The organism is Streptomyces sp. NBC_01142 (genome assembly GCF_026341125.1).
In the GTDB taxonomy this organism is placed as follows: domain Bacteria; phylum Actinomycetota; class Actinomycetes; order Streptomycetales; family Streptomycetaceae; genus Streptomyces.
The window spans coordinates 620,766-1,082,138 of record NZ_JAPEOR010000001.1; the positions used below are offsets into that span (position 1 = coordinate 620,766).

At 69.7% G+C, this 461,373-nt stretch carries 404 protein-coding genes, 2 tRNA genes, 13 pseudogenes and 1 riboswitch (2 of these 420 running past the window's edge); of the genes and pseudogenes, 246 read left to right on the forward strand and 173 right to left on the reverse strand.

Annotated elements, in window-relative coordinates; translation table 11 throughout:
- Window positions 1-294: the final stretch of a leucine efflux protein LeuE gene (gene leuE / locus OG883_RS03095; protein ID WP_266534605.1), read on the forward strand. The gene continues 363 nt to the left of window position 1, outside the view; 294 of the gene's 657 nt are visible here — the last part of the coding sequence; its start codon lies beyond the left edge, outside the window; it ends in the stop codon at window positions 292-294.
- Here leuE and OG883_RS03100 read toward each other — a convergent pair.
- Window positions 281-1,699 carry an FAD-dependent monooxygenase gene (locus tag OG883_RS03100; RefSeq protein WP_266534607.1) on the reverse strand — a complete coding sequence of 473 codons (1,419 nt, stop codon included), beginning with the start codon at window positions 1,697-1,699 and terminating at the stop codon, window positions 281-283. The genes leuE and OG883_RS03100 overlap by 14 nt on opposite strands.
- A 91-nt stretch (window positions 1,700-1,790) precedes the next feature.
- Window positions 1,791-2,999 carry an IS110 family transposase gene (locus OG883_RS03105; protein WP_266534610.1) on the reverse strand — a complete coding sequence of 403 codons (1,209 nt, stop codon included), beginning with the start codon at window positions 2,997-2,999 and terminating at the stop codon, window positions 1,791-1,793.
- 276 nt (window positions 3,000-3,275) lie between these two features.
- Here OG883_RS03105 and OG883_RS03110 point away from each other — a divergent pair, with 276 nt between their 5' ends.
- Window positions 3,276-3,914: a TetR/AcrR family transcriptional regulator C-terminal domain-containing protein gene (locus tag OG883_RS03110; protein WP_266534613.1), complete on the forward strand. Its 639-nt coding sequence runs from the start codon at window positions 3,276-3,278 to the stop codon at window positions 3,912-3,914.
- Between the two features lie 313 nt (window positions 3,915-4,227).
- Here OG883_RS03110 and OG883_RS03115 read toward each other — a convergent pair whose 3' ends face one another.
- Both OG883_RS03115 and OG883_RS03120 read right to left on the reverse strand, forming a co-directional pair.
- Window positions 4,228-5,559, reverse strand: coding sequence for an alpha-2,8-polysialyltransferase family protein (locus OG883_RS03115; protein WP_266534615.1), 1,332 nt, complete (start codon window positions 5,557-5,559; stop codon window positions 4,228-4,230).
- Window positions 5,559-6,542 (reverse strand): glycosyltransferase family 2 protein, encoded by a 984-nt coding sequence (locus OG883_RS03120; protein WP_266534618.1) that lies wholly within the window; start codon window positions 6,540-6,542, stop codon window positions 5,559-5,561. Before OG883_RS03120 ends, OG883_RS03115 begins: the two co-directional genes overlap by 1 nt.
- A 187-nt stretch (window positions 6,543-6,729) precedes the next feature.
- Here OG883_RS03120 and OG883_RS03125 point away from each other — a divergent pair, with 187 nt between their 5' ends.
- The 12 genes from OG883_RS03125 (at window position 6,730) to OG883_RS03180 (ending at window position 20,900) form a co-directional block, all read left to right on the forward strand.
- Complete coding sequence (locus tag OG883_RS03125) at window positions 6,730-8,046, forward strand: DUF6716 putative glycosyltransferase (RefSeq protein WP_266534621.1); 1,317 nt, start codon at window positions 6,730-6,732, stop codon at window positions 8,044-8,046.
- A 50-nt stretch (window positions 8,047-8,096) separates the two neighbouring features.
- The gene (locus OG883_RS03130) at window positions 8,097-9,398 is read left to right on the forward strand and encodes an acylneuraminate cytidylyltransferase (RefSeq protein WP_266534623.1); all 1,302 of its coding nucleotides are present in this window, start codon (window positions 8,097-8,099) and stop codon (window positions 9,396-9,398) included.
- Between the two features lie 13 nt (window positions 9,399-9,411).
- A complete protein-coding gene (locus tag OG883_RS03135) occupies window positions 9,412-10,335 on the forward strand; it encodes an N-acetylneuraminate synthase family protein (RefSeq protein ID WP_266534626.1) in 924 nt (307 codons plus the stop codon).
- Window positions 10,336-10,467: 132 nt separating this feature from the next.
- On the forward strand, window positions 10,468-11,541 hold the full coding sequence (locus OG883_RS03140) for a hypothetical protein (RefSeq protein ID WP_266534628.1): 1,074 nt from the start codon (window positions 10,468-10,470) through the stop codon (window positions 11,539-11,541).
- Window positions 11,542-11,752: 211 nt separating this feature from the next.
- On the forward strand, window positions 11,753-12,982 hold the full coding sequence (locus tag OG883_RS03145) for an amidohydrolase (protein ID WP_266541188.1): 1,230 nt from the start codon (window positions 11,753-11,755) through the stop codon (window positions 12,980-12,982).
- A 316-nt stretch (window positions 12,983-13,298) separates the two neighbouring features.
- Complete coding sequence (locus OG883_RS03150) at window positions 13,299-14,336, forward strand: BMP family protein (RefSeq protein ID WP_266534630.1); 1,038 nt, start codon at window positions 13,299-13,301, stop codon at window positions 14,334-14,336.
- Window positions 14,337-14,517: 181 nt separating this feature from the next.
- A complete protein-coding gene (locus tag OG883_RS03155) occupies window positions 14,518-16,158 on the forward strand; it encodes an ABC transporter ATP-binding protein (RefSeq protein WP_323180918.1) in 1,641 nt (546 codons plus the stop codon).
- Window positions 16,155-17,267, forward strand: coding sequence for an ABC transporter permease (locus OG883_RS03160; protein ID WP_266534633.1), 1,113 nt, complete (start codon window positions 16,155-16,157; stop codon window positions 17,265-17,267). Before OG883_RS03155 ends, OG883_RS03160 begins: the two co-directional genes overlap by 4 nt.
- The gene (locus tag OG883_RS03165; protein ID WP_266534634.1) at window positions 17,264-18,556 is read left to right on the forward strand and encodes an ABC transporter permease; all 1,293 of its coding nucleotides are present in this window, start codon (window positions 17,264-17,266) and stop codon (window positions 18,554-18,556) included. Before OG883_RS03160 ends, OG883_RS03165 begins: the two co-directional genes overlap by 4 nt.
- Entirely contained in the window at window positions 18,553-18,945 is a 393-nt protein-coding gene (locus OG883_RS03170) for a cytidine deaminase (protein ID WP_266534636.1), read from the forward strand. Before OG883_RS03165 ends, OG883_RS03170 begins: the two co-directional genes overlap by 4 nt.
- Before the next feature lie 136 nt (window positions 18,946-19,081).
- Entirely contained in the window at window positions 19,082-20,359 is a 1,278-nt protein-coding gene (locus OG883_RS03175) for a thymidine phosphorylase (RefSeq protein WP_266534639.1), read from the forward strand.
- Window positions 20,360-20,459: 100 nt separating this feature from the next.
- Entirely contained in the window at window positions 20,460-20,900 is a 441-nt protein-coding gene (locus tag OG883_RS03180) for an STAS domain-containing protein (protein WP_266534642.1), read from the forward strand.
- On the opposite strand, the gene OG883_RS03185 is transcribed toward OG883_RS03180, so the two are convergent.
- The 3 genes from OG883_RS03185 to OG883_RS03195 all read right to left on the reverse strand — a co-directional run bounded on the left by OG883_RS03185 (window position 20,815) and on the right by OG883_RS03195 (window position 24,130).
- On the reverse strand, window positions 20,815-21,813 hold the full coding sequence (locus OG883_RS03185) for a sigma-70 family RNA polymerase sigma factor (protein WP_266534644.1): 999 nt from the start codon (window positions 21,811-21,813) through the stop codon (window positions 20,815-20,817). The two genes, OG883_RS03180 and OG883_RS03185, sit on opposite strands and share 86 nt — an antisense overlap.
- Before the next feature lie 137 nt (window positions 21,814-21,950).
- A complete protein-coding gene (locus OG883_RS03190) occupies window positions 21,951-22,619 on the reverse strand; it encodes a L,D-transpeptidase (protein WP_266541192.1) in 669 nt (222 codons plus the stop codon).
- Window positions 22,620-22,846: 227 nt separating this feature from the next.
- Window positions 22,847-24,130 carry an MFS transporter gene (locus OG883_RS03195; protein WP_266534647.1) on the reverse strand — a complete coding sequence of 428 codons (1,284 nt, stop codon included), beginning with the start codon at window positions 24,128-24,130 and terminating at the stop codon, window positions 22,847-22,849.
- Window positions 24,131-24,192: 62 nt separating this feature from the next.
- On the opposite strand from OG883_RS03195, the gene OG883_RS03200 reads away from it, so the two are divergent.
- Complete coding sequence (locus OG883_RS03200; RefSeq protein WP_266534650.1) at window positions 24,193-25,146, forward strand: LysR family transcriptional regulator; 954 nt, start codon at window positions 24,193-24,195, stop codon at window positions 25,144-25,146.
- 418 nt (window positions 25,147-25,564) lie between these two features.
- On the opposite strand, the gene OG883_RS03205 is transcribed toward OG883_RS03200, so the two are convergent.
- Window positions 25,565-26,245: an alpha/beta hydrolase gene (locus OG883_RS03205; protein ID WP_323180919.1), complete on the reverse strand. Its 681-nt coding sequence runs from the start codon at window positions 26,243-26,245 to the stop codon at window positions 25,565-25,567.
- Between the two features lie 283 nt (window positions 26,246-26,528).
- On the opposite strand from OG883_RS03205, the gene OG883_RS03210 reads away from it, so the two are divergent.
- The 3 genes from OG883_RS03210 to OG883_RS03220 all read left to right on the forward strand — a co-directional run bounded on the left by OG883_RS03210 (window position 26,529) and on the right by OG883_RS03220 (window position 28,968).
- Complete coding sequence (locus OG883_RS03210) at window positions 26,529-27,683, forward strand: adenosine deaminase (RefSeq protein ID WP_266534655.1); 1,155 nt, start codon at window positions 26,529-26,531, stop codon at window positions 27,681-27,683.
- Between the two features lie 124 nt (window positions 27,684-27,807).
- Window positions 27,808-28,098: a hypothetical protein gene (locus OG883_RS03215; RefSeq protein ID WP_266534658.1), complete on the forward strand. Its 291-nt coding sequence runs from the start codon at window positions 27,808-27,810 to the stop codon at window positions 28,096-28,098.
- 72 nt (window positions 28,099-28,170) lie between these two features.
- Window positions 28,171-28,968: a hypothetical protein gene (locus OG883_RS03220; protein WP_266534660.1), complete on the forward strand. Its 798-nt coding sequence runs from the start codon at window positions 28,171-28,173 to the stop codon at window positions 28,966-28,968.
- A 113-nt stretch (window positions 28,969-29,081) separates the two neighbouring features.
- On the opposite strand, the gene OG883_RS03225 is transcribed toward OG883_RS03220, so the two are convergent.
- The 5 genes from OG883_RS03225 to afsQ1 all read right to left on the reverse strand — a co-directional run bounded on the left by OG883_RS03225 (window position 29,082) and on the right by afsQ1 (window position 33,002).
- The gene (locus OG883_RS03225; RefSeq protein WP_266534663.1) at window positions 29,082-29,282 is read right to left on the reverse strand and encodes a PspC domain-containing protein; all 201 of its coding nucleotides are present in this window, start codon (window positions 29,280-29,282) and stop codon (window positions 29,082-29,084) included.
- A gap of 91 nt (window positions 29,283-29,373) precedes the next feature.
- Window positions 29,374-29,943, reverse strand: a complete 570-nt coding sequence (locus OG883_RS03230; RefSeq protein ID WP_266534666.1) for a VanZ family protein — start codon at window positions 29,941-29,943, stop codon at window positions 29,374-29,376.
- A 44-nt stretch (window positions 29,944-29,987) separates the two neighbouring features.
- The gene (locus tag OG883_RS03235) at window positions 29,988-30,629 is read right to left on the reverse strand and encodes a hypothetical protein (protein ID WP_266534668.1); all 642 of its coding nucleotides are present in this window, start codon (window positions 30,627-30,629) and stop codon (window positions 29,988-29,990) included.
- A gap of 32 nt (window positions 30,630-30,661) precedes the next feature.
- Complete coding sequence (locus tag OG883_RS03240) at window positions 30,662-32,281, reverse strand: HAMP domain-containing sensor histidine kinase (RefSeq protein ID WP_266534671.1); 1,620 nt, start codon at window positions 32,279-32,281, stop codon at window positions 30,662-30,664.
- A 43-nt stretch (window positions 32,282-32,324) separates the two neighbouring features.
- Window positions 32,325-33,002, reverse strand: coding sequence for a two-component system response regulator AfsQ1 (gene afsQ1 / locus OG883_RS03245; protein WP_266534674.1), 678 nt, complete (start codon window positions 33,000-33,002; stop codon window positions 32,325-32,327).
- 248 nt (window positions 33,003-33,250) lie between these two features.
- On the opposite strand from afsQ1, the gene OG883_RS03250 reads away from it, so the two are divergent.
- Window positions 33,251-33,985: a SigE family RNA polymerase sigma factor gene (locus OG883_RS03250; RefSeq protein ID WP_266534677.1), complete on the forward strand. Its 735-nt coding sequence runs from the start codon at window positions 33,251-33,253 to the stop codon at window positions 33,983-33,985.
- 421 nt (window positions 33,986-34,406) lie between these two features.
- On the opposite strand, the gene OG883_RS03255 is transcribed toward OG883_RS03250, so the two are convergent.
- The 4 genes from OG883_RS03255 to deoC form a co-directional block, all read right to left on the reverse strand.
- Entirely contained in the window at window positions 34,407-35,057 is a 651-nt protein-coding gene (locus OG883_RS03255; protein ID WP_266534680.1) for a uridine kinase, read from the reverse strand.
- 243 nt (window positions 35,058-35,300) lie between these two features.
- Window positions 35,301-36,212: an aldehyde dehydrogenase gene (locus OG883_RS03260; RefSeq protein WP_266534682.1), complete on the reverse strand. Its 912-nt coding sequence runs from the start codon at window positions 36,210-36,212 to the stop codon at window positions 35,301-35,303.
- On the reverse strand, window positions 36,205-37,641 hold the full coding sequence (locus OG883_RS03265) for an aldehyde dehydrogenase family protein (RefSeq protein ID WP_266541193.1): 1,437 nt from the start codon (window positions 37,639-37,641) through the stop codon (window positions 36,205-36,207). Before OG883_RS03265 ends, OG883_RS03260 begins: the two co-directional genes overlap by 8 nt.
- Window positions 37,641-38,588, reverse strand: a complete 948-nt coding sequence (deoC, locus tag OG883_RS03270; RefSeq protein ID WP_266541198.1) for a deoxyribose-phosphate aldolase — start codon at window positions 38,586-38,588, stop codon at window positions 37,641-37,643. Before deoC ends, OG883_RS03265 begins: the two co-directional genes overlap by 1 nt.
- Window positions 38,589-38,824: 236 nt before the next feature.
- On the opposite strand from deoC, the gene OG883_RS03275 reads away from it, so the two are divergent.
- Window positions 38,825-39,424 carry a PH domain-containing protein gene (locus OG883_RS03275; protein WP_266534685.1) on the forward strand — a complete coding sequence of 200 codons (600 nt, stop codon included), beginning with the start codon at window positions 38,825-38,827 and terminating at the stop codon, window positions 39,422-39,424.
- A gap of 210 nt (window positions 39,425-39,634) precedes the next feature.
- On the opposite strand, the gene OG883_RS03280 is transcribed toward OG883_RS03275, so the two are convergent.
- From OG883_RS03280 to OG883_RS03290, 3 genes are all read right to left on the reverse strand, one after another.
- On the reverse strand, window positions 39,635-41,299 hold the full coding sequence (locus tag OG883_RS03280) for a phospho-sugar mutase (protein ID WP_266534688.1): 1,665 nt from the start codon (window positions 41,297-41,299) through the stop codon (window positions 39,635-39,637).
- 590 nt (window positions 41,300-41,889) lie between these two features.
- Window positions 41,890-42,720: a purine-nucleoside phosphorylase gene (locus tag OG883_RS03285; protein ID WP_266534691.1), complete on the reverse strand. Its 831-nt coding sequence runs from the start codon at window positions 42,718-42,720 to the stop codon at window positions 41,890-41,892.
- A 171-nt stretch (window positions 42,721-42,891) separates the two neighbouring features.
- Window positions 42,892-43,329 carry a gamma-glutamylcyclotransferase gene (locus OG883_RS03290; protein ID WP_266534694.1) on the reverse strand — a complete coding sequence of 146 codons (438 nt, stop codon included), beginning with the start codon at window positions 43,327-43,329 and terminating at the stop codon, window positions 42,892-42,894.
- A gap of 203 nt (window positions 43,330-43,532) precedes the next feature.
- Between OG883_RS03290 and OG883_RS03295 the strand changes: the two genes are divergently transcribed.
- Together OG883_RS03295 and OG883_RS03300 are read left to right on the forward strand one after the other, a co-directional pair.
- Complete coding sequence (locus OG883_RS03295; RefSeq protein ID WP_266534697.1) at window positions 43,533-44,972, forward strand: NAD(P)H-quinone dehydrogenase; 1,440 nt, start codon at window positions 43,533-43,535, stop codon at window positions 44,970-44,972.
- A gap of 155 nt (window positions 44,973-45,127) precedes the next feature.
- Window positions 45,128-46,081, forward strand: a complete 954-nt coding sequence (locus tag OG883_RS03300) for a DeoR/GlpR family DNA-binding transcription regulator (protein ID WP_266534700.1) — start codon at window positions 45,128-45,130, stop codon at window positions 46,079-46,081.
- Window positions 46,082-46,381: 300 nt separating this feature from the next.
- Here OG883_RS03300 and OG883_RS03305 read toward each other — a convergent pair whose 3' ends face one another.
- The gene (locus tag OG883_RS03305; protein ID WP_266534703.1) at window positions 46,382-47,002 is read right to left on the reverse strand and encodes a TetR/AcrR family transcriptional regulator; all 621 of its coding nucleotides are present in this window, start codon (window positions 47,000-47,002) and stop codon (window positions 46,382-46,384) included.
- 460 nt (window positions 47,003-47,462) lie between these two features.
- Window positions 47,463-49,214: a biotin carboxylase N-terminal domain-containing protein gene (locus OG883_RS03310; protein ID WP_266534706.1), complete on the reverse strand. Its 1,752-nt coding sequence runs from the start codon at window positions 49,212-49,214 to the stop codon at window positions 47,463-47,465.
- A 356-nt stretch (window positions 49,215-49,570) separates the two neighbouring features.
- Here OG883_RS03310 and OG883_RS03315 point away from each other — a divergent pair, with 356 nt between their 5' ends.
- The gene (locus tag OG883_RS03315) at window positions 49,571-50,032 is read left to right on the forward strand and encodes a hypothetical protein (RefSeq protein ID WP_266534709.1); all 462 of its coding nucleotides are present in this window, start codon (window positions 49,571-49,573) and stop codon (window positions 50,030-50,032) included.
- A gap of 118 nt (window positions 50,033-50,150) precedes the next feature.
- Here the strand turns inward: OG883_RS03315 and OG883_RS03320 are convergent, their stop codons facing one another.
- The 3 genes from OG883_RS03320 to OG883_RS03330 form a co-directional block, all read right to left on the reverse strand.
- Window positions 50,151-50,756: a nucleoside triphosphate pyrophosphatase gene (locus OG883_RS03320; RefSeq protein WP_266534712.1), complete on the reverse strand. Its 606-nt coding sequence runs from the start codon at window positions 50,754-50,756 to the stop codon at window positions 50,151-50,153.
- Window positions 50,757-50,776: 20 nt separating this feature from the next.
- Window positions 50,777-50,905, reverse strand: a complete 129-nt coding sequence (gene mmpB / locus OG883_RS03325; RefSeq protein ID WP_266534714.1) for a morphogenic membrane protein MmpB — start codon at window positions 50,903-50,905, stop codon at window positions 50,777-50,779.
- Window positions 50,906-51,025: 120 nt separating this feature from the next.
- Entirely contained in the window at window positions 51,026-52,234 is a 1,209-nt protein-coding gene (locus tag OG883_RS03330) for an IS110 family transposase (protein WP_266534610.1), read from the reverse strand.
- Window positions 52,235-52,610: 376 nt separating this feature from the next.
- Between OG883_RS03330 and OG883_RS03335 the strand changes: the two genes are divergently transcribed.
- A complete protein-coding gene (locus OG883_RS03335; protein WP_266534717.1) occupies window positions 52,611-53,930 on the forward strand; it encodes an SGNH/GDSL hydrolase family protein in 1,320 nt (439 codons plus the stop codon).
- 54 nt (window positions 53,931-53,984) lie between these two features.
- Here OG883_RS03335 and OG883_RS03340 read toward each other — a convergent pair whose 3' ends face one another.
- Window positions 53,985-54,191 carry an acyl-CoA carboxylase epsilon subunit gene (locus OG883_RS03340; protein ID WP_266534720.1) on the reverse strand — a complete coding sequence of 69 codons (207 nt, stop codon included), beginning with the start codon at window positions 54,189-54,191 and terminating at the stop codon, window positions 53,985-53,987.
- A 14-nt stretch (window positions 54,192-54,205) separates the two neighbouring features.
- On the reverse strand, window positions 54,206-55,798 hold the full coding sequence (locus OG883_RS03345; RefSeq protein ID WP_266534723.1) for an acyl-CoA carboxylase subunit beta: 1,593 nt from the start codon (window positions 55,796-55,798) through the stop codon (window positions 54,206-54,208).
- 111 nt (window positions 55,799-55,909) lie between these two features.
- Between OG883_RS03345 and OG883_RS03350 the strand changes: the two genes are divergently transcribed.
- The 5 genes from OG883_RS03350 (at window position 55,910) to hutH (ending at window position 62,273) form a co-directional block, all read left to right on the forward strand.
- Complete coding sequence (locus tag OG883_RS03350) at window positions 55,910-56,779, forward strand: biotin--[acetyl-CoA-carboxylase] ligase (protein ID WP_266534725.1); 870 nt, start codon at window positions 55,910-55,912, stop codon at window positions 56,777-56,779.
- Window positions 56,780-57,106: 327 nt separating this feature from the next.
- Entirely contained in the window at window positions 57,107-58,204 is a 1,098-nt protein-coding gene (locus tag OG883_RS03355; RefSeq protein WP_266534727.1) for an adenylate/guanylate cyclase domain-containing protein, read from the forward strand.
- Window positions 58,205-58,619: 415 nt separating this feature from the next.
- The gene (locus OG883_RS03360; RefSeq protein ID WP_266534730.1) at window positions 58,620-59,408 is read left to right on the forward strand and encodes an enoyl-CoA hydratase/isomerase family protein; all 789 of its coding nucleotides are present in this window, start codon (window positions 58,620-58,622) and stop codon (window positions 59,406-59,408) included.
- A 70-nt stretch (window positions 59,409-59,478) separates the two neighbouring features.
- On the forward strand, window positions 59,479-60,645 hold the full coding sequence (locus OG883_RS03365) for a sensor domain-containing diguanylate cyclase (protein WP_266534732.1): 1,167 nt from the start codon (window positions 59,479-59,481) through the stop codon (window positions 60,643-60,645).
- A gap of 86 nt (window positions 60,646-60,731) precedes the next feature.
- Window positions 60,732-62,273, forward strand: a complete 1,542-nt coding sequence (gene hutH / locus OG883_RS03370) for a histidine ammonia-lyase (RefSeq protein ID WP_266541200.1) — start codon at window positions 60,732-60,734, stop codon at window positions 62,271-62,273.
- A gap of 153 nt (window positions 62,274-62,426) precedes the next feature.
- Here hutH and OG883_RS03375 read toward each other — a convergent pair whose 3' ends face one another.
- Window positions 62,427-62,699 carry a hypothetical protein gene (locus OG883_RS03375; RefSeq protein ID WP_266534735.1) on the reverse strand — a complete coding sequence of 91 codons (273 nt, stop codon included), beginning with the start codon at window positions 62,697-62,699 and terminating at the stop codon, window positions 62,427-62,429.
- Window positions 62,700-62,807: 108 nt separating this feature from the next.
- On the opposite strand from OG883_RS03375, the gene OG883_RS03380 reads away from it, so the two are divergent.
- The 3 genes from OG883_RS03380 to OG883_RS03390 all read left to right on the forward strand — a co-directional run bounded on the left by OG883_RS03380 (window position 62,808) and on the right by OG883_RS03390 (window position 64,983).
- Window positions 62,808-63,185 carry a hypothetical protein gene (locus OG883_RS03380; protein WP_266534737.1) on the forward strand — a complete coding sequence of 126 codons (378 nt, stop codon included), beginning with the start codon at window positions 62,808-62,810 and terminating at the stop codon, window positions 63,183-63,185.
- Window positions 63,186-63,418: 233 nt separating this feature from the next.
- The gene (locus OG883_RS03385; protein ID WP_266534740.1) at window positions 63,419-64,687 is read left to right on the forward strand and encodes an Ig-like domain-containing protein; all 1,269 of its coding nucleotides are present in this window, start codon (window positions 63,419-63,421) and stop codon (window positions 64,685-64,687) included.
- Between the two features lie 107 nt (window positions 64,688-64,794).
- Window positions 64,795-64,983: a hypothetical protein gene (locus OG883_RS03390; protein ID WP_266534743.1), complete on the forward strand. Its 189-nt coding sequence runs from the start codon at window positions 64,795-64,797 to the stop codon at window positions 64,981-64,983.
- A gap of 151 nt (window positions 64,984-65,134) precedes the next feature.
- Here the strand turns inward: OG883_RS03390 and OG883_RS03395 are convergent, their stop codons facing one another.
- The 3 genes from OG883_RS03395 to OG883_RS03405 are packed head-to-tail and all read right to left on the reverse strand — an operon-like array spanning window position 65,135 to window position 66,741.
- Entirely contained in the window at window positions 65,135-65,560 is a 426-nt protein-coding gene (locus OG883_RS03395) for an RDD family protein (RefSeq protein WP_266534746.1), read from the reverse strand.
- Between the two features lie 14 nt (window positions 65,561-65,574).
- A complete protein-coding gene (locus OG883_RS03400) occupies window positions 65,575-65,847 on the reverse strand; it encodes a hypothetical protein (RefSeq protein WP_266534749.1) in 273 nt (90 codons plus the stop codon).
- A 33-nt stretch (window positions 65,848-65,880) separates the two neighbouring features.
- Complete coding sequence (locus tag OG883_RS03405; RefSeq protein WP_266534752.1) at window positions 65,881-66,741, reverse strand: helix-turn-helix transcriptional regulator; 861 nt, start codon at window positions 66,739-66,741, stop codon at window positions 65,881-65,883.
- A 151-nt stretch (window positions 66,742-66,892) separates the two neighbouring features.
- On the opposite strand from OG883_RS03405, the gene OG883_RS03410 reads away from it, so the two are divergent.
- On the forward strand, window positions 66,893-67,957 hold the full coding sequence (locus OG883_RS03410; protein WP_266534755.1) for an NAD(P)-dependent alcohol dehydrogenase: 1,065 nt from the start codon (window positions 66,893-66,895) through the stop codon (window positions 67,955-67,957).
- Window positions 67,958-68,280: 323 nt separating this feature from the next.
- On the opposite strand, the gene OG883_RS03415 is transcribed toward OG883_RS03410, so the two are convergent.
- The 6 genes from OG883_RS03415 to OG883_RS03440 form a co-directional block, all read right to left on the reverse strand.
- On the reverse strand, window positions 68,281-68,649 hold the full coding sequence (locus OG883_RS03415) for a VOC family protein (protein ID WP_266534757.1): 369 nt from the start codon (window positions 68,647-68,649) through the stop codon (window positions 68,281-68,283).
- 37 nt (window positions 68,650-68,686) lie between these two features.
- On the reverse strand, window positions 68,687-70,348 hold the full coding sequence (locus tag OG883_RS03420; RefSeq protein ID WP_266541202.1) for a hypothetical protein: 1,662 nt from the start codon (window positions 70,346-70,348) through the stop codon (window positions 68,687-68,689).
- Window positions 70,349-70,513: 165 nt separating this feature from the next.
- Entirely contained in the window at window positions 70,514-70,933 is a 420-nt protein-coding gene (locus tag OG883_RS03425; RefSeq protein ID WP_266534760.1) for a cytidine deaminase, read from the reverse strand.
- A gap of 302 nt (window positions 70,934-71,235) precedes the next feature.
- On the reverse strand, window positions 71,236-72,294 hold the full coding sequence (locus OG883_RS03430) for a vWA domain-containing protein (protein WP_266534763.1): 1,059 nt from the start codon (window positions 72,292-72,294) through the stop codon (window positions 71,236-71,238).
- Between the two features lie 161 nt (window positions 72,295-72,455).
- Window positions 72,456-72,767 (reverse strand): hypothetical protein, encoded by a 312-nt coding sequence (locus tag OG883_RS03435; RefSeq protein WP_266534766.1) that lies wholly within the window; start codon window positions 72,765-72,767, stop codon window positions 72,456-72,458.
- A complete protein-coding gene (locus OG883_RS03440) occupies window positions 72,739-73,317 on the reverse strand; it encodes an RNA polymerase sigma factor (protein ID WP_266534769.1) in 579 nt (192 codons plus the stop codon). Before OG883_RS03440 ends, OG883_RS03435 begins: the two co-directional genes overlap by 29 nt.
- A 518-nt stretch (window positions 73,318-73,835) precedes the next feature.
- Between OG883_RS03440 and OG883_RS03445 the strand changes: the two genes are divergently transcribed.
- From OG883_RS03445 to OG883_RS46980, 4 genes are all read left to right on the forward strand, one after another.
- The gene (locus OG883_RS03445) at window positions 73,836-74,660 is read left to right on the forward strand and encodes a hypothetical protein (protein ID WP_266541203.1); all 825 of its coding nucleotides are present in this window, start codon (window positions 73,836-73,838) and stop codon (window positions 74,658-74,660) included.
- Between the two features lie 948 nt (window positions 74,661-75,608).
- Complete coding sequence (locus tag OG883_RS03450; protein ID WP_266534772.1) at window positions 75,609-76,085, forward strand: lamin tail domain-containing protein; 477 nt, start codon at window positions 75,609-75,611, stop codon at window positions 76,083-76,085.
- 266 nt (window positions 76,086-76,351) lie between these two features.
- The gene (locus OG883_RS03455; protein ID WP_266534776.1) at window positions 76,352-76,843 is read left to right on the forward strand and encodes a lamin tail domain-containing protein; all 492 of its coding nucleotides are present in this window, start codon (window positions 76,352-76,354) and stop codon (window positions 76,841-76,843) included.
- A 323-nt stretch (window positions 76,844-77,166) separates the two neighbouring features.
- Complete coding sequence (locus OG883_RS46980) at window positions 77,167-77,946, forward strand: endonuclease domain-containing protein (protein ID WP_353963135.1); 780 nt, start codon at window positions 77,167-77,169, stop codon at window positions 77,944-77,946.
- Between the two features lie 125 nt (window positions 77,947-78,071).
- On the opposite strand, the pseudogene OG883_RS03460 reads toward OG883_RS46980, so the two are convergent.
- A pseudogene (locus OG883_RS03460) lies at window positions 78,072-78,226 on the reverse strand (DUF4291 family protein); the annotation flags it as partial.
- Window positions 78,227-78,229: 3 nt separating this feature from the next.
- On the opposite strand from OG883_RS03460, the gene OG883_RS03465 reads away from it, so the two are divergent.
- The 3 genes from OG883_RS03465 (at window position 78,230) to OG883_RS03475 (ending at window position 79,544) form a co-directional block, all read left to right on the forward strand.
- A complete protein-coding gene (locus OG883_RS03465) occupies window positions 78,230-78,607 on the forward strand; it encodes a hypothetical protein (RefSeq protein ID WP_266534779.1) in 378 nt (125 codons plus the stop codon).
- A gap of 32 nt (window positions 78,608-78,639) precedes the next feature.
- Complete coding sequence (locus OG883_RS03470; protein ID WP_323180870.1) at window positions 78,640-79,044, forward strand: recombinase family protein; 405 nt, start codon at window positions 78,640-78,642, stop codon at window positions 79,042-79,044.
- A 104-nt stretch (window positions 79,045-79,148) separates the two neighbouring features.
- On the forward strand, window positions 79,149-79,544 hold the full coding sequence (locus OG883_RS03475) for a hypothetical protein (RefSeq protein WP_266534782.1): 396 nt from the start codon (window positions 79,149-79,151) through the stop codon (window positions 79,542-79,544).
- A 1,573-nt stretch (window positions 79,545-81,117) separates the two neighbouring features.
- On the opposite strand, the gene OG883_RS03480 is transcribed toward OG883_RS03475, so the two are convergent.
- The 4 genes from OG883_RS03480 to OG883_RS03495 form a co-directional block, all read right to left on the reverse strand.
- Window positions 81,118-81,360 (reverse strand): hypothetical protein, encoded by a 243-nt coding sequence (locus tag OG883_RS03480; RefSeq protein ID WP_266534784.1) that lies wholly within the window; start codon window positions 81,358-81,360, stop codon window positions 81,118-81,120.
- Between the two features lie 1,553 nt (window positions 81,361-82,913).
- Window positions 82,914-83,192, reverse strand: a complete 279-nt coding sequence (locus OG883_RS03485; RefSeq protein ID WP_266534786.1) for a hypothetical protein — start codon at window positions 83,190-83,192, stop codon at window positions 82,914-82,916.
- 272 nt (window positions 83,193-83,464) lie between these two features.
- Window positions 83,465-83,785, reverse strand: a complete 321-nt coding sequence (locus OG883_RS03490) for a hypothetical protein (protein WP_266541682.1) — start codon at window positions 83,783-83,785, stop codon at window positions 83,465-83,467.
- Entirely contained in the window at window positions 83,706-83,930 is a 225-nt protein-coding gene (locus tag OG883_RS03495) for a hypothetical protein (RefSeq protein WP_266534788.1), read from the reverse strand. Before OG883_RS03495 ends, OG883_RS03490 begins: the two co-directional genes overlap by 80 nt.
- 118 nt (window positions 83,931-84,048) lie before the next feature.
- Between OG883_RS03495 and OG883_RS03500 the strand changes: the two are divergent.
- Together OG883_RS03500 and OG883_RS03505 are read left to right on the forward strand one after the other, a co-directional pair.
- Window positions 84,049-84,790, forward strand: a pseudogene (locus OG883_RS03500) (helix-turn-helix domain-containing protein).
- A gap of 3 nt (window positions 84,791-84,793) precedes the next feature.
- Window positions 84,794-85,264, forward strand: coding sequence for an NUDIX domain-containing protein (locus tag OG883_RS03505; RefSeq protein ID WP_266534790.1), 471 nt, complete (start codon window positions 84,794-84,796; stop codon window positions 85,262-85,264).
- A gap of 13 nt (window positions 85,265-85,277) precedes the next feature.
- Here OG883_RS03505 and msrA read toward each other — a convergent pair whose 3' ends face one another.
- Both msrA and OG883_RS03515 read right to left on the reverse strand, forming a co-directional pair.
- On the reverse strand, window positions 85,278-85,979 hold the full coding sequence (gene msrA / locus OG883_RS03510; protein WP_266534792.1) for a peptide-methionine (S)-S-oxide reductase MsrA: 702 nt from the start codon (window positions 85,977-85,979) through the stop codon (window positions 85,278-85,280).
- A 114-nt stretch (window positions 85,980-86,093) separates the two neighbouring features.
- Window positions 86,094-87,197 carry a hypothetical protein gene (locus OG883_RS03515; protein ID WP_266534794.1) on the reverse strand — a complete coding sequence of 368 codons (1,104 nt, stop codon included), beginning with the start codon at window positions 87,195-87,197 and terminating at the stop codon, window positions 86,094-86,096.
- 71 nt (window positions 87,198-87,268) lie between these two features.
- Between OG883_RS03515 and OG883_RS03520 the strand changes: the two genes are divergently transcribed.
- Window positions 87,269-88,423, forward strand: coding sequence for a cystathionine gamma-synthase (locus tag OG883_RS03520; RefSeq protein WP_266534797.1), 1,155 nt, complete (start codon window positions 87,269-87,271; stop codon window positions 88,421-88,423).
- A 234-nt stretch (window positions 88,424-88,657) separates the two neighbouring features.
- Here the strand turns inward: OG883_RS03520 and OG883_RS03525 are convergent, their stop codons facing one another.
- The 4 genes from OG883_RS03525 to OG883_RS03540 all read right to left on the reverse strand — a co-directional run bounded on the left by OG883_RS03525 (window position 88,658) and on the right by OG883_RS03540 (window position 90,218).
- Window positions 88,658-88,849, reverse strand: coding sequence for a DUF1059 domain-containing protein (locus tag OG883_RS03525; protein WP_266534800.1), 192 nt, complete (start codon window positions 88,847-88,849; stop codon window positions 88,658-88,660).
- A 114-nt stretch (window positions 88,850-88,963) separates the two neighbouring features.
- Complete coding sequence (locus OG883_RS03530; RefSeq protein ID WP_266534803.1) at window positions 88,964-89,215, reverse strand: hypothetical protein; 252 nt, start codon at window positions 89,213-89,215, stop codon at window positions 88,964-88,966.
- Entirely contained in the window at window positions 89,212-89,673 is a 462-nt protein-coding gene (locus tag OG883_RS03535; protein ID WP_266534806.1) for a sigma factor-like helix-turn-helix DNA-binding protein, read from the reverse strand. The genes OG883_RS03530 and OG883_RS03535 overlap by 4 nt, the downstream gene beginning before the upstream one ends.
- Before the next feature lie 32 nt (window positions 89,674-89,705).
- Complete coding sequence (locus OG883_RS03540; protein WP_266534809.1) at window positions 89,706-90,218, reverse strand: MarR family winged helix-turn-helix transcriptional regulator; 513 nt, start codon at window positions 90,216-90,218, stop codon at window positions 89,706-89,708.
- A gap of 145 nt (window positions 90,219-90,363) precedes the next feature.
- Here OG883_RS03540 and ilvA point away from each other — a divergent pair, with 145 nt between their 5' ends.
- The 3 genes from ilvA (at window position 90,364) to OG883_RS03555 (ending at window position 93,776) form a co-directional block, all read left to right on the forward strand.
- Entirely contained in the window at window positions 90,364-91,593 is a 1,230-nt protein-coding gene (ilvA, locus tag OG883_RS03545; protein ID WP_266534811.1) for a threonine ammonia-lyase, read from the forward strand.
- A gap of 300 nt (window positions 91,594-91,893) precedes the next feature.
- A complete protein-coding gene (locus OG883_RS03550) occupies window positions 91,894-92,922 on the forward strand; it encodes an ATP-binding cassette domain-containing protein (protein ID WP_266534813.1) in 1,029 nt (342 codons plus the stop codon).
- The gene (locus OG883_RS03555; protein ID WP_266534815.1) at window positions 92,919-93,776 is read left to right on the forward strand and encodes an ABC transporter permease; all 858 of its coding nucleotides are present in this window, start codon (window positions 92,919-92,921) and stop codon (window positions 93,774-93,776) included. The genes OG883_RS03550 and OG883_RS03555 overlap by 4 nt, the downstream gene beginning before the upstream one ends.
- A 113-nt stretch (window positions 93,777-93,889) precedes the next feature.
- Here the strand turns inward: OG883_RS03555 and greA are convergent, their stop codons facing one another.
- Window positions 93,890-94,390: a transcription elongation factor GreA gene (gene greA / locus OG883_RS03560; RefSeq protein ID WP_266534817.1), complete on the reverse strand. Its 501-nt coding sequence runs from the start codon at window positions 94,388-94,390 to the stop codon at window positions 93,890-93,892.
- Between the two features lie 172 nt (window positions 94,391-94,562).
- Entirely contained in the window at window positions 94,563-94,967 is a 405-nt protein-coding gene (locus OG883_RS03565; protein ID WP_266534819.1) for a DUF4307 domain-containing protein, read from the reverse strand.
- A 152-nt stretch (window positions 94,968-95,119) separates the two neighbouring features.
- On the opposite strand from OG883_RS03565, the gene mca reads away from it, so the two are divergent.
- Together mca and OG883_RS03575 are read left to right on the forward strand one after the other, a co-directional pair.
- The gene (gene mca / locus OG883_RS03570; protein ID WP_266534822.1) at window positions 95,120-96,001 is read left to right on the forward strand and encodes a mycothiol conjugate amidase Mca; all 882 of its coding nucleotides are present in this window, start codon (window positions 95,120-95,122) and stop codon (window positions 95,999-96,001) included.
- A complete protein-coding gene (locus OG883_RS03575) occupies window positions 95,994-96,248 on the forward strand; it encodes a hypothetical protein (RefSeq protein ID WP_266534825.1) in 255 nt (84 codons plus the stop codon). Before mca ends, OG883_RS03575 begins: the two co-directional genes overlap by 8 nt.
- Before the next feature lie 166 nt (window positions 96,249-96,414).
- On the opposite strand, the gene OG883_RS03580 is transcribed toward OG883_RS03575, so the two are convergent.
- The gene (locus OG883_RS03580) at window positions 96,415-99,621 is read right to left on the reverse strand and encodes a tetratricopeptide repeat protein (protein WP_266534828.1); all 3,207 of its coding nucleotides are present in this window, start codon (window positions 99,619-99,621) and stop codon (window positions 96,415-96,417) included.
- 241 nt (window positions 99,622-99,862) lie between these two features.
- Here OG883_RS03580 and OG883_RS03585 point away from each other — a divergent pair, with 241 nt between their 5' ends.
- Both OG883_RS03585 and OG883_RS03590 read left to right on the forward strand, forming a co-directional pair.
- Window positions 99,863-101,521 carry a recombinase family protein gene (locus OG883_RS03585; RefSeq protein ID WP_266534831.1) on the forward strand — a complete coding sequence of 553 codons (1,659 nt, stop codon included), beginning with the start codon at window positions 99,863-99,865 and terminating at the stop codon, window positions 101,519-101,521.
- A gap of 208 nt (window positions 101,522-101,729) precedes the next feature.
- Window positions 101,730-103,760: a thioredoxin domain-containing protein gene (locus OG883_RS03590; protein WP_266534833.1), complete on the forward strand. Its 2,031-nt coding sequence runs from the start codon at window positions 101,730-101,732 to the stop codon at window positions 103,758-103,760.
- A gap of 212 nt (window positions 103,761-103,972) precedes the next feature.
- Here the strand turns inward: OG883_RS03590 and OG883_RS03595 are convergent, their stop codons facing one another.
- Both OG883_RS03595 and OG883_RS03600 read right to left on the reverse strand, forming a co-directional pair.
- A complete protein-coding gene (locus tag OG883_RS03595) occupies window positions 103,973-104,608 on the reverse strand; it encodes a TetR/AcrR family transcriptional regulator (protein WP_266534836.1) in 636 nt (211 codons plus the stop codon).
- A 127-nt stretch (window positions 104,609-104,735) separates the two neighbouring features.
- Window positions 104,736-105,413 carry a hemolysin III family protein gene (locus tag OG883_RS03600; RefSeq protein WP_266534839.1) on the reverse strand — a complete coding sequence of 226 codons (678 nt, stop codon included), beginning with the start codon at window positions 105,411-105,413 and terminating at the stop codon, window positions 104,736-104,738.
- A 367-nt stretch (window positions 105,414-105,780) separates the two neighbouring features.
- On the opposite strand from OG883_RS03600, the gene OG883_RS03605 reads away from it, so the two are divergent.
- Entirely contained in the window at window positions 105,781-107,613 is a 1,833-nt protein-coding gene (locus OG883_RS03605) for a phosphoenolpyruvate carboxykinase (GTP) (RefSeq protein WP_266534841.1), read from the forward strand.
- 200 nt (window positions 107,614-107,813) lie between these two features.
- Here OG883_RS03605 and OG883_RS03610 read toward each other — a convergent pair whose 3' ends face one another.
- From OG883_RS03610 to OG883_RS03640, 7 genes are all read right to left on the reverse strand, one after another.
- Entirely contained in the window at window positions 107,814-108,203 is a 390-nt protein-coding gene (locus OG883_RS03610) for a hypothetical protein (protein WP_266534844.1), read from the reverse strand.
- Window positions 108,204-108,329: 126 nt separating this feature from the next.
- A complete protein-coding gene (locus tag OG883_RS03615; RefSeq protein ID WP_266534847.1) occupies window positions 108,330-109,541 on the reverse strand; it encodes a pyridoxal phosphate-dependent aminotransferase in 1,212 nt (403 codons plus the stop codon).
- A gap of 268 nt (window positions 109,542-109,809) precedes the next feature.
- On the reverse strand, window positions 109,810-110,601 hold the full coding sequence (locus tag OG883_RS03620) for a VOC family protein (protein WP_266534850.1): 792 nt from the start codon (window positions 110,599-110,601) through the stop codon (window positions 109,810-109,812).
- Between the two features lie 300 nt (window positions 110,602-110,901).
- Window positions 110,902-113,097, reverse strand: coding sequence for an ABC transporter substrate-binding protein (locus OG883_RS03625; RefSeq protein ID WP_266534853.1), 2,196 nt, complete (start codon window positions 113,095-113,097; stop codon window positions 110,902-110,904).
- Window positions 113,098-113,099: 2 nt separating this feature from the next.
- The gene (locus OG883_RS03630; RefSeq protein WP_266534856.1) at window positions 113,100-113,456 is read right to left on the reverse strand and encodes a hypothetical protein; all 357 of its coding nucleotides are present in this window, start codon (window positions 113,454-113,456) and stop codon (window positions 113,100-113,102) included.
- Window positions 113,457-113,591: 135 nt separating this feature from the next.
- Complete coding sequence (locus tag OG883_RS03635) at window positions 113,592-113,834, reverse strand: DUF397 domain-containing protein (protein WP_266534857.1); 243 nt, start codon at window positions 113,832-113,834, stop codon at window positions 113,592-113,594.
- Window positions 113,831-114,625 (reverse strand): helix-turn-helix transcriptional regulator, encoded by a 795-nt coding sequence (locus OG883_RS03640; protein ID WP_266534858.1) that lies wholly within the window; start codon window positions 114,623-114,625, stop codon window positions 113,831-113,833. Before OG883_RS03640 ends, OG883_RS03635 begins: the two co-directional genes overlap by 4 nt.
- 92 nt (window positions 114,626-114,717) lie before the next feature.
- Between OG883_RS03640 and OG883_RS03645 the strand changes: the two genes are divergently transcribed.
- The 4 genes from OG883_RS03645 to OG883_RS03660 all read left to right on the forward strand — a co-directional run bounded on the left by OG883_RS03645 (window position 114,718) and on the right by OG883_RS03660 (window position 127,207).
- Window positions 114,718-115,170: an ATP-binding protein gene (locus tag OG883_RS03645; protein WP_266534861.1), complete on the forward strand. Its 453-nt coding sequence runs from the start codon at window positions 114,718-114,720 to the stop codon at window positions 115,168-115,170.
- A 328-nt stretch (window positions 115,171-115,498) separates the two neighbouring features.
- Window positions 115,499-119,794 (forward strand): LamG-like jellyroll fold domain-containing protein, encoded by a 4,296-nt coding sequence (locus OG883_RS03650; protein WP_266534864.1) that lies wholly within the window; start codon window positions 115,499-115,501, stop codon window positions 119,792-119,794.
- A 194-nt stretch (window positions 119,795-119,988) separates the two neighbouring features.
- On the forward strand, window positions 119,989-126,693 hold the full coding sequence (locus OG883_RS03655; protein WP_266541205.1) for a polymorphic toxin-type HINT domain-containing protein: 6,705 nt from the start codon (window positions 119,989-119,991) through the stop codon (window positions 126,691-126,693).
- Window positions 126,665-127,207: a DUF4265 domain-containing protein gene (locus OG883_RS03660; RefSeq protein ID WP_266534867.1), complete on the forward strand. Its 543-nt coding sequence runs from the start codon at window positions 126,665-126,667 to the stop codon at window positions 127,205-127,207. Before OG883_RS03655 ends, OG883_RS03660 begins: the two co-directional genes overlap by 29 nt.
- Window positions 127,208-127,294: 87 nt before the next feature.
- On the opposite strand, the pseudogene OG883_RS03665 reads toward OG883_RS03660, so the two are convergent.
- Window positions 127,295-127,504 (reverse strand): annotated as a pseudogene (locus OG883_RS03665) (site-specific integrase); the annotation flags it as partial.
- A gap of 217 nt (window positions 127,505-127,721) precedes the next feature.
- Between OG883_RS03665 and OG883_RS03670 the strand changes: the two are divergent.
- Complete coding sequence (locus OG883_RS03670; RefSeq protein WP_266534870.1) at window positions 127,722-128,147, forward strand: hypothetical protein; 426 nt, start codon at window positions 127,722-127,724, stop codon at window positions 128,145-128,147.
- Window positions 128,148-128,476: 329 nt separating this feature from the next.
- On the opposite strand, the gene sbnB is transcribed toward OG883_RS03670, so the two are convergent.
- Window positions 128,477-129,493 (reverse strand): 2,3-diaminopropionate biosynthesis protein SbnB, encoded by a 1,017-nt coding sequence (sbnB, locus tag OG883_RS03675; RefSeq protein WP_266534873.1) that lies wholly within the window; start codon window positions 129,491-129,493, stop codon window positions 128,477-128,479.
- A gap of 18 nt (window positions 129,494-129,511) precedes the next feature.
- Window positions 129,512-131,752 (reverse strand): MMPL family transporter, encoded by a 2,241-nt coding sequence (locus OG883_RS03680; protein ID WP_266534876.1) that lies wholly within the window; start codon window positions 131,750-131,752, stop codon window positions 129,512-129,514.
- 258 nt (window positions 131,753-132,010) lie between these two features.
- Here OG883_RS03680 and OG883_RS03685 point away from each other — a divergent pair, with 258 nt between their 5' ends.
- The 12 genes and pseudogenes from OG883_RS03685 to OG883_RS03740 form a co-directional block, all read left to right on the forward strand.
- Window positions 132,011-133,060 carry an ATP-binding cassette domain-containing protein gene (locus tag OG883_RS03685; protein ID WP_266534879.1) on the forward strand — a complete coding sequence of 350 codons (1,050 nt, stop codon included), beginning with the start codon at window positions 132,011-132,013 and terminating at the stop codon, window positions 133,058-133,060.
- Window positions 133,057-133,860 carry an ABC transporter permease gene (locus OG883_RS03690; RefSeq protein ID WP_266534881.1) on the forward strand — a complete coding sequence of 268 codons (804 nt, stop codon included), beginning with the start codon at window positions 133,057-133,059 and terminating at the stop codon, window positions 133,858-133,860. The genes OG883_RS03685 and OG883_RS03690 overlap by 4 nt, the downstream gene beginning before the upstream one ends.
- Window positions 133,861-133,881: 21 nt before the next feature.
- Entirely contained in the window at window positions 133,882-134,985 is a 1,104-nt protein-coding gene (sbnA, locus tag OG883_RS03695) for a 2,3-diaminopropionate biosynthesis protein SbnA (RefSeq protein ID WP_266534884.1), read from the forward strand.
- On the forward strand, window positions 134,982-142,757 hold the full coding sequence (locus tag OG883_RS03700; RefSeq protein ID WP_266534886.1) for a non-ribosomal peptide synthetase: 7,776 nt from the start codon (window positions 134,982-134,984) through the stop codon (window positions 142,755-142,757). Before sbnA ends, OG883_RS03700 begins: the two co-directional genes overlap by 4 nt.
- A complete protein-coding gene (locus tag OG883_RS03705; protein ID WP_266534888.1) occupies window positions 142,754-151,465 on the forward strand; it encodes a non-ribosomal peptide synthetase in 8,712 nt (2,903 codons plus the stop codon). The genes OG883_RS03700 and OG883_RS03705 overlap by 4 nt, the downstream gene beginning before the upstream one ends.
- Window positions 151,462-151,671: an MbtH family protein gene (locus OG883_RS03710; RefSeq protein WP_266534889.1), complete on the forward strand. Its 210-nt coding sequence runs from the start codon at window positions 151,462-151,464 to the stop codon at window positions 151,669-151,671. The genes OG883_RS03705 and OG883_RS03710 overlap by 4 nt, the downstream gene beginning before the upstream one ends.
- Before the next feature lie 60 nt (window positions 151,672-151,731).
- Window positions 151,732-151,989 carry an acyl carrier protein gene (locus OG883_RS03715; RefSeq protein WP_266534890.1) on the forward strand — a complete coding sequence of 86 codons (258 nt, stop codon included), beginning with the start codon at window positions 151,732-151,734 and terminating at the stop codon, window positions 151,987-151,989.
- Window positions 151,986-153,227: a beta-ketoacyl synthase gene (locus OG883_RS03720; RefSeq protein WP_266534893.1), complete on the forward strand. Its 1,242-nt coding sequence runs from the start codon at window positions 151,986-151,988 to the stop codon at window positions 153,225-153,227. The genes OG883_RS03715 and OG883_RS03720 overlap by 4 nt, the downstream gene beginning before the upstream one ends.
- Complete coding sequence (locus tag OG883_RS03725) at window positions 153,224-154,318, forward strand: beta-ketoacyl synthase N-terminal-like domain-containing protein (protein ID WP_266534896.1); 1,095 nt, start codon at window positions 153,224-153,226, stop codon at window positions 154,316-154,318. Before OG883_RS03720 ends, OG883_RS03725 begins: the two co-directional genes overlap by 4 nt.
- Window positions 154,315-155,058, forward strand: a complete 744-nt coding sequence (gene fabG / locus OG883_RS03730) for a 3-oxoacyl-[acyl-carrier-protein] reductase (protein ID WP_266534898.1) — start codon at window positions 154,315-154,317, stop codon at window positions 155,056-155,058. Before OG883_RS03725 ends, fabG begins: the two co-directional genes overlap by 4 nt.
- The gene (locus tag OG883_RS03735) at window positions 155,055-155,903 is read left to right on the forward strand and encodes a 4'-phosphopantetheinyl transferase superfamily protein (RefSeq protein WP_266534901.1); all 849 of its coding nucleotides are present in this window, start codon (window positions 155,055-155,057) and stop codon (window positions 155,901-155,903) included. Before fabG ends, OG883_RS03735 begins: the two co-directional genes overlap by 4 nt.
- A pseudogene (locus OG883_RS03740) lies at window positions 155,900-156,844 on the forward strand (hydroxyacid dehydrogenase); the annotation flags it as partial. The gene OG883_RS03735 and the pseudogene OG883_RS03740, both read left to right, overlap by 4 nt.
- Window positions 156,845-156,981: 137 nt before the next feature.
- On the opposite strand, the gene OG883_RS03745 reads toward OG883_RS03740, so the two are convergent.
- Window positions 156,982-158,031, reverse strand: coding sequence for a helix-turn-helix domain-containing protein (locus OG883_RS03745; protein ID WP_266534904.1), 1,050 nt, complete (start codon window positions 158,029-158,031; stop codon window positions 156,982-156,984).
- A 117-nt stretch (window positions 158,032-158,148) separates the two neighbouring features.
- On the opposite strand from OG883_RS03745, the gene OG883_RS03750 reads away from it, so the two are divergent.
- From OG883_RS03750 to OG883_RS03760, 3 genes are all read left to right on the forward strand, one after another.
- Window positions 158,149-158,490 (forward strand): hypothetical protein, encoded by a 342-nt coding sequence (locus OG883_RS03750; RefSeq protein ID WP_266534909.1) that lies wholly within the window; start codon window positions 158,149-158,151, stop codon window positions 158,488-158,490.
- A gap of 95 nt (window positions 158,491-158,585) precedes the next feature.
- Window positions 158,586-158,822 (forward strand): hypothetical protein, encoded by a 237-nt coding sequence (locus OG883_RS03755; RefSeq protein WP_266534912.1) that lies wholly within the window; start codon window positions 158,586-158,588, stop codon window positions 158,820-158,822.
- Window positions 158,822-159,127 carry a chorismate mutase gene (locus OG883_RS03760; RefSeq protein WP_266534915.1) on the forward strand — a complete coding sequence of 102 codons (306 nt, stop codon included), beginning with the start codon at window positions 158,822-158,824 and terminating at the stop codon, window positions 159,125-159,127. The genes OG883_RS03755 and OG883_RS03760 overlap by 1 nt, the downstream gene beginning before the upstream one ends.
- A gap of 95 nt (window positions 159,128-159,222) precedes the next feature.
- Here the strand turns inward: OG883_RS03760 and OG883_RS03765 are convergent, their stop codons facing one another.
- On the reverse strand, window positions 159,223-159,873 hold the full coding sequence (locus tag OG883_RS03765) for a DUF4360 domain-containing protein (RefSeq protein ID WP_266534917.1): 651 nt from the start codon (window positions 159,871-159,873) through the stop codon (window positions 159,223-159,225).
- A gap of 791 nt (window positions 159,874-160,664) precedes the next feature.
- Between OG883_RS03765 and OG883_RS03770 the strand changes: the two genes are divergently transcribed.
- The 4 genes from OG883_RS03770 to OG883_RS03785 all read left to right on the forward strand — a co-directional run bounded on the left by OG883_RS03770 (window position 160,665) and on the right by OG883_RS03785 (window position 164,635).
- The gene (locus OG883_RS03770) at window positions 160,665-160,907 is read left to right on the forward strand and encodes a hypothetical protein (RefSeq protein WP_266534920.1); all 243 of its coding nucleotides are present in this window, start codon (window positions 160,665-160,667) and stop codon (window positions 160,905-160,907) included.
- A gap of 362 nt (window positions 160,908-161,269) precedes the next feature.
- Window positions 161,270-161,506: a hypothetical protein gene (locus tag OG883_RS03775; RefSeq protein WP_266534922.1), complete on the forward strand. Its 237-nt coding sequence runs from the start codon at window positions 161,270-161,272 to the stop codon at window positions 161,504-161,506.
- Between the two features lie 154 nt (window positions 161,507-161,660).
- The gene (locus tag OG883_RS03780; RefSeq protein WP_266534925.1) at window positions 161,661-163,580 is read left to right on the forward strand and encodes a hypothetical protein; all 1,920 of its coding nucleotides are present in this window, start codon (window positions 161,661-161,663) and stop codon (window positions 163,578-163,580) included.
- 413 nt (window positions 163,581-163,993) lie between these two features.
- On the forward strand, window positions 163,994-164,635 hold the full coding sequence (locus OG883_RS03785) for a vitamin K epoxide reductase family protein (RefSeq protein ID WP_266534928.1): 642 nt from the start codon (window positions 163,994-163,996) through the stop codon (window positions 164,633-164,635).
- 151 nt (window positions 164,636-164,786) lie between these two features.
- Here the strand turns inward: OG883_RS03785 and OG883_RS03790 are convergent, their stop codons facing one another.
- The gene (locus OG883_RS03790) at window positions 164,787-164,978 is read right to left on the reverse strand and encodes a hypothetical protein (RefSeq protein ID WP_266534931.1); all 192 of its coding nucleotides are present in this window, start codon (window positions 164,976-164,978) and stop codon (window positions 164,787-164,789) included.
- Window positions 164,979-165,510: 532 nt separating this feature from the next.
- On the opposite strand from OG883_RS03790, the gene OG883_RS03795 reads away from it, so the two are divergent.
- From OG883_RS03795 to OG883_RS03835, 9 genes are all read left to right on the forward strand, one after another.
- On the forward strand, window positions 165,511-166,602 hold the full coding sequence (locus OG883_RS03795) for a DUF3344 domain-containing protein (protein ID WP_266534934.1): 1,092 nt from the start codon (window positions 165,511-165,513) through the stop codon (window positions 166,600-166,602).
- Between the two features lie 123 nt (window positions 166,603-166,725).
- On the forward strand, window positions 166,726-167,850 hold the full coding sequence (locus OG883_RS03800) for a glycosyltransferase (protein ID WP_266534936.1): 1,125 nt from the start codon (window positions 166,726-166,728) through the stop codon (window positions 167,848-167,850).
- The gene (locus OG883_RS03805) at window positions 167,847-169,352 is read left to right on the forward strand and encodes an exopolysaccharide biosynthesis polyprenyl glycosylphosphotransferase (protein ID WP_266534938.1); all 1,506 of its coding nucleotides are present in this window, start codon (window positions 167,847-167,849) and stop codon (window positions 169,350-169,352) included. Before OG883_RS03800 ends, OG883_RS03805 begins: the two co-directional genes overlap by 4 nt.
- A gap of 2 nt (window positions 169,353-169,354) precedes the next feature.
- On the forward strand, window positions 169,355-170,716 hold the full coding sequence (locus OG883_RS03810; protein WP_266534941.1) for an O-antigen ligase: 1,362 nt from the start codon (window positions 169,355-169,357) through the stop codon (window positions 170,714-170,716).
- 188 nt (window positions 170,717-170,904) lie between these two features.
- The gene (gene murJ / locus OG883_RS03815) at window positions 170,905-172,554 is read left to right on the forward strand and encodes a murein biosynthesis integral membrane protein MurJ (protein ID WP_266534944.1); all 1,650 of its coding nucleotides are present in this window, start codon (window positions 170,905-170,907) and stop codon (window positions 172,552-172,554) included.
- On the forward strand, window positions 172,544-173,230 hold the full coding sequence (locus tag OG883_RS03820; RefSeq protein ID WP_266534947.1) for a polysaccharide deacetylase family protein: 687 nt from the start codon (window positions 172,544-172,546) through the stop codon (window positions 173,228-173,230). Before murJ ends, OG883_RS03820 begins: the two co-directional genes overlap by 11 nt.
- Window positions 173,227-174,372: a glycosyltransferase gene (locus OG883_RS03825; RefSeq protein ID WP_266534950.1), complete on the forward strand. Its 1,146-nt coding sequence runs from the start codon at window positions 173,227-173,229 to the stop codon at window positions 174,370-174,372. The genes OG883_RS03820 and OG883_RS03825 overlap by 4 nt, the downstream gene beginning before the upstream one ends.
- On the forward strand, window positions 174,369-175,040 hold the full coding sequence (locus OG883_RS03830) for a YveK family protein (protein WP_266534952.1): 672 nt from the start codon (window positions 174,369-174,371) through the stop codon (window positions 175,038-175,040). The genes OG883_RS03825 and OG883_RS03830 overlap by 4 nt, the downstream gene beginning before the upstream one ends.
- A complete protein-coding gene (locus tag OG883_RS03835) occupies window positions 175,040-176,188 on the forward strand; it encodes a GNAT family N-acetyltransferase (RefSeq protein WP_266534954.1) in 1,149 nt (382 codons plus the stop codon). Before OG883_RS03830 ends, OG883_RS03835 begins: the two co-directional genes overlap by 1 nt.
- Here OG883_RS03835 and OG883_RS46730 read toward each other — a convergent pair.
- The gene (locus OG883_RS46730; protein WP_323180872.1) at window positions 176,185-178,053 is read right to left on the reverse strand and encodes a glycosyl hydrolase; all 1,869 of its coding nucleotides are present in this window, start codon (window positions 178,051-178,053) and stop codon (window positions 176,185-176,187) included. The two genes, OG883_RS03835 and OG883_RS46730, sit on opposite strands and share 4 nt — an antisense overlap.
- A gap of 158 nt (window positions 178,054-178,211) precedes the next feature.
- Between OG883_RS46730 and OG883_RS03845 the strand changes: the two genes are divergently transcribed.
- Both OG883_RS03845 and OG883_RS03850 read left to right on the forward strand, forming a co-directional pair.
- A complete protein-coding gene (locus OG883_RS03845; protein ID WP_266534956.1) occupies window positions 178,212-179,450 on the forward strand; it encodes an ATP-grasp domain-containing protein in 1,239 nt (412 codons plus the stop codon).
- Between the two features lie 91 nt (window positions 179,451-179,541).
- The gene (locus OG883_RS03850) at window positions 179,542-180,807 is read left to right on the forward strand and encodes an NAD(P)-binding domain-containing protein (protein WP_266534958.1); all 1,266 of its coding nucleotides are present in this window, start codon (window positions 179,542-179,544) and stop codon (window positions 180,805-180,807) included.
- A gap of 128 nt (window positions 180,808-180,935) precedes the next feature.
- Here the strand turns inward: OG883_RS03850 and OG883_RS03855 are convergent, their stop codons facing one another.
- Window positions 180,936-181,202, reverse strand: coding sequence for a hypothetical protein (locus OG883_RS03855; protein ID WP_266534961.1), 267 nt, complete (start codon window positions 181,200-181,202; stop codon window positions 180,936-180,938).
- Between the two features lie 153 nt (window positions 181,203-181,355).
- Between OG883_RS03855 and OG883_RS03860 the strand changes: the two genes are divergently transcribed.
- Complete coding sequence (locus OG883_RS03860) at window positions 181,356-181,916, forward strand: DUF4352 domain-containing protein (RefSeq protein WP_266534964.1); 561 nt, start codon at window positions 181,356-181,358, stop codon at window positions 181,914-181,916.
- A gap of 65 nt (window positions 181,917-181,981) precedes the next feature.
- On the opposite strand, the gene OG883_RS03865 is transcribed toward OG883_RS03860, so the two are convergent.
- Together OG883_RS03865 and OG883_RS03870 are read right to left on the reverse strand one after the other, a co-directional pair.
- Entirely contained in the window at window positions 181,982-182,749 is a 768-nt protein-coding gene (locus tag OG883_RS03865) for a transposase (RefSeq protein ID WP_266534967.1), read from the reverse strand.
- A 140-nt stretch (window positions 182,750-182,889) separates the two neighbouring features.
- On the reverse strand, window positions 182,890-184,119 hold the full coding sequence (locus OG883_RS03870) for a cytochrome P450 (RefSeq protein WP_266534970.1): 1,230 nt from the start codon (window positions 184,117-184,119) through the stop codon (window positions 182,890-182,892).
- A gap of 449 nt (window positions 184,120-184,568) precedes the next feature.
- Here OG883_RS03870 and OG883_RS03875 point away from each other — a divergent pair, with 449 nt between their 5' ends.
- From OG883_RS03875 to OG883_RS03890, 4 genes are all read left to right on the forward strand, one after another.
- Window positions 184,569-185,048, forward strand: a complete 480-nt coding sequence (locus OG883_RS03875) for a tyrosinase family oxidase copper chaperone (protein WP_266534973.1) — start codon at window positions 184,569-184,571, stop codon at window positions 185,046-185,048.
- Window positions 185,049-185,067: 19 nt separating this feature from the next.
- A complete protein-coding gene (locus OG883_RS03880) occupies window positions 185,068-185,928 on the forward strand; it encodes a tyrosinase family protein (protein WP_266534975.1) in 861 nt (286 codons plus the stop codon).
- A gap of 217 nt (window positions 185,929-186,145) precedes the next feature.
- A complete protein-coding gene (locus tag OG883_RS03885) occupies window positions 186,146-187,024 on the forward strand; it encodes a serine protease (protein WP_266534978.1) in 879 nt (292 codons plus the stop codon).
- A gap of 81 nt (window positions 187,025-187,105) precedes the next feature.
- On the forward strand, window positions 187,106-187,735 hold the full coding sequence (locus OG883_RS03890; protein WP_266534981.1) for an alpha-ketoglutarate-dependent dioxygenase AlkB: 630 nt from the start codon (window positions 187,106-187,108) through the stop codon (window positions 187,733-187,735).
- Between the two features lie 13 nt (window positions 187,736-187,748).
- Here OG883_RS03890 and OG883_RS03895 read toward each other — a convergent pair whose 3' ends face one another.
- Together OG883_RS03895 and OG883_RS03900 are read right to left on the reverse strand one after the other, a co-directional pair.
- Complete coding sequence (locus OG883_RS03895) at window positions 187,749-189,353, reverse strand: amidohydrolase family protein (RefSeq protein ID WP_266534984.1); 1,605 nt, start codon at window positions 189,351-189,353, stop codon at window positions 187,749-187,751.
- Window positions 189,354-189,539: 186 nt separating this feature from the next.
- On the reverse strand, window positions 189,540-190,838 hold the full coding sequence (locus OG883_RS03900) for an alanine racemase (RefSeq protein WP_266534986.1): 1,299 nt from the start codon (window positions 190,836-190,838) through the stop codon (window positions 189,540-189,542).
- A gap of 131 nt (window positions 190,839-190,969) precedes the next feature.
- Here OG883_RS03900 and OG883_RS03905 point away from each other — a divergent pair, with 131 nt between their 5' ends.
- The 4 genes from OG883_RS03905 to OG883_RS03920 all read left to right on the forward strand — a co-directional run bounded on the left by OG883_RS03905 (window position 190,970) and on the right by OG883_RS03920 (window position 195,044).
- Window positions 190,970-192,250: a sugar kinase gene (locus tag OG883_RS03905; protein ID WP_266534988.1), complete on the forward strand. Its 1,281-nt coding sequence runs from the start codon at window positions 190,970-190,972 to the stop codon at window positions 192,248-192,250.
- Window positions 192,247-192,999: an IclR family transcriptional regulator gene (locus tag OG883_RS03910; protein ID WP_266534990.1), complete on the forward strand. Its 753-nt coding sequence runs from the start codon at window positions 192,247-192,249 to the stop codon at window positions 192,997-192,999. Before OG883_RS03905 ends, OG883_RS03910 begins: the two co-directional genes overlap by 4 nt.
- 38 nt (window positions 193,000-193,037) lie before the next feature.
- Complete coding sequence (locus OG883_RS03915) at window positions 193,038-193,448, forward strand: RidA family protein (RefSeq protein WP_266534993.1); 411 nt, start codon at window positions 193,038-193,040, stop codon at window positions 193,446-193,448.
- A gap of 123 nt (window positions 193,449-193,571) precedes the next feature.
- Window positions 193,572-195,044: a GntP family permease gene (locus OG883_RS03920; protein WP_266534996.1), complete on the forward strand. Its 1,473-nt coding sequence runs from the start codon at window positions 193,572-193,574 to the stop codon at window positions 195,042-195,044.
- A gap of 113 nt (window positions 195,045-195,157) precedes the next feature.
- Here the strand turns inward: OG883_RS03920 and OG883_RS03925 are convergent, their stop codons facing one another.
- Complete coding sequence (locus OG883_RS03925) at window positions 195,158-196,513, reverse strand: M14 family metallopeptidase (protein WP_266534999.1); 1,356 nt, start codon at window positions 196,511-196,513, stop codon at window positions 195,158-195,160.
- 126 nt (window positions 196,514-196,639) lie between these two features.
- Between OG883_RS03925 and OG883_RS03930 the strand changes: the two are divergent.
- Together OG883_RS03930 and OG883_RS03935 are read left to right on the forward strand one after the other, a co-directional pair.
- Window positions 196,640-196,816: pseudogene (locus OG883_RS03930) on the forward strand (serine/threonine protein kinase); the annotation flags it as partial.
- Window positions 196,817-196,982: 166 nt separating this feature from the next.
- On the forward strand, window positions 196,983-198,308 hold the full coding sequence (locus OG883_RS03935) for an Nramp family divalent metal transporter (RefSeq protein WP_266535002.1): 1,326 nt from the start codon (window positions 196,983-196,985) through the stop codon (window positions 198,306-198,308).
- Window positions 198,309-198,401: 93 nt separating this feature from the next.
- Here OG883_RS03935 and OG883_RS03940 read toward each other — a convergent pair whose 3' ends face one another.
- A complete protein-coding gene (locus tag OG883_RS03940) occupies window positions 198,402-200,096 on the reverse strand; it encodes a glycoside hydrolase family 18 protein (RefSeq protein ID WP_323180873.1) in 1,695 nt (564 codons plus the stop codon).
- Window positions 200,097-200,530: 434 nt separating this feature from the next.
- Here OG883_RS03940 and OG883_RS03945 point away from each other — a divergent pair, with 434 nt between their 5' ends.
- The 19 genes from OG883_RS03945 to OG883_RS04035 all read left to right on the forward strand — a co-directional run bounded on the left by OG883_RS03945 (window position 200,531) and on the right by OG883_RS04035 (window position 218,673).
- A complete protein-coding gene (locus OG883_RS03945; protein WP_266535004.1) occupies window positions 200,531-201,409 on the forward strand; it encodes a hypothetical protein in 879 nt (292 codons plus the stop codon).
- Window positions 201,410-201,581: 172 nt separating this feature from the next.
- Window positions 201,582-202,295 (forward strand): Flp pilus assembly protein CpaB, encoded by a 714-nt coding sequence (cpaB, locus tag OG883_RS03950; protein WP_266535006.1) that lies wholly within the window; start codon window positions 201,582-201,584, stop codon window positions 202,293-202,295.
- Window positions 202,296-202,302: 7 nt separating this feature from the next.
- Complete coding sequence (locus OG883_RS03955) at window positions 202,303-203,559, forward strand: AAA family ATPase (RefSeq protein ID WP_266535009.1); 1,257 nt, start codon at window positions 202,303-202,305, stop codon at window positions 203,557-203,559.
- Between the two features lie 37 nt (window positions 203,560-203,596).
- On the forward strand, window positions 203,597-204,007 hold the full coding sequence (locus OG883_RS03960; protein ID WP_266535012.1) for a TadE/TadG family type IV pilus assembly protein: 411 nt from the start codon (window positions 203,597-203,599) through the stop codon (window positions 204,005-204,007).
- Window positions 204,004-204,444 (forward strand): TadE/TadG family type IV pilus assembly protein, encoded by a 441-nt coding sequence (locus tag OG883_RS03965; RefSeq protein WP_266535014.1) that lies wholly within the window; start codon window positions 204,004-204,006, stop codon window positions 204,442-204,444. The genes OG883_RS03960 and OG883_RS03965 overlap by 4 nt, the downstream gene beginning before the upstream one ends.
- 51 nt (window positions 204,445-204,495) lie before the next feature.
- Window positions 204,496-205,836, forward strand: coding sequence for a CpaF family protein (locus OG883_RS03970; RefSeq protein WP_266535017.1), 1,341 nt, complete (start codon window positions 204,496-204,498; stop codon window positions 205,834-205,836).
- Between the two features lie 155 nt (window positions 205,837-205,991).
- Window positions 205,992-206,936 carry a type II secretion system F family protein gene (locus OG883_RS03975; RefSeq protein WP_266535025.1) on the forward strand — a complete coding sequence of 315 codons (945 nt, stop codon included), beginning with the start codon at window positions 205,992-205,994 and terminating at the stop codon, window positions 206,934-206,936.
- A 55-nt stretch (window positions 206,937-206,991) separates the two neighbouring features.
- Window positions 206,992-207,879, forward strand: a complete 888-nt coding sequence (locus OG883_RS03980; RefSeq protein WP_266535028.1) for a DUF5936 domain-containing protein — start codon at window positions 206,992-206,994, stop codon at window positions 207,877-207,879.
- 160 nt (window positions 207,880-208,039) lie between these two features.
- Complete coding sequence (locus OG883_RS03985) at window positions 208,040-209,356, forward strand: sensor histidine kinase (RefSeq protein WP_266541209.1); 1,317 nt, start codon at window positions 208,040-208,042, stop codon at window positions 209,354-209,356.
- Window positions 209,357-209,477: 121 nt separating this feature from the next.
- Complete coding sequence (locus OG883_RS03990; RefSeq protein WP_266535031.1) at window positions 209,478-210,506, forward strand: response regulator transcription factor; 1,029 nt, start codon at window positions 209,478-209,480, stop codon at window positions 210,504-210,506.
- Window positions 210,507-210,673: 167 nt separating this feature from the next.
- Window positions 210,674-210,994, forward strand: a complete 321-nt coding sequence (locus OG883_RS03995; RefSeq protein WP_266535034.1) for a hypothetical protein — start codon at window positions 210,674-210,676, stop codon at window positions 210,992-210,994.
- Between the two features lie 2 nt (window positions 210,995-210,996).
- Entirely contained in the window at window positions 210,997-211,653 is a 657-nt protein-coding gene (locus OG883_RS04000) for a pilus assembly protein TadG-related protein (protein WP_323180920.1), read from the forward strand.
- 29 nt (window positions 211,654-211,682) lie between these two features.
- Entirely contained in the window at window positions 211,683-212,276 is a 594-nt protein-coding gene (locus OG883_RS04005; RefSeq protein ID WP_266535037.1) for a hypothetical protein, read from the forward strand.
- On the forward strand, window positions 212,276-212,905 hold the full coding sequence (locus tag OG883_RS04010) for an OmpA family protein (protein ID WP_266535040.1): 630 nt from the start codon (window positions 212,276-212,278) through the stop codon (window positions 212,903-212,905). The genes OG883_RS04005 and OG883_RS04010 overlap by 1 nt, the downstream gene beginning before the upstream one ends.
- Before the next feature lie 89 nt (window positions 212,906-212,994).
- Window positions 212,995-214,353 carry a hypothetical protein gene (locus OG883_RS04015; protein ID WP_266535043.1) on the forward strand — a complete coding sequence of 453 codons (1,359 nt, stop codon included), beginning with the start codon at window positions 212,995-212,997 and terminating at the stop codon, window positions 214,351-214,353.
- Between the two features lie 253 nt (window positions 214,354-214,606).
- A complete protein-coding gene (locus tag OG883_RS04020; protein ID WP_266535046.1) occupies window positions 214,607-216,148 on the forward strand; it encodes a Hint domain-containing protein in 1,542 nt (513 codons plus the stop codon).
- On the forward strand, window positions 216,145-216,498 hold the full coding sequence (locus OG883_RS04025; RefSeq protein WP_266535049.1) for a DUF6086 family protein: 354 nt from the start codon (window positions 216,145-216,147) through the stop codon (window positions 216,496-216,498). The genes OG883_RS04020 and OG883_RS04025 overlap by 4 nt, the downstream gene beginning before the upstream one ends.
- 218 nt (window positions 216,499-216,716) lie before the next feature.
- Entirely contained in the window at window positions 216,717-217,742 is a 1,026-nt protein-coding gene (locus OG883_RS04030) for an aminoglycoside phosphotransferase family protein (protein WP_266535052.1), read from the forward strand.
- A gap of 178 nt (window positions 217,743-217,920) precedes the next feature.
- On the forward strand, window positions 217,921-218,673 hold the full coding sequence (locus OG883_RS04035) for a hypothetical protein (protein WP_266535055.1): 753 nt from the start codon (window positions 217,921-217,923) through the stop codon (window positions 218,671-218,673).
- Between the two features lie 17 nt (window positions 218,674-218,690).
- Here the strand turns inward: OG883_RS04035 and OG883_RS04040 are convergent, their stop codons facing one another.
- Window positions 218,691-219,047: a DUF192 domain-containing protein gene (locus OG883_RS04040; protein WP_266535058.1), complete on the reverse strand. Its 357-nt coding sequence runs from the start codon at window positions 219,045-219,047 to the stop codon at window positions 218,691-218,693.
- Window positions 219,048-219,151: 104 nt separating this feature from the next.
- On the opposite strand from OG883_RS04040, the gene OG883_RS04045 reads away from it, so the two are divergent.
- The 3 genes from OG883_RS04045 to OG883_RS04055 are packed head-to-tail and all read left to right on the forward strand — an operon-like array spanning window position 219,152 to window position 220,781.
- Window positions 219,152-220,201 (forward strand): prepilin peptidase, encoded by a 1,050-nt coding sequence (locus OG883_RS04045; protein ID WP_266535060.1) that lies wholly within the window; start codon window positions 219,152-219,154, stop codon window positions 220,199-220,201.
- A gap of 53 nt (window positions 220,202-220,254) precedes the next feature.
- Window positions 220,255-220,650, forward strand: a complete 396-nt coding sequence (locus tag OG883_RS04050) for a cupin domain-containing protein (protein ID WP_266535063.1) — start codon at window positions 220,255-220,257, stop codon at window positions 220,648-220,650.
- On the forward strand, window positions 220,647-220,781 hold the full coding sequence (locus tag OG883_RS04055; protein ID WP_266535074.1) for a hypothetical protein: 135 nt from the start codon (window positions 220,647-220,649) through the stop codon (window positions 220,779-220,781). Before OG883_RS04050 ends, OG883_RS04055 begins: the two co-directional genes overlap by 4 nt.
- Before the next feature lie 186 nt (window positions 220,782-220,967).
- On the opposite strand, the gene OG883_RS04060 is transcribed toward OG883_RS04055, so the two are convergent.
- Window positions 220,968-222,122, reverse strand: a complete 1,155-nt coding sequence (locus OG883_RS04060; RefSeq protein ID WP_266535077.1) for a winged helix DNA-binding domain-containing protein — start codon at window positions 222,120-222,122, stop codon at window positions 220,968-220,970.
- A gap of 182 nt (window positions 222,123-222,304) precedes the next feature.
- On the opposite strand from OG883_RS04060, the gene OG883_RS04065 reads away from it, so the two are divergent.
- Complete coding sequence (locus OG883_RS04065) at window positions 222,305-222,658, forward strand: helix-turn-helix domain-containing protein (RefSeq protein ID WP_266535081.1); 354 nt, start codon at window positions 222,305-222,307, stop codon at window positions 222,656-222,658.
- Window positions 222,659-223,021: 363 nt separating this feature from the next.
- On the opposite strand, the gene mgrA is transcribed toward OG883_RS04065, so the two are convergent.
- A complete protein-coding gene (gene mgrA / locus OG883_RS04070; protein ID WP_266535083.1) occupies window positions 223,022-224,059 on the reverse strand; it encodes an L-glyceraldehyde 3-phosphate reductase in 1,038 nt (345 codons plus the stop codon).
- A 107-nt stretch (window positions 224,060-224,166) separates the two neighbouring features.
- On the opposite strand from mgrA, the gene OG883_RS04075 reads away from it, so the two are divergent.
- The 5 genes from OG883_RS04075 to OG883_RS04095 all read left to right on the forward strand — a co-directional run bounded on the left by OG883_RS04075 (window position 224,167) and on the right by OG883_RS04095 (window position 229,975).
- Window positions 224,167-224,928 carry an isoprenyl transferase gene (locus tag OG883_RS04075; protein ID WP_266535085.1) on the forward strand — a complete coding sequence of 254 codons (762 nt, stop codon included), beginning with the start codon at window positions 224,167-224,169 and terminating at the stop codon, window positions 224,926-224,928.
- Window positions 224,929-225,329: 401 nt separating this feature from the next.
- Window positions 225,330-226,652, forward strand: coding sequence for a PhoH family protein (locus OG883_RS04080; RefSeq protein ID WP_266535088.1), 1,323 nt, complete (start codon window positions 225,330-225,332; stop codon window positions 226,650-226,652).
- Between the two features lie 390 nt (window positions 226,653-227,042).
- Window positions 227,043-227,753, forward strand: coding sequence for a transglycosylase SLT domain-containing protein (locus tag OG883_RS04085; protein ID WP_266535091.1), 711 nt, complete (start codon window positions 227,043-227,045; stop codon window positions 227,751-227,753).
- A 126-nt stretch (window positions 227,754-227,879) separates the two neighbouring features.
- Window positions 227,880-229,217 (forward strand): AI-2E family transporter, encoded by a 1,338-nt coding sequence (locus tag OG883_RS04090; RefSeq protein WP_266535093.1) that lies wholly within the window; start codon window positions 227,880-227,882, stop codon window positions 229,215-229,217.
- Window positions 229,214-229,975 carry a hypothetical protein gene (locus OG883_RS04095; protein WP_266535096.1) on the forward strand — a complete coding sequence of 254 codons (762 nt, stop codon included), beginning with the start codon at window positions 229,214-229,216 and terminating at the stop codon, window positions 229,973-229,975. Before OG883_RS04090 ends, OG883_RS04095 begins: the two co-directional genes overlap by 4 nt.
- Window positions 229,976-230,038: 63 nt before the next feature.
- Here OG883_RS04095 and OG883_RS04100 read toward each other — a convergent pair whose 3' ends face one another.
- Window positions 230,039-230,572, reverse strand: coding sequence for an alkyl hydroperoxide reductase (locus tag OG883_RS04100; protein WP_266535098.1), 534 nt, complete (start codon window positions 230,570-230,572; stop codon window positions 230,039-230,041).
- 6 nt (window positions 230,573-230,578) lie between these two features.
- Window positions 230,579-231,133, reverse strand: a complete 555-nt coding sequence (locus tag OG883_RS04105; RefSeq protein WP_266535101.1) for a peroxiredoxin — start codon at window positions 231,131-231,133, stop codon at window positions 230,579-230,581.
- 136 nt (window positions 231,134-231,269) lie between these two features.
- On the opposite strand from OG883_RS04105, the gene OG883_RS04110 reads away from it, so the two are divergent.
- A complete protein-coding gene (locus tag OG883_RS04110) occupies window positions 231,270-232,238 on the forward strand; it encodes a hydrogen peroxide-inducible genes activator (protein ID WP_266541213.1) in 969 nt (322 codons plus the stop codon).
- A gap of 13 nt (window positions 232,239-232,251) precedes the next feature.
- On the opposite strand, the gene OG883_RS04115 is transcribed toward OG883_RS04110, so the two are convergent.
- The 5 genes from OG883_RS04115 to OG883_RS04135 all read right to left on the reverse strand — a co-directional run bounded on the left by OG883_RS04115 (window position 232,252) and on the right by OG883_RS04135 (window position 237,249).
- Window positions 232,252-234,645 (reverse strand): FtsX-like permease family protein, encoded by a 2,394-nt coding sequence (locus OG883_RS04115; RefSeq protein WP_266535104.1) that lies wholly within the window; start codon window positions 234,643-234,645, stop codon window positions 232,252-232,254.
- Window positions 234,642-235,328 (reverse strand): ABC transporter ATP-binding protein, encoded by a 687-nt coding sequence (locus OG883_RS04120; RefSeq protein ID WP_266535107.1) that lies wholly within the window; start codon window positions 235,326-235,328, stop codon window positions 234,642-234,644. Before OG883_RS04120 ends, OG883_RS04115 begins: the two co-directional genes overlap by 4 nt.
- Window positions 235,325-235,849, reverse strand: a complete 525-nt coding sequence (locus OG883_RS04125) for a PadR family transcriptional regulator (RefSeq protein WP_266535110.1) — start codon at window positions 235,847-235,849, stop codon at window positions 235,325-235,327. The genes OG883_RS04120 and OG883_RS04125 overlap by 4 nt, the downstream gene beginning before the upstream one ends.
- 234 nt (window positions 235,850-236,083) lie before the next feature.
- Window positions 236,084-236,317, reverse strand: a complete 234-nt coding sequence (locus tag OG883_RS04130; protein WP_266535112.1) for a hypothetical protein — start codon at window positions 236,315-236,317, stop codon at window positions 236,084-236,086.
- On the reverse strand, window positions 236,314-237,249 hold the full coding sequence (locus tag OG883_RS04135) for an SPFH domain-containing protein (RefSeq protein ID WP_266535115.1): 936 nt from the start codon (window positions 237,247-237,249) through the stop codon (window positions 236,314-236,316). Before OG883_RS04135 ends, OG883_RS04130 begins: the two co-directional genes overlap by 4 nt.
- 223 nt (window positions 237,250-237,472) lie before the next feature.
- Here OG883_RS04135 and OG883_RS04140 point away from each other — a divergent pair, with 223 nt between their 5' ends.
- A complete protein-coding gene (locus tag OG883_RS04140; protein WP_266535118.1) occupies window positions 237,473-239,707 on the forward strand; it encodes a transglycosylase domain-containing protein in 2,235 nt (744 codons plus the stop codon).
- Window positions 239,708-239,827: 120 nt separating this feature from the next.
- Here OG883_RS04140 and OG883_RS04145 read toward each other — a convergent pair.
- Together OG883_RS04145 and OG883_RS04150 are read right to left on the reverse strand one after the other, a co-directional pair.
- Window positions 239,828-240,931, reverse strand: a pseudogene (locus tag OG883_RS04145) (catalase); the annotation flags it as partial.
- 38 nt (window positions 240,932-240,969) lie between these two features.
- Window positions 240,970-242,249: pseudogene (locus tag OG883_RS04150) on the reverse strand (RNA-guided endonuclease InsQ/TnpB family protein).
- 23 nt (window positions 242,250-242,272) lie between these two features.
- Between OG883_RS04150 and tnpA the strand changes: the two are divergent.
- Window positions 242,273-242,701 carry an IS200/IS605 family transposase gene (gene tnpA, locus OG883_RS04155; RefSeq protein ID WP_266535121.1) on the forward strand — a complete coding sequence of 143 codons (429 nt, stop codon included), beginning with the start codon at window positions 242,273-242,275 and terminating at the stop codon, window positions 242,699-242,701.
- A 102-nt stretch (window positions 242,702-242,803) separates the two neighbouring features.
- On the opposite strand, the pseudogene OG883_RS04160 reads toward tnpA, so the two are convergent.
- The 4 genes and pseudogenes from OG883_RS04160 to OG883_RS04175 all read right to left on the reverse strand — a co-directional run.
- Window positions 242,804-243,163: pseudogene (locus OG883_RS04160) on the reverse strand (catalase); the annotation flags it as partial.
- Between the two features lie 150 nt (window positions 243,164-243,313).
- Complete coding sequence (locus OG883_RS04165; protein ID WP_266535124.1) at window positions 243,314-245,206, reverse strand: SpoIIE family protein phosphatase; 1,893 nt, start codon at window positions 245,204-245,206, stop codon at window positions 243,314-243,316.
- Window positions 245,207-245,558: 352 nt separating this feature from the next.
- On the reverse strand, window positions 245,559-246,236 hold the full coding sequence (locus OG883_RS04170) for a DUF402 domain-containing protein (RefSeq protein WP_266535127.1): 678 nt from the start codon (window positions 246,234-246,236) through the stop codon (window positions 245,559-245,561).
- A gap of 58 nt (window positions 246,237-246,294) precedes the next feature.
- Window positions 246,295-247,689 carry an aspartate ammonia-lyase gene (locus OG883_RS04175; protein WP_266535132.1) on the reverse strand — a complete coding sequence of 465 codons (1,395 nt, stop codon included), beginning with the start codon at window positions 247,687-247,689 and terminating at the stop codon, window positions 246,295-246,297.
- A gap of 202 nt (window positions 247,690-247,891) precedes the next feature.
- On the opposite strand from OG883_RS04175, the gene OG883_RS04180 reads away from it, so the two are divergent.
- Window positions 247,892-249,427 carry a ricin-type beta-trefoil lectin domain protein gene (locus OG883_RS04180; protein WP_266535138.1) on the forward strand — a complete coding sequence of 512 codons (1,536 nt, stop codon included), beginning with the start codon at window positions 247,892-247,894 and terminating at the stop codon, window positions 249,425-249,427.
- 126 nt (window positions 249,428-249,553) lie between these two features.
- Here the strand turns inward: OG883_RS04180 and OG883_RS04185 are convergent, their stop codons facing one another.
- The gene (locus tag OG883_RS04185) at window positions 249,554-251,230 is read right to left on the reverse strand and encodes a fumarate hydratase (protein WP_266535141.1); all 1,677 of its coding nucleotides are present in this window, start codon (window positions 251,228-251,230) and stop codon (window positions 249,554-249,556) included.
- A 280-nt stretch (window positions 251,231-251,510) separates the two neighbouring features.
- On the opposite strand from OG883_RS04185, the gene OG883_RS04190 reads away from it, so the two are divergent.
- Together OG883_RS04190 and OG883_RS04195 are read left to right on the forward strand one after the other, a co-directional pair.
- A complete protein-coding gene (locus OG883_RS04190; RefSeq protein ID WP_266541214.1) occupies window positions 251,511-252,113 on the forward strand; it encodes a DUF1707 domain-containing protein in 603 nt (200 codons plus the stop codon).
- Between the two features lie 151 nt (window positions 252,114-252,264).
- Window positions 252,265-252,618 (forward strand): WhiB family transcriptional regulator, encoded by a 354-nt coding sequence (locus OG883_RS04195; RefSeq protein ID WP_266535143.1) that lies wholly within the window; start codon window positions 252,265-252,267, stop codon window positions 252,616-252,618.
- Between the two features lie 87 nt (window positions 252,619-252,705).
- Here the strand turns inward: OG883_RS04195 and glpX are convergent, their stop codons facing one another.
- A complete protein-coding gene (gene glpX, locus OG883_RS04200; protein ID WP_266535147.1) occupies window positions 252,706-253,737 on the reverse strand; it encodes a class II fructose-bisphosphatase in 1,032 nt (343 codons plus the stop codon).
- Between the two features lie 124 nt (window positions 253,738-253,861).
- Here glpX and OG883_RS04205 point away from each other — a divergent pair, with 124 nt between their 5' ends.
- Entirely contained in the window at window positions 253,862-254,386 is a 525-nt protein-coding gene (locus OG883_RS04205; protein WP_266535149.1) for a DUF4245 domain-containing protein, read from the forward strand.
- A 267-nt stretch (window positions 254,387-254,653) separates the two neighbouring features.
- Here the strand turns inward: OG883_RS04205 and OG883_RS04210 are convergent, their stop codons facing one another.
- From OG883_RS04210 to OG883_RS04225, 4 genes are all read right to left on the reverse strand, one after another.
- Entirely contained in the window at window positions 254,654-255,244 is a 591-nt protein-coding gene (locus OG883_RS04210; protein WP_266535151.1) for a malonic semialdehyde reductase, read from the reverse strand.
- A gap of 158 nt (window positions 255,245-255,402) precedes the next feature.
- A complete protein-coding gene (locus tag OG883_RS04215; RefSeq protein ID WP_266535154.1) occupies window positions 255,403-255,639 on the reverse strand; it encodes an exodeoxyribonuclease VII small subunit in 237 nt (78 codons plus the stop codon).
- A 10-nt stretch (window positions 255,640-255,649) separates the two neighbouring features.
- Window positions 255,650-256,864, reverse strand: a complete 1,215-nt coding sequence (xseA, locus tag OG883_RS04220; RefSeq protein ID WP_266535156.1) for an exodeoxyribonuclease VII large subunit — start codon at window positions 256,862-256,864, stop codon at window positions 255,650-255,652.
- A 57-nt stretch (window positions 256,865-256,921) separates the two neighbouring features.
- On the reverse strand, window positions 256,922-258,295 hold the full coding sequence (locus OG883_RS04225; protein WP_266535159.1) for an APC family permease: 1,374 nt from the start codon (window positions 258,293-258,295) through the stop codon (window positions 256,922-256,924).
- Window positions 258,296-258,380: 85 nt separating this feature from the next.
- Here OG883_RS04225 and OG883_RS04230 point away from each other — a divergent pair, with 85 nt between their 5' ends.
- Together OG883_RS04230 and ppgK are read left to right on the forward strand one after the other, a co-directional pair.
- A complete protein-coding gene (locus OG883_RS04230) occupies window positions 258,381-259,376 on the forward strand; it encodes a 4-hydroxy-3-methylbut-2-enyl diphosphate reductase (RefSeq protein ID WP_266535162.1) in 996 nt (331 codons plus the stop codon).
- 50 nt (window positions 259,377-259,426) lie between these two features.
- Window positions 259,427-260,167: a polyphosphate--glucose phosphotransferase gene (gene ppgK, locus OG883_RS04235; protein ID WP_266535164.1), complete on the forward strand. Its 741-nt coding sequence runs from the start codon at window positions 259,427-259,429 to the stop codon at window positions 260,165-260,167.
- Window positions 260,168-260,224: 57 nt separating this feature from the next.
- Here ppgK and OG883_RS04240 read toward each other — a convergent pair whose 3' ends face one another.
- A complete protein-coding gene (locus OG883_RS04240) occupies window positions 260,225-260,794 on the reverse strand; it encodes a DUF6542 domain-containing protein (protein ID WP_266535167.1) in 570 nt (189 codons plus the stop codon).
- Window positions 260,795-260,979: 185 nt separating this feature from the next.
- On the opposite strand from OG883_RS04240, the gene ychF reads away from it, so the two are divergent.
- The 3 genes from ychF to OG883_RS04255 all read left to right on the forward strand — a co-directional run bounded on the left by ychF (window position 260,980) and on the right by OG883_RS04255 (window position 262,754).
- A complete protein-coding gene (gene ychF, locus OG883_RS04245) occupies window positions 260,980-262,068 on the forward strand; it encodes a redox-regulated ATPase YchF (protein ID WP_266535169.1) in 1,089 nt (362 codons plus the stop codon).
- Window positions 262,069-262,224: 156 nt separating this feature from the next.
- Window positions 262,225-262,503: a type II toxin-antitoxin system Phd/YefM family antitoxin gene (locus OG883_RS04250; RefSeq protein WP_266535172.1), complete on the forward strand. Its 279-nt coding sequence runs from the start codon at window positions 262,225-262,227 to the stop codon at window positions 262,501-262,503.
- Window positions 262,500-262,754, forward strand: a complete 255-nt coding sequence (locus OG883_RS04255; RefSeq protein WP_266535175.1) for a Txe/YoeB family addiction module toxin — start codon at window positions 262,500-262,502, stop codon at window positions 262,752-262,754. The genes OG883_RS04250 and OG883_RS04255 overlap by 4 nt, the downstream gene beginning before the upstream one ends.
- Here OG883_RS04255 and OG883_RS04260 read toward each other — a convergent pair.
- Both OG883_RS04260 and OG883_RS04265 read right to left on the reverse strand, forming a co-directional pair.
- The gene (locus OG883_RS04260; protein ID WP_323180921.1) at window positions 262,708-263,715 is read right to left on the reverse strand and encodes a restriction endonuclease; all 1,008 of its coding nucleotides are present in this window, start codon (window positions 263,713-263,715) and stop codon (window positions 262,708-262,710) included. The two genes, OG883_RS04255 and OG883_RS04260, sit on opposite strands and share 47 nt — an antisense overlap.
- Window positions 263,613-264,194, reverse strand: coding sequence for a Uma2 family endonuclease (locus OG883_RS04265; RefSeq protein ID WP_266535178.1), 582 nt, complete (start codon window positions 264,192-264,194; stop codon window positions 263,613-263,615). Before OG883_RS04265 ends, OG883_RS04260 begins: the two co-directional genes overlap by 103 nt.
- Window positions 264,195-264,262: 68 nt before the next feature.
- On the opposite strand from OG883_RS04265, the gene OG883_RS04270 reads away from it, so the two are divergent.
- Window positions 264,263-264,448, forward strand: coding sequence for a hypothetical protein (locus tag OG883_RS04270; RefSeq protein WP_266535187.1), 186 nt, complete (start codon window positions 264,263-264,265; stop codon window positions 264,446-264,448).
- 190 nt (window positions 264,449-264,638) lie between these two features.
- Window positions 264,639-265,009, forward strand: a pseudogene (locus OG883_RS04275) (aldo/keto reductase); the annotation flags it as partial.
- An 87-nt stretch (window positions 265,010-265,096) separates the two neighbouring features.
- Here OG883_RS04275 and OG883_RS04280 read toward each other — a convergent pair.
- A complete protein-coding gene (locus tag OG883_RS04280; protein WP_266535190.1) occupies window positions 265,097-265,711 on the reverse strand; it encodes an antibiotic biosynthesis monooxygenase in 615 nt (204 codons plus the stop codon).
- A gap of 200 nt (window positions 265,712-265,911) precedes the next feature.
- A complete protein-coding gene (locus tag OG883_RS04285; RefSeq protein WP_266535193.1) occupies window positions 265,912-266,955 on the reverse strand; it encodes an SMP-30/gluconolactonase/LRE family protein in 1,044 nt (347 codons plus the stop codon).
- A gap of 77 nt (window positions 266,956-267,032) precedes the next feature.
- Between OG883_RS04285 and OG883_RS04290 the strand changes: the two genes are divergently transcribed.
- Window positions 267,033-267,476, forward strand: a complete 444-nt coding sequence (locus tag OG883_RS04290) for a MarR family winged helix-turn-helix transcriptional regulator (RefSeq protein ID WP_266535196.1) — start codon at window positions 267,033-267,035, stop codon at window positions 267,474-267,476.
- A gap of 117 nt (window positions 267,477-267,593) precedes the next feature.
- Here OG883_RS04290 and OG883_RS04295 read toward each other — a convergent pair whose 3' ends face one another.
- Both OG883_RS04295 and OG883_RS04300 read right to left on the reverse strand, forming a co-directional pair.
- Window positions 267,594-268,295 (reverse strand): SDR family oxidoreductase, encoded by a 702-nt coding sequence (locus OG883_RS04295; RefSeq protein ID WP_266535199.1) that lies wholly within the window; start codon window positions 268,293-268,295, stop codon window positions 267,594-267,596.
- A 176-nt stretch (window positions 268,296-268,471) separates the two neighbouring features.
- Window positions 268,472-269,710: an MFS transporter gene (locus OG883_RS04300; protein WP_266535202.1), complete on the reverse strand. Its 1,239-nt coding sequence runs from the start codon at window positions 269,708-269,710 to the stop codon at window positions 268,472-268,474.
- Between the two features lie 114 nt (window positions 269,711-269,824).
- Here OG883_RS04300 and OG883_RS04305 point away from each other — a divergent pair, with 114 nt between their 5' ends.
- Window positions 269,825-270,331, forward strand: coding sequence for a MarR family winged helix-turn-helix transcriptional regulator (locus OG883_RS04305; RefSeq protein WP_266535205.1), 507 nt, complete (start codon window positions 269,825-269,827; stop codon window positions 270,329-270,331).
- Between the two features lie 235 nt (window positions 270,332-270,566).
- Here the strand turns inward: OG883_RS04305 and OG883_RS04310 are convergent, their stop codons facing one another.
- Complete coding sequence (locus OG883_RS04310) at window positions 270,567-271,664, reverse strand: threonine synthase (protein ID WP_266535208.1); 1,098 nt, start codon at window positions 271,662-271,664, stop codon at window positions 270,567-270,569.
- Between the two features lie 189 nt (window positions 271,665-271,853).
- Here OG883_RS04310 and OG883_RS04315 point away from each other — a divergent pair, with 189 nt between their 5' ends.
- Window positions 271,854-273,425, forward strand: a complete 1,572-nt coding sequence (locus OG883_RS04315; protein ID WP_266535211.1) for a S8 family peptidase — start codon at window positions 271,854-271,856, stop codon at window positions 273,423-273,425.
- A gap of 244 nt (window positions 273,426-273,669) precedes the next feature.
- Here OG883_RS04315 and OG883_RS04320 read toward each other — a convergent pair whose 3' ends face one another.
- Complete coding sequence (locus tag OG883_RS04320) at window positions 273,670-274,863, reverse strand: serpin family protein (RefSeq protein WP_266535214.1); 1,194 nt, start codon at window positions 274,861-274,863, stop codon at window positions 273,670-273,672.
- 72 nt (window positions 274,864-274,935) lie between these two features.
- On the opposite strand from OG883_RS04320, the gene OG883_RS04325 reads away from it, so the two are divergent.
- Window positions 274,936-275,634, forward strand: coding sequence for a DUF4190 domain-containing protein (locus tag OG883_RS04325; RefSeq protein ID WP_266535216.1), 699 nt, complete (start codon window positions 274,936-274,938; stop codon window positions 275,632-275,634).
- A 98-nt stretch (window positions 275,635-275,732) separates the two neighbouring features.
- On the opposite strand, the gene OG883_RS04330 is transcribed toward OG883_RS04325, so the two are convergent.
- Window positions 275,733-277,154 (reverse strand): glycoside hydrolase family 18 protein, encoded by a 1,422-nt coding sequence (locus OG883_RS04330; RefSeq protein WP_266535219.1) that lies wholly within the window; start codon window positions 277,152-277,154, stop codon window positions 275,733-275,735.
- A 205-nt stretch (window positions 277,155-277,359) separates the two neighbouring features.
- On the opposite strand from OG883_RS04330, the gene OG883_RS04335 reads away from it, so the two are divergent.
- From OG883_RS04335 to OG883_RS04360, 6 genes are all read left to right on the forward strand, one after another.
- Window positions 277,360-278,112 (forward strand): GntR family transcriptional regulator, encoded by a 753-nt coding sequence (locus OG883_RS04335; protein WP_266541218.1) that lies wholly within the window; start codon window positions 277,360-277,362, stop codon window positions 278,110-278,112.
- Window positions 278,113-278,335: 223 nt separating this feature from the next.
- On the forward strand, window positions 278,336-280,096 hold the full coding sequence (locus OG883_RS04340) for a cytosine permease (protein WP_266535222.1): 1,761 nt from the start codon (window positions 278,336-278,338) through the stop codon (window positions 280,094-280,096).
- Between the two features lie 172 nt (window positions 280,097-280,268).
- Window positions 280,269-280,448 (forward strand): SPOR domain-containing protein, encoded by a 180-nt coding sequence (locus OG883_RS04345; protein WP_266535225.1) that lies wholly within the window; start codon window positions 280,269-280,271, stop codon window positions 280,446-280,448.
- A 36-nt stretch (window positions 280,449-280,484) separates the two neighbouring features.
- Window positions 280,485-280,940 (forward strand): (deoxy)nucleoside triphosphate pyrophosphohydrolase, encoded by a 456-nt coding sequence (locus OG883_RS04350; RefSeq protein WP_266535228.1) that lies wholly within the window; start codon window positions 280,485-280,487, stop codon window positions 280,938-280,940.
- 124 nt (window positions 280,941-281,064) lie between these two features.
- A complete protein-coding gene (locus OG883_RS04355) occupies window positions 281,065-281,481 on the forward strand; it encodes an ATP-binding protein (RefSeq protein WP_266541220.1) in 417 nt (138 codons plus the stop codon).
- A gap of 174 nt (window positions 281,482-281,655) precedes the next feature.
- Window positions 281,656-284,187, forward strand: coding sequence for a SpoIIE family protein phosphatase (locus OG883_RS04360; RefSeq protein ID WP_266535230.1), 2,532 nt, complete (start codon window positions 281,656-281,658; stop codon window positions 284,185-284,187).
- Window positions 284,188-284,285: 98 nt separating this feature from the next.
- Here the strand turns inward: OG883_RS04360 and OG883_RS04365 are convergent, their stop codons facing one another.
- Window positions 284,286-284,999, reverse strand: a complete 714-nt coding sequence (locus OG883_RS04365) for a PspA/IM30 family protein (RefSeq protein ID WP_266535233.1) — start codon at window positions 284,997-284,999, stop codon at window positions 284,286-284,288.
- Between the two features lie 41 nt (window positions 285,000-285,040).
- A complete protein-coding gene (locus OG883_RS04370) occupies window positions 285,041-287,272 on the reverse strand; it encodes a TPM domain-containing protein (RefSeq protein WP_266541222.1) in 2,232 nt (743 codons plus the stop codon).
- Between the two features lie 132 nt (window positions 287,273-287,404).
- On the opposite strand from OG883_RS04370, the gene OG883_RS04375 reads away from it, so the two are divergent.
- Entirely contained in the window at window positions 287,405-288,484 is a 1,080-nt protein-coding gene (locus OG883_RS04375) for a hypothetical protein (protein ID WP_266541224.1), read from the forward strand.
- Here the strand turns inward: OG883_RS04375 and OG883_RS04380 are convergent.
- The 4 genes from OG883_RS04380 to OG883_RS04395 all read right to left on the reverse strand — a co-directional run bounded on the left by OG883_RS04380 (window position 288,481) and on the right by OG883_RS04395 (window position 292,393).
- On the reverse strand, window positions 288,481-289,254 hold the full coding sequence (locus OG883_RS04380) for a succinate dehydrogenase/fumarate reductase iron-sulfur subunit (protein ID WP_266535236.1): 774 nt from the start codon (window positions 289,252-289,254) through the stop codon (window positions 288,481-288,483). The genes OG883_RS04375 and OG883_RS04380 overlap by 4 nt on opposite strands.
- Window positions 289,251-291,272 (reverse strand): fumarate reductase/succinate dehydrogenase flavoprotein subunit, encoded by a 2,022-nt coding sequence (locus tag OG883_RS04385; RefSeq protein WP_266535243.1) that lies wholly within the window; start codon window positions 291,270-291,272, stop codon window positions 289,251-289,253. Before OG883_RS04385 ends, OG883_RS04380 begins: the two co-directional genes overlap by 4 nt.
- A gap of 1 nt (window position 291,273) precedes the next feature.
- Complete coding sequence (locus OG883_RS04390; protein WP_266535248.1) at window positions 291,274-292,095, reverse strand: hypothetical protein; 822 nt, start codon at window positions 292,093-292,095, stop codon at window positions 291,274-291,276.
- Window positions 292,096-292,156: 61 nt separating this feature from the next.
- Window positions 292,157-292,393 carry a hypothetical protein gene (locus OG883_RS04395; protein ID WP_266535251.1) on the reverse strand — a complete coding sequence of 79 codons (237 nt, stop codon included), beginning with the start codon at window positions 292,391-292,393 and terminating at the stop codon, window positions 292,157-292,159.
- Between the two features lie 320 nt (window positions 292,394-292,713).
- Between OG883_RS04395 and OG883_RS04400 the strand changes: the two genes are divergently transcribed.
- The 14 genes from OG883_RS04400 (at window position 292,714) to OG883_RS04465 (ending at window position 312,361) form a co-directional block, all read left to right on the forward strand.
- Window positions 292,714-295,098 (forward strand): ABC transporter family substrate-binding protein, encoded by a 2,385-nt coding sequence (locus OG883_RS04400; RefSeq protein WP_266535254.1) that lies wholly within the window; start codon window positions 292,714-292,716, stop codon window positions 295,096-295,098.
- A 300-nt stretch (window positions 295,099-295,398) separates the two neighbouring features.
- The gene (typA, locus tag OG883_RS04405; protein ID WP_266535258.1) at window positions 295,399-297,273 is read left to right on the forward strand and encodes a translational GTPase TypA; all 1,875 of its coding nucleotides are present in this window, start codon (window positions 295,399-295,401) and stop codon (window positions 297,271-297,273) included.
- A gap of 547 nt (window positions 297,274-297,820) precedes the next feature.
- Window positions 297,821-298,852 (forward strand): ABC transporter permease, encoded by a 1,032-nt coding sequence (locus OG883_RS04410; protein WP_266535261.1) that lies wholly within the window; start codon window positions 297,821-297,823, stop codon window positions 298,850-298,852.
- A 99-nt stretch (window positions 298,853-298,951) separates the two neighbouring features.
- The gene (locus tag OG883_RS04415; RefSeq protein WP_266535263.1) at window positions 298,952-300,754 is read left to right on the forward strand and encodes an ABC transporter substrate-binding protein; all 1,803 of its coding nucleotides are present in this window, start codon (window positions 298,952-298,954) and stop codon (window positions 300,752-300,754) included.
- A gap of 113 nt (window positions 300,755-300,867) precedes the next feature.
- Window positions 300,868-301,845 carry an ABC transporter permease gene (locus OG883_RS04420; RefSeq protein ID WP_266535266.1) on the forward strand — a complete coding sequence of 326 codons (978 nt, stop codon included), beginning with the start codon at window positions 300,868-300,870 and terminating at the stop codon, window positions 301,843-301,845.
- Window positions 301,846-301,855: 10 nt separating this feature from the next.
- Window positions 301,856-302,920 (forward strand): ABC transporter ATP-binding protein, encoded by a 1,065-nt coding sequence (locus tag OG883_RS04425; protein ID WP_266535268.1) that lies wholly within the window; start codon window positions 301,856-301,858, stop codon window positions 302,918-302,920.
- A gap of 19 nt (window positions 302,921-302,939) precedes the next feature.
- Entirely contained in the window at window positions 302,940-304,076 is a 1,137-nt protein-coding gene (locus OG883_RS04430) for an ABC transporter ATP-binding protein (RefSeq protein ID WP_266535271.1), read from the forward strand.
- 161 nt (window positions 304,077-304,237) lie between these two features.
- Complete coding sequence (locus OG883_RS04435) at window positions 304,238-305,197, forward strand: GNAT family N-acetyltransferase (protein ID WP_266535274.1); 960 nt, start codon at window positions 304,238-304,240, stop codon at window positions 305,195-305,197.
- 68 nt (window positions 305,198-305,265) lie between these two features.
- Entirely contained in the window at window positions 305,266-306,894 is a 1,629-nt protein-coding gene (locus OG883_RS04440; RefSeq protein WP_266535277.1) for an ABC transporter substrate-binding protein, read from the forward strand.
- Between the two features lie 73 nt (window positions 306,895-306,967).
- Entirely contained in the window at window positions 306,968-307,891 is a 924-nt protein-coding gene (locus OG883_RS04445; RefSeq protein ID WP_266535286.1) for an ABC transporter permease, read from the forward strand.
- Window positions 307,884-308,885: an ABC transporter permease gene (locus OG883_RS04450; protein WP_266535289.1), complete on the forward strand. Its 1,002-nt coding sequence runs from the start codon at window positions 307,884-307,886 to the stop codon at window positions 308,883-308,885. The genes OG883_RS04445 and OG883_RS04450 overlap by 8 nt, the downstream gene beginning before the upstream one ends.
- 10 nt (window positions 308,886-308,895) lie before the next feature.
- A complete protein-coding gene (locus tag OG883_RS04455; RefSeq protein WP_266535292.1) occupies window positions 308,896-309,870 on the forward strand; it encodes an ABC transporter ATP-binding protein in 975 nt (324 codons plus the stop codon).
- Window positions 309,863-311,041, forward strand: a complete 1,179-nt coding sequence (locus OG883_RS04460; protein WP_266535294.1) for an ABC transporter ATP-binding protein — start codon at window positions 309,863-309,865, stop codon at window positions 311,039-311,041. The genes OG883_RS04455 and OG883_RS04460 overlap by 8 nt, the downstream gene beginning before the upstream one ends.
- Before the next feature lie 237 nt (window positions 311,042-311,278).
- Entirely contained in the window at window positions 311,279-312,361 is a 1,083-nt protein-coding gene (locus OG883_RS04465) for a hypothetical protein (protein WP_266535295.1), read from the forward strand.
- 22 nt (window positions 312,362-312,383) lie between these two features.
- Here OG883_RS04465 and OG883_RS04470 read toward each other — a convergent pair whose 3' ends face one another.
- Entirely contained in the window at window positions 312,384-314,567 is a 2,184-nt protein-coding gene (locus OG883_RS04470; protein WP_266535296.1) for a prolyl oligopeptidase family serine peptidase, read from the reverse strand.
- A 157-nt stretch (window positions 314,568-314,724) separates the two neighbouring features.
- On the opposite strand from OG883_RS04470, the gene OG883_RS04475 reads away from it, so the two are divergent.
- The 4 genes from OG883_RS04475 to OG883_RS04490 all read left to right on the forward strand — a co-directional run bounded on the left by OG883_RS04475 (window position 314,725) and on the right by OG883_RS04490 (window position 318,597).
- Entirely contained in the window at window positions 314,725-314,919 is a 195-nt protein-coding gene (locus OG883_RS04475) for a hypothetical protein (RefSeq protein WP_266535298.1), read from the forward strand.
- 32 nt (window positions 314,920-314,951) lie between these two features.
- Window positions 314,952-315,842, forward strand: a complete 891-nt coding sequence (gene mshB, locus OG883_RS04480) for an N-acetyl-1-D-myo-inositol-2-amino-2-deoxy-alpha-D-glucopyranoside deacetylase (RefSeq protein ID WP_266535302.1) — start codon at window positions 314,952-314,954, stop codon at window positions 315,840-315,842.
- The gene (locus tag OG883_RS04485; RefSeq protein ID WP_266535305.1) at window positions 315,839-316,249 is read left to right on the forward strand and encodes a DUF6113 family protein; all 411 of its coding nucleotides are present in this window, start codon (window positions 315,839-315,841) and stop codon (window positions 316,247-316,249) included. The genes mshB and OG883_RS04485 overlap by 4 nt, the downstream gene beginning before the upstream one ends.
- Before the next feature lie 245 nt (window positions 316,250-316,494).
- Window positions 316,495-318,597 carry a hypothetical protein gene (locus OG883_RS04490; protein WP_266535307.1) on the forward strand — a complete coding sequence of 701 codons (2,103 nt, stop codon included), beginning with the start codon at window positions 316,495-316,497 and terminating at the stop codon, window positions 318,595-318,597.
- Between the two features lie 263 nt (window positions 318,598-318,860).
- Here the strand turns inward: OG883_RS04490 and OG883_RS04495 are convergent, their stop codons facing one another.
- Window positions 318,861-319,085, reverse strand: a complete 225-nt coding sequence (locus OG883_RS04495) for a hypothetical protein (RefSeq protein ID WP_266535309.1) — start codon at window positions 319,083-319,085, stop codon at window positions 318,861-318,863.
- A gap of 116 nt (window positions 319,086-319,201) precedes the next feature.
- Here OG883_RS04495 and OG883_RS04500 point away from each other — a divergent pair, with 116 nt between their 5' ends.
- Together OG883_RS04500 and OG883_RS04505 are read left to right on the forward strand one after the other, a co-directional pair.
- Entirely contained in the window at window positions 319,202-320,026 is an 825-nt protein-coding gene (locus OG883_RS04500; protein WP_266535312.1) for a helix-turn-helix transcriptional regulator, read from the forward strand.
- Window positions 320,013-320,216 carry a DUF397 domain-containing protein gene (locus tag OG883_RS04505; protein WP_266535315.1) on the forward strand — a complete coding sequence of 68 codons (204 nt, stop codon included), beginning with the start codon at window positions 320,013-320,015 and terminating at the stop codon, window positions 320,214-320,216. Before OG883_RS04500 ends, OG883_RS04505 begins: the two co-directional genes overlap by 14 nt.
- Here OG883_RS04505 and OG883_RS04510 read toward each other — a convergent pair.
- The 9 genes and pseudogenes from OG883_RS04510 to OG883_RS04550 form a co-directional block, all read right to left on the reverse strand.
- Entirely contained in the window at window positions 320,209-320,580 is a 372-nt protein-coding gene (locus OG883_RS04510) for a DUF6193 family natural product biosynthesis protein (RefSeq protein WP_266535317.1), read from the reverse strand. The two genes, OG883_RS04505 and OG883_RS04510, sit on opposite strands and share 8 nt — an antisense overlap.
- Window positions 320,577-320,930 carry a DUF6193 family natural product biosynthesis protein gene (locus OG883_RS04515; protein ID WP_266535318.1) on the reverse strand — a complete coding sequence of 118 codons (354 nt, stop codon included), beginning with the start codon at window positions 320,928-320,930 and terminating at the stop codon, window positions 320,577-320,579. The genes OG883_RS04510 and OG883_RS04515 overlap by 4 nt, the downstream gene beginning before the upstream one ends.
- A complete protein-coding gene (locus OG883_RS04520; protein WP_266535320.1) occupies window positions 320,927-321,298 on the reverse strand; it encodes a DUF6193 family natural product biosynthesis protein in 372 nt (123 codons plus the stop codon). The genes OG883_RS04515 and OG883_RS04520 overlap by 4 nt, the downstream gene beginning before the upstream one ends.
- A pseudogene (locus OG883_RS04525) lies at window positions 321,295-321,662 on the reverse strand (DUF6193 family natural product biosynthesis protein). The gene OG883_RS04520 and the pseudogene OG883_RS04525 overlap by 4 nt, the downstream one beginning before the upstream one ends.
- Entirely contained in the window at window positions 321,652-322,035 is a 384-nt protein-coding gene (locus OG883_RS04530; protein WP_323180877.1) for a DUF6193 family natural product biosynthesis protein, read from the reverse strand. Before OG883_RS04530 ends, OG883_RS04525 begins: the two are co-directional and overlap by 11 nt.
- Window positions 322,032-326,897 (reverse strand): RHS repeat-associated core domain-containing protein, encoded by a 4,866-nt coding sequence (locus tag OG883_RS04535; protein ID WP_266535323.1) that lies wholly within the window; start codon window positions 326,895-326,897, stop codon window positions 322,032-322,034. The genes OG883_RS04530 and OG883_RS04535 overlap by 4 nt, the downstream gene beginning before the upstream one ends.
- Window positions 326,898-327,076: 179 nt before the next feature.
- A complete protein-coding gene (locus tag OG883_RS04540; protein WP_266541228.1) occupies window positions 327,077-327,349 on the reverse strand; it encodes a hypothetical protein in 273 nt (90 codons plus the stop codon).
- A gap of 5 nt (window positions 327,350-327,354) precedes the next feature.
- Window positions 327,355-328,218, reverse strand: coding sequence for a transglutaminase-like domain-containing protein (locus tag OG883_RS04545; protein WP_266535326.1), 864 nt, complete (start codon window positions 328,216-328,218; stop codon window positions 327,355-327,357).
- Between the two features lie 17 nt (window positions 328,219-328,235).
- A complete protein-coding gene (locus tag OG883_RS04550) occupies window positions 328,236-329,234 on the reverse strand; it encodes a GNAT family N-acetyltransferase (protein ID WP_266535329.1) in 999 nt (332 codons plus the stop codon).
- A gap of 114 nt (window positions 329,235-329,348) precedes the next feature.
- Between OG883_RS04550 and fdxA the strand changes: the two genes are divergently transcribed.
- Together fdxA and OG883_RS04560 are read left to right on the forward strand one after the other, a co-directional pair.
- On the forward strand, window positions 329,349-329,669 hold the full coding sequence (gene fdxA / locus OG883_RS04555) for a ferredoxin (protein WP_018089397.1): 321 nt from the start codon (window positions 329,349-329,351) through the stop codon (window positions 329,667-329,669).
- A 150-nt stretch (window positions 329,670-329,819) separates the two neighbouring features.
- Window positions 329,820-330,914, forward strand: coding sequence for a bifunctional succinyldiaminopimelate transaminase/glutamate-prephenate aminotransferase (locus OG883_RS04560; RefSeq protein ID WP_266535332.1), 1,095 nt, complete (start codon window positions 329,820-329,822; stop codon window positions 330,912-330,914).
- Window positions 330,915-330,985: 71 nt separating this feature from the next.
- Here OG883_RS04560 and OG883_RS04565 read toward each other — a convergent pair whose 3' ends face one another.
- On the reverse strand, window positions 330,986-331,396 hold the full coding sequence (locus OG883_RS04565) for an ATP-binding protein (RefSeq protein ID WP_266535334.1): 411 nt from the start codon (window positions 331,394-331,396) through the stop codon (window positions 330,986-330,988).
- Window positions 331,397-331,691: 295 nt separating this feature from the next.
- Window positions 331,692-332,732: a hypothetical protein gene (locus OG883_RS04570; protein WP_266535337.1), complete on the reverse strand. Its 1,041-nt coding sequence runs from the start codon at window positions 332,730-332,732 to the stop codon at window positions 331,692-331,694.
- 39 nt (window positions 332,733-332,771) lie between these two features.
- Here OG883_RS04570 and dapE point away from each other — a divergent pair, with 39 nt between their 5' ends.
- Together dapE and OG883_RS04580 are read left to right on the forward strand one after the other, a co-directional pair.
- Window positions 332,772-333,851, forward strand: a complete 1,080-nt coding sequence (dapE, locus tag OG883_RS04575) for a succinyl-diaminopimelate desuccinylase (RefSeq protein ID WP_266535340.1) — start codon at window positions 332,772-332,774, stop codon at window positions 333,849-333,851.
- 82 nt (window positions 333,852-333,933) lie between these two features.
- Window positions 333,934-334,683 carry a TIGR00730 family Rossman fold protein gene (locus OG883_RS04580; protein ID WP_266535343.1) on the forward strand — a complete coding sequence of 250 codons (750 nt, stop codon included), beginning with the start codon at window positions 333,934-333,936 and terminating at the stop codon, window positions 334,681-334,683.
- Window positions 334,684-334,817: 134 nt separating this feature from the next.
- Here the strand turns inward: OG883_RS04580 and folP are convergent, their stop codons facing one another.
- The gene (folP, locus tag OG883_RS04585) at window positions 334,818-335,678 is read right to left on the reverse strand and encodes a dihydropteroate synthase (RefSeq protein WP_266535345.1); all 861 of its coding nucleotides are present in this window, start codon (window positions 335,676-335,678) and stop codon (window positions 334,818-334,820) included.
- Between the two features lie 100 nt (window positions 335,679-335,778).
- Here folP and OG883_RS04590 point away from each other — a divergent pair, with 100 nt between their 5' ends.
- Genes OG883_RS04590 through OG883_RS04600 form a run of 3 tightly spaced genes read left to right on the forward strand, consistent with a single transcriptional unit; the run spans window position 335,779 to window position 337,936 of the window.
- A complete protein-coding gene (locus tag OG883_RS04590) occupies window positions 335,779-336,132 on the forward strand; it encodes a DivIVA domain-containing protein (protein ID WP_266535347.1) in 354 nt (117 codons plus the stop codon).
- Complete coding sequence (locus OG883_RS04595) at window positions 336,129-336,722, forward strand: DNA-3-methyladenine glycosylase I (protein ID WP_323180878.1); 594 nt, start codon at window positions 336,129-336,131, stop codon at window positions 336,720-336,722. Before OG883_RS04590 ends, OG883_RS04595 begins: the two co-directional genes overlap by 4 nt.
- Window positions 336,723-336,775: 53 nt before the next feature.
- The gene (locus OG883_RS04600) at window positions 336,776-337,936 is read left to right on the forward strand and encodes an IS701 family transposase (RefSeq protein ID WP_266533120.1); all 1,161 of its coding nucleotides are present in this window, start codon (window positions 336,776-336,778) and stop codon (window positions 337,934-337,936) included.
- A 270-nt stretch (window positions 337,937-338,206) separates the two neighbouring features.
- Here the strand turns inward: OG883_RS04600 and OG883_RS04605 are convergent, their stop codons facing one another.
- Entirely contained in the window at window positions 338,207-339,007 is an 801-nt protein-coding gene (locus tag OG883_RS04605; RefSeq protein WP_266535349.1) for an enoyl-CoA hydratase/isomerase family protein, read from the reverse strand.
- A gap of 301 nt (window positions 339,008-339,308) precedes the next feature.
- Here OG883_RS04605 and OG883_RS04610 point away from each other — a divergent pair, with 301 nt between their 5' ends.
- Entirely contained in the window at window positions 339,309-339,476 is a 168-nt protein-coding gene (locus OG883_RS04610; RefSeq protein ID WP_003966491.1) for a DUF3117 domain-containing protein, read from the forward strand.
- A 251-nt stretch (window positions 339,477-339,727) separates the two neighbouring features.
- Here OG883_RS04610 and OG883_RS04615 read toward each other — a convergent pair whose 3' ends face one another.
- Complete coding sequence (locus OG883_RS04615; RefSeq protein ID WP_266541232.1) at window positions 339,728-340,405, reverse strand: O-methyltransferase; 678 nt, start codon at window positions 340,403-340,405, stop codon at window positions 339,728-339,730.
- A 131-nt stretch (window positions 340,406-340,536) separates the two neighbouring features.
- Here OG883_RS04615 and sigE point away from each other — a divergent pair, with 131 nt between their 5' ends.
- The 5 genes from sigE (at window position 340,537) to OG883_RS04640 (ending at window position 345,585) form a co-directional block, all read left to right on the forward strand.
- Window positions 340,537-341,304 (forward strand): RNA polymerase sigma factor SigE, encoded by a 768-nt coding sequence (gene sigE / locus OG883_RS04620; protein WP_266535352.1) that lies wholly within the window; start codon window positions 340,537-340,539, stop codon window positions 341,302-341,304.
- Window positions 341,301-342,272, forward strand: coding sequence for an anti-sigma factor (locus OG883_RS04625; protein WP_266535354.1), 972 nt, complete (start codon window positions 341,301-341,303; stop codon window positions 342,270-342,272). The genes sigE and OG883_RS04625 overlap by 4 nt, the downstream gene beginning before the upstream one ends.
- Before the next feature lie 93 nt (window positions 342,273-342,365).
- Window positions 342,366-344,174 (forward strand): S1C family serine protease, encoded by a 1,809-nt coding sequence (locus tag OG883_RS04630; protein WP_266535357.1) that lies wholly within the window; start codon window positions 342,366-342,368, stop codon window positions 344,172-344,174.
- A 138-nt stretch (window positions 344,175-344,312) separates the two neighbouring features.
- Complete coding sequence (locus tag OG883_RS04635; RefSeq protein ID WP_266535360.1) at window positions 344,313-344,771, forward strand: sec-independent translocase; 459 nt, start codon at window positions 344,313-344,315, stop codon at window positions 344,769-344,771.
- A 118-nt stretch (window positions 344,772-344,889) separates the two neighbouring features.
- Window positions 344,890-345,585 carry a hypothetical protein gene (locus OG883_RS04640; protein WP_266535363.1) on the forward strand — a complete coding sequence of 232 codons (696 nt, stop codon included), beginning with the start codon at window positions 344,890-344,892 and terminating at the stop codon, window positions 345,583-345,585.
- A gap of 121 nt (window positions 345,586-345,706) precedes the next feature.
- Here the strand turns inward: OG883_RS04640 and OG883_RS04645 are convergent, their stop codons facing one another.
- The 3 genes from OG883_RS04645 to OG883_RS04655 are packed head-to-tail and all read right to left on the reverse strand — an operon-like array spanning window position 345,707 to window position 348,733.
- On the reverse strand, window positions 345,707-346,840 hold the full coding sequence (locus tag OG883_RS04645) for an Mrp/NBP35 family ATP-binding protein (protein ID WP_266535366.1): 1,134 nt from the start codon (window positions 346,838-346,840) through the stop codon (window positions 345,707-345,709).
- Window positions 346,841-346,884: 44 nt separating this feature from the next.
- Window positions 346,885-347,478, reverse strand: coding sequence for a DUF1003 domain-containing protein (locus OG883_RS04650; protein WP_266535368.1), 594 nt, complete (start codon window positions 347,476-347,478; stop codon window positions 346,885-346,887).
- Window positions 347,471-348,733 carry a CBS domain-containing protein gene (locus OG883_RS04655; protein ID WP_266535370.1) on the reverse strand — a complete coding sequence of 421 codons (1,263 nt, stop codon included), beginning with the start codon at window positions 348,731-348,733 and terminating at the stop codon, window positions 347,471-347,473. The genes OG883_RS04650 and OG883_RS04655 overlap by 8 nt, the downstream gene beginning before the upstream one ends.
- Window positions 348,734-348,946: 213 nt before the next feature.
- Here OG883_RS04655 and OG883_RS04660 point away from each other — a divergent pair, with 213 nt between their 5' ends.
- Window positions 348,947-349,681 (forward strand): hypothetical protein, encoded by a 735-nt coding sequence (locus OG883_RS04660; RefSeq protein ID WP_266541233.1) that lies wholly within the window; start codon window positions 348,947-348,949, stop codon window positions 349,679-349,681.
- Window positions 349,682-349,731: 50 nt separating this feature from the next.
- Here OG883_RS04660 and OG883_RS04665 read toward each other — a convergent pair whose 3' ends face one another.
- Complete coding sequence (locus tag OG883_RS04665; protein ID WP_266535372.1) at window positions 349,732-350,244, reverse strand: hypothetical protein; 513 nt, start codon at window positions 350,242-350,244, stop codon at window positions 349,732-349,734.
- 13 nt (window positions 350,245-350,257) lie between these two features.
- Window positions 350,258-351,373, reverse strand: a complete 1,116-nt coding sequence (locus OG883_RS04670) for a magnesium and cobalt transport protein CorA (RefSeq protein ID WP_266535375.1) — start codon at window positions 351,371-351,373, stop codon at window positions 350,258-350,260.
- 447 nt (window positions 351,374-351,820) lie between these two features.
- Here OG883_RS04670 and OG883_RS04675 point away from each other — a divergent pair, with 447 nt between their 5' ends.
- The 4 genes from OG883_RS04675 to OG883_RS04690 all read left to right on the forward strand — a co-directional run bounded on the left by OG883_RS04675 (window position 351,821) and on the right by OG883_RS04690 (window position 354,821).
- On the forward strand, window positions 351,821-352,405 hold the full coding sequence (locus OG883_RS04675) for a suppressor of fused domain protein (RefSeq protein ID WP_266535378.1): 585 nt from the start codon (window positions 351,821-351,823) through the stop codon (window positions 352,403-352,405).
- A 109-nt stretch (window positions 352,406-352,514) separates the two neighbouring features.
- Window positions 352,515-353,153: a DUF6758 family protein gene (locus OG883_RS04680; protein ID WP_266535381.1), complete on the forward strand. Its 639-nt coding sequence runs from the start codon at window positions 352,515-352,517 to the stop codon at window positions 353,151-353,153.
- A 148-nt stretch (window positions 353,154-353,301) separates the two neighbouring features.
- The gene (locus OG883_RS04685) at window positions 353,302-354,165 is read left to right on the forward strand and encodes a PHP domain-containing protein (protein WP_266535384.1); all 864 of its coding nucleotides are present in this window, start codon (window positions 353,302-353,304) and stop codon (window positions 354,163-354,165) included.
- Window positions 354,166-354,215: 50 nt separating this feature from the next.
- Window positions 354,216-354,821: a MarC family protein gene (locus tag OG883_RS04690; RefSeq protein ID WP_266535386.1), complete on the forward strand. Its 606-nt coding sequence runs from the start codon at window positions 354,216-354,218 to the stop codon at window positions 354,819-354,821.
- Window positions 354,822-354,919: 98 nt separating this feature from the next.
- Here OG883_RS04690 and OG883_RS04695 read toward each other — a convergent pair whose 3' ends face one another.
- Complete coding sequence (locus OG883_RS04695; protein WP_266535388.1) at window positions 354,920-355,072, reverse strand: hypothetical protein; 153 nt, start codon at window positions 355,070-355,072, stop codon at window positions 354,920-354,922.
- A 172-nt stretch (window positions 355,073-355,244) separates the two neighbouring features.
- Between OG883_RS04695 and OG883_RS04700 the strand changes: the two genes are divergently transcribed.
- Window positions 355,245-356,144: an NYN domain-containing protein gene (locus tag OG883_RS04700; protein ID WP_266535390.1), complete on the forward strand. Its 900-nt coding sequence runs from the start codon at window positions 355,245-355,247 to the stop codon at window positions 356,142-356,144.
- On the opposite strand, the gene OG883_RS04705 is transcribed toward OG883_RS04700, so the two are convergent.
- Both OG883_RS04705 and OG883_RS04710 read right to left on the reverse strand, forming a co-directional pair.
- The gene (locus tag OG883_RS04705; RefSeq protein ID WP_266535392.1) at window positions 356,135-357,025 is read right to left on the reverse strand and encodes an alpha/beta fold hydrolase; all 891 of its coding nucleotides are present in this window, start codon (window positions 357,023-357,025) and stop codon (window positions 356,135-356,137) included. The genes OG883_RS04700 and OG883_RS04705 overlap by 10 nt on opposite strands.
- A 79-nt stretch (window positions 357,026-357,104) precedes the next feature.
- Window positions 357,105-359,156, reverse strand: coding sequence for a DEAD/DEAH box helicase (locus OG883_RS04710; protein ID WP_266535394.1), 2,052 nt, complete (start codon window positions 359,154-359,156; stop codon window positions 357,105-357,107).
- A gap of 525 nt (window positions 359,157-359,681) precedes the next feature.
- On the opposite strand from OG883_RS04710, the gene OG883_RS04715 reads away from it, so the two are divergent.
- Window positions 359,682-360,407 (forward strand): ferritin-like fold-containing protein, encoded by a 726-nt coding sequence (locus OG883_RS04715; RefSeq protein ID WP_266535395.1) that lies wholly within the window; start codon window positions 359,682-359,684, stop codon window positions 360,405-360,407.
- A gap of 100 nt (window positions 360,408-360,507) precedes the next feature.
- Here OG883_RS04715 and OG883_RS04720 read toward each other — a convergent pair whose 3' ends face one another.
- The 4 genes from OG883_RS04720 to OG883_RS04735 form a co-directional block, all read right to left on the reverse strand.
- Entirely contained in the window at window positions 360,508-360,777 is a 270-nt protein-coding gene (locus OG883_RS04720; protein ID WP_266535396.1) for a hypothetical protein, read from the reverse strand.
- 154 nt (window positions 360,778-360,931) lie between these two features.
- On the reverse strand, window positions 360,932-361,159 hold the full coding sequence (locus OG883_RS04725; RefSeq protein ID WP_266535398.1) for a DUF3107 domain-containing protein: 228 nt from the start codon (window positions 361,157-361,159) through the stop codon (window positions 360,932-360,934).
- Window positions 361,160-361,288: 129 nt separating this feature from the next.
- On the reverse strand, window positions 361,289-361,930 hold the full coding sequence (locus tag OG883_RS04730) for a TetR/AcrR family transcriptional regulator (RefSeq protein ID WP_266535399.1): 642 nt from the start codon (window positions 361,928-361,930) through the stop codon (window positions 361,289-361,291).
- A 171-nt stretch (window positions 361,931-362,101) separates the two neighbouring features.
- Window positions 362,102-362,320, reverse strand: coding sequence for a hypothetical protein (locus OG883_RS04735; protein ID WP_266535401.1), 219 nt, complete (start codon window positions 362,318-362,320; stop codon window positions 362,102-362,104).
- Window positions 362,321-362,444: 124 nt separating this feature from the next.
- On the opposite strand from OG883_RS04735, the gene OG883_RS04740 reads away from it, so the two are divergent.
- The 7 genes from OG883_RS04740 to moeZ all read left to right on the forward strand — a co-directional run bounded on the left by OG883_RS04740 (window position 362,445) and on the right by moeZ (window position 371,052).
- Window positions 362,445-363,410 (forward strand): alpha/beta fold hydrolase, encoded by a 966-nt coding sequence (locus OG883_RS04740; protein WP_266535403.1) that lies wholly within the window; start codon window positions 362,445-362,447, stop codon window positions 363,408-363,410.
- Window positions 363,411-363,418: 8 nt separating this feature from the next.
- Window positions 363,419-364,738, forward strand: a complete 1,320-nt coding sequence (locus tag OG883_RS04745) for a DUF3152 domain-containing protein (protein ID WP_266535405.1) — start codon at window positions 363,419-363,421, stop codon at window positions 364,736-364,738.
- Between the two features lie 268 nt (window positions 364,739-365,006).
- Window positions 365,007-366,797 carry a DUF3492 domain-containing protein gene (locus tag OG883_RS04750; protein ID WP_266535407.1) on the forward strand — a complete coding sequence of 597 codons (1,791 nt, stop codon included), beginning with the start codon at window positions 365,007-365,009 and terminating at the stop codon, window positions 366,795-366,797.
- On the forward strand, window positions 366,794-367,924 hold the full coding sequence (locus OG883_RS04755) for a hypothetical protein (RefSeq protein ID WP_266535408.1): 1,131 nt from the start codon (window positions 366,794-366,796) through the stop codon (window positions 367,922-367,924). Before OG883_RS04750 ends, OG883_RS04755 begins: the two co-directional genes overlap by 4 nt.
- A 156-nt stretch (window positions 367,925-368,080) precedes the next feature.
- On the forward strand, window positions 368,081-369,040 hold the full coding sequence (locus OG883_RS04760; protein WP_266535410.1) for an NAD(P)-dependent oxidoreductase: 960 nt from the start codon (window positions 368,081-368,083) through the stop codon (window positions 369,038-369,040).
- Window positions 369,028-369,801 carry a spherulation-specific family 4 protein gene (locus OG883_RS04765; RefSeq protein WP_266535411.1) on the forward strand — a complete coding sequence of 258 codons (774 nt, stop codon included), beginning with the start codon at window positions 369,028-369,030 and terminating at the stop codon, window positions 369,799-369,801. The genes OG883_RS04760 and OG883_RS04765 overlap by 13 nt, the downstream gene beginning before the upstream one ends.
- 72 nt (window positions 369,802-369,873) lie before the next feature.
- On the forward strand, window positions 369,874-371,052 hold the full coding sequence (gene moeZ, locus OG883_RS04770; protein ID WP_266535413.1) for an adenylyltransferase/sulfurtransferase MoeZ: 1,179 nt from the start codon (window positions 369,874-369,876) through the stop codon (window positions 371,050-371,052).
- Window positions 371,053-371,133: 81 nt separating this feature from the next.
- Here the strand turns inward: moeZ and OG883_RS04775 are convergent, their stop codons facing one another.
- The 3 genes from OG883_RS04775 to OG883_RS04785 form a co-directional block, all read right to left on the reverse strand.
- A complete protein-coding gene (locus OG883_RS04775; protein WP_266535414.1) occupies window positions 371,134-372,732 on the reverse strand; it encodes an alpha/beta hydrolase in 1,599 nt (532 codons plus the stop codon).
- 85 nt (window positions 372,733-372,817) lie between these two features.
- A complete protein-coding gene (locus OG883_RS04780) occupies window positions 372,818-374,383 on the reverse strand; it encodes an alpha/beta hydrolase (protein ID WP_266535416.1) in 1,566 nt (521 codons plus the stop codon).
- 249 nt (window positions 374,384-374,632) lie between these two features.
- Window positions 374,633-377,488 carry a flippase-like domain-containing protein gene (locus OG883_RS04785; protein ID WP_266535418.1) on the reverse strand — a complete coding sequence of 952 codons (2,856 nt, stop codon included), beginning with the start codon at window positions 377,486-377,488 and terminating at the stop codon, window positions 374,633-374,635.
- Between the two features lie 209 nt (window positions 377,489-377,697).
- Between OG883_RS04785 and OG883_RS04790 the strand changes: the two genes are divergently transcribed.
- From OG883_RS04790 to nudC, 6 genes are all read left to right on the forward strand, one after another.
- Window positions 377,698-378,057 carry an MGMT family protein gene (locus tag OG883_RS04790; protein ID WP_266541235.1) on the forward strand — a complete coding sequence of 120 codons (360 nt, stop codon included), beginning with the start codon at window positions 377,698-377,700 and terminating at the stop codon, window positions 378,055-378,057.
- A gap of 158 nt (window positions 378,058-378,215) precedes the next feature.
- Window positions 378,216-381,905: an ATP-dependent DNA helicase gene (locus OG883_RS04795; protein WP_266535421.1), complete on the forward strand. Its 3,690-nt coding sequence runs from the start codon at window positions 378,216-378,218 to the stop codon at window positions 381,903-381,905.
- A 109-nt stretch (window positions 381,906-382,014) separates the two neighbouring features.
- Entirely contained in the window at window positions 382,015-383,148 is a 1,134-nt protein-coding gene (locus tag OG883_RS04800) for a hypothetical protein (protein ID WP_266535422.1), read from the forward strand.
- 79 nt (window positions 383,149-383,227) lie between these two features.
- Window positions 383,228-387,004 carry a UvrD-helicase domain-containing protein gene (locus tag OG883_RS04805; RefSeq protein WP_266535425.1) on the forward strand — a complete coding sequence of 1,259 codons (3,777 nt, stop codon included), beginning with the start codon at window positions 383,228-383,230 and terminating at the stop codon, window positions 387,002-387,004.
- Window positions 387,005-387,014: 10 nt separating this feature from the next.
- Complete coding sequence (locus OG883_RS04810) at window positions 387,015-388,412, forward strand: dipeptidase (protein WP_266535427.1); 1,398 nt, start codon at window positions 387,015-387,017, stop codon at window positions 388,410-388,412.
- Between the two features lie 38 nt (window positions 388,413-388,450).
- Window positions 388,451-389,407 carry an NAD(+) diphosphatase gene (gene nudC, locus OG883_RS04815; protein WP_266535430.1) on the forward strand — a complete coding sequence of 319 codons (957 nt, stop codon included), beginning with the start codon at window positions 388,451-388,453 and terminating at the stop codon, window positions 389,405-389,407.
- A gap of 201 nt (window positions 389,408-389,608) precedes the next feature.
- Here nudC and OG883_RS04820 read toward each other — a convergent pair whose 3' ends face one another.
- Complete coding sequence (locus OG883_RS04820) at window positions 389,609-389,851, reverse strand: mycoredoxin (RefSeq protein WP_266535433.1); 243 nt, start codon at window positions 389,849-389,851, stop codon at window positions 389,609-389,611.
- A 166-nt stretch (window positions 389,852-390,017) separates the two neighbouring features.
- Here OG883_RS04820 and OG883_RS04825 point away from each other — a divergent pair, with 166 nt between their 5' ends.
- From OG883_RS04825 to OG883_RS04845, 5 genes are all read left to right on the forward strand, one after another.
- Window positions 390,018-392,192: an ATP-dependent DNA helicase UvrD2 gene (locus tag OG883_RS04825; protein WP_266535435.1), complete on the forward strand. Its 2,175-nt coding sequence runs from the start codon at window positions 390,018-390,020 to the stop codon at window positions 392,190-392,192.
- A 167-nt stretch (window positions 392,193-392,359) separates the two neighbouring features.
- Entirely contained in the window at window positions 392,360-392,686 is a 327-nt protein-coding gene (locus tag OG883_RS04830) for a hypothetical protein (RefSeq protein WP_266535437.1), read from the forward strand.
- A 173-nt stretch (window positions 392,687-392,859) separates the two neighbouring features.
- Window positions 392,860-393,228, forward strand: coding sequence for a WhiB family transcriptional regulator (locus OG883_RS04835; RefSeq protein ID WP_266535440.1), 369 nt, complete (start codon window positions 392,860-392,862; stop codon window positions 393,226-393,228).
- Window positions 393,225-393,548, forward strand: coding sequence for a hypothetical protein (locus OG883_RS04840; protein ID WP_266535442.1), 324 nt, complete (start codon window positions 393,225-393,227; stop codon window positions 393,546-393,548). The genes OG883_RS04835 and OG883_RS04840 overlap by 4 nt, the downstream gene beginning before the upstream one ends.
- Before the next feature lie 104 nt (window positions 393,549-393,652).
- Window positions 393,653-393,853, forward strand: a complete 201-nt coding sequence (locus OG883_RS04845) for a hypothetical protein (protein ID WP_266535445.1) — start codon at window positions 393,653-393,655, stop codon at window positions 393,851-393,853.
- A gap of 4 nt (window positions 393,854-393,857) precedes the next feature.
- Here the strand turns inward: OG883_RS04845 and OG883_RS04850 are convergent, their stop codons facing one another.
- Both OG883_RS04850 and OG883_RS04855 read right to left on the reverse strand, forming a co-directional pair.
- On the reverse strand, window positions 393,858-395,249 hold the full coding sequence (locus tag OG883_RS04850; protein ID WP_266535448.1) for an AarF/ABC1/UbiB kinase family protein: 1,392 nt from the start codon (window positions 395,247-395,249) through the stop codon (window positions 393,858-393,860).
- 65 nt (window positions 395,250-395,314) lie between these two features.
- Complete coding sequence (locus OG883_RS04855; protein ID WP_266535450.1) at window positions 395,315-396,460, reverse strand: ThiF family adenylyltransferase; 1,146 nt, start codon at window positions 396,458-396,460, stop codon at window positions 395,315-395,317.
- A gap of 199 nt (window positions 396,461-396,659) precedes the next feature.
- Between OG883_RS04855 and OG883_RS04860 the strand changes: the two genes are divergently transcribed.
- The 4 genes from OG883_RS04860 (at window position 396,660) to OG883_RS04875 (ending at window position 400,507) form a co-directional block, all read left to right on the forward strand.
- Window positions 396,660-397,283, forward strand: a complete 624-nt coding sequence (locus OG883_RS04860; protein ID WP_266535452.1) for a M48 family metallopeptidase — start codon at window positions 396,660-396,662, stop codon at window positions 397,281-397,283.
- Between the two features lie 108 nt (window positions 397,284-397,391).
- Window positions 397,392-399,038 carry a TerD family protein gene (locus tag OG883_RS04865; RefSeq protein ID WP_266535454.1) on the forward strand — a complete coding sequence of 549 codons (1,647 nt, stop codon included), beginning with the start codon at window positions 397,392-397,394 and terminating at the stop codon, window positions 399,036-399,038.
- A gap of 13 nt (window positions 399,039-399,051) precedes the next feature.
- Window positions 399,052-399,732 carry an AIM24 family protein gene (locus OG883_RS04870; RefSeq protein ID WP_266535456.1) on the forward strand — a complete coding sequence of 227 codons (681 nt, stop codon included), beginning with the start codon at window positions 399,052-399,054 and terminating at the stop codon, window positions 399,730-399,732.
- A 19-nt stretch (window positions 399,733-399,751) separates the two neighbouring features.
- Complete coding sequence (locus OG883_RS04875) at window positions 399,752-400,507, forward strand: AIM24 family protein (protein ID WP_266535458.1); 756 nt, start codon at window positions 399,752-399,754, stop codon at window positions 400,505-400,507.
- Window positions 400,508-400,565: 58 nt separating this feature from the next.
- Here OG883_RS04875 and OG883_RS04880 read toward each other — a convergent pair whose 3' ends face one another.
- Entirely contained in the window at window positions 400,566-401,087 is a 522-nt protein-coding gene (locus OG883_RS04880; protein WP_266535460.1) for an NUDIX hydrolase, read from the reverse strand.
- A complete protein-coding gene (locus tag OG883_RS04885; RefSeq protein WP_266535462.1) occupies window positions 401,084-402,541 on the reverse strand; it encodes a zinc-dependent metalloprotease in 1,458 nt (485 codons plus the stop codon). The genes OG883_RS04880 and OG883_RS04885 overlap by 4 nt, the downstream gene beginning before the upstream one ends.
- A 191-nt stretch (window positions 402,542-402,732) precedes the next feature.
- On the opposite strand from OG883_RS04885, the gene OG883_RS04890 reads away from it, so the two are divergent.
- From OG883_RS04890 to OG883_RS04900, 3 genes are all read left to right on the forward strand, one after another.
- A complete protein-coding gene (locus OG883_RS04890) occupies window positions 402,733-403,860 on the forward strand; it encodes an SDR family oxidoreductase (protein WP_266535464.1) in 1,128 nt (375 codons plus the stop codon).
- A gap of 78 nt (window positions 403,861-403,938) precedes the next feature.
- Window positions 403,939-404,400: a molybdenum cofactor biosynthesis protein MoaE gene (locus OG883_RS04895; protein ID WP_266535466.1), complete on the forward strand. Its 462-nt coding sequence runs from the start codon at window positions 403,939-403,941 to the stop codon at window positions 404,398-404,400.
- Window positions 404,401-404,815: 415 nt separating this feature from the next.
- On the forward strand, window positions 404,816-405,904 hold the full coding sequence (locus OG883_RS04900; protein WP_266535468.1) for a PDZ domain-containing protein: 1,089 nt from the start codon (window positions 404,816-404,818) through the stop codon (window positions 405,902-405,904).
- 659 nt (window positions 405,905-406,563) lie between these two features.
- On the opposite strand, the gene OG883_RS04905 is transcribed toward OG883_RS04900, so the two are convergent.
- On the reverse strand, window positions 406,564-407,121 hold the full coding sequence (locus OG883_RS04905) for a PPA1309 family protein (RefSeq protein ID WP_266535470.1): 558 nt from the start codon (window positions 407,119-407,121) through the stop codon (window positions 406,564-406,566).
- A 136-nt stretch (window positions 407,122-407,257) separates the two neighbouring features.
- Here OG883_RS04905 and OG883_RS04910 point away from each other — a divergent pair, with 136 nt between their 5' ends.
- The 4 genes from OG883_RS04910 to OG883_RS04925 all read left to right on the forward strand — a co-directional run bounded on the left by OG883_RS04910 (window position 407,258) and on the right by OG883_RS04925 (window position 412,811).
- The gene (locus tag OG883_RS04910; protein WP_266541237.1) at window positions 407,258-410,167 is read left to right on the forward strand and encodes a UPF0182 family protein; all 2,910 of its coding nucleotides are present in this window, start codon (window positions 407,258-407,260) and stop codon (window positions 410,165-410,167) included.
- Window positions 410,168-410,240: 73 nt separating this feature from the next.
- Window positions 410,241-410,314, forward strand: a tRNA-Met gene (locus OG883_RS04915).
- 201 nt (window positions 410,315-410,515) lie between these two features.
- Complete coding sequence (locus OG883_RS04920) at window positions 410,516-412,558, forward strand: tetratricopeptide repeat protein (RefSeq protein WP_266535472.1); 2,043 nt, start codon at window positions 410,516-410,518, stop codon at window positions 412,556-412,558.
- A 179-nt stretch (window positions 412,559-412,737) separates the two neighbouring features.
- A tRNA-Met gene (locus tag OG883_RS04925) sits at window positions 412,738-412,811 on the forward strand.
- Window positions 412,812-412,924: 113 nt separating this feature from the next.
- On the opposite strand, the gene OG883_RS04930 is transcribed toward OG883_RS04925, so the two are convergent.
- Complete coding sequence (locus OG883_RS04930) at window positions 412,925-413,341, reverse strand: Fur family transcriptional regulator (RefSeq protein WP_266535474.1); 417 nt, start codon at window positions 413,339-413,341, stop codon at window positions 412,925-412,927.
- Window positions 413,342-413,485: 144 nt separating this feature from the next.
- Between OG883_RS04930 and OG883_RS04935 the strand changes: the two genes are divergently transcribed.
- The gene (locus OG883_RS04935) at window positions 413,486-414,937 is read left to right on the forward strand and encodes a catalase (RefSeq protein WP_266535476.1); all 1,452 of its coding nucleotides are present in this window, start codon (window positions 413,486-413,488) and stop codon (window positions 414,935-414,937) included.
- Between the two features lie 87 nt (window positions 414,938-415,024).
- On the opposite strand, the gene OG883_RS04940 is transcribed toward OG883_RS04935, so the two are convergent.
- Window positions 415,025-415,426, reverse strand: coding sequence for a cyclic nucleotide-binding/CBS domain-containing protein (locus OG883_RS04940; protein WP_266535477.1), 402 nt, complete (start codon window positions 415,424-415,426; stop codon window positions 415,025-415,027).
- A gap of 317 nt (window positions 415,427-415,743) precedes the next feature.
- Complete coding sequence (gene hisN / locus OG883_RS04945) at window positions 415,744-416,544, reverse strand: histidinol-phosphatase (RefSeq protein WP_266535479.1); 801 nt, start codon at window positions 416,542-416,544, stop codon at window positions 415,744-415,746.
- Between the two features lie 119 nt (window positions 416,545-416,663).
- Between hisN and OG883_RS04950 the strand changes: the two genes are divergently transcribed.
- Window positions 416,664-417,488 carry a TetR/AcrR family transcriptional regulator gene (locus tag OG883_RS04950; RefSeq protein WP_266535481.1) on the forward strand — a complete coding sequence of 275 codons (825 nt, stop codon included), beginning with the start codon at window positions 416,664-416,666 and terminating at the stop codon, window positions 417,486-417,488.
- Here the strand turns inward: OG883_RS04950 and OG883_RS04955 are convergent.
- From OG883_RS04955 to OG883_RS04970, 4 genes are all read right to left on the reverse strand, one after another.
- On the reverse strand, window positions 417,454-417,777 hold the full coding sequence (locus OG883_RS04955) for a multidrug efflux SMR transporter (protein ID WP_266541239.1): 324 nt from the start codon (window positions 417,775-417,777) through the stop codon (window positions 417,454-417,456). The two genes, OG883_RS04950 and OG883_RS04955, sit on opposite strands and share 35 nt — an antisense overlap.
- 93 nt (window positions 417,778-417,870) lie before the next feature.
- Window positions 417,871-418,884: a ribosome small subunit-dependent GTPase A gene (gene rsgA / locus OG883_RS04960; RefSeq protein WP_266535482.1), complete on the reverse strand. Its 1,014-nt coding sequence runs from the start codon at window positions 418,882-418,884 to the stop codon at window positions 417,871-417,873.
- Window positions 418,885-418,888: 4 nt separating this feature from the next.
- Complete coding sequence (aroA, locus tag OG883_RS04965; RefSeq protein ID WP_266535484.1) at window positions 418,889-420,205, reverse strand: 3-phosphoshikimate 1-carboxyvinyltransferase; 1,317 nt, start codon at window positions 420,203-420,205, stop codon at window positions 418,889-418,891.
- Between the two features lie 96 nt (window positions 420,206-420,301).
- Window positions 420,302-421,018, reverse strand: coding sequence for a M50 family metallopeptidase (locus OG883_RS04970; protein WP_266535486.1), 717 nt, complete (start codon window positions 421,016-421,018; stop codon window positions 420,302-420,304).
- Between the two features lie 49 nt (window positions 421,019-421,067).
- Between OG883_RS04970 and OG883_RS04975 the strand changes: the two genes are divergently transcribed.
- From OG883_RS04975 to OG883_RS05015, 9 genes are all read left to right on the forward strand, one after another.
- The gene (locus OG883_RS04975; protein WP_266535488.1) at window positions 421,068-421,883 is read left to right on the forward strand and encodes an SOS response-associated peptidase; all 816 of its coding nucleotides are present in this window, start codon (window positions 421,068-421,070) and stop codon (window positions 421,881-421,883) included.
- A gap of 157 nt (window positions 421,884-422,040) precedes the next feature.
- The gene (locus tag OG883_RS04980) at window positions 422,041-422,688 is read left to right on the forward strand and encodes an alpha/beta family hydrolase (RefSeq protein ID WP_266535490.1); all 648 of its coding nucleotides are present in this window, start codon (window positions 422,041-422,043) and stop codon (window positions 422,686-422,688) included.
- Window positions 422,689-422,924: 236 nt separating this feature from the next.
- Complete coding sequence (locus tag OG883_RS04985) at window positions 422,925-423,590, forward strand: sigma-70 family RNA polymerase sigma factor (protein WP_266541241.1); 666 nt, start codon at window positions 422,925-422,927, stop codon at window positions 423,588-423,590.
- On the forward strand, window positions 423,587-423,907 hold the full coding sequence (rsrA, locus tag OG883_RS04990; RefSeq protein WP_266535492.1) for a mycothiol system anti-sigma-R factor: 321 nt from the start codon (window positions 423,587-423,589) through the stop codon (window positions 423,905-423,907). The genes OG883_RS04985 and rsrA overlap by 4 nt, the downstream gene beginning before the upstream one ends.
- A gap of 184 nt (window positions 423,908-424,091) precedes the next feature.
- Window positions 424,092-425,564, forward strand: a complete 1,473-nt coding sequence (locus OG883_RS04995) for an HD-GYP domain-containing protein (RefSeq protein ID WP_266535494.1) — start codon at window positions 424,092-424,094, stop codon at window positions 425,562-425,564.
- Window positions 425,565-425,919: 355 nt separating this feature from the next.
- On the forward strand, window positions 425,920-427,218 hold the full coding sequence (locus OG883_RS05000) for an HD-GYP domain-containing protein (protein WP_266535496.1): 1,299 nt from the start codon (window positions 425,920-425,922) through the stop codon (window positions 427,216-427,218).
- A 112-nt stretch (window positions 427,219-427,330) separates the two neighbouring features.
- A complete protein-coding gene (locus OG883_RS05005) occupies window positions 427,331-428,311 on the forward strand; it encodes a hypothetical protein (RefSeq protein WP_266535498.1) in 981 nt (326 codons plus the stop codon).
- A gap of 62 nt (window positions 428,312-428,373) precedes the next feature.
- The gene (gene def, locus OG883_RS05010; protein ID WP_266535499.1) at window positions 428,374-429,003 is read left to right on the forward strand and encodes a peptide deformylase; all 630 of its coding nucleotides are present in this window, start codon (window positions 428,374-428,376) and stop codon (window positions 429,001-429,003) included.
- A 184-nt stretch (window positions 429,004-429,187) separates the two neighbouring features.
- A complete protein-coding gene (locus tag OG883_RS05015; RefSeq protein ID WP_266535501.1) occupies window positions 429,188-429,925 on the forward strand; it encodes a D-Ala-D-Ala carboxypeptidase family metallohydrolase in 738 nt (245 codons plus the stop codon).
- A 67-nt stretch (window positions 429,926-429,992) separates the two neighbouring features.
- Here the strand turns inward: OG883_RS05015 and OG883_RS05020 are convergent, their stop codons facing one another.
- The 7 genes and pseudogenes from OG883_RS05020 to OG883_RS05050 all read right to left on the reverse strand — a co-directional run.
- Window positions 429,993-430,961, reverse strand: coding sequence for a helix-turn-helix domain-containing protein (locus OG883_RS05020; protein ID WP_266535503.1), 969 nt, complete (start codon window positions 430,959-430,961; stop codon window positions 429,993-429,995).
- A 189-nt stretch (window positions 430,962-431,150) separates the two neighbouring features.
- Window positions 431,151-431,555, reverse strand: a complete 405-nt coding sequence (locus OG883_RS05025) for a DUF2809 domain-containing protein (RefSeq protein ID WP_266535504.1) — start codon at window positions 431,553-431,555, stop codon at window positions 431,151-431,153.
- A 140-nt stretch (window positions 431,556-431,695) separates the two neighbouring features.
- On the reverse strand, window positions 431,696-432,709 hold the full coding sequence (locus OG883_RS05030) for a ribonucleotide-diphosphate reductase subunit beta (RefSeq protein ID WP_266535505.1): 1,014 nt from the start codon (window positions 432,707-432,709) through the stop codon (window positions 431,696-431,698).
- On the reverse strand, window positions 432,709-435,108 hold the full coding sequence (locus OG883_RS05035; RefSeq protein ID WP_266535507.1) for a ribonucleoside-diphosphate reductase subunit alpha: 2,400 nt from the start codon (window positions 435,106-435,108) through the stop codon (window positions 432,709-432,711). Before OG883_RS05035 ends, OG883_RS05030 begins: the two co-directional genes overlap by 1 nt.
- A 145-nt stretch (window positions 435,109-435,253) precedes the next feature.
- A riboswitch (cobalamin riboswitch) is annotated at window positions 435,254-435,387 on the reverse strand.
- Between the two features lie 288 nt (window positions 435,388-435,675).
- Complete coding sequence (gene mctP, locus OG883_RS05040; RefSeq protein ID WP_266535509.1) at window positions 435,676-437,301, reverse strand: monocarboxylate uptake permease MctP; 1,626 nt, start codon at window positions 437,299-437,301, stop codon at window positions 435,676-435,678.
- Complete coding sequence (locus tag OG883_RS05045) at window positions 437,298-437,588, reverse strand: DUF3311 domain-containing protein (protein ID WP_266535510.1); 291 nt, start codon at window positions 437,586-437,588, stop codon at window positions 437,298-437,300. Before OG883_RS05045 ends, mctP begins: the two co-directional genes overlap by 4 nt.
- 135 nt (window positions 437,589-437,723) lie before the next feature.
- Window positions 437,724-437,915 (reverse strand): annotated as a pseudogene (locus tag OG883_RS05050) (YbdD/YjiX family protein); the annotation flags it as partial.
- 180 nt (window positions 437,916-438,095) lie between these two features.
- Between OG883_RS05050 and OG883_RS05055 the strand changes: the two are divergent.
- Window positions 438,096-438,242, forward strand: coding sequence for a hypothetical protein (locus tag OG883_RS05055; RefSeq protein ID WP_266535512.1), 147 nt, complete (start codon window positions 438,096-438,098; stop codon window positions 438,240-438,242).
- Window positions 438,243-438,275: 33 nt separating this feature from the next.
- Here OG883_RS05055 and OG883_RS05060 read toward each other — a convergent pair whose 3' ends face one another.
- Window positions 438,276-439,040 carry a GntR family transcriptional regulator gene (locus OG883_RS05060; RefSeq protein ID WP_266541243.1) on the reverse strand — a complete coding sequence of 255 codons (765 nt, stop codon included), beginning with the start codon at window positions 439,038-439,040 and terminating at the stop codon, window positions 438,276-438,278.
- A 283-nt stretch (window positions 439,041-439,323) separates the two neighbouring features.
- Here OG883_RS05060 and OG883_RS05065 point away from each other — a divergent pair, with 283 nt between their 5' ends.
- The 6 genes and pseudogenes from OG883_RS05065 (at window position 439,324) to OG883_RS05090 (ending at window position 446,338) form a co-directional block, all read left to right on the forward strand.
- Entirely contained in the window at window positions 439,324-440,604 is a 1,281-nt protein-coding gene (locus OG883_RS05065) for an extracellular solute-binding protein (protein WP_266535514.1), read from the forward strand.
- A 75-nt stretch (window positions 440,605-440,679) separates the two neighbouring features.
- On the forward strand, window positions 440,680-441,672 hold the full coding sequence (locus OG883_RS05070) for a carbohydrate ABC transporter permease (protein WP_266535516.1): 993 nt from the start codon (window positions 440,680-440,682) through the stop codon (window positions 441,670-441,672).
- Window positions 441,669-442,526 (forward strand): carbohydrate ABC transporter permease, encoded by an 858-nt coding sequence (locus OG883_RS05075; protein WP_266535517.1) that lies wholly within the window; start codon window positions 441,669-441,671, stop codon window positions 442,524-442,526. The genes OG883_RS05070 and OG883_RS05075 overlap by 4 nt, the downstream gene beginning before the upstream one ends.
- 9 nt (window positions 442,527-442,535) lie before the next feature.
- Window positions 442,536-444,104, forward strand: coding sequence for a glycoside hydrolase family 3 protein (locus OG883_RS05080; RefSeq protein ID WP_266535519.1), 1,569 nt, complete (start codon window positions 442,536-442,538; stop codon window positions 444,102-444,104).
- A gap of 87 nt (window positions 444,105-444,191) precedes the next feature.
- A pseudogene (locus OG883_RS05085) lies at window positions 444,192-444,386 on the forward strand (glucosamine-6-phosphate deaminase); the annotation flags it as partial.
- A 476-nt stretch (window positions 444,387-444,862) separates the two neighbouring features.
- On the forward strand, window positions 444,863-446,338 hold the full coding sequence (locus OG883_RS05090) for a sensor histidine kinase (protein ID WP_266541245.1): 1,476 nt from the start codon (window positions 444,863-444,865) through the stop codon (window positions 446,336-446,338).
- A 168-nt stretch (window positions 446,339-446,506) separates the two neighbouring features.
- Here the strand turns inward: OG883_RS05090 and OG883_RS05095 are convergent, their stop codons facing one another.
- Window positions 446,507-446,764 (reverse strand): WhiB family transcriptional regulator, encoded by a 258-nt coding sequence (locus OG883_RS05095; protein WP_003953983.1) that lies wholly within the window; start codon window positions 446,762-446,764, stop codon window positions 446,507-446,509.
- A gap of 316 nt (window positions 446,765-447,080) precedes the next feature.
- Window positions 447,081-448,049 carry a diacylglycerol kinase family protein gene (locus tag OG883_RS05100; protein WP_266535521.1) on the reverse strand — a complete coding sequence of 323 codons (969 nt, stop codon included), beginning with the start codon at window positions 448,047-448,049 and terminating at the stop codon, window positions 447,081-447,083.
- Window positions 448,050-448,118: 69 nt separating this feature from the next.
- Between OG883_RS05100 and OG883_RS05105 the strand changes: the two genes are divergently transcribed.
- A complete protein-coding gene (locus OG883_RS05105) occupies window positions 448,119-448,532 on the forward strand; it encodes a hypothetical protein (RefSeq protein WP_266535523.1) in 414 nt (137 codons plus the stop codon).
- A 300-nt stretch (window positions 448,533-448,832) separates the two neighbouring features.
- On the opposite strand, the gene OG883_RS05110 is transcribed toward OG883_RS05105, so the two are convergent.
- The 3 genes from OG883_RS05110 to OG883_RS05120 form a co-directional block, all read right to left on the reverse strand.
- Window positions 448,833-449,792, reverse strand: a complete 960-nt coding sequence (locus tag OG883_RS05110) for an RNA polymerase sigma factor SigF (protein WP_266535525.1) — start codon at window positions 449,790-449,792, stop codon at window positions 448,833-448,835.
- The gene (locus tag OG883_RS05115; RefSeq protein WP_266535526.1) at window positions 449,789-450,202 is read right to left on the reverse strand and encodes an anti-sigma regulatory factor; all 414 of its coding nucleotides are present in this window, start codon (window positions 450,200-450,202) and stop codon (window positions 449,789-449,791) included. Before OG883_RS05115 ends, OG883_RS05110 begins: the two co-directional genes overlap by 4 nt.
- A 243-nt stretch (window positions 450,203-450,445) precedes the next feature.
- Window positions 450,446-450,706 carry a UBP-type zinc finger domain-containing protein gene (locus OG883_RS05120; RefSeq protein WP_266535527.1) on the reverse strand — a complete coding sequence of 87 codons (261 nt, stop codon included), beginning with the start codon at window positions 450,704-450,706 and terminating at the stop codon, window positions 450,446-450,448.
- 44 nt (window positions 450,707-450,750) lie between these two features.
- Here OG883_RS05120 and OG883_RS05125 point away from each other — a divergent pair, with 44 nt between their 5' ends.
- Window positions 450,751-452,346, forward strand: coding sequence for a Na+/H+ antiporter (locus tag OG883_RS05125; RefSeq protein ID WP_266535529.1), 1,596 nt, complete (start codon window positions 450,751-450,753; stop codon window positions 452,344-452,346).
- A gap of 36 nt (window positions 452,347-452,382) precedes the next feature.
- Here OG883_RS05125 and OG883_RS05130 read toward each other — a convergent pair whose 3' ends face one another.
- Window positions 452,383-453,387 carry a 1-aminocyclopropane-1-carboxylate deaminase/D-cysteine desulfhydrase gene (locus OG883_RS05130; protein ID WP_266535531.1) on the reverse strand — a complete coding sequence of 335 codons (1,005 nt, stop codon included), beginning with the start codon at window positions 453,385-453,387 and terminating at the stop codon, window positions 452,383-452,385.
- Window positions 453,388-453,397: 10 nt separating this feature from the next.
- Entirely contained in the window at window positions 453,398-453,988 is a 591-nt protein-coding gene (locus OG883_RS05135; RefSeq protein WP_266535533.1) for an N-acetylmuramoyl-L-alanine amidase, read from the reverse strand.
- 261 nt (window positions 453,989-454,249) lie between these two features.
- Between OG883_RS05135 and OG883_RS05140 the strand changes: the two genes are divergently transcribed.
- The 6 genes and pseudogenes from OG883_RS05140 to OG883_RS05165 all read left to right on the forward strand — a co-directional run bounded on the left by OG883_RS05140 (window position 454,250) and on the right by OG883_RS05165 (window position 459,084).
- A complete protein-coding gene (locus OG883_RS05140; RefSeq protein WP_266535535.1) occupies window positions 454,250-455,674 on the forward strand; it encodes a family 2B encapsulin nanocompartment shell protein in 1,425 nt (474 codons plus the stop codon).
- Between the two features lie 145 nt (window positions 455,675-455,819).
- Entirely contained in the window at window positions 455,820-456,851 is a 1,032-nt protein-coding gene (locus OG883_RS05145; RefSeq protein WP_266535537.1) for a family 2 encapsulin nanocompartment cargo protein polyprenyl transferase, read from the forward strand.
- A 79-nt stretch (window positions 456,852-456,930) separates the two neighbouring features.
- Window positions 456,931-457,624, forward strand: a pseudogene (locus OG883_RS05150) (GNAT family N-acetyltransferase).
- A gap of 68 nt (window positions 457,625-457,692) precedes the next feature.
- Window positions 457,693-458,274, forward strand: a complete 582-nt coding sequence (locus tag OG883_RS05155) for a dihydrofolate reductase family protein (protein ID WP_266535539.1) — start codon at window positions 457,693-457,695, stop codon at window positions 458,272-458,274.
- 44 nt (window positions 458,275-458,318) lie between these two features.
- Complete coding sequence (locus tag OG883_RS05160) at window positions 458,319-458,591, forward strand: hypothetical protein (protein ID WP_266535541.1); 273 nt, start codon at window positions 458,319-458,321, stop codon at window positions 458,589-458,591.
- Between the two features lie 49 nt (window positions 458,592-458,640).
- Window positions 458,641-459,084 carry a DUF6304 family protein gene (locus OG883_RS05165; protein ID WP_266535543.1) on the forward strand — a complete coding sequence of 148 codons (444 nt, stop codon included), beginning with the start codon at window positions 458,641-458,643 and terminating at the stop codon, window positions 459,082-459,084.
- Window positions 459,085-459,202: 118 nt separating this feature from the next.
- Here OG883_RS05165 and OG883_RS05170 read toward each other — a convergent pair whose 3' ends face one another.
- Together OG883_RS05170 and snpA are read right to left on the reverse strand one after the other, a co-directional pair.
- Window positions 459,203-459,733, reverse strand: a complete 531-nt coding sequence (locus OG883_RS05170; protein ID WP_266535546.1) for a group II truncated hemoglobin — start codon at window positions 459,731-459,733, stop codon at window positions 459,203-459,205.
- A gap of 208 nt (window positions 459,734-459,941) precedes the next feature.
- Complete coding sequence (snpA, locus tag OG883_RS05175) at window positions 459,942-460,598, reverse strand: snapalysin (protein ID WP_266535548.1); 657 nt, start codon at window positions 460,596-460,598, stop codon at window positions 459,942-459,944.
- Between the two features lie 181 nt (window positions 460,599-460,779).
- Between snpA and OG883_RS05180 the strand changes: the two genes are divergently transcribed.
- Window positions 460,780-461,373, forward strand: the 5' portion of a protein-coding gene (locus OG883_RS05180) for a LysR family transcriptional regulator (protein WP_266535551.1). It continues 369 nt past the right edge of the window; 594 of the gene's 963 nt are visible here — the first part of the coding sequence; it begins with the start codon at window positions 460,780-460,782; its stop codon lies beyond the right edge, outside the window.

Genomic DNA, 461,373 nt, shown 5'->3' on the forward strand with positions numbered 1-461,373 from the left:
CCTTTCCGCAGGGCCTTTGTGATCAGCCTGTTCAACCCCAAGGCGATCCTCTTCTTCATCGCCTTCTTCGTGCAGTTCGTCGACCCGGCGTACGCCTATCCGGCGCTGTCCTTCGTGGTGCTCGGCGCGCTCGCCCAGCTGGCGAGCTTCCTCTATCTGACCCTGCTGATCTTCACCGGCACCCATCTGGCGTCCGCCTTCCGCCGTCGCAAGCGCCTCTCGGCGGGCGTGACGTCGGCGGCCGGTGCGCTCTTCCTCGGCTTCGCGGTGAAGCTCTCGCTCAGCAGCACCTGAGCAGGTACTCGGCAAGACCGGCCGCATCCTCGCCCGCCCAGCCGACATGGCCGTCGGGGCGGATCAGGAAGAGGCCCTTTCCGTACGGCTCGTACGCGCCGATCCGGTGCGGGTGCACCCAGTCGCGCTCCAACAGGGGCAGTTCGGCGTCCGTGCCGACCGCGAGCAGGGTGAAGTGCGGGCCCCGGAAGAGATCGAAGAGCCGCCGTCCATCGGGCAGCGGGCCGTCCGGGGCGCGGTCGCCCGCCTCCAGTGCGCCCGCGCCGCCCAGGGCGAGCGGTCCGCCCCGGTAGCCGAGTCCGAGCTGCATGGTGGCCGCGCCGCGCTGCTCTTGGCCGCGGTGGATGCGGGTCGAGAGACCCAGCATCTGTTCGGCGACGGGCTGCCGCTCCTGCTCATAGGTGTCCAACAGCGCTTCGGGCGCGCCGTGGCGCAGCACCTGACCGAGCTTCCAGCCGAGGTTGTAGACGTCCTGGACGCTGGTGTTGAGGCCCTGCCCGCCGGCGGGGGAGTGGATATGGGCGGCATCACCCGCGAGGAACACGCGCCCTTCGCGGAAGCGGTCGGCCATGGCGGCGCGCGGCCGGAAGTCCGAGGACCACAGCACCTCGGTGATGTCGTCGGCGGCCAGGTGGGTGCGGGCGGCGACCAGTGCCCGTATCCCCGCGGGCGAGAGGTCCGGCTCGCCCTGCGTGAACTGACAGACGAGCTGGAAGTCGTCGGTGCCCGGAAGCGGGCAGACGGAGAGATGGCCGGAGCCGTCGCCGGGGAAGATGTGCCAGTTGAGCCGGTCCAGCGCGGGGATGCGGACATCGGCCACCAGCATGGGTGCGGGGTCGACACTCTCGCCGGTCATGGCGATGCCGAGGATCTTGCGTACGGTGCTGCGGCCGCCGTCGGCCGCGACCGCGTACGCCGCGCGCACCGTCCGTGTCCCGCCCGTCCCCGTCGAGAGCTCCGCCGTCACTCCGTCCGCGTCCTGCTCGATGCCGGTCAGGGCGGTACCGAACGCGACGGCGCCGCCCAGCTCCGTCAGACGCGTATGGAGGATCTGCTGGGTGCGCCACTGCGGGAGCAGCCAGGGCTCGCCGTACGGTTCGGCCTCCGTGGGTCCGGGGCGCTCGAACATGTCGTACTCGCCGTGCCGGCTGCCGTCCTGCCAGATCATCCCGACCGGGGCCTTGCCGCCCGACGCCACGACCGCGTCCACGACGCCGAGATCGTCGAAGACCTCCATGGTGCGGGGCTGGATGCCCTTGCCCCGCGAGCCGGGGAAGAGGGAGCCGGACTGTTCGACGACGAGGGCGCGCACGCCGCGGCGGGCCAGATCACAGGCGAGGGCGAGCCCGGTGGGCCCGGCGCCGACGATCAGCACGGGGCTTTCCTTAACGCTGTTAAGTTCCATGCCCAGAGGGTGGCCTTAACGCTGTTAAGTTGTCAAGGCGGGGCCGGCGGAAAGGGGGGTGCCTCTATGTCCTTCGTCAAGCCTGAGCAGGTCATGCGGTGGCTGTCTCGGGGGTGCGGGATTCGTAGAAGGTGCCGTCGCGGAGCATGGCGAACAGCACGCTGATGCGGTGGCGGGCGAGGCGGAGCAAGGCCTGTGTGTGGGTCTTGCCGCGGGCTCTTTGCCGTTCGTAGTAGGTGCGGGAGGCGGGGTCGTGCAGGGCGGCGAACGCGGAGAGGAACATGGCCCGTTTCAGGAGCCGGTTGCCTGTTCTGGGGGCGTGTTCGCCGTGGATGGAGGATCCGGAGGACCTCGTTGCCGGGGCGAGGCCGGCGTAGGAGGCAAGGTGGGCGGCAGTGGGGAACGAGGTGCCGTCGCCGATGGTGACCAGCAAGGTGGCGGCGGTCCTGACACCGACTCCGGGCATCGAGGTCAGGACCTGGGAAAGAGGGTGCGACTCAAGCAGCTCGCCGATCTGGGCTTCCAGAGCGCGTCGTTGTTCGTGGACGGCGGCCAGCGAGCGGGCCAGCGAGGGCACGACCACGTCCAGGGTGCCGGTGCCCGGGACCACGACGGTCTGTTCGTCGAGCGCGTCGAAGATGTCGTCCACCAGGCGTTCGGCCATGCGCGGGGCCTTGGGCCGTATCAGGTTCACGAGCCTGCGGCGTCCGGCCTTACGCAGGGCGGCGGGCGAGCCGAAGCGTTCCAGCAGGTGCGTCACAGCCTGGTGGTCCAGGCGGGGCCCCAGTACTCGCTCCAGGCTCGGGTGGAACTGGGTGAGCAGGCCGCGGAGCCGGTTGCTGGTGCGGGTAGCCTCGGCGGCGAGGTCCTGGTCGAAGCCGGTCAGGACGGTAAGCTGGGCCGCGGTCTCGTCGGCCAGTTCCAGGGCCCGCAGGGTGTGAGGCATGGTGCGGGCGGCGTCCGCGATCACGTGCGCGTCGCGGGCATCGGTCTTGGCCTCACCGGGATACAAATCGGCGATCCGCCGCATCGCCAGCCCTGGCAGGTAGGCCACGTGGCAGCCGGCGTCCCGGGCCACCGCGAGCGGCAGGGCGCCGATCGATGCGGGCTGGTCCACGATGACCAGCACGCGGCCGAACCTGGCCGTGAGCTTGTCGAACACGGCCCGCAGTTTCGGCTCGCTGTTGGGCAGCCGCTTGTCGTAGACGGTCTTGCCGCCCGCTGTCAGGCCGTGGCCGTGGTGGTCGCCCTTGCCGACGTCCAGGCCGAGGAAGACCGCGATTTCACCGGTGTCGAGCACCGCACCCCCCGAGGGTGGTCGTTCCGTCCCGGCCTCACCCACCGGCACCGAGCGCGCGCATCCACGTTACGCAGACCTGCCACCCTTCAACGGCCGGGCGTTGCGCTCGGCCGGGTGACGGTCGGGCCTCTCATCAGCGGTCAGACGGTGCCCCGGACCCGGTGACACCACCCCCCAGGTCATCGCTTCGACAGGGGGCAACAGTCATGCCGGGCCCGGAGGCCAGGAGCCCCGTTTCAGGGCCACGAAGAAAGTAACGGGGGCTAGGTTGGCACCGTGGCTACGGAACGACTCGACCGGACCCGAGTGGCGCGAACCGCCCTGCGCCTGCTCAACGAAGTGGGCCTCGAAGGGCTGACCCTGCGCGCCATCGCCAGGGAGCTCGACGTCAAAGCCCCTGCCCTCTACTGGCACTTCAAGGACAAGCAGGCGCTGCTCGACGAGATGGCGACCGAGATGCTCCGCCGGATGGCGGCGGACACCCAGGAGCGGGGACCGGCCGCCGACTGGCGGGAGGGGCTCGCCGCGGCCATGCGGGGGCTGCGTGACCATCTGCTGCGCTACCGCGACGGCGCCAAGGTCTACAGCGGCACCCGCTTCACCGACACCAGCTATGCCGGTCCGATGGAGGCTCATCTGCGCATGCTCACCGAGGCGGGCTTCACCCCGGCGGCGGCGGCCCGCGCCTGGTTCACCGCGTACAGCTACACGCTCGGATACGTGATCGAGGAACAGGCGATGGGGCCCGACCCGGCCACCGGCGGGGAAGGGTACGACCTGGCGGCCCGAGCCGAGCGCCTCGCGGAGTACCCTCTCGCGGCAACCGCGGGGGAGGAGATCTTCCGGGGCCACGACGCGGGCTTCGAGGCCGGGCTCGCGGCGCTGGTGGCGGGCATCGGCCAGGTGCTGCGGTAGCCCGGGGCCGTACGCCCGGTCTCCAGCCCCACCGGCGCATTGCGGCGCGGGGCGGCCGGGGCCGAAGCCTCGGCAAGAGGCTCGGGCCCGACTCCCTCGACCGACGCCCCGGCAGGAGAGCCCCCGGCGTGCGTCTCAGCCGGACCCGGCAGGAGCCTCGGCGCTCTCGCCCCCGGTGTCTCAGCCGGCGCTCCGGGAGGAGCCCTGGTGTCCTCGCCACCCAGTAGTGCCTCAGGCGGACCCGGCAGGAGCCCCCGGCGCCCGGGCGAGAGCCCCGGCCCGGTGCACCCGCCTCAGCTCAGCGCCACCCGCTTCAGCCCAGCGCCACCCGCTTCAGCCGCCGTGCCCGCCGCACCACCCGGCGTACGGCCGCACCCCGCGGCACCGGAACACCACCCGGCAGCCCCAGCACCGTCAGCCGCCGGCGCTTGAAGTAGCGCAATGTGGCGGAGTGGAGGCTACGGCTCAGATAGCTCTCGGCCGCCGGCCGCAGATCCGGCCTGATCTGCGGCTGCATCGCGAAGCCGACCGCGCTCAGCAGGCCGGTCACCGTCTCGTCGGCCTCCTTGGGCGTGCCCGCCCCGCCCTCCGCGAGATCGGGCAGCAGAGCGTCGACGATGGTCAGCGGCACGCGGTTGCTGTTCTGGTACGGCGTGAGGCGGTCCAGGAGCGGCTCCGTGCCGATACGGGCCACAGGGATGCCGTAGAACGTGCTCGCCGTGAACAGCGCCGTCGAGAAACAGCCGGCCACCAGGGCCGGGCGCAGCTGCCGGTAGAGCACCTCGGCGAGCAGCGGCATGTCCAGGACCGTCAGTTCGGCGTCCAGCGACTCCGCCTCGCGCTGCAGGGCGCGCGACCAGGACGCGGGGGCGGTGGGGTGCGGTTTGAAGACGATCCGGCGGTGGCCGAGGGCGACGGCTCCCCGGAGCATGCGGAGATGGAGGGCCTCTTCCTCCTCGGGCGTGAGGATGCCGAGCGCCGCGAGGTACTGGCCGAGCAGCAGCGCCGGACCCTCCTTGACGGACGGCACCGCGTCCGCCACCGCGTCCGCCACCGCGTCGGACAGCTCGTCGACGACCTTGACGAAGGCCTCAGTGGGAACGATCCGCGGCTCCGCCCCGAACTCCTCGAGGAGCAGCGGCTTCAGTCCCGGGACCAGGTCCAGATGGAACAGTCGCCGCACCCTCTCGCCGACCAGCGGGTCGATCTTGTTGCGGGTGGGTCCGTAGCTCATCAGCCCGTCGGCGTACACATCGAGCGTCGCGTCCGGGAAGAGCTGTGCGATGGCGAGTGCCGGATTGACCTGGATGGACTCGACGGCCAGCTCGATCCGGTCGTCACCGAGGTCCCACAGCAGCCGCAGATACCGCTCCCACATCGGGGCGTCGTCCCCGCGCGGGGCCCAGCCGCCCGGATGGAAAGGGGAGATGGCCTCGTTCCAGGAGAGCACCCCGTCGAACCGGCCGCGCAGCCGCTCGAAGCCCGCCATCTCGTCGAGTGCGGGCGTGGTCTCGGGCGTCGTCGCGTTGTTGGACACGAGCAGCAGCCGCCGGTCCGCGGGCGTGAAGCAGCCGCTGTCGATCGCGGCGGCCAGCGTGGTGGCTCCGTAGAGGGAGCCGGCGAAGAAGATCTGTGTCGTACGCATCAGGCCGCTGCCTCCGCGGAGAGGGGGGCGAGCCGGCGGCGCAGCTTGCGCAGCCGTGACGCGCGCTCGATGTCCATCGAGTCGAGCGCCTCCTTCAGTACGTCCTGGGGCATCCGCTTCAGCGCCGCGGCGCTCATCGAACGCAATTTCCGCGCCACGGAAGGTTCGAACCTCTCCACTGATCCCAGGTGGTGGGAAATAACGGCACAGTATGTACGTACGGCCTTCGGCAGCAGCCGACCGGAATCCGGATCCTTTGCCGTTTCTTCGAGCACCTGGTCGAATGCCCGGATGAAATCGAGCTGCCGGATGTCTCCGATCTGGGTGAGGGACGAGGCGACTCCTCGCCGGTAGAAGATCCCCAACTGGCTGATCGCGGCGAACGATTCGGCCTCGCGGTGCAGGCGCCAGATCCACGGCCGGTCCTCGGCGGTGCGCAGCCCGTGCGTGAAGTGCAGCAGTCCGCGGTCGGCGAGCCGCCGGTGGTACATCCCGGCCCAGGCGTACGGATAGTCGACGCCGGTCGACCGGTCCGCGGGCAGGATCGCGTCGCGCGGCCGCAGCACCTCGCCGCGCCGGCCGACCGGCACGCGGTGGACACTGCGCGCCCGGGCCGTGCACTGCACATGGTCGGTGCGGACGAAGTCGCAGCCCAGATCCTCGATGGCCGCCAGCAGCCGCTCGTAGTGGCCGGGAGCCAGCCAGTCGTCGCCGTCGAGGAAGGTCAGATACTCCCCGCTCGCGGCGTCCAGACCGGTGTTGCGTGCGGTGGCGAGCCCGCCGTTCTGCTCATGTCTGAGCAGGCGAGCCCCCGGAATCTCACGCTCCGCGCGCTCGAGGATCTCAGGGGTCCCGTCCGTCGAACAATCGTCGACGAGCAGGAACTCGAAGTCCTCACGGGCGTTCGCGCGGAGGCTTCTGAGGGTGTCGGGGGCGTATGTCTGCACGTTGTAGAACGGCACGATGACGGAGAGCTTAACCACCTACGAGAGGCTAGGGCGCGGCCCGGCATTCGTATTGAAGCCGGGAGGGATGGAAGGTGAACGCAGGGCGTCGACTTTGTTAACCAGGTTCATTCCGGGGCCTTATCCCCATCCGTAGATGCTCTGTTAACCCGTTGTTGTGGTCGCGTTGGGCCGTGAATCGGAATGGCTTTCTAACGTCCTCGACGTGCCAACAAGTACCAGCAAGGCCGTACGGATCGCCGTACTCGCCGACTCCGACACCCGGTGGAAATGGGGTGCGCTCACCGCGCGCCGTATCACCCCCCACCCCTCCGTAGAGCTGAGCGGCTTTCTGCTGCGCGGCCGGGCCACTCCCACGGCCCGCCAGCTCGCCGAGGTGGGTGTGAGTGCCGACGATCTGCGCGAGGTCACCGGGAACGAGTTCCTGCGGGCGATGAAGGACGAGCAGTACGACGTGGTCGTGCTCGCCCTCGTGGGCGGCGCGGTCCAGGCCGTGCTGCACGGACTCGCCGCGCTGGGCCCGTCCCGCCGGCCCGTCGTCGTCACCGGCTATGTCGGCGTCGTCTACGAGAAGCTCGCCGACGGACTGCTGCTGCGGCACGGCGCGGACGTCGTTCTCGCCAATTCCCGCCACGACGCGGACCGCTTCCGCGCGGTGTACGAGGGAGTGGGCGCCGACGCCTCGTCCGTCACCGAGGCCGCGCTGCCCTTCCTCGGCGGCACTCCGTACGAGGCGAGGGACGACCGCGACACCGTCGTCTTCGCCGCCCAGCCCTCCGTGCCCGAGACCCGCGCCGATCGCACCTATCTGCTGCGGCGCCTGGTCGAGCACGCCCGTCTGCACCCGGGCCGCGAGGTGCTGCTGAAGCTGCGCTCCAAGCCGGGCGAGCACACCACGCACCTCGAAGAACTCCCGTACCAGAAGCTCGCCGACAGGCTGCCGGGCGGACTGCCGCCCAACTTCAAGCTGGTGTACGGCCACATGGGCGAGGTCCTCGACCGCACCGACCTGCTGGTCACCGTGTCCTCGACGGCAGCCCTGGAGTCCCTGCACCGGCGCATCCCCACCGCGGTCCTCTGCGACCTCGGTGTGCGCGAGGCGCTCGGCAACCACCACTTCCTCGGCTCGGGGCTGCTGACCTCGTGGGACCAGCTGGACGGCGGTCACCGCCCCGCCCCCGACCCCGAGTGGCTGGCCCGGCAGGGCGTCGCCGCCGACGGTTCGTACGACACGGCATTCGACGCGGCCCGCAAGCGCGTCACCGAGCTGCTCGAACAGCCGGTGCTTCCGGCGCTCGCGCCCTACTACACCCCGTCCACCGCGCCCGGCTATCTCCCCGCGCTCCTCGCCCGCCACCACCTCGCCCCCGACGGCACCCCCCTCCAGGGCGTGACCCCGAAGGCCGAGATCACCGGCATCCGGCGCGTGGTGCGCGACGCGGTCCGGGAGGCGGCGCGCGGCGCGTACCGCCATGGCGTCCAGCGCGTCGCCCCGGTGATCCGCCGGATGGGCGAGCTGTGACCCCCGCCCGGCCCGCCGCCTCCCCTCCACTCCCGTCCTCAGGAGCGCAGATGACCGTACTCGCCGTGATCCCAGCCCGGGGCGGCTCCAAGGGCGTACCGGCCAAGAACCTCGCCGCCGTGGGCGGCGTGCCGCTGGTCGCGCGCGCCGTGCGCGAGTGCCTCGGCGCCCCGCTCGTCACCCATGTCGTGGTCTCCACGGACGCTGCGGACATCGCCGCGGCGGCCCGGACCGCCGGCGCCGACGTGGTGCTGCGCCCGGCGGCGATCGCCGGCGACACCGCCACCAGCGAGGCGGCCGTGCTGCACGCCATGGACGCGCACGAGGCCGAGCACGGCTCGCCGGTGGACGTGGTCCTGCTCGTCCAGTGCACCAGCCCCTTCCTGGCCCGCGAGGACATCGAGGGCGTCGCGTCCGCCGTCATCGAGGGCGGCGCGGACAGCGCCGTGACCGTCGCCCCCTTCCACGGCTTCGTCTGGCGCGAGGAGGACGGCGACAGCCCGGTCGGCGAGACGGCCGCCCACGCCGCCCGGCACGTCGGCGGCTCCACGGCGGTCCTCGCCGACCCTGCCACCACGACCGGCTCGGGCTACGGCGTCAACCACGACGCGTCCTTCCGGCCGCGCCGCCAGGACCGGCCGCAGGACTTCCTGGAGACCGGGGCCGCGTACGCGATGTCCGCCACCGGCTTCCGGGAGGCCGGGCACCGGTTCTTCGGCCGCACCGCGCTCGTACGCACCGACCCGGCGCGCGTCCTCGAGATCGACGACCCGCACGACCTGGACCGGGCCCGCGCGCTCGCGCCCCTGCTGGACGCCGCCGCGCTCCCCGCCCGCGAGGACATCGACGCGGTCGTCATCGACTTCGACGGCACCCAGACCGACGACCGGGTCCTCATCGACGCGGACGGACGCGAGATCGTCGCCGTCCACCGCGGCGACGGCCTCGGTATCGCCCATCTGCGCAAGGCCGGCCTGGAGCTGCTCATCCTCTCCACCGAGCAGAACCCGGTCGTCGCCGCCCGCGCCAGGAAGCTCAAGATCCCCGTTCTGCACGGCATCGACCGCAAGGACCTCGCACTGAAGCAGTGGTGCGAGGAGCGCGGAATCGCGCCGGAGCGGGTGCTCTACGTCGGCAACGACGTCAACGACCTCCCGTGCTTCCACCTCGTCGGCTGGCCCGTGGCCGTCGCGAGTGCGCACGGATCCGTACGTGCCGCCGCGCGTGCCGTCACTGCCACACCCGGCGGCGAGGGGGCGATCCGCGAGATCGCCGCCTGGCTCCTCGGCCCGACGCTCAACACCCCGCTCGAAACCACCCCTGAAACCACCCCCCTTTCCCCCGAGAAGTAAGGAACCACCCCCCATGAGCACGTCCCGTCTGCGCACCCTCGGCAACAAGACCGCGGGCCCCGGTCACCCCGTCTACGTCACCGGCGAGATCGGCATCAACCACAACGGCGACCTGGACAACGCCTTCGCGCTCATCGACGCCGCCGCCGACTCCGGCTGCGACGCGGTCAAGTTCCAGAAGCGCACCCCGGAGATCTGCACCCCGCGCGACCAGTGGGACATCGAGCGCGACACCCCCTGGGGCCGGATGACGTACATCGACTACCGTCACCGCGTCGAGTTCGACGAGACCGACTACCGCGCGATCGACGAGCACTGCAAGAAGCGCGGGATCGACTGGTTCGCCTCCCCGTGGGACACCGAGGCCGTCGCCTTCCTGGAGAAGTTCGACGTCCCCGCCCACAAGGTGGCCTCCGCCTCGCTCACCGACGACGAGCTGCTGCGCTCGCTGCGCGCCACCGGCAAGACGGTGATCCTCTCCACCGGTATGTCGACGCCGAAGCAGATCCGGCACGCGGTGGAGGTGCTGGGCAGCGACAACATCCTGCTCTGCCACGCCACCTCGACGTACCCGGCCAAGGCCGAGGAGCTCAACCTGCGCGTCATCAACACCCTCCAGGCGGAGTTCCCGAACGTCCCGATCGGCTACAGCGGCCACGAGACCGGTCTGCAGACCACCCTGGCCGCGGTCGCCCTCGGCGCCGCCTTCGTCGAGCGCCACATCACCCTCGACCGCGCCATGTGGGGCTCCGACCAGGCCGCCTCCGTCGAGCCGCAGGGCCTCACCCGCCTGGTCCGTGACATCCGCACCATCGAGGCCGCGCTCGGCGACGGCGTCAAGAAGGTCTACGACTCCGAGCTCGCCCCGATGAAGAAGCTGCGCCGCGTCGCGGGCGTCGTCGCGGAGGCCGGCGACCTTGAGCCGGCCGCGGTCTGACGGGCTTTCCGCGGTGAGGCGTCTGTCCGAGGGCCGCGTGCCCCCGCAGCCGCTCCACGGCGGGCCCTCGGGCCCCCGGTCCCACAAGCAGGCCAGCGGGCTGGCCGACCCGGCATCTTGGGGTGAATCACAGTGAACCTCGCTTTCGTCGAGAGTCCGGTCCAGCTCCTGAACGTCCTGGAGTGGGCCCATGCCAGGTCGGGAGCGCCGCTGCCCGGCCTCCCGGCCCAGCCGGCCGGCTCCGTGCCGGCCCGGGCGAACGACCTCACCGTGGTCGTTCTGTCGCCCACCGACCCCATGTCGCGGGGCCAGCTGCGCCGGATGGCGGAGCTGGCCCGCGAGGAGGGGTTCACGGTCCGCTGGCAGGAGGCGCGCGGCGGGGCGGGCGCGCCCCTGCGGACGATGCGCGAGCTGGGCCCGATGCTGCACCGGGCCGAGCGCATCGTCATCGGGGACCCGTTCTCCCGTTACGTACAGCTCCTGCTGACCATGGTCCGCAGCAGGGATCTGACCGTGGTCGACGACGGCACGGCGACGATGGAGTTCGTCGCCCAGCTGGCGCGCGGCGAGAGGCTGGTGCGCTGGCACCGGCGCGGCCGCCGCGGCCTGCGTGAGCTGGTGCTCGCGCCGGTCACCTTCCTGGCCCGCCGCCGGCTCACCCCGTCGCGGGCCCGCCATGTCGAGGTCTTCACCTCGATGCCGGTGGAAGCGCCGCCGGGCATAACGGTCACCGCCAACGACTTCGCCTGGACCCGCTCCCGCTTCGGCCCGCCGACGATCACCCGGGGCGCGGATCTCGTCGGTACGTCGCTGGTGGAGACGGGGGTCGTCGACCCGGAGCAGTATCTGGAGGCGGTCGCGTACCTGGCCCGTACGCACGGCGCCACCCGCTACTTCGCACACCGCCGCGAGAGCGCGGACAAGCTTCACCGGCTCGCGGCAGTGACCGGCCTGGAGATCGTCCGCCCGGATCTGCCGCTGGAGCTGATCGCCCGCCGTGGCCCGATCGGGCGTACGGTCCTCAGCTTTCCCTCCACGGTGGTCCACACTCTCCCGCTCGCCCTCGCCGGCACGGGGATCAGGGTCGCGGTCTGCGACATAGCCCCGGAGTGGCTCAGGGACACCGCGTCCCCGCGCGCCCAGGGCTTCCTGGCGGGGGTGACCGGCACGGCCCGCGACGTCCAGCATCTGCCCGCGCCCGTGTGAGCGGGCCGGGCTAGGCTGGATCCACGGCCCGGGCCGCACCGGACCGCAAGGAGAAGATCAACTCAAGCCCGAAGCTGCGTGAGCTTACCCACTACAACTAACAGCTATGCGCCGTGCGGCCAGCTTTCTTTCCCCTATGAGGCTGAAGTTTTGTTGATCGCACGTTAGTTGGCCCACCCAGGGGCCTACTCTTCAACGGGTGAACCAGTTGATGTCCCGCGAGTCCGAAGAAGCCGACCTGCCCGGCAAAGACGTACTGCCCGGCACGCTGTCCGACGGTCTGCGTGCCGAACTGATCGCCTTCCGCCGGGACTTGCACATGCACCCCGAGCTCGGTAATCAGGAGTTCCGTACGACCGCCGCGCTCAAGGCCCGCCTCGAGCGGGCGGGGCTGAGCCCCCGGGTGCTCTCCGTCGGCACCGGACTCATCTGCGACATCGGCAGCTGGGACGGCGTACGTCCCCTCTTCGCGATCCGCGCCGACATCGACGCGCTCCCCATCCCCGACACCAAGACCGGGGTCCCCTACCGCTCCACCGTCCCCGGCCGGGCGCACGCCTGCGGGCACGACGTGCACACCACCACGGTCCTCGGTGCCGGTCTGGTGCTCGCCGAGCTCGACCGGCAGGGCCTGCTGCCGCAGCCGGTCCGGCTGATCTTCCAGCCCGCCGAGGAGGTGCTGCCCGGAGGCGCGCCCGACGCGATCGAGTCCGGGGTGCTGGAGGGCGTGGGCAAGATCATCGCGGTGCACTGCGACCCGCGGGTCGACGCCGGAATGATCGGGCTGCGGGCCGGCGCCATCACCTCCGCCTGCGACCGGCTCGAGGTCACCCTCGACGGCCCCGGCGGCCACACCGCCCGCCCGCATCTGACCACCGATCTGGTCACCGCGGCCGCGAAGGTCATCACCGAGGTCCCGGCACTGCTCGCCCGCCGCGTGGACGCGCGCTCCGGCCTCGCCATCACCTGGGGCCGCATCGAGGCGGGCCACGCCTGCAATGTCATCCCGCAGCACGCCGAGCTCTCCGGCACCGTCCGCTGCCTCGACCTGGCCGGCTGGCGCGCGGCCCCGGACCTGGTGCACGCCGCGATCGACGAGATCGCCACGCTCCACCGGGCCAAGTCGCAGATCAACTACATCCGCGGGGTCCCGCCGGTGGTCAACGACCCGGCCGTGACCGAGCTGCTGCGCGACGCGCAGGCCGCGCGCCGCGGACCGCAGGCGATCGAGGACACCGAGCAGAGCCTCGGCGGCGAGGACTTCTCCTGGTACCTGGAGCACGTCCCGGGGGCGATGGCCCGGCTCGGCGTCCGTACGCCGGGTGAGGCGACGCGATGCGACCTGCACCGCGGCGACTTCGACGCCGACGAACGCGCGATCGAGGTCGGTGTGGAGCTGTTCACCGCGGCCGCCCTGCTCGACGGCGGGCGGGTGCACTGAGCGACGCCGCCCCGGTGGACCGCACCGGCGGACCACCTCCTCCTTCCCCCTATGTGGTTGTCCGGTTGGTCGATTCGGGTGACCTCGTGGCGTGTTTTTGATCTTGACGTCACTGTGATGGGGCCCACTGGAGGGCGGGGATCGAATGCGCCGGGTTTCCGCTCAGTGGCGCAATGGTTGCAGTCAGGTGAGCGAACGCCTCGATCCGGTAACGACTGATGAACGGGTCTTTAACTGACATCTACGCGCGTTACGATCGCGGCAAAACCAGCGCCAGAAGAGGCGCTTTCGGTCAGTCTTGAAGGGACCCCTCCTCTTGCGCCGGGTATCCAAGATCACAGCCGCGTGTATTGCCACCGCGGCCCTCGCTTTCACCGCCACCGCGTGTGGCGAGTCGTCCTCCGAGTCCGCAAGCTCCGAGGGCAAGCTCAAGATCGGCATGGCCTACGACGTCGGTGGCCGTGGCGACAACTCCTTCAACGACTCCGCGGCCCGCGGTCTCGACAAGGCCAAGGACGACCTCAAGGCCGAGACCAAGGAGCTCACCGCCAAGTCCGGCGAGACGCCGGCCGACCGTGAGACCCGTCTCGCCTCGCTCGCCGACGGCGGCTACAACCCCGTCATCGCCGTGGGCTTCGCGTACAAGGACGCGGTCGACAAGGTCGCCGGCAAGTACCCGAAGGTCAACTTCGGCCTGGTCGACTCGGTTTCCGAGGCCAAGAACGTCGACAGCATCATCTTCACCGAGGAGCAGGGCTCGTACCTCGCCGGTGTTGCGGCCGCGCTCAAGTCCAAGGACGGCAAGGTCGGCTTCATCGGCGGCGTCGACCTCCCGCTCATCAAGAAGTTCGCTGCGGGCTTCGAGCAGGGCGTCCTGGAGACCAACCCGAAGGCCTCGGTCCAGATCCAGTACCTGACCACCGGATCCGACCTCTCCGGCTTCGGCAGCCCGGACAAGGGCAAGGCCGCCGCCAAGGGCATGCTCGACAAGGGCATCGACGTCATCTACTCGGCGGCGGGCGGTTCCGGTGCCGGTGCGATCGAGGCCGTGGCTGCCAAGCAGGGCGCCTGGGCGATCGGCGTCGACTCCGACCAGGCCAAGGACCCGGCCCTGTCGAAGTACGCCGCCTCGATCCTGACCTCCGTGGTGAAGAACGTCGACACCGGCGTCTACGAGCTGTCCAAGTCCGTCAAGGACGGCAAGCCGCTGACCGGCACGCACAGCTACTCGCTGGCCGAGGACGGCGTCAGCCTCACCACCACGGGTGACCACCTCAAGGACATCCAGGCCAAGATCGACGAGGCCAAGAAGAAGATCGTCGACGGCACCATCAAGGTGAAGACCACCACCTGATCGTCCCGATGACCGGGGCCCGTGGGTTGCGGCTTCCGCCGCTCCCCGCGGGCCCCGAATCACGTACTGCCTCCGGCAGTTGAACAATTTGGCGACGCTACGCGCGTAGCGCTGTTCCGAACGCGGTAATTTTCGCCACCACCGCCCCCGCTCCCTCCGCTCCTGCCTAGGAGAGTGCGCCATCAAAGCGTCCAGCAGTCCCCATGCCGTAGAGCTCCGCGGCATCACCAAGCGATTCCCCGGAGTCGTGGCCAACCACGACATCGACATCACCGTGCGCCGCGGCACCGTCCACGCCCTCGTGGGTGAGAACGGTGCCGGCAAGTCCACTCTGATGAAGATCCTTTACGGCATGCAGAAGCCGGACGAGGGCACCATCGCGGTGGATGGCGAGCAGGTCTCGTTCCACAACCCCGGCGATGCCATCGCCCGCGGGATCGGCATGGTGCACCAGCACTTCATGCTCGCCGACTACCTCACCGTCCTCGAGAACGTCGTTCTCGGCTCGGAGAAGCTGTACGGCATCGGCGACCGGGCCCGCGCGAAGATCAAGGAGATCTCCGACGCGTACGGCCTCAACGTCCGGCCCGACGTCCACGTCGAGGACCTCGGTGTCGCCGACCGGCAGCGCGTGGAGATCCTCAAGGTCCTCTACCGCGGTGCCCGCACCCTGATCCTCGACGAGCCGACCGCCGTACTCGTCCCGCAGGAGGTCGACGCACTCTTCGACAACCTGCGCGAGCTCAAGGCCGAGGGCCTGACCGTCATCTTCATCTCGCACAAGCTGGGCGAGGTGCTGTCGGTCGCCGACGAGATCACGGTGATCCGCCGCGGTACGACGGTGGGCAGCGCCGACCCGAAGACCGTCACCACCAAGCAGCTCGCCGAGCTGATGGTGGGCAGCGAGCTGCCCTCCCCGGAGACCCGCGAGTCGACGGTCACCGATGTGCCGATGCTGACCGTCGAGGGCCTGCGGCTGACCGCCACGGACCCCGACGGCGTCGTGCGCTCGGTGCTCGACGGCATCGAATTCACCATTCACAAGGGTGAGGTGCTGGGCATCGCCGGTGTCGAGGGCAACGGCCAGTCCGAACTGGTCGAGGCCATCATGGGCATGCGCAGCCCGGACACCGGCGCGCTCTTTCTGGACGGCGACGACATCTCGCACACCCCGACGCGCAAGCGCCGTGAGGACGGCATGGCCGTCATCCCCGAGGACCGCCACCGGCACGGACTGCTGCTCGAAGCCCCCCTGTGGGAGAACCGGATCCTCGGCCATGTCACCGAGCGCCCCAACAGCAAGGGCGCGCTCCTCGACCTGAAGGCCGCCCGCAAGGACACCGAGCGGATCGTGCGCGAGTACGACGTCCGTACCCCCGGCATCGAGGTCACCGCGGCTTCGCTCTCCGGCGGCAACCAGCAGAAGCTGATCGTCGGCCGCGAGATGAGCCACAACCCCAAGCTGCTGATCGCCGCCCACCCGACCCGTGGTGTGGACGTCGGTGCGCAGGCGCAGATCTGGGACCAGATCCGCGCCGCGCGCCACGAGGGGCTTGCGGTGCTGCTGATCTCTGCCGACCTCGACGAGCTGATCGGTCTCTCCGACAGCCTGCGCGTCATGTACCGCGGCCGCCTGGTCGCGGACGCCGACCCCGCCACCATCACCCCGGAGGAGCTGGGCTCGGCCATGACCGGCGCGGCCACCGGCCATCTGGAGGCCCCGGCCAACGGTGACGCCGACGGTGCCGCCGACAGCGACAGCGACAGCGACACCGGCCGTGACGCCGACAGCGACCCCGCAGACGGGGGAGAGGACCGATGAAGAAGTTCGACAAGGAGCGGCTGCTCCTGGGGCTCGCGGCCCCTGTACTCGCGATCGTTGTCGCGTTCCTGGTGACGGCCGCAGTGCTGGCCGCCACCGGCAAGGAGCCGTTCAACGCCTTCGGCATCATGTTCGACTACGGCTCGAAGTCGGACAGCCAGGTCTACATCCTGAACAAGGGAACGACCTACTACCTCGCGGGTCTCGCGGTGGCCGTCGGCTTCCGGATGAACCTGTTCAACATCGGTGTCGACGGCCAGTACCGCCTGGCGGCCTTCTTCGCCGCCGCGCTCGGTGGCGCACTGACCCTGCCCGGTGCCCTGCAGATCCCGCTGATCATCCTCACCGCGATGATCGTCGGCGCCATGTGGGCCGGTATCGCCGGTGTCCTCAAGGTCACCCGCGGTGTCAGCGAGGTCGTCTCGACCATCATGCTGAACGCGATCGCCACCGCGATCATCGGCTATCTGCTCCAGGTCGACCGCCTCGGTCACCTGGACGAGGCCGGTACGAAGATCTCCACGAACCCGATCCCGGAGTCCTCGCACTTCTTCGAGTTCCCGACCACGCCGACCCCGGTCTGGGGCTTCATCGTGGTCGCGGCCGCCGCGGGCATCTGGTACTGGTTCACCCTGTCGCGCACCCGCTTCGGCTTCGACCTCCGTACGGTCGGCCAGTCCGGCTCCGCGGCCGAGGCCAGCGGCGTCAACGTCAAGAAGATGGTCGTCACGTCCATGCTGATCTCCGGCGCCATGGCCGGTCTGATCGGTATGCCGACCCTCCTCAACGACTCCTTCGAGTACAGCGGTGACTTCCCGCTCGGTATCGGCTTCACCGGTATCGCGATCGCGCTCCTCGGCCGTAACCACCCGATCGGCATCGCGCTGTCCGCGCTGCTCTGGGCCTTCCTGGAGCGTGGCGCCGGACAGCTCGAGTTCGAGGGTTACGACAAGGAGATCGTCGGCGTCATCCAGGGCGTGATCGTCCTGTGCGTCGTCATCGCGTACGAAGTCGTGCGCCGCTACGGCCTCAAGCGCCAGCAGCGGCAGGTCGGCGAGAAGCTCGCCGCCCAGGCCCGTCACTCCGACCAGCAGGAGGTGTCGGCGTGAGCGCCACGGCGACTTCCACCCCGCCGCCGCCCGCGGCCCCGAAAGTGGCCGGCGGCAAGGGCGGCCGCACCCGCCTCTCCTTCCCCGTCATCCTCCTGATCATCGCGGGCGCCCTGCTCGCGCTGTCCGCGGTACGGGCCATCACCGGTGCCGAGGACCTCACCGGGGCCGGCCAGATCAGCGCCTCCCTCTCACTGGCGGTGCCGATCGGTCTCGCCGGTCTCGGCGGTCTGTGGGCCGAGCGGGCCGGTGTGGTCAACATCGGTCTCGAAGGCATGATGATCCTGGGCACCTTCTTCGGCGCCTGGGCCGGCTGGCAGACCAACCCCTGGATCGGTGTGCTCGCCGGTGTACTGGGCGGCATGTTCGGCGGTCTGCTGCACGCGGTCGCCACGGTCACCTTCGGCGTCGACCACATCATCTCGGGTATCGCGATCAACATCCTGGCGGTCGGTGTCACCACCTACTTCGCCAAGCTGTGGTTCAACACCGGTGAGGCGGCGGAGAAGGGCGGCAGCCCCAAGCAGTCCCCGCCGGCCGAGGACATCACCTCGGTGACCGTTCCCGGCCTCTCGGACTGGCTGGCCGACATCGAGAAACACCACTGGTTCTTCGTCTCGGACCTGGCGGGCATCCTCGGCGGCCTGGTCACCAATGTGTCGCTGCTGACGATCATCGCCGCGTTGCTCATCATCGGCACCTACTTCGTGCTGTGGAAGACCGCGTTCGGTCTCCGGCTGCGCTCCTGTGGTGAGAACCCCATCGCCTCGGAGTCGCTGGGCGTCAACGTCTACACGTACAAGTACATCGCGGTGATCGTCTCCGGCGGTATGGCCGGCCTCGGCGGCGCCTTCCTCTCCCTGGTCACCTCGCACATCTACAACGAGGGCCAGACCGGCGGGCGCGGCTACATCGGCCTCGCCGCGATGATCTTCGGTAACTGGCGGCCGGGCGGACTCGCCATGGGCGCGGGCCTGTTCGGCTTCGCGGACGCGCTGCAGCTGCGTGCCGGCGGCCAGTCGGTCCACGCGCTGCTCCTGCTGCTCGCGGTGCTGCTCCTGGGTCTCGCGCTGTGGAAGCTCTACCGCAAGAGCTACCTCACGGCCGCGATCAGCGGGGTCATCGCCGCCGCTGTGCTGGTGTGGTTCCTGAGCACGGACACCGTGCCGACCGAGTTCGTCACCGCCACTCCGTACGTCGTGACGCTGCTGGTCCTCTCGCTCTCCGCGCAGCGGCTGCGGATGCCGAAGGCGGACGGTATGCGCTACCGCAAGGGCCAGGGCAAGTGACGGCGTCCGTCGACTGGGACGCCCTGCGCGAGCGGGCACGCGAGGCGATGACGCATGCCTACGCCCCCTACTCGCAGTTCCCGGTCGGCGTGGCCGCGCTGGTCGACGACGGACGCATCGTGGTCGGCTGCAACGTCGAGAACGCGTCGTACGGGCTCAGCCTGTGCGCCGAGTGCGGCCTCGTCTCCCAGCTCCAGGCGACGGGCGGGGGCCGGCTGACCCACTTCACCTGTGTCGACGGGGCGGGGGACATCCTCGTGCCGTGCGGCAGGTGCCGGCAGCTGCTGCTCGAATTCGGCGGCCCCGAGCTGCTCCTCGAGACCCCGGAAGGGGTTCTCGGTCTCTCCGAGATGCTGCCGCAGGCATTCAGCCGGGAACACCTCGGCTAGTCGGCGCAGCGGCCCTCCCGTTCCGACGGGAGGGCCGCTGCGCTCACTCCTCTCACCACCTCTCTCTATGCGCGTAGAGTCGCGTTGGTACCTGGTACGACGTGCGTACGCATCCGCCGGAAGGAATCCCAAGGCCATGGACGTCATTTCCGTCATCCGCACCAAGCGGGACCGGGGCGAGCTGAGCCCCGAGCAGATCGACTGGGTCATCGACGCCTATACGCGCGGTGAGGTCGCCGACGAGCAGATGTCGGCGCTGGCGATGGCCATCCTGCTGAACGGTATGAACCGTACGGAGATCGCCCGCTGGACCGCCGCGATGATCGCCAGCGGTGAGCGCATGGACTTCTCCTCGCTCTCCCGCCCCACCGCCGACAAGCACTCCACGGGCGGTGTCGGCGACAAGATCACGCTGCCGCTCGCGCCGCTGGTGGCCGCGTGCGGCGCGGCCGTCCCGCAGCTGAGCGGCCGGGGCCTGGGTCACACCGGCGGCACCCTCGACAAGCTCGAGTCCATCCCCGGCTGGAAGGCTCTGCTCTCCAACGCCGAGATGCTGGACGTCCTGGACTCCACGGGCGCGGTGATCTGCGCGGCGGGCGACGGACTCGCACCGGCGGACAAGAAGCTGTACGCGCTCCGCGATGTCACCGGCACCGTCGAGGCCATCCCGCTCATCGCGTCGTCGATCATGTCCAAGAAGATCGCCGAGGGCACGGGCTCGCTGGTCCTGGATGTCAAGGTCGGCTCCGGCGCCTTTATGAAGACCATCGAGGACGCCCGCGAACTCGCCTCCACCATGGTGGGACTCGGCACCGACCACGGTGTGAAGACGGTCGCCCTGCTGACCGACATGTCCACCCCCCTCGGCCTCACCGCGGGCAACGCCCTCGAGGTCCGCGAGTCCGTCGAGGTCCTGGCCGGCGGCGGCCCCGCCGATGTCGTCGAGCTGACCCTGTCGCTGGCCCGCGAGATGCTCGACGCGGCCGGCATCAAGGACGCGGACCCGGCCAAGGCACTGGCCGACGGCTCGGCGATGGACGTCTGGCGGCGCATGATCGCGGCCCAGGGCGGCGACCCCGACGCCACGCTTCCGGTGGCCCGCGAGCAGCACGTGGTGACGGCCCCCTCCTCGGGCGTCCTCACCCGCCTCGACGCGTACGACATCGGCATCGCCGCCTGGCGCCTGGGCGCGGGCCGCGCCCGCAAGGAGGACCCGGTCCAGGCGGGCGCGGGCATCGAGCTCCACGCCAAGCCGGGCGAGCCGGTGACGGCGGGTCAGCCGCTGCTCACCCTGCACACGGACACCCCGGAGAAGTTCGCGTACGCGCTGGACTCGCTGACGTCGGCGTACGACATCGCCCCGGCAGGCACGGCGTACGAGCCGATGCCGGTCGTGCTGGAGCGCATCGCCTGACCTGCTGTCTTCTCATTCGGGTGAACGGGATCGGTGCACCGGCACCGGTCCCGTTCGGCGATCAGGACCGTGAGCCCCGAGCCGCAGACCGGACGGCGCGATGAGTTGTGGCCCCCGGGGCAGTCTCTTAGGTGTGGACACCACACAGCCCATCGTCGTGCGCATCGCCGGGAGAGTGACCCCGGGTGATGTGCCGCGCCTGTGCGACGAGTTGAGCGCGCGAGTGCCCGACGCCGCTGCCCCCGAAGTGATCTGTGATGTCGGTGCGCTCACCCATGCCGATCTCGCCGCGGTCAACGCGGTCGCGCGCCTGCGGCTCACCGCCCGGCGGCTGGGGTGCCCGATCCGGCTGCGGAACGCCGGGCCCGAGCTCCGGGCACTGCTGGACCTGGTCGGCCTCGGCGAGGTCGCCCAGGGGCGTCCTGTGGAGCCCGGCAGGATCCGGAAGGCATCCCCTACCCCTCCGCCTCGCCCTCCTTGTTCAGCCGGGCCGGAAGATCGAACAGCGGGAACCAGCGCGTCGTGTCCAGGAACGAGTTGATTCCGGAGATCCGGCCGTCGGCGATCTCGATGACCATGAGCGCCCACGGCGTGAAGCCGCTGCCGTCCTCGGCCGGGTGGTAGTGCGCGAACGCCGGGGTGCCGTTGGCCACGGTCGGGACCAGCCGCGAGTCGCGGCAGACCGAGCCGACGCCGAGCATCCAGCCGACGATGTCGTCGTGGCCCTGCAGCCACAGGTCGTACGGGGGCATGGAGAGCGTGGCGTCCTCATGCAGCAGCGCGGTCAGCGCCTGCATGTCGTATCCCTCGAAGGCCGCCACATAGCGGTCGAGGAGCTTCTTCTGCTCCTCGTCGAGCGGGTCCTCGGCGTCGGTCGCCGCGGGCTGGGAGTCGGCGAGCGTCGCCCGGGCACGCTGCAGCGCGCTGTTGACCGAGGCGACCGAGGTGTCCAGCAGCTCGGCCACCTCGCTCGCCTTCCACGCCAGCACCTCGCGCAGGATGAGGACCGCCCGCTGCTTGGGCGGCAGGTGCTGGAGCGCGGCGACGAATGCGAGACGGATCGTCTCGCGTCCCACCGCGGTATCCGCCGGGTCCGCAACCGACGGCAGCACCCGCCCGTCCGGCACCGGCTCCAGCCAGGTGACCTCCGGACGGGCGTTGAGCTGTGCCTGGGCCACCGGCGTGGCCGCCGTGAGGTCCATCGGCCGGGCCCGGCGGTTGCCGGCGTTCAGCATGTCGAGACAGACGTTCGTCGCGATGCGGTACAGCCACGAGCGCAGCGAGGAGCGTCCCTCGAACTTCTCGATGTTCCGCCAGGCGCGCACCATCGTGTCCTGGACGGCGTCCTCCGCCTCGAAGGACGAACCGAGCATGCGGTAGCAGTAGCCGGTCAGCTCCCTGCGGTGCTGCTCCAGCCTGGACTCAAGGTCCTGCGTCGTTGCCAGATCACTCATCGGGTCCACCCCTGTCGCCCATCGGCACCAGCGCTTCGCAAGCTACCGCAGCCCACTGACAATCAGTCCCGAGGAGCGAAAAAGCAGGTACGCACTGCCGTCCCGTGGCACCGTGGAGATGATGTGTGGCGGCGGTGTCACGTCCCGGGCTTGCGCCCGTACACATACACGTCGTCGCCGTTCTTCAGCAGGTTCCAGTATGCCTTCGCGTCGGTGGAGCGCATGTTGACGCAGCCCCCGGACCCGGGCGGGTTGTACATCGACTTCGTGGTGGAGTGGAAGGCCTGGCCGCCGTCGAAGAACTGGGAGTACGGCATCCGCACGTGGTAGAGCGTCGACCAGTGGTTGATGCTGCGCCAGTAGATCTTCTTGGCACCCGTGCGGGTCTCGGTGCCGTTCTTCCCCGTACGCACCGGCACCGGTCCGTACTTCAGCTTCGTGCCGTCCTGGATCCACGTCAGCTGCCGCGTCAGGTCGACGCAGGCGATACGGCCCTTGTTCGTCGGGCACTTGCCCGCCTTGTTCGGGCTCTTTCCCGCCGCCTTCTGCTCGAGCATGGTGTTCATGGTGCGCCAGGTGAGCGGCCCGGCGTACCCGATGGTCGGCGTGATCCCGTGCTGGGCCTGGAAGGCCCGAGTCGCCCTGCAGTCGGCCGCCGACTGCTTCCCGTCCACCGGGCGCCCCAGGAACTTCTCCACCTGCTTCTGGTACGGCCCCGTCGATGTCGTGCACGACGCCGCCTGGGCAGGCGCGCTGCCCAGCACCACCGTCAGCGGGACCACCAGGCCGGTCAGCCCGAGCACGATGCCGGCTCGTCTGCGGATGACTGGTGTCCCTCGTGTCCCGTGTACCTCTCGTGTCCCGCCTGTGTCTGCCACAGCCCCCAACTCCCCTTCGCACACCGTGCAGTTGTCATGAGTCTGCCGGTTTGACGCGTGTCGGGGTGCTGGAGTTGTACTGATTCGTTACGGAATCTCAGTACGAAGTCCCGGTACGGGCCGGTACCGGTCCCGTACCGGCCCCCTGCGGAAGGTCAGCGCCGGGCGGTCGCCAGGACCAGCCGGTGCTCGGCCCGTGCCACCCGGGTCCCGTACAGCGTGATCGATACGACGCCGAGGACCGCGAGCAGCCCCAGCACGACCGTTCCCGCCCAGCCGCCGGAGTGGAAGGCGACCGCGCCGAGCGTGCCGCCGACGCTGCTGCCCAGGTAGTACGCGGACTGGTAGAGCGCCGAGGCCTGGGCGCGGCCCGTCGTCGCCGTACGGCTCACCGAGGACGAGGCGACGGCGTGGCCCGCGAAGAAGCCCGCGGTGATCAGGACGAGGCCGAGCAGCACGGCGGGCAGGGAGTCCGCCAGCGAGAGCAGCAGGCCCGCGGTGGTGGTGGTGACCGCCAGGTAGAGCGCGCCGCGGCGGCCCATGCGGCTGACCAGCTTGCCGGCCGCTGCGGAGGAAACCGTACCGACCAGATAGACCAGGAAGATCGAACCGACGACGCCCTGGGGGAGGTTGAAGGGGGCCTCCACCAGTCGGTAGCCGATCACCGTGTAGACCGCGCCGAATACGGTCATGAACAGAGCGCCGATCGCGTACAGCCGCAGCAGCAGCGGGTCGGCCAGGTGGCCGCGGACCGTCTTCGCCAGGGCGCGCGGGTTCAGCGAACCCGGCGTGAAGTTACGGGCCTTGGGGAGCATCGCGCGGAAGACCAGCGCGCACACCACGGCCAGCAGACCGACCGCGGCGAGCGCCGCGCGCCAGCCCCAGAGCTGCGCCACCCAGCCGGTGACGATCCGGCCGCTCATACCGCCGATGCTGTTGCCCGCCACGAACAGACCGATCGCGGCGACCAGTGCCTTGGGCCTGACCTCCTCCGCGAGATATGCCATCGCCGAAGCCGGCAGACCCGCCAGCGCCGCACCCTGCACGGCGCGCAGCGCCACCAGCCACTCCAGGCTCGGCGCGAACGGCACAAGGAGACCGAGCACGACCGCGACCACGAGAGAGGCGGTCATCAGGGTGCGCCGCCCGAAGCGCTCGGAGAGCGCGCTCAGCGGCAGTACGCACAGGGCCAGCGCGCCCGTCGCTGCGGAGACCGTCCAGCTGGCGGCGCTCGCGCTCACGCCGAACTCGGCGGAGACGGCGGGCAGCAGGGCCTGCGTGGAGTAGAGGAGGGCGAAGGTGGCCACTCCGGCGGCGAAGAGCGCGAAGCTCATCCGGCGGTAGCCGGGGCGGCCGGGGGCGAGGAGTGCGGGGGAGGGCGAGGAGGACGGCGAGACGGCGCCCACGGGAGTGGACGCCTTGGTACTTGCGGAAGGCATGTTTCAAAAGTAGGCCGCCGCATTTCATGCGTCCAATGCATGGAATCGCGATAATCGTTCCCATGGTGCATCAACACAGCTCACAGCCTCGGCTGTCACCGAGCAGTTACGAAGAAGACATCCCGCTGCTGCTCGCGCCGCGGCTTGCGTACTTCGCGGGGGTGGCCCGCCAGGAGCATGTGACGCGCGCCGCGCAGGAGCTGGGCGTACCCCAGTCCACGCTCTCGCGGGCGATCGTGCGGCTGGAACAGGACCTGGGGGTGTCCCTGTTCGCCCGCAAGGGCCGTACGGTCTCACTGACGCCGGCCGGCCGCACCTTCCTGACCTCCGTGGAGCGGGCCCTCGCCGAGGTGGAACGGGCGGCGGAGTCGGTGCAGGCGGACGCCGACCCGACGACGGGCAAGGTGGCCTTCGGCTTTCTGCACACCATGGGCTCCGAGACGGTGCCCGGGCTGATCCGGGCCTTCCGCGCGGACCATCCGCGTATCCGCTTCACCCTCGTGCAGAACTACGGCGAGGCGATGATCGAGCGCCTGCGCGCCGGTGACCTGGATCTCTGCCTGACCTCACCGGTCCCGGACGCCCCCGATCTGGTCGCCCGGCGCCTCGACGAGCAGCGGCTGCGCCTGGTGGTGCCGGACGACCATCGCCTGGCGGGCCGCAAGCGGATCCGCCTCGCCGAGGCGGCCGACGAAGCGTTCGTCACCCTGGAGCCCGGCTACGGCCTGCGCCGCATCACCGACGACCTGTGCGCGGAGGCGGGATTCACCCCGCGCGTGGCCTTCGAGGGGGAGGAGGCGGAAACCCTGCGCGGCCTGGTCGCGGCGGGCCTGGGCGTCGCCCTGCTGCCACCCCCGGCGGTGGCACGCCCGGGAGTCGTCGAACTGACGGTGACGGCCCCGCGCGCGGTACGCGAAATCGGCGTCGCCTGGCTCGACGGCCACCCGGACACGGCCCCGGTGGCGGAGTTCAAACGCTTCCTGCTCTCCCGCCGGGGGCACCTGCTGCCGGACTGACCGGACCTTCTTTCCCACCCGCCCGCCCTTCAGGGGGCGCACGACCCCCCCACCCTCTCGGCCGCTGCTCGGCGCGACGACGGGGCGCGGGCGGCTGCACCCGCCCGGGGCGGTGCGTGCGGGCCGGGGCCGCAGCTTTGCATGGTCCCAGGGGTGATGTGGGCGGCCCCGCTGTCTGCGGCCGGGCCGACGCTGCGTCCGGGGCAGGTCGGGTGCGTCCGCGCCGGGGGTGCAACACAGCAATCCCGGGCCCCGGGGCTGTGCCCGGCCGCCGGGGCGGTCGGCCCCGGGTGCCTGCCTCAGTCGCGGCTTCGCGCGGCCAGGACGCGGAGGTTGCGCTCCACGGCGCGAGAGCCGACCGGGGCTGCGCGCCCGGTCCGAGGTCCGGCCGCCGGGCCGGGCGGGCCCCGCGGTGGCCTCAGTGGCGCAGGGAGCGGCCGAAGCCCGCCGCCAGTGGCATGCGCAGGCCCAACGGCGGCGGGGCCGCCAGCGCGTCCGCCACCGGCCGCGCGTACGAGCGGGTGAAGACCGCGCCCAGCACGAAGTCCGCCGCCAGTGCCAGGACTTCGCCGTGATGCTGGCGCAGCGCGTGGCCGTCCGAGTGGACCTCGAAGCGGCAGGTGTCGCGGTTGGACTTCTTGGCGCGCTCGGCCAAGCGGTACGAGAGCTCCGGATCCGTACGCGCGTCATTCGTGCCGTGCACGATCAGTACCTGCCGCCCGGCCAGTTGCCTCACCGGCTCCGGCGCGGCCGCCACATCGTCCTCGGGCAGCCAAGGGGCCATCGCCAGTACGGAGTTGACAGCCGGGTGGCCCGCCGCGTGCAGTGCCGCGCGGCCGCCCATGCCATGGCCGGCCAGGCAGACGGGGACATCGCCGTAGCGTCGTACCACCTCCTCCGCCGCCCAGGACGCGTCCGCCGCCAGATGCGCGTCCGGTCCGTTCCAGCCGCGGCAGCGGTAGCGGACGGAATGTACGACCAGCCCGTCCGCGCGTCCCGCCCGGGCCAGAGCACGGCCCAGCGGCAGCGTCGCCGCATACGACAGTGGCGAGGGCCTGCGTACCGACTCCGGCTCCCCGTCCGGCAGCAGAAGCACCACCCCGCCGACGGCGGAGTCGAGCCCCGAGACGCGTCCGCCGGACACACGGCGCAGCCGCGCGTGCGGCAGGGTCCGGCTCCTTCGCGCTTCCCGTGCAGTCGTCGTCTCACGGCGGGTGTTCGCCCCTCCGGCCGCGTCGGCCGGACGCCCCCACCACAGGGGTAGTGCGTGGTGTGCCATGGCAGAACAGTCTCAGAAGGGCAGGTGTACTCCACCCGTACGCACGGTCACTGTTACGTATCGACCTGGCGCCCTCTACGCGCGTAGGGGCTAGAGTGCGCAGATGACGAGCCAGACCCTCAATTCGCCCACCGCGGACCAGATCCGCCGCGCCCCGAAGGTGCTGCTCCACGACCACCTCGACGGCGGGCTGCGACCGGGCACGATCATCGAACTCGCCCGCGAGACGGGCTATGAAGCGCTTCCCGAGACCGAGCCCGACAAGCTCGGCATCTGGTTCCACGAGGCCGCCGACTCGGGCTCGCTGGAGCGCTACCTGGAGACCTTCGCGCACACCTGCGCCGTCATGCAGACCCGCGAGGCCCTCTTCCGCGTCGCCGCCGAGTGCGCCGAGGACCTCGCCGAGGACGGCGTCGTCTACGCCGAGGTGCGGTACGCCCCCGAGCAGCACCTGGAAGCCGGGCTCACCCTCGAAGAGGTCGTCGAGGCGGTCAACGACGGCTTCCGCGAAGGGGAGCGGCGGGCCCGCGAGAGCGGCCACCGCATCCGCGTCGGCGCCCTCCTCACCGCGATGCGGCACGCCGCCCGCGCCCTGGAGATCGCCGAACTGGCCAACCGCTACCGCGACATGGGCGTCGTCGGCTTCGACATCGCGGGCGCCGAGGCGGGCTTCCCGCCCACCCGCCACCTCGACGCCTTCGAGTACCTCAAGCGCGAGAACAACCACTTCACCATCCACGCCGGCGAGGCCTTCGGGCTGCCCTCGATCTGGCAGGCGCTGCAGTGGTGCGGCGCCGACCGGCTCGGGCACGGGGTGCGCATCATCGACGACATCACGGTCGCCGAGGACGGCAGTGTGAAGCTGGGGCGGCTCGCCGCGTACGTACGGGACAAGCGCATCCCGCTGGAGCTCTGCCCGACGTCCAATCTGCAGACCGGGGCAGCCGCCTCGTACGCCGAGCACCCGATCGGCCTGCTGCGCAGACTCCACTTCCGGGCCACGGTCAACACCGACAACCGGTTGATGAGCGGCACGAGCATGACGCGTGAATTCGAGCTCCTGACCAAGACGTTCGGATACTCGCTCGACGACATGCAGTGGTTCACCGTCAATGCGATGAAATCAGCATTCATTCCTTTCGATGAACGGCTGGCGATGATCAGTGACGTGATCAAGCCGGGTTACGCCGAATTGAAATCCGAATGGCTGTTCCGGCAGACCGCCACGACCAGGGGTTCTTCCGACGACGAGAGCTGATCGCACCCATACCGAAGCGGCCGGGATCGTCAACTCTCGGCCGCTTCGTGGTGTTTGCGGCGCCCGCGCGAGCCTGGCTAGCTTGCAGAGCCGCTCGTGTCCCCGTCCCAAGGACTGATCCCTGATGAAGCAGTCTGCTGCCAAGACTCTCGGTGTCGCCGTTCTCGGTGCCGCTTTCGCCGCTGCCGCCGCGGGTACCGCCGCCGCCGCGCCCGCGCCGGTCCCCGCCTCCCTGCTGAACCCGGTCACCGAGCTCGCGCCGGCTCAGGACCTTCTCACCACGCTTCCGGTGAGCGACGTGCAGTCGCTGGCCGACGGCCAGGCGCTTCCCACCGGGGGCGAGGACGTCCCGGCCGCCGACCTGCTCGGCGGTCTGCCGGCCGCCCCTGCCACCGACGGTCTGCCCATCGGCTGACGTACACCAAGACGTGGGGCGCATACCCGAATCGGGTGTGCGCCCCACTTTGCCTGTGCCAGGATCACGCACATGAGCGTGAAGACCGCCGGACTGACCGCACTTGTCACCGTCCCCGCGCTCCTGCTGGCCACGGCCTGTACGAGTGGCGACGGCAAGAGCCCCGCCAAGAACACCGACACGGACGTCGGCACGTCTGCTGCCGCCTCTCCGTCAACGGCCGCGTCTGCGGGTACGGGTTCCGAGACCGGCAAGGACGGGGGCAGCGGGGCCGGCGATACGTCCGCGCCGCTCACCGGATCCCAGCTGCAACGGGCCGCTCTGGCCACGAAGGACCTGCCAGGGTTCCAGGTGTCCGCCGACAAGAGCGCCCTCGCCCCCTCCGGGCAGCCCGCCGCCGACAAGCCCCGCTGCCAGCCGCTCGCCGACGCCATGGGCGACAAACCGAATCCGCAGGCCATCCGCACCGTCAGCCGCGGGCTCGGCTCCCTCGACAACCTCGGCCTCGCGGTGTCCGCCTCGGTCAGTTCGTACAGCGAGGCCACGGCCAAGAAGCTGATGGACGGCCTCACTTCGGCGGTGAGCGCGTGCGGCGCGGGCTTCGCCGCGACCCTTGACGGCCGTAGCGGTCTGTACAGCGAGGTGAAAACCGCGGACTTCACGACCCGCGGTGCCGACGAGACGGTCAGCTGGACCACCGTCGGTACGAACGAGGGTGCCGTGGCCCCCCTCCATCTGGTGGTGGTCCGCAAGGGCGCGACCGTGGCGCGTTTCATGGCGCTCGACCTGGCGCGCCGCACGCCGCCCCGGGTCCCTCAGGAGGTCGCCGACAAACAGCTGGCGAAGGTCGCCCAGGTGCGTGCCGGCTGAGTCCCCACTGACTCCGTACTGAGTTCCACCGAGCCGTGCCGAGTCGTGCCGAGCCGTGCCGAGCCGTGGCGTGCCGAGCCGTGCCGTGCCGTGCCGTACGAAGCGAGTCCGTACTACCAGGCCGCGGTCGCGGTCTTCTCCGTCGGCAGCAGCACCCACAGCGCCAGGTAGAGCAGGAACTGCGGGCCGGGCAGCAGACACGAGACCACGAAGATCACGCGCATCGTGTTCGCCGAGGTACCGAAGCGCCGAGCCAGCGCTGCGCACACTCCGCCGATCATGCGTCCGTCGCGGGGGCGGGTAATGGCGGCCATGGTGGGCTCCTTCGCGAGAACCTTTGGGGAGCAGCTCCGTTGTGCTCCCGATGTATCCATAGTGGCTCCGCGAGGGGGGCAAAGCGTCGCTCTACGGGGCGATCCCGACCCTGGGAATCGTCGGGGTCGCCCCCTGAGGCACCTCGTCCCGCAGGACTGCCCCCTGCTGCCGCCGGGTGGAACCGGCAGTCGCCCGCCGCTGCCTGCGGCGCAGCCGCGCCCGGCCCGCAGGCACGACGACAAGATGGGCCAGGGCCACACCGGTCGTATTGAGCAGCAGTGAGTCCACGTCGACGACCTGCCCCGGCACCCCGGTCTGCAGCAGTTCGATGCCCAGCGACAGCAGCGCCCCGGCCGCGACCGTACGGGCCAGCGACGCCAGGGGGGAGACGGTGAGCCGGCCACCCGCCATCGGCAGCAGTATGCCGAGGGGAGCCAGCAGCAACAGTCCTTCGCCGATGCGGCGCGCGGCCTCCACCGGGCCGAGCGCCAGATCGGCCTTGATCCCGGCGAGGGGCTCGAAGTTCGCGGCCGTCACCCACAGCACGTCGAGCGGGCGCAGCGCCAGCCATGCGACGAGCAGCAGATGCGCGACGAGGAGGATGACCCCCGCCGCGCGGAAGCGGATGGCGGCACTACCGCCCGAACCTTGACGCTGCACGCCCCCCAAGACGCACGCTTCGCAGGAATCGGTTCCGCCCGGTTCTAAGAGGAACCGGGCGAAGCCGTGGAGGAGGCCGAAGACGAAGGCAACGCGCCGAGCGTCGGCAAGGCCTCCTCCGGCCGCTCCTTGGTCCCGGTGGAGCACTGGTACCCCCGGGGCGCGTAGTCCCCGGGCCCGCCGAGCAGCACGGAACCGCTCGTGGTGGCCGCCCTGCTCTCCGCGAACGTACAGACGATCTGGGCGAGTGCCGGCGCGGGCAGATCCTCCGGCTGACGGCTCAGGCGCAGCGTGCCCGCAGGGTCGTCCTTGCGCGGCCCCGTGAGGACGATCGGCCCGCGTACGTATGTGGCGAAGCCTGCCTCGTGCTCCGGCGACGAGGGCTCCTTCTGGAGCTCGTCGAGGAGAACCCGGGCGACCAGCACACGGCTGTCGTCGGCCTTCTGGCCGGGCAGCTTCGCGGTACGGTCCACGGACTCCAGCTGCGAGGCGCAGACCAGATAGACGCGGACCGGGACGCCCTGCGGCTGTGCCTGGGGGCTGATGTCCGCCCCGGACACCTCGCACGGCATCCGCGAGGGCGCGGGGCCGGCGTCGACCGGCACCTGGGTGGTCCTGATGCCGCAGCCGCCGAGCACGACGACGGCCGTGAGGACCGTGGCGAGTGCGGCTGCGGCACGCGGCATGCGCGTACAGGTACGGATACGGCCCTTCGGCGTCACTCCGCGCCTTCCTCTCCGCGATCAGGATCACGATCGCGGTTCCGGCCCGCGTCCGTGCCCCCGTCCCTGTCCGTGCCCGTGTCCCCGTCCGTGCCGCTGTCCGCGTCCGTGTCTCCGCGCTCGTCGCAGTCCTTCAGATCCGAGTCGTCGCGGGGCAGCCGCAGCACGAACACCGCGCCGTCCCCGTCCGCGGAGTTGGCCGCGGTGATGTCGCCGCCGTGGATATGGGCGTTCTCCATCGCGATCGACAGCCCCAGACCGCTGCCCTCCGAGCGCGGCCGCGAGGCGCTCGCCTTGTAGAAGCGGTCGAAGACATGCGGCAGTACGTCCTCGGGGATGCCGGGCCCGTGGTCCCGTACCTCGATCACCAGCTCATGGTCGACCGGCCGCACCGACACCCGTACCGGCGATCCGCCGTGCTTGAGGGCGTTGCCGATCAGATTGGCCAGGATCACATCGAGCCGGCGCGGATCGAGCCGCGCCATGATCCCGCGCTCGGCGTCCAGGTCCACCGCATCCAGCCAGGCGCGCGCGTCGATGCACGCGGTGACCTGGTCGGCAACGTCCACGGTGTCCAGGACGAGCCGGGCGGTGCCTGCGTCGAAGCGGGTGACCTCCATCAGGTTCTCCACCAGTTCGCCCAGCCGCCGGGTCTCGCTGACCACCAGGTTCACGGCGGGCGCGATCATCGGGTCGAAGCTGTCGGCCTCGTCCTCCAGCACCTCGGTGACGGCGGTGAGCGCGGTCAGCGGCGTACGCAGCTCGTGCGACATGTCGGCGACGAAGCGGCGGCTGGACTCCTCCCGCGCACTCATGTCGGCGACCTTCTTCTCCAGCGACTCCGCGGTCTTGTTGAACGTCCTTGCCAGCTCGGCCAGTTCGTCCGTGCCCGAGACCCGCAGCCGGGTGTCGAGCTTGCCCTCACCGAGCCGCCGGGCGGCCTCACCGAGCCGGTGCACCGGCTTGAGCACGGTCGTCGCGGCGGCCTGCGCGAGCAGTGCCGAGCCGACGAGGGCCAGCGCGGTGGCGATCCCCAGCGACCAGGCGAGCGAGTTGAGGTCCTGGCGCTCCTGGTCCAGCGACTTGAACACATAGCCGGTCGGACCGCCGCCGATGATCCGGGTGCCGCCGACCAGATAGGGCTTGCCGCCGCGCTGGGTACGCTGCCAGTAGAGGTGGTAGGGGACGGAGTTGCCCGCGTCGACGTCCTGCCGGTCGTTCACGGCCTCCCGCAGTGCCCTGGGCACGTCCCGCAGCGTGAAGGTGTCCGCGTCGGACACGCCGACGATGGTCTTCTGCTCCGAGCTCTCGCCGATGAGCAGCACGCTGTAGCCGCCGGCGTCACCGCTCACCATCTGCTCGGCGGTCTTCTGCAGTTCGGTCTGCGTGGGCCGCAGCGGCAGTGCGGCGGCCCGGTCCTGCATCTTCTGGCGGAAGTCCCCGAGTGCCGAGTCCTGCGTACGGGTCAGTACGGCTTCGCGGTTGAGCCAGTACGCGATGCCCGACGCGGACACGGCGGCGGTCAGCGCGACCAGGGCGAAGACCACGACAAGACGGAGCCGCAGGCTCGTCCAGCGAAGTCCGGCGAGTATCGCGCGCTTTGCGGCACTGCTCACCGAGGGTTTCCGTTCCTGTCGGTCGTCACGGTGTGCATCGGTCTCACTGCGGGACGTCCAGCCGGTAGCCCACGCCACGCACCGTACGGATCAGGGTCGGCGAGGACGGCACGTCCTCCACCTTCGCCCGCAGCCGCTGCACGCACGCGTCCACCAGGCGCGAGTCACCGAGATAGTCGTGCTCCCACACCAGCCGCAGCAGCTGCTGCCGCGACAGGGCCTGCCCCGGCCTGCGGCTCAGCTCGAGCAGCAGCCGCAGCTCGGTCGGCGTGAGCTGCAGATCCTCGCCGTTCTTGGTGACCGTCATCGCGGAGCGGTCGATCACCAGGGAGCCGAAGGCCGCCGAGTCCGTGGACTCCCGCTCGCCGCGCCGCAGCACGGCGCGGATACGGGCGTCCAGCACCCGGCCCTGCACCGGCTTCACCACGTAGTCGTCGGCGCCCGACTCGAGACCGACCACCACATCGATGTCGTCGCTGCGCGCGGTCAGCAGGATGATCGGCAGTTGGTCGGTGCGCCTGATACGCCGGCACACCTCGAAACCGTCGATCCCGGGCAGCATCACATCCAGCACGATCAGGTCCGGCCGCTGCTCGCGCAGCAGCTTCAGGCCGTCCTCTCCCGTCGCCGCGGTGGCCACTCGGTGGCCCTGGCGTGACAGGGAGAGTTCGAGGGCCGTGCGGATGGCGTCGTCGTCCTCGATCAGCAACAGGAAAGGCACGGAGGTCATTCTGGCCCATGGGCGAGCCGGAGTTCGACCGTTGGAGCGCTCCCACACGACTCCTCCCCGTGTCACAGGCACTTCGAGCTCTTTCCGAGACGCTCCGGGACGGCGCCGGACGGTACCCAGAAAGCCGAAACGGGGCTTGTGACGCGCCTGTGACAGTCGGCGGACACCGCGATGAAACTGCCCGGGCAAGCTTCTTGTCACACGGACCGAATCAGACTCCACTCGACGGGGGGCGCGAGATGAACGCACTGCACAGCACCACCTCAAGCGCAGTTGTCACGCGTCTCCACGACGTCACGCGGAGCACCGAGAAGTCCGGCGCGGTGAACGGGCGGGGGTGCGTTCGCGGCGCCGGGCGTCAGCACAAGCCGTCGTACATGACGGTGGTTGACGCGACCGTGGGGGGCAACGGGACGGCGTACAGGGAGGCCACGGGGGAGCGTTCGAGCCTGTCGGAGGCGGAGTTCACCGCCTACGTCCAGGAACGCCGCGCCTCCCTGTACGCGACCGCCTATCACCTGACCGGTGACCGTTTCGAGGCGGAGGATCTGCTGCAGAGCGCCCTCTTCTCGACATACCGGGCCTGGGAGCGGATCAGCGACAAGGCGGCGGTCGGGGGCTATCTGCGCCGCACCATGACCAATCTGCACATCAGCGCCTGGCGTCGGCGCAAGCTCAACGAGTACCCGACGGAGGAGCTGCCGGAGACGGCGAGCGACACCGACGCGATGCGGGGTACGGAGCTGCGCGCGGTGCTCTGGCAGGCGCTGGCCAGGCTGCCCGAACTCCAGCGGACGATGCTGGTCCTGCGGTACTACGAGGGCCGGACGGATCCGGAGATCGCGGAAATCCTGGACATCAGTGTCGGCACGGTGAAGTCGAGCATCTGGCGGTCGCTCCGCCGGCTGCGTGAGGACGAGGTCCTCAGCTTCGGCCGTGACGAGGAAGAGTCCTTCGGCGAGCTGGTGGCCTGAAGGCAACGGGGGAAACGGGGCCGCCGTCTCGGGGGAGACGGCGGGATCGGGGGATCCACGGGGGAAACGGGGATCACGGGGGATCAACAGAGCGGGACCGGACAGGCCGGGGGGCCTTGTCCGGCCCCGCTTTTCCTTTGTGTCCCGCGCGGCCTTTCCTTTGTGTTCCGCGCGCGCCGCTCGTGTGTTCCGCGCGCCGCTCGCAGCACGTGGCCGGTCTGACGGGGAGCTCCTGGCCGGCTTCCGGCCGACGGATCCCTGTGCCGCCCTGCTGCAGCGGGGTGCTTCGGCCGCCCGGCAGCCCGACCGCCCGATGCGTCGCTGCGCGGAGCTGCCGCGCGTCGACGGGGGCGCGGGGGTACTTCGTACCCCCGCTGTCACTCTCAGGGCGGGCGGGGAAAGCCGACCCCGGGACCGCCCCTTACGCCGCCTTGCTTGTCGCGGGTGTGCGACGGCAGCGGCCGGCCGCCGCGGCTGCCAGGCGGCCCAACGCCTCCTCCTTGCCGCACGGGTGCGCTCCCAGGCTTCTCTGCCGGGCCACGATGCCCCGTTCCGCACGCATCAGACGCCAGCCCCGACGCACCAGGAACGGCACCGACTTGCGGCCCTCGCGCAGATCCCGGGCGAGCCGTCTGCGGAATGTCGTCGACGGCCGGCCGCGCAGGCACAGCGCGTCCGCCAGTACGCCCAGTTCCTGGCAGCGCGCCACGATGTCGGCCGCGAAAATGCCCTCCGCCACGAACAGGGGCGTGCGGTCGATGTCGAGCGCCTCCCGGCTCACGCGCGCGCTGGTGGCGATGTCGTACACGGGGACAGTCGTACGTCCCGTACGGCACAGCTCCATGACCGCCGCGACCGCCGCGTCCGCGTCCCAGGACTGCGGCGAGTCCCAGTCGATGTCCGTACTGCCCGTGACCAGCGGAAGTGTCGGGTCGTCGCCCTCTTTGTAGAAGTCGTCCAGGCGCAGCACCGGCAGACCGGTGCGGGCGGCGAGGGAGGACTTTCCGGAACCTGAGGGGCCCGCGAGCAGCACGACGCGGGTCGGGATCGGTTGGGAACTCACGGGAGACAAGTGTGCGGCATTGACCCGGCCGTAGGACCCCCCGGGGGAGCTGTTGGTATCCAGCGTCACACCTCACCTACTGTGCGTTGGCTCGCGATTACTCACGCAGGCGGCGTCACCTCCCGCCGGCCGGGCAGCGGAGCGGCCTGCTCCCGGTCTGATCCGGGACATGAAGGAGCCCCCACCGCCGGACGGAGCGGTGGGGGCTCCCGACTGGGAGGGGTCGGGCCGGTATCCGGGCCGGTATCCGGGTCAGTACGCCGAACCGGACGCGCCCAGCGAGCCCGTCGGGTGCCAGACGGTCTTCGTCTCGAGGAAGGCCGTCAGGCGGTGCGTGCCCGGGTCCGCCGAGAAGTCCACAGGCTGTGGACGGAGAACGCGCTTGAGGTTGTCCGCCGCCGCGACCTCCAGTTCCTTCGCCAGTACGTCATCGGCTCCGGTGAGGTCGATGGCGTTGACGTCCTGGTGCGCGGCGAGCGGGGCCGCGATCTCCGCCGTCCTGCCCGAGAGGACGTTGACCACGCCGCCGGGGAGGTCCGACGTCGCCAGCACCTCGCCGAGCGAGAGCGCGGGCAGCGGGGACTTCTCGCTCGCGACGACGATCGCGGTGTTGCCCGTGGCGATCACGGGCGCGAGAACCGAGACCAGGCCCAGGAAGGACGACTCCTGAGGGGCGAGGACGGTGACGACGCCCGTCGGCTCGGGGGTGGAGAGGTTGAAGTACGGGCCCGCGACCGGGTTCGCCCCGCCCACGACCTGGCCGATCTTGTCCGTCCAGCCCGCGTACCAGACCCAGCGGTCGATCGTCGCGTCCACGACGGCAGCCGCCTTGGACTTGGAGAGGCCTTCGGCGTCCGCGACTTCGGCGGTGAACTGTTCGCGCCGGCCCTCCAGCATCTCCGCGATGCGGTAGAGGATCTGGCCCCGGTTGTACGCGGTCGCTCCCGACCAGCCGCCGAACGCCTTGCGCGCGGCGACGACCGCGTCACGCGCGTCCTTGCGGGAGGAGAGCGGGGCGTTCGCCAGCCACTTGCCCTTGGAGTCCGTCACCTCGTACACCCGGCCGCTCTCGGAACGGGGGAACTTGCCCCCGACGTACAGCTTGTAGGTCTTGAAGACGCTCAGTCGCTCCGCGGCGGGGCCGCTTGTTGATGCCTTAGACATCGAGGTAGGCCTCCAGACCGTGGCGGCCGCCCTCGCGGCCGAAGCCCGACTCCTTGTAGCCGCCGAACGGCGAGGTCGGGTCGAACTTGTTGAAGGTGTTGGCCCACACCACACCCGCGCGGAGCTTGCTCGCCACCGCGAGGATGCGGGAGCCCTTCTCCGTCCAGATGCCGGCGGACAGGCCGTACTGGCTGTTGTTGGCCTTGGCGACCGCCTCGTCGGGCGTACGGAACGACAGCACGGACAGCACCGGGCCGAAGATCTCGTCGCGCGCGATCGTGTGCGCCTGGGTGACACCGGTGAACAGGGTCGGCGCGAACCAGTAGCCGGACGACGGGAGCTCGCACGCCGGCGACCAGCGCTCGGCGCCCTCCGCCTCGCCCTTCTCGGTCAGCGTCTTGATCCGGGCCAGCTGCTCCGCGGAGTTGATCGCGCCGATGTCGGTGTTCTTGTCGAGCGGGTCGCCCAGACGCAGCGTGGACAGCCTGCGCTTGAGCGAGTCGAGCAGCTCGTCCTGGATCGACTCCTGGACCAGCAGGCGCGAGCCCGCGCAGCAGACCTGGCCCTGGTTGAAGAAGATGCCGGAGACGATGCCCTCGACGGCCTGGTCGATGGGGGCGTCGTCGAAGACGATGTTCGCGCCCTTGCCGCCCAGCTCCAGAGTGGCCTTCTTGCCGGTGCCCGCGATCTGGCGGGCGATCGCCTTGCCGACGGCGGTCGAGCCGGTGAAGGCGACCTTGTTGACGTCGGGGTGCTCGACGAGCGCGGCGCCGGCGTCTCCGTAGCCCGGAAGGATGTTGACAACACCCCTCGGCAGGCCCGCCTGGCGGCAGATGTCCGCGAAGAAGAGGGCGGAGAGGGGAGTCGTCTCGGCGGGCTTGAGGACGACGGTGTTGCCGGTGGCCAGCGCCGGGGCGATCTTCCACGCCAGCATCAGCAGCGGGAAGTTCCACGGGATGACCTGGCCGGCGACGCCGAGCGGCGCCGGGTTCGGTCCGTAGCCGGCGTGGTCGAGCTTGTCGGCCCAGCCCGCGTAGTAGAAGAAGTGCGCCGCGACCAGGGGGAGGTCCGAGTCGCGGGTCTCCTTGATCGGCTTGCCGTTGTCGAGGGTCTCCAGGACTGCCAGCTCGCGCGAGCGCTCCTGGATGATCCGCGCGATACGGAACAGGTACTTGGCGCGCTCCGTGCCGGGCAGCGCCGACCACTTCTCGAACGCCTTGCGGGCTGCCTTCACCGCGCGGTCCACGTCCTCGGCGCCGGCCTGGGCAACCTCGGAGAGCACCTCCTCGGTGCTCGGCGAGACGGTCTTGAAGACCTTGCCGTCGGCGGCGTCGGTGAACTCACCGTCGATGAACAGGCCGTAGTTCGGCGCGATGTCGACGACCGAGCGCGACTCGGGTGCGGGTGCGTACTCAAAAGCCATGGTGATCAGTCCACCGTCACGTAGTCGGGGCCGGAGTAGCGGCCGGTCGCCAGCTTCTGACGCTGCATCAGCAGGTCGTTCAGCAGGCTCGACGCGCCGAAGCGGAACCAGTGGTTGTCCAGCCAGTCCTCGCCGACGGTCTCGTTGACCAGGACGAGGAACTTGATGGCGTCCTTGGTGGTGCGGATGCCGCCCGCGGGCTTCACGCCGATCTGGATGCCGGTCTGCGCGCGGAAGTCGCGCACCGCCTCCAGCATCAGGAGCGTGTTGGCCGGGGTGGCGTTGACCGCGACCTTGCCGGTCGAGGTCTTGATGAAGTCCGCGCCGGCCAGCATGCCGAGCCAGGAAGCGCGGCGGATGTTGTCGTACGTGGAGAGCTCGCCGGTCTCGAAGATGACCTTCAGCCGGGCGGGGCCGGAGGCCTCCTTCACGGCGCGGATCTCGTCGTACACCTTCAAGTATCGACCCGAGAGGAAGGCTCCTCGGTCGATCACCATGTCGATCTCGTCGGCCCCGGCGGCGACGGCGTCGCGGGTGTCCGCGAGCTTCACGTCGAGTGCGGCACGGCCGGCCGGGAAGGCGGTGGCGACGGAGGCGACCTTGACGCCGGAGCCCTTCAGGGCCTCCTTGGCGATGGCCGCCATGTCGGGGTAGACGCAGACCGCGGCGGTCGTCGGGGTCGTACGGTCGGTGGGATCGGGATGAACGGCCTTGGCGGCGAGCGCCCGGACCTTGCCCGGGGTGTCCGCGCCTTCGAGGGTCGTCAGATCGATCATGGAGATGGCCAGATCGATGGCGTACGCCTTGGCCGTGGTCTTGATCGAACGCGTACCGAGCCCTGCGGCGCGGGCCTCCAGGCCGACGGCGTCGACGCCGGGGAGGCCATGGAGGAAGCGGCGCAGTGTGCTGTCGGACGCGGTCACGTCAGCGAATGCGGGTGTGGTGGTGGGCATGGTCACCAGATGAGCATATCTACGCGCGTAGCGACCTGTACAGGGGGTGTGGGCAACGGCTCCTTGATCCCTCCCGGAGCAGGGCCCGCAGCATGGCCTGAGGCAGGGCGAGAGCCCGAGCGGGGCTGGGCGGGAGCCGGGCGAGAGGCCGGGCCGGAGGCCGGGCGAGAGGCCGGGCCGGACAGCGCGAAGGGCGGATCGGATCCGTGACGCGGGCGTACGGCAGAATCGGAGGCATGACGAGCCCCCATCAGCCCGCCGAGCCCACCTACGCCGACCGGGTCTTCCGATCCCCCGCCGCGATGGCGGGCGGGGTGCTGCTGCTCGCGCTCGTCGCCTGGATGGCCTCTGACGCCCTTGTCCGGGGCGAAGGGCGTACGCCGTGGCTCGCTCTCGCCGGGGCGCTGCTCGCGGTGCCGCTCGTGGTCGCGTACACACTGCGGCCCGCGGTCTTCGCCAACGACGACCGGCTGCGCATCAGAAACCCGTGGCGGACGATCACCCTCCCGTGGGCGGCCGTCGCCAATGTGCGGGCCGGGTACTCCAGCGAGGTCTTCACACAGGACGGTACGAAGTACCAGCTGTGGGCCGTCCCCGTGTCGCTGCGCCAGCGCAACCGTGCCCTCCGCCGCTCCTCCGCAGCGGCGGACGTCCCCGACCACGAGGTGCAGATGGCCTCCGGGGACCGGACGGTCGCGGAGTTGCGGGAGCTGGCGAAGCGCAACGCGTCGGCGCCGGGCGCGAAGGGTGAGCCGCAGATCCGCTGGGCGTACGAGGTCGTGGCGCCCGCGGCGGCCGGGGCGGTGCTGCTCGCGGTGCTGCTGGCGATCGGCTGAGTGCCGGAGACCGGCTGAGCGTCGGTGAACGGCCGAGTGCCGGAGGCCGGCTGAGCGTCGGTGATCGTCACCGTTTCCTGCCGGCCGCCGATCGCCGGCCGTGGTAGGCGCCCAGGGGAGGTGGTGCCACGGTGCGCCGAGCAGCCGCGGTGGGGAACACCGCGGCTGCTCCGAAGACTGGTCGGGCGATGGACTCACCCGCACGGGCGGTCAGATACCGGCGGCCTCCGCCAGGTCCCGCTTGATCGAGCCGAGGACCTCCGTGGCCCGCTCCCGGGCAGTGGCCAGCTCGCTCGCGTCCGCGACCGGCACCACGACCTCCAGGTAGCACTTGAGCTTCGGCTCGGTGCCGCTCGGCCGGACGATGACCCGGGCCTTGAACTCGCCCTCGAGGTAGTAGCGCAGCCCGTCCGTCGGCGGCAGCTTGTCCGTGCCGCGGGTCAGGTCCTCGGCGGTGACGACCCGCAGCCCGGCGAGTTCGGTCGGCGGCTGCTCGCGCAGCGCCCGCATCGCGTCCGCGATGATGCTCAGATCCTCGACCCGCACCGACAGCTGATCGGTGGCGTGCAGACCGTGCGCGACGGCGAGGTCGTCGAGCAGATCGGTGAGGGTGCGGCCCTGCTCCTTCAGCTCAGAGGCCATCTCGGCGACGAGCAGCGCGGCGGTGATGCCGTCCTTGTCGCGTACGCCCTCGGGGTCGACGCAGTAGCCGAGCGCCTCCTCGTAGCCGTACCGCAGACCCTCGACGCGGGCGATCCACTTGAAGCCGGTCAGCGTTTCCTCGTACGGCAGCCCCGCCGCCTCCGCGATCCGCCCCAGCAGGGACGAGGACACGATCGACTCGGCGAAGGTGCTGTGCTCGTCCCGCGGAGACACCCCGTTGCGGACAAGGTGGGCGGCGAGCAGCGCGCCGACCTCGTCGCCGCGGAGCATGCGCCAGCCGCCCTCGACGCCGTTGTCGGGAACGGCGACGGCGCACCGGTCCGCGTCCGGGTCGTTGGCGATGACGAGGTCCGGCTGGACCCGGCGGGCGGTCTCGAAGGCGAGATCCATCGCCCCCGGCTCCTCCGGGTTGGGGAACGCGACGGTCGGGAACGCCGGGTCGGGCTCGGCCTGCTCCTGTACGAGGGTGGGCGCGGGGAATCCGGCGCGGGCGAAGGCGGCGGTCAGTACGTCCTTGCCGACGCCGTGCATGGCGGTGTAGACGACGTGGGCCGTGCGCGGGGTGCGGGTGCCGAGGACGGCGTCCGTACGCGCCAGATAGGCGTCCAGGACCTCGTCGCCGAGGGTGGTCCAGCCGTGTTCGGCGCGGGGCACGTCGTGGAGGCTGCGGACGGCGTCGATTCCGGCGGCGATCTCCGCGTCGGCGGGCGGCACGATCTGCGAGCCGTCGCCGAGGTAGACCTTGTAGCCGTTGTCGCGCGGCGGGTTGTGGCTGGCGGTGACCTCGACGCCGGCGACGGCCCCCAACTGCCTTATGGCGAAGGCCAGCACGGGCGTGGGCAGCGGCCGCGGCAGCACGGCGGCGCGAAGCCCGGCGCCGACCATGACGGCGGCGGTGTCGCGGGCGAAGTCGGCGGACTTGTACCGGGCGTCGTACCCGATGACGACGAGCCCGTCTCCCTGCCCCTTCGCCTTGAGATAGGCGGCGAGTCCGGCCGCGGCCCGGATGACCACGGCGCGGTTCATCCGCATCGGCCCGGCCCCGAGCTCCCCGCGCAGCCCGGCCGTCCCGAACTGCAGCGTCCCGCTGAACCGCGCGGCGAGCTCGTCGAGGTCCTGGGCCTCGATCAGCTTCCCGAGCTCCTCCCGGGTCTCACTGTCCGGGTCCTCCGCCAACCACGTGTTGGCCCGCGCGATGAGGTCCTGCTGCACGGTTGGTCCGCCTCTCGTGTGTCATCCGTCGCCCCACCCATGGTGTCCGGGTGGCCGCCCCCGATCCCACGGCACACCGCAGGGCCGTGGGGCTGTCCTGTACCCGCGATCCGCCGGAGCGAAGCCGCGGGGTTCCGCCATGCGGGGTTTTTGGCGCGAGCCCGCGCCTTCCGCCCCCGCATCCTGCCGGAGCCCGTCCGGGCGGCCGGGTTCCGTGCGAACCCCTGCCCGTGCGGGCGCGAAGCTGCCGTGTGCGCCCGCGCCCGCGCCTGCGCCCTTGCGCCCGGCGTGCGGTGCGCGGCTGTTGACCCGCCGGGGCCGGTGCCCCGGGTGCCCGCGCTGCGCGCGGTCGGCGGCGTCGCGCGGACACCGGGCTCGCTGCCTGCTTCAGGTACCGGGACGGCTGCCTCGTAGCCGCCGTCCCCGGCAGGGACCCTGTTACCCGAAGCCTCCGCCGTGCGCAGCAGCTGCCGCCCGGCCCGGTACGGCGCCGCACCCCGTCGGGCGGTGCGGAGCCGGGACGTGGCGGTGCCCCGCACTCCCACGACCCGAGGGCGGGTGGGTGGGCAGACCCCCCGCCGTCGGGCCCGTCAGATCCGGTCGAGGACCCGCGTCAGCAGCTCGCCCATCCGGGCCGCCGAGTCGCGGCCCGCCTGGAGTACTTCCTCGTGGTTCAGCGGCTCGCCGGTGAGCCCCGCCGCCAGGTTCGTGACCAGGGAGATGCCCAGCACCTCCGCGCCCGCCTCGCGCGCCGCGATCGCCTCGAGCACCGTGGACATGCCGACCAGGTCGCCGCCGAGCACGCGGACCATGTTGATCTCGGCCGGCGTCTCGTAGTGCGGGCCGGGGAACTGGACGTACACACCCTCCTCGAGCGTCTCGTCCACCTCCTTGCACAGCGCCCGCAGGCGCGGCGAGTACAGGTCCGTCAGGTCCACGAAGTTCGCCCCGATGATCGGCGAGGCCGCCGTCAGGTTGATGTGGTCGCTGATCAGCACCGGCTGGCCGGGCCGCATGCCCTCGCGCAGCCCGCCGCAGCCGTTCGTCAGGACGACGGTCTTGCAGCCCGCGGCCACCGCGGTACGCACGCCGTGCGCGACCGCGGCCACACCGCGGCCCTCGTAGTAGTGGGTCCGGCCGAGGAAGACCAGCACACGCCTGTCGCCGATCTTGTACGAGCGGATCTTGCCGCCGTGGCCCTCGACCGCCGGCGGCGGGAAGCCCGGCAGCTCGGTGACCGGGAACTCCGCCTCGGGAGCACCGAGCGCGTCGACAGCCGGCGCCCAGCCGGAGCCCATCACAAGAGCAACGTCGTGGGTCTCGGCGCCGGTCAGCTCGCGCAGCCGCACGGCGGCGGCGTCAGCGGCGGCGAGGGGGTCGGCGGTAGCGCCGAGGAGGTCCGGATTCACAGATGCGTTCACGCCGACGAGGGTAACCGGTGATTCCCTACGCGCGTAGATGATGCAGCTCACGGTCTTCGGATCGTTGTCTTGTCGTTTCCGACGAAAGAGCCCCGCCCTTGCCTCGGCACGGGCGCTTGCGCCGACCGCCGAAGGGTGCTCGCGCGACCGTCGCTGGGCGCCTGGCCGGCCTCAGCACGGGCGCTTGCGCAGCTCCATCACATAGTCGTGCGGCGCCCCGGCCGACTCCGCCGCGTCCGCGAGCTCGCCCAGGTACCGGGCCGACGGCAGCCCGCCCTCGTACCCGTTCAGCACGTACACCCAGGTCGGCTCCTCGCCGTCCAGCGTGTCCACCCGGACCCGCATCCGCCGGTAGATGTCCAGCCCGACACCCTCCCAGCGGTCCATGGAGTCCTCGTCCATCGGTGCGATGTCGTACAGGGCGACGAAGACCTGCGAGCGCGGCGCCTCCACGATCGTGGCCAGCGCCCCCTCCCAGCCCATCTGCTCGCCGCCGAAGGTCAGCCGCCAGCCGTTGAGCCAGCCGGTGCCGCGCAGCGGAGAGTGCGGTGCGCGGCGTGACATCAGCCGCGCGTCGAGGTTGCCGGCGTACGCGGCGTAGAGCGACATGGGATCGAGGGTACGGGAGGGGACGGAGAGGCCGCCCGCGCGGCGGAGTCGTACACGGTTACGGCCCGATGGTGCCCCGGGGACGAAGCCACTTGAACCGTGCGGGACAATGGAGTACGTACTGCATTCCCCCGGGGCATCCCCCGGACCCCCGGTCGGGCGGGCAGGCGGGCCGGGATTGACAATGCGAGGCGGACTTTTTCGTGACCCGGATCGTGATCATCGGTGGCGGACCCGGCGGTTATGAGGCGGCCCTGGTGGGCGCCCAGCTCGGCGCGGAGGTGACCGTCGTCGACTGCGACGGCCTGGGCGGAGCGTCGGTGCTCACCGACTGCGTACCGTCGAAGACTCTGATCGCCACGGCCGAAGTGATGACGACCTTCGACTCCTCCTACGAGGAGCTGGGCATCATCGTGGCCGACGACACACCGCACGTCGAGCAGGCCGCCCGTGTGGTCGGCGTCGACCTCGGCAAGGTCAACCGACGGGTGAAGCGGCTCGCCCTCGCCCAGTCCCACGACATCACCGCCTCCGTCACCCGGGCCGGCGCGCGCGTCATGCGCGGCCGCGGCCGGCTGGAGGGGCAGCAGGCGATGGACGGCTCCCGCAGGGTGATCGTGCGCGCCGCGGACGGCACCGAGGAGACGCTGACCGCCGACGCCGTACTGATCGCGACCGGCGGCCACCCGCGCGAGATCCCGGACGCCCTCCCCGACGGAGAGCGCATTCTGAACTGGACCCAGGTGTACGACCTCGACGAGCTCCCCGAGGAGCTCATCGTGGTCGGCTCCGGCGTCACCGGCGCCGAGTTCGCCGGCGCGTACCAGGCGCTCGGCTCCCGGGTGACCCTCGTCTCGTCCCGCGACCGTGTGCTGCCCGGTGAGGACCCGGACGCCGCCGCCGTCCTCGAGGACGTCTTCCGCCGCCGCGGCATGAACGTCATGGCCCGCTCCCGCGCCGAGTCCGCCAAGCGCGTCGGCGACCGCGTCGAGGTCACCCTCTCCGACGGCCGGGTCATCTCCGGCACGCACTGCCTGATGGCGGTCGGCGCGATCCCGAACTCCGCCGGCATGGGCCTGGAGGAGGCCGGGGTACGGCTCCGTGACTCGGGTCACATCTGGACCGACAAGGTCTCCCGTACCAGCGCACCCGGCGTGTACGCCGCCGGTGACGTCACAGGCGTCTTCGCACTCGCCTCGGTCGCGGCCATGCAGGGCCGTATCGCGATGTACCACTTCCTCGGCGACGCGGTGACGCCGCTGAACCTGAAGACCGTCTCGTCCAACGTCTTCACCGACCCGGAGATCGCGACGGTCGGCTACAGCCAGGCGGACGTGGACGCGGGCAAGATCGACGCCCGGTCGGTCAAGCTGCCGCTGCTGCGCAACCCGCGCGCCAAGATGCAGGGTATCAGGGACGGCTTCGTCAAGATCTTCTGCCGTCCGGGCACGGGCATCGTGGTCGGCGGATGTGTGGTCGCGCCACGAGCGAGTGAACTGATCCATCCCATCTCGATCGCGGTCGACAACAATCTGACGGTGGAACAGATCGCAAACGCCTTCACCGTGTACCCGTCTCTGTCGGGCTCGATCGCAGAGGTGGCACGGCAGTTGCACACTCGGAAGGCGTCCGGCGAGGCGTGAGCCGGGTGTAAACCCGAAGAACCCCGGGCACTCCGCGCACCGATTGATCAACTATGGGGCCGCCTATACCACTTGGTGGCCCCTTGAGTGCACAACTTCTGTTATTCGGCGCATAGTGCTGAAAACTATCGGGCGGTGGGGTTACTGTCAGTTTCGTGTTCGCTGCAGAACGTCGCCAATTGATCCTCGAAATGGTGCGCGCCAACGGGGCCGTGTCGCTCCGTGAGCTCGCCCGCGTCGTCCAGACCTCCGAAGTGACCGTACGGCGGGACGTGCGGGCACTGGAGGCAGAAGGACTCCTCGACCGCCGGCACGGCGGTGCGGTACTGCCGGGCGGCTTCACGCGGGAGTCCGGCTTTCCGCAGAAATCCCTGTCCGCGACCGCCGAGAAGACGGCCATCGCCGACCTTGCCGCGGGTCTCGTCCAAGAGGGCGAGGCCATTGTGGTCGGCGCGGGGACGACGACGCAGGAGCTGGCCCGCCGGCTCGCGCGTGTCCCCGGACTGACCGTCGTCACCAACTCCCTGCTGGTGGCCCAGGCGCTGGCCCATGCCAACCGCGTCGAGGTCGTCATGACCGGTGGGACGCTGCGCGGCTCCAACTATGCGCTGGTGGGCAGCGGGGCGGAGCAGTCCCTGCAGGGGCTGCGGGTCTCGCGCGCCTTCCTGTCCGGGAGCGGGCTGACCGCGGAGCGTGGCCTGTCCACCTCCAACATGCTCTCGGCGAGCGTCGACAGAGCGCTGGTTCAGGCTGCCGCGGAGGTGGTGGTCCTCGCGGACCACACCAAGCTCGGCACCGACACCATGTTCCAGACGGTGCCGACCGATGTGATCACGCGGCTGGTCACCGATGAGCCGCCGGGGCACGACGAACGCGCGGCCACCGAGCTGCAGGCCCTGGCGGACCAGGGGGTGCAGATCGCGGTGGCGGGTGCGGGAGCGGCCTCGGGTGGTGAGGGAGTCCCGCCGGGGCGACAGCCCCGCCGGGACGTACCCCTGCCGGGCCAGCGCCGCACGCGGGGCGGCCCGGGCCCTCAGCTGCGGAGCGCGATGGCGGCGGAGCCGCCGGGGGAGCGGGCGGCGCGGGTGGCGGACCTTCGCCGACGGTGACGCGTGGCGGGTCGGGGGTTCTTGTCCCACTCGCCGGCCCGTTCAACTGACTTCGCAGGTGGAGGGGGCAGTGACGGACGCCTTGCCGCGGGGCGGGTCCCTCGTCGTGCGGCTGCTCCGCCCGCCGGATCACCCGCTTCACCCGGGCGCCCGACCGCACACCTCGACAGGGTGGAGGCGTGACCATCCCGTTTCCGCGGCCGCCGCCGCGTGGGTGCCGGGGCGCCGGGGGTCCGGGGCCTGCCCGTCTGTGGGAAGGGGCGGGGAGGGGAAGGCCTTGTACAGCGGCCCGGCTGCGTCTCAGCTCGCCCGGTCGGGGTTCTCCGACTTCAGGCCGCGCAGTGTCAGCATCAGCAGGCGGTCCGCCAACTCCGGGTCCGACGGGTCCTGTTCGGCCGCCAGGGCGATCGCGTTCGTCAGCTGCATCAGGTCTCCGATCGATACGTCCGTCCGTACCGCGCCGCTTTCCTGAGCCCGTACCAGCAGCCGCTCGCCCGCCTCGCGCATCGGAACGCTGCACTCCGACAGTGCCGAAGTCTTGTCGGTCGAGGCCGACATGAGTGCTCGCGCCAGACCGCGGTACTCACCCGCATGAGTGATGATGGCGCGCAGCCACTCCACCAGCGCCCCGCACGGCTGCTCGGCCGAAGCCAGTTCGCGGGAGCGCTCGAGGAGCGAGGTCAGCGCTTCCTGGAAGACCGCGTTCATCATCGCGTGTCGGTTGGGGAAGTGCCGGTACAGCGTGCCGATACCCACGCCCGAGCGGCGTGCGATCTCCTCGAGCGAAGCATCGGTGCCGTACTCGGCGAAGGCGGTACGGGCCTCGGTCAGCAGTCGTTCGTAGTTGCGGCGTGCGTCGGCTCGCATGGGGCGTGCCGAGCCCGCTGTCGTACTCGCCGTACTCGCCGTACTGGTCGCCATCACGCCGTCCTCCCTGAGTCCGCCCCTGGTGTCCAGGATGCCATCGCGAAAACGGAGATAGTCTCCGTATCTTGATCGGAGGGGCCTTTCCGCGTGCTGTCGTCCCCTGGAGGCACCGCAGCCATGCCCGCCGCTCAGTGTCCTCATCCTCACCGGCATCCGCCCCGGAGAGGCGGGCGCGGCCTCCGGCCTGATGCAGACCATGCAGCAGGTCGGCGGCGCGCTCGGCCTCGCGGCGCTGGTCACGGTGTACGGATCCGTAGTGCGCGGCGCGGTGGCTCCGGGCGGCGTGACGCGATGGCGGAGGGCCTCTCGGCCGGTCTGCCGGCGGCCGCGGCCTTCATCGCAGCAGCGGCACTCGTACTCGTCCTGCTGTCGCGCCCACCCGCAGGCACGACCTGAACATACGTGTGGGGCCTGCCCCGTCGTTCATCGACGGGCAGGCCCCACACGTCGGTCCTCAGTCCTTGATCTCGCAGATCATCGCGCCGGACGTCAGCGACGCGCCGACCTCGGCCGACAGCCCCTTGATGGTGCCGGAGCGGTGCGCGTTCAGCGGCTGCTCCATCTTCATCGCCTCGAGTACGACGACGAGGTCGCCCTCCTTGACCTCCTGGCCCTCCTCGACCGCGACCTTGACGATCGTGCCCTGCATCGGGGAGGCGAGGGTGTCGCCGGAGGCCGCCGAGGCGGACTTCTTGGCGGCGCGGCGCTTCGGCTTGGCGCCGGCGGCCAGGCCGGTCCGCGCCAGCGTCATGCCCAACGAGGAGGGCAGCGAGACCTCGAGGCGCTTGCCGCCGACCTCGACCACGATGGTCTCGCGGCCGGCCTCGTCCTCGTCCGCGTCCGAAGGCACGGCGAAGGGCTTGATCTCGTTGACGAACTCGGTCTCGATCCACCTGGTGTGGACCGTGAACGGGTCCGAGGTGAACGCCGGGTCGGCGACGACCGCACGGTGGAACGGGATGGCGGTGGCCATGCCCTCGACGTCGAACTCCGCGAGCGCACGCGCGGCGCGTTGCAGCGCCTGCTCACGGCTGGCGCCGGTGACGATCAGCTTGGCCAGCAGCGAGTCCCAGGCCGGGCCGATGACACTGCCCGACTCGACACCCGCGTCCAGCCGGACACCGGGGCCGCTCGGCGGCGCGAAGGTGGTGACGGTGCCGGGGGCCGGGAGGAAGCCCCGCCCCGGGTCCTCGCCGTTGATACGGAACTCGAAGGAGTGACCGCGCACGGCCGGGTCGCCGTAGCCGAGCTCCTCGCCGTCGGCGATACGGAACATCTCGCGGACCAGGTCGATGCCGGTGACCTCTTCGGTGACCGGGTGCTCCACCTGGAGGCGGGTGTTGACCTCGAGGAAGGAGATGGTGCCGTCGGTGCCGACGAGGAACTCGACGGTGCCCGCGCCGACGTAGCCGGCCTCCTTGAGGATGGCCTTGGACGCGGCGTACAGCTCGGCGTTCTGCGCGTCGGACAGGAACGGCGCAGGAGCCTCCTCCACCAGCTTCTGGTGGCGGCGCTGCAGCGAGCAGTCACGGGTGGAGACGACGACGACATTGCCGTGGCTGTCGGCCAGGCACTGGGTCTCGACGTGGCGCGGCTTGTCGAGGTAGCGCTCGACGAAGCATTCGCCGCGGCCGAAGGCGGCAATCGCCTCGCGCACCGCGGAGTCGTACAGCTCCGGCACCTCTTCGAGAGTGCGGGCGACCTTCAGACCACGGCCGCCACCGCCGAACGCCGCCTTGATCGCGATCGGCAGCCCATGCTGCTCGGCGAAGGTGACGACCTCGTCGGCGCCGCTGACCGGGTCCGGCGTACCGGCGACCAGCGGAGCGCCGGCGCGCTGGGCGATATGACGGGCGGCGACCTTGTCACCCAGATCGCGGATCGCCTGCGGCGGCGGACCGATCCAGGTCAGACCCGCGTCGAGCACGGCCTGGGCGAATTCGGCGTTCTCGGAAAGGAAGCCGTATCCGGGATGGATGGCATCGGCTCCCGAGTCCTTTGCGGCCTGGAGCACCTTGGCCATGTCCAGATAGCTGGCGGCCGGGGTGTCACCGCCCAGAGCGAACGCCTCGTCGGCCGCGCGGACATGCAGAGCGTCCCGGTCCGGATCGGCGTAGACGGCTACGCTCGCGATCCCGGCGTCCCGGCAGGCTCGGGCAACGCGGACAGCGATTTCGCCACGGTTGGCGATGAGCACCTTGCGCACGATGGCTCCCTCCTTGAAACAAGCTGAGTTTAGGGACTGCCGACACGGTCCTACGACCCGTCCCCAATGGTGAGCTTGCCCACACGGAGCGTGATTCGAGGCTCGCGCAAGTCGCGAAATCCCTTGTCGCACCACGGTACGACGGGTTCCTCCCTCGCACAGTAGCCCTGTGGTGTGGCCAAGGTCTCTGTTCAGGGGGCCTTCGGCTGAACGCGTTTCTTTGTCGAGTCCCTACGAATGGCCGAATGATTCTTTGCTGAGGGACCGAGCGTGCCCGAACCCTTGTACGTCGGTTTACCCGTTAGTAGCGTTCGTGATGTCGTACGTACTTCCGGTAACAGAGGGTTGGGGGCGCCGTGGCGCGCAGACCGGTGGCCGTGGTGGCCGCGCTTGTTCTGCTGGTGGAGGCCGTGGGCATCGTGGCGATCAACGGCATCCTTGCCACCTTCGTCGACAAGCAGGACATGTCGCTGGCCGGCCTGGACCCGGACGCGATGGTGGCCGGCACCTGGGCGATGGGCGGGGTCCTCGGGCTCTACCTCGCGGCGTGCGCCGTGGTGCTGTTGCTGACGGGCCTGCGCGACCGTGCCCCTGGCCGTGTCGCGCGGATCCTGCTGATCACCTGCGCGGTCGTGCACGGGGTGCTGGGCGCGCTGACGGTGGGTCTGGTCGGCTGGGGCGCGTTCGCGTTCATGATGGCGGTGCTGGGGCTGATCGTGCTGGTACTGGTGACGTACGGCAGGGTGGAGGCGCCGGCTGCAGAGGACGGCAAGGGCAACGACGGCGGGGCGGGGAGTGGAGCTCCCGCCACCGCCTGATCCGTGCCACCGCGTGATCTGTGCCGCGGCTTGATCCGTGCCGCGGCCTGAATCCGTGCCGCCTCCTGATCCGTGCCACGGCCTGAATCTGTGCGCCGCCTCGCTCAGGCCGCCCGGCCTAGGCCCACAGGTCGGTGATCGAGTAACCGAGCTCGGCCAGCAGCCTGCGCAGCAGCGGCAGCGAAAGTCCGATGACGTTCCCGGGGTCGCCGTCGATGGAGTCGATGAACGGCGCCGAGCGGCCGTCCAGCGTGAACGCGCCCGCCACATGCAGCGGTTCGCCGCTGGCGACGTACGCGGCGATCTCGGCGTCCGTCGGCTCGCCGAAGCGCACCGTGGTGGACGCGGTCGCGGAGGCGCTGCGGCCCGTCGCCGTGTCGGTCACGCAGTGGCCGGTCCGCAGGATGCCCGCGCGGCCGCGCATCGACTTCCAGCGGGTGGTGGCGTCCTCCGCGTCCGAGGGCTTGCCGAGGGCCTCGCCGTCGAGTTCGAGGACCGTGTCGCAGCCGATGACCAGGGCTCCGGCGGCCTCGGGGTGGGCGGCCACGGCGGCGGCCTTCGCCTCGGCGAGGACCAGGGCCAGTTCGGCCGGGGTCGGGGCGCTCAGTGCGTCCTCGTCGACACCGCTGACTATCACCTCGGGGGCGAGTCCGGCCTGGCGCAGCAGGTTGAGACGGGCGGGGGAGGCGGAGCCGAGGACGATGCGGGGGCGCTGAGCGGTCATGGGGTCATCGTAGGTGGCTGTCAACGGAGGCCGGCCACAAACATCGCAATCACCATGGCCAGCGCCAGCACCAGGCCCACGCGGCGCATCATGGCCTGCGTCTCGCGCAGTTCTTTGGGGGGCTCGTTCTCCGGGTCGGACCACAGCATGCGTCCGATCCTGCTGCCGGGATTCGCCCGCCGCCTGAGTACGGGTACTCAACCGGGACCGTGCCAACGGACTAGTTCCTGGGGGGGGTGCCTCTATGTCCTTCGTCAAGCCTGAGCAGGTCATGCGGTGGCTGTCTCGGGGGTGCGGGATTCGTAGAAGGTGCCGTCGCGGAGCATGGCGAACAGCACGCTGATGCGGTGGCGGGCGAGGCGGAGCAAGGCCTGTGTGTGGGTCTTGCCGCGGGCTCTTTGCCGTTCGTAGTAGGTGCGGGAGGCGGGGTCGTGCAGGGCGGCGAACGCGGAGAGGAACATGGCCCGTTTCAGGAGCCGGTTGCCTGTTCTGGGGGCGTGTTCGCCGTGGATGGAGGATCCGGAGGACCTCGTTGCCGGGGCGAGGCCGGCGTAGGAGGCAAGGTGGGCGGCAGTGGGGAACGAGGTGCCGTCGCCGATGGTGACCAGCAAGGTGGCGGCGGTCCTGACACCGACTCCGGGCATCGAGGTCAGGACCTGGGAAAGAGGGTGCGACTCAAGCAGCTCGCCGATCTGGGCTTCCAGAGCGCGTCGTTGTTCGTGGACGGCGGCCAGCGAGCGGGCCAGCGAGGGCACGACCACGTCCAGGGTGCCGGTGCCCGGGACCACGACGGTCTGTTCGTCGAGCGCGTCGAAGATGTCGTCCACCAGGCGTTCGGCCATGCGCGGGGCCTTGGGCCGTATCAGGTTCACGAGCCTGCGGCGTCCGGCCTTACGCAGGGCGGCGGGCGAGCCGAAGCGTTCCAGCAGGTGCGTCACAGCCTGGTGGTCCAGGCGGGGCCCCAGTACTCGCTCCAGGCTCGGGTGGAACTGGGTGAGCAGGCCGCGGAGCCGGTTGCTGGTGCGGGTAGCCTCGGCGGCGAGGTCCTGGTCGAAGCCGGTCAGGACGGTAAGCTGGGCCGCGGTCTCGTCGGCCAGTTCCAGGGCCCGCAGGGTGTGAGGCATGGTGCGGGCGGCGTCCGCGATCACGTGCGCGTCGCGGGCATCGGTCTTGGCCTCACCGGGATACAAATCGGCGATCCGCCGCATCGCCAGCCCTGGCAGGTAGGCCACGTGGCAGCCGGCGTCCCGGGCCACCGCGAGCGGCAGGGCGCCGATCGATGCGGGCTGGTCCACGATGACCAGCACGCGGCCGAACCTGGCCGTGAGCTTGTCGAACACGGCCCGCAGTTTCGGCTCGCTGTTGGGCAGCCGCTTGTCGTAGACGGTCTTGCCGCCCGCTGTCAGGCCGTGGCCGTGGTGGTCGCCCTTGCCGACGTCCAGGCCGAGGAAGACCGCGATTTCACCGGTGTCGAGCACCGCACCCCCCGAGGGTGGTCGTTCCGTCCCGGCCTCACCCACCGGCACCGAGCGCGCGCATCCACGTTACGCAGACCTGCCACCCTTCAACGGCCGGGCGTTGCGCTCGGCCGGGTGACGGTCGGGCCTCTCATCAGCGGTCAGACGGTGCCCCGGACCCGGTGACACCACCCCCCAGGTCATCGCTTCGACAGGGGGCAACAGTCATGCCGGGCCCGGAGGCCAGGAGCCCCGTTTCAGGGCCACGAAGAAAGTAACGGGGGCTAGGTGGCGATCGCAAACGGGTCTGCTGTTCCATTAACAATCCCCGGTCTGCTACTGTCGTGTCACGCCTTAACGGAACTCGCCGCCCATTAGGGGTGGAAGGGGAAACGTCATGCACACGTACCTCCGTCGCACCGCCGCCCCGCTCGCCGCCGTCGCTCTCGGTCTCGCTCTTCTTGCCGGTACGGAGCCCCTGGCCGAGCCCGCGGATCCGCTGATCGCCGCTGCCGCCTCCGGGCCGGCCTCCGGGGCCGTTGGTGCCGCCCGGCCGTCGGCTGCCGCCTCGGGGCCGTGGACCGCCGCCTGGGGCGCCTCTCCGCAGCTCCCCAGCACCGGCTTCACCCCCAACTGGTCCCAGGAGGGCTTCTCCCGCCAGACCGTCCGCCAGGTCGTCCGGATCACCAAGGACGGCGACCGGGCCCGGATCCGCCTCTCCAACGCCTACGGAACCTCCCCGCTGCGCATCACCGGCGCCACCATCGCCCGTACCGCCGGCGGCGCGGCCGTCGAGAAGGGCTCGGTACGGCACCTCACCTTCGCCGGGAAGCGCTCCGTCTCGGTCCCCGCGCATGCCGAGCTCCGCAGCGACGCCGCCCCACTGCCCCTGAAGGCACTGGAGTCGGTGACCGTCACGCTCTATCTCGCCGGTACCACCGGGCCCGCCACCTTCCACTCCCAGGCCTGGGCCGACACCTACCGCGCCGAGGGTGACCACCGTGCCGATGTCTCCGGGAAGGCCTTCACCGACACCAGCCAGTCCTGGTACTACCTCTCCGGCGTCGACGTCGGCGGCGCCGAGAAGCCCCGCGGGAACGACGGTGTCGTCCTCTTCGGGGATTCCATCACCGACAGTTTCGGCTCCACGCCGAACACCGATCGCCGCTACTCCGATGCCGTCGCCGAGCTCAGCGGCCGGCCGGTCGTCAACTCCGGTATCGGCGGCAACCTCGTCCTCAATGACTCGGCCTGGTACGGCGAGCGCGGCACCGCCCGCTTCGGCCGGGACGCCCTCGACCAGCCTGGCGTCTCGACCGTCGTCGTCCTCGAAGGCGTCAATGACATCGGCTTCAGCGAGGTGAAGGGCCAGCCCACATTCAAGCCCTCGCCCGTCGTCTCGTCCCGTGAACTCATCGCCGGATACCGGCAGTTGATCCGATCCGGGCACGCCAGGGGACTTCGCGTCATCGGCTCCACGCTACTCCCGCTGAAGGGCTCCGACCACTGGGGCGCGCACGCGGCGAAGGTCAGTGACGAGGTCAACCACTGGATCCGTACGTCGGGTGAGTTCGACGCCGTCGCCGACTTCGACAAGGCGCTCGCCGACCCGGCCGACGCGGACCGGATCAACCCCGCGTACGACTCGGGGGACGCCCTGCACCCCAACGATGCGGGGTACCGGCGGATGGCGGCGGAGGCAACCCGGGTTCTCTGACCGGAGCACCGCCCCAGACCCGGGAGGTCTGGGGCGGAGCCGCGGGTAGGCGGCCTACAAGGGCCAATACGTGCGCGCCCAGGACCGCGGCCCCGGCTGCGGCCTCCTGCTGCGTGCGATGCGCGCCGGGTCCGACCACTGCTCGGGCAGCAGCGGGACCCCTTCTGCGGCGGAGGCCGTTGCCGCGGCGCGCGCCTGGACCACCGCCAGTGCGGCGGCCAGCTCCTCCGGGGTGGGATTTCCTCGTACGACCTTGATCATCGTCAGGTCCCTTCCTAGAGGGGGATGTTGCCGTGCTTCTTCGGAGGCAGGCTTTCCCGCTTCGTACGCAGCTGACGCAGGCCCTTCACGATGTGTGCCCGCGTCTCCGAGGGCATGATCACCGCGTCCACATAACCGCGTTCGGCCGCGGTGTACGGGTTGAGGAGCGTGTCCTCGTACTCCTGGATCAGCCGGGCGCGGGTCGCCTCCATGCTGTCGGCGTCGCCCGCGGCCGCGATGGTACGGCGGTGCAGGATGTTCACCGCGCCCTGCGCGCCCATCACGGCCACCTGTGCGGTCGGCCACGCCAGGTTCAGATCGGCGCCCAGATGCTTGGAGCCCATGACGTCGTACGCGCCGCCGAAGGCCTTCCGCGTGATGATGGTGATCAGCGGGACCGTGGCCTCCGCGTACGCGTAGATCAGCTTCGCGCCGCGCCGGATGATGCCGCCGTACTCCTGGTCGACGCCGGGCAGGAAGCCGGGGACGTCGACGAAGGTCACCACCGGGACGTTGAAGGCGTCGCAGGTACGGACGAAACGCGCGGCCTTCTCGGAGGCGTTGATGTCCAGGCAGCCGGCGAACTGCATCGGCTGGTTGGCGACGATGCCGACCGGGAAGCCCTCCACGCGCCCGAAGCCGGTGACGATGTTCGGCGCGAACATCGCCTGCGTCTCGAGGAATTCGCCCTCGTCCAGCACATGCTCGATGACGGTGTGCACGTCGTACGGCTGGTTCGCGGAGTCCGGGATGAGCGTGTCGAGCTCGCGGTCCTCGTCGCTCGTGTCCAGATCGGCTTCCTCGGGGAAGGCCGGCGCCTCGGAGAGGTTGTTCGAAGGCAGGTACGACAGCAGGGACTTGACGTACTCGATGGCGTCCTTCTCGTCACCCGCCATGTGGTGCGCGACGCCCGAGGTGGTGTTGTGCGTACGGGCTCCGCCCAGCTCCTCCATGCCGACATCCTCGCCGGTGACCGTCTTGATGACGTCCGGACCGGTGATGAACATGTGCGAGGTCTGGTCGACCATCACCGTGAAGTCGGTGATCGCGGGGGAGTAGACCGCGCCGCCCGCGCAGGGCCCGACGACCAGCGAGATCTGCGGGATCACGCCGGAGGCGTGGGTGTTGCGGCGGAAGATCTCGCCGTACATGCCGAGCGCGCTGACGCCCTCCTGGATACGGGCGCCGCCGGAGTCGTTGATGCCGATGACGGGGCAGCCGGTCTTCAGCGCGAAGTCCATCACCTTGATGATCTTCTGGCCGTAGACCTCGCCGAGCGCGCCGCCGAAGACCGTGAAGTCCTGCGAGAAGACGGCGACCGGGCGGCCGTCGACCGTGCCGTAGCCGGTGACCACACCGTCTCCGTACGGGCGGGTCTGCTCCAGACCGAAGTTGGTGGAGCGGTGCCGGGCGAATTCGTCGAGCTCGACGAACGACCCTTCGTCGAGCAGCAGATCGACCCGCTCACGGGCGGTCAGCTTGCCCTTGGCATGCTGCTTCTCCACCGCGCGCGCGGACCCGGCGTGCGTCGCCTCGTCGACGCGGCGCTGAAGATCCGCGAGCTTTCCCGCGGTGGTGTGGACGTCGATCTTTTCCGGCTCGGACATCGGGATGCCGCTCTCCCTGCCTGGTCACGGGGTCGGTTGCTACTGACTCGTAGGGTATCGGCGCCGATACCGTTCGGCAGTGCGGCGTTTACCACACCTAATCTGGCTTGCATGACGCCAGAGAATGCGCCCGAGGGTGCACCCCGGAGCCGTTGGTCCGACCTCGACCGGCCGCCGCTGAACGCCGCCGCACTGCGCCGCGCCATGCTCCGGCCCGGCGGGCTGTGGACCTCCCTCGACGTGGTGCCGACGACCGGCTCCACCAACTCCGACCTGGCGGCGCGTGCCGCGTCCCTGGAGGAGGGGGCGGTCCTCGTGGCGGAGGAGCAGACGGCGGGGCGGGGGCGGCTCGACCGGACCTGGACAGCGCCCGCGCGCTCGGGGCTGTTCTTCTCGGTACTGCTGCGGCCCGGAGCGGACGTGCCGGTGGAGCGCTGGGGGTGGCTGCCGCTGCTCGCCGGAGTGGCGTCCGCGACGGGGCTGGCGCGGGCGGCCGGAGTCGACATGTCGCTCAAATGGCCCAACGACCTGCTGGTAAAGATCGAGGGCGAGGAACGCAAGACCGGCGGCATCCTCGCCGAGCGGGCGGGCCAGGACGCGGTCGTCGTCGGAATCGGCCTCAATGTCACGCTGCATGCCGACGAACTCCCCGTCCCGGCAGCGGGCTCCCTCGCCCTCGCGAACGCGATCTCGACCGACCGTGACCCGCTGCTGCGGGCCGTGCTGCGCTCGCTGGAGCAGTGGTACGGCGACTGGCGGGCGGCGGGCGGCGACCCGGGCCCGTCGGGGCTCCAGGCGGCGTACGCGGCGGGCTGCGCGACGCTCGGCCGCACTGTCCGCGCCGAGCTCCCCGGTGACCGCACGGTCACCGGGGAGGCGGTGGCGCTCGACGGCGACGGCAGGCTGGTGGTGGCCACGGAGGACGGTGAGCGGCAGCCGATCAGCGCGGGTGACATCGTGCACCTGCGGCCGGCCGGCTGATCTCGGGTCCCGCGGGCCACCGGGACGTGAGCCGGGGCCACCGGGACGTGAGCTAGGGCACACCTGCCGTATCGTTGAGGCGATCGAGCTACAGATCGGCAGGGCAGTGCGCACGGAACGGGCAGGAGGCGGCTGGTGACCGTCGACGACACCACTTCCGGCGCGGGCGCGCAGCCACCGTCGGACTCCGGTTCAGGCGCGTCCGCCTCGTCATCCGATGCGGCATCCGAGACAACATCGGATACGGGATCCAATGCGGGATCCAACGCGTCGGCCACTTCTTCGGCCACGCCGCCGACCACCACGTCGGCCGCATCGTCGTCCGCGGTGCATCCGACGCCGCACCACGAGGTCGATCACACGGCGGAGCCGACCGACGACCCGCTCGCCATCCGGCTGGAGCAGTTGATTCTCGGTGCTGAGCGGCGCTACACGCCCTTCCAGGCGGCCCGCACCGCCGGTGTCTCCATGGAGCTCGCCTCCCGCTTCTGGCGGGCCATGGGCTTCGCGGACATCGGGCAGGCGAAGGCGCTCACGGAGGCGGACGTACTGGCCCTGCGCCGGCTCGCCGGTCTGGTCGAGGCGGGCCTGCTGAGCGAGCCGATGGCGGTCCAGGTGGCCCGCTCGACCGGGCAGACCACCGCCCGGCTGGCGGAATGGCAGATCGATTCTTTCCTGGAAGGCCTCACCGAGCCGCCAGAGCCCGGAATGACCCGTACCGAGGTCACGTATCCGCTGGTCGAGCTGCTCCTGCCTGAGCTGGAGGAGTTCCTGGTGTACGTCTGGCGGCGGCAGCTCGCCGCCGCGACGGGGCGTGTCGTCCAGGCCGCCGACGACGAGGAGATGGTCGACCGGCGCCTGGCCGTCGGCTTCGCGGACCTCGTCGGCTTCACCCGGCTGACCCGCCGCCTGGAGGAGGAGGAACTGGGCGAGCTGGTCGAGGCGTTCGAGACCACCTCGGCCGACCTCGTGGCCGCGCACGGCGGCCGGCTGATCAAGACGCTGGGCGACGAGGTGCTGTACGCGGCGGACGACGCCGCGACGGCGGCGGAGATCGCGCTGCGGCTCATCGAAACGATGACGCACGACGAGTCGATGCCGGCGCTGCGCGTCGGCATCGCTTTCGGCACGGTCACCACGCGGATGGGCGATGTCTTCGGCACGACGGTGAACCTGGCGAGCAGGCTCACGTCCATAGCCCCGAAGGACGCCGTACTGGTCGACGGTGCGTTCGCGGAGGGGCTCGTACGCACCGGCGACGCGCCGCTCTCCGAGTCCGAGGCGGCGGAGGAGGCGGCCGCGGCGGAGAAGGAGGGTGAGGAACCCCCCTCGTACCGCTTCGCCCTCCAGCCGATGTGGCAGCGCCCGGTCCGAGGCCTGGGTGTGGTGGAGCCGTGGCTGCTGTCGCGCCGGGAGAATCCCTGACAGGTGGGGCGACGGCTCCTTCGCAGGAGGCGGCGTGAGGGAGCCGGTGGCCGATACGGCGGGCCCGACGCCGTCGTCCTGCTCGCACCTGCACCGCCGCTCCTGCGGGCGGCGTCGGGGGCATGACTCCTGACTCCGCCGGCTGCCGCGGACGGCCGGCTTCGGCTCCTGCTGCCCTTGCCTGCCTGCCTGCCTGCCCCGTCCTGGTCAGGCCTGCTCTGCTCTGCCCCGTCCTGCCCGGCTCTCGCGGTCACTGTGCGTGCACCTCAGGCCGCCGCTCCGGTGCGAAGCTGCCGTTTCGAGGCACGGAGGTGCCCCGAGCCCCCGGTTTTCCGGGGCGGGTGCGCGGGGGAGACCTCGGAGTGAGCGCGCGCCTATGATCCGGTGAACCATCGTTAACCGGGAGGGTGTCGCCATGTCCGAGCAGCGGTTCGGGGAATTCGTCGTCGTACGCAGGCACGAGCACGTCGCGGAGCTCGTACTGGACCGGCCCAAGGCCATGAACGCCGTCTCCACGGAGATGGCCCGCTCCATCGGCGCCGCCTGTGACGCGCTCGCCGCCGACCGGGACGTGCGGGTCACCGTCCTGAGCTCGACGCATGAGCGGGCGTTCTGCGTGGGTGCCGATCTCAAGGAGCGGAACTCCCTCAGCGATGCCGAGTTGGTGCGGCAGCGGCCGACCGCGCGGGCCGCGTACACCGGTGTGCTGGAGCTGCCGATGCCGACGGTCGCCGCCGTGCACGGATTCGCGCTCGGCGGCGGGTTCGAGCTGGCGCTGGCCTGCGATCTGATCGTCGCGGACGCCACGGCCGTGGTCGGACTGCCCGAGGTGTCGGTCGGGGTGATTCCGGGCGGCGGCGGTACGCAGCTGCTGCCCCGCCGGGTCGGCGCCGCCCGCGCCGCCGAGCTCGTGTTCACCGCGCGGCGCGTGGAAGCCGCCGAAGCGCGGGAGTTGGGCCTCGTCGACCAGCTCGCCGACGACGCCAGGACCGAGGCGCTCGCCCTCGCGGCCAGGATCGCCGCGAACTCCCCCGTCGGGCTGCGCGCCGCCAAGCGTGCGATGCGGCTGGGGCAGGGGCTCGATCTGCGGGCCGGCCTCGAGGTGGAGGACGCGGCCTGGCGGTCCGTGGCCTTCTCCGGGGACCGGGCCGAGGGCGTTGCCGCGTTCAATGAGAAGCGCACGCCGCAGTGGCCCGGCGAGTGACCGCGTGGCCCTCGGGATCCGGGCCGGCCGCTCCAACTGATCGAATCAGGCCAAACCTCCCTAAGCTGGGATGATGGCTGAGGATCGGCGGTTGCGGGCCGTGGTGGCGCTGGCGCAGGCAATGGCGGCCGCCCACACCCCGCGCGAGTTCTGGCGGGCGGCGGCGCTGGGTGCGTGCGACGCGCTCGGCGGCTCCTTCGCGGCGCTGTCCGTGTGGGAGCGGGGGCTCGGGCGGCTCAAGGTGCTCGTGAATGCCGGTGAACGGGCTGCCGGGGAGGAGGAGTTCCCCGAATCGGAGACGTATCCGGTCAATCGCTTCCCGGAGATCACCGAGTTTCTGCACGAGCAGTGGGCGGGCGGCGGTGAGCCCGACGCCTGGGTGGAGACGGTGGACGGCCCGGCGTCGGACGGGCACGGATACTGCCACCAACGCGTGGCGGCGCTGCGCCGCCGCCACCGTGGCTGCTGCGTCGTCGCGCCGATCGTGCTGCACGGCCGGGCCTGGGGTGAGCTGTATGTGGCCCGGCCGGTGGGGACGCCGGTCTTCGACCGGGACGATGCCGACTTCGCGACCGTCCTCGCCTCGGTGGTGGCCGCCGGAATCGCCCAGAGCGAGCGCCTGGAGGAGGTGCGCAGGCTCGCCTTCACCGACCCCCTGACCGGTCTCGCCAACCGCCGCGCCGTCGACATAAGGCTCGACGAGGCCATCGAGCGCTACCGCACCGACGGCTCGGTCGTCAGCCTGGTGGTGTGCGACCTCAACGGCCTCAAGCAGGTCAACGACACCCACGGCCACGCGGTCGGCGACCGGCTGCTCGAACGCTTCGGCTCGGTCCTCTCGCTGTGCGGGGCGATGCTGCCCGGAGCGCTGGCGGCCCGGTTGGGCGGGGACGAGTTCTGTCTGCTCTCGGTGGGCCCGACGGCGGACGAGGTGATCCAGGTGGCGGACGAACTGTGCGTACGCGCAACGGAGTTGGAGCTGGGGGAGGGGGTGGCCTGCGGGGTCGCATCGACGGGTGACGCGATCGGGCAGGTCCGCTCCGCCCGCCGGCTCTTCCGGCTGGCGGACGCGGCCCAGTACCGGGCGAAGGCGGCACACTCCCCGAAGCCGGTGGTGGCGGGCCGCGACGGCATGGTGATCCGCCTGGCCGACGCCCCGCCCCGCTCGCCGCAGGAGCGGCGCCGCTTCCGGGGCGCGCCCCCGGGGGACTCCCCGGAGCCCCGGAGCGAGCCCTGAATCGGGTGTGACATGGCCGTAAGGAGCCGACCGCGCCACTGCTAGTGACAGGTTGGGATTCAGTCCGTACGCTCCTGAATATGGATATGCACACAGTCGTGGTGGGGACGTCCGGTACCACCGCCGAAGACGTCATCGCCGTGGCCCGCGCGGGCGCCCGGATCGAGCTCTCCGACGAGGCCGTCGCCGCCCTCGCCGCAGCCCGGGGGATCGTGGACGCGCTGGCCGCCAAGCCCGAGCCCGTGTACGGCGTCTCGACCGGATTCGGCGCCCTCGCCAGCCGTCACATCAGCCCTGAACTCCGTGCCCAGCTGCAGCGCAACATCGTGCGCTCGCACGCCGCCGGCATGGGGCCGCGCGTCGAACGCGAGGTCGTCCGCGCGCTGATGTTCCTGCGCCTGAAGACTGTCTGCTCCGGCCACACCGGGGTGCGGCCCGAGGTCGCGCAGACCATGGCCGACGTGCTGAACGCGGGGATCACCCCCGTCGTGCACGAGTACGGCTCGCTCGGCTGCTCCGGCGACCTCGCCCCGCTCTCCCACTGCGCGCTGACGCTGATGGGTGAGGGTGACGCCGAGGGCCCCGACGGCCAGGTGCGGCCCGCCGGGGAGCTGCTCGCCGAGCACGGCATCGCGCCCGTCGAACTCCGTGAGAAGGAGGGTCTCGCCCTCCTGAACGGCACCGACGGCATGCTCGGCATGCTGGTCATGGCCCTCGCCGACCTCCAGCGCCTGTACATCTCCGCCGACATCACGGCCGCCCTCAGCCTCGAGGCGCTGCTCGGCACGGACAAGGTCCTCGCCCCCGAGCTGCACGCCATCCGCCCGCACCCCGGCCAGGGCGTCTCCGCCGCCAATATGAGCGCCGTACTCAAGGGCTCCGGGCTCACCGGTCACTTCCAGGAGGAGGAGGCCCCCCGCGTCCAGGACGCGTACTCCGTGCGCTGCGCCCCCCAGGTCGCCGGCGCCGGGCGGGACACCCTCGCCCATGCCCGCCTCGTGGCCGACCGCGAGCTCGCCTCGGCCGTCGACAACCCGGTCGTACTGCCCGACGGCCGCGTGGAGTCCAACGGCAACTTCCACGGCGCCCCCGTCGCGTACGTGCTCGACTTCCTCGCCATCGTCGCCGCCGACCTAGGCTCCATCGCCGAGCGCCGCACCGACCGGCTGCTCGACAAGAACCGCTCGCACGGTCTGCCGCCCTTCCTCGCCGACGACGCCGGTGTGGACTCGGGCCTGATGATCGCCCAGTACACGCAGGCCGCGCTGGTCAGCGAGATGAAGCGGCTGGCCGTCCCGGCTTCCGCCGACTCGATTCCGTCCTCCGCGATGCAGGAGGACCATGTCTCCATGGGCTGGTCGGCCGCGCGGAAGCTGCGTACCGCCGTCGCCAACCTGGGCCGGATCATCGCCGTCGAGCTCTACGCCTCGACCCGCGCCATAGAGCTCCGGCGCGGTCTGACCCCCGCGCCCGCCTCGCAGGCAGCCATCGCTGCGCTGCGCGCGGCGGGCGTCGAGGGCCCGGGTCCGGACCGCTTCCTCGCGCCCGACCTGGAGGCCGCCGACACGTTCGTACGGGACGGAAAGCTCATCGAGGCCGTGGAGCCGGTGACCGGCCCGCTGGCCTAGGGGACAGCTGCCCCGAGGGTCGCTCCGCACAGCGCGGGGCGGCCCTTTCCCCTGTGCGCGGGTGGCCCCTGCGTACGTGCCCCGTGCACGGGTGGCCCATGCGCGGGTGGCTCATGCGCGGGTACCCCTTGCGCCGGTGCCCTTGCGCGAGTGTCACATCTGCAGAGCGTCGCGTCGGCGCACCGAGTACGCCACGAAGCCCGCACCGATCCCCAGGAACGCCGTCCCGCCGACCAGATACGGCGTGGTGTCCACGCTGCCCGTCCGGGCGAGGGTCAGCTCCTGGGACGACGCTTCGGCGCCGGTCTGCCGGCTCTGCGTGGCCTCTCTCTCGGCGGTGGCATTCGCCGAAGGAACGAACCACAGCGCACAGAGCAGACTCCCTGCGGCAGTGGCGGTCAGCAGCGGTCGACGTGCGACGGACACGGACTCGATCCCCCTTGAGGCATCATCGAATTGGCCGGGTGCGCTGATGCTAGTGAAAGTAGCGGGTCGTGGGAAAGCCGCGGGGTCCCGAGGCCTACGCTCCGTCGTATGACCACTTCTGAGACATCACGGTTTGTGCGGCTACGGGTGGAATTGGTACTGGAGATCGAGGACACTGGCGAACTGACCGGCGCCGCCCTCGACCGCATCGCGGCGGACGAGTCCATGCCGGACGAGGAGCGGACGCACGCACAGTCCGCGGTCCGCGAGGACGAGGCGGAGGCCATCGCCTACCTCGTGGACCCCTTCGACCTGGTCAGCGAGATGCCGGGGGTCGAGCTGACCCAGGCTTCCTGGAGCAGTGAGCAGATCGAGTACGACCCCGATGCGGAGGAGTGGGACCTGGACGAGGAAGATGGAGATGAGGACGCAGACGAGGACGAGGACGACGGCAACGTCGGCGTCGGCGGCGTCGGGCGGCCGTAGCTCGGGAATGTGACGGGCTTCGGGCCCCGGGTTGCCGGGTAGGCGGACCGGGGCCCGGCCGCACACGTGCTGCTTTCTGCGGCGTTCTGTGCAACCGGCGGAGCCGTTGGCTGCGTCGAACGTGTCGGTGGGCGGTGTGCCATGAGTGGCGTGCCCCACATCCTTTGCGGATATGGAACCGGATGACCCGTTATGGGCGTTGTCCAAGCAGTTGGTCAGGGGAATCGGCGACGATGGAGAAGCGTGTGATGACGGACAGCAAGCGGCGCCGAGGTCTGATGGTCGCGTCCGCGGTGCTCGGCGGAGTCCTGGTGATGTCGGCCTGCAGCGGCGACGGGGACGAGGGCGGCAACGGCGCCGACAGCTCGAAGAAGTCGCAGGCCCAGGTCGACGAGGCGGCAGCGAAGGCCGAGTCGAAGGCCCGAATAGCGATCTCGCCGAAGAACGGCTCGACCAACGCCAGCATCAACAACGACGCCAAGGTTACCGTCAGTGACGGCACGCTGACCGAGGTCGTCATGACCACGGCCGACGGCGCGAGCGTCAAGGGCACCCTGGCCGCCGACGGCAAGAGCTGGAAGCCGGACGCACAGCTCGAGCGCTCCACCACGTACAAGATCGCCGCCACGGCCAAGGATTCCGCGGGCATGGAGGCCCACGAGAACTCCTCCTTCACCACCGTCTCGCCCGACAACAGTTTCATCGGCAACTTCACGCCGGAGGACGGCTCCACCGTCGGCGTCGGCATGCCGGTATCGATCAACTTCAACAAGGCGATCACCGACAAGAAGGCCGTCCAGTCCAAGATCTCTGTGACGTCGAGCAGCGGCCAGGAGGTCGTCGGCCACTGGTTCAACGGGCAGCGACTGGACTTCCGCCCCGACCAGTACTGGCAGGAGGGCTCGACCGTCACGCTGAAGCTGGATCTGGACGGCGTCGAGGGTGCCGAGGGCGTCTTCGGAGTCCAGCAGAAGACGGTCACCTTCAAGATCGGCCGCAACCAGGTGTCCACCGTCGACGCCGCCGCCAAGACCATGACGGTCACCCAGGACGGCAAGACGGTCAAGACCATCCCGATCTCCGCAGGCGCCCCGGACACCCCGACCTACAACGGTCAGATGGTGATCTCCGAGAAGTTCAAGGAGACCCGGATGAACGGTGCGACGGTCGGCTTCACGGACGACGACGGCAAGGGCGAGTACGACATCAAGGACGTCCCGCACGCCATGCGGCTGTCCACGTCGGGCACGTTCATCCACGGCAACTACTGGGGCGCCGACTCGATCTTCGGCAGCGCCAACACCAGCCACGGCTGTGTGGGTCTCAACGACGCCAAGGGCGCGAACGACCCGAACCAGCCCGGCGCCTGGTTCTTCAACAGCTCGATCGTCGGTGACGTGGTCGTCGTGAAGAACTCCAAGGACACCACCGTCAAGCCGGACAACGGCCTGAACGGCTGGAACCTGAGCTGGGCGGAGTGGAAGGCCGGTTCCGCGGCCTGATTTCCCTGTACGGCAGAAGGCGGCGGCACCCAGGGGTGCCGCCGCCTTCTGCCGTACAGGCCGACCCGTTACCCCAGGTGCAGTTGGCGGGACGTACCGTCCCCGACGTGACGATCACTCAGCTCATCTCGCCGCGCACCGTGGGCAACGACGCGGGCGACGATGTGGTGGGCGAGGGTGACTCCGTCGCCGCGTACACCGAACTCGTGCTGCGCGACCCGTCGGACGTGCGCGCCATCCAGTACGACACGGCCTCGCCCCGGCCCACCGGGGCCACGGTCTCGGCAGTGCCGTGAAGCGGCACATGCTGGGGACGGTGAGCGCCCTGCACCCCGGCGTACGTGAGACCGCCACCACGGTCGCCGACGACAACGGCCCCGATGCCGACCGTCAACGAGCGCCTCGGCCACCGGCGCGAGCGCCCCACCGCGTGTTCCAGGCCAGGCTCTAAGCGTTCCGGAGGTCCTTGCGGCGTGCACAGCGCAGGCCGGCGAGATCGGCGTCGTAGAGCTCGCCGTCGTCGTTGTCCCGGACGGTGCCGCGCGCCTGGCCGCGGCCGAATATCTCCCGGTAGAGCGAGCGCAGCCAGTACCAGGGCTGCAACGGCACCCAGCACAGCCCGGAGAGCCAGCGCCACACCGTCCGCCAGAACCGCGGGCGCCCGCCGTCCACCGCACGGATCACACGGATGCCCGTGATCAGCTTGCCCACGCTCGCCCGGAACAGCAGGGTCAGCACGACCTGGTTGAAGAACGAGGCCGCCAGGACGGTACCGAAAGCCACGAGGGTGCGGTCAGCGCCTTCGGTCTTCTCGGCGACCTTGTCCAGCAACAGCCACAGGACGGACCAGGCGAGGCAGCAGTCGATGGCCACGGCGGCATAGCGCCTCAGGTCCCCGGCCCGGCCCGGCCCGGCACCCGGCGCTGTGTGTACGGGGGTGGGGCGTACTGCTGTTGCCCGTACGGATGCTGTCCGTACTGCTGCTGTCCGTACGGATGTAGCCCGTACTGCTGCTGTCCGTACGGATGTTGCCCGTACTGCTGCTGTCCGTACGGATGTTGCCCGTACTGCTGCTGTCCGTACTGTGGCGGCGGGTCCGCCTGTCCTGCCGCCACCGGTGGCTGTGGCCGGTAAGTCTGGTTCCCCGGTGGCGTATTCATGTTCGTATCATTCACCATGCCCCTGACAGCCGGTCACTCAGCGTCGGCGTCCGCCATCTCGCTCACACCCCAGTCGGCCAGCAGCCGCAGTGACTCGGCCGACCGCGTACCCGGTTCCGCGTGATAGGCCACCAGCGACAGATCGTGGTCGTCAGGAAGCCTCAGCGTCTCGTACGACAGTGTCATCTCGCCCACCAGCGGATGGCGCAGCCGCTTGGCTCCGTGGCCCTTCTCCGAGACCGTGTGCGCCGCCCAGAGCGTACGGAACTCCTCGCTCCTGACCGACAGTTCGCCGACGAGGCCCGGCAGCTGCGGATCGTCGGCGGAGCAGCCCGCGTACATCCGCAGCAGGCTCACCACCTCCGTCGCCTTGCACTGCCAGTCGACGTACAGATCGGGGGCGTTGGGGTCGAGGAAGACCAGCCTGGCCATGTTCCGCTCCTGCGGCGGCAGCGCGGCGAAGTCGCCGAGCAGCGCGCGGGCCATGCGGTTCCAGCCGAGGATGTCCAGCCGCCGTCCGATGACGTACGCGGGCACCCCGTCCATCGCGTCGATCAGCTGCTGCAGCGCGGGCCGCAACTGCTGCGGACGTCCCATGCGCCGGTGCTTCTTCTGCGTCGGCTTGGCGAGATGGGTGAGGTGGTCACGCTCCGCGTCGGACAGCCGCAGCGCCCGCGCGATCGCGTCGAGCACCGCAGTGGACACATTGCGGCTGTTGCCCTGCTCGAGACGCGTGTAGTACGCGACCGAGACCCCGGCGAGCTGCGCCAGCTCCTCGCGGCGCAGCCCGGGGACGCGGCGGTGGCGGCCGAAATGGGGCAGACCGACGTCCTCCGGCTGCAGCCTGCCGCGGCGGGAACGGAGGAATTCGCTGAGTTCGGCGCGCTGGTCCATGACAGCCAGTATTACCGGCCGGCACGTGTCCCCGGCGGGTCCGGGAGGCGGTCGTATGCCCGCCAGCCTGTCCCTGCCAGTAGTACGCATGCTGGGCGTAGGTACAACAGAGGCCTGGGTGACCTGCGGAAACAGCCGCAGGCTCGGTGTCATGACGACCACCGTTTCCGCATACGCCGCCTACGCTGCATACGCCGCTCCCGCCGCCAAGGCTCCGCTGGAGCGGACCACCGTCCCGCGCCGCCCGGTCGGCGAGCACGACGTCCTCATCGAGATCAAGTACGCCGGTATCTGCCACTCCGACATCCACCAGGCCCGCGACGGCTGGGGCGAGGGCATCTTCCCGATGGTGCCGGGCCACGAGATCGCGGGGATCGTCGCCGAGGTCGGCCCCGGTGTGACCACGTTCGCCGTCGGTGACCGGGTGGGCGTCGGCTGCATGGTCGACTCCTGCCGCGAGTGCGACAACTGCAAGGCCGGCCTGGAGCAGTACTGCCTGGGCGCCGGCATGGTCGGGACGTACAACGCGCTCGACAAGAACGGCGAGCCGACGTACGGCGGCTACTCCACCCATATCGTCGTCGACGAGGCGTTCACGCTCCGCATCCCCGACGGTCTGTCGCTGGATGTCGCCGCCCCGCTGCTGTGCGCCGGCATCACCCTCTACTCGCCGCTCGCCCACTGGCAGGCGGGCCCCGGCAAGCGCGTGGCGATCGTCGGCCTGGGCGGCCTCGGCCACATGGGCGTCAAGATCGCTCACGCGCTGGGGGCCGAGGTGACCGTGCTCAGCCAGTCGCTGCGCAAGAAGGACGACGGGCTGAAGCTGGGCGCCGACCACTACTACGCCACCAGCGACGAGGCGACCTTCGAGGAGCTGGCCGGCACCTTCGATCTGATCGTCTCCACCGTGTCCGCGCCGCTCCCGCTGGACGCCTATCTGCGCCTGCTGAAGACCGACGGTGCCTTCGTGAACGTGGGCGCGCCCGAGGAGCCCGTCTCGCTGAACCTGTTCTCCGTCATCGGCGGCCGCAAGACCCTCGCGGGCTCGGGGATCGGCGGCATCCGGGAGACCCAGGAGATGCTCGACTTCTGCGCGGAGCACGGTCTGGGCGCGGAGATCGAACTGATCAGCGCGGACCGGATCAACGAGGCGTACGAGCGGGTGCTCGCGAGCGACGTCCGCTACCGCTTCGTCATCGACGCCGCCACGATCTGACGCGGGACGGCGGCACCCCGGGCGCCGCTGTTGCCCGGGTTGCCCAGGTGGCCTCCGTCGCCCCGCCCCGGAGCCCCGGAGTCCGGGTGCCCCGCCCGCCCCGGTGCCGCCTCGCCCCGGTTTGCGGCGGGTCTGCTTCGCGCGGATCCGCCGCAGCCGGGGCATCAGTACGTACACCACCGTCAGCCATGGGGGACCGCTACCGCGCCGAGGGCTGCCGAATCCGGATCCTGCCCGGTGGTACGACTGGCGCGGAAGACTTGCCCGGCCCGTGTGAGCACCGCCGTATGTACGGGGACGACCGGCTACGGCCGGCCGCGCGCTCACTCCGCCACGTGGCAGACCGCCTCCACGTTGTTCCCGTCCAGGTCCCTGACGAACGCGCCGTAGTAGGACGGGTGGTACTCCGGCCATACGCGCGGCTCGTGCAGCACCTCCGCCCCTGCCGCGACGGCCGCCGCGTGGAACGCTCTCACCCCCTCGCGGTCGGCCGCCGTGAAGGCGATGTGCACCTCACGCGCCCGCCCTTCCGTTGTCACCGGGCCGATCCAGAAGGTCGGCTGCGTCGTGCCGTAACCGATCACGTCCCCGAAGTCGAGCAGCCGTTTGCCGCCGAGCGGGGTCAGCACACGGTCGTAGAAGGCGGCACTGGCCGCCGGGTCGTCCACCTGTACCGAGATGTGGTCAATCATGTGCCCGAGCGTGACACACGCCACTGACAACGGCCCTTCAGCAGCCCGAGCCACCGGACGGGCGCACCAGCCGGTAGGGCGAGTCCAGCCGGTACTCGCCCGCCCGGGGCACCGTCAGCCGCGTCCACTCACCCTCCTGCGACACGCATGCCCCCTCCGCCCGCAGCCACGGCGAGTACGCCACCCGCACCGTCACCGAACCGGCCGTCGGCATCCGGACCACCAGGTCGGCGTCGCTGCCGCGCACCACCGTCGCCGGTGCGGCGGCCAGCGGAACCGCGTCCCGCACCCGGTAGATCGTCCAGCCGTCGTCGTGCCAGACCGGCTCCAGCCAGTCCGGCCCACCCCGCACGATCGCCGCCTCGCCCTCGGCCGGCCCGTCCGGTCGCCCGTGGTGCAGCACCACCAGGCCCACCGCCCAGTGGTCCAGCCACTTGCGGTACGTCGCCAGGGTCAGCGACCCGTCGTAGAAGAGCCGCCCCCGCTCCACATCCAGCTGGCGGTTCCAGCCGCGCGCCATGTTGATGTGCGGGGCGAGGACGGTCGCCTCGCGGTGATTGCGGGCCGGGACGACCTCGACCCGCGTACGGTCGGCGCCCAGCCGCTCCAACTCCCGTACGACACCGTCCGTGTGCGCGGCCCACGACGGCACGTCGTTGGAGACGACCAGGTCGTCCTCCGTCTTGTCGACCAGCCAGTACGCGTTCAGGGCCAGGGCGCCCACGAGGACGGCCTGCTGGAGGACGCCCCACCGGAGACAGGCCCGGCGGAGCCCCGCCCCCCGGAGTCCCGCCCGTGGGAGTCCGGTCCGTGGGAGTCCGGCCAGGCTGCCGCCGCCCGCCAGCACCGCCGCGAGCAGCACCGGCGGCCCCACGAGCCCCACCAGCCGCTCAACATTCGTGCCGATGGGCGAGGCGATGAGATAGGTCAGGACGACCCCGACGCCGTACACCCCGGCGCCGTACCGCACGACCCGCCACGCGCGCCCGCGCGGCGCGGCGGCGGCCACGGCGGCGGAGACGACCAGCGGCAGCCCCAACTTTCCGGACGCCATCGGCTGTTCGCCCTGGAACGGGAAGAGCAGCGTCACCGCCGCCACCACGACGAACGGCGGCAGCACGAGCGCGGCCCCCTTCCGCCACCGCCGGTCCAGCGCATAGGCGGCCCCCGCCACCACCAGGAAGAGCCCGGCGACCGGACTGGCCATGGTCGCGAGCGCCGCGCACACCACCGCGACAACGGTCCCGCGCAGGAACAGCAGGGCCAGTACGGCGAGCAGCCCGATCGCGACACCCAGCGCGAACGTCGTACGACCGGAGGCGACATTGCACCAGAGCGCCGCCGCCCCGGCCAGCGCCGGCCACACCGGCCGCCGCACCCCGCTGCGTACGAACACGCAGGCCAGCAACCACGTCCCGGCGAGACCGGCGAACACGGACACCGCCCGTACGCCGAAGAGGGCCATCAGCGGAGGAGTCAGCAGGCTGTAGTTGGCGGTGTGGGTGCCGCCGTACCAGGACAGGTTGTACGCCGAGGTGGGGTGCCGCTCCATGAACCCGGCCCAGGCAAGCTGCGCGGCCAGATCGCCGCCGCCGGTGGCGAGCCAGACCGCCCACAGGACGTACAGCGGCACGACGACGGCGGTCGCGACGAACGGGACGCGCCACCACGGTGGCGCGTCCCGCTCGTCGGCGGCTATCGGTACGGTCTCTGTCCGCTCGCTGATCCCCACTGCACAGACCCTAGTGGGGTGTCATGGCCCCGCCGTGAGCCCCGCCCGAGAAGGAGGACGAGGTGCGGCTGATCGTCCGGATCACCCCGGAGAGGGTCATCCGCTTCTCGGCGTGAGGGCGCCCGGGGTCGGCTAGGGATGCTCGGAGCAACGGTAGCCGTACGGCAGCAGCTCCTGTACGGAGACGGCCCGCAGACCGTGCTCCTCGGTGGCGACGATGACCTCGATCTCCGGGAAGTAGTCGAGAAGTACCTGACGGCATCGGCCGCACGGCGAGAGCACCCCGCGGTCGTCGTCGGCGACAGCCACGATGGTGGTGAGTTCGTACGCGCCCTCCCCCGCGGCGGCGCCGATCACCACCAGCTCCGCGCACGGCCCACCGGTGAAGTGGTACACGTTCAGCCCGGTGACGACACGGCCGTCGCGATTGCGGGCGGCGGCGGCCACGGTGTGGTCGTCGCCCTTGGCGCGGGTGGCGACGAGCCGGGTCGCGACGTCCACGAGTTCCTGATCAATGGTCACGTGACGCGAGGCTACTTGCCTACGACCCATGTCGCGCCGCGGAGCGGAGAAGGCATACCAAGGTCGCAGCCCCGTACACCATCGGCCGACGACCGGGCGTGCCGCCGCTCACCAGACTGGGGACGAGGCCGTGGCACGGTGAGGTCGCGGCCACCGGACTGAGACACGGGGAGACGCAGCACTCGCGGGCAACTCCCTCGCAGATCTCCGCCAGGACGGCGGCCAGGCCGTGCACGACCGTGCTCGCGGAACCGGCATCGGGCGAGGTCCACGACCGGCCGACCCTTCGCAACTGGTCCTGGACCACCTGCTCTACGCCCGTCTCGTGAATTTCAGAGCATGATGAGCAGACGCGTCTTCGGCTTGAGCTTCCTGTTCACCGAACGGCTCTGCACGTATACCTCCAACTTGGGATTGCGCCCCGCCTTCACGGAGACGGTGCCCTGGACACCCGTGCCGAACAGCAGACTGCGTGCCGCGTCGCCCGTGTATGCGCGGTCAGTGTCCTTCTCGACCACGATGACTTCCTTGTCGGGCTGAACCTGAACCCGGGTGCCCAACTGGTAGTAGCACGACCCGCGTTCGTACGTCACGCCCGGATGCGAATCAACGAAGGATCGAATCTCGACCTCCGTGTCGACCTTCAGGAGTCGGTACTTGTCGGCCGGGACCGGTTCGAGGTTCGCCCGCACGTCGTCGACCGATATGTCCTGGCCGACCGCGAACAGGTTCTTCGTGCCGCGCACGCCCTGCTCGCGGCCACGGAGGAAGCTGGTGGCGGCAGCGCGCACGGTACCGATCGCTTCCTCGACACCCTCTTGGGAATCCGCATCCCAGATGGCGATGTTTCCGGCCGGGAAGCCGTAGTTCTGGGCGGTTCGCTTCGCCAGGGAGTTCGGAACGAGGATCGCGGAAGTCCAGTGCCCCGGAAGCGCACCCATCTTCGCCGCGATCTTGTCGAGCCAGGGGCCGAGGATGGCCATGTCGCCGTCGTGTCGTCTGTCGCCGCCGGAGGCGTTCTCCTCGCCGTCCGTCACCACGATCTGGAGGAAGCTGTGCTCGCCGTACGCCTCCCAGATGTGGCCCAGGTCGTCCAGGGACTTCAGAGAGGCTTCGATGAGGGCCGTAGCGCCATTGTTGACCTTGTACAGACCCCGCATGGACGGCAGATGCTTCACGTCCATGTCCCAGACCAGGTTCTCCACCTTGTGGTCGAAGGAGTAGAGGCTGATCCGGGTCTCATGACCGAGGCTGTCCGACTCGGCCTTCAAGCCCGCCACGAACTCGTCGACGACGCGGACGAGTTGACTCTGGTGCTGATGCATGGAACCCGAACAGTCCACTACCAGCGCGACGTGATTCACCTTGTGCTGGATCTTGTTGGCGGACACGTTTCTGCTCCTTCTCCGAGGCTCCCCGAGTGATGCCTTCACACTATGGGGAGGCACTGACAACGGAGCTTGACGGACGATCACCCACCTGCCCCGCGGCAGACCGCGGGCGGGAGGCAGCGGTGAGAGCCAGACGCCCGTGCTCCGAGCCCACGGCTCCGCTACAGCGAGACCGATTCGCTCGGGCGCTCCTCGTGGTCCCGATCCGCGACGGTCAGCTTGCACCGGCCGTCCTCGCAGGTGTGCTGCAGGCGGCCCCGCGAGATGGTCTGCATCAGGCCGATGGTCCAGCACATCGGGCAGCCGCGCAGTGCCAGTACGCCGACCGGCAGGAGCAGCAGGCTGACCGGACCGGCGGTCGGGATGAACGCGACCGAGCCGATCAGGCTGCCGAAGCCGATCACGCCCCGGACCAGGTGGCGGGGCAGGGACGAACTCGCGAAGTCAGGGCCGTCGGCTTTGGTTGTCGTCATGGGTATCTCCAGGCGCAGGTTCGGGTGTGGCACGGAGGGACTGCTGAACCGCGGTGCGGGCGCGGTGCAGACGCGATTTCATCGCGGCGGTACTGAGGCCGAGCGCCTCGGCGACCATTCGTCCGCTGTGGCCCTGGATGTCCCGCATGATCAGCACGCGGCGCTGCTCGGCCGGCAGAGCGGCGATGGCGGCCGCCACCTGGCCCGCTTCGATGCGCTGCAGAACCACTTCCTCGGCCGAGCGCACGGCGGCATCCGGCAGGGGTGCGTGTGCCCGCGTCGTCCGCGCGCGCCGCAGGCACTCGTTGCGGACGATGCGAAACATCCACGACGCCAGCGCGCCGGACGCCCGTAGCATCCCGATCTTGCGATAGAGGATGATCAAGGCTTCCTGTGCTGCGTCCTCGGCATCCTCAGGAGTGGCGCAGAGCGAGCGGGCGAATCGCTGCACGTTCGGGTGCGAACCCGACACCAACGCGGTGATCGAATCGACGTCGCCGCGCTGGGCGGCGACGATCAGCTGTTCACCGGGCCAGGACGAGTCAGCCACGGGCTTGCTTTCGCTTGCGCATGGCGAAGTAGCTGCACGTGCAGAGCAACACGGCTCCGGCAGCGATGGCGATACCTGTGATCATGAAGACCTCCTGATCCCGTCCCGACGTTTGCCGGCACATGTATAGGAGACGCGGGCCCGCCGAAAGGATTCGGCCTGCGCCCGGAAAAGTTGATCGCACCGAGCAACATCAGCTTCAGCACAGGCACAGGGCTCCGTCGCTACCTCGCGATCGGTGCGGATTGATCGCGAGTCCGACGGGCGCCGGCGGCCGGGCCATGTCCCGGCCGTGGCGGCGCGCGCGGTCGGCGTGCTGCTTCTCGTGTCGTCCCTCATCGGTCCGGCGACCGTCCGTTAGGCTCGCGTCGCCCACAAAGGTCCCGATCTTCACGGAGGGCAGGACGACGGGGATCAATCGAGAGCGCCTCGTCAGAACGCTGACGTTCTGGCTGCGGCCTGCCTTCGCGTTGCGGGTCATCAACCGGTTTCAGAAGATCGTGGGTTTCGACCGTTCGATGGCCCTGGCGTCCAGTGCCCTGACGGCATTGGTCCCGCTCTCCATCCTTCTTGGCGCTGTGTTGAGCAACTTCGTGCACTATGACGCCGCAGAGCGGATCATCAAGCGCTACAGCCTCACCGGAGCAGGCGCCACGGCAGTCAGCTCGCTGTTCTCTCCCGCCGAAGGGACCAGTGTGAGCGTGGGCATCTTCGGGGTCGTGTTTCTGATGATCTCGGTGCTGAGTTTCGCGCGAGCCGCGCAGCGACTCTTCGAACAGGCATGGGAACTCAAGCCCCTCAGTGTGCGCAACACGCGCAACGGCTTGTGGTGGATCCTCACCCTCGGTGGCTACGCAGTGGTCACCGCGTCGCTCTCCGCGCTCCTTGGCGGGGACGCGCTGGGTCTGGCCGCCTCGGTGTGTGCGGTACCGGTGACCGCTGCATTCCTCGTCTGGAGCGGCTGGATCCTGTCGGCGAAGCGGATCAGCCGGCCGGACCTGCTTCCCTTCGGCGTCACCGGCGCCGTTCTGACGGCGGCCTATTCAGTGGGCGCAACCATCTATCTGCCGCGTCTCTTCAACTCCTCCGCCGCACGCTACGGGGTGTTCGGTGCCGTCTTCGCGATGGTCTCCGCCCTCTTCGCAGCCATGCTCGTCCTGGTTGCATCGGCGGCACTGGGACGAGAAGTACGAGACGAACTCAGCCGGATCCGTCGGGGCCACCGCCCTTCCGACCACGAGGTCCGCCGGCAGTGGGACAGCGTGGTCGAGCAGACTCGGTCACAGTGGCGCAGGGCGCGGGAACAGACCTCTCATCATCAGATCAAGGGCTCGAGCCACTGATGGGCAGGGGCCGGCCACCGCCGACATCCACGTTTCCCGCGTCAGCAGCCAGGAAAGAGGCCGTGAACGCGGGCGCACCGGCTTCCAGGCCGTAACGACCACGTTCTTCCGGGCGGAGCGGGCTGAGGGCGCGGCGCCGACTCATGAGGCAGCGATGTGTTCGCGTTCGGGATGGTCGTGTTCTGGATCGCGGTGTACCCGTTGGTGGTGGATTAACGATCAACAGGGATGGGTGGCGCTGCCTTCGCCGCGGACCCTGAGCCTCCGTGTCTTTTCTGCGGCCTGACCAGCGGCAACGGGTGCGGGGGTGAACCCTTGGGCTCTCCCTGGGCACCCGCTGTCGACCGTGGTTTACCCGCCTGTCGGGCATGCGTCGGGCACGGCTGTGCGTTCAACAGATTCCATGACCGTCAGGACGCTGTTGCCCGGGCGTGGTTCGCAATTCGCCTGGACGAGCGACACCCGAAGCCATTCCGGACTGCTGGGCGTTGACGGCATGGGCTGAGGCAGACGGGCCGGTGAAGGCCCTGGCGAGTTCTCCGGTCGCTGCAGGAGTCGCTCCGTTTCCGCGCACTGGTGTGCGAAGTTGCTTTGGGTGTGCGAAGAAACGTGCAGAACGGCAGTTACCAGGAACGGTGCCGCCGTCCGGATGGTGCGCCGGATGGCGCGACCGGTCGTGCGCCGGAGCACGTAAGGGCTTGCTGTTGAGCATTCAACGGGTGGGTGTAGCGGACAGTGAATGTCAGGGCCACGCCTGCCGCATATGCGTGCTGTGTGCAGGTGACAGTTACGGAAATGTCCGCAAACGGTAACCGGCTCTGGTTGGCGTGCCGCCGGCTCCGCCGAAGCCCCACAGTTTGGGTCCTCGGCCCACACGGGCCGGGAACCCGCACCGCCTCACCGGCTTGTATCGGCTGGTGGAGCACTGTTCTTGAAGGGACATCACCTATGTCTGCTTCTTCGACCGCCCGCCGCATCGCGGCGACCGTCCTCGCCGCCGGCGCCGTCGTCTCTGCTGTCGCCCTGCCGGCCTCCGCCTCCGCCCACGACGGCGACCGGCACCGTCAGCAGCCGCGGGTCGAGATCAGCCGCGTGCAGGCGGACAGCCCCGGACGCGACAACGGCTCCAACCGTTCCCTGAACGCCGAGTGGGTCGAGATCACCAACAACACCCGCCGCGCCGTCGACCTGGACGGCTGGACGCTGCGCAACAGGGACGGCGACCGCTACCGCTTCGACGACGTCCGCGTCGCCCGCCACGCCACCGTCCGCATCCACACCGGCGTCGGCCGCGACACCCGCACCGACCTCTACCAGGACCGCCGCCACTACGTCTGGGACAACCGCTCCGACAAGGCCACCCTGCGCAACGACCGCGGCCGCACCGTCGACACCGAGACGTGGGGCCGCCACCACCGCCGCTAGCCGAACCGGCCGGTGACCGGACCGTCTGTCCGTCGACAGCAGACGCTCCGCCGAACCGGGACCCGTGAACCGTGTGCGCCGGGCAGCCTTGACCTGCCCGGCGCACACCAGCTCCACCGCCCCGTCGTGCCCGGCACTCGGCCCTGTCCGGCCGCAGTGCGCCGCGACGGAAGCTGTCCGGGATTAGAGGTTGAAACCGTAACCAGCGGCTCGTCTTGTCTGTAGGTTTCTGCCGCTCATCAGCACTATTGAGGGGGGACCTCACCTTGCGTACCCATGCCGTCATAACCGCCGCCATCGTGGCCGGAACGCTCGCCGCGCTGACCGCCGGCCCGGCCCAGGCCGCCGAATACTCCTCCGCGCTCAAAGTCCGCGGCATCCAGTACGACGCACCCGGCAGGGACTCCAACAGCTGCTCCACCGGCAACACCCGCGACGAGTACCTGACCATCAAGAACTATTCGTCGTCGGCGACCGTCAACCTCCGCGGATACGTCGTCAAGGACGCCGCCGGCAACCGGTTCACGTTCACCGCCAACCACTACCTGCAGCCCGGGGACTATGTGAAGCTCCGGGGCGGCAACGGCGCCGACTCCGACAGCGGCAACGTCGTCTACCGCGACAACTGCAACTTCCTGTGGAACAACGACCGGGACACCATCTACCTCTACAAGCCGTCCGGCAGCCGCGCCGACGTCCACTCCTACACCAAGACCGGAAACGACCGCGACGGCAACGGCTACATCACCTTCCACTGATTCGCAGCAGAGGCGCTGGCTCCATCACCCGCAAGGCGATGGAGCCAGCACCCTTTCCTGCCTGCTCTGCCGGGGCTTGGGCGAGCGCCACAGGGAGCGCTCCTGGTTCCGAGCGCTGAGAAGGCACTCAGGGGGTGAGTTCCCTCCCGGGCACGACCTGCCTCTTTGCGCCGATCCGTCAGTGCGCGGGGGATGGTTCGACAGGGCACCGGACTTACGATGCAGCCACGAGTTGGGGGCACGTCGGGCGCCGAGTACGACTGGCGGATCTCGCGCACTTGGGCGTCTACGACGCAGGTGGGGAAGGGTACGTAGAGCAGCTCATGGGCAAGGCAAGAACCTGTGTGGAGTGCGGGACGAGATACCTCATCAACGCCAAGGGGAGGGCTGCGCGTTACTGCGGAGCAGCATGCAGAACCAGGGGTCAGTCTTTGCAGACGTCGGGGAGCATTTACGGACTGACAGTAGAGCAGGTGCGAGAGGTTCGCCGCGTCAATGCGTGCATGATCTGCAATTCGACGGATTCCGGATTCGAGTCCGGGATATTCGCCATCGACCATTGCCACGAGTTGGGCATAGTCAGAGGTGCACTGTGCCAGCCTTGCAATCTGATGCTGGGAAACGCCAGAGACAGCATCGACGTACTGTTGGCTGCCATTAAGTACCTCACGAAAGATCATCTGGCCGAGCCCTGGAATCAGGGGCCCAGGCGCGTGGAAGTGCTGAGAGATCGCCGTGACGCTCGCCTCATGGATCGACTCGAACGGACTGACAAGGCATTGAGTGCGGCTGAGGAACGCGTGAAGGAACTCGAGACAGTCTTGGCTGCTGTGGACGAGGACGTCTCCCTCGTAGCGCGTCGGCGGGCTCGGCACGCGGATGCCGTGGACCGCTTCATCGCGATCCACTTTTCCCCCGCGCCTGCCGACAGTCCTCCGGTGCCGGCAGGCGACATCCGAAGAGCATGGTCGGCCTGGGCCGGTGGTGCACAGTGTCCCGTGACGAGTTTGGCTGACGCCCTTCATGTACTCGGCGGCGTCCAAAGAAGATCCTCAAGCGGTCGACACTGGGTAGGTATCGCCTTGCGCGCGCCGGCAGGATGACGGCTGACGCTGTGTACGCGGGCCCGCTGGGTACCGGCTGCCTGCCTCGCGCCAAGGGGCTCGCCACGAACTGGCGCTTGACTGCTGGTCCTTGTCGTCTGCCGTCATGGAAAAAGCCAAGAGCGCGGCTTGATCCACGTCATCCGGTCCCGCTTCCACATGGCGGGAAACGGCCCTCGCGGTCGGCGGGCAGGCCGATGTCCGGGGAGTACGCCTGGTAGACGGTGATCGTCGTGGATGCTGCGTAGACCGCCCGCATCCCGCTTCGCGGTTCTTCCATGAGATGAAGGCAGATCTCTTCATCCTGGACAACGTGGCCGGCGCCCTACCGTCCGGTGCGGATGGGGCCTCACCCGTCACGGCACAGCGGATCACCGACAGGCTGAAGCCCATCAGTCAGGCGGGCATCCCCGTACTCGTTGTCACGTACACCCCCAAGGGCACGGGCGAAGGGATGAGCCAGCTCATCAACCTGCCCCCGGCCAAGCCATGGGACAGGGATCTGGTGGAGCGCATCCTACGAGAGCAGCCGAAGGGCGGGACGTACACGGCGATTGCCCAGCGGTACGCGCCCGAGGTCGACCGGAGCGTGGAGACCGTACGGCACGGCTCCGGAACGCGATCGAGTACATCGAGTACGTCGACGGGCGCTGGGACATGAAGCCGCCGAAGGCTGCATGAACCGTGGTGGTCGTGACGGCGACGCCTTATAGGGAACGTCACCACCACCAGCTACCTCGCTCCGCTCGGCAAGCCTCGCTCCTCCGTAATTACAGGTACGTCAGGTCGCTGAACACTGGCGGCCTGCGGCCGACCAGCAGGCAGACCGCTGAGAGCTCGACCGCCGGGCGCCTGTTCTTCCAAATCATCGCGGCCATGGCTGAGTTCGAGCGCTCACTCATCAAGGACCGAACAAGGGCAGGACTCGAAGCGGCCGAGGCGCAGGGCCGTACCGGTGGCCGGCCAACCGTAGTCAGTGACGACGTACTCACGGTGGCCCGAGCCAGGCGCGCCAGGGGCGAGAGCGTCAGCGCGATCGCCAAGGCACTCAAGATCTCTCGTGCCACCTTGTATCGCCACCTCGAAGGACAGGCCTGACGCCAGTGTCCAGGCAGGTGCCCAGTACCTGTGTCCGTGAGTTTGCTGTCTCTGCGGATCTTGCGACTCAGGTCCGCACCCGCGTGATGGAGGATGATCGGGAAATGCTGGTCAGTGTGGAGACGATGGCGCAGGCCCCGCGCCTTCCGCTTACGGTTCGGGTTCATTCGCCCGTCGGAAGCGCTGTGGTGGTGTGGTGTGGTGACCCGGCGGAGGCGAACGGCCGACATCACGTCGAGTGGACTGTGAATGAGGACCTTCAGTGGGAACGCAACACGCAGTCGACCGCTCTCGCCGAACCGGGGCTTTGGCAGGACGGTGACTTGATTGTCCTGCGCGGCCGACTCGGCCTCGACGAGGACTGCGCGGCAACCCTTGAACTGGGTGACGCGTTGATCCTGTTCGACCTTGTCGCGCCGTTTCCTGACGGCACCGCCGGCGGCTGGGTGGAGATCCGCGTCGCTAGAGACAGCGTTACCCTGTGGCCCTTTCAGGGCTGACACCCACGACCTTCGGCGTGGCCGACAGGCCCGATAGGGGTTTTCATTCTGACCGGGCCTGAGAACCCACGGCCTTCCGTACGGCCTCCGCTATCTGCTCCGCAACCTCCGCGCACCCAGCGGTCCGCGTACGTACTGCGGAAGGTGTGGGCGACGGGCGGGCCCGACGGTCGCCGTTCCCGCCACAGCCCCGCCAGCAGCTCGGGGGTGAGGCCAGCGCTCACTTGTCGTCGGCCGGAGCCACACCGATCGGGCATGAAACGCCCGTGCCTACCAAGGTGTAGCAATGTGACCCATGGTCATACGAGCTGCGATCTACTGCCGGATCAGTCAGGACCGAGGCGGCGCGGGTCTGGGAGTCGCGCGGCAGGAGGACGACTGCCGGGCACTGTGCGCCCGTAAGGGCTGGGATGTCAGAGCGTCGGTTCGCATCAGTGGCCGCATCTGTGGTGTGCTCCTGGACTGCCACGTGTCGCCGGTTGTGCGCTCTCCCGGCACAGCCGAGAAGCACCCAACCTGGAGGACGCCTGAAGCGAAATGCAGTGCTACCCCGGGGGCATCGTGGGTGAATGGAAGCAGGGTAAGTGCGGGTGGCCTACGACGGCTGGACGCCGCTGTGCGAACAAGACGATGAGGGGCACGTCCCGGTGCTACCTGCACCAAGGGGAGTGGACCAAGCGTGGCCAGGCGGAGCGGAAGAAGAAGGCGAGCAAGAGCCGTAAGAAGTAAGCCGTGCTGTACAGCAGCGAAGTACAGCAACCAGGGCGACCGCAGGAGACCTTCAGCCCTCACTCTTCTGTCTGATGCGGCCGGATCGCTCCCTTCATGAGGAAAACTTTCCCGACTATGTTCTCGACGCAACGTCATTGCGGAAGCTACTCGACGCAGTCGTTCAATACTCCAGATCTGTGACTGCCGAGTTTGGCCAGGTATTTGGTGAGCAAGCCTGACGTGAATGGCCACGGGATCTGCGATCTCGCCGGGGCCACGACCTCTTATCTACTCGTGCCCACGAAACGCGCATAGTCACCTCGGAAGGCCGCTGTGACCGTCGCGCAAGGTACGCCGACTCTCTATGTCAGACGAGATGTCGCCCTAGCGTCTACGGCTGTTGCGGTACAGCAGCGAAGGGCAGCAACCCCAGCAACCCCCCGGACCCAGCAGCGTCCCCCAGAGGCTTCGCAGCGACCGCTATGACCACCCCCGACTGATCCACGTAGAGCTACGGATCAGAAGGCCCTGTTGCCTATGGCCCGTATGGCGCGATCCGTTGCGTGGAGTGGGCGACTTTGGTGGGACGGGTCAGCGACGACGACGGTCCCAGGGAGGCCCCGCCGGCTCAGCAATGACACAGGGTGGCCTTCACGGCAGGTGCACCAGATAGGGCAGCGATCACCGGTCAACCACGGTCACGAGGGGAGGCTAGAGCACCCTCTGATTCCTTTCGTTTCCACAGGTCAGCACTTATATCCGCTGGAAGCGGCCGGTGATTCCCAAGCTCAGAGCGCGGGTTCGATTCCCGTCACCCGCTCCATGGAAAAGCCCCAGGCCAGCGGCCCGGGGCTTTCTCGTGTCACGCAGAGTGGCGTTCCTCTGGTGAATTTTCCCCACCCGTCATGGGACTCAATTCGTCGATTTCTTGCGGGGTCTCTTCTCTCGGGGGCTGATCAAGCCCCGCTTGAAGCGCGCGCCGTACTTCGTGCCAAGCACGGATAATCGCCGGAAGCTTGGACAGCACCTCGGCGATCTGCGTGAGCAGCAACGTTGCGCAGCCGAAACTTGCCAGGATGATCAGCGTCGCATTGTCCCAGCTCATGAGGACCGCCCTCGCGTCCGCTGGAGAGTTGCTCGTCGTCCATGCAGGCTGAGCGTTGTGCGTCCCAACCGCACATCCAAACGGTCGCCAGCATCGTGCACCGTAGCGCCGGGAACGCCGACCTGGGGCGCCGTCAGTGACGCGGCCACGTCTTCGGCGTAAGGAAAGCCGTTCCACCGGAACGACCAAATATACCCGGAGCCCCACAGTTGCTTCCCGTATCGCTCTTCGCTCCCGTCGTTGAGCCAACCAGGGCGCTGCAGTGGGTCGGAGAACCAGTTGCCGATCGCCCATCCGCGCTGAGGATCCTGTGCTGCGATACGGGCCGTGAGGCCGGCCAACAGACGCTTAACGTCTGCATTCATATCGGGGACTTGCTCAAGCTGTGTCCGTTCCGACTGGGTGAGGGGCTCATCAACTGAGAAGAAGTCCCAGCGCGGGGAGGGACGCTGAGCTGCACTCCAAGTGCCGGACGGGTTCCCGGTGATTACAAGTTGCGCGTCCGTGGGCAGGTGGCGTGCAACGTAGGTGCGGCGTCCGCGGAACTCTTCAAGTCGAAGCCCTGGTAGCGAGCTTCCGCCATCACGACTGGGCAAAAGGTACGGGGCCACGTTGTGCGGTACGTCCGTGATGAGGACGAGCCGGTTGTGGCGAGGCGAGGCCGTGATGTCGTATGCGACGAGTGTGTGCAGTCCCCACCAGGCAGGCGGTCGTGCTTCCCCGAGTCCCAATCGGTTGAAAAGACCGAGTGCCAACAGCGCACGGAGGGTGCGTTGCTCGGGCAAGCAGGTGTCGAGACCGAGTGACCCGTCTCGTGGAACCCCCGCTAGCGCCGCCTCTTTGGGCTCGCCAGTGAATCCCACTCGGGTGCGGACGATGGCCTTATTCACGCTTTCAGGCATGCTGATACCTCGATGCCACCCGGCTGGCGCTCTCGGTCACATACCTCGTGAACCCGTCAAAAGCTCGTGCGGAGCTGGGTGAACCACACCCATCTGCAGCGTCCTCAGGTGCCGGGCCTGCGGGTACATGCCGCCATCCGACTCTCCGCGAGCCGGATGCGGGCATCTTACCGAATGAGCGAACGGGTTACGGGCGGCAGCGCGAAGAACCGGCCAGACAGGCACCTCACACAGCCGTCGTGGCGAGCAACGAGGCTTATCGCAGACGGCATTGGTTCGAGATCACGGCGCCATGACCATCGACAGGCTCTCAGCCTCAGAGCGACCGCGTTAATCGCTGAACACCAGCGGGATTTAGGCCACTGGCCAGCCCGCATGCGATTGCACATCGAGCTGCACCCGCTGTGATCGGACCTGGAACGGCTCTGAGGTAAAGATGAAACGACCTCCGTGTCTGTCATTGGTTCCGTGCCCGATGCGTGCCCGACGAGGCGGGGAACCACGGTCAATGGCGGGTGCTGGGCCACGCAGCCCAGGCTTGGTTCCAGCATGCGTTGTGCCTGGTCAAAGCCACAACGGGCCGCAGAAGCGCGGTGATTCCCAAGCTCAGGTCCCGCCCCTCCATGACCCGGACCGCAGGCCGCCTCGGATTCATCCTGCCTTGCCCAACCCGAGTGGCCTCGTCCGGGCAACCTTCGCTAACGCAAGGGCCGTGTCGACGGGAAGGGACAGCCGGAGGACACCTGAACCGTCTGGGCCAGTGCCTGCCTTCGCTGCCACCCCTGATGTGTCGATGCCTGCCTCAGCCATGGCGATGGTTAGCTCAGCCGCCGCGTCTGTAGCGCTCCGCCAGCCAGCCACGTAGTCCACTCCGCGCACCCATATCCAGCCGTCCGGTTCCAGAGCCTCGCCGTCGAAGTCCGGGTCCATCGGATCGTGCTGCACAGAACTTCCCTCCCAGGAACTGTCGTTGAGCACCTGGAGCGCTTGCACGTGAGTCACGGGCATGACAGCGGCCCCAGTACCATCGGCACCGGGGTCCGCGAGGGCTCCGGGCCGGACCACCCCGGAAGCTGTCCAGGCGAGGGGTGGTCCGGTCTCACATGTCTTGGGTCAGCCGTGGCCAGGAGCGCTGACTATGGCCGCCGGTACGACTACGGCCGTCCAGAAGATCACGATCAAAACGCTGAATAAGCGCTGCCTCACAGGTACTCCCCGTTGGCCGGGGTCATGCGCCAGAAGCGCGTCACGAGCTCGCGGTAGCCGCGATGCGAGGGACTGCCGCCCGTGTGTGCGAAGGCCCAGTGACGCGCGACCTCGAAGTCTTCCTGTGCTCCTGACTCGGCCCCGCACGTCGTGCACTCCAGCTCGTGCATCATCTCCGGCGCTTCCGGAGCAGTCTCCGCGCCATGGTCCAACTGACGTGGCGGAAGATCGAACGCTTCACAGGACGCCCCCACTGTTCGCGTTGACCTCAGCAACGCGCGCGCGGAGACGCGCGTGATCTCCTGCCGGTCGGACATCCTCCGGTCGCGCATCCCACTCTGTGCCACCGTGCGGTGGTCGCAGCTGCACGTACGGACCCACGTGTCCCATAACTTGACCGATCCGGCCAGTCTTGGCGTCCAGCGCCAACGTTCCCACTTCCGGAGCTCGTTCGTCGCTCATGCAGGGAGGATCACGCCGGTAACCGGGACGTGGGTACCTCCCCCCAGACCCATTTGGGGACGTCCAGCACGCGGTAGAACGTCCCTACCAACGTCCCCGATTTCAGAGAGAGACTGCGATGCCGAACGAGAGGCTTCGAGCCGCCATGGCAGCCGGAGGTTGGACCTATGCCAGCCTCGCAGCGAAGGCAGAGGTCGACCCCAAGTCCATTGAGCGCTGGGTCAATCTGGGCCGCACCACGTCGCGCCACGGCCATGCTGGCGGCAGAGACATTAGGAGAAGACGTGCACGCTCTTTGGCCAGCACTCCGGCAGGCACGCGCAGCACGCGCGGTCAGCACCGAGTTGGTTGCACTGTACGACCAACGCGCCGATGTCCCGGTGTCCACGTTCACCGACATGCTGGCCCAGGCCCGCGAGCACATCGACGTTCTGGTCTATGCAGCGGTCTTCCTGCACGAGGCGTACCCGCGTCTCAACGATCTTCTGCGTGAGCGCGCTGCCGAAGGCTGCTCCGTCCGGATCGCCCTGGGCGACGCCGGAAGCGAGAACGTTAGGCAGCGCGGCGAGGAGGAACGGTTCGGCCACGGCATCGAGTCGAGGTGCCAACTCGCCCTTATGCACTACCGGCCGTTGGTCGGACTACCGGGAATCGAACTCCGGACCCACCAGACAACGCTCTACAACTCGCTCTACCGGGCAGACGATCAGCTGTTGGTCAACGCCCATGTCTGGGGAGTGAACGCCTACGGTGCACCCGACTGGCATCTCCGCCGCAATGGTGCCGGAGGGATCTTCGACACCTACGCCCAGAGCTTCGATGCAGTATGGGCGACAGCGACCCCCGTGCAAGAGGAGTGACCCGTGGCGCGCACCGAGTACTACGACGATCCGGAGGCGCCGGAGCCGAACAGCTTGGTCGTTGCCGCGTCGGCCGTCGTGACCGACGACCAGGGGCGCATTCTGCTCCAGCGCCGACGCGACAACGATCTATGGGCGTTTCCCGGCGGCGGCATGGAGATGGCCGACTCCCTGCCCGGCACGGCAGTGCGTGAGGTCAAGGAGGAGACGGGACTCGACGTGGAGATCATCGGGCTGGTCGGCACCTACACCGATCCCCGTCACGTGATCGCCTACACGGACGGCGAGGTGCGCCGACAGTTCAACGTGTGCTTCACCGCGCGTGTGACTGGTGGAGAACTCGCGATCTCGGACGAGTCCACGGAGCTGAGGTTCATCGACGCGGACGACCTCGCAGATCTCCCCATGCACCACACGCAGCGGCTCCGCATCCAGCACTTCCTGGAAGACCGGAACCGGCCCTACCTCGGCTGACGGCCCCTTGGGATCAGTCCTCTGCAGGCGCGATGCCGGTCGGGCACGAGGCACCCCAGTTGGTCTCGAACGGGGTACTTAGCTTGACGCCCGTCCCGCCGATCCCGCAGTACCCCGCCGGGTTCTTGTCCAGGTACTGCTGGTGGCCCGCCTCCGCCGGATAGAACGGGCGGCCCTCCGCCGGCAGCAACTCCGTCGTGATCGTGCCGTACCCCGACCCCGTCAGGACCCGCTGGTACGCCTCGCGTGAGGCCGCGGCGGCCGTCGCCTGGGCGTCGGAGTGGGTGTAGATCGCCGAGCGGTACTGCGTGCCCACGTCATTGCCCTGGCGGAAGCCCTGCGTCGGGTTGTGGGACTCCCAGAACAGCTTCAGCAGCTCCGCGTACGACACGACCGACGGGTCGAAGACGACGCGGACCGCCTCCGTGTGGCCCGTCAGGCCCGAGCAGACCTCTTCGTACACAGGGTTCGGGGTGGACCCGCCCTGGTAGCCGACCAGGGTCGTCCAGGCGCCTTCCGTCTGCCAGAACTTGCGCTCCGCGCCCCAGAAACAGCCCATGCCGAAGTCCGCGACCTCCAGGCCCTGCGGGTAGGGGCCCAGCAGGGGGTTGCCCAGCACGGTGTGGCGGTCGGGGACCTGGAATTCGGGCTCCGGGCGGCCGCGCAGGGCCTGGTCGGGAGTGGGGAGCTGGGGGGTGCGGTGGGACAGGAACATGCGGGGCTCCTCGGAGAGTGGGGTCCGTACAGGCAAACGTACGAACCCCGTCGCGCATTCCGCCGCCCACGCCCGGGGCCTGCCCTCGCGGACCGCGCACGGCCGGCCGCACGGTCAGCGCAGCAGCGTCGCCGGGCTTCCGCCGTTCGCCTCGTAGCCCGCCACCGCCAGCGCCCGGTACACCGTGTACTCCGCCGCCGGGTCGCCGCTGAGCGTCCACGGCAGTGCGCCGATGTGGCCGTCCACCCGCACCAGCTGGTTCATCGCCTCGGCCCACCTCTCCGACCGTACGAGGAAGAGGATCAGCAGATGGCGTACGTGCGCCAGCATCGGGTCGTCCGCGCGGGCGGCGTGCACCGCGAACAGCGCGCCCTCCATCGCCTTCGTCACGACCGCGCTCTGGTAGAAGCCCTGCACCAGAACAAGGTCCGGGACGTGCTCGTACACCGCGAAGAGCGGGAGGGCGGCCAGCAGCGAGCCCTGCGGGGCGCGGGCCGCCGCCGTCGTCGCGAAGTGGTCGGCCTCCTGGCGCGAGCCGTGCCACTTCTCGCACCAGTAGTGCAGCGCGGCCAGATGGGCGCCCATGTGCGCCGGGGCGCGGTCGATCACCTTCGCCCACACCTGGTCGAACTGCTCGGGGGTGTAGCCGAGTCCGCGCGCGACGGCGAGTTCGACGATGTACGGAATCGGGTCGCCGGGGGCGAGCAGCGCCGCCTCGCCGCAGACCGTCCGCGCCTCCTCCAGGATGATCCGGAAGTCGTCCGTCCCCGCCGCCGAGGACCGCCAGGCCTGCTGCACCAGGAACTCCGCGTGGACCTGCGCGCCGCCCGCGTCCTTCCCGGACTCCGAGCGCCAGGCCCGCAGCCATGCGCCGCCCACGCCCGGCTGCTGCTGGAGCTCCAGCGAGGCCGCCCCGGCGAAGGCCTGCACGCGCTGCCAGCGCACCTCGCCCTCCTTCGGGGTCCCGGCGAGCAGCTGGGAGGCGGCCCGCCAGTCCTGGGTGCGCTGGACGACGTCGAGGACGTCCAGGAGGTCCTGGTCCGGGCCGGGCAGCCGGATGTCCAGCTCCTCCTGGCGTACGAATCCGTACGTGTCCGGGTCGGCCGCATCGGGTGCGCCCGGCGAGACCAGGCGGATGCCGCCGCGGCGACGGCGCAGGTAAGGACCGAGGATCGCGGCCAGCATGCACATCGCGATCAGGAACCAGAGAATCTCCATACGGCCATTGTCCCGGACAGCGGTCGGGGTGGGCCACGCCCGGTGCCCTGCCCGGACTACGCTCGGACCTCATGACCGACCAGCACAGTTTCCACAGCTTCGAGACCCTCGCCATCCACGCGGGCAACACCGCGGATCCGCTGACCGGCGCGGTGGTCCCGCCCATCTACCAGGTGTCCACCTACAAGCAGGACGGGGTGGGTGGACTGCGCGGTGGCTACGAGTACAGCCGCAGCGCCAACCCGACGCGTACGGCACTGGAGGAGAACCTGGCGGCCCTGGAGGGCGGCCGGCGCGGGCTCGCCTTCGCGTCCGGACTGGCGGCCGAGGACTGCCTGCTCCGTACGCTGCTGGCGCCGGGCGACCATGTGGTGATCCCGAACGACGCGTACGGCGGCACTTTCCGGCTCTTCGCGAAGGTGGTCTCGCGGTGGGGCGTGGAGTGGTCGGTGGCCGACACCTCCGACCCCGCGGCGGTCCGTGCCGCGGTCACCCCGAAGACCAAGGTGATCTGGGTCGAGACCCCGTCCAACCCGCTCCTGGGTATCACCGACATCGCGGCGGTCGCGGACGTGGCGCACGGCGCGGGCGCCAAGCTCGTCGTCGACAACACCTTTGCGAGCCCCTACCTTCAGCAGCCGATCGCGCTCGGCGCGGACATCGTCGTGCACTCCCTGACGAAGTACATGGGCGGGCACTCGGACGTCGTCGGCGGTGCGCTGGTCGCGGCGGACGAGACGGTGGGCGAGGAACTGGCGTACCACCAGAACGCGATGGGTGCCGTCGCCGGGCCCTTCGACGCCTGGCTGGTGCTGCGCGGCATCAAGACCCTGCCCGTCCGGATGGACCGGCACAGCGAGAACGCCTCCCGTGTGGCGGAGTTGCTCACCAAGCACCCCAAGGTCACGAAGGTCCTCTACCCGGGTCTGGCCGAGCACCCGGGCCACGAGATCGCCGCGAAGCAGATGAAGGCCTTCGGTGGCATGGTGTCGTTCCAGGTCGTGGGCGGCGAGGAGGCGGCGGTCGAGGTCTGCAACCGTTCGAAGCTCTTCACACTGGGCGAGTCCCTGGGTGGCGTGGAGTCGCTGATCGAGCACCCCGGCCGGATGACGCACGCGTCGGTGGTGGGGTCGGCGCTCGAGGTTCCCTCCGACCTGGTGCGTCTGTCGGTGGGCATCGAGTCGGCGGACGACCTGCTGGCGGACCTGAAGCAGGCGCTGGGCTAGTCCCGGCCTGTCCTGCGTAGGCCGGCGCCGGGGCCGGGTTCTGCTCATGCGGACCCGGCCCGGGCGCCGGCCTTACCGCCTGCGCCAGTGCTGTGCGCCAGTGATGTGCACCAGCGATGTGTACACGAGTGATGTGCGCCGGCGATGCGTACCGGCCATGTGTACCGGTGACGTGCACCCGTCACTGGCGCTGTGCGCGACGCAGGTCCGGGCGCTGGGCCAGGTCGTTTCCGCTCAGGCGTTGGCCTTCTCGTCCTCGAGCGATGCGCGGACCATCGTGCGCAGCTCCTCGTCGTCCGTGTGTCCGTGGACGGAGACCGCGTGCTCGGATGCGGCCCGTACGACTTCCTCTTCCTCACCGGAGATGGTGAGTGAGCAGTTCATGACGCTCGGCGAATTGCGGCAGTCGGCAACTTTTCTGGTCATGACGACCTCCTCGACGGTGCGGCTCGGTCTTTATGCCGCTCCTTCCACCATAGATCTGGCGGCATATACGGCGATCCGGACGGGGAAGGGTGGGGAGGGCAGGAGGGGGAGCCGCTACCAGCCCTCCAGCGGCGGCGTCGTCTCCGCCGGCGGCGTCACCCACGGTTCCACCATCGCCCCCCACACCGCGAACGCGATGGCCGCCGCCACCAGCAGCAGCCATCCCGCCCTGCGTACGACGAGATGGCGGCGCAGCAGCCGGGTGCCGCGCTCCTCGGCGCGTGTCGCCAGGTCCGCGGGGACCGTCGGGTGGCGGGTTTCCAGCATCCGGCGGACGTCGTTCTCCTTGGGGTCCGCGCTGCTCATGACGCCGTCGCCACCGGTGTGCTGCGCATCGTTGCGATCGCGCGCCTGGAGATCGACCGGACGCGTTCCACCGGGAGCCCGATCAGCGCCGCCGTCTGTTCCTCCGCCACTCCCTCGTACAGGCGCAGTACCAGGATCAGGCGCTCCTGCGGAGTGAGCCGATCCAGCACTCCGCCCCGACCGCCCCGCACCTTGTGGTAGCGCCAGGCGCCGCGGGCGAAGCGGGTGACGAGCTCCTGACGGGTGCGGTCGTACGGGTCCTCGCCGCGCAGCCGGTCCCAGTCCGCGTACGTATGGGCAAGCGCGGCGGTCAGCAACTGCTGGGCGTGCGGGTTGGCGGCGGGCGGCTCGGCCGTCAGGAGCGTGGCGGCATGCAGCAGCCGGCCGGCGGCGCCCGCCACGAATGCCTCGAATTCTCGGGCGCGGCGAAGCCGATGGGCAGTCTGCCGCTCGCTCACGTCCTCATATAGCGGCAGCCGTGCCACTCGGGTCAAGAGGTCGGAGGCGTCTCCGTGTCCGCGGACGGCGGGCCCGACTGGCGGGCCGAGAGCGCGGTGTTGAAACGGGTGAGCAGCGTGCAGAACGACTCACGCTCCGTCTCCGTCCAGCCGTCCGTCACCTGTGCCATGAGCTCGCGCCGCGAGGAGCGGACCTCCTCGAGCCTGGCCTGGCCGCGCGGGGAGAGCTGGAGCACGACCGCGCGGCCGTCCTCCGGGTGCGAGGTGCGCTTGACCAGGCCGGTGTCGACGAGCGGCGCGACCTGGCGGGTGACGGTCGAGGAGTCGATCCCCATCCCCGCGGCGAGCGCCTTGACGCCCATCGGGCCTTCCTTGTCGAGCCGGTTGAGCAGCAAGTAGGCGGCGCGGTCCATGGAGTTGCGGACCTGGCCGACTCCGCCGAGCCGGGTCTGTTCCGCGCGGCGTGCGAAGACGGCCACCTGGTGCTGGAGGGCATCGAGGAGGCCGGGGTCGAGATGAGTCGTCATGTCCTGAGAAGTGGGCATGGCTGTGGGGGCTCTCTCGTGCGGTGGTCGGTTGGTGGGGGACAGAGTACGCGGCCCCGCCCCGGTGCGTACCGGCGCTGCGCAAACCGGTGAGGAACCGGGTGACGGGCGGCCGCCCCGCCGGTGAGCTGCGAGACTTGACGTCATGAGCTTCAGCACGTCTGGCACCTTTCGCCCCGTCATCCTCGACGACATCCGAGGGGCGCAGAAGATGCTCTCCGGGGTGGCCAGGATGACCGCGATGGAGGGCAGCAGGCATCTGTCGGGGCTGGTGGGCGCCCCTGTCCACTTCAAGTGCGAGAACCTGCAGCGGACCGGGTCCTTCAAGCTGCGCGGTGCGTACGTACGGATCGCCGGGCTGTCTCCGGTGGAGAAGGCGGCGGGCGTCGTCGCCGCGTCCGCCGGAAACCACGCGCAGGGTGTGGCGCTGGCGTCCTCGCTGCTCGGCGTGCGTTCCACCGTGTTCATGCCGGTCGGGGCGCCGCTCCCGAAGGTTGCCGCGACCAGGGAGTACGGCGCCGATGTGCGGATGCAGGGTCAGGTGGTCGACGAGACCCTGGCCGCCGCGCAGGAGTACGCGCGCGAGACGGGCGCGGTCTTCATCCACCCCTTCGACCACCCCGACATCATCGCCGGGCAGGGCACGGTGGGTCTGGAGATCCTGGAGCAGTGCCCGGAGGTGCGGACGATCGTCATCGGGATCGGCGGCGGCGGGCTCGCGGCCGGTATCGCGGTGGCGGTGAAGGCGTTGCGTCCGGATGTGAAGCTGATCGGTGTGCAAGCGGAGGGCGCGGCCGCGTACCCGCCCTCGCTCTCGGCCGGATATCCGGTCACGATCGAGTCGCCGTCGACGATGGCGGACGGCATCAAGGTGGGCCGTCCCGGCGACGTGCCGTTCAAAATCATTGGCGATCTTGTCGACGAGGTCCGTACGGTCTCCGAGGATGCGCTTTCGAGCGCCCTGCTGCTCTGCCTGGAGCGGGCCAAACTGGTCGTCGAGCCGGCCGGGGCGAGCCCGGTGGCAGCGCTGCTGAGCGATCCGAGGGCGTTCGAGGGGCCGGTCGTCGCCCTGCTGTCGGGCGGCAATGTCGACCCGTTGCTGATGCAGCGCATCCTGCGGCACGGAATGGCCGCGGCGGGGCGCTATCTCTCGCTGCGGTTGCGGCTGACGGATCGGCCGGGAGCCCTCGCCGGGCTGCTCGGGGCGTTGACGGTGGTCGACGCCAACGTGCTCGATGTGGGGCATGTCCGGACTGATCCGCGGCTGGGACTTACGGAGGTGGAGGTGGAGTTGCACTTGGAGACGAAGGGCCCGGAGCACTGTGTGGAGGTCGCGGCGGCACTGCGCGAGGCGGGGTACACCGTCCTGGGCTGAGCCCGTCCCGTTCTCGTGGGCAGTCCCTCGTGATGTCCGCGATACCCGCGATACGCGACACATTCGTGATGCCCGCGATACCCGCGAAGCCGACGAAGCCCGCGATACTCACGACGCCTGCGACGCCTGCGACGTTCGCGATACACACTCACGACATACATCTCGCGACACAGTCTTGAGTGTCGCGATGTATCGCGTTACGGTGTTCCTGCCATGTTCCCGCCAGGTGCGGGGAAACCGGCAAATTCAAGCTTTTCCGTACGAAGTACCCCATCCACCTGCCACATTGGGAGACCCCATATGCCAGGCGCCATTTACGCCGAAGGTCTGGTCAAGACCTTCGGTGAGGTAAGGGCTCTGGACGGCGTCGATCTCGACGTCCCGGAAGGCACGGTCCTTGGCCTCCTCGGCCCCAACGGAGCCGGCAAGACCACCGCCGTCCGCGTACTCACCACTCTGCTGCAGCCCGACAGCGGCAAGGCCGTCGTCGCCGGTATCGACGTCCTGAAGCACCCGAACGAAGTCCGCCGCTGCATCGGCCTCTCCGGCCAATTCGCCGCGGTGGACGAATATCTGACGGGCCGTGAGAACCTCCAGATGGTCGGCCAGCTCTACCAGATGAGCGGGCGCGACGCGAAGGCCCGGGCGGTCGAGCTGCTCGACCGTTTCAACCTCGCGGACGCCGCCGACCGTCCCGCCAAGACGTACTCCGGCGGTATGCGCCGCCGGCTCGACCTCGCCGCGGCCCTGGTGGTCTCCCCGCCCGTGATGTTCATGGACGAGCCCACCACCGGACTCGACCCCCGCAACCGGATGCAGCTGTGGGAAGTCATCCAGGAACTGGTCGGCGGCGGTACGACGCTGCTGCTCACCACCCAGTACCTCGAAGAGGCCGACCACCTGGCCCATGACATCTGCGTCATCGACCACGGCAAGGTCATCGCCCGCGGTACCTCGGACCAGCTCAAGGCCCGTACGGGCGGCGAGCGTGTCGAGGTCGTCGTGCACGAGCGCGACCAGATCACCCCCGCCCGCGACGTGCTGGCCGGCTTCGGCAAGGGCGAGGTCGCGATCGAGGACCACATCCGCAAGCTCACCGTCCCGGTCGCCGGTGGCGCCAAGCTGCTCGCCGAAGTCATCCGTGAACTGGACGCCCGCGGTGTCGAGATCGACGACATCGGCCTGCGCCGTCCCACCCTCGACGACGTCTTCATCTCCCTCACCGGCCACCACGCCGAGCTGGAGGACCAGGGGAACGGCGGGACGCCGGGCGCGAAGAGTCCCCAGGACGCGCAGCCCAAGAAGTCCAGGAAGGAGACCGCGAAGTGACCTCCACAACGGACGCCGTCAAGATCGCGGCCCCCAGGCCCCGCGGCGGCATCGTGCAGTCGTTCAACGACTCGCTCGTCGTCGCCAAGCGCAATCTGATCCGGATGCTGCGCATCCCGGAGATGATCATCTTCGGGCTGATCCAGCCCATCATGTTCGTGGTGCTGTTCAGCTATGTCTTCGGCGGCTCGATCTCCGTCAACGGCGACATCTCACCGGCCGCGTACCGCGAATTCCTGATGGCGGGGATCTTCGCGCAGACCGTCACGTTCGCCACGGCGGGCGCGGGCGCCGGTATCGCCGACGATATGCACAAGGGCCTCATCGACCGGTTCCGGTCGCTGCCCATGGCGCGCGGAGCGGTCCTCACCGGCCGTACGCTCGCCGACCTCGTGCAGACCGCGCTCACCCTGGTGGTGCTCGCGATCGTCGCCCTGATCGTCGGCTGGCGCACCCACGAGGACATCGCCAGCGTGCTGGCGGGCTTCGCCCTGCTGCTCCTGCTCGGGTACGCGTTCTCCTGGATCGGCGCGCTGATCGGCCTCTCGGTCCGTACGCCCGAGGCGGCCACATCGGGCGGGCTGATCTGGCTCTTCCCGCTCACGTTCATCTCGAACGCCTTCGTGCCGTCGGACAACATGCCCACGTTCCTGCGGACCATCGCCGAGTGGAATCCCTTCAGCGCGACGGTGCAGGCCGCCCGTGAGCTGTTCGGCAATCTGCCGCCGGACTACAAGGCGCCCGATGCCTGGCCCATGCAGCATCCCGTCTGGGCCTCGATCATCTGGTCCGTCCTGATCATCGTGGCCTTCCGGACGCTGGCGGTGCGCAAGTACCGCTCGGCGACGGCCTGAGGCCGGGGGCTCACGCCCGGATACGCACCTGGGGCACGGCAGAGGGGCCGGACCGCGTTCATGCGGTCCGGCCCCTCCGGCGTTGTCCGGTGCCGCCCGGTGTTCCCTGCGCCTCAGCCCTTGTACGGCTTGGCCGCAAGGATCTTCACCGAAGCCTTCTTGCCGTTCGGCAGCTCGTACTCCGCGTTCTCGCCGACCTTCTTGCCGTTCACGCCGGACCCGAGCGGGGACTGCGGTGAGTACGTCTCGATGTCGGCGCTCGCGTACTCCCGCGAGGCGAGCAGGAACGTCGCGGTGTCGTCCTCGTCGCCGTCGAAGGCGATCGTCACGACCGTGCCGGGCGCGACCACGCCGTCCGCGACGGCAGGCGCCTCGCCGACCTTGGCGTGCTCCAGGAGCTGGGTCAGCTGGCGAACCCGGAGCTCCTGCTTGCCCTGCTCCTCCTTGGCCGCGTGGTACCCGCCGTTCTCGCGCAGGTCGCCTTCCTCACGCGCAGCGGCGATCTTGGTGGCGATCTCCGTGCGCGCAGGACCAGACAGGTACTCCAGCTCGGCCTTGAGCTGGTTGTACGCCTCCTGGGTGAGCCAGGTGACGTTTTCGCTGGTCTGGGTCACAGGTGCTCCTCGTAGGTACTGGGAATACAAAGCAACGCCCTACCCTGAAGGATGTGCCTCCCTGGGTGGGCGAAACCACGAGCCTAACAATTTCGTGGCGGAAGGGGGAGGACGAAAGCCATCAGAATTACATCGGCGCAGGTCAGCGCCGGGACCCGCCGTCAGCCCGCCGTCAGCTTGCGGTGCAGCCGACCAGTTCTGCGCTCGTCGCACGCGCGGTGGTGCGCACCTTCACCACCTGGTCGATCCGCTGCTCGTCCCGCTGGTCTATACGGACGTCCAGGCGTCCCACCTCGGCGCCGTCCTTCGCACGGGAGCGCAGGGTGCAGGTGCCGGTGGCGTCGCTCTCCTTGCGCACCTCCAGGTGCACCTGGACCTCGGTGTCGGAGGCGACATCGAACTTGATGAGCTCAGCGCTGATCTTCTGGCCCGCGATGTAGTCGTAACCGAACCAGCCGACCATGGCGAGCAGTGCGACGCCCATGCCCGCGCCCACGATCTTGAGCCTGCGGTCCGCACGCCGGTCCGCCGAGCGGCCGTAGCGGCCCTCCGGGAGCTCCTCGCGCACCGCGGTCATGATTGTTCCTCTCGAGCAGGGGCTGCCGGAATTTTCCGTCCCCCGATTCGGTCACTATAGAAGCCGCCCGCCCGCGACCCGACCGCCGCCCCATATCGACGTCCCTGCGGGACGGCACCGGTATTTCGCGACGAATCACTGAGGATCGAGACTTGACTGAGCAGCTGCGACTGATGGCCGTTCACGCCCACCCCGACGACGAGTCGAGCAAGGGCGCGGCCACGATGGCCAAGTATGTGTCCGAGGGGGTGGACGTGCTGGTCGTGACCTGCACGGGAGGCGAGCGCGGCTCCATCCTCAATCCGAAGCTCCAGGGTGATGCGTACATCGAGAAGAACATCCACGAAGTACGCAGAAAGGAGATGGACGAGGCCCGCGAGATCCTCGGCGTCGGCCAGGAGTGGCTCGGCTTCGTCGACTCCGGCCTGCCGGAGGGCGACCCGCTGCCGCCGCTGCCCGAGGGCTGCTTCGCCCTGGAGGACGTGGAGCGCGCCGCCGGCCGCCTTGTGAAGTCCATCCGCACGTTCCGTCCGCAGGTCATCACGACCTACGACGAGAACGGCGGTTACCCGCACCCCGACCACATCATGACCCACAAGATCTCGATGGTGGCCTTCGACGGAGCGGGCGACGCCGAGAAGTTCCCCGAGTCGGAGTTCGGACCGGTCTGGCAGCCGCAGAAGCTCTACTACAACCAGGGCTTCAACCGTCCCCGTACGGTCGCGCTGCACGAGGCGCTGATCGAGCGTGGCATGGAGTCCCCGTACGGCGAGTGGCTGGAGCGCTGGAAGGAGTTCCAGCGCGCCGAGCGGACGCTGACCACCTACGTTCCGTGCGCGGAGTTCTTCGAGATCCGGGACAAGGCGCTGATCGCGCACGCGACGCAGATCGACCCGGACGGCGGCTGGTTCCGCGTTCCCATGGACATCCAGAAGAAGGTCTGGCCGACCGAGGAGTACGAGCTCGCCAAGTCTCTGGTCGATACCTCCCTCCCCGAGGACGACCTCTTCGCGGGCATCGGCGACAATGCCTGATATGAGCGCAAGCGCAAACCTCGCACTGACGCATCTCGTCCCTCTCGCCAAGGAGGTCGACGACAACAAGGTGACCCCCGGAGTCCTCGGCTTCCTCGTGTTCGCGGCGCTGGCCGTGGGCGTGTGGTTGCTGATGAAGTCGATGAACCGCCACATGGGCAAGGTCGACTTCGAGGAAGCTCCCGACCCGAAGGCGGGCGCGACTGCGAAGGACCCCAAGCGCACGTCGGGCCCCGCCGCGGTGTGAGGCCCTGCGAGGTGTGCCCTCGGGCGCCGGACGGGCTCGCATCGAGCCCGTCCGGCGTCTGAGGGCGAGACAAGCAGCCCGTCCGGCGTCTGAAGGCGAGACACAGCCGCCCGTCCGGCGCTCGAGGACCGGAGTCCGGGGCGGCAGCGGCGGGAGCCCCGGCCGGCTACGTCGCCGCACCCACCGGCACCCCCATCACCTCCCGCGCATGCCGGTTCGGCACCATCCCCAGCTGCCACGCCTGCCAGCCGTCCTCCAGGTGCACCCCCCGCTGCAGCATCACCGAGAGGGCCTCCGCACAGTCCTCCAGCTTGCCGTCGCGCGCGGAGTGCTTGGTCTCCACCAGCCGGGACAGTTCCTCCTGGGCCACCACCGTGCCGACCTCGATGCCGCCCGGGGAGGCGAACGGCAGCAGTGTGCAGCGCAGGAAGCGCGCCCAGTCCGCGCCGCGCCGGTCGTCGTACGACGTGAACAGCGCCGCCGCCTCGTCGCACAGCGCCAGCGCCTGGGCCGCGCGGTTGTTGCCCGCGTCGATCAGCGCCAGCTCCAGACAGGTCCATGCCTCGCCGTGCGCCACGCCGATCCGGGCGAAGTCCGCGCGGGCGTCCACCAGGAGCTGGCGGGCGAATCCGGAGTTGCGGAGATTGCCGGTCTGGGCCGCGCGCTGGTCCCTCGTCACCCGGCCCGAGTGGTGCCGGGCGCAGGCCAGGCCGTACACGTCGCGCATCCGGGAGAACATCGTGCGCGCCCGTTCCAGCTCGCGTACCGCCTGGTCGCGGTCGCCGCGCTCCTCCAGCGCCTGGCCCAGGTAGTACAGCGTCCAGGCCTCACCGCGTGCGTCCTCCTGGTCGCGGTGGCGGGACAGGGCCTGCCGCAGCTGGTCCACGGCCTGCGCCGGGTCGCCGTCCACCAGCCGGGCCCGGGCCAGCTGGGTCAGCGCCCAGGCCTCGCCGCGCTCGTCATGGGTGCGGCCGTACAGGTCCAGGGCCTCGCGCAGCTCGGACTCGGCCCGTACGACATCGCCCATGCGCAGACACACCTGGCCCAGCTGGAAGTGCGTCCACGCCTCGCCGTGCAGTGACTCGCCCTCCCTGTGCAGGGTCAGTGCGGTGGCCAGCAGGGCCAGGGCCCGGTTGAGGTTGGCCCGGTCGCGTTCCACCGCGGCCAGCGCGTGCAGCGACCACGCCCGGTCCTCGGCCTGCTCCTGCGAGGACTGGAGCTCGATCGCCTCGTTCAGCTTCGCGGCCGCCTCGGTCAGATTGCCCTGGTGGTGCAGGGTGATCCCGAGCGAGCAGAGCGCCAGCGCGGTGCCCGCGTCGTGGTGCGCCTCGCGATACAGGCCGACGACGGAGGAGAGCGTGGTGTTGGCCTTGTCGAGCTCGCCGAGCTGGCGGGCCGCGATGCCGGTACGCCACCGTACGGAACGCTCCAGCAGCCCCTGGTCCACCGCCTGCGACAGCTCGCTGATCTCGCCCAGCCGGTACAGGTCCCCGCGCAGCAGACAGTAGTCGCACAGCGCGCCCAGCAGATTGAGTACGGCCTGCTGGTTCACGCCCTCCGCGTGCCGCAGTGCCGAGGTGATGAAGCTCGACTCGTCGTCCAGCCAGCGCAGCGCCGCGTCCAGGGAGGAGAAGCCGTGCGCCCCGAACTGGCCCGCGCGGGTGGAGAGTTTGCCGTCGACCATACGGATCACGGCGCCGGCCAGCTCCGCATAGTTCTCGATGAGGCGCTCCTGCGCGGCGGTACGGTCCGCGGCCTCCTCCTCGTCCAGCAGGCGGGCCCGCGCGAAGGACCGTACGACGTCGTGCAGCCGGTAGCGGCTGGCGCGTACATGGTCGATCAGACCGGCCTTGGCCAGGTCCGACAGCAGCCGCTGCGACTCCTGCTCGTCCGTGGCCAGCAGCGCGGCAGCGGCGGCCGCGCCCAGTGACGCGCGACCGGCCAGCGCGAGCCGGCGCAGCAGCCGCCGCCCCTCTTCGGACTGGTCGGTGTAGCGCAGCCACAGCGCCCGCTCGACCGGGTCCACCGGACCGTAGGCACCCAGGTCCGCGGCCAGCCGGTGTGTGGTGCGCGGGCCGAGCGACGAGCCCGCGATACGCAGCGCGAGCGGCAGCCCGCCGCACAACTCCCGTACCTCGTCGGCCGACTGGGCGTCGTACGGACCGGTCGCAGGCTCCTGGGCGGACGCGCGCAGCAGCTTCTCCGCGCCCGCGGCGTCCAGCGCCTCGACCGGCAGCTGGTGCACCCATGCCGGAATGTCCGCCGGCAGCTCGAGCCGGGTGCGCGAGGTGACCAGCACCAGACTGTCCGAGCGCTCCGGCACCAGCGTGCGCACCTGGTCCGGATCGCTCGCGTCGTCCAGCACCACCGTCACCGGCAGACCCGTCAGATGCTGGTGGTACAGCTCGCCCAGCCGCCTGACCTGCTGCTCGGCCGAGGACCGCTCCCGGAACAGCAACTGCTCGCGCGGCGCGCCCAGCCGGTTCAGCAGATGCAGCAGCGCGTCGCGCGTGGACAGCGGCTGACCGCCCTCACCGCGCAGATCGACGACGCAGGCACCCCTGAACTGGTCCTTGAGATCGTGCGCGGCCCGGATCGCGAGCGTGGTGCGCCCCGCGCCCGCCGCGCCGTACAGGACCACGACCGTCGGCCTGGTCTCGGTGGAGGCGCGGGCGGCGTGCACCCACTGCGCGATCTGCGTCATCTCCTCCCGACGGCCCTCGAACGCGCCCGCCGGCTCCGGAAGATGACCGAAGGACTGCTCCAGCACGGACCTCCTGCGCGCCGCGGCGCTGCGGTCCGCGCCTCGCAGCTGCGGCGCCACGGCCGGTTTCTTTGCGGTACGGGTGGTCGAGGCCAGCATCCGCTGCTGGTCCAGGAAAGGGCGGATGCCCCGTACCTCCAGCGCCGTCAGCCACTGCAGCCGCAGCTGCTCCGCCCCACCCGGCTGGCCGAGCGCGCCGGCCCTGCGGTGGGCGGCCGGCCAGTGCGACGCGGTCACTTTGGCGACGGTGGTGGCCGCCCCGGCGCCGGCGACGAGCGCGCCGGCGGCGAACGCGGTGTCCAGCGCCGTACCGAGTGCGACGTCCGCGCCGAACGCGGCGGCCGCCGCAACAGCCGTCACCAGCAGGGGAGTCGAGATGTTCTGCCGGCTGAAGTGCGCGGACAGGGGCTGCTGCCCGGCCTCCGCTTCCGCCAGCGCGTGCTCGTACGCCGTGTACTCCTCGTCGGCATTCGCCGCCATCGTGTCCAGAGCGGCCCGCCCGCGTGCCAGCAGCACACCCGAGTCCGACCGCCCTCCCGAACGCCGTACCTCTTCCTCGACGGCGCGTACCAACAGCCGCTCGGCTTCCGCCCGGTGGCTGTCCCGCATGTGCGTCCCCCTCCGAGAGTTCCGGTTCCGTTCCCGCTTGCGCTCCGGTGCGTTCCGGTTTCCTACCGGCTTGCGTTCCGGTTCCGGTCCGGCGACAAGTGTCCTGCGTACGGCGCGTCAGCGCGAGAGAGTCTGACGATCAACCGCGTTCGGATGAGCGAACTGTGCCGCACTTCGGGAAAGTAGAGGTCCAAGGTCCATTGCTTCCATACCGTTTCCCTTGAGAGTAGAGGGAGTTGCGATGCGCGGTGATCACGTGACGCTGGTCGGATTGGGGCTCAGCCCCGACGAACTGAAAGCCATGGGGCTGGACGAACCCGCCACGGCGGAACCGTCGGGGTTGATGGACGCCTACCTACGGCGGAGCAACAAGAGAGAGGACCTTGCCACCCTCCGCGGACACCTCCGCGACTTGGTGCGCTGGGCCGAGACGGCCGGACTCCAGATTCGGCACGTCTGGTTTGATCAGCTCTCGGCGTCCAAGACCTATGTGCGGCGGCGAGAGTTCGAGAAGGCCACGCAAGCAATCATGAACGGTGAGTCCAGGACGCTCGGAGTGTGGAAGACGGACCGCTTCGACCGGCGCGGCATGGGAGCGGTCGGCCGAATGCTCGATGAGTTCGACCGCCGACACTCGCGTCTCGTGTCCGTCTCTGAAGGATTGGACTCGGCCAAGGGCGGGCGCATGGTCTTCGCCATCCTGAGCGAACGCGCCAGGGAGGAATCGAAGGACATTGCGAAGCGAGTCCAGATCGGCCATGACTCCCACAAGGCGGAGGGCCGACGGGGAACGGGCAGGCCCCCGTTCGGGCTCTACAGCGCGCGGGGAAGCGGCAAGGTCGAGCACCACACGGAGGAGTACGAGACCGCCCGTCGGCTGGCGGATCTGTTGCTCGACAGGAAGAGCACGAAGGACACCGCCCACAAGCTCAACGAGGAAGGCCATCGCACCCGGAGCGGGGCTACGTGGTCACCTACCGCAGTGAGCAAGCTTGCCCAGTCCCCGCTCTTCGCGGGAATGGTCCCTGTGCGGCAGCGCAAGGCGGACGAGCACGGCAACCCGATGGATTCCTGGGAGGGTTACGGAGAGCCCTTGCGTAATGAGAAGGGTGAGATTGTCATGTGCGGGAAGGGGGTGGTGACTCCGGCTGAGTGGTTCAGGATCAAGGCACTCATCGCCGAACGGACCGATGAGCGTTGGGCCAGGGGAAAGCCGGAGGCGAAGTATCTGGGTACGGGCAGCTACCGCTGCGGACGGATGCGGGACAAGCAGGCTGAGGGGAAGCTTGACGCGTGTGGTGGCCCGATGAGCCACCGTGGAGGGCGCTACCGATGCGAAGTCCGGCAAACGCGTGGCAAGTCCATCTGCGAGGGTGTTGTGACGCTGGCCGAGCGCATCGATTTCGCGGTCGGACAAGCCTGGGTCAACCACATCACTGCTCTTGCGCCCGATGACCCGGTGATCATCGAGATCGCCCGCCGGTGGCTCGCCTTCGCGGACCCGGAGACAAGGGCCAAGAAGGAAGAGACCCAGAAGGCACTTGAAGCCGCACAGCAGCGTGTGAAGAAGCTCGAAGAAGACTTCTACGTCTACGGCAAGATGGACGAAGAGCGCTTTGAGGAACTGAGCGAACGGCTGTGTGCCGTGATCGACAGCACGACCGTGACCTTGGAAAATCTGGACGCGGAAGCGGACCTCGCCCCCCTCACGCAGATTGAGAACCTGAGACAAGCGTGGGAGGAGGCAGACACGGCAGATAGGCGGATGCTCTTGAAGTGCGCCCTTGGGGAGAGAGGCATCACGGTCAAGCCAGCAGCCCGGCAGGGGGACCACACCCCGATTCTTGAGCGGCTTGAATTCGACTGGCTCTCACGCTGGGACGTGACACCTGCGGTGTGATGCGCAGAGGTGGCGGGTTTCGGCGACCAGAGTCCCGGCCAGAGGTGGAGTTCGCATCCGAACGAGCGTACGCGTGACAGCCGCCTGGGACGCTCCATGAACACCCGCTCCCTGCTCGATGCGCCTGCACTGAGCCGCACGCGCCCCGTTCGTATGCTCTGCCCGTGGCGCATGGGCGGGGTTTCGTCGCGTACGCAAGGATTGGGGCATGCCCAACCGACTCGCACACTCCACGTCTCCGTACCTCCTTCAGCACGCGGAAAACCCCGTTGACTGGTGGCAGTGGGAGCCTGCCGCCTTCGAGGAAGCTCGCCGGCGTAACGTGCCCGTCTTCCTGAGCGTGGGTTACAGCTCTTGCCACTGGTGTCATGTACTCGCCCACGAGAGCTTCGAGGACGAAGAGACGGCAGCCCTCATGAACGAGCACTTCGTGTCCGTGAAGGTGGACCGGGAGGAGCGCCCCGACGTCGACGCCGTCTACATGGAGGCCGTGCAGGCTGCCACCGGGCAGGGTGGCTGGCCCATGTCCGTCTTTATGACTCCGGACGGGGAGCCGTTCTATTTCGGCACCTACTTCCCGCCCGAGCCGCGGCACGGAATGCCGTCCTTCCGGCAGGTGCTCGAAGGCGTTCAGACTGCGTGGACGAGTCGGCGTGAGGAGGTTGGGGAGGTCGCCGAGAAGATCACCCGTGACCTGGCAGGGAGGCAACTGGACTACGGCACAACTGGGCTCCCCGGTGATGCGGAGCTTGCCCAGGCGCTACTTGGGCTCACCCGGGAGTACGACCCGGCGACTGGCTGGTTCGGAGGTGGCAACGCCAAATTCCCTCCGAGCATGGTCGTCGAATTCCTTCTGCGGCACCACGCGCGGACGGAATCCGCAGGTGCCCGTGAGATCGCTGAGGGGCTGTGCCGGGCCATGGCGTGCTCCAGCCTGTTCGACCAGGTGGGCGGTGGGTTCCATCGGTACGTTTTGAGTCAGGAGCGGAATGGACCTTTGGTTCCGCACTTCGAGAAGATGCTCTACGACAATGCGCTCCTGTGCCGCACCTACGCCCACCTCTGGCGGGTGACCGGCTCGGATCTGGCGCGGCGGGTGGCGCTGGAAACAGCCGACTTCATGGTGCGGGAGCTGCGTACGGCAGAGGGTGGCTTCGCGTCCGCGCTGGATGCCGACAGTGCCGACCGCAGCGGCAGGCATGTCGAGGGCGCGTTCTATGTGTGGACGCTGGATCAGCTGAAGGACGTTCTGGGGGACGAGGACGGACAGCGGGCAGCCGAGCACTTCGGGGTGACGCAGGAGGGGACCTTCGAGGAGGGTGCCTCGGTGCTGCGGCTCCCGGACGGGGAAGCCCCTGCGGGGATCAAGGAGCGGCTGCTCGCGGCCCGTGCGGAGCGGGCGCGGCCGGGGCGGGACGACAAGGTGGTCGCCGCCTGGAACGGGCTCGCGATCGCGGCGCTCGCGGAGACCGGCGCGTACTTCGACCGCCCGGATCTGATCGAGCGGGCCACCGAGGCGGCCGACCTGCTGGTGCGGATGCACATCGACTTCTCGGCCGGCGGCGCCCGGCTGGCCCGTACCTCCAAGGACGGTCAAGTCGGCGCGCACGCAGGGGTCCTGGAGGACTACGCGGATGTCGCCGAGGGCTTCCTGGCGCTCGCTGCGGTGAGCGGCGAAGGGGTGTGGCTCGAATTCGCCGGGTTCCTGCTGGACATTGTGCTCGAGCAGTTCACGGGCGAGGGCGGGGCGCTGTACGACACCGCCCATGACGCCGAACAGCTGATCCGCCGCCCGCAGGACCCCACGGACAGCGCGACCCCGTCCGGCTGGACGGCCGCGGCAGGCGCGCTGCTCTCTTATGCGGCGCACACCGGCTCCGAGGCCCACCGCACCGCCGCCGAGGGCGCGCTGGGCGTGGTGAAGGCGCTCGGCCCGCGTGCCCCGCGCTTCATCGGCTGGGGTCTGGCGGTCGCGGAGGCGCTGCTCGACGGGCCGCGCGAGGTGGCGGTCGTGGGGCCGCAGAGCGACGCGGGGACGCGAGAGTTGCTGCGTACGGCGCTGCTGGCACCGGCTCCCGGCGCGGTGGTCGCGGTCGGTGAGACAGGCAGCGAGGAGTTCCCGCTGCTGGCGGACCGGCCCCTGGTGGACGGCCGCCCGGCGGCCTACGTCTGCCGGAACTTCACCTGCGACGCGCCCACGACGGATGCTGCGGAACTTGCCCGGAAACTCGCCAATTGACGATGCCACGTCAGTTTTTATCGGTCAGGCACCGGACTTTGATCTTCCGCCTATAGGGTCCTCGGCAGACGAACGACATGAACGGCGGACACTGGTATCCGTCCGCGACGATCCTCGGCAACGGCGATGTCATCTCCTTCGGCGGGCTGAAGGAGGACTCGACGGGCAATGGGGGCGCGCCCTCCGGCGACGGGGGCGCGGGGGACGGTCCGCTAGAGCCTCAGCCCGCCCTTGATCGTGGTCAGCGCGTGGTCCATCAGCTCGATCAGGTCGTCCTGGTGGTCCCGCGCCGCCCAGTACAGCATCACCTCGCGCAGCGCGCCGAGCACCGCCGCCGTGAACACCCGTACATCAAGGTCGTCGTGGTCGCGCCCGGTGCGCTCGGCGAGCGCGTGGCCCAGCAGCTCGGACGTCGTGGCCATCGTCTCGGTCATCCGGGCGCGGACCGCCGGAACCTCCACCATCAGCCTGGTGCGCTGGATGACGTCCTCGCGCTCCTCGGCGAGGAAGGCCGCCAGCCCTTCCGTCATCACGTGCCGCAGTGAGTCCAGCGGGTCCTCGTCGGCGGGCCTGGCCCGCAGCCCGGCCTCCATGGCCCGGGCGTGGTCGTCGGTGAGGACGATGTCTTCCTTGGCCGGGAAGTAGCGGAAGACCGTGGACGGGGAGACCTCGGCCGCCTCCGCGATCTGTTCGACGGTGGTCGCCTCGTACCCCTGCTCGGAGATGAGCCGGCAGGCCGCGCGGCGGATCGCGATCCGCGTCCTGAGCTTCTTGCGTTCGCGCAGTCCCGGCTGTGGCTGCGCTTCGGCGACGGTGTCGCGCGAGGGGGTACGGATGGTGGCGGCCATGGTCGTCATTGTCCTGCATCGGCGGGCGCGGTGGCCGCGCCCGCCGATGTCGAGGAAAGCCGCCGAAGCCGTCGATGCCGAGAAAGATGGCCGTGACATCGCTGCCACGGCCACATTCGGGGAGGGGTTACGACTGCTGGTAGGCCACCAGCGAGATGCCCACGTAGTGCACGACGAACGCCGCGAGCGTGAGGGAGTGGAAGACCTCGTGGAAGCCGAACCACCGGGGTGACGGGTTCGGCCGCTTGATGCCGTAGATCACGCCGCCGGCGCTGTAGAGCAGCCCGCCGACGATCACGCAGACGAGTACGGCGATCCCGCCGGCGCGCATGAAGTCGGGCAGGAAGAAGACGGCCGCCCAGCCCATGGCGATGTAGCACGGGGTGTAGAGCCAGCGCGGGGCACCGACCCAGAAGACCCGGAAGGCGATCCCCGCCACGGCCGCCGCCCAGACCGCCCACAGCAGCGTCCGCCCGGTGGAATCGGGCAGCAGGAGCATGGTCAGCGGAGTGTAGGTGCCCGCGATGATCAGGAAGATATTGGCGTGATCGAGCCGGCGCAGAATGGCTTCGCCGCGCGGGCCCCAGGTGCCGCGGTGGTAGATCGCGCTCACGCCGAAGAGCAGGCACGCTGTGAACACGTAGATCGCGCAGGCCACGCGGGCCCGCATCGTGTCCGCGAGCGCGATGAGGACCAGCCCCGCGACCAGGGCGGCCGGGAACATCCCGGCGTGCAGCCAGCCGCGCAGCCTGGGTTTCACCGGGGTGGGTTCGATCTCGGTCACTTCGGGCGCGGCAGCAGTCATGACGTGGATGGTACCTACGGAACCGTAGGTAATGGATGCATCCGGGCAGCCTCTCTCGGCCCGGCCGAGTGCCGGGCCTGTGGCGGGGCTTGGGACGGGCTGCGGACGGCCTTCGGACGGGCTGCGGACAGGTCGCGGACGGGTCGCGGACACGCCCCGAGCGCGGCCCGAGCGCGTGTCGAGCCCGCGTCCGGCGCTCCTCGGGCGTCCCGCGAGTGGCGATGCTCACGTGAGAGGTCCTATGGACATATGCGCACCGGGCACGGATGATCAGATGAGTGCGGTCGGCACCGGATGAGCGGGCTACGAAGCATCCGGGTCGCAGCCCCCACGGGGCCAACCTCCAATCCCTCACTTAGGAGCGATCGTGGCGCGCGACATCGCGGCTCCCACCGTCCCCACCAACCACCAGGAGCTCGTAGCCTGGGTCGACGAGATCGCAGCAATCACGCAGCCGGACAGCGTCGTCTGGTGTGACGGTTCCGAGGCCGAGTACGAGCGTCTCTGTGGGGAGCTCGTCGCCAAGGGCACCTTCAAGAAGCTTGACCCGATCAAGCGCCCGAACTCGTACTACGCCGCGTCGGACCCGAGTGACGTCGCGCGCGTCGAGGACCGCACCTTCATCTGCTCCGAGAAGGAGGAGGACGCGGGCCCGACCAACCACTGGAAGGCCCCCGCGGAGATGAAGGAGATCTTCGCCGGTGAGAAGGGCATCTTCCGCGGCTCGATGCGCGGCCGCACGATGTACGTCGTGCCGTTCTGCATGGGCCCGCTGGGCTCCCCGCTGTCCGCGATCGGCGTTGAGATCACCGACTCCGCGTACGTCGCCGTCTCGATGCGCACCATGACCCGCATGGGACAGCCCGTCCTCGACGAGCTCGGCACCGACGGCTTCTTCGTCAAGGCCGTCCACACCCTCGGCGCGCCGCTCGCCGAGGGCGAGGCCGATGTGCCGTGGCCCTGCAACTCCACCAAATACATCTCGCACTTCCCCGAGTCGCGCGAGATCTGGTCGTACGGCTCCGGCTACGGCGGCAACGCCCTGCTCGGCAAGAAGTGCTACGCCCTGCGTATCGCCTCCGTCATGGCGCGCGACGAGGGCTGGCTCGCCGAGCACATGCTGATCCTCAAGCTCACCCCGCCGCAGGGCGAGTCGAAGTACGTCGCCGCGGCCTTCCCGAGCGCCTGTGGCAAGACGAACCTCGCCATGCTCGAGCCCACCATCTCCGGCTGGACCGTGGAGACCATCGGCGACGACATCGCCTGGATGCGGTTCGGCGAGGACGGCCAGCTGTACGCGATCAACCCGGAGGCCGGCTTCTTCGGCGTCGCGCCCGGCACCGGCGAGCACACCAACGCCAACGCCATGAAGACCCTGTGGGGCAACTCCGTCTTCACCAACGTCGCGCTCACCGACGACAACGACATCTGGTGGGAGGGCATGACCGAGGAACTGCCCGCGCACCTCACGGACTGGAAGGGCAACGACTGGACTCCGGAGTCCGGGACCCCGGCCGCCCACCCGAACGCCCGCTTCACCGTCCCGGCCGCCCAGTGCCCGACGATCGCCCCCGAGTGGGAGGACCCCAAGGGCGTCCCGATCTCCGCGATCCTCTTCGGCGGCCGCCGCGCCTCCGCCGTGCCGCTGGTGACCGAGTCCTTCGACTGGAACCACGGCGTGTTCCTCGGCGCGAACGTCGCGTCCGAGAAGACCGCCGCCGCCGAGGGCAAGGTCGGCGAGCTGCGCCGCGACCCGTTCGCCATGCTGCCGTTCTGCGGCTACAACATGGGCGACTACATGGGCCACTGGGTCAAGGTCGGCGCCACTGCGACAGCCAAGGGGGACCAGGCCAAGCTCCCGAAGATCTACTACGTCAACTGGTTCCGCAAGAACGACGCGGGCAAGTTCGTGTGGCCGGGCTTCGGCGAGAACAGCCGCGTCCTGAAGTGGATCGTGGAGCGCCTGGAGGGCAAGGCCGAGGGCGTCGAGACGCCGATCGGCATTCTGCCCACCAAGGAGTCCCTGGACACCGAGGGCCTGGAGCTGGCCGACTCCGAGCTGGACTTCCTGCTCACGGTCGACAAGGAGGTCTGGCGCGAGGAGGCCGCCCTGGTCCCCGAGCACCTCAACACCTTCGGCGACCACGCGCCCAAGGAGCTGTGGGACCAGTACCGCGCGCTGGTGCAGCGCCTGGGCTGATCCCCGTACGGAAGACGTCGCGGCGGGCCAACTCGACATCCGCCCTGACCTGTGGGGTCAACCAGGTCCGCTGCGTCCCGGCCCCCGGAGCCCCCTCACGGCTCCGGGGGCCGGACCCTTTCCCGGCAGAAGTGCCGGACCTTTCCCGCCAAGAGGTGGCACCCGGCCCGCGCGCCTTCGCGGCCCGCGGACCGGGGCCGTCAGTGGGCGCCGACCAGACGCGGTTCGGTCAGGGCGGCGGTGTGCGCGTCCATCCGCTCGGCGGACAGGATCGCGGCGGCGGTGTCGGCGCGGGACGCGGCGACGACGAGGGCGCGGCCCGCGAGGGTGTGCGCGCGGCGGTGCAGGGCGGCGGGGTCGGCGCCGGTGAGGCCCGCGTGGCGGGCGGGCGGGGCGCCGCGGAGGCGTGCGACCTGGCCCGCGATGCGCTCGGCGGCCTCGTCGAGACCGAGCTCGTCGGTGACGGCGAGCAGCGCGGAGAGATGACCGGCGAGCTGGATGTCCAGTTCCTCCTCGCGGCTGCGGTGGGGGTACTGGGCGTCGTCGTCGGCCATCCTGTGGACCGACTTGGTGCGGATCGGCTCGTACATGGGATGGCCTCCTGCTCAGCGTCAGGAGACCATCCTAGCTTAGATTCTGTCTAAAGTTGAGTAGCGTCGGGTTCCGGCCATGCGCGGGGTGCGACCCCCGGGGGCGCTGGGGGTCCTGGTGCGGCGTCAGGGCTGGCTGTAACCGTCCAGGAAGGTCCCGATCCGGGTCACCGCGTCCGCCAGGTCCTGCGCCGCCGGCAGCGTCACGATCCGGAAGTGGTCCGGCTCGGGCCAGTTGAAGCCCGTACCGTGCACGACCATGATCTTCTCGGCGCGCAGCAGGTCCAGCACCATCTGCCGGTCGTCCTTGATCTTGTAGACCGTGGGGTCGAGACGCGGGAAGAGATACAGCGCGCCCTTCGGCTTGACGCAGGTCACGCCAGGAATCTGGGTGAGCAGGTCGTACGCGATGTCCCGCTGCTCCAGGATCCGCCCGCCGGGCAGCACCAGATCCTCGATCGACTGCCGTCCGCCGAGCGCTGTGGCCACCGCGTGCTGCGAGGGCATGTTCGCGCACAGACGCATGTTGGCGAGGATGGTCAGGCCCTCGATGTACGAGGTGGCGTGCGCCTTGGGGCCGCAGACCGCCAGCCAGCCGGAGCGGTAGCCGGCCACCCGGTAGTTCTTGGAGAGCCCGTTGAAGGTGAGGACCATCAGGTCCGGGGCGAGCGCGGCGGTCGGCGTGTGCGTGGCGCCGTCGTAGAGGATCTTGTCGTAGATCTCGTCGGAGCAGACGACCAGATTGTGCCTGCGGGCGATCTCGGTGAGGCTCCGCAGTATCTCGTCGTCGTACACCGCACCCGTGGGGTTGTTCGGGTTGATGATCACCATCGCCTTCGTGCGATCGGTGATCTTGCGCTCGATGTCGGCGAGGTCGGGCATCCAGTCGGACTGCTCGTCACAGCGGTAGTGCACGGCGGTGCCGCCCGCGAGGGACACGGAAGCGGTCCACAGCGGATAGTCCGGGGCGGGTACGAGCACCTCGTCGCCGTCGTCGAGCAGCGCCTGCATCGACATCTGGATCAGCTCGGAGACGCCGTTACCGAGATAGATGTCCTCGACATCCAGGTTGATGTCCTTGGTCTGGTAGTGCTGCATCACCGCGCGCCGCGCGGACAGCAGCCCCTTCGCGTCGCCGTAGCCGTGCGCAGTGCCGAGGTTGCGGAGGATGTCCTCGAGGATCTCGGGCGGGCACTCGAAACCGAAGGCGGCGGGGTTGCCGGTGTTGAGCTTGAGGATGCGGTGACCTGCTGCCTCCAGGCGCATGGCCTCCTCGAGTACCGGGCCCCGGATTTCGTAACAGACGTTTGCGAGCTTCGTCGACTGGATCACCTGCATGCCCGTGAGCTTACGGGCGCGTCCTGCTGATCGCTTCGTGTTTTCGCCCACGGGAACGCGACGGGGACGCGACGCGGACGTGACGCGAATGTCCCTTTTGGTACTTCGATGGGTGGGGGCGGCCCCTCCCTTCGAAAGGGCCGCCGATGGTCACCGAACGCCTGCGGTTCTTTTTCCCGCCGGTACGGAGATCCGGTTCCGTGTTGCCCTCGTCACCTCGGCCGGAGCGTCGTCTCTCCAGGCGGCTGCAACCGGACGGCAGAAGCGTTCAGCGTGCTTCCGCGGGGGTCAGTACGACGAACTCCGCTCCGGCGGGGTCGGTACAGACCGCCATGCGACCCACACCTTCCGCGGTTTCCGGTCCCATCGAGACTCCGCCGCCGTTCTCGCGCACGAGGGCGACGGTGGCATCGCAGTCCGCCGAGCCGAACACCGGGTGCCAGTACGGCTGCCCACCGGACGCGAACATCTCCGGAGCTGCCATGAGACCGCCGTGCATCCGCTCCTCGCCGCAGCCTGCGGGCGTCAGCAGCGTGTAGGTGCCGCCTCCGCCGGGCAGCGGCATGTCCTGGGTGGCCCAGCCGAAGACGCTGCCGTAGAAGCTCCGGGCGGCGGCCGAGTCGGTGGTGTAGAGCTCGACCCAGCCAAGGCTGCCCGGGGCGTCGGCCAGCTCGAACCCCGCGTACTGGTTGGGTTCCCAGACGGCGAACTGGGCACCCTGCGGGTCGGTGAGCTGGGCGAACCGCCCCTCGTCCGAGACATCGCCGGGTGCGGCACGGACAGCGCCGCCTGCCTGTTGCACGGCCTTGACGGTGGCGTCCGCGTCCGCGGTGCGGAAATAGATCATCCAGGCGGAGCGGGCGCCTTCCTCGGTGAGTGGTCCGACGGCACCCACCACCTTGCCGTCGAGGCGGAAGGCGGAGTAGCCGCCGGCGTCCTCGCCGAACGATTCGGCCCGCCAGCCGAAGACGGCTCCGTAGAAGGCCGCCGCGGCGGGGACGTCGGGAGCGCCGAGGTCGAGCCAGCAGGGGGAGCCGGGTACGAAGTCGGTCGTGATCATGGCGAGTCTCCTTCTCCGGTTCGCGGGTGCACCCAGCCTGGCACTCCCCCGGGGGCGTCGCGCGGCGAATCGCGGCGCGAGGGCCTGGCGGTGCCGGGCTTCCCGGACCGACAGGAGGTTTCGGCCGGCGCGACTTCCGCGACCTGCTGATCCGCGCCGCATCCGGCTCGGCGGGCCGATCGTGCTGGTCCGGGGCAACGGTCGCGTCCACGTGACCGCGCCCCTGCAAGGCGCTCGGGTCCCCAAGCCCGGATCTGGCCACGAGAAGCCCGGATCTGGCCACGAGCGTGGACCTCGTCGTCATGCGGGGTAGGCGCCGGTCCTGACGGCCTTCCAGGCTCCGTCGCGCACCTGGTACACGGTGAACAGCTGGGATTTGATGTCGCCGTATGCGTTGAAGGAGATCCTTCCGCTCGTGCCGTCGAAGGACACGTCTCGGACGGCGTCCTTCACCCGGGCCCGGAGGTCCGAGGGCTTGTCGGCGCCCGACTGTGCCGCTGCCTTGGTTCCCTGGACGACGGCCCAGGCGGCGTCATAGGCCAGCGTGCTGTAGTCGGTGAAGGGCTCCTTGTAGCCCGCCGCCTTGTAGTCGGCGACGAAGGAAGTCGCCGATTCCAGGGACTCGGCGGGGGCGCCGGGCAGCGTCGCGAGGTCACCGTTCCGGCCGGCGCGGTCGATGAAATCCTTGTCCACAATGCCGTCGCCGCCGATCAGCGGGATGTCCGGGATCCGCTTCTCGACCTCGGAGGCAAGGGCGCCGGCATCGGCCGAATACCCGCTGTAGTAGACGGCTTCGGCTCCGCTCTGCGCGATCTTCGCCGCCGTCCCGGAAGGCTTCGCTGTGCCGGTCTGCAGCGTGTCCGTGCCTACTACCGTGCCACCCAGACGCGTGAACTCACTCTTGAACGTACTGGTGAGCGTGGTTCCGTACGCCGTTCCGTCGTCGGCTACGAAGACCTTCTGCTTCCCGAGCGACTGGACGACGTGGCGCGCGGCGAACCGGCCCTGAGTCGTGTCGTTGGGCGCGGTACGGAAGAAGGACTTGCTGGGACGTTCCGGGTTTCCCGAGACGCCATTCGGCCCGAGAGTGAGGGACGGGTTGCTTGCCCCCGGGGAGATCACCAGGAGCCCCGCGCTGTCGGCCGCCTTCAGGGCCGACTGAGCGACGGCGGAACTGAACGGGCCGACGACCCCGATCACCGACGAATCGGCCACGAACCGGGACATGTTCTGCTCTCCCTGCTCGGGCAGGGCCTTGTCGTCCCGGGCCTCGGTCCTGAAGGTCACTCCGGGGACCTCCTTGTTCTTGTTGGCAGTCCTGACGGCGAGATCGACGGCATTCCTGATGCTGGTCCCGTAGGAGGACAACGCCCCTGTGAGCGGTGCGTCGACGCCGATGGTCACGGTCACGGCGGAGGTAGCTCCGTTGCCGTCACCGGAACGGGTGTTGGAGCCGGAGCCGGAGCCGGAGCCGGAGTCGGAGTCGGAGCCTGAGCCGGACCCGTCCGGCCAGAGGCTGGCTGTCAGGGAGATGGCTGCCACCAGAAGCCCCGCCGCCAGAGGCATCAGCATCCGGCGACCGGACAGCTTGGACTTGGACTTGGGTTCGGCTTTGGCCTCTCGCTCGGGCTCGGGTGCCGCTTTGGGCTCGCGGGGCTGGGGCTGGGGCTGGGGCCGGGGCTGGGGCTGGGGCTCGGGCTCCGGTTCCTGTACGTGTTCCTGTTCCTGTACGTGTTCCTGCGCGCCGGGCGGGTCGGCCGCAGCACGGTTGCGCACCAGGCAGATCGCTCCCGACGTGTTCCGGTTGCGCTGCTGCGGTTCAGGTCTCCCCTTGGCGGCGAGGGCCTCGCGGAGATGCTCGTACACGGTGCTCATGCTGAGCAGTTGGGGCCCACCGGTGATGCCCCGGTCGAGCATGGTGATCAGCTCGCCGCTGAACGCGGTGTACGTCTCCCCGGGTGGGGCGAGGGCTGTCCGGGTCTCCGCCGTCGCGGTGAGCACGTACGTGCCCTCGATGGTGGTCCGCGCGCTCAGATCGCCCGCCGACATGGCTCCGTGCAGGGCGAGACCGCTCCAGCAGCAGTCCAGGATGACGACCTTCCGCCGGGGGCGTAGACCGGTCGCCAGCAGGGCGACCCGAAGATCCTCGTAGCGAAGCGCCGTGTACAGCATGTCCCGCCGGGTGTTCGGGAGGGCGAGATGCAGCTCGTCCGAAAGCGGATGCACCAGGCCGTGGCCGGCGTAGTAGACGAGCAGCGTGTCGGTCGCCTCCGTACCGGCTCGCGTGACCGCGTCCAGTGCCGTCTCCCGGTCGGACTGCTCGAGAACGTCGCAGTGATCGGCGGACAGTCCCCACAGCAATGGATCGGCGAGCAGCTCCTTCAGCCGCCGTAGGTTCCGCTGGACCGCGGGCAGGTCGTCCAGCCTCGGGTCCTGGTACGTATGTGTGCCGATCAGCACCGCCCGGCTGGCCGCGGGGTCCGACAGCTGGAGCACGGCTACAGGTTCCTGTCGGCGGTCAGGGAATCGACCATCCGCTGGACATCCTCCGGGCTGTTCGCCGCCACGGTGACGACGGCCCCGGCGTACTCGATCCTGACCTCTACACGCTCGCTGCGCGACGCGCGCCAGTTGGCGACGGTGAGCAGAAGGGTACTCAGGGCGATCGTGTTGGACAGCACCACATTGATGACCTCCAGCGCAGAACCGCCCATCGAGCCGGGCTCTGCCTTGTCGGCGGCCAACTCGTGCTCGACGCCGACCAGGTCCGAGTCCCGGGCCAGCCAGCGGTGCAACGACCGCACCTGCCCGTCATCTCCAACGACCCGGATCCGTAACCCCAGTTGTTCCCGCATGCCCTGACTGCCCCTTCAGCGTGCTACCGGGTGAGGCATCCTAGGGCAGCTCTGTCCCGTGTGTACGGCCTATGGCATTCCGGATATCGATTTGGGGTAGCGGGGCGGCCACGGTTTGACGGTCAGCGAGCCGGCCTACGGGTGCAGCTCGCCGAGGAACGCGGTCCACGCGGCGGCCGGAATGTCAAAGCTCGGGCCGGCCTCACCGAGCTTGGAGTCGCGGACGTGGACGGTGTGGGGGCAGGAGGCGACCTCTACGCAGTCGCCGCCCTGGCTGTCGCTGTGTGTGGACTTACGCCAGTCCAGGGCGACCTCTATGCAGGCGCTGCCTTCGCTGTCGCTGTAGCTGGACTTGAACCACGTAAGTCGGTCGCTCATAGCTCCTCCACCCCTTGCCTGATGAATTCCGCCGATTCTTCGACGCTGAGGGCCTGCATGCGGATCATGCCATGCGCCTCGGCCAGCGCACTGACCCTGACGGGGTCTGAGTGGAGGGCGCTCGTTTCCGGTGCTTCGACGTAGGCGTAGCGGTCGTGGTCGGTGGTCTCCATCAACACCATTGAGCCGTTGAGCGACAGTCCGTTGCACCGGCCTTGAGGCAATACCTGGATTGAGACGTTCCGCAACTTGCCCACGTCCAGAACCCGTTCCAGCTGTCGCAGCATCACCTCTTTGCCGCCGACCATCGTCCGCAACGAGGCTTCGTACAGTACGAAGCTGAACACCGTGCCGGTTTTGAGCGTCAGCGCCCCCTGCCGTTGCATGCGCGCACGTACGCGCTCCTCCACCGTTTCGTCGTCCAGCGGGGGGTGGCTCTCGCTGATCAGTGCGCGCGCGTACTCCTCGGTCTGCAGCAGTCCAGGGATCAGGAGGGCGTCGTACGAGTGGCGCGCGATGGCCTCCGACTCGATCGCCATGAACTCCTGCGCCCTCGCAGGGAAGGGATCCGGCTTCAAGTACTCCTGCGCCGCCAGCAGCTTCCCGCCCGCCCCGCACATCTCGTCCGCCACCTGAAGCAGCCTCGCCGTCGGCCGTCTGCGACCCTGCTCCATCGACTTGACCGACTCGTACTCGTAATTCGCCTCCTTGCCCAGCTCCTCCCGGCTCACCCCGGCGTGCATGCGCCACAGCTTGATCTGGTTGCCGCAGTACCGCCACGTCTCCGTCACGGCTATCTCCCTTGGTACCCGCCGGGTACAACAACCTTCCGTACCCACGTCGTTACTCCCGACGCTAGCCCCGCGCCAGCACGGTATGAGCCATGAACGAGCACAAGGATCAGCACATCGAGTGGCAGCTGCCGCGTACACCTCGCAGTGTGGGCCGGGCGCGGGCGTTGCTCGCCGCGCAGGCGCGTGACTGGAAGATCCCGGACGACGTGGCCGACACCGCCGTACTGCTGCTCAGTGAGCTGATGACCAACGCCTGCCGCCATGCCCGCGTCCCGGCCGGCCGGGCGGTCCGGGCGGCCGTTTCCCTTGTCGGCGATGTCCTGCGCGTCGAGGTCCACGACGCCAGTGACGCCCTCCCGCAGCCGCGATCCGCCGCCCCGGACGACGAATCGGGGCGCGGTCTCACCCTCGTGGCGGCGCTGGCCGACGACTGGGGGGTCGGGCCCCGGCCGTACGGCATCGGCAAGGTGGTCTGGTTCGAACTACACGGTGCGGACACGGGTTTGACGCACACCCAGCGCTGCCCGCAGCCCCGTCTCTGAGCGTCATGCAGGCCAGGCCGTGGCTGAGGCAGCGTCAACCCCGATGCCATCAAACCATCTTGGGAGAGCTCGGGATCGAGGGAAGGGCTGCGACGCGCTCATCGCCGCCGCGAAGGCCGGGTGTTGCCGTCGCGGGCGCCGTGGCCGGATTGTGAAGGAATTATGGCCGCATATCGCGCAACTGTGGTGCAGATCATGATGCGTTGTGCCTGACTTGGGTGGTTCGCGGTCATGCGGGCCGAGATTCGCCCTGGTGAGAGGCATTCCCCTCGGATAGCTTCACGTTCCTTACGTAATTCTTACGTAATCTTCAAATCGTGGGGGAAGCATGGCGTGGCGATGGCGTCGTTGGGGAGCGACGCGCGGAGTGGCGATGGCGGCTGGCTCGCTGTTGACGCTCGGAGGGCTGACTGGGGGATTGCTGCCGGGGGTTGCCGCTGCCGCAGAGTCGGGCGTGGGACCGGCCGCCGTCAGGGCGGCGAGCGGTGGGGCATCCGGCAGTGTCTCGGAATCGGCTGCGCTGGCAGAGGCGAAGCGTTCGGGCAAGGCGGTGGAGGTGACATCGCTACGCCGGGAGAGCAGCGAGGTGTTCGCGACTCCGGGCGGGGAACTGGAGGCCCGGGAGTATCTGCGCCCGGTGTGGGCGCGGGTCCAGGGGCAGTGGAAGCCGGTCGACACCGAGCTGGCCAAGACCTCCGGTGGCATGGTTGCGCCGAAGGTGGCGACGCTGGGTCTGGAGTTTTCCGGGGGCGGGGACCGTCCGTTGGTGCGGATGGCGCGCGCAGGCAGGGAACTTGCTCTGTCGTGGCCGGGACCGCTGCCCGCGCCCGAGCTGGACGAGGAGACGGCGACGTATCGGGACGTGCTTCCGGACGTCGACCTGCGGATGGGGGCGCAGGAGGACGGTTTCACGCAGTTGTTGGTGGTGAAGTCGGCTGAGGCGGCGGAAAGTTCTCAGCTGGCGGAGTTGAGGTTGAAGCTCCGGGCGGACGGCCTGAACGTCCGTGAGACGGCTGCGGGTGGCCTGGAGGCCGTTGACGAGGGAGCCAAGGGCGCGGTCTTCGAGGCGCCGAGGCCGATGATGTGGGACTCCAGCCCCGGGGAAGGTGCGGCGCCCCAGAAGGCGCCTCAGCTGCGGGCCGCCGCGCGTGGTGACAGCGCCGGTGACAGCGGCGACGGCGGTGAGCGGGGTGCGGGTGAGTCGGGCAAGCTGGCGCCCGTCGGGGTGGAACTGCCCGTCAAGGGCGACGAGCTGGTTCTCAGACCGGACCAGCAGGTGCTCAAGGGTAAGAACACGCAGTATCCGGTGTTCATTGATCCGCAGTGGTATTCGCCGCGGGCCGCGGCATGGACGATGGCCTCGAAGTACTGGGCCTCGGCGCCGCAGTGGAAGTTCAACGGCGCGTCGGACTCAGGTCTTGGCTACTGCAACTGGACGTACTGCGCACCTCACGACACCAAGCGGCTCTTCTATCGGATACCCACGTCCAAGTTCGCCGGAAAGTCCATCCTCAGTGCCGAGTTCGTGGTGCGCAACACATGGTCGGCGTCGTGCTCGGCGCGCGGTGTGCAGCTGTGGCGTACTGAGGACATCTCGGATTCGACGACGTGGAACTCGCAGAACCGGTCCGGGTTCTGGATCAAGCAGCTGAAGTCGGAGTCGTTCGCCCACGGCTTCAACGGGTGCGCCGCGAAGGACGCGGAGTTCGATGTGAAGTCCGCGGTGCAGGAAGCCGCGAACGGCAGGAAGCCGACCATGACCTTCGGTCTGCGAGCGGCCAGCGAGTCGGACGGGTACGGCTGGAAGCGGTTCTCGGACAAGGCGTATCTGCGGGTGAAGTACAACCGCCCGCCGTCGCAGATCAGGATGTCGCAGCTGTCGATGGAGTACGGCGGCATGTGCAAGCAGCCCGCGAACGCGGCGCGTGTGCGCACTCTGGGCAGGATCTCCGCGAACAACGTCACCGACCCCGACGGGGACAGTGTCGCCGTGCAGTTCCAGGCAACCTGGGACGCTGGGGACGGCAAGGGAAACATCGTCCGCTGGAGCCCGTCACTGACCTCCTCCAAGCAGTCGGGTCGGAGCTTCTCGATCGGGCTGCCCGCGGTCCCGCAGAACAAGCAAGTGGCCTGGTACGCGCGGAGCTATGACGGAGCGCAGTACTCGCCGTGGTCGACTGCGGGTGATCCGACCGGCTGCTACTTCACGTACGACACTACGGTTCCGAAGGGCCCGGCCATCACGTCCGGCGACTATCCGGCGTCCGATCCGGAGAACCCGGAGGATCCGTGGCTGGATGGTGTGGGCAAGTACGGCGCGTTTGCACTGAAGGCCGCCGACAGCGATGTGACCAAGTACTGGTACGGCATCAACGGCGACCCGTCGTCGAAGAACGTGGTGGTCACGACGGGCGGCGCGGCGAAGACCGTACAGGTCCTGCCTTCCAAGCCGGGGCTGAACTTCGTGACTGCGCAGGCTTTCGACGCCCATGGCAACGGCAGCGAGGTCCGTACCTACCAGTACCGGGTCAAGGCCGGACAGCCGGAGAAGGCGGCGTGGACGCTGGATGACGCTGCTGGTGCGACCGAGGCGCAGGGCACGGGTGGCGTCCGCGTCGCCGATCTGCACGGTGGCGCCACGCCAGGTGTGGAGGGGGCGGTCGGGACGGCGGTGTCGTTCGACGGCGTCGACGACTACGTCCGCACCGACATCCCCACGGTGGCCACCGAGACCGGGTTCTCGGCCGCGGCGTGGGTGAAGTTGTCGAAGATGCCGGACACCGAGGCGGTCATCGCGGCGCAGCCGGGAAATCACAGCCCGAGCTTCGAGCTGTCCTACTCGAAGTCGTATGACCGGTGGGTGTTCAACCAGTTCACGGCCGACTCGCCGGGCGCGGGCGCGGTACACGCCATGTCTGCGACGCCGGGTGGGGTGAAAGCGGGAGAGTGGACCCATCTGGTGGGCACGTTCAGCTCGGGCTCGAAGGAGCTGAAGCTGTACGTCCAGGGCAAGCTGGTCGGCACGACCACGTACTCCACCCCCTGGGACGCGCGGCGGGGCCTGCAGATCGGTGCGGGCTCCTACAGCGGCCGGCCCGGCTCCTTCTTCCCCGGCTCCATCGACGAGGTGCGGATCTACGACAAGCCGCTCTCCGATGCGGACGTGGCCAGTCTCCACAACAAACAGCCCATCGGAATGGGTCGTCCGGCACGCGCGGTCTTTCCCATGGACGAGCCCGCCGATGCCACCCAGATCACCGGCCGCGCCGATGTCCACCCCGCCGTCCTGAAGGGCGGCGCCATCCCGGGCCGGCCCGGTGTGGCGGGCAAGGCGCTCACCCTGGACGGAAATGACGACTACGCCACCGCCGGTGCGCCGCACCTGAACAACCAGCGCAGCTTTACCGTGTCGGCGTGGGCGAAGCTCCCCAAGACCAAGCCCGACCACGCCGCGATCGTCGCCACCCAGGCCGGGATCCACAAATCCGGGTTCGAGCTGTACTACTCGAGCGCCTACGACCGGTGGGTGTTCAACCAGTTCGTCTCCGACACCTCGGATTCCACAGCCATCCGGGCCATGCAGGCCGACGGCAAGACCGCATACGGCGGTGATTGGGTGCACCTGGTGGGTGTGCACGACACCGTGGCCAATCAGCTGACGCTGTACGTCAATGGCGTCGAAGCAGGCCGGTCCGGCGTCGCCAACACCTGGTACGCGGGCGGCCCGGTCCAGATCGGGGCCGGCTCCTACGAAGGCAAGCCCGGCTCTTTCTTTCCCGGCCAGATCGACGATGTGAAGCTCTTCGACCGGCCCGTCTCGGCCGGCGAGGTACAGCAGCTGTTCCAACAGCGGCCGTCGGTCAGGAGCCGTTGGATGTTCGAGGAAACGACTGGTACCGATCCGGTGACCACTGCGGATGCTGCGGGTACCGGCAACGCCCTTGTCCTGAAGGGCGGGGCTGCCAAGTCCGACTCTGAATTCATCGACTCCGGTGCTCTGCAACTGAACGGTGTAGATGGCTATGCCGGGACGAGCACGGTTCCTGTGGACACATCGGGGAGCTTCACGCTCACTGCCTGGGCGCAGGCAGCGGCCATGCCCGAAGGCGCGGTGGCGTTGGCCGGCGCGGAGGGCAGTCAGCGCAGTGCGTTCTCGGTGCGCTTCGTGCCCGCGGCCACTGATCCAAACCGCAACCCTGGGCGCTGGGAGCTGTCGGTGGCGGACAAGGATGCCGGTGACGCGACGGTGGTACAGGTCGGCAACGGCGAGTTGTACGACGCGACGGAATGGAATCACCTGGCCTTGGTCTACGACGGCTTCACCAAGCAGGCGCGTCTGTACGTCAATGGCGCTCTGGCCGAAGTCGGTTGCAAGGACGACGACGGAGACGGCCAGGGCGACGACCCGGCGTGCACGGACCTGGTGCCGTGGGCGGAGGATGCGCTCGCCTTCAAGGCGGCCTCCCTCCAGGTCGGGCGGTCCGGCTCGGGCAGCAGGGCGGGTGAGTACTTCCCCGGTCTGGTGGACGACGTCTGGATCTTCCAGGGTGCGCTGACGGATGGGCAGGTCGAGAAGCTGTCGATCAGCTGGTTCGACGTGCCGACCCAGGTGCCCGGGGACTGACCGGCCCGGAGGTGTGCGGGGGAGGGGCCTGCACACCGCCCGGGCGATTTCGAATTGTTGAATTCTTCGCGCTCCGCACAGTCGTGTCCGCGAGCGCCATCGGTTGAGGGATTGATTCAGGGATGTTTGACACATCGCGGCGGCGCCGCGGCGCGGCAGTGCGGCGCAGAATCGCGCAGGTCGCCTCGACGGTCATGGTGGCCACGCTGCTGCAAGCAGTGGCCTTCGAGTCGACCGCGTCGGCGATCGGGAAGGGGCTTCCCGGGCTTCCTGGGCTTCCGAGCGCAGAGAAGCCGGTTGCGGGCTCAAGCAGCAACCGGATGACCCCGCGCAGGGTCGAGAAGGGCCCCCGGACCCCCAAGGAGGATCCGAAAGCCACCTGGCCGAAGGCCGGTTCCGCGGTGGTGAGGCTGGACGATCCCGCGACGAAGGCGAGCGATCCAGTCAAGGCCAAGGGCCTGCCGGTTGAGGTGACCACCCCTCCGAAGCAGCGCCTCAAGCGGGCCGTCCTCCGCAGCGTCGAGACGCGCGTCCTGCCGCGCGCGGCGGCGAAGAAGGCCGGGGTCGACGGGCTGCTGTTCACACTGGAGCCGCAGGCGGACAGCGCCGCGGGCTCCGTAGGCGCCTCGGTGGACTACTCCGCCTTCGCGGAGTCGTTCGGCGGCGGCTACGGCTCCCGTCTGACCCTGGTCGAACTGCCCGCGTGTGCGCTCAGCAAGCCCACCGAGGCGAAGTGCCGAACGGCCACCCCCGTGGCGACGGACAACAACGTCGAGAAGCAGACCCTGACCGCCCGCGCAGTCACACTGAAAGCGGGCACCCCCACGCTCCTGGCGGCCGTCGCCGGGGACGTGGGCAAGATGGGCGACTACAAGGCGACACCGCTGGCCGCGTCGTCGACCTGGAACACTGACCTGAGCTCGGGTGACTTCGGCTGGTCGTACGACATTCCCGTGCCGGAGGTGCCGGGTGAAATGGCCCCCGAGGTGGGCCTGTCCTATTCCTCGGGAGCCATCGACGGCCGTACGGGGGGCACCAACAACCAGTCCTCGTGGGCCGGTGACGGCTTCGACCTGTGGCCGGGTTACATCGAGCGCCGCTACAAGCCCTGTGCGGACGACGGCGTCAAGGACGCGGACGGCAACAAGCCCGGCGACCTGTGCTGGGGCTACGACAACGCGTTCATCACCTTCAACGGCAAAGGCGGCGAGCTCGTCCCGGCCGGCGACGACGAGTTCAAACTGAAGAAGGACGACGGCACCCGCATCAAGCGCCTGGCCTCAACCGCCAGGGGCAACGGGGACAACGACGGCGAGTACTGGCGCCTGACCGACCCCAGTGGCAACAGCTACTACTTCGGCTACAACCGGCTGCCGGGATGGGCCGACGGCAAGGAGTCCACCGACTCCACCTGGACCGCCCCCGTCTACGGCGACGACTCCGGCGAAAAGTGCCACGCTTCGACGTTCGCCGGCTCCTGGTGCCAACAGGCATGGCGCTGGAACCTCGACTACGCCGTCGACACCCACGGCAACGCCATCGCCTACTACTACGACAAGGAAGAGAACTCCTACGGCCGCAACCTGAAGGCCGCCGACAACACCCGCTACACCCGGGGCGGTTACCTGGACAGAATCGAGTACGGGCTGAAGTCCGACTCGGTCTACAAGACCAAGGCTCTGGCCAAGGTCGACTTCACCAGCTCTGAACGGTGCATCGCCGACAGCCAGACCACCTGTTCCTCCATCGACACCGATTCCTTCCACTGGTACGACACGCCGTGGGACATGAACTGCACGGCCTCCGAGGACTGCGACAAGGGGCGCTTGGCCGCAACCTTCTGGACACGCAAGCGACTGACCGGCATCACCACACAGGTCCTCAACGGTGGCGCCTACAGCAAGGTCGACTCCTGGGCCCTCGGCCATCGCTGGGGCAAGGCGGACATCGACTACCAGCTGCTACTGGACTCCATTCAGCGGACCGGCCACAGCGCCACCACGCCGGTCACGCTGCCCAAGACCACGTTGGCCTACACCCAGCTTGCCAACCGCATGGACAAGACCGGCGACGGATACGCCCCGTTCATCAAGTCCAGGCTGTCCACCGTCGCCGACGAGCACGGCGGCCAGATCGACGTCAACTACTCGGGCCAGGCATGCAATGCCGGCTCACTGCCCACCCCCGAGTCGAACACCACCCGCTGCTTCCCGCAGATGCTCGGGGGCTCCGACACTGAACCTGCCGAGCAGCACTGGTTCAACAAGTACGTCGTCACGTCGGTGACCGCTACCGACCGCACGGGCAAAGCACCGGACGCCGTCACCGCCTATGAGTACGTGGGCGGCGCAGCCTGGCACTACGACGATGACGACGGCCTGACCAAGGAGAAGGAAAAGACCTGGTCACAATGGCGCGGCTACGAGCAGGTACGAGTCAAGGCGGGCGGCCAGGGCGGTGCGTCGGCGCTGAAGTCGCAGCGGGACACGTACTTCCTGCGAGGCATGGACGGCGACCGCAAGGGCAAGTCGGGGGGCACCAAGTCCGTCACCGTGGCCCTGGGCGAAGGCGAGGGTGACCCGATCACCGACCATGAGTCGGCGGCCGGCTTCGCCTACAGGACCGCAACCTACTCCGGCCCCGGCGGGAAGATCCTCGAGAAGACCGTCGAGCGGCCCTGGCATCACGAGACCGCGAAAAAGGTGCGCGCCTGGGGCACCGTTACGGCCAATTTCACGGGCACCGAGAGCTCCAAGACGTACACCTCCCTGGACAACGGAGCGGGCACGAGCTGGCGCACCACCTCCAAGACAACGGGGTACGACAACGCCACCGGCCGCGCGTTCGAGCTCGATGACCGCGGTGACAACTCCACCGCGGCCGACGACCAGTGCACCCGCACCAGCTACACCACCAACTCCACCGCAGACATCCTCCCCCTGCCCTCGCGCGTCGAGACCGTCGCCGTGGACTGCGACACCACCCCCGACCGCACCAAGCACGTCATCTCCGACGTCCGCACTGCCTACGACGGCGGTGCCTACGGTGCCGCCCCCACCAAGGGCGACACGTCAGCGACTGCCACGCTCAAGAAGCACGACGGCACCACCGCCACCTACCTGGAGTCCGCCACTGCCGTCGACGCCTACGGCCGGACTCTGACCAGCACCGACCTCAGCGCGAACGTGACGGTCACCGGCGCGGGGACTCCGGCGCGCACCCCCCGAACTGACGGCCGCACCACGACGACCAAGTTCGAGCCGACCAGCGGCTTCCCCACGAAGATCACGACGACCAGCCCGCCCGCAAAGGCGCCGGATGCCGCAACCGCCCAGACGACGGTCGTCACCCTGGACCCGCTGCGCGGCAAGACGTTGACCGAAACCGACACCAACAACCGAGTGACGACCCTCGCCTACGACGCGCTGGGCCGCTCGTCGAAGATCTGGCTCGCCAACCGCGCCACCTCACTCACGCCGTCCTACGCCTTCGACTACTTCATCGACGAAGGCAAGGAGGTCGCGGTCCGCTCCCAGACCCTGGACAACTCCGGGGCCCAGCTCGCCTCGTACACGATCCTCGACGGCTTCCTGCGTGAACGGCAGACCCAGGCCCCCGGACCCGGCGGGGGACGGCTGCTGACCGACAACTTCTACGACGAGCGCGGCCAGGTCGCCAAGACCTTCGCCACGTACTACACCGAAGGCGCCCCCAACCGGCAGCTGTTCCTGCCGGAGAACGCGCTGAGCGTGGAGACCCAGACCCGCCACAGCTTCGACGGCCTGGGTCGGGAGACCGAAGCGAAGCAGCTCGCCGGCAACGGCGACGGCGGCACCGTCCTCGGCGTCACGCAGACCATCCACGGCGGAGACCACACCACGGTCATCCCGCCCGAGGGTGGCACCGCCACCACCACGCTGACCGACGCCCGCGGCCAGACCACCCAGCTGCGCCAGCACCACTCCCGCAACGCGGCCGCCCCCTACGACACCACGACCTACACGCACACACCCGCAGGCAAGCTGGCCAAGGTCACCGACCCGGAAGGCAACGACTGGACGTACGCCTACGACCAGCTCGGCCGCCAGACGACGACCAAGGATCCCGACAAGGGCTCCATCACCAGCACCTACGACGACCGCGGCCAGCTGGTCACCACCACGGACGCACGCAACACCCTGCACCACGTCTACGACGGCCTCGGCCGACAGACCCAACTGCGCGACGGCAGCGCCACCGGCACCCTGCGTGCGGAGTGGACCTACGACACTGTCACCGGTGCCAAGGGCCAACTGGCCTCGGCCACCCGTCACGTGAACGGGTCCCCGTACACCACCAAGGTCACCCAGTACGACCAGCTCTACCGACCGATGCGCACAGCCGTGGTCATCCCCGCGTCCGAAGGAGACCTGGCCGGCACCTACCAGACCGGCACCTCGTACAAGACCTCCGGTCTGATCGCGGGCGTCTCCTACTCGGCGGCGGGATCCCTGCCGGGCGGCTCCTACGCCTACAACTACGACGACATCCTGCGCCCCGTCTCCGTCCTCGGTGACGGCTTCAAGGCCGACACCAGTTACTCGCTGACCGGTAAACCGCTGCAGTACCAGTACGCCTCGACCGCCGACGGCGCGAAGAAGGCCCAGGTCACCAACACCTATGAGTGGGGAACCCAGCACCTGGCCACCTCACGTGTGGACCGTGAAGGAGTCGCCGGAGTCGACCGGCACAACACCTACCGCTACGACCAGGCCGGCAACGTCCTGGCGATAGCCGACGCATCCCGCGACGGTGCCGACACCCAGTGCTTCACCTACGACTACCTGCGCCGTCTCACCTCAGCATGGACCGAAGGCGACGCCACCTGCTCCACCACCGCCTCCGGCAGTGCCATCGGCGGTGTGGCCCCCTACTGGCACTCCTACACCTACGACAAGACCGGCAACCGACTCACTGAAACCCTCCACGACACCGCCGGCGACACTGCCAAGGACACCAAGCGCGCCTACAGCTACCCGCCCGCGGGCAGCAGCCGGCCGCACGGCCTCACCCAAGTCGCCCAGAGCGGCCCGTCCGGTACGTCGAAGACCACCTACGGATACGACGCCACAGGCAACACTCACTCCCGCGTGAACCCGGGAGACACCCAGAAGCTGGCCTGGGACGCCGAAGGCCACCTTGCCAAGGTCACCAAGTCGGTCGAGGGCAAGCCCGACGACGTCACCGAGTACCTCTACGACACCGAAGGCAACCGCCTCATCGCCCGCACCGCGGCCGAAACCACCCTCTACCTCGGCCACACCGAACTTGTCCTGCCCAAGGGCGCCACCAAGGCAAAGGCCACCCGCTACATCGACCTCGGCAGCGGCAGCCAGGCAGTTCAGGCCGACGACCGCAAGGTCACCATCACCGTCGCTGACCACCAGGCAACCGGCCAACTCGCCATCACCGCGGACTCGCTGGCACTGACACAGCGGCGCTCCCTGCCCTTCGGCGGTACGCGCGGCACCACGCCGGAAGCCTGGGCCGGAACGAAGGGATTCGTCGGCGGCACCGACGACACCGGTACCACGGGCCTCACCCACCTCGGAGCGCGCGAATACGACTCCACGATCGGCCGTTTCCTCTCCGTCGACCCGCTGATGGACCTCGCGGATCCGCAACACCTCAACGGCTACACGTACTCGGAGAACAACCCCGTCACCTACTCCGACCCCACGGGCCTGAGGAAGGCCGACTGTGAGGGCGGCTGGGGTAAATGTGGCCCCGGACCCAAGGTCGCTGGGTCAGCCGACAGTGGCGGTAAAAGTAAAGGTAGGACAAGGGGCAGCAGCGACAACGGAAACGGCGGAAAGATCACCGTTACCGTAAAGGTTACGGCCCAAGCACCGGACTGCCCCTATTCCGGTCACCTGGCAGATGCGTGCCACGTGTCGGAGACGATGTTCAAGGCAGGCTACATACGGAGCGAAGGCCAAGTCAGTGCCTGGGAGATCACCAAGACTCTGATCCTTCCTGACACCAAAGCGTGGTCCGAGTGCCTCAACGGTGAGAGTCTCGAAAGCTGCGCATGGGCAGCCACCGACCTGCCTACCCCCGGCAAAATCCTCAAAATAGTCAAACTCACCAAACTCAAGAAAACAAAGAAAGTCACCTCCGAGTGTCAGTGCTTCCTTGCCGGGACCGACGTCCTCATGGCCGACGGAAGCACAAAGAATATCGAAGAAGTTGAACTCGGAGACAAGGTCCTCGCCACCGACCCGAAGACTGGGGAAACCGGTGAGCGCGAAGTCACGGCCACCATCGTCACCGATGACGACAAGTACTTCACCGACCTGACGATCTCCACGCCGGTCGGCACCGAGCACCTCACCGCTACGTACGAGCACCCATTCTGGGCCGTCTCCGAACAAGACTGGATCGAGGCCGGCGACCTCAAGCCCGGCATGACCCTGCGCACCGACGACGGTCGCACTGTCAAGGTCACGGCCACCCGTCAGTTCCAGGACCACGCCCGCACTTACAACCTCACCATTGCCGACCTGCACACGTATTATGTGCTGGCTGGGGCTACGCCGGTCCTGGTTCATAACTGCGACCGGGCCGGTTTGGATTTCACTGATGCTGAGCGGCAGAAGGTTTATGACGCCAACGAAGCGAAGAATGACAGCGTCCTGAAGTGTGATTACTGTGGGCGAGATGTGGTACGTCGACCCTCAACGCGAGGTGTCCCAGGACGCCCGGACGATGCTCAGATTGATCACATAGAGCCGAGGGCCGGTGGCGGGCACGGTGGCGCGCACAATGGAGCAGTCGCCTGTCGTCGATGCAACAGGGATAAGTCCACGAAACCTCTGGAGGATTGGGACGATGAGCTCAGAGAATTCCTTGAGCCCTAGCGGCAGAGAGTCCGCGCCGGAGAGTAAGCCTGAGAGGCTGTACAAGGTAGCCTTCGACCTCCCTGACAAGACTGCCGATTGGGCTCATGCCTCTGCGGAGCGGCTCTGGACTGGGAAGACCTTTGTGAAGATGGAGGTTCAGGTCCGGAACACTCCCTTCTACGTGAAGGGGATCGCCTTTGGTGACATTGTGCGAGTCAGGGCTGATCACGAGCGCAGAGAGTTCGTGTTCGAGGAGTTTGTGTCGGAGTCCGGGCATTCAACGGTCCGCGTCATCATCAAGGATGACGACGCGGGAGACATGGTCGATGCCATGCTCCGCAGCTTTGACTGCTCCTGGGAGATTGATACGACTGGATACTTGTGGGCAATCGACGTGCCGCCGCATGTTGATTACGCATCCATGAGAGTTGCACTCCTTGATGTTGTCAATGAAGGGAAAATTGGCATCGAAGAGGGTGCGCTTGCAAGTGCTCATCGCGATGGGCTGGGATTGCCAGAGTCCGATCGTTAATCGGGTTCGCGAGAAGCCCCGCCGGGTTCTATTCCGGCAGGGCTTCTGGGGTGTTTGACGACAACGTCGGCGGACAGCTGCTGTGACGGGTGGGTCATCGGTGCTGAGGACGTCGTTCAGGGTGTCGATGGCTTGGCGGTGGGGGCGGAGTCGGACGTGGGCGTAGCCGGCGGGGACGCCGATGTGGGCGTGGCCGAGGAGCTCTTTGATCACCACAAGGTCGCCGCCCTGCTCCAGGAGCAGGGCGGCTGTCGACGAGTGGTGCAGGTCATGGAAGCGGATGCGGCGGAGCCCGGCCGGTCGAGGAATCGGACCCATGCCGCTGCACCAAAGAAGCCCCCGGGGAGGTTCCCGGCAGGGCTTCTTTGGTGCTTTGGCGGCAACGTCAGCGGACGACTGCTTGTGGCGGGTGGCGCTTCGGGGCCGTCCTCGATCTGGCTGAAGGCGTGTTGAGGGGTGTCGATGGTCTTGGTGCTGCCGCACAGTCATGACGATGAGACGATCTTGGGAAGATATGAGTGAAATCCGTGCCGACGACATGCCCCTGTTGATGCTTCGAATGGTCCCGGAGTCCGCAGAGTTCATCGCCGAGAAGTACGGGATGCCTGCGGATCATGCTGTCGTGACGCGGGATGCGATGCTGGACCTGTACGACCTGCTGACCGAAGCTTTCATGGACCCGATTTTGCTGCCACAGTTGCGGAGTTCCGCTCCTGACACCGAACTCTTGCAGCGATGTTTCGATTTGGTGGAGAGGCTTATGGAAAGTCCTGATGAATCCCTTAGGGGAGCGGTGTATTTTCAGGTTCTCGAGCAGTTCCTGAACCCCGGGACTCTGATCGAAGACTCCTTCCCGTACATGAGGGAGCGGACCCGGAAGCGCACCGTCATGATGCTAAAGGGGTACGGAATCACACTGCCTGGCATAACTGACGTTTGACTACGAGTTCGTGACGCGATCCTTTTGAGGCGTCATGGGCTTGAGTCGTCGATGCGTCAATTCGACCCTCTGTGCACTCGGTGGATCGGGGTCATGATCTGCTTCGGCAAGACGTACTACCTCGGGCCGAGGGCAAAGAGATCCCGTTTGGGTGGCTGACTGCGGACGCTTCCCACGACTACAGCAAGGGCCGGCGGCACGAACTCGATCAGGCCGATGTCCTTCATGCCGCAGTCATCGACCACCCGTCCGCGACGTGATCGTCCCGGGCAGAGAAGCGGCCCGCCCGGCGGGGGACACCAGGCGGGCCGCAGTCTCGAGGGAGTGGACTACCAGCGGGTCGTCTCGCCGAAGAAGTCCTCGATCTCCACCGCCCGGCCCGACTCCTGGGCCTCGCGGTAGATGTGCAGGCCGACCGCCAGGTCGAGCACCCCGAGCCCGAACGGGGAGAAGATCACCGGCTTGTCCGTGCCGACGGTCACCTCGCCCTTTACCACCTGCGCGAGCGTGCCGGTGATGAAGTCGCGGCTGCCGTACTTCTGCTCCGCCAGGTGCGGTGACGTGTTCGCCTTCAGGCAGTGGTCCACGTCGTCGAGGATGTTGTACGCCCCGTCGATCAGCTCCGGGCCGATGTCCCGCAGCGAGATGTTCAGCACCACCTGGCCGGGGACGAAGGACTCCAGGTCGACGATGTACGGCTCCGCGGCCGTCGTCGCCAGTACCACCACGTCCGCGTCCTTCAGCGCCGACGGCAGCGAGGACTCCGTGGAGGCCTGGTAGCCGAGGGACTCGGAGGCGTACGACGCCAGGGCGGCGCCGTACTCCTCGCTCTTGTCGTGGACCGTGACCGAGGAGACCGTCCAGTCGCGGGACTTGAAGAACTCCAGGATGTTACGGGCGATGATGCCCGCGCCCACCACCGTCAGTTTGCCGGCCGTGCGGCCGCCGGTGAGCTGTTCGGCGGCGAGCACCGCGGAGGCCGCCGTGCGGGCCGCGCTGATCTGGGAGGCCTCCAGGCACGCGAACGGGTAGCCCGTCTCGTAGTCGTTGAGCAGCAGGGCCGCCGACGCCCGCGGGATGCCGCGCTCGATGTTGGCCGGGAAGCTGCTGATCCACTTGATGCCGGAGACCTCCGTGGAGCCCTCCGTACCGCCCAGGTGCGCGGGGAGCGCGATGATGCGGGCGTCGGGCTTCTCGGGGAAGCGCAGGAAGTAGCTGTCGGGGTTCACCGAGTCGCCCGCGTGGTGGGCGAGATAGGTGTCGCGCACCACGTCGACGATCTGCGGGCGCGACGCGCCGATGATCTCCCGGGCGGTCTTTCCGCCGATGACGCTGAACTCGTACATGTTCCGGATCCTCGGTATTCAGTGGTTGACGAGAGGGGTGCGGTGCGCGGAGGCGGTCTGCGAGGTCCGCTCGGGGGCCTCGGCCGCCTCCTCCTCGCCGTGCGACAGTTCCGGCAGCCACTTCAGCCAGCGCGGCAGGTACCAGTTGGACTTGCCGAGCAGTGCCATCACGGCCGGCAGCAGGACCGCCCGCACCAGCGTCGCGTCGAGGAAGACGGCGACGGCGAGGCCGATGCCCAGCTGCTTGAAGTCCTGCATGGACAGCGTGCCGAAGACCGCGAAGACGGCGACCATGATCATGCCCGCGCTGGTGACGACGCCGGCGGTGGAGCGGATGCCGTGCGCGACCGCCTTGATGTTGTCCGCGCCGCGGTCGTGGGCCTCACGGATCCGGGAGACCACGAAGACGTGGTAGTCCATCGACAGACCGAACAGCACCACGAAGACGAAGAGCGGCATCCAGGACTCGATCGCGCCGACCGCCGTCGTGCCGACGAGCTCGTCGCCCCAGCCCTTCTGGAAGACCGCGGTCATCACGCCGTACGCGGCGGCCACCGACAGCAGGTTGAGGATGATCGCGGTGATCGCGATGACGATCGAGCGGAAGCAGAGCAGCATCAGCAGGAAGCTGACGCCCATGACGAAGGCGAAGACCGGCACGATGCTCGACTTGAGCTGGTCGTTGTAGTCGGTCGAGAACGCCAGGTCGCCGCCGACCGGGGCGTCGGAGCCCGCAGCCTTCGTCAGCGTCGCCGGGATGATGTCCTCGCGCAGCGTCTCCAGCGCCTTCACCGAGGTCGCGCCACGGCCGTCGCCGGCCAGCGGGGCGCTGATCACCGCGATGTTCTCGCCCTTGTGGACAGTGACTTCGATCGGGTTCATCACCTGCTTCGAGGCGAGGGCCTGCTTCTTGAAGTCCTCGATGGCCTGCGTCGCGGCGGGCGAGCCGATGGAGGACGCCTTGTAGACGATCTGGGCCGGGGCGGGCGCGCCCGGGAAGGCCTTCTCGATCCGCTGGGCGGTGGTGACCATCGGGTTGTCCGCGGGCAGCAGCTGGTCGAAGCCCAGCTTCTCGGTCTTCATGGACAGCGCCGGCGCGGCGAGAGCGAGCAGCGCGGCGATGCCGATAAGGGCGAACAGCGAGGGCACCTTCAGCACGGCACCCAGCAGCTTGCCGGGACGCTCGTTCGCGTGGCGTACGCGCGCCTTGCGGCGGAAGCCGGGGATCCTGCCGAGCTCGACCTTGTCGCCGAGCATCGCCATCACGGCGGGCAGCACGGTCATCGAGCCGAGCACCGCGATCAGCACGACCTCGATGGTGGCGATGGCGAAGCCCTCGAAGACCGTCAGACCGGAGAAGAACATGCCGGCCATGGCAACGGCGACCGTGATGCCGGAGATCAGCACCGAGCGCCCCGACGTCGCGGCGGCGATGCGCAGCGCAGTCTCCTTGTCCCGTCCCGCCGCACGCTCCTCGCGCTCGCGGCGGATGTAGAAGAGGCAGTAGTCGACGCCGACGGCCAGACCCATCAGCAGCATCACCGAGTTGGTCATCGCGTCGACCGGCACCAGCTGGCTGGAGAGCGCGAGCAGGCCCATCGCCGCGACACAGGCGGTGATCGCTAGAATCAGGGGCAGTACGGCGGCGAGCAGTGCGCCGAAGACCACCAGCAGGATGCCGAGCGCGACCGGCACGGCGGTGAACTCGGCGCGGGTGAAGTCCTTGCCGAGTGAGTCGTTGATGCCCTTCAGGCCGCTCGCCGCGCCGTACTCGCCGAGTGTCACGGACGCGTGTGCCGCATCCGTCTTCGCGATGGCGTCGATGACCGGCTTGATGCGGTCGGCGGCCGTGTCCGGGTCGCCCTTCACCGCGAACTGGATCAGCGCGTCGTGCTGGTCCTTGGAGACCGCGCCCGTCTTGTACGGGTCGCCGATCTTCTCGGCCAGGCCCGTGCCGTCGACCGCGGCGACCGCGTCGGCCACGGCCTTCTTGAACTCCGGCTTGTCCGCGGTGAGTTCATCGCTGTGCACGAGAACCATCTCGGGCGCCGGAGTGCGGATGTCCGCGTCGACCAGGATCCGGGCGGCGCGCCCCGATTCCCCGGTGCCGTAGTCGGCCTCCGTCAGATTCTGCTGTCCGGCCATACCGCCCAGCACCGTGAGCGCGATGACGGCGAAGAGCCACCCGAAAACCGCGGTCTTGCGGTGCCGGGCGCTCCAGCCTCCCAGTGAAGCCGCCAGATTGCGTTGACTCGCCATTACCTCTCCCGATGAGGACGTTTCAGGACCGTGCAGGACCGACGGTTCTGCAATGTCATTCAGCGTAGGGAAAACCAAAGGTCAACACCTGTCGCAGAACTGGCAGTTCAGTGCCGCTGCAACATCCTGCCAACCTCCTGTTGCAGGAACCTGCACCGGCAATCTTCGGACATCAGGAACGCGTTCCTTCCGGCCATACGGCCGGTTACGTTCAATTCCCGTCGGAAGATTCACCGAATTCCAAGAAGGGGGGAAGGCGTGAATACCGCGATCGAGGCCGAAGGTCTGACGAAGCAGTACGGCAGCCACCGTGCCCTGGGGGGCGTGGACCTGTCGGTCCGTGCGGGCACCGTGCTCGGTCTGCTCGGGCCCAACGGCGCCGGCAAGACCACCACGGTCAGAATGCTCGCCACCCTGCTCGAACCGGACGCGGGCTCGGCACGCGTCGCCGGTTTCGACATCGTCAAGCAGCAGCGCGAGGTCAGACGGCGGATCGGTCTGGCCGGCCAGTACGCAGCCGTCGACGAACTGCTCACCGGGCGGGAGAATCTCGTTCTGCTCGGCCGGCTGCTGCGGCTCGGCCGCAAGGGCGCCCGCGCCCGCGCCGCCGAACTCCTCGCGCAGTTCGAGCTCGAGGCCGCCGCCGACAAGCCCGCCAAGGAGTACTCCGGCGGTATGCGCCGCCGGCTCGACCTCGCGACCTGCCTGATCGCCTCGCCCGAGGTGCTCTTCCTCGACGAGCCGACCACCGGTCTCGACCCGGCCAGCCGCGCCACCCTGTGGCGGATGGTCCAGGAGCAGGTCGACAGCGGTGTGACCGTCCTGCTCACCACCCAGTACCTCGAAGAGGCCGACTTCCTGGCCGACCGCATCCTCGTCATCGACCGCGGCACGGTCATCGCCGAGGGCACCTCCGACGAGCTGAAGCGGAAGGTGGGCGGCGAGCGCCTGGAGGTCTCGGTCAGCGAGGCCGCGTCGCTGGCGACCGCCGCGTTCGCGCTGGCCCCGCTGGCGCTCCAGCCGCCGCAGCTGGACGAGCGCCAGCGCACCGTCTCCGTACAACTGCCGGACGGAATGGGCGCACTGGCCTCGGCGGCCACCGCGCTGGAGTACTCGGGAGTCACCGTCGAGGAGTTCGCGCTGCGCCGCCCCTCGCTCGACGACGTCTTCTTCCACCTCACCGGAGAGTCCGCGACAGGTCAGTCCGCGACCGGTCAGCCTGCGACAGGTCAGTCCGCGGCCGGCGAATCCGCGACCGGTCAGCCCGCCGGTAGCCCGGAGTTCAAGAAAACGGAGGCTGCGCGATGAGCTCGGCGCTCACCCACGGCAGCGATGTCCTGGCGCTCACCGGCCGCCATCTGCGCCATCTGCGCCGCACCCCGGAGAAGATCATCGGGGTGGCGCTCACACCGGTCGCCATGGTCATCATCCTCGGCTATCTCTTCGCCACCGTCGTCAAGGTGGAGAACAGCGGCGGCGAGTACCGCGAATACATCATGGCCGGGGTCTTCGCCCAGGTCGGGCTCTCCTGCATCGGCATCACCGCGATCGGGGTGGCCGGTGATCTGGGCAAGGGCCTGATCGACCGGTTCCGCTCGCTGCCGATGGGCCGGGCGACCGTACTGGTCGGCCACACGCTCGCCGACCTGGTCACGGCCGCCATGAGCATCGCGGTGGTCGCCCTCACCGGACTGCTGGTCGGCTGGCGCGTACACGGCACGTTCGGGGAGACCCTCGCCGGCTTCGCGCTGCTGCTCGCCTTCGCCTACGCCATGCTCTGGGTCGGCGCCCTGCTCGGCATGGTGATGCGCAACCTCGAGGCGATCAACGGCGTGGCCGCACTGCTGCTGGTCCTCTTCTCCTTCCTCTCCAGCTCGTTCATGCCGCTCACCGGGCTGCCCGGCTGGCTGCGGGCGGCGGCCGAGTGGAATCCGGTCAGTGCCGTCTCCGAGGCCTGCCGCCAGCTGTGGGGGAACACCGGTGCCGTCAGCTCGGGGAGCTACCCCGTCGAGCACCCGGTGATCGTTTCGCTGATCACTCTCAGCGTTCTCATTGCAGTTCTTGTACCGCTGAGCCTGCGTGTGTACCGCACGTCGGCCGCGCGATGATCTGGTCGATTTGGGGGAGTCATGCCGGTCATATCGGCGCCGCAGGAATTCAACACCGAAGACCTGTACGTAAATCTCCGGGAGATGTACGGATACCCACTGCACTTGAAATGCGAGGGATTCAATTTCGCGGGGTCCATCAAACTCAAGGCAGCCGCCAGCATGATCGAGGCGGCCGAACGCAGCGGTGAACTCACCCAGGAATCGATCCTGGTGGAGTCCTCCTCGGGAAACCTGGGAGTGGCGCTCAGCGTCATCGCCGCCGCGAAGGGCTACCGCTTCATCTGCGTGGTCGACTCGCGCACGAACCTCGCCACCCGCAAGGTCATCGAGTCGCTCGGCAGCGAGGTCCACACGATCTCCGAGCCGTCCGCGGAGGGGGGATTCCTCGCGGCACGGCTGGCGTACGTCCAGGGGCTGCTGGCCGACGACCCGCGCTACGTCTGGCTGAACCAGCACGCCAACCCCGACAACTGGCGGGCCCACTTCCGCACCACGGCCCCGCAGATCGAGAAGCAGTTCCCGGATCTGGAGCTGCTGTTCATCGGCGCCGGCACCACCGGCACCCTGATGGGCTGCGCGCGCTACTTCAAGGAGCAGCCCCGCCCGGTCACCGTCGTCGCCGTCGACAGCGCCGGCTCGGTCACCTTCGGCGGCCCCGCGGGCCGCCGCATGATCCCGGGTCTGGGCACCGGTGTACGTCCCGCGCTGCTCGACACGTCGTACGTCGACGATGTCGTGCACGTGCCCGAGGCCGACACCCTGCGCGCCTGCCACACACTCGCCCGCGGCGGATTCCTCTTCGGCGGCTCCACCGGAACGGTCGTCAGCGGCGCGCTGCGCTGGCTCGCCGAGCACCGGCCCGGACAGGACGTCACGGCGGTCGCCATCGCGCCCGACCTCGGCGAGCGCTACCTCGACACCGTCTACCAGTCGAGCTGGGTCCGCGATCTCTACGGCGACCTCGACGAAGCGGACACGGGCGCCGGCGTCGGCGCGGACGCCGGCACGGGTGCCGGCGCCAGGCCGCACGCCGAGCCGGACGCCGACGGCGGCACCGACGGCACCGACGGCGCCGACGGCCAGGAACTGACCGATCTCTCTTCTGGAGCACTGCAGTCATGACCCCCAGTCACCCCGCGCGGCAGCTGCCGCTCTCCGCCGCGCAGCGCGAGATGTGGTACGGGCAGCAGGCGGACCCGGGCAACCCCGTGTTCACCATGGGCGACTACCTCGAGCTGCACGGCCCGCTCGACGACGCCCGCCTGGCCGCGGCCTGGCACCGGACGCTGCGGGAGGCCGCCACGCTCCGCGCCCGCTTCACCGAGCACGACGGCGAGCCGCGCCAGAGCTTCAGCCCCGTCGAGGACTTCCCCGTCGAGACGCTGGACCTGTCCGGCCAGGACCGTCCGCGCCGTGCCGCCGAGGAGTTCATGCGGCAGGATCTGCTCACCCCGCCGGACCTCACCGTGCCCACGCTTCGCTCGGTGATGCTCCGGCTCGGCCCGGACCACGCGGTCTTCTACATCCGCGTCAACCACATCCTGGTCGACGGCTTCAGCCGGGTCCTCATCTACAACCGGCTCGCCGAGCTCTACGCGGACCCGGACGCCGAGGGCGGCTTCCCCGCCCCGCAGACGCTGCTGGACGACGAGGCCGCGTATGCCGCCACCGCCAAGTACGCGAAGGAACGCGCCTTCTGGCAGGCCCGGTTCGAGACGACGCCGGAGCCCGTCAGCCTCTCCGCGCGGCCGCTCGTCCCCGCCCGCCGCTCGCTGCGGCGCGAGGCGCTGCTGCCCGCGGCGACCGTCGAGCGGCTGCGGACGCTCGCCTGGGACATGAGGATCACCTGGCAGACGCTGCTCATCGCGGCCACCGGGGCGTACGTCCAGCGGGCGGCGGGCGTCGAGCGTGCCCTGCTCACCCTCGCCGTGCCGGCCCGCGCCACCGCGGCCGCCCGTGCGGTGCCGGGCATGCGCGCCAACTTCCTGCCGCATCCGGTGCGGGTGCGTCCCGGCCAGAGTGTGGCCGAGTTCCTGCGCGAGAGTGCCGGCGAACTGCGCGCCACGCTGCGGCACCAGAACTACCGCGGCGACCAGGTCCGCCGCGACCTCGGCTTCACCGGCGACGCGGGCCGCTCACTCGGCCCGACCGTCAACGTTCTGGAGTCCGGCTTCGACTTCACGTTCGGCGCATGCGCGGGACGGCTGCACAACCTGTCGACGGGCCCCGTCGACGACATGCAGATCATCTATCTCGACGCGGCCGCCGACGGATACGCCGTACGCCTGGACGCCAACCCGTCCCTCTACACCGAGGACGAGCTGGAGCTGCACCAGCGGCGGCTCTTCGGCTGGCTGGAGACGATCGCCGAGGCCGGCGCGGACGCCGTCCTCGGGCAGCTGGACATCCTGCTGCCCCACGAGCTGGGTGTGCTGAGCGAGGAGTGGGGAGCGACCGCGGCCGAGGACGGCGGCGAGCGCATCGGCGTGGTGGAGCGGGTACGCGCACACGCGGCCCGGCAGCCCGAGAAGATCGCCGTTCAGGATGAGCGTGGTTCGGTCACGTACGGCGAGTTGGTGGGTCTGGGGTCGGCGTTGACGCGTCGGTTGAGGGCTGTGGGTGTGGGTCCTGATGGTCGGGTGGCGGTGCTCTGTGAGCCGGGTGTGCCGTTTGTGGGTGGTGTGTTGGGTGTTCTGGGTGTGGGGGCTGCGTGGGTGCCGCTGGATCTGCGGGCTCCGGTGGCCCGTACGGCCGCGCTGCTCGACGACAGCGGAGCGGACGTTCTGTACGCGGGACCGGGCCAGGAGGACCTGGCCAAGGAGATCGTGGACCGGGCGACGCACACACCGAAGGTGGTGACCTGGGACGGGTCGTGCGATGGCCGGACGGCTCTGGTGGAGCCGGCGGGTGCTGACGACGACCTGGCGTATGTGATCTTCACGTCGGGTTCGACGGGCAGGCCGAAGGGGGCGATGGTGCACCGGCGGGGGATGGTCAATCATCTTCTGGCCAAGGTGCAGGACCTGGGTATGTCGGCGTCGGACGTGGTGGTGCACAACGCGCCTGTCACTTTCGACATTTCGGTGTGGCAGATGTTGTCGCCGCTGGTTGTGGGGGGCCGGCTGGTCGTCGTCTCCCGCGAGACCGCGGCCGACCCGCAGGAGCTGTTCGGCCGGGTGGTCACCGATGGTGTGACCGTGCTCGAGGTCGTGCCGTCGCTGCTGCGTGCGGCTGTCGATTCCTGGCAGGCGGGCACGCCCCAGCCGTCGCTCGCGCCACTGCGCTCGCTGATGGTCACGGGCGAGGCGCTGCCTGCGGATCTCGCACGTATCTGGGTCGAGCTGGAGCCCACCATTCCGTTGGTCAATGCGTACGGTCCTACGGAGTGTTCGGACGATGTGACGCATGCGGTTATCGGTGTGGGCAGTGAGCTGGGTGCGCGGGCTCCGATCGGTCATGCGGTGCGCAACACCCGGTTGTACGTTCTTGATTCGGGGCTGCGGCCGGTGGTGCCTGGGGTTCCGGGTGAGCTGTATGTGGGCGGGGTGGGGGTCGGTCGCGGCTATCTGGGCGACACCCGTAAGACGGCGGTCACGTTCCTCGCTGATCCGTACGCTCCCGGGCCCGGTGCCCGGATGTACCGGACCGGTGACCGGGTGGTGCAGCGTCCGGACGGGCAGCTGGAGTTTTTGGAGCGGGTCGATCATCAGGTCAAGATCCGCGGTCACCGTATCGAGCTCGGTGAGGTCGAGGCCGCGCTGCGTACGGTCGAGGGTGTCACCGATGCCGCCGCTGCCGTGCACGACGGCCGGCTCGTCGGCTACATCGTGGGCAGGCCGGAGGAGGTCAAGGCAAGTCTGGCGGCCGTGCTGCCCGACTACATGGTGCCCAGTGCTCTCGTCACCCTGCCCGCGCTCCCCCTGACCGCCAACGGCAAGGTGGACCGCAAAGTCCTCCCCGCCCCCGACCCCGCGGCAGTCTCCGCGGATCTGCGCGCCCCGCGCACCCCGCGCGAGCAGGCCCTCTGCGAGATATTCGCCGAGGTCCTCGGGCTTCCCGCAGTGGGCATCGACGACAACTTCTTCGACCTCGGCGGGCACTCCCTGCTCGCCACCAAGGTCGCCGCCCGGATCCGGACCCGTCTCGGCGTCGAACTCGCCATCCGCATCTTCTTCCAGGCGCCCACCGTGGCCGAACTCGCCGACCACCTCGCCGGTGTCGGCGACGGTGCCGTACGTCCCGCGCTCGCCGCCGCCGCACGCCCCGATGAGCTTCCGCTCTCCCCGGCCCAGCAGCGGCTGTGGTTCCTGAAGCAGCTGGAGAACGGCTCGGCGACCTACCACCTCCCCTTCGCCGTACGGCTGACGGGCGCCTTGGACACGGACGCACTCACGGCAGCGCTCCGCGACGTCGTCGCCCGGCACGAGGCCCTGCGCACCGTCTTCCCCGACACCGGTGGCCGGCCCCGCCAGCAGGTGCTGCCCGTCGCCGCCGAGGCCGCACAGGTCGCCCTGCCCGTCACGGCGATCACTGAGGAGACGCTGCCGGACGCCCTGACCGCCACCGCGGTCCGCGGCTTCGACCTCGCGGCCGAACTCCCGCTCCGCGCCGAGCTGTTCACGCTCGCGCCGGGCAAGCACGTCCTGCTCCTCGTCCTGCACCACATCGCCTCGGACGGCTGGTCGATCGGCCCGCTGGCCCGCGATCTGGCCGAGGCCTACTCCGTACGACGCGAGGGCACCGCCCCCGCGTGGGAGCCGCTGCCCGTCCAGTACCCCGACTACACCCTCTGGCAGCGCGAGCTGCTCGACACGGTCGCCGACGACCAGCTCGCCTACTGGAAGGAGACCCTGTCCGGTCTCCCCGAGGAGCTCGAGCTGCCGACCGACCACCCCCGGCCGGCTGTCTCCACCCACCGGGGCGGAACGGTCGAGTTCCGTATCGACGGCGAACTGCACAGCGCCGCGGTCCGGTTGGGGCGACAGCAGGGCGCCAGTACCTTCATGGTGCTTCAGGCCGCCCTCTCCACGCTGCTCTCCAAGCTGGGCGGCGGCACCGACATCCCGCTCGGCACACCGGTCGCCGGCCGCACCGACTCCGCCCTGGACGAGCTCGTCGGGTTCTTCGTCAACACGCTCGTGCTGCGGGCCGATCTGTCCGGCGACCCGACCTTCCGGGAGCTGCTCGACCGGGTCCGCGGCGCCGACCTGGCCGCGTACGCCCACCAGGATCTGCCGTTCGAGGCCCTGGTCGACGCCCTCGCACCCAGCCGGTCGCTGGCGCGGCAGCCGCTGTTCCAGACGCTGCTGGCCTTCCAGAACAACGCCGCCGCCGAACTGACCCTGCCCGGCCTGGACCTCGAAGTGGCCCCGGTCCGCACCGGCGCCGCCAAGCTGGACCTCGCCTTCGAGCTGACCGAGCGGCACACCGCCGACGGGTCGCCGGACGGCATCGACGCCGTACTCGAATACAGCACCGACCTCTTCACCGCCGACACGGCCCGATCCATCGCCGACCGCCTCACCCATCTCCTGGGCATCCTGGTGGGCGACCCCGATCGGCACCTGGGACAGGCCGACGCGCTGCTGCCCGACGAGGCCGCCCGCATCCTCGGTGAGTGGGCAGGGCCGACCCAGGAGGTCGCCCTCGCGCCCGTGCACGAGCTGTACGCGGCCAAGGCCGCCCAGCAGCCCTCCCATCCGGCCCTCGTCCTCGGTGAACTCACCCTCACCTACGCGCAGCTGGACGCCCGCGCCAATCAGCTCGCCCATGAACTGATCGCCCGCGGCACCGGACCCGGTGATCTGGTCGCGCTGCTGCTGCCCCGCTCGCCCGACATGGTGATCGCGCTCCTCGCCGTACTGAAGGCGGGCGCTGCTTACCTCCCGGTCGACGCCGCCTATCCGCCGGACCGCATCGCCTACATGCTCGAGGATTCCCGGCCGGCGCTCGCGCTCACCATGGCCGCCGAATCCGCGAGCCTCGGCGACTCGTCCGTACCGCGCCTCCTCCTCGACGACCCGCACGTGCGCACCGAGGTTGCCGCCCGCCCCGAGCGGGCACCTGCCGACGCCGACCGGACCGCCCCGCTGACCGCACGCCACCCGGCGTACGTCATCTACACCTCGGGCTCCACCGGCCGCCCCAAGGGCGTCGTCGTCGAGCACCACACGGTCGCCGTGATGGTTGCCGACCAGGGCCCGCGCATGGGCATCGGACCGGCGACCCGCTGGCTGCAGTTCGCGTCCTTCAGCTTCGACGCCGCCACCTGGGAGCTCTCCATCGGACTGCTGTCCGGGGCAACCATGGTGCTGTCGACGGCGGAGGACCGCGGACCCGGCGAGCCGCTCGCCGACCTGGTCGCCCGCAGCGGCGTCACCATGGTCTGCCTGCCGCCGACCGTCCTCTCCGCCTGGCCGCAGGACCGGCCGATGCCCGAGGGCATGCAACTGGTCGTGGCGGGGGAGGCCTGCCCGCCCGAGCTGGTCGAGCGCTGGTCGCGCGGGCGCGTGATGCTCAACGCGTACGGCCCGACCGAGGCGACCGTCTGCTCCAGCATCAGCCTGCCGCTGTCCGGCGCGGTCAAGCCGTCCATCGGCTACCCGCTCTTCAACACCCGGCTGTACGTCCTCGATACGCGGCTGCGCCCGGTGCCGCCCGGCGTCACCGGCGAGCTGTACATCGGCGGCGCCCAGCTGGCCCGCGGCTATCTCCGCCGGCCCGCGCTGACGGCGGGACGCTTCGTCGCCGACCCGTTCGCCGTCGAACCGGGCGGACGGATGTACCGCTCCGGAGACCTGGTGCGCTGGAACGCCGACGGCAGCCTCGACTACGTGGGCCGCGTCGACGACCAGGTGAAGCTGCGGGGCTTCCGTATCGAACTCGGCGAGATCGAGGGCGTGCTGCTGGCCCGCGACGACATCGCGCAGGCCGCGGTGATCGTCCGCGAGGAGCGTCCCGGCGACAAGCGACTGGTCGCCTACGCCGTACCGGCCGCCGGCGCCGACCACGGCGACGCGCGGGAACTGCGGTCCCAGCTGGCCGCCTCCCTGCCCGAGCACATGGTGCCGGCGGCCGTCGTGCTGCTGGACGAGCTGCCGCTCACCGGCAACGGCAAACTGGACCGCCGCGCCCTGCCCGCCCCCGACTACACGGCGGTCACCTCCGGCCGCGCCCCCGCGAACGAGCGGGAGGCCGCGCTCTGCCAGGCGTACGCCGAAGTCCTCGGCCTGGAGACGGCCGGCGCCGACGACAGCTTCTTCGACCTCGGCGGCGACAGCATCAGCTCCATCCAGCTGGTCAGCAAGGCCCGGGCCGCGGGCCTCGCGATCACCGCGCAGGACGTCTTCGTCCACCGCACCCCGCAGGGGCTCGCCCTGGCGGCCCGCGCCGCCGAGCAGGTCGAGATCGTCGGCACCGGGAACGGCACCGGCACCCTCCTGCCCACGCCGATCACCAGCTGGCTGGACGAGATCGCAGGACCGGTCGACGGCTTCCACCAGGCGGCGGTCGTACGGACCCCGCCGACGGCGACGGCCGAGCGGATCACCGCCGCGCTCCAGGCGCTGCTCGACCACCACGATGTGCTGCGGCTGTCCACAGGAGCCGACGGCGCGGTGATCGGTGAGCCCGGTTCCGTACGGGCCGAGAACGTACTGCGCCATGTGGATGCGGCCCAGGTCGCCGATGCCCAACTGCCCGCCCTGGTACGGCAGGCGGCCGACCGCACCTGGCGCGAACTGGCCCCGCGCGAGGGCGCCGTACTGCGCGCCGTCTGGATCGACGCGGGCCCGGGCCGTGCCGGTCGGCTCCTGCTCACCCTGCACCACCTGGTGGTGGACGGCGTGTCCTGGCGCATCCTGCTGCCGGATCTGGCGCAGGCGTACGAGCACCCGGACACGCCGCTCGCCCCGGTCGGAACCTCGTTCCGGCAGTGGGCTCAGCTGCTCCACCAGGAAGCCGCGAGCAACGACCGGATCGCCGAACTGCCGCTGTGGCAGCAGGTGCTGGAAGGCGGCGAGGCCCTGATCGGGCGACGTCCGCTCGACCCGGCCCAGGACACCGCCGCCACCGCGCGCCGGCTGCGCCTGGAGCTGTCGGCCACGTCCACCGCCGCGCTGCTCACCGAGGTCCCGGCGGTCTTCCACGCCGAGATCAACGATGTGCTGCTGACCGCGCTCGCGCTCTCCGTCGCCGACTGGCGTCGGCAGCGGAACGAGCCGCAGGACGTCCTGCTGGAGCTCGAGGGCCACGGCCGCGAGGAGATCGTGCCGGGCACGGACGTCTCCCGCACGGTCGGCTGGTTCACCAGCGTCCACCCCGTACGACTCGACGTGGGGCTGCCGGACTGGGACGACATCCGGGCGGGCGGGCCGGCCGTCGGCCAGGCGCTTAAGGAGATCAAGGAGCAACTGCGCCAGGTGCCCGACCACGGCATGGGCCACGGCCTGCTGCGTCACCTCAACCGGGACACGGGCGAGCGGCTGCGCCGCCATCCGGCGCCGCAGCTCGGCTTCAACTACCTGGGCAGGATGCCGCTCCCCGAGGCCGCCGACTGGCAGCTCGCCGCCGAGTCCCTGGACGTGGCGGCCGGCATGGACCTGGGCATGCCGCTGCCGCACGCGCTGGGCGTCAACGCCCGCACCGAGGACCGGCCGGACGGTCCGCGCCTGGTCGCCGACTGGGCATGGGCGGGGCTCGCGGTGCCGGACGCGGACGCGGAGGCCATCGCCCGCGGCTGGCTCCGCGCGCTGGAAGTCCTGGTCGAGCATGCCGGGCGCCCCGACGCCGGGGGCTTCACGCCCTCGGACCTGTCGCTGGTCGACGGCCTGGACCAGGGCGAGATCGACGAGTTCGAGAACGAGTTTGCTGATGAGTGGGGGACGGAACAGTGAGCGGGACGAAGAGAGATCCACAGAAGGCGGGTGCCCGGCGGACGGGCGGCGGCGGCCTCAGTGACGTACTGCCGCTGACACCGCTCCAGGAAGGCCTGCTCTTCCACGCCGTCTACGACCGGCAGCAGCTGGACGTGTACAGCGTGCAGCTCGTCCTCGACCTCGAAGGACCGCTCGACCGGGCGGCCCTCAAGGCCGCAGCCGCGGGGCTGCTGCACCGCCACGCCAACCTCCGCGCCGGCTTCCGCTACCGCAAGAACGGGCAGCCCGTACAGCTCGTCCCGCGCGAAATCCCCCTTCCCTGGCGGGAGTTCGAGGAGACCGGTGACCTCGAGGGGGCCACCGACCGCGACCGCGCCGAGCCCTTCGACGTCGGCCGCCCGCCGCTGATCCGCTTCACGCTGATCGGTACGGGCACGGACAGCCACCGTCTCCTCATCACCTGCCACCACATCCTGCTGGACGGCTGGTCGATGCCGATCCTGCTCCAGGAGCTGTTCGCCGCGTACGCGGCCGGGGGCGACGCCACCGGTCTGCCCGCGGTCACCACGTACAAGACGTATCTCTCCTGGCTGGCCGGCCAGGACCAGCAGGCCGCCGCCACCGCCTGGCAGCAGCTGCTGACCGGCCTGGAGGAGCCCACCCGGCTCGTCCCGGCGCCGCCCGGGCGCACCCCCGTCCTGCCCGAACGCCATGTCGCCCGGCTCGACGAGGACGCCACCCGCCGCATCACCGCCTGGGCGCGCGAGCGCGGAGTGACGCTCAGCAGCGTCCTCCAGGGCGTGTGGGCGGTCGTCCTCTCCGCGCTGACCGGCCGCGACGACATCGTCTTCGGCACCACGACGTCGGGCCGTCCGCCGGAGATTCCGGGCGTCGAGTCGATGGTCGGGCTGTTCATCAACACGCTTCCGGTACGGCTCACCGCCCCGGCGTCGCGCACCCTGGCCGAGGTCGTCGCCACCGCCCAGGCGCAGCACACCGAGCTGCTTCCCCACCAGCACCTGGGCCTGTCCCGCATCCAGCAGGACGCGGGGCACGGTGAACTCTTCGACACCGTACTGATCTTCGAGAACTACCCGCTCGACCCGAACGCCCTGCGCGACGCCGTCCCCGGCCTCACCGTCACCGGCATCCAGGGCCGCGACGCCACGCACTACCCGCTCTCGCTGCTCGTCCTGCCCGGAGAGAAACTGACGCTCCGCCTCGACCACGCGCCGGACCTGGTCACCGCGGAAGAGGCGGCGGCGATCTGTGGCCGGGTGCTGCGGCTGCTCGCGTCGCTGCCGGACACGGCGGATCTGCCGCTGGCCCGGCTGGACCTGCTCAGCGCACAGGAGCGGGCGCAGCTGCTGCGCACGTACAACGACACGGCACGCGACTACCCGACGGCCCCGCTGCGGGAGCAGTTGGCATGGCAAGCCCGTCCGGCGACTGAGGACACGCCCGAAGAGCGTGCGCTTCAGCCGTTCCGAGCCGAGGTTTCCGCCGCGGGTGCGCGCGTCCGTGGGGGCTCCGCCCCGAACCCCGCGCCTCAAACGCCGGCGGGGCCGGATGCGCCCGGCCGCGTCGACGGCGCAGGAGGTCAAGCCCGTCCGGCGACCGAGGACCGGGGGGCCGGGGGCGATGCGCCCGCACTCCGCTGCGGCGACGAGCGGCTGACCTACGCCGAACTGCACGCCCGCGCCGACCGCCTCGCCCACGAGCTCGCCGCCCGCGGCGCCGGCCCCGGCACGCTGGTCGCCATCGCCCTGCCGCGCTCGACCGACCTCATCGTGTCGACCCTCGCCGTCGTCAAGTCCGGCGCCGCCTATCTGCCGCTCGACCCCGACTACCCGGCCGACCGGATCGGCTACATGCTCGACGACGCCGGCCCGGTGCTCGTCCTCACCACCACCGCGGTCGCCGAGGTGCTTCCGGCCGTCACCGAGCGCCCGTACCTCGCACTCGACACGGCATACGCGGCGGAGCTGATCGCGGCCCGTCCCACCGGGCCGGTCGCCACCCCGGCGCCCGATCCGCAGGACACCGCGTACACGATCTACACCTCCGGTTCGACCGGCCGCCCCAAGGGCGTCGTCGTGCCGCAGGGCGCGCTGATCAACCTGGTCCACGACATGGCCGAGCGGTTCCGGATCGGCGCGGCGGACCGCTTCCTGTCCGTCACCACCTTCGGGTTCGACATCTCCAACCTGGAGATCTTCGTGCCGCTGCTGGCCGGCGCCGAACTGGTTCTGGCCGAGCGCGACACCGTACGCGACCCCGCCGCCCTCGCCCGGCTCATCACCGACAGCGACGCCACCGTCATGCAGGCCACGCCGACCCTGTGGCACGCCCTGGTCACCGAGCAGCCCGAAAGCCTCGGCGCACTGCGGGTGCTCATCGGCGGCGAGGCCGTCGGCGAGCCGCTCGCCGACGCGCTGCGGGCAGCGAGCCGCGAGGTCACCAATGTGTACGGGCCGACCGAGACGACCATCTGGTCGACGGCCGCGACCCTCGACGGCGTACGCGGCGGAGTGCCGCCCATCGGCCGCCCCATCGCCAACACCCAGGTGTACGTCCTCGACGACGCCCTGCGCCCCGCCCCGACCGGCGCGATCGGCGAGCTGTACATCGCGGGCGACGGCGTGGCCCGCGGCTACCACGGCCGTCCCTCGCTCACCGCGACCCGCTTCGTGCCCGACCCGTACGGCCCGGCCGGCAGCCGCATGTACCGCACCGGAGACGTCGTGCGGTGGGGCGCTGACGGCCAGATCGAGTACATCGGCCGCGCCGACCACCAGGTGAAGATCCGCGGTTTCCGGATCGAGCTCGGCGAGGTCGAGTCCGCGCTGGCCGCGCATGCCGATGTCGCGCAGGCGACCGTGCTGGCTCGCGAGGACCGGCCGGGCGACACCCAGTTGGTGGCCTACACGGTCGCCGTGGAAGGGCGTACGGCCGACCCGGCGGAGCTGCGGGCGCACCTCGGCGACAGCCTGCCCGCACACATGGTGCCCGCCCTGTACGTCGCCATGGACGCACTGCCCCTCACCGCCAACGGCAAGGTCGACCGCAAGCTGCTGCCCGCGCCCGACCCCGCCCTGCGCACGGCCGGACGCGCCCCGCGCACCCCGCAGGAGCAGTTGCTGTGCGAGGCGTTCGCCGAGGTGCTGGGCCTCCCGGCCGCCCCCGGCCCGGAGGACTCCTTCTTCGACCTCGGCGGGCACTCGCTGCTCGCCACCCGTCTGGTCGGCCGGATCAGGGCCGCGCTCGGCGCCGACCTGCCTGTCCGTGCGGTCTTCGAGTCCCCGACCCCGGCGGCCCTTGCGGCCCGTCTGGAGGGGGCGGGCGAGGCCCGGACCGCCCCGGCTCCTCGCGTACGGCCCACGGTGCTGCCGCTCTCGCCCGCACAGCAACGCCTGTGGTTCCTCGGTCAGTTGGAGGGTGAGAACCCGGCGTACAACATCCCCGTCGCCGTCCGGCTGACGGGAGAACTGGACACGGACGCGCTGGCGGCGGCGGTGCGGGACGTCGTCGGGCGGCACGAGGCGCTGCGCACCCGCTACCCGGACACGGAGGGCCGGCCGCGGCAGGAAGTGCTGGACGCCGACGCCGTACGGATCGACCTGCCGGTGACCGAGCTGAGGGAGGGCGCGGCGCAGGCCGCGGTGGAGACCGCGGCCCGCCGGGGCTTCGACCTGGCGACCGAACTGCCGCTGCGGGCCGAGCTGTTCACGGTTTCGGCGACGGAGCACATCCTGCTGCTGGTCGTGCACCACATCGCCGCGGACGGCTGGTCGATCGGCCCGCTGGGCAGCGATCTGGCGAAGGCGTACGAGACACGCCGCGAAGGCGCGGCACCCGCCTGGGCCCCGCTGCCCGTCCAGTACGCCGACTACACGCTCTGGCAGCGTGACCTGCTGGACGCGGTCGCCGAGGAGCAGCTGACGTACTGGCGCGAGGCGCTGGCCGGGCTGCCCGAGGAGCTGGAGCTGCCGACCGACCACCCGCGGCCCGCGGCCCCCACCTACCGGGGCGGCACCGTCGAGTTCCGTATCGACAGCGAACTGCACGCGGCAGTGGGGAAGCTGGCGCGGTCGTCGGGGGCCAGCACCTTCATGGTGCTCCAGGCGGCGCTCGCCACCCTGCTCTCCAAGCTGGGCGGCGGCAGCGACATCCCGCTCGGCACGCCCGTCGCGGGCCGTACGGACCCGGTGCTCGACGACCTCGTCGGCCTGTTCGTGAACACGCTCGTCCTGCGCACCGACCTGTCCGGCGACCCGACCTTCCGCGAACTGCTCGAGCGGGTGCGGTCGGGCGACCTGGCGGCGTACGCACACCAGGACCTGCCGTTCGAGGCGCTCGTCGACGCCCTCGCGCCGGCCCGCTCTCTCTCCCGCCACCCGCTGTTCCAGACGATGCTCACCCTGCACAACACGCCGGACACGGCGGTGCGGCTGCCCGGCACCGAGTCCGAGCCGCTGCTGATCACCACGGGGACGGCCAAGGCGGATCTCGCCTTCGAGCTCTTCGAGCGGCGTACGGCCCAGGGCACACCGGGCGGGATCGACGCCGTACTCGAGTACAGCGGCGACCTCTTCGGCGCCGGGACCGCGCAGTCCCTCGCCGACCGGCTGACGTATCTGCTGGGCGTACTGGTCGGCGCCCCGGACCGGCGGCTCGGCGAGACCGACGCGCTGCTCCCCGCCGAGCGTCGCCGGATCGAGGACGACTGGTCGGCGACCACCGTCGACGACACGTACACCGGTGTGGTCGAGCGGATCAGGGCGATTGCCGCCGTGCGCCCGGACGACCGCGCCGTTCAGGATGAGCGTGGTTCGGCGACGTACGGCGAGCTGGTGGGTCTGGGGTCGGCGTTGACGCGTCGGTTGAGGGCTGTGGGTGTGGGTCCTGATGGTCGGGTGGCGGTGCTCTGTGAGCCGGGTGTGCCGTTTGTGGGTGGTGTGCTGGGTGTTCTGGGTGTGGGGGCTGCGTGGGTGCCGCTGGATCTGCGGGCCCCGGTGGCCCGTACGGCCGCGCTGCTCGACGACAGCCGCGCCGACGTTCTGTACATCGGCCCCGGCCAGGAGGACCTCGCCCGGGAGATCCTCGCTCTGGCCGGTGCGACGCCGACCGTCGTCTCCTTCAACGGCGCGCAGGACCCGCTGGACGGACTCGCCCCGCTCGCCGGAGAGCCCGACGACCTGGCGTATGTGATCTTCACGTCGGGTTCGACGGGCAGGCCGAAGGGGGCGATGGTGCACCGGCGGGGGATGGTCAATCATCTTCTGGCCAAGGTGCAGGACCTGGGTATGTCGGCGTCGGACGTGGTGGTGCACAACGCGCCTGTCACCTTTGACATTTCGGTGTGGCAGATGTTGTCGCCGCTGGTGGTGGGCGGCCGGCTGGTCGTCGTCTCCCGCGAGACCGCGGCCGACCCGCAGGAGCTGTTCGGCCGGATCGCACAGGACGGCGTCACGGTCCTGGAGGTCGTCCCCTCCCTGCTGCGCGCGGCCGTCGACTCCTGGCAGGGCGGTCTCGCGCAGCCCGGACTCGCCCCGCTCGTCTGGCTGATGGTCACGGGCGAGGCCCTCCCCGCCGATCTGGCCCGCCAGTGGCTGGAGATCGCCCCGCACATTCCGTTGGTCAATGCGTACGGTCCTACGGAGTGTTCGGACGATGTGACGCATGCGGTTATCGGTGTGGGCAGTGAGCTGGGTGTGCGGGCTCCGATCGGTCGTGCGGTGCGCAACACCCGGCTGTACGTTCTCGATTCGGGACTGCGTCCGGTGGTGCCCGGGGTTCCGGGTGAGCTGTATGTGGGCGGGGTGGGGGTCGGTCGCGGCTATCTGGGCGACACCCGTAAGACGGCGGTCACGTTCCTCGCTGATCCGTACGCTCCCGGGCCCGGTGCCCGGATGTACCGGACCGGTGACCGGGTGGTGCAGCGCCTGGACGGGCAGTTGGAGTTCTTGGAGCGGGTCGATCATCAGGTCAAGATCCGCGGTCACCGTATCGAGCTCGGTGAGGTCGAGGCCGCGCTGCGTACGGTCGAGGGTGTCACCGATGCCGCCGCTGCCGTGCACGACGGCCGGCTCATCGGCTACATCGTGGGCAGGCCGGAGGAGGTCAAGGCAAGTCTGGCGGCCGTGCTGCCCGACTACATGGTGCCCAGTGCTCTCGTCACCCTGCCCGCGCTCCCCCTGACCGCCAACGGCAAGGTGGACCGCAAAGTCCTCCCCGCCCCCGACCCCGCGGCCATCGCCTCCACCGGCCCGGCCCGCCTGCCCCGTACGGACGCCGAACGCGACCTGTGCGCGGTGTTCGCAGCGGTTCTCGGTCTGCCCGAGGTCTCCATCGACGACAACTTCTTCGACCTCGGCGGCGACAGCATCCGCTCCATCGAGGTGGTCGCCCGCGCCCGCCGGGCCGGTCTGCGCGTCACCGCGGCCGATGTCTTCACCTACAAGTCGGTCGCCGCCCTGGCCGCGGCCGTCGGCCGGGCGGAAGCCGTCCCGACCGTCGGCACGGACGACGGTGTCGGCGTCTTCGCCCCCACCCCCGTCATGCTGCGCATGCTGGAGGAGGGCGGCCCGGTCGACGGCTTCAACCAGTCCGTCGTCCTCACCACCCCGCCCGGCCTCGACCTCGACCGCCTGACCGCCGCACTCCAGACGGTCCTCGACCACCACGACGCCCTGCGCCTGCGCCTGTCCGGCGAAGACCCGGCGTCCTGGCGGCTGGTGACCGGCGCCCCCGGCTCCGTACCGGCGCATCCGCTGCTGAGCCGCATCGACGCCTCGCACCGGGCGTACGAGGACGAGGCGCTGCTGCGGCACGCCGTGGCCGCCCAGTCGATCGCCGCCCGCGACCGGCTCGCCCCCCGCCGGGCGGTCAACGTCCAGGCGGTCTGGCTCGACCGCGGCCCCACCCGGCCCGGACGGCTGGTGCTGATGCTGCACCACCTGGTGGTGGACGGAGTCTCCTGGCGCATCCTGCTGCCGGACCTGCTCAGCGCGTACGAGAGGCCGGCCACGGCGCTCGACCCGGTCGGCACGTCCTTCCGGCACTGGTCGCAGCTGCTGCACACCGAGGCCGCCGAGGGAGTCCGAACCATCGAACTCCCGCTCTGGCAGACCCAGTTCGGTGCCGACCAGCCGCTGCTCGGCAGCCGTCCGCTCGATCCGGCGCGCGACACCCACGCCACCGCCGCCAAGCTGCGGCTGACCCTCCCCGCCGAGCACACCGCCCCGCTGCTCGACCGCGGTCCCGGCGCCTTCCACGCAGAGATCAACGACCTCCTGCTGGCCGCGCTCGCGCTCGCCGTCGAGGAGTGGCGCCCGGCCGCCCGGGGGACCGGCACGCTCGTCGAGGTCGAGACCCACGGCCGCGAACAGCTCCACCCGGGCGTCGATCTGTCCCGGACGGTCGGCTGGTTCACCAGCACCCACCCGGTGCTGCTGCGGGCCGCCGGACTTGGTGCGGAACAGGCGGTCAAGGAGGTACGCGAACAGCTCGCCGCCCTCCCCGCGCACGGCCTGGGCCACGGCATCCTGCGCCACCTCGCCCATGAGCCGGCGCTTGCCGTCAACCCGCAGTTCGGCTTCAACTACCTCGGCCGCTTCACCGGGGTGGAGTCGTACGGCGGGCAGTGGTCGGCCGCCCCCGAGTCCCGGGAGGCTTTCGCGCCGGCCGCCGACGCCATGCCGCTGGGGCATGTCGTGGAGCTGGACGCCCTCGTGGAGGACGGCCCGGACGGTCCCGAGCTGGTCGCCAACTGGACGTGGGCGAGCGGGCTGCTGGACGCCGAGGCCGCCGAGGCGCTCGCCCACGGCTGGTTCCGCGCCCTGCGGACGCTGGCCGTACGGGCGGAGGAGCTCGCCGAGTCCGGGACCGCCGCGCCGCAGCGGCCCGCCCTCCTGGTGGAGGCATTCGAGACGGTGCTGCCCATACGGCCCGGGGGCACACGGGCGCCGCTGTTCTTCCTGCACGGCGGCGTCGGACTGAGCTGGCCGTACCTCGGTCTCGTCGAGCATCTCGCCCAGGAATTCCCGGTCTACGGATTCCAGACGTCCGGAATTGTCGCGGAATCACCTCTTCCGACGTCCATTGCGGAAATGGCCCAGGAATACGTACGGAGAATTCTGGAAATCCAGTCCGAGGGGCCTTACTATCTTCTTGGCTGGTCGTTCGGCGGACTTCTCGCCCACGCCGTGGCCACTCGCCTCGAAGTGCTCGGCCACCGGGTCGCCTTCCTCGCGAACCTCGACAGCTACCCCGTACCGGAGCCCGACGGCATCCCGGACGACCGGGCGCTGCTCGCGAAAATCCTGGAGTACTGCGGGTACGATCCCGAGCTCTTCCAGCACCGCGAGCCGCAACTCTCCGAGGTCCTGGACCTGTTCAGGCGGGATGCCAACCCGTTGGCCGGCCTCGACGAGGAGCAGCTGGGCCGGCTGCTGCGGATCGTGCGCAACCACGCCGTCCTCAGCGCCGAGTTCACTCCCGACCGTTTCGGTGGGGACGTTCTCTTCCTCTCCGCCGCGCACGGAACCGACGAGAACTCCCCGACCCTCGCGCAATGGGCCCCCTACATCGGTGGCCGCATTTCCCACCACAGCATTGAATCCGACCACGACGGAATGATGCGCCCCGAACCGCAGGGGGCGATCGGACGCATCATCGCCGCGCACCTTTCAGGCATCGCAGAATTCACGGAGGACACAGCATGAAGAACAACCCGTTCGACGACGAGAACGGCACTTTCCTGGTCCTGGTCAACGACGAGGGACAGCACTGTGTCTGGCCCGAGTTCGCCGCCGTGCCCGACGGCTGGACCACCGTGCTCCCGGCCGGCAGCCGCGAGGCCGCCCTGGACCACATCGAGCGCACCTGGACGGACATGCGCCCCACGTCGCTGATCCGGAACGCCGCCTGAATGCCCGCCACCGACAGCCCAGCCCGACCCCTCATCACCGACTGATCCGAGAGGCATCCCATGACTGTCAATGCTCCTGCCGACGTGGCGGCCGTCCGGGCCATCATCATCGACGTCCTCGAGCTGGAGGACGAAGAGCTCACCGCCACCAGCCTGTTCATCGAGGATCACGGCGCGGACTCGCTCGGCGCCATCGAGATCCTCTCCCGCATCGAGAGCGAGCTCGGCGTGGTCATCCCGCAGGAGGACCTGGTCAAGCTGGTCCATCTGGAGGCCGTGCTCGAGGTGCTCACCACAGCCGAGGGGCGGCAGCCGTGACCACAGAGCAACGCCGGGTCGTACTCACCGGCTGCGGGGTGCTGTCCAGCATCGGCACCGGCGTCGCGGAGTTCACCGCGTCCCTGAAGGCCGGCCGGGTCGGCACCTCCGACATCACCGTCTTCGACACCGCCGGGTTCCCCGGCACCCGAGGCCACCAGGTCCACGGCTTCGACGCGGCCGCCCGGCTGCGTACCGTACGGCCCGAAGAGATTGGGCGGGCCTCGCAGTTCTCGGCCGCGGCCGCCCGGATGGCGCTCGAGGACGCCGGACTGACCGAGGAACGGCTGCGCGAGCGGCGCGGCACCATCGTCATCGGTACCACCGACGGCGAGGTCGGCGAGCTCGACCTGCTCACCGAGTCGGCGCTCGCCATCGGGCTCAGCGCCTTCACAGGCCGTGCGATGTCGCGGACCGCCACCGGCAGCCTCGCGCTGAACATCGCCCGCGAACTGGGCCTGTCCGACGTCGAGACCAGCACCGTCGCCACCGCCTGCGCCGCCGGCAACTACGCCATCGGCAGCGGCTTCGACGCGGTGCGCAGCGGCGAGGCCGAGTGGGCGCTCGTCGGCGGCGCGGACGCGCTGAACCGCAAGACCTTCGCCGGTTTCTCGCGGCTCGGCCTGATCGCCCCGGACGAGTGCCGCCCCTTCGACTCCGAGCGCAAGGGCCTGCTCACCGGAGAGGGTGCGGGCCTGCTGCTCCTGGAGACCGAGGAGTCGGCCCTCGCCCGCGGCGCACACATCTACGCCGAAGTGCTCGGCTACGGCCTCAACTGCGACGCCGCGCACCCCACCGCACCCGAGGAGGACAGCGTCGCCCGCTGCATCCGCCTCGCCCTGCAGAACGCCTCCGTCAAGCCCGAAGAGGTCGACCTGATCTCCGCGCACGGCACCGGCACACCGACGAACGACACCACCGAGATCGCCGCGATCCGCCAGGTGTTCGGGGACGAGGTGCCGCGCACCGTCGGCCTCAAGGCAATGATCGGACACACCATGGGCGCGGCGAGCGCGCTGGGCGCCATCGCCTCGGCGCTCGCGATCCGGCACGGCTTCATCCCGCCGACGGCCAACCACCGCACCACCGACCCGACGTGTGACGTGGATGTGGTGCCCAACGAGTCGATCGCCGCGGATGTGCGGATCGTGCAGAACAACGGCCTCGCGTTCGGCGGCAACAACGCCGTCGTGCTGCTCGGCCGCCACCAGAACCCCCGAGGGGAGTACGCCCGATGAGCACCACCGCGGTCATCACTGCGTGGTCGGCGGTGTCGCCGTACGGCATCGGCAGTGAGGCACTGACCGACGGCCTGCGCTCGCGCACCGCTGTCGACCCCGTCCCGGCGCCCGAGGAGTGGCTGTCCGCCCCTTCCGCCACCGCTCGCATGGTGCCCGACTTCGACGTCCGCGAGGCGCTCGGCAAGGCCGGCACCCGCGGCATGGACCGGATGACCGGACTGACGGCCGTGGCGGTACGGGAACTGCTCGGCGACGACGCGGGCGGCCCCGGCACCGGACTGGTCCTGGGCACCGCGTCCGGCAGCGTCCAGGGCTTCCTCGAGTTCACCAAGGCCTCGCTGGAGGGCGACCGGCCCATCGACGTACCGCCGTCGAAGGTCCCCAACATGGCCATGAACAGGGCGGCTTCGGCCAGTGCGATCCGCCACCACCTCAAGGGCCCGAACTCCACGGTCGCCGCCGGCCGGCTGTCCGGCCTGATAGCCCTCGCCCACGCCCGCAGGCTGCTGGCCGACGGCCGGGCGGAACGGGTGCTGTGCGGCTCGGTCGAGGAGTACTCCGCGACCCGCGCGCACCTGGCCCATCGTGCGTACGACGACGAGGCGGTCCTCGGCGAAGGCTGCGCGATGCTGCTGCTGGAGCACGCGGGCTCAGGACCGGGGGAGGCGCTCGCCGAAGTCCTGGCCGTACACCACCGGGTCGCTCTCACCGGTGACTTCGCGGAGGCCCTCACGGCCACCCTGCACACCGCGCTCGAAGCGGCGGCCGTCCGCCCCGACGAGGTCTGGGCGACGGCACCGGGAGGCGCACCGGGTCCGGCGGGCGAGCAGGAACAGCAGGTGCTCCAGGCCCTGTTCGACCCTGCCGTACGCAACCGGGTGCCTTCCCCGGCCCTGCTGGGCGACACGGCCGCGGCCACGGGAGCCTTCCAGATAGCCTCCCTGCTGGCGGCCCCGGCCGGAGCGGGCAGGATCGCGGTGATCACGGCGACGGACCCGGACGGCCCGGTGGGTGCGGCGGTGCTCAGGCTCCTGACGAACGGCACGCCCGCCAACGGCTCAGCCGACAGTGCGGACGGTGCCCGGTGAGCGCCGACCACATCCGCCCCGTCGCCCTCATCAGCGGCGGATCCCGCGGTATCGGGCGGGCCGTCGCGTTGCGGCTCGCCGAGGACGGGTACGACATCTCCTTCTGCTACCGCGGCGACGAGCAGGCGGCCGCCAACCCGGAGAAGGAGCTGACCGGCACCGGTGCCCGCTCCCTCGCCGTGCGCGTCGACGTCACCGACGCCGAGGGCGTGCGTGCCTGGGTGAGCCGTACGGAGAAGGACTTCGGGCCGATCGCGCTCGCCGTCACCTCCGCCGGCATCACCCGCGACAAGCCCCTGCTGATGATGTCCGACACGGAGTGGCACGAGGTCCTCGACACCAACCTGGACGGCGTCTACCACGTCTGCCGGGCCGTCGTCTTCCCCATGCTCAAGCGGCGGGCGGGCAGCATCGTCACCGTCTCCTCGGTCGTGGGGCTGCAGGGCAACGCGGGCCAGACCAACTACGCGGCTTCCAAGGCCGGGATCGTCGCGTTCTCCCGCTCCCTCGCCAAGGAGGTCGGCCGGCGCGGCATCCGCGTCAACGCGGTGGCGCCCGGCCTGATCGACACCGACATGTCGGCCGCCCTCGACGACTCGGTCAAGGACCAGGTCGCCGAGCGCACCGCGCTCGGCCGGGCGGGCCTTGCCACCGAAGTCGCCGACGCGGTGGCCTTCCTGGCCTCCGGCCGCGCCACCTACATCACGGGCGCGGTCCTCCCGGTGGACGGAGGCCTGTGACCCCCGACCGGGCGCTCCGCCCCGGAAATCAGCCCCTCGGGCGATCGAGGAGCGGGGTCCGGGGCGGAGCCCCGCTGACGGGAAGGGGCGGGGAGGGGGAACATCCCGCGGTCCCCGCGCTGGAACCCGGCCAGTGCCAGCTGTGGTGGGCCTCGGCCGCCGACGCCCACCCCGCCCTGCACCAGCTGCTGGACACGCGGGAGGCGACCCGCCACGCCGCTCTGCGCAACCCCGCCTCCCGGGCCCTCCACCTCACGGCGCACGCGCTCGCGCGAGCCGTCGCAGCCCCCCAACTCGGCCTGGAACCACATGAGCTGGAGCTCACCGTGGTGTGCAAGCACTGCGGCGGCCCGCACGGCAAACCGCAGCCGCCCGACCCGCTGCGGCTCTCGTTGTCGCACTCGGGCGGCCGCGTCGTCGTCGCACTCGCGCACTCCACCCCGGTGGGCGTGGACGTGGAGGAGATCTCCCCGTACGTGAACGACGTGGCCGAAAGGGTCCTCGCCCCGCAGGAGCGCGTCGTCCTCGCCGCGCTCCCCGAGGCCGAGCGCCCGGCCGGATTCATCCGCTACTGGACCCGCAAGGAGGCCCTGCTCAAGTCGACCGGGGACGGCCTCGCCGTCGCGCCCGACCTGCTGCGGGTCACCGCGCCCGACGCCCCACCGCGGCTGCTCGCCTGGGACGGCCCCGACCGCCCCCTGCTGCCGCTGCGGCTGTACGACCTCGACGCCGGGCCCGGTCACCGGGCCGCGCTCGCCGCCCTCGGCGCACCGCTGCGCCTGGCACAGCACGACGGCTCCGCACTGCTGCGTCTCCACACCACCGAAAGGGAACTGGCCCGATGAGTACGTATGTCGCTCTGATCGCGGATGCCCTCACGCCGTCCGCCGTGGCCGTGCTCGGCCGGAACGGCAACGTCGACGTGCGCCATGTCGACGGCACCGACCGCCCCGCCCTGCTCGCCGCCCTCGCCGAGGCCGACGCCGTGCTCGTACGCTCCGCCACCCGCATCGACGCCGAGGCGCTGGCCGCCGCTCCCCGCCTCAAGGTCGTCGCCCGCGCGGGCGTGGGCCTGGACAACGTGGACGTACCCGCGGCCACCGCCGCCGGCGTCACCGTCGTCAACGCCCCCGCCTCCAACGTCGTCAGCGCCGCCGAGCACGCGGTGGCGCTGCTGCTCGCCGTGGCCCGCCATGTCCCGCAGGCCGATGCCGCGCTCAAGGCCGGCCGCTGGGCCCGCAGTACGTACACCGGGGTGGAGCTTGCCGGAAAGACGCTGGGTGTGCTCGGCCTCGGCCGGATCGGCTCGCTGGTGGCCCGCCGGATGGCAGCCTTCGACATGGAGGTCATCGCCTACGACCCGTACGCGACCGAAGAGCACGCCGCGGCCGTCGGCGTACGGCTGGCAGGCCTGAACGAGCTCCTCGCCCGCGCGGACTTCCTCACCGTGCACCTGCCGCGCACCCCCGAGACGACGGGCCTGATCGGCTTCGAGGCGCTCCAGCGGGTCCGGCCCGAGCTGCGGATCGTCAATGCGGCGCGCGGCGGAATCGTCGACGAGAACGAGCTGTACGCGGCGCTCAAGGAGGGCCGGGTGGCCGGCGTCGGCCTCGATGTCTTCGCGACCGAGCCCTGCACGGACTCACCGCTGTTCGAGCTGCCCAATGTCGTGGTCACCCCGCATCTGGGCGCAAGCACCCCCGAGGCGCAGGAGCGCGCCGGAACCCAGGCCGCCGAGTCCGTACTGCTGGCACTGGCCGGCGTGCCCGTGCCCGACGCGGTCAACACCCCGGGCCGGGCAACCGGCCAGGCATCGGACAGGGCGTCGGACAGGGCGTCGGACAGGACATCGGTCAAGGCATCGGACAAGGCATCGGACCCTGCGTCGGACACGGTGCAGGCTCTCGCGGTCAGCCGGTGACGTCACACGTCAACAGCGCCCGTATCCGTTCCCTCGCCCGTGCCCGCAGGTCCGAGCCAGCCTCGGCCCATCGCGAGAGCACCGGCCTGGAAGCGGCTGCGGGCGCCCAGGCGTGCCATCAGCTCCGCCGTGACGCGCCGGCCCGTCCGCACCGAAACACCCAGTTTGCGGGCGATGACCTCGTCGGTGTGGCCCTCCATCAGCAGGTCGAGGACGGCCTGTTCCTGCGCGCTCACGCCCTCCGTCTCCTGCGGGCGGGTGCCGCCGATCGGTTGCGCCTGTTCCCAGGTCTGCTGGAACAGCGAGACCAGCGCGGTGATCACTCCCGTACCGTCGAGTACGAGGATTCCCTTGGCCGCGGCCTCGGGATCCGTCGGGACTATGGCTGTGCGACGGTCGTAGATGATCATGCGCAGCGGCAGTTGCGGGACGGTGCGCACCTCGCCGCCGCACTCCTGCAGCCAGCGCGCGTAGCAGAGCGTCGCGCGGTCGTTGCGTATGGAGTCGAGGTAGACGTAGCGCAGCCGGATGCCGCGGTCGAGGGCGTTCTGGTCGAGCGGCCGTGCCGCGTCCAGCGACGACTGGCTCTGTGCTCCGCGCGGCGCGAAGACCTGTATCTCGAACTCCGCGCTGTGCGAGAGGCGCTCGATCTGCGAGCCGATGGCGTCGAGTCCGGTGTACCGCCGCACCTCGGTGGTCGTGGCCGAGGGGCTGTCGTCGTACTCGGTGAGCATTCTGGTGATGGTCAGCCGGGTGGCCGCCATGGCTTGTTGGCGCTCGGCGAGCTCCTGCTCCTGGCGGTGCAGCAGACTCGCCAGCCCGAACTCCGGGTTGACGAGCCGCATTTTGTCCGGTTCCTCCGAGGACCGCCGTACCAGTGCGAGTGCTGCCAGCTCATTGAGCGTGTCCGTCACCCTCGAGGCGGGCCAGTCGAGCACCTGGGCGATTTCCGCCACGCCTGCTCTGGGTGTCTTGAGAAGAACTCGATAAACCGATTCTGCATCAGAATCCAGACCTAACTGGTCCAACGTTCGCCCCCCGGAGAACTCCATGCCAACCGCGCGATCACACGCAGCGACGTATGCCACTATCTCAGCCAAAGACGATCAACAGCAACGTTACTCAGCAGTCTGCGGTTCGATTCAGCTGTCGTTCATGGGGGCGCAATCATGTTCCTGGTAACGGCCAGGGTGCCTGCACGAGCGCTGACCGGCGGCGATGCGCTCGATGACCGGATCCGCCGGGTCGTCACCACCGAGGACCGCCTGGAGCATCTTCATCTCCGCCTGACGGCCGACGGCGAGGCACAACTGGTGCTCTTTCTCGGCCATGCGGATGCCGCGCGCACCGAGGAGGCCGCCGCCCTGCTGGTGGCCCGTGCGCTGCCGTCCTCCTTCGACGTCCCCGCGATCGACTGGGAACCGGCAGTTCCGCTGTCGCTCGCCATGGAGCAGCTCGGACTGGTGCCGAGTGACAGGGAGTTGCCATCACAGGACCCTGACAGTCAGTGATGCAGACGGGGCGGGGTGTGACAGGCAAGACTCATGGCTGTCGGGACGGAACGCCCGATCCGCACAGTTGAGACGTACCTGGGGGAGAAAGAGTCATGGGGAACACCGCTCACCGTCGAGCACGGACCATCGCCAAGCCGGCAACCGTCATGGGGATGACTGTTGCCGCGCTGATTGGCCTGGCGCCGGCGGCCACTGCCGTGGAGAGCACCACCGCACCGTCGACCGGGGCAACGGTTTCGGTACCCGGCATCGTTGCGGAGATCATCTTGAAGCCGTTCGATCTCAGCAGTCCGATCCAGTTCACCCTCGACAACACCTGGGGACCGTGATGCTCGCGCAGCAGGAAACGACCGCGCAGGCCACGCAGGCCGGGGAGAACGCACAGACCGTGGGTGAACTCCGCTCCGGCATCGACCAGGTCGACGCGGAGATCCGGGCCCTGTTCGAGCGCCGTCGTGAACTCTCGCACGCCGTGCAGCGCGCCCGGATGGCCGAGGGGGGATCGCGTACGGACACCGGCCGCGAGATGAAGGTCATCAAGGGGTATGCGGACGGCTTCGGCCGTCAGGGGACCACGATCTCGCTGGCGCTGCTCGAGATCTGCCGGGGCGTGTCCCCGTCGGCGACGAACTGATCCCGCACCTGTCACCGGAAGTCCCGGGCGCGGTCGGCGCTCTCACGCGCCCGGGACGTACGACCCCTCGGGCGACCCCTCGGGGCCGGGCCCGGTCAGGGCTCGTCGCACTCCTTCCACGCGAGCCGGTAGACGGTGTTGATCTCACCGTCGGTCGAGTCCATGGTCATGAAGCTGGTCGTCTTCTTCGGGTCCGAGGTCCCGGCGTTGACGCGTATCTCGGTGTTGATGTTGAAGTTCCGCTTGACCCCGCACGGGGCCCAGACCAGCTGGCCCCACTCGGTGGTGTCGGTCGCCTGCCAGTTGTCGTCGACCGGGCCTGTGAACGGATGGTTTCTGGACGCGGTGTCCGGAGAGCCCTGGAAGTAGTACGACGCCCTCTGCGACGCCGTGGCGCCGGACTGCAGGCTGGCATAGCCGCGGTAGTCGGCGCTGGCGACCGCGTAGGTGAAGCCCTGCGGGACATGCACGACGAGGTTGAGCTGACAGTTCTTCCGGAAGTCGGTCGCCCCGGCGCCCACGCCCACCTTGGCGAGGTAGTCGCTGTAGGTCACGGTGAAGGCCGTGTTGTCCTCGGACACGGCGATGGCGGCGGTCCCTTGGCGGCACCCCGACCCGTTGACCGTCGCGATGTCGATCGTGATTTTGTCCGGGGGCGCGATGCTGACCGCGGAAGCGTTCTGAGCGGCGAGCAGCGAAGCGATAATCGCCGCTGTCGCGCCGCCCGCGAGAAGTGCACGGGACATGATTCTCCCATCGGGGAAATCTGAGGGGTCATCCGGAACAGGTCATGAAAAAGCCATGACCATGTCAACCTTTCAAATATCTGAGCGGTTATTCGAAGGGCCGGATCGAGGGGAATCGTAGGCGGCGGGCGCGGAGGTTGGACAGTCCGTTATCGGCCGTGTGAAGGCGGCGTGAAGAAGGGGGCACGGTCTCCCCACAGCGGGACGTGCTCACAACGAGCTCACAACGACGGACGCCTGCGACGCCTTCAATGCCTGCTGATGCGGCTCCCGGCCCGAGCCGGCCGGCGCGCTCGGCGCCGCATCACGGCGGTCGCGGACAGCGGCATCGCCCGGACCGCGCCTCACCACTGCTTCGACGGGTGGAGCGGGCGGACCGCCGTCTCGATCACTTCACGCCCTCGACTCCTGCGCTGTGATCCCCGGCCGCGGAGCTCCCGCAAGCGCCGTTCGCCGTTCGTCGCCCTCCGTGAACCGCCGCTGTTCTGACGCCTCGATCCGGCGGTCAGGCCCGAGCCGGCCGCAGGAGACGAGCCGTAATGCCTGGTGGAGAGGCCGCCGTGACTGCCAACCGGTCGCGTGACCGTGGGCGCCGTGGAACTCGAATCCACCTGAATATCGAACCAGCCTATTAATCATCCACCGAGTCCCCAGAATTATGAATGAAGGCCGAATGGGTGAATATAGATGCTGGGGCTGCTCTCGATTCGCAATCACGGTTTGGGCTGGGATACAAAGGTGAACGTTGCAGCCGGGCAATCCGGCTGGAACGCGAACGAAAGGAATGCAGGATGTCTGCCGTTAACTTTGAGGAACTCAACAACCTCACGGGCGAGATGCTGCCCGAGCGTGCCGTGCTCTCCGCCTTCGGCCTGGGTGGCGACTACGGTTTCGAGGGTGGCAACGGTGGCCCCAACGGTGCCATCGTTTCGACCTGCACGGCGAGCTCCGGGTCGCCGCTGCTCATCGCTGGCCTGCCGGTCGGGTCGTACTACAGCTCCGTGACCTGCACCCCTTCCACGGTGGCCTTCTGAGGTAACACTTGGTGGCAGTTGACCACCATGAGTCGGGGAAGTGCTGACAATCGTGTCGGTGCTTCCCCGACTTTCATATGGGCGCCATGCGCGTAACGCTTCCCTGGGCAGGTCATAGCCGCCCTGAAGGGCCGGCACCTACTTGATGCTCTGGTGGAAAAGGCTCACTGGCACTCGAATCCACCTGAAGATCGAACCGGCTCATTAATCGCTCGCCGGCCCCGACGCCATGGGGGGGAGGCTGAATGGGTGAACATTGATGCTGTGACTGCTCTGGATTCGCCATCACGGTTTGGCTGCGATACAAAGGCTTACGTTCCAGCCGGGCCATCCGTCTGGGGCATGGAACGAAAGGAAACAGGATGTCTGCGGTTAACTTTGAGGAACTCAACAACCTCACGGGCGAGCTGCTGCCCGAGCGTGCCGTGCTCTCCGCCTTCGGTCTGGGCGGCGGCTTCGGTGGCGACGGTGGCCACGGCGGCGGCGCCATCGTGTCGGCCTGCGCGGTGCAGTCCGGGTCGCCGGAGATCATCGCTGGCCTGCCGATCGGGTCGTACTACAGCTCCGTGACCTGCACCCCCGCCGCGGTGATCTTCTAGGAACCACCTGGTGGCAGCAGACCATCATGAGTCGGGGAAGGGCTGGCAAATTCTGTCGGCGCTTCCCCGACTTTCATATGGGCGCCCAGTGAGGTGCGTTTCCGATGCGCTGTGATCGGTCTTTCCGGGCCGGACTTCTCAGGAATTGCCGCTCTTGCTGGTTCTGCCGGGCTTCTTGTGTAACCAGGAGAACCCCACACTCGTTCATCTGATGAAGGCTTCGGCGCCCTGCACCTGCCGCATCACCCGCATCCCTCTGGAGAGCACCATCAGCCCGCGAGTGTCGTCACCTGTGACAGTAAAATCCCGTCCATCCACCTTTTCGGTGCCCAGACTGACCGAAGGGACGGAGCTGGTCGGCGAGTTCGAAGGCTCCGGATACCGGGAGCCTCCCCAACTGGTCCGCCGCTTCGACGGACAGGTGGTCCGTCTACCGGAATTGTTGTACCTGCTTGCCAGGCTTACCCAAATCCAGCAGCAGTCGAACGCGATTCCGCAGAGCGCCCAGCAATACTTGTCCTGGCTGTCGGACGCCTTGAGCCGGGAAACCGGCCGTGAATTCGAGCCGAGCCACATTGTCTTCCTCATTGACAAGAAGCTGGCGCCCCTGGGCGTCACCACCTACAGTGACGGCTCGCCTCCAGAAATCACCAAGGCCAACCCATTTCTTGCGCTGCGATTCCGGAAAGCCGTTTTCTCCGAGTCCGCATCCTGGAGCATCAGCGGCCTCTTCACCTGGCTGTTCCGTCCCGTCGTGATGCTATTGGCCGTCGGCGCTTTCGTATTCTGCGAGTCCTTGCTGTTCAGCAGCAGGAGCATGGCATCCGCACTGCAACAGGCTCTCGTGACGCCCGCCAGCATCCTGCTGGTCGTCCTTCTGACCCTGGTCTCCTCCGCCTTCCACGAGATCGGTCACGCCGCCGCGTGCCGTTCCAGCGGGGCGCGTCCGGGAGCCATGGGGTGCGGCATCTATTTGGTGTGGCCCGCTTTCTACACCGACGTCACGGACTCGTACCGGTTGGGGCGCGCAGGTCGTCTGCGGGTCGATCTCGGAGGCGTCTACTTCAACGCATTGTTCATCGTCGGCCTCAGCTTCGCGTACCTCGCGACCGGCTGGTACGTGCTGTTGGTGGCGATTTTGGCCATCAACCTCGAAATCGTTCAGCAGCTCATTCCGTCGCTCCGGTTCGACGGGTACTACATCATCTCCGACCTGGTCGGCATCCCCGATCTGTTCAAGTACATCGGGCCGATCCTGAAACGTGCCCTGCTCCGCCGGCCGGCCGACGAGAGTCTTCTGGCCCTCAAGCGCTGGCCCCAGGTCGTCGTCACCGTCTGGGTGCTGTGCGTCGTCCCTGCCCTGGCGATCCAGCTGGGCATCCTGATCGTCCGGGTCCCGGATCTCGTCAGGACCGGCTGGCACACCGTCGGAGCGCTCGCCGGGAGTGCCACCACATCGGGCAATCCAGTGCTGGGAGTCCTCTCCGCCGGCGTCCAGATCCTGTTGCTGCTTCTCCCCGTGGCCGGCGCCGTGATCATCGTGCTGCAACTGGTGCGGGGAGCCGTCCGCTTCGTTCGCAAGCGCCTGGGCGTCACCAGCGGCAAGCACGGACGCCGCCCGCCGTACTTGTTGTGGGGCGTTGTCATCATTCTGGCTCTCGCGCTCGCCGGGCTGACCTGGGGAATCACTCGGTCGGCGCACCAGCCGGCGTACCCCGTCGGCGGGCCGCCGATGCCCAGTACGGCCGAATCGAGTTCGCCGTCCGATACCTCTGCCCCGACCTCGGAGCCCGACCGACCCGCTGCCGTCGTACCTGTGCACCGGCCCACCCCCGCGCCCACTGTCGCTCAATCGCCCCCGCCCGCCACGGACGGCTCCCGGCCCGTCGCTCGACAGGGGACCGGGCATGACGCGCCGACGGGTGCCCCGGGCACCAGCCTGCCCCCCAGTCCCGCCACCTCCGCCCCCGAGGACAGCGGCACACCTCAACCCGAGCCGTCGAAGAGTCCGCCGTGCGCGCTACGTCTGAACAACCTCCCCGTGCTGGAAGTCATCAGCGTGTCGTGTGACTGAGACCGAGGGCCGGCCGGTCAGGGGCCGGCCGGCCCTCCGAACCGCTCTGCCCGCGCGGCCGTGGAGAACCAGGGCCGCACGGGCAGGAGTGCCGACCCGTTCGCATCAATCCGTCGCATGCGAAATCGGCGGAAGGCCTGGAGGAGGCCTTCCGCCGACGGGACGGACCGATGTCTCCGGGTGCGCCGTGCCAACAAGGAGGCGCGACTGCCCTACGACGCGATGCGTCGCCGGCTGGAGGCGTGCACCCGGAGCACATCTCGTGCACGGTCTGCTCGACTATTTCATCATCCCCGGGCGGCCGCCGAGCGCCATATTCATCCATTTGCCGAATCGACTCAGCGGAACCGGAGTAATTCCCCATTGGGGCACAATGAGGGCGTCCAGCACGCAACCGAAGGTGTGAGAACGATATGACAATTACGGCAGTCGGGCGTGTGTCCGTCGAGCGCGAGAGGGGGCGGCGGGCCGAAAGAAAGAATGTCGGTGGCAGTCGTGCCTTTGCCTGGTTGCTGGTGGTCACGGGCGCGGCGGGTCTGCTGGCCGCGTGGGTCATCACGATCGACAAGATCAAGCTGGCGGAGGACCCGACGTTCAAGCCGGGGTGCAGCCTGAACCCCATTGTGTCGTGCGGCAACATCATGACCAGCGATCAGGCGTCGGCGTTCGGGTTCCCGAACCCGATGCTGGGTCTGGTGACGTACGCGATGGTGATCGCCATCGGTGTCGGTGTTCTCGCGGGTGCCCGCTACCGCCGCTGGTTCTGGCTCGGTCTCAACGCCGGCACGTTCTTCGGTGTCGGCTTCTGCACCTGGCTCCAGTACCAGTCGCTCTACAACATCAACTCGCTGTGCCTGTGGTGCTGTCTGGCCTGGGTCGCCACGATCGTGATGTTCTGCTACGTCACCCTGCACAACATCGAGCACCGGATCATCAAGGTCCCCGAGGGCCTGCGCAACGGACTGCTGGAGTTCCACTGGATGCCGCCGGTGCTGTGGACCGGGACCATCGGGATGCTGATCCTGACCCGCTGGTGGGACTTCTGGACCAGCTGACCCGCACGTGACAGCGCAAGGACCCCGACGTCCTGCTCGATGTCGGGGCCCTTGCGCTGTCACGTGCGGGATTCAGTTGCTGCCCGAAAGGGGAGGGGCCGCGGCCGCCGAAGGCCTGCCCCTCCCCAATACGCTGCGACAGGCGGCCGATTCAGTCGCCCAGTTCGACGCCGCCCAGCCGGTGGGTGACCTCGCCGACCGAATCGAGGACCTCCTGCGGCTCATCGTGCTTGGAGTCGTTCCTCTCCACCACGCTTTTCGCGGCCTTGTGCACGTCCTCGGCCATGCGATCCGGAGCCGGTGCCGAATCGAAGGGCTGTGCAAGGTCGCTGTCGAGGCTCATGACAGGCATGGCAGGCACGAGTGTCGTGCTTGCGGCGTATGCGGAGGAACTCCCGGCCATCGCAACAACGGAGCCGGCAACGATCGTGGCAACCCTCAAGTACTTCATCTTTTCGATTCCCTTTCCCCGGTGGCGTTCGTCGCCGCCGTCGACTTGATAACGAGCCCTGGCCGTAGGGGAAACCCCTGCTCCCAAGGGCTGTGCCGACGCCACACCAACGTAGGGATGCGGAGATTCTCGTATCATCTGCTTTGTGGCCGAACGCCTTTGCATACTTCGGGTGTTCACATGCCGTGGCGGTCATCCTGACACCTCCCGCGCGCGGTCGGCGGTGAGCTGTGTGAGATCACCGGATGGGCTATTCCAGAAATGCACCGGTCCGATGTCCAGCAGGCAGTAGCGGGATGGGGAGACCGGTGTATTCGGGTGACCTCCAGATGGCGGTACGAGCGAGTCTGACGTGATTTCCAACTATCTTTCTGACACGGTGCACTCCTGTTGTGTCACGTTGATCGACCATGGAGAGCAACTCATGTCGAAGTCGGTGGGATTCACCACGCGCGGGGTCCTGGGCGCAATGGTCTGCCTGGCGCTCACGGTCGCTCCAATTCCGGCCACGGCTGCCCCGGCCGCACCGGAATCATCCAGAATTCCATTCAAGCAGCGCTACCGGGCCACGTACCACGGGGGCATCGTCCGGGCCGCCAACTCCGCGATCACCTGCCGGTCGCCGAAATCCTCCGCGGCCGCTTCGTGTTCCGCCGTCAAGAAGGGCGCCGCAGGTGCCAACAGTGACTTCGACATGTTCTATGTCGACGTCGACGACGACCCGAACACCTACAACTCGAGCCGTGCCCAGCTGGCCGTCCCGAAGAATTCACGGGTGCGCTACGCGCGTCTGTACTGGGGCGGGAATCTGCGGGTCGGTGAGCAGAAGCCGCCCAAGGACAACGGCCGGATCCTGATCGCCGAACCGGGCGGTGAGTACAAGGAAGTCCTCGCGGACACCCGCGTCGCCCACCGTGACGCCGACGGCAGCGACGCGTTCCAGGCCTCGGCCGATGTCACCCCCCTGGTGCGCCGGAGTGGTTCGGGCCTGTACACCGTGGCCCAGATCAATGTGGCGATGGGGCATTCGAAGGTCGGCTCGTGGGGCGGCTGGACGCTTGTCGTCGCGTACGAGAACAGCCGGGAACCGAAGCGCCACCTAGCGATCTGGGACGGCTTCGAGACGCTGAATGCCGCCCGGAAGAACCATTCCCTGACCGTGAAGGGTCTACGTATTCCGGCGAGAGCGGGCGGACGTGCCGGTTTCGTTTCGTACGACGGCGACCGCGGTCTGCGTGACGGGGCAAGCGTCCGGGCCGGAAACCGCAAGCCCGTCGCCCTCACCAACAGTGCCAACCCGGCCAATGACGCGATGAATTCCACCATCACCGATGTAAAGCGCCCCGGCATCAAGCGACAGCCCTCGTATGTGAATACGCTCGGGTACGACTCCGACGTATTCGACATCAAGCGGGCCCTGACATCGGGCGGCGGTTCCTTGACCTTCCGGTTCAGCGCCGAAAGCCGCGGGTATTTTCTGGGCGCTCTCTTCCTGCAGGCAGACTCTCGCCGCTGATTCTCCGAGTCGGCGCTGCTCGCCCGAGCAAGGTCTACAGTCCACGTACGAAGAGAGCCGCACGTGCCGCAAAGAAGTTGGGCTGGGAAGAGTGAACTGACGGTATTTCATCTGGTGCAACCGGTGGAAGGGGGAGTCGCACGCGTCGTCACCGACCTGGTCCGGGCCCAGGTTGCCGAGGGCTTCCGCACGGTCGTGGCCTGTCCGCCGGGCGGGGTGCTGGCGGCGGACGCCGCCGAGGCCGGCGCACGCGTGCACCCCTGGCCCGCCGTTCGCGCACCCGGCCCCCGGCTGGCCGGGGAGGTCCTGACCGCGGCCAGGCTGATCCGCCGTACCGAGCCGCACGTGGTGCACGCGCACAGCGCCAAGGCCGGATTGGCCGCACGCCTCGCCGTACGGGGACGGGTCCCCACCGTCTTTCAGCCGCACGCCTGGTCCTTCGAGGCGGTGGAGGGGCGTGCGGCCGCGCTGGCTCTGAAGTGGGAGCGGTACGGGACCCGTTGGAGCACCCGGACCCTCTGTGTCAGTGAGACAGAGCGCCGGGTGGGGGAGCAGGCCGGCATCGCCGCCCGCTGGTCGGTGATCCGTAACGGAGTCGATCTCCAGCACTTCGCAGGCGACGACGGAACGGCCCGCCCTGCCGCCGCCCGTGCCGTCCTGCCGATGCTGAAGCGGATCCCGCCCGAGGTACCCCTCGTGGTCTGTGTGGGCCGTCTGTGCCGGCAGAAAGGGCAGGACATTCTGCTGACGGCTTGGCCGCAGGTGACCGCGGCCGTCCCCGATGCCCGGCTGGTGCTCGTCGGGGACGGGCCCGACAGGGAGGAGCTGATACGGCTCACCCCACCGGGCGTGCTGTTCGCGGGGGCGAGCAGGGACCCGCGGCAGTGGTACCGCGCGGCGGACGTCGTCGTACTCCCGTCGCGCTGGGAGGGCATGGCCCTGGCCCCCCTTGAGGCGATGGCCTGCGGGCGGCCGGTCGTGCTGAGCGATGTCAGCGGAGCCGGGGAGAGCCTGCCCCCCGGCCACGAGGCCTTCGGACTCGTACCGGCCGACGACCCGCCGGCCCTCGCCGCGGCACTGACCGTGCTGCTGACCAACCGCGCACTACGCGACCGTCTGGGCCGCACGGCGCGGGATCACACCAGGGCGACCTGCGACGTACGGCAGACCACCGCAGCCGTCTCCGGCCTCTACCAGGAACTTCTGAACTCGCCCCAACCCATGACGAGGAAGCGCACCGAGCGATGACGACGGAGAGTGCACCAGCGCCCCATACCTCCCAGGCAACAGCCGTGCATCGCTCGGCTTCCTCGATCCATCCGCCACGGAGCGTCGTCCGCCGCGGGACCGCTCCCCCCGGCCCGCACGGGATCAGCTGGCGCGGATCCGTCATGGGCCTGCCAGCCGCCGGCCTCTTCGCCGCCGACCTGCTCGCCGTGGCACTCGCCCTCTCCCTGGTGCCCGGAGTGCACTGGCCACAGCTTGCCTTCGCCCTGCTCGCCGCGGTCCTGTCGGTGCTGCACACCTACCGCGGGCTCTACCGGCCGGGCCTGTCCCCTTCCGCGCTCGGCGAACTTCCCGCGCTGCTTGGCCTGGGGTTGTTGCAGTGGTACGGCACCGCGGAAGTCCTCACCGCATACGACTCCCGCTACGCCGTCGACGGGACGGCCCTGGCCTGCGCGATCGTCGTCCAGTCGCTGCTCGCCTGCACGGGACGGGCCGTAGTACACCTGACGCGCCGCGCCTGCGCCGCCCGCCGGCCGCAGCCGGCTCTCGTCGTGGGCCGGGGACCGGTCGCCCAGCAGGTCACCGCCGCCCTGTACGACCACGCCGGGTACGGACTGCGGCCGGTGGGCCAGGTCGACCCCGGCCACGTAGACCCCGGCCACGTCGTACCGCAGCCGGACACCGCACAACTGCCCGTCCTCGCCACCCCGGAGGACGTCAGCCGCGCGGTCATCCAGAACGACGTCCGGCATGCCGTCTTCACCCGGCCGCCCGAATCGGCCCCCGAAGCCGCCGCGCTCGTCGGACTGTTCGCCGAGCACGGCTGCCGGCTGTGGCTGGTCGACGGCGGCGCGGCGGAGGGGATCACCCACCGGCGGGTGCAGGGAACCGACCACCTGTGGGGATTCGCCGTACAGCCCCTGCACAGCGGACCCCACCAGCCGTTCGCCCGGACCGGCAAGCGGGCCATGGACGCCGTGCTCGCCGCCGCCGCCCTGCTGGTGGCCGCGCCCGTGATGGCCGTCTGCGCACTCGCCGTACGGCTCTTCGACGGGCCCGGCGTCATCTTCCGGCAGGAGCGCATCGGCCTGGACGGACGGCCCTTCGTCCTCCTGAAGTTCCGTACGCTCTGCCCCGTCGACGAGCACGAGTCCGCCACGCGCTGGAGCGTCGCCCTCGACCGGCGGATGAGCTTCACCGGCAATCTGCTGCGCCGGACCTCGCTGGACGAGCTGCCGCAGCTGTGGAACGTGCTGCGCGGCGACATGAGCCTGGTCGGACCGCGGCCCGAACGCCCCTACTTCGTCGCCAAGTTCAGCCACGCCCACCCCGGCTACCAGGCCCGTCACCGGATGCCCGTCGGCATCACGGGACTCGCCCAGGTGAACGGGTTGCGCGGTGACACCTCGATCGAGGACCGCGCCCGCTTCGACAACCACTACATCGAGACCTGGTCGCTCTGGCAGGACGTGTGCATCCTCGCGCGCACCGCCGGTTCCCTGTTCCGGTTCGGAGGCAGCTGAGCATGACCGTCACCTGGGGCGCCGCATCCGCCGCGCCCGCAGTGCCGCGCACCCGCCCGGGACAGTGGGGGGCCGGCCGGTGGCCGCTGCTGCCACTGATGGCGACCGTGCTGCTGCTCGCGGCTCCGCTCCCGGCGATGAGCGGGGCCGGCTGGGGCGGCGTGGTGCCGGCCGATGTGGCGTCGGGCGTGCTGGTGGCCTGCTGTCTGGCGCTCGTACTGCACCGCAGGGCGCGGCCGCTGACCCCGGCGGCCGCCCTCGTTTTCGGCATCCCCGCGGTCGGTTTCGCCGTGGCCACGATCACCGCGGCCGATCCGGCGGCGGGAGTGCCGGGGTTCGTGCGCTATCTGCAGGTGTTCGTCCTGGTGCCGGTCGCGGTCGTCCTCGTGATCCGTGACGCCCAGGGCTTCCGTATCGTTACCGGGTGCCTCGTCGCACTCGCGCTGGTGCAGGGCGGGCTGGGTGTCCACCAGTACGCGACAGGCACGGGCGCCTCCTACATGGGCGCGGACATCCGGGCCGTCGGCACCTTCGGCCCCACCGACGTCATGGGTATGGCGACGGTCGTCGCATACGGACTGCTCGCGGCCACCGCCGTCGCGCTGCGTACACCCCATGGCGCGCCCCGCCGGCTGCGGCCCTGCGCGATCGCAGCCGCCGCGGCGCTGGTCGTGCCACTGGCGCTGTCCTTCAGCCGCGGCTCGTGGATCGCCACCGCGGTCGCCACCCTTGCCGTGATCCTGCTGGCCGGACTGCGCCAGGCCGTGCGCGCCCTGGTGGTCCTCGCCGCCGTGGCCGTCGTTCTCGTCGGAGGCCTCGGCATCGGTTCCCAGATGATCTCCGAGCGGCTCAGCAGCATCACCCAGGTCGCCGAGACGCCCGACCAGTCGGTCACCGACAGGTACACGATGTGGGCCGCGGCGGCGAGCATGTGGCGCGAGGAGCCCGTGACCGGAGTCGGCCTCAAGGGCTACCCCGCCCACCGCGACGGGCACGTGTCGATCGGGCTCTCGGCGGGCAGCAACACGGCGGGCGCGGGCCGCGCCTTCCAGAAGCAGCCGCTGCTCTCGCCGCACAACATGTATCTCCTCGTGCTCAGCGAGCAGGGGCTCATCGGGGTCACCGCGTTCGTCGGCAGCTGGGCGGCCGTGCTGACCGGCGGAGTGCGCCGGATGGTCCGCGCGAGGCGGCGGCGCGAGGCGGCGGCCGACTGCGGACTCGTGGCCGTCGGCCTGATGCTCTGGCAGACGATCGACTTCCTGTACGCGGACATCGGCGGTCCGTCGACGGTTCTGACCGGGGTCGTGCTGGGCCTCGGGGCGTGGTGGGCGCTGGCGGATCCGGACGGGGCGAGCGCTGCGTGAACGACACGACGCCTGCCGCAGGTCCTCTCCCCACCCCGCCCCCTCCCGAACCGGGGGCAAGCGCCCAGACCCCCGTACTCCCCCCACGCCCGCAAGGCGTAGGGGGAGTGTCCGCGATCGCCGGACGGGCCCAGAACGAGCCCGTCCGGCGATCGAGGAGCGGAGCCTGGGGCGGAGCCCCCGCTCGGATGGCGCCCCATGCAGCCTCGCCGACGATCGAGGCGCGCGGTCCGGGGCGGAGCCTCGGTACGGGAAGGGGCGGGGAGGGGCAGGGGCCCACCGGAGACGCGAGGCTCGGCACCGTCCTCGCCCGAGCCGCCGCCGTGACCGCCGCGCTCACTGCCGCCGGGGCGCTCCTCGGACTCGTACGCGACCAGGCGATCGCCCAGATCTTCGGTGCGAGCATCGACAGCGACGCCTTCCTGATCGCCTGGACCGTGCCGGAGATGGCGTCCACGCTGCTCATCGAGGACGCGATGGCGCTGCTGCTGGTCCCCGCCTTCAGTCATGCCCTCGTGCGGCGCACGGCCGACCGCCGGCGCGACCCCGTACGGGAGCTGGTCTCGGCCACCCTCCCGCGGCTGTTCGCCCTGCTGGCGTGCGCCGCCGGACTGCTCATCGTCGGCGCACCCGTGGTCGTACGGATTCTGGCCCCGGGCTTCGCCGACCCCCGACTGGCCGTCGACTGCACGCGCCTGACCGCGGTCACCGTCCTCACCTTCGGGATCGCCGGGTACTTCAGCGCCGCCCTGCGCGCACACGGCCACTTTCTGCCGCCGGCCTGCGTGTATGTCGCGTACAACGTCGGCATCATCGCCACGACGCTGGCTCTGCACTCCCTGTGGGGGGTGCGCGCCGCCGCGGCCGGAGTCGCCGTCGGCGGACTGCTGATGATCCTGGCCCAACTGCCCATGTTCGTACGTCGTGTGACCCGGGTGAGGCCGCGGCATACGAAACGGAGAGGCCGCGGCACCACGCCGTTCCTCGGAGCCGCAGTCCTCGCGCCCGTCATCCTCTTCACGATCAGCAGGCAGTCCCAGGTCCTGGTCGAGCGCTTCCTCGCGTCATCGCTGCCCGGCGGTGCGATCTCCCATCTGAACTACGCGCAGAAGGTCGCGCAGTTGCCGATGGTGCTCTCCCTGATGATCTGTACGGTGACCTTCCCCGTGGTCGCACGGGCGATGGCCGACGGCGACCGGGAACGGGCCCGCCGCCGGGTCGAGCAGGACCTGGCGCTCGCGGGGGTGGTCGTCCTCCTCGGCACCGCCCTCGTCCTCGGATACGCCCCGCAGATCATCGAAGTCCTCTTCGAGCGCGGCGCCTTCGACGCGCAGGACACCGAGACCACCGCCACCGTCATGCGTATCTACGCCACCGGGCTGCTCGGCCACTGCCTCGTCGGCGCGCTGGGCCGCCCGTTCTTCTCCACCGGGCAGCCCACCTGGTATCCGGCCGCCGCCATGGCCGCCGGGCTCGTCGTCACCATCGCGGCGGGCGCGGCCGCCGTCGGCCGGTGGGGCGTCTACGGGATCGCCGCGGGCAACGCCGCCGGTATCACCACGACAGCGCTGCTGCTCCTCACCGGCCTCGGCTCACGCGTGGTCGCCATCCGGGTGCGTTCCATCAGCGTCACGCTCGGGCGCCTCGCCGTCGCCGCCGCGGTGGCTGCCGTGGCCGGCCGGCTGGCGAGCCCGCTGGTGGCCGACCCGCTGCTGAGCACAGCCGTCGGCTGTCTGCTCGTACCCACCGTCTTCGTCCTCACCGCACTCGCGGTGAGAGCACCCGAAGTCGTTCATCTGCTGGCCCTCACCCGACAGAGGTGGCGTCATGACCGCTGACCCATGGATTCTGATGTACCACTCGATCGCCGACCCGACCGACGACCCGTACGGCATCACCGTGGCCCGCGACCGGCTCGACCTCCAACTGGGCTGGCTGCGCCGCCGCGGGCTCACCGGCGTCGACGTCGGCACGCTGCTGCGTGCGAAGCACCGAACCGGCCTCGTCGGGCTGACCTTCGACGACGGCTACACCGACTTCGTCCATGAGGCGCTGCCGGTGCTGCGCCGCCACGACTGCACGGCGACCGTGTTCGTCCTGCCGGGGCGACTCGGCGGCAGCAACGCATGGGACTCCGAAGGCCCGCGCAAACCGCTGCTGGCCGAGGACGACATCCGGGCCGTCTCCGCCGCCGGGATGGAGGTCGCCTCGCACGGCCTCTTCCACCAGGACCTCACCGGCGTCGACGAGGAGACCCTGCGGCGGGAGACCCGCGGCAGCCGGGAGCTCCTCGGCGAGATCACCGGGACGGTCCCGGGCGGCTTCTGCTACCCGTACGGCACAGTCGACCGGAGGGCGGTCGACGCCGTACGGAGCGCGGGGTACACATACGGCTGCGCCATCAGGCCGGGCGCGCTGGCAGGGGCGCACGCCCTGCCCCGTACACACATCAGCCATGCCGACCGGGGCCTGCGCCTGTGGGTGAAGCGGCTGCGCCACCGAGCGAACGTATGAGGGCGCTCCACATCATTACCGGCCTGGGCGTCGGCGGCGCCGAGCAGCAGCTGCGCCTGCTGCTGCGTCATCTGCCGGTCACCTGCGACGTGGTGACCCTGACCAATCCCGGCGCGGTCGCCGACGGGCTGGGCGAGGACGGGGTCGACGTCATGCATCTCGGGATGCGCGGCAACCGGGACCTGGCCGCGCTGCCGAAGCTGGCCCGGCTGATCCGGCGGGGGAAGTACGACCTCGTCCACACACATCTGTACCGCGCCTGCGTCTACGGGCGGATCGCGGCGCGGCTGGCGGGCGTCCGTGCCACCGTCGCCACCGAGCACTCGCTGGGGCAGGCGGAGATCGAGGGGCGGCCCCTCACCCGCGGGACCCGCGCGCTCTATCTGGCCACCGAACGGCTCGGCTCGGCCACCGTCGCCGTCTCCACCACGGTGGCCGCACGGCTGCGCGACTGGGGTGTTCCGGCCTCGCGCCTCCATGTCGTACCCAACGGCATCGACGCCCGGCGCTTCCGCTTCGACAACCGGGAGCGACTCGTCACGCGTGCGCAACTGGGGGTCCCCGCCGACGCCTTCGTGGTGGGCGGCGTGGGACGGCTGGTGCCCGGCAAGCGCTTCGACGTCCTGGTCCGGGCGGTCGCCGCGCTGCCCGGGGCCTGGCTGCTGCTCGCGGGCGACGGGCCCGAGCGGGACACGCTGCGCGCACTGGCCGTGCGGTGCGGGGCCGCGGACCGTATCCGTCTGCTGGGCGAGTGCGACGCGACACGCAGCGGTACGGACCGGCCGGGCATCCCCGCCCTGCTCTGGGCCATGGACTCCTTCGTCTCGACCTCCCGCGAAGAGGCCTTCGGCCTGGCCGTGGTCGAGGCGCTGGCCGCCGGGCTGCCCGTGCTGCACTGCACCTGCCCCGCCATCGACGATCTGCCGGCCGGCCAGTCGCCCCGCGCCCGGCGCATCGGCGACAGAGACGAGCCGGAGGAGCTGACGGCGACCCTGCGGCAGCAGATAGCGGCCGGAGCACAGCGGCACCCGCCGCCCCCGGCCGTCGGCCACTACGACATCGCGCGCAGCAGCGAACGCCTGATGGACGTCTACGCACGCGCCCTCGCCCCCACCCCACCGAGCAAGAGAGCACACTCATGACCGAGTCGCCCGAGCAGCAGCCGGCCCAGCCCGGACGGATCAGCGCACCTCTGGAGACGATCACCCCACGGTTCCGCTGGTGGACGCTGCCTGTATGTGTCCTTCTCGGCACGGCCTGCGGAGTCGCGTACGGCGTGCTCAAGACGCCTCAGTACGCGGCAACCAGCTATGTCGTCGCCGTACCCGCCAAGGACTCCGACCCGGGGGCGGCACTCGGCTTCGCCCAGGCGTACGGACGGATCGCCACCAGTGACTCGACGATCGCGTTCGCGCGCGTGGCGGCCGGAATGCCGGCGAAGACCCTGCGTACGCGGCTGCGGACCGAGACCTCGCCGGACTCGCCCATGATCGCGATCACCGGTACGTCGGCCCGGCCGAGTGAGGCCGCCACCATCGCCAACGCCGTCGCCGACGCCGTGTTCGTGAGCAGCAATCAGGTGGCCAAGAGCACCGGCGTCCAACTGGTCAGCTTCGCCCCGGCGATCCCGCCGGCCGAACCCGTCTCGCCGTCGCCGCCGATCAGCGCGGCGGTCGGCGGCAGCGCCGGCGGGCTGATCGGCGGGCTGATCCTGCTCGTACGTCCGCGGCACGCCCGACGGGCCGCGGGGGCTGCCGTGCCCGCGCCGTCGCAGTCCTCGGAACCCGCCGGTGAACGGGAGCTGGTCTGATGGCGGGAGAGCGGACGGCCATCTCCGTCAGGCTGTGCCGCGATCCCCACGCCTTCGCCGAACTCCGGCCGGAGTGGGACGAGCTGCAGCGCCGGTGCGCCACGGCCACTCCCTTCCAGAGCCACGCCTGGCTGCATTCCTGGTGGCTCTCGTACGGGGCACGCGGCCTGCTCCGCATCGTGCTCGTACGCCGCGACGGGCAGTTGATCGCGGCCGCGCCCCTGATGCTCGTGCACCGGCCGATGCCGCTGCTGGTGCAGATGGGCGGCGCCATCTCCGACTTCAGCGACATCCTCGTCGACGACGAGCACGCGCAGTGCGCGATCAAAGCACTGGAGCGGGGGCTGCACCGCGCCGCCCGCCTGGCTGTGATCGATCTGCGCGAGGTACGGCCGGGAGCGGCGGCCGAGCGGCTGTACGAGTCCTGGACCGGCGCGCGACGGCGGCTGGCGGACTCGGTGTGCCTGGAGCTGCCCGCAGCCCCGATCGACGAGCTCGTCAAGCGGCTGTCGACGAGCCGGGCCCAGCGCATACGGGCCAAGCTGCGCAAGATCGACGCGCTGAAGATCGAGGACTACACGGTCCCCGGGCACGAGGTGCCCGACGCCGTACGGCATCTGCTGCGGCTGCACGAACTCCAGTGGCGTGGCCGCGGGATCACCGCGGAGCACCTCAGGCCGCGCTTCTCGGAGCATCTGGTGCGGGCGACCCGGTGGATGGTGCGGGACGGGGACGCCGCGCTCACGGAGTTCCGGCTGGACGGCGAGGTGGTGGCGGCCAATGTGGCCCTGCAGTCCGGGCATCTGACGGGCGGCTATCTCTACGGCGCGCACCCGGAGCTGAGGGAGAGAAAGGTGGATGTCACGACGATGCTGCTGCGCCATGACGCGAACCTCGCCGCGAGCACGGGGCGGCGGGTGCTGAGCCTGCTGCGGGGCAACGAGCCGTACAAGAACCACTGGCGGCCCCAGTCGGTCGTCAACCAGCGGCTGCTGCTGGCCCCGGCCGCGCTCGAGCCCGCGCTGTGGCTGCGCGCGTCGCAGGCGGGCTGGCGCGGCCGCGCGGCGGGGGCCGTGAACACACGGTTCCCCGCCGCGCGGGAGTGGCGCGTCCGCCTGAACGACTGGCGGGCGGCCTTGCGCAACTAGATCGACCAGCTGACCGGCAAGGTGATCGTCACGTAGATCTTCCGGTCCGGCAACTGATTGATCAGGTCGCTCAGGTCCAGCGGGATGCACCAATGCTTGGAGTTCGTCTCCGTGGGAGGTGCGCTGGGGCTGGGCTTGGGCGTGGGCAGCTTGGCGGGTGTGGGTGTCGGCGTGGCCTGCGGAGTGGGCGGAGTGGGCGTTGGGGTCGGAGTTGGGGTCGGGGTCGAGGTCGGGGTCGGCTGGACCGGTGTGGGTGTCGGCACCGGCACCGGCACCGGCACCGGCGTCGGCGTCGGCGTCGGCTCGACAGGTGTGGGTGTCGGCACCGCCGGAGTGGGCGTCGCCGCCACGGGCATCGGCTGTGGCACCACAGGCGCCGGGCTCGGAGCCGGCACGGCCGGTGTAGGCGCCACCGGTGTAGGTACGGCCGGTGTTGATACGGCCGGTGTCGGCATCACCGGTGTAGGTACGGCTGGTGCAGGCGCCACTGGTGTCGGCACCGTCGGCGTGGCTGTGGGCGACACCGCCGGTGTGGGCATGGCTGGTGTCGGAACGGCCGGCGTGGGAACGGCCGGTGTGGGAACGGCCGGCGTGGGCGCCACTGGTGTCGGCACCGTCGGTGCGGGTGTCGGCGAGACGGTCGGTGCAGGCACCGCCGGCGTGGGCGACGGCTGCGGCACCGGCGTAGGTACGGCCGGTGTCGGCGGTGTCGGCACCAGCGGCGTGGGCGTCGGCGACACCGTCGGTGCAGGCGCCACCGGTGTAGGCGCCACCGGTGTAGGCACTACGGGTGTAGGCACCGCTGGTGTCGGCACCGCTGGTGTCGGCCCCGCCGGGGTGGGCGTCGGTGACACCGGCGTCGGATTTGCAAAGAGCTTCGCGCGAAAGACTTCCGACGACTTGGGGTTGTCATCACACTGCCAAACGCCATGCGGACAGTAGTCTGTGATGGTCTGATACAGCGGCTTGTGCCGTTCGATCCATTCGAGCATTCCGAGCACGTATTCGGGGTTGTCACCGTTCCGGAAGAGTCCCCACTCCGGATACGAGATCGCCTTGTTGTGAGCGGCCGCGAAGTCGACCTGTTGCTGCAGTCCGTACGGAGTGTTCACCTGCTCGTCGAACGTCCTGCCGGGAGGCTGGTCGTAGCTGTCCATCCCGATGATGTCCACGACCTGGTCGCCGGGATAGCACTCGGTCCAGGGAATCGCGTCCACTCCGCGGTTCGGGGCGAAGTCGAATCGGAATTTCTGGCCGGGGACGGAACGCATGGCCGTGACAATGCGATTCCAGTACGTCTTCCAGGATTCCGGGTCGGGGCCGCAGCGGTGCGAATATGTGCTGCCGTTCATCTCCCAGCCGAGGACGATCACCGTGTCCGGTACGCCCAGGTTGACCAGGCGCGTGGCCAGAGTCCGGAAGTGGTGGTCGAAGTAGCCCGCGGCTCCCGTCTGAAGCATCCGCCGGACCATCCGGTCCGACAGTCGGGCCTCGTTTCTTTCCAGCATCGGCACGTTGAGGACGAACATCCGGTCGTCCGCGCCGAGCCGCCACCGCGCCCAGTCGTCCAGGAAGTTGGACCCGCCCTCGATGTTGGACCAGAGATCGCCCGGCAGATACGTATGACCGACCCTCAATTTCGTACCGCCCAGCCAGCGGGACAGCTCCTCGATTCGCTGGACGCCGGCCGGACCGTAGCCGAGATACGCGCCCAAGGCGACGGACTCGGCACCCGGTGGACTCGGATTTCCGTGGCCGGGCTGTGTCGCGCCCGCAGCCTGTTCTCCGAATACTGCACCGGAGACGAGGAGTCCGGCGGTGACCGTCCCGATACAGGTGCCGGTGAGACGGCGCCGTTTGGGCATGGCTGCTCCTTTGAACTGTGGACAGGGCAGTCGACATTGCGACGTATACGACAGTAGCCAGAAAGTGCTATTAAAGAGTTGTCTGACAGACCGTCAGTAGGCCATTCGCGACGCGGGGCGCGTTTTACAGGACCATCCAGGTGAAAGATGAGACTCGCATGTCATCGTTCGATTCCGTGGTTCCCGCTCTTGTGCTTCGACTCGACCGGAACCCCTTTCACCACGGCACTCTGGGAGCCGTCCGGTCATTGGGGCGCGCGGGCGTCGAAGTGCACGCCGTGGTCGAGGCGGCGAACAGCCCGGTGGGCCGCTCCCGATATCTGCACCGGGCGCATCCGGGGCCGCGCGGGGCGATCACCGCGGAGTCGTTCGCCGAGATGCTGATCCGGATCTCGGAACGGATCGGCAGACGCGCGGTGCTGATCGCCATGGACGATCTCAGCGCCATCCACACCGCAGCGCAGGCACCCCTGCTCGCCCCCCGGTTCGTCTTCCCCGACCAGGGCTCCGACCTGCCGCGGCGACTCGCGGACAAGGCCGAACTGGCCGGCCTGTGCGCACAGGCCGGGATCGCGCACCCCGAGACCGTCATCCCGAGCAGCGCCGCCGAGGCCGGCGCGGCAGTGCGGCACCTGGGGCTGCCGCTGGTGGCGAAGTGGAGCCGTCCCTGGCTGCTCGGTGCCACCACCGGGCTGCGCAGTACGACCCTGGTGCGCTCCCCCCAGGACGCCTGCCGCCTCTTCGGGGAAAGCGAGCTCGCCTGCAGCCGGCTGCTGCTCCAGCGCTATCTGCCGGACGGGCCCGACACCGACTGGTTCTTCCACGGCTACTTCTCCGGCGACTCTCGCTGCCTGCTCGGCGGGTCCGGCCGCAAGGAACTGTCCTGGCCCACCCGCACCGGCCTCACCGCGCTGGGCCGCTGGCAGCCCAACGCACAGGTGGAGGAGGCCGCCCGGCGGCTGGTCTCCCATGTCGGCTACCGCGGAATCCTCGACCTCGACTTCCGGCGCGAGGAGGCCGGGGGCACCTATCAGCTCGTCGACGTCAACCCCCGGACGGGCGCGCAGTTCCGGTTGTTCACCGACCCGGGCGGCCTCGATGTCGTACGGACCCTCTACCTGGATCTCACCGGGCAGCGCGTACCGCGGCCGGTCAGCAGACCGGGCCGGGTCTTTGTCGCGGAGAACTACGCCCTGCTCTCCGCTCTCTTCTCCGTCGGCCGCACCAGGCCCCCGGCCACCGGCCACAAGGGGGGCGTCGAGACCGCTTGGTTCGCGGGCGACGACATGCTGCCCTTCCTCGCCATGGCCCGCGCCTGGCTCGGGCGCGGTCTTTCCAAGGGGGTGCACCGTATGCGGACGCTCCTGCGCACCGCCGCCCTCAGACCCGCGAAGTGACCCCCCGGCAGCGCGGCCCGGCGGTCCCGGACAGCGCTGCCACCCAGCCCGACCGGACGTCCCTGTCCTGACGCGAAGGAGCGAGAACCTCATGTACGACTTGGCAGTGATCGGCGCCGGCCCGTACGGGCTGTCGGTCGCGGCGCACGCCGCGGCGGCCGGAATGAGGCTCCGGATGTTCGGCAGGACGATGGAGTCCTGGCGCGACCACATGCCCGCCGGCATGTTCCTCAAGTCGGAGCCCTGGGCATCGAATCTCTCCGACCCGGCCGGCATTCATACGCTCAGTCGCTACGGCACGGTCCGCGGCTTCGAGGCGGTGCACGGAAACCCGCTCCCGATCGGGACCTTCAGCGACTACGGCATGTGGTTCGCCGAGCGCGCGGCTCCGCCCGTCGAGGAGCAGACCGTCACCCTGGTCGCGCCCGCCGTGGGCGGCTTTCGTGTCGAGACCGCGGAAGGGGAGCGCCTGGCAGCCCGGGCGGTCGTACTCGCGGTGGGCGTGTTGCCGTTCGTGCACATCCCCGAGCCGCTGGCGGAGCTGCCCGCCCTCTACTGCTCGCACAGCAGCGGCCACGGGGATCTCAGTGGCTTCCGTGGCAAGGAGGTCCTCGTCGTCGGCGCGGGCCAGGCGGCGCTGGAGACCGCGACGTTGCTCGCCGAGGAGGGGGCGCGGCCGTGCCTGTTGGCCCGTACCGACAGGCTCACCTGGAACGCCGTGGCCGCGCCGCTGCGGCGAGGGCTCCTGCCCGCGCTCCGCAATCCCCACAGCGGACTCGGCACGGGATGGGCCAACTGGGCGTACTCCGAAATCCCCTGGGCGGTACGGCAGTTGCCCCCGGGTGTCCGGGAACACATCGCGAGCACGGCGCTCGGTCCCGCGGGAGCCTGGTGGCTCAGGGAGCGCTACGAGCAGCGGGTCCCTGCCCTGCTCGGGCACAGCCTGCACAGCGCCGTCGTCAGCAGGGGCCGGGTCAGGGTCGGTCTGCGCGCGCCGGACGGCAGCACGACGGCCATCGACACGGATCATGTCGTCGCCGCGACAGGGTTCACCCCCGACCTGGACCGGCTGGGGCTGCTCGACGCCGAACTGCGGCGCGTCATCGAGACGGTGGGCAGCGGCCGCGCACCGGAGCTGAACGCCGGCTTCGAGTCCTCGTATCCGGGGCTGTTCTTCGCGGGACTGCTGGCCGCGCCCTCCTTCGGGCCGTCCATGCGCTTCGTCCACGGCGCCACTTTCACGGCGGGCCGCCTGGTCGCGGGCGTGCGCAAGCGGCTGCGGGGCAGGACTCCGGCCCGGCTGCCGCACCCCGCCCCGCCCGCGTCCACGGCCGGGAGTAACGCGGTCCGTCCGTGATCGTTGACCCCTGTGTCGCATGGGAGTGAACGTCTCCCCACGGTGCAGCCCGAGGCCCGACACCGGCCTTGGGCTGCACCGTCTTGCGAGGCGACGGCATGCGGTGAGTCCGACGCGGCGAGTCAGGATCAGGCCGGGTGCCGGTCGTGGAGCCAGCCCCTGCGCGGCGGCGGGGGACCGGGACGCACGTCGGCATCGCCCCCCGGTTGCGGCGGATAGCGGGAGAGGCGGGTCCACTCCGGGTCGAGTCTGCCCGGCAGGGTGCGGCCCGCGGCGGCCCACTCCCGCGCGAGCTGTTCGTAGATGGGGCTGGTGCCGGCGGGCGGACGTGCCGGACTCGGGGCTGAGAGCGTCTGGACGCGCTGCCATCGGGCAGACGTGTTGGTCCTTGCCATATGACCGCCAACGCGCGCCCGCGGGCGAAGTCACTGCCCAGGTAGGGCATTGGAGGGAAACGGTGGGATTCGGCCCCACGACACCATGCAAAGTGGCAGGCTTTCGCCGCTGCTGCCGTGAAGATACGGAAAACAGCTCGCGGAAGGGGACCGATGCGACAGGTGGCGTCCGCGTTGCTGCTGCCGGTGCTCCTCACGGGCGTCACGGCCTGTCAGAGCGGTGCGAGCAGCCCCGCCGAACAGACTTCGCGCACAGACGCCGACGAAACCGTGCCGGACGGGAAGGGCGGGGCAGGAAGCCGCAGCCGATCGGCGGTGGCACAGATCGGCGACACGACGGAGCTCGGCGGCGGGACCTTCGGTGAGCGCCTTCAGATCTCGGTGCGGGGCCTGGTGGATCCGGCGATCAGCAGACGGGCGACGATCGGGCCGCTCACCGGAAAGCGCTGGCTGGGTATCGACATCTCTCTGGCCAATGTGGGCGGCAAACCCTATGACACCCCCGTCCGGAATTCATGGGTCGTCGATGAGAAGGGCAGCCGCTATCCGGCCATCAGGACCGGGGAGATCACCACGGGCTCTCCGCTCGTCCTGAACAGGCTTCCGGTCGGCGAACAGGTGGAGGGCTGGCTGGTGTTCGAAGTACCGGAGAATGCACGGATCGTACAGCTCCACTGCACGGTGGGAACGACCGTGCGCACCTGGCAGATCTAAGGCTTGTCCCGTAAATGATCTTGGGTGGGGTGCGGGCGTGGCTGGTGGCCGGTCCGGCCGCCCGCCTATCCGGCGAGGTTGAGGTTGTGGAGGCGGGCGATTCCGAGCATGGCGTGGTGGACGCCATCGCCCTTGAGGCGGCAGTCGCGGAGGATCTTCCAGGTCTTCATGCGGGCAAAAACGTGCTCCACGCGGGCGCGAACCTGTTTGTGGGACTTGTTGTGGGCCTGCTTCCAGTCAGGCAGTTCTTCACCTTTGCGCCGACGGTGTGGCATGACGAGTCCGGTGCCCGGATAGCCGCCGTCGGCGATCGTCATGGCCTTGCCGACGGCGGCCTTCGCGCCGGACTCCTCCCACGCCCTGCAGTCGTTGCGGTTGCCGGGCAAGGGCCGGCCGACCACGACGACCAGGCGGGTATCGGCGTCGATGACGACCTGGTGGTTCGTGGAGTACCGGTAGTTCTTGGACTGCTCGGCGATGCTGTGGTCGCGGGTGGGCACCAGGGTGCCGTCCACGATGAGCACGGTGTCCTTGCGGAACCGTTTGCGGGGCTGGAGCGCCAGCGACGGGCCGAGGTGGTCGATGATGCGGTCCGCCGCGGACTTCGATACACCGAAGAGCGGAGCGAGTTGGCGCATTGTCAGGTTCGTGCGCCAGTAGGCCGCGACGAGCAGAACCCGGTCCTCCAGCGGAAGTCCCCACGGGCGGCCCTTACGGACCGGATCTGCACCTTCGCGGCGCAGTGCGGTCACCAACCTGCCGAAGGAACGCGGGCTCAGCCCGGTGAACGGGGCTATCCAGGACGGCTCCGACGCCGTGATCACACCAGACACCCGAAGATCATCTCACCCGTGACCAGCAGTTACGGGACAAGTCTTAGGCAGCGCGGGCACGTCGTGCCGTGCCCCTCTTCGAGATCCTCGGTCCAGGTGAGCACCGAAAGAGCACGCGGTTCGCAGTTCGCGGTCAGCGGTCAGGACGTTTCGAAGGCGAAACGCAGCGCCCGCACCCGGTTGTCGAAACTGGAGTCGACCAGCTCGGGAAGTCCCACCGCACGCAGACCGCGGGGCCTGGTGAGCAGTTCATGGAACAGCGCCTTCATCTCCTGAAGCGCCAGATGGGACCCCAGACAGTAGTGCGGCCCGCCGCCCCCGTACCCGAGATGCGGATTCGGGCTCCGGGTGATGTCGAAGGCGTCGGGGGCGTCGAAGACAGCTTCGTCGCGATTGGCCGATGCGTAGAAGAGCACCACCTTCTCGCCGGGGTGGAAAGTGCGCCCGCCCAGAGCGCATTCGGTCGTGACCGTACGACGGAACTGAATGATCGGCGTCGAATGACGCACGATCTCGTCCACGGCTCCGTCCGCGTACCGATCGAAGTCGGACACCAGCAGGGCACGCTGATCGGGATGCTCGGTCAGCAGTGCCAGTCCATGGGCGATGGCATTGCGCGTGGTTTCCACACCGGCGACCAGCAACAGCGAGAAGAAAGCGCCGAGTTGACGTGAGGACAGAGCCTGGCCGTCGATGTCCGCGCACACCAGGGCGGAGATGAGATCCCCGGCGGGGCGACGGCGGCGCTCGCGGGCGAGCTTCGCCATCACCAGCTGCATATGGGCCAGGGCGCGCAGACCGCGTCCCGGCATCCGCAGACGCGCGCGGACGCCGCGCTTCACACCGACGTTCTCCGACGCCTGATCGATGCGGTCGGCGATTTCCGGCCGGTAGCGCTCCGGGATGCCCATCAGATTGCAGATGACCTCAAAGGGCATACGGGACGCGACGGAAGCGACGAAGTCGTCCGGCCGCGCGCTGATCATTTCGTCCACGACGCGCCTGGCGACATCGCGGACGTCCTCCTCGGCGGCGGCGAGCAGCCGTGGTGTGAAGGCCCGCGAGACGATACGGCGCATCCTGGCGTGCTCCGCGCCATCCATGTTGACCATGGAATTGCCGAACACGGCCTTCGCCCAGGCGGCCGGTTCCGGAGTGGTCACCCCGGGTGCGCTGGCGAACTGCCGCGGCAGGCGGCTCGCCTCCTGCACATCGGCGTGCTTGACCAGAGCGGAAAACCCCCGCCCCGGAGCGTCGAAGTACACGGGGGCGTCCAGCTTCCGCAGTCGTGCGAAGGCCTCCAGGCGGGCGGCGCGCGGCAGCCGCCAGAACAGCGGGTCGGCGAGATCGACATCCTGCGACATGGGCATTACCTCCTGGAGTCCGAGCTGGCCATGCTGGCCCACGCGACGTCACATGGCGGGATCACGTTGCTGCGGACAGGGGAACTTTGCGCTGATTCAGCCATCTGGCTCGTTGGTCCAGGGCAGCAGAGAGTCTGCGCGCACAGAGGGGGACGTACGGAGCAATGACGTGGACCACCTGCGGGTCTCCTGCGGCCTTCGTACCGTGCACGGCTACGGCTACGGCTACGGCTACGGCGGCGGCCGCACCCGCTGTCGCCGGGCGTCCGTGGCCCGGGAAGCGACGCACCGGGCACCCCGGCCACCGATCCGCTGCTGCGCGGACGGGCCTCCGTTCGGGTGGCCGGAAGTACGCATCCCCGGCCACCCGAACGAGAACCCTTTCGCCGCCGTGTCGTTGTCACCATCGAAGCACGGCCAGTCACAGGAGCCGACGAACGTGAGGAGCGGACGGCATGGGCCTGACCAGGCACAGCGGCGCCGAGGGTATGGGCGGTGCGGTCCTCACCCGGCGCCTCGCCCTGCGCGCGGTCTTCACCATCGGCGTGATCGCGGGCACGGCCGGGGTGCTCGCGCCGATCCTCGCCAGGAGGACGGGACCGAAGACCCGCGACACACGGACACCGGGACCCGGTCTTGAGCGCTTCACCGAGATGTACCGCGGCCGCCATATCCAGGGGACGGCGACCTTCGCGGTCCCCGCGAGCGGCGCCGACGATCGCGGCGGCACCCGGCGCGCGGCCGTCGTCGAGATGCCCAGCGTCGAGGTCCGTATCGACGGCCGCCCACTGCATGTCATGCGGCGGGCGGACGGCAGCTATCTGAGCGTGGTCAACCACTACGAGTCGTTTCCGACGCTGAGCGAGGTGGCCCGTGCCGCCGTTGACGAGCTCGGCTCCGCCCAGCTGTCGATGACTCCTTGGCACAGCGTCTGAACCGGGAGGTCGAGCACCGGTGCACACCCGCAAGAACCAGCGGAATCTCACCCGTTCGGAAAAAAAGCGACTGGTCGCCGCGATCCTGGAGCTGAAGCGCTCGGGACGCTACGACGAGTTCGTCAGGATGCACGTCGAGTACTACGTGTCCGACGCCGAGGACGATCCGAGGCCGGCCCATATGACTCCCTCGTTCTTCCCCTGGCACCGCAAGTTCCTGCTGGAGTTCGAACGCGCTCTGCAAGCAGTCGATTCGGGGGTGTCGGTTCCGTACTGGGACTGGACGAAGGACAACACGCCCGCGTCGTCACTGTGGGCGGAGGACTTCCTCGGCGGCAACGGCAGAGCACGCGACCGGCAGGTGATGACGGGCCCCTTCGCCTACGCCCAGGGGAACTGGCGGATCAACGTCCGGGTCACCAGCGGCGCGTTCCTCACGCGCAACTTCGGCCGCCCCTCCGATCCCATCTCTCTGCCCACCAAGGCAAACGTGGCCAAGGCCCTGCGCGCGCCGCTCTACGACGCCGCGCCCTGGGACAGCACCTCGTCCTCGGGCTTCCGCAACGAGATCGAGGGGTGGGTGGCCGGCTCCGTCGACCGGCCGCGCAACCACAACCGGGTCCACGGCTGGGTCGGCGGCGCGATGCTGGGCGCCACCTCGCCCAACGACCCGGTGTTCTGGCTCCACCACGCGTACATCGATCTCCTGTGGGTCCGCTGGCAGAGCGCACATCCGCGCGCCGGCTATCTGCCGCGCAAGAAGCTGCCGGAGACGGACCGGCAGTACGGGCGGGTCTTCAGCCTCGACGAGCCGATGCCCCCGTGGAACGTGGCGCCTTCGGCGCTCCTGGACCACAAGAGCCTCTACCGCTACGGATAGGCGGCTGCGCACAGCTGTGACACGACTGCGGCCGCCCCCTTTCCCCAAGAGGGGCGGCCGCAGCGGGGGAGTGGGTGGCGGTGCACCGTGCGCTCCGGCGTTAGCGGTGCCACCTGACCGGAAACCGTCCCTTGTCGGCCGACCCGGATCCCCCAACAATGCGCATGACAAACCGAAGACCCCTTCGGTCGCAGAAGTCGCAAGAGGGGACCCCCACATGAAGAAGCCTCTCGTCGGCACGTCTCTCGCCCTGGCACTCCTCGGGGCAGGCGCGGCACCCGCGATCGCGGTCACCGCCGCGGACACGGCACCGGCCGGCACGACCGCCGCATCATCCCCGGCCACGGCCCGAGCCGACGCCAAAGCAGTCGACTTCGCCGGGACGGTAGCGCTCAGCAACTGCTCCGGATCGGTGGTGCGCCTGCCGGCCTCGGAGCCCGACGACCCCGCCCTCGTGCTCTCCAACGGGCACTGCATCGAGAGCGGTTTCCCGGCCGCGGGCGAGGTCATCGTCGATCAGCCCTCCAGCCGCAGCTTCGGCCTGCTCAACTCCGCGGGCAGCAGAGTCGCGACGCTGCGCGCGAGCAAGATCGCGTACGCGACGATGACGGACACCGACATCTCGCTGTACCAACTCACCAGCACCTACGAGCAGATGCAGAGCCGGTACGGCATCAAGGCGCTCGAACTGAACGCCGCGCACCCGGTGCAGGGCACGGCGATCAAGGTCGTCTCCGGGTACTGGAAGCGGATCTACAGCTGCAACATCGACGGGTTCGCGTACCGCCTGAAGGAGGGTGAGTGGACCTGGAAGGACTCGGTCCGCTACACCTCCGGCTGCAACACGATCGGCGGTACCTCGGGCTCGCCGGTCATCGACAGCACCACCGGCAAGGTCGTCGCCGTCAACAACACCGGCAACGAGAGCGGCGGGCGCTGCACCGAGAACAACCCGTGTGAGGTCGACGAGAACGGCGATGTCACGGTGCGCCGAGGGATCAACTACGCCCAGGAGACCTACGGGATCGTCCCGTGCGTCGGCCTCGACAGCAAGATCGATCTGGGCCGGGCGGGCTGCACGCTGCCCAAGCCGTAACGCAGGGGGCCGCGACCCGGGCCCGTGGGGCCCGGTTGCGCAATCCGTTCGTATGTTCGAATAAAGGGGTACCCTGGAGGCATGGCGGCACACCTCCAGGGTTCGCTCTTCGACCAGACCGACGAGATACGTCTCGGTCCGCTGAAGGACGTCCGGCGGACCGTGCTCGGTGACGGGGCGTGGATCGATCTGCTGCCCGGCTGGCTCGGCGGGGCGGACGCCCTCTTCGAGGAGCTGGTCTCCTCGGTGCCGTGGCGGGCCGAGCGGCGGCAGATGTACGAGCAGGTGGTGGACGTGCCGCGGCTGCTCGCCCACTACCGCGACGGTGACCCCCTCCCGCACCCCGTGCTGGCCGAGGCCCGCGCCGCACTCTGCGCCTTCTACGGCGCGGAGCTCGGCGAACCGTTCACCACGGCCGGGCTCTGCTACTACCGGGACGGCCGGGACAGCGTCGCCTGGCACGGGGACACCCACGGGCGGGGCTCGCGGGAGGACACCATGGTCGCGATCCTCTCCGTCGGTGCCCCGCGCGATCTGGTGCTGCGGCCGCGCAGCGGAGGCCGGCTGCCGTTGCGCAGGCCGCTCGGGCACGGCGATCTCATCGTGATGGGCGGATCCTGCCAGCGGACCTGGGAGCATGCCGTGCCGAAGACGGCGCGCTCCGTGGGGCCGCGCATCAGCATCCAGTTCCGGCCGCACGGGGTGAGCTGAGCGGGCGCACGGTTCAGGACGGCGTCCGGCGCACCGACCGGCCCGCCAGTACGTCCGTACGCGAGCCGTCCTCGATCACGAATCTGCCGTCGATCAGCACATACGGGATACCGACCGGCAGCGTACGAGGAGCGTCGAAGCTCGAGCCCGCCGCGATCGTGTCCGGGTCGAACAGCACCAGATCGGCGCGGTAGCCCTCGCGGATCAGGCCGCGGTCCGGCAGGCGCAGCCGGGCCGCCGGGCGGGAGGTGAGATGGGCGACCGTCTCCTCCAGGGAGAGGATGCCCAGATCCCGTGCGTACCGGCCGAGATACTGCGGGAAGGTGCCGTACGCCCGTGGGTGCGGCTTGTCGCCCTGCAGGATGCCGTCGCTGCCGCCGGTGTGGACGCGGTGGCGCATGATCTGCCGGACGTTCTCCTCGTGGCCGACGTGCTGGAGGATCGTCGAACCGAGGCGGTCGCTGATCAGGAGGCGGCGGGCGGTGGCCCAAGGGATCTCGCCGCGCTGGTCGGCGGCCTGCTGGACCGTCCTGCCCACGCAGCTCGCGAGCCCCGGGTCGCTCACGCCGGAGATCTCGATCGTGTCCCACTCGATGGGCACGCCGTGGCAGCCGTCCGAGCCGATCTCCTCCAGGTGGTGGCGGATCTTCTCGGCGCTCTCGTCGTCCTTCAGGCGGGCGAGGGTCGCCTCCGGGCCGCCCTCGCCCGCCCAGCTGGGCAGCATCGCGACGAGGGTGGTGCAGCCGGGGGTGTAGGGGTAGGTGTCGAGGCTGATGTCCGCGCCGTCGTCCAGGGCCTGGTCGAGCAGGGCGAGCAGATCGGGGGCCTTGCCCTTGTTCAGGCCGAAGTTCATGGTGGCGTGCGCGAGATGGAGGGCGCAGCCGGCGTCACGGGTGAGGGAGACCATGTCCTCGTACGCCTCGAGGGCGCCGGCGCCGTACGAGCGGTGGTGCGGGCAGTAGTAACCGTCGTAGCGCGCCACCACCCGGCACAGCTCGGTCAGTTCGGCGTCGCCGGCGTACATGCCGGGGGTGTAGGTCAGGCCGGACGACATGCCGACCGCGCCCTGTTCGAGGCCCTCGGCGACGAGCTGCTTCATCCGGGCCAGTTCGGCGGGGGTTGCGGGGCGGTCGTCCCAGCCCACCGCGTACATCCGGACGGTGCCCTGGGGGACGAGGTAGGCGGCGTTGACCGCGATGCCGCGGTCGAGGCGGTCCAGATACTCGCCGACCGTACGCCAGTCGAAGTCGACGGCGGTGTCCCCGGGCGCACCGCCGTTCCAGCCGGTGATGGCCTTGCGGACCTCGGTGAGCGTCGCGTCGTCGACAGGGGCGTACGAGAGACCGTCCTGGCCCAGGACTTCGAGGGTGACGCCCTGCGCGGCCTTGGCGGAGTGGTCGGGGTCGCGCAGCAGCGCCAGGTCGCTGTGCGCGTGCATGTCGATGAAGCCGGGGGACAGGGCGAGGCCGGTGGCGTCCAGCTCTCTCCTGCCGCCGAGGCGTGGCGCGCCCTCGCGCCGGATCCCGGCGATCCGGCCGCCCGCCAGCCCGACGTCTGCCCGGTAGGAGGCGCCCCCCGTGCCGTCGATGACGCGTACGTTGCGAATGACCAGGTCCATGGTGTGTCACCTTTCAGCGGCTCCCCGGACCCCGCGCTCGGTCGCCGGCGGGCTGGAGTATCCGGCCCGTCCGGCGATCGAGGACACGGCCGAAGGCCGTACGGGGATCTGGGGGACTGCCCCCACGCGGCGGAGTCGCACATCGATACAGCGGGATCGGGCGGCAGGGGAAACGCCCCGCAGGGCTCAGAAGAACGTGCGGATGTAATCCGTGACCGTGCCGTCCGCCTCGACCAGCGGAATCAGCTGCCACTTGTCGAACGATGTGCACGGGTGGGACAGGCCCATGCCGACCCAGTCGCCGACCTCGAGCGCGGCTTCGGGGGTCGTACGGACCCAGCCGTGCTGGTCGGACAGTCCACTGACCGTGATGCCGTGTGCGGGGCGGATCTCGCCGGTGCGGCCGTCGCGGACCACCTGGGCCTCGGGGAGGTGGAGGTCGTATGCGGCGTCGCGCTTGCCCGCGTTGACGAAGGCCTGCTCGGGGGACGGGCGGGAGACGACCTGGGCCCAGAGGCGGAAGGCGGGCTGGAGGGCGCCCTCTTCGGGGACGCGGTTGAAGGGGGTGAGGTGGCGGTAGTGGCCGTCGTCGTGCGAGACGTACGCGCCCGAGCGCAGCAACTTCAGTACGGGGACGGAGAGTCCGGGGATCTCGGCGAAGACGTCCGCGACCGCGTCGAACCAGGCGCTGCCGCCCGCGCTGATGACGATCTCGTCGAGGCCGGGGGTGAAGCGGCCCGCCTTGTCGAAGTCGGCGGCGAGCGCGACGAGGCGGCGCAGCCAGGCGTGGACGCGGTCGCCGGTCGCGTCGGGGACCTCGCCCTCGTAGCCGGCGACGCCCACCAGGCGGAGCGTGGTGGTGGCGGCGACCGCGTCGGCGATCGCGGCGCAGTCGGCTTCCGTACGGGCTCCGGTACGGGCTCCCTCGCCGGCGCCCAGCTCGACGACCACGTCGAGGGGGCGGGAGGCGCGGGCGTCCCGCAGTGCCTCGTCCATCAGTTCGACGCCGCGCACGGAGTCGACGTAACAGATGAAGTGGAACTCGGGGTCGGTGTCCAGCTCGTGCGCGAGCCAGCGCAGAGCGGTCGCGTCGACGACCTCGTTGGCCAGGAAGATCCGCTGGATGCCGTACGCGCGGTAGACGCGGGCCTGGTGCGGGACCGCGGCGGTGATGCCCCAGGCGCCGAACTCCAGCTGGCGCGCGAAGAGCTGTGGCGACATGGAGGTCTTGCCGTGCGGGGCGAAGGCGAGGCCGTGGTGCTCGGAGTACGTCTCGAGGAGGGCGAGGTTGTGCTCGACGGACTCGGCGGAGAGAGCCAGTACGGGGGTGGTGAAGCCACCGGTGAAGAGGTTGCGGCGCTCGGCGGCGAGGGCGCCGACGGTGAGGCCCGCGGCCTCGGCGTCCGGCGGGAGGGCCTTGAAACGGTGGTCGACCGGTTCGTCGGCGAGCCGGGCGAGTCGTCCGACGGCGGTGTCGGCAGCCATGGGTCCTCCTGAAAGATTGCGTTGCACTCTCTGCAACGCCCATTGCGTATTTCGTTCAGCGCTGTCTAACATCCGAGCCAACGCAGGGTCAATGGTGCCCTGCGGCCTACCAGCAGGGAGCTTGAGCGATCGTGACCGCGACCGTGCCCGGACCCGTTGACGTCATCTGTCTTGGCGAGTCCATGGTCACGTTCCTGCCCACCGGACCCGGCCGCCTTGCCGATGTGCCGTCGTTCGTCCGGGGGATCGGCGGCGCCGAGTCCAATGTGGCGTGCGGGCTCGCGGCGGCGGGGCACGCCGTGAAGTGGGTCGGCAGGGTCGGAGCGGACGGCTTCGGCGAGCACCTCGTCGCGGCGATCGCGTCGTACGGCGTCGACACCTCGGAGGTTCAGCGCGATCCGCACCGCCCTACGGGGATCTACTTCCGCACGGCGGGCGAGCGCGCGACCGGTGAGGTGAAGGGGGAGGCGGACCGGGACGGCGAGGCGGACGGCGAGGCGGATGGGGTGGGCGCGGATGGGGAGTGCGCGGCGGACCTTGCGGAGGTCGTCTACTACCGGGCCGGATCCGCCGCGTCCGCGATGTCGCCGTCGACCATTGCGTACCGGGACATGTGGTCCGGGCGGATCCTGCACCTGTCAGGGATCACGGCGGCGCTCTCCGCGGACTGCCTCGCCCTGATGCGCGAGCTCACCACCCGGGTCCCCGGCCGCCCGCTCGTCTCCTTCGACGTGAACTACCGGGTGAACCTGTGGCGCGACGCCCAGTGCCCTCGCGTCCTCCTCGACCTCGCACGCGGCGCGGACATCGTCTTCGTCGGCGAGGACGAGGCGGAGGCGGCGTGGGGCCTGCGCGGCGCGTCCGTGATCCGCGCGGCACTGCCCGAGCCGGACGTGCTGGTCGTCAAGCAGGGCGCGCGGGGAGCGGTGGCGTACGCACGCTGCGCGGAGCCATTCCCCGCCCCGCGGCTCCCCACCCCGCCACTTCCCGCCCCGCGGCTCCCCGCCCCGGCCCTCCCCGAACCCGGGGCAGACCCCCGGCCCCCCGGAATGTCCACCGGGCGTCGTCCTCGCTCGCCGGACGGGCCGAGTCGTGAACCCGCCCCCGACACCGTCACCTTCGTCCCCGCCCTCGCCGTCGACGTCGTCGCGCCCGTCGGGGCCGGGGACGCCTTCGCCGCCGGGTTCCTCTCCGCCACCCTGCGCGGCCTGCCTGCCGAGGACCGGCTCCGGCACGGGCACCTCATGGCCGCAGCCACCCTCACCGTCGCCGGCGACCTTGCCGCGCCACCCGAGCGGGCACACGCCGACCGACTGGCCGCACTCGACGCCCGCGCCTGGGGCACACTGCGACTCGGCCCCGGCTGGACCGCGGCCACGGCGCAGGACCCGCAGGAGGTACGTACCGCATGAGCCAGACCGTCGATCGCGCGCTGAGCATTCTTCCGCTGCTCGCCCAGGGACCCGCCGACCTCGGGCAGGTCGCCGAACGCCTCGGCGTCCACAAGTCCACCGCGCTGCGGCTGCTCCGTACGCTCCATGAGCACGGACTCGTCTACCGCCAGCAGGATCAGCGCTACCGCCTCGGCGCCCGTCTCTTCGCGCTCGCGCAGGAGGCCGTCGAGAACCTCGACGTACGCGAGATCGCCCACCCCCACCTCGTCAGCCTCAACGAGCAGATCGGGCACACCGTCCACCTCGCGGTGTACGAGGAGAGCGAGGTCCTCTACATCGACAAGGTCGAGAGCCGCTATCCGGTCCGGATGTACTCCCGGATCGGCAAGCCCGTCGCGATCACCGTCGCGGCCGTCGCCAAGCTGCTGCTCGCGGACCTCGCCGAGCCCGAGCGGCGCGCCGTCGCCGAGAAGCTCGACTACCCCATGTACACATCCCGTTCGATCCCGAACGCCGCTGCCTTCCTCAAGGAGCTTGCGGTCGTACGCGAGCAGGGATGGGCCACCGATCTCGGTGGCCACGAGGAGTCCATCAACTGCATCGGGGCCCCCATCCGCGGTGCGGACGGCCGGGCCGTCGCCGCCATGTCGGTCTCCGCGCCGAATGTCGTCGTCACCGCCGAGGAACTCCTCGCTCTTCTCCCGCTGGTGCGCCGCACCGCCGACGCCATCAGCCGGGAGTACTCCGGAGCTGTATCCCCCCAGTAGTCCGCCCAGTAAGAGAACTGCCCTCCCAAGGAGGCCTGATGACCGACAAGATCGAGATCACCCCGAGCACCCACACCGCCCCGCCCGCCAAGTTCTCCCACGGTGTCCGCAAGGGCAACATCCTCCAGGTCGCCGGCCAGGTCGGCTTCCTGCCCGCCGTCGAGGGCCAGGCCCCCACCCCGGCAGGTCCCACGCTGCGCGAGCAGACCCTCCAGACCCTCGCCAACGTCAAGGCGGTTCTCGAGGAGGGCGGCGCGAGCTGGGACGACGTGATGATGATGCGCGTCTACCTCACGGACGTGGACCACTTCGCCGAGATGAACGCGATCTACAACGCGTACTTCGAGGAGCAGGGCCTCAAGGAGGCCGCCTCCGCCCGTACGACGGTCTATGTCGGCCTGCCCAAGGGCCTGCTCATCGAGATCGACGCCCTGGCAGTCCTCGGCTGAGCTTCGGCTGAGCTCCGACTGATTCCGCATCACCCCGCTCCTCACGGCGCGGCGCTCTTCCCCCGAGCGCCGTGCCGCGATCCCCCATGCCCAAAAAGTCCCCGGACGCGAGGTTCCCCTGCCATGATGCTCGCCGCTGACGCGCCACCACCCACCCCGCCCCACACGGGCGGACTGCTCCTGCTCATCGACGGCACCGCCGGTCTGCTGACCGTCGCCGCCCTCGGCATCGCGCTCCTTCTCTTCCTGATCATCAAGGTCAGGCTGCAGCCGTTCGTCGCGCTGCTCGCCGTCTCCATCGCGGTCGGCCTGGCCGCCGGCCTCTCCGTGACCGAGCTCTTCGGTACGGTCCAGAGGTCCGCGGCCGTCTCGGTCATCGAGTCCGGCATGGGCGGCATCCTCGGGCACGTAGCGATCATCATCGGCCTGGGCACCATGCTCGGCGCAATACTCGAAGTCTCCGGCGGCGCCGAGGTGTTGAGCGCCCGCCTGCTGAACCTCTTCGGTGAGAAGCGCGCCCCGCTCGCCATGGGTCTCACCGGCCTCATATTCGGCATACCGGTCTTCTTCGACGTCGGCATCTTCGTCCTCGCACCGATCGTCTACGCCGCCGCCAAGCGCTCCGGCAGGTCCATCCTGCTGTACGCGATGCCGCTGCTGGCCGGTCTGTCGATGACGCACGCCTTCCTGCCGCCCCACCCCGGCCCGGTCGCCGCCGCCGGCCTGCTCGATGTCTCGCTGGGCTGGGTCATTCTGATGGGCGTTGTCGTCGGCCTCCCGGCGGTCCTCGCCGCCTGGGGTTACGCTGCCTGGATCGGCAAACGCCTGTTCGTCGAGGTCCCGCAGGACATGGTGGAGGCCGCCGAGGACGCCAGGGCCGCCGTGCTGGCCGAGCAGACCGCCGCCGGCCGCACCCCGCAGGAGCGCCCGGTCGGTCTCGCCACCGTCCTCACCATCATCGGTACGCCGCTGGTCCTGATCCTCGCCGCGACGTTCTCCTCCATCGCGCTGGACACCTCCACACTGCGCTCGGTCATCGAGTTCTTCGGCAGCCCCTTCGTCGCCCTCACGATCGCACTGCTGATGGCGTACTACCTGCTCGGCCTCCGGCGGGGCTGGTCCCGCAAGTCCCTCGAGGCGGTGTCGACCTCGTCGCTCAAGCCGGTCGGCAACATCCTCCTCGTCGTGGGTGCGGGCGGCGTGTTCGGAGCTGTACTGAAGGCCAGCGGCGTCGCACAGGCGCTCTCCGACACGTTCAACGGCATCGGACTGCCGATCATCGTCCTCGCCTATCTGATCTCGCTGGTGCTGCGCGTGGCACAGGGTTCGGCGACGGTCGCGATCGTCACCACGGCCGGCATCGTGCTGCCGCTGGTGGAGAACGGCGGCCACTCGCAGGCCTTCCTGGCCCTGGTCATCATGGCGATCTCGGCCGGTTCGATCTTCGCCTCGCACGTCAACGACGGCGGCTTCTGGATCGTCGCCAAGTACTTCGGTATCTCGGAGCGCGACACTCTGAAGTCCTGGACGGTCCTGGAGTCGGTGCTGTCGGTCGCGGGCTTCGCGGTCGCCGCGGCACTGAGCCTGGCCGTGTAGTCGTACGCAGGGTACGCGGGCGTAGGCAGGCGTACGCAGAGGTCCGCCTGTACGTACCTGCGCGGAAGGGGCGCCCGGGACTGTCCCGGGCGCCCCTGATGTTCACCGCGGGATCAACCGGTGCAGTACTGCTGCTCCTTGCCGATGGAGCGGTACATGCAGTCCGCGTTCTCCACCAGCTGGAGCACCGCGTCCCGGTTGCGGCTCGTCTCGCGCTCGATCACCTCGTCGGGCGGGTAGAAACCGCCGCCGCCGAAGCCGGACGGGTACATCTCGAAGGTGTACGCGAAGATCTTCTGGTTGCCCCACAGCCAGTCGTCGATCGTCCCGTCCGTGACGTAGAGGTCGCTCGACTGCTCCGGGGTGTAGCCGTTGCTCGCGGCCATCTTCTGTCCGACGGTGGCGAAGGCGTCCCGGTCGTCCTGGGTCAGGCCCGGTGCGGTGTCGGCGGTGGTGTAGCCGTACGGCCAGAGCACCAGCTCGCTGTACGTGTGGAAGTCGATGCCCGCCTTGATCTGCTGCTTGCCGCCGACGATCCGGCTGCGTGCGAAGTCGGCGACAACCTTGACCTCGGGGGCGGACTCGGCGGCGCGGCCGCGGTAGTTGTCGGAACCGGCCGAACCTGAAGAGCCGCCGCAGCAGCCCCACTTGAAGTCCCAGTTGCGGTTCAGGTCGGTGCCGACGGACGAGGAACCGGAGTTGGGCTGCCGGTTCTTGCGCCAGCTGCGGTAGGAGCCGCTCGCGATGTCGTACTCGCCGCCGTCCGGGTTGAGGTCCGGGACGATCCAGATCTCGCGCCCGTTCACGGCGCCGGTGATCCGCGCATCGGTTCCGTAGTCCTCGCCGAGCTCGCGCAGCAGATACAGAGCCATCTCGACGGTGAGGTGCTCGCGCGCGTGCTGGTGGTGGGTGAAGAGCACCTCGGGCTCGTTCTCGTCCGTCGCGACGTTGTCGCTGATCTTGACGGCGATGATGTCCCGGCCCTGGTAGCTCTTGCCGATGACGCGCTTGCTCATGATGCCGGGGTACTTCGCGATGCGCTGGTCGATCTCCGCGTTCATCTCGGCGTAGTTGTGATAGCGCGAGTCGGCCGGCGGGAAGTCCAGCGGTGCGACGGCCCGGCCCCCGGTTCGGGCCGGGGGAGCGGGCAGCGCCTTGAGTGTGTGTCCGAGTGCGCGCAGCCGCTTGGCCTGGGCGGCGTCGGCGCTGACGACGACCGAGTGGTCGTCCGCCTCGTCGATCGTGACGCCGGTGGCGGTGATGGCGGTACGGGCGGCGACGGTGGACGGGCCGTGGATCTCGTACTGCCGGGTCTGCTCGTCGGCGGCGGTGGCCGGAGCGGCCGGGGTGGTCCGACCGGTCGGGTCCGGGTCCGGGGGCGAGGCGTTGGCGGTGAACGGGGCGGCTACTGCGAGCGCCAGTAGGGCCGCGAGCGTGGCGGCCTTTCTGCCGCGAATGCGAAGTCGCATGCTGTCTCCTGGGTGGGGAGTGTGGGGGGTGACTCAGTTGCGACGCCATGTGGTGGTGCGGGTGTTCAGTTGTTCGGGCACATCGTCGGGCTATGGCATGACCCGGTCAAGGGGCACGCTTCGGCCATACGGACGCCCGTCGAACGTATCGGCACGTATCCGGTGGGACGCGAGCTCGGCGAGGGCGGCATGGGCACGGTCCATCTCGCTCGCTCCCGGGGCGGCTGCGCGGTAGCGGTCAAGGTCGCCCGCAGGGCCGGCGGCTTCTGCACCGCGCCGGTCGTCGATGCCGGCCCGGACGCCGATCCTCCCGCCTCGACGAGCCGAACGGCCAACTCGCCCCCGTACTCTCCCGCTGTTTCACCACGACGGGGGAAGCCCGGCCCCGTTGACCCTCTTGCGTGATCCCCCTCGCACCGCTTTGGTGACCCCAGTCACATCCTGGGACGAGTGGGAAGGCGGCGCGCTCATGGCAGGCACCACCGATCACAGCACGGACGAGTCCATCTCCCGGCCACGCAGATCGAGCTGGACGTACATCGGCCCCGGAATCGTCGTGGCCGCGACCGGCGTCGGCGCGGGTGACCTGGTCGCCACGCTCATCGCGGGCAGCAACTTCGGCTACACGCTGCTGTGGGCCGCCGTGATCGGCTGCGTCGTCAAGATCTCCCTCGCCGAGGCCGCGGGCCGCTGGCATCTGGCCACCGGACGCACCCTCTTCGACGGCTGGGCGAGCCTCGGCCGCTGGACCACGGCCTTCTTCGTCGTGTACGTCGTCATCTGGGGCTTCGTGTACGGAGCGGCGGCGATGTCGTCGAGCGGTCTGCCGCTCCAGGCGCTGTTCCCCGATGTCATGGATCTCGAGTGGTGGGCGATCCTGACGGGAGTCGTCGGCCTGGTCTTCGTCTGGTTCAACAGGTACGAAGTCTTCGAGAAGGTCATGACCGTGCTGGTCGGCGTGATGTTCGTGGTCACCGTCTACCTGGCGATCCGCGTCACCCCGAACCTCGGCGAAGCCTTCGCGGGACTGCTGCCGGTGCTGCCCGACGAGAAGGACTCGATCCTCAACACCCTCGGCCTGATCGGCGGCGTCGGCGGCACCATCACGCTGGCCGCGTACGGCTACTGGGTCAATGCCAAGGGCTGGACCAACGCAGGCTGGATGAAGGTGATGCGGCTCGACAACCGCGTCGCGTACATCACCACCGGCATCTTCGTCGTCGCGATGCTCTTTGTCGGCGCCGAGATGCTGCACTCCTCGCAGGTCGCCATCGCCGGCGGCGACAAGGGCCTGATCCAGCTGAGTGACATCCTGGAGGACCGTTACGGCTCGGCCACCGCCACGTTCTTCCTGATCGGATTCTTCGCGACGTCGTTCACCTCGCTGATCGGCGTGTGGCACGGCGTGAGCCTGATGTTCGCGGACTTCGTCGAGCGGTTCCGCAAGGGCAGGGCCGGGGCCGGGGACGAACATGTCACCGGCGAAGAGGTGGCGTCGGGCCGGCGCGAGAAGTCGGTGCCGTTCCGCGCGTACCTGCTGTGGCTGACCTTCCCGCCGATGGTCCTGCTCTTCCAGGGCCAGCCGTTCCGGCTGGTGATCATCTACGGCGCGCTGGGCGCGGCTTTCATGCCGTTCCTCGCGCTGACGCTGGTCTGGCTGCTCAACTCCTCGCGTACGCCCAGGGAATGGCGCAACGGACACCTCAGCAACGCGATGCTGGTGATCGCGGGGCTGCTGTTCCTGGTGCTGTGTGCGAAGCAGATCATCGACCAGCCGTGGTCCGCGTTCTTCTGACCCGCGGTTCTGCGGGTGCGGGCCTCGAAGACCCTGCGACCGGCCCGCGCCGCCGGGGGAAGCGGTGGCGCGGGCCGGCCGGGCCCCTGCGTCCTACGGGAGGTTGTGGACGTGCGGGCCGACCGCGTTCGACCAGGCGTTGCCCGCCGTCGCGTCCCAGTTCGTGGACCAGGTCATCGCACCCCTGAGCCCCGGGTAGGTCTTGGCCGGCTTGAAGGACCCGCAGTTGGTGCCACGGGTCAGGCAGTCCAGCGCGTTCTTCACGAGGGACGGGTCGACGTAGCCGCTGCCCGCGCCCCGCGTGGAGGCCGGGAGGCCCAGGCCGACCTGGGAGGCGTTCAGGCCGCCCTCGAGCTGGATGCAGGCGAGGGCGGTGAGGAAGTCCACCGAGCCCTGCGAGTAGACCTTGCCGTCGCAGCCCAGCATCGAACCGCTGTTGTAGTACTGCATATTGACGACGGTCAGGATGTCCTTCACGTTCAGTGCCGTCTTGAAGTACTCGGTCGACGTCGACTGCATGTCGATGGTCTGCGGCGCCATCGTCAGCACGAGCCCGGAGCCCGCCTTCTGCGACAGCTGCCGGAGCGCCTTCGTCAGATACGTCGAGTTGATGCCGTGCTCGAGGTCGATGTCGACGCCGTTGAATCCGTACTCCTGCATCAGCGCGTGGGCGCTGTTGGCGAAGGCGGTCGCGGACGCGTCACTGTTGATCGTGACGTTGCCCTTCTCGCCGCCCACCGAGAGGATCACGGACTTTCCGGCGCTCTTCTTCGCGGCGATGTCCGCCTTGAAGTCGGCCACGGAGGCGTACCCGACGGCCGGGTCCAGGTTGAAGGTGAGCTCACCGGCCGTGGCGGTCGAGTCCGCGAACGACACCGCGATGATGTCGTACTGCGACTGCACATCCCTCAGCTTCTGTACGGTCGCGCCGTTGTCGAAGTTCTGCCAGTAGCCGGTCAGTGCGTGCTTGGGTACGGAAGGTCCGGGACCCGGGTCGCCGCCGGTGCTGGTCTTCCCGGTGACCGCGGCCGACTTCGGGGACTCGCCCGCCGCGTTCGTGGCGGTCACCTGGAACTGGTACGAGGTGTTCGCGGCCAGGCCGGTCACGGTCGCCGAACTGCTGTCGGCCGACTGGACCTTGGCGCCGTCGCGGTAGACGTTGTACCCGGTCGCGCCGGACGCCGCTCCCCAGCTCAGGGCCACGGACGACGAGGTCACGGCGCCGACCGTCACTCCGGCGGGTGTGCTGGGCACCACGGGGTCGCCGCCGCCGCCCCCGTCGGGGCCGAAGACGGAGATGTCGTCCGCGTAGTAGGGGGCCTGTCCGTACCAGCCGTGCGTGTAGACCGTCACGGACGTCGTACTGGCTCCGGTGGTGAAGGAGGTGGACAGCTGCTTCCAGCCGGAGGAGTCGGGCGTCCAGGTCGAGACGTCCGTCGTGCCCGTGCCGCTCGCCCCGAGGTAGGCGTACCCGCCCTGCACCCAGGCGCTGAGTGCGTACCTCGAGTTGGGCTTCACGGCCACGGTCTGCGAGCACCGGGCGTTGTCCTGGCCCGCGGGAGTTGCTTGGAGCGCCGAGGCGCCGCCGTGCACGGGTGAGGAGGCGTTGGCGCCACTGCCGCCGGAACAGGTCCAGTTGGCGAGCCCGGACTCGAAGCCGGCGTTCCTGGCCACATTGACATCGGCGGCCTGCGCGGTGCCTGCGCTGCCCATGAGGGAGAGCCCGGTCCCGACGGCGAGCGCCAGGGCGGCGCCGATCCATCTCCGTGAGCGTGTGGTGCGGTCCACTTGCTGCCTCCGGTGGGGGAGTGGGGGAGTTGGGGGTGTGGAGGGAGTACGGAACGGTGGCCACCGCGCTCGGCATAAACTGGTCCAGACCAATGCGGTTGTCAAGGCCTCGGGCGACGATTCGTATACGGATGCCCGGCCCGAACCCGGCGTGACGCACACCGCGTTCGGCGAATCGGCGGCCGACGGGGCCCACGGCCCCAGTCGCGGGCCCCGAGTGGCGAGTCCCCTTACTCACTGAGCTGTAACAGGAGTAAACAGATGACTACTACGTCCGATTTCGCCTGTGCGGAGCGTGTGCGAGTTGAGGCTCTGGGTTCTGAAAGGTGTTCTCTGCCTCCTCAGTCGTGGATAAAGTGCTGGTGCAGGAGCACGGAGCAGTAGGGATCTGCGGGCGTCGGGACTCCGGCGGCCGGAGCGAACGGGGAACCAGCGTGCCGACCGCGATAGCTGTCACCAGCGCCGATCTGGTGCTGCCGCCGAACGACCACCAGACCCCTACCGCGGCGCTGCTGCAGTCACCCCACTCTCAGTCCCTGGACGCCGCGCTCGCGGACATGACGGTCCTGCTGGAGCAGCACGGCTATGTGATCGCCCTCTATCCCGCCTCGCTGCCGGTCGCCCATGAGCGCCGGCTGCACACGATCCGCGCCGTCCTGGAGAGCGACCGCATCGCGCTGCTGAAGCTCGATCTGCCTCCGCTCGGCGTCGCCGTACTCGTGCGGCAGATGCGGCAGTTGTCGATCTGCGACTTCAGCGTGGGGGTCATCGCCTCCGCCGCCCGGCTGCTCTCCCACTATGTCTACGCGGGCGCGCTGCTCAACTCGGTCACCCGGCTGGACCGGGTCCCCGTGAGTCTGAAGACCCATGCCAAGTCCTGGCTCCCCGGCAGTCAGTTCGGGGTACTGGCCAACCCCCGGCCGCAGCTGATCAGGACCGGCGACGGAGAGCTCGCGGGACCCGACTTCGGCACCCATCTCCTCGTGGCGAAGGGCCAGCTGCAATCGGACTGGGTGACCGCGACCCTCGCGCCCGCGTGGCGCGTCCAGGACGTGCAGGAGTCTCTGCTGCCTGCCGATTCCCCTCGGTGGTGGGGAACGGCCAGGATGATCGAATTCGCCGCCTTTCTTCCGGACATCTCCGTTCTCTATCAACTGGTTTCATCTGTACGGCGAGAGGTGTGCTCCTGGTGCGGCATTCAATTGATCGGTGATCGCTGCGGGTTCTGCTCAGCGCCCCTTTCCCCGGCCGAGCACAGAACCCACGCACCCGGTGTCCTGAACCAGGGAACACCTACGCACCAAGGGTCGTGAACCGCCACCCGGGCGGTCCGCACGGGCCGTGGCGGCCTGTCGAAAGCGTGCACCGACCCGCGACCGCCTCCCTGTCCGCTCCGTCAGTCCACCTCCACCTCCACCTCCACCTCCACCTCCATGTCCACGTCCACGTCCACGTCCGACGTCTCCGAACGAGGTTGTCCCGCCCATGAATTCACGGCAGCGCCGCGGCGTCATCCTTCTCCTCCTCTCGGTTCTCTGCGCCTTCGGCGCGTTCGCCGGCGTGCTCTCGGTGATCAGTGATGTGAATGCGAAGGTGGGGCCCGAGGTTGCCGCATACCGGGTCAGGGCCGATATCGCGCCCTATACGACCCTGGGGCCGGGCCAGTTCGAGAAGATCACGATGCCCCGGCGGTGGCTTTCCAGGAATGCGGTGACCGATCTCGACGTGATCAACGGAAAGATAGCTGTCACCCAGCTCAAGAGAGGGTCGCTGCTCCAGGACGACATGATCGTGCAGCGGCCGCGCCTGGAGAGCGGCCAGCAGGAAATCGCGATCATGATCGATGCGGCGACCGGTGTCGCCGGAAAGATCCGTCCCGGCAAGCTCGTCAATATCTTCGCCACCTTTGCCGCGCAGAGCAATTCCGAGCTGGACCAGTCCCGGATCATCGTCGCCAACGCCAAGGTCATCGATGTGGGCGAGCTCACCGCGCTCGAACCCAAGAAGGGCGACCGGAGCAGCGGCCCCACCGAGGCCGTGCCGATCACCTTCGCCCTGAACACCACGGATGCCCAGCGCGTCGCCTACGCCGAGTCCTTCGCCGAGCACGTACGCCTCGCCCTGCTCCCCGACGGCAGCCCCACCACGCTGCGCCCGGGCGACGGCAGTTACGACCTCTCCGAAGACAAGGACAAGTGAGGGCCGGATGACGACACGCATCCTCCCCGCCGTCGGTGACGCTGACGCCTCCCGCGCCATCACCACCCTGCTCAGCCAGCTCCCGGACGCCGAGCCGGCCTCGCCGGTGGGCGACTCGACCTCCCTGCTCGACCTGCTGGCCCGCCTGGCGGGCGAGTCGCTCGACGAACTGCCGGAGGTCGTGCTGGTCCACGAGCGGATCGGGCCGGTCCCGGCCCTCGAGCTGATCAGGGAGGTGGCCCTGCGTTTCCCGGCGGTCGGCGTCGTGCTGGTCACCGCCGACGCGAGCCCGGGTCTCTACTCGGCGGCGATGGACTCCGGCGCCCGCGGGCTGGTCGGACTGCCGCTGTCGTACGAGGAGTTGGCGCAGCGTGTCCAGGCGGCGGCCGGCTGGTCCGTCGGCGTACGCCGTCACCTGGGCCAGGGAGCCGATGTCTTCACCGGCCCCGGCGGCACCGTCGTCACCGTCAGCGGAGCCAAGGGCGGGGTCGGTACGACAGTGACGGCGATCCAGCTCGCCCTCGCCTCCCGGGCGTCGGGCCACACCGTCGCCCTCGTCGACCTGGATCTCCAGGGCGGCGATGTCGCCTCGTACCTGGATGTGCAGTTCCGCAGGTCCATCGTGGACCTGACGACCATCCAGGACATCTCGCCCCGCGTGCTCCAGGACGCGCTCTTCAGCCATGAGACGGGGATCGGGCTGCTGCTCGCACCCGGGGAGGGCGAACGGGGCGAGGACGTCAACGACCGGCTGGTCCGCCAGATCATCAGCGCACTGCGCCACCGCTACGAGATCGTCGTCATCGACTGCGGCACGCATATGAACACCGCCAACGCCGCCGCCATCGAGATGGCCGACACCACACTCCTGCTGACCACCCCGGACGTGGTGACGGTCCGGGCCACGAAGCGCATGGTCAGGCTCTGGGACCGGCTGCAGATCCGTAAGGCGGAGGAGACCGTCACCGTCGTCAACCGCCAGACGCGCCATACGGAGATCCAGCCCCCACTGGTCGAGCGGATCACCGGCACCCGGGTGTCCCGCGTGTCGATCCCCGCCAACTTCAAGGAACTGCAGGCTGTCGTCGATGCCGGCCGTATGCAGGATTTGGAGGCCAAGTCCACGGTGAAACAAGCACTGTGGGGTCTGGCGGGAGAACTGGGACTGGTGAAGAGCACTCCGAGTACGGAGAAACAGAGCAGGTTCCGGGGCGGCGACCGGGGTTCGCTCGGTGGCGGTCGCCGCCAAGGCCGTACGAAGTGAACAGCCACAGGACGAGGGTGAGGGGGAACGTTGAGCCATGAAAGGTCCAGGAGTACGCGCCCGTTACCGGGATCCGCGAACGCGGGACGACCGGGGCCAGGCGATCATCGAGTTCACCGGCATGGTTCCGATCATCCTGGTGACGATGGTGGTGCTGTGGCAGGCAGCCCTCGTCGGCTACACCTTCGTGCTCGCGGGGAACGCCGCGGACAAGGCGGTGAGCGCGGGGACGGCGACGGACGGGGACCGTGACGCGGCCTGCAAGCGGGCGGGCACCGAGGACGTGCCCGGCGCCTGGACGCACGGCATTTCCTGCTACGAGGACGGCGACCTGGTCAGGGCCGAGGCCGATCTCAAAGTCCCCCTGCTCTTCCCCGGCGGCTTCAACCTTCCGATCACTGTGCCCGGCCGGGCCGCCGCGGCAACGGAGAGGAGGACCGAGCCATGAGGAACAAGGGGATGCGCCGTGACATCGGGAACCGGGCGCTGCGCCGGGACATGAGGAAGCAGACGCTGCGCCGGGACAGGAGGAACCGGGCGCTGCGCCGGGACAAGGGCCAGGCCGTCATCGAGTACGGGGGCTGGCTCGTGCTCCTGCTCTTCGTGGCCATGGTTGCGGTGCAAGTGGGCGTGGCGGTGTACGCCGCCCAGCAGGCGGGCACGGCGGCGCGGGCTGCGGCCCGGGTGGCTTCGCAGCGTGAGGCGCAGATGACCTCCGGCGAGGCCGGACGGGCGGCGGTGAGTTCCTGGCTCGACGCCGAGTTCAGCCCGCCGAAGGTGGCGGGCGACGAAGTCACCGTCGACGCCACGGTCCAGATTCCTGTACTGGTCCCGGGCCTCGACTTCGGGGGAGTGAAAAAGAGCGCCACCATGCCCCTCGACTGACCCTCACCGACCACGACCGCACCAGGCAAGCCGTACCAGGGAGTTGAACCCATGAGCCTCCGGGCGCGCATCAACAACCCCGAGCCGACGAACGGGCACAGCGAGGAGAGCCGGCTCGTCGGGGTCTACCGCGCCAAACTCCTGGAGGAGATCGACCTCGCCGAGATGTCCGCCCTTGCGGCGGCCGAGCGCAGGGCGCGCCTGGAACGGGTCCTGGGCCACATCATCAGCCGCGAGGGTCCGGTCCTCTCCACCATGGAGCGCTCCCAGCTCATCCGCAGGGTCGTCGACGAGGCGCTCGGCCTCGGCATCCTGGAACCACTCCTCGAAGACGCCTCCATCAGCGAAATCATGGTGAACGGCCCGGAGCAGGTCTTCGTGGAGCGCAGCGGACGCCTCGAACTGCTTCCTCTGCGCTTCTCCTCCAACGATCAGCTGATGCAGACCATCGAGCGCATCGTCTCCACCGTCAACCGGCGGGTGGACGAGGCGAATCCGATGGTCGACGCCCGCCTGCCCAGCGGTGAGCGCGTCAACGTGATCATCCCGCCGCTCTCCCTGACCGGCCCGATCCTCACCATCCGGCGCTTCCCGCGCGCCTTCACCCTCCAGGAGATGATCGGCCTCGGCTCGCTCGACGAACAGATCCTGATGCTGCTGGCAGGCCTGGTGCGGGCGAAGTTCAACGTGATCGTCTCCGGCGCCACCGGCACCGGGAAGACCACCCTGCTCAACGCCCTGTCGGGACTGATCCCGGGCGGCGAGCGCATCGTCACCATCGAGGACTCCGCCGAGCTCCAGCTCCAGCAGTCGCATGTGATCACGCTGGAGAGCCGCCCGGCCAACGTCGAGGGCAAGGGCCGGATCACCATCCGTGACCTCGTACGCAACTCGCTGCGTATGCGCCCCGACCGCATCATCGTCGGTGAGGTCCGTGGCGGTGAAACCCTCGACATGCTCCAGGCGATGTCCACCGGCCACGACGGCTCGCTCGCCACCGTCCACGCCAACAGCGCCGAGGACGCCCTGATGCGACTGCAGACCCTCAGCTCCATGTCCGAGGTCGAGCTGCCGTTCGTGGCGATCCACGACCAGATCAACAGCGCGGTCGACGTCATCGTGCAGCTCACCCGGCACGCCGACGGCGCGCGCAAGATCACCGAGATCGCCATTGTCGACTCGTACGGCCGTGAGGACTACCGCATCGTCACGGTCTGCCGCTTCGAGGCCCAGCCGATGGCCGCGGACGGGCGCATCCACGGAAGGTTCGTGTACTTTCCGCTGCCCCGCCGGGTCGCCGACCGTCTCTACATGGCGAGCGAGGCGATACCCCCGGCCTTCGGCGTGGCCCACTCGCCGGAACAGCTTGCGTCCCGCACCTCGACCGCGTGATCGCCTGACCTCCGTACCCGTCCCCGTCCCCGACCGCGTGATCGCCTGACCTCCGTACCCGTACCCGTACCCGTACCCGTACCCGTCCCCGTCCCCGTCCCCGACCTCAACCCTCGCCCTCGACCCCGACCCCCGATCCGGAGAAGCCGCCCGACATGGATAACCTCCCGCTCCTGACGATGGCTGTCACACTGCTCGGCTGCGTGCTCGCCGTCATCGGTGTGCACGCCTACTCCTCGGGGCAGGCCCAGCGGCAGGCCCTGGTGGACCGGATGTCCCAGACGGGACAGATGGCGATCGAAAGCGGCGGCCGACGCCGTCGCTTCCGTGGCGTCGACCGGTGGCTGCGCAGGACACGGCTCGGCAAGCGCATCGAGCGGAAGATCTCGGCGACCGGTCTCGACCTGACACCGGGCGAGTACTTCGTCTACGTCGTGGGCGCGCTGCTCGCCCTGTACTTCATCGTCGGCTCCGTCTTCGCGCCCTTCTTCGGGTTCATCGCCGCCGTCATCGGACTCTGGGGCGCCAACGGCTTCCTCGACTGGCAGCGGACGAAACGCACCGAGGCGTTCATCAACCAGCTGCCGGAACTCACCCGCGTACTGGCCAACGCCACCCAGGCGGGCCTCGCGCTGCGCACCGCCATCGGCATGGCCGTGGAGGAGCTGGACGATCCGGCACGGGAGGAACTGCGGCGCGTGGCCGATCAGCTGGCCCTCGGCCGCTCGCTGGACGACGCGCTGGACGATCTCGTCGAGCGGCTTCCCTCACGCGAGCTGACCGTCCTGGTCTCCACCCTCATCCTCTCCAACCGGGCGGGCGGCACCATCGTCTCCTCGCTGCGCAACCTCACCGAGACCCTGGAGGAGCGCAAGGAGACCCGCCGCGAGGTCACCACCCTGCTCTCCCAGGTCAAGGTGACCGCCGTGGCCGTCCCCGTCCTGGGCATGGGATTCCTCCTGATGATCAACGGGATGCGGGCCGGTGCCCTCGACGACATGACCAGTGCCCTGGGCGGACGGATCGCGGTGATCGTCGCTGCGGGCCTGTACGCACTGGGATTCGTCCTCATCAACCGGCTCACCCGCGTCCGAATCTGATCCGTGTCCGGAGATCTGTACCCGAAGGTCCGTATCCGAAGGGAGGGAACACACCATGGGGCTTCTGCTCGCCGCCGTCCTCGGGCTCGCCGTCTACGGAGCCTTCCACGGCATTCGTATGTACCGCGCCGACGCCAAGCTCCCCGGCGACCTCGCCGTCGCCCTGGAGGTCGGCGCCACCCGGACGACCGCCACCGGCTCCGCCATCGACCGCCTCGGCATGCGCTACGCGCCGTACGTCCTGCGGATGATGGGCCCCAAGCGCGTCGACGCGGTCCGCCGCAAACTGGACATGGCAGGCAACCCAGGTGGTCTGACCATCGACCGCTACGCCGCCCGCCGCGCCGTCTACGGCGTCCTCGGCTCCCTCGTGGCGCTGGGCATGCTGATGAACGGCCACTTCGTGTTCGCCGTCCTCTTTCTCCTCTACGGCCTCTTCTGGACCGACGTCCTGATCCGTGCCGCCATCAGCAGACGCAAGGACGACATCGAGCGCACGCTCCCCGACTTCCTCGATGTCCTGGCCGTTGTCGTCTCCGCCGGACTCGGATTCCGCCAGGCGCTGGAACGGGTCGCGGAGAAGTACGAGGGCCCCTGGGCCGACGAACTGCGCATCACGCTGCGCCAGATGGACATGGGAGTGGGCCGGCGCGAGGCCTTCGAGCAGCTGCGCAAGCGCAATGACTCCGACCAGGTGTCGATGTTCGTGTCCGCGCTGCAGCAGGGAGAGGAGCTCGGCGCGCCGATCGTCGACACCCTCATCCAGATCGCCAACGACATGCGCAGGACGGACGCCCAGAACGCGCGCCGCAAGGCGGCCAAGGCCGTCCCGAAAGCCACGCTGATCGTCACCAGTTTCATGCTTCCCGGGACGATGATCCTGATCGTGGTCGGCTTCTACTACGCCTCCAATGTCAATTTCAACGACATCTTCGGAGGCTGAGCGAGCCATGGCCCCCAGGCTGAGCGGGAAGGCGCTGACGGGAGCGGTCCTGAGCAGGAGCAGGAGGACGAACCTGGCCAGGAGGACCGGCCTGGACAGAAGAAGCGCTCCGGGCAGGAGGAGCGCCCTGACGAGGACCGGCTTGGGCGGGAGCACCGCCCTGACCGGTGGCTCTGAGGCGAGTACGACGCCCGGGAGCGCCCCGGGGCATGTGCCGTCGCTGCCCATCCAGGTCAACGCGCTCCAGGCACTGTGTCGCCAGCTGTTCGGCTTCCGCCTGGCCATGACGGCCCTCGCCGCCCCGTTCGCCCTCGCCGGTGTCGACCGGGGGCTGGGCGGCTGGCTCGTCGGAGCGGCCGTACTGGTCACCGTGATGGTGTCCTATGTGCTGCTGCGCGACTGGGAGCGCTTCGGTCCGGTACTGCTGCGGCACCCTTCGCTGCTCGCCGTCGACATGCTCTTCGGGGCGCTGCTGCTCTTCTCCGCCTCGCCCGGCTCCACCCTCACGTACGTCACCTTCTGTACCCCGCTCCTCGCCGGGCTGGTGTACGGATGGCGCGGTGCCGCGATCTTCGCCCCGCTGCAGTCGCTGCTGCTGGCCGCCGCGTACGCCATCAACGAGAGGATCGAGGCCGACGCCGAGGCGCTGTTGATGGTGGGCCTGTGCGTGATGGCGGGAGCGGTCGGCAGCACGCTGCGCAATCTGCTGCTCGGCTTCGGCGCCGCGTCGCAGGCGCTGACCGAGACCCGCGCCCGGCTTGCCGTCAACGGGGCGGTGGAGGAGGAACGGGCCCGGCTCGCCCGCGAGATGCACGACTCCGTCGCCAAGACCCTGCACGGCCTGGCCCTCGCTGCCGACGGCCTGGCGAGTACGGCCGACCGGATGGACCCGCTGACCGTCAAGCACCAGGCCGAGCTGGTGGCCCGCTCCGCCCGCCGCGCGGCGACCGAGTCGCGGGAGCTGCTGTCCGATCTGCGCCGCGACTCAGGACTCGACGGCGGGGTCGACATCATGGCCGAACTGGGCGCCAGGACAGAGGACTTCGCCCGGCGGCACAGCGTGCGGGCCGAATTCCGGCGGCTCGGTGACAGCCCCGTACCGACGGCTCCGCACGCTGTCGCCCGCCATGTCCTGACCATCGCCACCGAGGCCATGGAGAACGCCCAGCGCCATGCCCGCCCCAGCTGTCTGGACGTTTCGGCGGGTGTTGTCGGCGACGTACTGCGGATCAGTGTGTACGACGACGGGCTGGGCCTTCCTCCCGGTACCTCTCTCGACGGCCTCAGGCGGGCCGGACACTTCGGTCTGGTCGGCATGGTCGAGAGAGCGGCATCCATCGGCGCCCGTATCCGGATCGGCAGGGGCCGGGCGGCGACCGGCACCGAAGTCCGCCTCGAGCTGCCGGTCGCCGCACTGAGACTCGTACCGGGGATCCCCACCCAGCCGAGGCAGCACCGCGCGCCACTGCTCAACTGACCGCCCTCACCGCCCTCACCGCCCTCACCCCCTTCGCCACTCTCGCCCCACCGACCCGCTCGCCCCGCCGTCCCACCCCCACCCAACCGACCGTCCCCACCTTCGAGAGGAGGCTGCAGCCATGCAGGACGACATCTCCCACAGCTCTGCGCAGAACTGGACCCAGCAGTCCCATGTCTCGCAGCACACGTCCTCGCACGCCACCCCGCTCAGCTCCGACCACACCACGGGCATCCCCCTGGCCTCCGCGGCACCCGTGACCACCGACGAATTCCCCGTCCTGCCGCCCCCCGGCCCGATGCCGGCCGCCCCGCCCCTGCGGGTGGTGGTCGCCGACGACAACCCGGTCGTACGGGCGGGCCTGACCGTCCTGCTCCAGGGCCGCGCCGACCTCGACGTCGTCGCGGAGGCGGCCGACGGGCGCGAGGCCTACGAAGCGACAGTCCAACACCGCCCGGACGTGGTGCTGTTGGATGTCCGGATGCCGGGCGTCGACGGCATCTCGGCCCTGCCGCACCTGGTCCGGCTGGCCCCGGTGCTGATGATGACGTACAGCCGGGAGAGCGAGATCGTGCACGAGGCCCTGCGCCTGGGCGCGGGCGGTTATCTCGTGCACGGCGAGTTCACCGCGGACCAACTGATCGCCGCCGTACGGGACATCAAGCTCGGACGCGTCCACTTCACTCACTCCGCCTCGAACGCACTGCTGGCGAGCGTGCGGGGCGAGGGTCCGGGTGACGGCGGGCCGCTCCCTGACGGTCTGGGCACGGCCTTCGCGAACAGGCAAAGCGGGCACGGCCATTCGACGAACCAGCAGGTGGCTGCGGATCGCCCCGAAGACACTCGGCAACAATTTGCGCAACCGTCTTCGCTTACGCAAGCGAATGTGTCACATTCTTCTCGGAGCCCGGTTGTAGCCGGGGGACTGCACGGAGTGATCACCGAGCTGAGTCAGCGGGAGGTGGAGGTGATGGACCTGATTGCGTCCGGCATGACCAATCAGCAGATCGCCGCTTCCTGCTTCATCAGCCAGAAGACCGTCAAGAACCACATCAACCGCATCTTTGCCAAGCTGAACGCGGGGAGCCGTGGCGAGGCCATCGCCATCTGGCACAGCGTGTCGCGAGGGGGGCCTGGTCAGCATGGCTGAGCGCATGACGGGCCCCCGGCCCCGCGTCGGCCGCGCCGGCTCCGTCCGGGCCCACCCCGTGCACTGGGCCCGGAGTTGGGCCCTGAGGCCCATGTCAGGGGGAGCCTTCCGGACGTACGTTTCCGATGTCGCCACCGAGTCCGGCCGGGAGGAAGCCGGAAGCGCGCGTGACGACAGCAGGAAGTCGTACGAATCTGGAGGGGATCGCCATGACGGACATCGGGCTGAGGGCCGCGACAACTGCCAAGGTCTATGTGACGGGGTGGAGGGACTCGGTCCTCGACGGCATGAAGAGCCGCAGGGACAAGGGGCAGGGTGCGATCGAGTACGTCGGGATCACCATTCTGGTGGTGGCCATCGTCGCCTTGCTGCTCCAGACCAAAATGGGCAACGACATCGCGAACAAGTTCCGGGAGTCGATCAATTCGGTCCTCAACGGGGGCGGTGGCGGCGGCGGTGCCGGTGGTGCGGGCGGCACCGGGGGCTGATTCTGCGGGTACAGAGCGACACAGGGCAGGCCACACCGCTGTACATGACAGCGGTAGTTGGCCTGCTCTTCTTTGCGCTTGTGTATCTCGCGTTCGGCCAGGCCGACATCAGGCGCAACGGCACCCAGACCGCGGCCGACGCGGCTGCGCTGGCGGCCGCCCAGGGGTCGAGGGACGAGCTGGACCTGGCGGACTTCCTCGATGACCTCCAGGGAGTCCTCGACGGCGACGTGCCCTGGACGGCCGAAGGCTGCCGGGAGGCAGCCCGCTTCGCCGCCCGGAACGACGCGAGGACAGGCAGTCTCGGCTGCGTTCGGCTGACGGACGGACGCTGGGGTTTCAGGGTGGTGGCCGAGTCCGAGAAGTCGATGGGGGACAGCATCATCGACGGCACGGAGAACAAGCACGCGACGGCCGTAGCCACCGCTGTGGTCGAGCCCCGCCGCTGTGCCTTCACCCCCGACGAACCCGATGAACCCGACGAGTCGGAAGCGCCTCCCGAGGGCGGGGACGACCAGGACCCCGCTGAGGACGATGACAAGAAGCCGCCTCTGGGCAAGCTCGTCTGCGACAACCAGGACTGGGTCATCGACCCGGAAAACCTGGATCTGCTCCCTGATATGGCGGACCTTTTCACTGTCCGACTGGCCGAGGACTGACCTCGAATGAGCGCAAAGGAACAGGATTGATGAGTATGCGGCACATGACGACCATGCGCCGGGCCGGGGCGGCAGCCTTGCTCTCGGCCGCCCTGGCCTTCTCCCTGACTTCCTGCGGTGGCGACGGCGGAGGGAACGAGGGCAAGGAGCCGTCTTCCTCTTCCTCGGCCCCGGACCGGGGCAAGGATGACGGGAACGCCAGTGCCACCGCGCCCACGTCCGGTGACCCCATCGCGAACGTCAAGGGTGATGGGGGGCTGGAGCTGGCCGTCCATTCGGCTAAGCGCGATGACGGCGGATTCCTCACGGTGGACGGGCAGATCAAGAACACTGGATCCCAGGGGTTCACCGTTCCCGTCAGTTGGAACGGTCTGGAGGAGGCAGTCGCTGCCACGGGTAACTCATTCGCGGGAATGACGCTGGTGGATTCCAAGGGCAAGAAGCGTTATTACGTACTGCGCGACACGGACAACCGTCCACTCACGACCTACGCGTACGGCAGCTTCATCAAACCCGGCGCGACTCTTACGTTCTTCGCCCAGTTCCCCGCCCCGCCGACCAGCACCACCAAGGTCGACCTTCAGTTCCCGGGGTTCCCCAGCACGTCGATCGAGCTCTCCTGATGAGCGCCACCACCGCCTCCATCCGGCATGTCCGCATGCGCGCGGCCGTGACCGTGTTCGCCGGTGTCCTCTCGTTCGGCCTTGTGGGCGTCGGGGACGCGCTTGCCGAGGAGGATCCCTACCCCACTCCTTCGGCTGCGGCCCCCGTCAAGCTCGACGCCGGCGACTCCGACCTCAAGCTCCCCGAAGGCGCGACCCTCGCGGCGCCGAAGGTCCTCGACATCAAGTCCGTTGTCGAGGACCTCGGCGGCGAGGAGCGCCGCGAGGAGACCAACTCCGACATCAAGTTCGCGCTCCAGGCCGAGGTTCTGTTCGGCAAGGACAGTGCGAAGCTCTCCAGCGATGCGAACGCCCGCATCGCCGCGATCGCCGCGGAGATCAAGAACCAGGACGCCACCAAGGTCCGCGTCTTCGGCTTCACCGACAACCTCGGTTCCTCCGCACACGGTGACGTGCTCTCCAAGCAGCGCGCGGATGCCGTGCACAGCGTGCTGGCGCAGCAGCTGAGTGCCCTCGGCATCACGTACGAAATCCGTGGGTACGGCGAGGAGTACCCCATCGCGAACAACGTGACCGAAGAAGGCCGCAAGAAGAACCGTCGAGTCGAGGTCTCCTTCCCCAGGGGATGAAGGCAGCCGGTCACGAGCCGGCCCGCAGTGTGCTGCGGGCCGGCTCTCGCCTGTGCGGGCAGACTGATGTGGTGCGAAGGAGCAGAGCAGTGACAAGGGGCAGAGCGGGCACAGCCGGCCGAGCGGGCAAGGCGGGCAGAGCCGGTGCGGTCAGCGTGCTGGCGTTCGGCGCGCTCATGCTGGTGCCGGGGCCGGCCGGGGCGGCCTCTCCGGACGGGCCCGACGGCATGGCTCCGTACGAGACATCTCCGGACGCCGAGCCGGTCCGCGGTACGCCCGCCAGTACGGACGGGCCGAGGCTGCGGCCGGGGACGTACACCGACACGATCGCGCGCGGCGAGAAGAAGTACTACCGGGTGGCGCTGGACGCGAAGTCCAACGCCTTCGTCTCGACGGTGCTCGCCCCGCCCCCGGGGATCGAGGTCGGGAGCACGGACGGAATCCGGGTCTTGCTGGAGTCCACGGACGGCGTGAAGTGCAGCAACGGCAATGACGTCACCTTCGGCGGCGGTTCCTCCCGGCCCATCGCCGATTACGCCACCCGGCGCATCGAGGCGGACCGTTCCTGCCAGAGCGCGGGGGACTACCTCTACAGCGTCGAGTGGACCGGTTCCGGCAACGGCCCGGGCGACGGTGGATGGCCCGTGGAGCTGACGTACATGACGGAGCCCGGCCTGAGGGCGGGGGCGGTCATGCCGTCGGAGCCGGCGACGTGGAATTCGCAGGCCCCGTCGCCGTCCGCGGGAAGAGCGAACAGCGTGAGTGGCGGCTCGGGCTTCAACGACGCACCGGCGGTGGGCGGAGGAGCGTGGAAGGACAAGCTGAGCCCCGGCGAGAGCCGCTTCTACAAGGTTCCGGTCGAATGGGGGCAGCAGCTCTTCCTCGACGCGGAGTTCGCGAACTCGACGAACGACGAGCCACCGCTTGTGTTCGACGGCCTGCGGCTGGGTGTGTTCAACACCGCGCGCGGGTTCGTCGCCAGCGCGAGCGCCAACTACCAGGGCAAGCCCGCCGCGGTGTCACTGGGCACTGCCCCCGCCGCGTTCTCGAACCGGTCCTCGCCCCAGGACGCCACGGCCGCGATGCGCTTCTCCGGCTGGTACTACGTGCGGGTCTCCCTCGACCGGCGGGTCGACAGCGCCCTCCCTGTCACCCTGCGCGTGGGTCTCAAGGGCGAGCCGCAGCCGGGCCCGCCGTACGACGGTGATGCGACCGCCGCAGGCTTCGGGATCACGGACGAGGACCGGGAGGCGGCAGCGGAAGGCCGTATCGAGGACACCGACGGGCAGAGCGTGCCGCTGAAGGCCATCGGCTTCGCGGGGATCGGTCTGGGGACGGCTCTTGTGCTGGGACTCGTCCTGTGGACGGTCCTCGGCCGCCGCGGCAGGGGAGCCGAGGCGTCGCGCGCTTCCGCTCCGGCTCCGATGCCTGCTTCCCGGGAGCACTGACCCGGCTGCGTCCTGGGCGCCTACGACACTCTCGTTCGCGTCGGGTTGAGCCTGTCTTTGGGCCCGGGGGCCCATGACCACGGCCACCCGGCTGCCTACCGTCGAGGGCATGTCGCCACAGGGGGTTGTGCGTCGCATTCGCCGTCGGGTGCATCGGGTGCACCGGGCACGTCGACTGCATCGGCTGCGTCAGGTGTATCGCGTGCGCCGGGTGCGGAGGTTACTGCCACGCACGGACGCGCGTCTGCTGGGCTTGCGGAAGAGGCGGCGTCGCGGCCAGTCCGGCCAGTCGGCGATCGAGTACGTGGGTCTGGTCGCGGTGGTCGTCGCGATCGTCGGATCGCTGCTGGCGACGGGGCTCGGGCCGACCATCGCCCAGGAGTTCCGTACGCAAGTCTGCAAGATCACCGGCGGTGAGAACTGCGGCGGCGGTGCCCCCCGGGCCCAGGACGATCAGGGCGGCCCGGGCGACGCCGGCAATGGCCGGCCCGCTTCCGGCGATCCTCGCGACGGCAGCCTGAAGACACAGACCGAACTCGACTACGAGAAGGCACTGAAGGAGCTCCAGGACGCCCAGGCGGCCGAGAAGTCCGACCGGGACAAGGCGATCGAGGCCGCGAAGGAACTCGCGAAGATCCTCGCCGAGGAACTCGGTATCACCGATGCGCTCGACTGCATCACCAAGGGCGACATGGGCGCCTGCACCGAGACGCTCATCAATGTGCTCCTCAGCATTGTCGGCGGCGCGGTCGGAAAGCTCGCGGCCAAGTACGGCGCGCCGTGGAAGTGGAAGAAGGCCGTTGAGCTCGTCAAGAGGCTCAGGAAGCACGGCGGGGACCTGTATGACGGTCTGAAGGGTCTCATCAAGAACCGTAAGAGGGTCTCGGACGCCGAGGACAAACTCGCCGACGCGAAGAAGAAACTCGACGCGGAGAAACAGAAGAAGCCCGAAGACGAGCCCGAAGGCAAGCCGGAGGACAAGCCGGACGACAGACCGACCACCTGCCCCCGGCACAGCTTCCTGCCCGGCACGCCGGTACTGCTCGCCGACGGCCGCCGCATCCCCATCGAGACGGTGCGGACCGGCGACCGGGTCAAGGCCACCGACCCGTACAGCGGCAGCACCGCGACGCGCCGGGTGACGAAGACCATCACCACGTACGACGACAAGGATTTCACCCGCCTCACGGTGCGTACGGTGGCCGGTACGGCGGTGGTCGAGGCGACCGACACCCACCCCTTCTGGCTCACCGGGCGGGGCGAGTGGGGACGCTGGGCGAACGCCGGCGACATCAGGCCCGGGGAGAGACTGCGCGGCCTGGACGGCACGGCGCCGAAGGTCCTCACCGCGCGCCACTACACCGCGCCGCGGACCACTCACGACCTCACGGTCGCCGAAACGCACACCTATTACGTGCTGGCCGGACGGACTCCCGTCCTTGTGCACAACCAGAATGACTGCGGTCCGCTCGACGGGGAGCGTGAGTACGATGTGTACGATCCCGTGACAAAAAACAGGATCACCGATATCGACCACATCGACGGCGGAGTTCTGTGGGAAGAGAAGAGCGCACTGTTCGGCGACGAGACCTGGCTCACCAAGCAGGTGGACGGAAAGCTCACCAAGTACCTGGAAGCCCGTAAGCACATGGAGGGCTACGAACAGGCTCCCATTGGTTTCCGGTTCACGAATCCCTCGGTCGATCCGCGCTTCCGTGCCGCACTCGAGCAGCGCATTCAGAAGCTCAGGGAAGACAATCCCGGGCTGGACATCAGGCTGGAGTTCACGGGATGAGCTATTACTTCGAAGTCTCCGGCGAAACCGTCTGGGATCCCGCCCTGCGCATCGCCACATGGTATCTCGCGCTCGCCGAGAGCACGGCTGGGCTGATGCAGGTGCCGACCGGGCTGACGCCGTCCGACCAGGACAACTGCGCCATCGACCCGAAGGTGTTCCAGGGCTTCGTCGAGAGCCTGTACGAGGTCTACTTCTCGACCCGGCACCCCGTTCAGCACAGCCTGATCAAGGGGCTGTTGCTGACCTCTCTGGTGGTGCTGGAGCGTACGGGAACCGTGATCAGCCCCGGGTCGGAGAAGGAGGAGCCGCTCTGGGAGGAGAAGCAGGCCCTCGCGCGGTCGATGTAGGCGGATGCCGATGGAGGCGGATACGGAGGCATGTCCCATGGGTCGGCCACCGAGTGGGTCGGCCATCGAGTGGACCGGTCTTCGAGTGGACCGGCCATCGAGTGGAACAGCTGCCTGAGCAAGACTGTTCGGAAAGAGACCGCCACGTTCCTGCAGGAACGCGCAGTCGGCGATCCATTCCTGTGTGAGCGGGGGCGGTTCGTCGAAGGGAGCCGACGATGAGAATGCCCTTCGGGGAACGCCTGCGGGACGAGCTCGGTACGCCCCGGCAGGTACGGCTGCTCGACAGCAGTCCGCGGTCCGCCGTGTGGCGCGTCGAGCTGGCCGACGGCCCGGCTGTGGTCAAACAGCTGGTCGCCGGGGCGGGCGCCGAGGAGCGGTACGGGCGTGAGCTGGCTGCGCTGCGGATCGCCTCGCTGGTTCAACCGCCTGTCGTGCCCCAGCTGTTGGGGGTGGATGCGGGCACGCGCGTGCTGGTGCTGGAGTACGTGGAGCACGGGCGGCCGCGCCCGCAGTGGGAGGTCGAGTACGCGGCGGCTCTCGCCCGGCTGCATGCCACCGCGCGGGAGGGCGACGGTGACGGTCTGCCCGGGTGGGAAGGGCCGGACGACGAGGACATCGCCTCCTTCCTCGCGTTCGCGGCGGCGCTCGGAGCCGACGTCCCCGAGCGCGTCGAGGACGAACTCGCCGAACTCGTCCTGCGGCTGGGGAAGGCGGCCGCCCGGCCCGCACTGCTGCACGGCGACCCGTGCCCCGGCAACGATCTGCACACCGCCGACGGAATCCGTTTCATCGACTTCGAGCAGGCCTGCCTCGGCAACGGACTCATGGAACTCGCCTACCTGCGCATCGGCTTCCCGACCTGCTGCGGTGTCACCGCCGCGCCGGAACCGCTGCTGGCCGAGGCGGAAGCGGCGTACCGCACGGCCTGGCGTGCGGCAACGGGTACGGATGTCGAGGGCGACCTCGCCGATGCCTGCGCCGGCTGGCTGATCCGGGGCGACGCGCTGGTCCAGCGCGCCCACCGGGGCACCGTCGACCAGCTGGTCCGAGTCATGGACGTGGACTGGGAGTGGGGGACGGTCAGCGCGCGGGAGCGGCTGCTGCACCGGCTGGGGGTGGTGGCGCGGATGGCCGGGGGCCATGAGGAACTGGGCGGCCTCGGCCGGCTCGGCGCGGAGATGCGCCGACGCATGCGCGCGCGCTGGCCCGGACTCCGGCCGGTACCCGAGCGCAGGCTTTAGCGCGCCTGGGTGCGCCTGGGTGTTCCTGGGCGCTGCGTCGTGCTGCTCGGTGTTCTTCGGCGCTGAGTGGTGCTGTGTGGTGCTGAGTGGCGCTGTGGGTCCGCGGGCCCATGCGTGGGTGCGTGCCCCGCTGTTAGCGTGCGGCGACGGAGCTTCACACCAGCGAGACGGGACACGGATGAGGCAGCGTACGGCGGCGGTCGCAGTGGTTCTCGCCCTTGCCATGGGGCTCACGGCCGCCTGCGGCGGGGAGGGCGGCGACGGCGACAACGCCGCCGACAAGCCGAAGCAGAGCAAGGAGACCGCCGCCGCGACGCCCACCGGGGCGCCGCCTGTGTCGCCGACCGGTTCGGCGCCGCGCACCGGACCCCGAAGAGAGCTCACCAAACCCGAGTTGGAGAAGGCGATCCTTGCCGAAGGGGATGTTGCGGGCTTCAGCGTAGGGTCCCTGGGCTCCCCGCCGCCCGAGGGCGAGAAGGCCGACACACCCCAGTGCGCCCCGCTCACCGCCGTCATCAGCGGCAAACCGGAGCCGGCCGCCCGGGCCTCCGCGTACCGCCGGCTCGTGGGCGCCGAGGAGGGGACAGCCGTCTCCGAGTTCCTCACCAGCCACGGGGCCCAGGGAGCGGTGGCTGTCGTCAGCCGGCTGCGCGCCGCCGTACGGGACTGCGAGGACGGCTTCACGGCGAACGGCTCCGAGGGGCCGTCGACGTATCGGAGCGTGAAGGCGCTGCCTGTCGCGCAGGCCGGGGACGAATCGTTCGCCTATCAGGTCACGGGCGACTTCGAGGGCGATGCCGTACCTCTGGTCTTCCAGGTCGTACGCTCCGGCGGCACGCTCGCCATCTTCTACACCGCGAACTTCACGGGCCCACAGACTCCGAAGATCCCGCCGGCCCTGCTCACCGCCCAGGTGGCCAAGCTCAAGTAGCGGTGTGGGCGGCGGAGTCAGCTGTCTATCGCCAGCCGCACGCCGGGCCGTACGCCCCAGACCGCCATCGCGCCGGCCTCCGCCTCCAGCACATGCCGTGCGCCGAGCCGGGGCATGCCGAGCCTGCCCGGCTTCATGGTGTGGACGTCGATGACCCTCAACTTCCTGTCCAGATACGCCACATCGATGGCGAACCGCATCCGGAAGGTGTGGACGCTGTTGCACGGGGTCAGCAGCATCGCGCCCTCGATTCCGTGCCGTCCCAGCAGTCCGCGCCGCCGCGGCCCGTACGTCGCCGCGATCTCCACCGGCAGCGACGCCTCGGCGACCCGCAACGTCCCGGTGCCGTTGTGCCATTGCCGCCGTCGCCCCATGGTCGTAGACCGTAGCGGGAGCCGTACGGGTCTGGGCCCCGGTTCACCGGGTGTGGGTCCCCGGGCCCATGACCGGCGGACCGAGCCGCCTTAGGGTGAGCACGGTGTACGCCACGCTGATCGTCGCCGCCGTTCTCTGGGGTGCCTCCGCCGGGCTGCTCGTCCCGCGCGCCGCGTACCGGCTCTCCGTCGAGCCGGAGGAGGCGTGGCGCGACGCCTGCCCCGGCGGGCATCGCTTCACCGGGCCGGCGCACGGCTGGCTCGGCGGTGCGCGGTGCGCGGCCTGCGCTGCGGGAGCGGTCACGCTCGCGGTACCGGCGGCAGGGACGGAAGAGGCGCGGGCCACCCGCACCGATGAGGCCCGGGCCGCCGGTGCGGAACCGGCGGGGGGTTCCGGTACGGAACGGGCCCGGGGTGCCGGTACGGAACCGGCGCGGGACACCCGCACGCAAGAGGCCCGGCCCATGGACACCGAGGAAGCCCGGCCCACGGACACCGAGGAAGCCCGGCGCGCAGACACCGAGGAGCCCCGGTCCTCCGACACTGAGGAGGCCGCCCGGACCACCCGCACGCAAGGGCCCCAGGCCACCCCCGAGCAGGAGCCCCTCATCCCTGGGCGCCTCCTCGCACCCGCCGTCACCGCCCTGTCCTGCGCCACCCTTGCCGCCGCCATCGGGCCGCGCCCCGAGCTGGCCGTATGGGTGCTGCTCGCGCCCCTCGCCGTACTGCTCGCCCTCGTCGACCGCACCGTCCACCGGCTGCCCGACCGGCTGACCCTGCCGCTCGCCGCCGCGGCTGCCGTCCTCCTCGGGCTCGCCGCGCTGCTCCCCGGCGCCGCCGGCTCCTGGCCCACCGCGCTGCTCGGCGGTCTCACCCTCGGTGCCGCCTACTTCGTGCTCTTTCTGATCCACCCGAACGGCATGGGCTTCGGCGACGTCAAACTCGCTCTCTCGCTCGGCGTCGCCCTGGGCTGGTACGGGTGGGCCGTGCTCTTCACCGGCGCCTTCGCCGGCTTTCTGCTGGGCTCGCTGTACGGGCTGGGGCTGATCGTCCTGCGCCGCGCGAACCGCAAGACCGCGATCCCGTTCGGCCCGTTCATGATCGTGGGCGCGCTGACGGGCCTGCTGCTCGGCGGCCTCGCGGCAGCTCCGTAGCCGCCGCACGTCCGTACAAGACAACGCGCCCGCCGGTGCGCAGAATTGACCTCATGGAAACCAAGCCGGTCAATCTCACCGAGGCCCTCGCCTCCTTCGACGATGTCTACAGCCCGCGCATCGTGGCCCGGATGAACGACTACGACGTACGCATCGCCCACACCGCCGGAGAGCATGTCTGGCACGTCCACGAGGACACGGACGAGTTCTTCCTCGTACTCGACGGCCGCTTCGACATCGCGCTGCGCAGCGAGGACGGCACCGAGTCCACCGTCGAACTGCACAAGGGCGACACCTTCGTCGTACCGAAGGGCACCGAGCACAAGCCCGCCTCGCCCGGCGGCTCGATCCTCATGTTCGAGCCGTCCGGTACATCGACGACGGGCGACCGCCACGACGGCGATATCCCCGGCCACGTCGACAGCACCACGGGGCACACCCTCTCGTGACACCTGCCTCGCGTGCGTTCGAAGAGCGTTCTTTCGAAGAGCTCGTCGCGGAGGCGGCAGCCGTCTCCGTCGACGGCTGGGACTTCGCCACGACGACACGCTTCCTCATCGAGGCGGTCGAGCCCGTCTAGCGCCGGGACCCGCACCGGGCCCGCGCCCGGGTCTGCACGGGGACCCGCGTTCGGGCCCGCGCCCGGCCCCGCATTCAGACGCGTGTACGGACGAACGCCGAGAGGTGCGGGGCTACCGGGCTACCGAGCTACCGGGTTACGGGCTACGGGACGCGTCGCCCGGCGCGACTGCATCAGTGCTGCCCCTCAGGCATGGGCCCCGACCGTCACCTTCCCCACCGTCAACTCCGGCTTCGCCTCCAGCACTTCACCGAGTCGCTCCACCTGCCGCTCCAGCTCGCGACGCCGGGCGGCCGTACTCAGCGCGCCGCCGATCGGCTCCACGGTCACCGCGATCCGCCGCCCCGACCGCCGCTGGTGCCACACTCCGGCGACGGTCCCGTCCACGAGCACCACCGGGAAGTTCCCGGCCTGCCCGCCGGCCAGCGCCCGCTCGTAGGCATCGCCGGGAAAGAGCAGCTCCCGCGGCTGCGAGGCGATGATGTACGCGTCGAAGTACGGCAGCAGCCGCACACCCCGCGCCGGCTCCTCCCCGAACGCGGTATCGCCCGCCGCCACCCACGCCGGGCCGCCCTCGAACGCCACCTCCTCGATCCGCCCCTCGCTCGTCAGGGAAGCGAACAGCCCGGCAGCCCACCCCTTCGGCGCGGCCAGCCACTTGGCGAAGTGCTGCGGTGTCGCGGGCCCGTACGCGTACACATAGCGGTGTACGAGTTCGTCGAGCGCGGCCGGTCCGTCCATCGGTGTGACACCGGGGCTGGTGTACGTCGCCCTGCGGCCGCGGTTGGGCGCGAAGCGGAGCACCCCGCGGTGTGCGGCCGTGTGCATCGACTGCCGCCAGCGCGGCCACTCGCCTTGGAAGGCCTCGAACCCCGGATCCCTGGCCCACGGGCCGGTGCGCTCGACGATCGCCTCGGTCAGTTCGTCGATGGTGAGTTCGGCATCCGCGAGGGCGTCCCCGACGGCGGCGACGATCTGATCCGTCTGCTCGCCGGTCAGGCGCAGACCGGCGGGCATGGTGTTCGGGCCGGCGGGGATCGCGGACAGTGCCCCGGTCCACATCGGCAGATCGGCCGCCGGCAGCAGATGGACGGTGCCGCGGGGGCCGTACGTCTTCACCAGGCTGCTGTCCGTCCACAGCGCCTCGCGTACATCGGAGCGGGTGGAGCCGCCCGCCAGCCGCAGCGCGACGGACGCCTCGGCGGCGGACAGCACCTGTGCATGCGCGCCGAGCATGGCGCCGGTGATCTCGGCGGGGGAGCGCTCGGCGGGGGCGGCGAGCCCCTGCCGCATCAGGCGGCGGGCGTTGGCCTGGGTCCACGTCACAGTGCGCGTCGTCATACGGCCGACTCTAGGATCGATATAGGTCAGATTCTGGCCGCATTCTCCGAGGGGAGCGCTGCTGGAATCACCGGAATCACCGGAATCCCGGGAATCACCGGAATCGCAGGCATCGCTGCTGACACCCGTAAAAATGGTGTACTGGTGGAACGGTAAGTATTGCTCTCGCCCGAGGAGTTGTGGTGGCCAAGGTAAGGACTTCCTACAGCTGCGGTCTCGACGCGGCGGTCGACGTCGTCGGCGGAAAGTGGAAGCCGCTCATCCTGTGGGCGCTGCACGACGGGACGCACCGATTCGGGGAGCTGAAGCGCCATGTGGCCGGTGTCAGCGAGAAGATGCTGATCCAGCAGCTGCGCGAGCTGGAGGCGGACGGCATCGTGCACCGCGAGGTGTACCGGGAGGTCCCGCCCCGCGTCGAGTACTCCCTCACCGAGCTCGGTCAGGCCCTCAACACCGCCCTGCTGCCCCTGGGTGAATGGGGCGACACCTTCATGGCGCAGATTCTCGCCAACAAGGTGAAGGGGGCCACGGCCTGAGGGCCGGTCGGGTGAATCCGTCGTGGGCGAACGGGCCGTCAATGTGGCGCCCACGCCCGCGCGTCCCTCTTGGGAGGTGCGGCCCCGGACGGGCGCAAGGCCGGGACCAGCCACTTTCCGGGCCCACGGGACGGCGCCCCCGCTGTCCGCCGCATTCGGAGCGTAATTACGGCATGGCGTGGCACACGGCACCACTTACGAAGGGTTATGGTGGAAACCCCCCCTCGGGCCGGTCCGTATCCCCCCCACGGACCGGCCCGTTTTTTCTCCGGTCGACTCCCCGGCAGTTCCCCGCATGCTCTCCGGTCTTCGATTCCGGCTTCGTTTCCGGCTTCGTCTCCGGCTGCTTCCGCGGGGGTCCGCTCAGCTCCGCCCGGCCCAGATGTTCGTGCCCGCGGTGTCCACGGCGAAGGTGTCGATCTCCTTCAACTCCTCGGCACTCAGGGGCGGTCCGGCCAGCGCCGCGACGTTCTCCTCCAGCTGCTGCACACTGGAGGCGCCGATCAGTGCGGAGGTCATCCGCTCGTCCCGCAGCACCCAGGCGATCGCCAGCTGGGCGAGGGACTGCCCGCGCCGGGCCGCGATGTCGTTCAGTCCGTTCAGCCGCCGTACGACATCGCCGGAGAGCAGATCCGGGTCCAGGGACTTGCCCTGCGTGGCCCGCGAGCCCTCGGGGATGCCCTTGAGGTACTTGCCGGTGAGCAGGCCCTGGGCGAGCGGCACGAAGGAGATGCAGCCCATGCCGGCGCCCTCCAGCGTGTCGAGGAGCCCGTCGTCCTCGATCCAGCGGTTGATCATGGAGTACGAGGGCTGGTGGATGAGAGCCGGGACGCCCATCTCCTTCAGCAGCCGGGCCGCCTCGTCGGTCTGCTCCGCGTTGTACGACGACACACCCACGTACAGCGCCTTGCCCTGCTTCACGGCGGAGGCCAGAGCGCCCATCGTCTCTTCGAGCGGGGTGTGCGGGTCGAAGCGGTGGGAGTAGAAGATGTCGACGTAGTCCACTCCCATCCGCTTCAGGGACGCGTCGAGCGAGGAGAGCAGGTACTTCCGCGAACCCCACTCGCCGTAGGGCCCGGGGTGCATGAAATAGCCCGCCTTGGTCGAAATGACCAGTTCGTCACGGTAGGGGGCAAAATCCTGAGCAAAGAGCTTGCCGAAGTTGAGCTCGGCGGAACCGGGCGGCGGACCGTAGTTGTTCGCCAGGTCGAAGTGCGTCACACCCAGGTCGAAGGCGCGGCGCAGGATCGCGCGCTGCGAGTCGAGGGCGCGGTCGTCGCCGAAGTTGTGCCAGAGGCCGAGGGAGAGCGCGGGGAGCTTGAGCCCGGAGCGGCCGGTACGGCGGTACTCCATCGCCTCGTAGCGGTTCGCGTCTGCTCGGTAGGAAGGGGAATCAGTCACGCATCCCTTGCTATCACGGACTTGTGACAGGCCGGGTTGGGCCGCCGTGGCCGGTGCGCAGTAGTGTGGCGCCCTCGGGGAACGCCGCCATGGAGGGGTTAAGAACAGTGAACCTGCGCGACCTGGTGTACGGGCTCTACGCGCGCCGGGTGGAGGGCCGCCTCGACCACGCCCAGGTGCCCAAGCACATCGGCGTCATCCTCGACGGCAACCGTCGCTGGGCCAAGGCATCGGGCGGTACGGCCGCGCAGGGCCACAAGGCCGGAGCCGACAAGATCTCCGAGTTTCTCGGCTGGTGCCACGAGACCGATGTCAGGGTCGTCACGCTGTGGATGCTGTCCACGGACAACTTCGACCGGCCCGAGGAGGAGCTGATTCCGCTCCTCGGCATCATCGAGGACACGGTGCGCGGCCTCGCCGCGGACGGCCGCTGGCGCGTGCACCACGTGGGCACGCTGGACCTGCTGCCCGACCGCACCCAGTCCGTACTGAAGGAAGCCGAGCAGGCCACCGCCGGTATCGACGGAATACTCGTGAATGTCGCGGTGGGCTACGGCGGCCGCCAGGAGATCGCGGACGCCGTACGCTCCCTGCTCCTGGAGCACGCCGACAAGGGCACGAGCTTCGAGGAGCTCGCCGAGATCGTCGACGTCGAGCACATCTCCGAGCACCTCTACACGCGCGGGCAGCCCGATCCCGACCTCGTCATCCGCACCAGCGGCGAGCAGCGTCTGTCCGGATTCATGCTCTGGCAGAGCGCCCACTCGGAGTACTACTTCTGCGAAGTCTTCTGGCCGGCCTTCCGCAAGGTCGACTTCCTGCGCGCGCTGCGCGACTACGCGGCGCGCCACCGCCGCTACGGCTCCTGACCTCCGGATAACCTCTCCCGGCCTCCTGATCCCGGCTGACCTCCGCCGATCCCTGTCGGCCTCCGCCGGCCTCAGCGGACGTCCGAGGCGGCGTACGTCGCTGTCTGTTCACCCGTCCGTCGTCATATGCCATGGCATGGCTGCGCATGTTCGAGGGAATACCCCTTTCAGGTCGACGTCCGATCCACGAACGTCGTATCTCAGTGAGTGGCCGAGACCACTCACCCGGGAGGCCCTTTGCACACGAAGGACCGCACCCCTGGTGCGGACCCCGCGGAGGGCCGGAGCTCGGCCCGCGCATCGTGGCCCGAGCCCGGCCCGTCCCCTGCTTCGGCGGGGACACCCCATGGCCCGCGACAGCCGTCGCACCGCCGACCTCAGCCGAGGGGGTACGTCCTTCCGTGGTGAACAGCACAAAGCGCCGCATGCCCGACAGGCGCACCTACGTTCTCGACACCAGCGTCCTGCTGGCCGATCCCAGCGCCCTGACCCGTTTCGAGGAGCATGAAGTCGTGCTCCCGATCGTGGTGATCACGGAGCTGGAGGCCAAGAGGCACCATCCGGAGCTCGGCTATTTCGCCCGTCAGGCGCTGCGCCTGCTGGACGACTTCCGTATCCGGTTCGGCCGCCTCGACGCCCCCATCCCGCTGGGCGACCTGGGCGGCACGCTGCGTGTCGAGCTCAACCACTCCGATCCCGGCGTCCTTCCGGCCGGCTTCCGATTGGGGGACAACGACTCACGGATTCTGGCGGTTGCGCGCAATCTGCAGGCCGAGGGGTACGACGTCACCGTCGTCTCGAAGGACCTGCCTCTCCGTATCAAGGCCTCGTCCGTCGGCCTGCTGGCCGAGGAGTACCGGGCGGAGCTGGCCATCACCGACTCCGGCTGGACCGGTATGGCCGAACTGCCCCTTTCCGCCGAACAGGTGGACCTGCTGTACGGCGAGGAGACGCTGTACGTTCCCGAGGTGGCGGAACTGCCCGTCCACACCGGTCTGGTCCTGCAGTCCGAGCGCGGCAAGGCGCTGGGCCGCGTCTCGGTCGAGGGCAACGTCAAGCTGGTGCGAGGCGACCGTGAGGCCTTCGGCATCCACGGACGCAGCGCCGAGCAGCGCATCGCCCTCGATCTGCTGCTCGACCCGGACGTCGGCATCGTCTCGCTGGGCGGCCGGGCCGGCACCGGCAAGTCGGCGCTGGCGCTCTGCGCGGGCCTCGAGGCGGTCCTGGAGCGCAGGCAGCATCAGAAGGTGATGGTCTTCCGGCCGTTGTACGCCGTGGGCGGGCAGGAGCTCGGCTATCTGCCGGGCACCGAGGCCGAGAAGATGAGCCCCTGGGCGCAGGCGGTCTTCGACACTCTCTCGGCCGTGGCGGGCCGTGAAGTGATCGAGGAGGTGCTGGGACGCGGCATGCTCGAGGTGCTGCCGCTCACCCACATCCGCGGCCGCTCGCTGCACGACGCGTTCGTCATCGTCGACGAGGCCCAGTCCCTGGAGCGGAACGTCCTGTTGACTGTTCTGTCCCGTATCGGGGCGAATTCCCGGGTTGTCCTGACGCATGACGTGGCACAACGGGACAATCTCCGCGTCGGCCGCTATGACGGAGTCGTTGCCGTCGTCGAGAAGTTGAAGGGCCATCCGCTCTTCGCGCACGTCACCCTCACCCGCTCCGAGCGTTCGCAGATCGCCGCGCTCGTGACCGAAATGCTGGAGGAAGGGCAGATCTAGCACGGAATGAGGCAGTTGGCGCCGCCCGGCGGAACGCAAGAGCGTAGCCGGGCGGCGCTGTGCTGTCCGCCCGTTTCCTCAAAACCCCTGGCGCAAACGAGGTGTGAGCTTTCACACGGTACGAAGAATTGCCTTGCGGCCTCGGCGTCGGGCAGAGTCTTGCTTCCGTCAGGCCCCGCATACGACACACGAGCACCTCCAAAGGTGCACAGCACCACACAACTCAAGACTTGCCGTCGTATGCCGCCCGCGAGCACTACGCGGCACTCCCGCAGGGGAGTTGCCCATCGGGCCCGCGCCTCCCGTGACCCAAGCAGTGGGGAGGCCAGCGTCAGGGGCACGATTGCGCCCGCGAGGTCACCTATGCGGGTGTCGCTGGAAGGAAACCGTGTGAGCCGGATCTCGGTCCGGGGATTCGCCGTGGCATCAGCTACTGCGGTCACCACCGTCGGAGCCGTCGTGGGCGTTGCGTCGGGCAACACCCTGCCCTCGAACGCCGACGGCGACACCCTCGAGGCGACTGCAGCCGACACGACGCTCCTCGCAGACATACCCATGGGCGAGCAGGCCCAGGTTCAGGTCTCGTCCCTGTCGCAGCAGGCCGACGCACAGGCCGCTGCCGCAGACGCTGCCGCGAAGAAGTCCGCTGAGGAATCGGCCCGTATCCAGGCTGCCAAGACCGCCAAGGCGAAGAAGGAAGCCGCCCAGGAGGCCGAGGCGGAGGCCGAGCGCGAGCGTGAGGCCGAGGAGGCGCGGGCCAACCGTGACTCCGTGCGCGACGCTTCGAGCTTCTCCGCGAAGGGCTCCTACACCGTCGCCGAGGTCCAGGCGATGGCACGGCAGATGATTCCCGCCGACCAGTTCCAGTGCTTCAGCAACATCGTGGACCACGAGTCCACCTGGAACTACCAGGCGCAGAACCCGTCTTCCGGTGCCTACGGTCTCGTCCAGGCACTGCCGGGCTCGAAGATGTCCTCGGCCGGCGCCGACTGGCAGACCAACCCGGCAACCCAGATCAAGTGGGGCCTGAACTACATGAACGAACGCTACGACAGCCCTTGTGGCGCGTGGTCGTTCTGGCAGGCCAACCACTGGTACTAGGTCCAGCAGGCGCTCAACTTCGCGGAGCCCCTCACCGTCCTACGGTGAGGGGCTCCGCGCGTGTACGGTCGGTCCGACGGCCCAGGAGACACTCCGGGGGGAGTGGTAGGGGGAAGAGGGAACATCATGTCGAAAGCGCCAGGATGGCTCGGTCGGCTGGGCGCCGGGCTGACCCGGATGGGAGAGTACTGGGACGAGCGCCGTAGCGAAGCCGCGGCGGACGACGTCCCGGTGGTCGCTGCCCCCGCCCCGGAGAGCGTGCCGCCGCCGCCCGCGTACGCCCCCGCCGTCGCCGCCAGACCCGACCCGGTCGCCGCGATCCCCTGGGGGATGCGCGTCGCCGCCGAGGCCGGCTGGCGGCTGCTCGTACTGGCAGGCACGCTCTGGGTGTTGATGCGGATCATCAGCGCCGTACAGCTGGTGGTGCTCGCCTTTGTCGCGGCGCTGCTCGTCACCGCGATGCTCCAGCCCACCGTGGCCCGGCTGAAGAGACTCGGCCTGCCGCGCGGGCTGGCCACCGCCGTCACCGCGATCGCCGGCTTCGTCGTCATGGGTCTGGTCGGCTGGTTCGTGGTCTGGCAGGTCATGGACAACCTCGACAACCTCTCCGACCGGGTCAGGGACGGTATCGAGGAGCTCAAGCGCTGGCTCCTCGACAGCCCGTTCCATGTCACCGAGTCGCAGATCAACGACATCGCGAAGAACCTCAGCGACACGATCGGCACCAACACCGAGGAGATCACCTCCGCGGGTCTGCAGGGCGTCACGGTGATGGTCGAGGTCCTCACCGGCATACTGCTGGCGATGTTCTCCACGCTCTTCCTGCTGTACGACGGGAAGCGCATCTGGCAGTGGACGCTGAAACTGGTCCCGGCGCAGGCCCGTGAGGGAGTCGCCGGTGCGGGTCCGCGCGCCTGGCGCACCCTGACCGCCTATGTACGCGGCACGGTGATAGTGGCCCTGATCGACGCGATCTTCATCGGTATCGGCATCTACTTCCTCGATGTGCCGATGGCAGTGCCGCTCGCCGTCTTCATCTTCCTGTTCGCCTTCATCCCGCTCGTCGGTGCGGTCATCTCCGGCGCGCTGGCGGTCGTCGTCGCGCTGGTCACCCAGGGCGTGTTCACCGCGCTGATGGTGCTGATCGTCGTCCTCGCCGTACAGCAGCTCGAAGGGCATGTGCTGCAGCCCTTCATCCTGGGCCGCGCGGTCCGCGTCCATCCCCTCGCCGTCGTCCTCGCGGTCGCGGCGGGCGGACTGACCGCCGGTATCGGCGGCGCGGTGGTCGCGGTGCCGCTGGTGGCGGTGACCAACACCGTGGTCGGCTATCTGCGCGCGTACGGCACGGAGCAGGCTCTGCGCGGTACGCCGCCGCCGCACGGCGCGACCGCGGTCGAGATCGCGTCCACTCCGGCACCGGCACCGGCACCGGAGTCCGCCCCGCCGACGGGGGAGCGGGATTGATATCCGAGCCGGAGCTGGTGGGCGACGAGCAGCCGTTCGGCGCGCCCGAGATCCCCGGGTCGCGGGCCGGGCACGACCCTGCCGAGCCCACGGCGGTGGCACCCGAGGACCGGCTCCCCGCCCGGCGCTCCCTCCCGCCATGGGCGTGGACGCTCGGCGGCGTGATGGTCGCCTCGGCGCTGTGGGCGGGCGGTCTGTACGTGTACGAGAGCCGGGAACCCGACCTCGGCGGATACCGGGTGAGTCGCAACCTGTGTCTGGACGCCGAGCTGAAGGCGCTGTCCACCGCGCTCGGTGAGAGGCAGAGCCCCCGGCCGACAGGGCGCGAGCACACCAGCCTGGACAGGGCGTCCTGCTACGTCGAGCTGCAGCCCACAGGGGGGCCGAAGCCGAAAGATGTGGACGAGAACGGCTACGAGGGCACATACCCGAGCGTCCACGTGAGTTACGAACTGCACAAGAAGACCGATCCGGGACCGGAGTTCGAAGCGTCGGTCGGCGCTTTCATGATCTCCGCGGGCGCCGAGGTCACGCTGGAACGGGTCGAAGGACTGGGCGAGCGTGCCTACTTCACCAGGGACGACAGCGGCGATCCGCCGTGGCTCCATGTGCTGGACGGACAGGCCGAGTTCACCCTCACCGTCACGCCCGGCTACTCGCAGGTGGAGGAAGGTCAGGACCCCGAGGCCGATCTGTCGGGGATCGGCCCCTTCATGGTCGAGGACATGAAGGCCCTGATGGCCAAGCTCAGGAGCTGACCCCGCCACGCACACGAAAGGGCCCCGTCGACCGGAGTCGGCGGGGCCCTTCGCATATCCGTGCTACTCGGCGAGCGCGGCTTCCGCGTCCAGCGTCGTACCCACGGCCTGGATCACCGCGGCGATCTTGAAGGCTTCCTGGATCGTCTCGCGGTCCACGCCGGCCTTGCGCAGCACCTGCTCGTGGGAGTCGAGGCACTGGCCGCAGCCGTTGATCGCGGAGACGGCGAGCGACCAGAGCTCGAAGTCGACCTTCTCCACGCCCGGGTTGCCGATGACATTCATCCGCAGACCGGCGCGCAGCGTCCCGTACTCCGGGTCCGACAGCAGGTGCCGGGTCCGGTAGAAGACGTTGTTCATCGCCATGACGGCGGCGGCCGACTTGGCGGCGGTGTACGCCTCGGGGGAGAGGTTGGTCTTCGCCTCGGGCTCCAGCTCGCGCAGCACCTTCGGCGAGCGCGAGGCGATCGCGCAGGCCAGAACGGTGCCCCACAGCTGCTGTTGCGGGAGATCGCTGTTGCCGATGACCGAGCCGAGGTTCAGCTTCAGGTCCTTGGCGTAGTCCGGTACGGCGGACTTGAGGTCATCCAGAGACATACCGGATCACTCGCCCGACAGGAGCGCGACCGGGTCGAGGGTGTTCTCGCCCTTGGTCCAGTTGCACGGGCACAGCTCGTCGGTCTGCAGGGCGTCGAGCACCCGCAGGACCTCCTTGGGGTTACGGCCGACGGAACCGGCGGTCACCATGGTGAACTGGATCTCGTTGTTCGGGTCGACGATGAAGACGGCACGCTGCGCGAAGCCGTCCTCGCCCTCGATGCCGAGGTCCCGCATCAGCTCGTGCTTGGAGTCGGCCAGCATCGGGAAGGGCAGGTCACGCAGGTCGGCGTGGTCCTTGCGCCAGGCGTGGTGGACGAACTCGGAGTCGCCGGAGAAGCCGAGGATCTGGGCGTCACGGTCGGCGAACTCATCGTTCAGCTTGCCGAAGGCGGCGATCTCGGTGGGGCAGACGAAGGTGAAGTCCTTGGGCCACGCGAAGACGACCTTCCACTTGCCCTCGTAGGACTTGTGGCTGATCTCGGCGAACTCCTCGCCGCTCTCCAGCGAGACGCAGGCCGTCAGTTCGAAGGTGGGGAACTGGTCACCGACAGTGAGCACTCGGTCTCCTTGCAGACAGGAATTCCCTTGTGGGGTCTTCCAGGGGGTTGGACGGATCTTGATGGTGGCACAGCGTGCATTGATCGCAGAAATAGCTAGACTCGGTCGTCGCGATCGGAGGTACCTATCAGTGGCCATCAGCAATGTCGTCAATGCCGGTAATAGGGGAAGTGGCCGGGGCAAGCAGCCCAGCCTGGCGCAGCTGCGTGCCTTTGTCGCCGTCGCCGAGCATCTGCACTTCCGGGACGCGGCGTCCGCGATCGGGATGAGTCAGCCCGCGCTCTCCGGTGCCGTATCGGCGCTGGAGGAGGCACTCGGTGTCCAGCTCCTGGAGCGTACGACCCGCAAGGTGCTGCTCTCCCCGGCGGGTGAGCGGCTCGCGGTGCGAGCCAAGGTGGTGCTGGACGCCGTCGGCGAACTGCTGGAGGAGGCCGACGCGGTACGTGCCCCCTTCACCGGGGTGCTCCGGCTCGGCGTGATCCCGACCGTCGCCCCCTATCTGCTGCCGACCGTGCTGCGCCTGGTCCACGACCGCTATCCGGAGCTCGACCTCCAGGTCCACGAGGAGCAGACGTCCTCGCTGGTGGAGGGGCTGGCGGCCGGCCGTCTCGATCTGCTGCTGCTCGCCGTGCCGCTCGGGATGCCGGGGATCAGTGAGCTGCCGCTCTTCGACGAGGACTTTGTGCTGGTCACCCCCGAGGACCACTGGCTGGGCGGGCGCCAGGACATTCCGCGCGAGGCGCTGAGCGAACTGCATCTGCTGCTGCTCGACGAGGGCCACTGCCTGCGCGACCAGGCACTCGACATCTGCCGGGAGGCGGGCCGCACCGGCGGTGCCGCGGTGACCACGACCGCCGCCGGCCTGTCCACCCTGATACAGCTGGTCGCGGGCGGGCTCGGGGTGACATTGCTGCCGCGTACGGCGGTCGAGGTGGAGACCGGCCGGGCCGGACGGCTGCAGACGGGGTACTTCGCCGACCCGGCCCCCGCACGCCGGATCGCCCTGGCGATGCGCACGGGGGCGGCACGCCAGGGCGAATTCGGGGAGTTCGCACAGGCGCTGCGGGACGCGATGCGCGCCCTGCCCGTACGGGTACTGGACTGACGGCCCCGGCCCGCTACTCCGTACGCAGCCCCTCCGGACGCATCATGCGCCACAGCGGTGGCAGGCTGAGCACCGTCACCAGCAGGATCACGCCCGCGCCCGCCGCGGCGAGCGGCAGGAAGACCCACCATTCGGTGACCGCCTTGCCGGTCAGCCGCAGCATGGCGGCGCCGAGACCGAGGCCGCCGACGATGGCGACGGCGGTGCCGAGGACGACCGGCACGGCGGTCTGCCACAGCACCGACCAGGCGAGCGTGGCCCGGCGCGTGCCGAAGGCGACGAGTACCGACAGCAGGCGCTTGCGCTCCCGCAGCTGCTCGACCTGCGAGACGAGCATCGACGCGGCGATCAGCGCCATCGTCGCGGTCGCGCCGGTCAGCAGACCGGTCTGGACACTGGCGTACTGCTTGTCCCGCTCGATCCTCTGGATCGACCAGACACGCATGGTGGGATCGATTCGGGCGGCCGTGTTGCGCACGTACTCACGGGCGTCCGGCACGCTCTCGTCGATCTGGACCATCGCCTGGGTGTCCGCCGTGGGGAGGCGTTGCACATCGACCGCGCCGGGGGTGGCGAAGATGCCGTAGTGCTCCCGGCCGGTCGGGTCGGGACGGACCGTGACGGTGGGAGTGTCCGCGGGCAGGGTCCACAGCACCGGCTTCGAGCCGTCGTAGCTCGAGTGCGCGTTGAGGTCCACCGGCTTGCCCTTGCGGGCCGCAGAGTCGATCAGGTCGTTCTGCCGCCTGTCGCCCTCGACGTGGACGACGAAGGTGTCGCCGTCCTTGCAGGACCCGATCCTGGCGAGTTCGCGCAGGGTCGCGCAGTCGCCGACGGTCAGGGTGGTGACGGGATGGAAGTCGGTGCCGCGGGAGGGCACGGGGCTGTGCACATAGCTCTCGACCGTGCCGATGACCCCCTTCACGCCCTCCGTCCCACGGAACTCCTTGATCATCCGCTGGGCCAGCTCACCGCTGGGAAACTCCGCGGAGACCTGGAGCTGAGCCCGCTCCGGGTCCTGGTTCGTGACCCTGTTGAAGTCGTCGTGGACCCCGGCGAAGAGCATCTGCAGGGCTATCCCGCCGGCCACGGCGACCGTGATGCCACTGACCGCGCGGGCCGCCGAACCGCTGCTCAACTGGAGCCTGCGGGTGGCGAGCTGCCAGGGCACCGGGCCGCCGCGCAGCCTGCCGACGACGGCCTCGACCACCCACGGCAGCAGCGTCGCAAGGCCGACCAGCACCAGTACGGCGCCGCCCGCGATGGGCCACGGGTCGACGAACTCGGTCTCCTCGTTGACGGTGCCGGTCGCCAGCAGCACCGTGAGACCGGCCGCCGGCATCAGCAGCCGCCACCACAGACGGCGGGCGCGGGGCGTGCTGTTGCGTACGACTCCGAGCGGTTCGATCACGACCGAGCGCAGCGCAACCAGGGTGACCGCGACCGCCGAGACCGGCACGGCCAGCAGGATCAGCAGCCCGAGCACGGGCACGGGGACCACGTCGGAGGGGAAGGCGCTCAGGTCCCAGAGCTGTACGTGCCCGGCGAACCGGCGCACGCCCGCGAAGACGGCGATGCCGACCAGCAGGCCGAGCACCGAGCCGAACAGTGCCTCCCCGGCCGAGATGCGCCGGGTCATCCGGGCATCGGCGCCGACCAGCCGCAGTGCGGCGAGCCGGCGGTCGCGGCGGTCGCCGCCGAAGCGGACGGCGGTGGCGATGAAGATGGCCACCGGCACCAGCAGGACGACACAGATGAGGATGACCAGGACGATCAGGACCGGGCTCATCGGTTCCGAACCCGGGGACTCGCCGAAGCCGGTCGTCCTGGTTCCACCGTTGTCCGTGGTCAGCGTCGAACTGCCCGCGTAGAAGCGGAGTTCGCCCGGGTCGATCAGGCCGGCGTCCCCGATGGTGCCCACCGTGCGGTAGTCGAGCCGCTCTTCGAGGAGCGTGCCCCCGGGGGAGTCCAGCAGCTCCTTCAGGGCGGGGGAGACCAGCATGTCGCCGGGTCCGGGGAGGCGGCTGACCCCGGGCGGGAGTGGCGGGTGGGCGCCGTCCGGGCGCAGCAGTGCGCCGCTGATCGCGTCCTTGCGGTACTCGGTGTCCGCCGTCGCCCACACCAGGGTCCTGTCCGAGCGCTCGGCCGGCTCGTCGGAGGAGACCGGCGCGCGGGCCGTGCCGCGCTGCTCGCGCTCGTCGATGAGCGTGGGCACGGAGGCGGCGATGAGGAGCAGGGCGACGCCGAGCCCGACACCGACGGCGGTGAGCGCGGTACGGACCCAGCCCTCGCGGCCGCCGGAGGCGGCGAAGCGTATGCCGAGCCCGAGGTCGCGCAGCCGGCCGCCGATGACGCGGGGCGGGGCGGGCGCGGCGGGTGATGCTCCGTCCGTCCGGTCGAGGAGCGTCATACGGCGTGCTCCAGGTCGCGGGACCTTCCGTCGCGTACGACGATCTCGCGGTCGGAATAGGCGGCGACCCGCGCCTCGTGGGTGACCAGGACGACGGCGGCGTTCGCGGACCGCGCGGCGTCGGTGAGGAGTTCCATCACCCGCTCGCCGTTGAGGGAGTCCAGGGCGCCGGTCGGCTCGTCGGCGAAGATCACCCGCGGCGAGGTGACCAGCGCACGGGCGACGGCGACCCGCTGCCCCTGGCCGCCGGAGACCTCGCCGGGCCGCTTGTGCCCGAGGTCGGCGACCTCCAGGCGCTCCATCCACTCCAGGGCGGTGCGCTCGGCGGCCTTGCGCCTGGCGCCGGTGAGGCGGAGGGGCAGGGCCACGTTCTCCGTACAGCTCAGCTCCGGTACGAGCTGGCCGAACTGGAACACGAACCCGAAGTCCGTACGGCGCAGGGTGCTGCGCTGGACGTCGGACATCCCGGTGAGCTCGCGCCCGGCGTAGGTGATCGATCCGGAATCCGGCCGGACGATCCCGGCGAGGCAGTGGAGCAGCGTCGACTTGCCGGAGCCGGAGGGCCCCATGACGGCGACGACCTCGCCGGGGTGAATGGAGAAGGAGGCGCCGTCGAGGGCGGGGGTGGATCCGTACGCCTTGTGCAGATCGGCGGCGAGGAGCAGGGAACCGTCGGGGTTCACTTGCGCACCTCCCCGGCGAGCTGGTCGAGCCGGGCGGCGGTCAGTTCCAGCCAGCGCAGATCGGCTTCGAGGTGGAACAGCGCGTGGTCGCAGATGAGCTGGTCGGCGAGATCGCCGCGGCGCTTGCGGTCGGTGAGGATGCGCATCAGCCGCAGATGCTCGGAGCGCTGGCTGTCGAGCAGATCGGCGGCACTGCGGTCGGTGAGGAGGGCGAGGACGACCTTGGTGTAAAGGGTCGACTGGAGGTACGGCTCCGGCTTCTCGGGCTGCGCGAGCCACCGCGTGACGTCGGTGACCCCGGCCTCGGTAATGGCATACCGCTTGCGCTCGGGACCACCGCCGGCCTCTATGCCGTCGACTTCGACGAGGCCGTTCTTCAGCAGCCGGGACATGGTGGAGTAGACCTGCCCGTAGTGAAGGGGCCGGTCGTGGCCGAACCGTTCGTCGAAGGCGCGCTTGAGGTCGTAGCCGTGGCGTGGGCCGGACTCGAGAAGTCCGAGCAAGGTGTGACCGATGGACATGGAGAGCACTCTACATGCGGTGTATACCTCGTGTGTATACCCGTAGTGAATAGCCTTTCCTCCCGGACCTGGGGCACCGGACCCGCGCCGTCGGGCGCGGGTCCGGTGCCTGGGGCGGAGCCCTGTTTCAGGAAGGGTTCGGCAAGGGCTCGGGCGGGGGAACAGCTCGCCGCGCGGCACCTGGCCCGCCGCTGCTCGTCCCCTTCGGCGCAGGCCGCGGGCGCGCAGGCCGCGCTACTCGGTCTCCCCGTCCCCGTCCCCATCTCTCGTCGGCTTCGGGGGCCGGCCCCGGCGCGGGATCGGGGCGACCCCCCTCGGCAGGCGGCCCGCCTCCGACAGGGCGCGGCGGAGCGCGAACTCGATCTGTGCGTTCGTGCTGCGCAGCTCGTCCCCGGCCCACCGTGCCAGCGCCTCGTACACCGCCGGGTCCAGCCGCAGCAGCACCTGCTTCCGCTCAGGTGGCGTCACTGGTAGAGCGTGCCCGTGTTGAGGACCGGCTGCGCCGCGCGGTCGCCGCACAGCACCACCATCAGGTTCGACACCATCGCCGCCTTGCGCTCCGCGTCCAGTTCCACGATGTCCTGTTCCTGGATCCGGACCAGTGCCGCCTCGACCATGCCCACCGCGCCGTCCACGATCTGGCGCCGCGCCGCGACCACCGCTCCCGCCTGCTGCCGCTGCAGCATCGCGGACGCGATCTCCGGGGCGTACGCGAGATGTGTGAAGCGGGACTCGATGATGTGCACGCCCGCCGCCTCCACCCGCGCATGCAGCTCCACCGCGAGCTTCTCGGTGATCTCCTCGGCGTTGCCGCGCAGCGACAGGCCGTCCTCGTCGTGGGCGTCGTACGGGTACTCGATGGCGATGTGCCGTACCGCCGCCTCCGTCTGCGTGGAGACGAACTCCAGGAAGTCGTCCACCTCGAAGAGCGCCTGCGCCGTGTCCTTCACGTTCCACACCACCACCGCGGCGAGCTCGATCGGATTGCCGTACGCGTCGTTCACCTTGAGGACCGCGGTCTCGTGGTTCCGTACCCGCGTCGAGATCTTGACCCGTGAGGTGAGCGGGTTGACCCAGCGCAGGCCGTCCGTACGGATCGTGCCCCGGTAGCGCCCGAAGAGCTGCACCACCCGCGCCTCGCCCGGCGCGACCATGTTCAGCCCGCACATCGCGAAGCACGCGGCTATCGCGATCACGATTCCGGCCACGATGAGCGTCACCTTCGGGCCGGGTGAGGAGAGTGTCGCCCCGGTGGCGAGGAGGGCGACCGCGCAGCCGACCCCGAGCAGTCCGAGCAGCAGCGCAAGGCCCCCGCCGATGCTGTGCGCCGGAAATTCACGGACCCGCGGCTCCGGCATGTCCGGCAGCTCGTCAGAGGTTTTTGTGCTGGTGGCAGGCATGATCGCTCCCCGTCTCGGTCTAGCAGAGTGATATCACTTTAACGTCTATGGCAACCCTCCGCACCTCTCATGAGTCGGTTCCATGAGACGGGGTGCTGATTGTCACGTCCGGAAAAGGCCGGATCGATGGCCCTTTGTCTGTAGTACCGGTGTTAGCTTTCTGAGCTGATTCCGGGCCGATCCCCGGCGAGTAGTAGAGAACGAAGAGCGGAGCAACGAAGCGATGGGCCGAGCGGAAGCGCGACAGGCCCGGCAGCGCGGCGCGCGCCGGGCGAAGAAGGCCAAGCCCACAGGCATACGGCGCTTCTTCACCTGGAGGAAGGTGCTGGGTACCTTCCTCGGGCTCTGCCTGCTGGTCATGGGCGCTTTCTTCGCCATCTATCTGATGGTCCCCGTGCCCAAGGCGAATGCTCAGGCCGAGAAGCAGAGCAACGTCTACAAGTACAGCGACGGCAAGATCCTCGCCCGCACCGGCAAGGTCAACCGCGAGATCGTCGGACTCGAGAAGATCCCTGAGGACGTCCAGTACACCTTCGTCGCCGCCGAGAACAAAACGTTCTTCGAGGACTCCGGAGTCGACTTCAAGGGCACCGTCCGCGGCCTGAAGAACACCCTGACCGGCAAGGGCAAGCAGGGTGGCTCGACCATCACCCAGCAGTACGTCAAGAACTACTACCTCGACCAGGACCAGACGGTCACCCGCAAGCTCAAAGAGCTGGTGATCTCGCTCAAGGTGGACCAGCGCCAGAGCAAGAACGAGATCCTCGCCGGGTACATGAACACCAGCTACTACGGGCGCGGTGCGTACGGAATCCAGGCCGCGGCCCAGGCGTACTACCGCGTCGATGCGTCCAAGCTGAACGTCGCCCAGGGCGCGTATCTCGCCTCCCTGCTCCAGGCCCCCAGTCAGTACGACTGGGCCGAGGCCTCGGACACCGGCAAGAAGCTGGTCACCGAGCGCTGGCACTACACGCTCGACAACATGGTCGAGGAGGGCTGGCTCGACAAGTCCGCCCGCGACAAGCTGACCTTCCCCCGGCCGAAGGAGCCCAAGGCGGCCCCCGGCATGGAGGGCCAGACCGGCTACCTCGTCGACGCCGCCAACAAGGAGCTGGCGCGCCAGGGGGTGAACGAGGAGGACATCAGAGCCGGCGGCTGGACGATCACGCTGAACATCGACTCGAAGCGCCAGAAGGCGCTCGAGAAGGCGGTCGAGCGGCAGCTCGAGGACGAGCTGGACCGCAAGAAGAACAAGGTCGACGCGACCGTGCAGGCCGGTGCGACCTCTGTCGATCCCAAGACGGGCAAGGTCGTCGCGCTGTACGGCGGTGTGGACGCCACCAAGCACTGGCTGTCCAACGCCGTCCGCTCCGACTACCAGCCGGCCTCGACGTTCAAACCGATCGTGTTCGCCTCCGCGCTGGAGAACGAGTCCAAGACGCAGGACGGCGACCCGATAGGCGTCAACACGATCTACGACGGCACCAGCAAGCGGCAGGTCGAGGGCAGCGACACCCCGTTCAACCCCGAGAACGAGGACGACAAGAGCTACGGCCCGGTCAACGTCCAGAGGGCGATGAACAAGTCGATCAACTCGGTCTTCGCCCAGATGGTCGTGGACGTCGGTCCGGGCGATGTGAAGAAGACCGCGCTCGACCTCGGAGTGAAGGACAGCAAGTCCTTCCCCGAGCGGCCCGCGATCTCGCTCGGCACGATGAGCGCCTCCACCTGGGACATGGCGGGGGTGTACGCGACCCTCGACAACCACGGCAAGCAGGTCACGCCGACGATCGTGAACAAGGCCGAGCACAAGGACCGCACGGTCGACCTCGAGGACCCGGTCGGCAAGCAGGTGATCAGCCGTGAGACGGCCGACACGGTCACCTCGGTGCTGACCGGCGTGGTCAAGGACGGGTCGGGCCATGAGGCCAGCACGGACGCCTACGAGGCGGCCGGCAAGACCGGTACGGCGGAGAAGAACGTGGCGGCCTGGTACGCGGGCTACACCCCCGAACTCGCCACGGTCGTTGCCCTGTTCGGCGAGTCGACGGCGGCGGGCGGCGGACAGGTCACCCTGACCGGCACCGCCAACTCCGGCCGCGCCAACGGCGGTGGGTTCCCGGCCAGGATCTGGGCGGACTACACCCTGGGTGCCCTGAACGGCGGCTCCGACGCCGAGTTCGACCTGGAGGTCGCCGAGACGGCGAGCCCGGACCCGGGCCCGACGGTGACGAACACCCCGACGCAGAAGCCGACGCCGACGCCGACCCCGACGCCTACGGAGACGCAGTCGCCGACGAACACCCCGACACCCACGCCGACGCCGACCGGGGACCCGACGCCCACGCCGACCAATACGCCGACGGGCCGGCCCAGCATCACGCTGCCGCCCGACCCCGGCGACGACGACCCGGGCGACCCCGACCCCAAGGACAAGAGCGACCTCGGCAGGCCCTGATCACTGCCGGTCTGCGGTCTGCGACCGGCGGCGAGTCGCTGACCACCGACCGCTGACCACTGACGTGCGTGTGCCCGCGGCCCCCGGAATCCGGGGGCCGCGGGCACACGCGTATCCGCCTCAGCCGCCGTTCACCTTCTTGGCGATACGGTCGCCGATGTCCTTGTCGACGTTGCGCCAGTACTGCAGCGCCCGGTCCAGGACCGGCCGCGTGACGCCGTTGCTCAGGTGTCCGCCGGCATTCGACACCAGCCGCTCACGGGCCGCGTCGTCCAGCACCTGGCGGACCATCGTGCCCGGCTGGCCCCAGTCGTCGTCCTCGCGGTGCGGCTTGTACGCCTCGCGCACCAGCTCTCCCGTGGCCTCCCAGCCCGCCGGGTCGCCGAAGCGCTGGTAGTCGGCAGCGGGACCGCCGTAGGAGTTCGGGGCGTACGGCCTCGACGCGTTCGACGGCACGTACCGCATCGGGCCGTCCTTGGCGTATGAATTCACCGCCGCGTGGGGCCGGTTGGGCGGCAGCTGTGCGTAGTTCGGGCCGATCCGGTACCGGTGCGTGTCCGGGTAGGAGAAGAGCCGTCCGAGCAGCATCTTGTCCGGCGACGGGCCGATGCCCGGCACCATGTTCGACGGCTCGAAGGCGGCCTGCTCGATGTGGATGAAGTAGTCCTCCGGATTCCTGTTGAGCGTCATCCGGCCGACCTCGATCAGGGGGTAGTCGCCGTGCGGCCACACCTTGGTCAGGTCGAAGGGGTTGAAGCGGTAGTCCGCCGCGTCCTCGAACGGCATGATCTGGACCTTGAGGGTCCACGACGGCGCGTTCCCGGACTCGATCGACTCGTACAGATCGCGGCGGTGCTTGTCCGCGTCCGAGCCGGCCAGCTCGTCGGCCTCGTCCTGCGTGAGGAAGTCGATGCCCTGGTCGGTCTTGAAGTGGTACTTCACCCAGAACCGCTCGCCACCGCCGTTGATCCACATGTAGGTGTGGGAGCTGTAGCCGTTCATATGGCGGTAGGTCTTCGGGATGCCGCGGTCGCCCATCAGCCACGTCACCTGGTGCGCGGACTCGGGGGACAGTGTCCAGAAGTCCCACTGCATGTCGTTGTTGCGCAGCCCGGTGGCGGGGTGGCGCTTCTGGGACCGGATGAAGTCCTGGAACTTGATCGTGTCGCGTACGAAGAAGACCGGCGTGTTGTTGCCGACCATGTCGTAGTTGCCGTGTTCCGTTTGAAGTGCTCTCCCGGCTGAAGCCGGGAGATTCCTGCTTACCTTGCGGCAGCGGGCTTGACGCGCTTCGCGCGCCTGACGACTGCCCTCCCGGCAGCCGGGATGAGCGCGAGGCCCATCCGGTAAAGGTGCAAGACGTTGCGGGCTGCATTGTGGTCGGCGTTGCCTGACCATCCGCAGTCCGGGTTCTTGCATACGAACGTGGCTTGGTCCTCCCGGCTGCCGGGCGTGATGAAGCCGCACGCGGAACAGCGCCGGGACGTGTGCGGGGCCGGGACCTTGTGCAGGGTGCCGCCGTACGAAGCGGTCTTGTACGTCAGCATGGCGACCGTACGGCCCCACGCCTCGCCGGTGATGGAGCGGTTCAGCCCAGATTTCTGGGCGACGTTCTTCCCCGGCAACTCGACGGTGCCCTTGGCGGACTTGACCATGTTTGTGATGGCGAGTGCTTCGACCACCACCGTGCCGTACTGCTTGGCAATGGCGGTGGTGGTCTGGTGCTGCCAGTCCAAGGCCCGACGCTTGGCTTTCGCGCGGACTCCTGCGATCTGGTCATAGGTGTGGTGCAGACGGCGGCTGGCGCGCTCGCCGGGCTTGCGGTGTGCTTGCGCTGGGCGGCGCGCTGCTCCAGCCGCAGAAGCTTGGACTGCTCCTGCTTGGTCAGCCACTCGCCGTGCTCGTGTGTCTCACCGTCTGAGAGGGCAATGGGCACGGTGACGCCCACGTCGATGCCGATGTCCGGCCCTTGGTGGGGCTCGGGCTTGGTCTCCAAGGTCTGGACGCGGAATGCGATGTGCCAGCCGAGCGCGTCCTTGATCAGCCGCGCCCCGGTGATCCGGTTCTCCGCGCCTGCATGCTTGCCCACGGGCAGGTCCTTGGTCCACCGGAACCGGACCCGGCCCACCTTCGGAATGCTGACCGTGCCCCAGCGGCGGTGCACGCGGACGATGTTCAGGTCCCGGCCCTGCGGGACGTCCACGGACATCACCGTGCGGATGCGGCCCTTGAAGTTTGGGGCGTCGGCGCGGCCGTCCCAGGAGTTCTTCCACGCCTGAAAGTACGTCTTGAGCACCGCTTGCGCGGCCTGCGCGGGCAGGACGGCGAGAAAGCCGATGTCCTCGCGGGCCTGGCGGATCGCGGCGTCCGCGCTCGCCAGCGTCCGCTTTTCCTTCGGCATCATCTGCCACCAGGCGTGCAGCAGGTTCCACATAGTGCGGGCCGCGTGGGCCTGGTCATCGGTCTTCAACACCCCGGCAGGCGACAGCACAAGCCGGGCACGGTGCCCGAACTGCCGCTTGACCAGGGTGCCTTGATTCACGATCGAGAGCCTAGCATTGGCTTATGTCACCACGCTGGGACCCTAATCCCGATGTCAGAACCGGTCGCCATGTTGTCTACAACCTGCACGTTCACTTGGTTTTCGTCACTAAGTACAGGCGGAAGGCGTTCACCGACGTCATGCTGACCCGCACCGAAGAGATCATGCGGGAGGTCTGCGCTGACTTCGAAGCCGAGCTGAAACAGTTCAACGGCGAACAGGACCACGTGCACCTGCTCGTGCACTACCCGCCGAAGGTGCAGCTTTCCAAGCTGGTCAACTCCCTCAAGGGCGTCAGCTCCCGGCGGCTCCGCCAGGAGTACGACAGCCATGTCCGCCGGTACCTGTGGGGCGGACACTTCTGGTCCGGTTCCTACTTCGCCGGATCGTGCGGCGGGGCACCCCTGACCGTTGTCAAGCAGTACATCGAGAACCAGCAGCGCCCCGTCTGACCGTCACCACGGCGGCACAGAGCCCTCCGGCGCTCCGCGCCTCCGGCCCAAGGATGGCCTTCACCCCCGCCCTGAAGGGCGGAGCACTGGCCAAGATCAGAGGTAGAACTTCAGCGCGAAGCCGCGGGGGTCGCGCCAGGTGTCGGGGGAGCCCTGCTCACCCGCGACCGTCGAGAAGCGGGCCAGCATCTCGGTGCGCCTGCCCGGCTGGAAGAGGTCGGCCCTGGTGAACTGGCTTACGTCGTTGGTTACTTCGAAGGTGCCGTACGCTCCCGACCCCTTGGCGTGCACCACTCGCTCGGGGACCCGTTCGCGGTTGAACTGGGCCATCTTCTCGATGAGGTAGTGGTCCTGGAGCAGAATCGGACCGTCGGAGCCCACGGTGAGCGAATGCTCGTCGCTCTCCACAGGGATGCCGGCGTTGTTGGTGGTATACGGAGCCTTGGGGGATGACTCGGTCACGAGCGCCCTCCCGTCAATAGAGCCAAAACGCCTGCGGACAAAGGTGGGACAGAGTGGTCGCTTCGGCCGTGTGCCCCAGTCAACGCCTCCGACACCCCGTCGGCAACATGTGGACGGGGTCCAGATCTGGCCCCCGTCCGGCTCGCCGCGTTACGCGCGAGTAGGCAGCTCGAACCAGACCACCTTCCCGGTCGACAGACGCGTCGCTCCCCACCGTCTGGCCAGCCGGTTCACCAGAAACAGCCCGCGTCCGCCCTCGTCCGTGTCCCGGGCACGCCGCTGCCGGGGCAGCTGCGGAGAATCGTCGCCGACCTCGCAGCGCAGTACGTCCGTGCGCAGCAGCCGCAGCGTCACCGGACGCTCCGCATACCGCACCGCATTGGTCACCACCTCGCTGACCAGCAGCTCCACCGAATCGCTCAGCTCCTCCAGACCCCAGCGGACGAGCGCCCGGCGGGCCAGCCTGCGGGCCCGGCCCGGGGCGGCATCCTCCGGCTCCAGGAACCAGTACGCGACGTCGCTCGGCGCGATCCCGTCGAAACGGGCCGCGAGCAGCGCGATGTCGTCGTCCCGGTCGCCCGGGCCGAGCATGTCCAGCACGTCGTCGCAGAGTGCCTCCAGCGGCGGCGAGTGGTCGGGTCCGGTCAGCTGGGCGGTGTCGGCGAGGCGCTCCCGCAGCTGCTCGATCCCCGTCCACACGTCACGGAGCCGGGACTCGACCAGACCGTCGGTATAGAGGAGGAGGGTGGCGCCGGCCGGAGCGTCCAGTTCCACCGCCTCGAAGTCCACTCCGCCCACGCCGATGGGCGCGCCGGGCGGCACCCGCAGTACTTCGGCCCGCCCGCCCAGATGCAGCAGGATGGGCGGCGGGTGGCCCGCGTTGGCGATGGTGATGCGGTGCGAGACGGGGTCGTACACGGCGTAGAGGCAGGTCGCCATCCTGTCCGTGCCGAGCCGCTGGGCCTGCTCGTCCAGATGGTGCAGGACCTCCTGGGGCGGCAGATCGAGCCCGGCCAGGGTCTGCGCGGTCGTCCGCAGCTGGCCCATGATCGCGGCGGACGTCATGGAGTGCCCCATGACGTCACCGACGACGAGCGCGACGCGGCTGCCCGGCAGCGGGATCGCGTCGTACCAGTCGCCGCCGACGCGGGCGGTCTCGGCGGCCGGCAGATACCGGGACGCGAGCCGGACACCGGTCGGCTGCGGCAGCGAATCGGGCAGCATCGTGCGCTGCAGCTCGTCGGCGATGTACGCCTCGCGTCCGTAGAGCACGGCCTTGTCTATGCCGAGCGCGGTGTGCGTGGCCAACTGGGCCGCCACCAGCAGATCGTTGGGCTCGAAGGCGGGCCGGTCGGGGCGGCGCAGGAAGACGGCCGCGCCGATCACCCGGCGCCGGCCGCGCAGCGGGGCAAGTATGGCGCGATGGCCACTGGGCACCGCCCGGTCGGCGCCGAGCAGCTCGGGCAGGGCGGCCCGGGCCGCGGCGGAGTCGCCGAAGACGGGCCGTACGCCGCGCAGCACCTCGGACAGCGCACCGCCGGACCGCACCTCGCACAGCTCGGCCGCCGGGGTGGGATCGGTCTGCGCATCGATGACCGGGACGGGGACGGGGTTGCCCAGATCGGCTTCCTCACCGGTTAAACGCAGCCGGTCGGTACGGCGCAGCCGTAGGACGAACGGCGAGACCGGCCGTTCGTCGCCGACCGGCAGGGGGTCGCGGAGATAGACGAGGATCGCGTCGGAGAACGTCGGCACGGTGGCGCGGCACAGCCCGAGGACGATCTCGTCCAGATCGATGCCGCGCGCGATCCGCCGGGTCGCGGCCCCCACGAAACGCAGCCGGTCGCCCTCGCGCCGCGCCGTCCCCGCGAGGTCCAGCGGCGGACTCTGCGGCTGCGGACCTGCCGGGATCGGCGGTGTCGGCTGCGCAGGGGGCGTCGGCACGGTCGGGGCGCCGGGCGCCTCGGCCCGCGGCCGGGTGCGTTCCTGCGGCCGGGCAGCCAGGGGCTGCCGGCCTTCGTGGGACGTGGGCTGCTCCGTCACGCGTGGGATTCCGTCCGTCCGGGCCGGTTGTGCGATGCAATCGCCTCGTGAGGCGGTATACCCGCTCTGCGGGCGGCGCCGACAGGATGACAGGCATCCGGCACGGCTCCACCCCCTTGAAATGACTCGTGGTGACTTACGGTCAGGTCGTGCGCTGTGCTCAATGGTTGCTCATGCTGCGCAGCCTTGCGGACGACGATCCTACGTTTGCCCCCGGGGGGCGCATCAAGAGTCTCATGAGGTCGTATGCGCCGGAGTGGGTTCCCGGACCGGAATCAGTCACTTCACGAGGGGCGGCCAAGGGGCGCCCGCCGGAGCGGCGGAGAGGACGTGCTCGCATGGTTCCGTCCCCTCAGGAGGCCAGCTGCGCGGCCGTACGGTCCCAGTCCGCGGGCAGCTCCGGAACCTGCCACGACGGGTCCGGACGCCAGTGCTCCCAGCCGTCCGAGAACGGCGCCTCCCAGGCCCCGATCACCTCGACGGCCGCCAGTCCCGCCTCCCGCACCCGGCCGGCCTGCTCGGCGTCCATCAGGCCGACCCGCTGCGCCTGGTCGAACTCGTCCTGGTCGAGCCAGCACCAACTCCGGTCCGGATGGACCGAGATGTCCAGGAAGTGGTCCACGGAGTCGATGCCGCCGGACCACCGGATGTGCGGCTCCTCGAGGTTGACGTACCAGTTGCGGAACTGCCAGCCGGGCTCCCAGAACAGCCACACCGACCACGGCTGTCCGGGCCGTGCCAGCTTCAGCACTCCCGCGCCGAACCAGCGGTCCCGGACGATGGTGCGCGGGGCGGTGTAACGGGTGGCGAGGGGCTCCTGGTGCACGGGAGTGCCGTCGGCGAGCACGGGCTTGACGCATTCCGTGCCCGGTGCCATCCACACGGCGAGCAGTTCGTCGGTGTCCTGCACGACGGTGACGGGCCGGCAGATGTGGACGCCCCGGCCGTTCGGGTCCGGGGCATGGCCGCGATAGCGCCAGAGGATGTGGTCCCCGGGCGACCAGCGTGGGATGCGTTCCGTACCTGTCATGCGCAGATCTTAGGAGTACGTCCGGCGCCCCGCTGCGACGCAGGTCACGGACTCCGTGTCACGGATGCGTCATACGCAGCACGTCGAGCGCCTCGTCCAGCTGCTGAAGGGTCAGCGCTCCACGCTCCACATAGCCGGACTCGAGGACGACCTCGCGGATCGTCTTCCGCTCGGCGAGCGACTTCTTGGCGACCTTCGCCGCCTCCTCGTAGCCGATGTACTTGTTCAGCGGGGTGACGACGGACGGCGAGGACTCGGCGTACTCGCGGGCCCGTTCGACGTTCGCCGTGATGCCGTCGACGGTGCGGTCCGCCAGCAGGCGCGCGGCATTGGCGAGAAGCCTCACCGACTCCAGCAGGTTTTTGGCCATCACCGGGAGCATGACGTTCAGCTCGAAGTTCCCCGCGGCGCCGGCCGTCGCGACCGTGACGTCGTTGCCGGTCACCTGGGCCGCCACCATCAGCACGGCCTCCGGGATCACCGGGTTGACCTTGCCGGGCATGATCGAGGAGCCGGGCTGCAGGTCGGGCAGGTTGATCTCGGCCAGACCCGTGCGCGGGCCCGAAGCCATCCAGCGCAGATCGTTGGAGATCTTGGTGAGCGAGACGGCGATCGTCCGCAGCTGACCCGAGGTCTCCACCAGGCCGTCGCGCGCGCCCTGCGCCTCGAAGTGGTCGCGGGCCTCGGTCAGCGGCAGCCCGGTCGCGCGGGCGACCTCGGCGATGACCGCCGCCGCGAAACCGGGCGGGGTGTTGATACCGGTGCCCACCGCCGTGCCGCCCAGAGGGAGTTCGGCGAGGCGGGGGAGGGAGGCCCGCAGCCGTTCGACGCCGTATCCGATCTGCGCGGCGTAGCCGCCGAACTCCTGGCCCAGCGTGACGGGCGTGGCGTCCATGAGATGCGTACGGCCGGACTTGACGACGTCCGCGAACTCGGCGGACTTGCGCTCCAGGGACGCCGCGAGGTGCTCCAGCGCCGGAATTAGATCGCCCGTCACGGCCGCCGTCGCGGCGATGTGGATGGACGAGGGGAAGACGTCGTTGGACGACTGGGAGGCGTTCACATGGTCGTTGGGGTGCACCTCGCGGCCGAGTCGCTCGGCGGCCAGGGTGGCGATGACCTCATTGGTGTTCATGTTCGAGGAGGTGCCGGAGCCGGTCTGGAAGACGTCCACCGGGAAGTGCTCGTCCCAGCGGCCCTCGGCGACCTCGGCGGCCGCGTCGGCGATGGCGACCGCGATGTCCTTGTCGAGTACGCCCAGTTCGGCGTTGACCCGGGCAGCGGCGGCCTTGATCCGGGCCAGGGCCTCGATATGAGCCCGCTCCAGCCGCTGGCCGGAAAGGGGAAAGTTCTCCACGGCCCGCTGGGTCTGGGCCCGCCACTTGGCGTGCGCGGGAACCCGCACCTCACCCATGGAGTCGTGCTCGGTCCTGTACTCGCTCGAGTCCGTCATCGCTGCCGTACCTCCCGCTGTTGTGCCTGGTCGGGGGTGCCCCCGAACCCCCGCTGCGTCCGTCCGGGCGGTGCCCCCGGCACCCCGGCTCCCCGACCTCTCAAAAAAGATGAGCAGTTGTCTTGTTCTGTCTATTCCCAAGTGGGATACCCGCCAGTAAATACCCCTGGTAACCACAAACAGGGGAGGCGCAGTGAGCTTAATGAGGGGCACCAGACGCAGACTTCGCTGTACGGTCGCGGCCGCCGCCGCACTGGCGGCGGGACTTGGCGGGATGGCCGGAACGAGCACGAGCGCCCATGCCGACGAGAGCCGCACCGCCGCCGCATCCGCCGCATCCGTCCCGCTCCCGCCCGCACTGGAGTCGATCCGCGCCGCCGAGGCCGTCAAGCTCTACGGCAGCCCCGCCGAGCGCCCGCTCGCCGACCGCAAGGCCGGCCTGATCTCGCTGGGCGACAGCGAGATCTCCGGTGAGGGCGTCGGCACCTACGAACCGGGTACGAGCGGACCCGACAACTGGTGTCACCGCTCGCCCGACGCCGCGATCCACCGTACGGGCATCGCCGCGGACGTCACGTACAACGTCTCCTGCTCGGGCGCGTCCAGCGGAAACATCAGGATCGGCGGCTCGAAGCAGCACGCCGACGAGCTCGTGCAGAGCGAGAACCTCGCCATCAAGGCCCGCAACACCCGCATCAAGATGGTGCTGCTGGTGGCCGGCGCCAATGACGATCTGCAGTTCGGTCCGGTGATGACCGACTGTGTGGTCCGCTATGTGACCTTCCAGGGGCCGTGCGAGCCCAAGTACGCCCCCGGCTGGCAGGCCCGCGTCGACGGTCTGGTCCCCAAGGTCGAGCAGACCGTACGTGATCTGCGTACCGTGATGCGCGACGCCGGGTACACCGAGGGCGACTACAAGCTGGTCGTGATGGGCTACCCGAGCCCCATCGGCTCGGACTTCCGTGACAACCCGAACTTCCCCGGCAAGCTGATCTGCGGCGGGATGGGCTACGACTCCGACACCGTGTGGGGCCGCAACACCGCCGTTCCCGCCTTCGAGCGCGGCATGCGCAAGGTCGCCCGGTCCACCGGCGCGGTCTACCTCGACAACTCACGCCTCTTCCACGGCCATGAGGTCTGCATGGAGGACACCTGGGCGCGCGGGCTGTACATCGACCTCTCCCACCCCTTCCCGCCGGACTCCAATTCGGTCCGTCAGTCCTTCCACCCCAATGCCCGCGGCCATGCCGCCTTCGCCTCCTGCCTCACGCAGCTCTACAACTCCGGCCTGAACGAGGCCAGTTGCGCCGATGTGGCCTCCAGCGGAAAGCCCGTGCTCTTCCCCGGGGCGTGGGACGACGCGTACAAGCCACTGAAGAACGAAGCCACCGGTACGTGCGCAGACGTCACGGGGGCAGTCAGCCGCAACGGGACGGAGGTCGTCGGCTGGGACTGCCACGGCGGCCGCAACCAGGGCTGGTGGTACGACTCCGCCCGCAAGTCGCTGCACACCGAGCTGACGCAGGACCGGTGCGTGGACATCCCCGGCGGCACGTACGCGGCCGGCTCGGCCGTCACCGTGTGGAACTGCCACGGCGGCTCCAACCAGCAGTTCGTACGGCAGTCCGGCACGATCCGCCCGGCGGCGGCGACGGGTCTGTGTCTGACCCTCGCGGCGGCGAAGGAGCCGCTGAGGCTCCAGCCCTGCAACGGCGCCGCGAACCAGCGCTTCGCCTGACCACCGGTACGGAGCGGACGTGCGGGCCCCTTCGGTGGGGGCCCGCACGGGGCGGCCAGGACCGTTCCGGTGCGCGCCGCCGTGTCACCCGACCGGGTGCGCCGGCGCGGTGCGGGGCGGCGGTGCCTAGACCAGGCCGGGACCGCGGACCGGAATGCTGGTGAACGTCGGAGCCGGCGCCGGCTCCGTGAAGAAGTCGTTGCCCTTGTCGTCGACGACGATGAAGGCCGGGAAGTCCTCGACCTGGATCTTCCAGACCGCCTCCATGCCGAGCTCCTCGTACTCGACGACCTCGACCTTCTTGATGCAGTCCTGCGCGAGCCGGGCCGCGGGGCCGCCGATCGAACCGAGGTAGAAGCCGCCGTGCGTGCCGCAGGCGTCCGTGACCTGGTTGCTCCGGTTGCCCTTGGCGAGCATGACCTTGGAGCCGCCCGCCGCCTGGAACTGCGCGACATAGCTGTCCATGCGGCCCGCCGTGGTCGGGCCGAAGGAACCGGAGGCGTAGCCCTCGGGGGTCTTGGCCGGGCCGGCGTAGTAGACCGGGTGGTCCTTGAGGTACTGCGGCATCTCCTCGCCCGCGTCCAGCCGCTCCTTGATCTTGGCGTGCGCGATGTCGCGGGCCACGACCAGCGGGCCGGTCAGCGAGAGCCGGGTCTTGACCGGGTACTTGGTCAGCTCGGCGAGGATCTCGTCCATCGGCCGGTTCAGGTCGATTCTGACGACGTCACCCGCCTCGGCGGACTCGCCGAGGTGTTCGTCGGTCGTGTCCGGCAGGAAGCGCGCCGGGTCGGTCTCCAGCTGCTCCAGGAAGACGCCCTCGGCGGTGATCTTCGCGGTGGCCTGGCGGTCGGCCGAGCAGGAGACGGCGATCGCGACGGGCAGCGAGGCGCCGTGGCGCGGCAGCCGGACGACCCGGACGTCGTGGCAGAAGTACTTGCCGCCGAACTGCGCGCCGATACCGATCTTCTGCGTGAGCTCGAAGACCTTCTCCTCCAGCTCCTTGTCCCGGAAGCCGTGGCCGGTGGGGGAGCCCTCGGCGGGCAGCTCGTCCAGGTAGTGCGCGGAGGCGTACTTCGCGGTCTTCAGCGCGAACTCGGCGGACGTGCCGCCGACGACGATGGCGAGGTGGTACGGCGGGCACGCGGCCGTACCCAGCGAGCGGATCTTCTCCTCCAGGAACTTCATCATGGAGGCCTCGTTGAGGACCGCCTTGGTCTCCTGGTAGAGGAACGACTTGTTGGCCGAGCCGCCGCCCTTCGCCATGAAGAGGAACTTGTACGCGCCGCCGTCGTTGGCGTACAGCTCGATCTGGGCGGGGAGGTTGGAGCCGGTGTTCTTCTCCTCCCACATGGTGAGGGGAGCCATCTGCGAGTAGCGCAGATTGAGCTTGGTGTACGCGTCGTAGATGCCCCGCGACAGCGCCTCCTCGTCCCCTCCCTGCGTCAGGACGTTCTGGCCGCGTTTGCCCATCACGATCGCCGTGCCGGTGTCCTGGCACATCGGGAGCACGCCGGCGGCGGCGATGTTCGCGTTCTTCAGCAGGTCGAGCGCGACGAACTTGTCGTTGGAGGAGGCCTCCGGGTCGTCGACGATACGGCGCAGCTGCGCGAGGTGAGCGGGGCGCAGATAGTGCGAGATGTCGTGCATGGCCTCGGCGGCGAGCGTGCGCAGCGCCTCCGGCTCGACCTTGAGGAACGTACGCCCGTCGGCCTCGAAGGTGGAGACACCCTCGGAGGTCACCAGCCGGTACGGCGTGGTGTCCTCTCCCAGCGGGAGCAGATCGGAGTACTGAAACTCTGGCATCGCGGCCATTCCTCACTCGGCAGACAGCTGCGCTGACGTCCATTGGCAGCGCGCCCTCCAGCGTAGAACGCGGTGGACCGCCCCCGGTTGTGAGGTAAGGCTCACTCGCCTCCGCCGCGGCCCCGGCTCGCGACGCGCACCGCACCCCGGCCCCTACCCCTGGTCGCGATCTATCGCGTTTCGCTACCCTGGATCCGTGGACCTCGACAAGCATGATTCAGCGGCCTCCGGCCGCGGACACTCCCAGAAGCCGGTCGTCCCCGCGGAGCCCGGCCGTGTCATCCGTGCCTCCGATGCCGACCGTGACCGCATCGCGGACATCCTCCGGGACGCTCTGGCCGAGGGCCGGATCGATGCCGAGGAGCACTCCGAGCGGATCGATGCCGTCTACCGGGCCAAGACCGTCGGCGAACTCGAGCCGCTGGTACGGGACTTGCCCGCGACGAACAGGCGGCCGGACTCCGTTTCGTACGCCTACGGGCCCGAGGAGGCCGCCGGCCCCGCCGAGAACCTCGTCGCCGTCTTCTCCAGCTCCACCCGCAAGGGCCGCTGGCGCGTCGGCCGCCGCACCAACGCCTTCTCGCTCTTCGGCAATATCGAGATCGACCTCACCGAGGCGCTCTTCGAACAGCGGCTGACCGTGATCAACGCGACCGCCATCTTCGGCAATGTCGAAGTGCGCGTCCCGGAGAACATCTCGCTGCGCGGCAGCGGCAACGGCGTCTTCGGAAACTTCGACGTCCACACCCTCGAGGCCGCCGACCCGGAGGCCCCCGTCGTCGTCGTCAACGGATATTCGGTTTTCGGCAATGTCGAGGCCAAGCCCAAACGGGGCCGCCGTATCGCCGATCTCCACGACCGCCTGCGCAAACACCTCGGCTGACGGCTCCGCCCCGGAGCGCTTTCCGGCCGCGAGCGCCCGCCCGCAATTCCGTACCCCGGAAGCCAGTGCCACTCAGTGCATAGGCGTGCGTACAGCGGGTAGGGAGTGCTGCATCGTCTCTCGCTCGCGAAGCCGTCGTCAGGAGTAGACCGTGCTGCAACTGCCGCATCAGTCCTTGCAGGTCGCCGCCGTTCCTCCCCAGCGAATCCCCGCTCGGGAAGATCAGGCCGGACCCTGGCACGCGGAGGCGGTGTGCCGCCGGGACGAGGCCGGGCTGTTCTTCGCTCCGTCCAAGGAGCCAACGGCAGCCCGGCTGTCACGCGAGGAGGCCGCCAAACGGGTCTGCGCCCGGTGCCCCGTGATGGTCCAATGCCGGGAGCACGCCCTGCTCCAGCCCGAGCCGTACGGCGTGTGGGGCGGGCTCACCGCGGCCGAGCGCCGCGTGGTGCTGGCCCGGCGCAGGCGGCGCGAGGTCGAGCTGAAGAAGCCGGCGTCGGCGGCCTGAGCGGGACCGCGTACGCACGAGAAGGGGCGCTCCCACCGCACATGGGGGCGCCCCTTCCCGTACACGCAACCGGTGACCCGCCGGTTGCTACTTCGCGCGGTCGAAGTCGATGGCGCTGTAGGCGCGCAGCTTCGACAGCCGGTGGGTCGAGTCGATCTGGCGGATCGTGCCGGACTTGGAGCGCATCACCAGCGAGGACGTGGTGGCGGTCTCCCCGCGGTAGTGGACGCCGCGCAGCAGCTCGCCGTCCGTGATGCCGGTGGCCACGAAGAACACGTTGTCGCCGCTGACCAGGTCGTTGGTGTGCAGCACCCGGTCCAGGTCGTGGCCGGCGTCGAGGGCGCGCTGCCGCTCGGCGTCGTCCTTCGGCCAGAGCTTGCCCTGGATGGTGCCGCCGAGGCACTTTATGGCGCAGGCGGAGATGATGCCCTCGGGCGTACCGCCGATGCCCATGAGCATGTCGACGCCGGTGCCTTCGCGCACGGCCATGACCGAGCCCGCGACATCGCCGTCCGTGATGAACTTGATCCGCGCGCCCGTCTCGCGGATCTCCTTGACGATGCCCTCGTGGCGCGGGCGGTCCAGGATGACGACCGTGACGTCCTCGGGCGAGGACCTCTTGGCCTTGGCGACCCGGCGGATGTTGACCGAGACGGGTGCGTTGATGTCCACGAAGTCAGCGGCCTCGGGGCCGGTGACCAGCTTGTCCATGTAGAAGACCGCGGACGGGTCGAACATGGCGCCGCGGTCGGCGGCGGCGAGGACGGCGATCGCGTTGGGCATGCCCTTGGCGTTGAGCGTGGTGCCGTCGATCGGGTCGACGGCGATGTCGACCTCGGCGCCGGTCCCGTCGCCGACGCGCTCGCCGTTGAACAGCATCGGGGCTTCGTCCTTCTCGCCCTCGCCGATGACGACGACGCCGTTCATCGAGACGGTGGAGACAAGGGTCCGCATGGCCTTGACGGCCGCTCCGTCCGCGCCGATCTTGTCGCCGCGGCCGACCCACCGGCCCGCGGCCATGGCGGCGGCCTCGGTGACCCGGACGAGCTCCAGGGCGAGGTTGCGGTCGGGGGCCTCGGGGGAGACCTCGAGCTGGGACGGCAGATGATGCTCGGTCATCGGAGCGCACCTTTCTGTACGACGACGGCCGGATGAAGAGGGTGGTCAGACTCTATCGGTACGTCGACAAATTGAGCAGAGGGGGCCACGTTTGAGCACGCCGCCTTGATGCGACCATGGGGGCGTGGCAGGTATGCGAGGCAGACAGACGGTGCGGGACATGGTGCTGTCGATGGCGTTGATCGGCGCCGTCGTCGCAGGGGTCTACATGTTCATTCCGCACGATGACAAGGCAGACCCCATCAAGGCGGTCGACTACCGGGTGGAGCTGCTGACGGCGCGGCGCGCGGCGCCGTACCCGGTGGCGGCGCCGGAGGGGCTGGCGAAGGAGTGGAAGCCGACCTCGGTCTCGTACAGCCGCGCGGAGGACGACGCCTGGCATCTGGGCTTCCTGGACCCGGACGGCGAGTACGTCGCCGTCGAGCAGTCCACGGCGCCCCCCGAGAAGTACATTGCGAAGGTCAGCCAGGAGGCCCGGGAGACCGACAAGACCCAGCAGGTGGCCGGCGAGACCTGGAAGCGCTGGGAGGGGCCGAAGTACGACGCCCTGGTGCGCGAGGACAAGGGATCGACGACGGTGATCACGGGAACGGCGTCGCCGGAGCGGCTGGCGGAGATGGTGGCCGCGCTGGAGGCGCGCCGGAAGTAGCCGGCGGCGAACAGCCCGAGCGTGTTCCGGGCGGATCCTGTGCAGTTGTACGCGGATCCTGTGCAGTTGTACCGGGTCCGTTCGGCGCGTGGCGTGGTGTTCGTGTCGCAGCGGTCGAACACGGACCGGACGCCGGTGCCTGGCGGACGCGGTGGTGAACGCGACGACGGCCCCGGAGCGCGGTGCGCTCCGGGGCCGTCGTGCGGTTGTCCTCGCCTGCTGCGGGCTGCCCGTGCCTGAGCCGGCCGTGCCTCGGGCGGTCGTGCCTCAGACGGTCGTGATGACCTCGTCGAACGACAGGCGCGGGGAGCGCGGGAACCAGGCGTCGTCGCCCGGCTTGCCGATGTTGATGACCATCAGCGGGGTGTGGTCGTCGTCCAGGAATTCCTTCTGGACGCCCGCGAAGTCGAAACCGGTCATCGGGCCGGCGGCCAGGCCGGCGGCGCGGACGCCGACGATGAAGTACGCGGCCTGCAGCGCGGCGTTGAGACCGGCGGCCTCCTCACGGGCCGGACGCTCCTGGAAGAAGATGTCCTTGGCCTGCGGGAAGTGCGGGAGCAGGGCCGGGAGCTCCTCGTGGAACTCGTTGTCGGCGGCGAGGATCGCGACCAGCGGAGCGGAGGCGGTCTTCGGCTGGTTGCCCTCGGCCATGTGGGACACCAGGCGCTCGCGGGCCTCGGGGGAGCGGACCAGGACGACGCGCAGCGGGCTCTGGTTGAAGGCGGTCGGGCCGAACTTGATCAGGTCGTAGATCGCCTGGACCTGCTCCTCGGTCACCGGCTCGTCGGTGAACGTGTTGGCGGTACGGGCCTCGCGGAAGAGGAGGTCCTGGGCGGCGGAGTCAAGAACGAGAGACATGCGGGCGTACCTTCCGGAACATGCAGGGGATCTTTACGACGGGTGCAACCGTAACCGGGTAGATTAAATTTCAACTACACGGGCACAGTGACCCGGATCACAGCAGGCGACGCGGAGCAGGCACGGCGGCACCCGCTCGGCACCCGCTCGGCCCTCGCTCAGTCCCCGGCAGGCCCGGCGGACTCGGTCTCGCCCTCGGACAGCGCCGCATCGAGCCTGGCGCGCGCACCCTCGAGCCAGTGGCGGCACACCTTCGCCAGCTCCTCGCCCCGCTCCCACAGGGCCAGCGACTCCTCGAGCGTCGTGCCCCCCGCCTCCAGGCGGCGTACGACCTCGATCAGCTCGTCCCGTGCCTGCTCGTAACCGAGCGCAGCCTCTTCCGTCTTGGCAGCCATGCGATCCACCCTATGTGCGCGGTACGACAACGACGTGCAGCTCACCCTCCGAGACCCGCGCCCGCAGACCGTCGCCCTCTGCGACGTCCTCCGGCGAGCGCACGACTGCCCCGTCGGTCCGCTGCAGCACCGCGTACCCCCGCTCCAGCGTCGCCGCCGGCGACAGCGAGACCACACGCGCCCGGGTGTGCGCCAGCTCCGAGTCCGCGCGGTCCAGCAGATGCCCCAGCACCCGCCGGCTGCGCGCGATCAGCGCGTCGACCTCGGCCTCGCGCTGGTCCACCATCCGCTGCGGGTGCTCCATCACCGGCCGGGCCAGCGCATGGGCCAGCCCGCGCTCCTCCCGGTCGAGCAGCCCCTGGACGGTGCGCAGCGCGCGGTCCCGCAGCTGCCGCACCCGGTCCAGCTCCTCGCCGACATCCGGGACGACCTTCTTCGCCGCGTCCGTCGGTGTCGACGCCCGCAGGTCGGCCACCAGATCGAGCAGCGGCGCGTCCGGCTCGTGCCCGATCGCCGACACCACGGGCGTACGGCACTCGGACACTGTCCGCACCAGCTGCTCGTCCGAGAACGGCAGCAGATCCTCCACGCTGCCCCCGCCGCGCGCCACGATGATCACGTCCACGTCCGGGAGTTCGTCCAGCTCCTTGACCGCCTGGACGACCTGGGCCACTGCATGGACGCCCTGCACCGCCACATTGCGCACCTCGAAGCGGACGGCCGGCCATCGCCGCCGCGCGTTCTCCAGGACGTCGCGTTCGGCCGCCGACGCCCGCCCGCACACCAGCCCCACCCGGTGCGGCAGGAACGGCAGCGACTTCTTCCGCTCGACGGCGAACAGCCCCTCCGCGCCCAGGGTCCGCTTCAACTGCTCCAGCCGCGCGAGCAGTTCACCGATGCCCACCGGCCTTATCTCCACAGCGCGCAGCGACAGCTGCCCCCGCGGGGCGTACCACTCCGGCTTGGCGTGCACCACGACCCGGGCGCCCTCCGCCACCACATCCGCGACCGCGTCGAAGACCTGCCGGAAGCAGGTGACGCTCACCGAGATGTCGTACGACGGGTCGCGCAGCGTCATGAACACGACCCCGGCACCCGGGCGCCGCGACAGCTGGGTGATCTGCCCCTCCACCCAGACGACCCCGAGCCGGTCGATCCACCCTCCGATGAGCCGTGACACCTCGCCGACCGGCAGGGGAGCTTCCGCGGACGTGTTGAGAGCCATACGGGCGAGCGTATCGGCCGCGTACGACAACGCCCCCCACCCGCCCCGGCCCGTCGGCTAGCCCGAATCGCCGCGCCGCCCCCACTGCACCGAGAGCACGACCAGCCCCACCCCCAGCCACGCCACACCCACCACCTGCGCCGACCCGGCCGCCTCCCAGATCACCGCGATCGTCACCATCGCGCCCAGCACCGGCACCACCAGATGCCGCAGCCAGTCCGGGTCGCCCTCACTCCGCTTCACCACGAACCAGCCGATCACGCTCGCGTGCAGGAGCGTGAACGCCGTCAGCGCCCCGATGTCGACCACCGACACCAGATGATCCAGCCCGTCGCCGCGCCGTGCCGCCCACACCGCCGCCACCATCGTCACCGCCGCGGCCAGCAGCAGCGCCCGGCGCGGTACGCCCGAATCCGTACGGGACAGAACGCGCGGCAGCCTCCGGTCGCGCGCCATCGCGAAGAGCAGCCTGCCCGCGGCCGCCTGCCCGGCCAGCGCCGCGAACGCCGCCCCGATCGCCTTGCTCAGCGCCACCAGATCGTGCAGCCAGCCCCCGACGGAGGCGTCCACCGCGTCGTAGAACGCAGATCCCTGCTTCACGGGCTCCGCGGCCAGCTGCGCCGACGACAGCGGCTCGAGCAGCGCCACCAGATAGGTCTGCGCCACGAACAGCACACCGGCGAGGCCCAGACACAACAGCACCGCCCTGGCCACCTTCCGTGAGCCGCCTGTCGCCTCCTCCGCGAAGGAGGCGACCGCGTCGAAGCCGAGATACGACAGCACCGCCACCGACACCGCGCCGAGCACCGCCGCCATGGAGAAGGCGCGCGCCCCGTCACCGGTGAACGGCGAGAGCCAGCCCCGCTGCGCCCCGTCCTGGGCCAGCACCACCACCGCCGACACCACGAACACCAGCAGCACCACGATCTCCATCGCGAGCACCGCGAAGCCGACCCGGGCCGCCGCCCGTACGCCCCACAGATTCAGCGCGGTGGTGATCACCACCGCGATCCCGGTCCACACCCACCGGTCGACGGACGGCACCAGCGCCTCCATCGCGATCCCGGAGAAGAGATACGCGACGGCCGGGATCAGCAGATAGTCGAGCATCGCCATCCATCCGGCGATGAAACCGGGACCGTCACCCAGCCCCTTGCGCGCGTAGGTGTAGACCGAGCCTGCCTGCGGAGCGACCCGCACCATCTGGGCGTAGCTCAACGCGGTGAAGGCCATCGCGATCGTGGCGACGACGTAGACGAGCGCCACCGCGCCGTGCGACCTGGCGTCGAGTGTGCCGAAGATGCCGACGGGCGCCATGGGAGCGATGAACAGCAGACCGTAGACGACGAGATCACGGAAGCCGAGCGTCCGCCGCAGACCGCCGCCGCTGCCGTCCCCCGCCTGCGGCTGGGGCGCTTGAGCTGCGGTCATCGCGTCCCTCCATCGATGGGTAGCTCGCGTACCGCTCAGTCTCCGCCCGGCGGGTGATCTCTCGCCTCTTCTGGGCGGCCTTACGATGGGACGCATGACTGCTACGACTCCTGCCCGACGCGTCCTGCTCGCCGCTCCCCGTGGCTACTGCGCGGGCGTGGACCGTGCCGTGATCGCCGTGGAGAAAGCCCTGGAGCAGTACGGGTCGCCGATCTACGTCCGCCACGAGATCGTTCACAACAAGTACGTCGTCCAGACCCTGGAGAAGAAGGGCGCGATCTTCGTCGACGAGACGGCGGAGGTCCCCGAGGGGTCGATCGTGATGTTCTCCGCGCACGGCGTGGCCCCCGTCGTCCATGAGGAGGCCGCCGAGCGCAAGCTCGCGACCATCGACGCGACCTGCCCGCTGGTGACCAAGGTCCACAAGGAAGCCGTCCGCTTCGCCGACGAGGACTACGACATCCTGCTGATCGGCCACGACGGCCACGAGGAAGTCATCGGCACCTCCGGCGAGGCCCCCGACCACATCACGCTCGTCGACGGCCCCGAAGACGTTGCGAACGTCTCCGTACGGGACGAGTCCAAGGTGGTCTGGCTCTCCCAGACCACGCTCTCGGTCGACGAGACGATGGAAACGGTCGACGCCCTCAAGACCAAGTTCCCGCAGCTGATCTCCCCGCCGAGCGACGACATCTGCTACGCCACGCAGAACCGCCAGATCGCGGTCAAGCAGATGGGCACGGAGGCGGACCTCGTCATCGTGGTCGGCTCCAAGAACTCCTCGAACTCCGTCCGCCTGGTCGAGGTGGCGCTGGGCGCCGGCGCCCGCGACGCCCATCTGGTGGACTACGCATCGGAGATCGACGAGGCCTGGCTGGAGGGTGTGTCGACGGTCGGCGTCACCTCCGGTGCGTCCGTCCCCGAGGTGCTGGTCGAGGGCGTGCTGGAGTGGCTGTCGCAGCGCGGTTTCGAGGATGTGGAGATCGTCAAGGCGGCCGAGGAGTCCATCGTCTTCTCGCTGCCCAAGGAGCTCCGCCGCGATCTGCGGGCGGAGGCGGCGGAGCTTTCCGGGAAGCAGTGACCGGGCTTTCCGGGAAGTGACTGTCAGCGGCTGCCCGTAACGTTGTGTCCATGAACGTGTTCGGAGTGGACATCGGCGGATCCGGCATCAAGGGTGCTCCCGTGGATCTGGAGCGCGGCGACCTGGCGCAGGAGCGCCACAAAGTCCTGACCCCGCATCCGGCGACGCCGGATGGCGTGGCCGAGGGCGTCGCCGAGGTGGTCGGGAACTTCGGGTGGTCGGGCCCGGTCGGCATCACCTTCCCCGGCGTGGTCACGGGCGGCGTCACACGGACCGCGGCCAATGTCGACAAGGGCTGGGTCGACGTGGACGCGGCGAATCTTCTGGGGGACCGCCTCGGGGGCCTGCCCGTCACCGTTCTCAATGACGCGGACGCGGCGGGCATCGCGGAGATGACGTTCGGGGCGGGCCGCGGCCGCAAGGGCACGGTGATCCTTCTGACGTTCGGTACGGGCATCGGCAGTGCGCTCTTCATCGACGGCCGGCTGGTCCCCAACACCGAGCTGGGCCATCTCGAGCTGCACGGCCACGAGGCGGAGAAGCGCGCGTCGACGAAGGTCAAGGACGACGAGGACCTGAGCTGGCACCAGTGGGCGCACCGGGTGCAGAAGTATCTGGCGCATGTGGAGATGCTGTTCTCGCCGGAGCTGTTCATCGTCGGCGGCGGCGTGAGCCGGAAGGCGGAGAAGTTCCTGCCGCTGATCGAGGACATCAGGGCGGAGATCGTCCCGGCGGAACTGCAGAACAACGCGGGAATCGTGGGAGCGGCGATGGCGGCGGCGGACCGCTAGCGGACATCGCGCGGGTCCCGGGCGGGCCGGGCGCATGCGCCCGGCGGCCAGGCCGCCTCAGCCCCGGCGCCCCGGTCCGGGGCGAGTGCGCCGCCGGCGGCGCCCCATCATCCGTACCTTCCGTACGCACGTGATGAGCCCGGCGATCAGCGTCCCGCCGTACAGCCAGCCCGCGTGCACGGCGAGCGCGGTGACCACGGCCATCGCCTGCCCGCCGAAGCCACCGGACCCGCCGGAGACCGGCACGATCCCGACGGTGAAGGCGATCGGCACGCCGATCGGCGCGGTGACCAGGTCGGCCTCCCGTACCCACAGTGCGGTGAGCGCGCTGACGGACAGGAACAGAAGCCCGTAGACGAGGGCCGAACCGTCGAGGAGCAGCCGGTCCAGCAAGCCGAGCGCGAGCATCGTCGCGGACCCGAAGAGCCCGGCCCCTAGCCCGGTCAGCCGGGGGTTGGGCAGTCTGCGCAGCGCGAGCACGACGGGCGGCGCCGCGGGCGCGCGCCGTGCCGGCACCCGGTACACGGGGACCTCGGCGAGCGCGCCCTGCGGGGGGACGCCCGGAGGGGAAAGAGGGGCCTGCGGCCGCTGCCGGCGCTGATGGGGACCTGCCCTGTGCTGCTCCACCCGAACAACGTAGGTCGCGAGAGGGGAGGAATCAGGCACGGGACACGCCCTTTGAGTGACCTTGGCGTTGAGTTCGACTCACGGCTCACGTCGTTGCCCGGCTCGGCCCGCCCGTAAACTGGGGGATCGGCCCACCTCCGGGCCGTACGGCCATCAGCCAGACCTCACTCCAGGAAGTCGCCAACGTGTCGCTCACGATCGGAATCGTCGGCCTGCCGAATGTCGGCAAGTCGACCCTGTTCAACGCCCTGACCAAGAACGACGTGCTGGCGGCCAACTACCCGTTCGCCACCATCGAGCCGAACGTCGGCGTCGTCGGCGTCCCGGACGCCCGCCTCGCCACCCTGGCCGAGATCTTCGGCTCGCAGCGGATCCTCCCGGCGACGGTCGACTTCGTCGACATCGCCGGCATCGTGCGCGGCGCGAGCGAGGGCGAGGGCCTGGGCAACAAGTTCCTGGCGAACATCCGTGAGTCCGACGCGATCTGCCAGGTCATCCGCGCCTTCAAGGACGAGAACGTCGTCCATGTCGACGGCAAGGTCTCGCCCAAGGACGACATCGAGACGATCAACACCGAGCTGATCCTCGCCGACCTGCAGTCCGTGGAGAAGGCGGTCCCGCGCCTGACGAAGGAGTCCCGCCTCCAGAAGGACAAGATCGCGGTCCTGGCGGCGGTCGAGGAGGCCCAGAAGATCCTCGAGGCGGGCCAGACGCTCTTCGCCGCGGGCATCACCGCGGGTACGGAGAAGGGCAGGCTCCTGCACGAGCTGCACCTGCTGACCACCAAGCCGTTCCTGTACGTCTTCAACGTCGACGAGGACGAGCTGGTCGACGAGGACTTCAAGAACGAGCAGCGCGCACTGGTCGCGCCGGCCGAGGCGATCTTCCTCAACGCCAAGATCGAGTCCGAGCTGATCGAACTCGACGACGACGAGGCGCTCGAGCTCCTCCAGTCGATGGGCCAGGAGGAGCCGGGCCTGGCCACCCTGGGCCGCGTCGGCTTCGACACGCTCGGCCTGCAGACCTACCTGACGGCAGGCCCGAAGGAAACCCGCGCCTGGACCATCAAGAAGGGCGCGACGGCTCCCGAGGCGGCCGGTGTGATCCACACCGACTTCCAGAAGGGCTTCATCAAGGCCGAGGTCATCTCCTTCGCCGAACTGGTGGAGACGGGCTCGGTGGCAGAGGCCCGCGCCAAGGGCAAGGCGCGCATGGAGGGCAAGGACTACGTGATGCAGGACGGCGACGTGGTGGAGTTCCGCTTCAACGTGTGAGCGGATGAAAGAACACCACGTTGGTGTCCTGGCAAACATGCAGGTCAGATGGGGTCGGCTCTTCCGGGAGCCGACCCCTTGCCGTTTTCCGTGCTGGGTTTGAGGCGACTCTCAGTGGTACGTTATTCCGTACCACTTGATGTAGGGAGTCAGCCCATGTCCATAACTGCGAGCGAAGCCCGCAAGGCTCTCTTTCCGCTGATCAAGAAGGTCAACGACGATCACGAGGCCATCGAGATCGTCTCCAAGCATGGCAACGCCGTGCTCGTCTCGGCCGAGGACTACGCGGCGCTGCGCGAGGGCTCGTATCTCCTGCGCTCGCCTGCGAACGCGCGGCGACTGCTCAAGGCGTACGAGAACGCTCTGAGCAACATCAATGTGTCGGAGCGCGAGCTGATCGATCCGGATGCGGCGGATCCTGCGGGTGCCGCGTGAGGCTTGTCTTCGAGGATCAGGGCTGGGAGGACTACACGTCCTGGCTCAAGAACGACCGCAAGATACTCACTCGGATCAACAGGCTGATCGAGGACGTCAAGCGTGATCCCTTCACGGGGATCGGCAAGCCCGAGCCACTCAAGTACCACTTGCCGGGGGCGTGGTCGAGACGGATCGATGACGAGCACCGCCTTGTCTATCTGGTCACCGACAAGGAGGTCGTGATCCTCGCGGCTCGCTATCACTACTAGACGCTGGGGCGTCCGTGCTACGGGCCGCACAGAGGTGCCTCAGTGCGGCTTGGTCAAATTTGGCCGCATCCAAGCCTGGTGGACTCCTGTCTGCCAGGCTTGCGGACCTCAAAACTGCAGTTGCCGTGTCTTCCGGAGCAGCCCGGTTCCTGGGCCACCCCGGTGATAGGCGCGGTGAGAGTGAGTGAACGTCTACCTCGTGCCGGGACGGGCGGGGAGCGAACTCCTTACGCAAGGCATAGATGATGTTCTCGACGCTGATGTACCCCTCGTCGACGGGGTCCTCGTCCACGGCTTCCTGGGAGGCCAGGTCAATGATCCTGCGCATCAGCAGCGAGCGCCGCTCCAGCGCCTGGTACCGCTCGTCCAGATCGTCGCCGAACGTGTCGATGCGGGAGAAGGCGTCCCGCAACTCGGTGAGGGGCATCGGGTTTCGCGAGTGGCGGTCGAGGAAGGTGGTGAGGTCCTCGATGCGCAGCAGGATGACCTCGTTCTCCACCGCCCAGTTCTTGAGCCGTGGAGCGAATTCCGGACCCACGACGACAACGTGATCGGCCTTGTGCTTGCGCTTGTGGTCGCGTAGCGCGTCGAACTTAACGCTGGATTCAGCGACTTGGCCGTTCCCGGAGCTCTTGGCGTCCACGATGATCCGGTATTGCTCCTTCGTAGCCAGCTGCGCGATGGCGAGGACGTCCGTGCGCCCCGATCCACCAAGGTGCTCGGTCTGGAACCCGAGGAAGGTGAAGGCGCGGCCGACAGCCTCCTCGAACTCTCGGCTGTCAGTCCCGACATTGCCGTGCTGCCGCAGCTGGACGATGACTGCCTCGGGCAGGGAAGAACGAGCACCTGTCGTAGCGGTCAGCTGGGCCGGCCCGGCGCGAGCTTGTCCAGATCGAGGCTGATCTCGAACGGCAGGGGCCGCTGGAGCGCATGGCGGAAGATCCCTGTCGGCGCGTACGATCCGGTCGGCTCGTCGAGCTCATAGACGTGCACAGCCGGGACGGTGTCCTCATCCTTGATGCACCAGTAGTGACCGATACCGGCCTCGGCGTACTTGCGCAGCTTGACGGTCCGGTCGCGATGAGCGGACTCCGGCGAGACGACCTCGATGACGAGCAGGACGTCCTCCGGGGCGAACCAGGTGCGGTCTGCGGCATACGGGGCCGTGGTCAGAAGCACGTCCGGCTCTGGGCGGTTGCGGGCGTCGAGGCGGATGGTCATCTCCCGCTCGATTTCGATGCCGTCTGGGGCCTGAGCCATGAGCGCCACGGTGAGACCAGTGACGAGGCGGCCGTGCCACGACCGCTGCGGGACCATCCCGAAGACGAGTGCTCCGTCGATGAGCTCGGTGTGGCGAGGTGCCTCGGGGAGGCGGTCCAGGTCCTCCGCGAACCAGCCTTCCGCGCGTGGCGGGCGCATCCAGTCGGGCAGTGCGGTCATGAGTCAACCCTAGCGATTGCGGCCGTCAAGAGGTTGCGTTGTGCTGCTGATCCATAATCGGCGCATGGATGCCGTCGGGACTAGCGGCCGCCTCGCTGCTGGTGCCCGAAGGTGCTGCCACCGAGAACGACATCACGGTGTCCGACGTCGGGGACTACCTCGCGCACGACGAGTGGGAAATGGCGCTCGATCTGCTGGAGGAGCTGGGCGACGAATGGACGGCGCTCGGGCTCCGGTGCGCCTCCTGTCCCTGACCCCGGCGCGGTGGAGGCACCTTGTCCAGGGCGACCGGATCACGCGGTACGAGACCGGGATGACCGGCGGGAGGTCGGCGATCCTGGAGGTGCATCCTCCAGAGGTGCAGGGAGAACTCGCTCCACGGTGCCGACTTGGTAAACATGCAGGTCAGATGGGGTCGTTTCTCCGGGAACGACTGGCGAGCCGAAGCAGGAGGGGAAAATCCGCCTGTTCGGCGTCTCCGTCAAACGACCACCAGCCCGACAAGGCGCTCGCACTCGTCCGCAGCGGCGCCGTGGACAGCGTGCAGGTCATCTACAACGTCTTCGACTCAACGTCTTCGACCAGGCGCCCGCGGACGCGCTGCTGCCGGCCTGTGAGGAGCACCGCGTCGGTGTCATCGTGCATGTGGCGCTGGACAAGGGCGGCCTCACCGGTCGGCGGTCTCCACCGTCATCCCCGGAATGCGCACCGTACGCAACGTCGAGCGCAACACGGCCCTGAGCGACGGGCGTCCGCTCACCGCCGACCAGCTCGCCGTGCTGGCCGAACACCGGTGGCAGCGCAACTTCTACGCCCGATCCGCGAGTGCCATTGCCGGGGGCGGGATGACGCGGTTCACCCCGCGTGCGGCCTGGTCGAGTGGTTCGAGTCTCCTCGGGTCGTCAGGAAGGCGGCACCGCCGTGGCCAGGACCACCTCGAATTCCTCGAGGCTCCGTGTGGTCACGCGCGCCTTCGCATTGGCCTCGCCCCGCAACGCCGCGACGGCACCCCTGGATGCCGCCAGCGCGTGGTGATCGGTGTAGAGCACGCCCACGGCGGCTCGGCCCTTGGTGCGGTCGATGAGCAGTGACGTGCCCGCCAATCCTGGGATGGTCCGGAGCTTGGGCAGTGTGGTGTTCCGGAACGTCTCCACCAGCAGGTCGACGTCGGACGGCTCGACCTCCATACGAACCCACCGGAACGATGCACCGGGCCCGAGCGCCTCCGCCCGGTGGGCGACCGCCGCCTCCCAGTTGTCGATTGTCACGGTCTGCGCGAAGGGTGCCAACAGCTCCACGCGCCGCTCGCGAAGGCTGTGGTCACTGTCCTGCCGGGACTTTTCGTCCTCCCACCACGATCCCACCAGGAGCTTGCCGAGCTCGCGGTCGACGAACAAGCCCGTGCCGCGGTAGCCCGGCTGGTCCGACAGCAGCTGGCGCCCTTCGGTGCGGATCGCATCGGCCGCGCCGTCGAGCTGGGCCGGATCACCTGTGACGTAGATGGTGCGAACGTACATAGCGCCCTTTCCTGCCATCCGGCTGCCCATCTGCGATGGCGCTGTGCCGGGCACTGGGCGAGCCCCGGGTGGGCTCGTGTCCCGCACTCCATGCGACGGCCGGGGCGGGTGGGAAGCAACGCGGCCGGGGCGTTCGGGTGACTGCCGGGCCGGCCCTGCCGGGCCGGACTCCGTCGCGAGTCCGGCCCTCCGCTTCGTGGTCAGATTCCGTCGACGGCGGCGACGGTGAACGGGGTCTGCGGGGTCCCCGGGCCCATCGGGCCGCCCTTGTCGAACTGCGAGCGGACCACCAGCAGGCGCCCGCCCCGGCGGACCAGGGTGGTGGGGATCTGCAGTGCCTCGTCGGTGATCCGGCGTTCCACGCGGGCCCGGGTGCCGTCGCCCGAGAGGTGCCAGCGGCTGATCGTATTGCTGGCGTTGTGCGCTGCCCAGAGCGTGCCGTGGCGCAGTTCGAGGCCGTCCGCGTGCCGCAGGTCGCCGCCGTGCAGGGCGACTTCACGGGTCCTGCCCGAGGCCAGGTCGACCCGGTAGAGGCCGCCGCCGTTCATGTCGACCGTCAGCACGTAGCGGCCCGACGGGTCGGCGACGATGCCGTTGAGGGCGAAGGTGTCACGGGCGTCCGGCGCGACCGCGGCGGAGACGTCGAAGCGGGCGGTGAGCGTGGCCTGCCCGGTGCCCGCCGCGGCCCGCGCCAGCTGGGCCGGGGTGACGCGGTAGACAACGGCGCGCACGCTGTCGGTCAGATAGGCGCTGCCGTCCGGGGCGATGGCGAGGTCGTTGACGAAGGACGCCGCCTCGCCGGGCACGTCGAAGCGGGCGAGCAGCCTGCGTTCGCGGATGTCGTACACCGCCACGCCCGCGGTGGAGTCGGTGACCCACAGCCGGCCGGCGCGGTCCACCTTCAAGCCGTTGGCGGTGGCCCGTCCGTCCGTGCCGGCGGGCAGAAACACCTGCGCGGTGCGGTGGCCCGGGGTGATCCGGTAGACCGCCCCGGTGGCGTACGACCCCACGTACACATCTCCGGTCCGCGGGTCTGCGGCGATGCCCTCCGGGTACACCCGGTCGCCGGGAAGTTGGTAGGCGGTACGGATCCGGGCCTGCGCGCTCTCCTGGACCTGGGGGCCGGGCTGCGGGGGAGCCGCCTGCGCCGCGTGGGCGAGCGGCAGGACGGTGGCCAGGGCAAGGGCCGCGACGGCCACGGGATGGTGCCGGAAGGAACGGGGCATGGTGCCTCTCTCGCTCATTGATTGAGTACGAACTGTAGTTAGAGCTCTAATAATCGTCAAGGTTCTAATGATGGTGTGGTCGCTACGATGCGTGGATGACGTCCATGCCCGCCGCCGAGCGACTCGGCTCGCATCTCAAGCGCGCCGAACAGGCCCTCAACGCGACCAAGCACGCTGCGCTCAGGCCGGCCGGGCTGACCGTCCCGCAGTACGCCGCTCTGCTGCTCCTCTCGGAGAGTCCCGGTATCTCCGCCGCCGCGCTGTCACGGGCGTGCGGGGTCACGCCCCCGACCATGAACACGGTGCTGAAGAACCTCCAGGCGCGCGGCCTGATCGAGCGCACCCCGCACGAGTGGCACAAGAACGTCCTGGAGGCCCGCCTGACGGAGGAGGGCAAGGCCGTCATGGCCGACGCGGACGCCAGGGCCATCCGGGTCGAGCGTGCCCTCGCGGACGAGTTCACCCAGGAGGAGCGAGAGTCGCTCGTCGCCCTGCTGGGCCGCTGCGTCGGCCTTCTCGAATCGGTCAGGCCCGCATAGGAAAAGCCCGCACAGGAAAAGCCCGCATAGGAAAAGCCCGCACAGGAAAAGCCCGCCGACCTGCTCCTGGCCTGGGCCTGGGCGGTCGGCGGGCTCTTTCGGTCCGTCGATTTGCGGCTACACGGGCTGGCCGATCGGCCTGATGATCACGTTGTTGATGTCGACACCGCCCGGCTGGTTGATCGCCCATACGACGGAGTCGGCGATCTGGTCGGCGGTCAGCAGGATTCCGTCGGGGAGCCCGCCCATCCCCTCCCAGAACGGGGTCTCCACGCGCCCCGGGGCGATCAGGGTCACGCCCACGCCGTCACCCGTCACCATGCGGCGGGTGTTCTCGGCGAGGCCCGTCACCGCCCACTTGGTCGCCCCGTAGATATTGCCCGGGGTGTGGACGAAGCCCGCGACGCTGCCGACGAGGACGATCCGGCCGCGGGTCTCCTTCAGGGCGGGCAGGGCGGCCCTGATGAGCAGCGCCGGGCCGAGCACGTTCGTCAGGACCATCTCGCGCCAGCCGGTCGGGTCCCCGTCGGCGAGGGTGTCATGGGTGGCGAAACCGGCGTTGGCGACGACCGTGTCCAGTCGCCCGAATTCCTGCACGGTGGCATCGACGGCCGACTGGACCGCGTCGTGGTCGGCGGCGTCTCCGGGGAGCGTCAACAGGCCTTCCGGCTTGCCGAGTTCCTCCGCGAACCGGCGGAGACGGTCGTTGCTGCGCCCGGTGATCGTCACCCGGTGGCCCTGGTCCAGCAGCTGCCGGGCCGTTGCCGCCCCGATGCCGCTGCCACCGCCGGTGATCAGAGTGACAGGAGAGTCGGTCATGCGTGCCCCCAGAATCGTGTGACGGCGTCGGGGCGGGGCCCGTCGGGCAGGCCAACTGCCCTTGCCGTGGCGGGATTCCATCACTTGGAGCGCACTCGATGTCAATGCCGATCAATGCCGATCCGTGCCACTCCGTCGGCAGTGGCGATCAGGCCATAGCGATCAGGCGGCGGTGATCAAGCCAGGGTGATCAGGGCTGCGATCGCCGGGCCGAACGCCCCGCCCAACTGGTAGCAGAGGCTGAACAGGCCAATCGTGGTGGGTCGTTGGGAGTCCGGGGCGGCCTGCGTGGCGTACACCGCGAGGGTCGCCTGGCCCGCCGAGGTCGTGAAGACGGCCATGGCGGCGACCAGCAGGAGCAGCGGCGCCCACGGTGTCAGTGCCGCGGTCAGCGGGGCCAGGGCGCCGAGCGTGAGCAGGATCGTCAGGACCTTCGGGCGGCTCATCCGGGCGGAGGCCGTGGCCAGCAGCCAGGAGAGCAGGGAGCCCGTCAGCAGGGCGATGAGCTGGCCGGTGCCGATGGCCGAGGTCGACCAGTCGGTGCGGTCGGCCAGGAGCTGGGGGACCGAGAACAGGAGAGTGAAGTACGACGTCGCGAACACGCAGGCCAGCAGCGCGGAGAGCGCGAACGCCCGGGTGCGCAGCAGCGCGGCGGGGACGAAGCCGTCCGGGCGGGAGCGGACATGCGCGGTGAGGAGCCCGGCGGCGACGAGTGCCGCGACGGCCGCCGGCAACGGGAAGTGCGGGACGAAGACCAGGGCCGTCGCGAGCGCGACCAGCAGGGACGCGCCGCGGGTGTCGAAGGGGCCCGGCCGGGGCGCGAGGGTCGCGGGCGGGGCCGAGCGGAGTACGGCGGGGACCGCCAGCAGGGCCAGTGCGGAGACGGTGAGCGAGACGCGCCAGGAGAGTGCCCCCGCGAGCAGTGAGCCGAGCAGCGGGCCGACCGCGCCGAGTATGCCGAAGCCCGCGGTGATGACGCCCATCCGGCGGACCGAGCCCGCCAGGCTCATCGCGGAGGTGACCAGGCCCGCGCCGCCGACCGCCTGGGCCGCGCGGCCCGGGAGGGCAAGGGGCAGCCACGGCGCCAGAGCCACCAGCAGGGTGCCGGCCAGCACCAGTGCCGTACTGACATGGAGTGTCGTACGCAGTCCGCGGCGGCGCAGCAGGCCCGCCATCAGTGGGGTGCCGACCGCCATGGCCCACGCGAAGGTCGTGACGAACCAGGTCGCCGTCGCCGTACGGACGCCGAACGAGCCGGCCATGTCCGGCAGGATCAGTACGGGGCTGTTCGCACCCGCCGCGATCGGCGTGGCCAGCAACGCCAGCCACAGGGCCGGGACTCGGGGGGCCGGGGTGGCTCCGGTGGAACGGGCGGTGGCGGGGTGCCCGTGTGCCTGGGGGGAGCGGACGAGCATGGGACACTCCTGTCGTTCAGGCTTGATAATCTCAACGTTGAGATTAAAAGCAGCCCGCTTCTCTCAGCGTCAAGTCTCTTAACGTTGAGAATGCTTTCGTTGAAGGGAATCCGGATGAGTGACGCGGTGGACGCGATCATCGACCAGTGGGTCGCCGAGCGCCCCGACCTGGAAGAAGACCTCTGGCCGGTCCAGGTGCTCGGCCGGCTTCAGCGGCTGGGTCGCGTCCTCGACAAGGAGTTCAGGTCCTTCGCCGCCAAGCGCGGCCTGGAGCTTGGTGAGTTCGACGTGCTGACCACGCTGCAGCGCTCCGGGCCGCCGTACCGGCTGACTGCGGGGTCGCTCCTCAAGGCCGCCATGGTGACGTCCGGCGCGATCACCAACCGCATCGACCGCATGGAGGCCAAGGGACTGGTCGAGCGGGTCCGTGACGACGAGGACCGGCGCACGGTCAAGATCCAGCTCACCGAGCACGGCCACGACATCACTCGCGAGTACATGGCCGCCCATCTCGCCAACGAGGCGCGCATGCTCGGGGAGCTGGACCGCGAGGAGTGCGAACAGCTCGCCGGATCCCTGCGCAAGCTGCTCGAATCCCTCGGGGACCGCTCGATCAGGTGACCGGGACGGCCTCGGACGCTGCTCGATCGCTGACCGGGGGGCATCGGGGACTGCTCGATCGGCCGACCGGGCCGAGTTCGGCAATCGCTCGATCGGCTGCCACGACCGACCTCGCCGACCCGACCGGCCTCGCCGAGCCGGTCGGCATCGCCGCTGCGGCCTGCCTCGCCGGCCCGGTCGGCCGGCAACTCCCTTACGCCCGCGGCATGGTTGCCGGCCTCCCCGGCGCCCCGCCCTAAGCCTGGGGTGCCATGCCCGTCTTGAGGCCCGCGCCGCAGAGCGGTACGACGGCGGTGCGATCGGTCCACCCGCCCGCCGCCGCCCAGCAGGCCACCCCGGTCGACTCGACGAACAGCCCCCGCCCCGCCAGATCCAGCTGAGCCGCCCGGATCTGATTCTCCGTCACTGTCAGGAAGGTGCCGCCGGACTCGCGCACGGCCCGCAGGACCTGGCGGGCTCGCGGCGGCTTCGGGATGGCGATGCCCTCGGCGAGGGTCGGCAGGGGCGGCGCGTTGTCGTCGAGCAGGCGGTCGGAGCCGGCGTGGAAGGCCGCGGCCAGTGGGGAGGCCGCCTCGGCCTGCACGGCGATCAGGGCGGGGAGTTCGTCGATCAGTCCGTGGGCGTGCAGTTCTCCGAGGGCGAGCGACGCGCCGAGGAGCAGCGTGCCGTTGCCGACCGGGACGACGATCGCCTCGGGGAGCCGGCCGCCCAGGTCCTCCCACAGCTCGTACACGTAGGTCTTCGTGCCGTGCAGGAAGTACGGATTGTAGACATGACTCGCGTAGAAGGTGCCGGGTTCCTCGGCGGCCGTACGGGCAGCGACGGCGGTGGCCTCGCGATCGCCGGGGACGAGCTCCAGACGCGCGCCGTGCGCCCGGATCTGCTCCACCTTCTTGGCGGACGTGTCCGCGGGGACGTACACCGTGCAGTCGAGACCTGCCCGCGCGCAGTACGCGGCGATCGCCGTGCCCGCGTTCCCGCTGCTGTCCGCGATGACCCGACGCGGCTGCAGCCTGCGGGCGAGCTCCGCCAGCATCACCGCGCCGCGGTCCTTGAAGGAGAGCGTCGGCATCAGGAAGTCGAGCTTGGCGGAGACGGTGTCGGTGAGCGGGACGAGCGGAGTGCGGCCCTCGCCGAGGGAGGTGGCGGGAGAGGAGAGCGGCAGTGCCTCTTCGTAGCGCCACAGTGAATTCACTCTGCCCGGCAGGGACTTGAGGGAAACCGGAGAAGCGGTGAAGTCCAGGTCCCAGGGGCCGCGGCAGCGGGGGCAGCACCAGGCGGCCGCGTCAACGGGGGAGTGGGTACCGCAGTTGGGGCAGTTGTACGAGCTCATGGTTCACCAGCATGGCAGTTGTGTGGCACACGTGTTACGTCCCTTCCAGGGCCCTTGTGTGATTCCTATGGATCCGTCAATCTTTCGCTCGGCAGGCGGACATGGCCGTCGCGGACTCTGCGTCGTTGTTGTCATGGGCCTGCCGGTATCCCCCACAGCAACGCACCACCAATGAGGAGGACCCCTCACATGTCAGTGATGCGTACCTCGCGGCGAAGACTCGCCGCAGCCAGCGCAACAGCCGTCGTCGCGCTCTCGCTCGGTGCGGCCTCCGCCCTCCCGGCCGCAGCGGTCCCGGTGGCGCCTGCGGGCGTCATCCAGAACGCGGGCGCGCCCGGAGCCATCGCGGGCAGCTACATCGTCACGCTCGACGAGTCCGCGGCCGCCGGCTCCAAGGCGGGCAAGGCGCTTGCGGCGGAGTACGGCGCGAAGATCAAGAAGACGTACAAGGCCGCGCTGAACGGCTACGCCGTCGAGCTCTCCGCGGCGCAGGCGAAGAAGTTCGCCGCGGACCCGGCCGTCGAGTCCGTCGTGCAGAACCGCGTCTTCAAGGTCTCGGGCACCCAGCCGAACCCGCCTTCCTGGGGTTTGGACCGGATCGACCAGAAGACCCTGCCGCTGAACCAGAGTTACACCTACCCGGACTCCGCGGGCTCGGGCGTGACGGCGTACGTCATCGACACCGGCGTACGCATCACCCACAGCGACTTCGGCGGCCGGGCGTCGTACGGCTATGACGCCATCGACAACGACAACACGGCGCAGGACGGCCACGGTCACGGCACGCACGTCGCCGCCACCGTCGCCGGGTCCTCCTACGGCGTGGCCAAGAAGGCCAAGGTCGTCGGCGTCCGCGTGCTCGACGACGGAGGCTCGGGCACGACCGCGCAGGTCGTCGCCGGCATCGACTGGGTGACCCAGAACGCCGTCAAGCCGGCCGTCGCCAACATGAGCCTGGGCGGCGGTGCCGACCCCGCCCTCGACACGGCGGTACGCAACTCCATCGCCTCCGGCATCACCTACGCCGTGGCCGCGGGCAACGAGTCGACCAACGCCGCCACCAAGTCGCCCGCCCGCGTCACCGAGGCGATCACCGTCGGCGCCACGACGAGCACGGACGCCAAGGCGAGCTACTCCAACTACGGCAACGTGCTGGACATCTTCGCCCCGGGCTCCTCCATCACCTCCGCCTGGAACACCAGCGACAGCGCGACGAACACCATCTCCGGCACGTCGATGGCGTCCCCGCACGTCGCCGGCGCCGCAGCCCTCTACCTGGCCGACAACCCCGCCTCCACCCCGGCGCAGGTGTCGACCGCCCTGGTCAACGCCGCCACGCCCAATGTGGTGGGCAGCCCGGGCACCGGCTCGCCCAACCGCCTGCTGTACGTCGGCGGCGGCGGCACCACGCCGCCGGGCAAGAAGTTCGAGAACACCGCGGACTACGCGATCAACGACAACGCCACCGCCGAGTCGCCGGTCACCGTCAGCGGAGTCACCGGGAACGCGCCCGCCTCGCTGAGCGTGCCGGTCGACATCAAGCACACGTACATCGGTGACCTGAAGATCGACCTGATCGCCCCGGACGGCACGGCCTACAACCTCAAGGCCTACGGCACCGGCGGCAGCGCGGACAACGTGATCACCACCTACACCGTGAACGCGTCGTCGGAGGCTGCCAACGGCACCTGGAAGCTGCGGGTCAGCGACAACGCGCGGTACGACACCGGGAAGATCGACTCCTGGGGTCTGCAGTTCTGAAACCCCTCAGGTCCGATCTCTGAGTGAGTGAATGGGAGGGGGCGGCCGCCTCGGCGGCCGTCCCCTTCACCGTTCTCGTTCACCGTTCTCGTTCACCGTTCCTGTTCTCCCTTCTTGCGCTGTCAGCCGAGCAGGCGAGAGGCTGCTGGAGCCGGAGCACGACGCCGTCCGGTCCACGCTGTGCACAGCAGTACCTCGACAGGCGCGGCCGGATTGACCGCGAGCCCCTCCAGAACAACGGTCATCAGTCCTCGTCCCGGTACGGCGTCGGCTCGGCGACCCAGCCTGCTGTCAGAACCAGTCGTGAAGTCCTGTGCACGGCGAGGAAGCCGAAGGGCCGGTCGAACACGGCGTCCACCTCGACGGCCCGGTACCGGAACTCCGGTACCCCTGCGCCCGCGGCCCCCAGCGCCGTCACGCTTGCCGCCCGGAATCCGAGCGCGCCGAACGTCGCCGTGGACGACTGGCGTGCGGACCGGATCGCCAGTGGCTCAGGGCTGACGCCGGGGAAGTGACCGTGGCTCCGGTCTCTGGCAGCGGCCAGGCCGAAGAGCCGGTCCCGTTCCAGCAGATCGTGGTCGGCGGTCAGCGAGAAGGGCGAGGTCGTGAGGTGGAGCCGCGGCGGGGTGGGGAACAGCGCGCGGACGACGCTCTTGGTCAGGCCCGGGCCCACCGCGCCGTACGGGAGCCGGTCGGCCGGGACCGCCGTGTACCGGCCCGCGAGGACGTCGATACCGGTGGCGAGGACGCTCGCCGGCGCCGACTCCGGCTCCCCGAGCAGCAGATGGACATCGATGCCGGTGTTGCCGAGCACCTTGGCCACCGTTACCGCACCGGTGGGGGTGTCGGCCACGCCGACTCGGTCGAGCAGTGAGGTGGTGCGCATCAGCGAGCTCAGCTCGCGTGCGGCCCAGGGCCCCGGCCCCGCACACATCACGCCTTCGGTGAAGGGCCGGAACCACTCCGTACGCAGCGCCAGCGCACTCGCCAGCACCAGTTCCGTCTCGTCGTCGAGGACAACCGGCAGCGCTTCGATCTGCCCGCCCGTCCGCTCCGCGGCCCAGGCGTCCAGCGCCGCGCGGTCGGTGTCCTCGTCGCCGGAGAGCCGCGCATGCGCGCCCGGCGGCAGCGCGGCGGCCCACTTCTCGTGCAGCGGCAGTGACTTCTTCGTCCACAGGCCCAGTGCCGCGTCCACGCCCCGCATCGCACCGAGCGCGGCCAGCAGCCCCCGGGCCGCTCCGGCGGCTTCGGCCGCGGGCAGGCCCACCGCCTCCCCCAGTTCGCGGCGGGCCGCGCCGCCCGCGCCGTCCGCGAGGAGAGCGAGCAGTGGCCAGACCCCGGCCGCCGAGAAGACCGTGCCGCCCGGCCGCTCGTCCTGCCGAGCCCACTGTGCCGTCAGGTGGTTCACGGCCCGTACCGCAGCTGCTGCCGGCTGCATTCCGTCCTCCGTCGCGCTACACATATGATCCGCACGCCTGTTCGTGTGATCCCGACGAGGAGCAACGTACCCGTGCACCCATCCGCCCAGAGCTGGCAGCCGTATCCGCAGTACGCCCGCAGACCGTCCGTGAACGGCCTGTCCGTCGCCTCTCTCGTACTCGGCATCGTGTGCTGTCTGCCGCCGCTCGGGCTGGTGCTCGGACTGATAGCCCTCTCGCAGATCAAGAGGAAGGGCGACCGCGGCAAGGGCATGGCGGTCGCGGGCATCGTGCTCTCCTCGATCAGCACCCTCCTGGTGCTCGTCGGACTCGCCACCGGCGGGATCGGCGACGCCTGGGACGGCTTCCGGAAGGGCATGGGTGAGGCGTCGCGCTCGCGCAGCACGCTCGACCTGCACAAGGGCGACTGCTTCAACGTCCCCGGCGACGAGCTGGAGCAGGAGACCGCGTCCGTCAGGGTCGTCGACTGCGCCAAGGAGCACGACGCCGAGGTCACCGGGGCCTTCAGGCTGGAGAAGTCCGACACCTGGCCCGGCGAGGCGGCTGTCGAACCGGTGGCCGAGAAGCGCTGCACGGAGATCAACAACGCCTACGCGACGGACGCCTCCGCCGTGCCGGACAGCGCGGAGATCTACTACTACATGCCGAGCGAACGCAGTTGGCGCCTGGGGGACCGCTCGGTGACCTGCGCCTTCGCCGTCACGGAAGGAAAGCTCAAGGGCTCCGTACGGTCCGGAGGCATCCCGTCGGCGGATGGGACCGGCCCCTGAGCCACCGAAGGCCCGGGGCCGGTCCCATCCCCGAACCGTTGCGATCCAGGGGGTGTCGCTTGGATCTTGCCGGGCTCGCGTGATCCGAACGGCACCCCCTAGCGGCGGCCGAGTCCGCGGTCGACCGCCGCCATCAGCTCGCCGTCCGCGGTGTCCCCGTCCAAGGACCAGAACATCGCGCCGCCCAGACCCCGGTCACGGATGTACGACGTCTTGGCGCGCAGCACCTGCGGGTCGTCGTACGTCCACAGGGTGGTGCCGTCGAAGAGCCAGGCGTGGCCGTTCCTCCGGTCCCGGTGGATCGCGTACGTCCCCGAGTCGGCGAGCTTCTTGAGGGCCTTGTAGTCCTCGTACCCGGCCGCCCAGGTCGCCGGAGCGGGCGCCGTGGCCGGCTGGTCGAGGCCGTCGCCGCCGCCGGTGACGCCCGTCCAGCCCTGACCGTAGAAGGGCATGCCCATCACCAGTTTGCGGGCGGGGGCGCCGCGCCGCAGCCAGTCGCGGACGGTCTGGTCGACGCTGAAGTCGCCGCGGGCGTAGAGCGCGGACTGCTGGGCAGTGGTCTTCTCGCCCGCGACATGGAAGTCGTAGCCCTGGAGGTTCACGAAGTCCAGATCACGCATGATCTTGCCAACCTCGAAGCCCGCGTCGATCTTCGCCGGAGCCGTCGGGACGAAGGCCGTCAGCTCGTAGTGCTTGTGCTGCGGCTTGTGCGACTCGGTCTGCGTATCTGGCGTACCTGGCGTACCCGGTGTATTTGGCGTACTTGATGTACTCGGCCTGTCCGGCAGCGACTTTCCGTACGCGTCGAGCTGCGTACGGAACTCCCGTACCAGCGCGGTGAAGTTCTTCTTGTCCTCCGGCCGGAAGACCGTGTCCGTGTCGCCGGCCGAGCCCGGCCACTCCCAGTCGAGATCGATGCCGTCGAAGAGCCCCGCCGCAGCGCCCACCCCGCCGCGGGCTCCCTCGACCGGCAGATTGCCCTTGATGTAGAGGTCGATGCAGGAGGAGACGAAGGCCTTGCGGGAGGCGGGGGTGCGGGCCGCGTCCGAGAAGTGTGTGGACCAGCTCCAGCCGCCCAGGGAGATGAGCACCTTGAGGCCCCGGTGCTTGGCCTTGAGCTCGCGCAGCTGGTTGAAGTTGCCGGCGAGCGGCTGATCGGCGGTGTCGGCGACGCCGTCCACCGAGTCGGCGGCCTCCAGCGGGCGCGCGTAGTCCGCCCAGGCATCGGCCTCGCCGGGGACACTTCCGGTGAAGCACTTGCCTTCGGAACTCACGTTGCCGAAGGCGTAGTTGATGTGGGTGAGCTTGGCGGCCTGACCGCTGGTGTCCATGTCCTTGATCTGGAAGTCGCGGCCGTAGACGCCCCATTGGGTGAAGTAGCCGACGCGCTTGTACGACGGCTTTCCGTGGCGGCCGTCGTCCCCGTGGGCGGAGGCGCTGGGCGCGAGGGTGGCGAGAAGGGCAACGGAACAGGCGGCAACGGCCGCCCTGACAAGGGATCTTCGGCAGTTTCGACGCATAACCAGGAACGTATTGGTCTGGACCATTTGGGTCAAGGGCTGCATCAGGAGTTGGGGTGAGGGTGGCAGGGAATGGCGGTCATGCGCGAGGTAAACCCCTGCGTACCGGCAAATCATCACTTCGGGTGAAACCTTGGCCCACGCTTGCGGTCAACAACCCACGGTTGTCAGGCTGTTGCTGTCTGTCAACCTGTTGGGAGTGCCAGTGACATTCGGTGAGCAGCCCGCCTATCTGCGCGTTGCGAGCGATCTCCGTCAGCAGATCGTCAATGGCGCACTGCCGCCGCACACCCGGCTTCCGTCCCAGGCCCGCATTCGTGAGGAGTACGGCGTCTCGGACACCGTCGCCCTCGAAGCGCGGAAGGTGCTGATGGCGGAGGGCCTGGTCGAGGGCCGTTCCGGCTCCGGTACGTATGTGCGCGAGCGTCCCGTCCCGCGCAGGGTCTCCCGCTCCGGGTACCGCCGGCCGTCCGGCGCCAACCCCTTCCGGCAGGAGCAGTCGGAGGAGGGCGCCCGGGGCACCTGGGAGTCCAGCAGCGAGCAGGACGGGGCGAGCCCCGAGGTCGCGGCCCGGCTCGGCATCCAGCTCGGCGACCGGGTGATGCGTACGCGCTATGTGTTCCGGGACGCGGGCGAGGCGATGATGCTCTCCACCTCCTGGGAGCCCCTCGAAGTCACCGGGCGTACACCCGTGATGCTGCCGGAGGAGGGCCCGCTGGGCGGCTGCGGGGTCGTCGAGCGAATGGCGGCCATCGATGTCGTCGTGGACAACGTACTGGAGGAGGTCGGCGCCCGGCCGGGGCTTGCGGAGGAGCTCCTGGCACTGGGCGGCGTGCCGGGCCACGTGGTGATGGTCGTCGAGCGGACGTACTACGCCTCGGGGCGGGCGGTGGAGACGGCGGACGTGGTCGTCCCGGCGGACCGCTACCGGATCGCATACCACCTGCCGGTCAAGTGACCTCCCTGCGCACGCCGTTCGGCTGCCGCACGACTGGCCGGAGCTGCCCGGCGACCGATAGCCGGACAGGCCGTCCGACGGCCGTGATCACGAGTTAACGCCCGCTCCCGTCCCGTAACGCCCGGGCAATCGCCCGCGGCGACGGACTGTCATGTCCGGCTCCTACCTTCCCGTCCGTATGCGCTCCGCCCCCGCACACGGACCGACGAACGGGAAGTCACCGATGACGGAAACTGCCACATCTGTCACCAGGACGCCGGACGAAGGGCAGCCGCCGCCGCCCAGGCGCAGATACGCCAAGCTCGCCGCCGACGAGAGCCGGGAGGACTACTCGCTGCGGTATGCGCCCCACTCCTTCCGCCGCTGGTCGCCCTCGATGGTCGCGGGGACGGCGCTCGGCGGTATCGCCTATCTCGCGGACTTCGCGATCGGCGCCTCGATTGTCTTCACCTATGGCTTCACCAGCGGGCTCGCCTCGATCCTCACTGCCGCGGTGATCATCTTTCTCACCGGAATACCGATCGCCCGTGCCTGCGCCACATACGGCCTGGACATGGATCTGGTCACGCGCGGCGCCGGCTTCGGCTACTTCGGCTCGACGCTGACCTCCCTCATTTACGCCTCGTTCACCTTCATCTTCTTCGCGCTCGAAGGCTCGATCATGGCGCAGGCCATGCACCAGGCCGTCGGACTGCCCGTCGAGATCGGCTATCTGATCACCACGCTGATCGTGATCCCGATCGTCTTCCGGGGGATGGGTGCGCTGGCGAAGGTGCAGGCCTGGACCCAGCCGATCTGGATCATCGGCATGGTGCTGCCCTTCGTCGTGCTGGCCTTCGAAGCCCCCGACGCCTGGGGCGCGTTCGCCTCCTTCGGCGGTACGGAAGGGGCCGGCTCCGGCTTCTCGTGGATCGCCTTCGGCCTTGGTACGGGCGTTGCGCTCTCTCTCATCGCGCAGATCGGCGAGCAGGCCGACTATCTGCGGTTCATGCCGGCCAGGACGCAGGAGAACACACGCCGCTGGAACCTCGCCGTGCTCGCGGCCGGGCCCGGCTGGGTGATCATCGGGGCCGCCAAGCAGCTGGGCGGCGCCTTCCTGGCCTTCGTCGCCCTGGAGGCGGTCGGAAAGACGCACGCCCTGGAGCCGATCGCGCCGCAGATCGAGGCACTCAAACCCTGGCTCGGCTCGGTCGCCCTGCCCGCCGCCGCGCTCTTCGTGATTGTGTCGCAGGTCAAGATCAACGTGACCAACGCCTACAGCGGCTCGCTGTCCTGGTCGAACTTCTTCTCCCGCATCACCCACAAGCACCCGGGCCGCGTCTGGTACATCTTCCTCAACCTCGCCATCGCGCTGACGCTGATGGAAATGAACATGTTCGCGGCCCTGGGCAAGCTGCTGGGCTTCTACTCGAACGTGGGCATTGCCTGGATCGCGGCCGTCACCGCCGATCTGGTCATCAACAAGCGGATCGGGCTCAGCCCCAAGTACATCGAATTCAAGCGGGCGTATCTGTACCCGGTGAACCCGGCCGGCTTCGGGGCGATGACGATCGCCTCGACCGTATCGATTCTGGCCTTCTTCGGGCTCTTCGGCCGGTACGCCGAGGCATTCTCGACCTTCATCGCGGCCGGACTCGCCCTGGTCCTCTGCCCGTTGATCGCCTGGGCGACGAAGGGCAAGTACTACCTGGCCAGGCCGAACACGGTATGGAGGTATCACCGGGCCGAAGGCTCCGGGGCGGGTTCCGAGGACGAGATCGAGGACATCACCGCCACTCATCTCTGCTCGGTCTGCGAGACGGCGTACGAGCTCCCGGACATCGCGGACTGTCCGGTCCAGTCGGGCCCGATCTGTTCGCTGTGCTGCTCACTGGACTCCACCTGCGGGGACGTCTGCCGCAAGGACCCGGCGGCCGGTCCGGTCCTGATGCCGGTGCCCACGATGCCTCAGATGCCCCTTATTTCACAGATCCATATGGAGTGAGCGGATACAGGGGAAGCAAGGGGCGCATCCGGCCGGATGCGCCCCCTCTTTCCTATCTCTTTGTGAAAACCCATATCCGCTGAGTAAAGGTCAGGCGTACGCTCGGGCATATGCGTAGTGCGGTTTCCTGGCGATCCTTAGAGACATGCAGGCCGGCCTGGGGAGGGGCGCGATGAACGACAGTGGCGCTGTACTGCCCTGGCTCGTCATACGGCAGGACGACAACGGCAATCGCTATCGCGTCGGTAGGTACGCCACCAGGGACGAGGCGCAGCAGATCGTGGAGACCCTCGACGGTCGCGGGCACCGGCAGCTCTACTGGGTGGAGCGCATCGGGCAGCCGACGCACTAGCCGGGCCATGGTCCGGCGCGCAATATGCTCCGGCGCATGAACACTGTGCCTTTCCGGGGGGCGACCCCCGGACCTCCTGTTCGCGTAGTGGTGGTGGCCGGAGCGCTGTACGACCGGGGGCGGCTGCTGGCCGCGCGCCGCAGCGCCCCCGAGGAGCTCGCCGGCCGCTGGGAGCTGCCCGGCGGCAAACTGGAGCCGGGGGAGAGCCCCCAGCAGGCGCTGGTGCGTGAGCTGCGCGAAGAGCTGGGCGTCGAGACGGAGCCACTGGAGCGCATCCCCGGTGAATGGCCGCTGAAGCCCGGTTATGTCCTTCAGGTGTGGACGGCCCGGCTGGTCTCGGGAGAACCCCGGCCGCTTGAGGATCACGACGCGCTGCGCTGGCTGGCCCCGCACGAAACGGACGCCGTCGACTGGCTCGACCAGGACCGGCCCGCCGTGGCGGAGGCGGCGCGACGCCTGCGCCAAGAGGCGGAAGACGGCGCGCGCGACTGACGTGTACGCCGTTCGTGCCACGGTGCGCGCAATGCTGCGATGACCGGGATACCTGGCCGCGAATATCGGGTATGTGCTGATTAACCCTCCGAAAATGGACGTGGGTCTGCTGCCGGTCTGGGAAGTGAGCGGCGTGATCGACACCGAAGGCGAGTGCGCCGAGTGGATCTTCCCTGCCGAGCCTGATGCCGTACGCAACGCCCGTCATGCCGTGCGTGACACCCTGCGCGCCTGGGGACTGGACTCGAAGATCGGTGATGTGACAGTCCTGCTGGTCAGCGAGCTGGTGACCAACTCGCTGCGGTACGCATCGGGCCCGATCGGGGTCCGGCTGATCCGTCCCGCCGCCGACCACACCGTCCCCTTCCTGCTGGTCGAAGTCTCCGATCCGTTGCCGGATCCGCCCACCGAACGCGACGCGGAACCCGACGACGAGGGCGGACGCGGACTTCAACTGGTGGCCAGGTCGGCGCGCCGCTGGGGTACCCGGCGTGGCAGGAACGGCAAGACCGTGTGGTTCGAGCTCGCTCTCTCTGGTTAGAAGTGGGAAGGGACAACGATCACGTCGGACTCGGCCCGGTCTCGGCTCGGGCCCGACTCGGCCGAAAATGAACGAGACCGTGCTGTGATCGTGAACGCCGTGTCGGTCCGGGCCGTAGTGCTGAATACTGCGGTCATGGCCGGTCCGGTGCGGTGAGCTGGAGGGGACGGTCGCGTGAGCGAGATACCTGAGACGGCGAGCGGTGTCGTGTGGCAGAGCAGCCCGCCTGGCTCGATCTATGACTACATCAGGGTGGCCTCCTTCTCGATCGGCCCCGACGGGCTGGTCGATCAGTGGAGTCGGCGTGCGGTGGATCTCTTCGGCATCACTGCCGACCAGGTCAGGGGGAAGGACCCGGTCGAGGTCTTCATGCCCGCCGAGCTGCGACCGCGCGGCCATCGCGAGGTGGCCGAGATCCTCGACGGCAAGGAGTGGACGGGCCTTGTCCCCTTCCGCATGCCGGGCGAGGGCGGTGCGCACGGTGTAGCCGAGGTCTATGTGATGCCGAGCGAGACGGAGGGCGGTGACAAGGCCGCGCTCTGCATCGTCGTCGACGTCCGCGCGCTGCGCAGGATCGAGACCGATCTCGCCGCTTCGCAGGCAATATTCGGCCAATCTCCCTTTGGATTCCTGCTCTTCGGCACGGATCTCACGGTGCAGCGGGCCAACCAGCGTTTCGCCACCGTCTTCGGGGGCACCGCCGACGACCACCGCGGACGCACTGTCCACGACTACCTCACCCGCCCCGAGGCCGAGCGGATGAACGCCTCGCTGCGCCGGGTGCTGGAGACCGGTGAATCCGCCATCGATCTCCAGATCGTCGGTGCGGCGCCCGGCAGCACGGACCGCAGGCACTGGTCCATCAACCTCTACCGGGTACACAGCGGAACCGGCCGCCCCATCGGCGTCGCCGGAGTCGGCACCGATGTCACCCGCCGTCATATCGCCGCCCGCGAAGCGGCCAGCGCCCGGCGCAATCTCGCCCTCCTCAACGAGGCGAGCGCCCGCATCGGCAACTCGCTCGATCTGGAGACCACCGCCCGCGAACTCCTCGACGTCGCCGTCCCCGGCTTCTGCGACCTCGCCTCGGTGGACCTCTACCAAGGGCTTCTCACGGGCGACGAGGCCCCGCCCGGACGGGCCGACGGCAGTGCCGAGCTGCGCCGGGTCGCCTTCGCCAGCGCCGTCTCCGACGCCCCGCTGGCCACCACGCCCGGCTGCGGCCGGGGGGACGCCACCCCCACCGCGGTCGGCGAGGTCCACCGCTATCCCTTCAACTCGCCGTGCGCGAGCGCCCTGCGTACCACCCGCGTCCAGTCGATCCCGGGCGAGGGCACCTTCGTCCAGTCCACGCTGGCGGTGCCGATGGTCGCCCACGACACCGTGGTCGGCCTGGTGCAGTTCTCCCGTACGAAGGGCAGCGAGCCCTTCGGGGAACGGGACCGGGCGCTCGCCGTCGAGCTCGCCGCCCGCGCCGCGGTCTGTATGGACAACGCCCGCCTCTACCGCAGGGAGCACGAGCGGGCGTTGATCCTCCAGCGCAGCCTGCTGCCGCCCGGCGACCCCGAGGCGGCCGGCCTGGACATCGCGTGCCGCTATCTTCCGGGCAATACGGCCACCGAGGTGGGCGGCGACTGGTTCGACGTCATCGAACTGCCCGGTCACCGCACCGCGTTGGTGGTGGGCGATGTGATGGGGCGGGGACTGCGGGCCGCGGTCGCCATGGGCGAACTGCGCACGGCTGTGAGGACTTTGGCCCTGCTGGACCTGGAACCCGCCGAAGTGCTCTCCGCGCTCGACGAGATCGCCCGCGGCCTGGGCACCCCCAGCGGTGCCCAGCAGGCCTCGCGCGTCGCCCACAAGTCCCGCGAGGCCGACCTCTCCGAGGTCTATCTCGCGACCTGCGTCTACGCCGTCTACGACCCGGTCACCCGGCGCTGCACCTTCGCCAACGCCGGCCATCTGCCCCCCGTCCTGGTCGAACCGGGCGAGGAGGCGCTGCTGCTGGACGTGCCGCCGGGGATGCCGCTCGGCGTGGGCGGCGAGCCCTTCGAAGAGGTCGAGGTCGAGCTCCCGGAGGGTGCCCTCCTCGCGCTCTACACCGACGGACTCGTCGAATCCCGGGACCACCCCCTCGACGAGGGACTGCGCGCCTTCCGGACCGCTCTCACCGATCCCGTGCGCCCCCTGGAAGACGTCTGTGACCATGTCCTGAACACCCTCGACACCCGGCACGGTGAGGACGACATCGCCCTGCTGATGGCCCGGATACAGGGGCTGCCCCTCGACGCGGTCGGCGACTGGCGCCTGCCGCGCGAGCCCCGCTCGGTGGGCCGGGCCCGCGAACTGGCCCGTGCCCAGCTGAAGTCCTGGGACCTCGAGGCGCTCGTGGACACGGTCGAGCTGCTCGTCAGCGAGTTGGTCACCAACGCGCTGCGGTACGGCGAGGGCGAGATACGGCTGCGGCTGCTGCGCGACCGCACCCTCGTCTGCGAGGTGTGGGACGCGGGCCTGGTGCAGCCGAGGAGGCGACGGGCGCGCGACACCGACGAGGGCGGCCGCGGACTGCAGCTGGTCGGGCTGCTGAGCGCGGCCTGGGGTTCGCGCCGGACCCCGCGCGGCAAGACCGTGTGGTTCGAACTCGCCCTGCCCGACGGGGACTCGACAGCCCAGCCCACTGTCGAGCAGTTGCTCAGCATGTTCTGACCGGGGCTCCGGCGGCGACGGGCAGGCCGCAGGGGGCCAGGCCGCGCCAGGGGGTGTCCTTGGGATCAGGCGAGTCCGGCAAGATCCGAAGGAACCGCCTAGGAGGCGGCCTTCAGGGCAGCCAGTCGTGCCTCGATCTCCGCGCCGTCGCCCAGGCTGTCCAGCTGCTCGAACTGCGCGTCCAGTGACGAGGCGGCCAGCTCCTCCTTGCCCATCGCCTTCGCCTCCTCCCGGCGCACCTTGTCCTCGAACCGGCTCAGCTCGCTGGTCGGATCGAGCACGTCGATGTTCTTGACCGCGTCCATCATCGTGTTCTGCGCCTGTGCGGTCCTGGCCCGGGCAACCAGCTCGTCCCGCTTGGACCGGAGCTGGGTGAGCTTGGACTTCATCTGGTCGAGCCCGCTCTTGAGCTTGTCCACGACCTCCGTCTGGGAGGCGATGGTCGGCTCGGCGGTCTTGGCCTCCTTCTCGGACTGGAGCTGGCGCTGGAGTGCGACCTTGGCCAGGTTGTCGAACGTGTCGGCGTCCGCGGTCTGCCCCGTCGCCCGCAGCTGGTCGGCCTTTCTGCTGGCCGCGAGCGCCTTGCCGCCCCACTCCTGGGCAGCGGCCACATCCTCCTGGTGGTCCTGCTCCAGCAGGCGCAGATTGCCGATGGTGGTGGCCACCGCCTGCTCCGCCTCGCCGATGTTGTTCGTGTAGTCCCGGATCAGCTGGTCCAGCATTTTCTGCGGATCCTCGGCCTGGTCGAGCAGGGCGTTGATATTGGCCTTCGCCAGTTGGGCGACACGGCCGAGAACGGTCTGCTTGGTCATGGAACTTCTCCTTGTGAGCGCCGCGCGAACAGGGAAGTGCGTCAGAATCGGCCGCCGCCCATCCGGCCGCGGGTGCCCCCGCCGCCGAAGCTGCCGGGCCCGCCGCCGAAGCCGCCACCCCCGAAGCCCCCTCCATGACCCCCCGAAAAACCTCCACCATGACCCCCGCCCCTTCCCCCTCCACCGAACAGTCCGCCGAGGATGATCCCGCCGAGCACCGCGCCCCCGAGCCCGCCCCCCGCACCTCCTGCTTCTTGTACACCGCCCGGACCGAATGGGTTCCCGTATACCCGGACGTCTTCTTCGGCCAGGCTCTGCGCCTGCCGCGCCAGCGCGTCCGCCTGCTGCGCCTCGGCCAGCGCGCCCTGCGGATCACCCGCAGCACCGGGACCCGCCCGACCGCCGGCCTGACCGCCCGCCTGACCGTCGGTCTGACCGCCCGCCTGACCGTCGGTCTGACCACCCGCCTGACCGCCGGCCTCACCACCGCCCGGGCCTGCCGGATCCGCCAGCACCCTCGACCTCTCCAACCGCCGCTGGGCTTCCGCGAGCCGGGTCCTGGCCTCGCTGCCGACCGCCCCGCGGTGGGTCGTGATGTAGTCCGCAGCAGCCCCGACGGCGGAGCGGGCACCGAGCGTCGCCCGGTCGAGCAGACCACGGACACGCCGCGCCCCCTGCTCGTTCTCGCGCGCCCCCACCAGCGCCGCGTCGAGCGCCGCATCCGCCTCCTCCACCCGGCGCAGCGCGTCGATCGGGTCGTACGGGCCCGCTTCCTGCTCCCTGCGTACCTCCGCGACCACCGTCTCGGCCCGGGCGATCCCCCCCTGCAGATCGGCCGTCGACACCCCTTCCGAGGTGCCCTTCAGCAGCCCGCCCGCCTCGGCCAGGTCCGTGTCCGTCTCCGTGAGCGCGCCCGGCAGCTTTCCGGCCGCCTCCGCCAGCTCCTGCGCCCGCCGGTCGACGGCCTCGATGAGCCGGGCCGCCTGGGTGAGAGCGCCCTCGGCAGCCCGTACCTGCACGGCGGCCGCGCCGTTGTCGGAGGCGTCGACCGCCTGGCGGGCCCTTTCCAGGCCGGCCGCGGTGAAGACAAGCCGCTCCTTGGCCTGCTCGACGTTGCTCACGACGGGCGCGGAGGCGGACGGGGCGTACCGCTCACGCAGCATGCCGAGCGTGGCCTCCGCCGTGAGGACGCGGCCGTCGAGGTCGTCGTAGCCGGCTTCGGCGACGGCGAGCGCCTGCGGTGCGTTCCGCTCCAGCGCCCGCAGCCGGTCGAAGTCCTGGGATTCCGCGTCCAGTCGCCGGTTGGCCTCGGTGCACCGCGCGACGATCTCGTCCAGCATCCGGCGGCGGGTCGCATCGTCCTCCGGAGAGGCGTCGTCGAGCTGCTGGCGCAGCCGGAACGCGGCGGTCAGCTCGCTCGTGGCCTGCTCGACCGCTTCCTGGAACGGCTTGGCCGCCTCCTCCCCGAACTGGGCGGTGGCGAAGCCGAGTTCCTCCTGGCTGGTGCGGAGCGCGTCGTCGGTGTCGACCAAAGTCCGCTTGGCCCGGGCGTCGAGTTCGGGCAGCGGCGTCCGTGCCTCCTGCTCCGGCCTGCCCCAGCCCTCCTGGCCGCCCTGCGGAGTGGTGCGGGTCGCGGTCCGCTTCCTGCGTTTGGAGAAGGTGTACGCGGCGACCGCGCCGGCCCCGCCGATCACCGCAATGGGCAGTACCAGGTCCCCGGCTCCCGTCCGGGTGCTGCCGCCCCCGTCTCCGCTGCCGCCCGGGTCCGCCTCGCCGGGGGTGATGGCAGGTGTCGGCACGGGCCGTCCGGCGAGCACCGCGTCGTAGCCGTCGGCCGCCCCGATCGCGGCTCCGGCCCAGTCGTTCTGCCTCAGCGGGGGCTCGATGGCGGTGTCGGCGACGTCCGCGAGTTGTGCGTCGCTCAGCCGGGAGCCGTTGTCTGCGTTGTCCGCGCTGTCTGCGTAGTAGGCGTACTGCCGGTCGTGGGTGGCGATGGCGAGAAGGACGTCATTTCGGCCGAGGCCGTTCTTCGCGGCGGTCTCATTGGCCCAGGCCTGTGCGGAGCGGCCGGAGAAGTCCCTTACGTACACGACGAAGAGCTGCAGGCGCTGGTTGTCGTAGAGCCGGTCCAGCGCCTTGGCGACCTGCGGTTCGCGGTTGCCCAGAGCCCCGGCCCGGTCGGTGATCTGGCCCTGGCGGGACAGACCGACGGGATCGTCGGCCAGGGCTCCGCGGGCGGCGGGCACGACCAGCCACCACGCCGCCACCAGCATGGCGAGGAAGGCCCGGGTGGCTGTTCGCGTCACATTTGGGAGGCTATGCCGGGAGTTGGACCTCCGCGACCGGACGGATGTCCGAGCCGTGACCTAGCCTTGCGTGGCATGGGGATCAGGAACTGGACGGGAATGCGCGAGCGCGCAGGGGCGCTGCGCGGAGCTGCGGGGACGCGTGCGCTCGTACGGCGGTGGCGCAGCCCTCGCCTGAGATGGCCCAAGCGGGTCGCCCTCGCCCTCGCCGTCGTCCTCTTCGCCCCCACCCTCACCGCCGCAGTGGCGCTGCGCGTCAATTACGCGGGAGACCTCCAGGACGGCACCCGGACACGCGGGCAGGATGCCATCTGGCTCGGCCACGCCTGGGTGGACGGCCGGAAGAAGGACGCCGACCTCGATGCCTTCGCCGAGCGGATACGGGGGACGGGGATACGGGACCTGTACGTCCACGCCGGGCCGCTCGAGCACGACGGGACCCTGCCCGCCGACCGCTATCCGCGCGCGCGGTGGCTGATCGACGCCGTCCACCGCAAGATCCCGGGCATACGCGTCCAGGCCTGGCTCGGCGACGTACTGGCGAGCGAGGGACCCGAGGGAATGCAGCTCTCCGACCCGGACACCCGCGCGACCGTCGTGCGCTCCACCGCGCAGATCCTGGACGCGGGCTTCGACGGCGTCCACTTCGACCTGGAGCCGCTGGTCTCCGGCGATCGCGATTATCTGTCGCTGCTGGACGATCTGGGCGAGCTGACGCGGGCGCGCAAGTCCCCGCTGTCCGTCGCCGCCCACCAGATCGATCCGCTGCCGGCCGCCCACCGTGTGAACAGCGCGGTCACCGGCCGCGGCAAGTGGTGGTCGCAGGAGTTCTTCGGCGAGGTGGCCCGACGGGTCGACCAGATCGCCGTCATGTCGTACGACACCTGGATGCCGCTGGAGGGCATGTACGGCGGCTACGTCGCCCAGCAGACGACGCTCGCGCTCGAGGTCACTCCCCAGGACACCGATCTGCTGATGGGGCTGCCGTTCTTCCACGAGGACGACCTGGGCCACCACGAATCGGCGGAGACGGTCGCGGCGGCGGTCCGCGGCACCAGGCTGGGTCTGGGGCGCACGGACCGGGACCGCGACCGGTTCGGGGTGGCGCTGTACGTCGACTTCGCGGCGAAGGACGAGGACTGGGCCGCGTACAGGAAGGGCTGGGGCGAAAGGGATTAGTCGGCCGCGCGGCGCTTGATCCTGCTGCCCAGCCACACCAGCGGGTCGTACTTCCGGTCCACCGCCCGCTCCTTCAGCGGGATCAGCGCATTGTCGGTGATCTTGATGCCCTCGGGACACACCTCCGTGCAGCACTTGGTGATGTTGCAGTAGCCGAGGCCGTGCTCGTCCTGGGCGGTCTTCTTACGGTCCAGGCCGCTCTCCGCCGCGGCGTCCAGTGGATGCATGTCCAGTTCCGCCACCCGCATCAAGAAGCGCGGGCCCGCGAACGCGGTCTTGTTCTCCTCGTGGTCGCGCACCACATGACAGGTGTCCTGGCACAGAAAGCACTCGATGCACTTGCGGAACTCCTGTGAGCGGTCCACATCCATCTGCTGCATGCGGTAGTCACCCGCCTTCACCCCCGGCGGCGGTACGAACGAAGGCACCTCTCGTGCCTTCGCGTAGTTGAAGGACACGTCCGTCACCAGGTCCCGCACCACCGGGAACGCCCGCAGCGGCGTCACCGTGATCGCCTCCTCGCGGGAGAGGGTCGACATGCGGGTCATGCACATCAGCCGCGGTCGGCCGTTGATCTCCGCGCTGCACGAACCGCACTTGCCCGCCTTGCAGTTCCAGCGGACCGCGAGATCGGAGGCTTGGGTGGCCTGGATGCGGTGGATGATGTCGAGGACGACCTCCCCGTCATTGACCTCGACGGCGTAGTCCTCCAGCTCTCCGCCGTCCGTGTCACCGCGCCAGACCTTGAAGGCCGCTGTGTAGCTGCTCACTCGTAGAGCTCCTCTTCGGCGAGGTACTTGACCAGCTCCTCCTTGTCGAAAAGGGCGAGCAGGTCGGGACGGATGGGCTCGGTCGTCTTCCGGATGAGCTCGATCTGGCCGTGTACCGGATCGGTGGCCGCCGGCCCGCCGGGGGCCACCGCGCCGAAGGCCTGGGGAGAATCGGCCAGTTGGCACAGCAGGTTGGCCCGCCGCCACTCGCGCTCCATCGTGGGGCAGTCCTCACGGGTGTGCCCGCCGCGGCTCTCCGTCCGCTCCAGCGCCGCCCGCGCGATGCACTCGCTGACGAGCAGCATGTTCCGCAGGTCCAGCGCGAGGTGCCAGCCGGGGTTGAACTGCCGATGGCCCTCGACCCCGGCCCGCCGCGCCCGCATCCGCAGGCCGGCCAGTTTCTCCAGGGCCTGCTCCATCTCCGGTCCGCGCCGGATGATGCCGACCAGGTCGTTCATCGTCTGCTGGAGTTCCTGGTGGAGGGTGTACGGATTCTCCGCCGGCTTTCCGTTCTCCTCGCCCGGCTGCGGCTCCTCCGCGCTGAACGGACGCAGTGCCTCGGCGGCGGCCGCGTCGATCTGGTCCTCGTCCACCGGCGGGCGCACGGCGAGCCCCTGTGCGTACTCGGCCGCGTGCAGTCCCGCCCGCCGACCGAAGACCAGCAGGTCGGACAGCGAGTTACCGCCGAGCCGGTTGGAGCCGTGCATTCCGCCCGCGACCTCGCCCGCCGCGAACAGGCCGGGAACGCCCACCGCCGCAGCCGTGTCGGACTCGACGGCGATGCCGCCCATCACGTAGTGGCAGGTCGGGCCGACCTCCATCGCCTCCGCCGTGATGTCGACATCCGCCAGTTCCTTGAACTGGTGGTACATCGACGGCAGCCGGCGCCGGATGACCTCGGCCGGCATCCGCGTGGAGACATCCAGGAACACCCCGCCGTGCGGGGAGCCGCGGCCCGCCTTCACCTCGGAGTTGATGGCGCGGGCCACCTCGTCGCGCGGCAGCAGCTCGGGAGGACGCCGGTTGTTGTCCGGGTCCTCGTACCAGCGATCGCCCTCCTCCTCCGACTGCGCGTACTTCTCCTTGAAGACGTCCGGTACGTAGTCGAACATGAACCGCTTGCCCTCGGAGTTGCGCAGCACCCCGCCGTCGCCGCGCACCGATTCCGTGACGAGGATCCCCTTCACCGACGGTGGCCAGACCATCCCGGTCGGATGGAACTGCACGAACTCCATGTTGAGCAGCGGAGCGCCCGCGAGCAGCGCCAGCGCGTGCCCGTCTCCGGTGTACTCCCAGGAGTTCGACGTCACTTTGAAGGACTTGCCGATCCCGCCGGTGGACAGAACCACCGAGGGCGCCTCCAGCACGAAGAAGCGCCCGGACTCCCGCTCGTAACAGAAGACCCCCGAGACCCTCCCCCCGAGCCTGCGGCCGGGGGAGACCCCCATCTCGCTTCGCTCGCCGTCCTTGAGGCTGTGCTCCTTCAGGACGCGGGTGACCGTGCACTCCTGGAAGACCTTCAACCGGGCTTCGTAGTCCCCGAATTCTTCCTTGTCCTCCTGCTGCAACGAGACGATCTTCTGCTGGAGGGTACGGATCAGCTCCAGGCCGGTCCGGTCGCCGACATGCGCCAGGCGCGGGTACTCGTGCCCGCCGAAGTTGCGCTGGGAGATCCGCCCGTCGGCCGTACGGTCGAAGAGCGCGCCCCAGGTCTCCAGCTCCCAGACCCGCTCGGGTGCCTCGCGCGCGTGCAGCTCGGCCATCCGCCACTGGTTGAGGAACTTTCCGCCGCGCATGGTGTCGCGGAAGTGCACCTGCCAGTTGTCCGCGGAGTTCACATTGCCCATGGAGGCGGCGATGCCGCCTTCGGCCATCACCGTGTGGGCCTTGCCGAACAGGGACTTGCAGATCACTGCCGTACGGGCGCCCCGCTCGCGCGCCTCGATGGCGGCGCGCAGGCCCGCGCCGCCCGCGCCCACCACGACGACGTCCCACTGCTGCCGTTCGAGTTGCGTCATGTCAGAAGAACCTCGGATCGTCGAAGGCACCGGACGCGAGGAGATAGACGTAGAAGTCGGCGAGCGCGACGCTGATCAACGATGCCCATGCGAGCAGCATGTGGCGGTCATTCAGCTTGCCGACCCAGCCCCACAGGCGGTAGCGCACCGGGTGTTTGGAGAAGTGCTTCAGCCGGCCGCCGATGATGTGCCGGCAGGAGTGGCAGGAGATGGTGTACGCCCAGATCAGCACGATGTTGACCAGGAGGACGAGGGTGCCGAGGCCCATGTGGCCCCACTCGTAGTGCTCGTCGCGAAAGGCGAGCACGGTGTCGTACGTGAGGATTGCGGCGACCGGGATCGCCGCGTAGAAGAAGTACCGGTGGATGTTCTGCAGGATCAGCGGGAAGCGGGTCTCGCCGGTGTAATTCTTGTGGGGTTCGGCGACCGCGCAGGCCGGGGGCGAGGCCCAGAAGCCCCGGTAGTAGGCCTTGCGGTAGTAGTAGCAGGTCAGCCGGAAGCCCAGCGGGAAGATCAGGATCAGCAGTGCGGGGGACAGGCCCCACCAGCTGCCGAAGATCTCCCAGTTGGGTCCGCCCCGCATCGGCGCGCAGTTCTCCGCCAGGCAGGGCGAGTAGAACGGCGAGACATACGGCGCCGCGTAGTAGTCGGCGTTCGCGAACGCCCGCCAGGTCGAGTAGACGATGAAGGCGAGCAGCCCGCCGGCGGTCATGGCCGGGGCGATCCACCAGCGGTCCGTCCGCAGATGGCGGGGGCTGATGGCGGCGCGCGAGACGCCGTGTACGCCTGTATTGATTTGTGGTGGTTCGGTACCTGTGGCCAACGAAGGCTCCGTATGGAGTGGATTCGGGGTATGGCTCCGGTCTGCCTACGGGCCGGGCCGGTCAGGGAGCGTGCCGGTCGCTTGCGCCGAGGCCCTCGTCGTCCGAGTCCGTCCACAGCGCGCTGTTGTACGGGGTGTCGGGGATGGTGACCAGCTCGTGGTGGCCGGGCGTCTTTCGTTCTCCGCGCGTGGCCGGGCCGCTGCGCAGCTGATCCACGGTCCGCTCCAGCTGTCCGACGCGATCGACGAGTTCGTCGAGGCGGCGCTGGATTGCGGTCAGGTCTTCCGGCTGGGACATGACTTGCCCTCACTTCCGCAGGGTGCGGTGGCATCGCTCATGCGCCTGCGAGTGTCGCGCGTCACGTCCCCGCTTGTGAAGGGACGTGCAGGGATTCCCGGCGCATGCGCTTCCAGCGCGCCCCTTGTGGTTCGTACCTCACTCCCTTCAGTTTCTCCCTTTTGGTGACGTTATGCGGGTTCTGGCGTTGGGCCGCACGGGTGGCCTTCCGGCCGGGCCTCGTCGTGTCTCCACCGTCTCGCGCGTTCCGTCCACTTCAGTAGAGGGAATCGGTGTGATCATCTCTAAATTCAACAAAACGGAACGAAGAGGTACAAGTCATGTCCCAGGTCGACGCGCCACGCGGGAGGACATGCTCCCGAACGCTCCGCTACGTCGCGCTCCTCGCCGGCGGGGTGCTGGTGCTGCCCGTCCTGGCGGGATGCAGCTCCGACGACGGTGAGAGCGACGCCAAGGCGGCGGCCCAGGACATCGCTCCCACCCCGCGGGACCTGGTGGCAGCGGGGGGTTCGCTGCGCTGGGCGATCGACGCGATGCCCACCACCCTCAATGCCTTCCAGGCCGATGCGGACGCCGCCACGGCCCGCATCGCCGGCGCCGTGCTGCCCTCCCTCTTCACGCTCGACGAGACCGGCCGTCCGCAGCGCAACGCCGATTACCTCGAAAGCGCCGAGATCGTCGAGCGCGAGCCCAAGCAGGTCGTGCTCTACAAGCTCAACCAGCAGGCGGTGTGGAGCGACGGCCGAGAGATCGGCGCACCCGACTTCCTGGGCCAGTGGCGTGCCCTGAGCGGCAAGAACACCGCGTACTGGACCGCCCGCAACGCCGGCTACGAGCGCATCGAGAAGATCGAGCGCGGCGCCGACGACCTCGAGGTCAAGGTCACCTTCAACAAGCCCTACGCGGACTGGCAGTCCCTCTTCTCCCCGCTCTATCCCAAAGAGGTGACCGGGACCCCGGCCACCTTCAACGACGGGGCCCGCTCCGAGCTCAAGGTGATGGCCGGCCCCTTCCAGCTGGGGCCGATCGACAGCAAGGCGGGGACGGCCACGCTCGTACGCAACCCGCGCTGGTGGGGGCAGCGGGCCAAGCTGGAGAGCCTGGTACTGACCGCCGTGCCGCGCGACGAGCGTGCCGTCGCGCTCGCCGAGGGCCGCCTCGACCTCGCGGAGATCGACCGGAAGGCGGCGGACCGTATCGCCCTCGCGACTCGGGACGCGGGGGTCGGCGGCGAGCCGCTCACCCACGGTCCGGGCGCGACGCTCACTCCCTCCGCCGCGCTCAAGAACTGGGCGCTGGCCCACGGCTCCGACAAGGAGAAGGCCGAGGCCGCGCAGCAGGCCCGCGAGGAGAGGGCCGCGGCGGCCAAGGCGTACGCCGAGGAGCAGACGGCCCTGCGCAGCTATGTGGTCCGCAAGTCGCTGGAGCCCGCGTACACCCAGCTCGCGCTCAATGGTGAGTCCGGCCCGCTCTCCGACGACCGGGTGCGCCGTGCCGTGGCGCGCGCCCTGGACCGCAAGGAGCTCGCCGAGGCCGTACTGACCCCGCTCGGGCTGCCCGCCGCACCTCCCGGCAGCCATCTGGCACTGGCCGGCCAGTCGGCGTACACGGACAACAGCTCCGCGCTCGGTGAGCAGAGCACCCAGGAGGCGCAGGCGCTGCTGGCGGCCGCGGGCTGGACGCCCGGCGGGGCCCGCAAGAACGCCGTTCCGGCCAAGGCGGGCAGTGACGCCGACGGCGGCAGGGCCGAGCCCTCGGCGCAGCCGTCCCAGAAGGCTGACCAGCCCGAAAAGAAGAAGGAAAAGAAGGAAGAGAAGAAGAAGGAGGCGAAGAAGGAAGCAAGGGACACCGCGTCCGACGAGGGGACGTACATCGTCGGCGACGACAAGCCCGCCGACGGCGGCAACGGCCCCGGGTCCGGCACCAGCGGTACGCACATCCTCGCGCCCGCCTCCTCCGCGGCCCTCCAGGGCCTGGCCCTGCAGCGTCAGTCCCATGCGGTCGACGACGAGAACGGCTCCGAGTCCTGGACCAGGGTCGACGGGCAGAAGGGCGGCATGGCCGGCGCCTATGCCCCGCGCGGCACCGCGGCCCCCGCCCGCGTGTCCCCGCGCGGCACTGCGGCCCCCGCCCGCGTGAGCGGCCCGCTCGGCAAGGACGGCAAGCCCCTCACCCTGCGCTTCGTGCTCCCCTCGGGCCCCGGCTCCGAGGCGCTGCGCACGGTCGGCGACAAGATCTCGCGGATGCTCGACGGCATCGGGGTCCAGACCGAGATCACCAAGGTCTCCGACGAGAGCTTCTTCAAGGACCACATCGCCTCGGGCGACTACGACCTGGCGCTGTACTCCTGGCCCGGCACCGCCTTCCCGGCGACCGACGCCCGGCCCATCTTCGCCAAGCCCCGGCCCGCCACCGACGGCTCCCTGCTGGTGGAGCAGAACTACACCCGCGTCGGTACGGACTACATCGACCAGCTCTTCGACCAGGCCGTCGCAGAGCTGGACGAGAACGCCGCCCGTGATCTGGTGCGCCGGGCGGATGCCCGGATCTGGGCCGCGGCCGGATCCATCCCGCTCTACCAGCGTCCCGAGCTGATCGCGGTCAAGCCCAAAGTGGCCAACGCGGGAGCATTCGGCTTTGCGGCCCCCCGCTACCAGGACATCGGGTTCAAGAAGGCCCGACCTGCCAAGTCTGCGAAGAAGTAGCAGGGAAGAAGTAGCAGGTCAGAACCTCAGAACTGGCTCAAGTCGCTTGCCCGCCGGTATCGCCGGCGGGCAGGATCATGCCTGACCTTGACCCAGGCTTTTCGTATCCCGGCTGCATCACGGCTGCCTCGTCCGCACCTCTGCGCAACCTCTCCGCACTCCTGCGGGGCCCTCCCGATCGGCCCGGGAAGCCCCCGGCGCGGCAGCCCCGTACCATGGGACATAGCCGTGGCGTGTCCGCCCGGCGGGCGTACGAGGAAAAAACGCCGCATCCCACGATCGAGAGAAGCGCCAGCCAGCATGCCCACGCGCCACGACATCCGTAACGTTGCCATCGTCGCCCACGTCGACCACGGCAAGACCACCCTGGTCGACGCCATGCTGAAGCAGGCCGGCGCATTCGCGGCGCACGCCGCCGAACACCTCGACGACCGCATGATGGACTCGAACGACCTGGAGCGTGAGAAGGGCATCACGATCCTGGCCAAGAACACCGCGGTCAAGTACCACCCGAAGGCCGGCGGCGTCCCCGTCACCATCAACATCATCGACACCCCCGGCCACGCCGACTTCGGTGGCGAGGTGGAGCGCGGTCTGTCGATGGTGGACGCGGTCGTTCTCCTGGTCGACGCCTCCGAGGGGCCGCTGCCCCAGACCCGCTTCGTGCTGCGCAAGGCGCTGGCCGCGAAGATGCCGGTCATCCTGTGCATCAACAAGACGGACCGCCCGGACTCCCGGATCGCCGAGGTCGTCGACGAGACGTACGACCTGTTCCTGGACCTGGACGCGACCGAGGAGCAGATCGAGTTCCCGATCGTCTACGCCTGTGCGCGTGACGGCGTCGCCTCGCTGACCAAGCCGGAGGACGGCACCGTCCCGGCCGACAGCGAGAACCTGGAGCCGTTCTTCTCCACGATCCTCGCGCACGTCCCGGCCCCCGAGTACGACGAGTCCGCGCCGCTCCAGGCCCACGTCACCAACCTGGATGCCGACAACTTCCTCGGCCGTATCGCGCTCTGCCGTGTCGAGCAGGGTGAGCTGAAGAAGGGCCAGACCGTCACGTGGATCAAGCGTGACGGCACGAAGTCCAACGTCCGCATCACCGAGCTGATGATGACCGAGGCGCTCACCCGCAAGCCGGCCGAGAAGGCGGGCCCGGGCGACATCTGCGCGGTCGCCGGATTCCCGGACATCATGATCGGCGAGACTCTGGCCGACCCCGAGAACCCGATCGCGCTCCCGCTGATCACGGTCGACGAGCCCGCGATCTCGATGACCATCGGTACGAACACCTCGCCGCTGGTCGGCAAGGGCGGCAAGGGCCACAAGGTCACCGCCCGCCAGGTGAAGGACCGTCTGGACCGCGAGCTCATCGGTAACGTCTCGCTCCGCGTCCTGGACACCGAGCGCCCCGACGCCTGGGAGGTCCAGGGCCGTGGTGAGCTCGCGCTGGCGATCCTGGTCGAGCAGATGCGCCGTGAGGGCTTCGAGCTGACCGTCGGCAAGCCCGAGGTCGTCACCAAGCAGATCGACGGCAAGACGCACGAGCCGATCGAGCGCATGACGATCGACTCCCCCGAGGAGCACCTCGGCGCCATCACGCAGCTGATGGCGACCCGCAAGGGCCGCATGGAGACGATGACCAACCACGGCTCGGGCTGGATCCGCATGGAGTGGATCGTCCCCTCGCGTGGCCTGATCGGCTTCCGTACGGAGTTCCTGACGCAGACCCGCGGCACCGGCATCGCGCACTCCATCTTCGAGGGCCACGAGCCGTGGTTCGGCGAGCTGCGCACCCGTCACAACGGCTCGCTGGTGGCGGACCGCTCCGGTTCGGTGACGCCGTTCGCGATGGTCAACCTCCAGGAGCGCGGTGTCATCTTCACCGAGGCCGGTACCGAGGTGTACGAGGGCATGATCGTCGGCGAGAACTCGCGCGCCGACGACATGGACGTGAACATCACCAAGGAGAAGAAGCTCACCAACATGCGTGCCGCCTCCGCGGACACCACCGAGAACGTGGTGCCGGCCCGGAAGCTGTCGCTTGAGCAGTCCCTGGAGTTCTGCCGCGAGGACGAGTGCATCGAGGTGACCCCGGAGACGGTCCGTATCCGCAAGGTCGTTCTGGACCAGAAGGAGCGCGGCCGCACCGCGTCCCGCGCCAAGCGCAGCTGACGCCTCGTAACCTGGTTGCACATCGGCCCGGCTGCCCTCACTTCGGTGGGGGAGCCGGGCCTTTGCCTTTAATTCAGGGTTCTGTGGGGGTAGTTGACAAAGCGTAAATGTTGCCCCGTGGCGATCCTGGCCGAATCCGAGTAGGCAAGTGGTTTTCTCCGGCCAGGCGTTCGCAATCCGGATCATGGTGACCGATAGATGTGTAACGAGTCCGTTTCGCGACCATCTATCTCTGATCGGTTTGTCCAGATTTCGATCCTTGTACACGACAGGTGTGATCGAACCGAGACCAAAAGTCTGTAGTCGGGCCGTACGTGATGGCTAATAGTTGAGCGCGTAGAGCTCGGGTCAATGGGTCATGCGCTGTGGGGAGCGCCGACTCACGAGCACACTGGGTACGTGACGTGTCGCCGTCAGGGGTGGTGGCGAGCATCACGGCCCTCTCTTGTAGTGACAAGTGGACTCATGAGGAGGACCCCATGCGTGGTGCCATAAGCACCGAATGGGTCGTGCGCGCGATAGTGATCCCTGCGGGGGACGAACGATCGTGACCAGTCCAGCACAGACCGACAACGCCGTGGCGTCCGGAGTCTCGGGCGTGGAGGACGTGTCGAAGGATGGGGCTCCGGGTCCCAAGAAGGCTGTTGGCCTCTCGCCCAGCCAGCTGATGTGGCGCCGCTTCAAGCGGGATCGCACGGGAGTCGTCTCCGCGTGCGTCGTCATCTTCTTCTTCGTCATCGCCCTGCTCGCACCGGTGATCTCGATGGTGTACGGCAAGGATCCGTACACGCTTTACGGGCAGGACAACATCGAGCTCCTCGATGAGTTCAGCATCCCGACCGGTGTGTTCGGAGGCGTCTCCGGCGACCACTGGTTCGGCATCGAGCCGAACCTCGGCCGCGATGTGTTCATGCAGCTGCTCTATGGCATGCGCACCTCGATCTACACGGCACTGGCGGCGACCATTCTGATGGTCGTCGTGGGTGTGGTGATCGGTCTCATGGGTGGGTACTTCGGCGGGAAGATCGACTACTGGCTCGGCCGGGTGACCGACCTCCTGCTGGGCTTCCCCAGCCAGCTGTTCTTCATTGCCTCGATGCCCGTCGTCGTGTCGGCATTCGTCCGGCCGGACGAGGAGACGCCCACCTACCTCCGCGCCACCGCGATCATCATCGTGCTGTCGTTCCTGGGGTGGATGGGTCTTTCCCGGCTGATCCGGGCGGCGACGCTCTCCCTGCGTGAGCGGGAGTTCATCGAGGCGGCGAAGATCGCGGGTGCTTCGCCCTGGCGGATCATCCGCAAGGAGCTGCTGCCGAATCTGGTCACACCGATCCTGGTTCAGGGCACCCTTCTGCTGCCCTCCACCATTCTTTCGGTGGCCTTCCTGTCCTTCGTGGGTGTCGGCTTTGTCGAACCCACCCCCGACTGGGGGCGGATGTTCGCCATCGGCGCGGACATCTACGAGCAGGATCCGGCCTACATGTTCTTCCCGGGTGTCGCCATGGTCGTTTTCGTCGTGGCGTTCAACCTCCTCGGCGACTCGGTCCGAGACGCTTTCGACCCCAAGACCGGACGCTGACCGTCCGCTCAGGGGAAAGCTGCCACCCGGGCCCCGGCTCCTACCGGATGCGCCAGGCAGCACCGTTGGATCACTACTGACAGATAGGTACTCATCACCATGAGCATCTTTGGCACGCGCAAAACACGCGCAGTGGTCGTCGCTCTGGCGGCCGGCTCCCTGGCGCTGACCGGCTGCAGCAGCAATGAGGGCGGCAGCGACACCAAGGGCAAGGGCAAGAACCAGGAGGACGCCGCCGCACAGTCCGCGGCCGTCGTCTACGGCGACGCCAAGGCCTCCACCGGCCCGGCCGCCGAGGTTCCGGGCGCCCGCCCCGGTGGCACCATGACCGTGTACCAGGAGGACGACTTCTCCCACCTGGACCCGGCCCAGACCTACGTCAGCGACGGCCGTCTGCTCGGCCGTCTGCTGCACCGTGGCCTGACGCAGAACCAGGAAGACGACAAGGGCAAGATCACCGTCGTCGGCGACATCGCCACGGATGCCGGTAAGTCGTCCAACGGCGGCAAGACCTGGACGTACACCCTCAAGAGTGGCATCAAGGACCAGAACGGCAACGAGATCACCTCGGCCGACGTCCGCCACACCATCGAGCGTCTGTACGCGCCGTTCATCACCGACGGCCCGATCTACCTCCAGCAGTGGCTGTCCGGCGCGGGCACCACGTACCGCAAGGCGCTGCCGGACGGTCCGTACAAGGGCAAGCACCTGCCCGACTCGGTCCTGTCGACCCCGGACGCCAAGACGGTCGTCTTCAACTTCAAGGTGCCGCAGCCGGACCTGCCGCAGGCGCTCGCCATGGTCGGCTACTCCATCGTGCCCGAGAAGACGGACACCAAGGAGAAGTACGACACGGCTCCGGTCGCGACCGGCCCGTACAAGATCGCTGAGTTCAAGCCGGGCAAGACCATGAAGCTCGTCAAGAACACGAACTGGGACCCGAAGTCCGACTCGGTCCGTCACCAGTACGTCGATGGCTTCAACATCGACTACAACCACGACGACGACGACCAGACCAAGACCATCCTGTCCGACCGCGGCGAGGCCAAGAACGCCGTGATGTTCACGGGTCAGGTCGCCACCAACCAGGTGCGTCAGGTCGTCACGAACGCCGAGGCGAAGAAGCGCACCATCGAGGGCTACGCCCCGTACGTGTGGCAGCTCAACTTCAACCTCGACCGGATGACGGACAAGAAGGTCCGCGACGCCATCGCCTACGCGATGCCCAGCGCCAACATCTACAAGCCCGACGGCGGTGCGTACGGCGGTGAGACCGCGACCGGTCTGATGGCCCCGACCGTTCCGGGCTACGAGAAGGGCTACGACCCCTTCGAGAAGCTGAAGAAGCCGGCCGGTGACATCGAGAAGGCCAAGAAGCTGATCAAGGAGGCGGGCGCCGAGGGCAAGAAGGTCGTCTACGCCTACGCCAACACCCCGGTCCGCCAGCAGCAGTCGGTCGTCATCGAGACGGCGCTGGAGAAGATCGGTCTGGACGTCCAGAAGAAGGAGATCGACAGCGCCACCTGGTACGAGCAGGTCGGCAAGGTCAAGAACGGTCTGGACCTCTACATGACCGGCTGGGGCCAGGACTGGCCGTCCGCGTCCACGGTCATCCCGCCGCTGTTCGACGGCAAGCAGCTGCAGGACGGTTCCTCGGTCTACTCGCACATCAACGACCCCAAGGTCAACGCCGAGATCGACCGCATCCTGAAGATCACGGAGCCGGCTGAGGCGCAGAAGGCCTGGACGGCGCTGCACCACGACATCGTGGAGCGGATCAACCCGGCTGCCCCGCTGTACTTCACCAAGGTGTTCCAGATCCAGGGTTCCAACGTCGGCGGTGCGCGCTACTCCACCGATGTCAGCTACATCGACGTCACGCGTCTGTACCTGAAGAAGTAGCAACGCATCGATCGGCCCCCGGGGTGTGCGCACGGCGGAGCGCACACCCCGGGGGGCCGGTCCTCTCCTCTCTGACCCCCTCACAGCCGCCGTCCTGAGAGCAGCGACCAGCCATGCTTCAATTCCTCCTTCGCCGGACGTTCGGCGCAGTCCTGATCCTCGTCTTGATCAGTGCCATCACGTTCTTCATGTTCTTCGCCATCCCGCAGGACCCTGCCCTGCTCGCGTGCGGCAAGAACTGCACGCCGGATGCGCTGGAAGTCATCCACAAGAACCTCGGCCTCGACCAGCCGGTGCCGGTGCAGTACTGGAACTACATGGTCGGCATCTTCGCCGGGCGCGACTTCGCCATCGGCCACTGCGCGGCCCCCTGCTTCGGTATCTCCTTCGACAGCCAGCAGCCCGTGTGGGACACGATCATCGACCGCTTCCCGCTCACCCTCTCCCTCTCCCTCGGCGGCCTCCTGGTCTTCCTGTTCGTCGGTCTCGGCGCGGGCATGATCGCCGCGTGGAAGAGGGGCACCGCGGTCGACAAGATCTTCAGCGGTGGCTCGCTGGTCCTCACGTCGATGCAGATCTACTTCCTCGGCCCGGTCGTGCTCGGCATCTTCGTCTACAGCACCGGCTGGCTGGACAAGCCGAAGTACGTGCCGTTCAGTGAGTCGATCGGCGGCTGGTTCATGGGCTTGCTGATCCCCTGGATCGTCATGTCGGTCATCTTCACGGCCAACTACACCCGTATGTCGCGCTCCACGATGATCGAGCAGCTCCAGGAAGAACACGTCAGAGCGGCCCGTGCCAAGGGCATGAGCAGCCGCTTCGTGTTCTTCCGCTACGCCTGGCGTGGTTCGCTCATTCCGATCGTCACCATCCTCGGCATCGACCTGGGTGCACTCTTCGGCGGCGCGATGGTCACCGAACTCACCTTCGGTCTCGCGGGAATCGGCCGGCTGGCACGCGACTCGGTCCTCGACAAGGACCTTCCGCTGACCATGGGTGTGCTGATCTTCAGCGCCGCCTTCATCCTCCTTTTCAATGTCATCGTGGACGCCATGTACGCCGTCATCGACCCGCGCGTGCGTCTGGCCTAGGAGAACGACCGTGACCACACTCACCAAGACTGAGGACGCCCCGGCTCCGACCGAGTCCGACGCGTTTCTGTCGGTGCGCGACCTGCGTGTCCAGTTCTCCACCGAGGACGGCCTCGTCAAGGCCGTGGACGGGCTCTCCTTCGAGCTGGAGCGCGGCAAGACGCTGGGCATCGTCGGCGAGTCGGGCTCCGGCAAGTCGGTGACCAACCTCAGCATCCTGGGCCTGCACAACCCGAAGAGCACCAACATCACCGGCTCCATCCGGCTGGACGGCCAAGAGCTCACCGATGCTTCGGGCAAGCAGCTCGAGAGCCTCCGTGGCAACAAGATGGCGATGATCTTCCAGGACGCGCTGACCGCCCTGTCGCCGTACTACACGATCGGCCGGCAGATCTCCGAGCCGTTCATGAAGCACACCGGTGCCAGCAAGAAGGAGGCTCGCGCGCGGGCCGTCGAGATGCTGGGCAAGGTGGGAATCCCCGATCCCAAGACCCGGGTCGACGACTACCCGCACCAGTTCTCCGGCGGTATGCGTCAGCGCGCGATGATCGCCATGTCGCTGGTCTGCAACCCCGCACTGCTGATCGCCGACGAGCCCACCACGGCGCTCGACGTGACGGTCCAGGCCCAGATCCTCGACCTGCTCAAGGACCTTCAGCAGGAGTTCGGTTCCGCCATCGTCCTGATCACCCACGACCTCGGTGTGGTGGCCAACGTCGCCGACGACCTGCTGGTGATGTATGCGGGACGCGCGGTGGAGCGTGGCTCTGTGCGCGAGGTGCTCAAGCAGCCCCAGCACCCGTACACCTGGGGCCTGCTGGGCTCGATGCCCCGCCTGGCATCCGATGTGAGCGAGCCGCTGCAGCCCATCCCCGGAGCGCCGCCGAGCTTGCTGAACCCGCCTCCCGGCTGCGCGTTCAACCCGCGGTGCACCTATGTCGACCTGGTCGAAGGAAGCGGCCGCTGCACGAACGAACGCCCGCTTCTCCCCGAGGGGCGCGGCTCCGCATGTCACTTGACCGCGGATCAGAAGCAGCAGGTTTTCATCGAGAAGATTCAGCCCCGGCTGGGCTGATCAACCAGCGACTGGGGCTATGACCATGAGCACGAAGAACACGACGTCCGACGTCACCGATGCGGTTCCCGCACAGCGCGAGCCGGCATCGACCGAGCCGCTGCTGGAAGCGCGTGGCCTGACGAAGCATTTCCCGATCCGTGGCGGCTTTCCCATCAAGCGCACGGTCGGTGCGGTCCAGGCCGTCGACAAGGTCGACCTGACGGTCTACCCGGGCGAGAGCCTGGGTCTGGTCGGGGAGTCGGGCTGCGGCAAGTCCACCACCGGCCGGCTGCTGACGCGGCTGATGGAGCCGACCGGCGGCTCGATCCTGTACCGCGGCCAGGACATCACGCATGCCGGCCGCAAGAAGCTGGCACCGATCAGGTCCGAGATCCAGATGATCTTCCAGGACCCGTACGCCTCGCTGAACCCGCGGCAGACGGTCGGAACGATCATCTCCGGACCGATGGAGATCAACGGGATCAACCCGCCCGGCGGCCGTGAGGCCCGGGTGCGGGAACTGCTGGAGACCGTCGGACTGAACCCGGAGCACTACAACCGCTTCCCGCACGAGTTCTCCGGCGGTCAGCGGCAGCGCATCGGCGTGGCCCGCGCGCTGGCACTCGAGCCGAAGCTGATCATCGCCGACGAGCCGGTTTCCGCGCTCGATGTCTCCATCCAGGCGCAGGTCATCAATCTGCTCCAGGAGCTCCAGCGCGACCTGGGCATCGCCTTCGTCTTCATCGCGCACGACCTGGCCATCGTCCGGCACTTCTCCCAGCGTGTCGCCGTGATGTACCTCGGCAAGATCGTCGAGGTCGCGGACCGCGACTCGCTGTACAACCGGCCGCGTCACCCGTACACCCACGCCCTGCTCTCGGCGGTGCCCGAGCCGGACATCGACGGGGCCCGGAAGGAGCGGATCCGCCTGGCCGGCGATGTGCCTTCGCCGATCATGCCGCCGTCCGGCTGCCGCTTCCGCACCCGCTGCTGGAAGGCGCAGGACAAGTGCGCGACCGAGGAGCCGCCGCTGGTGCAGCTCTCCGGGAACAAGGAGGGCCACCTGACGGCCTGCCACTTCCCGGAGGAGCCGACGACCGAGGCGCGCGGCGAGGACGTTGTGCTCGACCCGGCACTCGTGGCCATCGAGAAGGAGCACGGCTCCGACGACTGACACGTGCGTGAAGAACGCCCCGGCCGCCCCGATGGGCGGCCGGGGCGTTCTCGTTCGACGCCGGGGAGCCGTCACCCGGGCCGCCGCCGTGCTGCCACCTGGGTCCCGTCGAACGCGAAAACGCGTTGCGCCGCCGGGGCCCAGCCCCCGAGAGTGGCCCGATGGATGACCTCATAGTGCGGCCCGCGGTCCCCGAGGACGCGGTGGAGATCTGTCGGCTGCTCAATGCGGTGGACGTCGCCGAGATCGGGCGGCCGGAGACCGATCTCAGCTCGGTCCAGAGCGATCTCGCCCATCCCGAGACCGATCTGGCGCAGGACTCATGGCTGGGGTTCTGGGACGGAAGACTGGTCGCGTACGCGCTGCTGTGGGACGACTCCGGGGCCGAGCGCATCGACATCGACCACTACATCCTGCCCGAGCACCAGGACGCGGGGGAGCAGCTCCTGGAGCTGGCGCAGGCGCGTGCCGTGCAGCGGGCCGTGGCCAACGGGGCCGACCGGGCCGTCGTCCACCTCCGGCTCAACATCCGGCCCACGCTGGACACTTCGCTGCTGACCCGCCGCGGCTGGCAGGCCGTGCGCCGCTACAACGTCCTCACCCGGCCGCTGTCTCCGCCGGCCGATCCCTCTCCGGCGCTCCCGCCCGGGCTCACCGTCCGCGACTGCCGGGACGAGGCGGACCGCAGGCGCGCCCATGAACTGGCCGAGGAGACCTTCGCCGAGCACTACGACCATCAACAGCGCAGCTACCGGCAGTGGCTCGACGACCTCGGCGTGGGCATCGACTGGTCCCTGGTGTGGATCGCCTCCCTCGACGGGTCCGGTGACGTGGCCGTGCTGCTGACCCGGGACGACCGGGAGGCCATGGGCTGGATCTCGCTCATCGGCGTACGCAAGGAGGCGCGGGCCCGCGGGCTCGGCAGCCATCTGCTGCGCCATGCCTTCGCCGCCTACGCGGACCGCGGCCGCGACATCATCGGGCTGGGTGTGGACACCGGCAACGTGACGGGCGCGCTGCGGCTGTACGAGGCCCACGGCATGACTCTGCACTTCGCCGTGGACACGTGGGAGGTGACTCTGCGGGCCGATCCTCCGGCTCGTCCAGACGGCCGAGGCTGACATGCGGCCAGTCGTGGTATGGGGTGATATGTGATCCTAAGTCAGATTTAGGACATGGGAGGCATGCCATGCGCGGAGCCGCGCACGCCAGGTGGGCCGTATGCGCGCTGGTCGTCGCCCTTGCGGCGACGGCCTGCGGCGGCGGGGGCGGCAGCGGTGGCAGCGGCGCCGACGGCATCGTGAGCTCCTCGTGGGGCGACCCGCAGAACCCGCTGGAGCCTGCCAACACCAACGAGGTGCAGGGCGGCAAGGTCCTCGACATGCTCTTCCGTGGCCTCAAGCGGTACGACCCGAAGACCGGCGAGGCCAAGGACATGGTCGCCGAGAAGATCGCGACCTCGGACTCGGTCAACTTCGCGGTCACCATCAAGGACGGCTGGACCTTCAGCAATGGCGAGAAGGTCACCGCCCAGTCCTTCGTGGACGCCTGGAACTACGGCGCACACCTCAAGAACAACCAGCGGAACGCGTACTTCTTCGGCTATATCGAGGGATACGAGCAGGTTCACCCGGCGCAGGGGCAGCCCAGCGCCGAGACCCTCAGCGGGCTCAAGGTCGTCGACGCCCGGAACTTCACGGTCAAGCTCTCCCAGAAGTTCTCGACCTGGCCCGAGACGCTCGGCTACGCCGCGTTCGCCCCGCTGCCCGGGGCGTTCTTCGACAACCACGACGCCTGGCTCTCCCAGCCCATCGGCAACGGCCCGTACACCGTCGATTCGTACGCCAAGGGCTCCAGGATGTCCCTGCGCAGATGGGACGACTACCCGGGCCCGGACAAGGCACGGAACGGCGGAGTCGACCTCAATGTGTACACGGACAACAACACCGCCTACACCGATCTGACGGCCGGAAACCTCGACCTCGTCGACGACGTACCGGCCGCGCAGCTGCAGAACGTGCGGGCCGACCTCGGAGACCGGTACATCAACACCCCCGCCGGCATCATCCAGACTCTCGCGTTCCCGTACTACGACAAGGCCTGGGACACCCCGGAAGGGGCGAAGGTCCGCACGGGCCTGTCCATGGCGATCAACCGTCAGCAGATCACCGACACGATCTTCCAGAAGACCCGTACGCCCGCGAAGGACTGGACCTCTCCCGTGCTCGGTGCGGACGGCGGCTACAGCGACTCGCTCTGCGGCGCCGCCTGCGAGTACAACCCCGCCGAGGCGAAGAAGCTGATCGCCGAGGGCGGCGGCATCCCCGGCGGCCGGCTGAGTCTCTCGTACAACGCGGACACCGGCTCGCACAAGGAGTGGGTCGACGCGGTCTGCAACAGCATCAACAACGCCCTGGGCAACGACAGGGCGTGCGCCGGCAACCCCGTCGGCACCTTCGCCGACTTCCGCAGCCAGATCACCCAGAGCAAGATGCCGGGCCCGTTCCGCGCCGGGTGGCAGATGGACTACCCGCTGATCCAGAACTTCCTGCAGCCCCTCTACTACACCAACGCCTCGTCCAACGACGGCAAGTGGACCAATGAGAAGTTCGACCGGCTCATCGACAAGGCCAACGCCGAGACGGACGCGACGAAGGCGACGCAGACCTTCCAGCAGGCCGAGGAGGTCGTACGGGACGAGATGGCGGCCATCCCGCTCTGGTACCAGAACGGCAGCGCGGGCTACTCGGAACGCGTCTCCAATGTCGCGCTGAACCCCTTCAGCGTGCCGGTCTACAACGAGATCACGGTCAACTGACGGCGGAAGGCATCCGGCCCGGCGTGCCCGACGCGCCGGGGCCTCCCCCTTCCCACGACCCCCGGAGCCCTTCATGGGACGTTATGTGATCCGGCGTCTGCTGCAGATGATCCCGGTCTTCATCGGCGCCACGCTGCTGATCTTCCTCATGGTCAACGTGATGGGCGACCCCGTCGCGGGGCTCTGTGGCGACCGGCAGTGCGACCCGGCGACCGCCGCGCAGCTGGAGAAGGAGTTCGGTCTCGATAAGCCGGTGTGGCAGCAGTATCTGACGTACATGGGCAATGTCTTCTCCGGTGACTTCGGCACGGCCTTCAACGGCCAGGAGGTCACCGAGCTGATGGCGACGGCCTTCCCGGTCACCATCCGTCTGACGCTCGTGGCGATCTTCTTCGAGATCGTCATCGGCATCACCCTGGGGGTGATCACGGGGCTGCGGCGCGGCCGCCCGGTCGACACCGGCGTGCTGCTGGGGACGCTGGTGGTCATCTCCGTCCCCACGTTCGTCACCGGTCTGCTGATCCAGCTGCTGCTCGGCGTGGAGTGGAAGATCATCGACCCGTCCGTCTCCGCGGCCGCGCCGCTCGACGAGCTGATCGTGCCGGGGCTGGTGCTCGCCTCGGTCTCGCTGGCGTACGTCACCCGGCTGACCCGGACGTCGATCGCCGAGAACGCCCGCTCCGACTACGTGCGCACCGCGAAGGCCAAGGGCCTCCCCAGAAGCCGCGTGATCAGCCGGCATCTGCTGCGCAACTCACTGATCCCGGTGGTCACCTTCATCGGCACCGATGTGGGCGCCCTGATGGGCGGTGCGATCGTCACCGAGCGAATCTTCAACATCCACGGCGTCGGCTACCAGCTCTACCAGGGCATTCTGCGGCAGAACACCCAGACCGTCGTCGGCTTCGTGACCATCCTCGTCATCGTCTTCCTGGTGGCCAACCTGCTGGTCGACCTTCTCTACGCCGTTCTCGACCCGAGGATCCGGTATGCCTGAGCGACACGACCCAGACGGTGCGATGGCCCCGACCGGAGCGGGCGGCGCCTTGGATCTCGCCATGAGCGAGGGAGAGACGCTGGAGCAGACCCCCGGCGGGCCGGGCACAGGCCCCTCCGAGCCGGATCCGTCAGCCGCCTCCGGCGGACGGGCCCGCAGCCTGTGGTCCGACGCCTGGCGCGATCTGCGGCGCAACCCCGTCTTCATCATCTCGGGGCTGATCATCATCTTTCTGGTCCTCATCTCTGTCTGGCCGTCGCTGATCGCCTCCGGAAATCCGCTCCAGTGCGACCTGTCCAAGGCCCAGCAGGGCTCCCAGCCCGGATACCCCTTCGGCTTCAACGCCCAGGGCTGCGACGTGTACACGCGTACGGTCTACGGTGCCCGCGCCTCGGTCACCGTCGGTGTCTGCGCGACGCTCGGGGTGGCGCTGCTCGGCTCCGTCCTCGGCGGCCTGGCCGGCTTCTTCGGCGGAGGGGGGGACGCGGTCCTCTCCCGGATCACCGACATCTTCTTCGGCATCCCGGTCGTCCTCGGCGGACTCGTCCTGCTCTCCGTCGTCACCAGCTCCACCGTCTGGCCGGTCATCGGTTTCATGGTGCTGCTGGGCTGGCCGCAGCTCTCCCGTATCGCGCGCGGCTCGGTCATCACCGCCAGACAGAACGACTACGTCCAGGCGGCACGGGCGCTCGGCGCGTCCAACTCCCGGATTCTGCTGCGGCACATCGCCCCCAACGCCGTCGCGCCGGTGATCGTCGTGGCGACCATCGCGCTGGGTACGTACATCTCGCTGGAGGCGACCCTCTCGTTCCTCGGCGTCGGTCTGAAGCCGCCGACCGTGTCCTGGGGGATCGACATCTCCGACGCCTCCAAGTACATCCGCAACGCCCCGCACATGCTGCTCTGGCCCGCCGGCGCGCTGGCGGTCACCGTGCTCGCGTTCATCATGCTCGGCGACGCGGTCCGCGACGCCCTCGACCCCAAGCTGCGCTGAGGAGCCTGCCATGTTGCTCGAAGTGCGCGATCTGCACGTGGAGTTCCGTACGCGGGACGGGGTCGCCAAGGCCGTCAACGGCGTGGACTACACCGTGCAGGCGGGCGAGACACTCGCCGTGCTGGGCGAGTCCGGGTCCGGCAAGTCCGTCACCGCGCAGGCGATCATGGGCATCCTGGACATGCCGCCGGGGAAGATCACGGGCGGCGAGATCCTCTTCGAGGGGCAGGATCTGCTGCAGCTCAAGGAGGAGAAGCGGCGGAAGATCCGCGGGGCTCGGATGGCCATGATCTTCCAGGACGCGCTCTCGTCCCTGAACCCGGTGCTGAGCGTCGGCAACCAGCTCGGCGAGATGTTCGTCGTCCACCGCGGGATGTCGAAGAAGGACGCGCGGGCCACCTCCGTCGAGCTGATGGAGCGGGTAGGCATCCCGGCGGCGAAGGAGCGGGTCGGACAGTACCCGCACCAGTTCAGCGGCGGTATGCGTCAGCGCATCATGATCGCCATGGCGCTTGCCCTGGAGCCCGCGCTGATCATCGCGGACGAGCCGACGACCGCGCTGGACGTCACCGTCCAGGCCCAGGTGATGGACCTGCTGGCCAAGCTCCGGAGCGAGCTGAACATGGGGCTCATCCTGATCACCCACGACCTGGGCGTGGTCGCCGACGTCGCGGACAGGATCGCGGTGATGTACGCCGGGCGGATCGTCGAGACGGCCCCGGTCCACGACATCTACAAGGCCCCGGCGCATCCCTACACCAAGGGCCTGCTCGCATCGATCCCGCGCCTGGACCAGAAGGGCCGGGAGCTGTACGCGATCAAGGGCCTGCCGCCGAATCTGATGCACATCCCGCCGGGCTGCGCCTTCAACCCGCGCTGCCCGCTGGCCCGGGACGTGTGCCGTACCGATGCGCCGCCGCTGTACGAGGTGTCGGAGGACCGCGGGAGCGCGTGCCACTTCTGGCAGGAGGCGCTCAATGACTGAGCAGGTGGGGCAGGCCGGGCAGGCCGAGGCGATCCTGGAGGTGCGCGACCTGGTCAAGCACTATCCGCTCACCCGGGGCATCCTCTTCAAGAAGCAGGTCGGCGCGGTCAGGGCGGTCGACGGTGTCGACCTTGACCTCGCGGCGGGTGAGACGCTCGGCATTGTGGGGGAGTCGGGCTGCGGCAAGTCCACCCTCGCCAAGATGCTGGTCCAGCTGGAGAAGCCCACGGCCGGGGCGATCCGGTACAGGGGCGAGGACGTCACCACGCTGTCCGGGCGCGCGCTCAAGGCCGTACGCCGCAATATCCAGATGGTGTTCCAGGATCCGTACACCTCGCTCAACCCGCGGATGACGGTCGGCGACATCATCGGGGAGCCGTACGACATCCATCCCGAGGTGGCGCCCAAGGGCGAGAGGCGCCGCAAGGTCCAGGATCTTCTCGACGTCGTCGGGCTCAACCCCGAATACATCAACCGCTATCCGCACCAGTTCAGCGGCGGGCAGCGGCAGCGCATCGGTATCGCGCGGGGGCTCGCTCTCCGGCCGGAGATCATCGTGGCGGACGAACCGGTCTCGGCCCTCGACGTCTCGGTCCAGGCGCAGGTCATCAATCTGCTGGACAGGCTCCAGAACGAATTCAGCCTGAGCTATGTCTTCATCGCCCATGACCTGTCGATCGTCCGGCACATCTCCGACCGGGTCGGCGTGATGTATCTCGGGCGGATCGTGGAGATCGGCAAGGACGCCGAGATCTACGACCACCCGACGCACCCGTACACCCAGGCGCTGCTGTCGGCGGTCCCGGTGCCCGACCCGGAGGCGCGTGAGCACCGCGAGCGGATCATCCTCTCCGGCGATGTGCCGTCGCCGGCGAACATCCCCTCCGGTTGCCGCTTCCGCACGCGCTGCTGGAAGGCCCGGGAGCGATGCGAACTGGAGGTGCCGCTGCTCGCGGTCCCGGCGGAGTTCCGGCTGATGGAGGGCCCGGCGCACCACGACTCGGCCTGCCACTTCGCGGAGGAGAAGCACGTGGTGCCGGGCCAGGAGCCGGCTGACGGGGACGGCGAAGGGGACCGGCCGGACGATGGCGGTGGGCCTGGTCACGGGGACGGGCCCGCTCGCGTGGACCGGTCGGGGGACGGGGACGGGCCCGCTGCCAAGTCCCTTTAGCAGTCCGCCGGTTCTTTCCCCGCCACGAGTGACAAAGGCCGACACATACCCATCAAATTCTTTAACACACAGGCAACTTGACCGCCGCAGCTCCGATATACGAACGCGGCACGCTGAGCAGCGTACGGCCGTGCGGGTGCCGTAGACCGGCCGGGCCTCGCCATGTGGCTCCGGCCGGTCGCCCCCGCTCTGCCGGGCCCTTGTTCTCCGGGTGTACCGCGATGCAGGATCGCCACTGTGACTCTCACGCGGGGGGCCCGGATCACGGGTGCGGTGCTGTGCGCCGTGCTCGCGCTGAGCGTGGGGGCCTGGATCGTCCGGGATCTGACCACGGCCGCCGCCCCGCTCGACCTCTGGCGTTTCTGGACGGGCAGCGGCCGCAGCCCGTCCGTGGCCCCGCTGACGACCACCCTCGAGGACCTGGTGCTCTTCGTGGTGTACGTCGCCGTGGCCGTTGCCGCCCTGCGTTCGCCCGTGGCGGCCGCCGCGCTGGTGGCTGCCGGAGTGGTCACCCTGGCCGTACGACTGCCGGGGCTGTGGGTGCTCACCGCCTCCTGGATGGATCTGCGGGCCACCGACGAACTGCGCACCCGCGCGCTGTACTGCGCCTTCGCGGCGCTCGGACTCGGTATCGGGCTGCTCATCACGGCCGTCGCGGGGCGCCGCCCTCCCGGCGTCCCGTACGGCACCGACGACCCCTACGCCACCCATGCCGCCTACGGCCGGCCCGAGGCGTACGCCGCACACGATCAGACGCCGACCCGGCCCGCCCGAGGCGTCGGTGTGCTCGCCTTTCTGCTGCTGGGCGCGTCGGCGGGCATCCTGGTCGCCTGGGAGATCCACTTGGCGGCCGAGCTCGACGGCAGGGTCCTGCTCGAGCGGTTCACCGGTGGCGAGTCCGTCTATCTGCCGCTGCTCGGGACCCCGGAGGGCTGGCTGAGCGCAGTGGTCGTGGTCCTCGGTCTGGTCGCGGCGGTCGGGGCGCTGTGGCACGCCGTCTTCGCGCGGCCGCTGGGGCTGGTCGTCGCGGTGTTCCTGGTGGGCTCGGGCGCGCGCGGTCTGGACATCGCCGTACGCAACGAACTCTTCTCCCGGTTCGGCGATCTGGCGACCCGCGATCAACTCCTCGTCGGAACCTGGCTGTTCGATCTGGCGGCGGGTGCCGTGCTGCTGCTCGCCCTCCTCCGCAGGGGCGCGAGTGACCCGTCGGACGGCGGCGCTCCGGACCGGCAGCAGCAGAGCCGGGCCGGGTACGGATATCCGCAGGACGGGGGCGGCTTCGGGCCTCCGCCCCCCTCGTCCCCGCCGCCCGGCTGGTAGCCGGGAGCTCCGCACCCCCTCCTCAGTCGCCGGACGGGTCGAGATGCAGCCCCAACGACCGTTTGAGGAAGTCCACCTGGAGTAGAAGCAGATTCTCCGCGATCTGTTCCTGGGGTGTCATGTGGGTCACCCCGGTCAGCGGCAGCACCTCGTGCGGACGGCCCGCGGCCAGCAGTGCCGAGGAGAGCCGCAGGGTGTGTGCCATCACCACATTGTCGTCCGCCAGACCATGGATGATCATCAACGGCCGCGCCGGATACTCCGGAGTCGTCAACCCGTCGTCCGTGACCAGGGAGTTGGCGGCGTACACCTCCGGCTGTTCGGCCGGATCGCCGAGATAGCGCTCGGTGTAGTGGGTGTCGTACAACCGCTGATCCGACACCGGCGCGCCCGCGACCGCCGCATGGAAGACATCAGGACGGCGCAGCACCGCCATCGCGGCCAGATAGCCGCCGAACGACCAGCCGCGGATCGCGACCCGGTCGAGATCCAGCGGGAAGGCACCGGCCAGCCCGTGCAGCGCCTCGATCTGATCGTCGAGAGTGAGCGGGAAGTTGTGCTTGATCGCCTTCTCCCAGCCGGGGGAGCGGCCGGGAGCGCCCCGGCCGTCCGCGACGATCACCGCGAAACCCTGGTCCGCGAACCACTGCGAGGTGAGATGCGGATTCTGTGCGGCGAGCACACGCTGGCCATGCGGTCCGCCATAGGGATCCAGCAGTACGGGAAGCGGGCCGTGCGACTCGTCGTAGTCCGTAGGGAGCAGGACCGCGCACGGAATCCGGTGCCTGCCCGCCTCGCAGAGCCGGACCCGGGCCGTCAGCACCGGCTGCTCCGCATACGAGGCGACGACCGCGATCTGCTTCCCGTCCCGCAGCACCTGCACGGACGCGCCGCTCACCTCCGTACGCGAGGAGGCCAGCACCGTCACCCCGCCGGAGCGCACGGCCGAATGAACTCCCGCGCCCTGGGAGATCCGCTCGATCCCGAGCTCGTTGACCCGGTACACATGGATCTCGCCGGTCTCCGGCTCCGCGGCCTCCTCGCCCGCCGCCGCCGAAACCAGCACATCGCTCTCGCCGATGTCCAGCACCGCCCGCAGCTGCAACTGCCCCCCGGTCAGCGCCCGGTCGCCGACCGTGAGCACCCGCGCGCCGCCCTCGTCGGCGATGCGCACAAGACGCCCGTCCGGCGCCCAGGCAGGCACCCCCGGGAAGAGGTCCAGCCACAGCGGATCCTCGTCGACATGCACCGTACGGGTCGCGCCCGACTCGGGATCCACCACCAGATACAGCTGGGTGCGCTGGTCACGCGACTGCACCAGCAGCAGCGGAGCGCCCGCGGACGACCAGTGCACCCGCGTCAGGTACGGATAGCGGGCCCGGTCCCAGCTCACCTCCGTACACTCCCCGCCCTGGTCCCCGTCCCCGCCCTGGTCCTCCGCGATCGGGACGAGGAACAGCCGCACCTCGGCGTTGGGCGTGCCGGCCGCCGGATAGGCGACCCGCTCCGGCTCCCGGTCCGGATGCGCCGGATCGGCGATCCACCAGCGCTGTACGTCCCTTTCGTCGACCCGGGCGACCAGTAGCCGGTCCGACTCCGGCGACCACCAGAAACCGCGCGAGCGGCCCATGTCCTCGGCCGCGACGAACTCCGCAAGGCCGTAGGCCGTGTGCTCGTCCTCCGGCTCGGCCAGTGCCCTGTCCCCGGTGCCCTCCGCCCCCGTCACCCGCAGCGCGCCCTGCGCGACATACGCGATGTGCCGCCCGTCGGGCGACGGCCGGGGGTCGATCACCGGTCCCGGTACGGGCAGTTCGCGCGCGGTCCCGGCCCTCAGCTCGGCCGTGAACAGCCGTCCCGACAGCGCGAACGCCGCCAACTCCACAGCCTGGTCCACCGCATAGCCGACGATGCCCGACGACCCCTCTCGGCTGCGCTCGCGCCGGGCCCGTTCGCTCGCCGACAGCTCCTCGGCCGCACCACCCAGCAGCGCCTCCGGATCGGCGGCGGGCCGCTCCTGCGCCCGGCGGCCATCCCCCTCCAGGTCCAGAACCCAGAGCCGCCCGGCCCGGTCGGTCCCGGACGCCGAGCGTAGGAACACTACGCGGGCGCCGTCCGGGGACACGGTGAAGGCACGCGGAGCCCCCAGCGTGAAGCGCTGGGTCCTGGCGTACTGACGCGGGAAGGAGAGCTGCTGCCTCGAGGTCATGACACCGAACCTAGCGCTCGTGCGCCCCCATGTGCTGCTGTGCACCGATCGATGCGGAGGTACGGATAGTTATGATCCGTAGCACTAGGTGGGTAGGACTCTCCTGGCACATGCAACCTGCCCGTTCCCGACCGAATATCTGTGGAGGTGAACCGCCGTGGCACTCTCGATTTCGGCGGTGGTGCTGCTGGCGATCGTCGTCTTCCTGCTGGTCCGGAAATCCGGGCTGAAGGGTGGGCATGCGGCGGTCTGTGTGTTGCTGGGGTTCTATCTCGCCAGCTCGTCCATGGCACCGACCATCACAGAACTGACCACCAACGTGGCCGGGATGATCGGTGGCATCAAGTTCTAGCGCGGCGGGTCCGGCCTCGTAGGCTGTCCCGTATGAAGGATCTCCCCGCCCGTCGTCTGCTTCTGGTGCATGCGCATCCGGACGACGAGTCGATCAACAACGGCGCGACGATGGCCCTGTACGCGGCCTCCGGCGCTCAGGTCACGCTGGTGACCTGCACCCTCGGTGAAGAGGGCGAGGTCATCCCGTCCGACCTCGCCCACCTCGCGCCCGACCGCGAAGACCGGCTGGGTCCCCATCGCGTCGGCGAACTGGCCGCCGCTATGAAGGCGCTGGGAGTCAGCGACCACCGCTTCCTCGGCGGTCCCGGCCGATTCCGGGACTCCGGGATGATGGGGGTGGAGCAGAACCACCGTGAGGGCGCGTTCTGGAACACGGACGTGGACGACGCCGTCCCCCACCTCGTCGAGGTGATCCGTTCGGTGCGGCCTCAGGTGCTGGTGACGTACGACCCCTGGGGCGGCTACGGGCACCCGGACCACATCCAGGCGCACCGGGTCGCGATGCGTGCCGCCGAACTGGCCGCCGAGCCCGCCTTCCGGCGTGACCTCGGTGATCCGTACGCCATCGCCAAGATCTACTGGAACCGGGTGCCGCGCTCGGTGGCCGAGGAGGGCTTCGCCCGGCTGCGCGAAGCGGGCGGCGCGGACTTCCCGGGCATCGCTGCCCTCGACGACATTCCGGGCGTGGTCGACGACTCGGAGATCACAACCGAGATCGACGGCACGGCGTACGCGGAGCAGAAGACTGCGGCGATGCGTGCACATGTCACCCAAATCGCCGTGGACGGCCCCTTCTTCGCACTCTCCAACGATCTGGGGCAGCCGATCTTCGCGACGGAGTACTACCAGTTGGTGCAGGGCGAACCGGGCGCCCCGCCCGGAGAGCGCGAACACGATCTCTTCACAGGGGTGACGGTATGACTTCACACAACCCACCCGGTTCCTGGCTCGCCCAGTCGCCGAAGCCCGGCCGGATCGCCGCCTACCTCGGACTCGCCGTCCTCGGCGCGGTTGTCGGCATCGCCGGCTCGCTGGTCCAAAGCGCGTGGCTGCCCGGTGGGTTGCTGCTTGCGCTGCTCGCCACGGCCGGACTCTTCTACGGCTCCCTGCGGGCGACCGGCACCCAGCTCGGGGTCATGGCGCCCGCGGTGGGCTGGCTGATGGCGATCGTGCTGCTCAGCATCGGACGCCCGGAGGGTGACGGGCTGTTCTCGGCGGGAATCACGCCGCTCGTCTTCATGCTGGGCGGGATGGCCGAGGCTGTGATCTGCGCCACCATGAAGCGGCCTGTGCAGCCGGGCGGAGGGCCCAGCAGACGTGGCTCGTAGGGTCCTTGGGGACCCCCGGCACACGCCCTGAGCGGCGGGCACCTATGGTGGGTCGCCCCAAGGGATGCCCGAAGGGGCGGGAAGCCACTCAACCGACCATGCCCGTACGGTCGGCGGAATGTCGCTTTCCACAGTCCTGGGGTGTCTGTTGGCGGCGGCCAGTATGGTGGTGCGCGCCGCCGAGCCGCCCGCAGCAGCAGCTATCCAGTAAGAACGGGCGGGGAAGCCAACCGGGAGAACCTGCTTTGAGTCGTGAAACTGACAGTTCGTCCTCCGGCCCCCAGGGGCGCGGTGGAGCCGCGTACCCCTCGGGAACACCGCCGTACGGATCCCGCCAGTATCCGTCGCTGCATCCCCAGCAGGACGCTCCGGACGACGCCGCCGACGCGGCTCCCGGGCCGCAGCCGGACGAGCCCAGGACCGAGACCACGCTGACCACGCGCATCCGGATCAACATCCCGGGTTCGCGGCCGATTCCGCCGGTCGTCATGCGTACGCCGATGAGCGACCTGGACGCCGCGACCGCCACCGCCGCTTCGGCCGGCAGCGGCGGGGGCGACAGTGAGCGCACGGGCAGCACTCCGCGGCCGGATGTGACGCAGGAGGTCGCCGCTCCGGTGGTCGAGCCGCCGGCCGAGGAGAAGGCGCCGACCAGCGACTGGTTCGCGCCGCGCAAGCCGGCACCGGGCTCCGGCCCGGGTGCCGGCGCTGGTGCGAACGGCTCCGGCTCGGGTACCGCGGGGACGGACGGCTCGGGCCTGGCGGCCCTGGCCGGCCAGCCGCCGGCGCCCGGCGCGCCTGCGGGCCCCGGTACGGCGAACGGCGCCGGCCCCGGCCCCGGCCCCGGCGGGGATCTTCCTTACTTCTCCGACGGCCGGCAGGGCGGCCCGGGGCAGGGTGCAGCGGCCGGGAACACCTTCGCGCCTCCCGGGCGCAACACGCCCCCGCTGGGCGTACGTCCGCCCGGCGCCGGCCCCGCGGGCCCGACCTCGGGCCCGGCCACCGGCAGCATGCCGCTCGGCCCGCGTCCCGGCGGTCCCGGCGGTCCGGGCGGTCCCGGAGGCCACGGTGGCGCGCCCCGGATGTCCGACGACACCGCGGTACTGACCCCGCAGCAGCCGGCCCCCGAGTCCGGCGGTGGCCACGTCTCCGGTGACACGCTCACCAGCGGCATCCCCGTGGTCCCGTCGGAGCATCGCTCGCCCTTCCCGTCCCTGGGGGAGCCCCAGACCGGCCCGGGCACCGGCCCGAACCCGCTGACGGCCGGGATCCCCGGTCCGCTTGCCCCCGAGGGGAACTTCTCCGTACCGGAGTTCCCGGCAGGCCCCGGTGGATCCGGCGGGCCCACCGTGCCCGTCCCCGCTCCCGAGGCGACGCCCGCTCCCCGGCCCGCGCCCGCCAAGAAGGGCCGCTCCAAGCTGGTGCTCGCCGGCATCGGCGCGTTCGTTCTGGTCGGCATCGCCTACGGCGCCGGTCTGCTGCTCAACCACTCCGACGTACCGAAGAGCACCACGGTCCTCGGTGTCGACATCGGCGGCGGCACCAAGGACGAGGCGGTCATCAAGCTCGACGCCGCCCTCGGCAAGCGCGCGGCCAGCCCCCTCCAGCTCTCGGTGGGCGGCAAGAAGGAACAGCTCGCACCGGACAAGGCCGGGCTCTCCCTGGACAGCCAGGCCACCGTTCGCGCCGCCGCGGGCAGCGACTACAACCCCGTCTCGGTGATCGGCTCCCTCTTCGGCGGCGAGCGCGTCGCCGAACCGGTGATCCTGGTCGACGAGGAGAAGCTGGGCGTCGCGCTCACCGACCTGGCGGGCGCCTCGGGCTCGGCGACGGAGGGCACGATCGCGTTCCAGCCCGGCAAGGCAGTCGCCGTCCCCGGCAAGGCGGGCCAGTCGCTGGACGTCGGCCGCTCGATGATCTCGGTCAAGGACGCCTACCGCGCCCAGGTCGAGACCGGAAAGCCGAACATCGTTCAACTGCCCGTGGCGACCCGCGAGCCCACCATCACGCAGACGGAGCTCGACCGGGCGATGAAGGAGTTCGCCGAGCCGGCGATGTCCGGTCTGATCACGATAGAGGCGGGCGGCAAGCAGATCCAGTTCGGCCCGGCGAAGTCACTGCCGAAGATCCTCTCCATGAAGGCCATCGACGGCCGCCTGGTCGAGTTCTACGACAAGAAGGCGATCGCGCAGCTTCTGGAGGGCGTCTTCGACGGCGTCATGATCACCAAGGGTGACGGCAAGCAGCACCAGGTCTCCGCGGACGATGTCGCGCAGGCCATGGGGACGGCGCTGCGCGGCAAGACGCCCGCGGATCGCGTCAGCGTCATCGCGCTCAACCCGAGCTGACCGGATACTCGCTTTCCTTGTCGGAGCCCCTGCCCGGTTCGTCCGGGTGGGGGCTCCGCCCTTGCGGCCCCGGCCCGGACCCACTGTCGTGTGAGCCGTACATCAACGTCCGTGCACGAACAGTCACTTCGCACGAGTGCAGCGAGCGCAGGCGCACGGCGGCCACCGGAGGGCCGAATTGACCGGCGCCGCACCGGGCTTGGGCCGGTACGTGACGCCTGGCCCCCAAGTGCGGCCGCTGTCGCGCGAGACGCGCAGGGTCATCACCAGTGCCCTCCGTACCGCTGCTGCTTCTGCCGGAGCCACGAGCTGACCTGCGCGGTTTCGTCGTCGGATGCGGCGCGCAGATCGTCGGCGCGGATGGTGGCGACGAAGTACACAAATCTGACGCGTCTGTGTTCGCCGTCCACACCGATGACTTTGCCGGGCCCGTAGGCGTCCGTGCCCGTGTGAGCGACGAAGGCTCCTACTGTGTGTGCCGCACCCATAATCTCGCCGATTCCCTAGCTCTCCGTGGTGAACTGCTCACAGAATGACGCGAGCGGCATTACGCTCGGTAGGGGTTTGCACGTGACAACGCGAGCGTCACAAGGGGGAGTTGCCGATGGCGATCGAGGACAACCCACAGTTCCGCACGAGGTACGGCGAGGAACTGAAGCGGCGGAGGGAGGCGGCGGACCTCACTCAGGAGGAGTTGAGCGAACGCGCGGTCATGTCGCGCACGCACGTCGCCCACATCGAGGGCGGCCGCCGCAGACCGGACGTTGCGGACGCCCGCCGCCTCGACCAGGTCCTGAAGACGGGCGGCTTCTTCGAGCGGTTTCTGCCGACACTGGACGGCAGGGCGGTGGCGGAACACTTCGCGGAGGCGCTGGAGTTCGAGCAGCACGCGACGGTGATCCGTGAGTACGCGCCGAAGTTGGTGCCGGGCATCCTCCAGACGGAGGCGTACGCGCGTGAGGTCCTGGGTTCTGGCCACCCGCCCAAGAACGCGGAGGAACGTGACAGGCTCCTCGTCACCCGCCTGGAAAGGGCCCGCATACTCGACCACTTCGACTCACCGGTGGTGTGGACGATGCTGGACGAGGCGGTGCTGCGACGCCCCATCGGCGGCCCGGCGGTGATGTGCGAACAGCTCCGTCACGTCCTGGCGCTGGGGGAGAGCCGCCGCATCCGCGTGCACGTGCTCCCCTTCTCCGTGGGCGCGCACGCCATGCTGGAAGGCTTCGTCTCGCTCATGTGGTTCGACGACCTCCCGCCCATCGCCTACGTGGAGGGCTTGAAGTCCGGCCGGGTCTGGGAAGTGCCGTCCGTGGTGCGGCAATGCCAGGAGGTCTACGATCATGCCCTGGGCGACGCCCTGTCGCACCGCAAGTCCCTGGGCTTGATCAGATCCGTCGCGGAGGAGTACGAGCATGAGGCGCAGTGAGCACGCTCCGGCTTGGCGCAAGTCCAGCTACAGCGGCGGCAGCAGCGGCGAGTGCCTGGAAGTCGACGACGCCCACCCGACAGCGGTTCCGGTCCGCGACAGCAAGCGCCCCACAGCCCCGTCGGTCGCCTTCGGCCACGCTGCCTGGGCCTCTTTCGCCGCCGCCGTCCGGACGGGCGACCTCACCTAGGAACGTCGTCCGCCGTACCGATGACGGCCGGCCCGCAGCCCTCGGGAAGGTTGGCGACGACGAGCGCGAACGCCTCCTCGAGAGTGTCCACCTCACCAAGAGTGCCTACGGATTGGGCCGTTACCTGGTAGCCGCCCCGCCCCAAGCGATACACCACGGGCACGTGGGAACGCGGAAAGTCGGTGCACCGGCTGAGCCACAGGACGCCGTGGCTCACGCCGGGGTGCAGCTCCCGCAGCCGCGGCTGCGCGTAGGCGGCGCGGACGACAGCGGGGTCGATCAGGCCGTCCTCCAACGCCAGGATGCTCTGCCACTCGGCGGCGACGATCTCCGCTGCCGCCGTCGTGCTCTCACCTTGGGTCACAGGAATTGCCCCTTTCCCTCGATGGCGGGGCCGCAGTCCTCGGGCAGGCTGTCCACGACCAGGGCGAACGCCTCCTCGAGCGTGTCGACTTCACCGAGCGTGCCTACACCGAGCGGGCCCCGGACCCAGAAGGTCCCGTCGGCCCGGGGATACACGTAGCCCCCGACTTGAGCAGCAGGGAGACCGGTGTAACGGCTGAAGAACATGATGCCGTGGCTGACCCCTGGGTACAGCTCCCGAAGGCGCGGCTGCGCATAGGCGGCACGGGCCATGGCCGGGTCGACCAGGCCCTCGCACCCCTCAAGAAAGCACCGCCATTGGGCGGCCACGATGTCTGCGGCGGAGGTCACAGGTCGTCCGCCGTTCCGATGATGGCTGGGCCGCAGCCTTCGGGGAGGTTGGCCACGATCAGTTCGATCGCTTCCTCGAGGGTATCCGGCTCGCCCAGGACGACTCCGTCTGAGTGTCGGATGACCATGAAGCCTCCCCCGGCCCGGCGGAACAGCGCGCCCACGTCTCCCGGACCGGGAAAGCCTGTGCACCGGTTGACGTACAGGGCGCCGTGGCTGACCCCTGGGTACAGCTCCCGCAAGTGAGGGTGAGCGTGTGCCGCCTGAACCATCGCGGAGTCGATCCGGTCATCGTCGTACGTCAAGATGCTCTGCCATCTGGCGGCCACGATGTCCGCGGCCGCCATGGTGCTCTCATCTTGGGTCACAGGGTGTCCGGGGTGCCGTCGACGGCCGGGCCGCAGCCCTCGGGGAGGTTGGCGGCGATCAAGTCGTATGCCTCCTCCACGGTCTCTGCCACGCCGAGGGCGTGTTGCCGGACTGGCGAAGCACTCGGTAGCCGCCGGCGACCTCGGGGAACGCGGTGCCGACATCGTGTGTCCACGGGTACTTGGTGCACCGGCTCAAGTACAGGACCCCGTGGCTGACCATGGGGAAGAGCTCCCGCAATGGAGGGTGGGCATAAGCAGTGCAGCAGTGCGGGGCACGACAGGGTCGATCCGATCTGCGCCGTAAGCGAGGACAGCCTGCCATTCCGCAGCCACGATGTCCGCGGCTTCGGTCACAGGTCATCCTTCGTGCCGATGATTGCGGGCCCGCACCCCTCGGGGAGATGAGCCACGACCAGCGCGAACGCCTCCTCGACAGTGGCTGTCTCGCCCAGGATTCCTTCGCCGGCTTGGCCCGAGACCTGGAAGCCACCCGCGACGAGGGAATTGACCAGGGGGACATCCTGCGATGAGGGAAGCTCGGTGCACCGGCTGAGGTACAGGGCGCCGTGGCTGACACGGGGGTACAGCTCCCGCAGTCGCGGCTGCGCGTAGGCGGCGCGGACCATCGCGGGATTGATCAGGTCCTCGGCTTCCTCAAGGAAGTAACGCCACTCGGCGGCCACAATGTCCGCGGCACTCGTTGATGACCCGTCATCCGGCATGCGATTCGTCACGTGTTCTTCGTTCCCTTCGGCATCTGGATTTCAGGGATGTTCGGCTTGGGGACGTCAATTCTCTCGTTGTTCGAGTACCAGTGGATCTCTTCCCACGGGCGCCCGTCACGCATGTGCTCTGGGTATCCGTCCGCGACGTCAATCTCGTACTTCTTTACGTAGTAGGCGACTTGACTCATCTCCCATGCCGTTCCGAATCCCTCGGGTGGCCTGTTTCCCTCCTTGGGGGAGTACGGTGAGCCCTCTGCCACTGCATGCTGGAACGCTGCGACGATCGTCTCAGGTGTGTTCCAGTCGGCTTTATCACCGTCCTTGTTCGGCATGCCATCCAGAGTGATGGACAGGGTGGTGTTGCGGTCCTTCACTGCATCCATAACGTTCGTCATCCACACGGGCGAGCCGCCTTCGATCCCGGCGTAGTCTCCACCGTTGTAGGTGTGCGCTCCCGGATCCTGGGGCCGATTCGGGTCGTGATCAGGGTCGTTGGGATCGTTGCGCAGGTGCCTTGCCAGCGCATTCGACACGAGGGTGGGGCGCTGGTTCACGCCGAGCACCACGCTGTGCCGGGGCTTCTCACTGCCCCTGTGCGGGCACATCGCCAGCCCCAGCGGGTCGATCCATCGCGTCGGGTTGTCGACGTACGCGACCGCGTTCGGCGCCGGTACCAGACCCAGCGGGTCCGGCGACACATAGCGCCCGGACTCCGGGTCGTAATGCCGGTGGCGGTTGTAGTGGAGCTGCGACTCCGGGTCGAAGTACTGGCCCGGGAAGCGCAGCGGCGTGTACGCCCCCGCGCCGCGGTTCCACGTCGTCGTGCCCCACAGCGTGGCGCGCGTGTGCCAGGCCACCTCGCCGTGCTCGTCGACGAGTTCGCGCGGGGTGCCGACCAGGTCCGTGACGATCGCGAAGAAGCGGCTGTCGACCTCCGACTGGTCCAGGAGCCGGCGCTCGACCTGGGTGACCGGCTTCACGCCGTCGTGGTCCCAGGTCAGGGCGACGGACTCCGGGGAGCCGGGTACATGGGTGGCCTGTTCGCAGAGGGTGTCACCGTCCCAGGTGAAGGTCACCTCCTCGGCGACCGTCGCCCCGTCCGCCGACAGGCGCTGCTTCGCGATACGGCGGCCCAGCGCGTCGTACACGTACCGCCAGTGCGTTCCGTCCGGAGTGGTGACCGAGATCAGGCGGTCCTCGGCGTCCCAGCCGTAGTGCCAGGTGTCCGGCTTGCGGGAGAGGCGGGCCTTCTGGCGCAGGACCACCCGGCCCTGTGCGTCGTGCTCGTAGCGGACGGAGCCCGCGCGGCCGATGCGGGTACCGGTGTACTCGCGCGAACCGGTGGCGTCGCCGGTGCCCGGCCAGGCCGCCTCGGTCTGGTTGCCGGCCTCGTCGTACGCGTACCGCTCGCTCCAGTTCTCGGCGGTGACGGCGGTGACCCGGCCCTCCCGGGTCAGCTCCAACTGCCGTCGGCCGCCGAGGTGGTCGTCGACCGAGGTGAGGTGGCCGTCCGGGCGGTAGGCGTACGAGCGGCGCTGCACGGTCGAGTCGTCGGCGCCCCGCACCAGCTGGTCGGTGAGGCGGCCCGCGGCGTCGTAGGCGTGGTCGATGGTCAGGGTCTCGCCGATGCGGCGGGTGGTCTCCCGGCCCGATTCGTCGAACTCGAAGACCACTTGGACACCGGACGCGTCCAGCTCCGCGTGCAGGTCTGCCGGGTAGGTCCAGGAGCTGACCGCACCGGAGGGCGTGGTGCGGCGGGTGCGGCGGCCGGTCTCGTCGTAGGTGTTGGTCAGTTCCCGGCCGTTGCACGTCTCCCGCAGCACCCGGCCCGAGCTGTCACGTACGAACGTCAGCTCCGTGTCCGGGCCTATCGCACCGGCGAGATGGCCGTGGCTGTCGTAGGTGAAGCGGGTGACCGCGCCCTCGGCGTCCTTGACGACGACCCGGCCGGCGATGTCCCGCTCGTACCGGACCGTCTGGCCCAGGCCGTTCGTACGGGCGGAGAGCCGGCCCATCACATCGTGCGCGTACGTGAGGGTGCGGCCGTCGAAGTCCGTCTCGGACGTCAGCCGGCCGGCCTGGTCGTACGCGTAGTTCCAGGTGAGGCCCTGCGGGTTGGTGACCCGCGCGACACGCAGCTCGGTGTCGTGGGCGAACTCGTGGCGCGCCCCGTCCGGCGTGGTGCGGGCGGCGACCAGGTCGAAGTGGGTGTACTCGAAGCGGCTTTCGCCACCCATCGCGTCAGTGTGGACGAGGCAGTTGCCCTCGCCGTCGTACGTCCAGGACTGCTGCGAGCCGTCCGGATCGGTGCGCCGGGCGAGCTTGCCCTCGACAGTCCACTCCAGCTCGGTGGTGCGGCCGTGCGGATCGGTGATCCGGACAGCGCGGCCGAACGCGTCGCGTGTGTAGCGCGTGACCGTGCCGAGCGGGCCGCGGATCGCCAGCGGGAGGCCGGCGGCGTCGCAGCGCAGCCGGTCCAGGGCACCCAGCGAGTCGTCGACACCGGTGAGATGGCCGTGCGCGTCGTGCGTGAGACGGGTCGTCGTCCCGTTCGGGCGGGTGAAGAGGGTCGGGTTGCCGCGCTCGTCGTACTCCTGCCGCGACGTGGAACCGTCCGGCCCGGTGACGGAGGCGAGCTGGTTCAGCTCGTTGTACTCGACCGTGGCCGAGCTGCCGTCCGGGTGGGCGACACCGGTCAGATTGCCGCGGTCGTCGTACGTGTACGTGGTGGTCCGGCCGAGCGCGTCCGTGCGGGAGAGCAGGCGATCGTACCGGTCCCACACCTGACGGACCGTGGTGCCCAGGACATCCGTCTCCGCCACGACCTGGAGGTGGTCGTTGAGGACGTAGACCTTCGTCGCGCCCGTCGAGTCCGTGTAGCGGGTGATCCGGTCGCCCGTCTCGGCGTGGACGTCGTACGCGAACGTCGACGACAGATAGCCGTCCGGCCCGATCGTGCGGACGACACGGCCTCCGGTGTCGTACACGTACTGGAACGTGGAGTCGTTGCGGTCGGTCCAGGACGTGATGCGGGTGTCCGCGTCGTACGTGAAACGCAAGGGGAGGCCGGAGGAGTTGACGACCTCGGTCAGGTTGCCCAGGCCGTCGTAGCCGTAGCGCATGACGGTGACCGGGCCGTCGGGAGTGCGCAGGGCGAGCTCGCGTATGCGGGCGTCCTCGGCGGTCAGCGTGACCAGGTAGCCGCCGCTGTGCGTGACCGTGGTGGGCGTGCCGTCGCCGCGGCGGGCGAAGGTGATGCCGTTGAGGTTGCGGTCCTCGACGTCGGTGAGCCAGTAGGCGACCGACTCGTTGTACGGGCTGCCCGTGAAGGAGCGCGTCAGGCCGGTGTGCGGGTCAGTGATGCGGTACGTGGTTTCCGCGTTGTCCTGCCCGCCGTACGCCAGGGGCAGGCGCGGGCCCTCCAGCGGCATGACGCCGTCCGTGTCGTCGGGGCGCGGCAGGCGCGGGTAGATCAGGAGTGATCCGTCCTCGCGGGCCCAGACGGCACCGGCGCCGAGCGGGTCGAGCTCGAGGCGTTCGTCCAGGGTGGAGGCCCAACTGCGGCCGAACCACTGGCCGTAGCGGTACCCGGACAGGTGTGTGCGGCGCAGGATCAGGGGCAGGGCGCCCGGTAGCGACAGATCGGTCTGCGGCAGCGTCATCTCGCCGGTGGCCACGTCGATCGGGTCGTTCTCGCAGGTCTTCTTGTTGAGCGAGATGCCGTTGCGGCGCGGGTCGGACTTGGTGTCCTTCAGTGAGTCGGGCTTCAGGTGCGCGGAGTCCTTGGATCCGTTGCGACCGGGGCCGGCTCCGTTCGACTTGCCGTCGCGGTCGTGGTTCCCGTCCTTGCGCTGGCGCGCCAGACGGGCCTTGACGTCGGCGTCGTAGTTCTTCTGGTCGTCGGAGATCTGCTTGACCGCCTTGGGCAGGTCCTTTCCGACGTGATCGCCCATGGTCCTGTTGGCTTTGGAGAGGGCCTTGATCGCCTTGTCGATCACCGGGTCGAGTGCCTGGGCGATGTCGTCCTTGCCGCGGGTACGGCCGTGGTGGCTCTTGGCCTTCGACAGTTTGCCGGCCGTCTTGCCGTGCATGCCCACGCTGACCCGGTTGAGCTCGGTGCCCGCCCGGCCGTGCTCGGCGTGCTCGATGTGGACGCCGTCCTTGCCCTTGCCGCCGCCTCCGCCGGAGCCGCCGGCCGAAGCCAGGTGCATGGCGTCCTTGGCGCCGGCGACGCCTTCGTTGAAGCCGTCCTTGCCGGCCTGGCCGACCTGGTTGAGATCCACGCCGTCCTGCAGGCCAAGGGCGTTGGCGCCGAGCTGGACCACGAGGTCGGCCGCCATGCTCTCCAGAGCCGCGACGGCGGGTTCGGTCATCGCCGAGACGATGTAGGCGACGACCTCCTCCAGGCACTCCTTGATGACTTTCCGGATGGCCTGCTGCGCGATCGCGATCGCCGCACCGCCGATGAGCATGGACAGTCCGCCGGTGACCGGTATCAGCGCCATCGAGACGCCCGCCTTGGCCGCCAGCACGCTCAAGTGGCCGATCGCGACGTACTTCATCGCCTCGATCGCCGTGGCGGCGTTGTCCAGCGCGCCGGCGATCGTGCGGGCCGCGGCGGCCATGTCCTTGATGTGCTTGTCCTTGACCTTGCCCCAGTGGCCGTTGAGCGCCTCGAGCGCCTCGCCGTTGCCGGAGGAAAGCAAACGTTGCACATGATTGTTCGCAAGCTGGCCGTCGTCCTCGACGTCGTCGGCGAACTCCCGCAAGGTGTCCGCCATGTCGCGGTACGCGTCCTCGTCGACGTTCGGCCAGGAGACGCCGATGAGGTCAAGCATGGTGTCGGCCCAGTCCGGCACGGTCACAGACACGGTATGAAGTCCCCCCGTTTGGAACTCTGTTCGCACTATGTAAGTTCGAAACCCTCTCATGACGCTACATCAGCGATCAACGCTCGTCTCTGTGGCGGCAGATCGTCCTCCCGGCCGGGACGGTATCCGTTGTCACACAGCCGGCAAACCGCTTCCTCCGCCCGCGGGGGCAGGGGGCCTCATGTACCCGCGGATCGCAGCCGTCGCGCCACCTCGAGGTCGCTCCTCAGCGCGCTCAGCCGAGGCGGCGTCCTGGACGCGTCCAGCACCACCACGTGAAGCCGGTCGCCCACTTGCGGCGCCGGTTCCTCCTCCGACCACCACGAAGGGTGCTTCGCCTGGTCGACGAAGCCTGTCCCGCGTGCCCCGCCCGCCCCGTCGTCGAACTCGACCAGCACGCCGACCCGCGCCACCGCCGTGATCGCGGCATCGAGCTCCTGATGGACAACCACTCGGCTCAATTCAGCATCGCCCGCGCCGCCCGCGCCTTCCCCCTGATCGCGTCCGCCGTCGTCGGTTCGACCGCCGCCAGCACATCCGCGTACGCGTCCATCTCCGCCGCCCCCGACAGGAACTCGCCGCGCTGCACGAGCAGTTGGGCCCGTTCGTACCGCAGTCGCGCCGGATGCGAAGGCAGCAGCAGGGACAGCTCGACCGCCCACAGCCCGACGTCCGAGCGCTCCGGGCGGGTCGCCGCCCAGGCGCGGATGTTGTTCAGGATGCGCACCACGATCTCCAGCGGCTCCGCGGGCGTCAGCATCGACGGATCCAGCGGCGCTCCCGTCGCGCCCGCCACCAGGAGCTCCGTGTCCGGGCCGGTCAGGACACGGCCGCCCGCGAAGGGGTCCACCAGGACCTGTTCGTCCGGAGCAGTCGGGTCGCCGAAGCCGATCACGAAATGGCCCGGGAGCGCGACCCCGTACACCGGGGCGCCGGCGCGGCGGGCGACCTCGATCCAGATCACCGAGAGCAGGATCGGCAGGCCCCTGCGGCGGCGCAGCACCTCGTGCAGCAGAGAGGACTCCAGACGCTGGTAGTCGCCGGGGGAGCCCCTGAAGTCGTAGCGGTCGCCCAGCAGGGCGGACACGGCCGATGCCCAGGCGCGGGGGCTGGTGAGACCGAAGGGGAGCAGGCCGGCCAGGCGGTCGAGTTCGATCTGGGCCGCGTCCTGGCCCGCCTCGTCCAGGGGCGGGTCCGCCTCCGCGCCCACCAGCAGGCACAGCAGTGCGAGGTCCGGCCGCTCCGAGCGGGCCTCCTCGGCGAACCGCTGCCGTGTGCCGGGCGACTCGCCGAGGGAGTCCTCAGGGGATTCGTCGTGCATGTGCGATTCGTACCCGCCTACGCAGATCGGAAGTAGTGATAGCGGTGATGGGTCGCAAAACCCATCCCCTCGTACAGTGCGCGTGCCCCGTCGTTGTCCGACTCCACCTGGAGCCACGCCGCCGACGCGCCCTCCTCCAGCGCGCGCCGCGCCAGTGCGGTCATCACCGTCGTCGCCAGGCCCTGGCGCCGGTGCGCGGGATCCACCTCCACCGCCATGAAGCCCGCCCAGCGGCCGTCGACCACACAGCGCCCGATCGCCGTCGGCGGACTGCCGACGCCTGCGGGTACGGATGCGAACCACACCGAGGGACCGCTGCCCAGCACCTGGCGTACATGGGGGCCCGGCGCAGTGAACCGCTGGTAGCGCCGCAGCCACGCATCGTCGACGGACCGTGTGAGCCGGACCGGGGAGACGTCCGCGTCCAGGTCGCCGACCGGGGCCAGGCCGCCGGTCAACACCTCCGCGGAGACCTCGCGGTGCCACCCGCGCGCCTCCAGCTGAGCGCACAGCTCCTCCTGCGTCCCCGCCGCCCCGGTCGCGGTCTGTATGTACGCGGGCAGCTCCCGCTCCCCGTACCACGCACGCACCCGGGCCAGCGCCTCGTCGAGAGGTAGCCCCGGGTCACCGAGTGGCAGCACCGAGTTGGCGCGCCGCGTGAACCCGGACGACGCCCGCAGCTCCCAGTCGCCGAGCCGCTCGCTCTCCACCGGCCGCCAGGCGCGCGCCGTGACCCTCGCCAGCTCCTCGAAATCCGCCGCGGGGCCCCGCCGCCGGGCCGGGGCGGGCGGCACCACCTTGCCCGCGACCAGGGACGATTCCGGGATGCGGACACTGTTTCCGGTCCGGCGTGTGATCACGAGCACACCCGCGTCCCATGATGTGAGAACACCGACCGTGTCGGTGAACTTCTCGGCGCCCGCTCCAGGGTCGGTCAAGCACCTCACTGACACGCGTTTACCCACGTCAGTGGGTGTAATACGGACCTCGAGCCGTCCGCCCGCAGTGAATTCCACAGGTCTGTGCGCCCCTCCTGTTCGGATCGTCCCCAAGAACGGAGATACTAGGGGCGGGCATCGACGACGCCGCGCTCCCGCGCAATGCCAGCCCTACCGAGGAGGAACGACAGCGTGACCTACGTCATCGCGCAGCCTTGTGTCGACGTCAAGGACAAGGCGTGCATCGAGGAGTGCCCCGTCGACTGCATCTACGAGGGCTCCCGGTCCTTGTACATCCACCCGGACGAATGCGTCGACTGCGGGGCTTGTGAGCCGGTCTGCCCGGTCGAGGCGATCTTCTACGAGGACGACACGCCGGAAGAGTGGAAGGACTACTACAAGGCGAACGTCGAGTTCTTCGACGAGCTCGGCTCGCCCGGTGGTGCCTCCAAGCTCGGCCTGATCGAGCGCGACCACCCCTTCATCGCCGCACTGCCGCCGCAGAACCAGTAGGCGTACGCGGTCCGCAGCGCGTCGTCCCCGGTCCCGTACGGTTCGTCGTCCGTACGGGACCGAGGCGTTTGACGTCACCCGTTTGACGTCACCCGTTTGACGTCACCAGTACGAGATACGCACGAGATCCGCACGAGAAAGAGAAGCCCTGTGCCCGCAGTCTCTTCGCGCCTTCCCGTCTTCCCCTGGGACAAGCTCGAGCCGTACAAGGCGACGGCCGCGGCCCACCCGGACGGCATCGTGGACCTCTCCGTCGGTACGCCCGTGGACCCCGTCCCCGAGCTGATCCAGAAGGCCCTCGTCGAGGCTGCCGACTCGCCGGGCTATCCGACGGTGTGGGGGACGGCCGCGCTGCGGGACGCGCTCACCGGATGGGTCGAGCGCAGGCTCGGTGCGCTCTCGGTCGCACACACGAACGTCCTCCCGGTGGTCGGCTCCAAGGAGCTGGTCGCCTGGCTGCCGACGCAGTTGGGCCTCGGCCCCGGCGACGAGGTCGCCTACCCCCGACTCGCCTATCCGACGTACGAGGTCGGCGCGCGGCTCGCCCGTGCGGAGGCCGTGGTCTACGACGACCCGACCGAGCTCGACCCCACGAACCTCAAACTGCTCTGGCTCAACTCGCCCTCCAACCCGACCGGCCGGGTGCTGGCCAAGGACGAGCTGATCCGAATCGTCGCGTGGGCGCGCGAGCACGGCGTACTGATCTTCAGCGACGAGTGCTATCTGGAGCTGGGCTGGGAGGCGGAGCCGGTCTCGGTCCTGCACCCGGATGTCTGCGGCGGCACGTACGAGGGCATCGTCGCCGTCCACTCGCTCTCCAAGCGCTCCAACCTGGCCGGCTACCGCGCCGCGTTCATCGCCGGCGACGCGGCCGTGCTGGGCGAGCTGCTCCAGATCCGCAAGCACGGCGGGATAATGACACCGTCCCCTGTGCAGGCCGCCGCTGTCGCGGCGCTCGGCGACGACGCGCATGTCGCGGAGCAGCGGGCGCGGTACGCGGCCCGGCGTGCCGCGCTGCGCTCGGCGCTCGAGGCGCACGGCTTCCGGATCGAGCACAGCGAGGCCAGCCTCTATCTGTGGGCGACGCGCGACGAGCCCTGCTGGGACACCGTGGCGCACCTGGCCGAACTGGGCATCCTGGTCGCGCCCGGCGACTTCTACGGACCGGCGGGCGAGCGTTTCGTACGGGTGGCGTTCACCGCGACCGACGAGCGCGTGGACGCCGCGGTCAAGCGGCTCGGCTGAACAACGCGCAGAAGGGCCCCGGGAGTTCGTGCTCCCGGGGCCCTTCCGTGTATCTGTCGTATCCGTGCGGACTAGCCGAGCGGCGAGTTCGCCAGTCCTGCGGTGAGGTCGCCACCGGGGACTTCACCGGTGGGCAGGTTGCCGCCGCCGACCGTCTGGGTCGCGCCGCCGAGGACCGCGCCCGCGTTGCCCGTCGCGTCACCGGTGGCCTTCTGCGCGACGGGGGTCGTCGTCTTGCCCGCCTTGCCGACGGACTTCCCGGCCTTCTTGACCGTGTCGCCGCCGGTGTTGGCGGCCTTGCCGGAAGCGCCGACGAGGGTGCTGGTGAGGCCGTCCGTGTCGGGGGCGGCCACGGCGCCCAGCGGGGAGGCCCCTTGAAGGTCCACGGCGCTTGCGGAGCCGGCCGCACCGACCACGGGGGCTGCTCCCGCCGCGATCAGCAGCGCGGCACGGGCGATCCGACGGGTCAGGGGGAGGGACATGATGCTCCTTGGGACGAGAAGGGCGTTTGGAATGGTGCCTGTCCGGCGTCCGGACGTCATGACAACCGCTCGAAGGGGAGGAGAGGTTGCGGTGACGCAAGGTAAAGAGTTGGTAATACGTCGCATTATCAGCTCTGGATAAAGACGGGCAAACATTCCATTGCGCCATGGGCTGCCGAACCGTCACTTCCCTTTACTCGTAAGGGATTTGAGGGTCCGTCCGCGCTGGTGCGAATCTCCTCCGGATAGGCCGTCCGGATATGCCCGGAGTGCCTCGTTCGAGGGAGGTCCCGGATTACTGTGCGATACGAATTCGTACTTCGGTCGGCCCTGAGCCGGTCGCGGCGCGAGTCGGCCGCCAGCCCTTTCCGGACTCCTTCGCGCTCCACACGCGGCCCCCGAACGAGACCTGCTCGATGCGCAGGTCCTCTGCCCGCGCGACCGCCCAGTGCGCCAGCTCCCAGCCCCGCCGGGACGCCCCGCCGCGAGCCGTCCCGGCGCCAGTCCCGATGTCCGCCCGGTAGCTCGTCCGGTCGCTCGTCCGGTCGCTCGTCCCGCCGTCCGTCCGGTCGGTCGTCCCGCCGTCCGCCCCGGCTGCCGTCCCGAGGGTCGTCCGCACCGGCACGGACAGCTCGCGCGGACCAGGAGCCCCTGCCCGGCTCCCCGCTCCGCCCTTCGGCAGCACCCCGGGACCGAAGGCCCGCACCAGTTCGGCCCGCACCTTCGCCGGGTCGCCCGCTGTCCCGCCCTCGCGCGACTCGCAGGTCAGGGTCGCCGACGCCCGGCCGGTGAGGGCCGCGGCCAGCAGGGTGGCGTTCGGTTCGTGCTTCGCGTACGCCTGCGGGAAACCACTGCGCTGCACGCGCTGCGCCGCGACGGTCAGCGGCAGCCGCGAGTACCCGGGGACCTCGGCGAGATACTCGTAGAACTTCCCGGAGGCGTAGACCGGGTCGAGGATCTCCTTCTGGGTCCCCCACCCCTTCGAGGGGCGCTGCTGGAAGAGGCCCAGCGAGTCCCGGTCGCCGTGGCCGATATTGCGCAGACCGGACTCCTGGAGGGCGGTCGCGAGCGCGATGGTGACCGCGCGCTCCGGCATACCGCGGGTGGTGCCGACCGCGGAGATCGTCGCGGCGTTGGCGGCCTGCTCGGCGCTGAACTCGTACGTCGGACCCTCGTCACCGTCCTCGCCCCCGGCCGCACGCACCGTGCAGCGCGGGGCGTCGCCACCGGTGACGTACTGCACCACCACATAGCCGATGAGTGCCAGCAGAACGGCGAACGCGACCGCGGTACGCAAGCGACGGCCGCGCCGGACGGGGGAGGCGGTCTCGGACACGCTGCCCACCGTACTGGAGCCCGCGTTAAGGTCGGAGCCATGCCCGAAACCGTGCTTGACCTCACTCTTGATGCCCCGGCGCTCACCGCCCGCCTGGTCGACTTCCGCTCGGTCAGCGGCGAGGAGAAGCCCCTGGCCGACGCCATCGAGCAGGCACTGCGCACCCTGCCGCACCTCACCGTCGACCGGCACGGCAACAACATCGTGGCCCGGACCGGCCTGGGACGCACCGAGCGGGTGGTGCTGGCCGGGCACATCGACACCGTTCCGATCGCCGACAACGTTCCGTCCCGGCTGGACGAGAACGGCGTGCTGTGGGGCTGCGGCACGAGCGACATGAAATCGGGCGTCGCGGTACAGCTGCGGATCGCGGCGACCGTCCCCGAGCCCAACCGCGACCTCACGTTCGTTTTCTACGACAACGAAGAGGTCGCCGCACACCTCAACGGTCTCGGTCATGTGGCCGAAGCCCATCCCGACTGGCTGGACGGTGACTTCGCGGTCCTGCTGGAGCCGTCCGACGCCCAGGTCGAGGGCGGCTGCCAGGGCACGCTCCGGGTCTTCCTCCGTACCGAGGGGGAGCGGGCACACTCCGCGCGCAGCTGGATGGGATCCAACGCCATTCACGCCGCCGCGCCGATCCTGGCCCGTCTCGCCGCGTACGAACCGCGCCGGCCGGTCATCGACGGGCTGGAGTACCGCGAGGGGCTCAACGCCGTACGGATCGAGGCGGGCGTCGCCAACAACGTCATCCCCGACGCCTGCACCGTGGTGGTCAACTACCGCTACGCGCCCGACCGGAGCATGGCCGAGGCCGAGGCCCATGTCCGCGAGATCTTCGCGGACTGCGGGGTTGCCGAGTTCATCGTCGACGACCACACCGGCGGCGCACTGCCCGGCCTCTCGCACCCGGCCGCCGCCGCGTTCATGGAGGCCGTCGGCGGCACCGCGCAGCCCAAATTCGGCTGGACGGACGTCTCACGCTTCAGCGCGCTCGGCGTGCCCGCGGTCAACTACGGACCCGGCGACGCGCTCTTCGCCCACAAGCGGGACGAGCAGGTCGCGGTCGAGAAGATCAGCCACTGCGAGAAGCGGCTCCACGACTGGCTCACTGCCTGACCACCCCGATTTCGCATGTCGTCACGTTCGCAGCCCTACCCTGACTCAAAGCAACGATGTTGTTCGGCGGAGGGAGCAGGTCATGGGCAACCCCGAGGGATTGCGGGCGCTGGAGGAGCAGCGACTGGGACCGGTGCTGCGCCGAAGGGATCAGGTGAAACCCGGCACCACCGACCAGCGGCTGCTGGACACCGAGGGCGACTCCGAGTGGGTGCACACGGACCCCTGGAGGGTCATGCGCATCCAGTCGGAGTTCGTGGAAGGCTTCGGCGCGCTCGCCGAACTGCCGAGCGCCATCAGCGTCTTCGGCTCCGCCCGTACGGCCGCCGGAACCGCGGAGTACGACGCGGGTGTACGGATCGGCAGGGCACTCGTCGACGCCGGCTTCGCGGTGATCACGGGCGGCGGTCCGGGCGCGATGGAGGCCGCGAACAGGGGGGCGCGGGAGGCCAAGGGCATCTCGGTGGGTCTCGGCATCGAGCTCCCCTTCGAGCAGGGCCTCAACCCGCACGTCGACATCGGCGTGAACTTCCGCTACTTCTTCGTCCGCAAGACAATGTTCGTGAAGTACGCGCAGGGCTTTGTGGTCCTGCCGGGCGGCCTCGGCACACTGGACGAGCTGTTCGAGGCGCTGACCCTGGTCCAGACGCGCAAGGTCACGCGCTTCCCGATCGTGCTGTTCGGTACGGAGTACTGGAGCGGCCTGGTCGACTGGCTGCGCAACACGGTGGTGGCGCAGGGCAAGGCGTCGGAGAGGGATCTGCTGCTCTTCCATGTCACGGACGACGTGGAGGAGGCGGTGGCGATGGTGACGAAGGAGACGGGCAGGTAGCGGGACGGGGCTCCCGCCCTTCGAGTGTGTCCTCGATCGCCGGACGGGCTGGAATTCGGCCCCTCCGGCGTTTGAGGAGCGCGGTCCGGGGCGGAGCCCCGGTCACGGGAACAAGCCCGCCGCGGGCCTCCGGACTACGCCAGGCCCCTGCGGGCCACCGCCGGGGCGCGGTGGCCCGCGATCGAGGCCACCATGTCCAGCACCTGCCTCGTCTCCGCCACCTCGTGGACGCGGTAGACCTGCGCTCCCAGCCACGCCGACACCGCCGTCGTCGCCAGCGTGCCGATCACACGCTCCTTCACCGGTCTGTCGAGGGTCTCGCCGACGAAGTCCTTGTTCGACAGGGAGACCAGCACCGGCCAGCCCGTCTCCGTCAGCTCCCCGAGCCTGCGCGTCGCTTCGAGGCTGTGCCGGGTGTTCTTCCCGAAGTCGTGGCCCGGGTCGATCATGATCCCGTCCCGCCGGACGCCCAGGTCCACCGCCCGCTCGGCCAGCGAGAGCGTGACACGGAGGATGTCCGCCACCACGTCGTCGTACGCGACCCGGTGCGGCCGGGTCCGCGGCTCCGTGCCGCCCGCGTGCGTGCACACCAGACCCGCCCCGTACCGCGCGGCGACCTCCGCCAGCTTCGGGTCCACCCCGCCCCACGCGTCGTTGAGCACGTCGGCGCCCGCCTCGCAGACCGCCTCGCCCACATCGTGCCGCCAGGTGTCGACGCTGATCACCACGTCCGGATGCCGTCGGCGGACCTCGGCCACGAAGCCGACCGTGCGCCGCGCCTCCTCCTCGGCGGTCACCTCCTCGCCGGGACCGGCCTTCACCCCACCGATGTCGATGATGGCAGCGCCCTCCGACACCGCCTCCTCGACGCGGGCGAGCGCGGGCTCGTCGCGGAAGGTCGCGCCCTGGTCGTAGAAGGAGTCGGGCGTCCGGTTCACGATCGCCATGATCACCGGCTCATGCGCGTCGAACTCGCGCCGTCCCAGCCGCAGCATCCGCTGTTTCCTCCTCTGGTCGTTCGCCTGCGACCCTAACTGTCGGACTCGCGTGGCACGATCAGCACCGGACAGTTTCCGCTCGGGGAGAGGCTCGCTCGTGTTCTTGTTCTTGCTGATCGCGATGGTCGTGGTCGTCGCCGCGGTCACCCTCGCCGTGGTCGGCGGCGGCGACAGCGCGGCCCTGCCGGAGGTGTCGCCCGAGCAGCTGGTGGACCCGCTGCCGGCCGACCGCCCGGTCGGCCGCGCGGATGTCGAGGCGGTGCGGCTGCCGGTCGTCGTCCGCGGCTACCGGATGGCGGACGTGGACGATGTGCTGGGCCGCCTCGGCGCGGAGCTCGCCGAGCGGGACGCCCGTATCGCCGAGCTGGAGTCGGCACTGGCCGGCGCGCAGGCCACCGCCGTGGGCAGACCCGATCTGTTCACCAAGCCCGGCGAGGAGCCCCGCCAGTGACCGGCGGCGCCGTACCCGGGCCCGACGGCCGGCTGCGCTGCCCCTGGGGGCTGTCGGCCGAGGACTACGTCGCGTACCACGACCAGGAGTGGGGCCGCCCGGTCCACGGCGACGACGCTCTCTTCGAACGTCTGTGCCTGGAGGCGTTCCAGTCCGGTCTGTCCTGGATCACGATTCTGCGGCGGCGTGAGGGCTTCCGCAGCGCCTTCGACGGGTTCAAGATCACGTCCGTGGCCGCGTTCACGGACGCAGACGAGGAGCGACTCCTCGCCGACGCCGGGATCATCCGCAACCGCGCCAAGGTCGAGGCGACCCTCGCCAACGCCCGTGTGCTCGCCGACTGGCCCGCCGGCGAGCTGGACACGCTGATCTGGTCGTACGCCCCCGACCCGGCGACGCGAGCGGCCCCGCGCACCATCGCCGACGTCCCCGCCGTCACGGACGAATCGACAGCACTCGCGAAGGCACTCAAGAAGCGCGGCCTGCGCTTCATCGGGCCGACGACGGCGTACGCCCTGATGCAGGCGTGCGGACTCGTCGACGACCACTTGAGCGACTGTGTCGTGCGCGGAGCCGGCGCTCGGGGTTAGTACTGCAACGGTGCTTGCCGTGACGGTTGGGCAGGTCGGTCGTTTATCAGGTCATGGGTGGGGAACTTGCTGATGCCCGGTCGTGGGCCGGTGAACTGAAGGCCTTGCACGAGCGGTTCGTGCACCGTTTCTCCAGGTCGGAGCCGCGGGAGTCGGCTCTCGCCTATATGCGGGGGCTGATAGCTCCGCTGGAGCGGAAGAACGGCTGGACGCTTGCCGAGGAGGCCGGGCATGGCGGCCCGGACCGGATCCACCGGCTGCTGAACCGGATCGACTGGAGCGCGGACGAAGTCCTGGACGACGTGCGGGACTACGTCGTCGAGCACCTCGGCGATCCGGATGCGGTGCTGATCGTGGACGACACCGGGTTCCTGAAGAAGGGCATCCGCTCGGCCGGGGTCCAGCGCCAATACTCCGGAACCGCCGGCCGGACGGAGAACTCCCAGATCGGGGTCTTCCTCGCCTATGCCGGCGGACGCGGCCGCACATTGATCGACCGCCGCCTCTATCTGCCCACCTCATGGACCGATGACCGCGACCGGTGCCGGGCCGCGGGCATCGACGACACGGTCGCCTTCGAGACGAAAGTGGTGATGGCCAAGGCCATGGTCCGCCGGGCGATCACGGACCGGATCCCGTTCCGGTGGGTGACCGCCGACGCCGCCTACGGCTTCTCCAAGGGCTGGCGTTCTGAGCTGGAGCGGGCGGATGTCTTCCACGTGATGGCCACCACCCGGCATGACACCGTCGTCACCCGCTGGGCCATGGACCACCCCGTTCACGATCTGTTTCCCGGGCTGTCCCGGCAGAAGTGGAAGCGCCGTTCCTGCGGCAACGGCGCCCACGGCCCGAGGGTCTACGACTGGGCGAGGGTCGAGGTCCGTCCCTGGCACCGCGAGGACCGTCGTCACTGGGTGATCGCCCGCCGAAGTGTCCGCCGGCCCGAGGAGATCTCCTACTACATCGCCTACTGCCCGGCCGACACCACACTCGACGAGCTGATCCGCATCGCGGGCAGCCGGTGGGCGGTCGAGGAGTGCTTCCAGACCGCGAAGCAGGAGTGCGGCCTGGACGACTACCAGGTCCGCCGCTACGACGGCTGGCACCGCCACATCACCCTGGCCATGGCCGCACACGCCTGCCTCACCGTCCTGCGGGCCCGTGAACTCGACACCGGGAAAGCAGAAACGGATCCTCCCAGCTCATACCCCTGACCCTCCCCGAACTCAGACGCCTGATCACCCGCCTCACTCGACCCCGCCCAAGCACCGACCACGTCCTGCACTGGTCACACTGGCGCCGCAGACGACAACACCAAGCCCGCATCAGCCACTACAAACGACGCGGCCACACACCACCAGAAGCCAACAAACCATCAGAGCAAAGACCGTTGCAGTATTAGCGCGTGTTGCGGAAGTCCCGCCTCCCCCGCGGCCCCTGGCACGGGGGATGCCCCCATCGCCAGAGACCCCGCTCACCGACCCCTAGCGACCGAGGTACTTCGGCTTCTCCTTGGCGATGAACGCCTGGACCGCGATCGCGTGATCCTCCGACGCGCCCGCCCTCGCCTGGAGTTCCTCCTCCTTCTCGAGCGCCTCGCCGAGCGAGTGGTCGGCGCCGTACGCCAGGGACTCCTTGAGCGCCGCGTACGCGACGGTCGGACCCCCGGCCAGGGCGCGGGCCACGGCGGCGGCCTCGGCGGCCAGGTCGTCGGCGGGCACCAGCTTGTTCGCGATGCCCAGTTCGTACGCCTCCTGCGCGGAGAAAGAGCGCGGGAAGAGCAGCAGATCGGCGGCGCGGCTCTGGCCGATCAGCCGGGGGAGCGTCCACGAAACCCCGGAGTCGGCGGTCAGCGCGACACCGGCGAAAGCGGTCGTGAACGTGGCGGTGTCCGCGACGACCCGGTAGTCCGCGGCGAGGGCGAAGCCGAGGCCCGCGCCCGCCGCCACACCGTTCACGCCGGCCACGACCGGCTTCGGCATCTCGGTGAGGGCCCGCACGATGGGGTTGTAGTGGTCCTGCACCGTGTTCATCGTGTTGGTGGTGCCCGCCTCGCGGTCGGCGACGAGCGAACCGATGTGCTCCTTGAGGTCCTGGCCCACGCAGAAGGCGCGCCCGGACGCGGTGAGCAGTACGGCCCGTACGGCGGTGTCGGCGGCGGCCGTCCGTGCCGCGTCGCGGAGGGCGACTTTGGCCTCGGTGTTCATCGCGTTCATGGCCTCGGGCCGGTTGATCGTGATCGTCGCGAGTCCGTCGCTCACCTCGTACAGCACGGAGTCGGCCATGGCAGGTCCCCTTTACGGCTCAAACGGTGGTGTTCAGGCCCAGCATGGCGGAGATCGCCGGGGGCGAACATGTGACCTGCGTCTAACAATCTTCGGCCGCTGGCCCGCGCGCGGCGGCGAAGTATCGCAGGCGGATCGCCGAATTGAGTGGTTTTGAGAGAGCGCGTTGCGCAAGCGATGCCGACTGATGTTGGTCATCGGGTCCCGCCATGCGGGATAATGACCTGGAAGCAATGTGTTCGATGCCGGTGACACCTGGGTTGTCGGCTGCGATGAGCTGGTTTCAGGAAGGGGAACGAGCATGGCGGCCATGAAGCCGCGAACGGGCGACGGCCCGCTCGAGGTGACCAAGGAGGGGCGGGGCATCGTCATGCGCGTTCCGCTCGAAGGCGGCGGTCGGCTTGTGGTCGAGCTGACTCCGGACGAAGCCGATGCCCTCGGCGACGCTCTGAAGAAGGTCGTCGGCTGACGCGGAAGCGCCCACACTCTTCGCTGCCCCGGCACTGATGGTGCCGGGGCAGCGCTGTGTCGTGGGGCAGATGCAGCGTGGGGCGGACAGTCGTGAGCGCGTGGCGGATCAGTCGTGAGGCGGATCATGGGGCGCCTGGATCCGGGGGCCGACGGGATCGAAGCAGCGGCGGCAGGATCAGGGACGGCCCGCGCGGGACCGGCCGGTCCGTACCTCCGCGAACGGCGCGCAGCGCCCCTCGGCGGACTCTGTCAGCCGCGTCGTACCGCGCAGAGCAGCCCGTCGCCCACCGGCAGCAGTGACGACATCAGCTCCTGGCTCTCCCGAACGGCCCGCAGCAGCTCACGCACCCGCAGGACCTCCGCCGGCTGGGCCGCCGAGTCGACCGTGCGGCCGTCCGCGAAGACGCCTTCGAAGCAGACCAGACCGCCCGGTCGCAGCAGGCGCAACGATTCAGCGAGATAGTCCAGGGACTCCATGGGGTCCCCGTCGCAGAAGACGAGGTCGTATCCGCCGTCCGCCAGCCGCGGCAGTACCTCGAGAGCCCGGCCGGGGATGAAACGCGCCCGGTTCGCGGCGAAGCCGGCCGTGCGGAAGGCCTCCCGGGCGAACTGCTGCCGGTCGGGCTCCGGGTCCACTGTGGTCAGGACGCCGTCGGGCCGCATACCGTGCAGCAGGTAGATCCCCGAGACACCCGTCCCGGTGCCAATTTCGGCCACCGCTTTCGCGTCAGCCGCCGCAGCCAGCAGGCGCAGCGCTGCGCCGGTGCCTGGTGACACCGAGGGGAGCCCTGACTCCTGGGCCCGGTCACGGGCCCAGCGCAGTGCCTCGTCCTCGGCGACAAAGGCGTCGGCGAACGCCCAGCTCGTCTGCCGGTTGGCGGTAATGACGCTCTCCTGTCCCCGTAGTTGGCGCGACGTTGACTGTATCCGCTGCACCGGGAACCCGCAGATGGGACCAGGCGTTATGGAGAGACAGGGGGAAGCGCATGAATCAGGGCCGGAAGCAGCACCCAAATTCGCGTAAAGATTCTTATCCGGAGCTAACGGGCGAGGTGGCTATGGTAGGGGCTCCGCTGGACACCACCAGAGCCGACAGGGGAGGTGCGGCTGCACCTGCGGATCGGGGAGGAGCGCTGAGGCGCTTTCTCAGGTCGGTGGGTGAGCCGAGATCCGTGACCTACATTGCTGACCGTTCCCGCTCGACCGAATCCGCAGCAACCGCGACGTTCGCATCGGATGCGGAATCGCAGGCGTGGACCCCTCCCACCTGGGAGGACATCGTCAGCACGCACAGCGGTCGGGTCTACCGTCTCGCCTACCGTCTGACGGGCAACCAGCACGATGCCGAGGACCTCACCCAGGAGGTCTTCGTCCGGGTGTTCCGCTCGTTGTCGACGTACACGCCCGGCACCTTCGAGGGCTGGCTGCACCGGATCACCACCAATCTCTTCCTGGACATGGTCCGCCGTAAGCAGCGGATCCGCTTCGACGCGCTCGGCGACGACGCGGCCGAGCGGCTGCCCAGCCGTGAGCCGTCCCCGCAGCAGGTCTTCAACGACACCCACTTCGACGCCGATGTCCAGCAGGCGCTGGACACCCTCGCGCCCGAGTTCCGCGCTGCCGTGGTGCTCTGTGACATCGAGGGGCTCTCGTACGAGGAGATCGCCGCGACGCTCGGCGTCAAGCTGGGCACTGTCCGCAGCCGTATCCACCGCGGCCGCTCCCATCTGCGCAAGGCACTGCAGCACCGTTCCCCGGAGGCCCGTGCGGAGCAGCGCACGCTGGCGGGTGCGATCGGCCTGGCAGGGGAGGGCGGGGCGGCGTGAGTGGCACAGGTCCGACCCCCGCGGAGCAGCATTTGGGGGACCGGCTTGCCGCGCTTGTCGACGGTGAGCTCAAACACGACGCCCGGGACCGGGTACTGGCGCATCTGGCGACCTGTCCCAAGTGCAAGGCCGAGGCCGACGCCCAGCGCCGGCTGAAGAACGTCTTCGCGCACACCGCCCCGCCGCCGCCCTCCGAAGGGCTGCTCGCGCGGCTCCAGGGACTGCCTGCCGGTCCGCCCGGAGGTGACGACGACGGCCGGGGGGGACCCTTTGACGGGGGCCGCCTCGCCGACGGGGTCTTCGGAGCGCTGAACCCCTCCGCGGGACGCGCACGCGAAGACAGACGTGGCCCGGGGTCCGAGACCTTCGGCTACGTTCCCGCGGGCGCGCACGCGACCTTTCTGCCCGGCGGCTCCGGCGGCGGCTTCCGCATCCACGACGTGGGCCGCGCGGACGCCGAGCGCTCGCCGTGGCGCGGCCGGAGGTTCGCCTTCGCGGCCGCGAGCGCGGTGTCGTTCGCCGCGATCGCTCTGGGCGGCGCGCTGCCGCTGAGCGGGGCGGCCGAGACCAATGCCAGGGGCGAGGGCGCGGGGAACAACGTCACACCTGTGCGGGCCGCGACCCCGACCACGGGCACCACCGGTGCGAACAACGCCGCGGGAGTGAACGCCACCAGGAGCACGGAGGCCGACCGCCGACGTGGCGGGGGCAGTGGCCCGGCCAGGTCCGAGAACCGGCCCGTCGTCGCCACGGCACCCGGCGTGCCCGGCCCGGCGCAGCCACTGAACCACCCCTTTCCCGCCTCATTTCTGACCAATTCCTCTTCCTCCCTTCCGCCGTTGATACGTCCCACGGGCTCGGCCTTCCAGCTCGCCACGGCCCCGGGACCCACCCCGGCGGCCACCCCTGCCCCCACGCATCTCTCCGCGCCCACGCAGTCCGCTCTGCCACTGTCGTCCCGGCGCTGAACGCGAGCCTGCGCGGGCATTCGCAAACCTGGTTGAATCCTCTGAAGGGTTCCCCACGGGGGTGCTGCAATGGCCGGAGTTTGCGGGGAGAGCATGGACGACGGGAAGCCCACCGGGCCGAAGGCGAAGTGGTGGAGCCGGCCCAGTGCGGGACGTGCGACTCACCCCGAGCCCGAGGCGTCGGTGCCGCAGGAGACCGAAGTGACGACTGAGCTGCCCCCGGTGCAGTCCCCGGTTCCGGTGCCCCAGACCGCAGCGCCGGCAGCAGTGCCGGTAGCAGCGCCTGCCACGGAGCCGGTCGCCGAACCGGCGCCGCCCGAGCAGCCCGCACCGGGACCGGGCCGGCCGAAGCCGCTGCACGAGCCCGATCCGTACGGCACTCCTCCGTACGGCGGTCCCGGCCCCTGGGCACCGGCACCTCCCGTGCAACGTCCGGTGCCGACCCCGGCGCAGGGCACGCCGATACCGCCGCAGTACCCCGCACCGAACGGGCAGAACGGGCACGGGCCGAACGGGCCTCACGGCTCCGGTGCGGTCGCAGGGACCGGCATCGCGATGGGCACCGGTGGCGGGTACGCCCCGCCGCCCCAGCCCCAGCCTCACCCCCAGCCCCAGCCTCACCCCCAGCCCCAGCCGCAGCCTCACCCCCACTCCCAGCCGCAGCCTCACCCCCAGCCTCACCCTCAGCCCCAGGACCGCCCGCAGCCGCTTCCCTCGCTCTGGCTGCAGTACGACCCCTGGAGCGCCCCCGGTCAGCAGCCGCTGACCCATCAGGGTGAGCCCGTCAAGAAGAAGAGCCGACGCGGCTCGCTGCTGGTCGGGGGACTTCTCCTCGCGCTCGTCGCGGGCGGCATCGGCGGCGGTATCGGCGCGTACATCGAACGCAACGGCGGCATCACACAGATCGAACTCCCGCAGGCCGACCGGGACAACGGCGGCCGCGCGCCCGACAGCGTCGCCGGTATCGCCGCGAGCGCCCTGCCGAGCGTCGTCACCCTCCATGTCAGCGGCGGCGGCGAACAGGGCACCGGCACCGGCTTCGTCCTCGACGAGCAGGGCCACATCCTCACCAACAACCATGTCGTCGACCCGGCCGGCGCCTCCGGCGACATCTCGGTCACCTTCAGCGGCGGTGAGACCGCCAAGGCGAAGCTCGTCGGCAAGGACAGCGGCTACGACCTCGCCGTCGTCAAGGTCACCGGTGTCTCCGGCCTCAAGCCGCTGCCCCTGGGCAACTCCGACAACGTCCAGGTCGGCGACCCGGTGGTCGCCATCGGCGCGCCCTTCGACCTCCAGAACACCGTGACGTCCGGAATCATCAGCGCCAAGGAGCGCCCCATCACCGCGGGCGGTGAGAAGGGCGACGGCAGCGACATCAGCTATGTGGACGCGCTGCAGACCGACGCCCCGATAAACCCCGGCAACTCCGGTGGCCCGCTGGTGGATACCAAGGCCCACGTCATCGGCATCAACAGCGCCATCCGGGCCGCGGACAGCGGTGCGGGTCCCGAAGGCGGCCAGGCCGGTTCCATCGGGCTCGGTTTCGCCATCCCCATCAACCAGGGCAGGCGCGTCGCCGAGGAACTGATCAACACCGGTAAGGCCACCCACCCGGTGATCGGTGTCAGCCTCGACATGAAGTACACGGGCGACGGCGCCCGTGTCGGCGACAAGGGCAAGGACGGCTCCCCTTCGGTCAGCCCGAACGGTCCCGGTGCCAAGGCGGGGGTCAAGCCGGGCGACGTCATCACCAAGATCGACGGCCAGCGGGTGCACAGCGGTGAGGAGCTGATCGTCAAGATCCGCGCCCACCGGCCGGGTGACCGGCTGGAGCTCACCCTGGTCCGCGGCGGCAATGAACGGACGATGACGCTGACGCTCGGATCCGCGGACAGCACATGACCGTGGGAGGAACTGCCGCCAACCGGGTCCTTCGACCGGTCCCGGGCAGGTACCGCGCGGACAGTTGCGGCGGGTACCGTGGATCGGGCCCGGACCCCATCCGACCTGCGGGCAGCAGAGAACACGAGGAGCAGCAGGGTGTTCAATGACATAGGCGCACTGGAGCTGGTGGCGCTCGTGGTTCTCGCCGTGCTCATTTTCGGCCCCGACAAGCTGCCGAAGGTCATCCAGGATGCCACCCGCTTCATCCGGAAGATCCGCGAGTTCTCCGAGAGTGCGAAGCACGACATCCGCACCGAACTGGGGCCGGAGTTCAAGGACTTCGAGTTCGAGGACCTCAACCCCAAGGCGTTCATCCGCAAGCAGTTGAACGAGAACGAGGACCTCAAGGATCTCAAGGACCTCCGCAGCAGCTTCGACCTCAAGAAAGAGATCAGCGAGGTCACCGATGCCGTGAACGGCACCGAGCCGGCGAAGGAATCCAGCACCGCGGTCCCCGCTGCCGTGAACGGCTCCTCCGGAACCCCCGACCTGCTCAAGAAGCGCGAAAAGCTCGATCAGGACGAGCGCCCGCCCTTCGACGCAGACGCCACCTGAGTACCGTCAATCCCTCCGAGCCGGGACAGGGTGGCTATTCTCCATCTGTCCGGACGCGAGGACGCCCGAGGGGGGCGGGTCCGCTCCGGGCCTCGGAGACGAAGGAGGTGGCCGGTAGATGGAGACGACGAGTCGGGTGGCGGCGCACAGTACGGCCAGCACTTCCCCTGCCCCCGGCGGGGAGAGCCCGCTCACGGCGCAGGGGGGGACAGCAGCCCGGCGTACGGTCGACGGATATCTGCAGGCGACCTTCCCCTGGTACGGACTGGACGAGGCCTTCACCGGCCCGCGCTGGCTGATGCAGGTCGGGACCGCGGCGGACGGCACGGTCCAGCATGGCGCGACCGGCCACGGCGACGAGCCGTCGATACGGTCGGACGCGGGCGGCGGCGCGGACAAGGAACGCTTCGCGATCGTCGTGACCGTGGCGGCGAGTCCTGTCAGACACAGCGGCGACGGCACCGGAGTGCTCGATGCCACCACGGTCTCCTCCGCCGCATGGCTGGCCGGCTCGGGGCTGCTGGCCCACACCTGGCCGGCCCAGCTGGACCACTCGCTGCGTGACGACTGGCTGGACCAGCAGACCGAGACCGCTTTCGAGCTGGCCGACGATCTGGCCGGCCCGGCCTGGTCGACGCTCTCGCTGCCGGTCGACGGGGCGCCGACGCCCTTCCACTACCGCGAGTCGGAGTTCGGCTGGGTGCTGGCGGGACCGACCCGGGGCGGGGTGCACATCGGCGCGTACGGGCGTGGGATGAGCGCCTACGGGCTGGCCTTCTCGGCGGTCCAGAACATCACCGCGTACGCCGCCTAGGACGGCGGGCAGACGGGAAGGGGCGCCGCTCGAGGTGAGCGGCGCCCCTTCCCGTACGTCCACATGGTGCGCGGGCGGGACCCGTTCCGCCCGGCGGAACGGATGCCCACAACCTCCCCGGTCAGAACTTGTTGCGCGGGGTGATGCCCAGGGACATGCCCGAGAGGCCGCGGGCGCGGCCGCCCAGTTTGCCCGCGATCGTGCGCAGCGCGGCTCCCGCGGGGGAGTCCGGGTCGGTCAGTACGACGGGCTTGCCCTCGTCGCCGCCCTCGCGCAGCCGTACGTCGATCGGGATGGAGCCGAGCACCGGCACATTCGCGCCGGTCGTCTTCGTCAGCCCCTCGGCGACCCGCTGACCGCCGCCGCTGCCGAAGACATCGACCATCTCGTCGCAGTGCGGACACGGCAGACCCGACATGTTCTCGACGACGCCGACGATCTTCTGGTGGGTCTGTACGGCGATCGAGCCGGCCCGCTCGGCGACCTCGGCGGCGGCCTGCTGCGGGGTGGTCACCACGAGGATCTCGGCGTTCGGCACCAGCTGCGCCACCGAGATCGCGATGTCGCCGGTGCCCGGGGGCAGGTCGAGCAGGAGTACGTCCAGGTCGCCCCAGTACACATCCGCGAGGAACTGCTGCAGCGCGCGGTGCAGCATCGGCCCGCGCCACACCACCGGCGCGTTGCCCGGGGTGAACATCCCGATCGAGATGACCTTCACGCCGTGCGCCGAGGGCGGCATGATCATGTTCTCGACCTGGGTGGGACGGCCGTCGGCACCCAGCATGCGCGGCACGCTGTGCCCGTAGATGTCCGCGTCGACGACGCCGACCTTCAGCCCGTCGGCCGCCATCGCCGCCGCAAGGTTCACGGTGACGGAGGACTTGCCGACGCCGCCCTTGCCGGAGGCCACCGCATACACCCGGGTCAGCGAGCCGGGCTTCGCGAAGGGCACCTCCCGCTCGGCGGTCCCGCCGCGCAGCGAACTCGCGAGCTCCTTCCGCTGCTCGTCGCCCATCACGTCCAGCGTGACGTCGACGTGTGCGACGCCCTCGACGCGCGCGACCGCGTCGGTCACGTTCTTTGTGATCGTCTCGCGCATCGGACAGCCGGAGACGGTGAGATACACCGTGACGGCGACCGCACCGTCCGCCCCGATCCCGACAGATTTGACCATGCCGAGTTCGGTGATCGGTCGGTTGATCTCGGGGTCGTTCACCGTCGCCAGTGCTTCAAGCACCGCGTCTTCCGTAACCATACGGTCGATGGTACGGCGCCCACTCCCGCCCCGGGAAAGCCCTGTCAGCGGTCGCCTTCATCACTTCCGTGCGGCGGCCCCTGCGGGAATAGACGCCGCTCGTCCAGATCCTTGATCAGATCCTCGAACTCGGAGCGGATCCAGTCCCGGGTGGCGACCTCGCCGAGCCCCATCCGCAGCGCCGCGATTTCCCGGGTCAGATACTCGGTGTCCGCGATGGAGCGCTCGTTCTGCTTGCGGTCCTGCTCGTGCGTGACCCGGTCGCGGTCGTCCTGCCGGTTCTGCGCCAGCAGGATCAGCGGGGCCGCGTACGAGGCCTGCAGCGACAGCATCAGCGTCAGAAAGATGAACGGGTACTGGTCGAAGCGCAGATCCTGGGGCGCGGTGACGTTCCAGACGACCCACAGGAGGACGGTCAGCGTCATCCAGACAAGGAACCGCCCGGTCCCCAGGAAGCGGGCGATCCGCTCCGAGAAGCGGCCGAAGGCCTCGGGGTCGTACTCCGGCAGCAGACTGCGCCGCTGCGCGCGCGGCAGATCGAGCCGGACCCGCTGGCGGGGTGCGGCACTCGCCCCGGACGGCAGTCGCTCCTTCTGCCCTTCGCGCTCTGCCGGGCCGTGCTCGCTGCCGCTACCCATGGGCGGACTCCTCGAAGTCCGTCTCGCGCCAGTCGTCCGGCAGCAGATGGTCCAGTACGTCGTCGACGGTCACCGCTCCCAGCAGCGAACCGCTCTCGTCGACGACCGGCGCCGCCACCATGTTGTACGCCGCGAGATGGCTGGTGACCGCGGACAGCGGGGTGTTCGGTGCGAGCGGCGGCAGATCGCTGTCCACGATCGAGCTGACCAGGGTGAACGGCGGGTCCCGCAGCAGCCGCTGGAAGTGCACCGTGCCCAGGTACTTGCCGGTCGGCGTCTCGTCCGGCGGCCGGCACACATACACCTGCGCGGCAAGCGCGGGGGACAGGTCCTGCTGGCGTACGCGCGCCAGCGCGTCCGCGACCGTCGCGTCCGGCCGCAGCACGATCGGCTCGGTGGTCATCAGGCCGCCCGCCGTCCGCTCCTCGTACGACAGCAGCCGCCGTACGTCCGCGGCGTCGTCCGGCCGCATCAGGGCCAGGAGACGCTCCTTGTCCTCCTCCGGCAGCTCGGAGAGCAGGTCGGCCGCGTCGTCCGGGTCCATCGCCTCCAGGACGTCCGCCGCGCGCTCCTCCTTGAGCTTGCCGAGGATCTCCACCTGGTCGTCGTCCGGCAGCTCCTCCAGCACATCCGCGAGCCGGTCGTCGTCGAGGGCGGCGGCCACTTCGGCCCGCCGCTTCGGCGAGAGGTGGTGCAGTACGTTCGCCAGGTCGGCGGGACGCAGCTGCTCGAAGGTCGCCAGCAGGCTCTCGGCGCCCTGGCCGTGCTCCTCCAGCGAGAAGCCGGTGACCGCCGACCACTCGACGGTCAGCGCCTCGCCCTTGCGGCGCAGCGCTCCGCCCTTGCCCTTGCGTACATAGACCTTGTCGATCTCCCAGTCGCGGCGGGCCGGCAGCTGCTGGATCGAGATGTCGAGGACGGTGACCACCTCGCGGCTCTCCACCAGCTCCACGCGCCGGTCGAGCAGTTCGCCCAGTACCAGACGCTCGGTCGGGCGCTGCTCGAAGCGGCGCATGTTGAGCACGCCGGTGGTGATGACCTGACCCGACTCGACGCCGGTCACCCGGGTCATGGGGAGGAAGATCCGGCGGCGGCTGAGCACCTCGACGACCAGGCCCAGCAGGCGGGGCGGGCGACGGCCGACGCGCAGCATCGCGACCAGGTCGCGTACGCGTCCCACCTGGTCGCCGTTGGGGTCGAAGACAGGCACGCCGACGAGGTGCGAGACAAAGACACGGGGGACGCCTCCAGCCATGCTCCCCGCCTCCTCTTTGCCATGAACCGCCGCTATTTGACGGGTTCAGGCTAGCCCGTACCGTTCCGCGTTGCCCCGGCTGGCGTCCGTATGGCTCTCTGCGGAGTGGCGCCCTCCGCACAGGTACGCTGCCGTCTTGCCACCCACGACTCGCAGATGAGAGGCAGTGCGCTTGTGACTCCCCTCCCCCCGGTTTCCCCGGCCCGCCGGGCCATGTTCCCCGTGGCGCTCTGCGCCGGGCTGACCGTGGCGCTGACGGCCTGCGGAAGCGGCGAGGATCCGGATGCGGGGACCAACGGGGTCGGCAGACTCTCCGCCACCGAGATCGAAGCGAAGGCGCGCGCGACGGCGGACGCGGCGGCCTCGGTACGGCTCTCCGGCAAGCTGGTCAGCAAGGGCGGTACGTACCGGCTGAACATGCGGCTCAAGCACGACGGCGGCACGGGGTCCGTCACCTCGAAGGACAACACCTTCGAACTGCTGCGGATCGGCGACGCGCTCTATCTGAAGGCCGACGCGGGCTTCTGGAGCAGCGCGGACGGGAAGCAGGACGGGGGTCCCAGCAAGACCGACGCGGCGGCGGCGGACAAGCTGGGGGACAAGTATGTGAAGGTGCCCGAGGGGGATCCCGCGTACAACCAGTTCCGCGGCTTCACGGACATGGATGTGCTGCTCGACGGCCTGCTCGGGATGCAGGGCAAGCTCAGTAAGGGCGACCGTACGGAGGTGGGCGGCATCCGCACCATCAAGGTCACGGGCGGCGAGGGCGAGGGCGGCATGCTCGACGTCTCGCTGGAGGGCAAACCGTACCCGCTCCAGTTCATGCGGGCGGGCGGCGCGGGTGTGCTGACGCTCGGCGACTGGGACAAGGACTTCCAGCTGGCGGCCCCGTCGAAGGACGAGACGGTGGACTACGGGCGCCAGCTCCCGAAGACCAGCGACGACTAGGCAGGAAATCCGGCCCGTCCGGCGATGGAGGACAAAGGCCTCGCGCGGGGCTAGCCGCGCTTCTTCTTGCGGCCCAGGAGCAGACGCGGCAGAGACGCAGGCGCCGGGCGACGCGTCGTCGCGGGTGTCGCGAGCGGGACCTCGGCCAGGGACGCGTCCGAGAAGTCCGTGATCACGTCCTTCGGCTCCAGGCGCAGCACCCGGCACTCGCGCGCCCAGCGTTCCGTCATCTGCTCGGCGTCCGGCGCGTTCAGGCGCTTGCCCTTGAGCTCGGCGACGGCCGCCTCCCACGCCTCGGAGTGCGGCGCGAGCTCGCTCACCGCCGCCGTCCAGGCAACCAGGCGGCCGCCCTTGTCCTTGCTGCGTACGGTGACTTCGGCCGTCCCGCCGTCCACCAGCTGCGGCAGCGGCTGCTCTCCCGGGCCGTCGCCGACCAGGTGTGCGGCGCCCTCGTGCCAGACGTGCCACAGGGCCCGAGCGGGACCCTCGCCCCGCACCCAGATGAGGCCGGACTTCTTGGTGGCCTCCTCGACGAGCGCCTGGCCGAGCAGCTTCTCTGTCATGCGTGCAGCCTATCTACAGCCAGCCGTTGCGCTTGAGGGTGCGGTGAATCGCGAGACAGATGCCGATGATGGCGGTGAGCACCATGGGGTAGCCGTACTTCCAGTGCAGCTCCGGCATGTGATCGAAGTTCATGCCGTACACCCCGCAGACCGCGGTAGGCACCGCGATGATCGCCGCCCATGAGGTGATCTTGCGCATGTCCTCGTTCTGCGCGACCGTCGCCTGCGCCAGGTTCGCCTGCAGGATGGAGTTCAGCAGTTCGTCGAAGCCGATGACCTCCTCCTGCACCCGGGCGAGGTGGTCGGCGACATCGCGGAAGTACTTCTGGATGTCCGGGTCGACCAGCCGCATCGGCCGCTCGCTCAGCAGCTGCATCGGCCGCAGCAGCGGGGAGACGGCCCGCTTGAACTCCAGTACCTCGCGCTTGAGCTGGTAGATCCGGCCGGCGTCGCTGCCGCGCGGGCTGCCCTTCGCGGGGGCGGAGAAGACCTCGATCTCGACCTCGTCGATGTCGTCCTGCACCGCCGCGGCCACCGCGATGTATCCGTCGACGACATGGTCGGCGATGGCGTGCAGCACCGCCGACGGCCCTTTCGCGAGCAGTTCCGCGTCCTTCTGCAGCCCGTACCGCAGCGCGCGCAGCGATCCTTTTCCGCCGTGCCGCACGGTGATGACGAAGTCCCGCCCGGTGAAGCACATCACCTCACCGGTCTCGACGACCTCGCTGGTGGCGGTCAGCTCGGCGTGCTCGACGTAGTGGATCGTCTTGAAGACGGTGAAGAGCGTGTCGTCGTACCGCTCCAGCTTGGGCCGCTGGTGGGCGTGGACCGCGTCCTCGACGGCCAGCGGGTGCAGCCCGAACTCCGCGGCGATACCGGCGAATTCGGCCTCTGTCGGCTCGTGCAGCCCGATCCACGCGAAGCCGCCCCCCTCGCGCACCCGCAGCATCGCCTCGTGCGGTGTCTGGCAGGACTGGCTCTCCACGCGCCGGCCGTCGCGGTAGACCGCGCAGTCGACGACCGCGCTGGAGGCGGACGGGTCGCGGGTGGTGTCGTACGTGCTGTAGAGGGTGTTGCTCTTGCGCAGGGACGGACGGACCGCTGCACGCAGGTCACGGATCATCGACATGGCGGGCTCCTTCACGGAGAGGCCGTCGGCGAGTGCGTGGCACAGCCCGGAATGAGGACGTGATGCGTACTACGTACGTCCGCAAAGCGGGCGGCACCGCGGGATCGCGGTGACGGCGTTCGCTACAGACAGGCAAAAAACGAAGTGCTCTTCCGTCGTGCGAAATGCCATGGGCCCCGTGCGGGAAGGCCTCAGATCACAGAGGAAAGTGCCGTGCGGAAGAGCGGGTGGTACTGCACGGTCGACTTCGATCCACCGCAGCCCCACCTCCTCCGGCCGGTCCCCCGTAGGGGATGACGTGTCGTCGGGACTTGAGAGCAACTCCCCCAGAGCTCCGCCTGGGGTTACCCCCACCTGCGTGCCGTCCCGACCAGCGGCCAAGACTATCAGCCGACAGAGGGCCAATCCCTAGCTTTGCCCGTTCCATACGCGCTTTATGCTCGCGACATGGAAGAAGTTCTTGCTCTGGTCGAAGCCCGGCTGCGTACGGCACTTGGCGAACCGGACGCGCGTGCCGCAGTGACCTTCCTCGGTACGGACCGCATCGAGGTGCTCCGTTTCATGGACGGCGACATCGTCCGGTACGCCACCCTCGGCATGTCCGCCCACCCGATGACCGACCCCACCGCCTCCCTCGCCGACCCGGTCAAGGGCCCGCGTGCGGAGTTGTTTCTCTCCGTGCGCGCCGGTCTCGCCGACACCGACAAGGTGCTGCGCCCGCTGGCCGTACTGGCCGCGTCCCCGCAGGTCGAGGGTGTGGTCGTGGCCCCCGGGGCCTCGCTGGACGTCGGTGATCCGCTCTGGCCGGCCGCGCCGTTCGGCTCGGTGCTGGTCGCGGAGCCGGGCGGTCTGGTGGAGGACCTGGAGCTGGATGCGCCGATGGACCCGGTGCAGTTCCTGCCGCTGCTGCCGATGACGTCGAACGAGGCGGCGTGGAAGCGGGTGCACGGGGCGCAGGAGCTCCAGGAGCGCTGGCTGGCGCACGGTACGGACCTGCGCGATCCGCTGCGCAGATCCGTGACTCTCGACTGAGGCAGCCCGAGTGAATGTCATGTGCATCTAATTTCCGCAGATGAGGTGCACACGCCGGACGGGTGATCGTCCTTGACGCGACGACGGCCGGGGAGGACCGTTGGGCGCTATGAGGGGCGAACCCAGTTGCCCGAAGTGCGGTGGCCGGGTCAGGGCGCCCGGTCTCTTTGCCGACTCCTGGCAGTGCGATGTGCACGGCATGGTGCAACCGCTGCAGCCGGTGATCCCGCCCAGTGTCGAGGCCCTCGGTGTCGTGGTGCACCGCGCGCAGGTCCCTGTCTGGATGCCCTGGCCGCTGCCCGTCGGCTGGCTCTACACCGGTGTCGCGTACGCGGGCGACGACCGCAGCGGCGGCCGCGCCACCGCGGTGGCCTGCTCGGGGCCGGGCCCGCTCGGCGGCCTGGGTGAACTGCTGCTGGTCGCCGAGGAGTTGGGCGTGGGCCTCGGCGCTCGGTACGCCGGGATCGACGGGCTGGACCCGGGCCCGCAGATGTGTGTCGACAAGTCGCCCCAGGCCAAGGTGCTCGCCGCCGGCCGCCCCACCGCCATGTGGCATGTGACCGGCGCTCCCGACGACCGCGCCGTCTTCGCGGGCGAGGCGCGTGGGCTGTGGCTCTGGGCGATCGTCTGGCCCGAGCAGTCGGGGCTGTTGATGTACGACGAGCTGGTGCTGACGGATTTGCGGGACGCGGGCTCGGAGGTGGAGCTGCTGCCGTGCGGGGCGCTCTCGCCGCGGCTGCTCTCCTGACCGGCATATCTGGAGGCAGCTCGCGCCGGACCGTAGCGGAGCCTCCGGACCGCAGCGGAACTGCCGGACCGCAGTGGAACTGAGGCTGTTCGATTCCCGGTTATCCTTGACCGTCCCCTGTCCGCCCCGAGCCCCGGAGTCACGCGTCGTGCGCATCGATCTGCACACCCACTCCACGGCCTCGGACGGTACGGACACCCCGGCCGAGCTGGTGCGCAACGCCGCCGCTGCCGGACTGGACGTCGTCGCGCTCACCGACCACGACACGACCCGCGGCCACGCCGAGGCGACCGCGGCCCTCCCCGACGGTCTCACCCTCGTGACCGGCGCCGAGCTCTCCTGCCGTATCGACGGGGTGAGCCTGCATCTGCTCGCGTACCTCTTCGACCCGGACGAGCCGGAACTGCTGGCCGAGCGTGAACTCGTACGGGACGACCGGGTCCCGCGCGCCCGGGCGATGGTGGCCAGGCTCCGCGAGCTGGGTGTCCCCCTCGAGTGGGACCGGGTCGCCCGTATCGCCGGAGACGGCTCGGTCGGCCGCCCGCACATCGCCTCCGCGCTCGTCGAGCTCGGCGTCGTCCCCACCGTCTCGGATGCGTTCACGCCCGAGTGGATCGCCGACGGCGGCCGTGCCCACATCACCAAGCACGAGCTCGACCCCTTCACGGCGGTCCGCCTGGTCAAGGCAGCCGGGGGCGTCTCCGTCTTCGCGCACCCGCTCGCCGTCAAGCGGGGCCGCACCGTGCCCGAGGCCGCGATAGCCGAGCTCGCCGCGGCCGGTCTCGACGGCATCGAGGTCGACCACATGGACCACGACGAACCCACGCGCGCCCGGCTGCGTGGCCTCGCCGCCGACGTGGGGCTGCTGGCCACCGGATCGAGCGACTACCACGGCAGCCGCAAGACCTGCCGGCTCGGGGAGTACACCACCGATCCGGAGATCTACGGCGAGATCACGCGCCGCGCCACCGGCGCGTTCCCGGTGCCGGGCGCCGGCGGAAGCCGTCGCTAGTTCTCGCTCCCACCCCTCCGTACGACCCCTCTTCCCGCAAGGCCCTCACTGTGTTCGACGCTGCCGTTTTCGGCTCCCTCTTCCTCACTCTTTTTGTCATCATGGATCCCCCCGGGATCACCCCGATCTTCCTCGCCCTCACCTCCGGGCGGCCCGCCAAGGTGCAGCGCCGGATGGCCTGGCAGGCCGTCGCGGTCGCCTTCGGTGTCATCACCGTCTTCGGCATCCTGGGTCAGCAGATCCTGGACTACCTGCATGTCTCCGTCCCCGCCCTGATGATCGCTGGTGGACTGCTCCTGCTGCTCATCGCGCTCGACCTGCTGACGGGCAAGACCGATGAGCCCCAGCAGACCAAGGACGTCAATGTCGCGCTCGTACCGCTCGGCATGCCGCTTCTGGCGGGTCCCGGCGCGATCGTCTCGGTGATTCTTGCCGTGCAGCACGCGGATGGCGCAGCCCAGCAGATCTCGGTGTGGGCGGCGATTGTCGCGATGCATGTCGTGCTCTGGCTGACCATGCGCTACTCGCTGGTAATCATCCGCCTGATCAAGGACGGCGGTGTGGTGCTGGTGACCAGGCTCGCGGGCATGATGCTCTCCGCGATCGCCGTGCAGCAGATCATCAACGGAGTCACCCAGGTCATCCAGGGGGCCTGAACGCCGGGCGCGGAACGTACTTCGCCCCCGTACGGACGATCCGTACGGGGGCGGAGTGCGTTACATCACAACGTCATGAAGCGATACAAGGTCGAGTGCTACAAGGCCGAGGATTCGGCCGGGCGGATGTAGATGCGCTGGCCGATCGAAGCGGCCTGCTGCACGATCCGGTTGACGGAGGCGGCGTCTACGACGGTGCTGTCCACGGCAGTGCCGTCGACGTCGTCCAGTCGCATGATCTCGAAGCGCATGGCTTCTCCCTTCGTCTGATCCTCCTGCTGGAGAACTGATGGCAACGGTTTTCCGTCTGTGTTCTGTCACTTTCAACGGCATGCATCCTGCAAACATTCCCTACGCTAAGGAAATTTTTCGGATGCCTAACTACTGGCGGGTATCCGCGCGGCCACGGAGAATGAGCGGCGTATGAACGACGCAGAGACGAACGAGATAAGCGCCCGGCTGGAGCGCACCAACGAGCTGCTTCATCGGATGCTCGCCGAGGTCGCCAAGACTCCCTCCACGCATGCCATTTTCGTCGACGCAGGTTACGTCTATGCTGCGGCCGGGTTGCTGGTCGCGGGCACCGAGGACCGGCGTTCCTTCGACCTGGACGCGGAGGGAATGATCGAGGCCTTCATCGACAAGGCCCGCACGATCTTCGCGGACAGCAGGCTGCTGCGGGTGTACTGGTACGACGGTGCCCGGCGCCGTATCCACACCCCTGAGCAGCAGTCGATCGCAGAGCTGCCGGACGTCAAGGTGCGCCTGGGCAATCTCAACGCGAACAACCAGCAGAAGGGCGTCGACTCACTCATCCGTACGGACCTGGAGTCGCTGGCCCGGCACCGCGCCATCAGCGACGCGGCGCTGGTGGGCGGCGACGAGGACCTCGTCTCGGCGGTGGAGGCGGCGCAGGGGTACGGGGCGCGGGTCCATCTGTGGGGCATAGAGGCGGGGGAAGGGCGCAATCAGGCGGAGCCGCTGCTGTGGGAGGTCGACAGCCAGCGGACGTTCGATCTGGACTTCTGCCGGCCGTACATCACACGACGGCCGGTCACGACGTACGAGAACGAAGGCATGCCGCCGCCCTCGCGCGACGAGGTGCGCTTCGTGGGGGCCCAGATAGCCGCGACCTGGCTGGCCGAGCGGGGGCGCGAGGCGATGGTGGAGCTGCTGCCCGGGCATCCGTATCTGCCGGGTCCGGTCGACCAGGATCTGCTGATCGAGGCGGAGAGGGTGCTGCAGCGGTCACTCCGGGGGCATGCGGTGCTGAGGCGCGCGCTGCGGGACGGCTTCTGGCAGCACCTTCAGTCTCAGTACTGAGCGTCCCAGAAGGCGATCAGGGCCTGCGCCGTCTCGTGGGGGCGATCGGTGTTGGGGGAGTGCTCGGCCGCGGCGATGACCGTCCTGCGGGCGTCCAGCCGCTCGGCCATCTCATCGAGGAGGGACACCGGCCAGGTATCGTCCCGCTCACCGGACAGCACATGCTTGGGCAGCGGCCGCACGGCGGCGAGCTCGGCAATCCTGTCGGGCTCGACGGTCAGCTGGCGCCCGGTGGCGATCAGCTGAGCGGGGTTGTGGCGCAGCCAGCGGCGACGGAGGTCCTCGCCATCGGTGCGGCCGTCGGTCCTGCCGTTGTCCGTGCCGGCTCCGGCGCCTTCGATGTCGGCGTCCTCGGGCGGATCGAGCGCCCGCATGGCCTCCCAGACCTGGTCCATCCCCATCACGGCGAGGGCATCGCTCAGTAGCTTGATCTTCTGCTGCTGGGCCGCGGTGACCTGGGCGGGCCCGGAGGACATGAGCGTGAGCGTCGTGAACGGCGCGGGGTCGAGGAGTACGGCGGCGCGGGCGATCTGCCCGCCGAGCGAGTGCCCGACCAGATGCACGGGCCCGCCGACCGCCTCGGCCTGGGCGAGCACGTCCCTGGCCAACTCGTCCTGGGCGTAAGCCTGTTGGTCGTCCGGCCCATCGGTTTCGTACTGCCCGCGCCCATCGACGGTGACGGCGCGGTAGCCGGCCTCGCAGAGCGGCTCGAGGAGCGCGATGAAGTCTTCCTTGCTCCCGGTGAACCCGGGAAGGAGCAGCACGGTTCCTCTGACGGCACCGGCAGGCTGCCCCTCCAGCACGGCAAAGGTGCCGCGGGTGGTGGCGAGGGCGCGGGGGCGGGCGCAGGGGGGCGGGGTGAAGGTGGGCGGCCGACTCATGCGATGAGGTTATCGGGGCGGGGGCCGAAACGCCGATGGCCCGGCCTCCGATACGGGGGCCGGGCCATCGGGGGGTGCGTCAGCTCTCGGGCTGGGCGGCCTTGGCGGTGCGGGTGCGGCGGCGGGGCTTGGTCTCGGTGGCCTCGGCCTCCGTGGCGACTGCCTCGGCCGTCTCGACGGCCTTGGCCGTGCGGGTGCGGCGGCGGGGCTTGGTCTCGGTGGCCTCGGCCTCCGTGGCGACTGCCTCGGCCGTCTCGACGGCCTTCGCCGCTCGCGTACGGCGCCGGGGCTTGGTCTCGGTGGCCTCAGTCGCCTCGGTGTCGGTGGCGACGGCCTTTGCGGCACGTGTGCGGCGGGGCTTGGTCGCGACGACCTCGGTGGCCTCGGCGGCCTCGGTGTCGGTGGCGACGGCCTTTGCGGCACGTGTACGGCGCGGCTTGGTCGCGACGACCTCGGCGGCCTCGGTGACGGCCTCGACAACCTCGACCGTCTCGACCGGCTTCGCCGCTCGGGTACGGCGGCGCGGCTTGGTCGCGACGACCTCGGCAACCTCGGCAACCTCTGCGACGGCCTCGACTGCTTCGACCGTCTCGACCGGCTTCGCCGCTCGGGTACGGCGCCGGGGCTTGGTCTCGGCAACCTCGGCAACCTCTGCGACGGCCTCGACTGCTTCGACGGCCTCGACCGTCTCCACGACCGCCGTCGCCTCGGCCGAAGCCTGAGCGCCCACGCGGGTGCGGCGCCGGCGGCGCGGGGTGCGCGGCTCGGTCCCGGCCTCGGCAAGCTCCGGCGCGGCCGTAGCCGTCGTCGTGACCGCCGGCTCCGTGCCGTCCCCTGCGGATCCGCCGCGGGTGCGGCGGCGCTGGCGCGGCGTGCGTGTGCGGGGCGGAAGCTCCTCACGGGCCGGGGCCGGAGCAGCCGACTTGCGGCCGCGGCCGCCGGTCTCGCCCAGGTCCTCGACCTCTTCGGCACGCAGACCCGCACGGGTCCGCTCGGCACGGGGCAGCACGCCCTTCGTACCGACGGGGATGTTCAGCTGCTCGTACAGGTGCGGCGACGTGGAGTACGTCTCGACCGGGTCGTGGAACTCCAGCTCGAGCGCCTTGTTGATCAGCTGCCAGCGCGGGATGTCGTCCCAGTCCACCAGCGTGATCGCGATGCCCTTGGCGCCCGCGCGGCCGGTGCGGCCGACGCGGTGGAGGAACGTCTTCTCGTCCTCCGGCGACTGGTAATTGATGACGTGCGTGACGCCCTCGACGTCGATGCCGCGGGCGGCGACGTCGGTGCAGACCAGTACGTCGACCTTGCCGTTGCGGAATGCCCGCAGGGCCTGCTCACGCGCGCCCTGGCCCAGGTCGCCGTGGACCGCGCCGGACGCGAAGCCGCGCCGCTCGAGCTGCTCGGCGATGTCCGCCGCGGTGCGCTTCGTACGGCAGAAGATCATCGCGAGTCCGCGGCCCTCGGCCTGCAGGATGCGCGAGACCATCTCCGGCTTGTCCATGGAGTGGGCACGGAAGACGTGCTGCGTGGTGTTGGCGACGGTCGCGCCCTCGCCGTCGGGCGAGGTGGCGCGGATGTGCGTCGGCTGCGTCATGTAACGGCGGGCGAGGCCGATGACGGCACCCGGCATGGTCGCCGAGAAAAGCATGGTCTGGCGCTTGGCCGGAAGCATGTTGATGATCTTCTCGACGTCGGGCAGGAAGCCCAGGTCGAGCATCTCGTCGGCCTCGTCGAGGACGAGCGCGCGCACATGCGACAGGTCGAGCTTGCGCTGGCCGGCCAGGTCGAGCAGACGGCCGGGGGTGCCGACGATCACGTCGACGCCCTTCCGGAGCGCCTCGACCTGGGGCTCGTACGCACGGCCGCCGTAGATCGCGAGAACGCGGACGTTACGGACCTTGCCGGCGGTCAGCAGGTCATTGGTGACCTGCTGGCACAGCTCGCGGGTGGGAACGACCACCAGTGCCTGCGGGGCGTCGGTGAGCTGCTCGGGCGTCGCCCGGCCGGCCTCGACGTCAGCGGGGACGGTGACGCGCTCCAGCAGCGGCAGACCGAAACCGAGCGTCTTGCCGGTGCCGGTTTTGGCCTGGCCGATGACGTCGGTGCCGGAGAGCGCGACGGGGAGCGTCATCTCCTGGATGGGGAACGGGGACAGGATGCCGACGGCTTCGAGGGCCTCGGCGGTCTCGGGAAGGATCCCAAGATCCCGGAAAGTCGTGGGCTGCGTAGTCAGGGTGTTGCCTCTTCTGTGAGACGCGGCGCAAGGCGAACGAAGGGGGTCGTACCGCACCGGGGTACTGGGCCGGCCGTGGATTGGCCGGATGGCGCGGGACCACTGCCGTCGCTCGAGCGCTCATGCCGCTGAGGGGGCCCCTCATCTGCGGTCGTACACAACTTGATGCGCACGATCCGCGTGGAGGGCGGTCGGGTCGGAGCCGATCGGGCCACCGACCGGGCATCCTCATTGGGGTCTGAAGGAGCAAATCCCTCAGTCAAACACTGCGATCGCCCGCCGAGTAACCAAAACGCTCAGCAGGCGCATTACCACTGTACCCCGGAATCGCGCATGTGTGTTGGGTGAATTCGTAGGAACCGCGCTGCAAGCGTGGCTGACCAGGCCCTTCCCACTCGCGATGAGCGAGCTATTGTGCGGTTCATGGAGACGCCTGACAACGCCACTGAACACACCGGAATCGCCGCCCAGGACTGGGCCACGGCGTCCGCCGACCCCCAGTACCGCGCCGCCGTCGTGGATCTGCTGGGCGCGCTCGCGTACGGCGAGCTGGCGGCCTTCGAACGACTCGCCGAGGACGCCAAGCTCGCGCCGACCCTCGGCGACAAGGCGGCGCTGGCGAAGATGGCCTCCGCGGAATTCCACCACTTCGAGCAGCTGCTGGACCGCCTCGCCGCCATCGAGGCCGAGCCTACGGCCGCCATGGAGCCGTTCGCCCAGGCCCTGGACGACTTCCACCGCCAGACCGCGCCGTCCGACTGGCTCGAGGGCCTGGTCAAGGCGTACGTCGGCGACTCGATCGCCAGCGACTTCTACCGCGAGGTCGCGGCTCGCCTGGACAACGACACCCGTGGCCTGGTGCTCGCCGTGCTCGACGACACGGGCCACGGCAACTTCGCGGTCGAGAAGGTCCGCGCCGCGATCGAGGCCGACCCACGCGTCGGCGGGCGGCTCGCGCTGTGGGCGCGCCGACTGATGGGCGAGGCGCTCTCCCAGGCGCAGCGGGTCGTGGCGGACCGTGACGCGCTCTCCACGATGCTCGTCGGCGGTGTCGCGGGCGGCTTCGACCTCGCGGAGGCGGGCCGGATGTTCTCCCGGATCACCGAGGCGCACACCAAGCGCATGGCGGCGCTGGGCCTCGCGGCCTAGCTGTATTGCCCGGTGAGGTTGGGCCCACGGCTTACGGGCTACGGCTTCGGCGGCGGCCGGTCGCGCGCACTCGAGCTCTTGCGCGGCCGGTCGTGCGTGCTCAGAAAGGGAACGCGCGACGCAACCGGCGCGGCGAGGGCCGGATCAGCAGCGAGAGCAGTACGGCTCCGATGGCCACCGCCCCTGCCAGCGTCACCAGTACGTTGCCGGGACCGAGTGCCGCCTGCGTGACATAGGCGCCGAAGAGGGCGCCGACCGGGCCCGTGGTGAAGACCACACGGCGGGCGGGGAGACGGTCGGGCAGGTGACGGGCAGCGGCCCAGGAGAGGGCGAGTCCGAGCAGGACCGAACCGAGCGTTTCCCACATCACTGCTGATCACCTCACGAAACGCCGGTGCGGGCAAATCGGTCGTAGCCCGTACTACCCGGCGTCCACGGAGTACAACCCTCCCCGAACAGGGGAAGGGCCCGGCGGGAATCCCGCCGGGCCCTCTTCCACTCACGCTGCGATCGCAGCCGGCGCCTTACAGTGCGCCGAAGCCCACGCGTCGCGTCGCCGGCTCGCCGATCTCGATGTACGCGATCCGGTCGGCCGGCACAAGGACCTTGCGGCCCTTGTCGTCCGAGAGGCTGAGCAGCTGCGCCTTGCCGGACAGCGCGTCACCAACCGCGCGCTCGACCTCCTCGGCGGACTGCCCGCTCTCCAGAACGATCTCCCGGGGCGCGTGCTGCACGCCGATCTTGACCTCCACGGCTATGTCCCTCCGACGGTCAGTGCGTTGCGCGGCCAGCCGCGCCGTACGCAGCACACATTAGCCCGCGCAGAGGACGGGGCAGACGCCCCGGGCGAACGCCAGGAGCGAACACCCGTGTCTCACCCCTCAGTGCTGGTCGGTGCCGTGCAGCGGGAAGCCCGCGATACCGCGCCATGCCAGCGACGTCAGCAGCTGCACCGCGGTGTCGCGCGGAATGCCGGAACCGCTGGAGAGCCAGTACCTGGCCACGACCTGGGAGACCCCGCCGAGGCCGACGGCCAGCAGCATGGACTCCTCCTTGGACAGGCCCGTGTCCTCGGCGATGACGTCGGAGATCGCCTCCGCGCACTGCAGCGAGACCCGGTCCACGCGCTCGCGCACCGCGGGCTCGTTCGTCAGGTCCGACTCGAAGACCAGCCGGAAGGCGCCGCCCTCGTCCTCGACGTACGCGAAGTAGGCGTCCATCGTCGCGGCGACGCGCAGCTTGTTGTCGGTGGTCGACGCCAGCGCCGTACGCACCGCGTGGAGCAGCGACTCGCAGTGCTGGTCCAGCAGGGCCAGATAGAGCTCGAGCTTGCCGGGGAAGTGCTGGTAGAGCACGGGCTTGCTGACACCGGCACGTTCGGCGATGTCGTCCATGGCGGCCGAGTGGTAGCCCTGGGCCACGAAAACCTCCTGGGCAGCGCCCAGAAGCTGGTTCCTGCGGGCTCGGCGTGGCAGACGTGTGCCCCGCGGGCGCGCTGCCTCTGTCTGCTCGATGGCTGTCACGCCGCCTCCCAAATCTTGAACAAGCACTGAACAAGCGCCGTCGTTCCGCGCGCGCTGTGCGCCGCGCCGCCATCGTACTTTTGGGTAACCCGGCTGTGTGTGGTGCGGACGCAGGATTTCACGGACCGGACAGTCGCGGTAGCTCCCGATTCGTGGGCAAAGAGGGGCAGGTCATCGGTAGTCGTCCTCGTCGAGGGTGACGACGCGGGCCTGTTCCGCGGCGTCGGCCTCGTTCGCGGTGTCCGTGTCGATGCCGGTCAGCGGGTCGTCGCCCTCCGGCCTTATGTCGGTGTGCTGCTCGGCTGCGTCGGCCTCGGGGACCTCTTCGTCGCGCGTGGCCACCAGCTCGTCATCTTCGAAGATTTCCGGATCGGTAGGGTCGCCAGGCATGAGGCACCGCTTTCCATGGAGAGCGCCTTTCCTATGAGCGTAGGAGCTCCTGATACCCGGCGCTACGCGATGTGTGACGCCGAACACACGAACCACCGCGTGATCGTCTCGTAACATTGCCCGCATGTCTTCGACCGAGCTGCCGGGAGTAAGCGCCGTCACCGCCGCGGCGGCCCCCAAGGTCGCGGCCGTCCGGGTCGCCGAGGGGGAGGAGCTGCGCTCTGCCGCGCTGCCCGGGCTGACGCTCACGGTCCGGTCCCGGCCTTCGGGGCGCACCGGGCTGCCGCCCGCTCTCTATGTCCACGGGCTCGGTGGCTCCTCGCAGAACTGGTCGGCGCTGATGCCGTTGCTCGAGGACGTCCTGGACGGCGAGGCCATCGACCTGCCCGGCTTCGGGGACTCCCCGCCGCCGGACGACGGCAATTACTCGGTCACCGGCCACGCCAGGGCGGTGATCCACTACCTGGACGCAGGCGGGCGCGGCCCGGTGCATCTGATCGGAAACTCCCTGGGCGGAGCGGTCACCACCCGCGTCGCGGCCGCGCGGCCCGACCTGGTGCGCACGCTCACACTCGTCTCGCCCGCCCTGCCCGAGCTCCGGGTGCAGCGCAGCGCCGTGCCCACCGCGCTGCTCGCGGTGCCCGGCATCGCCTCCCTCTTCACGAGATTCACCAAGGAGTGGTCGGCCGAGCAGCGCACCAGAGGGGTGCTGGCCCTCTGTTACGGAGACCCGGCGCGGGTCTCCGAGGAGGGGCTGCGCAACGCCGTGGAAGAGATGGAGCGGCGCATGCAGCTCCCGTACTTCTGGGACGCGATGACCCGCTCGGCGCGCGGCATCGTCGACGCGTACACCCTGGGCGGACAGCACGGACTGTGGCGGCAGGCGGAGCGGGTGCTCGCGCCGACACTGCTGGTCTATGGGGGACGGGACCAGCTCATCTCGTACCGTATGGCACGCAAGGCGGCAGCGGCGTTCCGGGATTCCCGGCTGCTGACGCTCCCGGACGCCGGGCACGTTGCCATGATGGAGTACCCCGAAGCGGTCGCCCAGGCCTTCCGGGAACTGCTTGACGACTGCGGTAGGAGCTGATCCGGGGCGTGGGACGACACAGCCGCAAGGGCCCCGCACCCGAGGGCGCAGATTCAGGCAGCCGACTCGGAATACCGGCCGGTCCGCGGGAGGCCGCGGGGCGGGACGGGGGCAGCGGGCGGCGCAGGCGTGATGCCGACCTGTCGGCACCGGAGCAGCATGCCCCCACGGGGTACGGATTTCCGCAGGCCAGGGGCGGGCATCCCGAGCAGCACGAGGCGGGCGGCGGATGGGGTGCCCCGCAGCCCCCGCCGGGACGCGGGAACGGGCAGGGTGCGCCACGTACGCAGACGGCCGTACAGCCGCCGCGCACGGTGGCGGGCGGGGCCAGGATTCCCGGCCCGCGACGGGAGTTCGTCGAGGCGTTCGAGCAGTCGGCGCACCGCAGCGCGCCGCCGCGGCAGCCGGATCCGTACGCCTCCGTCGCCGACTGGGACGACACGCCGCCCGACCGGGCCCCCGGGGCCGAGGCGGAACACGAGCCCGACGCGCGCGAGGAGCAACCGGCCAAGACCGGCAGGGGACGTGCCCTCGCCGGGATCGCGGCAGCCGCGGTGACCACTGTGCTCGCCGTGGTGGTGGCCGGCCAGGTCGCCGCCGACGGTCCGGTCGGGACGGGTGCACAGGCCGCGGATGAGGACAGGGGGGCCGCCAGCGGTCCGGCGTCCCGTTCGAAGGACCGGGCGACGCCACCGCAGCAGGACGCGGACAAGGCCGTCGGCCCGCCCACGTACGAGCAGTTGATGGCCACGCAGTTCCCCATCGACCCCAAGCTGAAGGGGTCGGGCGACTTCGAGGCCGTCCCCGGCTTCGACAAGGCGCCGGGCAAGGGCCGGATGATCCGCTACCGCGTCGATGTCGAGAAGGGTCTCGGCCTGGACGGCGCACTCTTCGCCAAAGCCGTCCAGCGGACCCTGAACGACGACCGGAGCTGGGCGCACGGCGGGGCGATGACCTTCGAGCGGATTTCGTCCGGCGATCCGGAGTTCGTCATCACCCTGGCCAGCCCCGGGACCACGGGGATCTGGTGCGCCAAATCGAGCCTCGATACGACCGTGGACAATGTCAGTTGCGATTCCGCTTCCACCGAGCGCGTGATGATCAATGCGTTCCGGTGGGCGCAGGGCGCGCAGACATACGGCGACAAGGCGATGTTCCCCTACCGGGAGATGCTCATCAATCACGAGGTCGGGCACCGCCTCGGGCACGACCATGTGAGCTGCCGTACGCCCGGCGCGCTCGCGCCGGTGATGCAGCAGCAGACCAAGTCCCTGAACATCGACGGGATCAAGTGCCGGCCCAACGCCTGGGTGTATCCCGGCAGTTGACGTTCGCCCCCTGCGCCCGTGCCCGGGTTCGCCGCGGCCCGGCACTCGGCTCGCAAAGGGACTGGCCGCAGCCTGACTCTCCGTAGCAGGAAACCTCCGTAGCGCGACTGAACGCTACCCGGGAGGGAAAGTTACGTGCATTCACCCCTTCTGGTGGCGCGATGGACAACCGTCCGTCGCGCGACCGGCGTACCGGCTTAACGTCGTCCCCCTGTGAGTCGCCGGACCAACGGCGGCCGCCCACAAGGGAGATCGGGGGTGCGCGCCCGTGCGGATCGGACTGCTTACGGACGGTGGATATCCCTATGCGACGGGTGAGTCCAGGCTCTGGTGCGACCGGCTTGTGCGCGGCCTCGCGCAGCACGAGTTCGACATCTACGCGCTCAGTCGCAGCGTGCAGCAGGAGGACCACGGCTGGATCCAGCTCCCGCCGCAGGTCCAGCGGGTGCGCACTGCGCCGCTGTGGGCGCCCGAGGACGACGGACACACCTACGGGCGCCGCGAAAGACGGCGCTTCGTCGGCCACTTCAAGGAGCTCGCCACAGCCGTCTGCGGAGAGGGCGAAGGCTTCGCCGACGGACTGTACGGACTCGCCGGACTGGCCCGTGAGTGCGGCGGGCTCTACGCCGCCCTCCGCTCCGAACTCGCCGTGCGCGTCATGGAGTCCGCCTGCCGCGCGCCCGGCGCGCGCCGGGCCGTGCACGCCGCCACCGTTCCCGACTACCTCGCCTTCGCCGACCAGCTGGAGCGCGCCCTGCGTCCGCTCTCGCTCGACTGGTACGGCGAGGACGGCCTCGGCGCGGTCGACATCTGCCACGCCGCGTCCGGCGGATCCGCCGCCCTGCCCGGCCTGCTGGCCAAACGCTTCTTCGGGGTCCCGCTGCTGGTCACGGAGTACGGCGTACAGCTGCGCGCGCACTATCTGGCCGTCAGCGGCGGCGAGCTGAGCGCTCCCGTACGGGCCATGCTCGCCGCCTTCCAGGGCAGGCTGACCGCCGAGGTGTACGAACAGGCCTCCGTCATCACCCCCGGCAACACCCACGCACGCCGCTGGCAGGAGAAGTGCGGCGCCGACCGCGCCAAACTGCGCACCGTCTACCCAGGCATGGAGGCGGACCGTTTCGCGACGGTGGGGGAAGCCGTGGGGGAGGGCGAGGACAGCGGCGACCCGCACACTCTCGTCTGGGTCGGCCGGATCGAGCCGGCCAAGGATCTCATCGCGCTGCTCCACGCGTTCGCCGAGGTGCGCAAGGGGGAGCCGCGGGCGCGGCTGCGGCTGTTCTGCGCGCCGGCGCAGGCGCCGGAGTCGGCCACCTATCTCGCCCACTGCAAGGCGCTGGCCGCCCAGCTCTTCCCCGACGAGGCCGCCGACGCGCACGCCGTCGGCGACAACCCCGTCTCCTTCGAGGAGATCGGCGGACCCGAGGCCCCCGAGCTTCCCGATGCCTACGCCGGCGGCTCCGTGGTCGTCCTGTCCAGCGTCGTCGAGGGCTTCCCGATCAGCCTGGTCGAGGCGATGTTCTGCGGCCGCGCGACGGTCTCCACGGATGTCGGCGCGGTCGTCGAAGTCATCGGCGGTACGGGCCTGGTGGTGCCCCCGCGCAATCCACGGGCGCTCGCGGACGCCTGCCTCGCGCTGCTGCGCGACCGGGAGCGCCGTGAACGCCTCGGCGCCGCCGCGCGCGCCCGCGCGCTCGAACTCTTCAGCATCGAACAGAACCTGGCGGCATTTCGCGGCATTTACCTGGAGCTGATCTCGCACTCCCCGGTGCAGCGCGAGGCGGAGGCCATCGACGCCGCCGGTGATCCGCTGCCCTTCGCCCACCCCGCCGAGTCGCATGTGCCCGGCCACTGGACGGGCAGCGGCACCGCGGCGGCCGGCCGCACCCCGCGCTGGGCGGTCGGGCCGGCCGGGCCGAGGGATCTGGTGGGCATGGTCGCGACCGGCGCGATGCCCAGGCTCGTCCCGGACGTCAAGTCGAACGTCCTGTCGAACGTCAAGCCGACTGTCCTGCCGAACGCGATGCCGAACACGACGCCGAAGGAGGCGCGCTCATGAGTACGTCCCGTGTCACCGAGAGCGCGGCCGCCGAAGGCCCGCCCAGGCCCCAGAGCTCGCGCCGCGGCCCCGCCGACCCCGTCAGAGCACTGATGCACCGCCACCGTGAACTGTGCGAGCGGGCCGTCGACCCCCTGGAGATCGCCGCCGGTCTGGAGGCGCACGGTGTCACCGACCGAACCGCCGCCCGCTTCCGTCACCGGGACGTCTTCTCTCTCGCCGAGGAGCTGTACGCACGGGTGCCGCGCGGCACCGAGCCGGACCCGGCCCCCGCAGCCATGGCGGCGCGCGTCGCCGAGGCGCGCGCCGGGGGCGCCGGTGGAGCGGGACACGCCCTCCTCACGCTGCTGCCGGGCGCTGTGTGCGCCCTCGCCGTGGTGGGCCTGGAAGCCGCCGAAGGTACAGCAAGCGCCGCGGCCGGGGCGGCGGGTGCGCTCGGTGCCGCCGTAGCGCTGACGTTCTGCCTGCGGCGCGGACCGCTGCACGCCGAGGGGCGCACACTCCCCGTCGTGCGCCTGTGGACACTCTGGCTGCTGGCGTACGCGGCGCTCGGCGACGGGCTGCTGACCCGGATCACCGGCGGCGGCCCCGAAGGCCCCTGGGTCCTGACACCCGCCCCGCTCGTGGGGCTCGCGCTCGCGCTCGCCCCTGCCGCGGGGTGCGCGCACCTCTTCTCCGTACAGGCGCGGCGCAGGCTCGACGGCAGCCGCGGACTCGAGGAGTTCGCAGCCTGGGCGCGTCCCCTGCTGTTCGGGGCCGTCACGCTGTACGTCTGCGTACTCACCGCACTCCTGGCGCTCACCGGCCTGGCCTTCCCGCACGAGACCCTCGCCCCCGCCGTCGCCCTCGGCTCCCTGCTCTTCCTCGCCCGTCTGCTCATCGTCCATGGCTTTCCCGAATCGGCGTCCGCCGGACTCGCCGCCGCCTGCGCCCTCGAAGCCGCCGCCCCCGTCCTCCTGCTGGCCGGACGGCTCCCCGGCTGCGACGTCCTGGCGAGCCCCGTCGAGGCGGCCGTCAGGGCCTGGGGCGCCGGAGCCGTGCCGGCTCTCGCCTGCGGAGCCGCAGCCCTGGGCCTGTTGGCCCACGCCACCGCGGCCCTGTCCCGGGCCTCGGCGCACACCGTCTGAACCACACGCGGAGCCGACCACCGAGGGCGCACCCGGCACCAGTACCCGCCAGCAGCGGCACGGACCCCGGCATCGACAGCAACACCCCTAAGGAGAGAGCGACATGACCCCCCAACCCCCAGCTCCGGCCCGTCGGCACCGAGGGGCGGCCGCGCGATGAGGGTGCTTCTGCTCGGTGCCAATGGATTCCTCGGCCGCTTCGTCGCCGACCGGCTGCTCGCCGACCCGGCCGTGCACCTCACCGCCCTCGGGCGCGGCGACGACGCCGACGTACGCTTCGACCTCGCGGGCGGCAGCCCGGGCGCGCTCACCCGCTTCCTGGGTGCGGTCCACCCGGGGGTCGTCATCAACTGCGCCGGGGCCACCCGCGGCGGAGCCCGCGAACTGACCCGCCACAACACGGTCGCCGTCGCCACCGTCTGCGAGGCCCTGCGCCGCAGCGGCTGCGGCGCCCGGCTCGTCCAGCTCGGCTGCGCCTCCGAGTACGGACCGTCCCAGCAGGGTTCGTCCACCGCCGAAGACGCGATCCCGCGCCCCGGCGGGCCGTACGGCGTGAGCAAACTCGCCGCCACCGAGCTGGTCCTCGGCGCCGGCCTGGACGCCGTCGTACTGCGGGTCTTCTCACCCGTCGGCCCCGGCACCCCGGCCGGCTCCCCGCTCGGCCGGCTCGCGGAGGCGATGCGCCGCGCCATGCAGTCCGGCGACGGCGAGCTCAAGCTCAGCGGCCTCGGCGTGCAGCGCGACTTCGTCGACGTACGCGACGTGGCGCGCGCCGTGCACGCCGCCTCGCTCTCCGCCGCACAGGGCGTCGTCAACATCGGAACGGGACGTGCTGTACGGCTCAGGGACGCGGCCGCCGTCCTGGCCCGCGTCGCCGGCTACGCGGGCGCGCTGCACGAACTGGACGCGCCGCCGGGACGGTCCACCATCGGATCCCCGCGCTCCGAATCCGTACTGGAGCATCTCTCCGCTGCCCCGTCGCCGTACCCCGACGGCTGCGGCAGCTGGCAGCAGGCGGATGTGCGCACCGCCCGCGACCGGCTCGGCTGGCGTCCTCGCATCAACCTCGAGGAGTCCCTCGCCGATATCTGGATGGAGGCGGCATGCCGCATCTGACCACCACCGGCACCCAGCTCTCCGCGACGGGCGCGGACCGGCTCGGCTTCGGTGTCCCCGGCTACGCCCACCCGCTCGTCGCCGCCGTCGAATGGGCGGAACTGACCCGCCCCGGCACACCGCTGCACTGGGTGGTCCTCAATGTCGCGGACGGACCCGGCGCCCGCCCCGACCCGCACTGCCTGGAGGCTGCGGGCAGGCTCCGCAACGCGGGCGTACGCGTCCTCGGGCATCTCGACATGGCGCACGGGTCGCGCTCCTTCGGGGACCTCGTCGCCGACGCGCACCACTACCTCGACTGGTACCGGGCCGACGGCTTTCTGCTGGACCGCTGCCCGGTGGAGCGCGCCGACCTGGCGGAGGTACGGCGTACGACGGCGACGCTGGAGGCCGTCCTGGACGGCGGACATCTGGTGCTGGGGCACGGCACACACCCGTACCCCGGCTATGCCGAAGCCGCCGACCAGCTGGTCACCTTCTCCGGGCCGTGGACCGACTACCGCTGGTCCCAGGCGGCGGAGTGGACGGCGGACTACCCGCCGGAGCGCTTCGCGCACTTTGTCCACGGGGTGCCGCGCACCCACCTGGAGGAGGCCACGCGCATCGCGCGCTGGCAGGGTGCCGGGACGATCTTCTTCACCGACCGGACCGCACGCGCCGATCAGTGCGCCGGCCAGAAAGGACAGAACGCACCATTCGAGGCACTGCCCGGCTACTGGGACGAAATCGTCTCGCAGATCGGACCAGGTGTCTCGGAATGAGGAGGGTCGTGGCAGTGTTACGGAGAGAACAACCGTACTGACATACCGACCATCTGCATTTATGAGGTTCCTGTGTCGCTGCCACCCCTGGTCGAGCCAGCTGCTGAGCTCACCGTCGACGAGGTCCGCAGGTACTCCCGCCACCTGATCATCCCTGATGTCGGGATGGACGGGCAGAAGCGGCTGAAGAACGCCAAGGTGCTGTGTGTGGGCGCCGGCGGCCTGGGTTCCCCGGCCCTGATGTACCTCGCGGCGGCCGGTGTCGGCACGCTCGGCATCGTGGAGTTCGACGAGGTCGACGAGTCGAACCTGCAGCGCCAGATCATCCACAGCCAGGCGGACATCGGCCGCTCCAAGGCCGCGTCCGCCCGTGACTCGGTGCTCGGCATCAACCCGTACGTGAATGTGGTCCTCCACGAAGAGCGGCTCGAGGCCGAGAACGTGATGGACATCTTCAGCCAGTACGACCTGATCGTCGACGGCACGGACAACTTCGCGACCCGCTACCTCGTCAACGACGCATGCGTGCTGCTGAACAAGCCGTACGTCTGGGGCTCGATCTACCGCTTCGACGGCCAGGCCTCGGTCTTCTGGTCCGAGCACGGTCCCTGCTACCGCTGCCTCTACCCGGAGCCCCCGCCGCCGGGCATGGTCCCGAGCTGCGCCGAGGGCGGCGTGCTGGGCGTGCTCTGCGCGTCCATCGGATCCATCCAGGTCAACGAGGCCATCAAGCTGCTCGCCGGTATCGGTGAGCCCCTGGTCGGCCGGCTGATGATCTACGACGCCCTGGAGATGCAGTACCGCCAGGTCAAGGTCCGCAAGGACCCGGACTGCGCGGTCTGCGGCGAGAACCCGACCGTCACCGAGCTCATCGACTACGAGGCCTTCTGCGGCGTCGTGTCCGAGGAGGCGCAGGAGGCGGCGGCCGGTTCGACGATCACTCCCAAGCAGCTCAAGGAGTGGATCGACGAAGGCGAGAACATCGAGATCATCGACGTCCGCGAGATCAACGAGTACGAGATCGTCTCGATCCCCGGCGCCAGGCTGATCCCGAAGAACGAGTTCCTGATGGGCACGGCGCTCGAGAGCCTGCCGCAGGACAAGAAGATCGTCCTGCACTGCAAGACGGGTGTCCGCAGTGCGGAAGTCCTTGCGGTGCTCAAGTCGGCGGGCTTCGCGGACGCGGTGCACGTGGGCGGCGGCGTCATCGGCTGGGTGCACCAGATCGAGCCGGACAAGCCGATCTACTGAGACAGCTGCAGTGTGCGGGGCCACGGACCGACGTACTGGTCCGTGGCCCCTTCTGCGCTGCTCCTGCGCTGCTCCGGGCCGCTATGAGCAGGTCGTGCCGTTCGCCGGGACCTTGCCGTCCAGCAGATACGCGTCGACCGTCCGCGTCACACAGGCGCCATTGCCGTACGCGCCGTGCCCCTCGCCCTTGTTGGTGAGCAGCACCCCGACACCCGCGCCGAGCTCGTCGGCCATCTTCTTCGCGCCCTCGTAGGGGGTCGCCGGGTCACCCGTCGTGCCGACGACCAGGATCGGGGCCGCGCTCTCCGCGGCGACCTCGGACGTCTCGGACTCACCGGGCACCGGCCAGTCGGCGCACCAGCCCGCGAGGTCCCAGGCCAGATACGGGCCGAAGACCGGCGACACCTTGGTGAACTCGGGCAGATGGCGGGACCTGACCTCGGCGGCCGTCGCCCGCCCCTTGGTGTCCGCGCAGGAGATCGCGCGCTGCGAGTGGCTCTGGGTGCTGTAACTGCCACCCTCTGAGCGGTCGTTGTACGCATCGGCCATCAGCAGCAGCCGGGAGCCGTCGCCGTTCTCGGCCTCGTCCAGGGCTTTGGTCAGGAACTGCCAGTTTTCCTCGGAGTACAGCGGCATGACGATCCCGGTGAGCGCGAGGCCCTGGGTGAGCTTGCGGTCCTCCGCGGTCGGCAGCGGCTTGCGGTCCAGCCTGTCGAGCAGCTTCACCACGCGGGCGGTGCCGTCCTGGGCGCTGATGTCCCGGCTCTTGAAGTAGTTCTCCAGGGCGCGCTGGAAGCCGCGGGCCTGGTTGAGCGCGTGCCCGGCGTAGTCGGCGGAGGGGTCGACGACCGCGTCCAGGACGAGCCGGCCGACGTTCTTCGGGTACAGGTGGGCGTAGACGCCGCCCAGCTCGGTGCCGTACGAGAAGCCGAGGTAGTGCAGCTTCTCGTCGCCGAGGACCTGGCGCATCAGATCCATGTCGCGGGCGGCGCTGGTGGTCCCGACATGCGGCAGTACCCGGCCGGACAGCCGTGCACAGCCCGCGCCGAAGGCCGTGGAGTCGTCGAGGAAGGTCTTCTCCTCCGACGGTGAGTCCGGGGTGGAGTCGAGACCGAGGGACTTCTCCGTCTCCTTGTCGCTCCGGCAGGTCACTGCGGAGGACTCCGCGACCCCGCGCGGATCGAAGCTGACCAGGTCGTAGCGGTCGTGCAGGGTGGCGAAACGCTCGGCCGCACCGGGCAGCCCGGCGACTCCGGAGCCACCGGGACCGCCGAAGTTGAACAGGAGCGAGCCGATCCGCTTCGACGGCTCCTTGACCTTTGCACGGATCAGGGCGATGCCGATCGTCTCGCCGGCGGGCTTGCGATAGTCGAGCGGCGCCTTGAGTGTGGCGCACTGCCACTGCTTGCCGGGAGGCTTCGCCTGGCTGCCCTGCGCCTTGACGGGCGCCTCACAGCGCTTCCAGCCGAGCTTCTGGCCGGTCAGCGCGGCGGACAGCGCCGGCAGCGCGGGCTGCTGCGGCGCACCCGCGGCGGGCGCCTTCGCGGAGGGAGCGGGCGGCTCGGCGTTCTTGCCGTCGTCCCCCGCCTTGTCCGTGCTGCCGCTGTCGCAGCCGACGGCCATTCCCGCCAGCAGCATCGTGACTGCGGCCAGGGCCCCCGCCCGTACCCGAATGGTCATCCCGTGCCCCCCAGGGCTATCGAAGACAGTTTCGACATCCTAGGCGGGTATCCGGGCGTCCGAGGAAGCGTCGGCGGGGGCGGGCTCATTGGCAGACGGTCCCTGCTGCCGGTGCCTTGCCCTCGAGGAGGTACTTGTTCACGGCCTGCTGCACGCACTTGTTGCCGCCGTTGTACGCGCCGTGACCCTCGCCGCGGTACGTGAGCTCGATGCCGACACCCTTGCCGAGCGCGGCGACCATCGCCTTCGCACCCGCGTACGGCGTCGCGGGGTCACCGGTGGTGCCGACGACGAGGATGGGGGCGGCGCCGGGGGCCGATACGTCGGGATGGGTCCAGACGCCCGGCACCGGCCACTCGGTGCAGCTCGTCAGACCCCAGGCGAGCCAGGGGCCGAAGACCGGGGACACCCTGCTGAACTCCGGCAGCCGTGCCTTCGCCTGCGCCATCGTGTAGCGCTCCTTGGAATCAACGCAGTTGATGGCCGCGTTGGCCGCCTGAAGATTGCTGTACTGGCCGTTCTGGTTGCGCCCGTTCATCGCGTCGGAAAGCGCGAGCAGGAGCGCGCCGTTGCCGCCGTCGGCCTCGTCGAGACCCTGCTCCAGCACCTCCCAGTACTCCTTGGAGTACAGGGCCTGCGCAATGCCGCTGGTGGCCTGGCTCTGGGTCAGATCCCGGTCGCCGATGCCGGGGATGGGCGCGGCGTCGAGCTTGGTGAGGAGCGCGATGATCTCGTTCTGGATCTCCTGCGGGGTGGAGCCGGGGAGCAGGCATTCGTCGCCGCGGTCCACGCAGTCCTTGGCGAAGTTGGTGAGGGCCAGCTGGAAGCCCTTGGCCTGGCCGAGAGAGCCCTGCTCCGAGGTCTGGGTCGGGTTGACGACGGCGTCGAAGACGGCCCGGCCGACGTTCTTCGGGTACAGGTGGGCGTAGACGCCGCCCAGCTCGGTGCCGTACGAGATGCCGAAGTAGTAGAGCTTGTCGTCGCCGAGGACCTGGCGCATCAGATCCATGTCGCGGGCGGCGTTGGTGGTGCCGACGTAGGGGAGCTCGTTGCCGGAGTTCGTCTCGCAGGCGTCGGCGAAGCTCTTCAGACTGTCGGTGAGGGTCCGCTCCTCGGCGGCGTCGTCGGGGGTCGCGTCCTGCGCGAAGAACACGTCGAGCTGCTTGTCGTCCTCGCACTCCACGCCGGCGCTGCGGCCGACTCCGCGCGGGTCGAAGCTCACCAGGTCGTAGCGGGTGTGCAGGGTCCCGTAGTCCGCCGCGGCGGGAGGCAGGGTGGAGACCCCGGAGCCGCCGGGGCCACCGAAGTTGAAGATGAGGGAGCCGATGCGTTTGTCCGCGTTGCGTGCCCTGGCACGGATCAGGGCAAGCTCGATGGTCTTGCCGTCCGGCTTGTCGTAGTCGAGCGGGACGTCCATGAAGGAGCACTCCCAGGCGACCCCGTCGGGCAGCGGCGAGGGCGGGGTCCCGCCGCCCTCCGCGGCGGAGGGAGCCGGGCACTTCTGCCAGTCCAGCTGCTGGGAGGTGAGATCCTCCGCCTTGTCCGTGTCCTCGGCCTGGTCGTCGTTGCCGGAACAGCCCACGGTGGCCAGCAGCACGGCTACGGAGGCAGCGAGGGCGGCGGCGCGCAGGCCGGAGGAGGTGGTCGGCATGCGCCCATCGTGCGCCGCGGGGGCGCACGCCGCGCGTGCGGCCGGTCCATGCGGGTGGCGTGCGGCGCGGGGGCGGGGGCGTGCCGCGTGGGCGGGTGCCGCGGGGCACCGCGCGCTCGGGTGGTGCCCATGTGCCCATCGTGCGCCGCGGGGGCCCGCCGCGCGTGCGGGTGGTCCGTACGGGTGGTGCGTGCGGTGGCCGGGGCCCCTGCGGGGCGCCCGTGAGGGCGCCGGTGCCGGCCCCCGGCGCTAGAGCGACCCCTTGCGCGTGAGGTGGCTGAAGGCGAACCACCCCGGCAGCACCGGCAGCCAGAGCGTCATCATCCGGTACAGCAGCACCGCCGGCGCGGCGACCTCCTTGGGCAGCCCCGCGAGGATCAGACCGCCCAGCAGCGCGCCCTCCACCGCGCCCACACCGCCCGGCGTCGGAGCCGCCGAGCCCAGTGCGTTGCCCGCCAGGAACACCACGGCGATGGTCGCGTAGCTCAGCGGCTGACTGCCGTTGCCGAAGGCCCGGACCGACGCGTCCAGACACATCACGAACAGGCCGGTCAGCAGCAGCATCCCGCCGATTCCGGTGAGCAGCTTCATCGGCCGCTGCAGTACGTCGAGCATGCGCGGCACCACCCCGGCGAACAGCGAACGCAGCCGCGTCGAGACGAACTTCCGCAGGAACGGGATCGCGGTCACCACCAGCACCAGCACGGCGACCGTCAGCAGACCCGCGATCACCGTCCTCGACGGGGTGAACGACGCCGTCCGCTCCGTACCGGTCAGGTAGCCGAAGAGGAGTAGCAGCATGATGTGCGCGCCGAGCCCGAAGAGCTGGGACGCGCCCACACTCGCCACGGCGAGCCCGGGCCGTACGCCCGATCGCTGAAGGAAGCGGGTGTTGAGCGCGACACCGCCGACCGCCGCCGGGGCGACGATCTTGACGAAGGACCCGGCGAGCTGGGCGACGACCGTCCGCATGAACGTCACCCTCTCGGGGACGAACCCCAGCAGGCTCATCGCCGCGGCGAAGTAGCTGAGCGCGGAGAACATCACCGCGGCGGCCACCCAGCCCCAGTGCGCCTGTTCGTAGACCGTGGCGAAGTCGATGCCTGCGAGCTGCGAGAGCAGGAAGTACGCGGCGACCGCGCCCGCGATGAAGCTGACGAGCGTACGCGGCCTGATCCGCTCGAGGCGGACCGGCTCGACCGGCGCCTGGGGCCGGATCAGCAACACCTGCCGGCGGATCTGGGAGAGCAGATCCTCCTCGCGCGCCTCGTCCATGGCCTCGTCCATGGCCTTCTTGTCGGCCTGCTTCTCCGCGCGTTCGGACTTGCGCGCGGCCTTGCGGACGTCGGCCGCCGGCTCGTCCGTCTCCTCCGCCTCTTCCGTACGGGCCCGCTTGGCGGCCGCGGAGGCTTCCAGCACCGCCTCCCGTTCGCGCTGCGAGCGTTCGCGGGCCAGCTTGCGCAGGGTGGCCCGGGTCGAGCGGCTGAGCGCGATGGGCTGGAGCAGCGGCAGACAGTCGGCGATGGCGTCCGGGCCGAGCACCTCGACCGCCGCAGCCACCGCCCGCTCCGCGCCCACCCGCAGACCGAGGGTGGTCAGCAGCTGTGCGATGTCCATGCGCAGCACCACATCGCCTGCCGCGATCTCCCCGCCGCGCAGATCGGTCAGGATCACTTTGCCGGAACGATCCACCAGGATCGCGTCGCCGGCGAGCCGCCGGTGCGCGATACGCCGCGACTGGAGCGCCTTCACCTGACGCCAGGCGCCGCGCACCAGGTCGTCGGTGATCTCGTCGTCCGCCATCGAGTCCAGGGAACGGCCGCCCAGGTGCTCGTACACCAGCATCACGGCGTCGGGACCGAGCTCTGAGGTGGCGATCAGCTTGGGGGCGTTGGCTCCGGCGGCGATCGCCGCATACGCGAGCAGCGCCTCCTGTTCCAGGGCCTGGCGCAGTGACTGGATGGACCGGCGGGTGGTGATCGAGCGCAGCGTCAGCCGCCGCCACACCCGGTAGAAGAAGCCCTGTGCCTGCTGCTCACGGTCGACGACGGTGACATCGAGCGGTGGCCCGTCCTCCAGCGACACCAGATAGCGGCGGCCGCGGTCGCCCTGATCGGCGGAGTCGGGGCCGGTCTCGGCGCGCATCGCGGTGACCGGGCGGAATCCGACATGGCGCAGACCTGCGAGGAGGGTCTGGCCGGTGGGCCGGACGTTCGGGGAGCCGACCGCGTACAGAGTTCCGTAGGCGACGGTCCAGCCGAGCAGCACGGTGAGGATGATCGAGAACGGTGTGGTGTAACCGGCGACGAGCATCGCGAAGGCGTCGAGCAGCAGCACCACCCACAGCACCACGCGCCAGCGTGGTCTTCGGGCCATCCCCACGGCCGTCATATAGGCGATGACGGGGGCGAGGTATCCGTGAACGGGATCGGTCAGACCGCCGTCGGTCTGCGCCCGGGTCAGCGCTTCCTGGAGGGTGGCGGGTGCGGCCTTGGCGACCCAGAGGTCGGTGGCGAGGGTGACGCCGTGCGCCAGGACGGCGGCGAGCACGCCGTCCGCGATACGCAGCCCGTCCCGTTTGATCAGCCGCTCGATCGCGAAGGCGACGGGGACGAGCAGCACGGCGATGCTGGACGCCAGACCGGCGATCTTGACGAGGAGGTCGGGGGCCTGGCCGGTGCCCTTGTTGATGTCCTGCTCGAGGCCCGAGGTGGTGCCGTGGGCGAACGCGGCGACGGCGAGGACCACGGCGATCGCCAGAACGCCGATGAGCAGCCGCATCAGATCGGAGGGGCGGTGCACGCGGGCGGCGAGCAGCGGCTCGTCGCCCGAGACGCGGTCGGCACGGATCACGTCGGCCTGCTGATCGGTGCCGGTGCCGGTGTTTGCCGCCTTGCCGGTGCTGTTGCTGGTGCTTGCCTCCGTGCCGTTGCTGGTACCGGCACCTGCGTCGCCGTTGCTGGTACCGGCACCTGCGTCGCCGTTGCCGGTACCTGCGTCCGTGCCGTTGCCCGTGTCGTGGTCGGCATCGGATCCGGTCTGCGGAACGGGTGCGTCCGGGTACGACTCGGACGCAGGGGTGCTTGCCGCCTTCGAAGGCTGCACGCCCTGCTCCTTAGCCGTCTCGGTCTCTTCTTGATCTCGTATCACCAGTCACCGCCCGCATGATGGTGGCACGAGCGGACGACAGAGGGGGGCATCAGGGTGCATTGCGGGGGCTTGAGGTGCGCAAGATGGGCCCCTTTGCCTCCTGGCGCCCGCTCTGCCTGCTGCCCGGCCCACGGTTCGTGGCGTTGTCGGTGGCGTGCGGCAGGATGGGTCGGATGGATGAGCTGCCGGAGTACGCGGAGAGGGTGCTGGAAGTCGCCGAGCTGATCCCGCCGGGCCGGGTGATGACGTACGGGGATATCGCGGAGTGGCTCGGGGACGGCGGACCACGCCAGGTCGGACGGGTGATGGCGCTGTACGGCGGCGCGGTGCCCTGGTGGCGGGTGGTGCGCTCGGACGGCGCGCTGCTGCCCGGCCATGAGCTGAGCGCCCTGGAGCAGTACCGCACGGAGGGAACACCGCTGCGGGAGGCCGCGCGCAGCGCCGACGGCCACGTGCCGCGCCTCGACATGAGGCGCGCGCGATGGGACGGCGGTGGTGGTGCCGGCGACAGCGCTCACATATGACAGCTTCCGCCAATCGGCGGTGTCGCGGACACCCCGAGGACCGTACGGGGTACGCGGCGGACTCGCTGCGCCCCCGCGCCGCGCTCGCGTAGCGTCTCCCGCACGCGGCACGGACCGCTCCATCACCACCAGCACACCCACCAGGACCGGCGATCCACGTGAGCTCCTCCTCCACCACCGGGCGTACGACGTACCAGCATCAGGTACGGCGGCGGTCCCCGGGCGCGTACCGGCTGGTACGTACCCCGCCGGGCCCGGTGGATCCTCCTCTCTTGGACGCAACTCAACGCACAGTGGTTGACCACCGTCACGGGCCGTTGCTCGTTCTCGCAGGTCCGGGCACCGGGAAGACCACCACGCTGGTGGAGGCCGTCGCCGCGCGCGTGGCGAAGGGGGCGGATCCGGAGCGGATCCTGGTGCTCACTTTCAGCCGTAAGGCGGCGGTGGAGCTGCGCGACCGGATGGCGCTGCGGCTCGGCGGCGCGCACGGCCCGCAGGCGACGACCTTCCACTCCTTCTGCTATGCCCTGGTCCGCGCCCACCAGGACGCCGATCTCTTCTCCGAACCGCTGCGGCTGCTGTCCGGTCCCGAGCAGGACGTCGCCGTACGTGAGCTGCTGGCGGGCCAGCTCGATCTGGAGGGCGAGGGGCTGGCCCGGCACCAGTGGCCGGACGAGCTGCGGGCGTGCCTCACCACACGTGGTTTCGCCGACGAGGTACGGGCGGTGCTCGCCCGGAGCCGTGAGCTGGGCCTCGGCCCCGACTCCCTGGCGCGCTTCGCGGCCCGCACCGGCCGCCCCGACTGGGGGGCGGCCGCATCCTTCCTCGCGGAGTACCTGGACGTTCTGGACATGCAGGGGGTGCTGGACTACGCGGAGCTGGTGCACCGCGCGGTACTGCTGGCCGAACGGATCGGCGCGCCGCACCACTTTCCGTACGACGCGGTGTTCGTGGACGAGTACCAGGACACCGACCCGGCCCAGGTGCGGCTGCTGCAGGCGCTGGCAGGGCAGGGCAGGACGCTGGTCGCCTTCGGTGACCCGGACCAGTCGATCTACGCCTTCCGTGGCGCGGACGTGAACGGCATCCTCGACTTCCCGGACGCGTTCCGGCACGCGGACGGCAGGCCGTCGGGGGTGGAGGTGCTGACGACGTCCCGCCGCAGCGGCGCGGAACTGCTGGCCTCCACACGGCTGCTGACCCGCCGGATGCCGCTGACCCGTCTCCCGTCGGAGAAGGTCCGCGCGCACCGGGAGCTGACGGCGGTCCGGGAGGGCGGCAGGGTCGAGACGTACACCTATCCGACGGCCTCCACCGAGCTCGACAACATCGCCGACATCCTGCGCCGCGCCCATCTGGAGGAGGGCGTCCCGTGGAACGAGATGGCCGTCCTGGTCCGCGCGGGCGGCCGTACGATCCCCTCACTCCGCCGTGCCCTCACCTCGGCGGGCGTCCCTCTGGAAACGGACGGCGACGACGTCCCGCTGCGCCACGAACCGGCGGTCTCCCCGTTGCTGACGGCCCTCCGCGCGGTGGCCTCGGCGGCAACCCGCCCACAGCCGGAGGCGCCCCCGACACCAGGGGCGGGGCTGTCCGGGACGGGGCTGTCCGGGACGGGGCTGTCCGACGTGCTGTCGACGCAGGATGCGCGGCTCGACCGGGCGGGCACCGAGGCCGAAGTCCTTGGTGCCCTTTCAGCTACGTCGTCGGCCGGGGCTGCGGCCGGGGGCTCAGGTGCTTCTGCGGTGGTGCTGTCGGCCGCTTCCGGCGCGGACGGCGCCGGGGCCGCGGCGGCGAAGGAGGAGCCTGAGCTCACCGCCGAGCCGAAACCCGACCCTGATCCGGAGCCCGAGCCGGAGCCCGTTCCCGAGCCGAAACCCGACCCTGATCCGGAGCCCGAGCCGGAGCCTGTTCCCGAGCCGAAACCCGACCCTGATCCGGAGCCCGCCTCCACCCCCACCCCAGACCGGGCCCCCTGGCTGAGCACCGAGACCGCCCTCATCCTCCTCGCCTCCCCCCTCGGCGGCATGGACGCCGCCGACCTCCGACGCCTCGGGCGCGCCCTCCGGGACGAGGAGCGCGCCGGGGGCAATCGCGTACCCCCGCCCTCCGACCAACTCCTCGCCCGCGCCCTCGCCGAACCCGAGCGCCTGGTCGCGCACGACCCGGCGTACGCCCGCGGTGCGCAGCGCCTCGGCGCACTCCTGCGCAAGGCGCGCGAGCTCCTCGAAGGCGGCGGCACCGCCGAAGAGGCCCTGTGGCAGCTGTGGGACGGCACCCCCTGGCCCCAGCGCCTGGAGCGCGCCGCCCTCCGCGGCGGCGCGCCGGGCCGCAACGCCGACCGCGACCTCGACGCCGTCTGCGCCCTCTTCGACAACGCCGCCCGCGCCGAGGAACGCACCGGCGGCCGCGGCGCCCTCAACTTCCTGGAAGAGCTGGACGCCCAGGACATCGCCGCCGACACCCTCGCCAAGCGAAGCGTCCGCCCCGACGCCGTACGTCTGATGACGGCCCATCGCTCCAAGGGCCTCGAATGGAGCCTGGTCGTCGTCGCCGGCGTACAGGAGGGTCTCTGGCCCGACCTCCGCCGCCGCGGCTCCCTCCTCGAGGCCGACCGCATCGGCCGGGACGGCCTCGCCGAGCCCCTCACCCCCGGCGCCCTCCTCGCCGAGGAGCGCCGCCTTTTCTACGTCGCAGCCACCCGCGCCCGCGACCGCCTCGTCGTCACCGCAGTCAAGGCCCCCGCCGACGACGGCGACCAGCCCTCCCGCTTCCTCACCGAACTCGGCACAGAGCCCAAGGACGTCACCGGTCGCCCGCGCCGCCCTCTCGCCGTCGCCGCGCTCGTCGCCGAGCTGCGCGCCACCACCGTGGACCCGCAGGCGAGCGAAGCACTGCGCGACGCCGCCGCCCACCGCCTGGCCCGTCTCGCCGCGCTCACCGACGAGGAGGGCCAGCCGCTCGTACCGGCAGCCCACCCCTACCGCTGGTGGGGCCTGTACGACCCGACGCACAGCGCGATCCCCCTCCGGGACCGGAACCAGCCCGTCACTCTCTCCGGCAGCGCACTGGACCAGCTCGCCAACACCTGCGCACTCCAGTGGTTCCTGGGGCGCGAGGTGAAGGCGGATGCTCCCGCCACCGCCGCCCAGGGCTTCGGCAACGTCGTCCACGTACTCGCGGACGAGGTCGCCTCCGGGCAGACCCCCGCCGACCTCGCTGTTCTCATGGAGCGCCTCGACTCCGTCTGGAACGCCCTCGTCTTCGACGCACCCTGGAAGTCGCAGCAGGAGAAGGAGCACGCGCGCGTGGCGCTCGAACGCTTCCTGCGCTGGCACGTCATGGACCGCGGCGGCCGCGCCCCCGCCGCCACCGAGCACGACTTCGACGTGACGCTCGAAGCCGGTGAGTACGCGGTACGGATCCGTGGCTCCATGGACCGCGTCGAGCGGGACGAACACGGCCGCGCGTACGTCGTCGACTTCAAGACCGGCAAGCAGGCGCCCACCAGGGACGAGGTCGCGCGCCACCCCCAGCTCGCCGTCTACCAGCTCGCCGTGCGCGAGGGGGCGGTCGACGAGGCCTTCGACGGCCGGCGCCCGGAGCCCGGCGGCGCCGAACTCGTACAGCTGCGCCAGGCTGCCGCCAAGAAGGAGGGCGGCGACGACTTCCCCAAGATTCAGGCCCAGGAACCCCTCTCCGGCGAATGGGTCGGAGATCTGCTCGCCACCGCCGCCGGACGCGTACTCGACGAACGCTTCACGCCGGCCAGCGGGCAGCACTGCACCCACTGTTCCTTCCGCGCCTCGTGCAGCGTGCAGCCGGAAGGCCGCCAAATAGTGGAATGATCGGTGTTTTGCCACACTTCGTCACCTTTTATTGCATCCAATGAAGGTCCACGGCCGTCGCATCGGCATGCGACGGCAAGACGGCAAGCGGATCTGCAAGGGGAGACACATGGCGGCCAAACGGAAGTCCCTGCTGGCGGCGGTGGTCTGCGCGACCGCGACTGCAACCGCGACCGCCGCGCTGGCGGGCTGCTCCACTGACGGTGACATCAAGGCCAAGAGCGGCTCCGAGGAGATGAAGAAGGCTCCGCCGGCCGCCGCCAAGGCTACGGCCGACCCGCTCGCGGGCCTGACCGCCGATCAGATCGCCGAGAAGGCGGTCGCGGCCACCAAGGCGGCCCGTTCCGTCAGGATGACGGGCCAGATCAAGAGCGACGAAATGCTGATGTCTGTCGACCTCGCGGTGGACAACCGGAATACGTGTACGGGCAAGCTGGGCATCGAGGGCGGCAGGGCAGAGCTGCGCCAGGTCGACAAGGCCATGTACATGAAGGCCGACGAGAAGTTCTGGCATGCCTCGCTCGCCCAGAACGGCTCCGCCGTCCCGGGGGGCGACAGTGCGGTCAACCTGCTGAAGGGCCGCTGGATCAAGATGCCGGCGGGCAGCGCGAAGGACATGGGCGGAATCTGTGACCTCAAGGCGATGCTCGCCGAGATGGACAGGACGAAGTCGGACCGCAAGGGGATGGTCAAGGGGCCGGACGCCGAGGTCGCAGGCCGGCCCGCGACGACCCTGGTGAAGAAGGAGGCCGACGAGACGACGACCTTGTACGTGGCCAAGGAAGGTGAGCCGTACCTGCTGAAGGTGGTCAAAACCGGCGGCGACGAGCCCGGCACGATGGTTTTCACCGACTACAACAAGCCGGTGAAGGCCGTGGCCCCACCGGCGGGCGAGGTCGTGGACCTGGGGAATCCGGCTGCGGGCCCGGACGCCGGCGGTGGCACGGGCTCGGACACCGACTCGGAAACGGGCACCGGCCCGGACACAGGCATCGACCCGGACTCGGACGTCGGCTCGGACGTCGGTTCGGACGTCGGTTCGGACGTCGGTCCGGAAACGGGCACCGACCCGGACGCCGACTCGGAAACGGGCACCGACCCGGACGCCGGCACGGACACAGGCACGGACACCGGCATCGACCCGGACTCGGACACCGACCCGGGCACAGAAGCGGACACGGGCACGGATCCGGGCACGGACACAGGCACCGGTCCGGGCACGGACACAGGCACCGGCAGCTGACCGCCGCTGACAGCTGCTGAAATGCTTTCGAGGCCGATGGGGACCCGCACTGTCAGTGGTCCCCATTAGCCTCTTTGAGGTGACCGCACGCATCACCGACCCCGAGCAGCTCAAAGAGCTCCTCGGCATCCCCTTCACCCCGGAGCAGACGGCCTGCATCATCGCGCCGCCCGCCCCGCAGGTCATCGTGGCCGGAGCCGGGTCGGGGAAGACGACGGTGATGGCCGCGCGGGTGGTGTGGCTCGTCGGGACCGGCCAGGTCGCCCCCGAGCAGGTCCTCGGCCTCACCTTCACCAACAAGGCCGCGGGCGAGCTCGCCGAGCGCGTGCGCAATGCACTCGTACGAGCCGGAGTGACGGACCCGGACGTCATCGACCCGGACAACCCCCCGGGCGAGCCGCGCATCTCGACGTACCACGCCTTCGCCGGACAGCTCCTCACCGACCACGGGCTGCGGATAGGCCTGGAGCCGACCGCGCGCCTGCTCGCCGACGCCACCCGCTACCAGCTCGCCGCGCGCGTGCTGCGCGAAGCGCCGGGGCCGTACCCCACGCTGACCAAGTCCTTCCCCTCCCTCGTCAGTGACCTGCTCGCGCTCGACTCCGAGCTGGCGGAGCATCTCGTGCGCCCCGAGCAGCTCGGCGCGTACGACTCCGATCTGCTGCACACCCTGGAGAGCACCAGGCTCAGCAACGCCGAGCTGCGCAAGGTCCCCGAGGCGGCCGCCGCACGCCGTGAGCTGCTCGAGCTGACCGTCCGCTATCGCGAGGCCAAACGCACCCGCGATCTTCTCGACTTCGGCGACCAGATCGCCCTCTCCGCCGAGCTCGCCCTCACCCGCCCCGAGGTCGGCACCATCCTGCGGGACGAGTTCCGGGTCGTCCTGCTCGACGAGTACCAGGACACATCGGTGGCCCAACGGCTGCTTCTGTCCGGCCTGTTCGGCCAGGGAACCGGCCACGCCGTGACCGCGGTCGGCGACCCCTGCCAGGCCATTTACGGCTGGCGCGGGGCGTCCGTCGCCAACCTGGACGACTTCCCGACGCACTTCGCGTACGCCGACGGCAGGCCTGCCGCCCGGTTCTCGCTCAGCGAGAACCGCCGCAGCGGCGGCCGTCTCCTCGCCCTCGCCAACGGCCTGGCCGAACCCCTGCGCGCCATGCACAAGGGCGTCGATGCCCTGCGCCCCGCACCCGGCGCCGAGCGTGACGGGTCCGTCCGTATCGCCCTCCTCCCCACCCACGCGGAGGAGATCGCATGGCTCGCCGACTCCATCGCGCACCTCGTGCGTACGGGCAAGGAGCCCGGCGAGATCGCGGTCCTGTGCCGTACGGCGGGCGACTTCCCCGAGATCCAGGGCGCGCTGGTCGCGCGGGACATTCCGGTCGAGGTCGTCGGCCTGTCCGGGCTGCTGCACCTGCCCGAGGTGGCCGACCTGGTCGCCATGTGCGAGGTCCTGCAGGATCCGGGGGCCAACGCCTCGCTCGTACGTCTGCTCACCGGACCGCGCTGGCGGATCGGCCCGCGCGACCTGGCGCTGCTCGGCCGCCGGGCCCGGCTCCTGGTCCACCGCACCTCGCCCGGCGGGACGGACCCGGACGAACGACTGGCCGCGGCCGTCGAGGGCACCGACCCGGCCGAGGTCATCTCGCTCGCCGACGCGCTCGACACCTTCCTGGAGTCGGCGGGCGGCGAGGACGACGGCCTCCCGTTCTCCGCCGACGCCCGGGTCCGCTTCGCCCGCCTTGCCGCCGAACTGCGCGAGCTGCGCCGCTCACTGGCCGACCCCCTGATGGACGTCCTGCACCGCGTCCTGGCCACCACCGGCCTGGAGGTCGAGCTCTCCGCCTCCCCGCACGCCCTGGCAGCGCGCCGCCGCGAGACACTCGGTAACTTCCTGGACACCGCGGCCGGGTTCGCCGCGCTGGACGGGGAGGCGTCGCTGCTCGCCTTCCTCGCGTTCCTGCGCACCGCCGCGCAGTACGAAAAGGGCCTGGACAATGCCCTGCCCGGCGGCGAGAACACCGTCAAGGTCCTGACGGCCCACAAGTCCAAGGGCCTGGAATGGGATGTCGTCGCCGTCCCGGGACTGGTTGCCAAGCACTTCCCGAACGACCAGGCACGCGAGGCCTGGACCTCCCAGTCCAAGGTCCTGCCGCACGCGCTGCGGGGCGACGCGGCGACCCTCCCGGACGTCGCGTCCTGGGACGCGCAGGGGCTCAAGGCCTTCAAGGAGTCGATGAAGGACCACCAGCACACCGAGGAACTGCGCCTCGGCTACGTCACCTTCACCCGCCCCCGCTCGCTGCTCCTGGGCTCCGCCCACTGGTGGGGCCCGACCCAGAAGCGCCGACGGGGCCCGTCGCCGTTCCTCCAGGCGCTGTACGACCACTGCGCGGCGGGCTTCGGCGAGATCGAGGTCTGGGCGGACGAGCCGGCGGAGGACGCGGAGAACCCGGCCCTGCACGCAACGACGGCAGACCACGCCTGGCCCCTCCCGCTCGACGAAACCTCCCTCGCCCACCGCCGCAAGGCGGCGGACACAGTCCTCTCCTACCTGTCCGGCCTGACCTCGGCCCCGCTCCAGGAGGAGCCCCAGGAGGTCGCGGACCTGTCGGAGTGGGCCGACTGGGACGAGGAGCCGTTCCCGGATGACGAGCCGTTCCTGGATGACGAGCCCGAGCCCGAGCACCGCCACGGCGACGAACCGGACCCGTGGGACACCCCCGAAGTCCCGGCACAGCGGGCACATGAGCTCCCGGCCGGGGCGGCGGGTGGCGGGTCGTGGGAGGAGTGGGACGCCCCCGAGGCCCGAGCTGAGCGGGGAGGCGAGTTCGTGGCCGGGGACGCCGACCGGCACGGGCTCCCGCCCGGAGACGGGCGGAGCCCGGCCTCGCCGCCGCATCAGCGCCGCGAAGTCCGCGCTTCCGGCGGTGCGGGGCGCCTGCCCCACGCCTCCTCCTCCCCTCGGGGCCCGGGGAACCTGCCCCCCGGAGCCGAAGGCTCCGGGGGTGTGGGGGCGTCAGCACCCGCGGTCACCTCACCCTCCCGGGGGGCCGGGGGCCCGCCTCCGGTTTCGGGAAGGGGCGGGGTGGGGGAACACCTCCCGCACCCCGAAGAGGCCCGCACCATCGCCTCCTGGGACCGGGACCTCGACGCCCTCGCCGGCGAGCTTCGCCGTACCCGCGCCACCGTCCGCGACGTACTCGTACCGCCCTCGCTCTCCGCCTCCCAGCTGCTGCGCCTCGCCGCCGATCCCGACGGCTTCGCCCAGGAGCTGGCACGCCCCATGCCGCAGCCACCGCAGCCCGCAGCCCGCCGCGGCACCCGGTTCCACGCATGGGTGGAGTCACGGTTCGAGGAGCTGCCGCTTCCGATGCTCGGCCCGGACGAGCTGCCCGGCGGCGAGGCCGACGACCCCGAGATCGCGGACGAGCGCGATCTTGCCGCGCTCAAGGAGGCCTTCGAGCGCACCCCGTACGCCCGCCGTACCCCCCACCGGGTGGAGTTCCCCTTCCAGCTCACCCTCGCCGGCCGGATCATCCGGGGCCGTATCGACGCCGTCTACCGCACCGCCACCACCGCCACAGGTGATCCAAGTGACGCCCACGCGTACACGTACGAGATCGTCGACTGGAAGACCAGCCGGACCCGTACCGCCGACCCCCTCCAGCTCGCTGTCTACCGCCTCGCCTGGGCCGAACTGCACGGCATCCCCCTCGACGCCGTCACCGCCACCTTCGTCTACGTGCGCAGTGGGGAGGCCGTCAGCCCCGACGCCCTCCCGGGCCGTGCCGATCTTGAGCGCATCCTGCTGGGCGAGACGGCCGACGGGGCAGCCGTCGAGGCCCGTTAGGCTCAGGAGCATGAGCGACACCCCGGACAGCGTGGTCCGTACGTACATCGAGCAGCACCGCGCAGCCTTCCTCGGCGACCTCGCCGACTGGCTGCGCATACCGTCCGTGTCGGCCCAGCCCGACCATGACGCGGATGTACGGCGCAGCGCCGACTGGCTCGCGGTCAAGCTCAAGGAGACCGGCTTCCCGGTCACCGAGATCTGGGAGACTCCCGGCGCCCCCGCCGTCTTCGCCGAGTGGCCGTCCGACGACCCGGACGCCCCCACCGTGCTGGTCTACGGCCACCACGACGTACAGCCGGCCGCCCGCGAGGACGGCTGGCACACCGACCCCTTCGAGCCGCAGATCATCGACGGCCGGATGTACGGCCGCGGCGCGGCGGACGACAAGGGCCAGGTCTTCTTCCACACCCTGGGTGTACGGGCCCACCTTGCCGCCACCGGGCGCACTGCCCCCGCGGTCAGCCTCAAGCTGCTGATCGAGGGCGAGGAGGAGTCCGGCTCCCCGAACTTCCGCGCCCTGGCCGAGGCCAACGCCGCCCGTCTCGCCGCCGACGCCGTGATCGTCTCGGACACCGGCATGTGGTCCGAGACGACCCCCACCGTCTGCACGGGCATGCGCGGCCTCGCGGACTGCGAGATCACGATGTACGGCCCCGACCAGGACATCCACTCCGGTTCCTTCGGCGGCGCGGTGCCCAACCCGGCCACCGTCGCCGCCCGCCTCGTCGCGGCACTGCACGACACCGACGAGCGCGTCACGATCCCGGGCTTCTACGACGGCATCGCACCGCTCACCGACGCCGAGCGCGAGCTCTTCGCCGAGCTCCCCTTCGACGAGGCGTCCTGGCTGACCACCGCCAGATCGCACGGCACGCTCGGCGAGGCCGGCTACTCCACGCTCGAGCGCATCTGGGCCCGCCCGACCGCGGAGCTCAACGGCATCGGCGGCGGCTACCAGGGCCCCGGCGGCAAGACGATCGTCCCGTCCTCCGCCCAGCTGAAGCTCACCTTCCGTCTCGTCGCGGGCCAGGACCCGGAGAAGGTCGAGCACGCCGTCCGCGACTGGGTCGGAGCCCACGTCCCCGCCGGAATCCGCCACGAGATCACCTTCGGGGCGTCGACCCGCCCCTGCCTGACCCCGCTGGACCACCCGGCGTTGCAGTCGGTCGTACGGGCCATGAGCCGGGCCTTCGACGGGCAGAAGATCCGCTTCACCCGTGAGGGCGGTTCGGGACCCGCCGCCGACCTCCAGGACGTACTGGACGCGCCCGTGCTCTTCCTGGGTATCTCCGTACCGTCCGACGGCTGGCACGCACCCAACGAGAAGGTCGAGCTGGACCTGCTCCTCAAGGGTGCGGAGACGACCGCCCATCTGTGGGGCGACCTCGCCGCCGCACTCCGCTGACCTGAAACCCAATCCACCCGGGGGAGTTGGAAGTACCTGTGAGCACCATCAGCAACGGCACCACGCACCGCCCGATCGGTCTCACCGTGCCGAGCGGCATCGACCGCGAGGCGCACCACCGCCTCGACGAGGCCTGGCTGGCGGCGGCGTGGAGCCACCCGACGACCCGGGTCTTCGTGGTCTCCGGCGGACAGGCACTGGTCGACGAACCCGCCGGCAGCACAGACGGCCGCACCGAACTGGTCATGACCCCGGCCTTCGAGGCCCCCGTCACCGAGACCCACCGCTACTTCCTGGGCACGGACGAGGACGGGGTGCGCTACTTCGCGCTCCAGAAGGACACCCTCCCCGGCCGTATGGACCAGTCGGCCCGCCCCGCCGGACTGCGTGAAGCCGGTCTGCTGCTCTCCCCCCGCGACGCGGGCCTGCTGGTCCACGCCGTCGCGCTGGAGAACTGGCAGCGGCTGCACCGCTTCTGCTCACGCTGCGGCGAGCGCACGGTCATCGCGGCCGCCGGTCACATCCGCCGCTGCCAGGCGTGCGGCGCCGAGCACTACCCTCGTACCGACCCTGCCGTGATCATGCTCGTCACCGACGAGGAGGACCGCGCACTGCTGGGCCGCCAGGTGCACTGGCCGGAGGGCCGCTTCTCAACGCTCGCGGGCTTCGTCGAACCGGGCGAGTCGATCGAGCAGTCGGTGCGCCGCGAGGTCTGGGAGGAGGCGGGTGTCACGGTCGGCGAGGTCGAGTACATCGCCAGCCAGCCCTGGCCGTTCCCGTCCAGTCTGATGCTGGGTTTCATGGCACGGGCCACGTCCTCCGAGATCACGGTGGACGGGGAGGAGATCCAGGAAGCGCGCTGGTTCTCCCGGGAAGACCTGCGGGCCGCATTCGAGTCCGGCGAGGTGCTGCCTCCCTTCGGGATCTCGATCGCGGCCCGTCTGATCGAGCTCTGGTACGGCAAGCCGCTCCCGAAGCCGGGAGAGCCGGCCTAGGGAGGTCGACCGTCGAGGGGCGCGAGCGTCGAGGGGCGCGAGCGTCGCAGGGAGTGCGAGCAAGCCGGCGCTCGAGCGGGCGCCTCCCACAGAAGGCGTGCACCTCACCAGAACGTGTGCACCTCACCTCACTGCACCGCGCCCGACAGTACGGGGCACGCGAAAGCCCCCGCCCGTGGGCGGGGGCTCTTCTCAGTGCGCTCAGACGCTGATCTTCTGCTTGACCTGGGCCAACGAGGGGTTGGTGAGCGTCGAACCGTCCGGGAACAGGACGGTCGGCACGGTCTGGTTGCCTCCGTTGGCCTTCTCGACAAACGCCGCGGACTGCGGGTCCTGCTCGATGTTGACCTCGGTGTACGTGATGCCCTCGCGGTCCATCTGGCTCTTCAGCCGACGGCAGTAGCCGCACCACGTGGTGCTGTACATCGTCACAGTCCCCTGCATCGTCTCTGCGCTCCTCTGGGGTTCGTCTCGTCGATCTGGCTCGGTGCGTGTTCGCACCGCGTAGAACGTACGTGACCTGGTCACCATTCCCGCATTAGTACGACCGCCCCCGGCCCCCTGTGGACAACGGCCGCATCCACCTCATCCGACCTGGCAGCATGGCGGTGTGACAGCAGCAACGCACTCCTCTCTTTTCCCGCAGGTCCCCGAGTCGGCGGACGCGGTGCTCGACGGGCTCGACCCCGAGCAGCGCGAGGTCACGACGGCCCTGCACGGTCCGGTGTGTGTGCTGGCGGGAGCCGGCACGGGCAAGACGCGCGCGATCACCCACCGCATCGCGTACGGCGTGCGTGCGGGAATACTCCAGCCCTCCAGTGTGCTGGCCGTCACCTTCACCAACCGCGCCGCGGGCGAGATGCGCGGCCGGCTGCGCCAGCTCGGCGCGGGCGGCGTCCAGGCGCGTACGTTCCACTCCGCCGCCCTGCGCCAGCTCCAGTACTTCTGGCCAAAGGCGGTCGGCGGCGACATGCCCCGGCTCCTTGAGCGCAAGATCCAGCTGGTTGCAGAGGCCGCCGCGCGCTGCCGTATCCGGCTCGACCGCAATGAGCTGCGGGACGTCACGAGCGAGATCGAGTGGGCCAAGGTCACCCAGACCGTGCCCGCCGACTATCCGGCCGAGGTCGCCAAGTCGCACCGCGACGCCCCCCGCGACCCGGCCGAGATCAGCCAGGTCTACGGGATGTACGAGCAGCTCAAGCGCGACCGCTCGGTGATCGACTTCGAGGATGTGCTGCTTCTCACGGTCGGCATCCTCCAGGACCGGCACGACATCGCCGATCAGATCCGCCGCCAGTACCAGCACTTCGTGGTGGACGAGTACCAGGACGTCAGCCCGCTCCAGCAGCGGCTCCTGGACCTGTGGATGGGCGACCGGGACAGCCTCTGCGTCGTCGGTGACGCCAGCCAGACGATCTACTCCTTCACCGGCGCCACCCCGGATCATCTGCTGAACTTCCGCACCCGCCACCCCAGCGCGACCATGGTCAAGCTGGTCCGCGACTACCGCTCCACCCCCCAGGTGGTGCACCTCGCCAACGGGCTGCTGAGCCAGGCCCGCGGCCGGGCCGCCGAGCACCGTCTGGAGCTGATCTCCCAGCGGGACCCCGGCCCCGAGCCCGCCTACACCGAGTACGCGGACGAGCCGGCCGAGGCCGAGGGCACCGCCCGCCGCATCCGCGACCTCATCGCCGCGGGCGTCCCGGCCGGCGAGATCGCCGTGCTCTACCGGATCAACGCCCAGTCGGAGGTCTACGAGCAGGCACTGGCCGACGCCGGAGTCCCGTACCAGCTGCGCGGCGCCGAGCGCTTCTTCGAACGCCAGGAAGTACGGGAAGCGGGCGCCGCCCTGCGCAGCGCGGCCCGCTTCGGGGACAACGACTCGCTGCTCGACGATGTCGTCGACCTGCCCTCCCAGGTCCGGGCCGTCCTCTCGACCAAGGGCTGGACCACCGAGCCGCCCGCCGGGTCGGGAGCGGTGCGCGACCGCTGGGAATCGCTGGCCTCGCTGGTGCGGCTCGCCGAGGACTATGTACGCGTCCAGCCGGAGGCGACCCTCGCCGATCTGGTGGCCGAGCTGGACGAGCGTGCGGCGGCTCAGCACGCGCCCACCGTTCAGGGCGTTACCCTCGCCTCGCTCCACTCGGCGAAGGGCCTGGAGTGGGATGCGGTGTTCCTGGTCGGTCTCACCGAGGGCATGATGCCGATCACCTACGCCAAGACCGACGAGCAGGTCGAGGAGGAGCGCCGGCTCCTCTATGTCGGCGTCACCCGCGCCCGGCTGCATCTCTCACTCTCCTGGGCGCTCTCCCGCTCACCGGGCGGCCGCGCCTCCCGGCGCCCCACTCGCTTCCTGAACGGGATGCGTCCCGGCTCGGTCGCCCCCGGCGCCCGTGGTGCGGGCGGTGCGGGCGGCATCGAGCGCGGCAGCGGCAGCCGCCGCAAGCGGCGTGGCCCGGTGCTGTGCCGGGTCTGTGGCAAGACGCTCACCGACGCGGGCGAGATGAAACTGATGCGTTGCGAGGACTGCCCCTCGGACATGGACGAGGCGCTGTACGAGCGGTTGCGCGAGTGGCGCTCGGACCAGGCGAAGGAGCTGGGCCAGCCCGCGTACTGCGTGTTCACCGACAAGACGCTGATGGCGATCGCCGAGGCCGTGCCCGCCACCGAGGGCGAACTGGCGGGCATCTCCGGAGTCGGTGGCCGCAAGCTCGAGCGTTTCGGCGCCGATGTGCTGATCATCTGCGCAGGTCAGGAGCTTGGAGGAGACGACGAGGAGGACTGATACAAACTCGTCGAAAAAATAGTTTGCGCGGGCCCCAGCAAGCCCCATAGGTTCTTAACCACGGGAACAGCGACTTCTCTGAAGCCCTGTCCTCGTGCTGTACTTATCCGAATACGCGCGATCGGCCCCGGCCGGTCCCCCCGAGACGCCGAGAGGAGGCGATTCCAGTGACCAGCATCTACAGCAGCTTCATCAGCACCGTCAAAATGACCGATCGCTCGGTCGCCTCCGCCTGCTCGCTCGGCTTCTCCTCGGCGTTCGTCGGTACCGGTACGTCCGGCATCTCCGCCGTGCTTCCGGCGTCCGGCCTGGGCGGTCTCCCCGTCCTGGAGCGCAATGAGCGACCGACCAAGGCACTGGAAGCAGCAGTAGCAGCGGCAAAGGCTCGGGCCTATGCCTTTGCGGCAACCAGTGCCGAAGCCAAGAAGCAGACGACGCAGCATCACATGATGTGGGCCTTCCGTGGGCTCGAACCCTGGAGTGATCCAGCCTGATCCAGCATCAGGCCGGCGCCTTCAGGGCCGCGGAACCCCACCCGGGATCCGCGGCCCTTCTGTTTTCCCGAAAACGGGAGGACAGAGCGAAGGGGCCTCGGGACAAGCAACACCCGGTACCAGCCGCCACCCGGCCAACAGGCCGGAACGACCAGACGAGGAACGACACCACCGTGCAACTCGAAGCGCACGCCCCGTCCGTACCGCCTTCCGAGATGATCCCCCCGCCCGCCCTCACCGAGGACTCCGCCTTGACTCCGCTCACTGCGCTCACCGCGCTCGACGACGCCATCGAGAACCTCGGCGTACCCGTCCCCTGCCGTTCCTACGACCCGGAGGTCTTCTTCGCCGAGTCGCCGGCCGATGTCGAGTACGCCAAGTCCCTCTGCCGCACCTGCCCGTTGATGGAGGCCTGCCTTGCGGGCGCCAAGGAGCGGCGTGAGCCGTGGGGTGTCTGGGGCGGCGAGCTCTTCGTCCAGGGCGTAGTCGTCGCCCGCAAGCGGCCGCGTGGCCGCCCGCGCAAGAACCCGGTTGCGGCATGACCGTCATCGGAACCATCGACCGCCCCGTCACGCACGATCCCCAGAAGCTGGCCCCCATGACCTCTTCCACGAGCGAGCCCTCCGGCTCCGCCACCTCAGCTGTCACCACCATCGGCGCGACCGCCTCGCGCCAGAACAGGACCCGTGAGATGCAACTCATCCCAGAAGCCCTGGCCCGTGCGCATATGCACGAGCGCCTGCGGGAAGCCGACGCGGAACGCCAGGCCGTGCGCCTGATCGCCGCCCGGCGGATGCAGCGCCGTGCCGAGCGCGTGTCGATGCGCGCCCGCCGCGCACTGGCCATGGCCGTCATGAACTGATCGCACAGCACACACATGCTGTCCCGCGGGGGCCGGTCCGAACGGACCGGTCCCCGCGGTGCGTTGTTCCTGCGGCCGGTCCCGTGCGGGGTTATCGTCACGATGTGGACCAGCAGCAGACTCCTCACCCTGCGCAGCCCGGTGCTGAGAGCGTCGTGTGTTCCCACTGCGGCACGGTCGCCGAGGGGCCACCGCCCACCTGGACGTTCTCCATGGAGAACGGCACCCGTTGCTACTACTGCGACGACTGTGCCCGCGCCAACATCAGGGCGATCGAGGGCAGGCTCGACCAGGCGTGGTGGTGATACCTCAGGCCTGCGCCTGGACCGCCGTGCCGTCCTCGTCGAGTTCCTCGTACTCCTCGTACTCCTCGTCCTGGGGGAGGAACCCGGGGAGCGACGACTCGAGCTCGTCGCGCAGCCGCACCGTCGCGTTCAGCTGACAGAGCACCCCGATCGTGCTCAGCGTCACCCGGTGTATCAGCAGATACGAGGGTGGCAGATTGAGCTGCTTGCCCAGCTGATGGGCGGGGGAGCGGATGTCGGCGATCCGGGCCGCCTGGTTGCGCATCCAGCTCCGGGTGAAGGTGAACTCCTCGGCCTCCGCGGGTTCGATGATCGGCAGCAGATAGTCGAGCACCGCGTCCGGGTCGAGGTCGATGGACTCCTTGACGAAGCCCTCCTCCCGCAGCAGCCCGTAGACCGCCTCGGCCTCGCCCTCCAGCGTCATCCGCAGGCAGTCACCGATGGTCTGCGGCAGCCCGCCCGGCAGCCGGTCCACGGTCCCGAAGTCCAGAACCCCCAGTCGCCAGCCCTGGCTGTCCTCTTCCGGGAGAAGCCGGAAGTTCCCCGGGTGCGGATCCGCGTGCAGCAGCCCCGTGCGGGCCGGGCCCGAAAAGAGAAAGCGGGCCAGCAACTGACCTGCCCGGTCCCGCTGCTCGGTCGTGCCGTCGGCGATCACCTCGGCCAGCGGTATCCCGTTGATCCACTCGGTCACCAGCACCTGGTCGCACTGGTGCACCACGTCCGGCACCAGCACATCCGGGTCGTCAGCGAATTCCGCCGCGTGCTCCCGCTGAGCCTGCGCCTCCAGCTCGTAGTCCAGCTCCTCCGACACACGGTCGCGGAGCTCGGCAATCAGCGGCTTGATGTCCATCCCCGGAATCAGCGGCCCCAGCAGCCGGGCGAACCGGCTGAGCTGGGTCAGGTCGGACAGCAGTGCCTCCCCCGCCCCTGGATACTGCACCTTGACCGCGACCTCGCGTCCGTCGTGCCACACCGCCCGGTGCACCTGGCCGATGGACGCGGCGGCCGAGGGCTTGTCCTCGAAACTCAGGAACAGCTCCCGCCACTCCTCGCCGAGCCGCTCCGCCAGAACCGTGTGCACAGTGCGCGTCGGCATCGGCGGTGCCGCGTCCTGGAGCTTGGTGAGGGCCGCGCGGTAGGGGCCCGCGACCTCCTCGGGGAGCGCCGACTCGAAGACGGACATGGCCTGCCCGAACTTCATCGCACCACCCTTGAGCTCACCGAGCACCTTGAACAGCTGCTCCGCCGTGCGCTGTTGCAGTTCCCGGGCCACGATCTCGGCGGACTTGCCGCCGATCCGCTTTCCCAGACCCCAGGTGGCACGACCGGCGAAGCCAAGTGGCAGTGCGGCCAACTTGGCGGTCCGGGTGACCGCCTTCCGGGGAAGATCAGACATGCGCCCCTCCAAATCCCAGACAGCCGTGCCGCGTGTGCCGTACGGCAGTACTCCGTTGACGGCGGTTACCCGGCCATTGTGTCGTGCGGCGGCCCGAACCCCGAGGTGTGCTCCCTCTCACTCTTCCCGTCCGCACTGCAGAGACAGTCGAGGTGCGGCGTGATTCGTTCCGACCGCCAGTCAAGCAGTGGCAGCGACGCCTCCCACCGCGACCCCATGCTTGCGGGCAGCTCTCCGTCGAGAAACGACAGCGCGTGCGCGGCCGTCATCCCCGCCACGGCCGTGGCCAGGGCGATGTCGCAGGCCGGCACCGTACCCCGGCGGCCGGAGCGCCACTGCGCCAGCAGCCTCGGCCGCCCGGGGTCGCGCTCTGCCCGGCCCAGCTCCATGCAGCCGGCGCAGGCGGTGCCGCCCGGCAGTACCAGTGGGCCCACTATGCCGGTGGCCTCGACAACTCCGCTGTACAGATGAGGAGTCCCCGTGGTGATCCAGCCCTCGGCTGTGGCAGGGTCGGGTGCGTAGGCCGCCAGCCCGTCCCGCGGAGCGACGACGACCAGCGAGAGCCCGGGCTCGCCGCCGCCCGATGCCGCCGTCGACTCGGCCGCCCGCGGCGGACGGTCGGGCGCGGACCGCCGCACCAGCTGCCTGGCCGCCGTGTCCCGCCGCTCACCGACCGACTCCGCCGGAAGCCCGCCGGGCGCCACGTCCCACGGCTCCACACATCCGCCGTCCAGTACCTCGACCCGGCCCACTCCGGAGGCGGACAGCACAGCGGCGACCGTTGCACCGACCCGGCCCGCACCCCGCACCTGTACGCGCATCGCCCGCCGGGCCGCAAGGCGGCGTATCCCGTCGCCCGGTTCAGGATGGATCACGGAGAGCGAGGCCAGGTCGGGGCGGAGCCGGTCAAGCGCGCCGGCCCGTTTCCGTAACGCAGCGGCCGCGGGCCCCGCGGCCAACGGATCGTCGATCAGACCCGCCGACGTCAGCCTGTTCACCAGCAGGTCCACTTGTTTCTCCGGCAGGCCTATGGCACGCGCCTCCTCGCGCAGCAGCGGCAGTCCGCGTGTCCCGTCCAGCAGCTCGATCAGGGCACCCGTCGCCGTGTCGACCGGGCCCACCACTACCGCGTGTGCGGGTGTCACCCCGAATTGCACGGTCTGCCGCTCTCGCCATGCCCGCCTCAGGGCAGGCTTCACCATCGGATGCATATGTGCCGCCCCCGTTGATCCGTTGTCCGACAGATCTCTTCTGATCTGTTGTCAGAATGCCCGGCGGCGTCGGAACGTGTGAAAAGTTATCCACAGGTGCGGGTATTTGTCGTTCAAATGGTGCATGCCATGGAGTGGATCAAGCTCGAACCGTCCCGGAGGCGGGACTTCCCCCACTGGCAGCGGGTAACGTCATGCCGTGCCCGTCGACCCTTCCCCTCACTTCGCTGGGGAGACCCCACCGCACAGCGCCGGAGCTCAAAAACGCAGCGCGACAAACCGCCCGCCCCGCGGATCGGGGACGAGTGCGGTCGAGGTCCGCAGGAGCGCCCGGCGCAGCAGAACGGTCTCCGCCTACCGTGAGGGCGACCGGACCATTGTGCTCATCCCCGCCCGGATGTCGGAGGCGGAGGAACGGCGCTGGGTCAGCGTGATGCTCGACAAACTCGCAGCCCAGGAGAGCAAGCGGATCCTCGGTGACGCTGAACTGGCCGAGCGTGCGGAGCGGTTGTCCGCCCAGTTTTTCGACGGACGCGCAAGACCGACATCGGTGCGATGGGTGACAAATCAGAACACCCGCTGGGGCTCCTGTACGCCCGCGGAGGGCAGCATCCGCCTGTCGCACCGCCTGCAGGGCATGCCGGAGTATGTCGTCGACTACGTGCTCGTCCATGAACTGGCCCATCTGCTCGTACCCGGGCACGGCCCGGGGTTCTGGCAGCTTCTCGAGGCGTACCCCCGCACCGAGCGGGCCCGTGGCTATCTCGAGGGCGTCGTCGCTGCCGACCGGCTGCCGCATCTGCCCGCCGCTCGCGGTGAGTGACCTTCGACGGTCCTGTACCGAATGTGTACCGGCTTGGCTCAATGTCGGCCTCAGCCGTTAGCCTGGCGCGACGCAGTCACATTTCGGGATGGGGGACGGTCGTTACGCATGGCCAGGGAATTCCAACGCGGCCACAAGGCCAAGATCAGTGATCTCACGCCGGGGACGGATCTGTACGTAGGTGTGCAGATCGCGGCCCCTGGGCTGACCTTCGACATCAGCTGCTTCGGTCTCGACGCCAATGAGCAGCTCTCGGACGACCGGTATTTCATCTTCTTCAATCAGCCGAAGTCTCCCGAGGAGTCCGTCCAACTGCTCGGCACGCAGTCCGGTGACACCGAGTCATTTCGCGTCACGCTGGACCGCATTCCGGCGAATATCCACAAACTCTCGTTCACCGCGACCATCGACGGCGCCGGACAGATGTCTCAGGTCGGCCCTGGGTACATCCGTATCGTCGCGGGTGGCGAGGAGGTCGTCCGGTACGCCTTCACCGGCTCGGAGTTCTCCACCGAGCGTGCGGTGATGCTGGGTGACTTCTATCTGAAGGACGTGTGGCGCTTCGCCGCCGTCGGTCAGGGTTTTGACGGGGGCCTCGACGCGCTGCTGAAGAATTTCGGCGGCGAGGTCGCCGAGGAGCAGCCGGCGGCGCAGCAGCCGCAGGGCGCCGCACCGTCGTTCGCGCCGCCCGCGCAGGCCACCGCGCCTCCGGCGTTCGGCGCACCGGCCGCGTCCCAGGCCCCACAGCCCGCGCCCTCGTTCGGCGGACCGGCCGCCCAGGCCCCCGCCCCCCACCAGAACCCGCAGATGCACGCCGCGCCGACCATTGCGGCGCCGATGACCCCGCAGGGCGGCACAGTTCCGCCCCCCGCTGCCCCGTCCCCGTACGGACAGCCGCCTCAGCAGCCGCAGTACGGCCAGGTCCCCGGGCAGGCGCCGGGGCAGATGCCGGGCCAGATCCCCGGTCAGGGCCAGCCACCGGGCGCGCCGTCCCCGTACGGCCAGCAGGCTCCGTCTCCGTACGGCCAGCAGCCCCCGGGTATGCCTCCGGGCGGCGCGCCGCCCGGAGTGCCGCAGGGAGCCCCGCAGGCCGGAGCCGGCCTCCAGGCCGCGCTCCAGCCCTACCGCGAGACGCCGACCGGCCAGCGCTGGACGCCGCAGAATCAGCAGCTCATGCGGGTCGACCTGACCATGGGCGGTGCGCCTGTCCTCGCTCGCCAGGGCAGCATGGTGATGTACCAGGGCAAGGTCGAATTCAGCTACAAGGGCGCCGGTTTCGCGGGCCGTATCGTCGGCAACGCCACCGGCCAGGAGATGCAGCTGATGCGCTGCTCCGGCCGCGGCCAGGTCTTCCTCGCCGAGGACGGCTCGCATCTGCACTCCATCGAGCTGCAGGGCGACGGCATCTGCGTCTCCGCGGAGAACGTTCTCGCCTTCGACGAGTCGCTGCAGCACGAGGTCCGCAGGATCGAGGGCCACGGCATCCCCGGTGGCGCCCTGTTCACCATGATGTTCCACGGCACCGGCACGGTCATCGTCAAGACGCACGGCATTCCCGTCGTCCTGCCGGTCACGCCGACGACGTTCGCCGACTGCAACGCCGTCGTCGCCTGGTCGGCCGCGTCCCAGGTGATCCTTTCCAGCCAGGTCCGGCTGCGCCGCAACGCGTACCCGGGACACAGCGGCGAGACGGTGAACCTCCAGTTCCGGGGCGCCCCCGGGAACTTCATCGTCGTCCAGCCGTACGAGGTCTGAGGGAGCCCGAAGAATGAATCAGCAACTCGCGGGCTTCGCCCCGACTCCGATGGTGGCCCGGATGGAGAACCACGGCCGCACCATGCTCAAGGTCGCCATGGCCACCGGCCAGGACCTGTACGCGCGCACCGGCTCGATGGTCGCCTACGAGGGGTTCGTGCAGTACGAGCCGAACCCGCCCGCCGTCCGCCAGATCGCCGCCCAGTGGGTGACCGGCGAAGGCGCGCCCATCATGAAGTGCTCCGGTGACGGCCTGCTCTACCTCGCCGACTACGGTGCCGACGTTGTCGTCATCAATCTCAACAACGACTCGCTCTCGGTCAACGGCACCAATGTGCTGGCCTTCGACGCGCATCTTCAGTGGGGCGTCGAGAAGGTCAAGGGCATGGCCAAGTTCGCCGGCCAGGGCCTGTGGAACGTGGAGATCGCGGGTACCGGCTGGGTCGCCCTGACCTCCCGCGGCACGCCGATCGTCGTCGACTGCGGCCGCGGTGAGGACGAGACGTACGTCGACCCGGATGCCCTGGTCGCCTGGTCCCCGAACCTCAAGGTGAAGGGCAAGCGCAGCTTCAAGGCCTCCTCCCTGATCGGGCGGGGCAGCGGAGAGGCGTACCAGATGGCCTTCTCGGGCCAGGGCATCGTCGTCGTACAGCCGAGCGAGGACAGTACCGACCGCCTGCGGATCCGGCACTGAGGGGGAGTGAGAAAACATCATGCAGAGTCCGCTTTTCAGCTACACCGAACAGCAGTCCCAGGACCGGTACATCGTGCAGAACCCGCAGTTGCTGCGGGTCGCGCTCACGGGCCATGACGACATCCTCGCCCGCAAGGGCGCCATGGTCGCGTACCAGGGGCTGGTCGACTTCGACGGCGAATACCAGTCGAACAGTCAGCGGCGGGCCCGGGCCAACACCGGTGAGGGCATGGACCTGATGCGCTGCTCCGGGCAGGGCACGGTCTACTTCGCCAACCTTGCGCAGTACATCCATGTGGTGGATGTCGACCAGGAGGGCATGACGGTCGACAGCGCCTATGTCCTGGCGCTCGACTCCACGCTGCACACCGAGGTCATCGCGGTGGACAGCCAGTACGGGATCTCCGGTTCCGGCAAGTACCAGCTCAATATCTCCGGCCGGGGCAAGGTCGCGCTGATGACTTCTGGCCAGCCGCTGATGATGCAGGTGACGCCGGACAAGTACGTCAACGTCGACGCCGACGCGATCGTCGCCTGGTCGTCCGCTCTTCGGGTGCAGATGCAGGCGCAGACGCACTCCTCGGGCGTACGGCGGCGGCGCGGTAACACCGGCGAGGGCTGGGAACTGAGCTTCCTCGGCCAGGGGTTCGCGCTCGTCCAGCCCAGTGAGGTCATGCCGCCACAGAGCGCGGAGATCGGGCAGGGCGTGCGGGCGCAGTTCGGTGCGGGGCAGCACGGCTCCCACGCGCAGAACCAGAACAACGCCTGGAACTAGCAGCGTGCACAGGTAAGGGGCGGTCGCCACGGCGACCGCCCCTTACCTGTGTGCCGTGCTACAGGGCCGCGCGTGCGTGCTTCACCAGCCGGACCACCGAGGCGTCGGCCACATCCGCCACCTCGTCGTAGCCGAACCAGCGCAGATCCAGCGACTCGTCGCTGATCTCCTCGACCGCGCCCGACGGCGCCAGCGCCGCGTACTGCAGATCGAGGTGCCAGTGGCAGGGCGCCGGGATGGCATGCCGGTCCAGCCGCACCGGGCCACCGGGCAGCAGGGTCAGCCCGCGGATCCCGGACTCCTCCGTAGCCTCACGCAGCGCCGCATCGGCAATCGTCGCGTCACCCGGCTCGCAGTGACCGCCCATCTGCAGCCACATGCCGAGCTTCTTGTGCAGGGTCAGCAGGACACGTCCGTGCTCCGGATCGATCACCAGGGCACTCGCCGTGAGATGGCCGGCCTCGCAGGCTTTCCACATCCCGTCCGGGTGCGCCGCCAGGTGATCCAGATACGTCTGGCGCAGCTCTTCCTGGTCCTCGTACGCCTTGAGTACGAGAACGGCGTCGTCGTGCAGACTCACTTGTCGGTGTCGTCCTTGCCCTGGTCGCCCTCGACCCGGTCACCCGTGTCCTGACCGCCCTTGCCCTGGGCGCCGCCGCCGTCCTTGGGCGCGGCGTCGCCGAGCATCTTGTCCAGCTCCGAGAAGTCGAGCTGCTCGTGGTGGACGAAGCCGTCCGGGTCGTCCAGGTCGGTTGCCGTCGGCAGCATGTCGGGGTGCGCCCACAGGCCGTCGCGTCCGTCCACCCCGCGCGCGTCGGTGAGCGACGCCCACAGCCGGGAGGCGTCCCGCAGCCGGCGCGGACGCAGCTGCAGACCGATCAGCGTCGCGAAGGTCTGCTCGGCGGGGCCGCCGGATGCCCGGCGCCTGCGCAGCGTCTCGCGCAGCGCGTCCGCCGAGGTAAGCCGGGTCGAGGCGGCCTCGTGCACCACAGCGTCCACCCAGCCCTCGACCAGCGCCAGCGCGGTCTCCAGACGGGCCAGCGACGCCTTCTGCTCCGGCGTGTCCTCCGGCTGGAACATGCCCTGCTGGAGAGCCTCCTGCAACTGCTCGGGGTGCGTGGGGTCGAACTGGCCGACCACGTCCTCCAGCTTGGTGGTGTCGACCTTGATGCCGCGGGCGTACGCCTCGACCGCGCCGAACAGATGCGAGCGCAGCCACGGCACATGGGCGAAGAGCCGCTGGTGAGCGGCCTCGCGCAGGGCCAGATAGAGCCGTACCTCCTCCTTCGGCACTCCGAGGTCCTTACCGAACACCTCGATGTTCAGGGGGAGCAGCGCTGCCTTGCCGGCCGGGCCGAGCGGCAGTCCGATGTCGGTCGAGCCGACCACCTCGCCCGCCAGCACACCCACGGCCTGCCCGATCTGCTGGCCGAACATCGCGCCGCCCATGGACCGCATCATTCCGATCAGCGGGCCGGCCATCGCCTGCATCTCCTCGGGCAGCACATCACCCATGGCCAGCCCGACCCGCTCGGCGACCGGGTCGACGAGCTGTTGCCACGCAGGCAGTGTCGCCTCGACCCACTCGGCACGGCTCCACGCCACGGCCGTGCTCGCTCCGGAAGGCAGCGACGTCACGCCGTCCAGCCAGATATCGGCCAGCCGTACGGCCTCCTCGACTCCGGACCGCTCGGCCGGGCCCACGCTCGTGTCCTTGGTGCCGTCCGGCGTGCCCTGGGAGACCGTCTGGCGCGCGATCTGCTTGGCCATGTCCCAGTTCACGGGACCACCCTCGTAGCTCAGCATCTGGCCGAGCTGCTGGAAGGCCGCGCCCAGGTCATTGGGGTTCAGGGAGCCGAACATCGCGGCGAACGGATTGTCCGCGCCGCCCTCCCCCGAACCGAACCCGAAAGGATTCATGGGGGACTGCCCGCCGGAGCCTTGGCCACCTCCGGCGGGATTCTTCTCCTTGCCCTCGTCGCCGTTCTCCGGCTCCTCCGGCGGAAGGCCGAATCCGAATGGGGTGTCACTCACGGGTTTCCTCGGCTCGTAGGGCCGCCGGCTTCCTGCCGGCGGCGGCTGCCCGACAACACCACCCAGCGTAGACATCCGGGTCGCATATGGGCTCGGTGCTCCGCGGACACTCGGCCTGCGGCAGGATGGACGCCACCTGGTACGTACGCGTCATTCGCGTACGTACTGAAGACAACCGCTGGAGACGCCCGGTGAGTTCCCCAGATCCGCAGGTTCGCGCAGCGCGAAACCACTCAACCTCCACCTCAGGCCGCGTGCCTTCCGGCCGTGGCCCCGTCGTCGCGGTCACCGGTGCCGCCTCGGGCATCGGTGACCTGCTCACCAGGCGGCTCGCCGCCTCCGAGGAGATCAAGCAGGTCGTGGCCATCGACGAGCGCCGGGGCGAGGTCTCCGAGGCGCAGTGGCACATCCTCGACGTACGCGATCCGGCCATCGCCGAGAAGCTGCGCGGCGCAGACGTGGTGGTGCACCTGGCGCTCGATCTCGACCTGGAGACCGACGCGGCCGCCCGTACGGCGTACAACGTGCGTGGCACCCAGACCGTCCTGACCGCCGCGGCGGCGGCCGGCGTGCACCGGGTCGTCCTGTGCACCTCGGCGATGGTCTACGGGGCGCTGCCCGACAACGACATCCCGCTCTCCGAGGACGCGGAGCTGGGCGCCACCGCCGAGGCGACGGGCGTCGGCGACCTGCTGGAGATCGAGCGTCTGGGCCGCCGCGCGCCCCGCGCGCACCCCGGTCTCAATGTCACGGTGGTAAGGCCCGCCGTCCTGGTGGGCGGTACTGACACCGCGCTGACCCGCTACTTCGAGTCGCCGAGGCTGCTCGTTGTCGCCGGATCGCGTCCGACCTGGCAGTTCTGCCATGTCGAGGACCTGGTGAGCGCGCTGGAGTACGCCGCGCTGGAGAAGGTCGAGGGGGAGCTCGCGGTCGGCTGTGACGGCTGGCTGGAGCAGGAGGAGGTCGAGGAGCTCAGCGGTATCCGCCGGATGGAGCTGCCGTCCGCGGTCGCCCTGGGGGCCGCGGCCCGGCTCCACCGGATCGGTCTCACGCCGTCCCCGGCCGGGGATCTGGCGTACACCATGCACCCCTGGGTGGTCAGCGTCAGCCGCCTCCACGACGCCGGCTGGCGTCCCCAGTGGACCAACGAGGAGGTCCTTGCCGCACTGCTGGAGGAGGTGGAGGGCCGCCACACGGTCGCGGGCCGCCGCCTGGGCCGCAAGGACGCCACCGCCGCGGGTGCCGCGGGTGCGACGGTCGCGCTGCTCGGTACGGCTGCCCTGGTGCGGCGCGCCCGCAAGGCGCGACGGCGTCTGTAGGAGGCTCCAATGCGGCAGGCCCCCGACCGGTCGAAAGCGCTATTCCGTGCTGTCAGTGGCATACGGCACGATGGAGGTATGGCACCGAGCTACGACCACCCCGGCGAGCAGGCGGCGAAGGACCCGATCCGCCTGCTCGCGATCCGCGAGAACCCGCTCTCGATCGACGAGGTCTTCGCGGCCGTCGGCGACGACGCGGCCGGTGGCACCGCGCTCTTCGTCGGCACAGTGCGCAACCACGACGCCGGCGCGGATGTCGACACCCTCGGCTACTCCTGCCATCCCACCGCCGAGGCGGAGATGCGCCGCATCGCCGAGAAGGTCATCGGGGACTATCCCGTCCGGGCGCTGGCCGCCGTCCACCGTGTGGGTGACCTGGAGGTCGGAGATCTGGCGGTCGTCGTCGCGGTGTCCTGTCCGCACCGCGGGGAGGCCTTCGAGGCCTGCCGGAAGCTGATCGACGACCTCAAGCACGAGGCGCCGATCTGGAAGCACCAGAAGTTCTCCGACGGTACGGAGGAGTGGGTCGGGGCAGGCTGAGACATAGTGGGCCCGGTGAAACCCGGACAGCCGTCAAGCGCCCCGATTTGCGTAACCGCCCCCCTGCCGTGAGCGTTGAACCGGCAGATGACTAATCTGCTGATCACTCGGTTGATCACCCAGTTTCGTTCGCTCATGGGGTAGGGAGGTCGCTATGGCAGCACTCGCTTGGTTGCTGATTCCACTTTTCGCTGCTGTCGGTGCTGCGATATGGGCAAGTTGGGCTTCACGGAACCGTACGACCGGGGACGTGGCCGAGCTTGCCGGTTATGCGCGGTTCCGCGATGCAATGGAGAAGACCGGCTCCGGTACCGACACCGTATGACCCGGCCGTTGCCCGTGCGCATGTGCCAAGAGGCCCCGTACGGACCGGCCCCGACGGTGCTCTGACAGACCCGTCCCGTACTGTCGTTCCATGCCACGCCGCACCGCGACGATGCTCGCCTCCACCCTCGTTTCCATTGCGCTGCTCTGCGCAGGGGTGTTCATTCCAGTGCCGTACACGGAGATGTCGCCCGGCCCGACGGTGAACACCCTCGGGGCTGCCGGTGGGGAACCGGTGCTGAGGATCTCGGGCCGCAAGACCTACCCCACGACCGGTCACCTCAACATGACGACCGTCAGGGTCACCGGCGCGGACTACAGGATGAACGTCGTCGAGGCGGTCTACGGCTGGCTGGCCCACGACAACGTGGTGGTGCCGCACGAGACGCTCTACCCGGACGGAAAGACGGAAGAGCAGTCCACGCAGGAGAACGCCGAGGAATTCACCCAGTCGCAGGAGAGCGCGAAGGTTGCCGCGCTGGAGCAGCTGAAGATCCCGGTGAAGACGCGCGTCGTGGTCTCGACGGTCGTCAAGGACACCCCCTCGGAGAACAAGCTGCACGCGGGTGACGTCATCCGGGCCGTGGACGGTACGCCGGTGAAGGAGCCGGGGGACGTCGCCAAGCTCGTCGTGAAGCACAAGCCCGGCGAGGACGTCGTCTTCACCATCGTTCCGGCAAAGGCAGCAGCTGCGGCGGAGAAGGCCGGCAGGGAGCCCGAGGACACCGAGAAGGTCAGGATCACCACGGTGAAGGCGACCGACGGCGACCGGGCGATCGTCGGCATCCAGGCGGGCATCGACCACACGTTCCCGTTCACCATCGACATCAACCTCGCGGACGTGGGCGGGCCGAGCGCGGGCCTGATGTTCGCCCTCGGCATCGTCGACAAGATCACGCCCCAGGACCTGACGGGCGGCAAGTTCGTGGCGGGCACGGGCACGATCGACGTCAAGGGGAAGGTCGGCCCGATCGGCGGCATCGAGATGAAGCTGGTCGGGGCGCGGAATGCCGGGGCGGAGTACTTTCTGACACCCAGCGACAACTGTGCGGCGGCGGCGTCGGACATTCCGGACGGGCTGACGCTGGTGAAGGTGAACACGATCGCTGACGCGACGAAGTCACTGGCGAAGATCAAGGCGGGGGACACGGCGGGGCTGCCGACGTGCGCGTCGAGCTGAGGGGGAGTTTCCCCTGACCCGCCCCTTCCCGTAACTGGAGGCAAGCCCCCAGACCCCCCTGCACGTGCGGCGGGGCTGTACCCGCGCCGACCGCGGCAGCTTCGCGCCGCCGACCCACGTGGACGGCATACGAGTGTGCTGCGGCGCCACGTGGCGCATGCCGCCCGGTGTCGGCCGCTTCGCGCCGAAGGATGGCGCCCCTGTGGGGCGTGGCCGTCCCGGTGGTGGCAAATTCTTCGCGGTGTCGCCTCGGTGCGGGATCTGCCTGTGCGGGGACTGCTCGCGGGGCGGTGGCAGTTTCGTACCGACGGGTGCTGCCTCCGTGAGGGCGTGGCTGTTCCCCGTGTCGGCGGCGCGTGCCGGTGCGGGGTCTGCCTGTGCGGGCGATGCCCGCGGGGCAGCGGCCGCTTCGCGCCGAAGGGCGGCGCCCCCATGGGGCGTGGCTGTACCCCGGTGTCGGCAGCTTCGCGCCCTCCGCTGGCCTCCGGCAAGGGGAGAAACTGTCGCTGAGGCACATGGACGCCGGCTGCTCTTCGGCTCGATGTGGGCAGCCTCATGACGTGATCCGCGGCAGCCGTACCCGACCGGGCAGCTCAGCTCTGTGTCCCACCATCCCCGGCCGGAGTGCCGACCGGGGACAGTGGGGCGGGCAGATTCGGTCAGGACTCGAACGTGGCCGACAGGGCCTCGGCGAGGCTCGGGACCAGGTCTGCGCCCGTGAGGACCTCCTTCGAGGAGTCCTTTTCGCGCAGGCGCAACGCCGACTCGCGGGCTCCGTCGCGCAGGACCGCCACCGTCATGCGGACCTCCTGGCGGTCCGGGTGGGCGGCGACCCACTTGGCGAGGGCCGCGTCGTTGAGGCCGTCGGGGACGGACGCCTCCGCGGACGGCGGGAGCATCAGGCGCTCCACCGTCATCGCGCAGCCGACCACCGCGTCCGGCCAGGCGATCGTGGCGAGGAACTCGTCCAGCGCCTTGTCGGCAGGGATTTCGTCCTGCTCGATCGGAGTCAGCGGCGCGGCCGCCTCGTCGGTGTCGAGACCGAGCTGGGCCGCGAGGCCCGGCTCCTGGGAGCGCAGCTGCACGGTGTCGACGAGTGCGAAGAGCCGGGCCGGCTGATCCCAGCCGAGCCCGGAGGCATACTCGTCGATTTCGAGCACTGCGCGGGTGAGCGGGCTCGCGGCCATCGGGGGGCCGGAAGAAGAAACGTTGGACATGGCCAATATCCTGCCTCCTTCCGGGCCCGAGACGGGAACTAGGTAAAGCCTCAGTAAGTTGCATGAGTGGGCTCTACGATCGCGGGGCCCGCTTCACACGACCGCGAACTTCGAGGTGCGCACGTTGGCTTTCCAGATGCCGGACCGCGGCGGAGGCCCGACCGGGCCACGGATCAGAGTGGGCCGGCCGTCCCGGCGTGTCCGCACCCTGCTCATGACACTGGGTGTCCTGGCCGTCCTGGCCATGGCGTTCGTCATGTTCGCCGGGTTCTGGACCGACTGGCTCTGGTACCGCTCCGTCAAGTACTCCTCCGTCTTCACCACCACCCTGTGGACCAAGATCGGCCTGTTTGCCGTCTTCGGACTGCTGATGTCCGCCGCTGTCGGCCTGAACATCTGGCTCGCGCACCGGCTGCGTCCGCCGCTGAGCGCGATGTCGATGGAGCAGCAGAGCCTTGACCGATACCGCATGGGCATCGCGCCGTACAAGAAGTGGGTGCTCCTCGCGATCACCGCTCTCGTCGGGCTGATCGCCGGAGCCTCCGCCACCGGCCAGTGGCGCACCTGGCTGATGTGGGTCAACGGCGTGTCCTTCGGGCAGAAGGACCCCCAGTTCAAGATGGACGTGTCGTTCTACGCGTTCGATCTGCCCTGGTACCGGTTCATGCTCGGCTTCGGCTTTGCGGCCGCCGTGCTCTCCCTGATCGCCGCCGCCCTGACCCACTACCTGTACGGCGGGCTGCGCATCACCAGCCCCGGCTCGCGGGCGACAGCTGCGGCCACCGGCCATCTCTCGGTGCTGCTCGGTGTCTTCGTCTCGCTCAAGGCCGTCGCGTACTGGCTCGACCGGTACGGGCTCGCCGTGAAGTCCAGCGACTTCAAGGCGACCGGTAACTGGACGGGTCTGCGGTACGTCGACGCCAACGCCTACCTCCCGGCGAAGACGATCCTCTTCTGCATCGCCGTTATCTGCGCCGTGCTGTTCTTCGCGACGCTGTGGCGCCGTACCTGGCAGCTGCCGGTGATCGGCTTCGGGCTGATGGTCCTGTCGGCGATCCTCATCGGCGGCCTCTACCCGGCCATCGTGCAGAAGTTCCAGGTCCAGCCGAACGAGCAGGCCAAGGAAGCCCCGTACATCAAGAAGAACATCGAGGCCACGCGGCACGCGTACGGCATCGACAAGGCCGACCCGCAGGACTACTCCGGCAAGGGCGACCCCAAGCGGAAGGCGCAGCAGCGCGAAGACGCCAACAGCGCGGCCAGCTACCGCCTGGTCGACTCCAACGTCGTCTCGCCGGCCTTCCAGCAGCTCCAGCAGGAGCGCAAGTACTACCAGTTCCCCGCGACCCTGGACGTCGACCGGTACACCGGCCCCGACGGCAAGGCGCAGGACACGGTCATCGGTCTGCGCGAGCTCAACATCACGGGCATCCCGAAGCACAACTGGATCAACGACCACTTCACGTACACCCACGGCTACGGCGCGATCGCGGCCAAGGGCACGAACACTGTCACGGACCCGGACAAGGGCACCGTCGGTTCGCCCGACTTCACCGAGTCCGGACTGCCGACCACCGGTCAGCTGGGCAAGTACGAGCAGCGGATCTACTACGGCGAGAAGACGGATCAGTACTCGATCGTCGGCGGCCCGCAGAAGGAGCTCGACTACGAGAAGAACGGCGAGGAGACCACCAGCTACCAGGGCAAGAGCGGGGTCAACCTCTCCAACCCGCTCAACCGCGCCGCGTACGCCGTCGCCTTCAGCGAGCCGCAGATTCTCTACTCGGGAGCCATCGGCGAAGGCTCGCGGATTCTCTACAACCGCACTCCCAAGGAGCGCGTGGAGGCGGTCGCCCCCTGGCTGACCATCGACGGTGACGCCTATCCGGCGGTCGTCGACGGGCGCATCCAGTGGATCGTCGACGCGTACACCACGACCAACGGCTACCCGTACGCCTCTCGTACGACGCTGGGGGACACCACGACCGATTCGCTGACCACCAACCAGCGTGCGGTCGTTGCCCAGCAGAACCAGGTCAACTACATCCGCAACTCGGTGAAGGCCACCGTCGACGCGTACGACGGCACGGTCAACCTGTACCAGTGGGACACCCAGGACCCGGTGCTCAAGACCTGGATGAAGGCGTTCCCGGACACGGTCAAGCCGAAGAGCGACATCAAGCCCGGCCTGATGGCTCATCTCCGGTACCCGCAGGACATGTTCAAGGTGCAGCGCGAGCTGCTCACCCGGTACCACGTCACCGAGCCGGAGCAGTTCTACAGCGGCAGCGACGCCTGGCAGGTCCCGGACGACCCGACGAACAAGGACACCAGTGCCGTCCCGCCCTACTACCTGAGCCTGAAGATGCCCGGGGACAAGGACCAGAAATTCTCGCTGACGACGACGTTCACACCGGCCGGACGCCCCAACCTGGGGGCATTCATGGCCGTTGACGCCGATGCCAACAGCGACAAGTACGGCACGATAAGACTGTTGAGAGTCACCGAGACCGTGCAAGGTCCACAGCAGGTACAGAGTGAGCTCAACGGTGTGCCGGAAGTCGCCACGTTCGTCAGGGACCTCAGAGGCACCGACTCGGACATCGAGTACGGCAACCTGCTGACGGTGCCCCTGGACGGCGGGTTCCTGTACATCGAGCCGGTGTACGCCCGAGGCGGCAGTGCGAACTATCCGTTGCTGAAGAAGGTGGCCGTCGCCTACGGCGGAGGCAAACCGGTCTTCAAGGACAGCCTCACGGAGGCGCTCAACGCGGTCTTCGAGCAGGACGGCGCCGAGCCACCGCCGTCGACTGAGCCACCCACGACTCCGCCGCCGACGGATCCGACCAAGCCGCCGGCCACCGGTGACGGGACGCTGAAGGACGCCATCGCGGACGCCCAGAAGGCGTACGACGATGCGGAGGCGGCGCTGGACAAGGAACCGGCGGACTGGGCCGCCTACGGCAAGGCCCAGGCGGATCTGGAGGATGCGCTGCGGCGAGCGGCCGAGGCGCAGCCCAAGCCGGACCCGAAGAGTTCACCCTAGGGCCGCGGTTTAGGGGCTGGTCGGGAGCTGGGTAAGCACCATCCCGCGTCGTGGTACGGTTGCAACACAACGGCGCGGGGTGGAGCAGCTCGGTAGCTCGCTGGGCTCATAACCCAGAGGTCGCAGGTTCAAATCCTGTCCCCGCTACTGAATACGAAGAGGGCCCGGATCCTTGAGGATCCGGGCCCTCTTCGTGCGTATGTGCTGCTGGTGAGAAGTGCGCGTCGGGTGGGGCGAGTTGGGTCGAGCGTGTTTGACTTATCTCCCTGTGGGCATGTCGACAAAACGCTGAAGTGACCTCACTGGCTGCGGTATACCAGGTGTACGCGGGTTGCAGGTGGTGCGACGATGGAATTTATGGGGGACAGGGCAACTCTGTTGGAGACAGGGCGGTTTGTGCAGTGGCATGCCGGAAACGTGGCAGACGTGATCAGTCCTGCCGACGCCGTTGGCCACGGTGACAACGTTGACAAGGTCAGCAAGGTCGACAGCACGGGTGAGGTCGACATCGCGAGCAACGTGCGCAATGCGGACAATGTCGACTCAGTGGAGACCGCCGGGACCGAGGCGCGCCACCGGCGCGCGGCCGAGGACGGTGACACCGAATCGATGAGCGTGCTCGGCGCGCTGCTGCTGCGCCGCGGCGACCTCGACGGCGCCGAGTCGTATCTGCGTGCCGCGACGGCCGAGGGCGACCGGGCCGCCGCCAACAACCTGGGCGTACTGCTGCATCAGCGTGGCTACGCCGATGAGGCTGCCGGATGGTGGCGTATCGCCGCGGTCGCCGGTTCCGCTGCGGCGGCGCACGCGCTGGGGCGCCACTTCCGTGAGCGCGGGGACGAGCCGGGGGCGGAGTACTGGCTGCGCCAGTCCGCCGAGCAGGGTCACGCGCTGGGGGCGTACGCTCTCGCCGATCTTCTGGAGCACCGCAGCGACGTGGGCTCCGAGCGGTGGCTGCGCGCGGCGGCCGAGCAGGGCCACCGCGAGGCGGCGTACCGGCTCGCCCGCGCCCTGGAGCGCCGGGCGGCGGCGGAGGCGCGCACGGGCGAGGACATGGGCCTGGCGATGGGGCGTACGGCGCGTGCGGACGGCGCTTCGGTGGATACGGGCGCGGGGACGCCGCTCGCGGCCTCCGTGGGCCGTACCGGTGGTGGTGCTGCCTCGGGCGAGGGTGAGTCGTCCGTTCTCGACGAGGCCGCGCAGTGGTACCGGCAGGCAGCCGCGCGTGGGCATCGGCGGGCCGCGCTGCACCTCGGTGTGATCCTCGAGAAGCGCGGTGAGCTGAAGGAGGCCGGCCGCTGGTACCTCAGCTCCGCCAAGGACGGAGAGGCCCGCGCAGCTTGTGCGCTCGGGTTTCTCCTGAGGGACGCCGGGGACGAGGAGAGCGCCGCCGTGTGGTGGCTGCGTGCCGCGCAGGACGGTGACGGCAACGCCGCCAACGCCCTCGGCGCGCTGCATGCCGCCCGCGGGGAGCAGCAGACGGCCGAGCGCTGGTACCGCGCCGCCATGGACGCGGGGGATGTCAACGGTGCGTACAACCTGGGACTGCTCTGCGCCGCCCAGGACCGTACGCCGCAGGCCGAGCAGTGGTACCGCCGTGCCGCATACGCGGGGCACCGTGAGGCCGCCAACGCGCTCGCCGTGCTGCTTCTGCAGGGCGGCGACCCGACCGGTGCCGAGCCCTGGTTCTCCAAGGCCGCCGAGGCCGGGAGCGTCGATGCCGCCTTCAATCTGGGCATCCTCCACGCCGGCCGCGACGACGACCACACCGCTCTGACCTGGTACGAGCGGGCAGCTGCCGCCGGTCATACCGAGGCAGCCCTGCAGGTCGGCATCGCCCTGCTCAGGGACGGCGACGAGCAGGGCGCCGAGCGTCATCTGCGGTGCGCGGCGGGCAGCGGCAGCGCCGAGGCCGCCTTCCGGCTCGCCACCGTGCTCGACTCCCGTCAGCCGCCACCCGGGCCGCCCGCGCTCGGGGAGCCCACGGCGGAGAAGAGTGAGTGCGAGGAGTGGTACGAGCGTGCCGCAGAGCAGGGGCACCGCCGTGCCCAGGTACGGGTCGGCATGCTCGCCGCCGCCCGTGGCGACATGGTCGACGCCGCCCGCTGGTACCGGGAGGCCGCTGAGGCAGGCAGCCGGAACGGCGCCTTCAACCTCGGACTGCTCCTCGCCCGCGAGGGCAACGAGCGCGAGGCGGCCCTGTGGTGGTGCCGAGCCGCCCGCGCGGGGCACGGCCGGGCCGCACTGCGCCTTGCGCTGCTCGCCGCCCGCAGGGGCGAGCTGACCGAGGGGCAGCGGTGGTGCGCGCGGGCCGTCGAGCTGGGCCCCGCCGAGGTGGCGGAGCGTGCCGCACGACTGCGCGAGGCACTGCACCAGGAGCTCACGGCGTAGCCACGAGCCGGCACGCACGGGCGCAGACATGACGCAGGCACGGCACCTAGCCGCGGCATCGGCATGACGGCGGCATGACGTCGGTTGACGGTGGTTGACGTCGGCTGACGTCCGCATGACGGAGGGCTGAATATCGATTTGCGCTGGTCGGCGGGGTGACGTACTGTTGCGTTTACCGACGCGGGGTGGAGCAGCTCGGTAGCTCGCTGGGCTCATAACCCAGAGGTCGCAGGTTCAAATCCTGTCCCCGCTACTGATGGACGAAGGCCCGGATCCTCAAGGATCCGGGCCTTCGTCGTACCCCTGTCCGCACATGTTGAAGGGCCCGGCACCTCAGAGGTGCCGGGCCCTTCAAGGACGTATGGGTCAGGCGGACACACAGTTCGGGCAGGTGCCCCTGTACGTCACCTCGACGTCCGAGATCGTGAAGCCGTAGCGCTCCGTGTCCGGGAGGTCGGCCAGGGGGTTGCCCGCGGGGTGAACGTCGCGGATCGCGCCGCACTGGGCGCAGACAAGGTGCTGGTGGGGCTGGTGCGCGTTCGGGTCGTACCGCTTGGCGCGGCGGTCGGTCGACACCTCGAGCACTTCACCGAGACTGACCATCTCGCCCAGCGTGTTGTAGACGGTCGCCCGGGAGATCTCGGGCAGCTTCGCCACGGCGCGCGCGTGCACCTCGTCGGCCGTCAGGTGGACATGGTCGCCGTCGAGGACCTCTGCCACGACACGCCGCTGGGCAGTCATGCGCCAGCCGCGTCCGCGAAGTCGTTCCAACAGGTCACTCATAAGGGTCAGCCTAACAGTGGTGGGACCCAGGTCCCGAACGGGTGTGACTTTGGATCTCTCCTTGACTTAGACAATGTCCATTGTAGGATCGGTGCTGGTAAACGCCAAAGGACAGGACTTGCAGGAATGACGCAGGAGGCGCACGTGACGCAGGGACCGCTCACCACGGAGGCCGGCGCGCCGGTCGCGGACAATCAGAACAGCGAGACCGCGGGCATCGGTGGTCCGGTTCTGCTTCAGGACCAGGCTCTTCTCGAGAAGCTCGCGCACTTCAACCGCGAGCGCATCCCGGAGCGCATCGTGCACGCGCGCGGCGCCGGTGCGTACGGCACCTTCACTCTGACCCGCGATGTCTCGCAGTGGACGCGCGCGAAGTTCCTCTCCGAGGTCGGCAAGCAGACCGAGACGTTCCTGCGGTTCTCCACGGTCGCGGGCAACCTCGGCTCGGCCGACGCGGTGCGCGACCCCCGCGGCTTTGCGCTGAAGTTCTACACCGAAGAGGGCAACTACGACCTCGTCGGCAACAACACCCCGGTGTTCTTCATCAAGGACGCCATCAAGTTCCCCGACTTCATCCACACGCAGAAGCGCGACCCGTACACCGGCTCACAGGAAGCCGATAACGTGTGGGACTTCTGGGGGCTTTCCCCCGAGTCGACGCACCAGGTGACCTGGCTGTTCGGTGACCGCGGTATCCCCGCCACGCTGCGCCACATGAACGGGTACGGCTCGCACACGTACCAATGGAACAACGAGGCCGGCGAGGTCTTCTGGGTCAAGTACCACTTCAAGACCGACCAGGGCATCAAGAATCTCACCACCGACGAGGCCAACCAGCTCTCCGGTATGGACCCGGACAGCCACCAGCGCGACCTGCGTGAGTCCATCGAGCGCGGTGAGTTCCCGTCCTGGACCGTGCAGGTGCAGATCATGCCGGCGGCCGAGGCGGCCGACTACCGCTTCAACCCGTTCGACCTGACCAAGGTCTGGCCGCATGAGGACTACCCGCCGATCGAGATCGGCAAGCTGGAGCTCAACCGCAACCCGGAGAACATCTTCGCGGAGGTCGAGCAGTCCATCTTCAGCCCCGCCCACTTCGTGCCGGGCATCGGTCCTTCCCCGGACAAGATGCTCCAGGGCCGTCTCTTCGCGTACGGCGACGCCCACCGCTACCGCGTCGGCATCAACGCCGACCACCTGCCGGTGAACCGCCCGCATGCCACCGAGGCGCGCACCAACAGCCGTGACGGCTTCCTGTACGACGGTCGCCACAAGGGCACGAAGAACTACGAGCCGAACAGCTTCGGCGGCCCGTTCCAGACCGACAAGCCGCTGTGGCAGCCGGTCCCGGTCACCGGCGGCACGGGCAACCACGAGGCTCCGGGCCACGCCGAGGACAGCGACTTCGTGCAGGCGGGCAACCTCTACCGCCTGATGTCCGAGGACGAGAAGGGCCGTCTGATCGAGAATCTCGCCGGGTTCATCGCCAAGGTGTCGCGTGACGACATCGCCGAGCGCGCGGTCAACAACTTCCGTCAGGCGGACGGCGACTTCGGCAAGCGGCTCGACGCCGCGGTCCAGGCCCTCCGCGCCTGAAACCGCTTGTCGCAGACCTGAACCGCTTGTCGGAGAACGGAGGGCCGGATCCCTGTCCAGGGGGATCCGGCCCTCTCGTCTGCCGCGCTACCCGGCGAGCGTCGCCGGGTGCCTCCTGGCCGGGGCCCAGCAGCGGATGATGTCCCGTACGGAGACGATGCCGACCGGCCCGTCGCTGTCGAGCACGATGAGATGGCGAAAGCCGCCGTGCGCCATAGCTTCCGCCGCCTCCTCCAGGGTCCAGGACGGCGCAGCGAATACGACGTCCGTGGTGGTGTGGGTGCCTGCGGTCTCCCGATCGGGGTCCTGGCCCAGACCCACCGAGTTGAGGATGTCGCGCTCAGTCAGAATGCCGAGGCCGTCGGCGTCGGTGTCGAGGACGACTGCCGCGCCGACACGGCGGGCGGCCATCAGCCGGGCGGCGTGGCGGAGAGTGTGCGTGGGTCCAATAGTGAGGACCACTGTGCTCATGGCGTCACGGACGAGCATGAATGGAGCCACCTCCTTGGTGATCGGCCATTCGGGAACCGATTCACAAGTTCACAAGTGGGGGGACTCTCAGAGTCGCAGTCTTGTGGGGTGGCAGCAAGAGGGCACGTGCCGCCTCTTGGGCGGCACGCGGAGAAGCCGTGGGGACGTGTGCGTACGCCCCCTGATTCCACGGAGTACCGGCGCGTACGCCCCTCGGTCCGCGGAGAATGGACGCGTACGCCGCCTCGGTTCCGCGGAGCACCGGTGCGGACGCCCCCGGCTCCGGGGAGTATGGCGCGGAACCCTTGGTGCCGCTCGGTGGTGCTGGGTAGCGTTCAGTAGCGCTGGTTGAGATAGCCCAGCAGCTCCTCGTGGAGCAGCCCGTTGGACGCCGCGGCATTGCCGCTGTGCGGGCCCCTGCGTCCGTCCAGGCCGGTGAACGATCCACCCGCCTCCTGGACGATGATCGCGGTCGCCGCCATGTCCCACAGGGAGAGCTCCGGCTCGGCACAGATGTCCACCGAACCCTCGGCGACCATCATGTACGGCCAGAAGTCGCCGTAGCCGCGGGTGCGCCAGCACGCCCGGCTCAGGTCCATGAACCCGTCGAGCCGCCCCTGCTCCTCCCAGCCGCTGAGTGAGGAGTACGCGAACGAGGCATCCGGGATCCGGCCGACCTCGGAGACCCGCAGTCGGCTCGCCGACGTCAGACTGCGCCCGGTGTATGCGCCGCCGCCCTGCGCCGCCCACCAGCGGCGGCCCAGCGCCGGGGCCGACACCACGCCCACCACCGGCTGGTAACCGCCCTCGCCCTGCACCATCAGTGAGATCAGCGTCGCCCAGACCGGGACGCCGCGCACATAGTTCTTGGTGCCGTCGATCGGGTCGATGACCCAGCGGCGCGGGCCCGTGCCCTCGATGCCGTACTCCTCGCCCAGGATCGCGTCGCGCGGGCGCGCCCGCTGGAGTTGTCCGCGGATCAGCTCCTCCGCCGCCTTGTCGGCCTCGCTCACCGGCGTCATGTCCGGCTTGGTCTCGACCTTGAGGTCCAGCGCCTTGAACCGGCCCATCGTGGCGGCGTCGGCGGCGTCCGCGAGGACGTGGGCAAGACGCAGATCGTCGTGGTAATCGGGCATGGTCATCACTCTATCGGGGCGTGAAGCAGCCATCCCCGGGCCTGGTCCGCCGGGACTCTTGACAGTCGATGGCCGCGCGTCAACTCTGAGCGCAGAGCCGGATGGCCCGGGAGGCGACGATGCCTACAGCGCGAGAGTCCTTACTGAACGCCGCTCTCACGGCGCTCGGTGAACTGCCCTGGTCCGGGGTGCGGATGGCCGATGTCGCCTCCGCCGCAGGTGTCTCGCGGCAGACCCTCTACAACGAGTTCGGCAGCAAGGACGGGCTGGCCCGCGCGCTGGTGCGACGCGAGGCCGACGCCTACCTCCGCGGCGTGGAGCGGGTGCTGGCCGAGCAGCCGAACGTAGCGGCTGAACGGCCGACAGGCCGGCCGGCGGCCGACCGGCTGGTGTCGGTCGCCGAGTGGACCGTCGGCGAGGCCAGGGCGAAACCGCTGCTGCGGGCCCTGCTCACCGGCTGCTGGGGCGAACGGCTGCCCGCGCCGAGGCCCGCCCGCCGCACTACCGCGATGTCCGGAGTTCCGGCCCAGCGCAGGGCGGACGCGGGGCCGCCGGCCCCGGCGGAGCTGGTCGCTGCGGTACGGGACCGTTCGCTCGCCGCGCTGGACAAGGGGCATCCGGTCATCCGTACGAAGGAGGAGTCGGCCGACCTGGCGCACCGCTGTGAGCTGGTGGCGCGGCTCGCGCTCTCCTGTGTGATCGCGCCCGCCGTGCCCGGAGAGGCGGTCGGACTGCTGGTGCGTACGGCTGTGGGCGCAACCGTCGGGGCGAGGGAGTCGGCCGGCGCAAGCAATACGGCGGCCGAAAGGGAAACGGCCGGAAGGGAAACAGCGGCCGGAAGGGAAACGGTCGGCGCAAGGGAAACGGCCGGCGCTACGGAGAGGGAGTCGATCGGTCCTGAGGGATCGGTCAGTGCGACGAGCCCGAGAGCTGCAGTCCGATGACGCCGATGATCACCAGCGAGATGGAGACGATCTTGAGAGTGGAGACCAGGTCGTCGAGGAAGATCATTCCGTAGATCGCCGTGCCCGCCGCGCCGATGCCCGTCCACACCGCGTACGCGGGGCCCACATCGAGCTTTCTCAGGGCGAGCGTCAGCAGACCGAAGCTGCCGAGTGCGAAGGCGGCGAACGCGACGGTCGGCCAGAGCCTGGTGAAGCCGTGTGAGAGTTTGAGGCAGACGGCGAAGCCCGTCTCCAGCAGTCCGGCGACCACCACCAGCAGCCACGCCATCGTCTGGGCCTCCCGCATCGCTCGGTGACTGCTTCGTCGCGCTTGGTGCGATTATGCACTTACCAGCAGTCACCGACCGCAAACGTGCGCGAGTCAGTCGCCTTCGCGCCGCTCCCGCGTGGCGAGCAGTCGCCGCAGTGAATAGAGGCGTGCCGGATCGGCGTGACCGTCGGCCGCCCACGCGTCCAGTGCGCAGTCCGGCTCGTCATGACTGCAGGCGCGCGGACAGCCTTCCGTACCCGGTACGAGATCGGGGAAGGCGAGGATCACCCGGGACGGATTGACATGGTGCAGGCCGAAGGAACGCACCCCCGGCGTGTCGATCACCCAGCCGCCGTCCGCGTCCGCGAGCGGGAGCGCGAGCGCCGAGGTGGTGGTGTGCCGACCGCGGCCGGTGACCGCGTTGACCACTCCGGTGCTGCGCCGCCGCTCCTTCGGAACAAGGGCGTTGACCAGGGTCGTCTTGCCGACGCCGGAGTGGCCGACGAATGCGGTGGTGCGGCCCTTGAGGTGCTCATGGACCCGGTCGGCGGCGACGCCGTCCACGAACTCGTCGCGGGTGGTGACCACATGGGGGACGCCGAGCGCGCCGTACATCTCCAGCAGTTCGTCGGGTGAGGCCAGATCCGACTTGGTCAGCACGAGGAGCGGGGTGAGCCCGCCGTCGTACGCCGCGACGAGACAGCGGTCGATCAGCCGCGGGCGCGGTTCGGGGTCGGCCAGCGCCGTCACGATCGCCAACTGGTCGGCGTTGGCGACGACCACGCGCTCGTACGGATCGTCGTCGTCGGCCGTACGGCGCAGAACGGACCTGCGCTCCCCGATGCGGACGATGCGGGCGAGGGTGTCCTTCTCGCCGGAGAGATCGCCGACGATGCTGACGCGGTCGCCGACCACCGCGGCCTTGCGGCCCAGCTCGCGGGCCTTCATCGCCATGACGACACGGTCGTCGACGAGGCAGGTGAGCCGGCCCCGGTCGACCGTGAGGACCATGCCCTCGACCGCGTCCTCGTGCTTGGGGCGGATGTTGGTCCGGGGGCGGTTGCCCTTGCGGTTGGGGCGGACGCGGATGTCGTCCTCGTCGGGGTTCTTGCCGTAGCGGCGCATTTCGTCAGGCCCCGAGCATTCCGGCCCACATCTGCGGGAAATCGGGAAGGGTCTTGGCGGTCGTTGCGACGTTCTCGATCTGTACGCCCTCGACGGCGAGGCCGATGATCGAGCCGGCCGTGGCCATCCGGTGGTCGTCATAGGTATGGAAGACGCCGCCGTGCAGCCTGCGCGGCCGGATGTGGAGCCCGTCCTCGGTCTCGGTGACATCGCCGCCGAGCTCGTTGATCTCCTTGGTGAGGGCGGCGAGGCGGTCCGTCTCGTGGAGGCGGAGGTGGGCGACGCCGCGCAGCGTGGAGGGGGAGTCGGCCAGCGCCGCGACCGCCGCGATGCCGGGGGTCAGCTCTCCGACCTCGCCGAGGTCGACGTCGATGCCGTGGATACGGCCGGTGCCGGTGAAGGTCAGACCGGCCTCGGTCAGCTCGCAGGAGCCGCCCATCTCGGTGAAGATCTGCCGCAGCGCGTCACCGGGCTGGGTGGTGCGCTCGGGCCAGTCGGGGATCGTGACGCGGCCGCCGGTGACCAGCGCGGCAGCGAGGAAGGGCTGGGCGTTGGAGAGGTCGGGCTCGACGGTGAGGTCGCGGCCCAGCAGGGCGGACGGGGACACGCGCCAGACGTTGGGCTCGCCGCCGGTCTCGGGCTCGTCGACCTGGGCGCCGACGGCGCGCAGCATGTCGACGGTCATCCGGATGTGCGGCATGGAGGGGAGATTGCCGCCGATGTGCCGTACCTCGACGCCCTGGTTGAAACGGGGCGCGGACAGCAGCAGGGCGGAGACGAACTGCGAGGACGAGGAGGCGTTGATCTCCACGGGGCCGCCGTCCAGGGCGCCGCCGCCGTGCACGGTCATCGGGAGTGCGCCGCGGCCGTCGTCGTCGATACGGGCGCCGAGGACGCGCAGGGCGTCGATCACGCCGTTCAGCGGGCGCTCGTAGGAACGGGGGTCGCCGTCGAAGCGGACCGCGCCGTTGGCGAGTGCGGCGACGGGCGGCAGGAAGCGCATGACGGTGCCGGCGTTGCCGACATCGACGGTGGCGGGGCCGTGCAGGCCGGACGGGATGACGCGCCAGGCCTCGCCCTCGCCGTCGGGGCCCACACCCTCCTCGATGCCGACGCCGAGCGCGCGCAGTGCCTCGGCCATCAGCAGGGTGTCGCGGGAGCGCAGCGGGCGGCGCAGCCAGCCCGGTTCGGCGGCGAGGGAGGCGAGCACCAGTGCGCGGTTGGTGACCGATTTCGAGCCGGGCACGGTGACGGTGGCTTCGACGGCTCCGGTCGCGTAGGGGGCGGGCCAGAGGGCGGGGTGCACGGAGCTTTCGGTCATGGCCATCACTTTAGTGGCTCGGCGGAGACCCGGATCTTGATCAAATGTGCCGAAATCGGGGCGTAACCCAGGAGTGGTAGTGGGTTTCGTGGTCGTTCACAGGCCCACCAGCCAGCGGCCGCCGCCGATCAGTGAACACAGCGACACCGCGTGGAAGAGAAACAGCCACATCGCGGGCGGGACATGGGTCAGCCGGGAGAGCTGATCGGCGTCCGAGTCGGGGGCGCCGCCGTGACGGCGCTTGGACTGGAGCTCGAAGGCCGGTCGTACGCCGCCGAGCAGCAGGAACCAGACGGCGGCGTAGGCGAACCCGGCCTGGACGTCGGGGCCGGTCAGCCAGGAGACGAGAAGGAAGGCGGCACTCGTGACGATCACCGTGAGTGCGCCGTACGCATTGCGGATCATGACCAGCATGGCGATGAGCAGGGCGGTGGCCAGCCAGAGGAGCAGGGTGATGTGGTGCGCGGCGAGCAGCCAGGCGCCGCCGAGGCCGAGCAGGGGCGGGGCGGTGTAACCCGCGGCGGCGGTCAGGATCATGCCGATGCCGGTGGGCTTGCCACGGCTGACGGTGAGGCCGCTGGTGTCGGAGTGCAGCCGGATGCCGTCGAGGCGGCGGCCGGTGAGCAGGGCGACGAGGCCGTGGCCGCCTTCGTGGGCGATGGTGATGGCGTTGCGGGAGAGGCGCCAGAGGGGGCGCGGTATGACGGCGACGAGGGCGACCAGGCCGGTGACGATGACGAGCCACTCGTCGGGGGCGGGCTGGGTGCCGAAGACGCGGTCCCACAGATCGGTGGCGGACTGTGTGATGGCCATTTCTCGGGCGGCTCCTCGGGCGGCGGGCGGGGGTGGCAGTCTGGCACTTATGTGCGGACGGTATGCAGCGAGTCGTAGGCCCGAGGATCTCGCAGGCCTCTTCCAGGTCGAGAAGTGGGAGCCGGAGGAGACGCTGGCGCCCGACTGGAACGTGGCCCCCACGAAGGACGTCTACGCGATTCTCGAACGTCCTGTTAAGGACGCCGAGGACCGGCGTCCGGTTCGCCAGCTGCGGGCGTTGAAGTGGGGACTCGTACCGTCCTGGGCGAAGTCGCCGGAGGGCGGGGCGCGGATGATCAACGCGCGGGCGGAGACGGTGCACGAGAAGCCGTCGTTCCGTAAGCCCTTCCTCTCGCGGCGCTGCATTTTGCCGGCGGACGGCTATTACGAGTGGGTGACCGGGGCCGGAGAGCGGGAGCTGGAGGTCGAGGGGAAGAAGAAGCGGCCGAGGAAGCAGCCGTACTTCGTGACGCCGTCGGACGGGTCGGTGTTCGCGATGGCCGGTCTCTACGAGTTCTGGCGCGACCGGACGCTGCCGGACGACCACTCGCAGGCCTGGTGGGTGACGTGCTCGGTGATCACTACGGAGGCGGAGACGGGACCGCTGGGGGTGGCGCCGGCGGAGGGGCCGCGATCGCTGTCGGACATCCACCCGCGGATGCCGCTGATGCTGACGCCGGACCGGTGGGACGCGTGGCTGGACCCGGCCCGTACGGGGGTGGAGGAAGTACGGGCGCTGCTGGAGGCGCCACCGGGTGGGCTGATGCGGGCGTATCCGGTGACGACGGCGGTGAGCAATGTGCGCAACAACGGGCCGGAGCTGCTGGAGGAGCTGGCTGCGCCGGAGGAGGGCACGCTGTTCTGACGGGTGACTTTCCCCTGGCCCGCCCCTTCCCGGAACCGGGGATGCCCCCCCAGAGCCCCGGCGAGCGACGGGGGAGTCGTCCGTACCCTCACGGCTCTCGCGACACAACAACGGCTGGCCGGTGGGAAGGCCTCCCCCTGTCGCCCCGACCGGCAGGATGGGGCGCGTGAGTCGGATCGAGACTGTTGAGACCGGCGCGGGCCACGCCCGTGTCACCTGGTATCCGGGTAAGCGTGCGCGGCTCGTGGTTGCGCTCAGTCATGGGGCCGGGGGCGGGATCGAGGCGCGGGATCTGCAGGGAATCGCCCGCGCCCTGCCCGCCGACGGCGTCACTGTCGCGCTCGTGGAGCAGCCGTGGCGGGTTGCCGGGAAGAAGGTGGCGCCCGCTCCGAAGACCCTCGACGTGGGGTGGCGCGGCATCTGGCCCGCGCTGGCCGCGCCCGGGCTGCCCGTCGTCGCCGGGGGGCGCAGCGCCGGGGCGCGTGTCGCCTGCCGGACCGCCGGTGAGCTCGGCGCCGTCGGCGTGCTCGCACTGAGTTTTCCGCTGCACCCGCCCGGCCGGCCCGAGAAGTCCCGCGCGGACGAACTGCTCGGAGCCGGCGTGCCCACCCTCGTCGTACAGGGCGGCAACGACCCCTTCGGCAAGCCTGAGGAGTTCCCCGAGGGGGAGTACCGGCTCGTGGAAGTCCCGTACGGGGATCACGGGTTCGCCGTGCCCAAGCGCGCCGGGATGGCGGAGGACGAGGTCGTGAGGATCATCACGGACGCAGTCCGCACCTGGGTGCGGGGCCTCCGGGAATGCTGAGTCCGCGGTCACTGTTGTGCCGGATGTCGAAGGACGCCAGTAAACAGAGCACGGAGTAGGGAGTACGTCGCATGGGTTCGACCATCTGCCCGAGCCGCTCGCACGCCGCTGACCTGGAGTGGACGGTGCTTTCCGCGGCCAAGACCGCACCCGTTCGGGCGGCGGGCGGGGCGGATCGTCGTCTATCCTCCGATTCGAGCGGGTCCGCATTCGGCCTCGCCAAAGCGTTGGAGGAGGTGGGTCCGGTCACTGGGACCGACGCAGGGACCGACGACGGCCAGGCGGAGCAGTCCGAGGAGACGACCGCCGAGCGCAATGCCCGTTTTGAGCGGGACGCCCTCGGTTACCTGGACCAGATGTACTCGGCCGCGCTGCGCATGACGCGCAATCCGGCCGATGCCGAGGATCTTGTGCAGGAGACGTATGCCAAGGCGTACGGATCCTTCCACCAGTTCCGCGAGGGCACGAACCTCAAGGCGTGGCTGTACCGGATTCTCACGAACACCTTCATCAACTCGTACCGCAAGAAGCAGCGGGAGCCCCAGCGCAGCGCCGCCGAGGAGATCGAGGACTGGCAGCTCGCGCGCGCCGAGTCGCACATGTCGACCGGACTGCGTTCCGCCGAGTCGCAGGCGCTCGACCATCTGCCGGATTCGGACGTCAAGGCAGCGCTGCAGGCGATCCCCGAAGAGTTCCGCATCGCGGTCTATCTCGCCGATGTAGAGGGCTTTGCGTACAAGGAGATCGCGGACATCATGGGTACACCCATCGGTACGGTGATGTCCCGCCTGCACCGGGGCCGCCGTCAACTGCGCGGCATGCTGGAGGACTACGCCCGTGACCGCGGGCTCGTCCCGGCCGGTGCGGGGGAGTCGAACGAAGCGAAAGGCTCAGGCTCATGAGCTGCGGAGAGCCGCACGAGACAGACTGCTCAGAGGTCCTGGACCATCTCTATGAGTTTCTCGACCATGAAATGCCCGACAGCGACTGCACCAAGTTCGAGGTGCACTTCGAGGAGTGCTCCCCGTGCCTGGAGAAGTACGGGCTCGAGCAGGCGGTGAAGAAGCTGGTCAAGCGGTGCTGCGGGCATGATGACGTGCCGAGCGATCTGCGGGCCAAGGTCATGGGGCGCATCGACCTGATCCGGTCGGGGCAGGCCGTGCCCGATGAGGATGTGGCGGTCGCCGGCGCGGAAGTGCCGAGCGTCGTCAAGGAGTAGGCGACTCGCGACGTGGGCGTCGTGTCTGTCGCACATGTGCACTGGGTGCGCTGCGGTTTGTTGCCGCGGCGCACCCTTTGCGTTGGTGCGGATGTCACCCGTAGGTGCGAATAGGGTGCATCCGGCCGCCCCTCACTCCTCAAGTCGCTAGCCTGGCGCTCGATTTGAGGAGTGGGGGCGGGCAGTGAGGGCCATACCGAGAGCGGCACGTGCGTACATTCTGGTCGCCGTGTTCTGCGCCGCGGTGTGCGCGTTGCCGGCGTTGCCGGTGCCGGCCGCGTGGAAGCCGTGGGCGGGGACCGCCGGGGGTGCCGGGGTGCCGTGGAGCGCCGTGCTGCTGCTCGCCGGCCTGTACGCCGTGTGCGAGATGCCCGCCCGTTGCCGCTATCTCGGCGGCTCCGTGCCGGTAGGTGCCGGATCGTTCCTCCCTGTAGTGCTCGCCGCCGCCTTTCTGCTGCCGCCCGCCGCGGCCGCGCTCGTCGCCGTGCCCGGCGCGCTGGTGGGACGGGTGGACCAGCGGCCCGCGGGGGTGCGGCGGGTCTGGCGCGCGGCACAGCTGGCGCTCGCCACCTGGGGCGCGGGGCAGGTGTATCTGCTGCTGGACGGGGCGCGTGCACTGCGGGCCCCCGACTTTCCGTATGCGCTGCTGCCGGCCGTCGGTGGTGCGCTCGGCTTCTGCCTGGTGCTGACCGCGCTCGACGGCGGCATCCTCGCCACCGCGGAACGGCTCCCCGTACGGACCGCCTGGCGCGGGCTGCTGCTGCGCTCCCTGGCGCCGCACTGTGTGCACGGGCTCGCCGGACTGATGATGGCGGTGCTGTGGCGCAGCCCGTACGGGCCGTTGTCCGCGCTCTTCGTCCTGCTGCCGATGTACGTCTCCTGCTGGATCTTCGCCCAGTACCACCGGGAGCGCGCGGCCCATCAGGCCACGATCCGGGCGCTGGTGCAGGCCGTCGACCTCAAGGACAAGTACACCCGCGGGCACAGCGAGCGGGTGGGGCGGGCGTCCGTGCTGATCGCACGCGAACTGAGCATGGACGAGGGGCGTCTCGAACTGCTCCGGTTCGCCGGGATCCTCCATGACGTGGGAAAGCTGGGGGTGCCGACGCGGGTGCTGCGCAAGGACGGGCCGCTGACACCGGACGAGCGGCGGGTGATCGAGCTGCATCCGGAGTACGGGCACGAGATGGTGCGCGGCATCGGGTTCCTGGGGGAGGCGCGGGCGGCGATCCTGCACCATCACGAGCGGCTGGACGGGAGCGGGTATCCGTACGGGCTCGTGGGGTGCCAGATCCCGGAGTTCGCGCGGGTGGTGGCGGTGGCGGACGCGTTCGACGCGATGACCTCGACCAGGTGCTACCGGCGGGCGCGGCCGGTGGAAGTGGCGCTGGAGGAGCTGAAGCGGTGCGCGGGGACGCAGTTCGACCCGCAGATGGTACGGGCGCTGGCGCGGGCGCTGGATCGGCACGGATGGGAGACGGCGGTGACGTCGGACGAGCCGGTGGGGGTGGGGGCGGCGCTGCGGCCGGAGGGGCTGGACCTGCGGCCGGAGGGACTGGACCTGCGAGGAAACGTCCCGCCGTGGCCGGAGCCGGAGTCGGGGCCCGCGAGGACGTCGGTTCGCGGGACGGGTGACGCGGTGGGCGGGGCGGGGTGAGGGCCGGCCCCAGGGGCGCGGGCGGGGACGCCTCCCTCACCCCGCCCCTTCCCGGAACTGAGGGTGAGACCCCGGCCTCCCGGCCCCTGGCCTCCGGGCCCTTGCCCTCCCGGCCCCTGCCCCGTGCGGCAGCTTCGCGCCGTGGGGCTGCGCCCGCGTACCCGGCGGGATGCCACTCCGGCTTCGACCGGCCGGCCACGACCGAGGCCGTCTCACGTCCCGGCCGGGGCGGACTCCCCGCGGGCGGGGCTTCGGGCCCCGCAGTCCACCGGTGTGCCCTGCCCGTCGGCTCCGCGGGCAGCAGCGGTTCCGGTCGCCGCCCGCGGAGCCGGGCGGCGGAAGCGGGTGGGGGGTGATGCGCCGGGGTGGCGGCGGCAGTGGCCGCAGTGGTGTTGTCGGGGTTGTGTACGTTGCTGCCGCGTTGCTCACCGGCGTTGGGCTCACCCGGACGCTGTGGGCGGGCGTCGATCAGCCCGGGAACGCGCTCGCCTTCGGGGCATTCATCGTCGTCGGGGAGATTGCGCGGTGGGGCGCCCTGCCCGGGGTGGGGGCACCTCCCATGCTCGAAGAGCCATGGGGGAGGGAGCCCGCGCCGCTCGGGGCCGCCGGGGCGCTTGCGTACGCGTTGCTCGGGGAGTGCGCCGGGCAGGCCACCACCCATGGAGTCCTTCAGGTCGTCGCCGTCGTAGTCGCGGCCGCGCTCGCCGGAGCCGTGCCGCACGTGGCGCGCGGGAGCGGGCCCGCGCTCGATCATGTGGCGCGGCGGGTGCTGACCGTCGGGTTCGCCGCCGTGTGCTTCCAACCGCTGTACAACTCCGGAGAGTTGGAGCGCCGGCTCGGGCACGGGGCGTACTTCGCCGTCTTTCTCCTGGTGCTGCTCCTGCTGACCGCCCTCTGCGACGCCGTCCTCGCCGCCGCGATGCTCCGCGCCCGCACCGGCTATCCGTACGGACCCCTCCTCCGCGACGAGCTCAGGGCCCTCCTCGGCATCGGCTCCGTGGTCTGCGCCACCGGAGCGGTGATGGCCCTCGCCGTCGCCGTCGCCGGACTGTGGGCGCTGCCCGTCTTCTGTGTGCCCCTGCTCCTCACCCAGCTGTCCTTCCGGCGGTACGCCGCGGTCAGGACCACCTACCGGCAGACCATCGCCTCCCTCGCCCGGGCCACCGAGATCGCCGGATACACCCAGCCCGGCCACGCCCGCCGGGTCGCCGCCCTGAGCACCGCCGTCGGGCGCGAGCTGGGGCTCTCCGGGCCCGATCTGACCGTTCTGGAGTACGCGGCCCTGATGCACGACATCGGACAGCTGTCGCTGGTGGATCCGGTTCCGGACGGGGCCACCGCCCCCCTGCCCGTCGCCGAGCAGCGCCGGATCGCACTTCTGGGGGGTGCTGTGGTACGCCAGACCGGTGTTCCCGCCGCTGTGGCCGTCGTCGTGGAGCTGCAGGCCGACCCGTACCGGGAACAGCCGCTGCCCGCCCGGATCGTCCGGGTCGTCAACGCGTACGACGATCTTGCGGGCGACAGTGCGGGAGGGGCGCTCACCGCACTGGAGCAACTGCGGCTCGGCACCGGGCGCGACTACCAGCCCGAGGTCGTCGAATCCCTTGCCAGAGTCCTCGCCCGGGGCGGTCTGGCCCCCTCCTCACCTGCGTAACCCATGGGTAATGAGCGAGCCTGCGACCGGGCATGGTTGGATGCGAAGAAGAGGGTGTCCGAAGAAGAGGGTGTCCGGGGGCAGTGACCCGAGCGACCGGCAGGCGGGAATCGTGAGGATCTTCGGGAAGGTACGGCATCGGCCCTCCGCCTCGTGGCGGCAGGCCACCGACCGCGCGTTCACGCTGATCGGCGACGGCCGGTACGAGGACGCGGGCGCGTTGCTGACACGAGCGGCGGACCTTGAGCCCTGGCTCTCCGAGTCCTGGTTCAATCTGGCGCTGCTGCACAAGTTCCGGCACGACTGGGAGCAGGCGCGCGCCGCCGGCCTGCGCGCCGTCGCGCTGCTGGACAAGGAGTCGGGCGCGCCCGACTGGTGGAACGTCGGGATCGCCGCCACCGCCCTCCAGGACTGGCCACTGGCCCGTCGGGCCTGGCAGGCGTACGGACTCAAGGTGCCGGGCGCGGCCGCCGCGGACGGCGAGCCGGTCGGTATGGAGCTGGGCAGCGCGGCCGTCCGCCTCTCGCCCGAGGGCGAGGCCGAGGTGGTGTGGGGCCGCAGGCTCGATCCGGCACGGATAGAAGTGCTGTCGATCCCGCTGCCGTCCTCCGGGCGGCGCTGGGGGGAGGTTGTGCTCCACGACGGCGTGCCCCACGGAGAGCGCACCACCACCGCAGGCCCGTCGTACCCCGTCTTCGACGAGATCGAGCTCTGGGCGCCCTCTCCCGTACCCACCTGGGTGGTCCTTCTGGAGGCCACGACCGAAGCCGACCGGGACGCCCTGGAGCAGCTCGCCTCCGATGCCGGATTCGCCGCCGAGGACTGGTCCTCGTCCGTGCGGCTGCTGTGCCGGGCCTGTTCGGAGAGCCGGATGCCGAGTGCCGAGGGCGAGGGCGAGCACCTCGACCCGCACGATCACAGCGAGCCGGGCCACCCGGGTCCGCTGGGCCACCGCACGGCCGGCGAGCTGTGGTCACCCGAGCGCGAGTGCGGGATCGCTGCGCCCGCCGGGCTCGTACGAGGCCTGCTGGACGGCTGGGTCGCCGACAGCCCGGATACCCGCGAGTGGCGGGATCTCGAGGAAGTCTGCTGATCCCTGGCCGTAGGCTGTACGGGCACATCGCATCGGGTACTGAGGAAGGCGCAGAAGCGGACATGGCGCAGCAGGAGACGGACCAGCAGGTCAACGATGGTTTCGTCGTGGACACGGAGGACTGCGAGGAGCGCGAGCTCGCTTACCGCGAGCGCGGCACGTCCCGTCCGATCACGGTCGTCGGCAATCCGGTGCTCCACAAGGAGTGCAAGGACGTCACCGAGTTCGACGACAAGCTCGCCGCGCTCATCGACGACATGTTCGCCAGCCAGCGGACGGCGGAGGGTGTGGGCCTGGCCGCCAACCAGATCGGCGTGGACCGGAAGGTCTTCGTCTACGACTGCCCGGACGACGACGGCGTACGTCACGTGGGCGTCGTCTGCAACCCGGTGCTCGAGGAGCTGCCGGCCGAGCACCGCGTCCTGGAAGAGGCCAACGAGGGCTGCCTGTCGGTCCCGACGGCGTACGCGGAGCTGGCGCGCCCCGACTACGCGGTGGTGCGCGGGCAGGACGCCGAGGGCAACGAGATCACGGTGCGCGGCACGGGGTACTTCGCCCGCTGCCTGCAGCACGAGACGGACCATCTGTACGGCTACCTGTACATCGACCGGCTCTCGAAGCGGGACCGCAAGGACGCGCTGCGGCAGATGGAAGAGGGCACGCCGCGGTACGAGACCGTCCCGAACAGCTGAGACGTGACGTGACAGCTGAGACGTGACAGCTGAGACGTACGGCTGACGAAGGGCCCCGCTCCGTGGAGAGCGGGGCCCTTCGCCGTCATTGGACGGACAAATGACGCCCGGCCGGGCCCTGTTGACGCGCATCGGCCGTCCCGTCAGTCTCTGCGGTACACCGCTCCCACGGTATGGAGGCCCGATGTTCCGGCGTACCGCACGACTCCTGCTCTCTATTGTCATGCTCATGGTGGCATCCTTGGTCGGGGTCGTGGCAACGGCCGGCACCGCCCAGGCGGACGGCTGCTACACCTGGACACGCACGCTCTCCCAGGGCGCATCCGGCGCCGATGTCACCCAGCTGCAGATCCGGGTCGCCGGATATCCCGGATCCGGCGGGGTGCTCGCCGTCGACGGTGACTACGGCCCTGCGACCACCGCGGCGGTCAAGCGGTTCCAGTCGGCGTACGGGCTCGGCGCCGACGGCGTGGCGGGACCCGGCACCTTCACCAAGCTCTACGCGCTCCAGGACGACGACTGCACGCCCGTCCACTTCAACTACAGCGAGCTCAACGACTGCAACAGCACCTGGGCGGGCGGGGCGGTGAGCGCCGCGACCGCCAAGTCCAACGCGCTGCGCACCATGTGGAAGCTGGAGGCCCTGCGGCATGCGCTCGGCGACCAGCCCGTCACCGTGACCAGCGGCTTCCGCTCGCACGCCTGCAACGACGCGGTCGGCGGCGCGGCGAGCAGCCGTCATCTGTACGGTGACGCGGCGGATCTGGGCGCAGGCCCGCACTCCCTGTGCACGCTGGCGCAGCAGGCCCGCAACCACGGGTTCAACGGGATCCTGGGCCCCGGCTACCCGGGCCACGGCGACCACACGCACGTCGACCACCGCGCGAGCCGCTTCTGGTCCGCGTCGAGTTGCGGCATCTGATCACGCGACCCGGTGCGCCGGGCCGCACGGTGCACCGGGCCTCACGGTGCACCGGGCGTACCGGGCCTCACGCGACCCGATGCGCCGGGCCTCGGAAGGTGCGGCGGTAGGCGTTCGGGGTGGTGCCGAGCGTACGGAGGAAGTGGTGGCGCAGCCCCGCCGCGTTGCCGAAGCCGGCCAGGCCCGCGATCGCGTCCACCGTGTCGTCGGTCGTCTCCAGCAACTCCTGTGACAGCAGAACCCGTTGACGCAGCAGCCAGCGGTAGGGAGTCGTGCCCGTCTCCTGCTGGAAGCGGCGGGCGAAGGTGCGCGGCGACATATGGGCCCGGGTGGCGAGCTGTTCGACGGTCATCTCCTCGTCCAGGTGACGCGCCATCCAGGACAGCACGTCGCCGACCGTGTCGCACTGGGTGCGCGGCAGAGGGCGCTCGATGTACTGCGCCTGGCCCCCGTCGCGGTGTGGCGGCACCACCATCCGGCGGGCGACGTTGTTGGCGACCTCGGGGCCGTGCTCCTGGCGTACGACATGCAGGCAGGCGTCGATCCCCGCCGCAGTGCCGGCCGCGGTGATCACCGGCCCTTCGTCGACGTACAGCACATCGGGGTCGACGAGGGCCCGCGGATGGCGGCGGGCCAGCTCTCCGGTATGCCGCCAGTGGGTGGTGCAGCGGCGGCCGTCGAGCAGTCCCGCGGCGCCCAGCACGAACGCGCCGGTGCAGACGCTGAGCACCCGGGCGCCGCGGTCCACGGCGTCGCGCAGGGCGGTCAGCAGCTCCTCCGGGTACTCACGGCTCTCGTGCAGACCGCCGGTGGGGATGGTGATGAGGTCGGCCTGCGCGAGCTGTTCGAGTCCGTACGGGGTGCTGATGGTGAACCCGGCGTGCGTGCGCAGGGTGGGGCCGTCGACGGAGACGGCCGTGAAGTCGTAGACAGGCAGTCCGACGTCCCCGCGGTCGAGGCCGAACACCTCGCAGACGACGCCGAGCTCGAAGGGGTGCACTCCGTCCAGCAGGACGGCAGCCACGTTTTTCAGCATGCAACCAGTGTGGCAGTAATTCGATGGTTGATGACAGTCCTGCCACTGACTTTCCTGGCCCGCGAGGGCGACAGTGGAGTGCATGAACACATTCCTGGAGTACCTCTTCGTACTGGCCCTTTTCGGGCTTGTCGTCCTTCCGTCGCTGGTCGGGCACGCCAGAGACCGGGCCATCGACCGCCAGCTGCGTCAGGCGGCGCGCCGCCCCGCGACGGGAACGCGGGCGGACACGAAGGAGTGGACCAGCCCGGCGCAGACTGCGCCCACCGCATACCAGAGCAGGTCGGGCGCATTGAAGGTGGAGCCCAGCACGAGCCGGGCGAGCGGGTTCCGCGCGGCCAGTTCGGCCGGGAACTGCGTGAGCTGAAGCAGCTCGACGGCGCAACTGAACGCCAGAGCTGTCGCGGCGGCCGCCAGAGGCTTCACCCGGGGAGCGATCAGCACCACCAGGGTGTGGACGAGCACGGTGTAGAGCGCGTCCCCCGCGTACTTGGCGGCCTCGCCCGTCGCCGCACCCCTGATTCCCAGCCCCGCGGCCACGGTCAGTACCGCAGCCGCACACGCCACCAGGCGCGTACGCGCAAGAACACCCATGCCAGGCACCCTATGCAGGCCGTACGCACCCGGTGGCGCGCCCCCCGTTCCCCCGTTCCCCCGTTCCCCCGGTTCCCCGTTCCCCCGGTTCCCCGTTCCCCCGGTTCCCCGTTCCCCCGGTTCTCCGGAATCCCGGAGGTCTAGAAGTCGTCGTCGAAGCCGACCGAACCCTCGACCGCCACCTGGTAGGCGGAGGGGCGGCGCTCGAAGAAGTTGGTCAGCTCCTGGACGCCCTGCAGCTCCATGAAGGAGAACGGGTTCTCCGAGCCGTACACCGGAGCGAAGCCCAGCCGCGTCAGCCGCTGGTCGGCGACGCACTGGAGGTACTCGCGCATCGACTCGGTGTTCATGCCCGGCAGGCCGTCACCGCACAGGTCGCGGCCGAACTGCAGCTCCGCCTCGACGGCCTCCTTCAGCATGTCGGTGACCTGCTGCTGGAGCGCGTCGTCGAAGAGCTCCGGCTCCTCCTTGCGGACCGTGTCCACGACCTCGAAGGCGAAGTTCATGTGCATGGTCTCGTCGCGGAACACCCAGTTGGTGCCGGTGGCCAGGCCGTGCAGCAGGCCGCGCGAGCGGAACCAGTAGACGTACGCGAAGGCGCCGTAGAAGAACAGCCCCTCGATGCAGGCCGCGAAGCAGATCAGATTCAGCAGGAAGCGGCGGCGGTCGGCCTTCGTCTCCAGCCGGTCGATCTTCTCGACCGAGTCCATCCACTTGAAGCAGAACTGGGCCTTCTCGCGGATCGATGGGATCTCCTCGACCGCGTCGAAGGCGGCCGCCCGGTCGTCCGGGTCGGGGAGGTAGGTGTCCAGCAGCGTCAAGTAGAACTGGACGTGCACGGCCTCCTCGAACAGCTGGCGCGAGAGATACAGCCGCGCCTCGGGGGAGTTGATGTGCTTGTAGAGGGTGAGCACCAGGTTGTTGGAGACGATCGAGTCGCCCGTCGCGAAGAACGCTACCAGTCGCCCGATCATGTGCTGCTCACCGGGGCTGAGCTTGGAGAGGTCGGTCACGTCGGAGTGGAGGTCGACCTCCTCCACCGTCCAGGTGTTCTTGATCGCGTCGCGGTAGCGCTCGTAGAAGTCCGGGTAGCGCATCGGACGCAGGGTCAGTTCGAAGCCCGGGTCGAGAAGGTTCTTTTCGGTGGAGCTCATTACTGGCAGGCCTCGCAGGACTCAGGGTTCTCAAGGGAGCAGGCGATCGCGTCGGCGTCGGGCGCGGAGGCCTGCTGCAGGGGGATGGGGGCGGGCGCTGCGGCGGCCGCAGCACCGCCGCCGGCCGCACGCGCGATGCGCGTCGCCGGACGCGAGCGCAGGTAGTACGTCGTCTTCAGACCCTGCTTCCAGGCGTACGCGTACATCGAGCTGAGCTTCCCGATGGTCGGCGTCTCCAGGAAGAGGTTCAGGGACTGGCTCTGGTCCAGGTACGGCGTACGGGCCGCGGCCATGTCGATCAGGCCGCGCTGCGGGATCTCCCAGGCCGTGCGGTACAGCGCGCGGACGTCCTCCGGGATCCAGCTGAAGCCCTGTACCGAGCCGCTCGCCTCGCGCAGCGCCTCACGCGACTGTGCGTCCCACACGCCCAGCTTCTTCAGATCCTCCACCAAGTAGGCGTTGACCTGGAGGAATTCACCGCTCAGCGTCTCGCGCTTGAAGAGGTTGGAGACCTGCGGCTCGATGCACTCGTAGACACCGGCGATCGACGCGATGGTCGCGGTCGGCGCGATGGCGAGCAGCAGCGAGTTGCGCATGCCGGTCTTCGCGATACGGGCGCGCAGCGCGTCCCACCGCTCAGGCCAGTTCCGCTCGACGTCGTAGTGGTCGGGGTGCAGTACGCCGCGCGCCGAGCGGGTCTCGGACCACGCGGGCAGCGGGCCGTTGCGCTCCGCGAGGTCGCAGGACGCCTCGTAGGCCGCGAGCATGATCCGCTCGGCGATCTTCGTGGAGAGCGCCTTCGCCTCGGGCGAGTCGAAGGGGAGACGGAGCTTGAAGAAGACGTCCTGGAGGCCCATCGCGCCCAGGCCCACCGGCCGCCAGCGGGCGTTGGAGCGCCCGGCCTGCTCGGTCGGGTAGAAGTTGATGTCGACGACCCGGTCCAGGAAGGTGACGGCGGTGTGGACGGTTTCGTCCAGCCGCGCCCAGTCCAGATCCCCGCCGTCGGGCCCCTCCACCACGAACGAACCCAGGTTGACCGAACCGAGGTTGCAGACGGCCGTCTCGCCGTCGTCCGTCACCTCCAGGATCTCGGTGCACAGGTTCGAGGAGTGGACGACCTTGCCGGGCTCGGCCGTCTGGTTGGCCGTGCGGTTGGAGGCGTCCTTGAAGGTCATCCAGCCGTTGCCGGTCTGGGCGAGCGTGCGCATCATCCGGCCGTACAGCTCGCGGGCCGGGATGGTCTTGCGCGCCAGCCCTTCGGCCTCCGCCTTGCGGTACGCGGCGTCGAACTCGTCGCCCCACAGGTCGACCAGGGCCGGCACCTCGGCGGGGGAGAACAGCGACCAGTCGGCGTCGGCCTCGACACGGCGCATGAACTCGTCCGGGATCCAGTGCGCGAGGTTCAGGTTGTGCGTACGCCGCGCGTCCTCACCGGTGTTGTCACGCAGCTCGAGGAACTCCTCGATGTCCGCGTGCCAGGTCTCCAGGTAGATCGCGGCGGCGCCCTTGCGCCGGCCGCCCTGGTTCACGGCGGCGACCGAGGCGTCAAGGGTCTTCAGGAACGGCACGATGCCGTTGGAGTGGCCGTTGGTGCCGCGGATCAGCGAACCGCGGGCACGGATACGGGAGTACGAGAGCCCGATGCCGCCGGCGTGCTTGGACAGGCGCGCGACCTGGTGGTAGCGGTCGTAGATCGAGTCGAGCTCGTCCAGCGGAGAGTCCAGCAGATAGCAGGACGACATCTGCGGGTGGCGGGTGCCGGAGTTGAAGAGCGTGGGGGAGGAGGGGAGGTAGTCGAGCCGGCTCATCAGCCCGTACAGCGAGGCGACTTCGTCCAGGGCGCGTACCGAGGTGTCCTCGGCCAGTCCGCAGGCGACGCGCAGCATGAAGTGCTGCGGCGTCTCGATCACCTGGCGGGTGAGGGGGTGCCGCAGGAGGTAGCGGCTGTAGAGCGTCCGCAGCCCGAAGTACCCGAAGCGGTCGTCGGCGGCCTGGTCGATCAGAGCGTCCAGGTGTGCGGAGTGGAGCTCCACGAACTCGGCCGTGCGGTCGGCGATCAGGCCTTCGCGATGGCCGACCGCGACGGAGGCGGAGAAGGCCACCGCGCCCTGCCCGGCTGCCTCGTCCGCGATGTGACGGGTCAGCAGGCGGGCTGCGAGCCGCGAGTAGGCAGGGTCCTCGGAGATCAGGCCCGCGGCCGCGTCGGTGGCGAGGCCTCGCAACTCGGCAGCGTCCGATGCGGCGTTGCGGCCGCGCAGTGCGGCGGCGGCGACACGGCCCGGGTCGGTGTCGGGCAGATCCGCGGTGAGGTCGGTCAGGGTCCGCAGAAGCGCGGTCCCGGGGCCGTCCGCCACCTGGTCGGAAATGCCTGAAGCCGGATCGGCTGGCGCGATGGTCACGTGGTGCTCTCCCTCGCTCGGCTCTGGGCCGGCGGGGGGAGGGGGAAGGCCGTACGGGCGTGTACGTGCCCGCAGAAGGGCAGCACACCGCACGGCATCCACCGGCCCAACCGCGAGGCCCGGACGTCTCGGCATCCGGTTCGGTCGAGCCGGATGCACCGTCGGCAGGTCTTCGGACTGACCAGGTACGACAAAGCGCACCACTTCACACCGTTGCGGGACAGTTCCGGATTCGCACCGGATTCCCCTGCGGCGACAGCGAGCATGAGCATACATGTGGGGGCCGCTTGATGACGCACCCCCCACATGTTGTGTCGTGGCCCGCGTATGGAGGAGGGCGCGACTCGGAGAGGTGCGTGTGGGCCGGTGGGCTTCCCCTGCCTGCCTCTTCCCGAAACCGGGCAAGCTCCGGACCCCGTACGGCCTTCGGGAGTGTCCCCGATCGCCGGACGGGCTGACGCTTCAGCCCCTCGGGTCGGCCAACGCGCAAGGCCTCGCGTCGGCCAACGCGCAAGGGCCGCCGCGCCCCTGTCGGGAAGCGCGACGGCCCTTGCGTCGAGGCCGCGGTCAGTGACCCGCGCCCGCCGTTGCCTTGGGGAGCTCGGTCCGGACGCCGGGGTCGCCCGCGTCCGCCGTGTAGTCCGACGGGTCCGTCTCGTCGACGCCCTCCGGAGCCTTGGCCGCCCGCAGGACAAACGTCATGACCACCGTCACCAGCATGTTCAGCACGAACGCCGTCAGGCCGATGTAGCCGATCTCGCCGATACCCGGAATCTCCGCGGACGAGCCGCCGAAGTGCTTCTGGGTGGGGCTCGCCACGCCGTACGCCGCCGCCGTGCCGTAGATCATGCCGACCGCCCAGCCCGCCAGCAGCGCCCAGCGGTGGAACCAGCGGGTGAACAGGCCGCCCACCAGCGCCGGCAGCGTCTGGAGGATCCAGATGCCGCCGAGCAGCTGGAAGTTGATCGCCACCGTCTTGTCCATGGTCAGGACGAAGGCCAGCGCTCCCACCTTCACCAGCAGCGAGACCAGCTTGGAGACCTTGGTCTCCTGCGCCGGTGTCGCATCGGGCTTGATGAAGTCCTTGTAGATGTTCCGGGTGAACAGATTCGCGGCCGCGATCGACATGATCGCCGCCGGCACCAGCGCGCCGATCCCGATCGCCGCGAAGGCGACACCCGCGAACCAGTCCGGGAACATGGTCTCGAAGAGCTGAGGGATCGCCAGCTGACCGTTCTGCACCTTGATGCCGGCCGCGATCGCCATGAAGCCGAGCAGTGCCAGCAGACCCAGCATCAGCGAGTACAGCGGCAGGATCGTGGTGTTGCGGCGGATCACGTCACGGCTGCGCGAAGAGAGCGTCGCCGTGATCGAGTGCGGATACATGAAGAGCGCGAGCGCCGAGCCCAGCGCCAGGGTCGCGTAACCCCACTGGCCCATCTCCCCGGGTACGAGCGCGCCCCGCGGTTTGTCCGTCGCCGGGTTGATCTGCGCGTAGGCGTCACCGGCCTTGGCGAAGATCTCGTCGAAGCCGCCCAGCTTGATGGGGATGTAGATGATCGCCACCGCGATGACGATGTAGATCAGCGTGTCCTTGACGAACGCGATCAGCGCCGGTGCCCGCAGACCGGAGGAGTAGGTGTACGCCGCCAGCACGCCGAAGGCGATCAGCAGCGGCAGGTCCTTGATGAACCAGTTGGTGTCCTCGCCGCCGCCGACGCCCATCACATCGAGCACCGCCTGGATGCCGACCAGCTGAAGCGCGATGTACGGCATGGTCGCAAGGATGCCGGTGACGGCAACCGCCAGCGAAAGCCCCTTCGAGCCGAAGCGCCCGCGCACGAAGTCGGAGGTGGTGACGTACCCGTGCTTGTGCGAGACCGACCACAGACGCGGCAGGAAGGTGAAGATCAGCGGGTAGACGAGAATGGTGTACGGGACGGCGAAGAAGCCCGCCGCGCCCGCCGCGTAGATCGCCGCGGGGACGGCGACGAAGGTGTACGCCGTGTACAGGTCGCCGCCGAGCAGGAACCAGGTGACCCAGGTGCCGAACGACCTGCCGCCCAGGCCCCATTCGTCGAGGCTCTCGCTCTCGGCCCTGCGCCAGCGCGCGGCCAGGAAGCCCATGACCGTGACGGCCAGGAAGAAGAAGATGAAGACGGCGAGTGCTACGCCGTTCACGCCGTCCTTCACTGCGACGCACCCCCCTTGCGGGCGCGCTGGTCACGCTGCCACAGCTTGTACGCGATCATCGTCAAAAGGGTCGAGATGAGGACCCAGAGCATTTGGTACCAGTAGAAGAACGGAATGCCGATAAACATCGGCTCGACCTTCGCGTACGAGCCGACCCAGAGCATCGCCACGAACGGCGCGAAGAGACAGAGGGCGACGACCACACGCACCGGCGTGATCAGTGGTTGTTTCACTTCCGGCGCTTCAGGCTCTTCCGGCGCTTGTGGCGCCTCAGGCACTGCTGACATACGGCGGCTCCGTCTCCTCGCCCATCATCTGTGTAATGCGCAGGAAATCTAGGCGAGGGTGCGCGCAGCGTCACCCCCCGTCCGTATATCGGTACGGCAACGACTTCTGGTCGCGTCGCGTGCGGTGACACTTCGGCAGCAGCGGAACCCCGCACACGGGTCCGACTCCTGTCGGTCCGTCCGCATCCGCTCGAATTCCCGTCGGGACGGCGCGGACGCGGCCGGAACGTGGGACCTCTCATGCGCGACATACCGCTCGTACGCCGAATCATCCAGCAATTCCCGTACGTACCGCCGGACCGCACCAATGGCGCCGTCGCAGTCCAACTTCGACTCCGCGTAAGGGGCTTCTTCGAGTTACGCGGTCTCCGGGAGATTCCCTGGCTCGTTCGGGTGCGGCAATCAAGGAGTAAGGCTTCCTCAACAGCCCTTTCGCGGAGTCGAGTTCGGGCCTATGGGTGGTTCATTCTCCTTGACACTTCTGGTTGGTCTACGCCAATATCGGAATTGGCCTGCACCAAGTGCGGCCGCCGGTCGGACCGGCCGTTCGGCCGTGCCGTCGCCGGGCGGGCCGCGCTCGGCGACGTACATCCGGTCACGCATGGTGCGACCCGGGTCTCGCGCACTGCCGCGGCCGAGGTGCTGGTCGGCTGAGAGCAGCGCGCCCGGGGCCGCACCATCGGACTCCTAGTCCACCGGCCTCTTCAGATTGGCCACGAACTTGTACCGGTCGCCCCGGTACACCGAGCGCACCCACTCCACCGGCTCGCCGTTGGTGTCGCGTGAATGCCGCGAGAGCATCAGCATCGGCAGGCCCACGTCCGTACCGAGCAGCCCTGCCTCGCGCGGGGTGGCCAGCGAGGTCTCGATCGTCTCCTCGGCCTCGGCCAGATGGACGTCGTACACCTCCGCCAGTGCTGTGTAGAGCGAGGTGTACTTGACCAGGCTGCGGCGCAGCGCCGGGAAGCGCTTCGCCGACAGGTGCGTCGTCTCGATCGCCATCGGCTCGCCGCTGGCCAGCCGCAGCCGCTCGATGCGCAGCACCCGCCCGCCGGTCGAGATGTCCAGCAGCCCTGCCAGGGTGTCGTCGGCCGTGACGTACCCGATGTCCAGCAGTTGCGAGGTGGGCTCCAGGCCCTGGGCCCGCATGTCCTCGGTGTACGAGGTGAGCTGCAGGGCCTGGGAGACCTTGGGCTTGGCCACGAAGGTGCCCTTGCCCTGGATGCGCTCCAGCCGGCCCTCGACCACCAGCTCCTGGAGGGCCTGCCGCACCGTCGTGCGCGAGGTGTCGAACTCCGCGGCGAGTGTGCGCTCCGGCGGCACCGGGGTGCCGGGCGGGAGCGTTTCCGTCATATCGAGCAAATGGCGCTTCAGCCGGTAGTACTTGGGCACGCGTGCCGTACGGGTCTGTGCCCCGCTCTCGGCTTCGGTGCCGCCCCCGTCCGTGGTCATGGCCCGCCTCTCCGACTCCTGCGCTGCTGCCGTCACCGGCTCCTCCGTCTGTCGCGGCTCACATGGTGGCACGGTCCGGTCACGGGTCGTCGCCCTCCCTCAGGTGTCGGTCCGATAACGGACGCGACAGCCCTTCTTATACACCCTTGACACCCCTAAAGGTCTAGGCCAAGCTCCCGGTACTGGTCTAAACCATTAAAGACCAGGTCCCAGCCCCACGGGCAGTACTCGGCGTAGGTCTTCGCGGAGGGCAGGGGTTGCAGGCATCCCTGAGGAGGGTGGCGTGAAGCGCAAGCTCATCGCGGCAATAGGCGTCGCGGGCATGATGGTCGGCCTGGCGGCCTGTGGTGATTCGGACAAGGGCGGGGACAAGGCCGGTGGCGAAGCCAAGGAGCTGACCGTCTGGCTGACGGTCGACGCCCAGAACAACTGGCCCGACCTGGTGAAGGCGGCCGACGACGCGGTCGTCAAGCAGCACCCGGGCATCAAGATCAAGCACGAGTACTACGGATGGCCGGACAAGAACGCCAAGTTCGACGCCGTACTCGCCACGGACAAGGCTCCGGACGTGGTCGAGATGGGCAACACCGAGATGCTCGGCTACATGGTGAAGGGTGCCTTCGCCGAGGTCGACCCGAAGAAGTTCGAGCAGTCGGACGCGTGGCTGGACGGCCTCAAGGAGTCCGTCTCCTACGAGGGCAAGACCTACGGTGTCCCGTACTACGCCGGTGGCCGTGTCGGCACCTGGCGCAAGGACCTCGCCGCCGAAGTCGGCGTGAAGGCCACTCCGAAGACCTACCAGGAGCTCACCTCCGCCCTGGACAAGATCCAGGAGGAGAAGGGCGACAAGTTCAGCGCCTGGTACCAGCCTTCGCCCGACTGGTACGCCGCGATGTCCTTCGTCTACGACGCCGGTGGCTCCATCGCCAAGAAGGACGGCGACACGTGGAAGGCCAACCTCTCCTCGGCCGAGTCCCTCAAGGGTCTCAATGAGTACAAGTCGATCATCGACAAGTACATGCACGGTGACAAGACGAAGGACGAGGCCGACCGTCCGGTCGTCTTCGGCCAGGGCAAGTCCGCGACCATCTTCAGCGCGGCCTGGGAGGGCGGCACCGCCGCGGACCCGAAGAACGACAAGGTCGGCAAGCTCGCCGACAAGATCGAGAACTTCGTGATGCCCGGTCCGTCCGGCAAGGCCCTGCCCGTCTTCCTCGGCGGTTCCGACCTGGCCGTCCCGGTCAAGTCCAAGGCGCAGGACGTCGCGGCCGAGTGGATCAACGCCTTCACCGGCGCCCGGGGCCAGAAGGGTCTGCTCGCCAAGGGCAACCTGCCCAACAACAAGACGGACCTGGCGACCCTGAAGAACGACCCGAAGACGCTCGTCCCGGCCACCGCTGCCGAGTCCAACTGGTTCGTGCCGATGGCGCCGGGCTGGGGGCAGGTCGAGAAGGCCCAGATCCTCAAGACCATGCTGCAGGAGATCGGCACCGGCAAGAAGTCGGCCGAGGACGCCGCGAAGGCCGCGGACGCCGCGATCGACGAGGTCATCAACACCAAGTGACCTATCGGCAGGGCCTCGTCGCCTCGACGGGGCCCTGCCGCCCGTACCGGGAGAGGGACCGCTGAGGAGCACGGGATGAGTGCCGCAGAGACAACCACCGTCAAGGTGCCGCCGACGCGGCAATCGCCGCCGCAGGGGGCCGGCGCCGCCACCCCCGCAAAGCCGGGCAGGAGGACAGCGGGCGGGGCGGGAGTGCCGTGGCTGCTGCTCGCGCCGTGCCTGCTCGTCCTTCTCCTGGTCCTCGGCTATCCGCTGGTGAGGCTGGTCACCCTCTCCTTCCAGAAGTTCGGCCAGCCCCAGCTGTGGGGCTTCCAGGAACCGGAGTCCGTCGGCTTCGACAACTTCTCCAAGATCCTCGGGAACAGCGAGTTCTGGGCCGTCGTCCTGCGGACCGTCGTGTTCGCCGTCAGCGCCGTGGTCCTGACCATGGTCATCGGCATGCTGATCGCCCTGCTGCTGCAGCGCGTCTCCGGCTGGATGAAGACCCTGGTCAACATCGCGCTCGTGGCGAGCTGGGGCATGCCCATCATCGTCGCCACCGCGATCTTCAAGTGGCTCTTCGACGCGGACTACGGCGTACTCAACTGGCTGCTCTCCAAGCTGCCCGGGGTCGACATGGTCGGTCACAACTGGTTCGCCAGCGGCCCCCAGGGACTCGCCGTGATCGTCCTGCTGGTGGTCTGGGGCGCCGTGCCGTTCGTCGTGATCACCCTCAGTGCCGGCCTCACCCAGGTGCCCAAGGAGCTCGAGGAAGCCGCCCGTCTCGACGGCGCCGGCGCCTGGGGAGTCTTCCGCTTCGTCACCCTGCCGATCCTCAAGCCCCTGATCGTGATGCTGACGACGCTCTCGGTGATCTGGGACATGGGTGTCTTCCCGCAGGTCTTCGTGATGCGCAACGGCCACCCCGAGGCCGAGTTCCAACTGCTCACCACGTACTCGTACGACAAGGCGTTCGTCGTCAACGACTACGGCACCGGCTCGGCGATCGCGCTGGTCACCGTAGTCCTGCTGCTCGCTGTGGTCGCGGTCTACATGCGCCAGATGCTCAAGATCGGAGAGGTGGAGTGACCTCGACCACCGCGGCTCCCGCCGCCACCCGCCGTCCCAGGAAGAGCAGGCTCGGCTGGAATCTGCTGGGCCTCCTTGTCTTCGTCACCGTGGGCTTCCCGGTCTACTGGATGCTGAACACGGCGTTCAAGCCGGCCAAGGACGCCATCGACCCCGACCCGCACCTCTTCCCCCACGTCTTCACGCTGGAGAACTTCCGGCGGGCGCTGGACATCGCCGATTTCTGGGGGCCGGTGGGACGCAGCCTGACCGTCTCGCTGGTCGTGGTCCTCATCGGTATCGCGGTCGGCATGCTCGCCGCGCTCGCCATATCCCGGTTCGCCTTCCGCGGCCGCAAGATCGTGATCGTCGGCATCCTCGCGGTCCAGATGATCCCGCTCGTCGCCATGATCATCCCGGTCTTCCTGCTGCTGAACGACCTCGGCCAGTACGACAGGCTCACGGGCCTGATCATCACGTACCTGACCTTCGTCCTCCCGTTCACGGTGTGGACGCTGCGCGGGTTCATCGTCAACATCCCCAAGGAGCTGGAGGAGGCGGCGATGGTCGACGGCTGCAGCCGCACCGGCGCCTTCGTCCGCGTGGTCTTCCCGCTGCTGGCCCCCGGCATGGTCGCCACCTCGGTCTACGCCTTCATCCAGGCCTGGAACGAGTACCTGTACGCGCTGATGCTGATGAGCCAGCAGAACCAGACCGCCACCGTGTGGCTGGGCAACTTCACCACCAAGAACGGCACCGAGTACGCGCCGATGATGGCGGGTGCCACGATGATGGCAGTTCCCATCGTGATCCTCTTCCTCCTGGTCCAGCGTAAGATGGCCGCGGGTCTGACGGCCGGCGCGGTGAAGGGATAGCACCGGCTCATGACGACTTTCGTACGTGGCTCCTCGGACACCGTGACCTGCGACGCCCTCGCCGTCCTCCAGCCGGGTTTCACCGGCATCACCGCACCGGACTGGCTGCTGCGCCGGATCGGCGAAGGTCTCTCCGCGGTCGGTCTGTTCGGCCGCAACATCGCCTCACCCGGTCAGCTGGCCGCGCTCACCGCGCAGTTGCGGGCCGAGCGGGACGACGTACTCGTCGCGATCGACGAGGAGGGTGGCGACGTCACCCGGTTCGAGGTGCGCACCGGCTCCTCCTTCCCCGGCAACTACGCGCTGGGATCGGTGGACGACGCGGACCTGACCCGGGCCGTCGCCCGTGAACTCGGCCGCCGGCTCGCCGAGTGCGGCGTCGACCTCAACTGGGCGCCGTCCGCCGACATCAACTCCAACCCGGACAACCCGGTGATCGGCGTACGGTCCTTCGGCGCCGACACCCGTCTCGCGGCCCGGCACACCGTCGCGTACATCGAAGGCCTCCAGGCCGCCGGAGTCGCCGCCTGCACCAAGCACTTCCCCGGACACGGCGACACCAATGTCGACTCGCACCATGCGTTGCCCCGCATCGACGTGGACCTCGACACGCTGCACGCCCGTGAGCTGGTGCCTTTCCGTGCGGCCATCGCGGCGGGGTCCAAGGCAGTGATGAGCGCACACATCCTCCTCCCCGCGCTCGACCCGAACCGCCCGGCGACGCTGAGCCCGCAGATCCTCACCGGTCTGCTGCGCGAACAGCTGGGCTATCAGGGCCTGATCGTCACCGATGGCATGGAGATGCAGGCCATCTCGTCGACGTACGGCATCGAGCACGGCTCTGTCCTCGCGATCGCCGCGGGAGCGGACGCGATCTGTGTGGGCGGCGGCCTGGCCGACGAGGAGACCGTACTGCGACTGCGCGATGCGCTGGTCGCGGCAGTACGCAACGGCGAACTGCCCGAGGAGCGGCTGGCCGACGCGGCGGCGCGGGTACGCGCACTCGCCGACTGGACGCGACGGGCCAGGGGGGCCGCAGGGGAGCCGGGCCCGGCTTCACCGTCGGGGGTTCCCCCGGCGCAGCCGGAGGGAGGGACCACGCCCGGCTCCGACATCGGGCTGGTCGCGGCGCGCCGGGCGGTGCGGGTGACGGCGGGGAAGCTGCCGTACGAACCGATCACCGGTGCCCCGTACGTAGCGGCCCTCACCCCGGTCGCGAACATCGCCGTCGGGGACGAGACTCCGTGGGGAGTCGCCGCCGAGCTGGCCGCGCTGCTGCCCGGCACCGGGACCGACACCTACGACAGCGCGACCGGTACATCCGAACTGGTAGGCAATGCGCTGGTCGCTGCGGCGGACCGCAGGATCGTGGCTGTCGTGCGCGATGTTCACCGCCACCCCTGGATGGCGGACGCCCTGGACGCCCTGCTCGCGGCCCGTCCCGACACGGTCGTGGTCGAGATGGGCGTGGACCGGGCGGAGCCGAGGGGAGCCCTGCACATCGCGACGCATGGCGCCGCCCGCGTCTGCGGACGCGCCGCCGCGGAGGTCATCACCGGCAAGGGCGCCAGGGCCTGACCGACGCGGACCGTGCGTGCCGAGGGCCCGTCCGCCCCCGGCACTGGCCATGCCACGCACTGGCAATGCCACAGGGAGGCATCCGGCATGCCGAGTGAGCAGCCGGGCCGGATCATGTCCGGCGAGATGGCGGAGCGGCCCGTGGTGCGGCGCATCCTGGACGAGGGTGCGCCGCGGATCCGAGGTAGCGGGGCGCTCGCCGCGCGCAAGCCGCGGTTCACCCTGCTGACCGCGCGGGGGACGTCCGGCGACGCCGCGCTCTGCGCGAAGCATCTGCTCCAGCCCTGCCGCTCCAGCTCCTGGCCTATGAGGTCACCTCGCCCGCGGCCAGGATCCGGACGCGCCGAGGGCGATGGCGAAGCTCGCCGAGACGCACGGGGCGAGGCCCGGATGGACACCGGCACGGCACCGGCCCCGGAAACACCCGCGGGCCGCGGCGCCGGGACGGGACCCTCAGCCCGTCCGGCACCGCAGCCCGGAGCTTCTCCGGCCGACGGGTGTGCGGTTCCCCCGGCCGTGTGAGAGGTCTCGACGCAGTCAGGGCAGAGAGCGTCGGGTACCTCGTTCCACCCTCCTGTGCGGGGAGGGCGGAAGCTTTACGTGTTCAGCTGTATGCGTCCAGCTTTACTTGTTCATTGTGGACTAGACCATTCTCTGCTGTCCATCCACCTGCAGAGCATAGTTCCCCGAGCCATCCTCCAGTACGGGCGGACCGTCCCGCAGGCTTACCCACAGGTACGCTCGCAGTTGTGCCCTCCATGAACGACCTCGTACGCCAGCACACAGCCCTGAGTGAATCCGACCTCGAGTGGCTCCATCTGCTGGTTTCGGAGTGGCAACTGCTCTCCGACCTCTCCTTCGCCGACCTCGTCCTGTGGGTCCCTACCCGCGACGGCACCCGGTATGTCTCGGTTGCCCAGATGCGGCCCAACACCGGCCCCACCTCCTACCAGGACGACATGGTCGGCCATCTCGTCCCCCGCGGCCGGCGTCCGCTGCTGGACGCCGCCCTGGACGAGGGGCGGATCGTGCGCGAAGGCGACCCGGAATGGCGTGAGGAGGTGCCCGTACGGGTCGAGTCCATCCCCGTACGCCGCGACGGCCGCGTCCTCGGCGTCATCGCGCGCAATACGAACCTGCTCACTGTGCGTACACCGAGCCGACTGGAGCTCACTTACCTCCAGTCCGCCTCCGACCTCGCCCAGATGATCGCCGCCGGGTCCTTCCCCTTCCCCGGCCAGCAGGTCGACATGGACGCCTCCCCGCGCGTCGGCGACGGACTGATCCGGCTCGACGCCGACGGCGTCGTCCAGTACGCGAGCCCCAACGGCCTCTCCGCGTACCACCGCCTCGGCCTCGCCTCCGACCTCGTCGGACACCACCTCGGCCAGACCACCGCCGACCTCGCCCCTTCCCGCGGCCCGGTCGACGAGGCCCTGGTCAAACTCGTCAGCGGCTACGCGCCCCGCGAGACCGAGGTGGAGGGCAACGACGGCGTCATCCAGCTGCGCACCATCCCGCTCAAGCCCAAGGGCACTCACATGGGCTCCCTCGTACTCCTCCGTGACGTCACCGAACTCCGTCGCCGCGAGCGCGAGTTGATCACCAAGGACGCCACCATCCGGGAGATCCACCACCGGGTCAAGAACAACCTTCAGACGGTCGCGGCCCTGTTGCGCCTGCAGGCCCGCCGGATGGATTCGGTAGCCGGCCGGGAGGCGCTCAACGAGGCGGTGCGGCGCGTCGGTTCGATCGCGATCGTCCACGAGACGCTGTCCCAGAACCTGGACGAGCGCGTCGAGTTCGACGAGATCGCCGACCGGGTCATCGCGATGGTTGCCGAGATCTCGCCGGGCAAGGTCGGCTGCCGGCGCACGGGCCGCTTCGGCATTCTCGACGCCGAGGTCGCCACACCGCTCTCGATGGTCCTGACGGAGGTGCTGCAGAACGCCCTGGAGCATGCCTTCGCGCAGGGGGAGCAGGGGTCGGTCGAGGTCGCCGCGGTTCGCGGTGATCAGCGCACCGGGAACAGCCGACTGCTGATCACTGTCCAGGACGACGGGCGCGGCCTGCCCGAGGGCTTCGACCCTCAGCGGGCCGGCAACCTGGGGCTGCAGATCGTACGGACCCTGGTGGAAGGGGAGTTGGGCGGAACCTTCGACATGGTCCCGGTCCCGGAGCCCGGCCGCGGCACCCGCGTCGTGCTCGACATCCCCGTGCAGGCCGACAAGTAGCCGGTCACCGGCAGGGCACAGCGATGAGCCCCGGACCGTAATGAATGGTCCGGGGCTCGAAGCTCACGTTGCGATGCGCATGTGGGGTACTGCGCGCTGCGGCTCGGGAGGCGGTGAGTGCGTACTCTCTGTGCGCGCCGCCAGGCTCAGGCTCGTAGCGGGGGGCGTTCAGGCGCTGGCGTTACGCGCCCGGTTGCGAGCGGCACGACGCTTCATTGCGCGGCGCTCGTCCTCGCTGAGGCCACCCCAGACGCCGGAGTCCTGGCCGGACTCGAGCGCCCACTGCAGACACTGCTCCATAACGGGGCAGCGACGGCAGACGGCCTTGGCTTCCTCGATCTGCAGCAGCGCAGGACCAGTGTTGCCGATGGGGAAGAAGAGCTCGGGGTCTTCCTCGCGGCAAACGGCGTTGTGACGCCAGTCCATGGCTGCTACCTCTCCTTGGTATTACATTCAGGTTGCTTGTGAATGTGAACGCTTTCACGAATCCCTCCGCAAGGGAAGGGCCGACTGCCAGTTGCCTGGTGTGGTCCTGGTTTGCGAGGAGGGGTTCTGGCGGTCTGTGGGGCCGATGTTGCGGGCCGTCCCGATCGCCATGTAGAGATTCGCAAACCTCGGCGGCGGATACAACCCCTTCCGGAAACTTTTTTTGATTCCTCGGTGTCGACTAGGTCACAGCCGTACTTCTATGGGGTGGAGGCCAGCCCATACGTTCGAGTTAAAGGACTTTCGGCCCTTCCACTCACACAATCACACGCAGTGCACGGCGTACGCCTGTGAACGTCACGCTCGTGCGCAGTCCCAGGTGGTCACCGTCCATCTGGAACGGGAGCGGGACCTTCGAATGCAAGGTGAAGTCGCTCAGGTCGTGGAGAGTGACGGCGTGCTTGCCGTGCGGTCCCCGCTCGGGGGTCGACGCCAGCAGCTGGGTCGCGTATCGGGCCACGGCGGGAGTCGACAGCTTGGACAGACCGAGCATGTCCAGGCCCGTGTCGAAGGAGGCCTTCGGGGACGCGTACATCGGGCGATTGCCCAGGTAGGTGTACGGAGAGGTGTTGCAGACGATGGACAGCACGAGGTCGGTGACCGGGTCCTGGCCGGGGCGCTCCACGGTGATCGTTCCGCGTCGGCGGTGGGGTTCCTCCAGGAACTGGCGTACCACCTGACGCACATAGAGAGCGTGCGTCGATCTTTTGCCGCGCTCGCGCTGCTGTTCGACCCGGCCCACCACGCCCGCGTCGAATCCGAATCCGGCATTGAAAGTGAACCAGCGGGCGGGGACCGATTCGTCCTCCGTGCCCGGAGTGCCCGCCGCGAGGCCGAGGCCGATCGTCCGCTCGGTCCGGTCACGCAGCGCGTCCAGGATGGCGCCGGTCGCCTCCACAGCGTCGTTCGGCAGACCGATGGCACGGGCGAAGACGTTCGTGGAGCCGCCGGGGACGACAGCGAGGCGGGGGAGGCGGTCGGGGTCGGGGCCGTTGTGCAGGAGACCGTTGACCACCTCGTTGACCGTGCCGTCACCGCCGAGGGCGACGACCAGGTCTATGTCCTCGGACTCGGCGGCCCGCCGGCCGAGGTCGCGCGCGTGGCCCCGGTACTCGGTGGTGACGGCGTCCAGCTTCATCTCGCTGGCGAGTGCGTGGATCAGTACGTCACGGGTGCGGGCACTCGTGGTCGTTGCTGCCGGGTTGATCACGAGAAGTGCGCGCATGCGCAGAGCGTACCTACTGAGGGGTACCTGGCCCAGCCCGGGGTTTCGCCCGAGGGCTACCCTGCAGGGGTGAGTAATGAGCAGCCCCCGCGCCCTGCCCGTCTGACCGCCGCGGCCGCGGCGTCCGGTCTGGAAGGCCTGGCGCTGGTCGCCGGCGGCGTCTACATGCTCCTGATGGGGCTCCTGGGCCGACCCGACAGTCCCTCGCAGGCGGAGATGGGCGGACTGACGCTTATCGCGCTCGGTGCGATCCCGCTGGTTGCCGCGCGCGGGCTGCTGCTGCGGCGCAGCTGGAGCCGCGGCCCCGCGATCATCACCCACCTCATGGCGCTGATCCCGGCGTGGACGCTGCTGCGGACGTCGGGCGCGTTGATCCCGCTGGGCATCGCCCTGGCAGTGGTCGCGGTGGGGGGCCTGGTCCTGCTGGTGAACCCGACGACGACGGAGGCCCTGGGTATCCGCGGCCCGGCGCGCGACGCGTAACGGGGCCGAGGGGCGCCACCCTGCTGGCAGGGTCGGCTTCGCGGCGGCGGGATGCGTCACTGCACACGTACTGGGCCTGCGGCCCGGGCTGGCCGGCGCGGTGCACTTGTGGCGGTGCTGTCGGCGCCGACCCCTTCCGGAGCCGGCAGTCGTCGTTGTGGTGCGACGGGCGTCCTCGAGATGCGCGCCGCGTGCCCTTGCCGACGCCGACGGGCCGGGGCGCCGTCCGATCGTCTGTGGCGCCCGCCCTCGCCGTCGGGGCCCGGCTGGGCGCCGACGGCGCACCGGGCCCCCGGGCTGCTACTCCTCCACCAGCAGCTTCTCGCGCAGCTGTGCCAGCGTTCTGGCCAGCAGGCGCGAGACGTGCATCTGCGAGATGCCGACCTCCTGCGCGATCTGCGACTGCGTCATGTTCCCGAAGAACCGGAGCAGCAGGATCCGCTTCTCTCGTGGCGGGAGGTCCTCCAGCAGCGGCTTCAGCGACTCGCGGTATTCGACACCCTCCAGGGCCTCGTCCTCCGACCCCAGGGTGTCCGCGACCGCCGGCGACTCGTCGTCGGTGTCCGGGACGTCCAGTGAGAGTGTGCTGTAGGCATTGGCGGATTCCAGCCCCTCCAGCACCTCCTCCTCGGAGATCCCCAGCCGCTCGGCGAGCTCGTGCACGGTGGGGGAGCGGCCGTGCTGCTGGGACAGCTCCGCCGTGGCCGTGGTCAGTGAGAGCCGTAGCTCCTGCAGCCGCCGCGGCACCCGTACAGCCCACCCCTTGTCACGGAAGTGGCGTTTGATCTCGCCGACGACCGTGGGCGTGGCGTACGTCGAGAACTCGACGCCGCGCTCCGGGTCGAACCGGTCCACCGACTTGATCAGGCCGATCGTCGCGACCTGTGTCAGGTCGTCCAGCGGCTCGCCGCGGTTGCGGAACCGCCGCGCCAGGTGCTCGACGAGCGGCAGGTGCATCCGCACCAGCCTGTTGCGCAGCTCCGCCCGCTCCGGCGAGCCGTCGGGCAGCTCGCGCAGCTCGATGAACATCGCCCGCGCTCCACTGCGGTCATGTGGATCATGATGCTGCTCGTGCACCTGCTCGCTCATACGGTCCGCCCGCTCTGCCTGCGCCTGCTCCGCCGCGGCCGTCTGGCCGTCAAGTCCGTCCACGGCCGGGTGCGGCCGCGCCTGCTGCTCCGGGATGCCGGACGGCGCGCTCAGCCCCCTGGGTCCACGCTCCTCGTCCTGCACAGGACCGCCCCCGTCCCCGCTCCTCACGCCGGCCCGGGTCCCGCGCCGCGCTGTTTGTACAGGCTGATGGCGACCGTACGGTCGTCCGCGACCGTGGAGTCGACCTTGCCGGCCAGTGCCGAGAGCACCGTCCAGGCGAAGGTGTCGCGCTCCGGTGCCCGGCCGTCGGTCGTCGGGGCCGACACCGTGACCTCGAGCGAGTCGTCGACCAGACGGAACACGCAGCTGAGGACGGAGCCGGGGACGGCCTGCTGGAGCAGAATCGCGCACGCCTCGTCGACCGCGATCCGCAGATCCTCGATCTCGTCGAGGGTGAAGTCCAAGCGCGCTGCCAGGCCGGCCGTGGCCGTACGCAGCACGGACAGGTAGGCACCCGCAGCGGGCAGCCGGACTTCCACGAAGTCCTGAGTCCCGGGCTCGCCTGCGATCTGGGACACCCTCACCTCCAAGGTGGCACAAGCTCTTTCGGGGCTGCGGGAGGGGAGATCCTGCAGCCGTCGGTACGTAGTCAGTACGTAGCCGGTACTGGCCTGGCGACGCTATCGCGATCCATGGTGCCCTGTCGCCGGGACCCCCAGTCGGTGACTGTCACTCATGGTAAGCATATGAGTACGCACAGTGGCTAGAGGTCTGCGGCGCCCAATTACGAGGAGTCGGCGGAGGGTTGACGTACCCACGTCTCAGACGATCGAACCGTCCACAAAGCACCAGCGCCAGTTCTGGCCGACCTCGAAGCTCCGCATCACCGCGTGCGCCGTCTCCCTGAAATGCGCGCTCGCGTGCTGGTGGGGCGAGGAGTCGCAGCAGGCCACATGCCCGCAGGCCAGGCAGAGCCGCAGCTGGACCGGGTGGCTGCCGGCGGCAAGGCACCCCTGGCAGGTCGCGGTCAGCGGCGGCGGCTCGGGGCGCGGCAGTTCTGCTACATGCGGACACTCGCTCATGATTGCCAGGTTACGACGCAGGTGACGGACGTGGGGACGACACGATGGACGCATTGCCACTGGTGGCGCTGATTGCGGTGAGCGCCACGGTCGCCGGAGCGGCCCGCAGGACACCCGTACCGGCGCCGCTGCTGCTGGTCGCGGTGGGGCTGATCGGCGCGTACGTGCCCGGCGTGCCGGACTACACCCTCGACCCGCACATCGTGCTGCCGCTGGTGCTGCCGCCGCTGCTGCACACCGCCGCGCTCGACAGCTCCTACCTGGATCTGCGGGCGAACATCCGGCCCGTCGCCCTGCTCTCCGTCGGCTACGTTCTCTTCGCGACCGTAGCCGTCGGCTACGTCGCCTATCTGCTGGTGCCGGATCTGCCGCTGACCGCTGCGCTCGTGCTGGGCGCGGTGATCGCGCCGCCGGACGCCGTCGCCGCCAGCGCGATCGCCCGGCGGCTGGGTCTGCCGAACCGGATCACCACCATCCTGCAGGGCGAGTCCCTGGTGAACGACGCGACCGCGATCACCGCGTACAAGGTGGCGCTGGCCGCGGCGGTCGGCGTGGGCGCGAGCTGGGCCCACGGCATCGCGGAGTTCGCGCTGGCGTCGCTCGGCGGAGTCGGCGTCGGCCTGGTGCTGATGGTGCCGATCCACTGGCTGCGTACGCATCTGAAGGAAGCGCTCCTGCAGAACACGCTCTCGCTGCTCATTCCGTTCGTGGCGTACGCGGCCGCCGAGCACGTCGGGGCCTCCGGGGTGCTCGCCGTGGTCGTCGTCGCGCTCTATCTGGGGCACCGCTCCTGGCAGGTCGACTTCGAGACCAGGCTGCAGGAGGAGGCGGTCTGGAAGATGGTCGCCTTCATCCTGGAGTCGGCCGTCTTCGCACTGATCGGGCTGCAGCTTCCGTACGTACTCGAAGGCCTCGGCGCGTACGGGTTCGGCGAGGCGTTCTGGTACGCGGTCGGAGTCTTCGTGGCCGTGGTGGTGATGAGGTTCGTCTGGGTCTACCCGGCGACCTTCGTGCCGCGCCTCCTCTCGAAACGGGTCAGGGAGCGTGAGCCGGTCACCAACTGGACCGCTCCGCTGATCGTGGGCTGGGCGGGGATGCGGGGCGTGGTGTCGCTGGCGATCGCCTTCTCGATCCCCATGGCGATGGCGGACGGCGAGCCCTTCCCGGCGCGGAATCTGGTTCTCTTCCTGACCTTCACGACGGTGATCGGGACGCTGGTGGTGCAGGGGCTCACGCTGCCGGTGCTGATCCGGTGGCTGAAGCTGCCGGGGCGCGATGCGTACGCCGAGACCCTGGCGGAGGCGCAGGCCCAGAGCGAGGCGTCGCGGGCGGCGGAGCGGCGGCTGGAGGAGCTGCTCGCGGACGAGCGCAACGCGCTGCCGCAGCCGCTGGCGGAGCGGCTGCGGACCGTGCTGGAGCGGCGGCGGAACTCCGTGTGGGAGCGGCTCGGCGCGGTGAACGCGGTGACCGGTGAGTCGGCGGACGACACCTACCGGCGGCTGGCGCGGGAGATGATCGACGCCGAGCGGGAGGTCTTCGTGGACCTGCGGGACCAGCGGCGGATCGACGACGAAATGATGCGGACGCTGCTGCGCCGACTGGACCTGGAGGAGGCGGCGGCCTACCGGGAGGAGCCGTGACAACCGGGGGCGGCGGCCCACCGGGACGAGCCGTGGCTACCGGGAGGGTTCCCGGCCGGTGATGACGGCGGCGACGGTGGTGCCGGGCGGGAAGGCGCCCTCTGCGGCGAGGGCGGTCAGACCGTAGAGCATCTTGGCGACATAGACGCGCTCGACGGGGAGCCGGTGGCGGGCCTCGAAGTCCTCGGCGAAGGCACTGAGTTCGGTGGTGGTGCGGGCGTATCCGCCGAAGTGGAAGCGCTCCTCGAGGGACCAGACTCCGGCCCGGCCGCCGAAGGCGACGCGCTGGAGGTCCTCGACGGTGTCCCCGAGGAACCCGCCCTTGAGGACGGGGAACCCCAGGGCGCGCTGTCCGGGGCCGAGCCCGGCGGCGAGCCCGGCGAGCGTACCGCCGGTGCCGCAGGCGACGGCGACGACGTCGGCGAGGCGGTGGAGCTCACGGCCGAGGTGGGTGCAGCCCTGGGCGGCGAGGGCGTTGCTGCCGCCCTCGGGTACCACGTAGAGGTCCTCGTCCACGTTCTTGTCGATGTACTGGTTGATGTCCTTGTTGATTTCCTCGTGCAAGTCCTCGATAGCCGGACCGGCCGGAGCGGGGGAACGGCTCCCGGCCGCGGCGGACACGATTTCCGCCAGCACTTCCGGCTCCGCCTTGCGCCGGTACAGCGCGCGGTCCACGAACAGCAGGTGCATCCCGTCCGCCGCGCACTGGGACAGAGACGGGTTCAGCGGGCGGTCGGCCAGTTCGGCGCCGCGGACTATGCCGATCGTCGGGAAGCCCAGCAGCCGGCCCGCCGCCGCCGTGGCGCGCAGATGGTTGGAGTACGCGCCGCCGAACGTCAGTACCGGCCGACCGGCCGCGGCCCGCAGGTTCGGGGCCAGTTTGCGCCATTTGTTGCCCGGGAGAACCGGATGGATCAGGTCGTCCCTCTTGAGCAGCAGGCGTATGCCGTGCCGGGTGAAGCGCTCGTCCTCGACCGGCTGCAGCGGCGACGGCAGTCGCGGCCGCAGTGCGGCGGTGAGGTCGAGCACTTCCCTGGTCACACACCCATTGTCACTTCAGGCGTTCGTGGATGCGCGCGCGCATCGAGTCCATGGAGAAGCCCCGGGGATCGATCTTTCCCGGCTGCCATTCCAGATGGCCGATGACCGAGCGGGAGTTCCAGCCGTGGCGGCGGCAGACGGCCGCCGCGGCTCTCTCGATCGCCTCCAGCTGGGCCTCCGGCCATGGGTCCTCGCCGTCGCCCAGGTTCTCGCACTCGAAACCGTAGAAGTAACGGTTTCCGTCGGTGTTCGCCTCGTTGTCCGGCGGGAGCGCCTTCTCCGCGATGACGGCGCGCAGCACGTCGTCGTCTCCGGATCCCGCGTGGTTGGCGCGCCCGTAGCCGACGAGATGGACCTTGCCGTCCTTGGCGATGACGCCGTGGCAGAGCGGCCCCGGCAGGCCTGCGTAGCCGTCCCGGCAGATACGGACGGTGGCCGCGGTGCCCTTGGTGACAGTGTGGTGGATCATCACCCCGTGGACCGGGCCCCAGGGCCCCACGTGGTTGCGGTTGTGTGTACGCCAGTTGCCGACCTCGACGACCGTTAACCCCTCGTCGCGCAGTGCGTCGAGGAAGCTGTTCGCGGACATGGGTGGGGACATTGCCGTCTCCTTGGGGGTACGAGGCGATGTGAGGGGAATGTTCCGTACCGCGTTTGTACCCGAACACCGGTGTATGGACCCTTCGTTCGTGCGGCGAGCGAGCTCATCCGGTCAGCCGGCGGCCGGCCGTTCATGCGCGGCGCCGTGCAACGTGCCCCGCCCGCGCAGAACTAGTCCCATCCCTTTGTGTAATGGCGCCGGGACTCCCCGTGCTGAAAGGCTCCTTGGTGCAGGTCAGTCCATGATCGAGAGGGAGTCCCTATGTCGGTTGGTTCGGTCGGCTCTGTCGGCGACGAGGTCCGCGAGCAGCAGACGCCGAAGCAGCAGAGTCTCGGTACGGCAGCCGCGCGAAACCTGGCGACGACCACCAAGTCGGCTCCGCAGATGCAGGAGATCACCTCACGGTGGCTGCTGCGCATGCTGCCCTGGGTGCAGGTGCAGGGCGGTACCTACCGGGTGAACCGCCGCCTCACCTACTCCGTGGGCGACGGGCGCGTGACTTTCGTGCAGACCGGGGGCCAGGTGGCGGTCATCCCCGCCGAGCTGGGCGAGCTCCCGGCCCTGCGGGACTTCGGGGACGATGCGGTGCTCACCGAGCTGGCGAGCCGCTGTGAGCAGCGGGAGTTCGCCCCCGGCGAGGTGCTGGCCACCTCCGGGGACGACGCGGACCGCGTCTATCTGCTGGCGCACGGCCGGGTGGAGCAGATCGGCACCGGTCCGTACGGCGACGAGACGGTCCTCGGCGTCCTCGGCGACGGTGCGTACTTCGGCGACCGGGCGCTTCTGGACCGCGAGGCCACCTGGGACTACACGGCCCGTGCGGCGACGGCGTGCACCGTCCTCGAGCTGACCAGGCGCGATGTTCTGAACCTCGCGGAGCGGGCGGAGTCCTTGCGCGGGCACCTGGCCGGGCTGGCCGCCCTGCCGCAGCAGCGCACCAACAAGTACGGCGAAGCGGCGATCGATCTGTCCGCAGGCCATGTCGGCGAAGCCGTCGTACCGCATACGTACGTCGACTACGACTCGGTGCCGCGCGAGTACGAACTGAGCGTCGCCCAGACCGTGCTGAAGGTCCACAGCCGCGTCGCCGACCTCTACAACCAGCCGATGAACCAGACCGAGCAGCAGTTGCGGCTCACGGTCGAGGCGCTGCGTGAGCGCCAGGAGCACGAGCTCATCAACAACCGCGAGTTCGGCCTGCTGAACAACTGCGCATACGAGCAGCGGCTGCAGCCGCACGACGGCGCCCCGAGCCCCGACGACATGGACGAACTGCTGTCGCGGCGGCGCGGGTCGAAGCTGTTCCTCGCCCATCCGCGGGCCATCGCCGCCTTCGGGCGCGAGTGCAACAGGCGCGGTCTGGTCCCCGACAGCGTGGAGGTCGCCGGGCAGCATGTGCCGGCCTGGCGCGGTGTGCCGATCTTCCCCTGCAACAAGATCCCGGTCACCGAGGCCAGGACCACATCGATCATCTGTATGCGTACGGGTGAGGCCGATCAGGGCGTGATCGGACTTCAGCAGAGCGGCATCCCGGACGAGATCGAGCCGAGCCTGTCCGTGCGCTTCATGGGCATCGACGAGCAGGCGATCATCTCGTACCTGGTCACGGCCTACTACTCGGCGGCGGTGCTGGTGCCGGACGCGCTCGGCGTCCTGGAGAACGTCGAGGTGAGCCGCTGGCAGTGAACCGGCGCGGCCGGGGGCGCGACGCCGCACCGCTGCGACCCCGACCCGGCCGCGGGCGCTGCGCGGTGCCGCGCCGCACGGTGCCGCGCACTGCCCCTGGCTGCCACGTCTGGCCCACCCCCTGGAGAGGACAGCCCAGTTGACCATGTCGGACACTGTCGAAGGCCGCGAGGCCGTCGCCCTTCTCGAGCGCACCCGCAGCACCGTCAATCCTCAACTGCGTGCCACCGTCGAATCGTTGCCCGGATCCATACGCCGCGTGGCGATGTACCACTTCGGCTGGGAGCATGCGGACGGCACTCCGGCCGCGGGATCGACCGGCAAGGCCATCAGGCCCGCGCTCGTGCTCGCCGCGTCGCGGGCGCTGGGCGGCGACCCGCAGCAGGCCGTACGGGCGGCGGCCGCCGTGGAGCTCGCGCACAACTTCACCCTGCTCCACGACGACGTCATCGACGAGGACCCCACCCGAAGACACCGCCCCACCGCATGGACGGTCTTCGGCACCCCGGACGCCATCATCGCGGGGGACGCCCTGCTCGCCCTCGCGCTGCGGCTGCTCGCCGAGGACCGGCACCCCGCCTCCCTGGCGGCCTCGGAGCGTCTCGCGGCCTGTGTGATCGAACTGTGCGCGGGACAGCAGGCGGACTGCGCCTTCGAGGAGCGCGCACCGCACGAGGTGTCCCTCGAGGAGTGCCTCGGCATGGCGACGGCCAAGACAGGGGCGCTGCTGGGCTGCGCCTGCGCGCTCGGTGCGCTGTACGCGGGCGCGGGAGAGGAGGAGGCCGCGGCCATGGACGCCTTCGGGCGGGAGGCGGGGCTCGCCTTCCAGCTCATCGACGATCTGATCGGGATCTGGGGCGACCCGGACCGTACGGGCAAACCGGCCGGCGCCGATCTGGCCGCGCACAAGAAGTCGCTGCCGGTGGTCGCGGCGCTCGCCTCGGGCACCCCGGCCGGCGCCGAACTGGCCGAGCTCTACCGTGGGCCGATGAACGCCGCGGGCGTGCGTCGCGCAGCCGAGGCCGTCGACCGGGCGGGCGGCCGCGACTGGGCGCAGTTGCAGGCCGCGGACCGGATGGCACGGGCCGTGCAGGAGCTCTCCCGCGCGGTCCCGGATCTTGCCGCGGCGGGCGATCTGCTGGCCCTGGCGGAATTCGTCACCCGCCGGACCCGCTGAAGGTCACGGAACCGCCAACTCCGGAATCATGTACGCATGTTGACCGACAGCGTGCAGGGAGAGGCGGGGGAACGTGGGCTTGGCGACAGGGGTACGGCAGGCGACGGCGGACGACCGGACGGCGCTCGTCCATCTCATCGACGAGGCATTCCACGATGACCCGGTGAGCTGCTGGGTCTTCCCCGACCCGGCAGAGCGCCGCCGGGTGCACGGCCCCTTCCTCGGGGAGTTCCTCGATGTGGCGCTCGCCGTGGGGCGTGTCGAGGTCACCGAGGACGGGGCCGCCGTGGCCCTCTGGCTCGACATCCCGGCCGGCGGGCCGGAAGGGCGACGGCACCCCGGCCCGGATGCGTGAGATCGCGGGCCCGCACAACGACCGGGTCGAGCAGGTTGGCCTGCTGACGGACGCGGTTCATCCCTACGAGCGGGCGCACGCGTACCTGCTGCTGATCGCGGTCTCCCCGCAGCGGCAGCGCCAGGGCCTGGGAAGCGCACTGATCACATCCGTGCTGGAGCGCTGCGATCGCGACGGTGCTCCCGCCTGTCTGGACGCGAGCAGCGCACGCAGCCGCCGGCTGTACGAGCGGCTCGGCTTCGCGTTCACCGGGACGGCCGTGGAGCTGCCCGACGGCCCGCTGATGTGGCCCATGTGGCGCGAACCGGGTCAGGTGCGCCGAGTGGACCCACCGCATCGGCACGCCGGAACTGAACCCTCCGGATCTCGCCCCGGGAATGACCTTGCAGAACCACTACATGTGGAGCACTGTGAATGAAGTGGTTTCGGGTGGGAGGACACATCGCCTGCGACCGCACCTCATCACGCCAAGACCAGAGGATCGGTTTGCGAAAGCTCAGCTACTTCATCGCCGCGTCGATCGACGGCTTCATCGGCGCCCCCGGCGGCGAGGCGGACTTCTTCACCTCGTTCGTCGGCGGTGACTTCCTCGAGTACCTCAAGACGGACTGCCAGGACACCCTGCCGACCATGGCCCGGCAGGCCTTCGGCATTGACGACGCGCCGAACACGCAGTTCGACACGATCATCCAGGGCCGGGTCAGCTACGACATCGCGCTGGACGGCAAGGTCACCAGCCCGTATGCGCATCTGCGCGAGTATGTGGCGTCGCGCAGCATCAAGGACTCTCCCGACCTCCATGTGGAGATCGTCTCCGGCGACGTCGTGGCCAAGATCCGGGAGCTCAAGCGGGAGGACGGGCTCGGCATCTATCTCTGCGGCGGTGCGAGCCTCGCCGGCCAGCTGAAGGACGAGGTCGACGAGCTCGTCATCAAGACGTATCCGGTCGTCCTCGGCTCCGGTATGCCCATGTTCGCCGCGGAGTTCGAGATTTCCGACTTCACTCTCGACTCCGTGCGCACGTTCGACAACGGGGTGCTCGTGAGGAAGTACAGCAGGAGGCGCTGACCGTAGGAGTGTCCGACTTGCCCATACCGCCATATCCTGGAGTCATGGGCAGCGAAGGACGCCGGACCGTCCGCCGCCCGCAGGGCGAGTACGTATGCCCGGCCTGCGGACAGCCTGTCGGTACGGCCATCAAACGACGCAAGACGCTCGGGGCTTTTGTCCCCACCTGGGGGCCCGGGCCCTGCCGTAATCCCGCATGTGCCGAGGTCGCCGGGAGTCACGGCGAGGAAGCAGGCAAGAAACGGGCTGACGAAGTGGTCAAGACTGCGGCCGAGCGGCCGGGCGAGGAGCCCGGCGCGGAGGTCGGGAGCGCCTGAGGCATCCCGGCTGTGAGGTGGAGGCAGCCGTACCGCTACAGTCCGCGCCATGTCATCGGAGTCGACGGAAGTCTGGGCGGGCTGGTACCGCGACCGGCGGGGCGCGGAAGCGTTCACGATCGCGGCGAGCGGACGCCAGTTGCGTACCGCCATCAGGGGTGTTGAGTACGAGGGGGCGGCTTTCGCTGCCCTGGAGCCGGTGGGGGACGGCGGGGTGCTCTCCTCCTGCGTACTGGAGTGGGACATGCCGCTGCCCGTCCACGCGGCGGACGGCGTGGTCCAACTGGCCACGCTCAGCTGTCTGTTGACGCTCGGCGAGCCGCAGCCCGACGGACTGCTCGACCGGGCGGACCTCAATCTGACCCTGCACTACGGCGGGACGGCGTATGAATCCGGTGTCGCCGGGGGCGACTTCGGAGACGCCCTGAGCCGTATAGGACGCCAGCTGCCGCCCGGCGCGCAGTTCGGGCATCAGGTGACCGTGGACGCCTGACGGCGCCCGGCGCCCGGCGGCGGACCGGGCGCCGTGGGCCCGGTCCGCCGCCGGTCCGCCGAGTCCGTGCGGACCTCGTGGTCCGTGCCGGTCCGGCTCCGCGCCGATGCGCCCGAGGTCAGTGCACCCCGTTCCAGCCCCAGCGCGGGGTCGGGCCCGGGTCGCCCAGGTCGGTGCCGACCGGGTCGGCCGAGACTTCGCGGGCGATCTTCGTACCCCACTCGAAGTACTCCACCACCCGGCGGCGCAGCAGCTCGTCGTCGGGCAGTTCCTTTGTCACCGCGTCGGTCATCAGCTCCATCCAGCGCAGCCGCTGTTCCTCGGTGATCGAGAGCCCGAGGTGGGCGCGGAGCAGGGTCTGATGGCCACCGAGGTCGGCGGTGAAGCGGGCGGGTCCGTCGAAGATCTCGGCCAGCCAGACCGCGACATGCTCGATGTGGGTGGGAGTGAAGTCGGCGAAGACGGGGGCGAGCAGCGGATCGGCGAGGACGGCCTCGTAGAAGGTGTTGCTCAGCCTCCGCAGCGCGTCCGCGCCGCCCGCGGCGTCGTACAGCGTCCCGGGACGCCCGCCGGGTTCGCTCCCCGTTCCGCTGCCGCTCGCGGGCTCGCTTCCCGTTCCGCTCGCTGGTTCGCTCCCCGGACGGCTCATGACGGCACCTCGTTCGTACGCGCGTAATGCTTCATCTCAAGGGTCCCCCTCCTGGATCCGGTATGCGCGGTCAGGATTCATGGGGTACGGCGGATCGGCCAAGCGCTTCTGCTCTCGGCGGAAGGGGCGCCCCGCCTTCCGCGGCGGGGCGCCCCTCTCGTTCACAGACCGGTCGGACCGGTCGGACCAGTCGGACCGGTCGGGCCTCTCAGGAGATGCGGGCGATCGCGGCCGCCAGGCCGTTGGCCCACAGAGTGTTCACCCGGGCGCGTTCCCGCGCGTCCGGGGTGGCGTTCTGGCAGGACGTGCCGGGGCCGCCGCCCGACATCAGTTCGCTGCACGGCCCCGAGTAGTGGTCCGGCAGGCCGAGCACGTGCCCGGTCTCGTGGGCGGTGACGCGGGTGGAGTTGTACTGCTGGTTCTGCCGGTAGTCGAGGAAGATGTAGCCGCGGCCGTGCCCGTCGGTGCTCGCGTACGAGCCCCGGGGGTCATTGCCTTCGCGGTACGTGAAGTTCGCGGCCGAGCCCTCCTGCAGCCTCACGTTGCTGACGGAGCTGTTCCAGATCTGGGTGCTCTGCGCTATCTGGCTGCGGAAGCTGGGCGCGCGGCTGGTGTTGTAGACGACGGTCACTGCCTTGGCGCCGGGGTTCGCGGCGCGCTGCTCGGCCACCGACTTCACCACGGCGTCGAAGAAGGCCTTCGTCGCCTTGGCGTCCTCGGCGGATCCTTCGTACGCGGCGTACGACGAAGACACGGCGGCCGCAGGGGAGTTGGCCGTCGTGGCAGCGGTTGCGGGTACGGCGCCCAGGGCGGCGGCGAGGCCGAGGCCGAGTGCGGCGGAGAGTAACGTTCTGGGGTGACGCATGGGGGGCTCCTACTCGTCCGATGAACGGGTTCGGTACGGCAGAGTGTCGGGGAGTCAGGCCCCCTTGCGGATGATGCCAACTGCCGATAACGCGAACGCATCACCAGCCTGTCCCGGTCCGTCCGCCGTGCCCCAACTCAGGTGTCCGGTGTGACAGTTGGTGCGGCCCTACTCTCGGTTCATGGAGCTCGAGGTGAGGCACCTCCGTGCGCTGTGTGCCATAGCCGACACCGGCAGCCTGCACAAAGCCGCCCGGCAGCTGGGCATGAGCCAGCCGTCGCTGACGACGCAGCTTCGGCGTATCGAGAACACCCTTGGTGCGGAGCTCTTCTCGCGTGAACGCACCGGCTGCCGGCCGACTCCGCTGGGCCGCTCCGTACTGAGCCGGGCCCGACCGATCGTGGCCGAAATGGCGGCCCTGGTCGTCGAGGCCAAGGCGGCCGCCGGACGGGTCGGCGGCCCCCGGCTGCGCGTCGGCTCCACCGCCAGCCGCGCGCTGGCGGGTTGGCTGCGCCGGCTCCGGCAGCGGCTGCCGGGCACCGACATCTCGCTCCATATGGACGTCTCGGCCAACGCGTTACTGCGGATGGTTGCCGCGGGCCTGCTCGATGTCGCCTTCGTGCACGAGGTGGAGGGGTGTCCGCTGCTGGTGCCCGGCGGTCTGTCCGTACGCGTACTCGTCGAGCGCGAGCCGCAGTTCATCTCCATGGCCCGCGATCATCCGGCGGCCGCCGGGTCCGTCGTGGCACTGGCCGATCTGGCCGGGGACCGCTGG

Bases quoted from the DNA above. Each gene is read 5' to 3' on its own strand.
- OG883_RS04170 (WP_266535127.1), bottom strand. From the start codon at position 246,236: ATGACAGGTACGGAACGCATCCCACGCTGGTCGCCCGGGGACCACATC.
- OG883_RS03990 (WP_266535031.1), top strand. From the start codon at position 209,478: ATGCAGGACGACATCTCCCACAGCTCTGCGCAGAACTGGACCCAGCAG.
- OG883_RS04450 (WP_266535289.1), top strand. From the start codon at position 307,884: ATGCCTGAGCGACACGACCCAGACGGTGCGATGGCCCCGACCGGAGCG.
- OG883_RS04250 (WP_266535172.1), top strand. From the start codon at position 262,225: ATGTCCATAACTGCGAGCGAAGCCCGCAAGGCTCTCTTTCCGCTGATC.
- OG883_RS03875 (WP_266534973.1), top strand. From the start codon at position 184,569: ATGGGCCTGACCAGGCACAGCGGCGCCGAGGGTATGGGCGGTGCGGTC.
- OG883_RS04500 (WP_266535312.1), top strand. From the start codon at position 319,202: ATGGCGATCGAGGACAACCCACAGTTCCGCACGAGGTACGGCGAGGAA.
- OG883_RS03385 (WP_266534740.1), top strand. From the start codon at position 63,419: ATGGAGAAGCGTGTGATGACGGACAGCAAGCGGCGCCGAGGTCTGATG.
- OG883_RS04565 (WP_266535334.1), bottom strand. From the start codon at position 331,396: ATGTCCCTCCCCCTGACCCGTCGGATCGCCCGTGCCGCGCTGCTGATC.
- OG883_RS03835 (WP_266534954.1), top strand. From the start codon at position 175,040: ATGGCGGGAGAGCGGACGGCCATCTCCGTCAGGCTGTGCCGCGATCCC.
- OG883_RS04790 (WP_266541235.1), top strand. From the start codon at position 377,698: ATGGGTCGGATGGATGAGCTGCCGGAGTACGCGGAGAGGGTGCTGGAA.
- OG883_RS04735 (WP_266535401.1), bottom strand. From the start codon at position 362,320: ATGCCTGGCGACCCTACCGATCCGGAAATCTTCGAAGATGACGAGCTG.
- OG883_RS04850 (WP_266535448.1), bottom strand. From the start codon at position 395,249: ATGTCTGATCTTCCCCGGAAGGCGGTCACCCGGACCGCCAAGTTGGCC.
- OG883_RS03600 (WP_266534839.1), bottom strand. From the start codon at position 105,413: ATGACTGCTGCCGCGCCCGAAGTGACCGAGATCGAACCCACCCCGGTG.
- OG883_RS04375 (WP_266541224.1), top strand. From the start codon at position 287,405: ATGCGCGAGCGCGCAGGGGCGCTGCGCGGAGCTGCGGGGACGCGTGCG.
- OG883_RS04050 (WP_266535063.1), top strand. From the start codon at position 220,255: ATGGAAACCAAGCCGGTCAATCTCACCGAGGCCCTCGCCTCCTTCGAC.
- OG883_RS04365 (WP_266535233.1), bottom strand. From the start codon at position 284,999: ATGACCAAGCAGACCGTTCTCGGCCGTGTCGCCCAACTGGCGAAGGCC.
- OG883_RS03920 (WP_266534996.1), top strand. From the start codon at position 193,572: ATGATGCTCGCCGCTGACGCGCCACCACCCACCCCGCCCCACACGGGC.
- OG883_RS05020 (WP_266535503.1), bottom strand. From the start codon at position 430,961: ATGCTGAAAAACGTGGCTGCCGTCCTGCTGGACGGAGTGCACCCCTTC.
- snpA (WP_266535548.1), bottom strand. From the start codon at position 460,598: ATGCGTCACCCCAGAACGTTACTCTCCGCCGCACTCGGCCTCGGCCTC.
- OG883_RS03645 (WP_266534861.1), top strand. From the start codon at position 114,718: ATGAACGAGCACAAGGATCAGCACATCGAGTGGCAGCTGCCGCGTACA.
- OG883_RS03760 (WP_266534915.1), top strand. From the start codon at position 158,822: ATGCTCGCGCAGCAGGAAACGACCGCGCAGGCCACGCAGGCCGGGGAG.
- OG883_RS04975 (WP_266535488.1), top strand. From the start codon at position 421,068: ATGTGCGGACGGTATGCAGCGAGTCGTAGGCCCGAGGATCTCGCAGGC.
- OG883_RS03615 (WP_266534847.1), bottom strand. From the start codon at position 109,541: ATGCAGGTGATCCAGTCGACGAAGCTCGCAAACGTCTGTTACGAAATC.
- OG883_RS04710 (WP_266535394.1), bottom strand. From the start codon at position 359,156: ATGACGCTCCCCGTCGCGCTCTCCGGCACCGACGTCATCGGCCAGGCC.
- OG883_RS03345 (WP_266534723.1), bottom strand. From the start codon at position 55,798: ATGTCCGAGCCGGAAAAGATCGACGTCCACACCACCGCGGGAAAGCTC.
- OG883_RS05160 (WP_266535541.1), top strand. From the start codon at position 458,319: ATGGGCAGCGAAGGACGCCGGACCGTCCGCCGCCCGCAGGGCGAGTAC.
- OG883_RS04910 (WP_266541237.1), top strand. From the start codon at position 407,258: ATGCCGGACCGCGGCGGAGGCCCGACCGGGCCACGGATCAGAGTGGGC.
- OG883_RS04135 (WP_266535115.1), bottom strand. From the start codon at position 237,249: ATGCCTGCCACCAGCACAAAAACCTCTGACGAGCTGCCGGACATGCCG.
- OG883_RS03910 (WP_266534990.1), top strand. From the start codon at position 192,247: ATGAGCCAGACCGTCGATCGCGCGCTGAGCATTCTTCCGCTGCTCGCC.
- rsrA (WP_266535492.1), top strand. From the start codon at position 423,587: ATGAGCTGCGGAGAGCCGCACGAGACAGACTGCTCAGAGGTCCTGGAC.
- OG883_RS03660 (WP_266534867.1), top strand. From the start codon at position 126,665: ATGAGCTCAGAGAATTCCTTGAGCCCTAGCGGCAGAGAGTCCGCGCCG.
- OG883_RS04115 (WP_266535104.1), bottom strand. From the start codon at position 234,645: ATGACGCTCCTCGACCGGACGGACGGAGCATCACCCGCCGCGCCCGCC.
- OG883_RS03690 (WP_266534881.1), top strand. From the start codon at position 133,057: ATGAGCTCGGCGCTCACCCACGGCAGCGATGTCCTGGCGCTCACCGGC.
- OG883_RS03785 (WP_266534928.1), top strand. From the start codon at position 163,994: ATGACAATTACGGCAGTCGGGCGTGTGTCCGTCGAGCGCGAGAGGGGG.
- OG883_RS46980 (WP_353963135.1), top strand. From the start codon at position 77,167: ATGGGCAAGGCAAGAACCTGTGTGGAGTGCGGGACGAGATACCTCATC.
- OG883_RS03765 (WP_266534917.1), bottom strand. From the start codon at position 159,873: ATGTCCCGTGCACTTCTCGCGGGCGGCGCGACAGCGGCGATTATCGCT.
- OG883_RS03980 (WP_266535028.1), top strand. From the start codon at position 206,992: ATGGGGCTTCTGCTCGCCGCCGTCCTCGGGCTCGCCGTCTACGGAGCC.
- OG883_RS04600 (WP_266533120.1), top strand. From the start codon at position 336,776: ATGGGTGGGGAACTTGCTGATGCCCGGTCGTGGGCCGGTGAACTGAAG.
- OG883_RS03445 (WP_266541203.1), top strand. From the start codon at position 73,836: ATGGCCCTGGCGTCCAGTGCCCTGACGGCATTGGTCCCGCTCTCCATC.
- OG883_RS05120 (WP_266535527.1), bottom strand. From the start codon at position 450,706: ATGAGCGAGTGTCCGCATGTAGCAGAACTGCCGCGCCCCGAGCCGCCG.
- OG883_RS03755 (WP_266534912.1), top strand. From the start codon at position 158,586: ATGGGGAACACCGCTCACCGTCGAGCACGGACCATCGCCAAGCCGGCA.
- OG883_RS03210 (WP_266534655.1), top strand. From the start codon at position 26,529: ATGACGAGCCAGACCCTCAATTCGCCCACCGCGGACCAGATCCGCCGC.
- OG883_RS04300 (WP_266535202.1), bottom strand. From the start codon at position 269,710: ATGCTCGTCCGCTCCCCCCAGGCACACGGGCACCCCGCCACCGCCCGT.
- OG883_RS04930 (WP_266535474.1), bottom strand. From the start codon at position 413,341: ATGAGTGACCTGTTGGAACGACTTCGCGGACGCGGCTGGCGCATGACT.
- OG883_RS04350 (WP_266535228.1), top strand. From the start codon at position 280,485: ATGAACACTGTGCCTTTCCGGGGGGCGACCCCCGGACCTCCTGTTCGC.
- OG883_RS04460 (WP_266535294.1), top strand. From the start codon at position 309,863: ATGACTGAGCAGGTGGGGCAGGCCGGGCAGGCCGAGGCGATCCTGGAG.
- OG883_RS04580 (WP_266535343.1), top strand. From the start codon at position 333,934: ATGGGCAACCCCGAGGGATTGCGGGCGCTGGAGGAGCAGCGACTGGGA.
- OG883_RS05135 (WP_266535533.1), bottom strand. From the start codon at position 453,988: ATGTCCCCACCCATGTCCGCGAACAGCTTCCTCGACGCACTGCGCGAC.
- OG883_RS04040 (WP_266535058.1), bottom strand. From the start codon at position 219,047: ATGGGGCGACGGCGGCAATGGCACAACGGCACCGGGACGTTGCGGGTC.
- OG883_RS03620 (WP_266534850.1), bottom strand. From the start codon at position 110,601: ATGATCACGACCGACTTCGTACCCGGCTCCCCCTGCTGGCTCGACCTC.
- OG883_RS04215 (WP_266535154.1), bottom strand. From the start codon at position 255,639: ATGGCTGCCAAGACGGAAGAGGCTGCGCTCGGTTACGAGCAGGCACGG.
- OG883_RS04100 (WP_266535098.1), bottom strand. From the start codon at position 230,572: ATGTCTCTGGATGACCTCAAGTCCGCCGTACCGGACTACGCCAAGGAC.
- OG883_RS03225 (WP_266534663.1), bottom strand. From the start codon at position 29,282: ATGGCCGCCATTACCCGCCCCCGCGACGGACGCATGATCGGCGGAGTG.
- OG883_RS05025 (WP_266535504.1), bottom strand. From the start codon at position 431,555: ATGGGTGTTCTTGCGCGTACGCGCCTGGTGGCGTGTGCGGCTGCGGTA.
- OG883_RS04270 (WP_266535187.1), top strand. From the start codon at position 264,263: ATGCCGTCGGGACTAGCGGCCGCCTCGCTGCTGGTGCCCGAAGGTGCT.
- sbnA (WP_266534884.1), top strand. From the start codon at position 133,882: ATGCCGGTCATATCGGCGCCGCAGGAATTCAACACCGAAGACCTGTAC.
- OG883_RS03820 (WP_266534947.1), top strand. From the start codon at position 172,544: ATGACCGCTGACCCATGGATTCTGATGTACCACTCGATCGCCGACCCG.
- OG883_RS04230 (WP_266535162.1), top strand. From the start codon at position 258,381: ATGGGACGCATGACTGCTACGACTCCTGCCCGACGCGTCCTGCTCGCC.
- OG883_RS04285 (WP_266535193.1), bottom strand. From the start codon at position 266,955: ATGAGCGAGAGAGGCACCATGCCCCGTTCCTTCCGGCACCATCCCGTG.
- OG883_RS03180 (WP_266534642.1), top strand. From the start codon at position 20,460: ATGAGTTGTGGCCCCCGGGGCAGTCTCTTAGGTGTGGACACCACACAG.
- OG883_RS03970 (WP_266535017.1), top strand. From the start codon at position 204,496: ATGAGCCTCCGGGCGCGCATCAACAACCCCGAGCCGACGAACGGGCAC.
- OG883_RS04780 (WP_266535416.1), bottom strand. From the start codon at position 374,383: ATGCCGACCACCTCCTCCGGCCTGCGCGCCGCCGCCCTCGCTGCCTCC.
- OG883_RS03350 (WP_266534725.1), top strand. From the start codon at position 55,910: ATGACGCCAGAGAATGCGCCCGAGGGTGCACCCCGGAGCCGTTGGTCC.
- OG883_RS03580 (WP_266534828.1), bottom strand. From the start codon at position 99,621: ATGCGGGACAGCCACCGGGCGGAAGCCGAGCGGCTGTTGGTACGCGCC.
- OG883_RS03885 (WP_266534978.1), top strand. From the start codon at position 186,146: ATGAAGAAGCCTCTCGTCGGCACGTCTCTCGCCCTGGCACTCCTCGGG.
- OG883_RS04495 (WP_266535309.1), bottom strand. From the start codon at position 319,085: ATGGGTGCGGCACACACAGTAGGAGCCTTCGTCGCTCACACGGGCACG.
- OG883_RS03630 (WP_266534856.1), bottom strand. From the start codon at position 113,456: ATGCGGGAACAACTGGGGTTACGGATCCGGGTCGTTGGAGATGACGGG.
- OG883_RS05000 (WP_266535496.1), top strand. From the start codon at position 425,920: ATGCGCCGGGGTGGCGGCGGCAGTGGCCGCAGTGGTGTTGTCGGGGTT.
- OG883_RS04345 (WP_266535225.1), top strand. From the start codon at position 280,269: ATGAACGACAGTGGCGCTGTACTGCCCTGGCTCGTCATACGGCAGGAC.
- OG883_RS03975 (WP_266535025.1), top strand. From the start codon at position 205,992: ATGGATAACCTCCCGCTCCTGACGATGGCTGTCACACTGCTCGGCTGC.
- OG883_RS05170 (WP_266535546.1), bottom strand. From the start codon at position 459,733: ATGAGCCGTCCGGGGAGCGAACCAGCGAGCGGAACGGGAAGCGAGCCC.
- OG883_RS04395 (WP_266535251.1), bottom strand. From the start codon at position 292,393: ATGTCCCAGCCGGAAGACCTGACCGCAATCCAGCGCCGCCTCGACGAA.
- OG883_RS03435 (WP_266534766.1), bottom strand. From the start codon at position 72,767: ATGACGACAACCAAAGCCGACGGCCCTGACTTCGCGAGTTCGTCCCTG.
- OG883_RS04060 (WP_266535077.1), bottom strand. From the start codon at position 222,122: ATGACGACGCGCACTGTGACGTGGACCCAGGCCAACGCCCGCCGCCTG.
- OG883_RS03550 (WP_266534813.1), top strand. From the start codon at position 91,894: ATGCCAGGCGCCATTTACGCCGAAGGTCTGGTCAAGACCTTCGGTGAG.
- OG883_RS03860 (WP_266534964.1), top strand. From the start codon at position 181,356: ATGCGACAGGTGGCGTCCGCGTTGCTGCTGCCGGTGCTCCTCACGGGC.
- OG883_RS04440 (WP_266535277.1), top strand. From the start codon at position 305,266: ATGCGCGGAGCCGCGCACGCCAGGTGGGCCGTATGCGCGCTGGTCGTC.
- OG883_RS05095 (WP_003953983.1), bottom strand. From the start codon at position 446,764: ATGGACTGGCGTCACAACGCCGTTTGCCGCGAGGAAGACCCCGAGCTC.
- OG883_RS03145 (WP_266541188.1), top strand. From the start codon at position 11,753: ATGTCCCGCGAGTCCGAAGAAGCCGACCTGCCCGGCAAAGACGTACTG.
- OG883_RS03495 (WP_266534788.1), bottom strand. From the start codon at position 83,930: ATGAGCGACGAACGAGCTCCGGAAGTGGGAACGTTGGCGCTGGACGCC.
- OG883_RS03935 (WP_266535002.1), top strand. From the start codon at position 196,983: ATGGCAGGCACCACCGATCACAGCACGGACGAGTCCATCTCCCGGCCA.
- OG883_RS03185 (WP_266534644.1), bottom strand. From the start codon at position 21,813: ATGAGTGATCTGGCAACGACGCAGGACCTTGAGTCCAGGCTGGAGCAG.
- hisN (WP_266535479.1), bottom strand. From the start codon at position 416,544: ATGCCCGATTACCACGACGATCTGCGTCTTGCCCACGTCCTCGCGGAC.
- OG883_RS04870 (WP_266535456.1), top strand. From the start codon at position 399,052: ATGAATCAGCAACTCGCGGGCTTCGCCCCGACTCCGATGGTGGCCCGG.
- OG883_RS03275 (WP_266534685.1), top strand. From the start codon at position 38,825: ATGACGAGCCCCCATCAGCCCGCCGAGCCCACCTACGCCGACCGGGTC.
- sigE (WP_266535352.1), top strand. From the start codon at position 340,537: ATGGTAGGGGCTCCGCTGGACACCACCAGAGCCGACAGGGGAGGTGCG.
- OG883_RS04865 (WP_266535454.1), top strand. From the start codon at position 397,392: ATGGCCAGGGAATTCCAACGCGGCCACAAGGCCAAGATCAGTGATCTC.
- OG883_RS03955 (WP_266535009.1), top strand. From the start codon at position 202,303: ATGACGACACGCATCCTCCCCGCCGTCGGTGACGCTGACGCCTCCCGC.
- OG883_RS04855 (WP_266535450.1), bottom strand. From the start codon at position 396,460: ATGCATCCGATGGTGAAGCCTGCCCTGAGGCGGGCATGGCGAGAGCGG.
- murJ (WP_266534944.1), top strand. From the start codon at position 170,905: ATGGCGCCCCATGCAGCCTCGCCGACGATCGAGGCGCGCGGTCCGGGG.
- OG883_RS04670 (WP_266535375.1), bottom strand. From the start codon at position 351,373: ATGTCGATGATCCGTGACCTGCGTGCAGCGGTCCGTCCGTCCCTGCGC.
- OG883_RS05140 (WP_266535535.1), top strand. From the start codon at position 454,250: ATGTCGGTTGGTTCGGTCGGCTCTGTCGGCGACGAGGTCCGCGAGCAG.
- OG883_RS03340 (WP_266534720.1), bottom strand. From the start codon at position 54,191: ATGATCAAGGTCGTACGAGGAAATCCCACCCCGGAGGAGCTGGCCGCC.
- OG883_RS03260 (WP_266534682.1), bottom strand. From the start codon at position 36,212: ATGTCTAAGGCATCAACAAGCGGCCCCGCCGCGGAGCGACTGAGCGTC.
- OG883_RS03175 (WP_266534639.1), top strand. From the start codon at position 19,082: ATGGACGTCATTTCCGTCATCCGCACCAAGCGGGACCGGGGCGAGCTG.
- OG883_RS04900 (WP_266535468.1), top strand. From the start codon at position 404,816: ATGCCACGCCGCACCGCGACGATGCTCGCCTCCACCCTCGTTTCCATT.
- OG883_RS03235 (WP_266534668.1), bottom strand. From the start codon at position 30,629: ATGCCGCGTGCCGCAGCCGCACTCGCCACGGTCCTCACGGCCGTCGTC.
- OG883_RS04665 (WP_266535372.1), bottom strand. From the start codon at position 350,244: ATGACAGAGAAGCTGCTCGGCCAGGCGCTCGTCGAGGAGGCCACCAAG.
- OG883_RS03850 (WP_266534958.1), top strand. From the start codon at position 179,542: ATGTACGACTTGGCAGTGATCGGCGCCGGCCCGTACGGGCTGTCGGTC.
- OG883_RS05060 (WP_266541243.1), bottom strand. From the start codon at position 439,040: ATGACCACGGACGGGGGCGGCACCGAAGCCGAGAGCGGGGCACAGACC.
- OG883_RS03365 (WP_266534732.1), top strand. From the start codon at position 59,479: ATGATGGCTGAGGATCGGCGGTTGCGGGCCGTGGTGGCGCTGGCGCAG.
- OG883_RS04980 (WP_266535490.1), top strand. From the start codon at position 422,041: ATGGGGCGCGTGAGTCGGATCGAGACTGTTGAGACCGGCGCGGGCCAC.
- OG883_RS03490 (WP_266541682.1), bottom strand. From the start codon at position 83,785: ATGTCCGACCGGCAGGAGATCACGCGCGTCTCCGCGCGCGCGTTGCTG.
- OG883_RS04445 (WP_266535286.1), top strand. From the start codon at position 306,968: ATGGGACGTTATGTGATCCGGCGTCTGCTGCAGATGATCCCGGTCTTC.
- OG883_RS04740 (WP_266535403.1), top strand. From the start codon at position 362,445: ATGTCTTCGACCGAGCTGCCGGGAGTAAGCGCCGTCACCGCCGCGGCG.
- OG883_RS03450 (WP_266534772.1), top strand. From the start codon at position 75,609: ATGTCTGCTTCTTCGACCGCCCGCCGCATCGCGGCGACCGTCCTCGCC.
- OG883_RS04645 (WP_266535366.1), bottom strand. From the start codon at position 346,840: ATGGTTACGGAAGACGCGGTGCTTGAAGCACTGGCGACGGTGAACGAC.
- OG883_RS04705 (WP_266535392.1), bottom strand. From the start codon at position 357,025: ATGAGTCGGCCGCCCACCTTCACCCCGCCCCCCTGCGCCCGCCCCCGC.
- OG883_RS03855 (WP_266534961.1), bottom strand. From the start codon at position 181,202: ATGGCAAGGACCAACACGTCTGCCCGATGGCAGCGCGTCCAGACGCTC.
- OG883_RS05080 (WP_266535519.1), top strand. From the start codon at position 442,536: ATGACGACTTTCGTACGTGGCTCCTCGGACACCGTGACCTGCGACGCC.
- OG883_RS46730 (WP_323180872.1), bottom strand. From the start codon at position 178,053: ATGCCCAAACGGCGCCGTCTCACCGGCACCTGTATCGGGACGGTCACC.
- OG883_RS03650 (WP_266534864.1), top strand. From the start codon at position 115,499: ATGGCGTGGCGATGGCGTCGTTGGGGAGCGACGCGCGGAGTGGCGATG.
- OG883_RS03960 (WP_266535012.1), top strand. From the start codon at position 203,597: ATGAAAGGTCCAGGAGTACGCGCCCGTTACCGGGATCCGCGAACGCGG.
- OG883_RS04400 (WP_266535254.1), top strand. From the start codon at position 292,714: ATGTCCCAGGTCGACGCGCCACGCGGGAGGACATGCTCCCGAACGCTC.
- OG883_RS04290 (WP_266535196.1), top strand. From the start codon at position 267,033: ATGACGTCCATGCCCGCCGCCGAGCGACTCGGCTCGCATCTCAAGCGC.
- OG883_RS04895 (WP_266535466.1), top strand. From the start codon at position 403,939: ATGGCACCGAGCTACGACCACCCCGGCGAGCAGGCGGCGAAGGACCCG.
- OG883_RS03925 (WP_266534999.1), bottom strand. From the start codon at position 196,513: ATGCGACTTCGCATTCGCGGCAGAAAGGCCGCCACGCTCGCGGCCCTA.
- OG883_RS04940 (WP_266535477.1), bottom strand. From the start codon at position 415,426: ATGCTCGTCCGTGACGCCATGAGCACAGTGGTCCTCACTATTGGACCC.
- OG883_RS04955 (WP_266541239.1), bottom strand. From the start codon at position 417,777: ATGGCGTGGCTGCTGGTGGTGGTCGCCGGACTGCTGGAGACGGGCTTC.
- sbnB (WP_266534873.1), bottom strand. From the start codon at position 129,493: ATGTACGAGTTCAGCGTCATCGGCGGAAAGACCGCCCGGGAGATCATC.
- OG883_RS03540 (WP_266534809.1), bottom strand. From the start codon at position 90,218: ATGCCCACTTCTCAGGACATGACGACTCATCTCGACCCCGGCCTCCTC.
- OG883_RS03130 (WP_266534623.1), top strand. From the start codon at position 8,097: ATGACCGTACTCGCCGTGATCCCAGCCCGGGGCGGCTCCAAGGGCGTA.
- OG883_RS04180 (WP_266535138.1), top strand. From the start codon at position 247,892: ATGAGGGGCACCAGACGCAGACTTCGCTGTACGGTCGCGGCCGCCGCC.
- OG883_RS04760 (WP_266535410.1), top strand. From the start codon at position 368,081: ATGAGGGTGCTTCTGCTCGGTGCCAATGGATTCCTCGGCCGCTTCGTC.
- OG883_RS03485 (WP_266534786.1), bottom strand. From the start codon at position 83,192: ATGGACCCGGACTTCGACGGCGAGGCTCTGGAACCGGACGGCTGGATA.
- OG883_RS03525 (WP_266534800.1), bottom strand. From the start codon at position 88,849: ATGACCAGAAAAGTTGCCGACTGCCGCAATTCGCCGAGCGTCATGAAC.
- OG883_RS03565 (WP_266534819.1), bottom strand. From the start codon at position 94,967: ATGACCGCGGTGCGCGAGGAGCTCCCGGAGGGCCGCTACGGCCGCTCG.
- OG883_RS03400 (WP_266534749.1), bottom strand. From the start codon at position 65,847: ATGAATACGCCACCGGGGAACCAGACTTACCGGCCACAGCCACCGGTG.
- OG883_RS05070 (WP_266535516.1), top strand. From the start codon at position 440,680: ATGAGTGCCGCAGAGACAACCACCGTCAAGGTGCCGCCGACGCGGCAA.
- OG883_RS04435 (WP_266535274.1), top strand. From the start codon at position 304,238: ATGGATGACCTCATAGTGCGGCCCGCGGTCCCCGAGGACGCGGTGGAG.
- OG883_RS03725 (WP_266534896.1), top strand. From the start codon at position 153,224: ATGAGCACCACCGCGGTCATCACTGCGTGGTCGGCGGTGTCGCCGTAC.
- OG883_RS03810 (WP_266534941.1), top strand. From the start codon at position 169,355: ATGACCGTCACCTGGGGCGCCGCATCCGCCGCGCCCGCAGTGCCGCGC.
- OG883_RS04700 (WP_266535390.1), top strand. From the start codon at position 355,245: ATGAACGACGCAGAGACGAACGAGATAAGCGCCCGGCTGGAGCGCACC.
- OG883_RS04715 (WP_266535395.1), top strand. From the start codon at position 359,682: ATGGAGACGCCTGACAACGCCACTGAACACACCGGAATCGCCGCCCAG.
- OG883_RS04775 (WP_266535414.1), bottom strand. From the start codon at position 372,732: ATGACCATTCGGGTACGGGCGGGGGCCCTGGCCGCAGTCACGATGCTG.
- OG883_RS03795 (WP_266534934.1), top strand. From the start codon at position 165,511: ATGTCGAAGTCGGTGGGATTCACCACGCGCGGGGTCCTGGGCGCAATG.
- OG883_RS04505 (WP_266535315.1), top strand. From the start codon at position 320,013: ATGAGGCGCAGTGAGCACGCTCCGGCTTGGCGCAAGTCCAGCTACAGC.
- OG883_RS04430 (WP_266535271.1), top strand. From the start codon at position 302,940: ATGACCATGAGCACGAAGAACACGACGTCCGACGTCACCGATGCGGTT.
- OG883_RS04370 (WP_266541222.1), bottom strand. From the start codon at position 287,272: ATGCTGGTGGCGGCGTGGTGGCTGGTCGTGCCCGCCGCCCGCGGAGCC.
- OG883_RS05165 (WP_266535543.1), top strand. From the start codon at position 458,641: ATGTCATCGGAGTCGACGGAAGTCTGGGCGGGCTGGTACCGCGACCGG.
- OG883_RS03320 (WP_266534712.1), bottom strand. From the start codon at position 50,756: ATGACCGCTCAGCGCCCCCGCATCGTCCTCGGCTCCGCCTCCCCCGCC.
- OG883_RS03360 (WP_266534730.1), top strand. From the start codon at position 58,620: ATGTCCGAGCAGCGGTTCGGGGAATTCGTCGTCGTACGCAGGCACGAG.
- OG883_RS03805 (WP_266534938.1), top strand. From the start codon at position 167,847: ATGACGACGGAGAGTGCACCAGCGCCCCATACCTCCCAGGCAACAGCC.
- OG883_RS03425 (WP_266534760.1), bottom strand. From the start codon at position 70,933: ATGGGTCGTAGGCAAGTAGCCTCGCGTCACGTGACCATTGATCAGGAA.
- OG883_RS04295 (WP_266535199.1), bottom strand. From the start codon at position 268,295: ATGACCGACTCTCCTGTCACTCTGATCACCGGCGGTGGCAGCGGCATC.
- OG883_RS04340 (WP_266535222.1), top strand. From the start codon at position 278,336: ATGACGGAAACTGCCACATCTGTCACCAGGACGCCGGACGAAGGGCAG.
- OG883_RS03750 (WP_266534909.1), top strand. From the start codon at position 158,149: ATGTTCCTGGTAACGGCCAGGGTGCCTGCACGAGCGCTGACCGGCGGC.
- hutH (WP_266541200.1), top strand. From the start codon at position 60,732: ATGCACACAGTCGTGGTGGGGACGTCCGGTACCACCGCCGAAGACGTC.
- OG883_RS03405 (WP_266534752.1), bottom strand. From the start codon at position 66,741: ATGGACCAGCGCGCCGAACTCAGCGAATTCCTCCGTTCCCGCCGCGGC.
- OG883_RS03670 (WP_266534870.1), top strand. From the start codon at position 127,722: ATGAGTGAAATCCGTGCCGACGACATGCCCCTGTTGATGCTTCGAATG.
- OG883_RS03220 (WP_266534660.1), top strand. From the start codon at position 28,171: ATGAGCGTGAAGACCGCCGGACTGACCGCACTTGTCACCGTCCCCGCG.
- ppgK (WP_266535164.1), top strand. From the start codon at position 259,427: ATGAACGTGTTCGGAGTGGACATCGGCGGATCCGGCATCAAGGGTGCT.
- OG883_RS04455 (WP_266535292.1), top strand. From the start codon at position 308,896: ATGTTGCTCGAAGTGCGCGATCTGCACGTGGAGTTCCGTACGCGGGAC.
- OG883_RS05030 (WP_266535505.1), bottom strand. From the start codon at position 432,709: ATGAGCTCCACCGAAAAGAACCTTCTCGACCCGGGCTTCGAACTGACC.
- OG883_RS05015 (WP_266535501.1), top strand. From the start codon at position 429,188: ATGTTCCGGCGTACCGCACGACTCCTGCTCTCTATTGTCATGCTCATG.
- OG883_RS04415 (WP_266535263.1), top strand. From the start codon at position 298,952: ATGAGCATCTTTGGCACGCGCAAAACACGCGCAGTGGTCGTCGCTCTG.
- OG883_RS03415 (WP_266534757.1), bottom strand. From the start codon at position 68,649: ATGATTGACCACATCTCGGTACAGGTGGACGACCCGGCGGCCAGTGCC.
- ilvA (WP_266534811.1), top strand. From the start codon at position 90,364: ATGAGCTTCAGCACGTCTGGCACCTTTCGCCCCGTCATCCTCGACGAC.
- OG883_RS04810 (WP_266535427.1), top strand. From the start codon at position 387,015: ATGAGCGACACCCCGGACAGCGTGGTCCGTACGTACATCGAGCAGCAC.
- OG883_RS04875 (WP_266535458.1), top strand. From the start codon at position 399,752: ATGCAGAGTCCGCTTTTCAGCTACACCGAACAGCAGTCCCAGGACCGG.
- OG883_RS04675 (WP_266535378.1), top strand. From the start codon at position 351,821: ATGGAAGAAGTTCTTGCTCTGGTCGAAGCCCGGCTGCGTACGGCACTT.
- OG883_RS04140 (WP_266535118.1), top strand. From the start codon at position 237,473: ATGGGCCGAGCGGAAGCGCGACAGGCCCGGCAGCGCGGCGCGCGCCGG.
- OG883_RS04315 (WP_266535211.1), top strand. From the start codon at position 271,854: ATGTCAGTGATGCGTACCTCGCGGCGAAGACTCGCCGCAGCCAGCGCA.
- OG883_RS04310 (WP_266535208.1), bottom strand. From the start codon at position 271,664: ATGAGCTCGTACAACTGCCCCAACTGCGGTACCCACTCCCCCGTTGAC.
- OG883_RS03680 (WP_266534876.1), bottom strand. From the start codon at position 131,752: ATGGCGAGTCAACGCAATCTGGCGGCTTCACTGGGAGGCTGGAGCGCC.
- OG883_RS03520 (WP_266534797.1), top strand. From the start codon at position 87,269: ATGACCGACCAGCACAGTTTCCACAGCTTCGAGACCCTCGCCATCCAC.
- aroA (WP_266535484.1), bottom strand. From the start codon at position 420,205: ATGACCGAAAGCTCCGTGCACCCCGCCCTCTGGCCCGCCCCCTACGCG.
- OG883_RS04755 (WP_266535408.1), top strand. From the start codon at position 366,794: ATGAGTACGTCCCGTGTCACCGAGAGCGCGGCCGCCGAAGGCCCGCCC.
- cpaB (WP_266535006.1), top strand. From the start codon at position 201,582: ATGAATTCACGGCAGCGCCGCGGCGTCATCCTTCTCCTCCTCTCGGTT.
- OG883_RS04185 (WP_266535141.1), bottom strand. From the start codon at position 251,230: ATGCCAGAGTTTCAGTACTCCGATCTGCTCCCGCTGGGAGAGGACACC.
- OG883_RS03250 (WP_266534677.1), top strand. From the start codon at position 33,251: ATGAACGCACTGCACAGCACCACCTCAAGCGCAGTTGTCACGCGTCTC.
- OG883_RS03465 (WP_266534779.1), top strand. From the start codon at position 78,230: ATGAAGGCAGATCTCTTCATCCTGGACAACGTGGCCGGCGCCCTACCG.
- OG883_RS03475 (WP_266534782.1), top strand. From the start codon at position 79,149: ATGCTGGTCAGTGTGGAGACGATGGCGCAGGCCCCGCGCCTTCCGCTT.
- OG883_RS04695 (WP_266535388.1), bottom strand. From the start codon at position 355,072: ATGCGCTTCGAGATCATGCGACTGGACGACGTCGACGGCACTGCCGTG.
- OG883_RS04470 (WP_266535296.1), bottom strand. From the start codon at position 314,567: ATGACCTCGAGGCAGCAGCTCTCCTTCCCGCGTCAGTACGCCAGGACC.
- OG883_RS03745 (WP_266534904.1), bottom strand. From the start codon at position 158,031: ATGGAGTTCTCCGGGGGGCGAACGTTGGACCAGTTAGGTCTGGATTCT.
- OG883_RS03610 (WP_266534844.1), bottom strand. From the start codon at position 108,203: ATGTACGAGCCGATCCGCACCAAGTCGGTCCACAGGATGGCCGACGAC.
- OG883_RS04280 (WP_266535190.1), bottom strand. From the start codon at position 265,711: ATGTACGTTCGCACCATCTACGTCACAGGTGATCCGGCCCAGCTCGAC.
- OG883_RS04840 (WP_266535442.1), top strand. From the start codon at position 393,225: ATGACCGTCATCGGAACCATCGACCGCCCCGTCACGCACGATCCCCAG.
- msrA (WP_266534792.1), bottom strand. From the start codon at position 85,979: ATGTTCCTGTCCCACCGCACCCCCCAGCTCCCCACTCCCGACCAGGCC.
- dapE (WP_266535340.1), top strand. From the start codon at position 332,772: ATGCCCGAAACCGTGCTTGACCTCACTCTTGATGCCCCGGCGCTCACC.
- OG883_RS04630 (WP_266535357.1), top strand. From the start codon at position 342,366: ATGGACGACGGGAAGCCCACCGGGCCGAAGGCGAAGTGGTGGAGCCGG.
- OG883_RS04660 (WP_266541233.1), top strand. From the start codon at position 348,947: ATGTTCCCCGTGGCGCTCTGCGCCGGGCTGACCGTGGCGCTGACGGCC.
- OG883_RS03135 (WP_266534626.1), top strand. From the start codon at position 9,412: ATGAGCACGTCCCGTCTGCGCACCCTCGGCAACAAGACCGCGGGCCCC.
- OG883_RS04090 (WP_266535093.1), top strand. From the start codon at position 227,880: ATGTCGAAAGCGCCAGGATGGCTCGGTCGGCTGGGCGCCGGGCTGACC.
- OG883_RS03575 (WP_266534825.1), top strand. From the start codon at position 95,994: ATGCCTGATATGAGCGCAAGCGCAAACCTCGCACTGACGCATCTCGTC.
- OG883_RS04265 (WP_266535178.1), bottom strand. From the start codon at position 264,194: ATGACCGCACTGCCCGACTGGATGCGCCCGCCACGCGCGGAAGGCTGG.
- OG883_RS04640 (WP_266535363.1), top strand. From the start codon at position 344,890: ATGGAGACGACGAGTCGGGTGGCGGCGCACAGTACGGCCAGCACTTCC.
- OG883_RS03530 (WP_266534803.1), bottom strand. From the start codon at position 89,215: ATGAGCAGCGCGGACCCCAAGGAGAACGACGTCCGCCGGATGCTGGAA.
- OG883_RS03590 (WP_266534833.1), top strand. From the start codon at position 101,730: ATGCCCAACCGACTCGCACACTCCACGTCTCCGTACCTCCTTCAGCAC.
- OG883_RS05100 (WP_266535521.1), bottom strand. From the start codon at position 448,049: ATGCGCGCACTTCTCGTGATCAACCCGGCAGCAACGACCACGAGTGCC.
- OG883_RS03160 (WP_266534633.1), top strand. From the start codon at position 16,155: ATGAAGAAGTTCGACAAGGAGCGGCTGCTCCTGGGGCTCGCGGCCCCT.
- OG883_RS03515 (WP_266534794.1), bottom strand. From the start codon at position 87,197: ATGGAGATTCTCTGGTTCCTGATCGCGATGTGCATGCTGGCCGCGATC.
- OG883_RS03200 (WP_266534650.1), top strand. From the start codon at position 24,193: ATGGTGCATCAACACAGCTCACAGCCTCGGCTGTCACCGAGCAGTTAC.
- OG883_RS03965 (WP_266535014.1), top strand. From the start codon at position 204,004: ATGAGGAACAAGGGGATGCGCCGTGACATCGGGAACCGGGCGCTGCGC.
- OG883_RS05090 (WP_266541245.1), top strand. From the start codon at position 444,863: ATGAACGACCTCGTACGCCAGCACACAGCCCTGAGTGAATCCGACCTC.
- OG883_RS03380 (WP_266534737.1), top strand. From the start codon at position 62,808: ATGACCACTTCTGAGACATCACGGTTTGTGCGGCTACGGGTGGAATTG.
- OG883_RS03480 (WP_266534784.1), bottom strand. From the start codon at position 81,360: ATGAGCTGGGACAATGCGACGCTGATCATCCTGGCAAGTTTCGGCTGC.
- OG883_RS03775 (WP_266534922.1), top strand. From the start codon at position 161,270: ATGTCTGCGGTTAACTTTGAGGAACTCAACAACCTCACGGGCGAGCTG.
- OG883_RS04650 (WP_266535368.1), bottom strand. From the start codon at position 347,478: ATGGGTAGCGGCAGCGAGCACGGCCCGGCAGAGCGCGAAGGGCAGAAG.
- OG883_RS04420 (WP_266535266.1), top strand. From the start codon at position 300,868: ATGCTTCAATTCCTCCTTCGCCGGACGTTCGGCGCAGTCCTGATCCTC.
- OG883_RS04385 (WP_266535243.1), bottom strand. From the start codon at position 291,272: ATGACGCAACTCGAACGGCAGCAGTGGGACGTCGTCGTGGTGGGCGCG.
- OG883_RS04025 (WP_266535049.1), top strand. From the start codon at position 216,145: ATGAGCTATTACTTCGAAGTCTCCGGCGAAACCGTCTGGGATCCCGCC.
- OG883_RS03115 (WP_266534615.1), bottom strand. From the start codon at position 5,559: ATGCGTACGACACAGATCTTCTTCGCCGGCTCCCTCTACGGAGCCACC.
- OG883_RS04320 (WP_266535214.1), bottom strand. From the start codon at position 274,863: ATGCAGCCGGCAGCAGCTGCGGTACGGGCCGTGAACCACCTGACGGCA.
- tnpA (WP_266535121.1), top strand. From the start codon at position 242,273: ATGTCACCACGCTGGGACCCTAATCCCGATGTCAGAACCGGTCGCCAT.
- OG883_RS04905 (WP_266535470.1), bottom strand. From the start codon at position 407,121: ATGTCCAACGTTTCTTCTTCCGGCCCCCCGATGGCCGCGAGCCCGCTC.
- OG883_RS04485 (WP_266535305.1), top strand. From the start codon at position 315,839: ATGACTTCACACAACCCACCCGGTTCCTGGCTCGCCCAGTCGCCGAAG.
- OG883_RS03595 (WP_266534836.1), bottom strand. From the start codon at position 104,608: ATGGCCGCCACCATCCGTACCCCCTCGCGCGACACCGTCGCCGAAGCG.
- OG883_RS03915 (WP_266534993.1), top strand. From the start codon at position 193,038: ATGACCGACAAGATCGAGATCACCCCGAGCACCCACACCGCCCCGCCC.
- OG883_RS03410 (WP_266534755.1), top strand. From the start codon at position 66,893: ATGACGACCACCGTTTCCGCATACGCCGCCTACGCTGCATACGCCGCT.
- OG883_RS04175 (WP_266535132.1), bottom strand. From the start codon at position 247,689: ATGACGGACTCGAGCGAGTACAGGACCGAGCACGACTCCATGGGTGAG.
- folP (WP_266535345.1), bottom strand. From the start codon at position 335,678: ATGCTGCGGCTGGGACGGCGCGAGTTCGACGCGCATGAGCCGGTGATC.
- OG883_RS04305 (WP_266535205.1), top strand. From the start codon at position 269,825: ATGAGTGACGCGGTGGACGCGATCATCGACCAGTGGGTCGCCGAGCGC.
- OG883_RS04005 (WP_266535037.1), top strand. From the start codon at position 211,683: ATGAGTATGCGGCACATGACGACCATGCGCCGGGCCGGGGCGGCAGCC.
- OG883_RS04800 (WP_266535422.1), top strand. From the start codon at position 382,015: ATGGCGGCCAAACGGAAGTCCCTGCTGGCGGCGGTGGTCTGCGCGACC.
- OG883_RS03790 (WP_266534931.1), bottom strand. From the start codon at position 164,978: ATGAGCCTCGACAGCGACCTTGCACAGCCCTTCGATTCGGCACCGGCT.
- OG883_RS05045 (WP_266535510.1), bottom strand. From the start codon at position 437,588: ATGTCAGCAGTGCCTGAGGCGCCACAAGCGCCGGAAGAGCCTGAAGCG.
- OG883_RS03825 (WP_266534950.1), top strand. From the start codon at position 173,227: ATGAGGGCGCTCCACATCATTACCGGCCTGGGCGTCGGCGGCGCCGAG.
- OG883_RS03195 (WP_266534647.1), bottom strand. From the start codon at position 24,130: ATGCCTTCCGCAAGTACCAAGGCGTCCACTCCCGTGGGCGCCGTCTCG.
- OG883_RS05145 (WP_266535537.1), top strand. From the start codon at position 455,820: ATGTCGGACACTGTCGAAGGCCGCGAGGCCGTCGCCCTTCTCGAGCGC.
- OG883_RS03335 (WP_266534717.1), top strand. From the start codon at position 52,611: ATGCACACGTACCTCCGTCGCACCGCCGCCCCGCTCGCCGCCGTCGCT.
- OG883_RS03655 (WP_266541205.1), top strand. From the start codon at position 119,989: ATGGTGGCCACGCTGCTGCAAGCAGTGGCCTTCGAGTCGACCGCGTCG.
- rsgA (WP_266535482.1), bottom strand. From the start codon at position 418,884: ATGCGCCGCTACGGCAAGAACCCCGACGAGGACGACATCCGCGTCCGC.
- OG883_RS03635 (WP_266534857.1), bottom strand. From the start codon at position 113,834: ATGAGCGACCGACTTACGTGGTTCAAGTCCAGCTACAGCGACAGCGAA.
- OG883_RS04680 (WP_266535381.1), top strand. From the start codon at position 352,515: ATGAGGGGCGAACCCAGTTGCCCGAAGTGCGGTGGCCGGGTCAGGGCG.
- xseA (WP_266535156.1), bottom strand. From the start codon at position 256,864: ATGGCTCTCAACACGTCCGCGGAAGCTCCCCTGCCGGTCGGCGAGGTG.
- OG883_RS03900 (WP_266534986.1), bottom strand. From the start codon at position 190,838: ATGGCTGCCGACACCGCCGTCGGACGACTCGCCCGGCTCGCCGACGAA.
- OG883_RS04920 (WP_266535472.1), top strand. From the start codon at position 410,516: ATGGAATTTATGGGGGACAGGGCAACTCTGTTGGAGACAGGGCGGTTT.
- OG883_RS04610 (WP_003966491.1), top strand. From the start codon at position 339,309: ATGGCGGCCATGAAGCCGCGAACGGGCGACGGCCCGCTCGAGGTGACC.
- mshB (WP_266535302.1), top strand. From the start codon at position 314,952: ATGAAGGATCTCCCCGCCCGTCGTCTGCTTCTGGTGCATGCGCATCCG.
- OG883_RS04210 (WP_266535151.1), bottom strand. From the start codon at position 255,244: ATGTCTCTCGTTCTTGACTCCGCCGCCCAGGACCTCCTCTTCCGCGAG.
- OG883_RS04820 (WP_266535433.1), bottom strand. From the start codon at position 389,851: ATGCAGGGGACTGTGACGATGTACAGCACCACGTGGTGCGGCTACTGC.
- OG883_RS03700 (WP_266534886.1), top strand. From the start codon at position 134,982: ATGACCCCCAGTCACCCCGCGCGGCAGCTGCCGCTCTCCGCCGCGCAG.
- deoC (WP_266541198.1), bottom strand. From the start codon at position 38,588: ATGCCCACCACCACACCCGCATTCGCTGACGTGACCGCGTCCGACAGC.
- OG883_RS04330 (WP_266535219.1), bottom strand. From the start codon at position 277,154: ATGCGTCGAAACTGCCGAAGATCCCTTGTCAGGGCGGCCGTTGCCGCC.
- OG883_RS05125 (WP_266535529.1), top strand. From the start codon at position 450,751: ATGGACGCATTGCCACTGGTGGCGCTGATTGCGGTGAGCGCCACGGTC.
- OG883_RS03290 (WP_266534694.1), bottom strand. From the start codon at position 43,329: ATGTCGCTCTACGCCGCGTACGCCGGCAACCTCGACGCGCGGCTGATG.
- OG883_RS04765 (WP_266535411.1), top strand. From the start codon at position 369,028: ATGCCGCATCTGACCACCACCGGCACCCAGCTCTCCGCGACGGGCGCG.
- OG883_RS04125 (WP_266535110.1), bottom strand. From the start codon at position 235,849: ATGTCCATCGGTCACACCTTGCTCGGACTTCTCGAGTCCGGCCCACGC.
- OG883_RS03585 (WP_266534831.1), top strand. From the start codon at position 99,863: ATGCGCGGTGATCACGTGACGCTGGTCGGATTGGGGCTCAGCCCCGAC.
- OG883_RS03715 (WP_266534890.1), top strand. From the start codon at position 151,732: ATGACTGTCAATGCTCCTGCCGACGTGGCGGCCGTCCGGGCCATCATC.
- OG883_RS04010 (WP_266535040.1), top strand. From the start codon at position 212,276: ATGAGCGCCACCACCGCCTCCATCCGGCATGTCCGCATGCGCGCGGCC.
- OG883_RS04225 (WP_266535159.1), bottom strand. From the start codon at position 258,295: ATGACCGCAGCTCAAGCGCCCCAGCCGCAGGCGGGGGACGGCAGCGGC.
- OG883_RS03895 (WP_266534984.1), bottom strand. From the start codon at position 189,353: ATGGACCTGGTCATTCGCAACGTACGCGTCATCGACGGCACGGGGGGC.
- OG883_RS03870 (WP_266534970.1), bottom strand. From the start codon at position 184,119: ATGCCCATGTCGCAGGATGTCGATCTCGCCGACCCGCTGTTCTGGCGG.
- OG883_RS03100 (WP_266534607.1), bottom strand. From the start codon at position 1,699: ATGGAACTTAACAGCGTTAAGGAAAGCCCCGTGCTGATCGTCGGCGCC.
- OG883_RS03710 (WP_266534889.1), top strand. From the start codon at position 151,462: ATGAAGAACAACCCGTTCGACGACGAGAACGGCACTTTCCTGGTCCTG.
- OG883_RS03890 (WP_266534981.1), top strand. From the start codon at position 187,106: ATGGCGGCACACCTCCAGGGTTCGCTCTTCGACCAGACCGACGAGATA.
- OG883_RS04545 (WP_266535326.1), bottom strand. From the start codon at position 328,218: ATGCACGACGAATCCCCTGAGGACTCCCTCGGCGAGTCGCCCGGCACA.
- OG883_RS04605 (WP_266535349.1), bottom strand. From the start codon at position 339,007: ATGGCCGACTCCGTGCTGTACGAGGTGAGCGACGGACTCGCGACGATC.
- OG883_RS04655 (WP_266535370.1), bottom strand. From the start codon at position 348,733: ATGGCTGGAGGCGTCCCCCGTGTCTTTGTCTCGCACCTCGTCGGCGTG.
- OG883_RS03845 (WP_266534956.1), top strand. From the start codon at position 178,212: ATGTCATCGTTCGATTCCGTGGTTCCCGCTCTTGTGCTTCGACTCGAC.
- def (WP_266535499.1), top strand. From the start codon at position 428,374: ATGGCGCAGCAGGAGACGGACCAGCAGGTCAACGATGGTTTCGTCGTG.
- OG883_RS04035 (WP_266535055.1), top strand. From the start codon at position 217,921: ATGAGGCAGCGTACGGCGGCGGTCGCAGTGGTTCTCGCCCTTGCCATG.
- OG883_RS03305 (WP_266534703.1), bottom strand. From the start codon at position 47,002: ATGGCGACCAGTACGGCGAGTACGGCGAGTACGACAGCGGGCTCGGCA.
- OG883_RS04030 (WP_266535052.1), top strand. From the start codon at position 216,717: ATGAGAATGCCCTTCGGGGAACGCCTGCGGGACGAGCTCGGTACGCCC.
- mmpB (WP_266534714.1), bottom strand. From the start codon at position 50,905: ATGCTGTGGTCCGACCCGGAGAACGAGCCCCCCAAAGAACTGCGCGAG.
- OG883_RS03770 (WP_266534920.1), top strand. From the start codon at position 160,665: ATGTCTGCCGTTAACTTTGAGGAACTCAACAACCTCACGGGCGAGATG.
- glpX (WP_266535147.1), bottom strand. From the start codon at position 253,737: ATGACCGAGCATCATCTGCCGTCCCAGCTCGAGGTCTCCCCCGAGGCC.
- OG883_RS04970 (WP_266535486.1), bottom strand. From the start codon at position 421,018: ATGGCCATCACACAGTCCGCCACCGATCTGTGGGACCGCGTCTTCGGC.
- OG883_RS03830 (WP_266534952.1), top strand. From the start codon at position 174,369: ATGACCGAGTCGCCCGAGCAGCAGCCGGCCCAGCCCGGACGGATCAGC.
- OG883_RS03215 (WP_266534658.1), top strand. From the start codon at position 27,808: ATGAAGCAGTCTGCTGCCAAGACTCTCGGTGTCGCCGTTCTCGGTGCC.
- typA (WP_266535258.1), top strand. From the start codon at position 295,399: ATGCCCACGCGCCACGACATCCGTAACGTTGCCATCGTCGCCCACGTC.
- OG883_RS04950 (WP_266535481.1), top strand. From the start codon at position 416,664: ATGCCTACAGCGCGAGAGTCCTTACTGAACGCCGCTCTCACGGCGCTC.